The 453,529-nt window shown below is 72.7% G+C and carries 414 protein-coding genes, 10 tRNA genes, 3 rRNA genes and 3 pseudogenes (2 of these 430 only partly in view); 156 read left to right on the forward strand and 274 right to left on the reverse strand.

Annotation, left to right across the window (positions count from 1 at the left end):
• From BRM3_RS12010 to BRM3_RS12030, 5 genes are all read right to left on the reverse strand, one after another.
• A protein-coding gene (locus BRM3_RS12010; RefSeq protein WP_263593538.1) for a glycerophosphodiester phosphodiesterase family protein crosses the window boundary here: on the reverse strand, positions 1-239 show its start. The gene continues 556 nt to the left of window position 1, outside the view; 239 of the gene's 795 nt are visible here — the first part of the coding sequence; it begins with the start codon at positions 237-239; the stop codon falls past the left edge of the window.
• Positions 211-1,155, reverse strand: a complete 945-nt coding sequence (locus BRM3_RS12015; RefSeq protein WP_263593539.1) for an SURF1 family cytochrome oxidase biogenesis protein — start codon at positions 1,153-1,155, stop codon at positions 211-213. The genes BRM3_RS12010 and BRM3_RS12015 overlap by 29 nt, the downstream gene beginning before the upstream one ends.
• Positions 1,152-1,484, reverse strand: coding sequence for a DUF3099 domain-containing protein (locus BRM3_RS12020; RefSeq protein ID WP_263593540.1), 333 nt, complete (start codon positions 1,482-1,484; stop codon positions 1,152-1,154). The genes BRM3_RS12015 and BRM3_RS12020 overlap by 4 nt, the downstream gene beginning before the upstream one ends.
• A 110-nt stretch (positions 1,485-1,594) precedes the next feature.
• Positions 1,595-2,110, reverse strand: coding sequence for a hypothetical protein (locus tag BRM3_RS12025; RefSeq protein WP_263593541.1), 516 nt, complete (start codon positions 2,108-2,110; stop codon positions 1,595-1,597).
• The gene (locus BRM3_RS12030; RefSeq protein WP_263593542.1) at positions 2,107-3,534 is read right to left on the reverse strand and encodes a hypothetical protein; all 1,428 of its coding nucleotides are present in this window, start codon (positions 3,532-3,534) and stop codon (positions 2,107-2,109) included. Before BRM3_RS12030 ends, BRM3_RS12025 begins: the two co-directional genes overlap by 4 nt.
• Positions 3,535-3,771: 237 nt before the next feature.
• Here BRM3_RS12030 and BRM3_RS12035 point away from each other — a divergent pair, with 237 nt between their 5' ends.
• Together BRM3_RS12035 and BRM3_RS12040 are read left to right on the forward strand one after the other, a co-directional pair.
• Positions 3,772-4,497 carry a beta-ketoacyl-ACP reductase gene (locus BRM3_RS12035; protein WP_263593543.1) on the forward strand — a complete coding sequence of 242 codons (726 nt, stop codon included), beginning with the start codon at positions 3,772-3,774 and terminating at the stop codon, positions 4,495-4,497.
• Positions 4,498-4,501: 4 nt separating this feature from the next.
• Entirely contained in the window at positions 4,502-5,023 is a 522-nt protein-coding gene (locus tag BRM3_RS12040; protein WP_263593544.1) for a SixA phosphatase family protein, read from the forward strand.
• 82 nt (positions 5,024-5,105) lie between these two features.
• Here the strand turns inward: BRM3_RS12040 and serB are convergent, their stop codons facing one another.
• Together serB and glgC are read right to left on the reverse strand one after the other, a co-directional pair.
• A complete protein-coding gene (gene serB, locus BRM3_RS12045) occupies positions 5,106-5,768 on the reverse strand; it encodes a phosphoserine phosphatase SerB (RefSeq protein ID WP_263593545.1) in 663 nt (220 codons plus the stop codon).
• A complete protein-coding gene (gene glgC / locus BRM3_RS12050; protein ID WP_263593546.1) occupies positions 5,765-7,009 on the reverse strand; it encodes a glucose-1-phosphate adenylyltransferase in 1,245 nt (414 codons plus the stop codon). The genes serB and glgC overlap by 4 nt, the downstream gene beginning before the upstream one ends.
• A gap of 80 nt (positions 7,010-7,089) precedes the next feature.
• Here glgC and glgA point away from each other — a divergent pair, with 80 nt between their 5' ends.
• Entirely contained in the window at positions 7,090-8,298 is a 1,209-nt protein-coding gene (gene glgA, locus BRM3_RS12055; protein WP_263593547.1) for a glycogen synthase, read from the forward strand.
• A gap of 87 nt (positions 8,299-8,385) precedes the next feature.
• On the opposite strand, the gene BRM3_RS12060 is transcribed toward glgA, so the two are convergent.
• Both BRM3_RS12060 and BRM3_RS12065 read right to left on the reverse strand, forming a co-directional pair.
• A complete protein-coding gene (locus BRM3_RS12060; protein WP_263593548.1) occupies positions 8,386-9,177 on the reverse strand; it encodes a hypothetical protein in 792 nt (263 codons plus the stop codon).
• Positions 9,174-10,703 (reverse strand): ribonuclease catalytic domain-containing protein, encoded by a 1,530-nt coding sequence (locus tag BRM3_RS12065; protein WP_263593549.1) that lies wholly within the window; start codon positions 10,701-10,703, stop codon positions 9,174-9,176. The genes BRM3_RS12060 and BRM3_RS12065 overlap by 4 nt, the downstream gene beginning before the upstream one ends.
• A 135-nt stretch (positions 10,704-10,838) precedes the next feature.
• Between BRM3_RS12065 and BRM3_RS12070 the strand changes: the two genes are divergently transcribed.
• Together BRM3_RS12070 and BRM3_RS12075 are read left to right on the forward strand one after the other, a co-directional pair.
• Positions 10,839-11,630 carry an ABC transporter ATP-binding protein gene (locus tag BRM3_RS12070; protein WP_263593550.1) on the forward strand — a complete coding sequence of 264 codons (792 nt, stop codon included), beginning with the start codon at positions 10,839-10,841 and terminating at the stop codon, positions 11,628-11,630.
• A gap of 13 nt (positions 11,631-11,643) precedes the next feature.
• On the forward strand, positions 11,644-12,474 hold the full coding sequence (locus tag BRM3_RS12075; protein WP_263593551.1) for a TrmH family RNA methyltransferase: 831 nt from the start codon (positions 11,644-11,646) through the stop codon (positions 12,472-12,474).
• A gap of 53 nt (positions 12,475-12,527) precedes the next feature.
• On the opposite strand, the gene BRM3_RS12080 is transcribed toward BRM3_RS12075, so the two are convergent.
• On the reverse strand, positions 12,528-13,802 hold the full coding sequence (locus BRM3_RS12080; protein WP_263593552.1) for an FAD-dependent monooxygenase: 1,275 nt from the start codon (positions 13,800-13,802) through the stop codon (positions 12,528-12,530).
• 37 nt (positions 13,803-13,839) lie between these two features.
• Here BRM3_RS12080 and BRM3_RS12085 point away from each other — a divergent pair, with 37 nt between their 5' ends.
• Positions 13,840-14,400 (forward strand): TetR/AcrR family transcriptional regulator, encoded by a 561-nt coding sequence (locus tag BRM3_RS12085; protein ID WP_263593553.1) that lies wholly within the window; start codon positions 13,840-13,842, stop codon positions 14,398-14,400.
• Between the two features lie 38 nt (positions 14,401-14,438).
• Here BRM3_RS12085 and BRM3_RS12090 read toward each other — a convergent pair whose 3' ends face one another.
• Complete coding sequence (locus BRM3_RS12090) at positions 14,439-14,741, reverse strand: hypothetical protein (protein WP_263593554.1); 303 nt, start codon at positions 14,739-14,741, stop codon at positions 14,439-14,441.
• 39 nt (positions 14,742-14,780) lie between these two features.
• Positions 14,781-15,416: a phosphotransferase family protein gene (locus tag BRM3_RS12095; RefSeq protein WP_263593555.1), complete on the reverse strand. Its 636-nt coding sequence runs from the start codon at positions 15,414-15,416 to the stop codon at positions 14,781-14,783.
• Between the two features lie 120 nt (positions 15,417-15,536).
• Between BRM3_RS12095 and BRM3_RS12100 the strand changes: the two genes are divergently transcribed.
• Positions 15,537-16,373 carry an aminoglycoside phosphotransferase family protein gene (locus BRM3_RS12100; protein ID WP_263593556.1) on the forward strand — a complete coding sequence of 279 codons (837 nt, stop codon included), beginning with the start codon at positions 15,537-15,539 and terminating at the stop codon, positions 16,371-16,373.
• Between the two features lie 26 nt (positions 16,374-16,399).
• On the opposite strand, the gene BRM3_RS12105 is transcribed toward BRM3_RS12100, so the two are convergent.
• Both BRM3_RS12105 and BRM3_RS12110 read right to left on the reverse strand, forming a co-directional pair.
• Positions 16,400-17,362, reverse strand: a complete 963-nt coding sequence (locus BRM3_RS12105; protein ID WP_263593557.1) for a redoxin family protein — start codon at positions 17,360-17,362, stop codon at positions 16,400-16,402.
• A gap of 45 nt (positions 17,363-17,407) precedes the next feature.
• Positions 17,408-17,992, reverse strand: a complete 585-nt coding sequence (locus BRM3_RS12110) for an NUDIX domain-containing protein (RefSeq protein WP_263595458.1) — start codon at positions 17,990-17,992, stop codon at positions 17,408-17,410.
• Positions 17,993-18,052: 60 nt separating this feature from the next.
• On the opposite strand from BRM3_RS12110, the gene BRM3_RS12115 reads away from it, so the two are divergent.
• Genes BRM3_RS12115 through BRM3_RS12125 form a run of 3 tightly spaced genes read left to right on the forward strand, consistent with a single transcriptional unit; the run spans position 18,053 to position 24,339 of the window.
• Positions 18,053-18,970, forward strand: coding sequence for a hypothetical protein (locus BRM3_RS12115; RefSeq protein WP_263593558.1), 918 nt, complete (start codon positions 18,053-18,055; stop codon positions 18,968-18,970).
• The gene (locus BRM3_RS12120; protein ID WP_263593559.1) at positions 18,970-20,796 is read left to right on the forward strand and encodes a DNA polymerase Y family protein; all 1,827 of its coding nucleotides are present in this window, start codon (positions 18,970-18,972) and stop codon (positions 20,794-20,796) included. Before BRM3_RS12115 ends, BRM3_RS12120 begins: the two co-directional genes overlap by 1 nt.
• Positions 20,797-20,817: 21 nt before the next feature.
• On the forward strand, positions 20,818-24,339 hold the full coding sequence (locus tag BRM3_RS12125; RefSeq protein WP_263593560.1) for an error-prone DNA polymerase: 3,522 nt from the start codon (positions 20,818-20,820) through the stop codon (positions 24,337-24,339).
• Between the two features lie 109 nt (positions 24,340-24,448).
• Here the strand turns inward: BRM3_RS12125 and BRM3_RS12130 are convergent, their stop codons facing one another.
• Positions 24,449-26,974, reverse strand: a complete 2,526-nt coding sequence (locus BRM3_RS12130) for a YhgE/Pip domain-containing protein (RefSeq protein ID WP_263593561.1) — start codon at positions 26,972-26,974, stop codon at positions 24,449-24,451.
• Positions 26,971-29,724 (reverse strand): MMPL family transporter, encoded by a 2,754-nt coding sequence (locus tag BRM3_RS12135; RefSeq protein ID WP_263593562.1) that lies wholly within the window; start codon positions 29,722-29,724, stop codon positions 26,971-26,973. Before BRM3_RS12135 ends, BRM3_RS12130 begins: the two co-directional genes overlap by 4 nt.
• Positions 29,725-29,968: 244 nt before the next feature.
• On the opposite strand from BRM3_RS12135, the gene BRM3_RS12140 reads away from it, so the two are divergent.
• Both BRM3_RS12140 and BRM3_RS12145 read left to right on the forward strand, forming a co-directional pair.
• Positions 29,969-30,628: a TetR/AcrR family transcriptional regulator gene (locus BRM3_RS12140; RefSeq protein ID WP_263593563.1), complete on the forward strand. Its 660-nt coding sequence runs from the start codon at positions 29,969-29,971 to the stop codon at positions 30,626-30,628.
• Between the two features lie 49 nt (positions 30,629-30,677).
• Positions 30,678-31,451: a queuosine precursor transporter gene (locus BRM3_RS12145; RefSeq protein WP_263593564.1), complete on the forward strand. Its 774-nt coding sequence runs from the start codon at positions 30,678-30,680 to the stop codon at positions 31,449-31,451.
• A gap of 33 nt (positions 31,452-31,484) precedes the next feature.
• Here the strand turns inward: BRM3_RS12145 and BRM3_RS12150 are convergent, their stop codons facing one another.
• Positions 31,485-32,786 carry an arsenic transporter gene (locus tag BRM3_RS12150; protein WP_318152409.1) on the reverse strand — a complete coding sequence of 434 codons (1,302 nt, stop codon included), beginning with the start codon at positions 32,784-32,786 and terminating at the stop codon, positions 31,485-31,487.
• Positions 32,787-32,931: 145 nt separating this feature from the next.
• Here BRM3_RS12150 and BRM3_RS12155 point away from each other — a divergent pair, with 145 nt between their 5' ends.
• Both BRM3_RS12155 and BRM3_RS12160 read left to right on the forward strand, forming a co-directional pair.
• On the forward strand, positions 32,932-34,308 hold the full coding sequence (locus BRM3_RS12155; protein ID WP_263593565.1) for a multidrug effflux MFS transporter: 1,377 nt from the start codon (positions 32,932-32,934) through the stop codon (positions 34,306-34,308).
• Positions 34,309-34,414: 106 nt separating this feature from the next.
• Complete coding sequence (locus BRM3_RS12160) at positions 34,415-34,834, forward strand: VOC family protein (protein ID WP_263593566.1); 420 nt, start codon at positions 34,415-34,417, stop codon at positions 34,832-34,834.
• A 42-nt stretch (positions 34,835-34,876) separates the two neighbouring features.
• On the opposite strand, the gene BRM3_RS12165 is transcribed toward BRM3_RS12160, so the two are convergent.
• Positions 34,877-36,376, reverse strand: a complete 1,500-nt coding sequence (locus BRM3_RS12165; protein ID WP_263593567.1) for an MDR family MFS transporter — start codon at positions 36,374-36,376, stop codon at positions 34,877-34,879.
• A gap of 395 nt (positions 36,377-36,771) precedes the next feature.
• Here BRM3_RS12165 and BRM3_RS12170 point away from each other — a divergent pair, with 395 nt between their 5' ends.
• Positions 36,772-37,503 (forward strand): protein-L-isoaspartate O-methyltransferase family protein, encoded by a 732-nt coding sequence (locus BRM3_RS12170; protein WP_263593568.1) that lies wholly within the window; start codon positions 36,772-36,774, stop codon positions 37,501-37,503.
• Between the two features lie 74 nt (positions 37,504-37,577).
• Here the strand turns inward: BRM3_RS12170 and BRM3_RS12175 are convergent, their stop codons facing one another.
• The 5 genes from BRM3_RS12175 to BRM3_RS12195 all read right to left on the reverse strand — a co-directional run bounded on the left by BRM3_RS12175 (position 37,578) and on the right by BRM3_RS12195 (position 42,995).
• Entirely contained in the window at positions 37,578-39,197 is a 1,620-nt protein-coding gene (locus tag BRM3_RS12175) for a M23 family metallopeptidase (RefSeq protein WP_263593569.1), read from the reverse strand.
• A 214-nt stretch (positions 39,198-39,411) separates the two neighbouring features.
• Complete coding sequence (locus BRM3_RS12180) at positions 39,412-40,848, reverse strand: DUF2252 domain-containing protein (protein ID WP_263593570.1); 1,437 nt, start codon at positions 40,846-40,848, stop codon at positions 39,412-39,414.
• Complete coding sequence (locus BRM3_RS12185) at positions 40,845-41,102, reverse strand: SHOCT domain-containing protein (protein WP_263593571.1); 258 nt, start codon at positions 41,100-41,102, stop codon at positions 40,845-40,847. Before BRM3_RS12185 ends, BRM3_RS12180 begins: the two co-directional genes overlap by 4 nt.
• Positions 41,103-41,176: 74 nt before the next feature.
• Entirely contained in the window at positions 41,177-42,295 is a 1,119-nt protein-coding gene (locus tag BRM3_RS12190; RefSeq protein WP_263593572.1) for a winged helix DNA-binding domain-containing protein, read from the reverse strand.
• Between the two features lie 25 nt (positions 42,296-42,320).
• The gene (locus tag BRM3_RS12195) at positions 42,321-42,995 is read right to left on the reverse strand and encodes a VOC family protein (RefSeq protein ID WP_263593573.1); all 675 of its coding nucleotides are present in this window, start codon (positions 42,993-42,995) and stop codon (positions 42,321-42,323) included.
• Positions 42,996-43,143: 148 nt separating this feature from the next.
• Between BRM3_RS12195 and BRM3_RS12200 the strand changes: the two genes are divergently transcribed.
• Positions 43,144-44,097 (forward strand): PAC2 family protein, encoded by a 954-nt coding sequence (locus BRM3_RS12200; RefSeq protein WP_263593574.1) that lies wholly within the window; start codon positions 43,144-43,146, stop codon positions 44,095-44,097.
• 8 nt (positions 44,098-44,105) lie between these two features.
• Here BRM3_RS12200 and BRM3_RS12205 read toward each other — a convergent pair whose 3' ends face one another.
• Positions 44,106-44,762, reverse strand: a complete 657-nt coding sequence (locus BRM3_RS12205; protein ID WP_263593575.1) for a pentapeptide repeat-containing protein — start codon at positions 44,760-44,762, stop codon at positions 44,106-44,108.
• Between the two features lie 86 nt (positions 44,763-44,848).
• On the opposite strand from BRM3_RS12205, the gene BRM3_RS12210 reads away from it, so the two are divergent.
• Complete coding sequence (locus tag BRM3_RS12210) at positions 44,849-45,493, forward strand: TIGR03085 family metal-binding protein (protein WP_263593576.1); 645 nt, start codon at positions 44,849-44,851, stop codon at positions 45,491-45,493.
• Positions 45,494-45,511: 18 nt separating this feature from the next.
• Here BRM3_RS12210 and BRM3_RS12215 read toward each other — a convergent pair whose 3' ends face one another.
• The gene (locus BRM3_RS12215) at positions 45,512-46,555 is read right to left on the reverse strand and encodes a methyltransferase (protein WP_263593577.1); all 1,044 of its coding nucleotides are present in this window, start codon (positions 46,553-46,555) and stop codon (positions 45,512-45,514) included.
• 96 nt (positions 46,556-46,651) lie between these two features.
• Here BRM3_RS12215 and BRM3_RS12220 point away from each other — a divergent pair, with 96 nt between their 5' ends.
• Complete coding sequence (locus BRM3_RS12220) at positions 46,652-47,443, forward strand: ParA family protein (protein WP_263593578.1); 792 nt, start codon at positions 46,652-46,654, stop codon at positions 47,441-47,443.
• 75 nt (positions 47,444-47,518) lie between these two features.
• On the opposite strand, the gene BRM3_RS12225 is transcribed toward BRM3_RS12220, so the two are convergent.
• The 4 genes from BRM3_RS12225 to BRM3_RS12240 form a co-directional block, all read right to left on the reverse strand.
• Positions 47,519-48,103 (reverse strand): MerR family transcriptional regulator, encoded by a 585-nt coding sequence (locus BRM3_RS12225; protein ID WP_318152410.1) that lies wholly within the window; start codon positions 48,101-48,103, stop codon positions 47,519-47,521.
• A gap of 131 nt (positions 48,104-48,234) precedes the next feature.
• A complete protein-coding gene (gene ftsR / locus BRM3_RS12230) occupies positions 48,235-48,930 on the reverse strand; it encodes a transcriptional regulator FtsR (protein WP_263593579.1) in 696 nt (231 codons plus the stop codon).
• Between the two features lie 4 nt (positions 48,931-48,934).
• On the reverse strand, positions 48,935-49,384 hold the full coding sequence (locus BRM3_RS12235) for an FHA domain-containing protein (RefSeq protein ID WP_318152411.1): 450 nt from the start codon (positions 49,382-49,384) through the stop codon (positions 48,935-48,937).
• 164 nt (positions 49,385-49,548) lie between these two features.
• Positions 49,549-50,379 (reverse strand): class I SAM-dependent methyltransferase, encoded by an 831-nt coding sequence (locus tag BRM3_RS12240; protein WP_263593580.1) that lies wholly within the window; start codon positions 50,377-50,379, stop codon positions 49,549-49,551.
• A 162-nt stretch (positions 50,380-50,541) separates the two neighbouring features.
• Here BRM3_RS12240 and BRM3_RS12245 point away from each other — a divergent pair.
• Positions 50,542-50,615 (forward strand) — tRNA-Pro (locus BRM3_RS12245).
• On the opposite strand, the gene BRM3_RS12250 is transcribed toward BRM3_RS12245, so the two are convergent.
• On the reverse strand, positions 50,607-50,855 hold the full coding sequence (locus BRM3_RS12250) for a hypothetical protein (protein ID WP_263593581.1): 249 nt from the start codon (positions 50,853-50,855) through the stop codon (positions 50,607-50,609). The genes BRM3_RS12245 and BRM3_RS12250 overlap by 9 nt on opposite strands.
• A gap of 153 nt (positions 50,856-51,008) precedes the next feature.
• Here BRM3_RS12250 and BRM3_RS12255 point away from each other — a divergent pair, with 153 nt between their 5' ends.
• Entirely contained in the window at positions 51,009-51,677 is a 669-nt protein-coding gene (locus BRM3_RS12255) for an HIRAN domain-containing protein (RefSeq protein WP_263593582.1), read from the forward strand.
• Positions 51,678-51,728: 51 nt separating this feature from the next.
• On the opposite strand, the gene BRM3_RS12260 is transcribed toward BRM3_RS12255, so the two are convergent.
• Together BRM3_RS12260 and BRM3_RS12265 are read right to left on the reverse strand one after the other, a co-directional pair.
• Positions 51,729-51,908 carry a hypothetical protein gene (locus BRM3_RS12260; protein ID WP_263593583.1) on the reverse strand — a complete coding sequence of 60 codons (180 nt, stop codon included), beginning with the start codon at positions 51,906-51,908 and terminating at the stop codon, positions 51,729-51,731.
• A gap of 76 nt (positions 51,909-51,984) precedes the next feature.
• Positions 51,985-52,602 carry a DUF1345 domain-containing protein gene (locus BRM3_RS12265; protein ID WP_263593584.1) on the reverse strand — a complete coding sequence of 206 codons (618 nt, stop codon included), beginning with the start codon at positions 52,600-52,602 and terminating at the stop codon, positions 51,985-51,987.
• An 18-nt stretch (positions 52,603-52,620) separates the two neighbouring features.
• On the opposite strand from BRM3_RS12265, the gene BRM3_RS12270 reads away from it, so the two are divergent.
• On the forward strand, positions 52,621-53,115 hold the full coding sequence (locus BRM3_RS12270; protein ID WP_263593585.1) for an alpha-amylase family protein: 495 nt from the start codon (positions 52,621-52,623) through the stop codon (positions 53,113-53,115).
• Here BRM3_RS12270 and BRM3_RS12275 read toward each other — a convergent pair.
• Positions 53,112-53,696, reverse strand: a complete 585-nt coding sequence (locus BRM3_RS12275) for a dihydrofolate reductase family protein (RefSeq protein ID WP_263593586.1) — start codon at positions 53,694-53,696, stop codon at positions 53,112-53,114. The genes BRM3_RS12270 and BRM3_RS12275 overlap by 4 nt on opposite strands.
• A 161-nt stretch (positions 53,697-53,857) precedes the next feature.
• Here BRM3_RS12275 and BRM3_RS12280 point away from each other — a divergent pair, with 161 nt between their 5' ends.
• The 5 genes from BRM3_RS12280 to BRM3_RS12300 all read left to right on the forward strand — a co-directional run bounded on the left by BRM3_RS12280 (position 53,858) and on the right by BRM3_RS12300 (position 58,353).
• Positions 53,858-54,379 (forward strand): GNAT family N-acetyltransferase, encoded by a 522-nt coding sequence (locus BRM3_RS12280; RefSeq protein ID WP_263593587.1) that lies wholly within the window; start codon positions 53,858-53,860, stop codon positions 54,377-54,379.
• A gap of 113 nt (positions 54,380-54,492) precedes the next feature.
• Positions 54,493-55,494: a siderophore ABC transporter substrate-binding protein gene (locus BRM3_RS12285; protein WP_263593588.1), complete on the forward strand. Its 1,002-nt coding sequence runs from the start codon at positions 54,493-54,495 to the stop codon at positions 55,492-55,494.
• A 108-nt stretch (positions 55,495-55,602) separates the two neighbouring features.
• On the forward strand, positions 55,603-56,598 hold the full coding sequence (locus BRM3_RS12290) for an ABC transporter permease (RefSeq protein WP_263593589.1): 996 nt from the start codon (positions 55,603-55,605) through the stop codon (positions 56,596-56,598).
• Positions 56,591-57,601 (forward strand): iron chelate uptake ABC transporter family permease subunit, encoded by a 1,011-nt coding sequence (locus BRM3_RS12295; protein ID WP_263593590.1) that lies wholly within the window; start codon positions 56,591-56,593, stop codon positions 57,599-57,601. The genes BRM3_RS12290 and BRM3_RS12295 overlap by 8 nt, the downstream gene beginning before the upstream one ends.
• On the forward strand, positions 57,598-58,353 hold the full coding sequence (locus tag BRM3_RS12300; RefSeq protein WP_263593591.1) for an iron ABC transporter ATP-binding protein: 756 nt from the start codon (positions 57,598-57,600) through the stop codon (positions 58,351-58,353). Before BRM3_RS12295 ends, BRM3_RS12300 begins: the two co-directional genes overlap by 4 nt.
• A gap of 61 nt (positions 58,354-58,414) precedes the next feature.
• On the opposite strand, the gene BRM3_RS12305 is transcribed toward BRM3_RS12300, so the two are convergent.
• Positions 58,415-59,530 (reverse strand): helix-turn-helix transcriptional regulator, encoded by a 1,116-nt coding sequence (locus BRM3_RS12305; protein ID WP_263593592.1) that lies wholly within the window; start codon positions 59,528-59,530, stop codon positions 58,415-58,417.
• 143 nt (positions 59,531-59,673) lie between these two features.
• Here BRM3_RS12305 and BRM3_RS12310 point away from each other — a divergent pair, with 143 nt between their 5' ends.
• Positions 59,674-61,044, forward strand: a complete 1,371-nt coding sequence (locus BRM3_RS12310) for an FAD-binding oxidoreductase (protein ID WP_263593593.1) — start codon at positions 59,674-59,676, stop codon at positions 61,042-61,044.
• Between the two features lie 133 nt (positions 61,045-61,177).
• Here BRM3_RS12310 and BRM3_RS12315 read toward each other — a convergent pair whose 3' ends face one another.
• The 4 genes from BRM3_RS12315 to BRM3_RS12330 all read right to left on the reverse strand — a co-directional run bounded on the left by BRM3_RS12315 (position 61,178) and on the right by BRM3_RS12330 (position 63,756).
• Positions 61,178-61,960, reverse strand: coding sequence for a pyrroline-5-carboxylate reductase family protein (locus tag BRM3_RS12315; RefSeq protein WP_263593594.1), 783 nt, complete (start codon positions 61,958-61,960; stop codon positions 61,178-61,180).
• Between the two features lie 32 nt (positions 61,961-61,992).
• Positions 61,993-62,271: a hypothetical protein gene (locus tag BRM3_RS12320; protein WP_263593595.1), complete on the reverse strand. Its 279-nt coding sequence runs from the start codon at positions 62,269-62,271 to the stop codon at positions 61,993-61,995.
• Positions 62,272-62,277: 6 nt separating this feature from the next.
• A complete protein-coding gene (locus BRM3_RS12325) occupies positions 62,278-63,165 on the reverse strand; it encodes an excinuclease ABC subunit UvrA (protein ID WP_263593596.1) in 888 nt (295 codons plus the stop codon).
• A gap of 180 nt (positions 63,166-63,345) precedes the next feature.
• Entirely contained in the window at positions 63,346-63,756 is a 411-nt protein-coding gene (locus BRM3_RS12330; RefSeq protein WP_263593597.1) for a hypothetical protein, read from the reverse strand.
• 187 nt (positions 63,757-63,943) lie between these two features.
• On the opposite strand from BRM3_RS12330, the gene purU reads away from it, so the two are divergent.
• A complete protein-coding gene (gene purU, locus BRM3_RS12335; RefSeq protein ID WP_263593598.1) occupies positions 63,944-64,789 on the forward strand; it encodes a formyltetrahydrofolate deformylase in 846 nt (281 codons plus the stop codon).
• Between the two features lie 13 nt (positions 64,790-64,802).
• Here purU and BRM3_RS12340 read toward each other — a convergent pair whose 3' ends face one another.
• Positions 64,803-65,726: an SDR family oxidoreductase gene (locus BRM3_RS12340; protein WP_263593599.1), complete on the reverse strand. Its 924-nt coding sequence runs from the start codon at positions 65,724-65,726 to the stop codon at positions 64,803-64,805.
• Between the two features lie 221 nt (positions 65,727-65,947).
• On the opposite strand from BRM3_RS12340, the gene BRM3_RS12345 reads away from it, so the two are divergent.
• Positions 65,948-66,451, forward strand: coding sequence for a DUF2975 domain-containing protein (locus tag BRM3_RS12345; protein WP_263593600.1), 504 nt, complete (start codon positions 65,948-65,950; stop codon positions 66,449-66,451).
• On the forward strand, positions 66,451-66,708 hold the full coding sequence (locus tag BRM3_RS12350) for a helix-turn-helix domain-containing protein (RefSeq protein ID WP_263593601.1): 258 nt from the start codon (positions 66,451-66,453) through the stop codon (positions 66,706-66,708). Before BRM3_RS12345 ends, BRM3_RS12350 begins: the two co-directional genes overlap by 1 nt.
• On the opposite strand, the gene BRM3_RS12355 is transcribed toward BRM3_RS12350, so the two are convergent.
• The 8 genes from BRM3_RS12355 to BRM3_RS12390 all read right to left on the reverse strand — a co-directional run bounded on the left by BRM3_RS12355 (position 66,669) and on the right by BRM3_RS12390 (position 75,004).
• Entirely contained in the window at positions 66,669-67,292 is a 624-nt protein-coding gene (locus BRM3_RS12355; protein WP_263593602.1) for a hypothetical protein, read from the reverse strand. The two genes, BRM3_RS12350 and BRM3_RS12355, sit on opposite strands and share 40 nt — an antisense overlap.
• A complete protein-coding gene (locus BRM3_RS12360; protein WP_263593603.1) occupies positions 67,289-67,762 on the reverse strand; it encodes an NUDIX hydrolase in 474 nt (157 codons plus the stop codon). Before BRM3_RS12360 ends, BRM3_RS12355 begins: the two co-directional genes overlap by 4 nt.
• Positions 67,763-67,764: 2 nt before the next feature.
• Positions 67,765-69,936 carry a bifunctional cytidylate kinase/GTPase Der gene (gene der / locus BRM3_RS12365; RefSeq protein ID WP_263593604.1) on the reverse strand — a complete coding sequence of 724 codons (2,172 nt, stop codon included), beginning with the start codon at positions 69,934-69,936 and terminating at the stop codon, positions 67,765-67,767.
• Positions 69,937-69,955: 19 nt separating this feature from the next.
• Positions 69,956-71,098, reverse strand: coding sequence for a prephenate dehydrogenase (locus BRM3_RS12370; protein WP_263593605.1), 1,143 nt, complete (start codon positions 71,096-71,098; stop codon positions 69,956-69,958).
• Entirely contained in the window at positions 71,095-71,964 is an 870-nt protein-coding gene (locus tag BRM3_RS12375) for a pseudouridine synthase (RefSeq protein WP_263593606.1), read from the reverse strand. The genes BRM3_RS12370 and BRM3_RS12375 overlap by 4 nt, the downstream gene beginning before the upstream one ends.
• A gap of 4 nt (positions 71,965-71,968) precedes the next feature.
• On the reverse strand, positions 71,969-72,838 hold the full coding sequence (locus BRM3_RS12380) for a ParA family protein (protein ID WP_263593607.1): 870 nt from the start codon (positions 72,836-72,838) through the stop codon (positions 71,969-71,971).
• 179 nt (positions 72,839-73,017) lie between these two features.
• Positions 73,018-73,980, reverse strand: a complete 963-nt coding sequence (locus tag BRM3_RS12385; protein WP_263593608.1) for a site-specific tyrosine recombinase XerD — start codon at positions 73,978-73,980, stop codon at positions 73,018-73,020.
• 22 nt (positions 73,981-74,002) lie between these two features.
• Positions 74,003-75,004 carry a heme o synthase gene (locus BRM3_RS12390; RefSeq protein ID WP_396126937.1) on the reverse strand — a complete coding sequence of 334 codons (1,002 nt, stop codon included), beginning with the start codon at positions 75,002-75,004 and terminating at the stop codon, positions 74,003-74,005.
• 276 nt (positions 75,005-75,280) lie between these two features.
• Here BRM3_RS12390 and tkt point away from each other — a divergent pair, with 276 nt between their 5' ends.
• From tkt to pgl, 4 genes are all read left to right on the forward strand, one after another.
• Positions 75,281-77,377, forward strand: a complete 2,097-nt coding sequence (gene tkt, locus BRM3_RS12395; RefSeq protein ID WP_263593609.1) for a transketolase — start codon at positions 75,281-75,283, stop codon at positions 77,375-77,377.
• 99 nt (positions 77,378-77,476) lie between these two features.
• On the forward strand, positions 77,477-78,592 hold the full coding sequence (gene tal, locus BRM3_RS12400; protein WP_263593610.1) for a transaldolase: 1,116 nt from the start codon (positions 77,477-77,479) through the stop codon (positions 78,590-78,592).
• Between the two features lie 66 nt (positions 78,593-78,658).
• The gene (gene zwf, locus BRM3_RS12405; protein WP_263593611.1) at positions 78,659-80,269 is read left to right on the forward strand and encodes a glucose-6-phosphate dehydrogenase; all 1,611 of its coding nucleotides are present in this window, start codon (positions 78,659-78,661) and stop codon (positions 80,267-80,269) included.
• Positions 80,266-81,960, forward strand: a complete 1,695-nt coding sequence (pgl, locus tag BRM3_RS12410) for a 6-phosphogluconolactonase (protein ID WP_263593612.1) — start codon at positions 80,266-80,268, stop codon at positions 81,958-81,960. The genes zwf and pgl overlap by 4 nt, the downstream gene beginning before the upstream one ends.
• Positions 81,961-82,037: 77 nt before the next feature.
• Here the strand turns inward: pgl and secG are convergent, their stop codons facing one another.
• From secG to uvrA, 9 genes are all read right to left on the reverse strand, one after another.
• Positions 82,038-82,298 (reverse strand): preprotein translocase subunit SecG, encoded by a 261-nt coding sequence (gene secG / locus BRM3_RS12415; protein WP_263593613.1) that lies wholly within the window; start codon positions 82,296-82,298, stop codon positions 82,038-82,040.
• 112 nt (positions 82,299-82,410) lie between these two features.
• Positions 82,411-83,187: a triose-phosphate isomerase gene (gene tpiA, locus BRM3_RS12420; RefSeq protein WP_263593614.1), complete on the reverse strand. Its 777-nt coding sequence runs from the start codon at positions 83,185-83,187 to the stop codon at positions 82,411-82,413.
• Positions 83,184-84,383 carry a phosphoglycerate kinase gene (locus BRM3_RS12425; RefSeq protein ID WP_318152462.1) on the reverse strand — a complete coding sequence of 400 codons (1,200 nt, stop codon included), beginning with the start codon at positions 84,381-84,383 and terminating at the stop codon, positions 83,184-83,186. The genes tpiA and BRM3_RS12425 overlap by 4 nt, the downstream gene beginning before the upstream one ends.
• A gap of 128 nt (positions 84,384-84,511) precedes the next feature.
• Positions 84,512-85,516: a type I glyceraldehyde-3-phosphate dehydrogenase gene (gene gap / locus BRM3_RS12430; protein ID WP_263593615.1), complete on the reverse strand. Its 1,005-nt coding sequence runs from the start codon at positions 85,514-85,516 to the stop codon at positions 84,512-84,514.
• Between the two features lie 268 nt (positions 85,517-85,784).
• Positions 85,785-86,774: a DNA-binding protein WhiA gene (whiA, locus tag BRM3_RS12435; protein WP_263593616.1), complete on the reverse strand. Its 990-nt coding sequence runs from the start codon at positions 86,772-86,774 to the stop codon at positions 85,785-85,787.
• Positions 86,758-87,861, reverse strand: coding sequence for a gluconeogenesis factor YvcK family protein (locus tag BRM3_RS12440; RefSeq protein WP_263593617.1), 1,104 nt, complete (start codon positions 87,859-87,861; stop codon positions 86,758-86,760). The genes whiA and BRM3_RS12440 overlap by 17 nt, the downstream gene beginning before the upstream one ends.
• A complete protein-coding gene (rapZ, locus tag BRM3_RS12445; protein ID WP_263593618.1) occupies positions 87,858-88,763 on the reverse strand; it encodes an RNase adapter RapZ in 906 nt (301 codons plus the stop codon). The genes BRM3_RS12440 and rapZ overlap by 4 nt, the downstream gene beginning before the upstream one ends.
• A 30-nt stretch (positions 88,764-88,793) precedes the next feature.
• Positions 88,794-90,698, reverse strand: coding sequence for an excinuclease ABC subunit UvrC (gene uvrC, locus BRM3_RS12450; protein ID WP_263593619.1), 1,905 nt, complete (start codon positions 90,696-90,698; stop codon positions 88,794-88,796).
• A gap of 3 nt (positions 90,699-90,701) precedes the next feature.
• Positions 90,702-93,590, reverse strand: a complete 2,889-nt coding sequence (uvrA, locus tag BRM3_RS12455) for an excinuclease ABC subunit UvrA (RefSeq protein WP_263593620.1) — start codon at positions 93,588-93,590, stop codon at positions 90,702-90,704.
• Between the two features lie 121 nt (positions 93,591-93,711).
• Here uvrA and BRM3_RS12460 point away from each other — a divergent pair, with 121 nt between their 5' ends.
• On the forward strand, positions 93,712-94,485 hold the full coding sequence (locus tag BRM3_RS12460) for an MBL fold metallo-hydrolase (protein ID WP_263593621.1): 774 nt from the start codon (positions 93,712-93,714) through the stop codon (positions 94,483-94,485).
• A gap of 177 nt (positions 94,486-94,662) precedes the next feature.
• Positions 94,663-95,094, forward strand: coding sequence for a VOC family protein (locus BRM3_RS12465; RefSeq protein WP_263593622.1), 432 nt, complete (start codon positions 94,663-94,665; stop codon positions 95,092-95,094).
• A 30-nt stretch (positions 95,095-95,124) separates the two neighbouring features.
• Here BRM3_RS12465 and BRM3_RS12470 read toward each other — a convergent pair whose 3' ends face one another.
• A complete protein-coding gene (locus BRM3_RS12470) occupies positions 95,125-95,382 on the reverse strand; it encodes a Txe/YoeB family addiction module toxin (RefSeq protein ID WP_263595464.1) in 258 nt (85 codons plus the stop codon).
• Position 95,383: 1 nt separating this feature from the next.
• Entirely contained in the window at positions 95,384-95,650 is a 267-nt protein-coding gene (locus BRM3_RS12475; protein WP_263593623.1) for a type II toxin-antitoxin system Phd/YefM family antitoxin, read from the reverse strand.
• Positions 95,651-95,768: 118 nt separating this feature from the next.
• Between BRM3_RS12475 and BRM3_RS12480 the strand changes: the two genes are divergently transcribed.
• Both BRM3_RS12480 and BRM3_RS12485 read left to right on the forward strand, forming a co-directional pair.
• Entirely contained in the window at positions 95,769-97,508 is a 1,740-nt protein-coding gene (locus BRM3_RS12480; protein WP_263593624.1) for a bifunctional 3'-5' exonuclease/DNA polymerase, read from the forward strand.
• Positions 97,509-97,564: 56 nt separating this feature from the next.
• Positions 97,565-98,140 carry a dienelactone hydrolase family protein gene (locus tag BRM3_RS12485; RefSeq protein WP_263593625.1) on the forward strand — a complete coding sequence of 192 codons (576 nt, stop codon included), beginning with the start codon at positions 97,565-97,567 and terminating at the stop codon, positions 98,138-98,140.
• 49 nt (positions 98,141-98,189) lie between these two features.
• On the opposite strand, the gene uvrB is transcribed toward BRM3_RS12485, so the two are convergent.
• Positions 98,190-100,298, reverse strand: a complete 2,109-nt coding sequence (uvrB, locus tag BRM3_RS12490) for an excinuclease ABC subunit UvrB (RefSeq protein WP_263593626.1) — start codon at positions 100,296-100,298, stop codon at positions 98,190-98,192.
• A 47-nt stretch (positions 100,299-100,345) separates the two neighbouring features.
• Positions 100,346-100,957, reverse strand: a complete 612-nt coding sequence (coaE, locus tag BRM3_RS12495; protein ID WP_263593627.1) for a dephospho-CoA kinase — start codon at positions 100,955-100,957, stop codon at positions 100,346-100,348.
• Positions 100,958-101,014: 57 nt separating this feature from the next.
• On the opposite strand from coaE, the gene BRM3_RS12500 reads away from it, so the two are divergent.
• Positions 101,015-101,899: a trimeric intracellular cation channel family protein gene (locus BRM3_RS12500; protein WP_263593628.1), complete on the forward strand. Its 885-nt coding sequence runs from the start codon at positions 101,015-101,017 to the stop codon at positions 101,897-101,899.
• A 22-nt stretch (positions 101,900-101,921) separates the two neighbouring features.
• Here the strand turns inward: BRM3_RS12500 and aroD are convergent, their stop codons facing one another.
• The 10 genes from aroD to polA form a co-directional block, all read right to left on the reverse strand.
• Positions 101,922-102,719 (reverse strand): type I 3-dehydroquinate dehydratase, encoded by a 798-nt coding sequence (gene aroD, locus BRM3_RS12505; RefSeq protein ID WP_263593629.1) that lies wholly within the window; start codon positions 102,717-102,719, stop codon positions 101,922-101,924.
• Positions 102,716-103,606: a shikimate dehydrogenase gene (gene aroE / locus BRM3_RS12510; RefSeq protein WP_263593630.1), complete on the reverse strand. Its 891-nt coding sequence runs from the start codon at positions 103,604-103,606 to the stop codon at positions 102,716-102,718. Before aroE ends, aroD begins: the two co-directional genes overlap by 4 nt.
• A 22-nt stretch (positions 103,607-103,628) precedes the next feature.
• On the reverse strand, positions 103,629-104,735 hold the full coding sequence (gene aroB / locus BRM3_RS12515; RefSeq protein ID WP_263593631.1) for a 3-dehydroquinate synthase: 1,107 nt from the start codon (positions 104,733-104,735) through the stop codon (positions 103,629-103,631).
• A complete protein-coding gene (locus BRM3_RS12520; protein ID WP_263593632.1) occupies positions 104,732-105,292 on the reverse strand; it encodes a shikimate kinase in 561 nt (186 codons plus the stop codon). The genes aroB and BRM3_RS12520 overlap by 4 nt, the downstream gene beginning before the upstream one ends.
• Positions 105,289-106,530, reverse strand: a complete 1,242-nt coding sequence (gene aroC, locus BRM3_RS12525; RefSeq protein WP_263593633.1) for a chorismate synthase — start codon at positions 106,528-106,530, stop codon at positions 105,289-105,291. Before aroC ends, BRM3_RS12520 begins: the two co-directional genes overlap by 4 nt.
• Positions 106,531-106,586: 56 nt before the next feature.
• Positions 106,587-107,417, reverse strand: coding sequence for an HAD-IIA family hydrolase (locus BRM3_RS12530; RefSeq protein ID WP_263593634.1), 831 nt, complete (start codon positions 107,415-107,417; stop codon positions 106,587-106,589).
• Positions 107,418-107,513: 96 nt separating this feature from the next.
• Positions 107,514-108,998, reverse strand: a complete 1,485-nt coding sequence (gene rpsA, locus BRM3_RS12535; RefSeq protein ID WP_263593635.1) for a 30S ribosomal protein S1 — start codon at positions 108,996-108,998, stop codon at positions 107,514-107,516.
• A 183-nt stretch (positions 108,999-109,181) separates the two neighbouring features.
• The gene (locus BRM3_RS12540) at positions 109,182-110,102 is read right to left on the reverse strand and encodes a GlxA family transcriptional regulator (protein WP_263595465.1); all 921 of its coding nucleotides are present in this window, start codon (positions 110,100-110,102) and stop codon (positions 109,182-109,184) included.
• A gap of 71 nt (positions 110,103-110,173) precedes the next feature.
• Positions 110,174-111,010 (reverse strand): class I SAM-dependent methyltransferase, encoded by an 837-nt coding sequence (locus BRM3_RS12545; protein ID WP_263593636.1) that lies wholly within the window; start codon positions 111,008-111,010, stop codon positions 110,174-110,176.
• Positions 111,011-111,065: 55 nt separating this feature from the next.
• Entirely contained in the window at positions 111,066-113,825 is a 2,760-nt protein-coding gene (gene polA / locus BRM3_RS12550; protein WP_263593637.1) for a DNA polymerase I, read from the reverse strand.
• Positions 113,826-113,864: 39 nt separating this feature from the next.
• Here polA and BRM3_RS12555 point away from each other — a divergent pair, with 39 nt between their 5' ends.
• Entirely contained in the window at positions 113,865-114,290 is a 426-nt protein-coding gene (locus BRM3_RS12555) for a PaaI family thioesterase (protein WP_263593638.1), read from the forward strand.
• Between the two features lie 34 nt (positions 114,291-114,324).
• Here the strand turns inward: BRM3_RS12555 and BRM3_RS12560 are convergent, their stop codons facing one another.
• Together BRM3_RS12560 and BRM3_RS12565 are read right to left on the reverse strand one after the other, a co-directional pair.
• Positions 114,325-115,623, reverse strand: a complete 1,299-nt coding sequence (locus BRM3_RS12560; RefSeq protein ID WP_263593639.1) for an ABC transporter substrate-binding protein — start codon at positions 115,621-115,623, stop codon at positions 114,325-114,327.
• A 43-nt stretch (positions 115,624-115,666) separates the two neighbouring features.
• On the reverse strand, positions 115,667-116,341 hold the full coding sequence (locus BRM3_RS12565; protein ID WP_263593640.1) for an ANTAR domain-containing response regulator: 675 nt from the start codon (positions 116,339-116,341) through the stop codon (positions 115,667-115,669).
• Positions 116,342-116,445: 104 nt separating this feature from the next.
• Here BRM3_RS12565 and BRM3_RS12570 point away from each other — a divergent pair.
• Positions 116,446-116,528 (forward strand) — tRNA-Leu (locus tag BRM3_RS12570).
• A 62-nt stretch (positions 116,529-116,590) separates the two neighbouring features.
• Here BRM3_RS12570 and pyk read toward each other — a convergent pair.
• The 27 genes from pyk to BRM3_RS12705 form a co-directional block, all read right to left on the reverse strand.
• Positions 116,591-118,060 (reverse strand): pyruvate kinase, encoded by a 1,470-nt coding sequence (gene pyk / locus BRM3_RS12575; protein ID WP_263593641.1) that lies wholly within the window; start codon positions 118,058-118,060, stop codon positions 116,591-116,593.
• 105 nt (positions 118,061-118,165) lie between these two features.
• Entirely contained in the window at positions 118,166-119,650 is a 1,485-nt protein-coding gene (locus BRM3_RS12580; RefSeq protein WP_263593642.1) for a glutamate synthase subunit beta, read from the reverse strand.
• Complete coding sequence (gene gltB / locus BRM3_RS12585; RefSeq protein WP_263593643.1) at positions 119,643-124,202, reverse strand: glutamate synthase large subunit; 4,560 nt, start codon at positions 124,200-124,202, stop codon at positions 119,643-119,645. Before gltB ends, BRM3_RS12580 begins: the two co-directional genes overlap by 8 nt.
• A 147-nt stretch (positions 124,203-124,349) precedes the next feature.
• Complete coding sequence (lgt, locus tag BRM3_RS12590) at positions 124,350-125,240, reverse strand: prolipoprotein diacylglyceryl transferase (protein ID WP_263593644.1); 891 nt, start codon at positions 125,238-125,240, stop codon at positions 124,350-124,352.
• Positions 125,237-126,058 (reverse strand): tryptophan synthase subunit alpha, encoded by an 822-nt coding sequence (trpA, locus tag BRM3_RS12595; RefSeq protein ID WP_263593645.1) that lies wholly within the window; start codon positions 126,056-126,058, stop codon positions 125,237-125,239. Before trpA ends, lgt begins: the two co-directional genes overlap by 4 nt.
• The gene (trpB, locus tag BRM3_RS12600; protein ID WP_263593646.1) at positions 126,055-127,440 is read right to left on the reverse strand and encodes a tryptophan synthase subunit beta; all 1,386 of its coding nucleotides are present in this window, start codon (positions 127,438-127,440) and stop codon (positions 126,055-126,057) included. Before trpB ends, trpA begins: the two co-directional genes overlap by 4 nt.
• Complete coding sequence (gene trpC, locus BRM3_RS12605; protein WP_263593647.1) at positions 127,437-128,273, reverse strand: indole-3-glycerol phosphate synthase TrpC; 837 nt, start codon at positions 128,271-128,273, stop codon at positions 127,437-127,439. The genes trpB and trpC overlap by 4 nt, the downstream gene beginning before the upstream one ends.
• 35 nt (positions 128,274-128,308) lie before the next feature.
• Entirely contained in the window at positions 128,309-128,785 is a 477-nt protein-coding gene (locus BRM3_RS12610; protein WP_263593648.1) for a DUF2752 domain-containing protein, read from the reverse strand.
• Entirely contained in the window at positions 128,782-129,027 is a 246-nt protein-coding gene (locus tag BRM3_RS12615; RefSeq protein ID WP_263593649.1) for an HGxxPAAW family protein, read from the reverse strand. Before BRM3_RS12615 ends, BRM3_RS12610 begins: the two co-directional genes overlap by 4 nt.
• Before the next feature lie 73 nt (positions 129,028-129,100).
• Positions 129,101-129,691: a Trp biosynthesis-associated membrane protein gene (locus tag BRM3_RS12620; RefSeq protein WP_263593650.1), complete on the reverse strand. Its 591-nt coding sequence runs from the start codon at positions 129,689-129,691 to the stop codon at positions 129,101-129,103.
• Positions 129,688-130,059 carry a phosphoribosyl-AMP cyclohydrolase gene (gene hisI / locus BRM3_RS12625; protein WP_263593651.1) on the reverse strand — a complete coding sequence of 124 codons (372 nt, stop codon included), beginning with the start codon at positions 130,057-130,059 and terminating at the stop codon, positions 129,688-129,690. Before hisI ends, BRM3_RS12620 begins: the two co-directional genes overlap by 4 nt.
• The gene (metK, locus tag BRM3_RS12630; protein ID WP_263593652.1) at positions 130,056-131,276 is read right to left on the reverse strand and encodes a methionine adenosyltransferase; all 1,221 of its coding nucleotides are present in this window, start codon (positions 131,274-131,276) and stop codon (positions 130,056-130,058) included. Before metK ends, hisI begins: the two co-directional genes overlap by 4 nt.
• A 5-nt stretch (positions 131,277-131,281) precedes the next feature.
• Positions 131,282-132,550, reverse strand: a complete 1,269-nt coding sequence (gene coaBC / locus BRM3_RS12635) for a bifunctional phosphopantothenoylcysteine decarboxylase/phosphopantothenate--cysteine ligase CoaBC (RefSeq protein ID WP_263593653.1) — start codon at positions 132,548-132,550, stop codon at positions 131,282-131,284.
• 7 nt (positions 132,551-132,557) lie between these two features.
• Positions 132,558-132,905 carry a DNA-directed RNA polymerase subunit omega gene (rpoZ, locus tag BRM3_RS12640; protein WP_263593654.1) on the reverse strand — a complete coding sequence of 116 codons (348 nt, stop codon included), beginning with the start codon at positions 132,903-132,905 and terminating at the stop codon, positions 132,558-132,560.
• 112 nt (positions 132,906-133,017) lie between these two features.
• A complete protein-coding gene (gmk, locus tag BRM3_RS12645) occupies positions 133,018-133,611 on the reverse strand; it encodes a guanylate kinase (protein WP_263593655.1) in 594 nt (197 codons plus the stop codon).
• Complete coding sequence (gene mihF / locus BRM3_RS12650; protein ID WP_263593656.1) at positions 133,608-133,934, reverse strand: integration host factor, actinobacterial type; 327 nt, start codon at positions 133,932-133,934, stop codon at positions 133,608-133,610. Before mihF ends, gmk begins: the two co-directional genes overlap by 4 nt.
• A 138-nt stretch (positions 133,935-134,072) precedes the next feature.
• On the reverse strand, positions 134,073-134,906 hold the full coding sequence (pyrF, locus tag BRM3_RS12655) for an orotidine-5'-phosphate decarboxylase (RefSeq protein WP_263593657.1): 834 nt from the start codon (positions 134,904-134,906) through the stop codon (positions 134,073-134,075).
• Complete coding sequence (gene carB, locus BRM3_RS12660; RefSeq protein WP_263593658.1) at positions 134,903-138,268, reverse strand: carbamoyl-phosphate synthase large subunit; 3,366 nt, start codon at positions 138,266-138,268, stop codon at positions 134,903-134,905. The genes pyrF and carB overlap by 4 nt, the downstream gene beginning before the upstream one ends.
• Positions 138,268-139,449 (reverse strand): glutamine-hydrolyzing carbamoyl-phosphate synthase small subunit, encoded by a 1,182-nt coding sequence (carA, locus tag BRM3_RS12665; RefSeq protein WP_263593659.1) that lies wholly within the window; start codon positions 139,447-139,449, stop codon positions 138,268-138,270. The genes carB and carA overlap by 1 nt, the downstream gene beginning before the upstream one ends.
• Positions 139,446-140,015: a PH-like domain-containing protein gene (locus tag BRM3_RS12670; RefSeq protein WP_263593660.1), complete on the reverse strand. Its 570-nt coding sequence runs from the start codon at positions 140,013-140,015 to the stop codon at positions 139,446-139,448. Before BRM3_RS12670 ends, carA begins: the two co-directional genes overlap by 4 nt.
• A complete protein-coding gene (locus BRM3_RS12675; protein WP_263593661.1) occupies positions 140,012-141,307 on the reverse strand; it encodes a dihydroorotase in 1,296 nt (431 codons plus the stop codon). The genes BRM3_RS12670 and BRM3_RS12675 overlap by 4 nt, the downstream gene beginning before the upstream one ends.
• A gap of 3 nt (positions 141,308-141,310) precedes the next feature.
• Complete coding sequence (locus BRM3_RS12680; RefSeq protein ID WP_263593662.1) at positions 141,311-142,264, reverse strand: aspartate carbamoyltransferase catalytic subunit; 954 nt, start codon at positions 142,262-142,264, stop codon at positions 141,311-141,313.
• Complete coding sequence (gene pyrR, locus BRM3_RS12685) at positions 142,261-142,839, reverse strand: bifunctional pyr operon transcriptional regulator/uracil phosphoribosyltransferase PyrR (protein ID WP_263593663.1); 579 nt, start codon at positions 142,837-142,839, stop codon at positions 142,261-142,263. The genes BRM3_RS12680 and pyrR overlap by 4 nt, the downstream gene beginning before the upstream one ends.
• 100 nt (positions 142,840-142,939) lie before the next feature.
• Positions 142,940-143,458, reverse strand: a complete 519-nt coding sequence (gene nusB / locus BRM3_RS12690) for a transcription antitermination factor NusB (protein ID WP_263593664.1) — start codon at positions 143,456-143,458, stop codon at positions 142,940-142,942.
• A 2-nt stretch (positions 143,459-143,460) separates the two neighbouring features.
• Positions 143,461-144,018 carry an elongation factor P gene (gene efp / locus BRM3_RS12695; protein WP_263593665.1) on the reverse strand — a complete coding sequence of 186 codons (558 nt, stop codon included), beginning with the start codon at positions 144,016-144,018 and terminating at the stop codon, positions 143,461-143,463.
• Positions 144,019-144,128: 110 nt separating this feature from the next.
• Positions 144,129-144,743: a MarR family transcriptional regulator gene (locus BRM3_RS12700; RefSeq protein ID WP_263593666.1), complete on the reverse strand. Its 615-nt coding sequence runs from the start codon at positions 144,741-144,743 to the stop codon at positions 144,129-144,131.
• A 16-nt stretch (positions 144,744-144,759) separates the two neighbouring features.
• Positions 144,760-146,364 carry an ABC-F family ATP-binding cassette domain-containing protein gene (locus BRM3_RS12705; RefSeq protein ID WP_263593667.1) on the reverse strand — a complete coding sequence of 535 codons (1,605 nt, stop codon included), beginning with the start codon at positions 146,362-146,364 and terminating at the stop codon, positions 144,760-144,762.
• 165 nt (positions 146,365-146,529) lie between these two features.
• Between BRM3_RS12705 and ald the strand changes: the two genes are divergently transcribed.
• Positions 146,530-147,648 carry an alanine dehydrogenase gene (gene ald, locus BRM3_RS12710; RefSeq protein ID WP_263593668.1) on the forward strand — a complete coding sequence of 373 codons (1,119 nt, stop codon included), beginning with the start codon at positions 146,530-146,532 and terminating at the stop codon, positions 147,646-147,648.
• 37 nt (positions 147,649-147,685) lie between these two features.
• Here ald and BRM3_RS12715 read toward each other — a convergent pair whose 3' ends face one another.
• From BRM3_RS12715 to BRM3_RS12740, 6 genes are read right to left on the reverse strand one after another with little or no spacing between them, the layout of a single operon-like run.
• The gene (locus BRM3_RS12715) at positions 147,686-148,039 is read right to left on the reverse strand and encodes a metal-sulfur cluster assembly factor (RefSeq protein ID WP_263593669.1); all 354 of its coding nucleotides are present in this window, start codon (positions 148,037-148,039) and stop codon (positions 147,686-147,688) included.
• A gap of 20 nt (positions 148,040-148,059) precedes the next feature.
• Positions 148,060-148,818 (reverse strand): Fe-S cluster assembly ATPase SufC, encoded by a 759-nt coding sequence (sufC, locus tag BRM3_RS12720; RefSeq protein WP_263593670.1) that lies wholly within the window; start codon positions 148,816-148,818, stop codon positions 148,060-148,062.
• Positions 148,819-148,845: 27 nt separating this feature from the next.
• Entirely contained in the window at positions 148,846-149,181 is a 336-nt protein-coding gene (locus BRM3_RS12725; protein ID WP_263593671.1) for a Rieske 2Fe-2S domain-containing protein, read from the reverse strand.
• Between the two features lie 2 nt (positions 149,182-149,183).
• Positions 149,184-150,494, reverse strand: a complete 1,311-nt coding sequence (sufD, locus tag BRM3_RS12730; RefSeq protein ID WP_263593672.1) for a Fe-S cluster assembly protein SufD — start codon at positions 150,492-150,494, stop codon at positions 149,184-149,186.
• On the reverse strand, positions 150,494-151,921 hold the full coding sequence (sufB, locus tag BRM3_RS12735; RefSeq protein WP_263593673.1) for a Fe-S cluster assembly protein SufB: 1,428 nt from the start codon (positions 151,919-151,921) through the stop codon (positions 150,494-150,496). The genes sufD and sufB overlap by 1 nt, the downstream gene beginning before the upstream one ends.
• Complete coding sequence (locus BRM3_RS12740) at positions 151,918-152,655, reverse strand: helix-turn-helix transcriptional regulator (RefSeq protein ID WP_263593674.1); 738 nt, start codon at positions 152,653-152,655, stop codon at positions 151,918-151,920. Before BRM3_RS12740 ends, sufB begins: the two co-directional genes overlap by 4 nt.
• 226 nt (positions 152,656-152,881) lie before the next feature.
• Between BRM3_RS12740 and BRM3_RS12745 the strand changes: the two genes are divergently transcribed.
• The 5 genes from BRM3_RS12745 (at position 152,882) to map (ending at position 157,583) form a co-directional block, all read left to right on the forward strand.
• Complete coding sequence (locus BRM3_RS12745) at positions 152,882-153,919, forward strand: glutathione S-transferase family protein (protein ID WP_263593675.1); 1,038 nt, start codon at positions 152,882-152,884, stop codon at positions 153,917-153,919.
• Between the two features lie 51 nt (positions 153,920-153,970).
• Positions 153,971-154,903, forward strand: a complete 933-nt coding sequence (locus tag BRM3_RS12750) for an ABC transporter ATP-binding protein (protein ID WP_263593676.1) — start codon at positions 153,971-153,973, stop codon at positions 154,901-154,903.
• On the forward strand, positions 154,900-155,685 hold the full coding sequence (locus tag BRM3_RS12755) for an ABC transporter permease (protein ID WP_263593677.1): 786 nt from the start codon (positions 154,900-154,902) through the stop codon (positions 155,683-155,685). Before BRM3_RS12750 ends, BRM3_RS12755 begins: the two co-directional genes overlap by 4 nt.
• A gap of 63 nt (positions 155,686-155,748) precedes the next feature.
• A complete protein-coding gene (locus tag BRM3_RS12760) occupies positions 155,749-156,765 on the forward strand; it encodes a COX15/CtaA family protein (protein ID WP_263593678.1) in 1,017 nt (338 codons plus the stop codon).
• Complete coding sequence (map, locus tag BRM3_RS12765; protein WP_263593679.1) at positions 156,762-157,583, forward strand: type I methionyl aminopeptidase; 822 nt, start codon at positions 156,762-156,764, stop codon at positions 157,581-157,583. The genes BRM3_RS12760 and map overlap by 4 nt, the downstream gene beginning before the upstream one ends.
• A 135-nt stretch (positions 157,584-157,718) precedes the next feature.
• Here map and BRM3_RS12770 read toward each other — a convergent pair whose 3' ends face one another.
• The 6 genes from BRM3_RS12770 to BRM3_RS12795 all read right to left on the reverse strand — a co-directional run bounded on the left by BRM3_RS12770 (position 157,719) and on the right by BRM3_RS12795 (position 169,381).
• Positions 157,719-159,470, reverse strand: a complete 1,752-nt coding sequence (locus BRM3_RS12770) for an HNH endonuclease signature motif containing protein (protein WP_263593680.1) — start codon at positions 159,468-159,470, stop codon at positions 157,719-157,721.
• A gap of 154 nt (positions 159,471-159,624) precedes the next feature.
• A complete protein-coding gene (locus BRM3_RS12775) occupies positions 159,625-160,812 on the reverse strand; it encodes an MFS transporter (protein WP_263593681.1) in 1,188 nt (395 codons plus the stop codon).
• Positions 160,813-160,946: 134 nt separating this feature from the next.
• Positions 160,947-162,842 carry a 1-deoxy-D-xylulose-5-phosphate synthase gene (locus tag BRM3_RS12780; RefSeq protein WP_263593682.1) on the reverse strand — a complete coding sequence of 632 codons (1,896 nt, stop codon included), beginning with the start codon at positions 162,840-162,842 and terminating at the stop codon, positions 160,947-160,949.
• Positions 162,843-163,087: 245 nt separating this feature from the next.
• Positions 163,088-165,892, reverse strand: a complete 2,805-nt coding sequence (locus tag BRM3_RS12785; RefSeq protein WP_318152412.1) for an aconitate hydratase — start codon at positions 165,890-165,892, stop codon at positions 163,088-163,090.
• Positions 165,893-166,028: 136 nt separating this feature from the next.
• Entirely contained in the window at positions 166,029-167,351 is a 1,323-nt protein-coding gene (locus tag BRM3_RS12790) for a class I SAM-dependent RNA methyltransferase (protein ID WP_263593683.1), read from the reverse strand.
• Between the two features lie 5 nt (positions 167,352-167,356).
• Positions 167,357-169,381: an APC family permease gene (locus BRM3_RS12795; RefSeq protein ID WP_263593684.1), complete on the reverse strand. Its 2,025-nt coding sequence runs from the start codon at positions 169,379-169,381 to the stop codon at positions 167,357-167,359.
• Positions 169,382-169,485: 104 nt separating this feature from the next.
• Between BRM3_RS12795 and BRM3_RS12800 the strand changes: the two genes are divergently transcribed.
• Together BRM3_RS12800 and BRM3_RS12805 are read left to right on the forward strand one after the other, a co-directional pair.
• Positions 169,486-170,214 (forward strand): potassium channel family protein, encoded by a 729-nt coding sequence (locus BRM3_RS12800; RefSeq protein WP_263593685.1) that lies wholly within the window; start codon positions 169,486-169,488, stop codon positions 170,212-170,214.
• On the forward strand, positions 170,211-170,879 hold the full coding sequence (locus BRM3_RS12805) for a potassium channel family protein (protein ID WP_263593686.1): 669 nt from the start codon (positions 170,211-170,213) through the stop codon (positions 170,877-170,879). The genes BRM3_RS12800 and BRM3_RS12805 overlap by 4 nt, the downstream gene beginning before the upstream one ends.
• Here the strand turns inward: BRM3_RS12805 and BRM3_RS12810 are convergent.
• The 4 genes from BRM3_RS12810 to dut are packed head-to-tail and all read right to left on the reverse strand — an operon-like array spanning position 170,863 to position 173,198.
• Entirely contained in the window at positions 170,863-171,552 is a 690-nt protein-coding gene (locus tag BRM3_RS12810; protein WP_263593687.1) for a DUF3159 domain-containing protein, read from the reverse strand. The genes BRM3_RS12805 and BRM3_RS12810 overlap by 17 nt on opposite strands.
• The gene (locus tag BRM3_RS12815; RefSeq protein ID WP_263593688.1) at positions 171,549-171,947 is read right to left on the reverse strand and encodes an OB-fold nucleic acid binding domain-containing protein; all 399 of its coding nucleotides are present in this window, start codon (positions 171,945-171,947) and stop codon (positions 171,549-171,551) included. Before BRM3_RS12815 ends, BRM3_RS12810 begins: the two co-directional genes overlap by 4 nt.
• A gap of 10 nt (positions 171,948-171,957) precedes the next feature.
• On the reverse strand, positions 171,958-172,710 hold the full coding sequence (locus BRM3_RS12820; protein WP_396126952.1) for a DUF3710 domain-containing protein: 753 nt from the start codon (positions 172,708-172,710) through the stop codon (positions 171,958-171,960).
• Positions 172,707-173,198: a dUTP diphosphatase gene (dut, locus tag BRM3_RS12825; RefSeq protein WP_263593690.1), complete on the reverse strand. Its 492-nt coding sequence runs from the start codon at positions 173,196-173,198 to the stop codon at positions 172,707-172,709. Before dut ends, BRM3_RS12820 begins: the two co-directional genes overlap by 4 nt.
• 44 nt (positions 173,199-173,242) lie before the next feature.
• Between dut and BRM3_RS12830 the strand changes: the two genes are divergently transcribed.
• Positions 173,243-173,731, forward strand: coding sequence for a DUF3093 domain-containing protein (locus tag BRM3_RS12830; protein WP_263593691.1), 489 nt, complete (start codon positions 173,243-173,245; stop codon positions 173,729-173,731).
• Between the two features lie 89 nt (positions 173,732-173,820).
• Here BRM3_RS12830 and BRM3_RS12835 read toward each other — a convergent pair whose 3' ends face one another.
• Positions 173,821-174,123, reverse strand: a complete 303-nt coding sequence (locus tag BRM3_RS12835; RefSeq protein WP_263593692.1) for a DUF4193 domain-containing protein — start codon at positions 174,121-174,123, stop codon at positions 173,821-173,823.
• 228 nt (positions 174,124-174,351) lie between these two features.
• Between BRM3_RS12835 and sepH the strand changes: the two genes are divergently transcribed.
• Positions 174,352-175,524, forward strand: coding sequence for a septation protein SepH (sepH, locus tag BRM3_RS12840; RefSeq protein WP_263593693.1), 1,173 nt, complete (start codon positions 174,352-174,354; stop codon positions 175,522-175,524).
• 12 nt (positions 175,525-175,536) lie between these two features.
• Here the strand turns inward: sepH and BRM3_RS12845 are convergent, their stop codons facing one another.
• Genes BRM3_RS12845 through BRM3_RS12855 form a run of 3 tightly spaced genes read right to left on the reverse strand, consistent with a single transcriptional unit; the run spans position 175,537 to position 180,005 of the window.
• Entirely contained in the window at positions 175,537-176,682 is a 1,146-nt protein-coding gene (locus BRM3_RS12845) for an alkaline phosphatase family protein (protein ID WP_263593694.1), read from the reverse strand.
• Between the two features lie 3 nt (positions 176,683-176,685).
• Entirely contained in the window at positions 176,686-177,264 is a 579-nt protein-coding gene (locus BRM3_RS12850) for a DUF5998 family protein (RefSeq protein ID WP_263593695.1), read from the reverse strand.
• Positions 177,261-180,005, reverse strand: a complete 2,745-nt coding sequence (locus BRM3_RS12855) for a bifunctional acetate--CoA ligase family protein/GNAT family N-acetyltransferase (protein WP_263593696.1) — start codon at positions 180,003-180,005, stop codon at positions 177,261-177,263. The genes BRM3_RS12850 and BRM3_RS12855 overlap by 4 nt, the downstream gene beginning before the upstream one ends.
• Positions 180,006-180,121: 116 nt before the next feature.
• Here BRM3_RS12855 and BRM3_RS12860 point away from each other — a divergent pair, with 116 nt between their 5' ends.
• The 3 genes from BRM3_RS12860 (at position 180,122) to BRM3_RS12870 (ending at position 184,520) form a co-directional block, all read left to right on the forward strand.
• On the forward strand, positions 180,122-182,584 hold the full coding sequence (locus BRM3_RS12860) for a DNA gyrase/topoisomerase IV subunit A (protein WP_263593697.1): 2,463 nt from the start codon (positions 180,122-180,124) through the stop codon (positions 182,582-182,584).
• A gap of 135 nt (positions 182,585-182,719) precedes the next feature.
• A complete protein-coding gene (locus BRM3_RS12865; protein WP_263593698.1) occupies positions 182,720-183,610 on the forward strand; it encodes a hypothetical protein in 891 nt (296 codons plus the stop codon).
• Positions 183,611-183,650: 40 nt separating this feature from the next.
• Entirely contained in the window at positions 183,651-184,520 is an 870-nt protein-coding gene (locus BRM3_RS12870; RefSeq protein ID WP_263593699.1) for a D-hexose-6-phosphate mutarotase, read from the forward strand.
• Between the two features lie 11 nt (positions 184,521-184,531).
• Here the strand turns inward: BRM3_RS12870 and hisF are convergent, their stop codons facing one another.
• Entirely contained in the window at positions 184,532-185,317 is a 786-nt protein-coding gene (hisF, locus tag BRM3_RS12875) for an imidazole glycerol phosphate synthase subunit HisF (RefSeq protein WP_263593700.1), read from the reverse strand.
• Positions 185,318-185,359: 42 nt separating this feature from the next.
• A complete protein-coding gene (locus tag BRM3_RS12880; protein WP_263593701.1) occupies positions 185,360-187,477 on the reverse strand; it encodes a DNA gyrase/topoisomerase IV subunit B in 2,118 nt (705 codons plus the stop codon).
• A gap of 94 nt (positions 187,478-187,571) precedes the next feature.
• On the opposite strand from BRM3_RS12880, the gene BRM3_RS12885 reads away from it, so the two are divergent.
• The gene (locus BRM3_RS12885) at positions 187,572-187,790 is read left to right on the forward strand and encodes a DUF7455 domain-containing protein (RefSeq protein WP_263593702.1); all 219 of its coding nucleotides are present in this window, start codon (positions 187,572-187,574) and stop codon (positions 187,788-187,790) included.
• Positions 187,791-187,878: 88 nt separating this feature from the next.
• On the opposite strand, the gene BRM3_RS12890 is transcribed toward BRM3_RS12885, so the two are convergent.
• The 5 genes from BRM3_RS12890 to BRM3_RS12910 all read right to left on the reverse strand — a co-directional run bounded on the left by BRM3_RS12890 (position 187,879) and on the right by BRM3_RS12910 (position 192,890).
• Positions 187,879-188,406, reverse strand: a complete 528-nt coding sequence (locus BRM3_RS12890) for a GNAT family N-acetyltransferase (protein WP_263593703.1) — start codon at positions 188,404-188,406, stop codon at positions 187,879-187,881.
• A gap of 86 nt (positions 188,407-188,492) precedes the next feature.
• On the reverse strand, positions 188,493-189,848 hold the full coding sequence (locus BRM3_RS12895; protein WP_263593704.1) for an RNA polymerase sigma factor: 1,356 nt from the start codon (positions 189,846-189,848) through the stop codon (positions 188,493-188,495).
• Positions 189,849-189,993: 145 nt separating this feature from the next.
• Positions 189,994-190,398, reverse strand: a complete 405-nt coding sequence (locus tag BRM3_RS12900; protein WP_263593705.1) for a universal stress protein — start codon at positions 190,396-190,398, stop codon at positions 189,994-189,996.
• Between the two features lie 76 nt (positions 190,399-190,474).
• Entirely contained in the window at positions 190,475-191,626 is a 1,152-nt protein-coding gene (gene metX, locus BRM3_RS12905; RefSeq protein WP_263593706.1) for a homoserine O-acetyltransferase MetX, read from the reverse strand.
• Between the two features lie 22 nt (positions 191,627-191,648).
• On the reverse strand, positions 191,649-192,890 hold the full coding sequence (locus BRM3_RS12910) for a DUF4192 family protein (protein WP_263593707.1): 1,242 nt from the start codon (positions 192,888-192,890) through the stop codon (positions 191,649-191,651).
• 146 nt (positions 192,891-193,036) lie between these two features.
• Here BRM3_RS12910 and BRM3_RS12915 point away from each other — a divergent pair, with 146 nt between their 5' ends.
• Positions 193,037-194,155: a polyprenyl synthetase family protein gene (locus tag BRM3_RS12915; protein ID WP_263593708.1), complete on the forward strand. Its 1,119-nt coding sequence runs from the start codon at positions 193,037-193,039 to the stop codon at positions 194,153-194,155.
• Between the two features lie 24 nt (positions 194,156-194,179).
• Here the strand turns inward: BRM3_RS12915 and BRM3_RS12920 are convergent, their stop codons facing one another.
• Positions 194,180-194,533 (reverse strand): Rv2175c family DNA-binding protein, encoded by a 354-nt coding sequence (locus tag BRM3_RS12920; protein WP_263593709.1) that lies wholly within the window; start codon positions 194,531-194,533, stop codon positions 194,180-194,182.
• A gap of 128 nt (positions 194,534-194,661) precedes the next feature.
• Here BRM3_RS12920 and pknB point away from each other — a divergent pair, with 128 nt between their 5' ends.
• Positions 194,662-196,641 carry a Stk1 family PASTA domain-containing Ser/Thr kinase gene (gene pknB / locus BRM3_RS12925; protein WP_263593710.1) on the forward strand — a complete coding sequence of 660 codons (1,980 nt, stop codon included), beginning with the start codon at positions 194,662-194,664 and terminating at the stop codon, positions 196,639-196,641.
• A gap of 69 nt (positions 196,642-196,710) precedes the next feature.
• Here the strand turns inward: pknB and BRM3_RS12930 are convergent, their stop codons facing one another.
• From BRM3_RS12930 to BRM3_RS12940, 3 genes are all read right to left on the reverse strand, one after another.
• Positions 196,711-198,096 carry a class II 3-deoxy-7-phosphoheptulonate synthase gene (locus BRM3_RS12930; RefSeq protein WP_396127044.1) on the reverse strand — a complete coding sequence of 462 codons (1,386 nt, stop codon included), beginning with the start codon at positions 198,094-198,096 and terminating at the stop codon, positions 196,711-196,713.
• An 88-nt stretch (positions 198,097-198,184) separates the two neighbouring features.
• Entirely contained in the window at positions 198,185-198,379 is a 195-nt protein-coding gene (locus BRM3_RS12935; RefSeq protein WP_263593712.1) for a hypothetical protein, read from the reverse strand.
• Positions 198,380-198,497: 118 nt separating this feature from the next.
• Positions 198,498-199,202, reverse strand: a complete 705-nt coding sequence (locus tag BRM3_RS12940) for a lysophospholipid acyltransferase family protein (protein WP_263593713.1) — start codon at positions 199,200-199,202, stop codon at positions 198,498-198,500.
• A 53-nt stretch (positions 199,203-199,255) separates the two neighbouring features.
• Here BRM3_RS12940 and BRM3_RS12945 point away from each other — a divergent pair, with 53 nt between their 5' ends.
• Positions 199,256-200,035, forward strand: a complete 780-nt coding sequence (locus BRM3_RS12945) for an alpha/beta hydrolase (protein WP_263593714.1) — start codon at positions 199,256-199,258, stop codon at positions 200,033-200,035.
• Positions 200,036-200,074: 39 nt separating this feature from the next.
• Here the strand turns inward: BRM3_RS12945 and BRM3_RS12950 are convergent, their stop codons facing one another.
• On the reverse strand, positions 200,075-201,016 hold the full coding sequence (locus BRM3_RS12950) for an ROK family glucokinase (protein WP_263593715.1): 942 nt from the start codon (positions 201,014-201,016) through the stop codon (positions 200,075-200,077).
• Positions 201,017-201,179: 163 nt separating this feature from the next.
• Here BRM3_RS12950 and BRM3_RS12955 point away from each other — a divergent pair, with 163 nt between their 5' ends.
• The 3 genes from BRM3_RS12955 to BRM3_RS12965 are packed head-to-tail and all read left to right on the forward strand — an operon-like array spanning position 201,180 to position 205,069.
• Entirely contained in the window at positions 201,180-203,012 is a 1,833-nt protein-coding gene (locus BRM3_RS12955) for an AMP-dependent synthetase/ligase (protein WP_263593716.1), read from the forward strand.
• Between the two features lie 47 nt (positions 203,013-203,059).
• Positions 203,060-204,751: a DEDD exonuclease domain-containing protein gene (locus tag BRM3_RS12960; RefSeq protein ID WP_263593717.1), complete on the forward strand. Its 1,692-nt coding sequence runs from the start codon at positions 203,060-203,062 to the stop codon at positions 204,749-204,751.
• 42 nt (positions 204,752-204,793) lie between these two features.
• Positions 204,794-205,069 (forward strand): Lrp/AsnC family transcriptional regulator, encoded by a 276-nt coding sequence (locus tag BRM3_RS12965; RefSeq protein ID WP_263593718.1) that lies wholly within the window; start codon positions 204,794-204,796, stop codon positions 205,067-205,069.
• 67 nt (positions 205,070-205,136) lie between these two features.
• On the opposite strand, the gene trpD is transcribed toward BRM3_RS12965, so the two are convergent.
• Positions 205,137-206,207, reverse strand: coding sequence for an anthranilate phosphoribosyltransferase (gene trpD / locus BRM3_RS12970; protein ID WP_263593719.1), 1,071 nt, complete (start codon positions 206,205-206,207; stop codon positions 205,137-205,139).
• A gap of 308 nt (positions 206,208-206,515) precedes the next feature.
• Here trpD and ctaE point away from each other — a divergent pair, with 308 nt between their 5' ends.
• From ctaE to BRM3_RS12995, 5 genes are all read left to right on the forward strand, one after another.
• Entirely contained in the window at positions 206,516-207,202 is a 687-nt protein-coding gene (gene ctaE, locus BRM3_RS12975; protein WP_263593720.1) for an aa3-type cytochrome oxidase subunit III, read from the forward strand.
• 88 nt (positions 207,203-207,290) lie between these two features.
• Positions 207,291-208,091, forward strand: a complete 801-nt coding sequence (gene qcrC, locus BRM3_RS12980) for a cytochrome bc1 complex diheme cytochrome c subunit (RefSeq protein ID WP_263593721.1) — start codon at positions 207,291-207,293, stop codon at positions 208,089-208,091.
• Positions 208,092-208,105: 14 nt separating this feature from the next.
• The gene (qcrA, locus tag BRM3_RS12985) at positions 208,106-209,158 is read left to right on the forward strand and encodes a cytochrome bc1 complex Rieske iron-sulfur subunit (RefSeq protein WP_263593722.1); all 1,053 of its coding nucleotides are present in this window, start codon (positions 208,106-208,108) and stop codon (positions 209,156-209,158) included.
• A 6-nt stretch (positions 209,159-209,164) separates the two neighbouring features.
• Positions 209,165-210,829 carry a cytochrome bc1 complex cytochrome b subunit gene (qcrB, locus tag BRM3_RS12990; RefSeq protein WP_263593723.1) on the forward strand — a complete coding sequence of 555 codons (1,665 nt, stop codon included), beginning with the start codon at positions 209,165-209,167 and terminating at the stop codon, positions 210,827-210,829.
• A gap of 183 nt (positions 210,830-211,012) precedes the next feature.
• A complete protein-coding gene (locus BRM3_RS12995; protein WP_263593724.1) occupies positions 211,013-211,570 on the forward strand; it encodes a hypothetical protein in 558 nt (185 codons plus the stop codon).
• Between the two features lie 187 nt (positions 211,571-211,757).
• On the opposite strand, the gene BRM3_RS13000 is transcribed toward BRM3_RS12995, so the two are convergent.
• The 7 genes from BRM3_RS13000 to BRM3_RS13030 form a co-directional block, all read right to left on the reverse strand.
• Positions 211,758-212,003: a hypothetical protein gene (locus tag BRM3_RS13000; protein WP_263593725.1), complete on the reverse strand. Its 246-nt coding sequence runs from the start codon at positions 212,001-212,003 to the stop codon at positions 211,758-211,760.
• 397 nt (positions 212,004-212,400) lie between these two features.
• On the reverse strand, positions 212,401-212,817 hold the full coding sequence (locus BRM3_RS13005) for a cytochrome c oxidase subunit 4 (RefSeq protein ID WP_263593726.1): 417 nt from the start codon (positions 212,815-212,817) through the stop codon (positions 212,401-212,403).
• Position 212,818: 1 nt separating this feature from the next.
• Positions 212,819-214,483: an aa3-type cytochrome oxidase subunit I gene (gene ctaD / locus BRM3_RS13010; RefSeq protein WP_263595467.1), complete on the reverse strand. Its 1,665-nt coding sequence runs from the start codon at positions 214,481-214,483 to the stop codon at positions 212,819-212,821.
• 44 nt (positions 214,484-214,527) lie between these two features.
• The gene (gene ctaC, locus BRM3_RS13015) at positions 214,528-215,433 is read right to left on the reverse strand and encodes an aa3-type cytochrome oxidase subunit II (protein ID WP_263593727.1); all 906 of its coding nucleotides are present in this window, start codon (positions 215,431-215,433) and stop codon (positions 214,528-214,530) included.
• 274 nt (positions 215,434-215,707) lie between these two features.
• The gene (erpA, locus tag BRM3_RS13020) at positions 215,708-216,073 is read right to left on the reverse strand and encodes an iron-sulfur cluster insertion protein ErpA (protein ID WP_263593728.1); all 366 of its coding nucleotides are present in this window, start codon (positions 216,071-216,073) and stop codon (positions 215,708-215,710) included.
• 130 nt (positions 216,074-216,203) lie between these two features.
• Positions 216,204-216,467, reverse strand: a complete 264-nt coding sequence (locus tag BRM3_RS13025) for a hypothetical protein (RefSeq protein WP_263593729.1) — start codon at positions 216,465-216,467, stop codon at positions 216,204-216,206.
• On the reverse strand, positions 216,464-217,888 hold the full coding sequence (locus tag BRM3_RS13030) for a dipeptidase (RefSeq protein WP_263593730.1): 1,425 nt from the start codon (positions 217,886-217,888) through the stop codon (positions 216,464-216,466). The genes BRM3_RS13025 and BRM3_RS13030 overlap by 4 nt, the downstream gene beginning before the upstream one ends.
• Before the next feature lie 72 nt (positions 217,889-217,960).
• Between BRM3_RS13030 and BRM3_RS13035 the strand changes: the two genes are divergently transcribed.
• The gene (locus tag BRM3_RS13035; protein WP_263593731.1) at positions 217,961-218,590 is read left to right on the forward strand and encodes a DUF3043 domain-containing protein; all 630 of its coding nucleotides are present in this window, start codon (positions 217,961-217,963) and stop codon (positions 218,588-218,590) included.
• A gap of 71 nt (positions 218,591-218,661) precedes the next feature.
• On the opposite strand, the gene aspS is transcribed toward BRM3_RS13035, so the two are convergent.
• Complete coding sequence (aspS, locus tag BRM3_RS13040) at positions 218,662-220,524, reverse strand: aspartate--tRNA ligase (RefSeq protein ID WP_263595468.1); 1,863 nt, start codon at positions 220,522-220,524, stop codon at positions 218,662-218,664.
• 184 nt (positions 220,525-220,708) lie between these two features.
• Between aspS and BRM3_RS13045 the strand changes: the two genes are divergently transcribed.
• Positions 220,709-222,553 carry a DEAD/DEAH box helicase gene (locus tag BRM3_RS13045; RefSeq protein WP_263593732.1) on the forward strand — a complete coding sequence of 615 codons (1,845 nt, stop codon included), beginning with the start codon at positions 220,709-220,711 and terminating at the stop codon, positions 222,551-222,553.
• Between the two features lie 89 nt (positions 222,554-222,642).
• Here the strand turns inward: BRM3_RS13045 and trxA are convergent, their stop codons facing one another.
• Both trxA and hisS read right to left on the reverse strand, forming a co-directional pair.
• On the reverse strand, positions 222,643-223,014 hold the full coding sequence (gene trxA / locus BRM3_RS13050; protein WP_263593733.1) for a thioredoxin: 372 nt from the start codon (positions 223,012-223,014) through the stop codon (positions 222,643-222,645).
• Positions 223,015-223,123: 109 nt separating this feature from the next.
• Positions 223,124-224,479, reverse strand: a complete 1,356-nt coding sequence (hisS, locus tag BRM3_RS13055) for a histidine--tRNA ligase (protein ID WP_263593734.1) — start codon at positions 224,477-224,479, stop codon at positions 223,124-223,126.
• Between the two features lie 221 nt (positions 224,480-224,700).
• On the opposite strand from hisS, the gene BRM3_RS13060 reads away from it, so the two are divergent.
• Positions 224,701-226,296: a DUF349 domain-containing protein gene (locus BRM3_RS13060; RefSeq protein WP_263593735.1), complete on the forward strand. Its 1,596-nt coding sequence runs from the start codon at positions 224,701-224,703 to the stop codon at positions 226,294-226,296.
• A gap of 115 nt (positions 226,297-226,411) precedes the next feature.
• Positions 226,412-227,041: a hypothetical protein gene (locus tag BRM3_RS13065; protein ID WP_263593736.1), complete on the forward strand. Its 630-nt coding sequence runs from the start codon at positions 226,412-226,414 to the stop codon at positions 227,039-227,041.
• Here BRM3_RS13065 and BRM3_RS13070 read toward each other — a convergent pair.
• The 13 genes from BRM3_RS13070 to thrS all read right to left on the reverse strand — a co-directional run bounded on the left by BRM3_RS13070 (position 227,010) and on the right by thrS (position 241,511).
• Complete coding sequence (locus BRM3_RS13070) at positions 227,010-229,355, reverse strand: RelA/SpoT family protein (protein WP_318152413.1); 2,346 nt, start codon at positions 229,353-229,355, stop codon at positions 227,010-227,012. The two genes, BRM3_RS13065 and BRM3_RS13070, sit on opposite strands and share 32 nt — an antisense overlap.
• Positions 229,356-229,437: 82 nt before the next feature.
• Complete coding sequence (locus BRM3_RS13075; protein ID WP_263593737.1) at positions 229,438-230,010, reverse strand: adenine phosphoribosyltransferase; 573 nt, start codon at positions 230,008-230,010, stop codon at positions 229,438-229,440.
• Between the two features lie 19 nt (positions 230,011-230,029).
• Positions 230,030-231,181: a protein translocase subunit SecF gene (secF, locus tag BRM3_RS13080; protein ID WP_263593738.1), complete on the reverse strand. Its 1,152-nt coding sequence runs from the start codon at positions 231,179-231,181 to the stop codon at positions 230,030-230,032.
• Complete coding sequence (gene secD, locus BRM3_RS13085) at positions 231,178-233,025, reverse strand: protein translocase subunit SecD (protein WP_263593739.1); 1,848 nt, start codon at positions 233,023-233,025, stop codon at positions 231,178-231,180. Before secD ends, secF begins: the two co-directional genes overlap by 4 nt.
• A 61-nt stretch (positions 233,026-233,086) precedes the next feature.
• Positions 233,087-233,485, reverse strand: coding sequence for a preprotein translocase subunit YajC (gene yajC, locus BRM3_RS13090; RefSeq protein ID WP_263593740.1), 399 nt, complete (start codon positions 233,483-233,485; stop codon positions 233,087-233,089).
• 120 nt (positions 233,486-233,605) lie between these two features.
• Entirely contained in the window at positions 233,606-234,709 is a 1,104-nt protein-coding gene (ruvB, locus tag BRM3_RS13095) for a Holliday junction branch migration DNA helicase RuvB (RefSeq protein WP_263593741.1), read from the reverse strand.
• Positions 234,706-235,323, reverse strand: coding sequence for a Holliday junction branch migration protein RuvA (gene ruvA / locus BRM3_RS13100; protein WP_263593742.1), 618 nt, complete (start codon positions 235,321-235,323; stop codon positions 234,706-234,708). The genes ruvB and ruvA overlap by 4 nt, the downstream gene beginning before the upstream one ends.
• 27 nt (positions 235,324-235,350) lie before the next feature.
• Entirely contained in the window at positions 235,351-235,941 is a 591-nt protein-coding gene (gene ruvC, locus BRM3_RS13105) for a crossover junction endodeoxyribonuclease RuvC (RefSeq protein WP_263593743.1), read from the reverse strand.
• Between the two features lie 12 nt (positions 235,942-235,953).
• A complete protein-coding gene (locus BRM3_RS13110) occupies positions 235,954-236,712 on the reverse strand; it encodes a YebC/PmpR family DNA-binding transcriptional regulator (RefSeq protein ID WP_263593744.1) in 759 nt (252 codons plus the stop codon).
• Positions 236,713-236,921: 209 nt separating this feature from the next.
• A complete protein-coding gene (locus BRM3_RS13115; protein ID WP_263593745.1) occupies positions 236,922-238,286 on the reverse strand; it encodes a PrsW family intramembrane metalloprotease in 1,365 nt (454 codons plus the stop codon).
• Entirely contained in the window at positions 238,283-238,921 is a 639-nt protein-coding gene (gene pgsA, locus BRM3_RS13120; RefSeq protein WP_263593746.1) for a phosphatidylinositol phosphate synthase, read from the reverse strand. The genes BRM3_RS13115 and pgsA overlap by 4 nt, the downstream gene beginning before the upstream one ends.
• Complete coding sequence (locus BRM3_RS13125; protein WP_263593747.1) at positions 238,921-239,514, reverse strand: HIT family protein; 594 nt, start codon at positions 239,512-239,514, stop codon at positions 238,921-238,923. The genes pgsA and BRM3_RS13125 overlap by 1 nt, the downstream gene beginning before the upstream one ends.
• Positions 239,511-241,511 (reverse strand): threonine--tRNA ligase, encoded by a 2,001-nt coding sequence (thrS, locus tag BRM3_RS13130; RefSeq protein WP_263593748.1) that lies wholly within the window; start codon positions 241,509-241,511, stop codon positions 239,511-239,513. The genes BRM3_RS13125 and thrS overlap by 4 nt, the downstream gene beginning before the upstream one ends.
• A 283-nt stretch (positions 241,512-241,794) precedes the next feature.
• Between thrS and BRM3_RS13135 the strand changes: the two genes are divergently transcribed.
• Positions 241,795-242,364 carry a class I SAM-dependent methyltransferase gene (locus BRM3_RS13135; protein ID WP_263593749.1) on the forward strand — a complete coding sequence of 190 codons (570 nt, stop codon included), beginning with the start codon at positions 241,795-241,797 and terminating at the stop codon, positions 242,362-242,364.
• A gap of 53 nt (positions 242,365-242,417) precedes the next feature.
• On the opposite strand, the gene BRM3_RS13140 is transcribed toward BRM3_RS13135, so the two are convergent.
• A complete protein-coding gene (locus BRM3_RS13140) occupies positions 242,418-243,701 on the reverse strand; it encodes a condensation domain-containing protein (protein ID WP_263593750.1) in 1,284 nt (427 codons plus the stop codon).
• A gap of 50 nt (positions 243,702-243,751) precedes the next feature.
• Here BRM3_RS13140 and BRM3_RS13145 point away from each other — a divergent pair, with 50 nt between their 5' ends.
• Positions 243,752-244,537 (forward strand): alpha/beta fold hydrolase, encoded by a 786-nt coding sequence (locus tag BRM3_RS13145; protein ID WP_263593751.1) that lies wholly within the window; start codon positions 243,752-243,754, stop codon positions 244,535-244,537.
• A 642-nt stretch (positions 244,538-245,179) separates the two neighbouring features.
• Here the strand turns inward: BRM3_RS13145 and BRM3_RS13150 are convergent.
• The 4 genes from BRM3_RS13150 to BRM3_RS13165 form a co-directional block, all read right to left on the reverse strand.
• Positions 245,180-245,614 (reverse strand): DUF3806 domain-containing protein, encoded by a 435-nt coding sequence (locus BRM3_RS13150; RefSeq protein ID WP_263593752.1) that lies wholly within the window; start codon positions 245,612-245,614, stop codon positions 245,180-245,182.
• A gap of 130 nt (positions 245,615-245,744) precedes the next feature.
• Positions 245,745-245,816: transfer RNA gene (locus BRM3_RS13155), tRNA-Val, on the reverse strand.
• Positions 245,817-245,870: 54 nt separating this feature from the next.
• A tRNA-Gly gene (locus tag BRM3_RS13160) sits at positions 245,871-245,946 on the reverse strand.
• 33 nt (positions 245,947-245,979) lie between these two features.
• Positions 245,980-246,051, reverse strand: a tRNA-Val gene (locus BRM3_RS13165).
• 234 nt (positions 246,052-246,285) lie between these two features.
• On the opposite strand from BRM3_RS13165, the gene BRM3_RS13170 reads away from it, so the two are divergent.
• From BRM3_RS13170 to treZ, 6 genes are all read left to right on the forward strand, one after another.
• A tRNA-Gly gene (locus BRM3_RS13170) sits at positions 246,286-246,358 on the forward strand.
• Between the two features lie 21 nt (positions 246,359-246,379).
• A tRNA-Cys gene (locus tag BRM3_RS13175) sits at positions 246,380-246,450 on the forward strand.
• A 27-nt stretch (positions 246,451-246,477) separates the two neighbouring features.
• Positions 246,478-246,552, forward strand: a tRNA-Val gene (locus tag BRM3_RS13180).
• Between the two features lie 166 nt (positions 246,553-246,718).
• Positions 246,719-249,118 (forward strand): glycogen debranching protein GlgX, encoded by a 2,400-nt coding sequence (glgX, locus tag BRM3_RS13185; protein ID WP_263593753.1) that lies wholly within the window; start codon positions 246,719-246,721, stop codon positions 249,116-249,118.
• Positions 249,115-251,613 carry a malto-oligosyltrehalose synthase gene (gene treY, locus BRM3_RS13190; protein ID WP_263593754.1) on the forward strand — a complete coding sequence of 833 codons (2,499 nt, stop codon included), beginning with the start codon at positions 249,115-249,117 and terminating at the stop codon, positions 251,611-251,613. Before glgX ends, treY begins: the two co-directional genes overlap by 4 nt.
• A complete protein-coding gene (gene treZ / locus BRM3_RS13195) occupies positions 251,610-253,433 on the forward strand; it encodes a malto-oligosyltrehalose trehalohydrolase (protein WP_263593755.1) in 1,824 nt (607 codons plus the stop codon). Before treY ends, treZ begins: the two co-directional genes overlap by 4 nt.
• 13 nt (positions 253,434-253,446) lie before the next feature.
• Here treZ and zapE read toward each other — a convergent pair whose 3' ends face one another.
• On the reverse strand, positions 253,447-254,478 hold the full coding sequence (gene zapE / locus BRM3_RS13200) for a cell division protein ZapE (RefSeq protein ID WP_263593756.1): 1,032 nt from the start codon (positions 254,476-254,478) through the stop codon (positions 253,447-253,449).
• Positions 254,479-254,547: 69 nt separating this feature from the next.
• Between zapE and BRM3_RS13205 the strand changes: the two genes are divergently transcribed.
• Complete coding sequence (locus BRM3_RS13205; protein ID WP_263593757.1) at positions 254,548-255,297, forward strand: dihydrofolate reductase family protein; 750 nt, start codon at positions 254,548-254,550, stop codon at positions 255,295-255,297.
• Here the strand turns inward: BRM3_RS13205 and BRM3_RS13210 are convergent.
• Positions 255,267-256,619 (reverse strand): alpha/beta hydrolase family protein, encoded by a 1,353-nt coding sequence (locus BRM3_RS13210; protein ID WP_263593758.1) that lies wholly within the window; start codon positions 256,617-256,619, stop codon positions 255,267-255,269. The two genes, BRM3_RS13205 and BRM3_RS13210, sit on opposite strands and share 31 nt — an antisense overlap.
• A gap of 77 nt (positions 256,620-256,696) precedes the next feature.
• Here BRM3_RS13210 and BRM3_RS13215 point away from each other — a divergent pair, with 77 nt between their 5' ends.
• The 8 genes and pseudogenes from BRM3_RS13215 (at position 256,697) to BRM3_RS13240 (ending at position 262,610) form a co-directional block, all read left to right on the forward strand.
• Positions 256,697-257,239 (forward strand): hypothetical protein, encoded by a 543-nt coding sequence (locus BRM3_RS13215; RefSeq protein ID WP_263593759.1) that lies wholly within the window; start codon positions 256,697-256,699, stop codon positions 257,237-257,239.
• Between the two features lies 1 nt (position 257,240).
• Positions 257,241-257,663, forward strand: a complete 423-nt coding sequence (gene msrB, locus BRM3_RS13220; RefSeq protein WP_263593760.1) for a peptide-methionine (R)-S-oxide reductase MsrB — start codon at positions 257,241-257,243, stop codon at positions 257,661-257,663.
• Positions 257,664-257,763: 100 nt separating this feature from the next.
• On the forward strand, positions 257,764-258,402 hold the full coding sequence (locus tag BRM3_RS13225; RefSeq protein ID WP_263593761.1) for a DUF3000 domain-containing protein: 639 nt from the start codon (positions 257,764-257,766) through the stop codon (positions 258,400-258,402).
• Positions 258,399-259,664 (forward strand): ribonuclease D, encoded by a 1,266-nt coding sequence (locus BRM3_RS13230; RefSeq protein WP_263593762.1) that lies wholly within the window; start codon positions 258,399-258,401, stop codon positions 259,662-259,664. Before BRM3_RS13225 ends, BRM3_RS13230 begins: the two co-directional genes overlap by 4 nt.
• A 238-nt stretch (positions 259,665-259,902) precedes the next feature.
• A pseudogene (locus BRM3_RS15175) lies at positions 259,903-260,424 on the forward strand (siderophore-interacting protein); the annotation flags it as partial.
• A 238-nt stretch (positions 260,425-260,662) separates the two neighbouring features.
• The gene (locus tag BRM3_RS15095) at positions 260,663-261,361 is read left to right on the forward strand and encodes a hypothetical protein (protein ID WP_318152414.1); all 699 of its coding nucleotides are present in this window, start codon (positions 260,663-260,665) and stop codon (positions 261,359-261,361) included.
• Positions 261,358-261,549, forward strand: a complete 192-nt coding sequence (locus BRM3_RS15100; protein ID WP_318152415.1) for a hypothetical protein — start codon at positions 261,358-261,360, stop codon at positions 261,547-261,549. Before BRM3_RS15095 ends, BRM3_RS15100 begins: the two co-directional genes overlap by 4 nt.
• The gene (locus BRM3_RS13240; protein ID WP_263593763.1) at positions 261,546-262,610 is read left to right on the forward strand and encodes an ABC transporter substrate-binding protein; all 1,065 of its coding nucleotides are present in this window, start codon (positions 261,546-261,548) and stop codon (positions 262,608-262,610) included. Before BRM3_RS15100 ends, BRM3_RS13240 begins: the two co-directional genes overlap by 4 nt.
• 1 nt (position 262,611) lies before the next feature.
• Here BRM3_RS13240 and BRM3_RS13245 read toward each other — a convergent pair whose 3' ends face one another.
• From BRM3_RS13245 to BRM3_RS13300, 12 genes are read right to left on the reverse strand one after another with little or no spacing between them, the layout of a single operon-like run.
• A complete protein-coding gene (locus BRM3_RS13245) occupies positions 262,612-263,259 on the reverse strand; it encodes an NUDIX domain-containing protein (protein WP_263593764.1) in 648 nt (215 codons plus the stop codon).
• A 2-nt stretch (positions 263,260-263,261) separates the two neighbouring features.
• Positions 263,262-265,013, reverse strand: coding sequence for a CTP synthase (locus BRM3_RS13250; protein ID WP_263593765.1), 1,752 nt, complete (start codon positions 265,011-265,013; stop codon positions 263,262-263,264).
• An 11-nt stretch (positions 265,014-265,024) separates the two neighbouring features.
• On the reverse strand, positions 265,025-266,125 hold the full coding sequence (locus BRM3_RS13255; protein WP_263593766.1) for a glycosyltransferase: 1,101 nt from the start codon (positions 266,123-266,125) through the stop codon (positions 265,025-265,027).
• Between the two features lie 7 nt (positions 266,126-266,132).
• Positions 266,133-267,815, reverse strand: a complete 1,683-nt coding sequence (gene murJ / locus BRM3_RS13260; protein ID WP_263593767.1) for a murein biosynthesis integral membrane protein MurJ — start codon at positions 267,813-267,815, stop codon at positions 266,133-266,135.
• Complete coding sequence (locus tag BRM3_RS13265; RefSeq protein ID WP_263593768.1) at positions 267,812-268,627, reverse strand: hypothetical protein; 816 nt, start codon at positions 268,625-268,627, stop codon at positions 267,812-267,814. Before BRM3_RS13265 ends, murJ begins: the two co-directional genes overlap by 4 nt.
• Positions 268,624-269,640: a copper transporter gene (locus BRM3_RS13270; RefSeq protein ID WP_263593769.1), complete on the reverse strand. Its 1,017-nt coding sequence runs from the start codon at positions 269,638-269,640 to the stop codon at positions 268,624-268,626. The genes BRM3_RS13265 and BRM3_RS13270 overlap by 4 nt, the downstream gene beginning before the upstream one ends.
• Positions 269,637-270,827 (reverse strand): putative cytokinetic ring protein SteA, encoded by a 1,191-nt coding sequence (gene steA / locus BRM3_RS13275; protein ID WP_263593770.1) that lies wholly within the window; start codon positions 270,825-270,827, stop codon positions 269,637-269,639. The genes BRM3_RS13270 and steA overlap by 4 nt, the downstream gene beginning before the upstream one ends.
• Positions 270,824-272,530 (reverse strand): DNA repair protein RecN, encoded by a 1,707-nt coding sequence (gene recN / locus BRM3_RS13280; RefSeq protein ID WP_263593771.1) that lies wholly within the window; start codon positions 272,528-272,530, stop codon positions 270,824-270,826. The genes steA and recN overlap by 4 nt, the downstream gene beginning before the upstream one ends.
• On the reverse strand, positions 272,530-273,474 hold the full coding sequence (locus tag BRM3_RS13285) for an NAD kinase (protein WP_263593772.1): 945 nt from the start codon (positions 273,472-273,474) through the stop codon (positions 272,530-272,532). Before BRM3_RS13285 ends, recN begins: the two co-directional genes overlap by 1 nt.
• Positions 273,471-274,319: a TlyA family RNA methyltransferase gene (locus BRM3_RS13290; RefSeq protein ID WP_263593773.1), complete on the reverse strand. Its 849-nt coding sequence runs from the start codon at positions 274,317-274,319 to the stop codon at positions 273,471-273,473. The genes BRM3_RS13285 and BRM3_RS13290 overlap by 4 nt, the downstream gene beginning before the upstream one ends.
• Complete coding sequence (locus BRM3_RS13295) at positions 274,316-275,332, reverse strand: HAD-IIA family hydrolase (RefSeq protein WP_263593774.1); 1,017 nt, start codon at positions 275,330-275,332, stop codon at positions 274,316-274,318. The genes BRM3_RS13290 and BRM3_RS13295 overlap by 4 nt, the downstream gene beginning before the upstream one ends.
• Positions 275,329-276,417: an MSCRAMM family adhesin SdrC gene (locus BRM3_RS13300; protein WP_263593775.1), complete on the reverse strand. Its 1,089-nt coding sequence runs from the start codon at positions 276,415-276,417 to the stop codon at positions 275,329-275,331. Before BRM3_RS13300 ends, BRM3_RS13295 begins: the two co-directional genes overlap by 4 nt.
• Between BRM3_RS13300 and BRM3_RS13305 the strand changes: the two genes are divergently transcribed.
• On the forward strand, positions 276,352-277,581 hold the full coding sequence (locus tag BRM3_RS13305) for a hypothetical protein (protein ID WP_263593776.1): 1,230 nt from the start codon (positions 276,352-276,354) through the stop codon (positions 277,579-277,581). The two genes, BRM3_RS13300 and BRM3_RS13305, sit on opposite strands and share 66 nt — an antisense overlap.
• 293 nt (positions 277,582-277,874) lie before the next feature.
• Here BRM3_RS13305 and rrf read toward each other — a convergent pair.
• From rrf to BRM3_RS13325, 4 genes are all read right to left on the reverse strand, one after another.
• Positions 277,875-277,991, reverse strand: a 5S ribosomal RNA gene (gene rrf / locus BRM3_RS13310).
• Between the two features lie 120 nt (positions 277,992-278,111).
• Positions 278,112-281,173, reverse strand: a 23S ribosomal RNA gene (locus tag BRM3_RS13315).
• 365 nt (positions 281,174-281,538) lie between these two features.
• Positions 281,539-283,059, reverse strand: a 16S ribosomal RNA gene (locus BRM3_RS13320).
• Together the 16S, 23S and 5S rRNA genes form the textbook arrangement of a ribosomal RNA operon.
• A gap of 479 nt (positions 283,060-283,538) precedes the next feature.
• Positions 283,539-284,234, reverse strand: coding sequence for a demethylmenaquinone methyltransferase (locus BRM3_RS13325; RefSeq protein ID WP_263593777.1), 696 nt, complete (start codon positions 284,232-284,234; stop codon positions 283,539-283,541).
• Positions 284,235-284,315: 81 nt separating this feature from the next.
• Between BRM3_RS13325 and serC the strand changes: the two genes are divergently transcribed.
• On the forward strand, positions 284,316-285,446 hold the full coding sequence (serC, locus tag BRM3_RS13330; RefSeq protein WP_263593778.1) for a phosphoserine transaminase: 1,131 nt from the start codon (positions 284,316-284,318) through the stop codon (positions 285,444-285,446).
• A 107-nt stretch (positions 285,447-285,553) separates the two neighbouring features.
• Here the strand turns inward: serC and BRM3_RS13335 are convergent, their stop codons facing one another.
• From BRM3_RS13335 to BRM3_RS13390, 12 genes are all read right to left on the reverse strand, one after another.
• Positions 285,554-287,041, reverse strand: a complete 1,488-nt coding sequence (locus tag BRM3_RS13335) for an NCS2 family permease (RefSeq protein ID WP_263593779.1) — start codon at positions 287,039-287,041, stop codon at positions 285,554-285,556.
• A gap of 43 nt (positions 287,042-287,084) precedes the next feature.
• Complete coding sequence (gene nagB / locus BRM3_RS13340; protein WP_263593780.1) at positions 287,085-287,900, reverse strand: glucosamine-6-phosphate deaminase; 816 nt, start codon at positions 287,898-287,900, stop codon at positions 287,085-287,087.
• Between the two features lie 237 nt (positions 287,901-288,137).
• Entirely contained in the window at positions 288,138-289,493 is a 1,356-nt protein-coding gene (locus tag BRM3_RS13345) for an NAD(P)/FAD-dependent oxidoreductase (protein WP_263593781.1), read from the reverse strand.
• A gap of 99 nt (positions 289,494-289,592) precedes the next feature.
• On the reverse strand, positions 289,593-290,525 hold the full coding sequence (locus BRM3_RS13350; RefSeq protein ID WP_263593782.1) for a Ppx/GppA phosphatase family protein: 933 nt from the start codon (positions 290,523-290,525) through the stop codon (positions 289,593-289,595).
• Positions 290,522-291,052, reverse strand: coding sequence for a DUF501 domain-containing protein (locus tag BRM3_RS13355; RefSeq protein WP_263593783.1), 531 nt, complete (start codon positions 291,050-291,052; stop codon positions 290,522-290,524). Before BRM3_RS13355 ends, BRM3_RS13350 begins: the two co-directional genes overlap by 4 nt.
• A complete protein-coding gene (locus BRM3_RS13360; RefSeq protein WP_263593784.1) occupies positions 291,049-291,699 on the reverse strand; it encodes an FtsB family cell division protein in 651 nt (216 codons plus the stop codon). The genes BRM3_RS13355 and BRM3_RS13360 overlap by 4 nt, the downstream gene beginning before the upstream one ends.
• 19 nt (positions 291,700-291,718) lie before the next feature.
• A complete protein-coding gene (eno, locus tag BRM3_RS13365) occupies positions 291,719-292,999 on the reverse strand; it encodes a phosphopyruvate hydratase (RefSeq protein WP_263593785.1) in 1,281 nt (426 codons plus the stop codon).
• Positions 293,000-293,083: 84 nt separating this feature from the next.
• Positions 293,084-293,599, reverse strand: a complete 516-nt coding sequence (locus BRM3_RS13370; RefSeq protein ID WP_263593786.1) for a hypothetical protein — start codon at positions 293,597-293,599, stop codon at positions 293,084-293,086.
• Positions 293,600-293,610: 11 nt separating this feature from the next.
• A complete protein-coding gene (locus BRM3_RS13375; protein WP_263593787.1) occupies positions 293,611-294,327 on the reverse strand; it encodes a MazG nucleotide pyrophosphohydrolase domain-containing protein in 717 nt (238 codons plus the stop codon).
• A complete protein-coding gene (mfd, locus tag BRM3_RS13380) occupies positions 294,324-297,899 on the reverse strand; it encodes a transcription-repair coupling factor (RefSeq protein WP_263593788.1) in 3,576 nt (1,191 codons plus the stop codon). The genes BRM3_RS13375 and mfd overlap by 4 nt, the downstream gene beginning before the upstream one ends.
• On the reverse strand, positions 297,896-298,492 hold the full coding sequence (gene pth, locus BRM3_RS13385) for an aminoacyl-tRNA hydrolase (RefSeq protein ID WP_263593789.1): 597 nt from the start codon (positions 298,490-298,492) through the stop codon (positions 297,896-297,898). The genes mfd and pth overlap by 4 nt, the downstream gene beginning before the upstream one ends.
• A 120-nt stretch (positions 298,493-298,612) precedes the next feature.
• Positions 298,613-299,233, reverse strand: coding sequence for a 50S ribosomal protein L25/general stress protein Ctc (locus tag BRM3_RS13390; RefSeq protein WP_263593790.1), 621 nt, complete (start codon positions 299,231-299,233; stop codon positions 298,613-298,615).
• A gap of 444 nt (positions 299,234-299,677) precedes the next feature.
• Between BRM3_RS13390 and BRM3_RS13395 the strand changes: the two genes are divergently transcribed.
• The gene (locus tag BRM3_RS13395; protein WP_263593791.1) at positions 299,678-300,244 is read left to right on the forward strand and encodes a hypothetical protein; all 567 of its coding nucleotides are present in this window, start codon (positions 299,678-299,680) and stop codon (positions 300,242-300,244) included.
• A gap of 81 nt (positions 300,245-300,325) precedes the next feature.
• Here BRM3_RS13395 and BRM3_RS13400 read toward each other — a convergent pair whose 3' ends face one another.
• From BRM3_RS13400 to BRM3_RS13410, 3 genes are all read right to left on the reverse strand, one after another.
• Positions 300,326-301,306: a ribose-phosphate diphosphokinase gene (locus BRM3_RS13400; protein ID WP_263593792.1), complete on the reverse strand. Its 981-nt coding sequence runs from the start codon at positions 301,304-301,306 to the stop codon at positions 300,326-300,328.
• Positions 301,303-302,739 (reverse strand): bifunctional UDP-N-acetylglucosamine diphosphorylase/glucosamine-1-phosphate N-acetyltransferase GlmU, encoded by a 1,437-nt coding sequence (glmU, locus tag BRM3_RS13405; protein WP_396127045.1) that lies wholly within the window; start codon positions 302,737-302,739, stop codon positions 301,303-301,305. Before glmU ends, BRM3_RS13400 begins: the two co-directional genes overlap by 4 nt.
• 103 nt (positions 302,740-302,842) lie before the next feature.
• Positions 302,843-302,914: transfer RNA gene (locus BRM3_RS13410), tRNA-Gln, on the reverse strand.
• Positions 302,915-302,971: 57 nt separating this feature from the next.
• Here BRM3_RS13410 and BRM3_RS13415 point away from each other — a divergent pair.
• From BRM3_RS13415 to BRM3_RS13425, 3 genes are all read left to right on the forward strand, one after another.
• Positions 302,972-303,607 carry a TetR/AcrR family transcriptional regulator gene (locus BRM3_RS13415; protein WP_263593794.1) on the forward strand — a complete coding sequence of 212 codons (636 nt, stop codon included), beginning with the start codon at positions 302,972-302,974 and terminating at the stop codon, positions 303,605-303,607.
• A gap of 77 nt (positions 303,608-303,684) precedes the next feature.
• Positions 303,685-304,197 (forward strand): MarR family winged helix-turn-helix transcriptional regulator, encoded by a 513-nt coding sequence (locus BRM3_RS13420; protein ID WP_263593795.1) that lies wholly within the window; start codon positions 303,685-303,687, stop codon positions 304,195-304,197.
• Between the two features lie 28 nt (positions 304,198-304,225).
• Positions 304,226-306,073, forward strand: a complete 1,848-nt coding sequence (locus BRM3_RS13425) for an ABC-F family ATP-binding cassette domain-containing protein (protein ID WP_263593796.1) — start codon at positions 304,226-304,228, stop codon at positions 306,071-306,073.
• A 214-nt stretch (positions 306,074-306,287) separates the two neighbouring features.
• Here the strand turns inward: BRM3_RS13425 and BRM3_RS13430 are convergent, their stop codons facing one another.
• Positions 306,288-307,217, reverse strand: coding sequence for an NAD(P)/FAD-dependent oxidoreductase (locus BRM3_RS13430; RefSeq protein ID WP_263593797.1), 930 nt, complete (start codon positions 307,215-307,217; stop codon positions 306,288-306,290).
• A gap of 73 nt (positions 307,218-307,290) precedes the next feature.
• Here BRM3_RS13430 and BRM3_RS13435 point away from each other — a divergent pair, with 73 nt between their 5' ends.
• Positions 307,291-307,845 carry a helix-turn-helix domain-containing protein gene (locus tag BRM3_RS13435; RefSeq protein ID WP_263593798.1) on the forward strand — a complete coding sequence of 185 codons (555 nt, stop codon included), beginning with the start codon at positions 307,291-307,293 and terminating at the stop codon, positions 307,843-307,845.
• Between the two features lie 22 nt (positions 307,846-307,867).
• On the opposite strand, the gene BRM3_RS13440 is transcribed toward BRM3_RS13435, so the two are convergent.
• On the reverse strand, positions 307,868-308,572 hold the full coding sequence (locus BRM3_RS13440; RefSeq protein WP_263593799.1) for a TetR/AcrR family transcriptional regulator: 705 nt from the start codon (positions 308,570-308,572) through the stop codon (positions 307,868-307,870).
• 152 nt (positions 308,573-308,724) lie between these two features.
• Here BRM3_RS13440 and BRM3_RS13445 point away from each other — a divergent pair, with 152 nt between their 5' ends.
• The 6 genes from BRM3_RS13445 to BRM3_RS13470 all read left to right on the forward strand — a co-directional run bounded on the left by BRM3_RS13445 (position 308,725) and on the right by BRM3_RS13470 (position 312,901).
• Positions 308,725-309,303, forward strand: coding sequence for an SAM-dependent methyltransferase (locus BRM3_RS13445; RefSeq protein ID WP_263593800.1), 579 nt, complete (start codon positions 308,725-308,727; stop codon positions 309,301-309,303).
• A 33-nt stretch (positions 309,304-309,336) separates the two neighbouring features.
• Positions 309,337-309,945 (forward strand): helix-turn-helix domain-containing protein, encoded by a 609-nt coding sequence (locus BRM3_RS13450; RefSeq protein ID WP_263593801.1) that lies wholly within the window; start codon positions 309,337-309,339, stop codon positions 309,943-309,945.
• Between the two features lie 115 nt (positions 309,946-310,060).
• Positions 310,061-310,660, forward strand: a complete 600-nt coding sequence (locus BRM3_RS13455) for a PadR family transcriptional regulator (protein ID WP_263593802.1) — start codon at positions 310,061-310,063, stop codon at positions 310,658-310,660.
• Positions 310,657-312,201 carry a DHA2 family efflux MFS transporter permease subunit gene (locus tag BRM3_RS13460; protein ID WP_396126959.1) on the forward strand — a complete coding sequence of 515 codons (1,545 nt, stop codon included), beginning with the start codon at positions 310,657-310,659 and terminating at the stop codon, positions 312,199-312,201. The genes BRM3_RS13455 and BRM3_RS13460 overlap by 4 nt, the downstream gene beginning before the upstream one ends.
• A 62-nt stretch (positions 312,202-312,263) precedes the next feature.
• The gene (locus tag BRM3_RS13465) at positions 312,264-312,608 is read left to right on the forward strand and encodes an ArsR/SmtB family transcription factor (RefSeq protein WP_263593804.1); all 345 of its coding nucleotides are present in this window, start codon (positions 312,264-312,266) and stop codon (positions 312,606-312,608) included.
• On the forward strand, positions 312,605-312,901 hold the full coding sequence (locus BRM3_RS13470) for a hypothetical protein (protein WP_263593805.1): 297 nt from the start codon (positions 312,605-312,607) through the stop codon (positions 312,899-312,901). The genes BRM3_RS13465 and BRM3_RS13470 overlap by 4 nt, the downstream gene beginning before the upstream one ends.
• 71 nt (positions 312,902-312,972) lie before the next feature.
• Here the strand turns inward: BRM3_RS13470 and BRM3_RS13475 are convergent, their stop codons facing one another.
• The 6 genes from BRM3_RS13475 to BRM3_RS13500 form a co-directional block, all read right to left on the reverse strand.
• Positions 312,973-313,698 carry a class I SAM-dependent methyltransferase gene (locus tag BRM3_RS13475; RefSeq protein WP_263593806.1) on the reverse strand — a complete coding sequence of 242 codons (726 nt, stop codon included), beginning with the start codon at positions 313,696-313,698 and terminating at the stop codon, positions 312,973-312,975.
• Positions 313,699-314,013: 315 nt separating this feature from the next.
• The gene (locus tag BRM3_RS13480) at positions 314,014-314,862 is read right to left on the reverse strand and encodes a PRD domain-containing protein (RefSeq protein ID WP_263593807.1); all 849 of its coding nucleotides are present in this window, start codon (positions 314,860-314,862) and stop codon (positions 314,014-314,016) included.
• A gap of 112 nt (positions 314,863-314,974) precedes the next feature.
• Positions 314,975-317,089, reverse strand: a complete 2,115-nt coding sequence (locus BRM3_RS13485; RefSeq protein WP_263593808.1) for a glucose PTS transporter subunit IIA — start codon at positions 317,087-317,089, stop codon at positions 314,975-314,977.
• A 215-nt stretch (positions 317,090-317,304) separates the two neighbouring features.
• A complete protein-coding gene (locus BRM3_RS13490) occupies positions 317,305-318,273 on the reverse strand; it encodes a 4-(cytidine 5'-diphospho)-2-C-methyl-D-erythritol kinase (protein ID WP_263593809.1) in 969 nt (322 codons plus the stop codon).
• Positions 318,270-319,130 carry a 16S rRNA (adenine(1518)-N(6)/adenine(1519)-N(6))-dimethyltransferase RsmA gene (gene rsmA, locus BRM3_RS13495; RefSeq protein ID WP_263593810.1) on the reverse strand — a complete coding sequence of 287 codons (861 nt, stop codon included), beginning with the start codon at positions 319,128-319,130 and terminating at the stop codon, positions 318,270-318,272. Before rsmA ends, BRM3_RS13490 begins: the two co-directional genes overlap by 4 nt.
• Positions 319,131-319,165: 35 nt before the next feature.
• Entirely contained in the window at positions 319,166-320,152 is a 987-nt protein-coding gene (locus BRM3_RS13500) for a TatD family hydrolase (protein WP_263593811.1), read from the reverse strand.
• 248 nt (positions 320,153-320,400) lie between these two features.
• Here BRM3_RS13500 and rpmF point away from each other — a divergent pair, with 248 nt between their 5' ends.
• Positions 320,401-320,571, forward strand: coding sequence for a 50S ribosomal protein L32 (gene rpmF / locus BRM3_RS13505; RefSeq protein WP_263593812.1), 171 nt, complete (start codon positions 320,401-320,403; stop codon positions 320,569-320,571).
• Between the two features lie 85 nt (positions 320,572-320,656).
• On the opposite strand, the gene rsmI is transcribed toward rpmF, so the two are convergent.
• The gene (rsmI, locus tag BRM3_RS13510) at positions 320,657-321,526 is read right to left on the reverse strand and encodes a 16S rRNA (cytidine(1402)-2'-O)-methyltransferase (RefSeq protein ID WP_263593813.1); all 870 of its coding nucleotides are present in this window, start codon (positions 321,524-321,526) and stop codon (positions 320,657-320,659) included.
• A 50-nt stretch (positions 321,527-321,576) separates the two neighbouring features.
• Here rsmI and BRM3_RS13515 point away from each other — a divergent pair, with 50 nt between their 5' ends.
• Both BRM3_RS13515 and malQ read left to right on the forward strand, forming a co-directional pair.
• The gene (locus BRM3_RS13515) at positions 321,577-323,217 is read left to right on the forward strand and encodes a dolichyl-phosphate-mannose--protein mannosyltransferase (protein ID WP_396126961.1); all 1,641 of its coding nucleotides are present in this window, start codon (positions 321,577-321,579) and stop codon (positions 323,215-323,217) included.
• 59 nt (positions 323,218-323,276) lie between these two features.
• On the forward strand, positions 323,277-325,406 hold the full coding sequence (gene malQ, locus BRM3_RS13520; protein ID WP_263593815.1) for a 4-alpha-glucanotransferase: 2,130 nt from the start codon (positions 323,277-323,279) through the stop codon (positions 325,404-325,406).
• Between the two features lie 33 nt (positions 325,407-325,439).
• On the opposite strand, the gene BRM3_RS13525 is transcribed toward malQ, so the two are convergent.
• The 7 genes from BRM3_RS13525 to BRM3_RS13555 form a co-directional block, all read right to left on the reverse strand.
• Positions 325,440-325,904 (reverse strand): S-ribosylhomocysteine lyase, encoded by a 465-nt coding sequence (locus tag BRM3_RS13525; protein WP_263593816.1) that lies wholly within the window; start codon positions 325,902-325,904, stop codon positions 325,440-325,442.
• Positions 325,905-325,929: 25 nt separating this feature from the next.
• Positions 325,930-326,487 carry a type 2 periplasmic-binding domain-containing protein gene (locus tag BRM3_RS13530; RefSeq protein ID WP_263593817.1) on the reverse strand — a complete coding sequence of 186 codons (558 nt, stop codon included), beginning with the start codon at positions 326,485-326,487 and terminating at the stop codon, positions 325,930-325,932.
• Positions 326,488-326,520: 33 nt separating this feature from the next.
• Positions 326,521-327,345, reverse strand: coding sequence for a uroporphyrinogen-III synthase (locus tag BRM3_RS13535; RefSeq protein ID WP_263593818.1), 825 nt, complete (start codon positions 327,343-327,345; stop codon positions 326,521-326,523).
• Entirely contained in the window at positions 327,342-327,719 is a 378-nt protein-coding gene (locus BRM3_RS13540) for a DUF4870 domain-containing protein (RefSeq protein ID WP_263593819.1), read from the reverse strand. The genes BRM3_RS13535 and BRM3_RS13540 overlap by 4 nt, the downstream gene beginning before the upstream one ends.
• 70 nt (positions 327,720-327,789) lie before the next feature.
• Complete coding sequence (locus BRM3_RS13545) at positions 327,790-328,908, reverse strand: alpha-amylase family glycosyl hydrolase (RefSeq protein WP_263593820.1); 1,119 nt, start codon at positions 328,906-328,908, stop codon at positions 327,790-327,792.
• Between the two features lie 118 nt (positions 328,909-329,026).
• A complete protein-coding gene (locus BRM3_RS13550; protein WP_263595470.1) occupies positions 329,027-330,718 on the reverse strand; it encodes a glycoside hydrolase family 13 protein in 1,692 nt (563 codons plus the stop codon).
• 271 nt (positions 330,719-330,989) lie between these two features.
• Positions 330,990-332,222 (reverse strand): ROK family transcriptional regulator, encoded by a 1,233-nt coding sequence (locus BRM3_RS13555; RefSeq protein WP_263593821.1) that lies wholly within the window; start codon positions 332,220-332,222, stop codon positions 330,990-330,992.
• A 203-nt stretch (positions 332,223-332,425) separates the two neighbouring features.
• Between BRM3_RS13555 and BRM3_RS13560 the strand changes: the two genes are divergently transcribed.
• From BRM3_RS13560 to BRM3_RS13580, 5 genes are all read left to right on the forward strand, one after another.
• Complete coding sequence (locus tag BRM3_RS13560) at positions 332,426-333,664, forward strand: ABC transporter substrate-binding protein (protein WP_263595471.1); 1,239 nt, start codon at positions 332,426-332,428, stop codon at positions 333,662-333,664.
• A 19-nt stretch (positions 333,665-333,683) separates the two neighbouring features.
• Complete coding sequence (locus tag BRM3_RS13565; protein ID WP_263593822.1) at positions 333,684-334,595, forward strand: carbohydrate ABC transporter permease; 912 nt, start codon at positions 333,684-333,686, stop codon at positions 334,593-334,595.
• Positions 334,592-335,491: a carbohydrate ABC transporter permease gene (locus tag BRM3_RS13570; protein WP_263593823.1), complete on the forward strand. Its 900-nt coding sequence runs from the start codon at positions 334,592-334,594 to the stop codon at positions 335,489-335,491. The genes BRM3_RS13565 and BRM3_RS13570 overlap by 4 nt, the downstream gene beginning before the upstream one ends.
• Before the next feature lie 107 nt (positions 335,492-335,598).
• Positions 335,599-337,323 carry a glycoside hydrolase family 13 protein gene (locus BRM3_RS13575; RefSeq protein WP_263593824.1) on the forward strand — a complete coding sequence of 575 codons (1,725 nt, stop codon included), beginning with the start codon at positions 335,599-335,601 and terminating at the stop codon, positions 337,321-337,323.
• A 48-nt stretch (positions 337,324-337,371) separates the two neighbouring features.
• The gene (locus tag BRM3_RS13580) at positions 337,372-339,084 is read left to right on the forward strand and encodes a glycoside hydrolase family 13 protein (RefSeq protein ID WP_263593825.1); all 1,713 of its coding nucleotides are present in this window, start codon (positions 337,372-337,374) and stop codon (positions 339,082-339,084) included.
• Positions 339,085-339,161: 77 nt separating this feature from the next.
• On the opposite strand, the gene BRM3_RS13585 is transcribed toward BRM3_RS13580, so the two are convergent.
• The gene (locus BRM3_RS13585; RefSeq protein WP_263593826.1) at positions 339,162-339,734 is read right to left on the reverse strand and encodes a TetR/AcrR family transcriptional regulator; all 573 of its coding nucleotides are present in this window, start codon (positions 339,732-339,734) and stop codon (positions 339,162-339,164) included.
• A gap of 3 nt (positions 339,735-339,737) precedes the next feature.
• Here BRM3_RS13585 and BRM3_RS13590 point away from each other — a divergent pair, with 3 nt between their 5' ends.
• Positions 339,738-341,099: an MFS transporter gene (locus BRM3_RS13590; protein ID WP_263593827.1), complete on the forward strand. Its 1,362-nt coding sequence runs from the start codon at positions 339,738-339,740 to the stop codon at positions 341,097-341,099.
• Here the strand turns inward: BRM3_RS13590 and BRM3_RS13595 are convergent.
• The 4 genes from BRM3_RS13595 to BRM3_RS13610 form a co-directional block, all read right to left on the reverse strand.
• On the reverse strand, positions 341,090-341,443 hold the full coding sequence (locus BRM3_RS13595; RefSeq protein WP_263593828.1) for an SHOCT domain-containing protein: 354 nt from the start codon (positions 341,441-341,443) through the stop codon (positions 341,090-341,092). The two genes, BRM3_RS13590 and BRM3_RS13595, sit on opposite strands and share 10 nt — an antisense overlap.
• A gap of 131 nt (positions 341,444-341,574) precedes the next feature.
• Complete coding sequence (locus BRM3_RS13600; protein WP_263593829.1) at positions 341,575-342,237, reverse strand: response regulator; 663 nt, start codon at positions 342,235-342,237, stop codon at positions 341,575-341,577.
• Complete coding sequence (locus BRM3_RS13605) at positions 342,234-343,391, reverse strand: sensor histidine kinase (protein WP_263593830.1); 1,158 nt, start codon at positions 343,389-343,391, stop codon at positions 342,234-342,236. The genes BRM3_RS13600 and BRM3_RS13605 overlap by 4 nt, the downstream gene beginning before the upstream one ends.
• Positions 343,392-343,472: 81 nt before the next feature.
• On the reverse strand, positions 343,473-344,603 hold the full coding sequence (locus BRM3_RS13610; RefSeq protein ID WP_263593831.1) for a magnesium and cobalt transport protein CorA: 1,131 nt from the start codon (positions 344,601-344,603) through the stop codon (positions 343,473-343,475).
• A 177-nt stretch (positions 344,604-344,780) separates the two neighbouring features.
• On the opposite strand from BRM3_RS13610, the gene BRM3_RS13615 reads away from it, so the two are divergent.
• From BRM3_RS13615 to BRM3_RS13625, 3 genes are all read left to right on the forward strand, one after another.
• Positions 344,781-345,305 carry a DUF1697 domain-containing protein gene (locus tag BRM3_RS13615; RefSeq protein ID WP_263593832.1) on the forward strand — a complete coding sequence of 175 codons (525 nt, stop codon included), beginning with the start codon at positions 344,781-344,783 and terminating at the stop codon, positions 345,303-345,305.
• Positions 345,306-345,394: 89 nt separating this feature from the next.
• The gene (locus BRM3_RS13620; protein WP_263593833.1) at positions 345,395-345,865 is read left to right on the forward strand and encodes a MarR family winged helix-turn-helix transcriptional regulator; all 471 of its coding nucleotides are present in this window, start codon (positions 345,395-345,397) and stop codon (positions 345,863-345,865) included.
• Between the two features lie 65 nt (positions 345,866-345,930).
• Complete coding sequence (locus BRM3_RS13625) at positions 345,931-347,415, forward strand: MATE family efflux transporter (protein WP_263593834.1); 1,485 nt, start codon at positions 345,931-345,933, stop codon at positions 347,413-347,415.
• Positions 347,416-347,486: 71 nt separating this feature from the next.
• On the opposite strand, the gene BRM3_RS13630 is transcribed toward BRM3_RS13625, so the two are convergent.
• The 4 genes from BRM3_RS13630 to BRM3_RS13645 form a co-directional block, all read right to left on the reverse strand.
• Positions 347,487-348,200 carry a copper homeostasis protein CutC gene (locus tag BRM3_RS13630; RefSeq protein ID WP_263593835.1) on the reverse strand — a complete coding sequence of 238 codons (714 nt, stop codon included), beginning with the start codon at positions 348,198-348,200 and terminating at the stop codon, positions 347,487-347,489.
• Positions 348,197-348,325 (reverse strand): hypothetical protein, encoded by a 129-nt coding sequence (locus tag BRM3_RS13635; RefSeq protein ID WP_263593836.1) that lies wholly within the window; start codon positions 348,323-348,325, stop codon positions 348,197-348,199. The genes BRM3_RS13630 and BRM3_RS13635 overlap by 4 nt, the downstream gene beginning before the upstream one ends.
• Entirely contained in the window at positions 348,326-349,723 is a 1,398-nt protein-coding gene (locus tag BRM3_RS13640) for a M81 family metallopeptidase (protein WP_263593837.1), read from the reverse strand.
• Positions 349,724-349,871: 148 nt separating this feature from the next.
• Complete coding sequence (locus tag BRM3_RS13645) at positions 349,872-351,722, reverse strand: glycoside hydrolase family 15 protein (protein WP_263593838.1); 1,851 nt, start codon at positions 351,720-351,722, stop codon at positions 349,872-349,874.
• Positions 351,723-352,038: 316 nt separating this feature from the next.
• Here BRM3_RS13645 and BRM3_RS13650 point away from each other — a divergent pair, with 316 nt between their 5' ends.
• Positions 352,039-353,715: a CotH kinase family protein gene (locus tag BRM3_RS13650; RefSeq protein WP_263593839.1), complete on the forward strand. Its 1,677-nt coding sequence runs from the start codon at positions 352,039-352,041 to the stop codon at positions 353,713-353,715.
• A 98-nt stretch (positions 353,716-353,813) separates the two neighbouring features.
• On the forward strand, positions 353,814-354,746 hold the full coding sequence (locus tag BRM3_RS13655; RefSeq protein WP_263593840.1) for an aldo/keto reductase: 933 nt from the start codon (positions 353,814-353,816) through the stop codon (positions 354,744-354,746).
• A 36-nt stretch (positions 354,747-354,782) separates the two neighbouring features.
• Here BRM3_RS13655 and BRM3_RS13660 read toward each other — a convergent pair whose 3' ends face one another.
• Positions 354,783-355,364 (reverse strand): TetR/AcrR family transcriptional regulator, encoded by a 582-nt coding sequence (locus tag BRM3_RS13660; RefSeq protein ID WP_263593841.1) that lies wholly within the window; start codon positions 355,362-355,364, stop codon positions 354,783-354,785.
• A 108-nt stretch (positions 355,365-355,472) separates the two neighbouring features.
• Here BRM3_RS13660 and BRM3_RS13665 point away from each other — a divergent pair.
• From BRM3_RS13665 to BRM3_RS13675, 3 genes and pseudogenes are all read left to right on the forward strand, one after another.
• A pseudogene (locus tag BRM3_RS13665) lies at positions 355,473-356,072 on the forward strand (alpha/beta fold hydrolase); the annotation flags it as partial.
• Positions 356,073-356,189: 117 nt separating this feature from the next.
• Positions 356,190-357,407 carry an NAD(P)-binding domain-containing protein gene (locus tag BRM3_RS13670; RefSeq protein ID WP_263593842.1) on the forward strand — a complete coding sequence of 406 codons (1,218 nt, stop codon included), beginning with the start codon at positions 356,190-356,192 and terminating at the stop codon, positions 357,405-357,407.
• Between the two features lie 72 nt (positions 357,408-357,479).
• Positions 357,480-358,262 carry an inositol monophosphatase family protein gene (locus BRM3_RS13675; protein ID WP_263593843.1) on the forward strand — a complete coding sequence of 261 codons (783 nt, stop codon included), beginning with the start codon at positions 357,480-357,482 and terminating at the stop codon, positions 358,260-358,262.
• Positions 358,263-358,369: 107 nt separating this feature from the next.
• Here the strand turns inward: BRM3_RS13675 and BRM3_RS13680 are convergent.
• From BRM3_RS13680 to BRM3_RS13710, 7 genes are all read right to left on the reverse strand, one after another.
• Positions 358,370-358,442, reverse strand: a tRNA-Ala gene (locus tag BRM3_RS13680).
• Positions 358,443-358,527: 85 nt separating this feature from the next.
• Positions 358,528-359,409, reverse strand: coding sequence for an inositol monophosphatase family protein (locus BRM3_RS13685; RefSeq protein WP_263593844.1), 882 nt, complete (start codon positions 359,407-359,409; stop codon positions 358,528-358,530).
• Complete coding sequence (locus BRM3_RS13690) at positions 359,384-360,451, reverse strand: ABC transporter ATP-binding protein (RefSeq protein ID WP_263593845.1); 1,068 nt, start codon at positions 360,449-360,451, stop codon at positions 359,384-359,386. Before BRM3_RS13690 ends, BRM3_RS13685 begins: the two co-directional genes overlap by 26 nt.
• On the reverse strand, positions 360,448-361,266 hold the full coding sequence (locus BRM3_RS13695) for an ABC transporter permease (RefSeq protein WP_263593846.1): 819 nt from the start codon (positions 361,264-361,266) through the stop codon (positions 360,448-360,450). Before BRM3_RS13695 ends, BRM3_RS13690 begins: the two co-directional genes overlap by 4 nt.
• The gene (gene modA / locus BRM3_RS13700; RefSeq protein ID WP_263593847.1) at positions 361,263-362,075 is read right to left on the reverse strand and encodes a molybdate ABC transporter substrate-binding protein; all 813 of its coding nucleotides are present in this window, start codon (positions 362,073-362,075) and stop codon (positions 361,263-361,265) included. Before modA ends, BRM3_RS13695 begins: the two co-directional genes overlap by 4 nt.
• Before the next feature lie 32 nt (positions 362,076-362,107).
• Positions 362,108-362,962 carry a hypothetical protein gene (locus tag BRM3_RS13705; RefSeq protein ID WP_263593848.1) on the reverse strand — a complete coding sequence of 285 codons (855 nt, stop codon included), beginning with the start codon at positions 362,960-362,962 and terminating at the stop codon, positions 362,108-362,110.
• 70 nt (positions 362,963-363,032) lie between these two features.
• Positions 363,033-363,668, reverse strand: coding sequence for a GNAT family N-acetyltransferase (locus BRM3_RS13710; RefSeq protein ID WP_263593849.1), 636 nt, complete (start codon positions 363,666-363,668; stop codon positions 363,033-363,035).
• A 91-nt stretch (positions 363,669-363,759) separates the two neighbouring features.
• Between BRM3_RS13710 and BRM3_RS13715 the strand changes: the two genes are divergently transcribed.
• From BRM3_RS13715 to BRM3_RS13740, 6 genes are all read left to right on the forward strand, one after another.
• Entirely contained in the window at positions 363,760-364,224 is a 465-nt protein-coding gene (locus BRM3_RS13715; RefSeq protein ID WP_263593850.1) for an AAA family ATPase, read from the forward strand.
• A gap of 35 nt (positions 364,225-364,259) precedes the next feature.
• Positions 364,260-364,967 carry a 5-formyltetrahydrofolate cyclo-ligase gene (locus BRM3_RS13720; protein ID WP_263593851.1) on the forward strand — a complete coding sequence of 236 codons (708 nt, stop codon included), beginning with the start codon at positions 364,260-364,262 and terminating at the stop codon, positions 364,965-364,967.
• A gap of 48 nt (positions 364,968-365,015) precedes the next feature.
• Complete coding sequence (locus BRM3_RS13725; RefSeq protein WP_263593852.1) at positions 365,016-365,348, forward strand: FmdB family zinc ribbon protein; 333 nt, start codon at positions 365,016-365,018, stop codon at positions 365,346-365,348.
• Positions 365,349-365,443: 95 nt separating this feature from the next.
• Positions 365,444-366,076 (forward strand): SAF domain-containing protein, encoded by a 633-nt coding sequence (locus BRM3_RS13730; protein WP_263593853.1) that lies wholly within the window; start codon positions 365,444-365,446, stop codon positions 366,074-366,076.
• 58 nt (positions 366,077-366,134) lie between these two features.
• Positions 366,135-366,560, forward strand: coding sequence for a large conductance mechanosensitive channel protein MscL (gene mscL, locus BRM3_RS13735; RefSeq protein ID WP_263593854.1), 426 nt, complete (start codon positions 366,135-366,137; stop codon positions 366,558-366,560).
• 121 nt (positions 366,561-366,681) lie between these two features.
• On the forward strand, positions 366,682-367,599 hold the full coding sequence (locus BRM3_RS13740) for an A/G-specific adenine glycosylase (RefSeq protein WP_396126967.1): 918 nt from the start codon (positions 366,682-366,684) through the stop codon (positions 367,597-367,599).
• A 31-nt stretch (positions 367,600-367,630) separates the two neighbouring features.
• On the opposite strand, the gene BRM3_RS13745 is transcribed toward BRM3_RS13740, so the two are convergent.
• From BRM3_RS13745 to BRM3_RS13755, 3 genes are read right to left on the reverse strand one after another with little or no spacing between them, the layout of a single operon-like run.
• The gene (locus BRM3_RS13745; RefSeq protein ID WP_263593855.1) at positions 367,631-368,134 is read right to left on the reverse strand and encodes an amino-acid N-acetyltransferase; all 504 of its coding nucleotides are present in this window, start codon (positions 368,132-368,134) and stop codon (positions 367,631-367,633) included.
• Positions 368,131-368,850, reverse strand: a complete 720-nt coding sequence (locus tag BRM3_RS13750; protein ID WP_263593856.1) for a DedA family protein — start codon at positions 368,848-368,850, stop codon at positions 368,131-368,133. Before BRM3_RS13750 ends, BRM3_RS13745 begins: the two co-directional genes overlap by 4 nt.
• Before the next feature lie 26 nt (positions 368,851-368,876).
• Entirely contained in the window at positions 368,877-371,528 is a 2,652-nt protein-coding gene (locus BRM3_RS13755) for an ATP-dependent Clp protease ATP-binding subunit (protein ID WP_263593857.1), read from the reverse strand.
• Positions 371,529-371,692: 164 nt separating this feature from the next.
• On the opposite strand from BRM3_RS13755, the gene BRM3_RS13760 reads away from it, so the two are divergent.
• The 3 genes from BRM3_RS13760 to BRM3_RS13770 all read left to right on the forward strand — a co-directional run bounded on the left by BRM3_RS13760 (position 371,693) and on the right by BRM3_RS13770 (position 374,215).
• Entirely contained in the window at positions 371,693-372,550 is an 858-nt protein-coding gene (locus BRM3_RS13760; RefSeq protein ID WP_263593858.1) for a fumarylacetoacetate hydrolase family protein, read from the forward strand.
• Positions 372,551-372,627: 77 nt separating this feature from the next.
• Entirely contained in the window at positions 372,628-373,377 is a 750-nt protein-coding gene (locus BRM3_RS13765; RefSeq protein ID WP_263593859.1) for an SDR family NAD(P)-dependent oxidoreductase, read from the forward strand.
• Between the two features lie 127 nt (positions 373,378-373,504).
• Entirely contained in the window at positions 373,505-374,215 is a 711-nt protein-coding gene (locus tag BRM3_RS13770; RefSeq protein WP_263593860.1) for a FadR/GntR family transcriptional regulator, read from the forward strand.
• A gap of 165 nt (positions 374,216-374,380) precedes the next feature.
• On the opposite strand, the gene BRM3_RS13775 is transcribed toward BRM3_RS13770, so the two are convergent.
• From BRM3_RS13775 to BRM3_RS13800, 6 genes and pseudogenes are all read right to left on the reverse strand, one after another.
• Positions 374,381-375,820 carry an HNH endonuclease signature motif containing protein gene (locus BRM3_RS13775; protein WP_263593861.1) on the reverse strand — a complete coding sequence of 480 codons (1,440 nt, stop codon included), beginning with the start codon at positions 375,818-375,820 and terminating at the stop codon, positions 374,381-374,383.
• 578 nt (positions 375,821-376,398) lie between these two features.
• Complete coding sequence (locus BRM3_RS13780) at positions 376,399-377,298, reverse strand: amidohydrolase family protein (protein ID WP_263593862.1); 900 nt, start codon at positions 377,296-377,298, stop codon at positions 376,399-376,401.
• Positions 377,279-378,217 carry an aldo/keto reductase gene (locus tag BRM3_RS13785; protein ID WP_263593863.1) on the reverse strand — a complete coding sequence of 313 codons (939 nt, stop codon included), beginning with the start codon at positions 378,215-378,217 and terminating at the stop codon, positions 377,279-377,281. The genes BRM3_RS13780 and BRM3_RS13785 overlap by 20 nt, the downstream gene beginning before the upstream one ends.
• Positions 378,214-378,570 carry an L-rhamnose mutarotase gene (locus tag BRM3_RS13790; protein ID WP_263593864.1) on the reverse strand — a complete coding sequence of 119 codons (357 nt, stop codon included), beginning with the start codon at positions 378,568-378,570 and terminating at the stop codon, positions 378,214-378,216. The genes BRM3_RS13785 and BRM3_RS13790 overlap by 4 nt, the downstream gene beginning before the upstream one ends.
• A gap of 35 nt (positions 378,571-378,605) precedes the next feature.
• On the reverse strand, positions 378,606-379,946 hold the full coding sequence (locus BRM3_RS13795) for an alpha-L-fucosidase (RefSeq protein ID WP_263593865.1): 1,341 nt from the start codon (positions 379,944-379,946) through the stop codon (positions 378,606-378,608).
• A pseudogene (locus BRM3_RS13800) lies at positions 379,943-380,275 on the reverse strand (enolase C-terminal domain-like protein); the annotation flags it as partial. The pseudogene BRM3_RS13800 and the gene BRM3_RS13795, both read right to left, overlap by 4 nt.
• Positions 380,276-380,550: 275 nt before the next feature.
• On the opposite strand from BRM3_RS13800, the gene BRM3_RS13805 reads away from it, so the two are divergent.
• The 5 genes from BRM3_RS13805 to BRM3_RS13825 are packed head-to-tail and all read left to right on the forward strand — an operon-like array spanning position 380,551 to position 386,114.
• A complete protein-coding gene (locus BRM3_RS13805; protein ID WP_263593866.1) occupies positions 380,551-382,035 on the forward strand; it encodes a malate:quinone oxidoreductase in 1,485 nt (494 codons plus the stop codon).
• 53 nt (positions 382,036-382,088) lie between these two features.
• Positions 382,089-382,874 (forward strand): (Fe-S)-binding protein, encoded by a 786-nt coding sequence (locus BRM3_RS13810; protein WP_263593867.1) that lies wholly within the window; start codon positions 382,089-382,091, stop codon positions 382,872-382,874.
• The gene (locus BRM3_RS13815) at positions 382,871-384,439 is read left to right on the forward strand and encodes a lactate utilization protein B (protein ID WP_263593868.1); all 1,569 of its coding nucleotides are present in this window, start codon (positions 382,871-382,873) and stop codon (positions 384,437-384,439) included. Before BRM3_RS13810 ends, BRM3_RS13815 begins: the two co-directional genes overlap by 4 nt.
• On the forward strand, positions 384,436-385,176 hold the full coding sequence (locus BRM3_RS13820) for a LutC/YkgG family protein (protein ID WP_263593869.1): 741 nt from the start codon (positions 384,436-384,438) through the stop codon (positions 385,174-385,176). The genes BRM3_RS13815 and BRM3_RS13820 overlap by 4 nt, the downstream gene beginning before the upstream one ends.
• Complete coding sequence (locus BRM3_RS13825) at positions 385,173-386,114, forward strand: aldose 1-epimerase family protein (protein ID WP_263593870.1); 942 nt, start codon at positions 385,173-385,175, stop codon at positions 386,112-386,114. Before BRM3_RS13820 ends, BRM3_RS13825 begins: the two co-directional genes overlap by 4 nt.
• A gap of 72 nt (positions 386,115-386,186) precedes the next feature.
• Here the strand turns inward: BRM3_RS13825 and BRM3_RS13830 are convergent, their stop codons facing one another.
• From BRM3_RS13830 to BRM3_RS13900, 15 genes are all read right to left on the reverse strand, one after another.
• Positions 386,187-386,513, reverse strand: a complete 327-nt coding sequence (locus BRM3_RS13830) for a histone-like nucleoid-structuring protein Lsr2 (RefSeq protein ID WP_263593871.1) — start codon at positions 386,511-386,513, stop codon at positions 386,187-386,189.
• A 134-nt stretch (positions 386,514-386,647) separates the two neighbouring features.
• Complete coding sequence (locus BRM3_RS13835; RefSeq protein WP_263593872.1) at positions 386,648-386,842, reverse strand: hypothetical protein; 195 nt, start codon at positions 386,840-386,842, stop codon at positions 386,648-386,650.
• Complete coding sequence (gene lysS, locus BRM3_RS13840) at positions 386,842-388,359, reverse strand: lysine--tRNA ligase (protein ID WP_263593873.1); 1,518 nt, start codon at positions 388,357-388,359, stop codon at positions 386,842-386,844. Before lysS ends, BRM3_RS13835 begins: the two co-directional genes overlap by 1 nt.
• 48 nt (positions 388,360-388,407) lie before the next feature.
• Positions 388,408-389,253 carry a pantoate--beta-alanine ligase gene (gene panC, locus BRM3_RS13845; protein WP_263593874.1) on the reverse strand — a complete coding sequence of 282 codons (846 nt, stop codon included), beginning with the start codon at positions 389,251-389,253 and terminating at the stop codon, positions 388,408-388,410.
• Positions 389,250-390,176, reverse strand: coding sequence for a Rossmann-like and DUF2520 domain-containing protein (locus BRM3_RS13850; RefSeq protein ID WP_263593875.1), 927 nt, complete (start codon positions 390,174-390,176; stop codon positions 389,250-389,252). Before BRM3_RS13850 ends, panC begins: the two co-directional genes overlap by 4 nt.
• Positions 390,173-391,744, reverse strand: coding sequence for a PH domain-containing protein (locus BRM3_RS13855; protein WP_263593876.1), 1,572 nt, complete (start codon positions 391,742-391,744; stop codon positions 390,173-390,175). The genes BRM3_RS13850 and BRM3_RS13855 overlap by 4 nt, the downstream gene beginning before the upstream one ends.
• Positions 391,741-392,238: a PH domain-containing protein gene (locus BRM3_RS13860; protein WP_263593877.1), complete on the reverse strand. Its 498-nt coding sequence runs from the start codon at positions 392,236-392,238 to the stop codon at positions 391,741-391,743. Before BRM3_RS13860 ends, BRM3_RS13855 begins: the two co-directional genes overlap by 4 nt.
• 20 nt (positions 392,239-392,258) lie before the next feature.
• Positions 392,259-392,768: a DUF3180 domain-containing protein gene (locus tag BRM3_RS13865; protein ID WP_263593878.1), complete on the reverse strand. Its 510-nt coding sequence runs from the start codon at positions 392,766-392,768 to the stop codon at positions 392,259-392,261.
• Positions 392,765-393,637: a 2-amino-4-hydroxy-6-hydroxymethyldihydropteridine diphosphokinase gene (gene folK / locus BRM3_RS13870; protein ID WP_263593879.1), complete on the reverse strand. Its 873-nt coding sequence runs from the start codon at positions 393,635-393,637 to the stop codon at positions 392,765-392,767. Before folK ends, BRM3_RS13865 begins: the two co-directional genes overlap by 4 nt.
• Positions 393,634-394,512, reverse strand: coding sequence for a dihydropteroate synthase (folP, locus tag BRM3_RS13875; protein WP_263593880.1), 879 nt, complete (start codon positions 394,510-394,512; stop codon positions 393,634-393,636). Before folP ends, folK begins: the two co-directional genes overlap by 4 nt.
• 6 nt (positions 394,513-394,518) lie before the next feature.
• A complete protein-coding gene (gene folE / locus BRM3_RS13880) occupies positions 394,519-395,079 on the reverse strand; it encodes a GTP cyclohydrolase I FolE (protein ID WP_263593881.1) in 561 nt (186 codons plus the stop codon).
• Between the two features lie 11 nt (positions 395,080-395,090).
• Positions 395,091-397,139, reverse strand: coding sequence for an ATP-dependent zinc metalloprotease FtsH (gene ftsH, locus BRM3_RS13885; RefSeq protein ID WP_263593882.1), 2,049 nt, complete (start codon positions 397,137-397,139; stop codon positions 395,091-395,093).
• Positions 397,140-397,142: 3 nt separating this feature from the next.
• The gene (hpt, locus tag BRM3_RS13890) at positions 397,143-397,682 is read right to left on the reverse strand and encodes a hypoxanthine phosphoribosyltransferase (RefSeq protein ID WP_263595473.1); all 540 of its coding nucleotides are present in this window, start codon (positions 397,680-397,682) and stop codon (positions 397,143-397,145) included.
• A 65-nt stretch (positions 397,683-397,747) separates the two neighbouring features.
• The gene (gene tilS, locus BRM3_RS13895) at positions 397,748-398,842 is read right to left on the reverse strand and encodes a tRNA lysidine(34) synthetase TilS (RefSeq protein WP_263593883.1); all 1,095 of its coding nucleotides are present in this window, start codon (positions 398,840-398,842) and stop codon (positions 397,748-397,750) included.
• A gap of 10 nt (positions 398,843-398,852) precedes the next feature.
• Entirely contained in the window at positions 398,853-400,250 is a 1,398-nt protein-coding gene (locus BRM3_RS13900; RefSeq protein WP_263593884.1) for a D-alanyl-D-alanine carboxypeptidase/D-alanyl-D-alanine-endopeptidase, read from the reverse strand.
• A gap of 253 nt (positions 400,251-400,503) precedes the next feature.
• Here BRM3_RS13900 and BRM3_RS13905 point away from each other — a divergent pair, with 253 nt between their 5' ends.
• Together BRM3_RS13905 and BRM3_RS13910 are read left to right on the forward strand one after the other, a co-directional pair.
• The gene (locus tag BRM3_RS13905; protein ID WP_263593885.1) at positions 400,504-401,016 is read left to right on the forward strand and encodes an inorganic diphosphatase; all 513 of its coding nucleotides are present in this window, start codon (positions 400,504-400,506) and stop codon (positions 401,014-401,016) included.
• Positions 401,017-401,338: 322 nt separating this feature from the next.
• The gene (locus tag BRM3_RS13910; RefSeq protein WP_263593886.1) at positions 401,339-402,274 is read left to right on the forward strand and encodes a hypothetical protein; all 936 of its coding nucleotides are present in this window, start codon (positions 401,339-401,341) and stop codon (positions 402,272-402,274) included.
• A 438-nt stretch (positions 402,275-402,712) separates the two neighbouring features.
• On the opposite strand, the gene BRM3_RS13915 is transcribed toward BRM3_RS13910, so the two are convergent.
• Together BRM3_RS13915 and BRM3_RS13920 are read right to left on the reverse strand one after the other, a co-directional pair.
• Positions 402,713-403,429 carry a hypothetical protein gene (locus BRM3_RS13915; protein ID WP_263593887.1) on the reverse strand — a complete coding sequence of 239 codons (717 nt, stop codon included), beginning with the start codon at positions 403,427-403,429 and terminating at the stop codon, positions 402,713-402,715.
• 142 nt (positions 403,430-403,571) lie between these two features.
• Positions 403,572-404,252, reverse strand: coding sequence for a peptide deformylase (locus BRM3_RS13920; protein WP_263593888.1), 681 nt, complete (start codon positions 404,250-404,252; stop codon positions 403,572-403,574).
• Positions 404,253-404,597: 345 nt separating this feature from the next.
• Here BRM3_RS13920 and BRM3_RS13925 point away from each other — a divergent pair, with 345 nt between their 5' ends.
• Both BRM3_RS13925 and BRM3_RS13930 read left to right on the forward strand, forming a co-directional pair.
• Entirely contained in the window at positions 404,598-405,683 is a 1,086-nt protein-coding gene (locus tag BRM3_RS13925; RefSeq protein ID WP_263593889.1) for an ABC transporter ATP-binding protein, read from the forward strand.
• A 148-nt stretch (positions 405,684-405,831) separates the two neighbouring features.
• Positions 405,832-407,073 (forward strand): DUF4032 domain-containing protein, encoded by a 1,242-nt coding sequence (locus BRM3_RS13930; protein ID WP_263593890.1) that lies wholly within the window; start codon positions 405,832-405,834, stop codon positions 407,071-407,073.
• A 49-nt stretch (positions 407,074-407,122) separates the two neighbouring features.
• On the opposite strand, the gene rlmB is transcribed toward BRM3_RS13930, so the two are convergent.
• From rlmB to BRM3_RS13950, 4 genes are all read right to left on the reverse strand, one after another.
• Positions 407,123-408,103, reverse strand: coding sequence for a 23S rRNA (guanosine(2251)-2'-O)-methyltransferase RlmB (gene rlmB / locus BRM3_RS13935; protein ID WP_263593891.1), 981 nt, complete (start codon positions 408,101-408,103; stop codon positions 407,123-407,125).
• A 1-nt stretch (position 408,104) separates the two neighbouring features.
• On the reverse strand, positions 408,105-409,556 hold the full coding sequence (gene cysS, locus BRM3_RS13940; RefSeq protein ID WP_263593892.1) for a cysteine--tRNA ligase: 1,452 nt from the start codon (positions 409,554-409,556) through the stop codon (positions 408,105-408,107).
• A gap of 90 nt (positions 409,557-409,646) precedes the next feature.
• The gene (locus BRM3_RS13945) at positions 409,647-410,129 is read right to left on the reverse strand and encodes a phage holin family protein (RefSeq protein ID WP_263593893.1); all 483 of its coding nucleotides are present in this window, start codon (positions 410,127-410,129) and stop codon (positions 409,647-409,649) included.
• A gap of 30 nt (positions 410,130-410,159) precedes the next feature.
• Entirely contained in the window at positions 410,160-411,350 is a 1,191-nt protein-coding gene (locus BRM3_RS13950) for a LacI family DNA-binding transcriptional regulator (RefSeq protein WP_263593894.1), read from the reverse strand.
• Positions 411,351-411,468: 118 nt separating this feature from the next.
• Here BRM3_RS13950 and BRM3_RS13955 point away from each other — a divergent pair, with 118 nt between their 5' ends.
• Genes BRM3_RS13955 through BRM3_RS13965 form a run of 3 tightly spaced genes read left to right on the forward strand, consistent with a single transcriptional unit; the run spans position 411,469 to position 414,330 of the window.
• Entirely contained in the window at positions 411,469-412,782 is a 1,314-nt protein-coding gene (locus BRM3_RS13955) for a sensor histidine kinase (protein ID WP_263593895.1), read from the forward strand.
• Between the two features lie 35 nt (positions 412,783-412,817).
• Positions 412,818-413,471 carry a LuxR C-terminal-related transcriptional regulator gene (locus BRM3_RS13960; RefSeq protein WP_263595474.1) on the forward strand — a complete coding sequence of 218 codons (654 nt, stop codon included), beginning with the start codon at positions 412,818-412,820 and terminating at the stop codon, positions 413,469-413,471.
• Between the two features lie 49 nt (positions 413,472-413,520).
• On the forward strand, positions 413,521-414,330 hold the full coding sequence (locus tag BRM3_RS13965; protein WP_263593896.1) for a DUF4097 domain-containing protein: 810 nt from the start codon (positions 413,521-413,523) through the stop codon (positions 414,328-414,330).
• Positions 414,331-414,349: 19 nt separating this feature from the next.
• On the opposite strand, the gene acs is transcribed toward BRM3_RS13965, so the two are convergent.
• The 3 genes from acs to BRM3_RS13980 form a co-directional block, all read right to left on the reverse strand.
• Positions 414,350-416,329 (reverse strand): acetate--CoA ligase, encoded by a 1,980-nt coding sequence (gene acs, locus BRM3_RS13970; RefSeq protein ID WP_263593897.1) that lies wholly within the window; start codon positions 416,327-416,329, stop codon positions 414,350-414,352.
• A 98-nt stretch (positions 416,330-416,427) separates the two neighbouring features.
• Positions 416,428-417,216 (reverse strand): VOC family protein, encoded by a 789-nt coding sequence (locus tag BRM3_RS13975; RefSeq protein ID WP_263593898.1) that lies wholly within the window; start codon positions 417,214-417,216, stop codon positions 416,428-416,430.
• Positions 417,213-417,377, reverse strand: coding sequence for a ribbon-helix-helix domain-containing protein (locus BRM3_RS13980; RefSeq protein WP_263593899.1), 165 nt, complete (start codon positions 417,375-417,377; stop codon positions 417,213-417,215). Before BRM3_RS13980 ends, BRM3_RS13975 begins: the two co-directional genes overlap by 4 nt.
• 104 nt (positions 417,378-417,481) lie before the next feature.
• Between BRM3_RS13980 and BRM3_RS13985 the strand changes: the two genes are divergently transcribed.
• Positions 417,482-418,609, forward strand: a complete 1,128-nt coding sequence (locus BRM3_RS13985; protein ID WP_263593900.1) for an oxidoreductase — start codon at positions 417,482-417,484, stop codon at positions 418,607-418,609.
• Positions 418,610-418,657: 48 nt separating this feature from the next.
• On the opposite strand, the gene BRM3_RS13990 is transcribed toward BRM3_RS13985, so the two are convergent.
• Together BRM3_RS13990 and BRM3_RS13995 are read right to left on the reverse strand one after the other, a co-directional pair.
• Positions 418,658-420,052, reverse strand: coding sequence for an L-serine ammonia-lyase (locus BRM3_RS13990; RefSeq protein ID WP_263593901.1), 1,395 nt, complete (start codon positions 420,050-420,052; stop codon positions 418,658-418,660).
• Positions 420,052-421,482 carry a DEAD/DEAH box helicase gene (locus BRM3_RS13995; RefSeq protein WP_263593902.1) on the reverse strand — a complete coding sequence of 477 codons (1,431 nt, stop codon included), beginning with the start codon at positions 421,480-421,482 and terminating at the stop codon, positions 420,052-420,054. Before BRM3_RS13995 ends, BRM3_RS13990 begins: the two co-directional genes overlap by 1 nt.
• A gap of 146 nt (positions 421,483-421,628) precedes the next feature.
• Here BRM3_RS13995 and panD point away from each other — a divergent pair, with 146 nt between their 5' ends.
• From panD to leuS, 5 genes are all read left to right on the forward strand, one after another.
• Positions 421,629-422,036, forward strand: coding sequence for an aspartate 1-decarboxylase (gene panD / locus BRM3_RS14000; RefSeq protein ID WP_263593903.1), 408 nt, complete (start codon positions 421,629-421,631; stop codon positions 422,034-422,036).
• Between the two features lie 16 nt (positions 422,037-422,052).
• The gene (locus BRM3_RS14005) at positions 422,053-422,982 is read left to right on the forward strand and encodes an AEC family transporter (RefSeq protein WP_263593904.1); all 930 of its coding nucleotides are present in this window, start codon (positions 422,053-422,055) and stop codon (positions 422,980-422,982) included.
• Between the two features lie 235 nt (positions 422,983-423,217).
• Entirely contained in the window at positions 423,218-423,538 is a 321-nt protein-coding gene (locus BRM3_RS14010) for a nucleotidyltransferase family protein (RefSeq protein WP_263593905.1), read from the forward strand.
• Positions 423,535-423,876: a HepT-like ribonuclease domain-containing protein gene (locus tag BRM3_RS14015; RefSeq protein ID WP_263593906.1), complete on the forward strand. Its 342-nt coding sequence runs from the start codon at positions 423,535-423,537 to the stop codon at positions 423,874-423,876. Before BRM3_RS14010 ends, BRM3_RS14015 begins: the two co-directional genes overlap by 4 nt.
• A 434-nt stretch (positions 423,877-424,310) precedes the next feature.
• Entirely contained in the window at positions 424,311-427,277 is a 2,967-nt protein-coding gene (leuS, locus tag BRM3_RS14020) for a leucine--tRNA ligase (RefSeq protein WP_263593907.1), read from the forward strand.
• A 99-nt stretch (positions 427,278-427,376) separates the two neighbouring features.
• Here leuS and clpB read toward each other — a convergent pair whose 3' ends face one another.
• Positions 427,377-430,004, reverse strand: coding sequence for an ATP-dependent chaperone ClpB (clpB, locus tag BRM3_RS14025; RefSeq protein WP_263593908.1), 2,628 nt, complete (start codon positions 430,002-430,004; stop codon positions 427,377-427,379).
• 291 nt (positions 430,005-430,295) lie between these two features.
• Between clpB and BRM3_RS14030 the strand changes: the two genes are divergently transcribed.
• Positions 430,296-430,832 (forward strand): DUF4282 domain-containing protein, encoded by a 537-nt coding sequence (locus tag BRM3_RS14030; RefSeq protein ID WP_263593909.1) that lies wholly within the window; start codon positions 430,296-430,298, stop codon positions 430,830-430,832.
• Positions 430,829-432,244: a PrsW family intramembrane metalloprotease gene (locus tag BRM3_RS14035; protein WP_263593910.1), complete on the forward strand. Its 1,416-nt coding sequence runs from the start codon at positions 430,829-430,831 to the stop codon at positions 432,242-432,244. Before BRM3_RS14030 ends, BRM3_RS14035 begins: the two co-directional genes overlap by 4 nt.
• A gap of 11 nt (positions 432,245-432,255) precedes the next feature.
• On the opposite strand, the gene BRM3_RS14040 is transcribed toward BRM3_RS14035, so the two are convergent.
• Genes BRM3_RS14040 through BRM3_RS14050 form a run of 3 tightly spaced genes read right to left on the reverse strand, consistent with a single transcriptional unit; the run spans position 432,256 to position 434,632 of the window.
• Positions 432,256-432,675 carry an RNA-binding S4 domain-containing protein gene (locus BRM3_RS14040; protein ID WP_263593911.1) on the reverse strand — a complete coding sequence of 140 codons (420 nt, stop codon included), beginning with the start codon at positions 432,673-432,675 and terminating at the stop codon, positions 432,256-432,258.
• On the reverse strand, positions 432,672-434,150 hold the full coding sequence (locus tag BRM3_RS14045; protein WP_263593912.1) for an amidase: 1,479 nt from the start codon (positions 434,148-434,150) through the stop codon (positions 432,672-432,674). The genes BRM3_RS14040 and BRM3_RS14045 overlap by 4 nt, the downstream gene beginning before the upstream one ends.
• Positions 434,147-434,632 (reverse strand): low molecular weight protein-tyrosine-phosphatase, encoded by a 486-nt coding sequence (locus tag BRM3_RS14050; RefSeq protein ID WP_263593913.1) that lies wholly within the window; start codon positions 434,630-434,632, stop codon positions 434,147-434,149. Before BRM3_RS14050 ends, BRM3_RS14045 begins: the two co-directional genes overlap by 4 nt.
• A 103-nt stretch (positions 434,633-434,735) precedes the next feature.
• Here BRM3_RS14050 and BRM3_RS14055 point away from each other — a divergent pair, with 103 nt between their 5' ends.
• From BRM3_RS14055 to BRM3_RS14065, 3 genes are all read left to right on the forward strand, one after another.
• On the forward strand, positions 434,736-435,107 hold the full coding sequence (locus BRM3_RS14055; protein WP_263593914.1) for a DUF952 domain-containing protein: 372 nt from the start codon (positions 434,736-434,738) through the stop codon (positions 435,105-435,107).
• A gap of 83 nt (positions 435,108-435,190) precedes the next feature.
• Positions 435,191-436,738, forward strand: coding sequence for an AMP-binding protein (locus BRM3_RS14060; RefSeq protein ID WP_263593915.1), 1,548 nt, complete (start codon positions 435,191-435,193; stop codon positions 436,736-436,738).
• Positions 436,739-436,746: 8 nt separating this feature from the next.
• A complete protein-coding gene (locus tag BRM3_RS14065; RefSeq protein WP_263593916.1) occupies positions 436,747-437,364 on the forward strand; it encodes an L-threonylcarbamoyladenylate synthase in 618 nt (205 codons plus the stop codon).
• Here BRM3_RS14065 and BRM3_RS14070 read toward each other — a convergent pair.
• Positions 437,351-438,622, reverse strand: a complete 1,272-nt coding sequence (locus tag BRM3_RS14070; RefSeq protein ID WP_263593917.1) for an MFS transporter — start codon at positions 438,620-438,622, stop codon at positions 437,351-437,353. The genes BRM3_RS14065 and BRM3_RS14070 overlap by 14 nt on opposite strands.
• Before the next feature lie 59 nt (positions 438,623-438,681).
• Here BRM3_RS14070 and deoD point away from each other — a divergent pair, with 59 nt between their 5' ends.
• Positions 438,682-439,410, forward strand: coding sequence for a purine-nucleoside phosphorylase (deoD, locus tag BRM3_RS14075; RefSeq protein ID WP_263593918.1), 729 nt, complete (start codon positions 438,682-438,684; stop codon positions 439,408-439,410).
• Between the two features lie 96 nt (positions 439,411-439,506).
• On the opposite strand, the gene BRM3_RS14080 is transcribed toward deoD, so the two are convergent.
• The 5 genes from BRM3_RS14080 to gcvT form a co-directional block, all read right to left on the reverse strand.
• Positions 439,507-439,764 carry a hypothetical protein gene (locus BRM3_RS14080; RefSeq protein WP_263593919.1) on the reverse strand — a complete coding sequence of 86 codons (258 nt, stop codon included), beginning with the start codon at positions 439,762-439,764 and terminating at the stop codon, positions 439,507-439,509.
• A gap of 37 nt (positions 439,765-439,801) precedes the next feature.
• Positions 439,802-440,554, reverse strand: a complete 753-nt coding sequence (locus tag BRM3_RS14085) for a gamma-glutamyl-gamma-aminobutyrate hydrolase family protein (RefSeq protein ID WP_263593920.1) — start codon at positions 440,552-440,554, stop codon at positions 439,802-439,804.
• Positions 440,555-440,730: 176 nt separating this feature from the next.
• Complete coding sequence (gcvP, locus tag BRM3_RS14090; protein WP_263593921.1) at positions 440,731-443,706, reverse strand: aminomethyl-transferring glycine dehydrogenase; 2,976 nt, start codon at positions 443,704-443,706, stop codon at positions 440,731-440,733.
• A gap of 17 nt (positions 443,707-443,723) precedes the next feature.
• On the reverse strand, positions 443,724-444,101 hold the full coding sequence (gene gcvH / locus BRM3_RS14095) for a glycine cleavage system protein GcvH (protein WP_263593922.1): 378 nt from the start codon (positions 444,099-444,101) through the stop codon (positions 443,724-443,726).
• A gap of 61 nt (positions 444,102-444,162) precedes the next feature.
• Positions 444,163-445,290, reverse strand: coding sequence for a glycine cleavage system aminomethyltransferase GcvT (gcvT, locus tag BRM3_RS14100; RefSeq protein WP_263593923.1), 1,128 nt, complete (start codon positions 445,288-445,290; stop codon positions 444,163-444,165).
• 187 nt (positions 445,291-445,477) lie between these two features.
• Between gcvT and BRM3_RS14105 the strand changes: the two genes are divergently transcribed.
• Entirely contained in the window at positions 445,478-446,047 is a 570-nt protein-coding gene (locus BRM3_RS14105; RefSeq protein ID WP_396126977.1) for a GNAT family N-acetyltransferase, read from the forward strand.
• A gap of 43 nt (positions 446,048-446,090) precedes the next feature.
• Here the strand turns inward: BRM3_RS14105 and BRM3_RS14110 are convergent, their stop codons facing one another.
• Positions 446,091-447,329 (reverse strand): arginine deiminase, encoded by a 1,239-nt coding sequence (locus tag BRM3_RS14110; protein WP_263593925.1) that lies wholly within the window; start codon positions 447,327-447,329, stop codon positions 446,091-446,093.
• Positions 447,330-447,419: 90 nt separating this feature from the next.
• Between BRM3_RS14110 and BRM3_RS14115 the strand changes: the two genes are divergently transcribed.
• From BRM3_RS14115 to BRM3_RS14135, 5 genes are all read left to right on the forward strand, one after another.
• Positions 447,420-448,268 carry an aldo/keto reductase gene (locus BRM3_RS14115; protein WP_263593926.1) on the forward strand — a complete coding sequence of 283 codons (849 nt, stop codon included), beginning with the start codon at positions 447,420-447,422 and terminating at the stop codon, positions 448,266-448,268.
• A 9-nt stretch (positions 448,269-448,277) separates the two neighbouring features.
• Complete coding sequence (locus BRM3_RS14120) at positions 448,278-449,054, forward strand: SIR2 family NAD-dependent protein deacylase (protein ID WP_263593927.1); 777 nt, start codon at positions 448,278-448,280, stop codon at positions 449,052-449,054.
• A 77-nt stretch (positions 449,055-449,131) separates the two neighbouring features.
• Entirely contained in the window at positions 449,132-450,061 is a 930-nt protein-coding gene (gene cysK / locus BRM3_RS14125) for a cysteine synthase A (protein ID WP_263593928.1), read from the forward strand.
• Positions 450,062-450,069: 8 nt separating this feature from the next.
• On the forward strand, positions 450,070-450,663 hold the full coding sequence (gene epsC, locus BRM3_RS14130; RefSeq protein WP_263593929.1) for a serine O-acetyltransferase EpsC: 594 nt from the start codon (positions 450,070-450,072) through the stop codon (positions 450,661-450,663).
• A 57-nt stretch (positions 450,664-450,720) separates the two neighbouring features.
• Positions 450,721-452,250 (forward strand): DUF5129 domain-containing protein, encoded by a 1,530-nt coding sequence (locus BRM3_RS14135; protein ID WP_263593930.1) that lies wholly within the window; start codon positions 450,721-450,723, stop codon positions 452,248-452,250.
• A gap of 13 nt (positions 452,251-452,263) precedes the next feature.
• On the opposite strand, the gene trpS is transcribed toward BRM3_RS14135, so the two are convergent.
• Both trpS and BRM3_RS14145 read right to left on the reverse strand, forming a co-directional pair.
• A complete protein-coding gene (gene trpS / locus BRM3_RS14140) occupies positions 452,264-453,346 on the reverse strand; it encodes a tryptophan--tRNA ligase (protein WP_263593931.1) in 1,083 nt (360 codons plus the stop codon).
• Between the two features lie 72 nt (positions 453,347-453,418).
• Positions 453,419-453,529, reverse strand: the 3' portion of a protein-coding gene (locus tag BRM3_RS14145; RefSeq protein WP_263593932.1) for a LacI family DNA-binding transcriptional regulator. The gene runs 894 nt beyond the window's last position; 111 of the gene's 1,005 nt are visible here — the last part of the coding sequence; the start codon falls outside the window, past its right edge; its stop codon occupies positions 453,419-453,421.

Consider the following 453,529-nt stretch of genomic DNA (forward strand, 5'->3'; position numbering starts at 1 on the left):
CGCGCATCGCCCGTCAGGCGCCGCAGGTCGGGATCGTGGACCGCGAGCGCGACGGCGTCGGCGGTCGCGTGGGTGTCGGTCTCGAGCATGTCGGCGCCCGCGTCGAGCGCCGCCTGGAAGGCGCGCATCGTGTTCTCGGCGCCGTCGAGCGCGAGGCCCCGGTGCGCGATGATCCGCGGGCGGGGGCCAGGCAGGAAACGGCCCGGGCGGTCAGCGGGTGCGGTCGTCGAGGAGGGCATCCTCGTCCTCCTCGTCCTGGGAGCGTCGGCGCGGCGCCGTGCGCACCGCGGTGGGAACGGGGCGCGCAGCGCGCGACGAGCGCGCGGCGCGGGGCAGGGCCGTGACGACGTCCGCGGACGGTCCGTCCTCGCGGCTGCCGGTCTCGGTCCCGGACTCGTCCTCGCGCGCCTCGAGCACGGCGCGGCGGGCGCGGATCACGAGCGCGACCGGGAAGAACAGCGCGAACAGCCACCACTGCACGGCATAGGACAGGTGCGGGCCGAGCGAGGTGTCGGGCTTCTCGGGGTGGGTGGGCACCGGGGCCGAGGGGTGCTCGCTCACGAGCTCGCCGTAGGCGCCCGTGTAGAGCCCGGTCAGGCCGGGCACCTGCTCCGCGGCCAGCTCGGGCGAGACCGACTGGATCTGCCCGGCGGGGTTCGTGCGGTCGGCGAGCACGGGCTCGGCGGGCCGCATCCTGACCACGATCCGCTCGTCGCCGGTCGGCGCGGGCGGCGGATCGAGGGGCAGGCTCTGCGTCTCCTCGGTCGGCACCCAGCCGCGGACCACGAGCAGGGTCCCCTCGTCGGTCCGGAAGGGCACGAGCTGGAAGAAGCCGGTCTGCCCGTTGTAGGGGCGGTTGCGCACGTACAGCACGCATGCCGGGTCGGTGCAGTACCGGCCCGTGAGCTCCGCGGTGCGCCACTGCTCATCGGCCGGGAGCGCGGAGGAGGGGGAGGCGAGCAGCTGATCCAGGGCGGCGGGCTCGGCGTCGTAGTTCGCGGCGATCAGGTCGGCGCGCGCCGACTTCGTCTCGTAGCGGCCGAACTGCCACAGGCCCAGCAGCACGCACGCGATGATCGCGACGACCACGCCGAGCGCCGCGAGCAGCCACTGCCGGTCCAGGAGGACCCGCCACGGGGCGCGGCTCGCGCTCATCGTCCGTCCTCGTCGGGCCCGGGGTGCTCATCGTCCACGTCGCCCGTCCTACCATCTGCGTCCTCGTCCTGCTCGTCCAGGAAGTGCACGGTGCCGTCCTCGTCGACCACGATCGCCCGTCCCGGGCGGGGCGCCTCGTCGTCGCCGGCGGTCAGCAGCCGGTCGTGGGAGGCCGGCGTGACGGGCTCCTCGGTGCTCGTGGCGATCGTCGCGTCGTTGGCCATGAGCACCGCGATGTAGGGCAGCAGGACGGCTCCGACCAGGGCGACCATCTTCCACCAGCCGGGCAGGAAGGGGATGGACAGGAAGCACACCATGCGGATGGACATCTGGATGGTGTAGACCCGGCGCCGATGCGCCACGTCCTCGCTGCGGGCGAAGGGGACGGGGTCCGAGGACGGCCGCGGGGGGCCGGCGGAGCCGGGACCGAGCTCGGGAATCACGCGGGCGCTGCCGACACCGCCGCGCCCTCCGTGGTGGTGCCGGGCGGACCGGACACGGCCGAGGCGGGCGCGAGCGACTGCGCGGGGAGGTCCTCGTGGGCCAGGTGCACGAGCCGCACGAACAGCAGGGCGGTGGCCACGGCCACCAGCAGACCGAGCACGGTCACCACGATCGTGACGGCCACGCGCAGACGCGGCCGCGCCGGGCGGTCCACGGCGGGCGGGAAGCCGTAGTCCTCGTCCTCGAGCTGGTTGTCCGACCACATGCCGGGGTTCACGACGGTCACGGGGTACTGCTCGATGCGGGGGCGCACGCGCGCCCCGCTTGCGGGGATGTCCTCCGACTCCGCGAGCGGGGCGGCGTCCGCACGGGTCCGGGCCTCGTCGGCCCACAGACGCCACCCCGCCGGAACCGCCCCCCAGGAGCGGTCCGGCGTCCACCCCGCCGGCGGGGCCCATCCCTCACGGGGAGGCTCCGGCCAGTGGGGAGGCGGGTTGAACGTCTTGGTCACGCGGGGACGTCCCAGGTGGCGGGATCGCCGCTGTACGGGGCGTACTGGAACTTCAGACCGCCGTTGCGCTGGATGTCGTAGACCACGCGGATCGAGTACTCCTGGCCCGCCGAGATCGAGTCGGGCGCATCGAAGTCGAGCCCGGCGTCCTTGAGCGAGAACGACGCGGTGGCCGGGTCGATCGAGCCGCCGTACGGCGTCACGACGGTGAACTGGAACGGGTTGAGGTCGATCGTGCCCTCGTCCGCGCGGGCCCAGATCGTCGCGACCAGGTACTGGCCGTTCTGCGGGGCGTCGATCGGGCCGTACTCGCCCTCGAGCTGGTCGGCGCCCTGCCACGCCAGGGACACCTTCATCGCGCCCTTGCCGTCGTCCGAGGTGATCGCCATCTCGGGGGCGGACGGGTCGACGCTCGGTAGCACGGACGGGGTCACGACGGCGTCGGCCGAGTCCGTGGTGGCGTCGTCGGTCGTCGTCTCGGTGGCCGTCTCCGTCGGCGTGTCGCTCGTCGGGGCCTCGGTCGTGGCCGTCGCGCTCGTGGTGGTCGGGTCGTCGCCGCCGCTGTTGATCGCGTGGATCGCGAGGAAGCCGATCAGGCCGATGATGAGGGCCAGCACGAGCAGGATGATGCAGCCGATCCACCAGAAGCGGGCGAGGAAGCTCTTGCCGGGCTTCTCGGGGCCGCCGGGGCCGCTCGGGGAGCCCTGCCACTGCGGCGCGGAGTCCGAGGCCGAGGCGGCCGTGTCGGGGCCGGACGCGGCGTAGCCGGGGGCCGGCGAGGACGGGCCGTAGCCGCCCGGCTCGGGCGAGGACTGACCGTACGGGGCGCCCTGTCCATAGGCGGGCGCGGGGGACGGCTGGCCGTAGGCGGGGGCCGGGGACGGCTGCCCGTACGCGGGTGCGGGAGCGGGGGACCCGTAGGCCAGGGCCGGGGAGCCGTAGGCGGGGGCCTGCGAGCCGTCGCCGCCCGCACCGGGCGCGGACGCCGCGTCGCCGCTCGCCGGTGGCTCGGGGGCGGCCGCCGCGGGGAAGGGGTCGGTCGCGGCGGACTGCCGCGTGGCGTCGGGATCGAAGGCGTCGGCGTGAGCGGGCTGCTCGGCGGCGGGAGCGGCCGGCTCGGCGTCGAGGTCGGCGGCCGGCTCCTGCGGGGCGGGCGCAAGGGCCTCCTCCTCGGTCACGGGTCGCTCGACCTGGTCGGTCGAGTCCTCGGCGAGGGGCGCCGGGGCGCTCTGCTCGGTGCCGGCCGGCTGCTCGGGCGCGGGGGCGCCCTCGGGAGCCGTCGCCGGGGCGTCGGCCTCGGAGACCCAGAAGTTCCAGCCGTCCGGGGCCGGGCCCCAGGAGGGGTCCGGCTGCCAGCCGGGCGGGGGCGTCCAGCCGGGTTCGTTGACGGGCCAGTTGGGGGGCGGGTTGAAGCGGTAGGCCATGTGTTCGATCTTCCCTGGTGTCGTGTCGATCTTCGTCCCGACCCGTGCTCGGGCACCTGCACCCGTGGTCGTGAGCCGTCGGCGCCGACCGGCGCAGCGCGACGGAGGGACGCCTGGGCGGCGAAGAGTGTCCCGGGCCGTATCGTAGAACACACCGCGCGCGCGTGACCGATCGCTTCCACGGCGGCAACGCGCCCGACCTGCACACACGTCGCACACACGTCTAGGAGCACCCGCATGAACGTCCCCTCCTCCGAGCCGCGCAGCGTGCTCATCACCGGCGGCAACCGCGGCATCGGCCGCGCCATCGCCGAGGAGTTCGTCGCGCGCGGCGACAAGGTCGCCGTCACCAGCCGCTCGGGCTCGGGCGGTCCCGAGGGCGCCCTCACGGTCGCGGCCGACATCACGGACCCCGCCTCCCTCGACGCCGCCTTCGCCGAGGTCGAGAAGGAGCACGGGCCTGTCGAGGTGCTCGTGGCCAACGCGGGGGTCACCGACGACCAGCTGCTGCTGCGCATGAGCGACGAGTCCTTCGAGACCGTCGTGGACACCAACCTCACCGGCTCGTTCCGCACCATCCGGCGCGCCATCAAGGGCATGATGCGCAAGAAGAAGGGCCGCATCGTGCTCATCAGCTCGGTCGTGGGCCTGTACGGCTCGCCCGGGCAGGTCAACTACGCCGCCTCGAAGTCGGGCCTCGTCGGCATCGCCCGCTCGGTCACGCGCGAGCTCGGCAGCCGCGGGATCACGGCCAACGTGGTCGCTCCCGGCTACATCGACACGGACATGACGGCGGCCCTGCCCGAGGATCTGCAGAAGCAGTACCGCAGCGCGATCCCGGCGGGCCGGTTCGCCGACCCGTCGGAGGTGGCGCGCGTCGTGGCGTTCCTCGCGAGCGACGATGCGGCGTACATCTCGGGGGCCGTGATCCCCGTGGACGGCGGCCTGGGCATGGGACACTGACCCCATGACTTCATCCGACCCCGACAGTCGCATCCTGCTCCTCATGCGCCACGGCAAGGCCGAGAGCGCGGGCGAGCAGGACTTCGACAGGGATCTGACCGCACGCGGCCACCAGCAGGCACGACTCATTGGCGACTACCTCGAGTCCCAGGGGGTGCGCCCGTCCCGCGTGTTCGTCTCCTCGGCTGCCCGCACCCGGGAGACGTGGCAGAGCGTCGCCGCCGCGATGCCGGGCTTCGACGGCGAGGTGACGTTCGCCGACGAGCTCTACCATGGCGGGCCGCCCGAGGTGGTCGACCTGCTGCGCGGCGTCGACGACGACCGGGTGGTGATGGTCGTCGGCCACGAGCCGACCATGTCCGTGCTCGGGCATCTGCTCGCCGACGGCGACTCCGACCCGGGCGCCGCCGCACAGGCGCGCATCGGCCTGCCCACGGGCTCGATGTGCGTCCTGTCCGGGCCGCTCGACTCGTGGAGCGCGTTGGGCGAGGACGCCCTCGCGCTGCTGACGGTCGTCCGCGGCTGAGCACACCAACGCGCCCGGGCGGCGGAGCCGTCCGCTCCGCCGCCCGGGCGCGCAGGTGCATGCCCCGCGTCATCGGCACCGCTCAGGCGGCGGCCGCACGCTCCATCCAGGGCCACGCCTCGAGCAGGCTCGGCCCCTCGAGCTGCACGTCGGCCACCGCGCGCAACGCCGGCTTGGCCCTGAACGCGATGCCCGTCCCGGCGAGGGTGAGCAGGTCGATGTCGTTGGCGCCGTCCCCGAGCGCGACGGTGCGCTCGAACGGGACCTCGTAGCGCTCGGCGAGCTCCCGCAGGGTGCGGGCCTTGGCGGCGCGGTCCACGATGGGGCCGGCGACGCGTCCGGTGAGCGCCCCGTCGCGCACCTCGAAACGGTTGGCGAGCACGTGGTGCACGCCCGTCTCGGCGGCGAGCGGATCGATGATCTCGTGGAAGCCGCCCGAGACGAGCGCCGTGACCCAGCCCTCGGCACGGGCGCGCGCGAACAGGTCGAGCGCGCCCGGCGTGGGCACGAGGGCCTCGCGGACCGCGGCCAGGACGCCCTCGGGCAGCCCCGCGAGCGTCGCGACCCGCTCGCGGAGCGAGGCCGCGAAGTCGAGCTCGCCGCGCATGGCACGCGCGGTGACCTGCTCGACCTGCTCACGGGTGCCCGCGTGCTCCGCGACGAGCTCGATCACCTCTTGGGTCAAGAAGGTCGAGTCGACGTCGGAGACGAGGATCCCGGCGGGACGACGATCGGCCGCGCTCACGCGGGGTCGATGACGGTGCCCTTGCCGACCACCGTGATGCCGGACTCGGTGACCGTGAAGCCCCGGGCGCGATCCTGCTCGGCGTCGAGGCCGATCTGGGTGCGCGGCGGGACCACGACGCCCTTGTCGATGATGGCCCGGTGGATCTGGCAGTGGCGTCCGACCTCGACGCCGTCCATGAGCACGGAGTCGGACACCGAGGCCCACGAGTGCAGGTTCACGCCCGGCGACAGCACCGAGTTGGAGACCTGCGCCCCCGAGACCACGACCCCCGGCGAGACGATCGAGTCGACGGCCGTGCCGACGCGCCCCGGCCCCGCATGCACGAACTTGGCCGGCGGCACGTTGCGCGTGCCCGCGAACACCGGCCACTGGTCGTTGTACAGGTTGAAGACGGGATGGATCGAGATGAGGTCCATGTGCGCGTCGTAGAACGAGTCGAGCGTGCCGACGTCCCGCCAGTAGTCGCGGTCGCGGTCGGTCGAGCCCGGCACGTCGTTGCGGATGAAGTCGTACACGCCCGCGCTGCCCTGGCCGACGAAGTAGGGCACGATGTCCCCGCCCATGTCGTGGGCCGAGTCGGGGTTGTCGGCGTCGGCGGTGACGGCGTCGACGAGGGCGTCGGCGGTGAAGACGTAGTTGCCCATCGAGGCGAGGATCTGGTCGGGGGCGTCCGGCAGTCCGGGCGTGTCGGTGGGCTTCTCGACGAAGGCCTTGAGGCGGGTGGGGTCCTCGGGGGTGGTCTCGATGACGCCGAACTGGTCGGACTGGTCGATCGGCTGGCGGATCGCGGCGACGGTGCACGCGTTCCCCGAGGCGATGTGGTCGTCGAGCATCTGGGAGAAGTCCATGCGGTAGACGTGATCGGCACCGACCACGACGACGTAGTCGGGCTTCTCCTCGCCGACCAGGTTGAGGGACTGGTAGATCGCGTCGGCGCTCCCGAGGTACCAGTGCTTGCCCATGCGCTGCTGGGCCGGCACGGGCGCGACGTAGTTGCCGAGCAGGGAGCTCATGCGCCAGGTCTGGGCGATGTGCTTGTCCAGCGAGTGGGACTTGTACTGGGTGAGGACGACGATGCGGAGATATCCCGAGTTCACGATGTTGGACAGCGCGAAGTCGATGAGACGGTAGATGCCGCCGAACGGGACCGCGGGCTTGGCGCGATCATGCGTGAGCGGCATCAGCCGCTTTCCTTCACCGCCGGCGAGGACGATGGCGAGAACCTTCTTGGTGGGCATACCCAGGAGGATAATGGTTCCGTAAGGCAGATCACATCACTGTCCGTCCGTGGGGACGGAACCCGACCGGAAGGACACCCATGCGCGTCGACCTGCTCACCAAGGAGTACCCGCCCGCGGTCTACGGAGGCGCCGGCGTGCACGTCGCCGAGCTGACCCGCGTGCTGCGCGAGCACATCGAGGTGCAGGTGCGCTGCTTCGGCGACCCGCGCGACGAGGCCGACGTCACCGCGTACGCGACGCCCGCCGAGCTCGGCGAGGCCAACGCCGCGCTGCAGAACCTGGGCACCGACCTCGAGATCGCCGCGGACTGCGGGGGAGCGGACCTGCTGCACTCCCACACCTGGTACGCGAACTTCGCGGGGCACACGGCCTCGCTCCTGCACGGCGTCCCGCACGTGCTCTCGGCGCATTCGCTCGAGCCGCTGCGGCCGTGGAAGGCCGAGCAGCTCGGCGGCGGCTACCGCCTCAGCTCCTTCGCCGAGAAGACGGCGTACGAGGGCGCCGCCGGCATCATCGCGGTGTCCGCCGGCATGCGCGACGACATTCTGCGCGCCTACCCGGCCGTGGACCCGGAGAAGGTCCACGTGGTCCACAACGGCATCGACGTGAGCGCGTGGCAGCCCAACGAGGCGACCGACACCCTCGAGCGCTTCGGCATCGACCCGGACGCCCCGACCATCGTCTTCGTCGGCCGCATCACCCGGCAGAAGGGCCTGCCGTACTTCCTGCGCGCCGTGCGCCGCCTGCCCGAGGACGTCCAGGTGGTGCTGTGCGCGGGCGCCCCCGACACACCCGAGATCGCAGCCGAGGTCGACGGCCTCGTCGCCGAGCTCCAGCAGACCCGCGAGGGCGTGCACCTGATCTCCGAGATGCTGCCGCGCGACCAGCTCACCCAGATCCTCACCCATGCGACGACCTTCGTGTGCCCGAGCATCTACGAGCCCCTGGGCATCGTGAACCTCGAGGCGATGGCGTGCGGGATCCCCGTCGTCGCCTCCGCGACGGGCGGCATCCCCGAGGTCGTGGTCGACGGCGAGACCGGCTACCTGATCCGCTTCGACCAGCTGACCGACGGCACGGGCACGCCCACGGACCCCGAGCGCTTCATCGCGGACATGGCCGACGCGCTGACCCGCATGGTGTCCGACCGCGAGCGCGCCGCCGAGATCGGGCGCGCCTCGCGCGAGCGGGCCGCCGAGCACTTCTCGTGGGAGTCGATCGCCGAGCGCACCCTCGAGGTGTACGCGACCGTGATCCGCCAGTGGGAGCAGCGCGAGGGCGCCTGACGCCTCCTGGCCCGGGAGCGCGGGGCCGGCACGCCGTGGGAGCGACGTGCCGGCCCCGCGCCGTGTCCAGGGGGCCGGGACGTGCGGTCAGATCGCGCTCGCGGCCTCGGCGACCTCGACCACGGCCTCGCGGGAGGCATCGCAGAGCTGGCGCAGCAGGGCGATGCGGGCCGTCTCCTCCTGGAGCCCGACGGCGCCCGTCCGCGTCCCGGCGAGAGGGCCGGTGAGCGCGCCGAGCTCGGCACGCGTGAGCAGCAGCGTGCGTGCCGCGAGACGCAGCAGGTGCGCCTGGGCGTCCTCGAGGTGCGGCGGCGCGGTCGTGACCGTCCAGTCGTCGGGCAGGTAGGCCGTCGCGATCGGCTCGTCGGGCACGAGGTCCAGATGCACGGTCGAGTCGGCGGCCCGGCGCAGCGCCGCGAGGAAGGCGGGCCGGGCGCCGGCGGCGCCGCCGGCCGGGGGCACACCCCGGTGCGGCGCCTCGAACTCGGTCCAGCGCACGACGATGCCCTCGGCGCCGGCGGAGCCGATGACCTCCGTGACCGGCACGAGCGTGTGCTCGGAGAACCCGGCGGCGGTCACGACGAGCGCCTGCCCGGCCTCGAGGGCCGCGGTGTTGGCGGCAGGAGGGCCGACGAGCCCGGCGATCCGCCCCGGCGCCGGCAGCAGCGGGCGCAAGGACACGATGGGCAGGGAGCGGATGCGCGTCATCCAGTCGAACAGGTCCACGCCCAGCTGCTCGACGTGGCGATGGCCGAGACCGCGGGCATGGTCCCGGGCGTCGTCGGGCGCCGCGTCCCCGCGGGCGTAGGCGGCGCTCCACAGGGCCAGGGCGACGGTGCGCGGGAGGGGCAGCAGGTCGCGGGCGGGGCTGCCCGTCACGACGCGTCCGCCGTCTCGTCCGCGGTACGACCCGCTGCGGGGGCGCCCGTCGCCGAGAACCGGGTGGTGCGGGCGTCGATGTCGACGCCGTCGAGCCGGACGTGCACGACGGCGCCCACCTCGCCGGAGATCTCCGCGAGCCGCGACACGGGGGGCTCGTCGAACTGCAGCAGCGAGGTGGCGGGGCGGTCCTCGGTGGCCTCGCGCGTCTCGAGCACCGTGCCCGTGAGCTCGCGGCCCACGAGGGGCGCCAGGGCGAGCACCTCGACCAGGTCGAGGGCCTCGCGCTCGAGCGTGCCGGCGCGGCCGGACGTCTCCTTCATGGCCTCGGGGATCAGGGGCAGCGCCGCGCGCAGGCCGGCGGGAAGCGCGGTGCCGGCCAGCAGGTGATGGCAGGTGAGCAGCACGAAGCGGTCGACGAGGCGGCGCAGGGGCGCGGTCGTGTGCGCGTAGGGGGCGCCGATCGCGGCCTGGGCGCGGTCGGTCTCGTCGGCCGGCAGCTCCTCCGGGCCGGTGAACGCGAGGTAGCCGGCGCCGCGGAAGAGCGAGGCGGCCTGGTTGAGCAGGGCCAGGTGGCGGGGCACGGACGGGTCGAGGGTGCGCAGGAAGGTCCCGTAGGGGACGTCGTCGCCCCACGGCTGGCCGAGGGCGCGGGCGGCGGCGCGCAGCCGGCGCACCGAGGCGTCGTCGGCGGGCGGCATGGTGCGCAGGATGCCGGCGCCGCCGTCGATCATGACCTGGGCCGCCGCCATGCCCGTCATGAGGGACAGCTGGGCGTTGGCGTCCTCGATCGGCAGCGGAGCACGCCACTGCAGTCGGATCGAGCCGCCGTCGGCGATCACCTCCTGCTCGGGCAGGTTCAGGCTCGCCCCGCCCCGCTCGGCCTCGAGGGCGCGGCGTCGGTCCCCGATCTCCATCAGGAGCGTCATCATCGGGTGAGCGCGCCCGGCGTCGAGGTCGCTCTGGACGGCGTCGTAGGCGAGCTGGGCGCGGGACCGCACGACGGCGCGCTCGAGAGCGGTCGAGGTGACGACGCCCTGCGCATCGAGCGTGAAGCGCCAGACGAAGGCGGGGGCCTCCTGGTCGGGCAGGAGCGAGGCCGCGCCCTCCGAGAGCGCCTCGGGGTGCAGAGAGATGCGCCGGTCGGGCAGGTAGACCGTCTGTCCGCGGCGTCGGGCCTCGGCGTCGATCGGACCGTCGAGGGCGACGAACGCCGGGACGTCCGCGATCGCGTACAGCACCGTGTACCCGCCGCGCCCGTCGCCGCCGCGCTCGAGGTGCATCGCCTGGTCGAGGTCGGTCGAGGAGGCGGGATCGAGGGTCACGAACTCCACGTCGGTGCGATCGACGCGCTCGATGCCGTCCTCGCGCCAGGAGGCGGCGGCCCGGTCGGCGGCCTCGAGCACCTCCGGGCCGAAGGCGACGGGCACGTCCGCCCGCTCGACGAGGGCGTCGAGGTGCCCCCGCAGGAGCTCGAGCGACACGGCGCCGTCGACCGGATGCAGGGACACGGGAGGCAGGGCCACGGTTTCCTCCGGAGGGCGGACGGCGACGGACGGGGCCAGTGTAGGAGCCGCGCCCGACAGCCGAGGCGGCTGTGACATCCAGGACGCGGTGGCCGGGTGGGCGAGGCGAGGCCGGCGGGCGATAGGGTCGGGTCCATGCCCGACGCAGCCGCTCTTCATGATGTCGTCGTCCGCCGCAGCGGACGCAACCTGCTGGACCACGTGGACTTCTCCGTCGCGGAGGGGGACCGGTGGGTGGTCCTCGGCCCCAACGGCGCCGGCAAGTCCACGATGCTGCGGCTGCTGTCGGCCCGGCTGCACCCCACCTCGGGCACCGTCGACATCCTCGGGGAGCGGCTGGGCCGCACCGACATCTTCGAGCTGCGGCCGCTGATCGGCCTCGCCAGCCAGGAGCTCGCCGACTCGATCCCGGTCGAGGAGACCGCGCTCGACGTCGTGGTCACGGCGGGGTACGGCATCACCGGGCGCTGGCGCGAGCACTACGACGAGCTGGACCTCGACCGCGCGCGCACCCTGCTCGCGGCCTTCGGCGTCGAGAAGCTGTCCGACCGCATGTTCGGCACCCTGTCGACGGGGGAGCGCAAGCGCGTGCTGTCGGCGCGCGCCCTCATGACCGACCCCGAGCTGCTGCTGCTCGACGAGCCCGCCTCCGGGCTCGACCTGGGCGGCCGCGAGGAGCTCGTGCGATCCCTGTCGCAGCTCGCCAAGGACCCCGCGACGCCCGTGACCGTGCTGGTCACCCACCACGTCGAGGAGATCCCGCCGGGCTACACGCACGCCCTACTGCTGCGCAGCGGCACGGTGGTCGCGGCGGGCCCGATCGAGGAGACCCTCACCTCGCGCAACCTCACGCGCACCTTCGGGCTTCCGCTCGTGGTCGAGCAGCGCGGAGAGCGCTTCACCGCGCGCGCCGTCTCCCTGGCCTGAGCAGGCGCTCCGCGTGATCGAACGCCTCACGTCCGTCGCCGATCCGCGTCTGGACGACTACCTCCGCATGACCGACGTGCGTCTGCGGTCCGTGCTGGAGCCCGAGCGCGGCCTGTTCATGGCCGAGAGCTACAACGTCATCGAGCGGGCCGTCGAGGCGGGCTGCGCACCGCGGTCCTTCCTCATGTCCGACAAGTGGCTCGAGAAGTTCGCGCCGCTGTTCGAGCGCTTCGAGGACGTGCCCGTGTTCGTGGGCCCCGAGGAGCTGCTCGAGGAGCTCACCGGCTTTCACCTGCACCGCGGGGCGCTCGCGGCGATGCAGCGTCCGGCGCTGCTGTCCGTCGCCGACGTGCTCGCGGCCGCGCAGGCTCCGAGCGCCGACGGCACCACGGGGCGTGCGCGCGTCGCGGTGCTCGAGGACCTGGTCGACCACACGAACGTGGGCGCCGCGTTCCGCAGCGCGGCGGCGCTCGGGGTGGACGCGGTGCTCGTGACGCCGCGCTGCGCCGACCCGCTGTACCGCCGGTCGATCCGAGTGTCGATGGGCACCGTGTTCCAGGTGCCGTGGACCCGCGTCGAGGCGTGGCCCGCGGGCGTCGAGCAGCTCCAGGAGGCCGGCTTCGTGGTCGCGGGCATGACGCTCGGGGAGGGGGCGATCACCCTGGACGAGCTGGTCGCCGAGGACCATCCGCGCCTCGCGCTGGTCTTCGGCACGGAGGGGCACGGCATGACGCCGGGCGCCGACCGCCTCCTCGACCGGCGCGTGACCATCCCGATGATGCACGGCGTGGACTCCCTCAACGTCGCGGCGTCGTCGGCGGTGGCGTTCTACGCGACGCGGTAGACGAGGGTGCCGCGTCGGCCGTCCAGGCGGTATGACGCCACCTGATCCTGCTGTCACCCCGACGTGGGCGCCGAGCCCGACGCCTGGGCGCCGGAGGCCGCGAACTCGAGGCGTTCGGGCCGGAGCCCGAGCCCGATGAAGCGGCCGACCAGCCGGGTGGCCGGCGGGAACCGGTCGAGGATGCGCACCGGCAGCGGCAGGGGCCGGCCCGGATCGGTGTCGAGCAGCATCCCCTGGAGCGCCTGCTGGACACGCTGGGTGAGGGCGGTCGGCCGCGCGCGACGGCGCTGGACACGACGCAGGTCGCTGAGCGTCGGCGCACCGTCGAGCAGGACCGGTCCCAGGATGTTCGCCGTCGCGACCGCGTCCTGGATCGCGAGGTTGATGCCGATGCTGCCGGCCGGCGACATGGCGTGCGCGGCGTCGCCGATGCACAGGAGCCCCGGGGCGGCCCAGTCGCGGAGGCGCTCGAGGCGCACCCGGAGCAGCTTGACGTCCTCGTAGGCCAGCACGTCGACACGATCGGAGAACGCGGGCTCGATCGCGACCACCCGCTCCGTCATCGCCCGGAGGCTCTCCTGTGCGCCGGGGCCGCGTTCGGGATCCCAGCTCCCCGCAGGGATGACATGGGCGACCTGGTAGTAGTCGCCCCGGTCGATCGCCACGAGCATGCCGGCGCCGGCCTCCAGGAGGGGACGACGTTCGTCCGGTGCCTTGGGGATCCGGAACCAGAGCACATCCATGGCGGTGGCCAGACGCCGGGGGAGCAGCCCTGCCGCCGCTCGCACGTCCGAGTCGCGGCCGTCGGCCGCCACGACCGTCGCCGCGCGCAGCTCGACCGGCCCCGACGGACCGACCGCGTGCGCGCCCACGACGCGCCCGCCGTCGCGGATCAGCCCGTCGACGGCGGTCTCGCGCAGGAGCTCGAAGGTGGGCAGCGCCTCCGCGGCGCGGGCGAGGAGGTCGAGGAAGTCCCCTTGGGGCATGAAGGTGACGGCTCGGCGTGCGGTGGGCAGGTGGGAGAGGTCGGCGAGCGTGACCTCCCGGACGCCGCGCCAGCCGAAGGAGACGCGGTCCAGATCGGTGTGGGGGAGCTCGAGGAACTCCTCGAGCAGGCCGAGCTGGAGGAGGAGCTCCTGCGTGGAGGGATGGATCGTGTCGCCGCGGAAGTCCCGGAGGAAGTCGGCGTGCTTCTCGGCGACGACGACGCGCACGCCGCCTCGTGCCAGCAGGTAGCCGAGCAGGAGGCCGGCCGGGCCGCCGCCGACGACGAGGCAGTCCGCCGTCGCGTGGGAGGTCGTCCGCTCGTCCGTTCCGGTGCTTCGCATGCTGCGATCCTGGTGCGCGCCGTGACAGGATGCCAGCGTGGTCAAGAAAAGGGCCGGTCGCCCTGCGGGCGGCTCGGAGGCGCGCGAGCGCCTTCTCGAGGCCGCGGAGCTGCAGCTTCTGTCGGATGATCCGAGCGCCCTGACCAGTCGCGCGATCGCGCTGCGGGCCGGCGTGAGCCACTCCTTGGTCAATTATCACTTCGGGTCGGTCGACGCTCTGGTGGCCGAGGCGCTCGCGCTCACCGTCACGCCGAAGCGGGTGATGCAGTGGGCGACGGGTGAGGGCGGCTCGATCGACGTCGATCGACTCGCGCAGGGGCTGGTCCGGATGTGGGAGGACCCCGTCGTCGGCCGGCGCCTCGTGGCGCTCGCCCGCACGCTCGTCGCCGGAACGGGCCCGGCCCCTCTGCTCGGGACCTATCTCGAACGAGCGGTCTTCGAGCCGCTCGTCCAGCACCTCGGGCCCGAACGCGCCCGTCGCGCCGCCGTCGCGATCGTCGGCACGATCTTCAGCCGTTACGTGCTCACTCTCGGGCCGACGGCCACTGCCGACCCCGGCCAGGTGGCCGCCGAGCTCGCGCGCATGATGCGGGGCTGAGCGCTCGCGGCGCCGAGTCGGCAGCGGCTTCGGGCGGACTAGCCGAGCAGGGGCGCCAGATAGCCGCCGTCGGCGTCGAGCAGGTCGAGGAGCAGGCGCGAGGGCCGCCAGTTTTCGACACGTTCCTCGGCGCTGTCATGGGAGAGCCAGATGCCGAGGTCGCGCAGCTGGTCGAGCACCGCCGCCCCGTGGATCAGCGCAGGACCGTGCAGACGATCCATCTCGCGAGCAGCGATCTGGACGGCCGCGGCGCCGGCCTCGGAGTCGACGCGCCGACCATCCTCCGTGACGCGGGCCTCGCAGACCAGGCGGCACAGGTCGATCTCGACCGGGCCGAGCACGGCGTACTCGACGTCCAGCAGGGCGACGACCTCGCCGTCTCACAGGGCGTTCATGAGCGCGAGATCGCCGTGGTCGACGGTCTGCTCGACCAGGGGAGCGGCCTGGAAATAGCCCGCGATGACGCTTCGGAGCCGCGACCGCTGGTCGGCGGGCAGTCCGAGCGCGGCCTCGGCGCGCCCGGCCGCCGCCATGGCATCGTCGGTGGTAGCCGGGATGAAACCGCCGTGCGACGGGACGTGCGTGCGAAGAGACGGGGTCGCGTCGTGCATGACCTGTGCCCGGGCCCACAGCTCGCAGACCGCCTGTCGTCGCTGCGCCGCGGTGAGCGTCGGCCATGCCTCGCCCAGGTTCCGGCCGTGGACCTCTCTGGTCACGATCCATCCGTGGCCCTCGGTCGTGCCCTCCCCGAGGATCTCCGGATGCCCGACCTCTCGCGGCAGGGCACGCACGAGCGCGGCCTCGCGGGCCATGCCGACGAGCGTCTGCGCGATCCGCACGGCGAGGCCGTCACCGACCCACGTGGCGTTCGAGTACCCGTTCGCTCGACGCATCCGGGTGAGGTCGCCGCCGTGGCGGGCCGCCACCTCAGCGGCCACGGCTCGGACGAAGGCCGCCTCGGACGGGTCACGGTGCTGGTCGAGCGGATGGACCTCGGCCCCGGTTCCCTGCGTCATGCACGCATCGTCGCACAGCCGTGTCGGGGCCGATCCGACGATGTGGGCACGACGTGTGGGGCGCCCTCACTGAGGACAACCGGTTCGCACGAGGCCGCGGAGAGAGCGATGATCTCCTCCATGCCTGCCTCTCTCAGCGATCCGCTGGCCCGTGCGCTCGAGCACTGGGGATGCGAGCCCGACGGCGAGCTGCTGCACGGCGGCATGTCAGAGGTCCTTCCCGTCCGCCGCGGGGACCAGGAGCTCATGCTCAAGGTGCTTCCCCGATCCGCGGGGGCTCTCGAGGCCCTCGCGCTGCGGGCCTTCCCGGCGTCGGCATCGGTGCGCTGTCTCGATCATGACGACGGCCTCGGCGCCCTGCTGCTGGAACGGCTGACGCCCGTCTCCCTGGCCGGTGCCCCGCCGGATCGATCCATCACGGTCCAAGCGGAGCTGGCGCGGTCTCTCGCGGTGCCCGATCCCTCGCGGATGAGCGACGGAGTGTCGATCGAACGCCTCGGGTCCGACGGCTGGCTCGCGCATCTCGACGTCCTGCTGCACCGCGGTCCATCCCTGCTCTCGGGCCGCTCGATCGAGAGGGCGCGAGAGGCGATCGCCGACCTCGCCGAGGACCCGACCGGCACCATGACCCACGGCGACCTGCACTCGCGCAATGTCCACCGGGACCGCGACGGACGATGGCGCGTCCTCGACCCGGCGCCGCGCGTCGGCACCATCGCCTACGAGAGCCACACCGTGGTCGTGGAGCGGGATCGGCTGGGCGAGCTGATCGCCGCCGGACCGCGTGAGCTCCTGCGTCGGCTCGAGCTCTTCGCCGACGTCGCCGACGTCTCCCCGGCGCTCACGGCAGGGCTCTGCCAGGCCCGCGCGGTCACCTCCGCGGTGCACGAGGCGATCGAGGGCCATGCCCTCCTCTCGACCCAGCTGGCCTGGATGGCCGAGTCGCTGTCGCGATAGAGGGTGCCGGCTCGACGGCCGCTCGGTCATCGCCGCTCCGCCGTCCCGTCCGAGGCGGGATTCTCCGTGAGCCATCGCAGCACCTGCTGAGCATGGGTGTTCGGCGGGAAGATCGGGTAGAAGACATGCTCGATCCGCCCGTCCCGGACGATCAGCGTCAGACGGGCGTACAGCCGGTCATGGCCGGGGGCGGCGATCATCGGCAGGTGCAGCGCGTCGCCCAGCTCGAACCCCTCGTCGGAGATCATGGGGAACGGCAGACGGAGCCGGTCGACGACCTCCGCTTGATACGTCGTGCTCTGGCTCGAGAGTCCGAAGACACGCGAAGCGCCGGCTCGGCGCAGATCCTCGACATGATCCCGGAAGTCGCAGGCTTCGGTCGAGCAGCCGCGCGCACCCGGGATCGCGTCCCACCCCTCGGGCAGATCGGCCCCGGGGCGACCCGTCAGCGGGTACAGGTAGAGCACCGTCCGTGCCGTTCCCAGGCTCCCCAGATCGATGTGGCCGCCGTCGGTTCCGGGCAGCATCAGAGCAGGAAGCTCCGAGCCCGGGAGATGGTCGGCCGCCCCGTCGTCCTCGGGAACGGGGAGGCCGTCGGGCAAGATCGCGGTGTCGGTCATCGCTGTCTCCGTGAAGGTTCGTGAGGCGCTGTCCAGCAGACGTGCGGAGAGAGAGGCGCGCCGAGCGGTGAGGGAGTCGATGGTGCGGTCCAGCGCGGCGATCGCGTCGCGGTATGCGGCCAGCGAGCTGACGCAGTCGTCGCCGTGCTCGTGCCCCGCGCCGAGGCACTCCACGAACGGGCGGGCGTACTGAGGTGAGATGCCCATCCCGGCCAGGTCGCGGATCTCGGACACCGCGCGCAGATCGTGCTCGCCGTAGACGCGATATCCGTTGCTCCCCCGTGAGGGCGCGAGCAGACCGAGCTGCTCGCAGTACCGAACGGCCTTCACCGTGACGCCCGCGCGACCCGCCAGTTCTCCGATCCGCATCGTCGACCTCCGGCCACACGCTAGACCTTGACCTAGGGGGCAAGGTCAAGGCGCGATCCGCCCGACTCGATCAAGGACGACGTGCCCGACGGCCTCAGGCGGCCGAACGCAGGACGTCGCCAGGGCGGAGGCCACCGAGGGATGGGCCATCACGAGCGCGGGCAGGTCGTCGGCCGCGAACCATCGCAGCTCGTCGTGCTCGTCCGGGGCGGCGTTGACCGGCTCTCCCGACCAGGCGGTGACCAGGAACGAGGTCATCACGAGGCTCGGGTCCGGGCACGGCATCGCGAGGGGCGCGAGTGCTCGCACGCGGATGCCGAGCTCCTCGACGCATTCGCGGACGAGAGCCTCTCGCGCCGTCTCGTCCGGTTCGGGACGACCATGCCCTGACGGTGTCCCGGGTCGTCGTGCCCCGCTGCGGACCCTGATGGCGAGGCGACGGTCCGCAGGCGGGCGCACGACCGGGAGGGGACGGCCGCTCCGGCGTCGCCCCCTCCTCCGCACGGTGCCCACACCCCCGTCTGTCACACCCCTCTTCCACACTGTCGGACAGGTGTTCGAGAGCGTGACCTGCACGGCTTGACGATCCCTCCCGCTCCCGGCGTATTGTTCGAACACGCGTTCGAACACGCGTTCGAACAAGCGATCGGTCGGGAGGCCGTCGCCAGCGGTCGGGACGGAGGTGGATCCATGAGCGTCGTGCAGGCGCAGGCGCCCACGGGCGAGAGGGAGGAGCGTCTGGCGCGGGCGCGCGCGGCTCTCGGTGCGGCCGAGCGCAGCGCGTCCCGCTGGGGCGGCCGGATCGATCGCACCGCCCTGCGCGCCGGCACGGGGCGGGGCGGCCCCGTGGGCCTCGTCCCTCCTCCCGCCGCGCCGGCACCGACGCCCCCTGACCCCGATGCGCCGACCATCGCCCCCGCCGCTCCCGCTGAGCCGCCCGTCGCCCCCGACGAGGCCCACACGCGTCTGCCCGTCCCCGACGCCCTGGCACCGCTCATCCCCTACGGCTCCCTGCGTGCCGGCAGCTCGCTCGCGGTGACCGGGGCGGCGAGCACCTCGCTGCTGCTGGCCCTCGCGGCCACGGCCGCAGGGGAGGACGCCTGGTGCGCGATCGCGGGACTGCCCGACCTCGGCCTGCGGGCCGCGCTCGACGCCGGGCTCGACCCCCGGCGCCTCGCGATCATGCCCGCGGCCGCCGAGCAGACCGCCTCCGTGCTCTCCGCCCTCGTCGACGGCGTGGGGGTGGTGGTCCTGGGCCCTCATCTCCCGCTCACGCCCGCCCTGTGGCGCGCGCTGACCGGCCGTGCCCGCACCCGGGACACCCTCGTGCTCGCCGCCCGTCCACCGGGCCGCGCCGACGTGCAGCTCGAGGCGACCGCCCTCGGCTGGGACGGCCTCGGATCGGGCTCGGGCCGCCTGCGCCGCCGACGACTCCTGGTGGCCTCCGCCGGTCGCGGCATCGCCGGCGACCGCGAGACGACGGTCCTCCTGCCGGAGGTGCGCGGCATGATCGCGGCGCTTCCCGCAGTCGGCCAGCAGCCGGCAGCGACGACGGCCGACTCGCCCTCGGCTCCCGTCGCCCTGCATGCGGTGAGGAGGGCCGGCTGATGTCCGTCCTGCTCCCCGACCTCCTCTCTCCGCAGACGCCGCAGACCGAGGGCGTCTCCACGCGGACCGCTGCCGTGATCGTGCCGGACTGGCCGCTCGTGGCAGCTCGCGACCGTCATGAACGCGCCCGCGAGGAGGCCGAACGGGCCGCCGTGGAGAGGGCACGAGCCGCAGAGGGCTCCCGTGGTCCGGACCCGCTGCCCGTCGACGCCCCCGCACCGGCGCCTGCGGCGGCCCCGGGGCCGCTGATCCTGCTGGACCGCCATCGCGTGGTGCACGCCGACCCCGCGGCCCGCGAGCGCGGCGTCGCGATCGGCATGCGCCGCCGCGCCGCGCAGTCCGCCTGCCCCGACGCGACCGTGCTCGAGGCCGACCGGGAGAACGAGGCCTCCCTGTTCGAGCTGGTGGCGGCCGCCGTCGACACCGTCGCCGCCGGGGTGGACGTGCTGCGGCCGGGGATCCTGCTGATGAGCGCCCGGGGCCCGGCCCGCCACGCCGGGGGAGAGGAGCGCCTCGCCGAGCGGATCGTCGACGCCGTCGCCGACCTCACCGGCTGGGACTGCTCCGTGGGCATCGCCGACGGCCCCTTCGCGGCCCTCCTGGCCGCTCGCGCCGGACGCGTCGTGCGCACCGGGCGCAGCGCCGACTACCTCGCCCCGCACCCGATCGCCGCCCTGCGCCATGCCCCCGTCGGCCCCGGCTGGGGCCACCGCGACCAGGCCGCCCCCGCCGTCGGCGAGAAGCGCCTCGATCTCGCCGAGGTCGTCGACCTGCTGCAGCGTCTCGGCATCGCGACCCTGGGGGACCTCGCGGCCCTTCCTGCCTCCTCGGTGGCCGACCGTTTCGGCCCCGACGTCGCCCTCCTGCACCTGCTCAGCCGCGGCCTCGAGCCGTCGCCCCCGGCGGCGCACCGGCCCGAGCAGCCGATCGAGGCGATCACGGTCCTCGAGACCCCGCTCGTGCGCACCGACCAGGCGGCGTTCGTCGCCCGGCCCCTGGCCGAGCACCTGCACGCGCTGCTCGTCGAGCGCGGCCTGATCTGCACCCGTCTGCGGATCGTCGCCCGCACCGAGAACGGCGAGGAGATGGAGCGCACGTGGCGCCACGACGGGGCGCTCACGGTGGCCGATGTGGTCGACCGCATCCGCTGGCAGTGCGACGGATGGGTCACGAGCGCCCGGCTCGGCAGGGCCCGCACCGGCGCGATCATCCGTCTCGGCCTGCACCCCGTGCAGCTCATGCCCGCCGGGGAGGGCGCCCCGGCCCTGTGGGGCAGCGCGGGGGAGGCCTCCCAGCGCGCGGCGCGCGCCTTCGCCCGTGCCCAGGGACTCGCGGGCGAGCGGGCGGTGCTCGTCCCCGCGGCCGCGGGCGGGCGCCTGCTGGCCGAGGAGGTCGCCCTCATCCCGTGGCGCAGCGAACGGCCCGCCCCGCGACGGGGGCCGTGGCCCGGCTCCCTGCCGCGCCCCGTCCCCGCCACGGTGTTCCGGGAGCGGCCCACCGTGACGCTGCTCGACGCGGGCGGCTCGCCCGTCCTCGTCACCGCCCGCGGTCTGCTGAGCGCCCCGCCGTCCCGCCTGTCGGTCCCCGCCGGGAGCAGGGCTCTGGCCGGGACCGCGCTGGCCCCGGGCGGCTCGCTCGACGTCCTCTCCCACGGCGCGCCCACCGTCATAGACGAACGCTGGTGGGGTCCGAGCGGACGCCGCTCCGCCCGCCTGCAGCTCGTCGTCGGGGCCGAGCGCGGCGACGGCACGAGCGGGGGCGAGCAGACCGCCCTGCTCGTCCTCTCCTGCGACGGCGCCTGGAGCGTGGAGGGCATCTATGACTGACCCGAGCCAGGAGGTGCCCCGATGAGCCGCTGGTTCCTCGGCCCGCCCTCGTGGAAGGACCTCGAGGCCGTCCTGTCGGACCGCCCCGCGCACGTGACCGCCCCGCCGCCCATCGAGGTGATCCACACCGGCGTGCGGCAGCGCGACGCCTACACCCCGGCCGCGGACGTCCCCTACGCCGAGCTGCACGCCCACTCCCACTTCAGCTTCCTCGACGGCTCCTCGAGCCCTGAGAACATGGTGGCCGAGGCCGCCCGGCTCGGGCTGCGCGCGATCGCCCTCACCGACCACGACGGCTTCCCCGGCGTGGTCCGCTTCGCCCAGGCCGCCCGGGAGCACGACATGGCCACCATCTTCGGCTCCGAGCTCACGCTCGGCACAGAGCCGGGGGCCGACGTCGCCTCCTCCACGCCCGTGCGCTCTGCCCCGCGCACGGGCGTGCCCGATCCGCTCGGCGAGCACCTGCTCGTGCTCGCCCGCGACGCGAGGGGCTATCGGCAGCTGTCGGCGCTCATCGCCCGCGCCCATCTCGACGGCGGGGAGAAGGGCGCCCCCCGCTATCGGCTCGACCGTCTGACCGAGGCCGCGCGCGAGGGGCACTGGCTGATCCTCACCGGCTGCCGCAAGGGGGCCGTCGCCGCGGCCGTGCGCCCCCCTCTGCTCGAGGGCGACCTCGAGGGCGCGGCGTGCGCCGCCGCCGCGGCGATCGACCGTCTCGTCGAGCTGTTCGGCGCCGGCAACGTGGTCGTCGAGCTCACCCGCACGGGCGACGTGCTCGACGACGAGCTGCACGACGCGCTCGCCCAGGGCGCCCGCCTGGTGCGTGAGGAGCGAGGACTGGACGCCGCGACGCTCCCGCTCGTGGCCACCACCAACGCCCATTACGCCCACACGGGCCACAAGCGTCTCGCGGACGCCCATGCCGCCCTGCGTGCCGGCGGCAGCCTCGAGAGCGCCGACCCGTACCTGTCGAGCCGCCTGGCCCACCTGCGCAGCGGCGAGGAGATGCTGGCCCTCACCTCCCGCTATCCGCAGGCCGTGGCGAACGCCGCCCGGATCGGCGAGGACTGCTCCTTGGATCTCAAGCTGCTGGCTCCCGACCTGCCACCGTTCCCCGTCCCGGCGGGCCATGACGAGGCGAGCTGGCTCGTCGAGCTGGTCGAGAAGCAGGGCAAGGAACGCTACGGGCCGCGTCCGACCCCCGATCGCCCCGAACGGGTGCCGGGGGCCTGGAAGCAGATCGACCGCGAGCTGAAGATCATCACCGAGCTGAAGTTCCCGGGCTACTTCCTCATCGTCCACGAGATCGTCGACTTCTGCCGGGAGAACGCGATCCTGTGTCAGGGACGCGGCTCGGCCGCCAACTCCGCCGTCTGCTACGCCCTCGGCATCACCGGCGTCGAGCCCGTCGGCCATCAGCTGCTGTTCGAGCGCTTCCTCGCGCCCGAGCGCGACGGGCCGCCCGACATCGACCTCGACATCGACTCGGCCCGCCGGGAGGACGTGATCCAGCACGTCTACGACCTCTACGGCCGGGAGAACGCCGCCCAGGTCGCCAACGTGATCACCTACCGGGCCAAGCTCGCCGTGCGCGACGCCGCCCGCGCCCTAGGCTACGACGTCGGACGCCAGGACGCCTGGGCCCGCCAGATCGAGCGCTCCTTCTCCTCACTGCAGGAGACCGACATCCCCGCCGATGTGATCGACCTGGCCCATCAGCTGCGCGACGCCCCTCGTCACCTGGGCATTCATTCCGGTGGCATGGTCCTGGCCGACCGGCCCGTGATCGAGGTGTGCCCCGTCGAGCACGCCCGGATGAAGGACCGGACCGTGCTGCAGTGGGACAAGGACGACTGCGCCGACGCGGGGCTCGTGAAGTTCGACCTGCTGGGGCTGGGGATGCTCACCGCCCTGGACCACGCGCTGCGCCTCGTCGGCGAGTACCACGGGCAGGACTTCGACCTCGCGTCCCTGCCCCAGGAGGACCCGGCGCTCTACGACATGCTGTGCGCGGGCGACAGCGTCGGCGTGTTCCAGGTGGAGTCCCGCGCCCAGATCGCAACGCTGCCGCGGCTCAAGCCGAAGGAGTTCTACGACCTCGTCATCGAGGTCGCGCTGATCCGGCCCGGTCCCATCCAGGGCGGTTCGGTGCACCCGTTCATCCGCCGCAAGAACGGCGAGGAGGAGGTCACCTTCCTCCACCCGCTCCTGAAGAAGTCCCTCGGCCGCACCAAGGGGGTCCCGTTGTTCCAGGAGCAGCTCATGCAGATGGTCGTGGACGTCGCCGACTTCTCACCCGCGATGGCCGATCAGCTGCGACGCGCCATGGGCTCCAAGCGCTCGACCGAGAGGATGCTGGCGCTGTCGGATCAGCTGTTCGCCGGCATGGCCCGCCACGGCATCGTGGGGGAGGACGCCGAGGCGATCCACCGCAAGCTGCTCGCGTTCGCCAACTACGGCTTCCCGGAGTCCCATGCCTACTCGTTCGCCTATCTCGTCTATGCGAGCGCCTATCTCAAGGCCCACTACCCGGCGGCGTTCACGGCGGCCCTGCTGCGCTCCCAGCCGATGGGCTTCTACTCGCCGCAGTCCCTCGTGGCCGACGCCCGACGCCACGGCGTCCGCACCCGCGGCGTGGACGTGGCCGTCTCCGACGTCCAGACCACCCTCGAGCTGGACGAGGAGCACACCGCCTACCGGGTGCCGAGCGACGACGAGGTCTTCGAGGCCGCCGGCCGCAGCCCCGAGGGGCAGTGGCATGGCTCCGACGGCTGGTCCGAGGACGACAAGGACGTGCTGCGCGCCGCGCGCCCCCAGGTCCAGGGGGCCGCCGCGACGGCGGGGCCCGCGATCCGGCTGGGCCTCGAGCAGGTGCGCGGGATCAGCGACAAGACCGCCGAGCGCATCGTCTCCCGCCGCGAGGAGGGCCCCTTCGCCTCCATCCCCGACCTCGCCCGGCGCGTGGGCCTGAGCGCCCGGCAGCTCGAGGCGCTCGCGACCGCGGGGGCGCTGGACTCGCTCGCCTCCTCCCGGCGCCAGGCGCTGTGGGCGGCCGGGGCCGCCGCCCAGGAGTCCCCCGACACCCTGCCGCACCTGGCCGTCGGCGCCGACGCCCCCATGCTGCCGGGCATGAGCGACGCCGAGCTCGCGGCCGCGGACGCGTGGGCCACCGGCATCACGCCCGGTGAGCACCCGATGGCGCTCGTCCGCGAGAGTCTGACCGCGCGCGACGTCCTGCCGATCACCTCCCTGCGCGACGTGCCCGACGGCACCCGCCGGCACACGGCGGGGGTGATCACGCACCGGCAGCGCCCGGCCACGGCCAGCGGCGTCACCTTCCTGAGCCTCGAGGACGAGACGGGGATCCTCAACGTCGTGTGCTCGGTCGGGCTCTGGCGCCGCCATCGGGCGGTCCTGCGCACCTCCCGCGGGGTGGTGCTGCGCGGGGTCGTCGAGAACGCGAGCGGCGTCGTGAACCTCGTGGCCGACGCCGTGAGCGCTCTCCACGTGCCCGCCGCGGGACGATCACGGGACTTCCAATGAGACCGCGCCTCCCTGGCGCCGGCAGGGCTCACCTCCCTGCCGTCGGCAGGGCCCACCCGGTGCGGATCCCGGCCGCTCGCACCGTGCCCGGTCGCCCCTGGGGACCAGCTCAGGCGGGGAGGGCGTCGTTCTCCGAGACGAGCCGGGCGACGGCGAGCGAACGCGCCGAGCGCGAAGCCACGAGGGTCACGATGATCGAGGCGGCCGTCCAGCCCGCGAGGGCCAGCAGGGTCGACGACGTCGAGACCAGGGTGCCGCCGAGCGCGGCATGGATCAGCCCCGTGGACACGATCGAGATCGGCATGAACGCGCTGATCGACTGCAGCAGCTCCGGAGCGGTCTGCAGGGGCAGGATCCCTGCGAGCACCACCACCTGGAGCACCATCACGACGATCGACGCGATGCGCCCCACCCGGTTGCCCAGCAGCGCCAGGAGCGCCTGGTGGAGCGCAGCGAAGGCGACCGCCCCGGCGAGCGAGATCACCCCCACGCCGAGCGCCGACACCGGCTTGACGCCGATCGCGGTGATCACGCCGAGCACGGCGACGGTCTGCACGACCCCCAGGGCGAGGGCGGGCAGGAGCGAGCGCAGCGCGACCATCCACATCGGCATCGCGGCGTCGAGGAAGCGCCGCGACAGGGCCGGCAGCAGCAGGAAGGAACCGAAGGCGCCGAGCCACAGGGCGAGCGCGACCACGAAGGGGAAGGTCGCGGTGGACGCGCCGTGGGCCTGGTTCTCGCGGGAGGACAGGCTCGTGACGGGCTGGGCCCCCATGTCGCTCATGGCCGTGCGCTCGGACTCGGTGTAGCTGGGCATCTGGTCGGCGCCGTCGCGCAGCCCCTCGGCGAACTGGCCGGAGCCGTCGGCGAGCTGGGTCGAGCCGTCGTGCAGCTGGCTCGTGCCGTCCGCGAGGCCCTGGGTGCCCGTCGCCAGCTCGTCCGCGCCGTCGGCGAGCTCGGACGTGCCCGAGGCGAGCTGGGAGGAGCCCGTCGCGAGCTGGTCCGTGCCGTCGGCCAGCTGGCTCGCACCGGTCGCGGCGCCTTCGGCGCCGGTCGAGAGCTGCTCGGCGCCGTCGGCGAGCTGGTCAGCGCCGTCGGCGCTCTGGCGGGTGCCGCTCGCGAGCTGGTCGGCGCCGGTGGCGAGACCCGAGGCGCCGTCACCGAGCTGGTGGACGCCGTCGGACAGCTGCTGCACGCCGTCCACGAGAGTCGGCGCCTGGGCGGCGAACTGCTGGGCGCCGGTCGCGAGCTGCTCAGAGCCGCCCACGAGGCCGGGGTTCGCGGAGGTCCCGTCGCCGTGGGCGGCGGTGTCGACGCCCTCGGCGAGGGTCCGGGCGCCGTCGGATGAGTCGTCCAAGCCTTGCGAGGCTTGAGCCAATCCATCCGCATAGCCCTGGAGTTGAGCGCAGAACGTGGTGTCGGTGGACTTCTCGGCACATTCCGCGGCGAGAGCGCTCAGGCCGGGTTTGGTCGGATCCGACGCGTCACCGGCGGAGATCGCGCTCACACCCGTCGAGGCCTTTTCGAGACCGTTCGCGAGGTGCTTCGATCCGTCGACGAGCCCCGGGTTCTTCTCCGTCCCGTCGCCGTCGAAGGCGAGCTCAAGGCCGTCGGCGCTCGCCTGCGCACCGTCCGCGAGCTGCTGGGCGCCTGCCGCGAGACCGGGGTTCTGCGCGGTCCCGTCGCCCGTCACCCCGGCATCGAGCTGGTCCACGCCGGCGATGAGGCCGGGCTGCTGGTCGGTGCCGTTGATGCCGTCGGAGAGCTGCTGGGCGCCGTCGGAGAGCTGGTCGGCGCCGTCGGCGAGATCGCCGAGGCCGTCGGCGAGGTCGCGGCTGCCCTGGGCCACCCCGTCGACGCCGGTCGAGAGGTCGCCGAGGCCGTCGGCGAGGCTCCGGGTGCCCGTCGCGGTCTGCTGGATGCCGCTGTCGAGACCGTTCATGCCGTCGGACAGGTCCTGCGCGCCGCCGGCGAGCCCCGAGGAGCCGTCGGCGAGCTGGCGCGCGCCCTCGGAGGTCTGGCCGAGCCCGTCGTCCAGACCGGTCACGCCGTCGTCGATGCCCTCGGCGCCGTCGGCGGCCTGGGTGAAGGAGTCCTTCATCGTGTTGAAGCCGACGTAGAGCTGCGAGAGGTACTGCCGGGTCATCTCGGTGCCCGTCGAGGCGGCGGCCGCCTGGGAGATCGCGATGCCGATCGCGCTGTCGAGGGCGCCCGAGGCGTCGTTCGTCGTGACCTGGATGTCGGCCTGCTCGGCGTCGGTCGTGCCGAGGGTCGCGAGCTTGGTGCTGAAGTCCTTCGGGATCACGATGACGGCGGCGTACTCGCCGTTCTTCAGCCCCTCCTGGGCGTCCTTCTCGTCGGTGAGCCGCCAGTCGAAGCCGACCGTCGTGCTCGCGTCGCCCTGCTGGGTGGTCCCGGGCTGGGTGAGGGCGCCGGCGAGCTGGCGCCCGAAGGGCACGAGCTGCTCCTTGCCGTCGACGGTCATGGTCGCCCCCTCGTCGAGGTTCACGACCGCGGCGGGCACGTCGTCGAGACGGTCCACGCGGTCCTTGAGGGCCCACATGCCCACACCGGCGATCAGCAGGGGCAGCAGCACCACGACGATCAGGGCCTTGGGGTAGCGGAAGAGCCTCACGATCGATCTCCTTGGTCGGCGGCTGCGGGGGTCGGAGCGGCGAGCTCGAGGGTGACGAGGCGTTCGGGGGCCTCGAGCAGGCGGTCGATGCGGTCGCCCGCACGGTCGTCGTCGGCGCCGATGTCGCCGACCACGGCGGTCGCGCCGCGGCGCAGCATCGACTCGAGCAGGGACACGGTCTCGGCCCCTGCGGCCTCGAGGTCCACGGCCCGCTCGATCACGATCGTGCGGTCGGCGACGGCGCGCTCGGGGATGCCGCGCAGCCGGGCGGCGACGTCGCACCCGGACAGGAGCAGGTGGGTGCGCGACTGCACGGAGCCGATCTCGTCGGGGATCAGACGGTCGTGCACGGCGATCATGCCGTCGCCCGGGCGCAGCCGCCCCGAGACGAGCGCCAGGACGGTGTCGACGCGAGCCCGGTCCCCGCGGACGACGAGCAGGGTGCCCGGCACGGCGGATCCGGTGAGCGGGCCGAGCTCGCCGTCGGCCCCCACGAGGCGGGCCGTGACGTCGCGGAAGCGGATCGCCGCGCGGCCGTGCTCCTCGGTCCAGCGCCGGTGCTCGAGGACCTGCACGAGCCCCTCGCCCTCGACGTCCATGTGGGGCAGGAGGCGGTCGAGCCAGCGCGGCAGGTACCAGGCGTGGCGTCCGAGCAGGGCGAGGATCGCGGGCACGAGGGTCATGCGCACGACGAAGGCGTCGACCAGGATGCCGACGGCGAGCGCCACGGCGATCGGCTGGATCATGTAGGTGCCCTCGGGGATGAACGAGGCGAACACCGAGAACATGATGAGGGCCGCCGCGACCACGACGGGCGCGCTCGCGGAGAACCCGCGCTCGATCGACCCCTGGGCGTCGCCGCTGTGCACGAACTCCTCGCGCATCCGGGAGACCAGGAACACCTCGTAGTCCATCGCGAGGCCGAACAGGATGCCCATCACCATGATCGGCATGAACGAGATCACCGGGCCGGTCACGTGGATGTTCAGGGCGTCGTTGAGCCAGCCGTACTGGAACACCATGCCGACCGCGCCGAACGCGGCGCCGATCGACAGCAGGTAGCCGACCGAGGCCTTGATCGGCACCCAGATCGAGCGGAACACGATCGCGAGCAGGATGAGCGAGAGGCCCACGACGAAGACGCCGAAGGGGATGAGGGCGTCGGAGAGGCGATCGGTGATGTCGATCGCGACGGCGGTCTGACCGGTCACGGTCACGTCGGAGATGCCGAGGTCATTCTCCCAGCCGGCGGCGTCGCCGCGCAGGGTGCGCACGAGCTCGGAGGTCGACTCGTCGGTCTGGCCGCCGGCGGGGATGACGACCACGACGCCCATGTCGGCGCCCTCGTTGGGCGTGGACAGCTGCACGGTCTCGACGTCGGGCAGCTTCTCGATGTTCGTCTTGAGGTCGTCCATGACCCCGAGCGGGTCGGTCGTGTTGATGATGTCGGCGGTCACGAGCAGGGGCCCGTTGTAGCCGGCGCCGAACTTCTCCGACACCAGGTCGTAGGTCTGACGGGCCTGGGTGTCGGGCCGCTCAGTGCCCAGGTCCGGGAGCCCGAGGTGCATGTCCTTGGCAGGGATCGCGAGGGCGCCGACGCCGACCACGACGATCAGGATCGTCAGCAGCGGCACCCGGGTCACGAGCCGCACCCAGGAGGTGCCGAGGCCGCGACGGGGGCGCGCGTCGTCGGGCCGGGGCGGGAGCACGCCGCCGGCGGCGGCCATGGCGCGCCGCACGGAGCGCGGGCGCAGGCGCTCGCCGAGCAGGCCGAGGATCGCCGGCAGCAGCGTGAGCGCGATGATCACGGCGATCGCGACGGTCGCGGCCGAGGCCACGCCCATCAGGGTCAGGAACGGGATCCGGGTGACGAACAGGCCGACGAGGGCGATGATCACGGTCAGGCCGGCGAAGATGACGGCGCTGCCCGAGGTCGCGATCGCCTCGCCGATCGACTCCTCGACCTCCATCCCGGCCGTGAGCTGGTTGCGGTGCCGCGAGACGATGAACAGGGCGTAGTCGATGCCGACGGCGAGGCCGAGCATGATCGCGAGCGTCGGGGTGACCGAGGGGATGTCGACGCCGGAGGCGAGGGCGAGCAGGGCGGTCATGGAGACGGCGATGCCGACGAGCGCCGTCGTGATAGGGATCGCGGCGGGCAGGATCGCGCGGAAGGTGACGGCCAGGACCACGAGGGCCGCGATCACGCCGATGATCTCGCTGATGCCGACGGGCAGGCCCGTCTCCTGGAGGATCTGGCCGCCCAGGTGCGCCTCGAGCCCGCCGGCGTCGGCGTCGCGGGTGATGCCCTGCAGGCTCTCGAGGGCCCCGGCCGGGAAGCTGCCGGGCTGACCGGTCATCTGGACGGTGCCGATGATCGCGGTGTCGTCGTCCGAGCGGGTGCCGGGAGAGACGTCGGAGAAGGGGTCGGGGGCGGCCTCGACGCCGTCGACCGCGGCGGCCTTGTCCATCGTCGCGGCGATCTCGTCGCGATGGTCGTCGACCGTCGAGCCGTCGGTCGTCACGAAGACGATCTGGCCGGAGGTGCCGCTCAGCTGCGGGAAGCGGGTGGCCAGCTCGTCGAGGCCCTGCTGGGCCTGCGTGCCCGGGATCTCGAACTGGGAGGAGAGCTGGCCGCCGAGGCCCACCGCGAGGGCGCCGAACAGGACGACGAGCACGGCCCACGCGCCGACGACGCGCCACCGGGCGCGTGCCATGGTCCGGCCGAGGCGGTACAGAGCTGAGGACACGCGCGGATCTCCTGGGGTCGGGCTCGTGGACAGCGCGGGCACGGCCCCTCCGGCCCGGTGCGCCCCGGGGGCGGGACGGGAGCGGCGGAGTGCGGTGCGGCTTCGCGTCGGAGGTTCGTCACCGTGGCGCCCGTACTCGATACACAGATGTATCCAGAGCGATACTATAGGCGCCGTCCCCGTACGGACCAGGGCCCCGCGTCGTCGACGATGAGAGGCCCGGCACACTCCCGGAAGACCTGCCATGACCGATCTGTTCGACCCGCTGCCCGAGGCGCCCGCCACGCGCCGCCGGGAGAACACCCGTATGCGCCTGGTCCGCGCCTCTCTCGACGTGTTCGTCGACAAGGGCATCGACGGCGCGACGATCGACGACCTCGGGGCCGCGGCGGGCTTCACCCGCGGTGCCTTCTACTCGAGCTTCTCCAAGAAGGAGGAGGTCTTCTACGCCCTCTTCGAGTCGGTGACCGACGAGGTGATCGCCATGGTCAAGACCTCGGTCGCGGGGGCCCTCGAGCATGCGACGAGCGCCGTCGACCCCACCGAGGACGCGACCGTGATGGTCGCCGTCTTCGACGCCATCCGCCCCTACGGGCGCCAGTGGTACCTGCTGTACTCCGAGGCGGTCGCCCATGCGCTGCGCTCCGAGGAGGCGCTCGTCCAGCTCAACGCCCAGCGTCATCGGCTGCGCGACGAGATCGCCCACGCCCTCGACCACGGCATCCGGCTCAAGCAGGAGACGTGCGCGATCGGCGTGGACCACCTCGCCCAGCTCCTGATCGGCGTGTTCGTGGACCTCATGGTCCAGGAGAACCTCGACGGCGACGACATCACCGCGCTCGCGGGCGAGACGATCCTGCGGGTCATGCGCGCCTTCGTCGGCCCCTGCCGTCCGCAGGCCTGAGCGCCGGGGCGGTCCCGCCGGTCCGGCGAGGGCCCGCTAGAGTGCCCGGGTGAACACCGCACCCCTCACCTCAGACACCACGTCCACCCCACCGTCTGGAAGCCCGGCCGGCGCCGTCTACGCCGACCGGGGATCCTCGCACTTCGACATCCTGCTCGCCCTCATGTGCGTGGTCGTGATCCTCTCGGGGATCGGCGCCTCCAAGGGCGTGCTCTTCGGCACGGTCCCCGGGACCGGCTTCAGCATCATCACCGACGGCGGGTTCTTCCTGTTCCCCCTCGCCTACATCCTCGGCGACGTCATCACCGAGCTGTACGGCGTGCGCGCCGCCCGCCGCGCGATCCTCCTCTCCTTCCTCGCCAACATCCTCGCCGTGGTCTGCTACGAGATCATCATCGTGCTGCCCGGCTTCACCGACGACTACGGCACCGCCAAGCAGTCCGCCCTCGAGCTCGCGCTCGGGCCCGTGTGGATCGTGGTCCTCGCCGGCATCTGCGGCTTCGTCGCCGGTCAGAGCCTCAACTCCTTCGTCATGAGCCGCATGAAGGCGCGCCGCGGCGAGCGGGGTCTGATCGGCCGGCTGTTCTCCTCGAGCGGGCTGGGCGAGCTCGTGGACACCATCATCTTCTGCACGATCGCCTCGGCCGCGATCGGCATCACCACCGTCGGACAGTGGGCCGAGTACACCGTGCTCGGCTTCGTCTACAAGGTCGCGGTCCAGTACCTCGCGATCCCCGTGACGGCCGCGGTGATCCGGTATCTCAAGCGCACCGACCCGACCTATCAGGCGCGGCTGCGCGCCCAGGCGCCCGCCGAGAGCTGACAGCGCGGAGCCCTCGGCCCGTGCCGGACGCGCTCAGGCCCCGATCAGGGCGACCCAGCCGGCGAGCGCGGCGAGCGTGACCACGAGCACGGGCGCCGTCAGCACGAGGCCCGTGCGCAGATACTGCGCCCACGTGATCCGGATGCCCTTGCCGGCCAGGACGTGCAGCCACAGCAGGGTCGCGAGCGAGCCGATCGGCGTGAACTTCGGGCCGAGGTCCGCGCCGATCACGCCCGCATGCATCATCACGTCGCGCACGGCCCCCGACGTCCCCGCCGCGTCGATCGCGAGCACGGCCAGGAGGGTGGCGGGCAGGTTGTTGATGACCGAGGCGAGCAGCGCCACGATCAGGCCGACCCCGAGGGCGGTCACGAGCAGGCCGTAGCCGCCGAGCGCCGCGAAGACGCCGCCCAGGGCGTCGGCCGCGCCCTGGTTCCGCAGGGCGTAGACGATCACGTACATGCCCACCGAGAAGGCGATGATGTGCCACGGCGCCGAGCGCACGGTGGACCAAACGGGCGTGCGACGCCCGATGCCCGCGATCACGAGCAGCGCGAGCGCGCCGAGGCTCGCGATCGCGCCGAGCGGGATGCCGAGGGGGTCGGCCGCGACGTAGCCGACGAGCAGGAGCGCGAGCACGCCGAAACCGGCCTTGAAGGTCAGCGGGTCGGCGATCGCCTCGGCGGGGGAGCGCAGGTCGGCGACGTCGTAGGAGGCGGGGATGGAGCGGCGGTAGAAGAGCGCGAGCACGCCGAGGGAGGCCGCGATCGCGACCAGCCCGACCGGCCCCATCACGGCGGCATAGCGCGTGAAGGACACGTCGAAGAAGTCCGCCGTGATGATGTTGACGAGGTTGGAGATCACGAGCGGCAGGCTCGCGGTGTCGGCGATGAACCCGCATGCCATGACGTAGGCGAGGGTCGCGGCGGGGGAGAGCTCGAGCTCGGCGACGATCCCCACCACGATCGGGGTCAGGATGAGCGCCGCGCCGTCGTTGGCGAACAGCACCGAGGTCGCCGCGCCCAGCAGGATCACGAGCACGAAGAGCCGCCACGGGCTGCCACGGCCCCAGCGTGCGACATGCAGCGCGGCCCACGAGAACAGGCCCGCGCGGTCGAGCACGAGGGAGATCAGCACGATCGCGATGAACGCGATCGTCGCGTCGCCGACGACCGAGAGCGCCTCGCGCACGTCCGCCAGGTGCACGAGCCCCACGATCAGGCACAGGAGGGCACCGCCGACGGCCGGCCAGCCGACGCCGATCCCTCGAGGGCGCCACACCACGACGACGAGGGTGGCCGCGAGGATCGCGACGGCCGAGAGGGTCTGCAGCACCTGCGGATTGTGTCACGTCGAGGCGCACCTCACGCCCGGGGACGCGGGCGCATCGTCCAGGACGTGGAAGACTTGTGGGCTGCCGCGGCGCCGCCGGCTCCTCGCGGGCCGGAGCTCCCTCCCCAGCCTCCTCGAAAGGACTCCCGTGCCCTCGCGCCCCTCGCCGGACCCCACTGACCACGAGACGCGGGAGGACGTCCTCGATCTGAGGGACAACGTCTCGACCATCACCGGGTCGCTGCGCACGATCACGGGCGCGATCCCGGTGCTCGAGGACGAGGCGGACCGCGCGGAGGCGCGTCTTCCCACGCGCGAGGAGCTGCGCGAGACCCGCGGGCGCGTCACGGCCCTCGTGATCGCGGTGCTGACCACGCTGAGCGCGATCGGACCGCTCGCGACCGACATGTACATCCCGGCGTTCCCCGAGGTCAAGGCCGATCTCGGCACGTCCGACCCGCACCTCCAGCTCACGCTCACCGCGTTCTTCCTGGGCACGGCGAGCGGTCAGGTGGTCGCCGGGCCGCTCTCGGACCGGGTGGGACGCCGCTGGCCGCTGCTCGCGGGCATCATCCTGTGCCTGCTGGGCTCGATCGGCTGCGCGCTCGCCCCGAACGTCGGCGTCCTGCTCGCCTTCCGCGTGCTGCAGGGCATCGGCGGCGGCTTCGGCATGGTGCTCGGCCGCGCCGTGCTGATCGACCTGACCGACGGCCCCGAGCTGTTCCGCACGATGAACCTCATGCAGGGCATCGGCGGCATCTCCCCGATCGTCGCGCCGCTGCTGGGCGGGCTCATCCTGCTCGTGGGCCAGTGGCACGAGGTGTTCTGGCTGATCGCCCTCATGTCCCTCATCTCGCTGGTCGGCGCGCTGTTCCTGATCCCCGAGTCGCTGCCGCCGTCGCGGCGCCACGCGGGAGGCTTCCGCACCTTCGCGCGCAACTGCCGCACGCTGCTGTCCCGGCCGATCTTCGTCGCCTACCTGCTGGTCAACGCCTTCTCGGCGTTCGCCCTCATGGCATACGTGTCCGCGTCGTCGTTCGTGGTCCAGGAGCTGCTGGACTACTCCTCGACCACCTACTCGATCCTGTTCGCGATCAACTCGCTCGGCATGATGGGCGCCTCGCTGACCTCGGCGCGGCTCACGGGCACGGTGCATCCGCGCACGCTGATCCGGATCGGGCTGTCCTTCGTCTCGGCCGCGGCGCTCGTGCTCCTGATCGGCGCCCTGTTCCTGGGCACGCCCGCCTGGCTCGTGATCCCGGCGTTCTTCTTCATCGTCGCGCCCCAGGGCCTCGTCTTCGGCAACGGCGCAGGCCTCGCCTCGGCCCAGGCGAGCGAGTTCGCGGGCACCGGCTCGGCGATGCTCGGCCTCGGCTTCTCGTTCGCCGCCTCGCTCGCGGCACCCCTGGTCGGTCTGGGCGGCTCGCACTCGGCGGTGCCGATGGCCATCGTCATGGTCGGCGGCGTGCTCGTCTCCTGGCTCGCCTTCCTGCTGGCGCGGCGGGGGAGCGCCGAGTTCGCCTGACCTCGCCCGGCACGTGCCGGACCGGCCGGTCCGACACGCCGCCGCGAGGTGCGGGCGGTCGCCGTTCGTGGTGGACTGACCTCCGATCATCCCTCGGAGGTGCGCCATGACCCGTCACCCGGCGATCCTGCACACGGTCCTCGACACGACCGACGTGCGCGAGCTCGCGGAGTTCTACCGCCAGCTGCTGGACCTGCGCTATCGCGCCGGCGACGAGCCTCCCGCCTCCGGCCCCGACACCCTCGAGTGGCTTGTGCTGGTGGACGCGGACGACCGCCGCTGTCTCGCGTTCCAGCAGGTCGAGGCGCTCGCGCCGTCGACCTGGCCGTCCCACGACGTGCCCCAGCAGCTCCACCTCGACACGACGGTCGAGGACCGCGAGGCGCTCGAGCAGGCCAAGGCCCTCGCCCTCTCCCTCGGCGGACGGCTCGTGCTCGACCGCACCGACGACGAGGAGGAGCCGCTGTACGTGATCGCGGACCCCTCGGGGCATCCGCTGTGCATCTTCGTCGGCGGCGAGGAGTAGGCGCCCCGGCTCCCGGCGAGGCGCCGTAGCGGGCCCGCGGGCTCAGTGTCCGGCGGGGGCTCCCGGCGCCGTCCCGTCGACCTCCTCGGGCTTGCGGATCAGGAACGAGAGCGCGAACGCGACGATCGCGATGCAGGCCGCGATGAGGAACGCGGCGCGAGCGCCCGGCGCCCCTGCGGCCGGCGTCGACAGGCCCGAGGCCTCGCCCGCGTGCAGGATGTTGGAGTAGGTGACGGTCAGGACGGCCACTCCGGCCGCGCCCGCCACCTGCTGCAGCATGTTCAGCACCGCGGAGCCGTGGGAGTAGAGGCGCCGCACGAGGGAGCCGAGCGAGGCCGAGAACAACGGCGTGAAGGACATCGCGAGACCCACGGACATGGCCGTCTGGACCACCATGAGCAGCTCCCACGGCGTGGACTGCGAGACCGTCGAGTAGAAGAACAGCGACGCCACGACGAGCGCCGTGCCCGGCACGAGCAGGGTCCTGGGGCCGCGCGCGTCGTAGATGCGGCCCATGACCGGGCCGAGCACGCCCATCAGCACCGAGCCGGGCAGGAGGATGAGGCCCGACATCAGCGCGTCGAGCTGCACCACGTTCTGGAGGTACTGGGGGAGCAGGGTCAGGGTGCCGAACATCGCGAGCGCCACGACCGACATGATGAGGATCGACAGCGTGAAGTTCGCAGAGCGGAACACGCGCAGGTCCAGCAGCGCACGGTCCGTGCGCTGGAGCGAGAGCTGACGCACGACGAACAGCGCCAGGAACACGAGGCCGAGCGCGATCACGATGCCGCCGAGCGCGGCGGAAGAGAGGCCGCCCGGACCGGCATGGCCGGCGCCGAACTGGCTCAGCCCGAAGACGATGCCGCCGAAGGCGAGGGCGGACAGCACGACCGAGAGCACGTCGAGGGGCACAGGCCGGGTCTCGCCGATGTTGGTCATCCATCGCGAGCCGATCGCGAGGGCGATGATCGCGATGGGCAGGACGATGCCGAACAGCCAGCGCCACGAGAGGGCGTCGAGCACGGCGCCCGCCAGCGTCGGGCCGATGGCGGGCGCGAGCGAGATCACGAGGCCGACGCGACCCATCATGCGGCCGCGCGAGTGGGCGGGGACGACGTCCATGATGGTCGTCATCAGCAGCGGCATCATGATGCCCGTCCCGGAGGCCTGGACGACGCGGCCCAGGAGCAGGAACGAGAAGCCGGGAGCCACGAGGCACAGCAGGGTGCCGAGGCTGAACGCGCTCATCGCGATGATGAAGATGCGTCGTGTGGTCAGGCGCTGCAGGAGGAAGCCCGTGGTCGGGATGACGACCGCCATGGTCAGCATGAAGGCGCTGGTCAGCCACTGGCCGAGCTCGGGCGGGAGCCCGAGGTCCCGATTCAGGTGGGGGATCGCGATGCCCATCGTGGTCTCGTTGAGGATCGCGACGAAGGCGGCGATGAGCAGCAGCCAGATCACCCGCATGTCGGACGGGGCGACGAGGGGTTCGCGGGGCGCGGCGGGCGCCGGCTCGGACAGGGTGCGGGGCGTGGCCATGGGGCTCCTCGGGGAACGGGGAAGGGGACCGCGCGCTCACCGGGTCGGAGAGCGGTCGCGCGAAGCGGGGCGGGTGGGTCGTGCTGCGGAGGATCCGAGCCGCACGACGCCTGAGCCTCTCACTCCAACCTCGGAGGGCGCCAAGGCATTCCCGTGCGGCGCGTCTTCTCACATCTGGCGTGGAACATGCGTGCACCACAGGGCGCTGCGGCCGGGCTTGCGGCCATGCGGTCGCACAAATGTGACGCTGAGAGCCGCAGCCCTCCGATTCTCGAGGGGTGCGGCTCTCAGCGTCACATCTGTGCACGACCCCGCCGGTCGGGCGGCCTCAATTTCCTGCACGGGATGCCATCCGGGCGACCTTTTGTACAGGCGACAAACAGTAGGGTGGGGGCATGGACACGGGGGAGCGGCCAGGGAGGCAGCAGACTCCTGCCCGGTCGGCGCTCGTGAGGGAGCTGTCCCATCGGGTGCCGGGCCTCGACCCGACCGTTCTCGACGCCTTCTCGCGCGTGGATCGGGCCGACTTCGTGCCGCCGGGATTCGACCCCTACGACGTGAGCGCTCCGGTGCCGCTCGCGGAGGTCGACGGCCGCGCGGTCAGCACGATCTCGGCGCCCGACATGGTCGCCCTCATGCTGCAGCAGGCCGAGATCCTCCCGGGCGATCGCGTGCTCGAGGTCGGCGCCGGCTCCGGCTACAGCGCAGCCCTGATGGCCGCCCACGGCGCCCGGGTCACGAGCATCGAGATCATTGCCGAGCTGGTCGAATCGGCCCGAGCCACGCTGCGTGCGTGCGGCAGCCCAGCGCGCGTGATGGTCGGCGACGGCATGGCTGGACGCCCCGAGGACGCGCCGTACGACCGCGTCGTGTTCACGTGTGCGGCGCACCGCCTCCCGCCGTGGGTCTGGACGCAGACCACCGATCGAGCCCGCGTCGTGATCCCGCTGCGACGAGACTCGACGTACTGCCTGGCGCTCGTGCGCGATGCCGACGTCTTCACGTGCGTCGACGCGATCCCATGCGGGTTCGTGCCGCTCATCGGCGACGTGGAGGACGCGAGCGGGCCGGACGCGGCATGGTCTCCGTGGCCACCTCGCACCCTCTCTCGCCACCCCTCCACGTGACGCCGATAATGCACGTTATGTAAAGTGGAAGACGGAGGGTGCCCACCCAGTGAGAGGGCGCCCACCGCAGATGGTCAGCGACGCTCCGACGGCTCCCCTTCCGCCACGGGATCTGCCGTGGGTGCCGGGCTCGCGCAGTCCGGCGTCGCCGACGGCTCACCGCTCGGCTCCGCCGTGGGCGTCGCGGTCGGCACTGCCGTGGGATCGGGACACGCGGGTGCCGAGGTCGTCGGCGCCGGTGTGCTCGGTGAGGTGGTCGGCGGTGCCGTGCCGGGCGTCGCCGTCGGAGGCTCCGTCGGTGGTGCCGTGGTCGCCGGCACGGTGCTCGGCGTCCCGACGGGTGGTGCGGTCGTTCTCGGCGGCTCCACCGGCGTCGTGGTGCTCGGCGATGCCGCTGGGCTCGTCGTGCTCGGGGGCGCCGCGGGCATCGTGGCCGCCGACGTCGAACCGGACGCGGCCGGGCCGGTGGGTCGCTGCGTGTGCGCCGGCTCGGTCGGCGTCTCCGGTGCGGGCGCGGCCGGCGCAGGTGCGGACGGCGTCTCGACCGGTGCCGCCGGGCTCGCGCCCTCGGGGTCCCCGTCGCGTTCGGCGTCCTTCTTGTACTGCTCGTCCTCGGCAGGCAGCGGCTCGGACCACGTCTGCTGCGGCTCCCCCGCGGGCGCCTGGGTCCCGTACACGGGTTCGCCGTTGCCGATCACCGACATGGGGTCCACGTACCGGCCGTCGATCATCACCTCCCAGTGGAGGTGGCAGCCGGTCGAGCGCCCGGTGGTGCCCGAGGTTCCGATGAATTGGCCCTGCACGACGTGATCGCCGGCGCGCACCCCGAAGGCGCTCAGGTGGAAGTAGTGGGTCGCGACGCTGCTGCCCGCTCCCCCGCCGTCGAGGTCGCCGTGGTCGATCTCGACCGCGTTGCCCGAGGCGCCGTGGTACTGCGCGAGCGTGACGACCCCGGCGGCGGACGCATAGACGGGCGTGCCGCAGGCGACCGGGAAGTCGGTGCCGTTGTGCATCTTCCACACGTGCAGCACCGGGTGGTACCGCATGCCGAAGCCCGATCCCTCGACGGCGCCCCGGACGGGCTTGATGAGACTCAGCGCGCCGTCGACCGCGAGATCCTGCCCGCCCACGAGCGGAGCGCCGTCCACGGCGGGCGCCGTGCCCGTCGCGCTCTGCGTGCCGGACGCGCCGGACCCTGAGGGCGCGGCGGGTGCTCCCAGCGCACCGAGCAGCTGGGACGCCGGACCGGCCAGCAGCGTCCTGTCACGGGCGTCCATCGCCAGCAGCGCCTTCTCGTCCTGTGCTCCGACGCTCGCCCCCTGCTCGGCGACGGGATCCGCGAACGGCGACGTGCCGGTGGTGCTCGCGCCCACGAGCACGAGGCAGAGCGCGCCGACAGCGGCCGTGCGCACGATCGCGGGACGCGGCACGCCGGGCTTCGGCATGGCCATGACCACGGCCCGGCAGCGGGCGTGCACGAGGGCGCTGAGAGCGCTGCGACGTGCGGTGAGGCGCGACGGTCGCCGGTCGGCACGCCGTCGGCCGTGTCGGCCAGGGACGACGGGCGGCTCGAGGTCCGGCTCCGCGGCCACGGGCACGAGGACGTCGGACGGCTCGGCGTCGGCGTACAGCTCGTCGGGCTCGTCGATGAGGCCGTTCCACGGCGCTGCCAGCGGAAGCGTCGAGGGATCCACCAGGTCCGACGGTCTCGACGATGCGCTCTCGTCCACGGCGCCCCCACGCTCCCCCGGCTCGTTCTCCGGTGAGCCGCACCGTTGCCTCGGGCACGCGTCGCGCCCCCGCGACCGGCCCTGCGCCCAGGGTAGGGCATGACGCCTATATCGGACAGGGGCGGGCATCGGCCGCGCGGCGTGGCGTGACGTGGGGACGGCGACTCCCGGGCCGGCCTCAGCCCTCGGAGCGCGGGAAGCGACCGGCGGCGACGGCCTCGGAGAAGGCCTGCCAGTCCTGCTCGACGATGCGCGCGTAGTCAGCGCACCAGCGGCCGATCGCGGCGGGGAACGTGGGCGAGGAGCCGAGGTAGCCGACGACGGCGAAGGCGTCGGGGCTCTGCGCGTGGGCGCGCGCGAGCTGCCGTGCGCACAGGGCGGCGTAGGCACGGATCTCCCCCGGCGCGGCGCGCGACAGGTCGATGCTGCCCTTCATGTCGCGGAACTGGCGCCAGAAGTAGTTGCGGCCGTCGGGGTCGACGGTGCGCCCGAGGAACGGATCCGAGGTGGACTGCAGGATGCGCTGGGAGCCGGTCACCCGCCGGGCGTGCCGGTCGGCCGCCTCGCCGGCGCGGGGTTCGACGTCGGTGAGCGCGCCGTAGGTCTCGAGCACGGACGGCAGCGCCTCCTTGACCTGCAGCAGCAGGTTCTCGCCGCTCGGGCCCTGGAGCAGCACGATCGAGCAGTGGGTGCCGACGCTGCTCACGCCGACCACCCGCCGCGCGACGTCGACGAGCCGGTACTGGCTCAGCAGCAGCGCCCGGTCGGTGTGGAGCGTGCCGAGGTACTCGTGCAGACGGTGGGTCATGCGTTCGAGCCGTTCGGCCGGGTAGGGCACGAGCAGCGGGGGCTGGACGTCGAGGAACGCGCGCCCGTGGTCGTCGATCCGGGCGACCTTGCCCAGCGCCTGCTCGCTCGTGCGGGTGCGGGCCTTGGCGACGCCACGGTCGAAGGACGGGTAGCCGGTGCCGAGCAGCTCGGCGGCCGCGTCGACCGAGGCGAAGAAGCGGTCGGTCGCGGCGAGGTCGGTGAGCCGTCGCAGCTCGGTCCGGTAGGCGTCGATCATGCCCGTGACCTCGTGGCGGGCCGTGTCCTCGGCGGCGCCCTGCGAGGCGAGCTCGAGCGCGAGGGAGACGCCCAGGCGTCGCAGGTCCCACTCCCACGGGCCGACGCCCGCCTCGTCGAAGTCGTTGAGGTCGAAGACGAGGCGTCGTTCGGGACTCGCATAGAGCCCGAAGTTGCCCAGGTGCGCGTCCGCGTCGATCACCAGGTGGATGCCCGTGACCGGTCCGGCGGCGAGGTCACGGGTCATGACGTCGACCGTGCCGCGGTAGTAGGCGTGCGCCGACTGCAGCATGCGGTTGACGCGCACGCCGATCAGCTCGGGGATGCGCCCGCCGTGCGTGCGCTCGATGACGCCGAGCGCGTCGCGACCCTCGGGCAGGACCACCTCGGCGTGCTCGGCACGCGGCGTCGAGGCCCGCAGGGCGCGCCCTGCCTCGCGGGCGGACGCGGCATCGCCGCCGGGCGGCAGGTAGCGGCGGAATCCGCGGCGTCCCGCGTCGTCGAGCGGGAGCCGGGGCGATGCCGCCCTCGCGGCGTGCGGAGCGCTCACGGCTTCTCGAGCCGGGACCGCAGGCGCTCGTACTCGTCGGTGTCGATCTCGCCGGCGGCGAGACGCCGATCCAGGATCTCGCGCGGCGTCGGCTCGCGGGGCGGCACGGGCCCGGCAGGCTGCGGGGTCGTGGCGAGCGGCTGGGCTCGACGGGCGGCGGCCGTCGCGATCACGACGATCACGACGACGACCGCGATGATGACGAGCAGGAGCAGCAGCAGGACCAGCATGTGCCAGGGCTTGACGGCACCCATGGGACCTCCTTGTCCGGCCCCGGTACGGGGCGTGTCGATGCGGGCATGCTACCGCCGGCGGCGGCGAGGGCGGCTCACTCCCCCCGGTGCGGGAACGTGCGGTGGGCGCGCTCGGCCTCGCGCCGGGCCACCTGGGGCAGCGGGGCGAAGCCGGTCAGCTCGAGGGTGCGGCGGCCTGGCCGTCCCCCGCGCCTCCAGGTCCCGACGATGCGTCCGCGACGCAGGATCGCGCGCTGGAAGACGCCGTTGCTGCCCGGCATCAGGGCGTCGTGGTGCTCGGCGGCCACGAGCGCGAGCCGGTCGGGGTAGCCGAGCACGATCTCGTCGAAGCCGGGCAGCAGGTGGAGCGCATCGACGGCCGCACCGGCCGCCGCGACCTCCTCGTCCAGGCCGGGGCGCCACCACAGCTCCTCGCCCGTCGAGCCGGGGGCGTGCTCGAGGTGCCCGGCGATCAGCGGGAGCGCGCGCCGGAGGGCGCCGAGCGGCAGCTTGGTCCACCAGGCCGCATCCCGCAGGGTCGCCGGGCCGTGGCCGCGCACGTAGCGCAGCAGCAGCTCGGCGGTCGCCGCGTCCTGGTCGCCGGCGAAGCGCTCGGCGATGGACGTGCCCTCGGGCAGCCAGGTCGCCGCGAGCACGACGTCGTTCTCGGTGCCGTTCCAGGGCCCGTAGGCGGCGACGCCGGTCGCGATGAGGTGGGACAGCACGTGGTAGCCGCGCCCGCCGGCGGGGGCGAGCCCCGCTCGCTCCCACACGCCGAACAGGGCGCTGCGGGAGATGCCGCGAGCCGCCCCGCCGGCCGCCTCCTCGAGCAGTGCGCGGCAGCGGGCGATCTGCTCCTCGTCGAGGCCGAGCTGGCCGCGACGCCGGATCTGGGCGCGGGCCGGTCCGCCCGCGCACAGCTCGGTCATCCACCGCAGGTCCTCGGCCGCGACCGCGAACACGGTCCCGCGCATCGGGTAGCCGCGCACCACGGTGCCGTCGTCGAAGCCGGCGACGACCCGGTCGATGCCCTCCCGGGCTGCGGCGGCGGGGTCCGCTGCGCCAAGACGCAGGGCGATCGACGCCATGACGCCGGCGAGATCCTGGCCCTGCATCGCGCCGAGGGCGGCGACGGCGTCGTGCGGCGTGGCGAAGGGGCGGGTGACGAGCCCCTGGGCCACGAGGCGGCGGCGCACGAGCGCGGGATCGACCATGCGGCCACCGTAGCCGCAGGGTCCGTCACTCGGCGGGGGATCCCCGATCGGCGATCGTGCAGATGCACACGCGGTTGCCCTGGGCGTCGGCGAGCACCGTGAACGAGGGCGCCTCGCCGTCGTCGTCCACCACTCCCCCGGCGGCTAGGGCCGCCTCGATGCGCGCCGCGGCCTGGTCGGCTCCCACCCACACGTCGAGGTGGAAGCGCTGGCGCGGCGGGTCGTGGGGGTCGGTGTCCTGGAACCAGAGCAGCGGGACCCGGCCGGTCGGGTCGATCACGTCGTGGCCCTCGACGTTGTCCTCCTCGCACGTCAGGACGGCCGACCAGAAGGGCGCGATCTCGTCGGGGTCGGCGGTGTCGAGGGCGAGCTCGAGCGTCACCGGGGCGGCGAGGTCGGCCCTCACGTCGAGGCTGCGCGCGATCACGGAGATGCGCCGGGCGAGCTCCATGTCGCGGTCGGTCACGCCGCCGGCGTCGTGGCTCACGAGGTGCACGTCGACGTACGCGAAGGCCAGCGTGACCTCCGGATGGTGGTTGCGCTCCTCGGCCGCGGCGCCGATGGCCTCGACCAGGTGCAGGCCCGTGGTGAAGGTGCCGCTCAGGAACCGGGCGCGGATCCCGTCGGGGAAGCCCTGCCAGTCCCCCAGGCCCGCCTCGCCGAGCGCCGTGAGCAGTGCCTGTCCTCGCAATGTCGCCATGATGGTGCTCCTCTCGCGTCCTGTGAACCGTCCCGCACCGTGCGGGGCTCCGGCCACCCCTCGGGGCGGAATAGCCGCCGCTCGCGCGCGGTTGTAGCGGGTATCAGACGTGTGCGGCACCGACCGCCCTGCATGCCCCGGAGGTCTCATGCTCGATCCGACCACCCTCTTCAGCTACGACAAGTCCGTGGACTCGCGGACGCTGAACGGGACCACTCTTCTCGTGACGCTCGAGGCGTTCACCGACGCCGGGCATGCGCAGGAGCTCATCGACGACCATCTGCTCGAGACGCTCCCCCACCGCGTGATCGGTCGTCTCGACCTCGACGAGGTCTTCGACTACGGCTCGCAGCGTCCGGAGATCACGCTCGAACGCGACCGCTTCCTCGACTACGAGCGACCCGAGATCGTGCTGTACGAGGTCACGGCACCCGGCGGCGAGCCGTTCTACCTGCTCACCGGGCCCGAGCCCACCCTCGAGTGGGAGCGCGTGGCCTCCGCGCTGCGCATCGTCATCGAGCAGCTCGGCATCCGGCGCACCGTGCTGGCCCAGAGCTTCCCCGCCCCGGTCCCGCACACGCGGCCGATGGCGATCACGACGTTCGCCGACGACCCCGCGCACATCCGCGAGAAGCGGCCGCTCCCGGCGACCTTCCGCATGCGCTCGACCTTCACCTACCTGCTAACGATGCGGCTCGGGCAGGCGGGCCATGAGATCGTCGGCCTGGTCGCGCACGTCCCCCAGTACCTCCACGAGATGCCGTACCCGGACGCGGCGATCGCGCTGCTGCGCGCCGTCGAGCAGGAGAGCGGCCTGACCCTCCCGGTCGGCGCCCTCGGCCCGGCCGCGCAGAGCACGCGGGAGGCCGTGACCGAGCAGATCGTGGGAGCCGAGCAGCTCCAGGAGCTGATCCGCAACCTCGAGCAGGGTTATGACCGCACGCTCCTGACCGCTCAGCCGAGCGGCTCGGGCGCGGAGCCGTCCGACGCGGCGATGCCGTCGGACGAGGAGATCTCCGCGGAGATCGAGAAGTTCCTGCGCGATCTCGACGGCGGCGACGACACCGGGGACGAGCCCGGCGAGGGCCCCGCCGCCGGCTGATCCCGGCCTCAGCCCGGGTCGACCACGCGCAGGCCGAGGTGGGCGGCCAGGGCCGGCGCCCACTGCTCCACGAGCAGCCGGTCCGCGACCGCTCCGCGGGCGCCGCCGAGGCCCTCGACGCGGTCGATCGTGCTCGTCCGCAGGTCGAGGTCCCGGCAGGTGGCCTCATGCAGGTGCAGCGTGCCGATGCGGCAGCCTCGCACGACCACCCGGTCGGTCCGGGCCGCCCCGAGGTCGAGGTCCTCGATCTCGGCGTCCTCGAGCACGCAGTCCTCCAGGACGGCGCCCCGCAGATTGAGGTAGCCCCAGCGCCCGCCGCGCAGGCGCACCGACCGCCAGGACGCGTCGGGCATCTCGGCGGCACCGACGCGGAGGGCCTGCAGCTCACACTCCTCCGCGCGCAGACCGGCGGCCGACCATCCGGCCGCGAAGGCGCTCTCGATGCGCACGTCGGCGAGCTCGGCCCCGTCCAGCGCGGGCAGCTCGGTGCCACCGACGACGCGCACCCGAGCGATCCGGCCGAACGCGTCGGGCGGGACGTCGGCGAGGCGTTCGGCGGGAATCGTCGGCTCCTCGTCGCTCAGGTCCGGGGGCTGCACGCGCGGCGCGCGGACCGCGCCCGGGGAGGGCCGGGGCCCGGTTCGTCGGGATGGGGTCGCGGGCATCAAGTCCTCCAGGGCTCGTCTCGGCTCGGGGCGTGCCGGGACGGATCGTCCCGCACCTCGGCGTTCATCTCCCTAGGATGTGGCACATGGCCGACATCCGAGCACAGTCCCTGGTCACGTCCGAGCGCGCCGCCCTCGCGGACGACTTCATCTCCTTCGGACCCGACGCCCCCACGATCCTGGACTGGGACGCCCAGGGCCTCCTGGAGCACCTGATCCTGCGCGAGCGCAAGCCTCATCTGCTCCTGGGCTCCAACGTCCCGGTCTCCGCGATCTCGGACTGGTCCGACCAGGAGCGCGCGAAGCTGCGCGACGAGGACTGGGCGGACCAGGTCGAGCGCTTCCGGGCGGGGCCGAGCCGCTTCTCCCCCGTGCGCGGTCTCGACACGCTCATGAACACCGGCGAGTACTTCGTGCACCACGAGGACCTGCGGCGCGCCCGCCCCGGCTGGGAGCCGCGCGATCTCGGCGAGCCCGCGGAGCGGGAGCTGTGGAGCGTGCTCAAGCGGATGGCGCGCCTGCTCGTGCGCGCCAAGGTCGACGTCACCCTGGTGTCGCCGCAGGGCGGTCTGCGGGTCCCTGCCAAGGGCTCCGAGGGCAGCGTGCGCGTGCACGGTCGCGCCTCCGAGCTGCTGCTGTGGGCGTTCGGCCGCGACCGCGTCGCACGCGTGGACGTCGAGGGGGATCCCGCGGCGATCACCGTGCTGAACCGCGGGGAGCGCGGCGCCTGAGCTGCCCCCTGCGGTCGCTCAGCGCAGGTCGAAGCGGAACAGGCGCGGGTGGTGCCCCTTCTGGAAGAAGCGGTGCTCGTCGCGCAGCTCCCATCGGCTCTGCGGGTCCCGGGCCACGGCGTGCATGCGCGTGATCTCGTGCGTCAGGATGCCCAGGCGCGCGCCGGGCGCCGCGAGCTGCGCGGCCCGCTCGAGCAGGGCGGCCAGCAGCTCCTGATTGGTGGCGTGCTCCCCGTGCAGCTCGCCCCATGGGGGGTTGGCGAGCAGCCGCGTGAAGCCGCCCTCGAGCTCGGTCGTGAGCACGTCCCCGGTGACCCAGTCGATCCGTCCCTTGCGGCGCGCGGCGCGCTGATGGGCCTGGGCGGCCGCGATCGCCGCCTCGGAGAGGTCCACCCCGACCGCCCGGTCGGGCGCCGTCAGGAACGACTGCTCGACGAGGAAGGTCCCGGATCCGCAGGTCATGTCGAGCACGGCGTCTTGGGTGCCGATCTCCATGAGGTCCAGGACGCTCGCGGCGATCGTCGCGTTGACGGCGCCGGGGTAGTCGACCGCCCGCCAGGCGCGCGTGGACAGCGGCCGGGGCGTCATCCGGATCAGCACCTCCCAGCGGCCCGACTCCTGTGCCGTGGCCGCGCGCCGAACCCGCACGAGCAGGTCGCCCTCGTCCTCGTCGACGGGCAGTCCGGCCCGCTCGGCGATCTCCTCGGCCAGCCGCCGCATGTCGGGGGTGTCGGCCCCGGCGGCCGCGAGGCGCACCGCGGTGAACGGGCCGGTGCGCGGCTTCAGATGCCGGAGCTGGTCGATGCGATCGCCCAGGCGCCGCATGAACGACGTCTCGAGCAGCTCGCGGGGCCGGCGCGCCGGCACGCTCTCGCTCACGTAGGCGGAGACCACGCGGCGCAGCTGACGCACCTCGGACAGGCGGCTCGTGCGCAGGCGCAGCTCCGTGGGGCCGACCAGGTCGACGTCGCCGAGGCGTGAGGCCTCCGCCTGCGCGAAGGGGGCGCAGCCGTCGAGCACCTCGAGGACCACCTCGTCGATGGCGCTCTCGCGTGCGGTCATGTGCCCTCCGTCGGTCTCGGCGTGCCCGGTGCGGGCCGACTCACCCTAACGCCGTGCAGGCGGGAATCGCCCGGTCGAGCCGGTAGGATCGCAGGCGTGTTCACGGTGAGTATCTGTTCCCTCAAGGGTGGCGTCGGCAAGACGTCCGTCACGCTCGGACTGGCCTCGGCGGCCCTGCATCAGGGCGTGAACGTGCTCGTGATCGACCTGGACCCGCAGGGCGACGCGACCCTGGGCCTGCTGGGCGAGCCGGGCGCCACGCCGGATGTCGCCGAGGTGATCTCGTCGGTGCGCACCGAGACGATCGATCGCGCGGTCCGTCCGACCCCGTGGTCCGAGGGGGCCTCGTCCCACCTCGACATCATCCCGGGCTCCCATCGCTCGTCGGTGGTCGACTCCCCCGCCCCGGCTCCCCGCGACGTGCGCCGTCTGCGGGAGGCCCTGGACAAGCGCACCCATCGGTACGACCTCGTGCTGATCGACTGCCCGCCCTCGCTCAACGGCCTGACCCAGATGGCGCTCGCCGCCTCGGACCGGGCCCTCGTCGTGTGCGAGCCCGGCTTCTTCGCGGTGACCGCCGCCGATCGCGCCCTCAAGCTCACCGCTGAGATGCGGGAGGACGGGCTGGCGCCGCGGCTGCGGCCGCTCGGGCTCGCCGTCAACCGCTACCGGCCGCGTTCGGTCGAGCACCAGTACCGTCTGGCCGAGCTGCGTGACCTGTTCGGCGATCTCGTGCTCGAGCCCGTGATCGAGGAGCGCGTGGGCCTCCAGCAGGCCCAGGGCGGCGCCGTGCCGCTGCACCGCTACGAGGGTGCGAGCGGCAAGCGTCTCACCGAGGACTTCGACGCCCTCCTGAAGACCGTCCTGGACTCGCGCGAGCGCAGCTGACGCGACCCCGGCACGACGAAGGGGGCGAGCACCGTATCGGTGCTCGCCCCCTTCGTCGTGGAGGAGGTCGGCGGGTCAGCCGGCGTGGCGGGCCTTGCGGCGCGCGGCGAGCTCGTCGTGGAGGGCGAGCTCGGCGTCGTCGGCGGGGTTGACGCTCGGCAGGACCAGGAGGTCGTTCTCGACCTCGCGCCAGACGCGGCCGACGGCAATGCCGAACACGCCCTGGCCGCCCTGGACGAGGTCGATGACGTCGGCGGCGGAGGTGCACTCGTAGACGGAGGCGCCGTCGCTCATGAGGGTGATCTGGGCGAGGTCGTCGACGCCGCGCTCGCGGAGGGCGGCGACGGCCACGCGGATCTGCTGGAGGGAGACACCGGTGTCGAGGAGACGCTTGACGACCTTGAGCACGAGGATGTCGCGGAAGCCGTAGAGGCGCTGGCTGCCGGAGCCCGACGCGGCGCGCACGCTCGGCTCGACGAGACCGGTGCGGGCCCAGTAGTCGAGCTGGCGGTACGTGATGCCGGCGGCCTTGCAGGCCGCGGGACCGCGGTAGCCGAGCTCACCGGGCGTGTCGACGACCTCGTCGAACAGAACGCCCTGAGCCGGCTCGGCGGGGACCGTGGTCTGGAATGACCGGTCCGAGGGGGTGTCGGTGTTCACTAGAACCTCCAGGTGGACAGCTCCACGCCGGGGAAGAGCGCGAGCACCGGTCCAGACTATCCGGTGGATGCACGTGAGGGACAGCGACGCGCCGTGACGCTGTCACGGCGCGCGGTGGTCGGGCACGGAAGTCAGGGGCGCAGGGAGGTCCTCAGCAGGGCGTTGTGCAGCGCGTTCATCGATTCGCCGAGGTCGCGGGCCAGATCCTCGGCGCCGCCGCGGGCCGCCGAGTCGGTCGGACGGCTGTGGGGCCGGGCGACCGAGCGGATCATGTGGGCCTCGCGCTGGGCGGAGGTGCGGAGCATCACGAGGTGGCGCGGACGCAGCCCTTCGTCGGCCAGCGCGCGCGCCGAGCGCACGATCTCGAGCTCCGCGGAGCCGTAGAACAGGATGCCCTCGGGGAGCATCTGGAACTCCTCGAGCTCGACGAGGAAGTCGTCGTCCACGTGGGCCTCGCGGCACAGGCCGCTGCGGTCGAGCCGGACCGGCTGCAGCTGGGCGCTCGGACCGGGACGCGAGGCGATCGAGGTGACGCCCGCGCCGTCGTCGACGCCGTGCTCCTGCAGGTGCTCCTTGATGACCTTGAGCGGCCAGAAGCGGTCGCGCTGGGCGCGCAGGACGAACACGAGCCGATCGACGTCGTCGCGCGTGTACTTGCGGTAGCCGCTCGGGGTGCGCTCCGGGGAGATCAGCTCCTCGGCCTCGAGGTAGTGGAGCTTGGAGTGCGAGAGGTCCGGGAACTCCTCCTGGAGCATCTCGAGCACCTGGCCGATGCTGAGACGTGCGCCGGATGCCGGGGCCCCCTTGCGGGATGCGGATGCCGGCACGCCGTCAGCTCCTCCCGGGCTTGAGGTGGTAGGTCAGACGGTACTTGCCGATCTGGACCTCCTGGCCCGACTGCAGGTGCGCCTCGTCGACGCGCTCCTTGCCCACGTAGGTGCCGTTGAGCGAGCCCAGGTCCCGCACGAGGAAGCCGTCGCCGTCGCGCACGAAGGCGGCGTGCTTGCGGGAGACGGTGACGTCGTCGAGGAAGATCTCGCTGTTGGGGTGACGGCCCGCGATGGTCTTCTCGGCGTCCAGCAGGAAGCGGGCGCCGAGGTTCGGGCCCTTGCGCACGATCAGCAGGGCGGATCCGTCCGGAAGCGCCTCGATGGCCGAGCGGTCGAGGGACGTGAGCCCGTGCTCGGGCTCCTCCATCGAGTCGGGGATCGAGATCGCGCTCAGCGTCGAGGTCTGGTCGAGCCCCTCGTTCGTCTGCTTCGGATCGGTGTCGTCGCTCACCGTGGATCCCCTTCCTCCCGCTGCCCTTGTCGCTGTGCGCCGCCTGTGCGGCTGACCGGGCCTGTGCTTGACGATTCTCGCACGAGCCGACGGCCCTCCGGCACCGGGAAAGCCCCCATGGGCAGGGATTTGGTGAGGATTTGACCAGGCAGGACGCGTGGACGTCAGACCTGGGGCACGTCCGGGGTCTCGCCGAGCAGCTTCGAGAAGTCCGTGACGGGAGGTGTGCGGGCCTCGGGGGTGCGTGCGAGGAGCCAGAAGCGGGACATGCCGACCTCGAAGGGGCCGTCGTCGATGCGCTGCGCGATCGCCTCGAGGACATCTCGGTGGCGGTCGACGTCGAGGTCGGCGGGAGCGATCCAGGGGACGCGTCGGAGGAAGCGGAGGAAGGAGATCATGTCGGTGAAGACCGCGCGGCCGCGGAAGGCGTCGCTACGCTCCACCCGGAAGCCGGCGCTCGTGATCTCCCGCTCGATGTTCTGCAGCGTGACGTCCGGGTAGGGAGGCTCGAGACCGAAGGCCTCGAGCACCTCGACCAGGTCGTCGGCGCCGACCTGCTGGGTCGCGAAGGTGCCGCCGGGCGAGAGCACGCGGAAGACGTCGGCGGCGTCGAACGCCTCGTGGCGCGCGAGCACGAGGTCGAAGCGGCCGGGCGCGAACGGGAGGGACGCGCCCGGCGCCTCCGGGTTGTACTCGACGACCTCGATGCCGAGCGGCTCGAGGCGCTGCGTCGCGACGGGCACGTTGGGTGCCCAGCCCTCGGTCGCCACGGTGTCGTCGGGCGTGACGTCGGCCAGGGCGGAGAGGAACTCCCCTCCCCCGGTGCCGAGGTCGAGCAGGTGGTGGGACACCTGCGCGAGGTTGCGGGCCACCGTGTCGAAGCGCCACGGGGTGTCCTCCTCGGCGTACCCGCGCAGCTCGGAGAAGTCCCAGCCTAGCGGATCCTCCGCGAGCGCCGTGCGCCAGGAGTGGAGAGTGGCGTCGTCGACGGTCATGGAGCACTCCTTCGGGTCGGGTCCCCGTCCAGCATGGGGCTGCGGACAGGGTACCGAGGACCAGCTGAACAGTCGTGCCGCAGGTCACGTCCGCGTCGATTCGCTCCCCGGGGCCGCCCCGGGGTAGAGTTCTGGACGGTCCGAGGCACACGCCGAGGGCAGCGGGCTGTGGCGCAGCTTGGTAGCGCACTTGACTGGGGGTCAAGGGGTCGCAGGTTCAAATCCTGTCAGCCCGACCGCGAGAGGCCGCTGACCAGTGACAACACTGGTCGGCGGCCTTCGTCATGTCCGCTCACAGGGGCACCGGTGGCCATGTGGTGGGCATGGCTCTCCTGGTGGTCGCTGGGGGTGGTCTTGGTGGCCCCGCGCGCGAGCTCGCGGGCGATGTCCATGGCGTCGGCGACTTCGTCGATACTGTCGGGCACGAGGTCGCTGTACACCGCGAGGGTCACCGACGCGTCGCGGTGCCCGAGCATGGCGCGGACCACCTGGACGTCGGCCTCCCGGCGGCGATCACCGATGAAGCGGCGGTGTGGCGGAGCTTGTGCAGCGTGAGGCCGCGGCGGTCGTGATCATACGGTGCTGGTCGGGCGCTCCACTCGTAGCACACGGCAGGGCATACTCCGGGCATGGATCTGCTCCTTGCCCTGTTCGTGGTCGCGTGCATCGTTGTGCTGATCCTGGCGGGATTGGTGTGGCTCAGGCTCGGCTCGGAGAGGTCGGACGCTGGCGCGGACTCGTCACGGTCAGATCCTGCGCCGGGTGTGGATCGCGCCGTTACCCGGCGTGCCGGCCCACCGCCGCCGTCCAAGTCGCGGAAGTACCTCAGCGAGGAGGAGGCGGCGTACTACCTCGTTAGGGACAGCGACGGGCGGCTGCCGGTGCGGGTCTCGAGCGGGTTCTTCGTGCATGACGGGACACGGAAGCAGGTGCCGCCGGGGAACCGCGCGCTGACCCGGGCGGGGGTCCGTAGCTTCACGGTTCGCGGCTCGTCGTACTACCCAGACGACAGCCTGGCCGCGGACACCTCGCCCAGGAAGCGTGCGAGGTTCAAGCGGGAGCCGGAGAACGAGCACGACCCGGGCGCCGTCGCGGTTCTCTCACTCGACGCGGACGGCAAGGCGCGGCGGGTCGGCTACGTGAACAAGGGCTACGCGCGGGCGCTCACGAAGCGGCTCGAGGCGGGCGAGTCCGTCAACGCGCGGTTCATGCGCGGCGCGCCCGCGGGTGTCGACGACCAGGGGATCGCTGTTGTCGAGGCGACGGCGGAGGACATGCGGCGGCTGTTCCGTCGGTAGGCGTGGCGACGCCCCGGGGACCATGGTCCGCGGGCGTCCGGCGGTGGGTGCTCACTCGTCGCCGGGGAGGCTGAGCACCTGGGACTCGCGGCCGTCGATCTTGTCGGCGGCCTCGAGGAGGGCGGCGGCGGTCTCGCGGGCCTGGCGGGCGGTCATGGGCTCGTCGTCGACGACCACGATGATGTGGCGCTCGTAGTTGTGGCCGTCGTGCATCGTCTGGATGTGGAGCACGGCACGCCCAGTGCGGGCGTGGTCAGTGTGGGTGACGACGGTGTGGCCGTCAGTGCTGATTCCTCCCCCATCGACCTCAGAAGTCTATGGTCACGAGGAGCGACACCAGGAGCGCGATGACGACCGTGTTGAAGGCGAAGGACACCACCGCGTGGATGGTGACCTCGCGCCGCATGCGGGTCGTACGGACCTCGACATCGGCGGAGTTGAAGCCGGTCGCCACCTGAACGGCGACGTACAGGAAGTCGTGGAGCCGGGGCGGGTCCTCCCCCGCGCTGCCGGGGAAGGACAGGCCACCGTCGCGGGCGGTCTCACGGGCATAGTGCACGGCGTAGACCGTGACGAGCAGCATCCAGGTCGCGGCGACCACGCCGATCGCCAGCGTGAGCGTGAGGGCGCTCCCTCGCAGGCTGGGCAGAACAGCGACGAGGACCACGGCTGCCAGAGCGATGATGCACATCGTGATCGCACCGGACGGGCCGCCTGTCGCATAGAGCGACTCCGACCGCTGACGGGACCGGCGTTGGCCTTCGCTCTCGTGGAGCCACTCGGCCAGGGTGCGCCCGCCGGCCGGGGACAGCACCTGCCAGGTGAGGATCGTGTAGGTGACGCAGAAGAGGATCCACACGACGAAGTACCCACGGGCCTGGGCTCGCTCATCCCCGAGGGCATCGCCCAGAGCCTCACGGGTCATGCCTTCACCTGCCCCGACATGGTGGGCGGCGGCGACATCGCGGCGATCGGCCCCGACTCGCCGATCGACGCCGAGCAGTTCGTGCGCTACGCCCAGTGCGCGGCGCTGTTCCCGATGATGCAGTTCTCCCTCAACCCGGCCCGCGTGCTCGGCGCCGAGGCGCTCGCCGCCGTGCAGGCGGCGGTCGCCCTGCGCCAGTCCCTCGTCCCCGAGATCGGCGCGCTCGTCGAGGCCGCCGCGCGGAGCGGGGAGCCCGTGCTGCGACCGCTCGCCTCCCACCATGCCGGGACCGAGGACGTGACCGACCAGTTCCTGCTGGGAGAGGACGTGCTCGTCGCGCCCGTGCTGACACCGGGAGCGACCACCCGCCGCGTCTTCCTCCCCCGCGGCCGGTGGACGCCGATCGGCACCGCGCTGGGCGGCACCGCGGAGGTCATCGTCGGCGACGATCCCGCTGTCCTCGACCTCCCCGTGCAGCTCGGGACCCTGCGCATGTGGCGGCGCGCCGCCTAGGGATGGGCGGTGGGGCGGTATCGCGTCTCCTGGATGCGGCCGTCGAGGACCCGGCTCTCGAGGAGCTCGAGGTCGTAGTCCCCCGCCCCGCCGAACACCGGGTCGCAGCCGGTGCGGCCGGTGATGACGGGGAACACCGTCAGCTGGATCTCGTCCACGAGTCCCGCCGCCAGGAGCGCCCAGTTCATCGAGAGGCTGCCGTGCGACCGCAAGGGCACGTCGGACTCCTCCTTGAGCCGGGCGACGACGTCGACCGCGTCTCCCGACGCGATCTCGGCATGCGGCCAGTGGAGGGGCTCGGTGAGCGTCGAGGAGACCACCGTCGTCGGAAGGCGTCGCATGGCGGCGACCCATGCGTCGGGCAGATCGGCCTCCGCGACGTCGGGCCCCAGCAGGGCGATGAACTCCCGGTAGGTGTTCGCGCCGAACACCATGCGCTGAGGCGCGCCGAACGGCGCGGTCCGATGGGCCAGGAACTCCGGGCCGGCCGTGCCCCAGTGGCCGCCCCAGTCGCCCTCGGCGGTGTAGGAGCCGTAGCCGTCCAGGCTGGCGAAGACGTCGAACGTATAGGTGGCGGTCATGGCAGACCTTTCCCCCGTGGGTGCACGCCGCCGAGCACGCCTGCCCGGCCGATCCGTGTCATCGACGACGGTAGTCCGCGGCTCGCGCCCACCGACAGGGCCACCGGTCAGGGGCCGAAAACCCGAGGACAGCGACGGCGGCGCCCGCTACGGTCGTGCGCATGACTGCGGCCATCACGCTTCGACCCCTGACCGACGCCGACATCGAGGCGCACAACGCGGGTGAGGACGACGAGGTGATCCGGTGGCTCTCCGGCCGTGCGTCGACGGTCGAGTCCACCCGCCGTCACATCGCGACGCTCGCGGCCAACGCCGAGGCGATCCACCGCAAGCGGGGCTGGGGCATCTGGTGGGACGAGCGCCTCGCCGGCTACATCGACGCCGACCCCGAGTCCACGGAGGTGCCCGCCCCCGGGGACGTCAACATCGCCTACTCCGTGCACCCCTGGGCGCGGAGACAAGGCGTCGCGAGCGCGGCCGTGCAGGCCGTGTGCCGGCGCCTCGAGGACGAGCACGTCGGCCGTCGGACGATCATCCGCGCCGACCGTCGCAACGCCGCCTCGATCGCCGTCGCGCTCCACTGCTCCTTCGCCCCGGTCGGGGAGGCGCCCTCGCCCGAGGAGCGCGACGAGAACGGCCGGCCTGTCGTCTACCGGGTCTTCGCCCGCGATCTCAACGGGTAGACGGAGTCGAGTCCTCCGTCAGGATAGGTTAACCTTACTTTCGAGCCCGCTCGGTGCTCCAGCGCCGCCGGCCTCCTCACCTATCGCAGACACGCTGAAGGACACTCCCTCTCATGACGACGCTCTCCCGCCGCCATTTCGGATTCGCCGCGACCGCAGGAGCTCTGGGCCTCATGGCCGCGGCCTGCTCGAGCGACAACTCGACGGGAGGGGATGCCGGCGCCTCGGATGCGGGCGGCACCGCGAGCACGGTGACCGTCGAGGACAACAACGGCCAGCACACCGTGGCCACCCCGCCGACGTCGGTCGTCGCGACGGACAACAACAGCTTCCAGACCCTCTCGGACTGGGGCGTCTCCCTGACGGCCGCCTCCCGCGCCCTGATGCCCACCACGATCCCCTACAAGGACGACGAGTCGATCGTGGACCTCGGCAACCATCGTGAGCCGAACCTCGAGGCCGTGGTCGCGGTCGAGCCCGACCTCATCATCACCGGCTCCCGCTTCTCCCAGTACCAGGACGACTTCACCTCGCTCGCGCCGGACGCCGTCGTGCTCGACCTCGACGCCCGCGACGACCAGCCCTTCGAGGCCGAGCTCAAGCGCCGCGTCGACGTGCTCGGCACCATCTTCGGCAAGGAGAAGGAGGCGACCGCCCTTGGCGAGGACCTCGACGCCTCCATCGCCCGCGTCAAGGCCGCGTACGACCCGGCCCAGAAGGTCATGTCGGTGATCGTCTCGGGCGGCGAGATCGGCTACTCCGCGCCGCACGTCGGGCGCACCTTCGGCCCCATGTACGACGTCCTGGGCCTCACCCCGGCGCTCGAGGTGCAGGGCGCCGACGACGACCACCAGGGCGACGACATCTCCGTCGAGGCGATCGCCGACTCCAACCCCGACTGGATCCTGGTGATGGACCGCGACGCGGCGGTCGCGAGCGAGGACTCCCAGCCGGCGGCCGAGGTGATCGAGGGATCCGAGGCGCTCAAGAACGTCACGGCGGTGACTGCCGGGCACGTGGTCTACATGCCCGACGACACCTACACCAACGAGGGCATCGAGACCTACACCGAGTTCTTCGGCAGCTTCGCGGACGCCCTCGAGGCGACGAGCTGATCCTCCGCTGACGGTCGGGCCCGGGCGCACGCCCGGGCCCTCCGCCATGCCCTCGCCCGGCCGCGCCGCGAGGCCGCCGCGCCGGGCCCCTCCGACCTCTGGTGACCCATGACCCGCTCCCCCACCGACGCCCTGGCCCCACCCCGGCGGGGCCGGGGCCGCCTGCTCGACCCCCGGCTCCTGATCGGCGTGCTCGTCGTCGCCGCCCTGCTCGTGCTGTCCCTGCTCACGGGCCAGTACGACGTGTTCGGCGCCGAGGACGGCGCCGACATGTTCGCCATCACCCGCATCCCGCGCACCATCGCGCTCGTCCTCGCGGGCGCCGCCATGTCCATGTGCGGCCTCGTGATGCAGCTGCTCACCCAGAACCGCTTCGTCGAGCCCACCACGACGGGCACGACCGAATGGGCCGGGCTGGGGCTGATCGCCGCGATGATCCTCATCCCGGGAGCCAGCATCGGCACCCGCATGGTGTTCGCGATCGTTGCGGCATTCGTGGGCACCATGGTGTTCTTCCTCTTCCTGCGCCGCGTGACCCTGCGCTCCTCGCTCATCGTGCCGATCATCGGCATCATGCTCGGCGCCGTCGTCGGCTCGGTCTCCACGTTCATCGCCCTGCAGTTCGACATGCTGCAGAACCTGGGAGTGTGGTTCGCGGGCTCCTTCACCTCGGTCCTGCGCGGGCAGTACGAGTACCTGTGGATCGTGGTGCTCGTGGTCGCCGCGGTGTTCGTCGCCGCGGACCGCTTCACGGTCGCGGGGCTGGGCGAGGACGTCGCCACCAACGTCGGCGTCAACTACAACCTCGTGGTGCTCGTGGGCACGACCCTCGTCGCGATCGCCACCGGCGTCGTCACGGTCGTCGTCGGCAACCTCCCCTTCCTCGGGCTCATCGTGCCCAACATCGTCTCGATGGTGCGCGGGGACGACCTGCGCAGCAACCTGCCCTGGGTGTGCCTGCTGGGCATCGCGATCGTGACCGTGTGCGACCTCGTGGGCCGGACCGTCATCGCGCCGTTCGAGGTGCCCGTCTCGCTCATCCTCGGCGTCGTCGGCGCCGCCGTGTTCATCCTGCTCCTGCTCAGGCAGCGCCGGCATGGCTGAGCGCGCCGCCTCGGGCCCCTTCCCCACCCGCCGCGCGCGCACCCGGTACGCGGTGATCGTGGCGGTGCTGGCCCTCGCCGCCCTCGGCTTCGGCTTCGCGCTGCTCGCGCTCGACAACCCCATGGCGCCCGGCACGCGCGGCTTCTGGCTGATCGCCAAGCTCCGCGCGACCTCGCTCGTGGTGATGGTGATCGTCGCGGTGTGCCAGGCGATCGCGACCGTCTCGTTCCAGACCGTGACCGGCAACCGGATCATCACCCCGTCGATCATGGGCTTCGAGTCGCTGTACATCGCGATCCAGACCTCGGCGATCTATCTGTTCGGCGTGGCCGGCCTGCTGCGCCTGCAGGGCACCCCGCAGTTCGTCCTGCAGCTCGTCGCGATGGTCGCGCTCTCGGCCGTTCTCTACGGGTGGCTGCTCTCGGGCCGCTATGCGAACCTGCAGGTCACGCTGCTGATCGGGATCGTGCTCGGCGGAGGGCTGGGAGCGATCGCGACCTTCATGCAGCGTCTGCTCACCCCGAGCGAGTTCGACGTGCTGAGCGCGCGCCTGTTCGGCTCGGTCACCAACGCCGACGCCGACTACCTGCCCATCGCGATCCCGCTCGTCGTGCTCGCCGCCGCGGCCCTGTGGCTCAACGCGCGACGGCTCAACGTGCTCGCGCTCGGCCATGACACCGCGACCAACATCGGCGTCGACCACCGTCGCCACACGATCCTCACCCTTGTGCTGGTGTCGATCCTGATGGCGGTCTCGACCGCCCTCATCGGACCGATGACCTTCTTCGGCTTCCTCGTCGCAACGCTGTCCTACCAGGTCGTCGGCACCTACGATCACCGCCGGATCTTCCCGGTGGCGGCGCTGCTGGGCTTCGTCGTCCTGTGCGGCGCCTACGTCATCATGAACCACGTCTTCTACGCCCAGGGGGTGGTCTCGATCATCATCGAGCTCGTGGGCGGCACGGTCTTCCTGACCGTCATCATGCGGAAGGGACGCCTGTGATCGAGATCCACAACGTCGTCAAGGAGTACGCGAGCGACGTGCGCATCGGCCCCATCGACCTCGAGATCCCCGCCGGCGGGATCACGGCCCTGGTGGGGCCCAACGGGGCGGGCAAGTCGACGCTGCTGACCATGGTGGGACGTCTGCTGCGGATGGACTCCGGCACGATCCGCGTCTCGGGCCTCGACGTCGCGACCGCGAAGTCCCGCGACCTCGCGCGCGTGCTGTCGGTGCTGCGCCAGGAGAACCACTTCGTCACCCGGCTCACGGTGCGCCAGCTCGTCGGCTTCGGCCGCTTCCCCTACTCCCAGGGGCGCCTGACCCGCGCCGACGAGGACAAGATCAGCGAGGCGATCGACTTCCTCGACCTCTCCGGGCTCGAGAGCCGCTACCTCGACCAGCTCTCGGGCGGCCAGCGCCAGCGCGCCTACGTCGCGATGGTGCTGGCCCAGGACACCGACTACGTGCTGCTCGACGAGCCGCTCAACAACCTCGACATGCAGCACGGGGTGCAGATGATGAAGCAGCTGCGCAGCGCGGCCCGGGAGCTCGAGCGGACCATCGTCGTCGTGCTGCACGACATCAACTTCGCGGCCCACTACGCCGACCGCATCTGCGCCATGAAGGACGGGCGCGTCGTCGAGTACGGGCCCACCGCCGAGATCATGACGTCGCGCACCCTGACCGAGGTCTTCAACACCGAGGTCGACGTGATCGCGGGTCCCCACGGGCCGCTCGCGGTGTACTACTGAGCCTCCTGCGCGAGGCACACGCCTGTGGAGGTTCACCATCGTCCGACGGTGACCCCGCTCCTCATGGGACGGGCGACTCGAGCGTCGCGGACTGGTCGACGTACTGGTCGAAGTAGACCCGCGCGACGAGCTCGCGCCGGCTCGCGACCCCGGCCTTGTCGAAGATCGACTTGAGGTGGTCCTGCACGGTGTAGGGAGACAGGTGCAGGACGGCCGCGATCCCGCGGGTGTCCACACCGCGCAGGACCATCGAGACCACCTGCTGCTCCCGGGCGGTGAGCCCGAAGGCGGCGGCCACCAGATCGGTGACGTCCTGCGGGCGGGCCTCCTCGATGGTCACGACGACGTCCCCGGCGCGCTCCCCCAGACCCGACAGCGGCGCCGCGTGCAGCAGCATCCACGCCCCGTCGGCCGTACGGGCCCGCACCCGCGGGACCGTCGCCACGTCGCCCGCCGCGAGTCGGCGGGCAGCACTGATGAGCACCTGCACCGACGTCATCGGATCGGCGGCGCCCGGCACGGCCGCGAGGCGCCGCAGGAGGGTCTCGCTCGCGGGGCTGGCCTGCACGATCCGGTCGTGGGCGTCCACGATCACGACCGCGGGCCCCTCCGTGGCGGCCCGGGCCAGAGCCGCGGTCCGCGCCAGCAGACCGGTGCGGATGCCGCGGGTCAGGGCCGGGGCGAGCGAGGCGAGGATCGCGACCTCCTCCCGGGCGAACGGTGCGTCGTCGACGCCGCGGAACACCGAGAGCGCTCCCCAGGCGCCGGCGCGGTCGCAGCACACCACCCGGGCCTCGTCGTGGAAGTCGAACTCGGGCAGCAGCAGCTGGGCCATGCGCGGCGACCGCTCGATCTCGCCGCGCGTCTCGAGGTCCATGCCCACCGAGACACGGCCGGTCGAGACCAGGCGCCGCATCGCGGTGGGGTCGTCGCCTCCGTACTCGATCCGGGCCCAGGCGACGTCGGCGTCGTTGCGGCCGGCCAGAGCGTCGAGCTTGACGGTCCCGGCGACCATCGCGGTCGCGGGGTCCAGTGTCGAGAAGCAGCCCGCCACGAAGGGCACGACCGTGCTGAGCGCGGCCGCCGCCTCCTCCATGAACAGGTGCAGGGGCAGCCCGGCGCGGGAGCTGACGTCCACGTCGCTGCGTGCACGCCCCAGTGCCCTCGCCGAGTCCATCACCCCAGTGTGCGCCGCGGACGGCAGGCGCACCATCCCACCTTTCTGGGGGCCGCGGATTCCCCGCCCCGCTGGGATGGTGCGCCGCCCTTCCCGCTCCGCAGACTCGTGCCACCGACGACCGCCTCGACGATGGAGCCGACATGACCGTGCTGGACCCGCCCCTCGACTCACGCACCGCGCAGCTGCGCGCCGATCTCGGCGAGCGCGTCATGCTCCCCGGCGAACCCGGCTACGACCGCGCCTGCATGCCCTGGAACCTCGCCGCACAGCTGCGCCCGGCCGCTGTGGCCTGCCCGAAAAGCGCCGAGGAGGTGGTCGAGCTGGTGCGGGCCGCGACGGCGGCCGGGCTGCGCGTGGCGGCCCTGTCGACGGGACATGCGGCCGATGCGCTCTCGCGCGGCGACCTGTGCGACGTGCTGCTCGTGAACCTGTGCTCCCTGCGCGGGGTCAGCGTCGATCCGCTCGCCCGCACCGCCCGCGTGCTCGGGGGCGCCACCTGGAACGACGTGCTCGCCGCGACCGCTCCCCACGGCCTGACGGCCCTGCACGGCAGCGCCGGCACCGTGTCGGTCGCGGGCTACATCCTGGCGGGCGGCGTGTCCATGTACTCCCGGGCTCACGGACTGGCCGTCGGCTCGGTGCGCGAGGTGCAGGTCGTGGTCTCCGACGGCTCCCTGCTGCGCGCGAGCGCCGAGGAGAACGCCGAGCTGTTCTGGGCGCTGCGCGGCGGCTCGGGGAACTTCGGGATCGTGGTGTCCCTCGAGATCGAGCTGCTGGAGCTCACGGACGTGGTCGCCGGCTTCCTGCTGTGGGACGCGGCGCGGGCGGCCGAGGTGACCCATGCCTGGGCACGATGGTGCGAGGGCTCGCCGGAGAGCGTGACGAGCACCCTGCGGGTGCTGCATCTGCCGCCTCTGCCGTCACTGCCGCCGTTCCTGCAGGGGCGGTCGGTCGTGGTGGTCGACGGGGCGATCCTCGAGGACGACGCGCGGGCCGCGACGCTGCTCGAGCCGCTGCGGGCGCTCGCACCCGAGGTCGACACGTTCGCGCGGATACCTGTGGCCGCCGTGCTGGCCGTGCACATGGACCCGCCCGAGCCGTCCCCCGCGCTCAGCGCGCATGCCGTGCTCGAGGGGCTGCCGACGGACGCGGTCGACGCGTACCTCGCCATGGCGGCCGACCCGGCCCTGTTCGTGAGCGAGCTGCGTCAGCTCGGCGGTGCGATGGGCCGGGCCCCGGAGGGGTCCGGGGCGGTCGGCTCGCTCGACGGGCCGTTCCTCGTGCACACGATCGCGATGGCGCCCGTGCCCGAGGCGGTCGAGGCGGCGCGGTGCGCGGCGACCGCGGGGGTCGCGGCGCTCGCACCGTGGCATGCACCGGTGGGGGCTCTTACCTTCGTCGACGGCGCGGAGGATCCAGCGCCCTCGTACGGCGCCGCGCTGGGGCGTCTGCGCGAGCTGCGTCGTCGGCTCGATCCGGCCGGGGTGTTCGTCGCGGCCCGGCCTCTGTGACGTGCGGATCCTCGCGGCGCCCCTGCTCCGGGGGGGGGGTGAGCAGGGCGCCGTGGGGCCGTACCGGGGGATGTGGTGGTGCCGGGCCAGGGGGCGACCGGCACCACCACGCATCTGTGTCGACGGCATGAGGTCAGTCGGTCAGCGCCGCGACGAGGGCCGCGCGCACGGCCCGCTCGTCGAGCGTGGCGATGCGCCGGATCCCGGCCCCGCCCGGTGCGCACACGTCCGCGCGCAGCACCGCGGCGTCCTCGTCGCTCTGCTCGAGCCAGGCGGCGGTGCCCGCCATCACCTGCTGGACGATCCGGCGGCCGAGGTCGCGCGGGATGCCGCGCACGGCTGCGGCCTCGATCATCGCGTCGGCGACGTAGAGGAGATGGGCGGGGCCGCCGCTGCTGAGCGGTCCGAGCACCGCGTGCTGCTCCTCCTCGACGCGCAGCACCTCGCCGGAGCGAGCGAACAGGGAGGTGACCGCGTCGATCTGCGCGGTCGTGCACGAGGCGCCCGGAGTGAGCAGGGTGAGGCCGTGGCCGGCCTGGGCGGTGATGCTCGGCAGGGCCCGCGCGGCGCCGACGTGCGCGGGCAGGCGGCCCTCGAGGTCGGCGAGCGCGATCCCGTCGGCGATCGAGACGACCACCGCTCCCTCCCGCAGATGCCCGGAGATCTCGGCGACGATGTCGAGGACCTGCGCGGGGCCCGCGGCGAGGACCACCAGGTCGGCCTGCTCGGCGGCGCGCGCGTTGTCCGTCGTGCCGTGCACGCCGTGGACGTCGACGATCCGTTCGACGTGCTCGGGTCGTCGTGCGCTGACCCAGACGTCCTCGGGGGCGAGGCCGCCGGCGAGCGAGCCGGCGAGCAGGGCCTGGCCCATCGTGCCGGCCCCGAGCAGGGCGATCGTGGTGCGGGTCGTCGTCATCGGGCGGCTCCTGGTCGAGGCGGGCGGGAGGGTCAGAGGCTCTGGCGGCCCTGCGCGGCGAGGGCGAGGGCGCGCCCGGTGAGCGAGGCCTCGTCGCGGACGAGGGCGGCGGGGGTCCCCGTGAAGACGACGCAGCCGCCGTCGACCCCGGCACCCGGGCCGATGTCGATGACGTGGTCGGCGCGGGCCACGACCCGCAGATTGTGCTCGATCACGACGAGCGTGGCGCCCGCGTCGAGCAGGTCGGCGAACAGGGTCGTGATGCGGTCGACGTCGCTCGGGTGCAGGCCGGTCGTGGGCTCGTCGAGCACGATGCGCTACCCCGCGAGGTCCTCGACGCCGCGCAGGTGCCGGGCCAGCAGCAGGCGCTGCTTCTCGCCGCCGGAGAGGGTGTCGAGGGACTGCCCCACCGCCGTGTAGCCGAGACCCACCCGTTCGAGCCACGACATCGCCTCGGCGATCTCGGGGCTGTGCTCGAACAGGTGCGCGACCTCCCGGGCCTCCATCGCCAGCACGTCCGCGATCGTGCTGCCGCGGATCGTGGCGGACAGGGCGGTCTCGTTGAAACGACGGCCGTGGCACTCGTCGCACGGCGTGGACACGTCGTCGAGGAAGGCCAGCTCGGTGGTGATGTGCCCCTTGCCGCGGCACACGGGGCACGCGCCCTTGGAGTTGAAGCTGAACCAGGCGGGGGCGAGGCCCGAGACCTCCGAGAAGGCCCGGCGCACGGTGTCGGCGATGCCGAGCACGCTGAGCGAGGTCGAGCGGACCCCGCCGCGCAGCGGGTCCTGCCCGACGACCGCGAAGGCGGGATGCTGGGCGGGCAGGTCCTGGGTGGCGAGCGAGCTCTTGCCCGATCCGGCGACGCCGGTCACGGCGGTGAGCCCCCCCCCCAGCGGGATGTCGACGTCGACACCGGTGAGGTTGTGGGCGCGTGCGTCGCGCACGGGCACCGTGCCCTGCCAGGGGCGCGCGCTCGACGACACCTCGAGCGGACGGTCGAGCAGGCGCCCCGTCACGGTGCCGCTGCGGCGCAGGTCCGCGGGGGTGCCGACGAACTGGATGAGACCGCCGCGTGCACCCGCTCCGGGCCCGACGTCGATCACGTGGTCGGCGACGGCGATCACCTGCGGGTGGTGCTCGACCACGAGCACCGTGTTGCCGGCGTCGCGCAGGCGCGCCAGCAGCTGGGTGAGCTGGTGCACGTCGGCGGGGTGCAGCCCGATCCCGAGACGCCCGTGACGACGGTGAGGGCCTTCTTGGGCACGTCCACCGAGACGTCGCGCAGGTTGTTCGTCGCCGCGCCGACGACGCGGATCACCCCGGCGGGCGCCGGGGTGATCCGCTGCGAGCCGCTCACGCCGTGAGTCGGTTCCGGGCCGGGCTCAGTCCGCGGAGCCGCGCAGGACGAGCGCCGCGGCGATGGCCGCGAGCCACAGGTCCTTGGCGACCGCGGTGCCCTCGTGGCTCGGGCGGATGCCGTCGGCCTGCGTCATCGAGGGGATCCGGAAGTAGGAGGACACGAAGCCCGCGGCGAGCGTGCCGAGGGCGGCACCGGCCACGCGGGTGGGCACGAACGGCAGCAGCAGCGCGGAGCCGACCGCGATCTCGCCGTAGCTCATGAGCTTGCCGAACTGGTCGGGCGTCAGCTTCGCGACCGCGGGCACTCCCTGGGCCGCCATCTGCTGCAGGCCCGCGGCGGCCTCGCCCTTCAGATCGAGCTTGCCGATCCCGGAGTTCAGGATGAACGCGCCGGGGACGGCGCGCAGGACGGCGTTGGACACCTTGGCAAGCATGAATGCTTCCTTTCCTCGAACGGGGTTGTCGGCATCAGTGTGCCAGCCCCGACGGCCCGGGCGCGCCATCATGCGAACCGGCGGGCATCGCTCGGCGCCCGCTTCTACACTGCCCCTCATGTCTGCCGCGGATCGTGCCCCCATCTCGTCGTCCCTCACCTCGGCTACAACAGCCGGATCAGACGATATGCACCGATACACCGTGACGGTGGCGTGCGCCGACGGTCCGGGCATCGTGCACGCGATCACCGGCGCCGTGCTGGAGATCGACGGCAACATCACCGAGAGTCAGCAGTTCGAGAGCCCCACCTCGGGGCGTTTCCTGATGCGCCTCCAGGTGCGCTCGTCGGCGTCGATCGACGCCCTGCGCGGGGCCCTCGCGCCCGTCGCCGAGCGTTTCGCGATGGAGACCTCGGTGGACGTGTCCGACCGGCCGTGCCGCACCCTCGTGCTCGCCTCGACCGCGACCCACTGCGTCTCGGACCTGCTCACCCGGATGCGCGGCGGTCAGCTGAACATCGACGTCCCGCTCGTGCTCGCCAACCACCCCACGGCCGCGCCGCTCGCGGAGTTCCACCACGTCCCCTTCGAGCACCGGCCCATCGCAGGGCCCGACGACAAGGCCGCCTTCGAGCAGCGGGTGCTCGCCGCCGTCGACGAGCTCGACATCGAGCTCGTGGTGCTGGCCCGGTACATGCAGATCCTCTCCCCCGAGCTGTGCGAGGCCCTCGCGGGCCGCTGCATCAACATCCACCACTCGTTCCTGCCCGGCTTCAAGGGCGCCAACCCCTACCGGCAGGCGTACCAGCGCGGCGTCAAGCTCATCGGCGCGACCGCCCACTTCGTTACGAGCGACCTCGACGAGGGGCCCATCATCGAGCAGAACGTCACCCGGGTCGACCACACGCGGTCCGTGGCCGAGCTGACCGCGATCGGCCAGGACACCGAGATGCGCACCCTGCGCCAGGCGGTCTCCTGGTTCGCGCAGTCGCGCGTCCTGCTCGACGGGGTCCGCACCGTCGTCTTCCCCTGACCGGGCGCCGGGATCAGAAGACCGGGCGGCCTCCCGTGACCCCGAGCACCGTGCCCGAGACGTAGGAGGCCTCGCCGGGGCTCGCGAGGAACACGTAGGCTCCCGCGCACTCCGACGGCTGGCCCGCCCGGCCGAGCGGCGTGTTGCCGCCGAAGGAGGTGTAGTCGTCGGGCACACGGGTCGCGACGTTGAGCGGTGTCCAGATCGGGCCCGGCGCGACGGCGTTGACGCGGATGCCCCGGGGCCCCAGGTCGGCGGCGAGGTTCACGGTCAGGTTGTTGATCGCCGACTTCGTCGCGGCGTAGTCCATGAGCGGCACCGACGGGTCGAAGGACTGGATGGAGGTCGTGTTGATGACCGCGGAGCCCGGGCGCAGGTGCGCGACGGCCTCCTGGGTGATCCAGAACATGGACTCGAGATTGGTGGTCAGCGTGCGGTGCAGGCGCGCGGAGTCGATGCCCTCGATGCCCGCGGGCTCGGCGCGGCCCCATTGGAAGGCGGCGTTGTTGACGAGCACGTCGAGGTGGCCCAGCTCCTCGACCGTCGAGGTCACGAGCGACCGCGCGTGCCGCTCGTCGCGGATGTCACCGGGCAGCAGCAGCGCGCGCCGGCCCGCCTTCTCGACCCACGTGCGCGTCTGCTCGGCGTCGTCCTGCTCCGCCTCGAGGTAGGAGATCGCCACATCGGCGCCCTCGCGCGCGTAGGCGATCGCGACGGCGCGTCCGATGCCGGAGTCTCCGCCCGTGATGAGGGCGACGAGTCCCTCGAGCCGCCCGTGCCCCACGTACGTCTGCTCCCCGTGGTCGGGGACTGGCTCCATCGGCGCGGTCAGCCCGGGCGGCTCCTGGTCCTGGGGCGGGAACGACGGCTGATCCTGGTCCGTGCCGAGCTCGTGGGCGCGATCGGCCGCCTCGCTGCGTCGTGCGTCGTCGGTCATCGACGTGCTCCTTCCGGGGGCGTGAGAGGTGCTTCCACGCTAGGTCGTGCCGCGCACACGGGCCAGGGGCCCGGACCGTGCGGTCGGCGTGTCCGCCCGCGCGGTCCGGGCCCCACCGTGTGGAGCCTTCGTGAAGCACGGCGCCGCACCCTCGTCACACCTATCGACAAACGATAGGCTCGTGTCATCCGACGACCACTCCCCCGTCCTCAGGAGCTTCGATGAACCCCCTCGGCGTCCGCGCTCTGCAGACCGTCATCTGGATCGCGCTGGCAGGATCCCTCGTGGTCCAGGTCGTGCTCGTGATCCTGCTCGCGCACGACCTGGGCGGGCCGGGCGCGGTGCCCCACCTCGCGGTGGGGATCGTGTTCCTGGGCGTGGTGTGCCTCCAGGTGGTGGGGGTCAGCATCCTGCGGCTGCTCACGCTCGTCCGTCACGGGCAGGTGTTCTCGGCGCGCGCGTTCGGATTCGTCGACGCGATCATCGGCGCGGTCGCCGCCGGTGCCGTGCTCGTGGCGGCCCTCGCGGGCATCGCCGTCTACCTCAACCGCACCCAGCCGGGAGACGCGCTCGCCCCGGGCGCGGTCGCGCTCGTGTGCGGGGCGGCGCTCGTGACGGCCGGGGTCGCGCTCGTCATCTACGTCCAGCGCCAGCTGCTCGTCCAGGCCACGAGCACCGACGCCCGGGCGGCCCGCCTGCAGGCCGAGCTCGACGGGGTGATCTGATGCCGATCGTGGTCGACATCGACGTGATGCTCTCCCGGCGCGGGATGGCGGTGGGCGTGCTCGCCGAGCGGGTCGGCATCACCCCGGCCAACCTGGCCGTGCTCAAGAACGGCCGGGCGCGCGCGGTCCGCTTCACGACCCTCGCGGCGCTGTGCGAGGCGCTCGACTGCCAGGTCGGCGACCTCCTGCGCTGGGAGCCCGAGGGGGTCCCCGCCGATCAGGCGCCGGCCGACAGCCGCTCGAGCTCCACGCCCTGAGCCCGCGCGGCCTCGGCGTAGCGCATGCCCGTGGGCACCTGGGCCATCTCGAACCACCAGCGGGCGCGAGGCACGAGCCGCACGTCCTGCCACGGCACCTCGAGGGCGGAATCCTGCCACAGGGTCAGCCCGATGTCGGCCCGGCGGTCGAGGGCGACCAGCACGAGACGGCGCAGCTCGGACAGGCTGTGCACCCCGGGACGGCAGGCCGCCGGGATCGCGACCGAGTCGTCGAAGGGCAGCGGCCACACGGTCTCGCCCCACGCGAGCACGCTGCCCGAGCCCTCGCCGAGCACGTAGGCGGGCATGCGCAGGTCGGTGGGGCGCACGCGCTCACGTCCCATGCCGGTCGCACGGTCGAGGCCGTGCCGGGTCACCCATGCCCCGGGCAGCACGGCACGGCCGCCCACGGACACGTCCACGAGCACGCCGTCGCGCACGGGCTCGAGCGGCCACGGCCGGTCGGCGGCGGCGTGGGGCGCGAGATCGCGCTCGGCGTCGGCGAGCACCCGCAGGGTCGCGGCGTCCCCCGTGCGGTCCGTCAGGCGGAGCGCGAACAGCGTGCCGGGCAGGGGCGCGCTCATGAGCGGAAGGTCGCCGCGGGCTCGCCCGAGAGCGCGTGGGCGAGCTGTTCGCGGAACCGCGCGTTGAGCGGCGGGAGGTCGTCGAGGGGTGCCCACCGGGCCTCGGTGTTCTCCCCGTCGGCGGGGTACGGCTCCCCCGCCACGTGCTCGTAGAGGAAGCACAGGTCGAGGTACTGGGCGGTGTCGCCGTTGGCGTACGTCATCGGGCCGAGGGCGCGCACGTCCACGAGGCGCACGGGGCGCACCTGCAGCGCCGCCTCCTCGAGGACCTCCCGGGTGCCCGCCACGGCGGGCTCCTCCCCGGGGTCGATGATGCCGGTCACGGGGGTCCAGGCGCCGTTGTCGCGGCGACGCACCACGAGCAGGTGCCGACGCTCGGCGTCGAGCACGATCGCCGTGACGCCCGAGAGCCACAGCGGGTCGTTCCCGATCTTCTCGCGCAGGGCGAGCACGAACGCCGGGGTGGCCATGCTCAGCGGCCCCGCCGGCGCTTCTCGCGGATGCGCACGCCGATCTCGATCGGCGATCCCGTGAAGGCGAAGTCCTCGCGCAGGCGGCGCTCGATGAAGCGGCGGTAGCCGTGCTCGAGGAAGCCGGTCGCGAAGATCACGAAGCGCGGCGGCCGGGTGCGGGCCTGGGTCGCGAAGAGGATGCGGGACTGCTTGCCGCCGCGCAGCGGATGGGGGTGGGCGGCCACGAGGGTGCCCAGGAAGGCGTTCAGGCGGGCGGTCGGGATGCGCGCGTCCCACGACTCGAGGGCGGTCTCGAGGGCGGGGACGAGCTTGTCGGTGTGGCGTCCGGTCTGGGCGGAGATGTTGACCCGCGGCGCCCACGCCACGTGCGCGAGGTCCTTCTCGATCTCCCACTCGAGCTGCTTGCGCCGCTCCTCGTCGATCAGGTCCCACTTGTTGAAGGCGAGCACGAGCGCCCTCCCGGACTCGAGCACCATGTCGATGATCTTGAGGTCCTGGGTCGAGACGGTCTCGGAGGCCTCGAGCAGGACGACGGCGACCTCGGCGCGCTCGAGCGCGCTGCGGGTGCGCAGCGAGGCGTAGAAGTCGGCACCCTGGGACTGGAGCACGCGGCGTCGGATGCCGGCGGTGTCGACGAAGGTCCACTCCTTGCCGCCCAGCTCGATGCGCTCGTCGACGGGGTCGCGCGTGGTGCCGGCGACGTCGTCGACGACCACGCGGTTCTCCCCGGCGAGCTTGTTGAGCAGCGAGGACTTACCCACGTTGGGGCGGCCGACGAGGGCCACGCGGCGCGGGCCGCCGTCCGGGGCCAGGCCGCGCCCCTCGGCGGGGAGCACGGCGAGGGCCGCGTCGAGCAGGTCGCCCGAGCCCCGCCCGTGGAGGGCGGAGACGACGTGCGGCTCGCCGAGCCCGAGGTTCCACAGCGCGGCCGCCTCGAGCTCGGCGCGCGCGTCGTCGACCTTGTTGGCCACGAGCACGAGAGGCCGCTTCGAGCGCCGCAGCACCTTGAGCAGCTGCTCGTCGGTCGCGGTGATGCCCACGGTCGCGTCGACGACGAACATGACGGCGTCGGCGAGCTCGACGGCGACCTCGGCCTGCTCGGCCACACGGTAGGCGATGCCCTGCACACGGTCCTCCCAGCCGCCCGTGTCGACCAGCAGGAAGTCGCGGCCCGCCCATTCGGCCTGGTAGAAGACGCGGTCGCGGGTCACGCCGGGGGTGTCCTCGACGACGGCCTCGCGGCGGCCGAGGATGCGGTTGACGAGCGTGGACTTGCCGACGTTGGGGCGGCCCACGACGGCGAGCACGGGCAGGCGGCGCACGGGGCCGGCCCCGAGCTGCTCCTCGTCCTCCCCGGAGAGGATGCGCAGGTCCTCGTCGTCGAGGTCGTAGTCGTCGAGCCCGGCCCGCCACGCGGAGGCGACGTCCTCGTCGGAGACGGCGGGCAGCTCGCCCGTGACGGCCGGGGCGAGCTCGTCGGCGTCGTCCTCCTCGCGCGCGCTGCGGACGAGGGCGATCACGGCCTCGACGACCTCGTCGACGGTCAGGTCGGTCGTGTCGATGCGCTCGACGCCCTCGGTCGCGGTGAGGAACTCCGAGACCGTCGAGTCGTCGCGGTCGCGGCGCAGCACCTGGTCCCGCATCGCGGCGCGGTTGGCCTCGTTCTCCTCGAGCCCGAGCTCGAGGGCGCGCCGGTGCATGCGCGACTCCTCGCTCGCGGCGAGCAGCACGCGGACGTCGGCGTCGGGCGCCACGACCGTCGTGATGTCGCGGCCCTCGGCGACGCACGAGCCGCGTTCCTGGGCGGTCGCCGTCAGGATCTCGCGCTGGCGGGCCTGCAGGACGGGACGCACGAGGGTGTTGGTCGCGACCGTGCTCACGAGCGCGCTGATGCGCTGGGTGCGGATGTCCTCGGTGATGTCCCGGTCGCGCACGTGCACGGTCGCGCCGGCGGGGTCGGTGCCGAGCTCGAGGTCGAGCGTCGCGGCGACGTCGGCGACGGCCTCGCGGTCGGCGAGGTCCACCCCGTCCTCGAGGCAGGCCCAGGCCACGGCCCGGTACATCGCACCGGTGTCGAGGAAGCCCCCGTCGAGCGCGGCGGCCACGCGGCGGGAGACGGTGGACTTGCCGGAGCCTGCGGGTCCGTCGATGGCGATGGTCACGGGGTGCATCCCCCCAGGATAGGGGCGATCAGCCCTGGGCGACGCTCCACCCGCGCTCGGTCAGCGCGTCCGTGAGCAGTCCCTCGCTGCCGCTCGTGACGGACACGTGCGCCATGCCGACCTTCTTGCCGAAGGTGTGCTCGAGCGTGAGGTCCTCGAGGTTGATCCCGGCCTCGCCCATCTCGGTGAACAGGCGTCCGAGCTCGCCGGGACGGTCGGGCACGAGCACCGTGACGGTCGCGAAGTGGTCGGTCGCACCGCCGTGCTTGCCCGGGATGCGTTGGACGCCCTGGTTGCCGTCGGCGATGAGCGCGGCGATCGCGCGCCGGGACCCGCGGCGCGGGTCGGGGTCGCCCGTCATCGAGTCGAGCGCTCCCAGCACGCCGTCCAGGCGGTCCCGCAGCTCGCTCAGGATGGGGCCGACCGCCCGCGCGTTCGCGGAGAGGATCTCGACCCACAGCCGCGGGTCGGAGGCCGCGATGCGGCTCGTGTCCCGCAGGCCGGGCCCGGCCAGCTCGAGCGAGCGCTCGGGGGCGTCGACGAGGCTCGCGCCCAGGAGGCTCGCGACCACCTGCGGCACGTGGGAGACGTGCGCGACGGAGCGGTCGTGGTCGGCGGCGTCGAGCACGAGGGGCACGGAGCCGATCTCGAGGGCGAGGGCGCGGACCACCGCGACCGACGCCGCGCGGCTCGTCGGATGCGGCACGACGACGAAGGGCCGCGCCTGGAAGATGTCGCCGCGGGCGGCGATCACGCCGGAGACCTCGCGCCCCGCCATGGGGTGCGCGCCGACGTAGCGGGCCAGGTCGTCCTCGGCGAGCGCCCCGTCGTCGACGACGGCCCGGACCCCGGCCAGCACGATCGACTTGACGCTCGCGACATCGGCGACGGTCGCCGTCGGCCACCGGGACAGCGCGCGCACCACGAGGGCCGCGGCGACGTCGGGCGGCGCCGCGACCAGGACGAGGGCGGGATCGGGGTCCTCGGGGCCCGGACGGTGCCCGGCGCCCATCTCGATCGCGAGGGACTCGGTGCCGGGCGAGACGTCCTCGAGCTGCACGTCGACGCCCGCGCCGCTCAGGGCGAGGCCGAGCGAGCCGCCGATGAGGCCGGTGCCGATGATGCGCACGGGCGAGGGCACGAGGGAGGCCGAGGCCCCTGCCGCGGTCACAGCCCCACCTCCGCCATCAGGGTGCCGAGCTCGCGACCGCTCACCTCGCGCGTGGTCCCGGGGGCGAGGTCGCCCAGCAGCACGGGGCCGATGCGGGTGCGCACGAGTGCGGTCAGCTCGTGGCCCTGGGAGGCGAACATGCGGCGCACGATCCGGTTGCGGCCCTCGTGGAGCGTGACCTCGACGACGGCCTCCCGGCCGTCGTGCGCGACGAGCCGGGCCTGGTCGGCGCGCGCCGGGCCGTCCTCGAGCTCGACCCCCTCCCGCAGCGCCTTGAGCAGGCCGCGGGGGAAGGCGCCGGGGCAGTCGAAGCGGCACACGTAGGTCTTGGAGATCTCGAAGCTCGGGTGGGTCAGGCGGTGGCCGAGCTCGCCGTCGTTGGTCAGCAGCAGGAGGCCCTCGGTCTCGTAGTCGAGGCGGCCCACGTGGTAGAGCCGCTGCTCGCGATCGGCGACGAACTCGGTGAGGTCGCGGCGTCCCTCGGGGTCGGACATCGCCGAGACCACCTTGCGGGGCTTGTTGAGGGCGAGGGTGAGCTTGGAGGTGTCGAGCTGGAGCCGTCGGCCGTCGACGTGCACGGCCTGGCGCTCGGGGTCGACGCGCACGCCCTGTTCGGTCACGAGGGTGCCGTCGACGCTCACGCGGCCCTGGGCGATGAGGGCCTCGCACGCGCGGCGCGAGCCGAAGCCGGCCCGGGCGAGCACCTTCTGCAGCCGCTCGCCCGCCGCGGCGTGCACGTCGCCGCCCGCGGCCGCGTCGACGTCGCGGCGCTCACGGCCCTCGTCGTCGCGCAGGCGCACCGTGCGCGGCGGGGTGAAGTCGCTGCGCCGGCGCTGCCGCCCGGCCGGCCGGCCGCGTCCCGTCATCGCCTCACGCGGCCGCGCCGCGGGCGATGAGCTCGCGCGCGAGCTGCCGGTAGGCCTCGGCGCCCTTGGTGGACGAGGCGAACGTCGTGATCGGCTCGGCGGCGACCGAGGCGTCGGGGAACTTCACGGTGCGGTTGATCGTGGTGTGCAGGACCGTCTCGGGGAACGCCTCGACCACGCGCGCGACGACCTCGCGGGCGTGCAGGGTGCGCGCGTCGAACATGGTCATGAGGATCCCGTCGATCTCGAGGCGCGGGTTGATGCGGTCCTGGACCTTCTCGATCGTCTCGACGAGCAGGGCAACGCCGCGCAGCGCGAAGTACTCGGGCTCGAGCGGGATGATGACGCCGTGGCTCGCGGCGAGCGCGTTGACGGTCAGCAGGCCCAGCGAGGGCTGGCAGTCGATGATGACGACGTCGTACTCGTCCATGACCGGGCGCAGGACCCGGGCGAGCGACATCTCGCGGGCCACCTCGTTGACGAGCTGGACCTCGGCGGCCGACAGGTCGATGTTGGCCGGCAGCACGTCGAGGTTCTCGGTCGAGGTCTCCTGGATCACGTCGTGCACGTCGTGCCGGCGGTCCATGAGCAGGTTGTAGACGGTCACGTCGAGCTCGTAGGAGTTCACGCCCGTGCCGGCGGACAGGGCCCCCTGCGGGTCGAGGTCCACGAGCAGCACCTTGCGGCCGAGCTCGGCGAGCGCCGCGCCGAGCGAGATGACGCTCGTGGTCTTGCCGACCCCGCCCTTCTGGTTGACCATCGAGATGACGCGGGCGGGCCCGTGGCCGTCGAGCTCGGCGGGCTGCGGGAACTCCGGCAGCGGGCGCCCGGTGGGGCCCAGGTTGATGTCCAGCGTCTGCTTCGCGTCGCTCACGTGGTCTTCCTGTCGTCTGCGTCGTCGGGTCGGGCGGGCACGTCCGCGGTCGGCCCGCGGTGCCTCGGGCGCACGCGGGGCAGGGATGTCCAGGCCGGGAAGGGGCAGCTGCCCGGCCCTCTCGGGGCCCGGGCGCGCGCCGCCGGGGATCGTCCCCCTGCGCACCTCGCCGACCAAGTCTAAGCCCCGTCCACGGCCCGGGGATGTGCCGCGGCGTGGGCCTCGCGCAGCGAGTCGACCGTGACCTGGGTGTACAGCTGGGTCGTTGTCACCGAGGCGTGCCCCAGCAGCTCCTGGACGCTGCGCACGTCGGCGCCACCGTGCAGGAGGTGCGTGGCGTAGGAATGGCGCAGCGTGTGGGGGCTGATGTGCTCGGCGAGGCCCGCCGCCTCGGCGGCGTCCTGCACGATGCCCCATGCGGCCTGCCGGGTCAGCCGGGACCCTCGTGAGCCGAGGAAGAGCGCCGGGGTGCCCCTCCCCCGTGCCGCGAGCGCGGGCCGGCCCCGCGTGAGGTACGCCTCGACCGCCCGGATGGCGTACGAGCCGACGGGCACGACCCGATGCTTGTCCCCCTTGCCGCGCAGCACGGCCTGGCGCTCGGCGGCCGAGAGGTCGTCGAGGTCGAGGCCCACGGCCTCGGAGATCCGGGCGCCGAGCCCGTAGAGCACCTCGAGCAGAGCCCGGTCGCGCAGCGCGCGCTCGACGGGGAGCAGCCCCGTGCGGGGGCGGGCGGCGGCCTCGAGCAGGGCCTCGACGTCGCCGAGCGAGATCGGGTGGGGCAGGCGCTGGGAGCGGGCGGGGGCCGGGAGGCCGGCGGCGGGGTCGCCGTGGGGCGTCTCGCCCTCCTCCTCGCAGAAGGCGTGCAGGCCGCGCACCGCGGCCAGAGCCCGGCCCGCCGAGGACGCGGCGAGGGCGGAGCGCCCGTCCTCGCCCGAGCGGATCGCCTGCATCCAGGCGGACACGTCGGCGGGCGTCGCCGCCGCCAGGTCGATCCCGCGGGACGCGAGGTGGTCGAGGTAGCGGGTGAGGTCCCGGCGGTAGGCGGCGATCGTGTTGGCCGCGAGGCCGCGCTCGACGCGCAGGTGCGCGAGGTACTGCTCGAGGGTGCGGGCGTCGCTGCGCCGGGTGGGCGAGACGGTCACCGCTGCTCCCGGACCGGGCGGCTCAGAACCGCACGAACGGGTCGATCGCGAGCGCGACGAACAGGAGCGTGAGGTACGTGATCGACGCGTGGAACACGGTCATCGGGCCGAGCGCCTTGCCGGTCAGCCCCCGGTGCACGCGCACCGCGTAGCGGATCACGAGGTAGGCGAACCAGGCGCCGCACGCGACCGCGGCGATCGTGTAGACGGGGCCGGTGTGGCCCAGCGGCACGATCGCGAGCGAGCACGCGATCATCGCCAGGGTGTGGCCGATCATCTGGTGGGCGACGCTGCGGCGCGACGCGACGACGGGCAGCATCGGCACGCCCGCGGTCTCGTAGTCCTTCGTGAACTTCTCGGCGAGCGGCCAGTAGTGCGGCGGGGTCCAGAAGAAGATGACGAGGAACAGCAGCACCGCGGTCCACGACACGGTGCCCGTGACCGCCGACCAGCCGATCAGCACGGGCATGCAGCCGGCCACGCCGCCCCACACGATGTTCTGGCTCGTGCGGCGCTTGAGGATCATCGTGTAGAAGACGACGTACAGCAGGATCGCGGCGACCGCGAGCACCGAGGACATGGGGTTGACGAGCAGCCACAGCCAGACGGCCGAGAGCGCCGACAGGGCGATGCCGAACACGAGGCCTGCGCGCGGGGAGACCTCCCCCGTGACGAGCGGCCGGTTGCGGGTCCGCTTCATCTGGGCGTCGATGTCCCGGTCGAGGTACATGTTCAGCGCGTTGGCGCCGCCCGCCGCGAGATAGCCGCCGACGAGGGTCCACAGGATCAGGGCGGGACGCGGGAAGCCGCCCGCCGCGAGGAACATCGTCGGGATGGTCGTGATGAGCAGCAGCTCGATGATGCGGGGCTTGGTGAGCGCCACGTAGGGGCGCAGCACGCGGCCGACCCCTGGACGCGGGGCCGGGGAGCCCGGGGACGCCGGGGAGGACTGGGGGGCCGACGTCGGCGTCGTGCCCGAGGTGCCCGGGGTCGTGTGCGTGCCCGAACCGTGAGTGGCGGTCACCGGCCACCGTCCTTCCGCGCGAGGAGACGCCGCCGTGGGGCTCGGCAGCCTGGCCAGTCTAGGGGACGCACGACGCCGTCGGCGGGTGGGACGCGTCGCATCCGGCGTGTGATGCCGCGTCGCGCGACGCGTCTTTCGCCGGTCGCGGATCACACGGAGGCCCGCGGACGGGGGCGACTACAGTGGGAAGGGTCGGGCGCACGCAGCGACGTGCGCCCCGGTTTTCGTGAGCATCACCCCCAGGGGTGTGCCGCTTCCAACGGAAGGAACATATCTGTGACCGAGAACTTCAAGGCCCCGGAGGGCTGGACCGAGCTGGACAAGCGCGCCGTGGACACCGTCCGCGTGCTCGCCGCCGACGCCGTCCAGAAGGTCGGCAACGGCCATCCCGGCACCGCCATCTCGCTGGCGCCCGCCGCCTACCTTCTCTACCAGGACATCCTGCGTCACGACCCCGCCGACACCTCGTGGATCGGGCGCGACCGCTTCGTGCTGTCGGCCGGCCACTCGAGCCTGACCCAGTACATCCAGCTCTACCTCGGCGGCTTCGGCCTCGAGCTCGAGGACCTCGAGGCGCTGCGCACGTTCGGCTCGAAGACCCCGGGCCACCCCGAGTGGGGGCACACCAAGGGCGTCGAGACCACGACCGGCCCCCTCGGCCAGGGCCTCGCGACCGCGGTCGGCATGGCGATGGCCCAGCGTCGCGAGCGCGGCCTGCTGGACCCCGAGGCCCCCGCCGGCGAGAGCCCCTTCGACCACTTCACCTACGTGATCGCCTCCGACGGCGACATGCAGGAGGGCGTCACCAACGAGGCCTCCTCGATCGCGGGCACCCAGAAGCTCGGCAACCTGATCGTGCTGTGGGACGACAACGACATCTCGATCGAGGGCCACACCGACATCGCCTTCACCGAGGACACCGCCGCCCGCTACGAGGCCCTCGGCTGGCACGTCCAGACCGTCGACTGGCGCGGCGGCTCCGAGTACGTCGAGGACGTCGCAGCCCTCAAGGACGCGATCCTGGCGGCGCAGAAGGTGACCGACCGTCCGTCGTTCATCGCGCTCAAGACGATCATCGCGTGGCCCGCCCCCGACGCCCAGGACACGGGCGCGGCGCACGGCGCGGCGCTCGGCGCCGACGAGGTCGCGGCCCTCAAGAAGGTGCTCGGCTTCGACCCCGAGAAGACCTTCGAGGTGTCCGACGAGGTCCTCGAGCACACCCGCCGTCTGCGCGACCGCGGGGCCGAGGCCCACGCCGCGTGGGACGAGAGCCTCGCCGCGTGGCGCTCGGGCAACCCGGAGGGCTCGGCCCTGCTGGACCGGCTCGCCGCGCACGAGCTGCCCGAGGGCTTCGCCGACGCCTTCCCGGCCTTCGAGGCCGACGCCAAGGGCGTCGCCACGCGCGCCGCGTCGGGCCAGATCCTCGCCGCGCTCGCGCCGGTCCTCCCGGAGCTGTGGGGCGGCAGCGCCGACCTCGCGGGCTCGAACAACACGACCATGAAGGGCGAGCCGTCCTTCATCCCCGAGGAGAACGCGACCCAGGAGTTCCCGGGCAACCGCTACGGCCGCACCCTCCACTTCGGGATCCGCGAGCACGCGATGGGCGCGATCCTCACCGGCATCAACGTGGACGGCCTGACCCGCGCCTACGGCGGCACCTTCCTGCAGTTCGCCGACTACATGCGCGGCGCCGTCCGCCTCGCCTCGCTCATGGGCGTCGACGACATCTTCGTGTGGACCCACGACTCGGTGGGCCTGGGCGAGGACGGCCCCACCCACCAGCCCGTCGAGCACCTCGCCGCGCTGCGCGCGATCCCCGGTCTGACGGTGATCCGTCCCGCCGACGCGAACGAGACCTCGGCCGCGTGGAAGGCCGCCCTCGAGCGCCGTGAGGGCCCGATCGGGCTCGCGCTGACCCGCCAGGCCGTGCCGACCTTCGATCGCGACGAGTACGCCGCGGCCGAGGGCCTCGCCCGCGGCGGCTACGTCATGAAGGACGCCTCGGACGGCGCCCCGCAGGTCATCCTCATCGCGACCGGCTCCGAGGTGCAGTACGCCGCCGAGGCCCAGAAGACCCTCGAGGAGCAGGGCACCCCGACCCGCCTGGTCTCGATGCCGTCGAGCGAGTGGTTCGACGCGCAGGACGAGTCCTACCGCGAGTCGGTGCTGCCGCGCTCCGTGAAGGCCCGCGTGTCCGTCGAGGCGGGCATCGCGATGCCGTGGTTCAAGTACCTCGGCGACGCCGGCCGCGCCGTCTCGCTCGAGCACTACGGCGCCTCCGCGGACGCGGGCACGCTGTTCGCCGAATACGGCTTCACGGCCGACCACGTCGTCGCCGCGGCCCAGGAGTCGCTCCAGGCCGCCCGCGGCTGAGACATCCGAGGAGGCGGGGCCCGCGGCCTCGCCTCCTCCTCCCTTCGTCCGAATCCCGCGCCGTGCCCCCGCGGCGCATCCCGAGACAGGAGCTGCGCAATGACACAGAACACCCGTACCCAGGCGCTGAGCGATGCCGGCGTCTCCATCTGGCTGGACGACCTCTCCCGCCAGCGGCTGAACTCCGGCAACCTGCAGGAGCTCATCGACACCCGCGCCGTCGTCGGCGTGACCACCAACCCCTCGATCTTCCAGTCCGCGATCGCCGGCAAGTCCGACTACGACGAGGACATCGCGCGCCTCGCCGGTGACGGCAAGGGCGTCGAGGACGTCGTCGAGGTCCTCACGACCGACGACGTGCGTCGCGCGTGCGACCTCTTCGAGGGCCTCTACGACAGCACCGACGGCTACGACGGCCGCGTCTCGATCGAGGTCGACCCGCGCCTCGCGCACGACACCGCCAGGACCGTCGAGCAGGCCAAGCGGCTGCGCGGCATCGTCGGCCGCGACAACCTCCACATCAAGATCCCGGCGACCCGCGAGGGCCTGCCGGCGATCACCGAGACGATCGCGCACGGCATCAGCGTCAACGTCACGCTGATCTTCTCGGTCGACCGCTACCGCGAGGTCATCGACGCCTACCTGAGCGGCCTCGAGCGGGCCCGCGAGGCCGGCATCGACCTCTCGACCATCCACTCGGTCGCCTCGTTCTTCGTCTCCCGCGTGGACACCGAGATCGACAAGCGCCTCGACGACCTCGGGGCCGACGCGCAGGCGCTCAAGGGCAAGGCGGGCGTCGCGAACGCCCGCGTCGCCTTCGGGCAGTACCTCGAGGCCTTCGCCTCCGAGCGCTTCGCCTCCCTCGAGGCCGACGGCGCGCACGTGCAGCGTGCGCTGTGGGCGTCGACGGGCGTGAAGAACCCCGACTACTCCGACACGATGTACGTCGACGAGCTGGTCGCCAACCCCACGGTCAACACGATGCCCGAGAAGACGCTCGAGGCGGTCGCCGACCACTCCGAGCCGTTCGCCCCGCTGGACGCCGACGCCGCCCGCGAGGCCGCGGCCGTCCTCGAGAGCGTCGCCGCGGCCGGCGTCGACCTCGACGACGTGTGGGAGGTCCTCGAGTCCGAGGGCGTCGACAAGTTCGAGAAGGCCTGGGGCGAGCTGCTCGAGACCGTCTCGGCCTCCATCGCCGAGTCCACCCCGGCCTGACATCCGCCGGGTTCGGAGGGGCCGCCCCGTGCGGGACGGCCCCTCCCCCGCGTCGAAAGGACATCCATGAAAGACCGACCGAACGCGGCGGAGACCGCGCACGGCGTGAGCGAACCCGCCCCCGGCGGCACGCGCGCCGCCCGCAGCGGCGACGCGCCGCGCGAGAACCTCCTGCGCGACCCGCGCGACCGGCGCCTCCCCCTGATCGCGGGCCCGTGCTCGATGGTCATGTTCGGCGTGACCGGCGACCTCGCCAAGAAGAAGCTGCTCCCCGCCATCTACGACCTCACCAACCGCGGGCTGCTGCCGCCGAGCTTCGGGCTCGTGGGCTTCGGCCGCCGCGACTGGGACGACGACCGCTTCGCCGAGTACGTGCGCGAGTGCGTGCAGGCGAGCGCCCGCACCCCCTTCAACGAGGACGTCTTCGAGCAGCTGCGCGGCGGGCTCCGCTTCGTGACCGGCAACTTCGACGACAAGCAGGCCTTCGAGCACCTCACGGAGGTCGTCGGCGAGCTCGACCGCACACGCGGCACGGGCGGCAACCACGCCTTCTACCTGTCGATCCCGCCGAGCGCCTTCCCCGACGTGTGCGAGCAGATCGCCAACTCGGGGCTGAACACGCCGCGCGACGGCTCGTGGCGCCGCGTCGTCATCGAGAAGCCCTTCGGGCACGACCTGCAGTCGGCCCGTGAGCTCAACGACGTCGTCGAGAAGGTGTTCCGTCCCGAGGACGTCTTCCGCATCGACCACTACCTCGGCAAGGAGACGGTCCAGAACATCCTGGCCTTCCGCTTCGCCAACCAGCTGTTCGAGCCGGTGTGGAACGCCAACTACGTCGACCACGTGCAGATCACGATGGCCGAGGACATCGGCATCGGCTCGCGCGCCGGCTACTACGACGGCATCGGGACCGCGCGCGACGTGATCCAGAACCACCTGCTGCAGCTGCTCGCGCTGACCGCGATGGAGGAGCCCGTCTCCTTCGACGCCGCGGACCTGCGCACCGAGAAGGAGAAGGTCTTCAAGGCGGTCGAGCTGCCCGCGGACCTCTCGCTGCACACCGCGCGCGGACAGTACGTGGGCGGCTGGCAGGGCGGGGAGCTCGTCAAGGGCTACCTCGAGGAGGACGGCATCCCCGCGGACTCGACCACCGAGACCTTCGCGGCGATCCGCCTCGACATCGCGACCCGCCGCTGGGCGGGTGTGCCCTTCTACCTGCGGGCCGGCAAGCGCCTGGGACGCCGCGTCACCGAGATCGCGGTCGTGTTCAAGCGCGCGCCGTTCCTGCCGTTCCGCGACACCGACACCGCCGACCTCGGGCAGAACGCCATCGTGATCCGGGTGCAGCCCGACGAGGGCGTCACCATCCGCTTCGGCTCCAAGGTGCCGGGCACCCAGATGGAGGTCCGGGACGTGACGATGGACTTCGCGTACGGCTCCTCCTTCACCGAGGAGTCGCCCGAGGCCTACGAGCGGCTGATCCTCGACATGCTGCTCGGGGACCCGCCGCTGTTCCCCCGTCAGCAGGAGGTGGAGCTGTCCTGGAAGATCCTGGACCCCATCACCACCTTCTGGGCCGAGTCCATGACGCCGTCGCCCTACCGGGCGGGCACGTGGGGCCCCGAGACCGCATACGAGATGCTCGCCCGCGACGGGCGGACCTGGAGGCGACCGTGATCACCACCCTCACCGACACCACATCGTCGGCCGTGGACAAGAAGCTCGTCGAGATGCGGGAGACCGGCGGCGTCACCGCGATGGGCCGCGTGCTCACGCTGCTGATCGTCGCGAGCGCCGGCGAGCTCGACGCGCCGCTCGCCGCGGCCGTCCAGGCCAGCCACGAGCACCCCTGCCGCGTGCTCGTGCTGCGCGCTGACCCGGAGTCCGAGACCGACGGGCTCGACGCGGAGATCCGCGTGGGCCGCGACGCCGGCGCGGGCGAGATCGTGCTGCTGACCGCGCGCGGCCAGGTCGCGACGGCGCTCGACACCCTCGTCACCCCGCTCCTGCTGCCGGACGCGCCGATCGTCGCCTGGTGGCCCACGAACGCCCCGTCGAGCCCGGCCCAGGACATCCTGGGGTCGATGGCCCAGCGGCGCATCACCGACGCCCGCCAGACCGAGAACCCCGAGGGCGTGCTCAAGCGCCTGCGGCGGGGCTACCGCAGCGGCGACACCGACCTGTCGTGGTCGCGCATCACCAACTGGCGCGGCCTCGTGGCGAGCGCGTACGAGGTGACGCCCGTGTCGGCGCCGACCGCGGTGCGCATCGAGGGCGCCGAGCACGACCCGTCGGTCCTGCTCATGGCGGCGTGGCTCGAGACCGAGCTGGGCACGTCCGTGGCGATCGACCCGCCGGCCTCCGACGAGGTCGGGCTGTCGGCCGTCATCCTCGAGCGCAGCGACGGCCAGATCGTGCTGCGCCGCGAGTCGGACGACTCGATCGTCATGAACCTGCCCGGCGACACGACCGACCAGCACGTCACCATGCCGCGACGGTCGCTGTTCGAGTGCCTGTCCGAGGAGCTGCGCCGACTGGACCCCGACGAGGTCTACGGCGACGCCCTGTGCCACGCCTTCTCCGGCATCGAGGACCCCTCGACGTTCGCGACCGGCAAGCCCGAGCCCACCACCTCGGTGAGCGACGGCCCGGCCGAGCTCGCGGCGACCGCCGCCCAGGCGTTCACGGAGCAGATCGCCGCGGCGATCGCCGAGCGCGACGTCGCCCACCTGGTCCTGACCGGCGGCGGCATCGGCACCCGCACCGCGACCGAGCTCGCACGGGCGCTCACCGCGGCCGACGTCGACGTGAGCAAGGTCGACGTGTGGTGGGGCGACGAGCGCTTCGTCGCCGCGGACTCGGCGGACCGCAGCATCAACGCGGTGCGCTCCACCTTCCTCGAGGCGCTCGACCTGCCCGAGCAGCGGGTGCATGCGATGCCCTCGACCTCGAGCGGCATGGGCCTCGACGACGCCGCCGCGTGGTACGGCCAGCAGCTCGACCTCGCCGGGGGCGACGTGCCCTTCCACACCCGCGGGGAGGCGTTCTTCGACGTGCTCCTGCTCGGGGTGGGGCCCGACGGCCACATCGCCTCGCTGTTCCCCGAGCACGAGGACCAGCGGGAGACGACGCTCGCCGCCGTGAGCGTGCGCAACTCCCCCAAGCCCCCGCCGGAGCGCATCTCGCTCACGTGGCCCGCCCTGAACTCGGCGCGCCACGTGGCGCTGCTCGTGTCCGGGGAGGAGAAGGCGGAGGCCGTCGAGCGGGCCCAGCACGGCATCGACCCGTGGGGCTGCCCGGCGTCCGCGGTGCGCGGCCTGGAGTCCACCACGTGGTACCTCGACACGGAGGCCGCCTCGAAGCTCTGAGGCCACCGCGCCCTCGTGCACGATCAGGGCCCCGACCGCAACGGTCGGGGCCCTGATGTCGTTCTGGGGGTGGCTGCTCAGCCGGTGACGAGCATGATGCGCGCGAGCACGCCGAGCCCGATCGCGCACAGCGCCCAGATCACGGCGACCGTCACGGTCAGCCGGTTCAGGTTGCGCTCGGCCACGCCCGAGGAGCCGGCACCGGCGGACACGCCGCCGCCGAACATGTCGGACAGGCCGCCGCCCTTGCCCCGGTGGAGGAGCACGAGCAGGACCAGCAGCAGGCCGGTGACGGCCAGCAGCACCTGCAGGATGGTCTTCAGGAGCGAGAGATCCACGAGGGGGTATCGCCTTCCGGTCGGAACGAGAGCCCGATCAGGATACGGCACGGGCCGGGCCCCGTGAGGGTGCCCGGCCCGCTTCCGTGATGGATCGGACGATGCCGCCGGATCAGCCCTGGTAGAGGGCGATCTTGGCGAACTCGTCGGCCTTGAGCGAGGCGCCGCCCACGAGGGCGCCGTCCACATCGTCCTTGGCCATGATCTCGCCGACGTTGGAGGACTTCACGGAGCCGCCGTACAGCACGCGCACGGTCTCCTTGACCTCGTCGTCGAACAGGCCGCCGAGGGCGTCGCGGATCGCGCCGCAGACCTCCTGGGCGTCCTCGGGGGTCGCGACCTCGCCGGTGCCGATGGCCCACACGGGCTCGTAGGCGATGACGACGCGGCCCGCGTCCTCGTTCGACAGCCCCTCGAGGCCGCCCTCGAGCTGGGCGAGGGTGTACTCGACCTGCTTGCCGGCCTTGCGCTCGTCGAGGCCCTCGCCGACGCACAGGATCGGGGTGAGCCCCACCGCGATCGCGGCCTTGACCTTGGCGTTGGTGATGTTCTCGTCCTCGCCGTGGTACTGGCGGCGCTCGGAGTGGCCCACGAGCACGTAGGTGCAGCCGAGCGCGGTCAGCATCTCGCCGGACACCTCGCCGGTGTAGGCGCCCGTGCCGATGTGCTCGGACAGGTCCTGGGCGCCGTAGGCGATCGGGTACTTGTTGGCGTCGATCGCGGTCTGGACCGTGCGGATGTCGACGAACGGCGGGATCACGGCGACCTCGACGGCGTCGGTGTCGCCGCCCTTGAGGGCATCGCCCAGGTCCTCGACGAGGGACAGGCCCTGCTTGTAGTCGAGATTCATCTTCCAGTTGCCCGCCATGAGCGGGGTGCGGGTGGTCACTTGTCGTCCTCCTCGAGAATGGCGATGCCCGGCAGCTCCTTGCCCTCGATCAGCTCGAGGCTCGCGCCGCCGCCGGTGGAGATGTGGTCGTAACGGCTCTCGTCGAAGCCGAGGTTGCGCACGGCCGCGGCCGAGTCGCCGCCGCCGATCACGGTGAAGCCGGCGCACGAGGCCACGGCCTCGGCGACGGCGCGGGTGCCCTCGGCGAACTTCTCGAACTCGAACACGCCCATGGGGCCGTTCCAGAAGAGGGTCTTCGCGTCGGCGATCTTGGCCGCGAACAGCTCGGCCGTCTTCGGGCCGATGTCCAGGCCCTCCTTGTCGGCGGGGATCTGGTCCGAGGCGACGACCTCGGAGTCGACGTCGGGCCCGAACTCGGGGGCGACGACGGTGTCGACCGGCAGGACGATCTCCACGCCGTTCTTCTCGGCGGTCTCGAGGTAGCCGCGCACGGTGTCGACCTGCTCGGCGTCCAGCAGCGAGTTGCCGATCTCGAGGCCCTGGGCCTTGAGGAAGGTGTAGGCCATGCCGCCGCCGATGATGAGGCGGTCCGCCTTGGTCAGCAGGTTCTCGATCACGCCGAGCTTGTCGGAGACCTTGGCGCCGCCGAGGATCACGACGAAGGGGCGCTCGGGGTCGTCGGTCACCTTGCGCAGCGACTCGACCTCCTTGAGCACGAGCAGGCCCGCGGCCGACGGCAGCAGCTGCGCGACCTCGTACACGGAGGCCTGCTTGCGGTGGACGACGCCGAAGCCGTCGGAGACGTAGGCGTCGGCGAGGGCGGCGAGCTGCTGGGCGAACTCGCGGCGCTCGGCCTCGTCCTTGCTGGTCTCCCCCGGGTTGAAGCGCAGGTTCTCGAGGATCGCGATCTCGCCGTCGCCGAGCGCGGCGACGGTCTCCTGGGCGGAGGGGCCGACGGTGTCGGTCGCGAACGCGACGTCGGTGCCGAGCAGCTCGCCGAGGCGGCCCACGACGGGACGCAGCGAGTACTTCTCCTCGGGGGCGCCCTTGGGGCGGCCCAGGTGGGCCACGACGGCCACGCGGGCGCCGGCGTCGAGCAGGGCGCGCAGGGTGGGGACGGAGGCCCGGATGCGGCCGTCGTCCGTGATGCGGGTGCCGTCGAGCGGCACATTGAGGTCACTGCGGACGAGCACGCGCTTGCCGCGCAGGTCGCCGAGGGACTCGATGGTCTTCAGCACGATGATTCCTCTCGTGAGGGTGGGATGGCGGACGACGGGAGCCCGCCCGGCGCCGGTTCCCCGGAGGGCCGGTGCCGGACGGGCTCCCGTGCGGTCCTGATGTCAGCGACGAGCGCCGAGCAGGATCAGAGGCTCTTGCCGACGAGCGACGTGAGGTCGACGAGGCGGTTGGAGTAGCCCCACTCGTTGTCGTACCAGGAGACGACCTTGACCTGGTTGCCGATCACCTTGGTGCAGCCGGCGTCGAAGATCGAGCTGTGCGGGTCCGAGACGATGTCGGAGGAGACGATCGGGTCCTCGGTGTAGGACAGGATGCCCTTGAGGTCGCCCTCGGCGGCCTTCTTGACGGCGGCGTTGACCTCCTCGACGGTGACCTCGCGGCTCGCCTCGAAGGTGAGGTCGGTCGCGGAGCCCGTGGGGACCGGCACGCGCAGCGCGTAGCCGTCGAACTTGCCCTTGAGCTCGGGCAGGACCAGGGCCACGGCCTGGGCCGCACCGGTCTTGGTGGGGATGATGTTCAGGGCGGCGGCGCGGGCGCGGCGCAGGTCCGAGTGCGGGCCGTCCTGGAGGTTCTGGTCCGCGGTGTACGCGTGCACCGTGGTCATGAGGCCCTTGACGATGCCGAACTCGTCGTTGAGGACCTTGGCCAGCGGCGCGAGGCAGTTGGTGGTGCACGACGCGTTGGACACGATGTTGTGCGCGGCGGGGTCGTAGTCGCCGTCGTTGACGCCGATCACGAAGGTCGCGTCCTCGTTCTTGGCGGGGGCGGAGATGATGACCTTCTTGGCGCCGGCCTCGATGTGGGCCTTGGCTTTGGTGGCGTCGGTGAAGATGCCGGTGGACTCGATGACGACGTCCGCGCCCAGCTCGCCCCAGGGAAGGTTCTTCGGGTCGCGCTCGGCGAGCGCCTTGAACGTCTGGTTGCCGACGGTGATGGAGTCCTCGTCGTAGGAGACGTCCTCCTTCAGGCGACCGGTGATCGAGTCGTACTTCAGCAGGTGCGCGAGGGTCTTGTTGTCCGTGAGGTCGTTGACGCCGACGACCTCGATGTCGGCTCCCTGCTCCAGCATGGCGCGGAAGAAGTTGCGCCCGATACGACCGAATCCGTTGATGCCGACCTTGACTGTCACGGTTCCTCCTTGTGTCGCGGCCCCGATGGCCGCGGAACGGTGTGGCGCGCACGGGACGAACCGGACTGTGCGTCCGTCACGTGTGCGCCCGAACGCCTAGAGCCTACCAAGGCGCGACGGGACGATTCGACCCATCCGGAGGGTGGACGCCGGGATCGGCCGCGCCTCGCGCGCGGCTAGCACACACGCGTCGGCGACGCCGCGGCGGAGGTCCCCGACCGCGCCGAGGAGGCCGTGTCGCCGGTCACATCGGGCCGGTCGGCGGGCGTCAGGCAGTGCCGGCGTCGCCGTCCTCGGGCGGGATGCCGGCGTCCGTGCCGGGCAGGCCCAGCTCCTCGGCGTGCTTGTCGGCCATCGCGAGCAGCCGGCGGATGCGCCCGGCCACGGCGTCCTTGGTCATGGGCGGGTCGGCGAGCCGGCCCAGCTCCTCGAGGCTCGCCTGGCGGTGGGCCAGGCGCAGCTCGCCCGCGACGCGCAGGTGGTCGGGCACCTCGGGCCCCAGGATCTCGAGCGCGCGCTCGACGCGGGCGCCCGCCGCGACCGCCGCGCGGGCGCTGCGGCGCAGGTTGGCGTCGTCGAAGTTGGCGAGCCGGTGGGCGGTCGCGCGCACCTCGCGCCGGGTGCGGCGGTCCTCCCAGGCGAGGACGGTCTGGTGGGCTCCCATGTGGGCCAGGAGGGCGGAGATCGCGTCCCCGTCGCGCAGCACGACGCGGTCGGCGCCGCGCGCCTCCCGGGCCTTGGAGGGCACGCCCAGCCGGCGGGCCGCGCCGACCATCGCGAGGGCCACCTCGGGCCCGGGGCACGTGAGCTCGAGGGCGGCGCTGCGGCCGGGCTCGGTCAGCGAGCCGCGGGCCAGGAAGGCGCCGCGCCACGCGGCGGCGGCGTCGGGCATGGCTCCCCCGACGACGGCGGGCGGCATGCCGCGCACGGGGCGGCCGTGGGCGTCGAGCAGTCCGGTCTGGCGGGCGAGCGCTCCCCCGTCGGCGACCACGCGCACGACGTACCGGGTGGTGCGGCGGATGCCGGAGGGGGCGACGACCATGACCTCGCTGCGGTGGCCGTAGACGCCCTGGATCGCCGTCTTGAGGCGGCGGGCCGCGGCCGCGGAGTCGAGGTCGGCCTCGACCACGATCCTGCCGGCCACGAGGTGCAGGCCGCCCGCGAAGCGCAGCATGGCCGCGACCTCGGCCTTGCGGCACGAGGGGCGGGTGATCTCGAGGTGGGCGAGCTCCTCCTTGACGTCACCGGTCAGTGCCATCGTGAGCTCCTTCCTCGGGTCCGGCGGTGGGGGGTGCGTCGGCCCGCGGCTCGTCGGCGGCGCGGTCGTCGACGTCGCCGAACGTGCCGTCGAAGACGTCACGATACGCGGCGGCGAGGCGCACGGGATCGTGGACGGGCATGCCGGCCCCCACCGAGACCTGCCGCAGCAGGGCGCGGATGCCGTGGCTCCGGGCGTGCTCGGCGAGCTCGTAGCTGTCGTCCTGGAGCGTGGGGTCCGCGATCAGGGCGTCGAAGCGCGTGTCCCCGGCGCGTTCGAGGAGCGCGTCGAGCAGGTCGCTGCTGGCCATGCCCGCGGTCTCGCTCGTGCCGGCCGAGAGGTTCATCGTGATGCAACGGCGGGCGGGGCTCGTGCGGATCGCCTCGGCGAGCTCGGGCACCATCAGGTGGGGCAGCACCGAGGTGTACCACGAGCCGGGACCGATGATGATCCAGTCGGCCCCGGCGAGGGCCTCGAGCACCTCGGTCGGCACGGGCGGCTCGGCCGGCAGCAGGTGCAGGTCCTCGACGCGGCCGGTCGCGACGGCCACCTCGGCCTGGCCGCGCACCAGGCGGCCGACGCCGTCGGCGCCGACCACGCGGGCCTCGATGTCGAGCGGCTCGAGCGCCATCGGCAGCACGCGGCCGCGGGCGCCGAGCAGCTCGCCGACCTTGTCGAGCCCCGCGACCGGGTCGCCGAGGATCTGCCACAGGGTGACGATCAGGAGGTTGCCGAGGGCGTGGCCGTCGAGCTCGCCGTCGGTCCGGAAGCGGTGCTGGACGACGTCGCGCCACACGGCGCCCCAGTCGGAGTCCTCGCACAGGGCGGCGAGGGCCATGCGCAGGTCCCCGGGCGGCAGCACGGGCATCTCGGCGCGGATCCGGCCGGAGGAGCCGCCGTTGTCGGCGACGGTGACGACGGCGGTGAGCTCGTCGGCGAGATGGCGCAGCGCGCGCAGGTTCGCGGCGAGGCCGTGGCCGCCGCCGAGGGCGACGACCGACAGTCCCCCCTCGGCGCCGACGGCGGCGTAGGGGGACGAGGGGCGCGGGCGCGGGTGGCCGATGCGGGCGGGGATCCGTGACGTCATTCGCGTCCCAGATCCCGGTGGCGCACCCGGACGGGGTGGCCCATGCGGCGCAGCTCGTCGGCGATGCGCTCGGCGACGGCGACGCTGCGGTGCTTGCCGCCCGTGCAGCCGATCGCGAGCGTCGTGAAGTTCTTGTTCTCGTGCGTGTAGCCGCGCAGCACGGGCGTGATCATCTCGATGTACTTCTCGACGAACTCCTGCGCGTTGGCGTCGCCGAGCACGAACGACGCGACGGGCTCGTCGGTGCCGCGCAGGGGCCGCAGCTCGGGCACCCAGTACGGGTTGGGGATGAAGCGCACGTCCGAGACGTGGTCGGCCTCGATCGGGATGCCGTACTTGAAGCCGAAGGACAGCACGTTGACGGTGAGCGCCTGCTCCTCGGAGGTCCCGAACAGCGAGCGCATCTTCATCGTGAGCTGGTGCACGTTGAGCGGGGAGGTGTCGATCACGACGTCGGCGAGGCGGCGGTACGGGGCCAGCTGCTCGCGCTCGCGGCGGATGCCCTCGAGCACGCCCTCCTCGCCCTGCAGCGGGTGGGGGCGTCGCACCGAGTCGAAGCGGCGCACGAGGGTGTCCTCGTCGGCGGTCAGCATGACCAGCCGGGGACGCAGCTCGGCGGCGCGCAGCTGGCGGACCACGTCGTACAGCTCGGAGAACAGGGGGCCGGAGCGGGGGTCGACGACGACGGCGAAGCGCGGGGGGTGGCCCTCGGTCTGCGCCTGGAGGTCGTACAGGGTGCGGATCAGCTGCGGCGCGATGTTGTAGACGACGTACCAGCCGAGGTCCTCGAGCGCATGCGCGGCGGTCTCGCGCCCGGCGCCGGCCAGGCCCGTGATGATGATGATCTCGCCGGGGCTCGTGGCCTCGGGAGCCGCGGGGCCGGAGGCGGGGTCGGTGCCCATCGTGGGTGCTCCTTCCTTCGGACGCGGAGGTCAGTCGAGGATCTCGCCGGTCGCCATGTCGACGGCCGGGTCGGGCGTATCGGATTGTAGTGCCGAGTGGATCTGCGCCGCGAGCGCGGGGCCGATCCCCGGGACCTCGACGAGCTCGTCCTCGCCGGCCTCGCGGATCGCGCGCACGGTCACGAAGCGGTCGAGCAGGGCACGGCGCCGGGCGGGGCCGAGGCCGGGCACCGCGTCGAGGGCGCTCTCGTGCATCGCGCGCCCGCGCTTGGAGCGGTGGTAGGTGATCGCGAAGCGGTGCGCCTCGTCGCGCAGGCGCTGCACGAGGAACAGGGCCTCGCTCGTGCGGGGCAGGATCACGGGGTGCTCCTCGCCGGGCAGCCAGATCTCCTCGAGGCGCTTGGCGATGCCCGCGAGCGCGATGTCGGTCACGCCCTTGTCGTCCATGGCGCGCTGGGCCGCGGCGACCTGGGGCGGGCCGCCGTCGACGAGGATCAGGGCGGGCGGGTACGCGAAGCGGCGGGCGTCCTCGTCGGTCGCCTCGGGCGGGTGCAGGTGCTTCTCGAGACGGCGCGCGATGACGTCGTACATGGAGGCGGTGTCGTCGCGCGCGGCCTCGCCGTGCACGGCGTAGCGGCGGTACTCGCTCTTGCGGGGCAGGCCGTCCTCGAACACCACCTGGGAGCCGACCACGTTGGTGCCCTGGGAGTGGGAGATGTCGAAGCACTCGATGCGCAGGGGCGGCTCGTCGAGCTCGAGGGCCTCGCCGAGGTCCTCGAGCGCCTTCGAGCGCGCCGTGAGGTCCCCGGCGCGGCGCAGCCGGTGCAGCCGCAGGGCCTCCTGCGCGTTGGTGGTGACGGTGTCCAGCAGCTCCTTCTTCTCGCCGCGCTGGGGCACCCGGAGGTCCACGGCGCGGCCCAGCAGGGCGCGCACGTCCTCGACGTCGGTGGGCATGGTGGGCACGAGCACCTCGTGCGGGACGCCGGTCGCGCCCTCGGCGGCGTCGGCGTACAGGGTGGTCAGGGCCCGCTCGACGAGGTCGGCGGTGGTGGACTCGTCGAGGATCTCGGCGGTCCAGCCGCGCTGGCCGCGGATCCGGCCGCCGCGCACGTGGAAGACCTGGACCGCGGCCTCGAGGTCGTCCTGGGCCAGGCCGATCAGGTCGGCGTCCGTCGAGTCCGAGAGGACCACGGAGTTGCGCTCCATGACCTTGGTGAGAGCGCCGAGGTCGTCGCGCAGGCGCGCGGCGGTCTCGTAGTCCATCGCGGCCGAGGCCTCCCGCATCCGCCGCTCGATCTCGCGCGTGTACTTCGCCGTGTTGCCGGCCATGAAGTCGCAGAACTGCTCGGCGAGGGCGCGGTGGTCCTCCTCGGAGATCTCGCCCGTGCAGGGCGCCGAGCACTTCCCGATGAAGCCGAGCAGGCAGGGCCGGCCCGAGCGTTCGGCGCGGCGGAACACGCCCGCGCTGCACGTGCGCACGGGGAACACGCGCAGCAGCAGGTCCACGGTCTCGCGGATCGCCCACACGTGCGTGTACGGCCCGAAGTAGCGGTCGCCCTTGAGCTTGGCCCGCCGGGTCACGTGGATCCGCGGATAGCGCTCGGCCATCGTGACGGCGAGGTACGGGTAGGACTTGTCGTCGCGGAACTTGACGTTGAACCGCGGGTCGAACTCCTTGATCCACGTGTACTCGAGCGTGAGGGCCTCGACCTCGCTCGTGACGACCGTCCACTCGACCGAGGAGGCGGTCGTGACCATGCGGCGCGTGCGCGGGTGCAGGTTCGCGACGTCCTGGAAGTAGTTGGACAGCCGGGCCCGGAGGTTCTTGGCCTTGCCCACGTAGATGACCCGCGAGTCCGCGTCGCGGAAGCGGTACACGCCCGGCCGGGTGGGGATGGTCCCCGGGGCCGGGCGGTAGGTGGCGGGATCGGCCATGGCTCAGGCCCCCGTGCCCACGGGTGCCTTCCGCGTGGGCGTGGACGAGGCGGCAACCGCGAGCACGGGCGCGAGGAAGCGCCCGGTGTGCGAGGCGGCGCACGCGGCGATCTGCTCCGGGGTGCCGGTCGCGACCACCCGGCCGCCGCCGCTGCCGCCCTCGGGCCCGAGGTCGATCACGTGGTCGGCGCTCTTGATGACGTCGAGGTTGTGCTCGATGACGATGACGGTGTTGCCCTTGTCCACGAGCCCCTGCAGCACGTCGAGCAGCTTGCGCACGTCCTCGAAGTGGAGGCCCGTGGTGGGCTCGTCGAGCACGTACACGGTACGGCCCGCGGAGCGCTTGTGCAGCTCCGAGGCGAGCTTGACGCGCTGGGCCTCGCCGCCCGAGAGGGTCGGGGCGCTCTGGCCCAGGCGCACGTAGCCGAGGCCCACGTCGCACAGGGTCTGGAGCTGACGGTGGATCGCGGGGACCGCCTCGAAGAACTCGACGGCCTCGTCGATCGGCATGTCGAGCACCTCGGCCACGTTCTTGCCCTTGAAGTGGACCTCGAGGGTCTCCCGGTTGTAGCGGGCGCCGTGGCAGACCTCGCACTGGACGTAGACGTCCGGCAGGAAGTTCATCTCGATCTTGATGGTGCCGTCGCCCGAGCACGCCTCGCAGCGGCCGCCCTTGACGTTGAAGGAGAAGCGACCCGCCTTGTACCCGCGCACCTTGGCCTCGGTGGTCTGGGCGAACAGGGTGCGGACGCGGTCCCACACGCCCGTGTACGTCGCGGGGTTCGAGCGCGGGGTGCGGCCGATCGGCGACTGATCGACGTGGACCACCTTGTCGAGATGCTCGAGGCCGGTCACACGCTTGTGGCGGCCCGGGACGACGCGGGCGCGGTTGAGGTCGCGCGCGAGCACCTGGTACAGGATGTCGTTGACGAGCGTGGACTTGCCCGAGCCCGAGACGCCGGTGACCGCCGTGAAGGTGCCGAGCGGGAAGTCGACGTCCATGCCCGTGAGGTTGTTCTCCCGCGGGCCGACGACCGTGAGGGTGCGCTCGTCATCCAGCGGGCGGCGCACCGGCGGGACGGGGATCGCCAGCTCGCCGGCGAGGTAGCGCCCGGTGAGCGAGCGCGGATTGGTCTTGAGCCCCTCGACGGAGCCCGAGTGGATGACCTCTCCCCCGTGCTCGCCGGCGAGGGGGCCGATGTCCACGACCCAGTCGGCGGCGTTCAGGGTGTCCTCGTCGTGCTCGACGACGATGAGCGTGTTGCCGAGGTCGCGCAGGCGCGTGAGGGTGGAGATGAGGCGCTCGTTGTCCCGCTGGTGAAGGCCGATCGACGGCTCGTCGAGCACGTAGAGCACGCCCACGAGGCCCGAGCCGATCTGCGTGGCCAGGCGGATGCGCTGCGCCTCGCCGCCCGAGAGGGTGCCTGCGGCGCGGCCGAGGTTCAGGTAGTCCAGGCCGACGTCGAGCAGGAAGCCCAGGCGCGCCTGGATCTCGCGCAGCACCTCCGCGGCGATCTGGCGCTCGCGCTCGCCGAGCTCGAGCGCGCCGAGGAACTCGGCGGCGTGGGAGATCGACATGTCGCACACCTCGGCGATGCTGCGCCCGCCCACGGTGACCGCGAGGATCTCGGGGCGCAGGCGCGCCCCGCGGCACGCGGGGCACGGGACCTCGCGCATGAACTGCTCGTAGCGCTCCTTGGCCCAGTCGGACTCCGTGTCCTCGTGGCGGCGCTGGAGGTAGTGCAGCACGCCCTCGAAGCCCGTGGAGTACGTGCGCTCCCGCCCGAAGCGGTTGCGGTAGCGCACGTGGACCTTGTGGTCCTTGCCGTTGAGCAGGGCGTCCTTGGCGCGCTGGGGCAGAGCCCGCCACGGGGTGTCCATCGAGAACGCGAGGTCCTCCGCGAGGCCCGTCATCACCTGCTGGTGGTAGTCGGCGTGGCCCATGGTCCACGGGGCGATCGCGCCCTCGGCGAGCGTGAGGTCCTCGTCGGGGACCACGAGCTCGGGGTCGACCTCGAGGCGCATGCCGATGCCGGTGCACTCGGGGCACGCGCCGTAGGGGGCGTTGAAGGAGAACGAGCGGGGCTCGATGTCGTCCAGCGCGAGCGGGTGGTCGTTGGGGCACGCGCGCTTCTCGGAGTAGCGGCGCTCGCGGTCCTCGGCGCCCTCCTCGCGGTCCACGAAGTCCGCGATCATGAGGCCCTCGGCCAGGCGCAGGGCGGTCTCGACGGAGTCGGTCAGGCGGCGCCGCGCATCGGACTTGGCCGCGAGGCGGTCGATGACCACCTCGATCGTGTGCTTGAACTTCTTGTCGAGATCGATCTCCTCGTCGAGGCGGCGCACCTGCCCGTCGATGCGGGCGCGGGCGTAGCCCTGGGAGCGCAGCGAGCTCAGGAGGTCGGCGTGCTCGCCCTTGCGGCCGCGCACCACGGGCGCCAGGATCTGGAAGCGCGTGCCCTCCTCGAGCCCGAGCAGGTTGTCGACGATCTGCTGGGGGCTCTGGCTCGCGACCACCTCGCCGCACACGGGGCAGTGCTGGGTGCCGGTGCGGGAGAACAGCAGGCGCAGGTAGTCGTACACCTCGGTGATGGTGCCGACGGTGGAGCGCGGGTTGCGGTTCGTGGACTTCTGGTCGATCGAGACCGCGGGCGAGAGGCCCTCGATGAAGTCGACCGACGGCTTGTCCATCTGGCCCAGGAACTGGCGGGCGTAGGCCGAGAGCGACTCGACGTAGCGCCGCTGGCCCTCCGCGAAGATCGTGTCGAACGCGAGGGACGACTTGCCCGAGCCGGAGAGGCCCGAGAACACCACCAGCTTGTCGCGGGGGATCTCGATGTCGACGTTCTTCAGATTGTGCTCGCGCGCACCGCGGACGACCAGGGTTTCACTCACCGCGCCATCGTACGGGGGCGTCCCGACAGTCCGCCGTGACGATCCGCGCACTCCGCGGGGAGCGAACGCCGCGCGCCCCGGTGCAGCGCCGTGTGCGCACCGGACCTGCCAGACTGGCCCGATGGACGAGGACCGGACTGCACGCGGCGCCGCATCGGACGACGCCTCCACCGACGCACGCACCGACGCGCCGACCGCTGGGTCGGTCGGCCCCGAGGGCTACACCGGCGACGTCGCCGAGGGCGGCGCGAGCGACGCGCGGGTGCTTCCCTCGCTCGTGATCCGCAAGGCGTCGGTCGGCTCGATGGACAACAACGCCTACCTCCTCACGTGCCGCTGCTCGGGCGCGCAGATGCTCATCGACGCGGCGGCCGACGCCCCGCGCCTCATGCGCCTGGTGCGCGAGGGCTCCCCCGCCTCGCGGCTGGACACCGTCGTGACCACGCACTCCCACCACGACCACGTCGGCGCGCTCGCCGCGGTGGTGCGCCAGACCGGCGCGCGCACGGCCGCGGGGGCCGACGACGTCGCCGTGATCGAGGAGCAGACCCAGGTGGAGACCGGCACGCCGCTGTCCGACGGCGACGTGATCCGTGTGGGCGTGCACGACCTCGAGGTGATCGGCCTGCGCGGCCACACGCCCGGCTCGATCGCCCTGCTGTGGCGCGGCGGGGACGACGGCGACCACCTGTTCACGGGCGACTCCCTGTTCCCGGGCGGCGTCGGCGCGACCAAGGGCGACGCGGACCGCTTCGCCCAGCTGATCGACGACGTCGAGCACCGGATCTTCGATCGCCTGCCCGACGAGACCTGGGTCTACCCCGGCCATGGCGCCGACACCACGCTCGGCGCCGAGCGCCCCCACGTGCCCGCCTGGCGCGAGCGGGGCTGGTGAGCCGAGGGCTCCCCCTTCCTTCTGACCCGGGTGGTCCTACGCTGGGCGCATGACCGAGAACACGGTCGAGAACACGACCGAGCACACCGCCCTGCCCCGCGGCATCCAGCACATCGGCGTCACCGTCCCCGACCTCGAGGAAGCGACCCGCTTCCTGAGGAGGGCCTGGGCGCCCAGGTGGCGTACGACGGGCTCACGCCCGACGACGAGCCCCGTTCCGGGCCGGAGGTGGAGCGCCAGCTCGGCCTCCCGCGCGGGGCTGCCATCCACCGCCAGCGCATGTTCGTGATCGGCGAGGGCCCGGGGCTCGAGGTCTTCGAGATCTCCGGAGAGCAGCGCCCCGCCTCCGGTCTCGCCGACCTCGGCCTCAACCACATCTCGCTGTACTGCGACGACATCGAGGGCTCGCTCGCGCGCCTGGTCGCCGCCGGCGGCAGGGCACTCTCGGAGGTGCACGGCAACAGCCGGCACGAGGACACCGAGGGCAACGGCTCGGTCTACGTCGAGGCGCCCTGGGGGATGCTCATCGAGCTGCAGACCATCCCCGGCGGGCACTACTACCCCGCCGACTCCGAGTCCGAGGTGTGGATGCCGTCGCCCCGCTCGTGAGCGGGCGCGGCGGGACGGCGCGTCGACCGGTCAGCGGTAGTGGTACCGGCACGCCGCGATGCGCACCTCGTCGCCTTCGATCTTGTAGACGAGGCGGTGCTCGTCGGTGATGCGGCGGGACCAATAGCCCGCGAAGTCATGCTTCAGGGCCTCGGGCTTGCCGATGCCGTCGTGGCCGTTGCGGGAGATGTCCTGGATGAGCGTGTTGATCCGCCGCAGGGTCTTGCGATCCTGCGACTGCCACCAGAGGTAGTCGTCCCAGGCGCTCGAGCTCCAGACGAGGAGCACCTCACGCGTCGCCATCGACGTCGACGAGCTCGTGACGCGCCCCGCGGCCGCCCTCGAGCTGCTCCATGGCATCCAGCAGGCGGCGGGCGTTGGCGGGCGACCGCATCAGATACGCCGTCTCGCGCAGGGACTCGTAGTCGTCGAGGGACACGATGACGACGGGCTCGTGCCCGGCGCGCGTGATGACCACTTCCTCACGGTCCGCGACGACGCCGTCCAGGACCTCGGCGTACCGTGCGCGAGATTCCGTGTAGCTGAGCGTCTTCATGGTGCGCCTCCGGTGGAACTCGGCCGCCAGAAGCGGCTTGGTGTACAGAAAACTGTACAGCGGCAGAGCTGACGGAGCAATGCTCGCCACCTCCCGCACCTTCCCTAGGATTCTCCCCATGCCGCGCTCCGTCCTCCTCGCCCGCGAGGCCGACGGGCACCCGGTGATCGTGCCGCTCGATGAGGCCGGCGCCCCGCTCGGGGACGGCCCGCCCGAATCCGTCGAGCCCGCCGATCTCCCCGACCGCGTCGCCGAGCTCGAGGCGGACCACGCGCCCCGTTGGGTGCTGCCCGACACCCCCGCCCGGTACGACGCCCTGCTCGGCGCCGGCGTGCGGATCGGGCGCTGCCACGATCTGCGGCTCGCCCATGCGATCCTCGCGAACTCCGAGCTCGTGGCCGACACGACGCCGCTGCGCGCGGCCGACGGCTGGTCGGTCCCGCTCGACCCGGCCGCCGGAACGGCTCCGGCCGGCGAGTCGGGGGCGACGTTGTTCGACCTCGACAGCGCGCCCGCGGGCGGGGTGCCGGACGATGCCGGCGAGGCTCTCGCCGAGCTCGCCCGCCAGAGCGCCGCGATCGACGGCTCCGCCGACCCGTCGCGCCTGCGACTGCTGGTCGCCGCCGAGTCGGCCGGCGCGCTCGTGGCCGCGGAGATGCGCGCCGCCGGGATCCCGTGGGACGTCGCCGAGCACGACAGGATCCTCACCGATTTGCTCGGCCCGCGGCCCTCGCCAGGCCAGGCGCCCGCGCGCATGGCGGAGGTCGGCGCCGAGGTCCGCGCCGCGCTCGGCGACCCCCTGGTGCCGCTCGACTCCCCGCCGCGGCTCCTGCGCGCCCTGCACCGTGCGGGCATCGACGTCGCCTCCACCTCGAAGTGGGAGCTGACCGGCATCGAGCATCCTGCGATCGATCCCCTCCTGCGCTACAAGGCGATGTCGCGCCTGCTCACCGCCAACGGGTGGGCGTGGATCGACGAGTGGGTGCACGAGGGGCGCTACCGCCCCGTGTACGTGCCGGGCGGCGTCGTGACGGGCCGCTGGGCCTCGAGCGGCGGCGGCGCGCTGCAGATCCCCCGGCGCCTGCGCCCGGCCGTGTGTGCCGACCCCGGCTGGGTGCTCGTCGCCGCCGACGTCTCCCAGCTCGAGCCGCGGGTCCTCGCCGCGATGTCGGGGGATGCCGCGATGGCGCAGGCCGGCGCCGGGCGCGACCTGTACGCCGTGATCGTCGAGGAAGGGGTCGTGGCCACGCGCCAGGAGGCCAAGGTGGGCGTGCTCGGCGCGCTGTACGGCGGCACCAGCGGCGATGCCGGCCGGGTGGTCGCGCGCCTGCGCTCCACCTTCCCCGCGGCGATGGGCCTGGTCGACAGAGCGGCCGCAGCGGGAGAGCGCGGCGGAACGGTCACCACGCTGCTCGGGCGCTCCTCTCCCCCGCCCCCGCCGGAGTGGTCCGCATTCCAGGCGAGCGCGCACGGCGCCGACGCCGCCCCGGGCGAGGGCGAGCGCGCGCGGCGCATCGCGCGGGACCGTGGCCGCTTCACCCGCAACTTCGTGGTCCAGGGCACCGCCGCCGAGTGGGCCCTGTCCTGGATGGCGCTGCTCCGTGCCCGGCTCGCGGCGCTTCCCGAGGCGGCCGCCGAGCATGCGGCGACCGCATCGGGGCCCGTGTTCTCACGCCGCGCGCACCTCGTGCACTTCCTGCACGACGAGGTGCTGGTCCACGCGCCCGCCGAGCAGGCCGACTCCGCCGCCGATGCCATCCGCGCGGCGGCCGAGGCCGCGGGCCGGCTCCTGTTCCCGGGCTCGGAGGTCGACTTCCCGCTCGAGCTCACGGTCTCCGAGCGGGGTACGGCGAAGTAGGTATTGCTGAGCGGGGCGCCCGCCGCTCGTCGTCATCTCGGGGTAGCGTGCCGCCCATGAGCTCCCTCACCCTGTTCCATCACGTCCGCGGCCTCACCCCGGGCGTGCGCGAGCTCGCCGAGCGCCTGCGGGCGGCGGGCCACGAGGTCCGCACCCCGGACCTGTTCGACGGGCGCACCTTCGCCTCGATCGAGGAGGGCTTCACCCACGTGCAGTCCCTCGGGTTCGACGCGGTCACCGCGCGGGGCGTCGCCGCCTTCGCCGAGCACCCGACCGACGCCGTCGGCGGGCTCTCCCTCGGCGCCATGCCCGCCCAGACGGTCCTGCAGACCGTGCCGGGGGTGCGCGCCGGGATCCTCCTGCACGCGTTCATCGACCCGGAGCAGCTGGACGGCACGCTGCCGGCGGGGGTTCCGGTGCACGTCCACGGCGCGGCGGAGGATCCGTTCTTCGTCGAGGAGGGCGATCTCGACGCGGCCCGTGCGTGGAGCGCCGCCCACCCCGAGGTGGTCGTGGCCGTGCACCCGGGATCGGGCCACCTGTTCACCGACTCCTCGACGGAGGACTTCGACCCGGTCGAGACCGACGCCGTGGTCGCCGACATGACAACGCTGCTGGACCGGATCGGCTGACCCGTCCGGCCATCCCGGCCGGCTCACCCCGCCGGCGGAAGGGTTCGGGTCAGGCGCCGCCGCCCTGGACCTGCCGCAGCTCCTTCTTCAGCTCCCCCACCTCGTCGCGCAGCCGCGCCGCGACCTCGAACTGCAGGTTCTCGGCGGCCGCGTGCATCTGGGCCGTCATCTCGTCGATCATCGCGGTGAGCGCACCCACCGGGTCGTCCCCGAGGTCCACGGTGCGGGAGCCGACGTTGTCGAGCACCTGCGCCCGTGCCCGATCCCGCGCCACGCGGTCCTTCCCGGAGCGGTAGTCCGTGGCCATGAGGGTCTCGGTGTCGATGTCCTCGCGGGCGAGCATGTCCGTGACGTCGGCGATCTTCTTGCGCAGCGGCGTCGGGTCGATCCCGTGCTCGGTGTTGTAGGCGATCTGCTTCTCGCGGCGGCGGTTGGTCTCGTCGATCGCGTCCCGCATCGAGTCGGTGACGGTGTCGGCGTACATGTGCACCTGGCCGGAGACGTTGCGGGCCGCGCGGCCGATCGTCTGGATGAGCGACGTGCGCGAGCGCAGGAAGCCCTCCTTGTCGGCGTCGAGGATCGCCACGAGGGACACCTCGGGCAGGTCGAGGCCCTCGCGCAGCAGGTTGATGCCGACGAGCACGTCGAACTCGCCCAGGCGCAGGGAGCGCAGCAGCTCGACGCGACGCAGGGTGTCGACGTCGGAGTGGAGGTACTGCACGCGCACCCCGTTGTCGAGCAGGTAGTCGGTGAGGTCCTCGGCCATGCGCTTGGTCAGGGTGGTCACGAGCACGCGCTCGTCGCGCTCGACCCGGGTGGCGATCTCGGCGCGCAGGTCGTCGATCTGACCCTTGACCGGCTTGACGATGACCTCGGGGTCGATCAGGCCGGTGGGGCGGATGATCTGCTCGACCACCCCGTCGGAGCGCTCGAGCTCGTACGCGGCGGGCGTCGCCGAGAGGTAGACCGTCTGTCCCACGCGCTCGGTGAACTCCGAGAACGTGAGAGGACGGTTGTCGAGCGCCGACGGGAGGCGGAAGCCGAAGTCGACGAGCGTGCGCTTGCGCGAGCGGTCCCCCTCGTACATCGCGCCGATCTGCGGGACCGTCACGTGGGACTCGTCGAGCACGAGCAGGAAGTCCTCGGGGAAGTAGTCCAGGAGCGTGTTGGGCGGCGTGCCCGGCCCGCGCCCGTCGAGGTGGCGCGAGTAGTTCTCGACGCCGTTGGTGGTGCCCATCTGGCGCAGCATCTCGAGGTCGTGGGTGGTGCGCATGCGCAGGCGCTGCGCCTCGAGCAGCTTGTTCTGGCTCTCGAGCTCGGTCAGGCGCTCCCCCAGCTCCGACTCGATCGAGTCGATCGCGCGGGCCAGCCGCTCGGGGCCGGCCACGTAGTGCGAGGCGGGGAAGATGTGGATCTGCTCCTCGGCCCGGATCACCTCGCCGGTCACCGGGTGCAGCGTGTAGAGCGCGTCGATCTCGTCGCCGAAGAACTCGATGCGGATCGCGAGCTCCTCGTACATGGGGATGATCTCGACGGTGTCCCCGCGCACCCGGAAGGTGCCGCGCACGAAGGACGTGTCGTTGCGGTCGTACTGCATGTCCACGAAGCGGCGCAGCAGGTCGTCGCGGTCGACCTGGTCGCCGACCGTGAGCAGCTCCATGCGGTCGACGTACTCCTGCGGCGTGCCCAGGCCGAAGATGCAGCTGACCGAGGAGACGACGATCGTGTCGCGCCGGGTGAGCAGCGAGTTCGTCGCGCTGTGGCGCAGCCTCTCGACCTCGGCGTTGATGGCCGAGTCCTTCTCGATGTAGGTGTCCGACTGCGGCACGTACGCCTCGGGCTGGTAGTAGTCGTAGTACGAGACGAAGTACTCGACCGCGTTGTGCGGCAGGAGCTCCCGGAACTCGCTCGCGAGCTGTGCGGCGAGGGTCTTGTTGTGCGCCATCACGAGGGTCGGCCGCTGCAGCTTCTCGATCAGCCACGCGGTGGTCGCGCTCTTGCCGGTGCCGGTCGCGCCGAGCAGCACCACGTCGCGCTCGCCGTCCTGGATCCGCTGGGCGAGCTCCGCGATGGCCTGGGGCTGGTCCCCCGAGGGCTGGTACTCCGAGACCACCTCGAAGGGGATCGAGGAGCGAGGGATGTCGGTGACGGGGCGCATGGTGCCGAGCCTACGTCCCACCCCCGACGGTCGAGCCGCTGCTCCGCTCAGGGCGCAAGCTCGGCGAGCGCGGCCGCGAGGGCGCGGCGAGCCCGCTCCCCCAGCACCGTGCGCCCCGCGTTGTTGAGGATCAGGCGGTCGCAGCGCCGGATGCGCTCGAGGTCGCTCGCCTGCGCCGCGAGCACCCCGGCCACGTACTCGACGGTGCGGCCGCGGTCGCGCACCACGCGCGCGATGCGCTCGCGGCGCGGCGCGAGCACCCCGACCACGGCGTCGTAGTCGCCGTCGCGCTCCTTCTCGAGCAGCAGCGGGCTGTCGTGCACCACGACCGCGTGGCCGGCGGCGCGGGCGGCGCGCTCCTCGGCGGCGACGGCGTCGTCGACACGGGACAGCACGATGGCCTCGAGATCGGCGCGGGCCGCGGCGTCGGCGAACACGAGCGCGGCCAGGGCGCCGCGGTCGATCGTGCCGGTGGGCAGGCGGAACTCCTCGCCGAAACGCGCGACGGCCTCCTCGACGCCGGGACCGGGCACGTCGAGCACCGCCCGCGAGTGCGCGTCGAGGTCGATCACGGGCACGCCGTCGGCGCGCCAGATGTCCGCGACCGTCGACTTGCCGGCTCCGATGCCGCCCGTCAGGCCGATCCGCGTGAGGTCCATCCCCGCAGTCTAGGAAGGCGGGCCGCCGCCGTGGCGCGGCCACTAGGCTCGGGAGCCGTGACGCCCGATCAGCTGCTGGCCGACAACGACCTCCTGCGCGCCCTCGACCTGATCGGCGTCGTGGTCATGGGGATCACGGGCGGCGCGCTCGCGAGCCGGCTGCGCTTCGACGCGGTCGGCTTCGCCGTGATCGGCATCGTGTCCGGTCTGGGCGGCGGGATCCTGCGCGATCTCATCCTCGACCAGGCCGTGCCCGCGGCGTTCTCGGGCCCGTGGTACCTCGTGTGCGCCCTGAGCGGGGCAGCGTTCTCGTACGTCGTGGCGGCCGAGGGCCGCAGCCTGCGGCGCGCGATGACGGTGCTCGACGCCCTCGCCCTGGGGCTGTGGGCCGCCTCCGGCACGGCGAAGTCGCTCACCGCGGGGCTCGACGTGCTCCCGGCCGTGCTGCTGGGCGTCGTCTCGGCGGTCGGCGGCGGCGCGATCCGCGACGTCATGGTCGGGCGCATCCCCGCCATCTTCGGCGGCAGCCCCCTGTACGCGACGACGGCGCTCGTCACGGCGATCGCGACCTGGGCGACCCTGGCCCTGCGGCTGCCGGCGTGGACGATCCTGGTGGCGGTCGCCCTCGGCTCGGGCCTCGCGCTCGTCTCGGCGTGGCGGCAGTGGGGCCTGCCCCGCCACCAGGAGTGGCAGGTGACGCTCTCGGCGACCCAGATGAAGGCGCTCGTGCGGCGCGTGCGGCGCAGCGAGCGCCGCCGGGTCGCGACCGAGACCTCGGGGCTTCCGGCCGTCGCCGATGCCGGTGAGCGCGACGATCTCGCGCGGGACACGGGCGCGCTCGACGACACCGCCGACGACTGGGCCGGCGCCGACGGCTCGGGCGAGGGCCTGCTCGATCCGGGCCTCGGCACGCCGTCGCCCGAGCGCCCCGACCGCTCCTGAGGCGGGCTGGTCCGGCGGTCCGTCAGGGCTGCAGGGCGTCGAGTGCCGCCGCGAGCGCGTCGACGTCGATCTGCCCGGGGGCGGAGGCGGCTCCGACGGTGCCGAAGGTCGCGGCGGAGCCGAAGGTCGCGCCGCTCACGCGGGAGACGGCGCCGAGGGGCCCCATGCTCATCGTGATGACGGGTCCGGTCGCGTGGCGGCTGTGCATGGTCCACGTCGCGCGCAGCAGGGTCAGCACGTCCGCGGGGTCGCGCGGCATGGCCGCGAGCTTGGCGATGTCGGCGCCGAGCTCCTGCATGCGCCGCAGCCGGGCCACGATCTCCTCCTCCTCGGGGGTCGCCTCGAAGTCGTGGTTCGAGGCGACGACGAGGACGCCCGCGGCGTGCGCGGCGGAGACGATCGTGCGCACCGCGTGCTCGTCGCGGAAGGCCTCGACGTCGATCAGGTCGGCGACGCGGGCCGCGCAGAGCGCGGCCAGCAGGTCCCTGTAGTCGTCGTCGGCGAGGGCCCGGGCCCCGCCCTCGGCAGCGGTGCGCAGCGTGAGCAGGAGCGGCATGCCCGGGCCCTCCGGCGCGGCCGCGTCGAGGACGGAGCGGACGCGCCGCGCCCCGTCGAGGACCGCGGCCCGGTAGGCGCCGAGATCGGTCACGTCCGTCGCGAAGCGGTCGATGCGCCATTCGACGAGGTCGACGGGCCGGCCGGCGAGCGCGGCCGCGTCGTCGAGCAGCTCGTCGGGGCCCGCGGAGGTGAGGGGCACGATGATCGCGGGCCGGCCGGCGCCGATCTCGACGCCGCGCACGGTCAGGCTCCCGGCGGTCATCGGCTCTCCTCCTCGTCCATGTGCGCGCGCACCACGTCGAGCGGCATCTCCTGTCCGGTCCACAGCCGGAAGGAGGCGGCGCCCTGATGGAACATCATGCCCAGTCCGTTCATGACGCGACAGCCGGCGGCCTCGGCGTGCCGCAGGAGGAGCGAGCGCTCCGGGGCGTAGACGACGTCGGAGACGAACAGGTCCGGCCGCAGCACGGCGGGGTCCGGGAGCGGGGACAGGTGCGCGAGGGCGCCCATGCCGACCTCGGTCGCGTTGGCCAGGACGTGGGACTCGGCGACGGCGGCGCGCAGCGCGGGGAGGTCCTCGAGGTCGTGGAGCGTGATGTCGGTGCCGGTGCCCTCCCGCACGGTCGCCACGATCTGCTCGCCGTGCGCGAAGAAGCGGTCCCGGCGGTTGAACAGCCGGATCGCCCGGGCGCCGTCGAGAGCGCACTGGACGGCGATCGCGGTCGCCGCCCCTCCCGCGCCGAGCAGGGTGAGCGTCGCGCCCGCGACCTCCACGCCCCGTTCGCGCAGCGCGGCGACGTAGCCGACGCCGTCGGTGTTCTCGCCGCGCAGCCGTCCGCCGACGCGGACGACCGTGTTGCACGCGCCGATCAGCCGCGCGGCGTCGGAGATCTCGTCGAGCAGCGGCACGATCGACATCTCGTGGGGCATCGACACGTTGAAGCCGCGCGCGCCGAGTGCGGCGAGTCCGGCGACGGCGGCCGCGAGCCCGTCCTCGTCGACCTCGAAGGCGAGGTAGGCCGCGTCGATCCCAAGGTGCGCGAGGGCCAGGTTGTGCATGCGCGGGCTGCGGCTGTGGCGGATGGGATCGGCGATCAGGGCGATCAGCTCGGTGCGCCCCGTGATGCGCTCGTGGATCTCGTCGGGCACGGCAGGCTCCCCCGGTCCGCCGTCAGGCGCCGGGTTCCCCGTCGTGCGCGGTGATCGAGTCGTAGGCCGCGAGCAGGAGGGCGGGGTCGGGGCCCTCGAGGCGGGTCGGGCGCCCGATCGCGTCGAGCACGATGAAGCGCAGCATGCCGGCGCGCGTCTTCTTGTCGCGGCGCATCGCGTCCTCGAGCTTGGGCCACTGGCGGTCGCGGTAGGTGGTGGGCAGGCCGAGGGCGGTGAGGATGCGCCGGTGCCGGTCGACGTCCGTCTCGCGCAGCTTGCCGGCCAGGTGCGACAGCTCGGCGGCGAACATCATGCCCACGGACACGGCCGCGCCGTGGCGCCACTGGTAGCGCTCGTTGCGCTCGATGGCGTGGCCGAGGGTGTGCCCGTAGTTGAGGAACTCGCGCCGCCCGGTGTCGGACTCCGTGAGGTCCTCGGAGACGACGTCGGCCTTGACGGCGATCGCGCGCTCGACGACCTCCCGGAACGCGTCGCTGCCGACGTCGAGCAGGGCGGCGGGGTCGGCCTCGGCGATCTCGAGGATGCGCTCGTCGGCGATGAAGCCGGCCTTGACGGCCTCGGCGAGGCCCGCGGCGACGTCGTGGGCGCCGAGGCCGCCGAGCACGTCGAGGTCCGCGATCACGGCGATCGGGGGATGGAACGCGCCGACCAGGTTCTTGCCCTCGGCGGTGTTGATGCCCGTCTTGCCGCCCACCGCGGCGTCGACCATCGCGGCGACCGTGGTGGGGACCTGCAGCACGTCCACGCCCCGCAGCCAGGTGGCCGCGACGAAGCCGGCGAGGTCGGTCGCGGCGCCCCCGCCGAAGCCGATCACGAGGTCCTTGCGTCCGATCTCGGCCTGTCCGCACACCTGCCACAGGAAGCCCGCGACCTGCGCGGTCTTGGCCTCCTCGCCGTCGGGGATCTCGGCGACGAAGGCCTCGCAACCGCTCGCCGCGATCGTCTCGCGCAACCGGCCCGCGAGGTCCCGCAGCGGCGCCTGATGCACGATCACGACCCGCCGTGCCCGCTCCGGGACGTGGGCGGACACGTCGGCGAGAAGACCGCGTCCGACGAGCACGGGGTAGGAGCCGGTGGGCGTGGAGACGGTGATGGTGGTGGCGGTCATGCATCCTCCTGCGGGATCTGCCGGGGGTCGTCGAGGGCTGCGGCGATGGAGCGGGCGAGGGCGTCGGGCGTGCTCGAGGCGCCGTCGACCGTGTGCACGGCGAGGGCGCGATAGGCGGGCATCCGGGCCGCGGTGATCGTGCGCCATCGCAGCACGGGGTCCTCCCCGGCGAGCAGAGGGCGCCCGGCGCCGCCGCGCAGGCGGGACGCGGCGGCGTGCTCGTCGATCTCGATGAGCACGACGTGGTGGCCGGCGAGCGAGGCCGCGCTGCGCGGCGTGAGCGGTGCGCCGCCGCCGAGCGAGAGCACGCCGCCGTGGCGCCCGAGCAGCTGGGCCAGGGCGTCGGCCTCCCGCTCGCGGAAGCCGCTCTCGCCGTGCGCGGCGAAGATCTCGGGGATGGGTCCATGGCGCGCCTCGATCTCGTGGTCGAGGTCGACGAACGGGACGTGCCACAGCCGCGCGAGGGCCCGGCCCACGCTCGTCTTGCCGGCCGCCATCGGCCCGATCAGGATCGCGCGCGGCCGCAGGCCCGCCGGGGAGGGCTCGGTGGCGCTCACCGCGCGCTGTCGCCGCGGGCGGCGTCCTGCAGCGCGCCCGTCGCCTCCAGGTGACGCCGGATCTCGGCGACGGAGTCCCCGCCGGCCTTCTCGAGCAGGGCGTCGGCGAGCGTGAGCGCCACGACCGCCTCGGCGATCACGGCGGCGGGCGCGACGGCGCACACGTCGGAGCGCTGATGGTTGGCGGTCGCGGCCTCACCGGTGGCGACGTCCACGGTGCGCAGCGCGCGCGGGACCGTCGAGATGGGCTTGAGGGCGCCGCGCACCCGGATCACCTGGCCGTTGCTCATGCCGCCCTCGAGGCCGCCCGCCCGGTTGGACACGCGCGTGGTGCCCGCCGCGGAGCCCGCGCCGGCGGTGGGCACGATCTCGTCGTGGGCGTGCGAGCCGCGACGCGCGGCGGTCGCGAAACCGTCGCCGATCTCGACGCCCTTCATCGCCTGGATGGACATGACGGCCTGGGCCAGCCGGCCGTCGAGGCGGCGGTCCCACTGAGTGTGCGAGCCGAGCCCCACGGGCGTGCCGTAGGCGAGCACCTCGACCACGCCGCCGAGGGTGTCGCCGTCCTTCTGGCAGGCGTCGACCTCGGCGACCATCGCCTGGGAGGTCCCGGCGTCGAAGCAGCGCAGGGGATCCTCGTCGAGCCGGGCCGCGTCCTCGGGGGTGGGCAGGGCGGCGTCCTCGGGCACCCGCACGGGGCCGACGGCGAGGGTGTGCGAGACGAGCCGGACCCCGGCCGCCTGCTCGAGCAGCGCGGCGGCGATGCCGCCGGCGACCACCCGGGCCGCGGTCTCGCGCGCGCTCGCGCGCTCGAGCACGGGCCGGGCCTCGGCGAGGCCGTACTTGAGCATGCCCGCGAGGTCGGCGTGACCGGGGCGCGGCCGCGTCAGGGGGCGGTTGCGGGCGATCTCGCGTTCGTCGCCCGTGCCGGCGTCGACCAGCAGGTCCCCGCGCGCGACGGGGTCGGCGGCCATCACCTTCTCCCACTTGGGCCATTCGCTGTTGCCGATCTCGACGGCGAGCGGCGAGCCCATGGTCACGCCGTGGCGCACGCCCGAGACGATGCGCACGACGTCCTGCTCGAACTTCTGGCGGGCGCCGCGCCCGTAGCCCAGGCGGCGGCGCGCGAGCACGGCGCGCAGGTCGTCGGTGGTCAGCTCGATCCCGGCGGGCACGCCGTCGAGGAGCGCGATCAGGGAGGGGCCGTGGGATTCCCCGGCGGTGAGCCATCGGAGCATGGTCGCGATTCTCTCACGCCCCCTTCCGGCTCCGCGCGGGCGTCCGGGGCGCCGGCTCAATCCTCCCCGAGCTCCTCGGCCTCGTTCGGGGTGAGCTGCTCGACGAGCTCGACGACGTCCTGGATCCCGTCGAGCACGAGGCTGGGGCGGTAGGGGAAGCGCATGATCTCGCCGCTCTGGGTGGAGCCGGTGAGCACGAGCACGGTGCGCATGCCGGCCTCGAGGCCCGAGCGCACGTCGGTGTCCATGCGGTCACCGATCATCACGGTCGACTCCGAGTGCGCCTCGATGCGGTTGAGCGCCGTGCGCATCATGAGGGGGTTGGGCTTGCCCACGTAGTAGGGGTCGATCCCGGTCGCGGCCGTGATGAGCGCCGCCACGGAGCCCGTCGCGGGCAGCGGCCCCTCGGCCGAGGGGCCCGTCACGTCGGGGTTGGTCGCGATGAACTTGGCGCCCTGGCCTATCAGCCGGATGGCCCGGGCGATCGCCTCGAAGGAGTAGTTGCGGGTCTCCCCCAGCACGACGAACTCGACGTCCTCGTCGGACAGCACGAAACCAGCGTCGTGCATCGCGCTCGTGAGGCCCGCCTCGCCGATCACGTAGGCGGTGCCGCCCGGCGACTGCTCGGACAGGAACTTCGCGGTGGCCAGCGCGCTGGTCCAGATCGCCTCCTCGGGCAGCGAGATGCCCGAGCGGGCGAGGCGGGCCCGCAGGTCGCGCGGGGTGAAGATCGAGTTGTTCGTGAGCACGAGGTAGCGGCGGCCGCAGCGCTCGAGGGCCGCGATGAACTCCGCGGCGCCGGGGAGCGCTGCCTGCTCGTGGACGAGCACGCCGTCCATGTCGGTGAGCCAGGTGTGGACGGGTCGGTCGTCGAACGTTTCGCTCATGGTCCACAGTGTGCACCACGGTCGGCCTCGGGGTCCCGCAGACGGCGACGGGGCGCCGTCCTCGGAAGGACGACGCCCCGTCGGGGCTGAGCCGGATCAGGCGTTGCCGGTGAGCTTCTCGCGCAGAGCCGCGAGCGCCTCGTCGGAGGCCAGCGTGCCCTCGTCCGAGGAGGTCGACTGGTACGAGGCCTGCGACGGCGCCGAGTTCGAGGTCGACGAGCTGCTGCCCGACGTCGCGGACTCCTCGTCGGCCCGGATCGCCTCGGCGACCTGCGCCTTGTGCTGGGTCCAGCGCTCGTACGCCTTGGCGTACTCCGCCTCCCACTGCTCGCGCTGGGTCTCGTAGCCCTCGAGCCACTCGTTGGTCTCCGGGTCGAAGCCCTCGGGGTACTTGTACTCGCCGTTCTCGTCGTACTCGGCGGCCATGCCGTACAGGGCCGGGTCGAACGTGGTGTCGTCGCCCTCGGGGTCGACACCCTCGTTGGCCTGCTTGAGCGACAGCGAGATGCGGCGACGCTCGAGATCGATGTCGATGACCTTGACGAAGACGTCCTGGTCGACCGTGACGACCTGCTCGGGCAGATCCACGTGACGCTGGGCGAGCTCGGAGATGTGCACGAGGCCCTCGATGCCGTCCTCGACGCGCACGAACGCGCCGAACGGGACGAGCTTGGTGACCTTGCCGGGCACGACCTGGCCGATCGCGTGGGTCCGCGCGAACAGCTGCCACGGGTCCTCCTGGGTCGCCTTCAGCGACAGGGAGACGCGCTCGCGGTCCATGTCGACGTCCAGGACCTCGACCTTGACCGGCTGACCGACCTCGACGACCTCGCTCGGGTGGTCGATGTGCTTCCAGGACAGCTCGGAGACGTGCACGAGGCCGTCCACGCCGCCGAGGTCCACGAACGCACCGAAGTTGACGATCGAGGAGACGACGCCCTCGCGGACCTGGCCCTTCTGCAGGGTCTGCAGGAAGTCGGAGCGCACGGCGGACTGGGTCTGCTCGAGGTAGGCGCGGCGGGAGAGGACCACGTTGTTGCGGTTCTTGTCCAGCTCGATGATCTTGGCCTCGATCTCCTGGCCCACGTAGGGCTGGAGGTCGCGGACGCGGCGCATCTCCACGAGGGAGGCCGGGAGGAAGCCGCGTAGGCCGATGTCGACGATGAGACCGCCCTTGACGACCTCGATGACGGTGCCGGTGACGACGCCGTCGTCCTCCTTGATCTGCTCGATCGTGCCCCAGGCGCGCTCGTACTGGGCGCGCTTCTTGGACAGGATCAGACGGCCTTCCTTGTCCTCCTTCTGGAGGACGAGGGCCTCGACCTCGTCGCCGACCTCGACGATCTCACCGGGGTCCACGTCGTGCTTGATGGACAGCTCGCGGGAGGGGATGACGCCCTCGGTCTTGTAGCCGATGTCGAGGAGCACCTCGTCACGGTCCACCTTCACCACGGTGCCCTCGACGATGTCGCCATCGTTGAAGTACTTGATGGTCGAGTCGATCGCGGCCATGAGGTCATCGGCGTCGCCGATGTCGTTGATGGCGATCTGGGGCGTGGAAGAGTCGGTCACGCTGGTCATGTAGGTCGGAACTCCGTCGGGACAGTTATGAGTAGGAACAGTTCTTGCTGGTCATGCGGCACTCCGCAGCTGCGGGAGGCTCCGGGCGCCCACGTGGTGCGAGAGGACGGCGGGGAGCCGACGTCGGACAGGCGGGGCACAGATACGCACCAGCATAACAGGTCCACCTCGCAGAGGGGCGGCTCACTCCCGGAAGGCGGCGCGATAGGCGCTCGGCGAGGTGCCGAGGAGCGCTCCGAAGTGCCGGCGCAGGCTGGTGTCGGAGCGCAGGCCCGTGAGCTCGGCTATCCGGGTGACGGCCAGGTCGGTGCGTTCGAGGAGCTCGCGGGCGCGGTCGACGCGGGCCCGCAGCACCCACTGCATCGGGGTGATGCCGGTGTCCGCGGCGAAGCGGCGCGAGAAGGTGCGGGCAGACACGTTCGCCTGGCGGGCGAGCGCGGTGAGCGTGAGGTCGTCGTCGAGGTGCTCGAGCGCCCAGGCGCGGGTCGCCGCGAAGACGTCGCCCAGGGGCTCGGGGATGCTGCGGGGCACGTACTGGGCCTGCCCGCCGCTGCGGTAGGGGGCGCTCACGAGCCGTCGTGCGACCTGGTTGGCGAGCGCGACGCCGTGGTCCCGCCGGAGGAGGTGTCGGCAGAGGTCGATGCCGCTCGCCGCACCCGCGCTCGTGAGGACCTGACCGGCGTCGACGAAGAGCACGTTCTCGTCGACGTCGACCCGCGGGTGCTGCTCGCGGAGCACCCTCGTGTAGTGCCAGTGCGTCGTGGCTCGACGGCCGTCGAGCAGTCCGGCGGCGGCGAGGGTGAAGGCGCCGGTGGAGATGGCGGCGATCCGTGTGCCGCGCTCGTGCGCCGCTCGCTGGGCGGTGATCACGCCGGGCGGCGTGGTGGTGTCGGCCGGGTTCCGGTGCCCCGGCACGAGCACGGTGTCCGCCCAGGCGAGGGTCTCGAGGCCGTGGTCGACGGCGTAGGCGAGCCCGTTCCAGCCGTCGATCGTGCCGGCCCGCTCGCCGCAGACCCGCACGTCGTACGGCATGCTCGGCCGTTTCGCGAAGACGTGCGCCGCGATGCCGACGTCGAGAGCCTTCGCGCCGGGGAGGACGAGCACGGCCACGCGGTGATCGCGCTCGGTGCGCGCTCCGCCGAGCCCGGGCCCTCGGTCCGGTCCGCACGCGCCGCTCACGGGCGCCCCACGACGAACCGGAGGGAGCCGTCGAACGTCGGCAGGGTCCGCAGGTGCCCGTACCGGTCGTCCCACGCCCCGGAGGCGAGATTCGCGCGCAGCGCGCGTGCGAAGCGGACCTCGACCTCGCGGCCCACGAAGCTCCATGCGGAGTTCGCGCGACGTGCACCGGGGTCGAGGAGGGCTTCCGGGCGACCGTAGTAGGCCTCCGAGAAGCCGTCCACGCAGCCCAGCGGGATCGGCAGCCGTCGGACCGTCACGGTGCCGCCCAGGCCCGACCGCACCGCCGCGATCGCGGGGTAGCGGCCGGCTTCCGTGGCGATCACCTCGGGTGCGTAGTCGCCCAGCCAGGAGCGCTCGAGCGCGGCGGGGTCGCACGTGAGGATCACGATCGGCCCACGGGTCACCCGGCGCACCTCGCGCAGGCCGCGATGCAGGTCCCGCCATTGGTGCAGGGTGAACGACGCGAGCGCGGCGTCGAAGGCCCGGTCGGCGAACGGGAGGTCCTCCGCGACGGCGTCGACCACCGGTGCCGCCCCGGGAGGGCGTTGGGCCCGCATCGCGGCGCTCGGCTCGACCGCCGTGACCGCGAGGTGGTCGGGCTCGTACGAGCCGGCGCCGGCCCCGATGTTGACGAGGGTCCGTGCGTCGCTGAGGGCGGCGCGGATGGCGTCGACGAATGCCGGCTCCGGCTGTCGGTACCGCGCGTAGCCGGGGCCGATCGAGCCGTAGTCCGCATCGCCGGAGCTTCCGTCCGCGCCGGGGCGGTCGGCGAGGGGTCGTTGATCTGTCCTGCCTCCACCCCACCGGGATCTCTCCTCGGGCGCCAGCACCGGCCCGGACCGCGGTCGTGCAGATCGCGCCACGGTGTCGGGCGGCGGCCCCGGCTCAGTGGGCCGCGTCGAGCCAGGTGCGGCCCACGCCCATGCCCACCGAGAGCGGCACCGAGAGCTCGTAGGCTGAGCCCATGCCCTCGGCGACGATGGTGCGCACCGCGTCGAGCTCCCCGGGGGCGATGTCGACCACGAGCTCGTCGTGGACCTGCAGCAGCACGCGCGACGTGCAGCCGGCCTCGCGCAGCGCCGCGTCCACGCGCAGCATCGCGAGCTTGATGATGTCGGCGGCGCTGCCCTGGATCGGCGAGTTCAGGGCCACCCGCTCGGCGTTCTCTCGGCGCTGGCGGTTGTCGCTCGTGAGGTCCGGCAGGTAGCGCCGACGTCCCAGGATGGTCTCGGTGTAGCCGGTCTCGCGGGCCTTCTCGACGCTCGAGCGCAGGTAGTCCCGCACCCCGCCGAAACGCTCGAAGTAGCCGTCGCGCAGGGCCGTGGCCTCCGCCTGGGAGATGCGCAGCTGCCGGGAGAGGCCGAAGGCGGACAGCCCGTAGGCCAGCCCGTAGCTGACCGCCTTGGTCTTCGAGCGCATCGCGGGGTCGACCGCGTCGGGCTCGACGTCGAAGACGCGCGAGGCCACGAAGTTGTGGAGGTCCTCGCCCGAGCGGAACGCCTCGATCAGGCCGGCGTCCTCGGACAGGTGCGCCATGATGCGCATCTCGATCTGCGAGTAGTCGGCCGTGAGCAGCGCCTCGTAGCCCTCCGAGGTGCGGAAGGCCGAGCGGATGCGCCGCCCCTCCTCGGTGCGCGCGGGGATGTTCTGCAGGTTCGGGTTGTTCGAGGAGAGCCGGCCGGTGGCCGCGATGTTCTGGTGGAAGGTGGTGTGGATCCGCCCCGCCGGGGAGATCGAGCGGCGCAGCGTCTCGATGATCTGGCGCATCTTGGTGACGTCGCGGTGGGCCAGGAGGTCGGCGAGGAAGGGATGGCTGGTCTGGGCGAAGAGGTCCTCGAGGGCCTCCGCGTTGGTCGTGTACCCGGTCTTGGTGCGGCGCGTGCGGGGCATGCCGAGGCGCTCGAAGAGGACCTCCTGCAGCTGCTTGGGCGAGCCCAGGTTGATGCGGTCCCCGCCGATGTGCGAGAACGCGGACTCGGCCACGTCGGTCTGCTGCTGGGCGTGCTGGGCGTCGAGCTCGGCCAGCACGTCGTCGTCGACGGCGATGCCGGTGCGCTCCATCTGTCCCAGGACCCCGGCGAGCGGGAGCTCGAGCTCGTCGTGGAGGGCCTCGACGGTGTGGGAGGCGAGATCGGCGCGCAGGAGCGGCTCGAGACGTCGCACGGCGTCGGCGCGGCGGGCCCAGCGCTCCGCCTCGGCGCCCTCGTCGGCGCCCTCGAGGTCGAGCTCCTGCTGGGCGGCGGCGGACGAGGCCGCGAGGTCCTCCTGGAGGTGGCGCAGGGCGAGGCCGGGCAGGTCCGTGGGCCGCTGGTCGGGGCGGCACAGGAACTCCGCGATCGCGAGGTCGGTGCGCCAGCCCGCGACCTCGAGGGCGCGGCCGGCCAGCATGTGCGCCGCGAGCTTGGTGTCGTAGGCGACCTTGGGGATCGACGCGTCGGCGAGCCATCCGGCCACGGCCCGTTCGGCCACGTCGTCGAGCCCGACGAGGTCGATGACGGCGAGGTCGTCGGCACTCGCGAGGGCGAGCAGGTCGCAGTCGCCCTCCCCCAGCTCCCACGAGCCGCGCAGGTCGAGCGCGGCGCCGTCGGCGAAGGTCTCGCGCAGGAGGGCCGGGACCTGCTCGGGCGTGGGGCGCTGCACGTCGGCGGGGTCGGGCCCCTCGGGGCCGGTGCCCTGCTCGGCGGCGGAGGCGCCGCCCGGGGCGAGGAACACGGCGGGGATGTCACGGCGGATGGTCGGACCGAAGGCGAGGTCGTCGAAGATGCCGCCCAGCGCGATCGTGTCGCCGCGGCCGAGCCCGTACCGGGCGAGGTCGGCGGGCAGGTCGAGGTCGCGCACGGCCTCGTTCATGCGGCGGTTGCGCTCGACGTCCTCGCGGTGGTCCCGCAGCGCCTGGCCGGCCTTGCCGGTGATCTCGTCGGCGTGGGCGAGCACGCCCTCGAGGCCGCCGAAGCGGGTGATCCACTTCGCGGCGGTCTTGGGGCCCACGCCGGGCACGCCGGGCAGGTTGTCGGCGGTCTCGCCCACGAGAGCCGCCAGATCGGGGTAGCGCTCGGGCGGGACCTGGTACTTCTCCTCGATGGCCGCGGGAGTCATGCGGCGCAGCTCGGTCATGCCCTTGACGGGCTGGAGCAGGGTCACGGCGTCGTTCACGAGCTGGATCGCGTCGCGGTCGCTCGAGACGATGAGCGCGCTCCCGCCGTCGGCCGCGGTGCGGGTCGCGAGGGTCGCGATGATGTCGTCGGCCTCGTAGTCCTCGACGGTCAGCCAGGTCACGCCGAGCGCGTCGAGCACCTGCTCGATGAGCGCGATCTGCCCGATGAACTGGGCGGGGGTCTCCTCACGGCCGCCCTTGTACTGGTCGTAGATGCGGTCGCGGAAGGTGCCGCCGGCCAGGTCGAAGGCGACGGCGACGTGCGTGGGCTGCTCGGACTGCACGACGTTGACGAGCATGCGGACGAAGCCGTACACCGCGTTGGTGGCCTGCCCGCGGCCGTCGGTGAAGCTGTCCGCGGGTAGGGCGAAGAAGGCGCGGAAGGCCATCGCGTGGCCGTCGATCAGGAGGAAGCGGACGTCGGCAGGCTCCGCGGCCGGATCGGTGCTCGTCAGGGGGGCCGGGTCGCTCACGGGGTCCTGTGCGCTCATGGGGGCCAGTCTCCCACGGACCTGTGACACGCTGGCCCCATGGACGCACTCCCCCTCTCCCCCGACGAGCTGCGCGCGCTCATGGCGGGCACCCTGTGCGAGCGCATGGGCATGGAGCTGATCGCGCTCGACGCGGACGGCGGCCGGATGACGATGCCCGTCGCCGGCAACACCCAGCCGGCCGGGCTGCTGCACGGCGGGGCGACGATCGCGCTCGCGGAGACGGTCGCGTCCTTCGCCGCGATCGTGCTGGCCCGCGAGGTGCACGGGGAGGGCGCGCAGGCCGTCGGGACCCACGTCTCGGCCGTGCACCACCGCTCGGCTCGCTCGGGCACGGTGACCGCGACCGGCCGCGCCGTGCACCGCGGCCGGCGCCTGGCGACCTACCAGGTGGAGGTCGCCGACGCGGAGGGCACGCTGCTGTCGACCGTGATGGTCTCGACCATGCTGCTGCCGCCGCGCTGACCCGTCAGGGAGCGCCGGGCGGCGTCGGGCGGCCTCACACGGTGACCGTCACGTCGTTGGTGCTCGCCACGGTGTTGGCCTCGTCGTAGGAGACCGTCGTGATCTCCGCGCTCGCGGGGTCGCCGTCCTCCCCCAGCTCGAGCGGCCCGGAGAAGCCGACGTAGCGCGCCGTGGCGCCGTCTCGCTGGAGCGTGCGCGCCTCGGCGTACGAGCCCGCCTCGTCGCCCTCGGCGAGCAGGTCGGGGATCGCGGCCGCGAGCCGGGTGCCCTCCGCGCTGTGGGCCGTCTGGGCCGCGAGGGCGAGCAGGGTGACCGCGTCGTAGGCCTGCCCGGCGAAGTCGAACGTGTCGGGGGCGAGCGACGGGTCCACCCGCAGCATGATGTTCTTCAGGGCGTCCGGGGCCGGGATCCCCGCCCGGGTGCCCGTCACCGACCTCATGGTGTCGGGCGGCAGGGCGTCCCCGGGCGCGGCGGAGCCGTAGAAGAGGGTGCGGATCGCGAGCTCGCGCAGGGGGCTGCCGTCCGGGCCGGTGTTGGCGGCCACGAGCGCACCGACGAGGGCGCTCGTCTCTTCTCCCGCGCTGACGACGACGAGGGGAGCCCCGCTCGCGAGCGCGGCGTCGATCGGCTCGCCGAGGTCGGGCTGGTCGCCCGCGTGATAGCGCTCCTCGTAGGTGCCGCCCGCCGGCTCGACCACGCGTCGCAGCTGGGCACCGAGGCTGTGGCCCGAGGTGGTGTCGCGGGCGAGGTAGAAGACCGAGCCGACGGCGCCGCCCGTGCCGGCGGACTCGGCGAAGCCGGCCGCGAGCGCCCGGTCCGACGCGGTGAGCCGCACGAGCATGCCGCTCGTGGCCGCGTCGTCCGCGCGCAGCGACATCGAGGTCGAGGTCACCGAGACGACCGCCATGCCGGCGTCGACGAAGGCGGGCATGGCCGCGAGCAGCACGTCGTCGTCGCAGCTCACGACGACGCCCGTGGCGCCCGCCTCGGCGAGGGCGGCGATCGCGTCCGCGAGGTCGTCGCCAGGGTCGGCGATCGTGTGCCGCTCGAGCAGCACGAGATCCTGGCCGAACACGCCGCCGGCGATGTTGACGTCCGTCGCGGCCTCGCCGACGGCGATCGCGATCTGCTTGTCGAACATCGCCTCGAGCCCGAGGCTCGTGCCGATCGTGCCGAGCACGAGCGGGGAGGACGGGTCCTCGGGCGCGGACGTCGGAGGAGGCGCGGTCGAGCGGTCGGGCCGGGTCGATCCGCGGGTGCACGAGGCGAGGGCGCCGGTGCCCGCGGCCGCGACGGCCGCGGACCGGATCAGCGCGCGACGGCTCAGCGGCATCGCTGGTCTCCCCGTGTCGCCGGTGGGGTCGGGGGCGCCGGCGTCAGTCCTTGCCCTGCCCGCCGAGCTGGTCGACGACGGCGTCGGCGACCTCGCGCATCGTGAGCCGGCGGTCCATCGAGGTCTTCTGGATCCAGCGGAAGGCCTCGGGCTCCGTGAGCCCCATGTTGGACTGCAGCAGGCCCTTGGCACGGTCGACGCGCTTGCGGGTCTCGAAGCGCTCGCCGAGGTCCTGGATCTCGTGCTCGAGCTGCGCGATCTGGGCGAAGCGGGACATGGCGATCTCGACGGCGGGCAGCAGGTCCGCGGGCGTGAAGGGCTTGACCACGTAGGCCATCGCACCCGCGTCGCGCGCCCGCTCGACGAGCTCGGACTGGGAGAAGGCCGTGAGCATGACGACCGGGGCGAGGTTCTCGGCGCCGATCGTCTCGGCCGCGGTCACGCCGTCGGTCTGCGGCATCTTGACGTCGAGGATGACGATGTCGGGGCGCAGCTCGCGGGTCTTCTCGATGGCGCTCGCACCGTCGCCGACCGCGGCGAGGACCTCGAAGCCGGTCTCCGTGAGCGTCTCGACGATGTCCATCCGGATCAGGCTCTCGTCCTCGGCCACGACGGCCGTGCGACGGCGGCCCTCGGGGGCGGGGACGGCGTGCTCCGCGGCGGTGGTGCGCGCGGCGGTCTCGGTGGGCTCGGGGGTGTCGGTCGGATCGGCGTTCATGGAACCTCGTGGCAACGGGCACGGCCGGCCCCGGCGGGGGCACGGCGGTGCGGTGGTCGGATCTTCGTTATCCTAGTCCAGCACTCCGGTCGACGACCGGATCTGCCGGGTTGGCGGAATGGTAGACGCGGCGCACTCAAAATGCGCTGTCCTTCGTGACGTGCGGGTTCGAGTCCCGCACCCGGTACCGACGACGGCGCCGCCGGGACCCTGAGGTCCCGGCGGCGCCGTGCGCGGTCCGGGCGGTCGTCAGGACTGCGCGGGCTTCGCGATCGAGTCGGCCTCGATGCGCGCGGACTCGGTGCCGTCGAGGTCGCCGATGCGGTGCACGCGCAGGGTGTTGGTCGAGCCGTGCACGCCGGGGGGCGAGCCGGCCGCGATGACCACGAGGTCGCCGGGCTGGAGGCCCTTGTTCTCGCGCAGCAGCTCGTCGACCACGCGCACCATCTCGTCGGTGTCGCGCTGGAGCGGGACCAGCAGCGCCTCGATGCCCCACGAGAGGGAGAGCTGGTGGCGCACCTGCTCGTACGGCGTGATGGCGAGCAGGGGGATGGACGGGCGCAGACGCGACAGGCGGCGCGCGGTGTCCCCCGACTCGGTGAAGGTCACGAGGTACTGGGCCGACAGCTGGTCGCCGATCTCCCACGCCGCGCGGGTGATCGCGCCGCCGCGGGTGTGCGGGATGGTGCCCAGGCCCGCGATGCGGTCGGCGCCGTTCTCCTCGGTGTTGGTGATGATGCGGGCCATGGTGCGCACGGCCTCGAAGGGGTACGCGCCCACGCTCGTCTCGCCCGAGAGCATGACCGCGTCGGCGCCGTCGAGGATCGCGTTGGCGCAGTCCGACGCCTCGGCGCGGGTCGGACGCGGGCTCGTGATCATCGACTCGAGCACCTGGGTCGCGACGATGACGGGCTTGGCGTTGCGGCGCGCGAGCTCGATCGCGCGCTTCTGGACGATCGGGACCTGCTCGAGGGGCAGCTCGACGCCGAGGTCGCCGCGCGCGACCATGATGCCGTCGAAGGCGCCGACGATCTGGCGCAGCGCGCGCACGGCCTGCGGCTTCTCGATCTTGGCGATGACGGGGAGGCGCTTGCCCTCCTCCTGCATGATGCGCAGGACGTCGTCCATGTCGTGCGCGTCGCGGACGAAGGAGAGCGCGATCAGGTCGGCGCCCAGGTTGATGCCCCAGCGCAGGTCGGCGATGTCCTTCTCGCTCATGGCGGGCACGGACACGGCGACGCCGGGGAGGTTGATGCCCTTGTGGTCGGAGACGGGGCCGGGGACCTCGACGACCGTCGTGACGTCGGTGCCGGAGACCTCGGTGACGCGCACCGCGACCTTGCCGTCGTCGATCAGGAGCACGTCGCCGGGGCGGCAGTCGCCCGGGAGGCCCTTGAAGGTCGTGGAGACGCGGTCCTTGGTGCCCTGGATGTCGTCGGTCGTGATGACGAAGGTGTCGCCGACGGCGAGGTCATGGGGGCCGTCGGCGAAGTTGCCGAGGCGGATCTTGGGGCCCTGGAGATCGACCAGGACGGCGACGTTCCTGCCGAGGTCCTCGGCGGCCCGCCGGATGTTCGCATAGACCTTCTCGTGGTCGTCGTACGTGCCGTGGCTCAGGTTCATCCGGGCGACGTTCATGCCGGACTCGATGAGGGTACGGATCTGCTCGTACGTGTTCGTGGCGGGACCGAGTGTGCAGACGATCTTCGCTTTGCGCATGACAACCCATCTATCGGTGTTGGGGACGGCGCCAACTCTACCGCGAGCACGGGGCGCACCGGCCGTGCGCACGCCCCGTGACGCGGTCCGCTCGCGCCCGATGCATCACACGGCGAGCGCGGACATCCCCGGGGCGACGGGGGCCGGGAGGGCCGTGGATCCCATCAGGTAGGCGTCGACGGCGGCCGCGGCGGAGCGCCCCTCCGCGATCGCCCACACGATGAGGGACTGGCCGCGCGCGCAGTCGCCCGCGGTGAAGACGCCCTCGGCGCCCGTGGACCAGTCCGCGCCGTGCTCGATCGTGCCGCGGGAGGTGTACGCGACGGAGTCCTCCGCGCCGGCCGCGACGTCCTCGGCTCCCGCGAAGCCCATCGCGATGAGCACGAGCTGGGCGGGCAGCACCTGCTCGGTCCCGGGGGTGGGCACGCGGCGTCCGTCGACGAACGCGGTGCGCGCCACCCGGATCCCGGCCACGGAGCCGTCGGCGTCGACCTCGAAGCCCGTGGTCGAGGCGAGGTAGGAGCGGTCGCCGCCCTCCTCGTGCGAGCCCGAGATCTCGAACAGCACGGGGTGGGTGGGCCACGGATGGGCGTCGTCGCGCTCGGACGGCGGCTGGACGCCGATCGCGAGCGTCGTGACCGAGCGGGCGCCCTGGCGCAGCGCGGTGCCCAGGCAGTCGGCGCCCGTGTCGCCGCCGCCGATGATGATGACGTCCTTGCCGGCGGCGCTGATCGCCGCGTCTTCGGGCAGCACGTCGCCCTCGACGACGCGGTTGGCCTGCGTCAGGTAGGTCATCGCGGCGTGGATGCCGTGCGCCTCGCGGCCGGGGACGGGCAGGTCGCGCGGCACGGTCGCGCCCGTCGAGAGCACGACGGCGTCGAAGCGGCTGCGCAGCTCGGCGAGGCTCGGGTCGCCCTCGGCGTCGCCGCCCACGGCGACGCCGGTGCGGAAGCGGGTGCCCTCGGCGGCCATCTGCTCGAGGCGGCGCTCGAGGTGGCGCTTCTCGAGCTTGAACTCGGGGATGCCGTAGCGCAGCAGGCCGCCCACGCGGTCGTCGCGCTCGAGCACGACCACGGTGTGGCCGGCGCGCGTGAGCTGCTGGGCCGCGGCGAGGCCCGCCGGGCCCGAGCCGACGACGGCGACGCTGCGCCCGCTCTGCCGCTCGGGGGGCTGCGGGGTCACCCAGCCCTCCTCGAAGGCGCGGTCGATGATCGACACCTCGATGTTCTTGATCGTCACGGGCGGCTGGTTGATGCCGAGCACGCAGCTGGACTCGCACGGGGCGGGGCACGCGCGACCGGTGAACTCCGGGAAGTTGTTGGTCGCATGCAGCCGCTCGGAGGCCTCGTGCCAGTCGTCGCGGTAGACCAGCTCGTTCCACTCGGGGATCAGGTTGCCGAGCGGGCAGCCCTGATGGCAGAACGGGATGCCGCAGTCCATGCAGCGCCCGGCCTGGCGGGAGACGACGCCGAGCTGGCCCTTCTCCCGGACCTCGTAGACCTCGCGCCAGTCCATCAGGCGCACGGGGACGGGACGGCGCGCGGGCAGCTCGCGGTCGCGCGTCGTCAGGAAGCCGCGGGGATCAGCCATGGGAGCCCTCCAGGATCGTGTTCCACACCTCGTGGGAGTCGGGGTCGATGCCGCCCTCGAGCGCTCCGTCGCGGATCTCGGTGACCCGGAGGAACTCGCGCGGGGCGATCTCGGTGAGGCGCTCGAGGAGCTCGTCCTCGTCGGCCAGCAGGGCCGCGGCCCGGTCGGAGCCGGTGCGGCGGGAGTGCTCGCGGATCGCCTCGAGCACGAAGCCGCGGTGCTCCTCGCGCACCGGGGTGATCTCGAAGGTCTCGGCGTCGGCGGGGTTGAGCCGGGCCTCGTCGAGGTCGAGCACGAACAGCGTGCCGCCGCTCATGCCGGCCCCGAGGTTGCGGCCGGTGGGCCCGAGCACGAGGATCGCGCCGCCCGTCATGTACTCCGCGCCGTGGTCGCCGATGCCCTCGACGACGAGGGTCGCCCCGGAGTTGCGCACGCCGAACCGCTCCCCCGCGCTGCCGGCGAGGAAGAGCTTGCCGCTCGTGGCGCCGTACGCGCACGTGTTGCCGGCCACGGTCGCCGAGGTGAGCGAGGAGGCGGTGCCGCGGCCGTGGCCGATCGCGACGACGCCGCCGGACAGCCCCTTGGCGACGTAGTCGTTGGCGTCGCCCTCGAGCTCGAGGGTCACGCCGTGCGGCAGGAAGGCGCCGAAGGACTGCCCGCCCACGCCCTCGAGCTCGACGCGGATCGTGTCCTCGGGGAGCCCCTCGGCGCGGTGACGGCGCGTGACCTCGTGGCCCAGCAGGGTGCCGACCGTGCGCTGCACGTTGCGGACGCGGTCGCGGATCACGACCGGCTCGCCGCGCTCGAGGGCGGGCTCCGCGGCGCGGATCCACGGCTGGTCGGCCGCCTTCTCGAGCGCGTGGTCCTGGTCGCGCGCCCGGCGCGGATGGTCGCCCTCCATCACCTCGGGCTGGGCCAGGATCGGCTCGAGGTCGAGCCCCTCCTGCTTGTAGTGGCGCTTGGCGTCGTCGGTGTCGAGCAGGTCGACCCGGCCCACGGCCTCGTCGATCGAGCGCAGCCCGAGCGCGGCGAGGTGCTCGCGCACCTGCTCGGCGATGTACTCGAAGAACGTGATGACGAACTCGGGGGTGCCGGTGTAGCGCTCGCGCAGCTCGGGGTTCTGGGTCGCGACGCCCACGGGGCACGTGTCCAGATGGCACACGCGCATCATGATGCAGCCGGAGACGACGAGCGGGGCCGTCGCGAAGCCGAACTCCTCGGCGCCCAGGAGGGCGGCGATGACGACGTCACGGCCGGTCTTCATCTGCCCGTCGACCTGCACCGTGATGCGGTCGCGCAGGCCGTTGAGCAGGAGGGTCTGCTGGGTCTCGGCGAGGCCCAGCTCCCACGGGATGCCGGCGTGCTTGAGCGAGTTGAGCGGGCTCGCGCCGGTGCCGCCGTCGTGCCCGGAGATGAGCACGACGTCCGCGTGTGCCTTGGAGACGCCCGTCGCGACCGTGCCCACCCCGAAGCGGGACACGAGCTTGACGTGGATCCTGGCGGCCGGGTTGGCGGACTTCGCGTCGTGGATGAGCTGGGCGAGGTCCTCGATCGAGTAGATGTCGTGGTGGGGCGGCGGCGAGATGAGCCCGATCCCGGGCGTCGAGTGCCGCGTGCGCGCGATCCACGGGTACACCTTCTGCGGGGGCAGCTGGCCGCCCTCGCCGGGCTTGGCGCCCTGGGCGATCTTGATCTGGATGTCGCGCGCGAAGGCGAGGTACTCGGCGGTCACGCCGAAGCGGCCCGATGCGATCTGCTTGATCGCGCTGTTGCGCTCGGCGTCGTGCAGACGGTCGGGCTCCTCGCCGCCCTCGCCCGAGTTCGACATGCCTCCCAGGCGGTTCATGGCGATCGCGAGGGTCTCGTGCGCCTCGCGCGAGATCGAGCCGTAGCTCATCGCCCCGGTCATGAAGCGCCGCACGATCGTCGAGACCGGCTCGACCTCCGACAGCGGCACGGGCTCGAGCACGCCCGTGCGCAGGCGCATGAGGCCGCGCAGGGTCGACAGCCGCCGCGACTGGTCGTCGACCATCTCGGTGTACCGCCGGAACTCCTCGTACTGGCGGGTGCGGGTCGAGTGCTGGAGGCGGAAGACCGTCTCGGGGTTGAACAGGTGGGGCTCGCCCTCGCGGCGCCACTGGTACTCGCCACCCACGGCGAGGCGCCGGTGGGCGTTGGTGTAGCCCTGGCTCGGGTACGCGTCGGCGTGGCGGGTGGCGACCTCGTCGGCGATCACGTCGAGCCCGATGCCGCCGAGCTGGCTCGTGGTGCCGGGGAAGAAGTCCTCGATCACGTCGTGGGCCAGGCCGACGGCCTCGAACAGCTGGGCGCCGCGGTAGGAGGACACCGTGGACACGCCCATCTTGGACATGATCTTCAGGACGCCCTTGCCGAGCCCGACCAGGAGATTGCGGACCGCCTGGGAGGCGTCGACGTCGCCCACGACGCCGCGCTCGACGAGGTCCTCGGCCGTCTCCATCGCGAGGTAGGGGTTGACGGCGCTCGCGCCGAAGCCGATCAGGAGGGCCACGTGATGGACCTCGCGCACGTCGCCCGCCTCGACCAGGAGGGCGGCGCGCGTGCGGCGCCCGGTGCGGATCAGATGGTGCTGGACCGCGCTCGTGAGCAGGAGCGAGGGGATGGGCGCGAGCACGGGGTTGGAGTCGCGGTCGGACAGCACGATGAAGGTCGCGCCGTCGTCGATCGCCGCGACCGCCTCGGCGCAGATCTCGTCGAGCCGGGCGCGCAGGCCCGCGGCGCCCTCGGCCACGGGGTACAGGCCCCGCAGGCTCACCGTCCGGAAGTCCGCGGTGCGGGGGCTCGCCTCGACGTTGACGATCTTGGACAACTCGTCGTTGTCGATCACCGGGAACGGGATGCGCAGCTGCCGCGCGTGCTCGGGCGTCGCGTCCAGGAGGTTGCGCGACTGCCCGATGGACAGCGACAGGCTCGTGACCATCGCCTCGCGGATCGAGTCGAGCGGCGGGTTGGTGACCTGCGCGAACATCTGGGTGAAGTAGTCGAACAGGAGCCGCGGGCGGTCCGAGAGCACGGCCACGGGGGTGTCGGTGCCCATCGCCCCGATCGGCTCGGCGCCCTTGGCGGCGAGGGGGCCGATGAGGATGCGCAGCTCCTCCTCGGTGTAGCCGAAGGTCTGCTGGCGGCGCACCACGGAGGCGCGCGAGTGGCCGATGTGCTCGCGCTCCGGGAGCGTGCCGAGGTCGACGGCCTGCTCGGCGATCCACTGCGCGTAGGGGTGCTCGGCCACGAGCTCGGCCTTGATCTCCGCGTCCTCGACGAGGCGTCCGGCCGCGGTGTCCACGCAGAAGATCTCGCCCGGTGCGACGCGGCCCTTGCGGGTCACGTGGGCGGGGTCGATCGGCAGCACGCCGGACTCCGAGCCGAGCACGACGAGGCCGTCGTCGGCGACCCAGTAGCGCAGGGGGCGCAGGCCGTTGCGGTCGAGCTTGGCGCCCACCAGGCTCCCGTCGGAGAAGACGAGCGCGGCCGGGCCGTCCCACGGCTCCTGGAGCATCGCGTGGTACTCGTAGAACGCGCGCAGCGCGGGGTCCATCGCCGGGTCGTTCTCCCAGGGCTCGGGGACCATCATCATGATCGCGTGCGGGAGCGAGCGGCCCGACAGGTGCAGCAGCTCGAGCACCTCGTCGAAGCTCGCGGAGTCGGACGCGCCGGGGGTGTTGACGGGCAGCAGACGGCCCAGGTCGTCCCCGAACGCGTCGGTCGCCAGGCGCGCCTCCGCGGCCCGCATCCGGTTGACGTTGCCGATCACGGTGTTGATCTCGCCGTTGTGGGCGAGCGCGCGGAAGGGGTGCGCGAGCGGCCACGCCGGGAAGGTGTTGGTCGAGAAGCGCGAGTGCACGATGCCGAGCCGGGACTCGTACGTCTCGTCGTGCAGGTCGGGGAAGAACTCGGCGAGCTGGGTCGTCGTCAGCATGCCCTTGTAGACCATGGTGCGGGTCGACAGGGACGGGAAGTAGGCGCCCGTCTCGTGCTCGGCGCGACGGCGCACGGCGAACGCGGCGCGCTCGAGGGCGAGGCCGGTGCGCTCCTTCGCGGCGTCGGTCAGGAAGAGGTGGGCGAAGTGGGGCTGGGTCGCGCGCGCCGAGGGGCCCACGAGACCGTCGACGACGGGCACGTCGCGCCAGCCGAGGGTGCGCAGCCCCTCCTCCGTCGCGATGCGCTCGATGACCGAGACGGTCGCCGCGCGCTCGGCGGCGTCGCGCGGCAGGAACGCCATGCCGGCGGCGTAGGCGCCGACGGCGGGCAGCGCGCGGGGCGCGACCGTGCGCAGGAAGCGGTCGGGGAGCTGGGTGAGGATCCCCGCGCCGTCGCCCGTGTTCTCCTCGGCGCCGACGGCGCCGCGGTGGTCGAGGTTCTCGAGCGCAAGCAGGGCGTGCTCGACGATGTCGTGCCCGGCATGGCCGCGCATCGTGGCGACCATGGCCACGCCGCACGCGTCCTTCTCGAGCTCGGGGCGGTACAGGCCCTGGGCCTCGGGGAGCGCACTGAAGCGGGAGGACAGCGGGAGCATGAGGGCACCCCTTCCGTTCGCCGGGACGATGATCCGGGCGCACGCCGAGGCCTCCCCGGCATCGACGCATCACGGGAGCGGTGCGGGGGCGTGCGCACCGGGACGAGTCTATCCCCCGGGTCCGAAAGCCGAGAGTCGGGTATCCACTTAGTGAGACGAGGGTGCGTCCTCATGGTGAGACAGCGTCTCGTGACGCTCCCAGGCACCGTCGACGCGCACCGCCTCGCCGCCGCGCGCCCGGCGCCGGCGGCCGAGCACGACCAGCATAACGAGGGCGAGCAGCAGGATCACGATCGACACCCAGACGTTGACGCGCATGCCCAGCACGATCTCCGCGGCGTCGGTGCGCATGAGCTCGATCCACAGCCGACCGGCCGTGTAGATCGCGACGTAGGACCAGAACACCCGACCGCCGCCGAGGCGGGCACGGCGCTCGATCAGGAGCAGCACCGCGCAGCCGGCGAGGTTCCACAGCGCCTCGTACAGGAACGTGGGGTGGTAGGTGCCCGGGGTGCACCCGACGATCAGGTCGCCGTTGGTCACGCACGTGATCGACAGCCCCCACGGCAGGTCGGTCGGGCCGCCGTAGAGCTCCTGGTTGAACCAGTTGCCGAGACGGCCGATCGCCTGGGCCACCATCAGGGTGGGCGCGATGGTGTCGGCCAGCACGGGGAAGGAGACCCGCTTGCGCCGGGCCATGACGTAGGCGCCGAGCGCGCCGCCGGCCACGGCGCCCCAGATCCCCAGGCCGCCGTTCCAGATGTAGAGCGCCGCGACCGGGTTGCCGCCCGGGCCGAAGTACGCGTCCGGGGAGGAGACGACGTGGTAGAGCCGGGCGCCGACGATGCCGCACACGATCGCCACGAAGCCGATGTCGAACAGGTCGTCGCCGTCGCCGCCGCGGGCGACCCAGCGGCGGGTCGACCACCACAGCGCCACGCCGATGCCGACCAGGATGCAGATCGCGTAGGCATGGATCGTGATCGGGCCGAGGCTCAGGGAGGAGACCGGCGGGCTCGGGATGTCGGCGAGGATCACGCCGCGCTCCCCCGTCCCCGCTCGACCCCGTCGCGCAGGTCCTGGGCGACGGCCGTGAGGGCGCGCCGCGCCGCCGCGGCGCCGTCGGCCTCGGCGAGGGCGCGCACGAAGGCCGAGCCCACGATGACGCCGTCGGCGTAGGCGGCGACCTGCGCGGCCTGCTCCCCGTCGGAGACGCCGAGACCGACGCACACGTTCCGGGCGCCCGCGGCGCGGGTGCGCTCGACGAGGCCCTCCGCGGCGTCGCTCACGGACGTGCGGGTGCCGGTGACACCCATCGTCGAGGCCGCGTAGACGAAGCCGCGCGAGCTCGCGGCGGCGTAGGCGAGGCGGTCGCGCGGGGAGCTCGGGGCGACGAGGAAGACCCGGTCGAGGTCGTGGGCCTCGGAGGCGGCGATCCACTCCCCCGCCTCGTCCGGGATCAGGTCCGGGGTGATGAGCCCCGCGCCGCCCGCCGCCGCGAGGTCCCGCGCGAACGCGTCGGGCCCGTAGGCCAGGACCGGGTTGTAGTAGGTCATCACGAGGATGGCGGCCCCGCGCCCGGAGAGCTGCTCGACGGCCGTGATGACGTCGCGGTTGCGCACGCCGCCCGCGAGCGCCGCGGTCGCGGCCTGTTGGATCACCGGGCCGTCCATGACCGGGTCGGAGTACGGCAGCCCCAGCTCGATCATGTCGACGCCCCCGTCGATCAGGGCGCGGGCCGCGTCGATCGACCCGGCCAGGTCGGGGAAGCCCACGGGCAGGTAGCCCATCAGGGCGGCGCGTCCCTCGGCGCGCGTGCGCTCGAGGACGTCACCGGCGCGGAGGCGCTCGCTCATGCCTGGGGCTCCTTGCTCTGGTCGGACCCGGCGGTCGCGTCGGGCAGCGTGGTGCGGGCGAGGTCGCGCAGGGCCGTCAGGTCCGCGCGGCCGTGGCGGGGCAGGCCGTCGGTGCCGGTCCCCTCGGCGGTCTCGGGGGCGGTCGCGTCGGAGCGTTCGTCGGCGGGGTTCCCGTCGAGCAGCCCGAACCACTCCGAGGCGGTGTGGACGTCCTTGTCGCCGCGGCCCGAGAGGCTCACGACGATCAGGGCGTCCTCGCCGAGCTCGCGGCCCAGGGCCAGGGCGCCCGCGAGCGCGTGCGAGGACTCGATCGCGGGCATGATGCCCTCGGTCATCGACAGCAGGGCGAAGGCGTCCATCGCGTCGGCGTCGGAGATCCCGCGGTACTCGGCGCGGCCGATGCTCGCGAGCCACGAGTGCTCGGGTCCCACACCGGGGTAGTCGAGGCCGGCCGAGATCGAGTGGGACTCGATCGTCTGGCCGTCCTCGTCCTGGAGGAGGTAGCTGCGGGCGCCGTGGAGCACGCCCGGGCGTCCGCGCGAGATGGTCGCGGCGTGGAACGCGGTGTCGACGCCGTCCCCGGCCGCCTCGCAGCCGATCAGGCGCACCTGGGCGTCGTCGAGGAAGGCATGGAACATGCCGATCGCGTTGGAGCCGCCGCCGACGCACGCGACGACCGCGTCGGGCAGGCGCCCGGCCTGCGCGAGGGTCTGCTCGCGGGCCTCCTCGCCGATGACCTTCTGGAAGTCCCGCACGAGGGTGGGGAACGGGTGCGGGCCGGCCGCGGTGCCGAAGATGTAGTTGGAGGTCTCGACGTTGGTGACCCAGTCGCGGAACGCCTCGTTGATGGCGTCCTTGAGGGTCTGCGAGCCGTGGGTGACGGGCACCACCTCGGCGCCCAGCAGACGCATCCGGGCGACGTTGAGGGCCTGGCGCCGGGTGTCCTCGGCGCCCATGTAGATCGTGCAGTCGAGGCCGAACAGGGCGGCCGCGGTCGCGGTCGCGACGCCGTGCTGGCCCGCCCCGGTCTCGGCGATCACGCGCTTCTTGCCCATCCGGACCGTGAGCAGCGCCTGGCCGAGCACGTTGTTGATCTTGTGGCTGCCGGTGTGGTTGAGGTCCTCGCGCTTGAGCAGGATGCGGGCGCCCCCTGCGAGCCGCGAGAAGCGGGGGGCCTCGCTCAGCAGGGAGGGGCGGCCGGAGTACTCGCGGGCCAGGCGGGACAGCTCCTCGGTGAAGGCGGGGTCCACGAGCGCCTTCTCGTAGACCTCGGTGACCTCCTCGAGGGCAGGCACGAGGGCCTCGGGCAGGAAGCGGCCGCCGAAGTCGCCGAAGTAGGGCCCGGCGGCCTCGCGCAGGTGGGAGGGGATCTGGGTGCTCACCGGGGGTCTCCGTTCGTGGGGGCCACGCGCCCGCGGCGGGCGACGGCGCGGAAGGCGGCGACGGCCGCGGCGGGGTCCTCGCCCGTCACGAGGGCCTCGCCGACCAGGACGGCGTCGGCGCCCGCGGCGGCGTAGGCGCGGACGTCGTCGACCGAGGCGACCGCGGACTCGGCGATCGCGACGCGGTCGGCGGGGATGCGTGCGAGCAGGCCGGCCGCGCGGTGCAGGTCGACGTCGAGGGTGCGCAGGTCGCGCGCGTTGACGCCGATGAGGGGGGCCGGGAGGGCGAGCGCGCGGTCGATCTCCTCGGCGGTGTGGGTCTCGACGAGGGCCTGCATGCCGAGGGAGACCACGAGGTCGTGCAGGTGCGCGAGGCACTCGTCGTCGAGGGCGGCGACGATGAGCAGCACGAGGTCGGCGCCGTGGGCGCGCGCCTCGAGCACCTGGTACTCCTCGACGATGAAGTCCTTGCGCAGCACGGGCACGTCCACCCGGGCGCGCACCGCGTCGAGGTCGGCGAGGGTGCCGGAGAAGCGGCGCTGCTCGGTCAGGACGCTGATCGCGCTCGCCCCCGAGGCCGCGTAGGTCGCGGCGAGGGCGGCGGGGTCGGGGATGCCGGACAGGTGGCCCTTGGAGGGGCTCGACCGCTTGACCTCGGCGATCAGCCCCAGGGTCGTGCCGTCGCCGACGAGGGCGGCGCGCGCGTCGAGCGCGGGGGGCGCGGCGGCGGCGAGGCGGGCGATGGCCGCGTCGTCGACGCGGGCGCGGCGCGGGGCGAGGTCCTCGCGGACCCCGGCGATGATGTCGTCGAGCACGGTGCCCTGTGCGGTCACGGGCTGCTTCCTTCCGTTCGGGGGCCGGGCGCCGGTCAGGCGCCGATGAGCGAGGTGGGCGCGAGGACGGCGAAGGCGGGGAGATTCCTCGCGACGGTGAAGAGGACGAGCGCGACCACGAGGGCCGCGACGAGGGCGCGGCGCCCGCGGGTCCAGGGAGGGGGCGGCGGGGGCGGCTCGCCGCGCCATCGCCGTCGCAGCCACCGCCACCACACCACGACGACGGCGGGGACGAGCACGACCACGAACGCGTTGTTGTGCAGGGCGAGCGGGAGGTCCCCGGCCAGGAGCGCGTGCACGGCGCGGGTCATGCCGCAGCCCGGGCAGTAGCCGCCCGTCAGGGCGTGCCACAGGCACAGCGGGACGTCCTGCCGGTAGGGGTCGAACAGGAGCTGGGAGACGACGGCGCCGCCGATCGCGCCGCCGCCGACGAGCAGGGGAACGGCGAGGCGCCGGGCGCGCGCGGAGCGGGACTCCTCCCCTGCGTGCGCGCGCAGCGCCGCGGAGGTCACCGCCCCGCGGCCTCCGCGCGACGCGCCTTCTGGCCGAACCCCATGACGCGCAGCACGGCGCTCAGGATCACGGTCAGGACGATCACGACGATGCCGACGATCAGGAGAGCGAGGATCGAGAACGTGAAGCCGACGGCCGCCACGATCGCTCCGGCGACGACGCCGACCGTCATCACCCAGGCGGCGGGCGTCTTGCCGTGGTTGAGCGGCGAGGCGGGCGGGACGGCGTAGGTCTTGGACATCGACTTCTCTCCACGTGGGCAGGGCGTTTCGCTGGTCATTGTGCCACGTCCCGGTCGCGATCCCGGGCGGTGCTCAGGGGCGGCCGGTGGGGTCCTCGCCGCGGGTGAGGGCGTCCCAGGCCTTGGCGGGGTCGGTGCGCGGGTCGATCCCGGCGTCCTCGGCGACGGCGGCCGCGTCGGGCGGCGCGCCCGCCCGGTCGAAGCGGGCCGTGCGCGTCCAGCGCCGGCCGGCGACGAGGACCACGACGCCGAGGACCACGAGCAGCGCCGCGGGGACGAGCGCCACGGCGGGCCACGGGGTCATGGTGACGGTCTCGCCGCTCCCGGACACGCCGGTCGCCTCGGCGATCGCCGAGGTCGCGTGGGCGGCCGGGTCCAGGAGGACGCGGGTCGCGCCGATGCCCGCGCCGATCCCGGCCAGCGCGAGCAGGGGGCCCGTGACGAGCCGCACGTGGCGCGAGGAGATCGCGGTCACGAGGGACGCGGCGATCGCGACCACGGCGAGGGCGACGACGGCGGGCGCGGCGTCGCCGCCCGTCACGTCGACCTCGCTCGCGCCCCCGGCGAGGTCGGGCACGCTCGCGTGCAGCCAGGCGGCGCGGGCGACGAGGAACAGGGCCCCGGAGACCACGATGCCGGCGAGCACGGCGAGGCGGCGGCTCACGGGGTCGGGCCCTCGCCGGTCACGGCCGGCAGCTCGCCGCCGTCGAAGCACGTGGTCGTGCCGCGGTGGCATGCGGCGCCGATCTGCTGGACGCGCACGAGCAGGGCGTCGCCGTCGCAGTCGAGGCTCACGCCGCGCACGTACTGCGCGTGCCCGCTCGTGTCGCCCTTGCGCCAGTACTCCTGGCGCGAGCGGGACCACAAGGTCACGCGGCCGGTCGTGAGGGTGCGGCGGAGCGCCTCGTCGTCCATCCAGCCGAGCATGAGCACCTGCTCACTCGTGTCGTCCTGGACGATCGCCGCGACGAGCCCCTGCTCGTCGCGCTTGAGGCGCTCGGCGATCCCGGCGGGCAGCCCGGCCGCGGTCACAGGGCCCTCGTCAGGTCGTCGGCGCGGTCGGTGCGCTCCCACGTGAACTCGGGGAGCTCGCGGCCGAAGTGCCCGTGCACGGCGGTGCGCGCGTAGATGGGCCGCAGCAGGTCCAGCTGGTCGATGATCGCGGCGGGGCGCAGGTCGAAGACCTTTCGGATGGCCTCGGCGAGCTGGTGGTCGGGCCGGGTGCCGGTGCCGAAGGTCTCGACGTACAAACCCACCGGCTCGGCGCGGCCGATCGCGTAGGCGACCTGGACCTCGCAGCGCTCGGCGAGGCCCGCGGCGACGACGTTCTTGGCGACCCAGCGCATCGCGTAGGCGCCCGAGCGGTCGACCTTCGAGGGGTCCTTGCCGCTGAAGGCGCCGCCGCCGTGACGGGCCATGCCGCCGTAGGTGTCGACGATGATCTTGCGCCCGGTGAGGCCCGCGTCGCCCTTGGGGCCGCCGATCACGAAACGGCCCGTGGGGTTCACGTGCACCGTCACGTCGGAGACGTCGAGGCCGATGCGGCCGAGGTCCTCGAGCACGGGGGCGACGACGACCTGCTCGATGCCCGGCGTGAGCTGGGCGGCGATGTCGACGTCCTCGGCGTGCTGGCTCGAGACGACGATCGTGTCGACGCTGCGCGCGACCCCGTCGTCGTCGTAGCCGATCGTCACCTGGGTCTTGCCGTCGGGGCGCAGGTAGGGCAGCACGCCGTCGCGACGGGCGCGCGAGAGGTTGTCCGAGAGGCGGTGCGCGGCGTGGATGGGCAGCGGCATGAGCTCGGGCGTGTCGGTGCTCGCGAAGCCGAACATGAGGCCCTGGTCGCCCGCGCCGAGGCGCGCGTAGGCCTCTTCGCCGCCGCCCCGGTGCTCGAGCGAGGTGTCCACGCCCGCCGCGATGTCGGCGCTCTGGGAGCCGATCGACACCTCGATGCCGCAGCTGTCGGCGTCGAAGCCCTTCTCGGAGGAGTCGTAGCCGATCTCGCGGATCGTGTCGCGCACGATCCGTGCGACGTCGCTGTAGCCGCTCGTGCGGACCTCGCCCGCGACGTGGACGAGCCCCGTCGTCACCATCGTCTCGACGGCCACGCGTGCGTCGCGGTCCTGGCGCAGCATGTCGTCGAGGAGGGCGTCGGAGATCTGGTCGCAGATCTTGTCGGGGTGGCCCTCGGTCACGGACTCGGACGTGAACAGGCGCAGGGAACCCCGGGAGGTGCTCGTGGAGGTCATGCTCGTCAGCGTACGTGCCCCCGCCGACGCACGACCTCGTCGAGGACGGCGTGTGAGACGACGGACTTGTCACCCGCGGCGCTGCGCACGACCTCCCCGCTCGCGTCGAGCACGGTGACGTCGTTGGCGGCGGCGCCGAACACGCCCGCGCTCACGTCGTTGAAGACGAGCAGGTCGGCGCCCTTGGCGCGGGCCTTGGCGCGTGCGTGCTCGATCGGCGCCGTGGCCTCGTCGCCGGTCTCGGCGGCGAAGCCGACGATCACACCGGGCGCCGTCGCGGGGTCGTCTCGGCGCGCCCCGACGCTCGTCCTCAGGATGTCCTCGGTGCGGACGAGCTCGAGAACGGGCACGTCGTCCTCCCCCGTCTTCTTGATCTTGGCGGCGGCGCGGGAGGCGGGCGCGAAGTCGGCGACGGCGGCGGCCATGACGAGCACGTCGGCGCGGGTGCGCTCGGCGGCGACGGCCTCGGCGAGCTCGGCGGCCGAGCCCACGTCGAGCCGGCGGGCGCCGGGCGGGGAGGGCAGGTCGACGTTCGCGGCGACGAGCGTCACGTCGGCGCCGCGCACGAGGGCCGCCTGGGCGAGGGCGAGGCCCTGGCGCCCCGAGGAGTGGTTGGCGATGAAGCGCACGGGGTCGATCTGCTCGTGCGTGCCGCCCGCGGTCACGAGCACGCGGACGCCCTCGAGGTCCCGCACGGGGGCGCCGGCCGGGGTGCGGGGCGCGGTGACGGCGGCGAGGGCCGCGCCGAGGATCGCGTCGGGCTCGGGCAGGCGGCCGGGGCCGGAGTCGGGGCCGGTCAGGCGCCCGCTGTCGGGCTCGAGCACGGTCACGCCGCGGGAGCGCAGCACGGCGACGTTCTCGACCGTGGCGGGGTGCTGCCACATCTCGGTGTGCATGGCGGGCACGACGACGACCGGACAGCGCGCCATGAGCGCGGTCGCGGTGAGCATGTCGTCGGCGCGGCCCAGGCGCAGGCGCGCGAGCAGGTCGGCGGTCGCGGGAGCGATGACCACGAGCTCGGCGTCCTGGCCGACGCGCACGTGGGCGACCTCGTCGACGTGCTCGAAGACGCTCGTGAGCACCTCGTGGTGGCTGAGCGCCTCCCACGTGGCGGCCCCGACGAAGGCGAGGGAGGCGGGGGTGGGGATCACGCGCACCTCGGCCCCGGACGCGACGAGGCCGCGCACGACGTGCGCGGCCTTGTACGCGGCGATCCCGCCGCCGACGCCGAGGACCGTGCGCACCCCGGCGAGCGGGGAGTCGGCAGCGGTCATCGGTCGGTCAGAAGGTGAAGTCGGTGGCCGGGGCCTCGGGAGCGTCGTCGCCGAGCTCGAGGGGGGCGGGAGCGGGAGCGGCCGGCTCGTCCTCGGAGATCTCGTGGGACTCGAGCAGCCCCGCGTCGATCTCGCGCAGCGCGATCGAGAGCGCCTTCTCCTGGTTCTCGACGTCGACGAGGGGTCCGACGTGCTCGAGCAGGCCGTCGCCCTGGAGCTGGGCGTAGTAGGCGTTGATCTGGCGGGCGCGCTTGGCCGCGTACAGGACGAGGGCGTACTTCGAGTCGACGGTCTCGAGCAGATCGTCGATCGGCGGGTTCGTGATGCCCTCGGGCTGGGCGACGGTTCCGGACACGGGGGTCCCTTCCGGTAGACGGTGGCGTGCAACGAACCAGCCTACGCCCTGCCCCGTGTTCCGGCGAGGGCAGCCGCGGCGGCCCGGCGTGAGATCGGGCACCCGGCAGGGGTCAGGCGGCTCCGCGGTCCACGCCGATGACGTGCGCGAGCTCGTCGGTCGCGCGGTCCACCTCGTCGTTGACGATCGTGAGGTCGAACTCGGATTCGGCGGCGAGCTCGAGCCGTGCGGTCGCGAGGCGCCGCTCGCGCTCCTCGGCGTCCTCCGTGCCACGGCCCACGAGCCGCTGGACGAGCGTGTCCCAGTCGGGCGGGGCGAGGAACACGAAGCACGCCTCGGGAAGGGTGCGGCGCACCTGGCGGGCGCCGGCGAGGTCGATCTCGAGCAGCACGGGACGTCCTTCGCGGCGGGCCCGCTCGACCTCGGCGCGCGGGGTCCCGTAGCGGTGGCGGCCGTGCACGACCGCCCATTCGAGCATCATGTCCGTCTCGACCATGCGCGTGAACTCCTCGTCGGAGACGAAGTGGTAGTGCACGCCGTCGATCTCCCCGGGACGGGGGGCGCGGGTGGTCGCGGAGACGGACAGCCAGATCTGGGGATACCGGCGGCGGATGGCCGCGGAGACGGTGCCCTTGCCCACCGCGGTGGGCCCGGCGAGCACGGTCACCGGGGACGGCGCGCGCCGCTGCGTCGGGGCGGGGGTCACTCCGAGAAGTGGGCGATGAGCTTCTCGGCCTGGTGGGAGCCGAGGCCGCGGACCTTGCGCGACGGGGAGATGCCGATCTCCTCCATGATCTGCTGGGCCTTGACCTTGCCCACGCCGGGGAGGGACTCGAGCAGCGCGGTCACGCGCAGGCGGCCGATGACCTCGTTGGTCTCGGCCTCCTCGATGACCGAGCGGATCTCCTCGCCGCGGCGACCGGTGGAGTCCTTCAGACGGGCCTTGACAGCCGCGCGCTCACGGCGGGCCTCGGCGGCCTTCTGCAGCGCCTCGGCGCGCTTCTCGGGAGAAAGAGGAGGGAGGGCCACGGTGATACCTCGCTGTTCGTCGAGCGGTGCGTCGGGCGGTCGGGTCCGCGGGTGCGGAGCCGGGTGTGGGATGACTCTAGCGCGTTGAGCGGCGCAGACACGCGTGGGGAGCCGAATTCGGGGCCCCGGCGGGTGTGCTCAGCGGTAGCGCTCGGCGAGCTCGTCGGCGGCCCGGCGCAGCGCGCCGACGTCGGGGCCCGCGCCGAGCAGGGCACGGGAGACCGAGACGAGCACGCGCCCGGAGGCTCCGGCGAAGACGGCGTCCCGCTCGGCGACGCCCGCCCCCTGGGCGCCGAAGCCCGGGGCGAGCAAGGGCGCCCGGCCCGCCACGAGGTCGATCCCGAGGTCCGCCGGCGCGCTGCCGACGGTCGCACCGACCACGAGGCCCACGCTCCCCCAGGCCGCCGCGTCGGCGTTCTCGGCCTCGACGAGCTCGACGATCCGGCGGGCCACGGCGGTGCCGTCGGCCTCGCGGGCGTGCTGGACCTGGGCGCCGTCGGGGTTGGAGGTCAGGGCGAGCACGAAAACGCCCTTGCCGTGCTCGGCGGCGAGGTCGAGCGCGGGGCGCAGCGAGCCGAAGCCGAGATAGGGGCTCGTGGTGATCGCGTCGGCCTCGAGCGGGGCGCCCGGGCGCAGGTGCGCGTCGGCGTAGGCGCCCATGGTCGAGCCGATGTCACCACGCTTGACGTCGAGGATGGTCAGGACGCCGCGGTCCCGGGCCTCGGCGAGCAGGTCCTCGAGAGCGGCGACGCCGCGCGACCCGTGCCGCTCGAAGAACGCCGACTGGGGCTTGATCGCGGCGACGTGCCCGTCGACGGCCTCGAGCACGGCGGCGCCGAGGCGGCGCACCCCGTCGGCGTCGTCGGGCAGGCCCCAGGCGGCCAGGAGCGGGGCGTGCGGGTCGATCCCGGCGACCACGGGGCCGTGGGCGGCGACGGCCTCGCGCAGGCGGTCGCCGAAGGGGGCGCTCACGCGACCTCCCCCGCGGCGGCCGCGGCGCGCTGGGCGACGAGCCGCGCGACGTGGTCCTGCAGGCTGGTCACGGCGAAGGGGCCCTCCGGGAGCGCCTCGATGGCCTGCACGGCCGCCTGGAACTCCTGGAGCGTCGTGATCATGGGCACGTCGACGCTCGTCGCGGCGGCGCGGATCTCGTAGCCGTCGTGGCGGGACGAGCCGCCCGCGGGGGTGTTGAGGATCAGCTGGATGTCGCCGCGCTCGATCGCGTCGATGATGGTCTCGCCCTCGGTCACCTCCGAGGCCTTGCGGATCACGGTGCACGGGATGCCCGAGCGGCCGAGCACCTGGGCGGTGCCGGAGGTCGCGAGGATCTCGAAGCCGAGCTCGGCGAGGCGCGCGACGGGGAGGACCACGCCGCGCTTGTCGCCGTCGGCGACGGAGACGAACACCCGGCCCGCGGTGGGCAGCCCCTGCCCCGCGATCGCGAGCTGGGACTTCGCGAAGGCTCGGGGGAAGGTCGCGTCGAGGCCCATCACCTCGCCCGTCGAGCGCATCTCGGGGCCCAGCAGGGAGTCGACGCTGCGCCCCCCGGCGGTGCGGAAGCGCTTGAAGGGCAGCACGGCCTCCTTGACGGCGATCGGCGCGTCGGGGGCCAGGTCCATGCCATCGCCCGTGGCGGGCAGGACCCCCTCGGCGCGCAGCTCGGCGATGCTGCGTCCGGCCATCACGAGGGCCGCGGCGCGCGCGAGCGGCACGCCGGTGGCCTTGGAGACGAAGGGCACGGTGCGCGAGGCGCGCGGGTTGGCCTCGAGCACGTAGAGGATGCCCTGGGCGAGCGCGAACTGGATGTTGATGAGGCCGTGCACGCCCACGCCCCGGGCGATCGCCTCGGTGGACCGGCGGATGCGGTCGCACACGGCGTCGGACAGCGAGACGGGCGGCAGGGTGCATGCCGAGTCGCCGGAGTGGATGCCGGCCTCCTCGATGTGCTCCATGATGCCGCCCACGAACAGCTGCTCGCCGTCGAAGAGGGCGTCGACGTCGATCTCGGTCGCGGTGTCGAGGAAGCGGTCGATGAGGATGGGCGCCTCGGCGCGGCCGCCGTCGGGCAGGTTGCGCCCGACGTAGTCGACGAGGCCCTCCTCGTCGTACACGATCTCCATGCCGCGGCCGCCGAGCACGTAGCTGGGGCGCACGAGCACCGGGTAGCCGACGTGGGCGGCGACCTCGCGCGCGTCCTCGAGGGCCCAGGCGGTCCCGTACGGCGGGGCCGGGAGGTCGGCGCCCGCGAGCACGGAGCCGAAGGCGCCGCGGTCCTCGGCGGCGTCGATCGCGCGCGGGGAGGTGCCGATGATCGGCAGGCCGGCCTGCTCGAGGCGCGCCGCGAGCGAGAGCGGGGTCTGGCCGCCGAGCTGCACGATGACGCCCACGACGGGGCCGGCCGCCTTCTCGGCCTCGTACACCTCGACGACGTCCTCGAAGGTGAGCGGCTCGAAGTAGAGCCGCGAGGCGATGTCGTAGTCGGTCGAGACCGTCTCGGGGTTGCAGTTGATCATGACGGTCTCGTACCCGAGCCCGCCGCGGTCCTCGGGCAGGGAGAGGGCGACGGCGGCGTGCACGCACGAGTAGTCGAACTCGATGCCCTGGCCGATGCGGTTGGGGCCCGAGCCGAGGATCAGCACGGCGGGCCGCTCGCGCGGCTCGACCTCGCTCTCGGCGTCGTACGCCGAGTAGTGGTACGGGGTCTTCGAGGCGAACTCGGCCGCGCACGTGTCGACGGTCTTGTAGACGGGGTTGACGCCGAGCGCCTCGCGCACGCCCTTGACGACGTCGCCGTGGACGCCGCGGAGCTGGCCCAGCTGGTCGTCGGAGAGCCCGTGCCGCTTGGCCCGCCGCAGCAGGGCGGCGTCGAGCACGTCGGCCTCGCGCACGTCCTCGGCGATCTCCGCGACGAGCAGCAGCTGGTCGAGGAACCAGCGGTCGATCGCGGTGGCCTCGTAGAGCCGCTCGACGAGGGCGTCGGGGTCCACGGCGCCGGCCGCGGCGGCGCGCAGCACGCGCGAGATCGAGACCAGGCGCCCGTCGGTGGGGGTGCGGGCGGCGTCGATGAGCGCGTCGATCTCGTCGGCGTCGGGCACCTCGCCCGTGTAGTCCACGACCGCCGAGCGCACGTCGAGGGAGCGCTGGGCCTTGCCGAGGGCCTCGGTGAAGGAGCGGCCGATGGCCATCGCCTCGCCCACGCTCTTCATGGTCGTGGTCAGGGTCGGATCCGCCGCCGGGAACTTCTCGAAGGCGAAGCGCGGGATCTTGACGACGACGTAGTCGAGGGTCGGCTCGAAGCTCGCGGGCGTGGTGCCCGTGATGTCGTTGCGGATCTCGTCGAGCGTGTAGCCGATGGCCAGGCGCGCCGCGATCTTGGCGATCGGGAAGCCGGTGGCCTTCGAGGCGAGCGCCGAGGAGCGCGAGACGCGCGGGTTCATCTCGATCACGACGGTGCGCCCGGTCTCGGGATGCACGGCGAACTGGACGTTGCAGCCGCCCGTGTCGACGCCGACCTCGCGGATGATGCCGATGCCGAGGTCGCGCAGGCGCTGCAGCTCGACGTCGGTCAGGGTGAGGGAGGGCGCGACCGTCACGGAGTCGCCCGTGTGCACGCCGACGGGGTCGACGTTCTCGATCGAGCAGACGACGACGCAGTTGTCGTTGCGGTCGCGCATGAGCTCGAGCTCGTACTCCTTCCAGCCGAGGATCGACTCCTCGAGGAGCACCTCGGTGGTCGGCGAGTAGTGGAGGCCGTCGCCCGCGATGCGGCGCAGGTCCCGCTCGTCGTAGGCCATGCCCGAGCCCAGGCCGCCCATCGTGAAGGAGGGGCGCACGACCATCGGGTAGCCGAGGTCCTCGGCGGCCGCGAGGCAGTCGTCCATCGTGTGGCAGATGCGCGAGCGGGCGGACTCGCCGCCCACGGTGGCCACGACCTCCTTGAACAGCTGGCGGTCCTCGGCCTTCTGGATCGCCGAGATGGTCGCGCCGATCATCTCGACGCCGAACTTCTCGAGGATGCCGCGCTCGTCGAGGGCGATCGCGGCGTTGAGCGCCGTCTGGCCGCCCAGGGTGGGCAGGATCGCGTCGGGGCGCTCGGCGGCGATGATCGAGCGGATCACGTCGGGGTCAATCGGCTCGACGTAGGTGGCGTCCGCGATCTCCGGGTCGGTCATGATCGTGGCCGGGTTGGAGTTGACGAGGATGACCCGCAGGCCCTCCTCGCGCAGCACGCGGCAGGCCTGGGTGCCGGAATAGTCGAACTCGCAGGCCTGGCCGATGACGATCGGGCCGGAGCCGATGACGAGGACGGAGGAGATGTCGTCGCGACGGGGCATCAGGATTCCTTGGAGACGAGGTCGACGAGGCGGTCGAAGAGGTAGGAGGCGTCGTGGGGGCCCGACGCCGCCTCGGGATGGTACTGGACGGAGTAGGCGGGGATGTCGAGGCATGCGATGCCCTCGACCACGTCGTCGTTGAGCCCGATGTGGGAGACCATGACGCGCCCGTAGCGGCCGCCGTCGTAGGGCGCCGTGTGCTCGCCCCGGATCGGGATGTCGACGGCGAAGCCGTGGTTCTGCGCCGTGATCTCGACCTTGCCGGTGGTCACGTCGAGCACGGGCTGGTTGATGCCGCGGTGGCCGTAGCGCAGCTTGTAGGTGCCGAAGCCGAGGGCGCGTCCGAGCAGCTGGTTGCCGAAGCAGATCCCGAAGTACGGGATGCCCGCGTCGAGCACGCCGCGCAGCAGCTCGACCTGGGCGTCGGCGGTCGCGGGGTCGCCGGGGCCGTTGGAGAAGAAGACGGCGTCGGGCTCGGTCGCGAGCAGCTCGGGCAGGGTCGTGGTCGCGGGCAGCAGGTGCACGCGCAGGCCGCGCGCGACCATGTGCCGCGGGGTCGCGCCCTTGATGCCGAGGTCGACGGCGGCGACGGTCCCGATCGCCTCGCCCTCGGGCTCGAGCACGATCGGCTGGGCGATCGTGACCTCGTCGACGAAGCTCGCGCCCGTCATCTGGGGCTCGGAGCGCACCCGCTCGAGCAGGCCGGCGGTGTCGGCGCCCTCGAGCTCGGCGCCGGAGAAGACGCCTCCGCGCACCGAGCCGAGCTCGCGCAGGCGGCGCGTGAGCTGACGGGTGTCGATGCCGCTGATGCCGACCACGCCGGAGTCGGCGAGCAGGTCGTCGAGGGTCTGCTCGCTGCGCCAGTTCGAGGCGCGGCGCGCGGCCTCGCGCACGACGTAGCCGCGCACCCACACCCGCCCGGACTCCATGTCCTCGGCGTTGGCGCCCGTGTTGCCGATGTGCGGCGCGGTCTGCACGACGATCTGGCCCGCGTAGGAGGGGTCGGTGATCGTCTCCTGGTAGCCGGTCATGCCGGTCGCGAAGACGACCTCCCCGAGGCGGGCGCCGCGCGCGCCGTACGCCTCGCCGGTGAAGGTGGTGCCGTCCTCGAGGACGAGCACGGCCGGCTCGGGGCGGGGGCGCCGCGCGGGGCCGACGGGGGCGGGGGCGGTGGTGGTCATGAGAGCTCCTCGGGAGGCTGCGGGTCGGCGACGTCGGATGGGCCAGGAGGGCCCGCCGCGGGGGCGGTGGCGGGCAGGTGCTGGTCGGCGAGGGCGAGGACGCGGTCCTGGTCCGCGCGCTCGTCGAGGCGGAAGCCGGTGTCCAGGAGGGTCTCCCCCAGCTGCCAGCGGATGACGAGCAGACCGTCGCCGCCGATCCACTTGCCGACCATGCCGGGCGCGGTGTGGACCGAGCGGACGTCCGCCCAGGGGATGAGGAACCCCGCGGCGCCCTGCCGGTCGACCTGCAGGGCCGGCCCGCCGTCGTGCTCGGTCTCGCCGAGGACGGCGCGGCTGCGGGCGCCGAGCCCGCGCGCGGTGACCCGTTCGAGAGGCTGCTCGGCGAGGGTGGTGGCGACGTAGACGCCCTCGGCGCGGCGGCCCGCTCCCCCGGGCGGTGCCGGCGGAGGCGTGAGCGCGGGCAGGTCGCCCTGGCGCGCGGCGCGGCGGCGCCAGCCGAGGTACATGAGGCCGACGAGCACGCAGAAGACCACGGCCAGGACGACCACGGGTGCGGCCTGGCTCATCGGGTCGCCAGCTGCCCGTCGCGCACGGTGACGCGGCCGCGCAGGATCGTCGCGACGGTGCGCCCGGGCAGCTCGCGCCCGCGGAACGGCGAGTTCGCGGAGCGGGTGGCCTGCTGCTCGGGCACGACCGGCGCGCTCGGGCGCGGGTCCCACACGAGCACGTTGGCGGCCTCGCCCGGCTCGAGCGGACGACCCTGGGTCTCGTTGCGCGCGATCCGCGAGGGCGTCTCGGAGAGCACGCGGGCGACGTCGCGCCAGGTGAGGCGGCCCGTGTCGACCATCGTGGCCTGCACGACCGGCAGCGCGGTCTCGAGCCCGGTCATGCCGAAGGCGGCGACGTCCCACTCGCGGTCCTTGGCGTCGCGCGGATGGGGCGCGTGGTCGGTCGCGACGATGTCGATCGTGCCGTCGGCGAGGCCGTCGCGCACGGCCTGCACGTCGGCGGCGGTGCGCAGCGGCGGGTTCACCTTGTAGGTCGCGTCGAAACCGCGCGCGAGGTCGTCGGTCAGGAGCAGGTGGTGGGGCGTGACCTCGGCGGTCACGTCGACGCCCCGCTGCTTGGCCCAGCGCACGATCTCGACGCTGCCGGCGGTCGAGAGGTGGCACACGTGCAGGCGCGAGCCCACGTGCTCGGCGAGCAGCACGTCGCGCGCGATGATCGACTCCTCGGCGACGGCGGGCCAGCCCGCGAGCCCGATCTCGGCCGAGACGATGCCCTCGTGCATCTGGGCGCCCTCGGTCAGGCGTGGGTCCTGGGCGTGCTGGGCGATCACCCCGTCGAAGGTCTTGACGTACTCGAGGGCGCGGCGCATGAGCACGGGGTCGTGCACGCACTTGCCGTCGTCGCTGAACACGCGCACGCGGGCCTTCGAGGTGGCCATCGCGTCGAGCTCGGCGAGGCGCTCGCCCGCGAGGCCCACGGTCACGGCGCCGATCGGGCGCACGTCGCACCAGCCGGCCTCCTCGCCGCGCGCGAGCACCTGCTCGACCACGCCCGCGGTGTCCGCGGTGGGCGTCGTGTTGGCCATCGCGTGCACGGCCGTGAAGCCGCCGCGGGCAGCGGCCCGGGTGCCGGTCTCGACGGTCTCGGCCTCCTCGCCGCCGGGCTCGCGCAGGTGGGTGTGGAGGTCCACGAGGCCGGGCAGCACGATGCAGCCGGTCGCGTCGATCACCTCGGCGTCGGCGGGGGCGTCGAGGTCGGGACCGACGGCCGCGATGAGGCCGTCGGCGATGAGCACGTCGGCCGTGCCCTGGCCGTAGGGGCTTCCGCCGCGGAGGAGAAGTGCGGTCATGGCTCAGGACTCCTGGGTGGTCGAGGCGAGCAGCTGGTAGAGCACGGCCATGCGGACGCTCACGCCCGCGGCGACCTGCTCGACGATGACGCTGCGCGGGGAGTCGGCGACGTCGCCCGCGATCTCGAAGCCGCGGTTCATGGGGCCGGGGTGCAGGACGATCGCGTGGTCATCGAGGCGGGCGGCGCGCGACGTGGTCAGGCAGAAGCGGCGCGTGTACTCCGCGGGCGTGGGGAAGAAGCCGCCGCCGATCATGCGCTCGCGCTGGACGCGCAGCATCATGACCGCGTCGGTCCCCGCGGCGAGGGCCTCGTCGAGGTCGTAGACGACCTCGCAGGGCCACGCGGAGGCGCCCACCGGCACGAGCGAGGGCGGGGCCACGAGGGTCACGCGTGCGCCCAGAAGGGTCAGCAGGAGCACGTTGGAGCGGGCCACGCGGGAGTGCAGGATGTCCCCGACGATCACGACGTGGCGTCCGTCCAGGCCCTGCCCGGAGGCGTCGTCGCCCGCGAGGTGGCGGCGCAGGGTGAAGGCGTCGAGCATCGCCTGGGTGGGATGCTCGTGGGTGCCGTCGCCCGCGTTGACGATCGGCTGGGTGACCCAGCCGGCGTGTGCCAGCAGGTGCGCGGCGCCCGACGAGGGCGAGCGCACCACGATCGCGTCGGCGCCCATCGCCTGGAGCGTGAGGGCCGTGTCCTTGAGCGACTCGCCCTTGGACAGGCTCGAGCCCTTGGCCGAGAAGTTGATGACGTCGGCCGAGAGCCGCTTGGCGGCGGCCTCGAAGCTGATCCGGGTGCGCGTCGAGTCCTCCATGAAGAGGTTGACGACGGTCGTGCCGACGAGGGTCGGCAGCTTACGGATCGAGCGGGACTGGGTCGCGGCCATCTGCTCGGCGGTGTCGAGCACCGCGATCGCGTCGGCGCGCGAGAGGTCCGCGATGGAGATGAAGTGCCTCATGCCTGGGCCGCCCGTCCGCGCTCGATGGTCACGGCGTCCTCGCCGTCGGTCTCCGTCAGGTGCACGTCCACGCGCTCGGCGCGCGAGGTCGGCAGGTTCTTGCCGACGTGATCGGCGCGGATCGGCAGCTCGCGGTGACCGCGGTCGACGAGCACGGCCAGGCGCACGGCGGCGGGCCGGCCGATCGCGCCCAGGGCGTCGAGGGCGGCCCGCACGGTGCGGCCGGAGTAGAGCACGTCGTCGACGAGCACGACGATGCGGCCGTCGATGCCGCGGGCCGGGATGACGGTGCGGTGGGGTGCGCGCATGGGGTGGTCCCGCAGGTCGTCGCGGTACATCGTGATGTCGAGCGCGCCGCTCATCTGCTCGGGGTCGCGCCCGGCGCCCTCGGCCTCGCAGACGGCGCGGGCCAGGCGTGCCGCGAGCGGCACGCCGCGGTGCGGGATGCCCAGCAGGACGATGTCGTCGGCCCCGTGCCCGGACTCGACGATCTCGTGGGCGATGCGGGTCAGGGCGCGACGGATCTCGTCGGGCCCGAGCACGGTCACGTCGTCCGTGCCCTCGGTGGTGGTCATGATCGTGTGCTCCCTTCCACGCCTCACGGGACGTGCGGTTAAAGGGTCGTGATCGGTCGGGTCGAGTGTAGGCGCCGCGCCCCGCTCGGGTCTGCGCGTCTCAGCCGAGCAGGCCCCGCAGGTCGGCGAGGCGCTGCAGGAGCGCGTTGACGAACCGCGGGGAGTCCTCCGTGGAGAGCTCGCGCGCGATCGAGGCGTACTCCCCGATGATGGGGCCGACGTCCTCGGCGGGGGCGTCGAACAGGATCTCGCCGGCCCCGAGGCGCAGGAGCGCCCGGTCGACGGCCGGCATGCGCGTCAGCGGCCAGTCGCGGCTGTGGGTCTCGAGCTGCTCGTCGATCTGGTCGGCGTGCTCGGCGGCGACGCGCACGAGGGCGGCGGAGCGCTCGGGCAGCGGGGTCTGGGTCGCCGTGCGCAGCCGTCGCTGCGCGAGCACCTCGAGCACGGGCAGGGAGCGCGCGTCGGCCTCGTAGAGGACGTCGACGGCGCGGATCCGCTCACGCGTGCGCGAGGACAGGCGCTTGGTGTTGGCCGGATAGGTGCGCAGGAGCTCGACCTCTTCGCCCTCGCGGCCGGGGATCGGCAGGTTGAGGGGGTCCGGCGTGCGGGAGTCGGGCACGGTCAGGCGCGGCCGAGGTAGTCGCCGGAGCGGGTGTCGACCTTGACCTTGGTGCCTTGCTCGAGGAACAGCGGGACCTGGATCTCCTTGCCGGTCTCGAGGGTCGCCGGCTTGGTGCCGCCCGAGGAGCGGTCGCCCTGCAGGCCGGGCTCGGTGAAGGTGATCTCGAGCACGACGCTCGCGGGCAACTCGACGTAGAGCACGGCGCCCTCGTGGAAGGCGACGACGACGTCCTGGCCCTCGAGCAGGTAGTCGGCGGCGGAGCCGACGGTCTCGGCGGGCACGTTGGTCTGCTCCCACGTGCTCGTGTCCATGAACACGTACAGGTCGCCGTCCATGTAGGAGTACTGCATGTCGCGCTTGTCGACGGTCGCGGTCTCGATCTTGAGGCCCGCGTTGAAGGTCTTGTCGACCGTCTTGCCGGACAGCACGTTCTTGAGCTTGGTGCGCACGAACGCCGGACCCTTGCCGGGCTTGACGTGCTGGAACTCGGTCACGGACCACAGCTGGCCCTCGAGGTTCAGCACCATTCCGTTCTTGAGATCGTTCGTGGTCGCCATGGTTCTCCTTGGAGGGGATGTCTGCGCGGTATGCGGCTGCCTGCAGGCGCGGACGCTCGGCCCGGGCACGGTCACCGAGTTTACAGCCCTGAGCGCCGGGGGCCGGGCGCTCAGCTCGTGAGGTCGATCATCGCGAGCAGGCGGGTCACGAGCGCGTACGCGGCGCGCTCCTCGCGCCATCCGCTCGTCTTGAGCGCGCGCGAGACCGTCTGCTGGGTGACGCCGAGGGCGCTCGCGAGCTCCGCCTGGGTGCGGGAGGGGTCCTCGCGCAGGGCGCGCACGGTGCGCCACTGCCCCGCGTTGCGGGTCGCGATCATCCAGCCGATCAGGCGCAGCACGGCCTGGGCGTCGGCGGCGGTCTCGGCGTGGCGGGAGTCGGCGGCGAGCACGGCCACGGGCACCTCGCTCGTGCGCCGGGCGCGCTCGAGCGCGGCGCGCGAGGCGGTCATGGCGCCGCCGCGGACCTCGCGCACGCCGGACGGGAGCGGGAGGCCGACGGGGCCGACGCCCAGGCCGACGCGCCACGACCCCAGCTCGAGGGCGGTGCGCACGATGTCGAGCGCGCCCTCGGCACGCTCGGCGAGGGCGACGGCCTCGTCGCCGAGGGTGCGCTCGGCGGCGAGCCGGCCGCCGAGCGGCGCGAGCGCGGCGAGCAGCTCGGGGACGCGGTCGACGCCGTCGTCGCGCCCCGCGGGGGCGGGACGGGCGCACGAGATCACGAACATGGCGCGGTCCTCTCTGTCACGCGAGCTGGATGAGCTCCTCGTAGGAGGAGTTCCAGAGGTCCTCTACGGCGTCGGGCATGACGAGCACGCGCTCGGGGCTGAGGGCGGTGACGGCGCCGGGATCGTGCGAGACGAGCACGACGGCGCCCTCGAAGTTCGCGAGCGCCCCGAGGATCTCGGCGCGCGAGGCGGGGTCGAGGTTGTTCGTGGGCTCGTCGAGCAGGAGCACGTTGGCGCTCGAGACCACGAGCGTCGCGAGCGCGAGGCGGGTCTTCTCGCCGCCCGACAGGACGCTCGCGCTCTTGTGCACGTCATCGCCGCTGAAAAGGAAGGAGCCGAGGATCTTGCGGGCCTCGACCTCGGGCAGCTCGACGGCCGCGCTCATCATGTTCTCGAGCACGGTGCGGGACTCGTCGAGGGTCTCGTGCTCCTGGGCGTAGTAGCCGATGCGGAGGCCGTGGCCCGGGATGATCTCTCCCGTGTCGGGGGCGTCGACCCCGGCCAGGATGCGCAGCAGGGTGGTCTTGCCGGCGCCGTTGAGGCCGAGGATCACGACCCGGCTGCCGCGGTCGATCGCGAGGTCGACGTCGGTGAAGATCTCGAGGCTGCCGTAGGACTTCGAGAGGCCCTCGGCCATGAGCGGGGTCTTGCCGCACGGCGCGGGCCGCGGGAAGCGCAGCGAGGCGACGCGGTCGCTGCGCCGCTCGTCCTCGACGGAGTCCATGAGCCGCTCGGCGCGTCGCAGCATGTTCTGGGCGGCCACCGCCTTGGTGGCCTTGGCGCGCATCTTCTCGGCCTGCGCGGTGAGCGCGGTCGCCTTCTTCTCGGCGTTGGCGCGCTCGCGCTTGCGGCGCTTCTCGTCGTCCTCGCGGGACTTCAGGTACTGCTTCCAGCCCATGTTGTAGATGTCGATCACCTGACGGTTGGCGTCGAGGTAGAAGACCGTGTTGACGACGTCCTGGACGAGCTGGACGTCGTGGGAGATGACGATGATGCCGCCGCGGAAGGTCTGGAGGTAGTCGCGCAGCCACACGATGGAGTCCGCGTCGAGGTGGTTGGTGGGCTCGTCGAGGATGAGCGTGTCGGCCTGGGAGAACAGGATGCGGGCGAGCTCGACGCGCCGCCGCTGTCCGCCGGAGAGGGTGCGCAGCTCCTGCTCGTGGAGGCGCTGGGGCAGGCCGAGGTTGGCCGCCATGCGCTTGGCCTCGGACTCGGCCGCGTAGCCGCCCTTGGCGTTGAGCTCGTCGTCGAGGCGGGCGTAGCGGTTCATGGCCTTCTCGCGGCGGGCGTCGGAGAGGGTCATGTCGGCCATCTCGAGCTCGGCGCGGCGCAGCTTGGCCATGAGCTCGTCGAGGCCGCGGGCGCCGAGGATCCGGGCGATCACGGTCTGCTCAGGATCGCCGGTGTGGGTGTCCTGGGGCAGGTAGCCGAGCTCGCCGCGCAGATCGACGGTCCCAGCGGCCGGCTGCAGGGTGCCCGAGAGCACCTTGGTGAGCGTGGTCTTGCCGGCCCCGTTGCGGCCGACGAGACCCACCCGGTCGCCGTCGGTGACCTGGAAGCTCACCTCGCTCATGAGCAGGCGGGCGCCGACGCGGATCTCGAGGTCGTGGACGGTGATCACGGGCGTGGGCTCCTGCGGGACGGCGTGGTGACGGGTGGCGTGAGGACCGGGGAAGTCTACGGCCCCGGGGCCGCCGAACGCCCGGCACGGGCCGGGCGGGTGTGATGGGATGAACGTGGGCGACTGCCCCGCCCGTCAACTCAGAGTCGAGGAGAAGAGCGAGAGATGCTCGTCGGTGTGCCGCGGGAGATCAAGAACAACGAGTACCGGGTGGGCCTGACGGCCGCCGGGGTCCACGAGCTGGTGTCCGCCGGCCACGAGGTGCTCGTCGAGCGCGAGGCGGGGGTGGGCGCCGGCGTCGCCGACGCCGACTACGAACGCGCCGGAGCGCACCTCGTGCCGGACGCCAAGGAGGTGTGGGAGCGCGCCGAGATGGTGGTCAAGGTCAAGGAGCCCGTCGAGAGCGAGTACGCCCGCCTGCGCCGGGGTCAGATCCTGTTCACCTATCTGCACCTCGCGGCCGACCGGGCGCTCACCGACGCGCTGCTCGCCTCGGGCACGACGGCGATCGCGTACGAGACCGTGCAGCTGCCCGATCGGTCGCTGCCGCTGCTCGCACCCATGAGCGGGATCGCGGGGCGGCTCGCGACCCAGGTCGCGGCCTATCACCTGATGAAGCCGATCGGCGGCTCGGGGGTGCTCATGGGCGGCGTGCCGGGCACGCGCGAGGCCACCGTGCTCGTCGTGGGCGGTGGCGTCGTCGGCGAGCAGGCGGCGATCATGGCGCGGGGCCTGCACGCGGACGTGACCGTCATGGACGTGAACCTGGCACGGCTGAACCAGATCGCGACCGTGCACAACGGCGGCATCCTCACCCGCTACTCGACCGCGCTCGACATGGCCGAGCAGGTCGCGCGCGCCGACGTCGTGATCGGCTCGGTGCTGATCCCGGGCGCGAGGGCCCCCAAGCTCGTGACCTCCGAGATGGTGGCCTCGATGCGGCCGGGCTCGGTGCTCGTGGACGTCGCGATCGACCAGGGCGGCTGCTTCGAGGGCTCGCGCCCCACGACGCACGCCGAGCCGACCTTCCAGGTGCACGACGCGATCTACTACTGCGTCGCGAACATGCCCGGCTCGGTGCCCGTGACCGCGACGGCGGCGCTCACCCACGCGACCCTGCCCTACGTGCTGCGTCTGGCCCGGCTGGGCTGGCGCGAGGCGCTCTCGGCGGACACGTCCCTCGCGAGCGGGCTCTCGACCCACGACGGGATGCTCACCCATGCCGGGGTGGCCGAGGCCCACGGCCTGGCGGCGACCCCGGTCGCCGACGTGCTCGGGTTCTGACCGCCCCCCGTGCACAGGGGGCGGCCAGGACCGCTCGTCAGAGGTTGAAGCCGATCGCGCGCAGCTGGTCGCGGCCGTCCTCGGTGATCATCTCCATGCCCCACGGCGGCATCCACACCCAGTTGATGCGGTGGGACTCGCAGATCGGGTCGAGCGCCGCGAAGGTCTGCTCCTCGAGCACGTCGGTGAGCGGGCACGCGGCGGACGTCAGGGTCATGTCGATGACCGCCTCGCCCCGCTCCACGGTCACGCCGTACACGAGGCCCAGGTCCACGACGTTGATCCCGAGCTCGGGGTCGATGACGTCCTTGAGCGCCTCGATGACGTCGTCCTTGGAGGCGTACTCCGCGGTCGCGTCCGCCGGGGTCTCCGGCAGGGTCTGGTCGGTCATGGCGAACTCCTCCGGCTCGGTCAGTTGGCGCCCGTGAGGAAGCGCTCGTAGCCCTCGGCCTCGAGACGCTCGGCGAGCTCCGGGCCGCCCTCCTCAGCCACGCGGCCGTTGACGAAGACGTGCACGAAGTCGGGCTTGATGTAGTTGAGGATACGGGTGTAGTGGGTGATCAGCATGACGCCCACGTCGGTGTTGGCCTTGGCGCGGTTGACGCCCTCGGAGACGACGCGCAGGGCGTCGACGTCGAGACCGGAGTCGGTCTCGTCGAGGATCGCGATGGCGGGCTTGAGCAGCTCCATCTGCAGGATCTCGTGGCGCTTCTTCTCGCCGCCCGAAAAGCCCTCGTTGACGTTGCGCTCGGCGAAGGCCTCGTCCATCTTGAGGTTGGCCATCGCGCCCTTGACGTCCTTGACCCACGTGCGCAGGGACGGCGCCTCGCCGTCGACGGCGGTCTTGGCGGTGCGCAGGAAGTTCGAGACGGTCACGCCCGGCACCTCGACGGGGTACTGCATGGCGAGGAACAGCCCCGCGCGCGCCCGCTCGTCGACGGACATCTCGAGCACGTCCTCGCCGTCGAGCAGCACGGTGCCGCTCGTGATGTCGTACTTGGGGTGGCCCGCGATCGAGTACGCGAGGGTGGACTTGCCCGAGCCGTTGGGGCCCATGATCGCGTGCGTCTCGCCGCCCTTGATGGTCAGGTCCACGCCCTTGAGGATCTCCTTGGTGCCCTCCGGGGTGTCCACGGTGGCGTGGAGGTCCTTGATCTCCAGGATCGACATGCGATGTTCTCCTTATGAAGCGTTGCGTCAGTTGATGGTCGGCGCGGTCGGGTCGACGCCGATGGTGCCGGTGGCGGGGTCCACGTGCACGGGGTACACGGGGACGGGCACGACCGCGGGCAGCTGCCGCGGCCGGCCGGTGGTGAGGTCGAACTGGCTCCCGTGCTTCCAGCACTCGATCGCACCGGAGTCGACGTCGCCGTCGGACAGCGCCACGTCGCCGTGGGAGCAGCGGTCGGCCAGGGCGTGCACGTCCCCGTCGCCGTCGCGCGCGAGCGCGAGCTCGACGCCGTCGATCTCGACCCCGATGACCTCACCGGGGGCGAGCTGCGCGAGCGTCGCGACGGGGACGAAGCCGCCCATGGTCAGTTCATGCTCCGGGCGAGCTCGGTCTCGATGGACTCGGTGAGGTGGGCGCGGATCTCGGGCACGTCGATCTGCTGGATCAGCTCCGCGAAGAAGCCGCGCACGACGAGCCGCCGGGCCTCGAGCTCGGGGATGCCGCGAGCGCGCAGGTAGAACAGCTGCTCGTCGTCGAAGCGACCGGTCGCGGCGGCGTGGCCCGCGCCCTCGATCTCGCCCGTCTCGATCTCGAGGTTGGGCACCGAGTCGGCGCGCGCCCCGTCGGTCAGAACCAGGTTGCGGTTGAGCTCGTAGGTGTTGGTGCCCTCGGCCTCCTTGCGGATCAGCACGTCGCCGACCCACACGCTGCGGGCGCCGTGGCCTTGCAGCGCGCCCTTGTACGTCGTGTTCGACGTGCACTTGGGCGCGGCGTGGTCGACGAACAGCCGGTGCTCGAGGTACTGGTCCTCGTCCGCGAAGTACAGGCCCAGGTTCTCGATCTCGGAGCCCGGGGCGGAGAACTCGCCGATGTTGTCGATGCGCACCGCGCGCCCGCCGAGCGAGACCACGATGTGCTTGAGGCGCGCGTCGCGGCCCAGCCGGGCATGGTGGGTCGAGATGTGCAGCGCGTCGTCGTCCCAGTCCTGCAGGGAGATGACGGTCATCTGCGAGTTGTCGCCGAGCACCATCTCCACGTTCTCGGCCAGGCGGGCCGAGCCGGTGTGGTTCAGCACGAAGGTCGCGGCCGAGGAGGCGGCGGTCTCGAGCACGATGTGCGCGTTGCCGCGCTTGTCGCCGCCCTGTCCGGCGATCTGGACGCGCGCCGGCTCGGCCACCTCGCGCCCCGGCTCGGAGCGCAGGTGCAGCGCGTCGGCGCAGCGGGCCGACGCGACGGCCGAGACGAGGTCCTCGGGGATCAGGGCGCTGCCGCGCGGGGCCTCGCCGGGCGCGAGGGTGCCGACGGCGACGCCCTCGGGGGTGTCCACCTCGTAGTCCACGCCGCCCTCGTCGGAGGCGACGTCCTCGAACAGCGGGGACAGCACGCGCAGGGGCGCGAAGCGCCATTCCTCCTGCTTGGAGACGGGCCGCGAGAACGCGGACACGTCGAACGAGCGGTGCCGCGAGGCGCGCGTGGACGTCTCGGTGTTCGAGCCGGGCGAGGGCAGGGCGATCGCCTCGTCCTCGAGCTGCGCCCGGGAGTGGTCGGTCGACGGCCCCGCCTGGGCGAGGTCCTCCTGGGCGCCGACGGGCGCGACGCCCGCCGCTCCCCCGGCGGCCTCGTTGGCGGCGGGATCGCCGGCGCTCTCGGGGCCCTTCACATCAATCGACGTCATCAGCCGACTGCTCCTTCCATCTGCAGCTCGATCAGGCGGTTCAGCTCGAGGGCGTACTCCATGGGCAGCTCGCGCGCGATGGGCTCGATGAACCCGCGCACGATCATCGCCATTGCCTCGGTCTCCTCCATGCCGCGGCTCATCAGGTAGAAGAGCTGCTCCTCGGAGACCTTCGAGACGGTCGCCTCGTGCCCCATCTGGACGTCGTCGACGCGCACGTCGACGTACGGATAGGTGTCGGTGCGCGACTGCGTGTCCACGAGCAGGGCGTCGCACAGCACGGTCGACGCGGAATGGCTCGCGCCGGGCATGACCTGGACCAGGCCGCGGTAGGACGAGCGGCCGCCGCCGCGCGAGACGGACTTCGAGACGATCGACGACGACGTGTGCGGCGCCATGTGGACCATCTTCGAGCCGGTGTCCTGGTGCTGGCCCTCGCCCGCGAACGCGATCGAGAGGGTCTCGCCGCGCGCGTGCTCGCCCATCAGCCACACGGCCGGGTACTTCATCGTCACCTTGGAGCCGATGTTGCCGTCGACCCACTCCATCGTGCCGCCCTCTTCGACGGTCGTGCGCTTGGTGACGAGGTTGTACACGTTGTTCGACCAGTTCTGGATGGTCGTGTACCGCACGCGGGCGTTCTTCTTGACGACGATCTCGACGACCGCGCTGTGCAGCGAGTCGGACTTGTAGATCGGCGCGGTGCAGCCCTCGACGTAGTGCACGTAGCTGCCCTCGTCGGCGATGATGAGCGTCCGCTCGAACTGGCCCATGTTCTCGGTGTTGATGCGGAAGTAGGCCTGCAGCGGGATCTCGACGTGCACGCCCTTGGGCACGTACACGAACGAGCCCCCGGACCACACGGCGGTGTTGAGCGCGGAGAACTTGTTGTCGCCCGCGGGGATCACGGAGCCGAAGTACTCCTCGAAGATCTCCGGGTGCTCCTTGAGGCCGGTGTCGGTGTCCAGGAAGATCACGCCCTGGGCCTCGAGGTCCTCGCGGATCTGGTGGTAGACGACCTCGGACTCGTACTGGGCGGCGACGCCGGCCACGAGACGCTGCTTCTCGGCCTCGGGGATGCCCAGGCGGTCGTAGGTCTCGCGGATGTCCGCGGGGAGGTCCTCCCACGACGCGGCCTGCTTCTCGGTGGACCGCACGAAGTACTTGATGTTGTCGAAGTCGATGCCCGACAGGTCCGCGCCCCACGTGGGAGTGGGCTTCTTCTCGAAGAGCTTGAGGGCCTTGAGGCGGCGCTCGAGCATCCATTCCGGCTCGTTCTTCTTGGCGGAGATGTCGCGGACGACGTCCTCGCTCAGGCCGCGGCGGGCCGAGGCTCCGGCCGCGTCCTCGTCGTGCCATCCGTAGGCATAGCTGCCGATGGACGAGATGATCTCGTCCTGGCTGAGCTGCTCGGGTGCGCTCGTCATGAGTTCCTTCCCTCCGTAAGCGGGATGTGGGTGGTGCAGGCGTGGGCGCCGCCTGCGAGCGTGGCAAGGCGCTGGACGGGAACGCCCAGCATGCGGGAGATCGCGCGGGTCTCGATGTCGCAGAGCTCCGGGTGATCGGCGGCGACGTCCTGGACGGGGCAGTGCCCCTGGCACAGCTGGGCCGTGACCACGGTACGCGGGCGCGTGGTGCCGCGGCCCGGGGCGCCGGGCACGTTCACCGTGAGCGGACGCACCGTGGTGGCGTAGCCGTGCTCCGTGAGGAGCGACGCCAGCAGCTCGATGCGCTCGGTGGGCCCCGTCGGGGTGCCCGCCGCGCGACGTGCCGCGATCCGCTCGGAGAACTCCCGTTCCCAGGGGGCGACGCGCTCGGAGGCGAGACGCTCGAGGGCGTCGCGGCCGCCGAGCCGGGAGAGCGCGTCCAGGGCCAGGCGGGCGAGGTCGTCGGCCTCGTCCTCGCCCCCGGTGCGCGCCTGCGCGGAGATCACGAACGACTTGCTGGGGCGTCCGCGGCCGCGCTGGGCGACCGGCACATGGTGCTCCTCGATCGTCCCGTCGGCCTCGAGCGCCGTGAGATGACGGCGCACGGCCGCGCTCGTGAGGCCGAAGCGCTCGGCGAGATCACGTGCCGTGACCGGTCCGTAGGAGGTGATCGCCTCGATGAGGCGCTCACGGGTGTCGCGTCCCCCCTCGCTCGGGGGTGCGTGGTGCTCCATGCCTCCTCCTTCCCGCGCTCCGGATCCGGGACCGAGGTCCCGCGATCCATTTTACAAACATCGGGTTGCGAAAAGGCGAGCCCGGGGCCGGCGGGATGGGGTGCGTCCCGACACACAGGCGTGCCTTACCTGACCTCGGCGTTCCGCCCGTCACGAGTTCTTGTCGGGGCCGGGCCCGTCCGCGAGGATGGCTCCATCAGCGGCGACCACGGAGGAGGCCGGGGCCATGAGCTCTGAGGAGTCGGGTTCGTACGTGCACGAGGGCGAGGCCTTCGACCGCGACATGCGCTACATCGACACGCGGATCACGCGCGACGCCCGCGACGGATACGGGGTCGAGCCGGGGCGCTACCGCCTGATCGTCGCGCGCGCGTGCCCGTGGGCGCACCGCGCCGTGATCTCGCGCCGGCTGCTCGGGCTCGAGGACGTGATCTCGATGGGGATCGCGGGACCCGTGCACGACTGGCGCTCGTGGAGCTTCGACCTCGACCCGGGCGGCCGGGACCCGGTGCTCGGCATCGAGCGCCTGCGCGAGGCGTACTTCCGTCGCGTGCCCGACTACCCCCGCGGCATCACCGTGCCGGCGATGGTGGACACGCGCGACGGCGCGGTCGTCACCAACGACTTCCAGCAGATGACCCTCGACTTCGCGACCGAGTGGACCGCCTTCCAGCGCGAGGGGGCGCCCGACCTGTACCCCGCCGGGCGGCGCGAGGAGATCGACGAGCTGAACCGGTGGATGCTGCACCACGTCAACAACGGCGTCTACCGCACCGGCTTCGCGGGCTCGCAGGCCGAGTACGAGAAGGCCTACCGCGACCTGTGGGAGAGCCTCGACGTGCTCGAGGAGCGGCTCGGGCGATCGCGCTACCTGATGGGGCCCTCGATCACCGAGGCCGATGTGCGCCTGTTCCCCACCCTGATCCGCTTCGACGTCGTGTACTTCGCGCACTTCAAGGCCAATCGCCAGCCGCTGTTCACGCTCCCGAACCTCTGGAACTACACCAAGGACCTGTTCGCCACGCCGGGCTTCGGGGACACGGTCGACTTCCAGCAGATCAAGGAGCACTACTACGTGGTCCAAACCGACGTGAACCCCACCCGGATCGTGCCGCTCGGGCCGGACCTCTCCGGGCTGCTCGAGCCCCACGACCGGGATCGCTTCGAGAGCGCGACGTGGGGTGCGGGCACCGCGCCCGGCCCCGTCGCGGCGGCCGAGCGGGTGGACCCCGCCCACACGCCGTGGGGCGCGGCGTCGCTCTGAGCGGGCTCTGACAGGCCGCGGCACGCCGCGCGGGCCTAGCATGGGCCCGCTATGGAACAGACCTCTCCCCCGGCGCTCGAGATCAACTCCCTCGTGCGCTCGTACGGCCCTGTGCGTGCCGCGAGCGGCATCTCGCTCACCGCGCAGCGCGGGGCCGTCACCGCGCTCCTGGGCCCCAACGGCGCCGGCAAGACGACCACCATCCACTGCGCGACGGGGCTGCTGAAGCCCGACGCGGGCACCGTGCGGGTGCTGGGGCGCGACCCCTGGCGGGCCTCCGCCGAGCTGCGCTCTCGCGTCGGCGTGATGATCCAGGACGGGGGTCTCGCCTCGGGCGCCCCCGCTCTCGCGCTGCTGCGCTACGGCGCCTCGCTGTACGCCGACCCGCTCGACGTCGACGAGCTCGCCGAGCACCTCGGCATCGACCGCTTCGCCGGGACGCTCGTGCGGCGCCTGTCGGGAGGCCAGCGCCAGCGCCTCGCCCTCGCGCTCGCGCTCGTCGGCCGCCCGGAGCTCGTGTTCCTCGACGAGCCGACGGCCGGCATGGACGCATCCATCTCGCGCACCGTGCGCCGTCTCATGCGGTCGCTCGCGCGGACCGGCACGGCGGTCGTGCTCACCACGCACCTCATGGACGACGTGGAGGGCCTCGCCGACCACGTCGTCGTCATCAACCACGGCGAGGTGGTCGCCTCGGGCAGCCCCGAGCACGTGGTCGCCTCGCATCGCGCCGCCGACGGCACGGTCCACCTGACCGCGACCGCCTCCGGCATCGCGCCCGAGAAGGTCGGCGCGCTCGAGGTGGACCTGCGACGGGCCGCGGCCCGCCTCGGCGTGTCCCTCGACGTCACCACCGGCGCCGCGGATCTCGAGACGGTCCTGCTCGACCTCACCGAGCCCGCCGAGGGCCCGTCCGCCGAGGTCCCGTCCGCCGAGGTCCCGCTCGCCGACGTCCCGTCCGCCGCTCGCGAGGAGGTCCGATGAGCGCCCCGACCACGGCGGCCGGCACGCGCCGGCGCGGCGGTCCGGCACCCGCGCTGACCCGCATCGCCCAGCATGCCCTGTTCGAGGCACGGATCCTGCTGACCAACGGCGAGCAGCTCATGGTCGCCGTCATCCTGCCGGCGCTCGTGCTGATCGGCCTGCGCACCCTGCCGGTCGGCGAGGTCGCGGGCATCCCCCGCATCGACACCGCGGTCGCGGCGACCGCCGCGACCGCCCTCATCTCGACGGCCTTCACGTCCCAGGCCATCCAGACCGGCTTCGACCGCCGCGGCGGGGTGCTGCGCTGGATCGCGACCACGCCGCTGGGCCGCGACGGCTACCTCGCCGGCAAGATCCTCGCGACGCTCGGCGTGCAGGTGCTGCAGGTGATCGTGCTCGGCGCGCTCGCGCTCGCGCTGGGGTGGCGGCCGTCCGTGCTCGGGCTCGTCGCGGCCGTGCCGGTGTGGCTGATCGGGACCGTCGCCTTCGGCTCCCTGGGGCTGCTCGTGGCGGGGACGCTGCGCACCGAGGCCGTGCTGGCCCTGTCCAACGTCCTGTTCCTGCTGTTCGTGACCGTGGGCGGCGTCGCGATCCCCTCGGCACGCTTCCCCCGCTTCCTGAGCGGGCTCGTCGACCTGCTCCCCTCGGGCGCGCTCGGCGAGCTGCTGCGGGCGTGCCTCGCGGGGGCGCCGTTCTCGTGGGGCTCGCTCGTCGTGCTCGTGGTGTGGGCTCTGGGCGGCTCGCTGCTCGTCACGCGGTACTTCCGCTGGACCTCGGTGTGAGGTCGGCGTCGCCGGCGCCTGTTCCCAGGCTCCGACGGGCAGGCGCTTCCTAGACTGGATCCCATGAGCTCGTCCCTCTCCCCGGCCTCGCGCGCCGCCTCCGCGGACGCCGCGCCCACCAGCCCCTCGCTCGCGGCCCTCACGCCCACCCGGCGCCTGCTGGTCGCGATCGCCTTCTGGGGCAACCTGGTGTGCCAGATGGGGATCATCGTCACGGGCGGCGTCGTGCGCCTGACGGGATCGGGCCTGGGCTGCTCGACGTGGCCCAACTGCGAGCCGGGCCAGTTCTCGCCCACCACGTCCAATCCGACCGGGTTCCGCGCCTTCATCGAGTTCGGGAACCGCAGCCTCACGGGCGTGCTCAGCATCTTCGCGATCCTGCTGCTCGTCGCCGCGGTCGCCTGGCTGCGGTTCAAGGGCCGCTCGTTCGTCGTGCTCGCGATCATGCCGCTCGTCGGCACGCTCGTCCAGGCCATCGTCGGCATGGCGATCGTCAAGCTCGACCTGCACCCCGGCGTCGTCGCCCCGCACTTCCTCATCTCCATCGCGCTCGTCGTGGTCTCGACGATGCTCGTGGCCCGTCTGTACGAGGGCGACGGGCCGCGGCGCCCGGCGGTGCCGCGCCCGGTGCTGGCCGTCGCCCTCGCGCTCGCCGTGGTCGGGGCGGCCGTGCTCGTGCTCGGGACCGTCGTGACGAGCTCCGGGCCCCATTCGGGCGACGCCGAGGCGACGCTGCGCACGGGCCTGGACCCGCGGACGGTCTCGTGGCTGCACGCGGACTCGGTGATGCTGTTCTGCGGGCTGCTGGTCGGCATGCTGCTCGTGCTCCATCTGATCCGCGCCCGCACCCACGCCCGCCGTGCCGCGTGGACGCTCGTCGTCATCACCGTGCTGCAGGCCGTCATCGGGTACACGCAGTACTTCACGGCGCTGCCCGCGGTGCTCGTCGGGTTCCACATGGCGGGGGCCGCCCTGTTCACCGCCTCGATCACGTGGCTCGTGACGACCATGTGGACCTGGCAGGGAGCGCCGATGAGCAACGCCGAGACCACCGCACGCACGATCGAGGTCACCCCGTGATCCTGCCCCGTCGCCGCCGTGCCGCCCCTCGCGTGCAGCCCACGGTCGAGCAGATGCGACCCTCCGGCGAGTTCGTCGCCGGCGTGCTCTCCCATCTGCGCGACGTCGTGGACGTCGGCTGGAACCTGCTCGAGATCGACGCCGAGGTGCACCGGATGATCCGCGAGGCGGGCGCCACGAGCTGCTACCTCGACTACCATCCGCGGTTCGGCGCCTACCCCTTCGGCAAGGTCATCTGCACGAGCGTCAACGATGCGGTGCTGCACGGCCGCCCCTACGACCGCGTGCTCGAGGACGGCGATCTCATCTCCCTCGATCTCGCGGTCGAGCTCGAGGGCTGGGTCGCCGACTCGTCGCTCTCGATCGTCGTCGGCACGGCAGCGCCGTCGGACCTCCAGCTGATCCGCGACACCGAGACGGTCATGTGGGCGGGGATCGACCAGGTGCGCGCGGGGAACCGGGTGGGCGACATCGGGCATGCCGTCGAGGCGTCCGCGCACGGGCTCGGGTACACGATCAACCATCAGTTCGGCGGCCACGGCGTGGGCCGCACGATGCACGAGGACCCGTTCATCCCCAACCATGGCACGCCCGGATCGGGCCGCGAGCTGGAGGCGGGCATGGTGCTGACGGTCGAGCCGTTCCTGTCGCCGACGACGAGCGAGCTCGAGATCACCGACCGCGACGGCTGGACCGTCGAGACGGTCGACCACTCGCGCGGCGCGCACGCCGAGCACACCCTGTACGTCACCGAGGGCGACCCGATCGTCCTCACGGCGCGCGCCACGGATCCCTCGCCGCGGTCGTCGGTCGCATAGGCGGGGAGGGCGGCGTCGCGGAGGCGGGGCATCGCGGCGGCCCGGCCGCCCGCGAAGACGGCGGTGGTGCACCCGGCGCGTCCCGTCGAGACGGACCCGGCTCGAGCACGGACACGGGCACGAGCGCGCGCGGGCTCAGAACGGTGGTGCCTCATGCGGGTCTGTCGGCGGGGGTTGCCCTCGCCGAGGCTCGGACCACGGCGGTCCTTCGCGCGGGGGCCGGGTCGGCGGCTCGTCGGGCGGGTGGTCCGACGTCGTGTCCTGCTCCTGCTCGGCTCGTCGGGCCCTGCGGGCCTCGACCCGTGCGAGGTACGCGTTCCATGAAGCCATGAGCTGGGCGACGGCGCGCGGCGTCGCGAGGTCGACGTCGTCCTCGACCTCCACGCGGGCGCACGGGTGCTCAGCGGACCCGACCCGCCAGGCCGTGGCTCCCGGCCCGGTGCCGGTCGACGGCAGACGCTCGGGGTCGAGACGACCGGCCGTCTTCTCGGCGTGATGCTGCCAGCACGGGAGGTGGAGGTTCTCGATCTCGGTGCGCCCTCCCCGTGCCGGGTCCCGGTGGTCGAACTCCTCGATGTGGTCGCATTCCGAGGCGGAGGACGCCGGCCGGTCACAGCCCGGCACGGCGCACGTGGCCTGGCGCAGACGCAGATGCTCGAGCATGGCCGGGCTCGGCGTGTACCGCTCCGCGGGCATCGGGAGGAACGCCCCGGTGCACGGATCGGTCGGCACCCGGTGCCAGGTGCGCTCCCCCGCGGCGAGGTGCCGCGCCATGTCCGGCGGGATCGGGATGCGCCCTTCGAGCATGCCGGGCTGATCGGAGGCTCCGAGCACGGTGAGCACGGGCACGGTGACGTTCAGCCGGAAGCGATCGGCGGGCACGTGCACGCCGTCGGTGTCCAGCTCGGCTGCCGTCAGGAGCCAGAAGCGCAGCTGGGACAGAGACAGGGGCCGGCCGGTCGACGCCGCCCGCCCCTCGGGGTCGCCGGGGATCTCCGTCCCCTGCGCGAGGGCATGGCGCTGGGCGTTCTGGAGGCCGCGCGCCGCCGCATCGAGCCGCCGAGCGAGCGAGAGGATCTCCGGCGCCGGCCCCCGCACCTCGAGCAGCCCGATCCCGGGCTGGGGATCCGTCAGCATCGTCACGCTGCGGCACGCACGAGGGTCCTCGCGCTCGGGCTCGGCGGCGCGCACGGACAGCCAGTCGACCAGGTGGCGCAGTTCGCGGCGGAAGCGCTCAGGCGGGATGTGCATGTCCCAGGTCGCGATCACCGTGTCGGCGCGACGCCGATCCGCCACGGCGAGGGGGCGCACGAGCCGGATCACGTCGTCGAACCAGGCGGCGGGCATCTCTCCGCTCTCGAGCACCGCGAACGTGCGCGGCAGGTGCTCGACGGCGAGGAAGGCGTCCGCGACCCGCCGGGCCGCCTGGTCGACCGTGCAGTGCAGCGCGAGCCCGACACCGATCGCATCGATCGCGTCCGTCGCTCCCGGGCCGACCGTGGTGTCCCCGTCGTAGAAGGCTGCGAGGCACTGCAGGGTGCGGGCGTGGAGCGCCGACCGCTCCGCCGAGAGGTCCCACAGGACGCGCAGCCCCTCGGCGAGCACGGGGGCGGCCTCCAGGCCTGCCTTCTCGGCGACGGTCTCACGGCTCGCGGGACGCCGCGCGACGACGGCCTTCCATGGCGGCGGCTCCCCGGACGTGCCGGGACGCGGCGCGTCGACGCCGGGCCCGCCAGGAGAGGTCCCCGACGCCCTGAGCGCGTCGTCGGGGACCGTGGCGCCGGGGTCCCGAGGAGTCCTCTGGACCACCCAGTCGCCGGTGGCGGGCACGGCGTCGTGGGACGCACGACGCCCCGCATCGCCGCCGCGTCCTCTCGCCTCGTCCATGTCCGCTCCCTCCGAGCCGCCGTCATCTTCGAACACGTGTTCGATGAACTCAGGCTAGTGGAGCGGTACGACAGTCGGAAGGGCCGAGCCGTCCTGGTGGACAACCGCCTGCCCGTCACCGGAAGAGCGCCGGGATCGCGCCACGATCGGGCGCCTACGCCCCCGCTCCCCCGATGGATCGCCAGGCGCGAGGGGACGCCAGCAGGAGGCCGCCCAGGAGAAGCGGGCCGCACGTCAGGACGAGGAGCGCCCACCGCACCTCCAGATGGGCTGCGAGGAGACCCGCCGCGAGCGGGGTGAGCAGGTAGGCGGGGAGCTCGCCGAGCTCGAGCATCGACCGCGCCTCCCCCGCGCTGACGGCGCGCTGCTCGCCCGCGAGGGTGTTGACCATCGGACCGAGGAACGCGGTGCCGACCCCGAGGACGACGAGCCCGAGCAGGCCGGGCACGAGACGTCCTGAGCCCACCCCGACGACGAGCGCCGGCACGGTCACGGCGACGGAGAGCAGAGCGAGCCTCCTCCAGCCGAGGCGCTCGGCGACCGCGCCGACGACCAGCAGGCAGACGCTCTTGGATGCCATGACGACGGTGTACCCGAGGGCTCCGAGGGCGACGCTCCCATGGACGCTCCGCGCGAGATGGATGCCGGCCCACTGGGAGGCGGCGGCGTCGACGATGCTCGCGAGCAGCGAGAGCACGCCGAGGAGGACCACGGGAGCGCTCAGGCGCCGACGCAGACGCAGGACGAGCCTCTCGGCTGAGCCGGTGCGACGCGGCTCGTCCGGGAGCCGCCCCCGCAGCACGGACAGGGCGAGCGCGATCACCGCGTCGACCGCGGCGAGCTGCCACGCCACCGGGATCCCACCGCGGATCGCCGACCATGACAGCGCCCCGCCGCTCAGCATGCCGAGGCTGTCCAGCGCGTCGAAGTGCCCGACGACGCTCCGCCCGAGCTGCCGCTGATGCACGAGCACGAGGGCGCCGGCGGTGGCGCCGAGGACCTTGGCGGCGAGCATCCACACCAGGAGCGATACGACGAGAGCGGGGAGCGCCGGTGAGAGCGCGACGAGCGGGCTCGCGGCGAGGGCCACGCCTGCGGCCACGAGCGCCATCGTGCGCGTGCGGACCCGTCCGATGAGCACGATGACGAGCTCGAGCCCGAGGACCTCGCCGCACGTCGCCACCGACGTCGCGAGGCCCCAGTCGGCGTCCGAGGCCCCGAGGGACTCCTTGACCTGGGGCACCCGCCCGAGCCACACGCCGAGCGGAAGGCTGAGAGCGAGGTGCGCGACGGCGAGGGCGGTGCCGCGTGCGCCGGCGGGGACGGACAGGACGACGGGCATGAGGCCTCCTGGAGAACCACGAGGCCGCCCACTGCAGGCGCTCTACTGCGTCGCCGTCACCGTACCCGGGCCGCTCCCCGAGGCGTCAAGCGCCTCGTCCGTCGCGACGGCCCCGTCCGGGCTCTCCGTCGTGCTCAGCCCAGGACGTCCCGGATGCTCCGGGCGATCCCCTCGGCGTCGAGGCCGTGCTCGGCGAGGATGTGGGCGCGCGTCGCATGTGCGTGGAACCCCTGCGCCACGCCGAGGTTCCGCACCGGCGGGGTGGGATGCGAGGCGGTCGCGCGCTGGCCGAGGGCGAGGGCGAGGGCCGCGCCGACGCCGCGCACGGCCACGCCGTCCTCGACGGTCACGACGGCGCGGGCGCTCGCTGCGAGCGCGATCAGCTCCTCGGAGATCGGCAGCGCCTGCACCGGGTCGACCACGAGCACGTTCGCACCCGTCTCGTCCGCCGCGCGACGGGCCGCCTCCACGGTCGGACGGGCGAGCGCGCCGATGCTCACGACGAGCGCGTCGACGGCGCGGGCAGGGTCGCCCGCGAGCACGTCGCCCGAGGGCACCTGCGCGAGGGCGGCGACGTCCGCGCCGCAGCCCCCCTTGGGATAGCGCACGAGAGCGGGGCCCTCGAGCGCGAGCGCCGTGCGGATCGCCGCGTCGAGCCGCTCGCCGTCGCGCGGGGCGAACGCGGCCAGGCCCGGGACCTGCGCGGCGAGGGAGAGATCCCAGATGCCGTGATGGCTCGGCCCGTCGTCGCCCGTGACCCCCGCCCGGTCGAGCGTGATGGTGACGTCCTCGTGGTGCAGGGCGACGTCCAGCAGGAGCTGGTCGATCGCGCGGTTCAGGAAGGTCGAGTACAGCGCCACGAGCGGCTTCGCCCCGCCGTGCGACAGGCCCGCGGCGGTGTCGAGCGCGAGCTGCTCGGCGATGCCGACGTCGATGACCCGCTCGGGCATCGCCTGTTGGAGCGGGGTGAGGCCGACGGGGTCGATCATGGCGGCGCTCACCGCGACCACGCGGTCGTCGGCCCGGGCGGCGTCGAGCACGACCTCGCCGGCGCGGGCCGTCCAGGTGGCGGGACGGGCGGGCGCGTCGGGCGCCGGGACCGTCTCCGCGGCGGCCTCCTCGGGGCTGGGCAGGTCGATCTGGAAGGGGCCGGTCGCGTGCCAGTGGTCGGTCACGTCCCGCTCCGCGCGCTCGAAGCCCATGCCCTTGCGGGTCAGCACGTGCACGACGGGGGCGCCGCGATGCGGGTCGGCGGCGATGCGGTGCGCCTCGGCGAGCACGGCGGCGAGGGCGTCGAGGTCATGGCCGTCGACGGGCCCCAGGTAGGTCAGGCCGAGAGCGGTGAAGACGTCGGCGCCCGCCGGGACGTCCCCGGCGCGCAGGGCCGCGAGATGGGCGGCGAGGCCGCCGATGGTCGGCGCGTAGGAGCGCGTGTTGTCGTTGAGCACGACGACCACGGCGCTCGCGGGATCGGCGGCGAGGTCGTTGAGGGCCTCGAGCCCGACGCCGCCCGTGAGGGCTCCGTCCCCGATGATCGCGACGACCGACCCCTCGGCCGGGCCGTGCCCGTCGTCCGTGCCGCGTGCACCGGGTCCGACCAGTCGCCGACCCCGGTCGATGCCGTGGGCCCAGGCGATCGAGCCCGACGCGTGGGAGTTCTCGACGACGTCGTGCTCGGACTCCCCCCGGTCGGGATAGCCCGAGACGCCGCCGCGCTGGCGCAGCCCGGCCAGATCTGGGCGTCCGGTGAGCATCTTGTGTACGTAGGCCTGATGGCCGGTGTCGAAGACGAGGGGCTCGCGGGGCGAGTCGAACTCGCGGTGCAGCGCGAGCGTCAGCTCGACGACGCCGAGGTTGGGGCCGAGGTGGCCGCCCGTGGTGGCGGTGATCTCGACGAGGCGCTGCCGGATCAGGTGGGCGACCTCGGGCAGGCGGTCGGCGTCGAGGGCGCGGAGCGCCTCGGGGGATGCGGGGATCGTGAGCGCACGCGGCTGCGCGAGCGCCGTCGATCGCACGGACTGCGACGACATGGAGCCTCCTGGGGTACCGGGAGGGGAAGGGAGCACCGCCCGGACGCCGTCAGACTACGACGCGATGACCAGCACCGACGGTCGACATGGTCACATCTGTGCAGATTTTCACCGGAGTTCCACGCCTCTCCCCCGCCATCCGCAACGGGGTGCAGATCGCATGGACACCGGTGCGCGAACGGTCCACGCACGACGGCCCGCCCCCGGGCTGGGGACGGGCCGTCGTGCGGAGCCGGGCGGGCCGGTCAGGCCGCCACGAGGGAGCGCAGCACGTACTGCAGGATGCCGCCGTTGCGGAAGTAGTCCGCCTCTCCGGGGGTGTCGATGCGCACGACCGCGTCGAACTCGACGGGGTCGGCACCCTCGCGGGTCGCGGTCACCGTCACGGTCGTGGGCGTCGTGCCGTCGTTGAGGGCGGTGATGCCGGAGATCGAGAAGGTCTCCTCGCCGGTCAGGCCGAGCGACTCGGCGCTCTCGCCCTGCGGGAACTGCAGCGGGAGCACGCCCATGCCGATCAGGTTCGAGCGGTGGATGCGCTCGTAGCTCTCGGCGATGACGGCCTTGACGCCCAGCAGCATCGTGCCCTTGGCGGCCCAGTCGCGCGACGAGCCCGTGCCGTACTCCTTGCCGGCGAGCACGACGAGCGGGATGTCCCGCTCGGCGTACGCCTGGGCCGCGTCGTAGATGAACTCCTGCTCGCCCGTCAGGAAGTTCTTCGTGTACCCGCCCTCGACGCCGTCGAGCAGCTGGTTCTTGATGCGGATGTTGGCGAACGTGCCGCGGATCATCACCTCGTGGTTTCCGCGGCGCGAGCCGTAGGAGTTGAAGTCCTTGCGCTCGACGCCGTGGTCGCGCAGGTACTGGCCCGCGGGCGAGTCGGCCTTGATCGAGCCGGCCGGCGAGATGTGGTCGGTCGTCGTGGAGTCGCCGAGCTTGACCAGCACGCGCGCTCCGTCGATGTCCTCGACCGGGGCGGGCTCGGCCTCCATGCCCTCGAAGTACGGGGGCTTGCGCACGTAGGTGGACTCCGCGTCCCACCCGAAGGTCGCGCCCTCGGGCGTGTCCAGGGAGCGCCAGCGCTCGTCGCCCTTGAAGACGTCGGCGTAGTCCTCCTTGAACATCTCCTGGCTGATGGACTCGGAGATGACCTGCTCGACCTCGGTCGGGTTGGGCCAGATGTCGGCGAGGAAGACGTCCTTGCCGTCGGCGTCCTGGCCCAGCGGGTCGTGCTCGAAGTCGAAGTCCATGGTGCCGGCAAGCGCGTACGCGATGACGAGCGGCGGCGAGGCCAGGTAGTTCATCTTGACGTCGGGGTTGATGCGCCCCTCGAAGTTGCGGTTGCCCGAGAGCACCGAGGTCACGGCGAGGTCGGCGTCGTTGATCGCCTCGGAGATCTCCGGGGACAGCGGGCCGGAGTTGCCGATGCACGTGGTGCAGCCGTAGCCGACGAGCTGGAAGCCGAGGTCGTTGAGGTAGGGCGTGAGGCCGGCCTTCTCGTAGTAGCCGGTGACGACCTGCGAGCCGGGGGCGAGCGAGGTCTTGACCCACGGCTTGGAGGCGAGGCCCTTCTCGACGGCGTTCTTGGCGAGCAGGCCCGCCGCCATCATCACCGAGGGGTTCGAGGTGTTGGTGCACGACGTGATCGACGCGATCGAGACGATCCCGTGGTCGATGTCGAAGTTCTGGCCCTTGACGGCAGTGGGCCTGGAGGCCCGCTCGGTCGTGCCGGCGTGCATGGGCGCGTGGCGCGGCTCGCCGTCGGACTCGCCGTGGGGGTCGTACGACGGGGCGTCGGAGGCCGGGAAGGACTCGCGCAGCGATTCGTCGACCGAGCTGCCGTCCTCCTCGGTCTCGCCGTCCGCGTAGTTCTCGAGGTCGGCGCGGAACTGGTCCTTGGCCTCGGTCAGCACGATGCGGTCCTGCGGGCGCTTGGGGCCGGCGATCGAGGGGACGACGGTCGACAGGTCCAGCTCGAGGTACTCGGAGTAGCTCGGCTCGGTCGCGGCGTCGTGCCACAGGCCCTGGCGCTTGGCGTAGGCCTCGACGAGCGCGAGCTGCTCGTCGGTGCGCCCGGTCAGGCGGAGGTAGTCGACGGTGACGTCGTCGATCGGGAAGATCGCGCAGGTCGAGCCGAACTCGGGGCTCATGTTGCCGATGGTCGCGCGGTTCGCGAGCGGCACCTGGGCGACGCCCTCGCCGTAGAACTCGACGAACTTGCCGACCACGCCGTGCTGGCGCAGCATCTCGGTGATCGTGAGCACGACGTCGGTCGCGGTCGCGGCCGCCGGGATCTCGCCGGTCAGCTTGAAGCCGACGACGCGCGGGATGAGCATCGACACGGGCTGGCCGAGCATCGCGGCCTCGGCCTCGATGCCGCCGACGCCCCAGCCGAGCACGCCCAGGCCGTTGACCATCGTGGTGTGGGAGTCGGTGCCCACGCACGAATCCGGGTAGGCGCGCAGCACGCCGTCCACCTCGCGCGTCATGACGGTGCGGGCGAGGTACTCGATGTTGACCTGGTGGACGATGCCGGTGCCCGGGGGCACGACCTTGAAGTCGTCGAACGCGGTCTGCCCCCAGCGCAGGAACTGGTAGCGCTCGCGGTTGCGCTCGTACTCGAGCTCCATGTTCTGCTCGAGGGCGTCGAGGCGGCCGGCCACGTCGATCATGACGGAGTGGTCGATGACGAGCTCGGCGGGGGCGAGCGGGTTGATCTTCTCGGGGTCGCCCCCGAGCTCCTCGACGGCCTCGCGCATGGTCGCGAGGTCGACCACGCAGGGCACGCCGGTGAAGTCCTGCATGATCACGCGGGCGGGCGTGAACTGGATCTCGACGCTCGGCTCGGCCTCGGGATCCCACGAGCCGAGGGCGCGCACGTGATCGGCGGTGATGTTGGCGCCGTCCTCGGTCCGCAGGAGGTTCTCCAGCAGGATCTTCAGGCTGTAGGGAAGCTTCTCGTGGCCCTCGACGGCGTCGAGGGCGTAGATCTCGTAGTCCGTGCCGTCGACGCCGAGCGTCTCCTTGGCACCGAATGAGTTGACCGTGCTCACGGTGATACTCCTTGCATTGGTGGGGCGAATTCCCATCGTAGGACGACGGGGGCGGCGTCGTCGGCGACCGGCGGGGCGGCCGGCGTCCGGGGCTCGTGGTCAGGAGGGCGAACTCTCTTGACCTCAAGACAATCTATCACGCGGCGCGTTCGAGCACCGCGACCGACTCGATGTGATGCGTGTGGGGGAACAGGTCGAAGGCCCGCAGGTCCGCGACGCGCCACCCCTCCTGCTCGGCGATCGCGAGGTCGCGCGCGAGCGTCGAGGGCTCGCACGAGACGTAGACGATGCGCATGGTCACGCACGAGGTCAGCAGCCGCATGAGCTCGGCTCCCGCCCCCGCGCGCGGCGGGTCCAGGACCACCCGGTCGGGCCGGGCGCCCGCGGCGACGGCCGAGCGCACCCACGCCGTGCAGTCGCCGTGCGCGGCCCGGGCGCCGGGCAGGTCGGCGAGGTTCTCGGCGGCCAGGGCGCTCGCGCGCGCCGAGCCCTCGACCGAGACGACCTCGGAGCCGGGGCCGGCCGCGAGCGAGGCGCGCGCGGCGAACAGCCCCACCCCGCCGTACAGGTCCCACACGATGTCACCGTCGCGGACCCCGAGGTCGGCCTCGACCACGTCGCTCAGCACGGAGGCCGCGAGGCGGTGGCTCTGCCAGAACCCGGTCTGGGCGACCGTGAACGTGCGATCGCCGACCTGCTCGCGCACGAGGCCGTCGCCCCGCACGGGATGCAGGCCCGACGCGTTCTGCACGCTCACGTCGACGCCGTCCCAGCGCGCGGGCAGCTCGAGGGCCTCGGGGTCGACCTCGCGGCCCACGACGACGAGGGCGAGGGGGCCCTGGGAGGGCGCGATCGCGTCGATCGCCTCGGTGCCCGCGGGCGCCGTCCACGACGGCACGTCGAGCTCGACGATCTCGGGGACCGCGAGCGGGTCGAGGCCGACCGGGCGCACCTCGTGCGAGCGCCATCCCCGCATGCCGATGCGGCCCTCGGGGTCGACCGCGAAGCGCACGCGCGTGCGCCAGCCGAGGCCGTCGCCGTCGCCCGGCGCGGGCTCGACCTGCGCCTCCTCGACGGGGAAGGTCGTGACCTTGGCGCGCGACAGGAGATCCTGGAGCACCTCGGTCGCGATGCGCCGCTGGGCGGGCAGGGCGATATGCGCCCAGTCGGCGCCGCCGACGCCGTCGGCGCCCGCCTCGGGCCACACCGTCGGCACCCGGTCCGGGCTCGGCTCGAGCACCTCGACGGCCTCGGCGCGCCAGAAGCGGGCGTCGGCGGCCTCCTGCGGGTCGTCGACGAGCCTCGCGATGACGGTCTCGGCGGGGGCCGACCCCCGCACGAACACGACGCGGCCCTCGTGGCGGGCGATGAAGGTGCCGCCCTGGGCCGGGTGGGTGCAGGTGAGGGTGACCATGCGTCCCGTGGGAGCAGGAGCGTCGTCGGGATGGGGAGCAGCCACTGCAGTCACCTTCGTGCGAGCGCCGAGGAGGAGGCCTGGGCGCGGATCTGACCGGCAGCCTCGCGGGCGGAGCCCAGCTGCCACGGGACGGTCGAGACGACCACCCGGGGAAGGTGGGACAGGCGTGCACGGAGGCGACGTGCCGAGTGGTTGTGGAGGAACCACTCCCACCAGTGTCCCACCAGGAACTCCGGGATGTAGACGACCACGACATCGCGCGGGTTGCGCCTGGCCAGCACGTGCACGTAGGCGAGCACGGGGGCGGCGAACGCGCGGTACGGGGAGTACATGACGCGCAGCGGCACCTGCATGTCGAGATCGCGCCAGCGGGCGATGAGCGCGGACACGTCGGCGTCCTGGTCGTCGATCGTGAGCGCCTCGAGCGTCGTGTGCCGGGCGGCGGCCGCGACCGAGAGGGCCTGGATGGTGGGACGGTCCAGGGTCGAGACGAGCACGACGGCGTGCGAGCGCGAGGGCAGCGCCGCGAGGTCGACGGCCGACTCCGCGCCGTCGGCCGCGGCGGGCTCGAGGGCCAGCTCGTGCTGCACCTGCCGATAGTGGGAGCGCACGGCCGTCATGCCGGCCCACAGCACCGCCATCATGGTCACCGCGACCCAGGCGCCGTGGGTGAGCTTGGTGACCAGCACGATCACGAGCACGAGGGTCACGAGCACGAACCCGACGGCGCTGATGGCGCGGCCGACGGCCATCGCGCGCCGGTCCGCCCGGCGGGTCGCGACCCGCAGGCGCCGTGTGAAGTGGCGGATCATGCCCAGGCGGCTGAGCGAGAACGAGACGAACACGCCGACGATGTACATCTGCACGAGCAGGGTGACGTCGGCGTCGGTGAGCCAGACGAGGGCCCCCGCGAGCAGGGTCAGGGCCAGGATGCCGTTGGAGTAGGCCAGGCGGTCGCCGCGCACGCGCAGCTGATGGGGCACGTAGTCGGCGCGCGCGAGGGCGCTCGCGAGGTTGGGGAAGCCGTGGAAGGCGGTGTTGGCGGCGAGGAACAGCACGAGCGCCGTGACCACCGAGACGACGTAGAACATGAACGAGTCCGGGGAGAAGACCGCCTGCGCGATCTGCCCGATCACCGGGAGCTGCTGGTAGCCGGTCACGGGTGCGCCGTCGCGCAGCAGCTGCGCCGACGGGGTCTCGACGTACGTCACCCCCGTGAGGCGGGCCAGCAGCAGGATCCCCATGATCATGGCCGACGAGATGACGCCCAGCAGCACGAGGGTGATGCCCGCGTTGCGGGACTTGGGCGCCTGGAAGGACGGCACGCCGTTGCCGATCGCCTGGACCCCGGTCAGGGCCGCGCAGCCGCTCGAGAACGCGCGCAGGAGCAGCAGCGAGGCGCCGAGCGCGGTGAGGCCGTGCTCGAAGGCGGCGGAGGGCTCGAGCTCGAAGCCCGCGCTCGGGGCCGAGCCCAGGGTGCCCGAGAGCGCCTCGATCGCGCCCACCAGGACGGTCGCGCCGATCGTGCCCATGAACAGGTACACCGGGATCGCGAGCGTCACGCCCGAGGCGCGCACGCCGCGCAGGTTGACGAGGGCGAGCAGGCCGATCAGGCCCAGGGCGAAGGGCGTCTCGTGGCCGTGCAGCGACGGGATCACGCCCGAGGAGTAGCGGGCGGCCTGCGAGATCGAGACCGCGACGGTGAGCATGTAGTCCACGAGCAGCGCGGAGCCCACGACGCGTCCCGCCGCGGTGCCGAGGTTCTTCTCGACGACCTCGAAGTCACCGCCGCCCGAGGGGTACTCGCGCACGATGACCCGGTTGGTCAGGACCACGATCGCCATCACCGCCACGACCGCCAGGCCCACCCACGGGCTGATCGCGTAGGCGCTGTACCCCGCGACCGCGAGGGTCAGCAGGATCTCGTCGGGCGCGTACGCGACCGAGCTGAGGGCGTCGGCGGCGAAGGTCGGCAGGGCCAGCCGGATGGGCAGGCGCTCGTGCGCCAGGCGCTCGCTCGCATACGCGCGACCGACGACGACCCGCTTGAGGGAGGAGTAGAGCCCTGGCACGCCCACAGGGTAATCCCGCCCGCGCGCCCGCGAGACGCACGAGCGTCTACAGTGGGGGCGCGCTCGCCGCCCGGCGGGCCGGACGTCCGCCCGGAGGAGGACCCGTGCACTTCGTGATCATGGGCTGCGGGCGCGTCGGCTCGATGCTCGCCGTCAAGGCGACCGCGATGGGGCACTCGGTGACCGTCGTCGACCACGATCCCGCCTCCTTCCGCCGCCTCGGCGCCGACTTCTCGGGGCGCTGCGTCGCGGGGGTCGGCTTCGACCGGGCGACGCTCGACGAGGCCGGGACCGCGTCGGCGGCGGCCTTCGCCGCCGTCTCGAGCGGTGACAACTCCAACATCATCGCGGCGCGCATCGCGCGCGAGCGCTACGGCGTGCGCAACGTCGTGGCCCGCATCTACGACCCGCGGCGCGCCGAGGTCTACGAGCGCCTCGGCATCGCGACCGTCGCGACCGTGCGCTGGACCGCGGACCAGGTGATGAGCCGGATGATCCCCGGCAGCCCCAACCACGAGTACCGCGACGTCTCCGGCTCCCTGACCATGATCACGGTCGACGCCGAGCCGAGCTGGATCGGCTCGCCGCTCGCCGAGGTCGAGAACCTCGCGCACGCCCGGGCCGCCTACCTCACACGGCTGGGCGAGGGCGTACTGCCCACGGCCGAGACCCGCCTGCAGGAGGGCGACCGGCTCCACCTGATGGTCCGCACCGACCAGCTCGCGCGGGTCGAGACCATGCTGGCCCATCGCAAGGCCGAGGCGTGCGCCGAGTCGGCGAGGACGGCGCCGACCGGTGCGGACCCGAGCCCGGCGGGGACGGAGGAGCGGTGAAGGTCGTCATCGTGGGCGCGGGCGGCGTGGGCCGCTCGATCGCCGCCGAGCTCATCGACAAGGGCCACGAGATCGTGCTCGTGGACCGCAGCGCCTCCTCCGAGCGGGTCGCCTCGGTGCCGGACGCCCACTGGGTCCAGGGCGACGCGTGCGAGATCTCGGTGCTCGCCGACTGCGGGCTCGAGGACGCCGAGGTGACGGTCGCAGCGACGGGCGACGACAAGGTCAACCTCGTGGTCTCGCTGCTCGCCAAGACCGAGTTCGGGGTGCCGCGCACCGTGGCGCGCGTGTCCCACCCCTCCAACGAGTGGATGTTCGACTCGACGTGGGGCGTCGACGTGGCCGTCTCGACGCCACGCACGATGACGGCGCTCGTCGAGGAGGCGGTCTCGGTCGGGCGCGTCGTCAAGCTGTTCGAGTTCGCGGGCTCGGCGACCCAGATGGTCTCGATCACGGTGCCCGAGGGCAGCCCGAAGGTGGGTCGCACCGTCGGGTCCCTGCGCTGGCCCGCGGGATCGGTGCTGGTGGGGATCATCCGCGACGGGCGCCCCCTCGCGCCCACCCCCCACGACGGGATCGAGGCGGCCGACGAGCTGCTGTTCCTCGCCGAGACCGGCCACCTCCAGCAGATCCAGTCGATCTTGGTGCCTACCGACGATCGGTGACGTCGCCGCGCCGGTGCAGGAGCGCGCGGTGCATGAGCCAGATCACCCACACCACGAGGGCGAACAGCGGCAGCCCCATCACGAGCTTGACGATGCCGAGGGCGGCGACGGCGCCGCTCTGCCACAGGATCAGCTGGACCGCGCCCTTGACGCCGTAGAGCGCGGCGAGCAGCCAGGTCCCGCGTCGGTAGGTGCGCACGGCGTCGCGGTCCTGGGCCCAGTCGGCGACGCGCGGGTCGAAGACCCCGGCGATGAGCGCGACGAGCGGCCGGCGCACGAGGATCGACAGCACGAGGACCACGAAGGTCGCGGCGTTGATGAGGATGCCGGGCAGATAGAAGTCCGAGCCGCTGCCCGAGCGCATGGCCCACACCGCCCCGATCGCGACGCCGATGAGGCCACCCAGGGCGCTCCCGACGTTCTGGCGCTGGACGAGGCGTGCGAGCACGGCGACCGCGCACACGGCGATCGCGGCGATCGCGGGGATGCGCAGGTCGCCCGTCGTGACGAACAGGACGACGAACACGAGGGTGGGCAGCACCGACTCGAGCACGCCGCGCCAGCCGCCCACGGCGTCGGCCGCGGAGAACTCGGACTCGCGCAGCACGGCCCCCATGCCCGTGGCAGGGGCCTCGGGCTCCGCCCGGGTGACGGGGTCGGGTCGTTCGCTCACTCCTGCTCCTCTCCCGCGCGGGCGATGATCTCGTAGCGCGGGTTGTACATGACACGGTGGTTGCCGCGTTTGGCGGCGAAGCCCGTCACCGTGAGCCGGGTGCCGGGCACGATCCCGGGGATCCGCTCGCGGCCCAGCCAGATCAGGGTGATCGTGCCGGTGCCGTCGAACAGGTCCGCCTCGACCGAGGCGGCGGCGCCGCGGGGGTGGATCACCATCGAGGAGATGAACCCCGTGAGCGCGACCTTCTGCCGGCCGCCGATGTCGCGGACGTTGTCGTAGCCGGCGCGCTCGGCCTCACGGCGGGCGCGCTCGGCGTCGATCTCGTCGGTCGGCGCGAACAGGCGCGCCAGACGCTGCAGGAGCGTCGGCCGCGGGGCGGGGCGCAGGTCCATACGGGGTGGATCAGCCGCCGACCTGGGTGATCTCGGGCCCGCGGGCGAGCGGGTCGAGACCTGCTCCCTCGGCGGGCACGAGGCCGGGCCGCTGCCCGGGCAGGTGCATCGCGATCAGCTCCTGCGGCGCCATCGCCTCCGAGCCGCGCACGACCACGACCCGGGAGAGGATCCGCTCGAAACGCCGCGAGGCCTCGGCGTCCCCGACCGCGGGGCCCGAGAGGATCGCGCGCAGGAACCAGCGGGGGCCGTCGACCCCGAGGAAGCGCGCAGGGCGGTAGCCGGTGCGGCCGTCGGCCCGCTTGAGCGGGAGACGGCACACGAGCTCGGGCCCGAAGGCGCCCTCGCGGCTCTCGGCCGTGCCGCCCTGGGAGGAGACGGACTCGCGCAGGGAGGCGCGCACCTCGTCCCACAGCCCGCGCGACTTGGGGGCCGCGAACGCCTGGATCTGCAGGGAGGAGCCGTCGAGCACGAGGTTGGCCCCGGTCACGGCGCGCGTGCGCTGGTCCATCTCGAGCCGCAGCTCCATGCCGTCCACCATCGGCACCCGCAGGCCGCCGAGGTCGATGCGGTCCTCCTCGGGTGCGTCGGCCTCGTCGAAGGGGCCGCCCGCGAGGGTGTCGTCGTCCGTCCCGGCGTCCTCGGGCGCGTCGGCGTCCGTCGCCTCCTCGGCGGTCGGGTCGCCCGTCGGGGCCGGCGTGCCGGCCTTCGGGGTCTCGTCGTCCTTGCTCCTGCTGCGGGAGAACAGTCCCACGCGTCTCATTCCTCTCGTGTGCCGGGCGTGCCGCCGCCGAAGCCGCCGCTGGATCCGAAGCCGCCGGCGGCGCGGGCGGTCGCGTCGAGGTCGTCGACCTCGCGCAGCGTCGGAGCGACGAAGGGGACGACGACCAGCTGGGCGATCCGGTCTCCGCGGCGGACCGCGAAGGTCTTCTCGGGGTCCGTGTTGTGCAACGGCACCCGGATCTCGCCGCGGTAGCCTGCGTCCACGATACCGGGACCGTTGAGGACTGTGACCCCGTGGCGCACGGCCATCCCGGATCGCGGGCTGACCATCCCGAACGTGCTGGCGGGCAGGGCCACCCGGATGCCGGTGCCGACGAGGGCCCGGCCGAGCGGCGGGATCCGGACGTCCTCGGCCGCGCACAGGTCCAGGCCCGCGTCGTCGGGGTGGGCGCGCGAGGGGGCGGTCGCGCCCTCGTCGAGGGCGAGCGGCATGACGGGCGCGTCGAGAGGGGGCTCGGGGGTCGGCATGCGCGCCAGCGTACCGACTCCGCGGTGCGTGAGACGATGGGGCCATGTCCGTCGCCGCGCCGCAGACCTCCGCCCCGAGCCCCGCCGTCCCGCTGTACCGGGAACGGCTGACGCCCAGCGTCCCCGTGTGGATCGTCGCCGCGGTCACCGGCGCGATCTTCGGGGTCATCCTCGTCCCCATCTCCGTGGTCGCCGCGGTCGTGGTCGCGATCGCGATGGCGATCGCGGTGTGCGTCGCCCTCGCGGTGACCTCTCCCCTCGTCGAGGTGACCGGGGAGCACGTCGCGGTGGGCCGGGCCCGCATCGAGCCGGAGCTGCTGGGCGCCCCCGAGACGCTCGACGCCGACGGCTGGGCCGAGACCATGAGCACGGGCTTCGAACCGCTCGCCTATCACTGCACGCGCGGCTGGCTGCGCGAGGGCGTGCGGGTGCCGGTGCTCGACGACGAGGACCCCACGACCGCGTGGGTCATCTCCTCGCGCCGCCCCGAGCAGCTCGCGCTCGCCGTGCTGGCCGCCCGCGAGCGGGCCTGATCCGCCGTCCGCTGCACGCTCGCCCACGACGATGAGGGGCGCACCGGGTGATCCCGGTGCGCCCCTCGCGCGTGCGGAGCTGGTGCCGCTCAGGCGGCGGCGCACTCCTTGCAGATGATGAGGGTGCCCTCGACGTGGTCGATCTGGCTGCGGTGCTTGACCAGGAAGCACGAGCCGCACGTGAACTCGTCGGCCTGGCGGGGCAGCACCCGCACCGAGAGCTCCTCGCCCGACAGGTCCGCCCCGGGCAGCTCGTAGCTGTCGGCGGACTCGGCCTCGTCCTCGTCGACGGCCGGTGAGGAGGCCTCGTTGCGGCGGCCCTTCAGCTCCTCGAGGGAGTCCTCGCCGTTCTCCTCGTCGTTCTTGCGGGGAGCGTCGTAATCAGTGGCCATCTACGGTCCGTTCGTGGTGGTGGGATGAGCGGTCGTCCGACCCGCTCAGGTGGCGCCCGATGCGTGTGCCCGGGTGGTCCCCGACCGGTGTCGACACTCCCGGCAACGCCGGACGCGCCGAGATTATTGCACTCGGGCGCCGGACCTGCAACAGAATCTGCAAGAGCTCCCCTACGTGCGGTTATGATCGTCGGACGTGCCCAGCCGATGGCGAGGAGAGGACCCAGGATGCGCGAACTCCAGCTCGACGGGATCCACGACGACGGAGACCATCTCGTCATGACCGATTCCGACGGCGAGCGGTACACGCTCCGGATCGACGAGGCCCTGCGGGCCGCGGTGCGCCGCGACCGCCCCGCCCTCGGCATGATCCAGGCCGCCCAGCATGCGCCGCTGCGGCCGCGCGAGATCCAGGCCATGCTGCGCGCCGGCCGCGACGCCGAGGAGATCGCGCGGATCGCGGACGTCGACGTCGAGCACGTGCGCCGCTTCGAGGGGCCCGTGCTCGCCGAGCGCGAGTACATCGCCGAGCGCGCCCGCGCCTTCCACGTGGGCCGCGGCGGCGGCCCGACCCTCGGCGATCTGGCGGCGCAGCGACTGCGCGCCCGTCAGGCCGATCCCGAGGCGCGCTGGGACGCATGGCGCAACGACGACGGCACCTGGACCATCGAGCTGGCCTTCGAGGCCGGGGGTCGGGCGCGCGAGGCGCACTGGAACGTCGACATGCCGCGCCAGGCCGTGACGGCCGACGACGACGAGGCGCGCTGGCTCACCGACGACGAGGCGCCGGTCGCGGGCGAGGGCCGGGGACGGCCCCGCCTGACCGCGGTCAAGGGACGCGTCTACGACGTCGAGGCCGACGGCGGCGTCGACCACGAGGAGGCGCCGTCGACGCCGTGGGGCTCGGTGCGCCGCACCCCTCGCGACGAGCATCCGGCCGCGATCGCCGAGGACGACCTCGACGCGCTCAACGCACGTCGCGGCCTGCGCTCGCTGACCTCGCGCACCGCGCCCTCCGACGCATCTCAGGAGGGCCAGGAGGGCCAGGAGGGCTCCGTGTGGTCGCGGCTCGACGAGGCCGCCGACCCCGACGCCGACGCCGAGGCGCTGCGCGAGCACGCCGACGAGGTCGACCCGCCCGAGGGCGGGGACACCGAGGCCGACGAGGTCGAGGGCGAGGGCGCCGAGACGCCCGACGCCGAGGACGGGACGGGGACGGACGCGGAGGACCGGACGCCGTCGGCGCCCGAGTCGCACCACGGCGACACCGTCGAGCTGACCCCGCTGCCGGGCTTCGACGGCGAGGGCTCCCCCGCCCCGGCCAAGAAGAAGCCGCGCACCAAGCGCTCGAGCATCCCCAGCTGGGACGAGATCGTCTTCGGGTCCAAGAGCGACGACTGAGCCCGGGCGGCGTCAGTCGCCCACGCTCGTGCGCACGAGCGGGACGAGCGCCTCGCGTGCGGTGAGCGAGCCGTGCACGCCCACCTCCGGGTGCTTCTGCGGGGGCCGCAGGATCGTGTCCGTCACGATGTGACGGCCGCGCGCGAGCAGCATCACATCGGGCAGGCGCTCGGCGACCCGCGCCGACGGCACGAGCCCGGTGGGCCCGAAGAGCCCCGCGGCGAGCACCTCGTCCCTCTCGAGCACGAGCGCCCGCTCCCCCACCGTCTCCCGCAGACGGCGCGCCGCGTCCGCGGCGGACCCCCGCGTGCGCAGCAGCAGGCACCGCGACTCGCCGGCGCAGATCTCGATGTCCCGGTGGATGTCCGCGTGGGCGGCCAGGTCCACCGTGAGCGCCGCCGAGGTGTCGACCATGCCGTGATCGGCCGTCACGTGCACCCGGGTGCCCCGCGGGAGCCGTCGCAGGAGCGTGCCGAGCAGCGCGTCGGCCTCGGCGAGCGCGTCGCGCCACGCCTCGGAGTCCGTGCCGTGCCGGTGTCCCGCGTGATCGACGTCGTCGACGTGGAGGAACACGAGGCCGTCCTCCCCTGCGCGGCGGGCCGCGAGGCGCACCGCGTCGACCCGCTCGTCGCCCCGGCGGTGCCCGGTGAAGGTCCAGCCCCGATAGGCCACGCGGCTCAGGAACGAGCCCGCGTGCTGGGCGGGGCCCACGTGCACGGCGCGCCGCGCGGACGACTGCGCGGGCGCGGGCTCGGGCATCCAGGCCTCGGGGTCGGCGTCCTCGGACCCCGTGAGCTGCTGCAGCGGGCCGCCCCGCGCGGGATCGATCACGGTGTAGCCGAGCACGCCGTGCACGAGGGGCGCCAGTCCCGTCGTGAGCGAGGTGATCGCGGTCGCGGTCGTGGAGGGGGCCACGGTGCGCAGCGTCGTCGTGCGCTCGCGCAGCGAGCGCAGCACCGGCGTGAGGGCCAGGTGCTCGGCGAGCAGCTCGGAGCCGACGCCGTCGAGCAGCACCACGACGTCGCGACCCGCGCCCGCGGCCTCGGGGGCCAGCAGCGGGGCGAGCACGTCGGTCAGGCCGGGGTGGGCGCCGTCGGCGTACGGCGGCGCGAGCAGGTCGGCGGGCCACGGGGCGACCGCGCTCGGGGGACGGGCCACGGGCTAGCGCGCGTCGAGCGCGTCGACGGCGTCGACCAGGAGGGCGTGGAAGTCGAGGGCCTGCTCGATCGCGCCCTCGCCGTCCGCGAGGGCGCTCACCCGCAGGGCGATGTCGGAGGGGGCGACGGTGCCCGTCCAGCCGTGGTCGGCCTGGCACTCGGGATCGTCGCACCAGCCGCGCTCGAGCTCGAGGCGGCGGCTCCCGCCCCACGTGATGCCGAGGGTCACCTCGGCCTCGCGGGCCCGCGCCGAGGTCCCCTCGGTGTCGAACACCTGGGACATGCCGGTCGTGGTGATGCGCGACAGGAGCACGCGCTCGGTGGTGACGACGACCTGGCTGGGGTTGAGCTCGTCGGCCTGGTCGTCGTCGAGGTGGGAGACGATGAGGTGACGGTCCGTGAGGGCCAGCACGGTGAGGTGGCGGCGCACCTCGGCGCCGTCGAAGGTGGTCTCGGGCCGCACCAGGTGCCCGGCGACACGGGCGCCGCGCAGGCTCCGCTCGAGGCAGGCCGCGGCGGTCTGGGGGAAGTAGCCGGCGCGCAGCAGCTCGCGCTCGAGGTCGGCGGGGAGGGACGAGGTCACGTGGCCATCCTCGCACGCCCGCCGGCGCCGCCCCCGAGCTCGTCGGGGTCGAGCAGGGCCCGCCGGGCGCCGTCGGTGCGGTTGGGAGCGGTCGCGAGGTGGATGCGGGCGCCGACGAGCGCGGCGCCGTGCACCGAGACCACGACGGGGTACAGCTCGAGGGTCTCCAGCTCGGGCAGGTCCTCGGCCATGAGGCCCACGCGGATCACGGTCTCGGCGAGGGCGGCCCGGTCGACGGCGGGCAGACCCCGGTTCCCGTCGAGCTTGACGGCGGTCGCGGGGCGGGCGACGAGCCGCGCCGCGCCGGCCTCGGTGAAGGGCGGGATGTCGTAGGCGACGTCCCCGAGCAGGTCGGCGGCGTCGCCCGCGAGCGAGAAGCTCACGACGGGGCCGAGCGACGGGTCCTCCTGGGAGCGCACGACGACCGCCACGCCCGTGGGCGCCATGGGCTGGACCAGGAGGGGCGCGCTCGAGAAGCCGAGCTCGCGCCGCATGGCCGCGTGGGCGTGGCGCAGCTGCACGGCGTCGGGGATGTCCAGGCGCACGCCGCCGAGGTCCGCGCGGTGGGCGAGCAGCGGATCGGTCGACTTGAGGGCCACGGGATAGCCGAGCTCGGAGGCCGCGGCGAGCGCCTGCTCCTCGTCCTCGACCACGCGCGAGTCGAGCAGGTCCAGGCCGTAGGCGGCGAGCAGGGCGCGCGCCTGGGCGGTGTCCAGCTCGAGGCCGCGCGCCGGGTCGTCGCACGCCTCGAGCAGCGCGCGGACCCGGGCGCGCGCGCCCTCCCGGTCGACGTCGGCCCGCTCGGCGGGCTCCGCGTCGTCGGCGAGGGGACGGCGCACGTGGGCGATGGCCCCCGCCGCCGCGCGCATCGCGAGGGCGGGCGTCGTGTGCAGGGGCGGCAGCACGTGGTCCTCGCGCACCTGGGCGCGCAGGGCCTCGTAGCGCTCGGGGTCGGAGACGACGCATACCACGAGCGCGACGGCGCTGCCGTCGGCGACCGTCGCGAGCTGGCGGAGGAGGTCGGCGAGATCGGCCGTCAGGGGGTCGAGGATGCCGAGCACGACGACGTCGACGCCGCCGGGCGCGGCCATCCGGGTGAAGGCCCGCAGGATCAGCCGAGGGTCCTCGCGCAGCGGCACCGCGCGGTTCTCGGCGGCGACCTCGAGGCCGAAGTCGTCGGCCGCGCCCCGCAGGGAGGCGCCGAGCGCGGGGTTGTTCGCGATCAGCCCCACCCGGGTACCCGGGGGCACGCCCTCGCGATCGAGCATCTCGAGGACGTCGGCGAGATGGTCGACGCTGCGCGTGGGCACGACGCCCGCGCTCGCGAGCACCTGGTCGAGCGCGCGACGCGGCAGGGCCGAGGTGCGCACCTCGTGGCCGGGAGGAGCCGTCCCCGTGAGGCCGGGCGGCCGCAGCACGACGACCGGCTTAGTGCGCGTGACGCGGCGGGCCAGGCGCGTGAACTTGCGCGGGTTGCCCATCGACTCCAGGGCCAGGCCGATCACCGAGACCGCGGGGTCCTCGTCCCAGCGCTGGAGGCAGTCGTTGATCGAGACGTCCGCGCGGTTGCCCGAGCCGACGAACTCGGCGACCCCCACGCCGCGCGCGTCCGCGCCGGCGAGGATCATCGCGGCCAGGGCGCTCGACTGGCCGGCGAGCGCCGTCGATCCCGGCCGCGGCAGGCGCGGGGACAGCGACACGTTGATGGGGCGCTCCCCCGTGCGCAGGAAGCCGAAGGCGGCGGGCCCGAGCAGGCGCATGCCGTGGCGGCGGGCGCGCGCGACGAGCTCACGCTGCAGGCGTGCGCCGTCCTCGCCGATGTCGGCGAAGCCCTCGGAGGGGATCACGAGGGAGCCCACCCCGATCGCGGCGCACTGGGAGATCGCGTCGACCGCGTCGACCGCACGCAGCGCGAGCACCGCCATGTCGACGGGGCCGGGCACCTCGGAGATGCGCGAGTAGGCGCGGCGCCCGCCCACCTCGAAGGCGTCCCGCGTGACCACGTGCACGAGCCCGTCGTAGCCGGAGGACTCGAGGGCCCGCAGGATCCGCCCGCCCACGCTGTCCCGGCTCGCGGAGACGCCCACGACGAGCACGGACGCCGGGGTGAGCATGCGCTCCATGGCGCGCGCCTCGGCGCGGTGCTCGCGCTCGGCGCGCACCGCCTCGGAGCGTGCGGTGGGGTCGATCGCGAACTCGACGGCGACCACGCCGTCGTCGAAGCTGCGCCGGATGTCGAAGCCGGCGTCGGTGAACACGGAGATCATCCGGTGGTTCTGCGGGAGCACCTCGGCGATGAAGGTGTGGATGCCCACCTCGCGGGCGGCGGCGGCGAGGTGCTCGAGCAGGACGGAGCCCAGGCCCTTGCCCTGGTAGTGGTCCGAGACGTTGAAGGCGACCTCGGCCTCCGTGGGCTCGACCCGGTCGTAGCGGCCGACGGCGATGATCTCGTCGCCGTGGAGCACGATGAGCGCCTCCCGGTCTCGGTGGTCGACGACCGTGAAGCGCTCGAGATCGCGCGGCGAGAGCTCGGGCATGGGCGCGAAGAAGCGGAAGTAGCGCGACTGCTCGGACTGGGCCATGTGGAAGCGCTGCAGAGCCTGCGCGTCGCTCGGCAGGATCGGGCGCAGGTGGGCCGCGGTGCCGTCGCGCAGCGCGATGTCCGCCTCCCAATGGGCGGGGTAGGGCACCGGTGCTCGCCGCGGGGGGCGAGCGGGGGCCTCGTCGCGCCGTGCTGCCATGACCCGACCCTACCCACCCGGACCGACGGACGGCAGGCGGACGGTCCCGCGGCATCTGCCCGTCGCACGTCCCCGCGTGCACGGAACGGCGGGCCCCATGCGGCAGGATGGAGACCATGCCAGCACGCAGGACCACCAGCAGCAGCACGCCCGAGGGCGAGGAGAACGTCGACGGCACGATCCTCGACGTCGACGTCACGAGCGAGATGGAGACGTCGTTCCTCGAGTACGCGTACTCGGTGATCTACTCGCGCGCCCTGCCGGACGCGCGCGACGGCCTCAAGCCCGTGCAGCGCCGCATCCTCTACACGATGGACACGATGGGGCTGCGCCCCGATCGCGGGCACGTGAAGTCCCAGCGCGTGGTGGGCGACGTGATGGGCAAGCTGCACCCGCACGGCGACTCCGCCATCTACGACGCGCTCGTGCGCATGGCCCAGCCGTTCGCGATGCGCCTGCCGCTCGTGGACGGGCACGGCAACTTCGGCTCGCTCGACAACGGGCCGGCCGCCGCGCGCTACACGGAGGCGCGGCCCTCGCGGGCCGCGACGCTCATGACGGACTCGCTCGACGAGGACGTCGTGGACATGGTGCCCAACTACGACAACCAGCTGCTCCAGCCCTCGGTGCTGCCCGCCCAGTTCCCCAACCTCCTGGTCAACGGGGCCTCCGGGATCGCGGTGGGCATGGCCACGAACATGGCGCCCCACAACCTGGTCGAGGTGATCGCCGCGGCCCGTCATCTGCTCGCCCACCCCGACGCGTCGCTCGAGGACCTCATGCGCCTCGTGCCCGGCCCCGACCTGCCCACGGGCGGCCGCATCGTCGGGCTCGACGGGATCCGCGACGCCTACCGGACCGGCCGCGGCTCGTTCCGGATCCGGGCGACCGCGCGCATCGAGAACGTGACGAGCCGCAAGAAGGGCATCGTCGTCACCGAGCTGCCCTACCTGGTGGGCCCCGAGAAGGTGGCCGAGAAGCTGCGCGACGCCGTCCAGGCCAAGAAGGTCCAGGGCATCAGCGACTACCAGGACCTCACGGACCGCCACCACGGCCTGCGCCTCGTGATGACGGTGAAGTCCGGCTTCAACCCGGAGGCCGTGCTCGAGCAGCTCTACAAGCACACGCCGATGGAGGACTCCTTCGGCATCAACAACGTCGCCCTCGTGGACGGCCAGCCGCGCACGCTCGGCCTCGTGGCGCTGCTCGAGGTGTTCATCGCCCATCGCCTCGAGGTGGTGCGGCGCCGCACCGAGCACCGCCTGGGGCGCCGCCGGCACCGGCTGCACCTCGTCGAGGGCCTGCTGATCGCGATCCTCGACATCGACGAGGTCATCCAGATCATCCGCTCGAGCGACGACGCCGAGACCGCGCGCACCCGCCTCATGCAGGTGTTCGACCTGTCCGAGGTCCAGGCCGAGTACATCCTCGAGCTGCGCCTGCGGCGCCTGACGAGGTTCTCCCGCATCGAGCTCGAGGGCGAGCGGGACGAGCTGCGCGCCGAGATCGAGCGCCTCGAGGAGATCCTCGGCTCCGACGAGGTGCTGCGCGCCCTCGTGTCCGCCGAGCTCGCCCAGGTCGCCGCCGAGCACGGCACCCCGCGGCGCACGGTGCTGCTCGAGGCCTCGGCCCAGCCCGTCGCGGCCCTCGGCGCCGACCTCGAGGTCGCGGACGAACCGTGCCGGGTGCTGCTGACCGGCACGGGCCTCGTGGCCCGGCTCGCGGGCGACGAGCCGCTCGTGCGCGACGGCGGCCGCAGCGCCCACGACGTCGTCGTCGCGGAGGTCCTGACCTCGGCGCGCGCGACCGTCGGCGTGGTCACGAGCGCGGGCCGTCTGCTGCACCTCTCGGTCGTCGACCTGCCCGCGATCGCGCCCACCGCGGGCCCGCCCTCCCTCGCGGGCGGCGCCCGCCTCGCCGATCTCGTGGCCCTCGAGCGCGGCGAGCGGATCGTCGCGCTCGTGCGCGCGGCCGCCGGGGACCTCGAGCGGGGCGGCGGCTTCGCGCTCGGCACCCGCGACGGCGTGGTCAAGCGCGTGACGCCGGACCTCCCGCGCGGCGACGGCTTCGAGATCATCGCGCTCAAGGGCGACGACGAGGTGGTCGGCGCCGTGGACCTCGAGTCCGATCAGGACCTCGATCTCGTGTTCGTGACGACCGACGCCCAGCTCCTGCACTTCCCGGCCTCCGGGGTGCGCCCGCAGGGCCGCGGCGCGGGCGGCGTAGCGGGCGTCAAGCTCGCCGCCGGCGCGCGGGTCCTCGCCTTCACGGCCGTCGACGTGACCCGCGAGGCGGAGGTGGTGACGATCGCGGGCAGCGCTGGCGCGCTCCCGACCACCCAGACCGGCTCGCTCAAGGTCACCGCGCTCACGGAGTACCCCGCCAAGGGGCGTGCCACGGGCGGCGTGCGCTGCCACCGCTTCCTGCGGGGCGAGGACGCGCTCATCGGCGCGTGGGTGGTCCCCTCGCCCGCCCGCGCCTGCTCGGAGGCCGGCCAGCCGATCGACCTCCCGGCCCCGTTGGGACGGCGCGACGGCTCGGGCTCGCCGGTCGCGGTGCCCGTCGCCGCCGTGGGCTGAGCGACACGACCTGCCCGCCGTGAGGCGATTCACGATCGACGACGGTGCAGGTCAGAGGCGATCCGGCCTCCGTTGCCAGGGTTCGCCCAGGACCTTTGCGCGCGGCCTGCGGGGAGCGGGCCCGACAATGGCGTCATGTCCGATCCCGGTGCGCGCCCCTCGACCCCGTCCTCGCCCCCTCCCCCGGATCACGGCGACCGGAGAGCACCCGAGCCCGAGCCCGAGTCCAAGGTCAAGACGCTCAGTCCCGCCGGGCTGGGAGTGGGCGGCGCGGCCGCCGCGACGGCCTCCGTCATCGGCGGACAGCTGGGGGTGGCCGGGACCGTCATCGGCGCGTTCCTCACCTCGGTGGTCTCGGCGGTCGCGCTCGCGCTCTACTCCGACTCGGTGCGCCGCACCAAGCAGGCCGCCTCGACCGTCACGCGCAGGATGCGCCGCACCGCCGCCCAGCACCGCTCGCGCACGGCCGCCGGATCCGACGCCCTGCAGGCCGCGGCGCCCGAGGAGACGGCCGAGCAGGAGGAGCGGCCGGGCACCGGGCGGCGCATCGGCCGCATCGTGCTGCTGACCGTCGTGATCGGCGCGATCGCCACGCTCGTCGTGTTCGGCGTGCAGAAGGCCATCGGCACCGAGCTCTCGCCGGGGACCGGCACCGTGCAGCGCTCGGTCACGGGAGACGACTCGGTCTCCTCGCGCACCTCCGACCCCGACCAGGGCACGACGCCCACCGAGGCGCCGTCGACCGCGCCGGGCGACGACGCCTCGAGCAGCGCGCCGAGCAGCACCTCGACCACGAGCGGCACCGACGACGACGACGGCTCGAGCCCCTCGCCGAGCCAGGGCGACAGCGGCGACACGGGCGACAACGGCTCGGGCAGCGGGTCCGGGTCGGGCAGCGGCTCCGGGTCCGGCGGCTCCGGCAGCGGCCAGCAGGACCAGGGAGGCTCCCAGAACCAGGGCAGCTCCCAGACCCAGGGCAGCGGGGCCACGGCGGGCTCGTCCACCGGCCAGGGCGACGCGGGCTGAGCCGAGACGCGCCGTGCGCGGCCCTGGCAGGATGGCCCCCATGGACGACTCCGTGATCTCCCTGCCCGCCGGCGTGCGCCGTGCCACCGTGCACGACGCTCCCGCCCTCCTCGTCGAGACCGCCGCCTCCCGTGCGACGATCCATCTCGACGGCGCCCACGTCACCTCATGGGTCCCCGCGGACGGCGACGACGTGCTGTGGGTGAGCCCGCAGGCTCGATACGGCCGTGGCGCCTCGATCCGCGGCGGCATCCCCCTGATCGGCCCGTGGTTCGGGCCCGGGCGCGACGGCCGCACGAGCCCCGCGCACGGCTGGCTGCGCAGCGCCCGGTGGGAGCTCGAGGCGGCCGAGCGGATCGGCGAGGCCGTCACCCTCGTGCTCGCGCTTCAGGACGCCGACCCGTCCGGTGCGGGCATCACGGCGCGCGCCTTCGTGAGCGTGGGCGAGCACCTCACGGTCGAGCTCACGATCACGGCCGGGAGCGAGCCCCTCGAGCTCGAGAGCGCGCTGCACACCTACCTCGCCGTCTCCGACGTGCGCGAGGTGCAGCTGGACGGCCTGGCCGGCGCCGCCTACCTCGACAACACCGAGGCCCTCGCCCCGCGGGTCGAGGGCCATGACCCCGTCGTGCTCACGGGGCCCACCGATCGCATCTACGCCGTCGACGACGAGGTCGAGGTCCGCGACCCGGTCGCGGGCCGCATCCTGCGCGAGGAGCCCGCCGGCTCGACCCGCACCGTCGTGTGGAACCCGTGGGCCGAGGGCGCGCAGCAGCTGGCGGACATGCCCGACGACGCGTGGACCGGCTTCGTGTGCGTGGAGACCGCCGCCGCCAAGGAGGGCTTCGTGCCGCTCGAGCCCGGCGCCTCCCACGCGGTGCGCGTGCGCCTGTCGGTGCGGGAGGGCTGAGCTCGCCGAGGTCAGCGGACCGGCAGCCCGTCGGCGGCCAGCGCCTCCTTGACGTCGGCGACCGTGAGGGTCCCGAAGTGGAAGACGCTCGCGGCGAGCACCGCGTCGGCGCCCGCCCGGATCGCGGGCGGGAAGTCCTCGGCGCGGCCCGCGCCGCCCGAGCCGATGAGCGGGACGGTCGTGGCAGCCCGGGCGCCGCGGATCAGCTCGAGGTCGAAGCCCCGCTCGGTGCCGTCGGCGTCCATCGAGTTGAGCAGGATCTCGCCGGCGCCGCGCTCGGTGACCTCGGTGATCCAGGCGAGCGCGTCGATGCCGGTGCCGCGGCGCCCCCCGTGGGTCGTGACCTCGAAGCCGCTCCCGCCGCGGGCCGTGCCCTCGGGCGTGTCGTCGGTGACGCGACGGGCGTCGATCGAGATCACGAGCACCTGGTTGCCGAAGCGCTCGGCGATCTCCCCGACGAGGGCCGGTCGCGCGATCGCCGCGGTGTTGACCCCGACCTTGTCGGCGCCCGCCCGCAGCAGCTGGTCGACGTCGCCGGCCGAGCGCACGCCGCCGCCGACGGTGAGAGGGATGAAGATCTGCTCGGCGGCGGAGCGCACGACGTCGATCATGGTGTCGCGTCCGCCGCTCGAGGCCGTGACGTCGAGGAAGGTCAGCTCGTCGGCGCCCATCGCGTCGTACCGGGCCGCGAGCTCGACCGGGTCGCCCGCGTCGCGCAGGTCGCGGAAGTTGACGCCCTTGACCACGCGGCCGGCGTCGACGTCGAGGCAGGGGATCACACGCACGGCGAGGCTCATGGCCTCATCCTCCCAGATCCGCCCGCGCCCGAGAGGGGCGGCTCACGCGTCGATCCGCTCCTGGTCGAGCTCGTGGGCGCCCTCGATGAGGAACTGCTTGCGGGGGGCGACGTCCGAGCCCATGAGCAGCTCGAACATGGTGGCCGCGGCCTCGGCGTCCTCGATCCTCACCCGACGCAGGGTGCGGTGGCGCGGGTCCATCGTGGTGTCCGCAAGCTGGTCGGCGTCCATCTCGCCGAGGCCCTTGTAGCGCTGGATCGGCTCCTTGTAGCGCTTGCGGCGCTTCTCGAGGCTCTTGAGCAGCCGGGTGAGCTCCGCCTCGGAGTAGGTGTAGACGAACTCGTTCTTCTTGCCGCCGCCGTGGATGATCTCGACGCGGTGCAGGGGCGGCACGGCCACGTAGATCCGGCCCGCCTCGAGCATGGGGCGCATGTAGCGGTGGAAGAGGGTCAGCAGCAGGGTGCGGATGTGGGCGCCGTCGACGTCGGCATCGCTCATCATGATGATCTTGCCGTAGCGCGCGGCGTCGAGGTCGAAGGTGCGGCCGCTCCCGGCGCCGAGCACCTGGATGATCGCGCCGCACTCGGCGTTCTTGAGCATGTCCGTGATGGACGCCTTCTGCACGTTGAGAATCTTGCCGCGGATCGGCAGGAGCGCCTGGAACTCGGAGCTGCGAGCGTGCTTGGCGGTGCCGAGCGCGCTGTCGCCCTCGACGATGAACAGCTCCGAGCGCTCGACGTCGGTCGAGCGGCAGTCGGCGAGCTTGGTCGGCATGGTCGAGGACTCGAGGGCGTTCTTGCGGCGCGAGACCTCCTTGTGCATGCGCGCGGCGATGCGGGCGCGCATCTCCGAGACGACCTTGTCGACGACGAGGGCGGCCTGCTCCTTCTCGCCCTTCTTCGTCGAGGTGAGGAACGCCGTGAGCCGCTCCTCGACGACGCGGGCGACGATCTGGCGCACGGCGGGCGTGCCGAGCACCTCCTTGGTCTGGCCCTCGAACTGGGGCTCCTCGAGCCGCACCGTGACGACCGCGGTGAGGCCGGCGAGGGTGTCGTCCTTCTCGATCTTCTCGTTCTTGGCGTTGAACTTCACGCGTCGCGCCTGGTTGTCGACCTGCTTGCGCAGGGTCTTGAGCAGAGCCTGCTCGAAGCCGGAGACGTGGGTGCCGCCCTTGGGCGTCGCGACGATGTTGACGAAGGAGCGCAGCGTGGTCTCGTAGTCGCCGCCCCAGCGCAGCGCGATATCGACCTCGCACGTGCGGTCGACGTCACGCGAGACCATGTGCCCCTTGTCGTCGAGCACGGGGATGGTCTCGGTGTAGTCGCCCGAGCCGGTCAGGCGGATCACGTCGGTGATGCGCTCGTCGGTCGCGAGGTACTCGACGAACTCGGCGATGCCGCCGTCGTAGCGGTAGGAGACGTCCTCGGGCGCCTCCGGGGCGCGCTCGGGGCGATGGTCGGAGACGGTGATCTCGAGGCCGGGCACGAGGAAGGCGGTCTGGCGGGCGCGCCGCGTGAGCTCCTCGATGGAGAAATGGGAGCCCTTGACGAAGATCTGGGGGTCGGCCCAGTAGCGCACCCGGGTGCCGGTCACGCCGCGCCGGGCCCGGCCGACCACGCGCAGCTCCGCGGCGCCCTCGGTGACCGGGGTGAAGGGGGCATCCGCCGCAGGGCCGTCGGGGCCGTCCGTGAAGACGCCGGGCACGCCGCGCTGGAAGGACATCGCGTAGGTCTTCGCGCCGCGGTCCACCTCGACGTCGAGGCGGGCCGAGAGGGCGTTGACGACGGAGGCGCCCACGCCGTGCAGGCCGCCCGAGGCGGCGTAGGAGCCGCCGCCGAACTTCCCGCCGGCGTGCAGCTTGGTGTAGACGACCTCGACGCCGGTCAGCCCGGTGCGCGGCTCGACGTCGACGGGCACGCCGCGCCCGTTGTCCCGCACCTCGACGGAGCCGTCGGCGTGCAGCTCGACGCGGATCGCGGAGCCGAAGCCGCCGAGGGCCTCGTCGACGGAGTTGTCGAGGATCTCCCACAGGCAGTGCATGAGCCCGCGCGAGTCCGTCGAGCCGATGTACATGCCGGGGCGTTTGCGCACCGCCTCGAGTCCTTCGAGGACCTGGAGGTGGCGGGCGTCGTAGGCGGCGGTGGAGGAAGCTGCTGGCACGGGGCGATTCTACGGGGGCGAGGGTGGTTGCGCGGTGAGCGAACCGGGGCGGATCACGCGTGCCACGCGCGCCGCGCTCTGTTTGAATGGCCTCATGAACATGACGCTCGAAGCCCCCCGACTGACGAGTCACGACCGGTGCGACCGCTGCGGCGCCCAGGCGTACGTCAAGGTGGTCCTCAACGCCGGCGGCGAGCTCCTCTTCTGCGCTCATCACGCGCGTGCCCACGAGGACGCCCTGCGTCCCATGGCCGCCGAGATCATCGACGAGACCGATCGCCTGCACCGCAAGCCGGAGCCGATCGACGACTGACGCCGCTCCCCCGGGCCCTGCCGGGAGCTGACGAGACCCCGCACCGTGCCGGTGCGGGGTCTCGTCGTGTCCGGGGCGGGCGGCCGGATCAGCCCAGGGCGAGGTGGTCGGCGTGCGCCATGTACTCGACCCACCGGCTGTCGTGCCCGTCGCGCGGCTCGCGCCGTCCGGTGTCGCGGAAGCCGACGCGCTCGTACATCCGGCGCGCGGCCGTGTTGCGCTCGTCGACCTCGAGCTGCAGACGGGGGCGTCCGAGGGACACGGCCAGGTCGCGGGCGCCGCGCAGGAGCGCGGTCGAGATGCCGGTGCCGCGGGCCGCGGGTCGCACCCACAGCGACACCAGGATCGCCTCGTCCGGCGCGATTGTGTGCTCGGCCGTGTAGCCCTCGGGCAGCACCGCGATCCCGCCCTGCACCTCGTCGCCGACACGTGCCTGCAGGTGCAGTCGCGGCCCGCGGATGTCCTCGCGCCACCGCTCGTCGGACCAGCGGGCGACGTCCTCGCGCCGCGCCCAGAACGCGTCGGGATCGGCGGCGAGCATCTCCAGGCGCAGCCGACGGTGCGCGGCGAGGTCCTCGAGACCGACCCGGCGGATCCGCAGGGTCCTCTGGGCCATGACGGTCCTCCCTGTCTCTCGGGTCTCTCGCGGGACGACGGCGGCCCCGGACTCCGAGGAGTCCGGGCCCGCCGTCCGGGCTCGTGTCAGTCCAGGTAGTCGCGCAGCACCTGCGAGCGCGAGGGGTGGCGCAGCTTGGACATCGTCTTGGACTCGATCTGGCGGATCCGCTCGCGGGTCACGCCGTAGACCTTGCCGATCTCGTCGAGGGTCTTGGGCTGGCCGTCCTCGAGGCCGAAGCGCATGGCGACGACACCGGCCTCGCGCTCGGAGAGCGTGTCGAGCACCGAGTGCAGCTGCTCCTGGAGGAGCGTGAAGCTCACGGCGTCGGCCGGGACCACGGCCTCGGAGTCCTCGATGAGGTCGCCGAACTCGCTGTCGCCGTCCTCGCCCAGCGGGGTGTGCAGGGAGATCGGCTCGCGGCCGTACTTCTGGACCTCGACGACCTTCTCGGGGGTCATGTCGAGCTCCTTGGCGAGCTCCTCGGGCGTGGGCTCGCGACCCAGGTCCTGCAGCATCTGCCGCTGGACGCGGGCGAGCTTGTTGATGACCTCGACCATGTGCACGGGGATGCGGATGGTGCGGGCCTGGTCGGCCATGGCGCGCGTGATGGCCTGGCGGATCCACCACGTCGCGTAGGTCGAGAACTTGTAGCCCTTGGTGTAGTCGAACTTCTCGACGGCGCGGATGAGGCCGAGGTTGCCCTCCTGGATCAGGTCCAGGAAGAGCATGCCGCGACCGGTGTAGCGCTTGGCGAGCGAGACGACGAGGCGGAGGTTCGCCTCGAGCAGGTGGTCCTTGGCGGCCCGGCCGTCCTCGGCGATGATCGCGAGCTCGCGCCCCGCCTTGGTCTTCTTGAGCGACTCGTCCTGCTTGAGCTTCTGCTCGGCGTACAGGCCGGCCTCGATGCGCTCGGCGAGCTCGACCTCCTGAGCGGCGTTGAGCAGAGCGACCTTGCCGATCTGCTTGAGGTAGTCCTTAACCGGGTCCGCGGTGGCACCGGCGGTGACGACCTGCTGGGCCGGCGAGTCGTCCTCGGCGGCGGTGACGACGAAGCCCGAGGTCTCGCCCTCGGTCTCCTCGGTCGTGGTCGACCCCTCCGAGGTGGTGGACTCGGTCTCCTCCTCCGCGTTCTCGTCGCGCTCGTCGTCGACGGACGCGGCCTTGGTCGCCTTCTTCTTGGCGGCCGTGGAGCGCGCGGAGGTGGTCTTCTTGGCCGCGGCGGCAGGGGCCTTCTTGGCGGCCGGCTTCCTGGTCGCGGTGCGCGGGGTCGAGGCGGTCTTCTTCTCGACGTCCACGGCGGGCTCGGCCGTGGCAGAGGTCTTCGAGGAGGCAGTCACGCAGTTCCTTCTTCCGGCAGACCGCGGTGCGCGGCGGTCCGTCTTGCTCGGGCGATCGGTGGTCGGAGCTCGGCTCGACCGCTCCGGGGTCGGCACGGGCATGGCGCAGGGTCGCGGGCTGGTCCCGCGAGGGGCGTGGGCGCTCATGCGGTCGGGTCGGCCCGGCGGCAAGCTCGACAATTATAACGTCCGCGCGCCCGGAGTATTCCCTCCCCGACGCGCGGCGGGATCGCCGGGCCCGAGGGGCTCACGCCCCGGCGGAGCCCTTGACGGCCAGGACGGGGCACGGCGCGCCGAGCACGACGCGCCGGGCGGCCGTGCCGAGGTTGAGCTTGCCGGTCCGCGACTTGGCCCGCAGCCCGATGACCAGCAGATCGGCGGCCTCGGCCTCGGCGACGCCGAGCAGGAACTCGTCGACGCCCTCGTCGGCCGAGCAGCGGATCCGCAGCGTGGAGGGGGCGTCGGCGCCCTCGAGGCCGCCGAGCTCACGGCGCACGGCGTCCTCCCCCGCCCCGGTGCGCGTGCCCTCGGAGTCGATGTAGGAGTGGGAGGCGACGACGAGCGGCAGATCGCGGGCGCGGGACTCGCGCACCGCGGCGCGCAGCGCGTGGCGTCCCTGCTCGGACGGCGAATAGGCGACGACGACGCTCATGGTCTCTCTTCCTGCCCTCGGAGCGGGCACGGCTCGGCGGCGGGCCCGCCCGTCACGGGGCCGTCCGGGTGTGAGGCTAGTCGCACAGGAGCCCTCGTATCCACCCGGCGAGCGGCGGCGAGGGCACGAGGAAGCCGTCGTGGCCGACGGGCGAGTGGATGACGTGGAAGTCGGCCCCGTCGATCCCCTCGGCGATCGTCTCGCTCATCGCGAGGGGGAACAGGCGGTCGGTGTCGACGCCGACCACGAGCGTGCGGGCGCCGACGCGGGCCAGGGCGGCGGCCACGCCGCCGCGCCCGCGCCCGAGGTCATGGGTGTCCATCGAGCCGACGAGCACGAGATACGAGTTGGCGTCGAAGCGTCGGGCGAGCTTGTCGGCGTGGTTGTCGAGGTAGCTCGAGACCTGGAAGATCGTGCCCGGCGCGAGGGGGTCGGCATCCTCCTGGGTGCGGTTGGCGAAGCGGTCCTCGAGCTCGGCGGCCGTCCGATAGGTCGTGTGGGCGATGCGCCGGGCCACGCCGAGGCCCTGCTGCGGGCCGCATCCGTCGGGCGCGTCGTAGTAGTCGCCGCCGCGGAAGCCGTCGCAGATGCGGATCGCGGCGGCCTGGGCGCTGTTCCAGGCGATCTGGTCGGCGCTCGCGGCGGCGCAGCTCGCGATCACGGCGAGCCGGTCGACCTGCGAGGGGTGGGTGACGGCCCATTCGAGGGCGCGCATGCCGCCCATCGAGGCGCCCACCACGAGGGCCCAGCGCTCGATGCCCAGATGCTCCATGAGCGCGTGCTCGGCGGCCACCTGGTCGCGTGCGGTCAGGCGGGGGAAGCGGCTGCCCCAGGGACGGCCGTCGAGCGCGCTCGAGCTCGGGCCCGTGGTCCCCTGACAGCCGCCCAGGACGTTGGGGACGACGACGAACCAGCGGTCGGTGTCGATCGGCAGGCCGGGCCCGACGAGGTCCTCCCACCAGCCCGCCGAGGGGTGCCCGTCGCCCGCGGGGCCCCGCACGTGGGAGTCGCCCGTGAGGGCGTGGAGGATCAGGACGGCGTTGGACCCGTCGGCCGCGGGCTCGCCCCAGGTCTCGTAGGCGACGGTCACGGGGTCGAGCACGGCGCCGGACTCGAGCGCGAGGGCGCCGATGCCGGCGAAGCGTCGATGTCCGACCGGGTCCCCCTCGCGCCAGGCGCCGCTGACCGGGAGGGGCGGTCGACCGGAGGTGGATCGGACAGCCGTCACCGCGCAGCACCTCCTGGGATCCTCAGGTCGATGGCCGCGGGTCCCAGCCCGGTTGCACGGGTCCTGCCGCCATGACAGCGACCAATCGTGCCAGAGAGTGGTCGGGGACCGCGTGCAGCACCTCGTCCGTGAGAGCCCCGGCCGTCGCGAAGCGATGGTTCCACCACGCGGCGAGGGCGAGCACGGTGGCCAGGTTCGCCCAGCCGGCGCGCAGCTCCGCGTCACCTTCGTCGGCGCTGCCGGCCACCGCCGGGCGCGTGACCGCCTCCATCTCGCGCAGGGCCTCGTACCAGGCCCCACCTGCACGGATGCTCTCGTGGGGGCGGCATCGAGGGTCCTCGACGAGGCGCGTGAGATCGCCGTCGGCGAGCGCGGCCGCGTCCTGGCCGCGACCGAGCAGGCGCACGAGGAAGTCGTCGCGTCGAGGCGGGCTCGCGAGGTCGACGACGAAGGACCGCACGTGTTCACACGCCGTCATCCATCGTTCCGGGTCCCCCGTCCCGACCGGGCCGTCGAGGGCTCGCAGGCTCGCGCGGGCGATGTTCCACGTCTCGGTGATCGCGGGGCGCGGGAGAGGCCGCGGCTGGGCGCGTCCCGCTCCCGCGAGCAGGAGCGAGCGCAGGGGCGCGACGGCGGTGCGGCCGTCCACCCGGTGCTGCTCCCCGGCGAGGACGGACTCGGCGGCCACGAGGGTGGACCCCACGTCGCCCAGCGCGACGGGATCGGAGATCCCGATGTCGATCGGGGTGCCCGGCTCGAGCGGGCCCGCGGGGACGGAGACGACCACCTCGCGCGCCCGGCCGTGCGCGAGCACCCACAGCTCCGGGATGTCGAAGCCCTCCGTGCGCGCGGCGACGAGCACGCGCACGGCCAGACGGATGCCGGCCGCCTCGTCCGCCGGCTCCTCGACGGGACCGCCGAGCGGGGCGGGGCCGGCTGGAGAGGCGTCGCCCGCCGGTCCGCGGCCGTCACCGAGCACGACGAGGCCGAAGGCGCCCGTGCAGCCCTCGCGGCGCAGGAGGCCGATCAGATGGTCGAGGGTCGCCGCGGCGTCCTCGCCGGCGAGCGGCCACAGCTCCGAGCGGGTCGTGACGACCACCTCGCAGCGATCGCGGTGCCCGACCAGCGCGAGGCTGTCCCGCGGTGCGTCCTGGAGCCCGAGGGTGATCTGGGCCAGCAGCTCGGTCGGGTCGAGGGCGCGGAGCGTGCGCGCCCTCGGCGGGGTGTCGTGGGGGCGGGAGGGACGGGCGTCGCGTGCGGTCATGACGGGATGCTCCCGGCGGGGCGGCGGCGACCGCCACCTCACGGCCCCGTTTGGGGATAACGTCGAGGTCGACCCCGTCGTGCGCGCCCTGTGGAGGGAACGCGGCGCGAGGGTGCACCGGAACCCGATCCACCCTCAGGAGCCCCATGTCCGCCGACGATCCCCGATCCCGCCCGGCCGCCCTCGACGTCGATCTCGCCGACGAGGTCGAGGCCGTGCTCGCGCGCGCCCTCGGCGAGCGCCGCGCGGAGCTCGCGCACATCGCCCCCGAGGCGGCGGGGCTCGTCGACGTGCTCGAGCGCTACCTGAGCGGCGGCAAGCTGCTGCGCCCCCGCTTCTGCTTCTGGGGCGGCGTCGCCGTGCGCGTGCCCGATCCCGAGGACCGGCGCCGTCTGTGGACGCTCGGTGCGGCGATCGAGCTGGTCCAGGCCGCCGCCCTGCTCCACGACGACGTGATCGATCATTCCCCGACCCGCCGGGGACGGCCCGCGGTGCACGTCGCCGCCGCCCTCGAGCACCGCCGGCGCTCCCTGCGGGGCGACAGCGACGACCACGGGATCGGGGTCGCGATCGTGCTCGGCGACATGGCGCTCGCCTGGGCGGGGCAGCTCGCCGACGAGGCGTTCGACGTCGACGGCGGCAGCGCCGCGCGGCGCCAGTTCGACCTGCTGCGCACCGAGGTGATGACGGGGCAGTACCTCGACATCCTCCATCAGGCGGGCGGCTACGACTCCCGTCCCGACGCCGAGGACGCCGCCCTGGCCGTGATCCGCTGGAAGACGGTCCCCTACACCGTGCTGCGCCCGCTGCTCATGGGCGCGGCGCTCCAGGGCGCCGGCGAGCGCCTGCTCGCCGATCTCGCGGACTACGCCGAGGCGGCCGGCCGCGGGTTCCAGCTGCGCGACGATCTGCTGGGCGTCGTCGGCGACGAGCGGACGACCGGCAAGTCCGCGAGCGGCGACATCCTCGAGGGCAAGCGCACGGTGCTGCTGGCCCGTGCCGAGGCGGCCGCCGACCCCGCCCAGCGGGCCATCCTGGACGCCGCGATCGGCCGTGCCGACGCGAGCGAGGTCGAGGTCGCCGCCGTGCGCGGCATCCTCCGCGACACCGGCGCGGTGCGCGCGGTCGCGGGCATGGTCGAGGCCGACGGACGTCGTGCCCTCGAGGTGCTCGCGCGGTCGCAGGACATCAGCCCCGCGGCGCGTGACGGCCTCGCCGCGCTCGCCCGCTCGGCCACGACGCTCGAGGGCATCGCCGTCGAGTGAGGCGGGGGGGAGATCCGGCGAGGGTCAGAAGGCGAGCGCCTGGGCGCGACGACGCACCTCGCCGCGCTGCCCCTGGCGCAGCTGGTCGATCGGGCGGCCCGGGAGCGTCTCGTCGGCCGTGAAGAGCCACTCGAGCAGCTCCTCGTCGCCGAATCCCGCGTCGCGCAGCACGGTGATCGTGCCCGCCAGGTGCGGCGCGATCTCGCCGTCCATGATCATGGCCGCCGGCACCGAGCGCACCACGGGATCGCCGCGGCGCACCGCGACGAGCTGTCCCTCGTCGATCAGGCGGCGCACCCGCGAGGTCTCGACCCCGAGCTGCTCGGCCGCATCGGGGAGCGTCAGCCAGGTACCCACCAGTTCATCCACGTCAGTCACGGCACCAGGGTGCCATGCCCGCCCGCACGGCGCCGCACGGTTCACGGGGCGGAGGCGACGCGTCTCACGCCCGCCCGGGAGTGTGTCGGTCATCGGCGGCGCGCGCGGGCGACCCTAGACTCGGGCTCGTGAGCTTCGCGCCGACGGCTTCCCCGGACATCGGCCTGCTCCTCGACGGTCGGTATCGCGTCGAGGAGCTCGTCGCGCGCGGCGGCATGGCCACGGTCTATCGCGGACACGACGAGCGGCTGGACCGCACCGTCGCGCTCAAGATCATGCACCCCCATCTCGCGGCGGACCCGGAGTTCCTGGCCCGCTTCACCCGGGAGGCCCGCTCGGCCGCCCGCCTGTCGCATCCGTGCGTCGTGTCCGTGTTCGACCAGGGCGAGGACGCCGACCGCGTCTACCTGGCCATGGAGCTGATCGAGGGCGAGACGCTGCGGGCCGAGCTGTCCCGGACCGGAGCCCTCACCGTGCGCGAGGCGCTGCGCATCTCGATCGCCGTGGCCCAGGCCCTCCAGGCCGCGCACCGCGCAGGCATCATCCACCGCGACATCAAGCCGGAGAACATCCTGCTGGCCGAGGACGGCCGCGTGAAGGTCGCCGACTTCGGCCTGGCCCGCGCGATCGGCAGCTCCACGTCGTCGACGTCGGCGACGCTGCTGGGCACCGTGGCCTACATCAGCCCCGAGGTCGTCACGCGCGGGCAGAGCGACGAGCGCAGCGACCTCTACTCCTTCGGCGTCGTCCTGTACGAGATGCTCACCGGCGTCCAGCCGCACACGGGCGAGCTGCCCGTGCACGTCGCCTTCCAGCACGTGCACGAGGACATGCCGGCGCCGTCGCTGCGCACGCCCTCGGTCCCCCGCCAGCTGGACTCCCTCGTGACCTGGTGCTGCGCTCGCACGCCGGCCTCGCGGCCGCGCGACGCCTACGAGCTGCTCGAGGCGCTCGAGGACCTCGCCGCGACGCTCCCCGCCGCCGTGCTCGACGCGCCGCCCCTGGTCGCCGAGCGCAACGGCACCCAGGACGTGCCGCATCTGACCTCGGCGCTCGACGACGCCGTCCTGCTCGAGGACGCACCCGCCCGCTCCTTCCCCGCCGAGGCGGCCCCCGAGCCCGTCGCGGAGGACCCGGACGCCTCGACGCGCGTGGTCGCCCTGCGGCCGCCCTCCCCGCGCCGCGGCCGCCACCTGCCGCGCGGGGCGACCCGGAGCCCGCTCGCCGTGCGCGCCGTCGCGGCGCTGTCCGTGCTCGCGCTGCTCGCGGGCGGGGTGTGGGCCTCCGTGCGCTGGTACGCGACCGAGGGGCCCGGCGGCGACCGGGCCGTGCCCTCGGTGGTGGGGGCCCCCCTGTCCGAGGCTGAGTCGGCGCTCGAGGCACGGGACCTCACGGTCCGCACCGCCGAGACCTACTCCGACGACGTGCCCGCCGGGCACGTCGTGACGGTCACCCCCAACGCGGGGAGCGAGCTCAAGCGGGGCGACGCCGTCACCCTGCTGGTCTCGCGCGGCGAGCAGACCTTCACGGTGCCCGACGTGCGCGGCGCGACCCTGGACGACGCCCGCGCGAGCGTGGAGGCGGCGGGTCTCACCCTCGTCGAGGACGATCCCGCGTACGACGCGACCGTGCCCAAGGGCAGCATCGTCTCCCAGAGCGCGGAGGCCGCCACCCTGCCCGAGGGCGGCGAGGTGCACGTCGTCGTCTCCCGCGGCCCCGAGCCCGTCGCGGTGCCCGACCAGACGGGCAAGACCTCGGCCGACGCCCAGTCCGCGCTCGCCGCGCAGGGTTTCCGGGTACGGGTCACCGAGTCGTTCTCCCCCACCGTCGCCCAGGGCGCCGTGATCTCCCAGGACCCCCCGGGCGGGACCGCCCGGCCCGGCGCCACGATCGGGATCGTGGTCTCCAAGGGCCCGGAGATGGTGACCGTGCCGGACGTGTTCCAGCGCCCCGAGGCCGAGGCCACCTCGACCCTCGAGGGGGCCGGCTTCACGGTCAAGGTCGTGCACGACAAGGGCGACCCGGTGTTCGGGCTCGTCTACGAGCAGTCGAGCGCGGGCGGCAGCCAGGCCGCCAAGGGCTCGACCATCACCATCAAGGTGTTCTGAGGGCCGCAGGGGCACGGCCCCCACGGCCCTCGGGATCGGTCCCACCCTCCTCGGGCGGTGTCGGCGCCGTCAGCGCTGGGACAGCATCTCCGCGACCAGGAACGCGAGCTCGAGCGACTGCTGGTGGTTCAGGCGCGGGTCCACGAGCGTCTCGTAGCGCCGCTCGAGCCCGACCTCGTCGATCGAGCCGGTCCCGCCGAGCACCTCGGTCACGTCGTCGCCCGTGAGCTCCATGTGCAGACCGGCCGGGATGGTGCCCAGCTCCTGATGGATCTCGAAGAAGGCCGTGACCTCGTCGAGGATGTCCTCGAAGCGCCGCGTCTTGTAGCCGTTGGACGACGTGATCGTGTTGCCGTGCATGGGGTCGGTCACCCACGCGACCTTCGCCCCGGCGTCGCGCACGCCCTCGACGAGGGCGGGCAGGCGGTCCCGGATCTTGTCGGCGCCCATCCGGGTGATGAACGTCAGGCGCCCGGGGCGGCGCTCCGGGTCGAGGCGGTCGATGAGCCGCAGGGCGTCGTCGACGGACGTGCCGGGGCCCAGCTTGACGCCGATCGGGTTGTTGACCCGCGCCATGAAGTTCACGTGCGCGCCGTCGAGCTGACGGGTGCGCTCGCCGATCCACAGGAAGTGGCCCGAGCAGTCGTAGATCTGCCCCGTGCGGGAGTCGATCCGGGACAGCGCCTCCTCGTAGTCCAGCAGCAAAGCCTCGTGCGCGGCGTAGAACTCCACCGAGCGCAGGGCGTCGAAGTCGTAGCCGCACGCGGCCATGAAGCGCACCGCCCGGTCGATGTCGCGCGCGAGCGACTCGAAGCGGTCGAAGCCGGGCCCCGAGATGAAGCCCTGGTTCCAGGCGTGCACCTCGCGCAGGTCCGCGAAGCCGCCGGTCGTGAACGCGCGCAGCAGGTTGAGGGTCGATGCGCTCGTCGTGTACATCCTCCACAGACGGTGGGGGTCGGGCGTGCGCGAGGCCTCGGTGAACTCGTAGCCGTTGACGGCGTCGCCGCGGTACGAGGGCAGCGTCACGCCGTCCCGAGTCTCCGTGTCGCCCGATCGGGGCTTGGCGAACTGTCCCGCCATGCGCCCCATCTTCACGACGGGCATCGACGCGCCGTAGGTGAGCACGGCCGACATCTGCAGGATGGTGCGGATCTTGTTGCGGATCCGGTCGGCCGTGGACTCCGCGAAGGTCTCGGCGCAGTCCCCGCCCATGAGCACGAACGCCTCGCCGCGTGCCGCCGCGGCCACGCGCGCGCTCAGCTGGTCGGCCTCGCCCGCGAACACGAGCGGCGGTGCGGTGCGGAGCTGGGCGGCGACGGCCGCGCGCTCGGACTCGTCGGGCCAGGAGGGCTGCTGCACGCGCGGGGAGTCACGCCACGTGGCGAGGGCATCGAGCTCCGCGCTCGAGGCGGAGAGGGAGAAGTCGTGCTCGTGGGCGACGTGGTCGTGGTGCAGGGGATTCACGTCCCACAGGGTACGCAATGAGGAGGGCCCGCCGGCGCACGGCCCGCGCCCCGGGACATGGCCCGGACAACAGCACCTCTCACCGATCCGCTTCGAGCGCAGCGAGGCGCAGCTCGAACGAGCTGAGGAGCCCGACCAGGTCGACGACGAGCGTCTCGGTCGTCACGCCCATCCCTCCCTCAGCGAGCAGACGGTCACGTTCCCTCAGGGTCTCCACGAACGCCCGCACCTCGGGCGTCCGCTCCCCCATGACGTCGCCGATCGACTCGAGCACAACAGAGAGCGTTCCCCGAGACGATGATTGAGCCACGAGATAACCCCCTCTGCGAATACCAAGGACCAAACGCCAGTCAAGCGATGATCACCAGCCAGGTCAAGGGCACCGTCTCCGCTCAGCGCGGACGCGTCTGCGCGGCGAGGCGCCGCTTGGCCTCGGACGCGTACTCGTCGACGTACTCCTGGCCGGACAGCTCCCGGATCGCCGCCATCACGGCGTCGGTGACCACGCGCAGGCGGGGCCCCTCGAGCTCGGCGCCCGAGGCGTCCGCGAGAGCGCGCGCGTCCAGCGGCGTGCCGACGACGGTGCGGATGCGCGGGTGGCGGTGCGGCAGGAAGCGGCGTCCCTGCTGCGCCTCGAACGCGCCGATCATGGCGATCGGCACGATGGGGCACCCGGACTCGAGCGCCATGCGCGCCGCGCCCGTCTTGCCGCGGTAGAGCCGGCCGTCGGGGCTGCGGGTGCCCTCGGGGTAGATGCCGAGCACGCGCCCCTCGGCGAGCAGCGCCAGGCCGGTCGTGAGCGCGGCCCGGGAGGCGGAGCCGCCGTTGCGGTTGATGGGCATCACGCCGATGCTGCGCAGGAACAGGCCGAGCACGCGGTTGGCGAGGCTGCCGCCCGCGTAGTAGTCGGCCTTAGCCAGGAAATGCACCGTGCGACGCACCTGGGCGGGCATGAAGTAGGTGTCGGCCACCGAGAGATGGTTGCTCGCGAGGATCACGCCGCCGCGGTCGGGGATGTTCTCGGCGCCCTCGATGCGCGGGCGCCAGATCAGGCGCAGCAGCAGGACGACGACCGGCTTGAAGACGTTGTAGAGCATGCGGCAGGGCCCCTCTCGCGGCCCCGAGGGCCCGTGGATGCGACGATGTGGCGATGGTGAAGGACAACGGATTCAGCGAGCGCGCCCGCGCCTGGCACGGGTCGGCACACTCTACCGTGGCGCCGCGCGGCGGCCTTCTGCTGTGCCACGGCTTCACGAGCACGCCGCAGTCGCTGCGGGACTGGGGCGAGGACCACGCGGCACGCGGCTGGGAGGTGAGCCTCCCGCTGCTCCCGGGGCACGGCGCCTCGTGGCGCGAGCTCGCCCGCACGCCATGGCAGGAGTGGGCAGGGGCCGTGCGCGAGGCCGCGCACGGGCTCGCGGCGCGCCACGGCTCGATCGCGGTCGGGGGCCTGTCGATGGGCGGCGCGCTCGCGCTCGCCCTCGCCGAGGACCCCCGGACCGCTCCCCTCGTCGACTCCCTCGTGCTCGTCAATCCCGCCGTCGCGCTCCCCCGCGCCCAGGCGATCGCGCTGCCGGTGCTGCAGCACCTCGTCCCCTCGATCGCGCCGATCGCCTCGGACACCGCCAACGGCGCCGCCGAGGAGGCCTATGACCGCACGCCGGTGCGGGCGGTCGAGCAGATGCGGCGTCTCCAGCGCCGGGTGCGGCGCGGCCTCGCGGAGGTCCGCTGTCCCGTCCTGCTCGCGACCTCCGTCGAGGACCACGTGGTCGATCCCCGCTGCAGCGACCTCGTCGCACGCACCGTCTCGGGCGCCGTCGAGCGTCTCGCCCTCACCCGCAGCCATCACGTCGCGACCCTCGACCACGACGCCCCGCTGCTGTTCGCGCGCTCGGCGGCCTTCCTCGACGCCGTCGCCGCGCACGCCTGAGCGAGACGCCCGGGGTCGCATCGGCCCCGGGCCCGGTGCTCAGCGGTGGCGCGCGAGGTCGGCGGCGCCGATCATGCCGGCCTCGTTGCCCATGCTGGCCTGCGCGAAGGGCGCCACCGTGCGGTGGGTACGGGCCGTGAGGGTGCGGGCGTAGCCGGCGCGCGCCGGATCGAGCAGCAGGTCGCCGGCCGCGGAGACGCCACCGCCGATCACGATGATCTCCGGGTCCAGGAGGGCGGAGATGCTCGCAGCGCCGCGGCCCAGCCAGTCGCCGATCTCCGTCAGATGCCGCTGGGCGCCCGGGTCGCCCTCGCGCGCCATGCGTGTGATGAGGGGGCCGTCGATGCCGTTCGCGTCCCCGCCCGCGGCGGCCAGCAGCGGCTCGAGCAGGGGGTCGCCCGTCGCGGCGGCCGCCCTCGCGCTGCGGACCATCGCCGTGCCGGACGTGTACTGCTCGAGGCAGCCGCGGTTGCCGCAGCCGCACCACTGCCCGTCGGGCACCGCCGTCATGTGCGCGATCTCCCCGGCGAAGCCGCCGGCGCCGCGCACCAGCTGCCCGTCGAGCACGATCGCCCCGCCGAGCCCCGTGCCGACCGTCATCATGAGCATCGTGTCGGCCTCGGCGGCGGGACCGAAGCGGAACTCCGCCCAGCCCGCGGCGTTGGCGTCGTTCTCGACCACGACGGGCAGGCCCACGAGCGCCTCGACATGGTCGGCGAGCGCGCGGTCGCGCCACGCGAGGTTCGCGGCGAACACGACCGTGCGGCGGTCCGCGTCGACGAAGCCCGCGGCGCCGATCCCGATCGCCACGACCGGGTGCTGCTCGCGCAGCTCGCGCACGGCGTCGGCCACGGCCTGCTCGAGCAGCTCCGGATCCTGGGCGGGGGTGCGGCGCTTCGCACCCGCGATGATCCTGCCGTTCTCGTCCACCACCCCGGCCGCGATCTTGGTGCCGCCGATGTCCACTCCGATGGAGAGCATGGATGTCGTCCCGTCCTGTTCCGTCGAGCCTCACGCGCGCCGGTGCGCGCCCGGAGACCATGCTAGGGCTCGCGCCCCCGTAGACTGACCTGCATCGCCGCGGGATCCCCTGGCCGCCTCACGGCCCGTCCGCGCGCCCTCCGACCAGATCGAAGGAGATCTCGTGAAGCAGTTCAGCACCGCGGCCATCGCCTCCGCCCAGGACGACGAGAACGCGACCAGCCTTCTGGTGACCGACCGACTCGGCCGGTTCCCCGACATCCCGCTGTTCGAGCGCGCGACCGCGCCCGACACGTGGCAGCCCGTGGGCGTCGCGGAGTTCCTCGACGAGGTCCGCGAGGTCGCCAAGGGCCTCATCGCCTCGGGCGTGCGCAGCGGCGACGTCGTCGCGATCATGTCGCGCACCCGCTACGAGTGGACCCTCATGGACTGGGCGATCTGGTTCGCCGGCGGCGTCTCCGTCCCGATCTACGAGACCTCGTCCCCGTCCCAGATCCAGTGGATCGCCGGCAACTCCGAGGCGCGCTTCGCGCTCGTCGAGAGCGTGCGCCATGCCGAGGACGTCTCCTCCGTGCGCGACCAGCTCCCCGCCCTCGAGCGGATCTGGTGCCTCGAGCAGGGCGACCTCGACGCGCTCAAGGCAGCGGGGCGCGAGATCGACGACGAGCAGCTCGAGGCGGCCCGCACGTCACGCCGGGCCCAGGACGTCGCGACCATCATCTACACCTCCGGGACCACCGGCCGCCCCAAGGGCGCCGAGCTGACCCACGCCAACTTCGTCGAGACCTCGCGCAACGCGCTCGACCTGCTCGGCCAGATGGTGGTGCCGCCCGGGACCCGCATGCTCATGTTCCTGCCGATGGCGCACGTGTTCGCGCGCCTGCTCGTCGTGCTCGCCGCGAGCTGGGGCGTGACCACGGCCTTCACCCCGGACACGAAGAACCTGGTGGGCGATCTGCAGTCCTTCCACCCGTCGTTCCTGCTGGCCGTGCCGCGCGTGTTCGAGAAGGTCTACAACGCCGCCGAGCAGAAGGCCACGGCCGACGGCAAGGGCAGGATCTTCGCGGCCGCGGCGGACACCGCGATCACCTACTCCGAGGCCCTCGACGAGCCCCGCATCCCTCTCGCGCTGCGGGCCAGGCACGCGCTGTTCGACCGGCTCGTCTACTCCAAGCTGCGCGAGACCATGGGCGGCCGGGTCTCGTGGGCGGTCTCCGGGGGCGCCCCCCTCGGCGCTCGTCTCGCCCACTTCTTCCGCGGCATCGGCGTGACGATCCTCGAGGGCTACGGCCTCACCGAGACGACGGCCCCGGTGTGCGTGAACCTGCCCTGGAACGTCAAGGTCGGCACGGTCGGGCCGCCGCTGCCGGGCGGCACCGTCGCGATCGACGACAACGGCGAGATCCTCGTCAAGGGCGTCATGGTGTTCCGCGGCTACCACGGCAACCCCGAGGCGACCGCCGAGGCCCTGCGCGACGGCTGGTTCCGCACGGGCGACGTGGGCAGCATCGACGAGGACGGCAACCTCTCGATCACCGGCCGCTCCAAGGAGCTGATCGTCACCGCGGGCGGCAAGAACGTCTCGCCCGCGCAGCTCGAGGACCAGATCCGGGCGCATCCGCTCGTGGGCCAGTGCGTCGTGGTGGGCGACCAGAAGCCGTTCGTCGCCGCGATCGTCACGCTCGACGCGGAGATGCTGCCGGCATGGCTGAAGAACAACGGGCGCCCCGCGATGAGCGTCGCGGAGGCCGCGCAGGACGAGACGGTGCGCGCGGCGATCCAGACGGCGATCGACGCGGCGAACTCGTCGGTCTCGCGCGCCGAGTCGATCCGCACGTTCGAGATCATCGACACGGACTTCACCGAGGAGAACGGCTACCTCACGCCGTCGCTCAAGCTCAAGCGCAACGTGGTGGTCAAGGACTTCTCCGACGTGATCGACCGCATCTACTCCGGCTCGAAGCCGCCCGAGGCCTCGGGCGGATCGGGCTCCTGAGGTCTCCGGCGCGCCCGTTCGTCAGGGGCGCGTCGTAGCCTGCGCCCATGTCCGCCGTCGTCCCCCGCGCCCGTCACCGTCAGCTGAGCCTGGACGATCTGGGCACCCCGCTCATCGAGGCGGAGATGGTCGTCGTCGACCTCGAGACGACGGGCACGGACCCCGCGGCGGACGCGATCACCGAGATCGGCGCGGTCAAGGTCCGCGGCGGCGAGATCCTGGGCGAGTTCCGCACCTTCGTGGACCCGCGCCGCCCGATCCCCGCCTACATCGCGTCGCTCACGGGCATCACCGACGCGACGGTCGCGGGAGCACCGGACATCGCGGCCGTGCTGCCGATGTTCCTCGAGTTCTCGCGCGGGGCGGCGCTCGTGGCCCACAACGCCCGGTTCGACATCGCCTTCCTGCGCTCCTCGGCCGCGCGCATCGACGTCGAATGGCCCTCCCCGACCGTGCTCGACACCCTGCGCCTGGCCCGCCTCGCCTTCGGGCGCGACGAGGTGCGCGACCACAAGCTCGGCACGCTCGCCCAGCACGTGGGGGCCGAGACCACGCCCGATCACCGGGCGCTGTCGGACGCACGCGCGACCGTCGACGTCCTCCACGCGATCATCGCGCGCCTGGGCCCTCGCGGCATGACGACCCTCGAGGACCTCGCCGGGGCCCACCGCCGGGCGAGCCCGGCCCAGCAGCGCCAGCGCCACCTCGCCGAGACCGTGCCGGCGGCACCGGGCGTCTACCAGTTCGTCGACGAGCACGGCGCCGTGCTGTACGTCGGGACCAGCCGGAATCTGCGCACCCGCGTGCGCACCTACTTCACCGCCGCCGAGACCCGGCGCCGCGTGCTCGACATGCTCCCTAGGGCCCGGGAGATCCGGACCATCGTGTGCACCACGGCCACGGAGGCCGCCGTCCGGGAGCTGCGCATCATCGCCGAGAAGCAGCCGCCGTCCAACCGGCACTCCCTGCGCCCCGAGAAGGCGACGTGGCTGCGGCTCGGCCCGGGCCACGAGGGACTGCGCGGCGCCCGCCTCGCCCGCACGGAGGACGACGGATCGGCCCAGATCGGTCCGCTGCGCTCACGGCACGACGTCGACGCCCTGCGCGGCCTCCTGACCGACGCGATCCTGGGGCGCTCGGCCGCCCTCGAGGCGCGCGGCCCCGTCCGCACCGACGCCGCCCATCACGCCCGACTGCGCCGTGCGATGCTCGAGGACCCGTGCGAGGTCCTCGACCACGGCGTCGAGAGGATGCGGCGCCTGGCCGCCGCGGGCCGCTACGAGGACGCCGCGCAGCTCCGCTCCCTCGTCGAGACGTTCCTGGCCGCCGCCCGGCGGGCCTCACGGCTGCGCGCGCTCTCCCGCTGCCCCCTGCTCGTGGCCGCCCGCCCGGTCCCGGCGCCCGCGCCGCGACGGCCCGGCTGGGAGCTGCTCGCCGTGCGCGGCGGCCGCTTCGCAGGCTCCGCCCTGGTCCCGGCCGACGGGGACCCGGTGGCGTCGGCGCGCGTGCTCGCCGCGACGAGCATCGGGGAGGCGGCGCTCATGGCCCCGCTGTGCCAGGGCTATCACCAGGAGGCCGAGATCCTGCTGGGCTGGCTCGCCGGGGAGGGTGTGCGGATCGTGCTGAGCGAGGGCGTCTGGTCCCAGGGCGTGCGCGCGCGGTTCGACGAGGCGGCGCTCCAGGAGCACTGGGCCCGCGCGGCCCAAGACGGCGAGGACGGGGCCCGCGCGGAGCGCTAGGGTGGCCGCATCCCAGCGCCCGCCGTTCCCAGGAGATGCCCCGTGATCACCGCCATCGTCTCGATCCTCGTCGACAGCAGCCGGATCCCCGAGGTCGCCCAGCAGATCGCCGACGTCGACGGGGTCCAGCGGGTCTACTCCGTGACCGGCGACGTGGACCTGATCGCGGTCGTCGCGGTGCGCCGCCACGAGGATCTCGCCGCGATCATCGCCGATCACATCGGCAAGGTGGACGGCGTGCTCGACACCACCACGAACATCGCCTTCGCCGAGTACTCCTCGCAGGACCTCGCCGAGGGGTTCTCCCTCGGCGAGTGAGCCTCGGCGAGGAAGGACGCCGGGCGCTGTGCGCGCCCCCGTCGCCCCCCCCCGCGCAGGGCCGTGCTCAGGCCTGGGCCGAGGCCTCGGCCCAGGCGGCCAGCACCCGGCGGGGCTCGCCCGCCTCGAGCGCCTCGCTCGCCCGCGCGAACGCCCCGGTGAAGCGCTCGTCGAACGAGCCGGAGACCGTCTCCCCCGCACGGGCGGCCTCCGCGGTCCGCGCGGCGAGGATGCCCGCGGCCGCGTTGAGGGCGACCGCATCCCGCACGGGCCCGGTCGCTCCCGCGAAGAGATCGCGTGCCACCTGGGCGTTCTCCTCGGCGGTGCCCCCGCGGAGCGCATCCAGCGGGCTGCGCGGCAGACCCAGCAGCGCGGCGGGGTCGAGCACATGGCGTCGCACCTGCCCGTCGCGCACCTCCCACACGTCCGTGGGCGCCGCCACCGTGATCTCGTCGAGCCCGTCCTGGCCCCGGAACACGAGCGCCGAGGTGCCGCGCCGGGCGAAGACGTCGGCGACGGTCGGCGCCATCGTCGCATCGGCCACCCCGACCGCCGAGGCAGCCGGATGGCCCGGATTGGTGATGGGCCCGAGCACGTTGAACACCGACGGGATGCCGATCCCCTTGCGCGCCTCGACGGCGTAGCGCATCGAGGGATGGAAGACCTGGGCGAAGCAGAACGTGATCCCGACCCGATGGGCCATCGCCTCGACCGCCTGCGGCGGCAGGTCCAGGCGGATCCCGAGGGACTCCAGCACGTCCGCCGAGCCCGACTTCGACGTCGCCGCCCGGTTGCCGTGCTTGACCACGGTGTGGCCGGCGCCCGCGATCACGAGGGCCGCCATCGTGGAGATGTTGACCGTCTGCGCGAGGTCGCCGCCGGTGCCCACGATGTCGACGGAGCCCTCCGGGGCCTCGAGCGGGACCGCGTGGGCCACCATCGCGTCGGCCAGCGCCGCGAGCTCGTGCCCGCGCACGCCCTTGCCGGCAAGGGCGACCAGGAACGAGGCGAGCTGGAGGGGTGAGGACTGTCCGTCCATCACCTCGTTCATCGCCCACGCGGCCTGCTCGGCGCTGAGATCCTCGTGCCGCACGAGCTGGGCGACGAGCAGGGGCCAGGTGACGGTCGCATCGGTCATGTCGGCATCATCTCAACAATGGGGCGCGAACGGGCCGTGCGTCCGCGGCGCGCCCGCCCTCGGCCCGTCCCGCTCACCGCCGTGTCCTCGCCGCCGGGGCGTCCGTGCCGCGGGATCGCAGGGCCCCGCCCTCTCGAGGCGGCCCCGCAGGGCGAAGGTGTCAGAAAAATCCGTGCTCCTCGCGGACGCGTGTCCGGGTTCAAGCCCCCTGGCCCGAACCGATATGCTGGCCAGGCCCCGGGGTTCGTCCCCCTCCGGTGCTCCCGAGTGTCGTGTCCCGCGAGCGCCGAATCTGACGACACGACATAATGAGTGACGTGACTACAGCGACCCTCCCTCCGCGTGCGGCCCACGCCCCCACCATCGGCCGCCCCAACGCGACGCAGATCGGCACGATCGTGTGGCTCGCGAGCGAGCTGATGTTCTTCGCCGGCCTGTTCGCGATGTACTTCACCCTGCACTCGATGGTCCCCGAGGTCTTCTACGAGGGTCACGAGCACTTCAAGCTCGGGTACGCGATGACCAACACCGCGATCCTGGTCGCGAGCTCCTTCACGTGCCAGTTCGGCGTCTTCGCCGCCGAGGAGGGCCGCCGCTCGCGCACCGGCTCGCTCCTCAACCTCCGACGCTGGGGGCTCGTGGAGTGGTACACGCTCACCTTCGTGATGGGCGCGATCTTCGTCTCCGGGCAGGCGCTCGAGTACACCGAGCTCGTCGAGAACGGCGTGACGCTCTCCTCCACGCCCTTCGGCTCGATCTTCTACCTGGCCACCGGCTTCCACGGCCTGCACGTGATCGGCGGCCTCATCGCCTTCCTGTTCGTCCTGGCCCGGTCGTTCACCGCCACCAACTTCGGCCACCACGAGGCGGTCAGCGCGATCTGCGTCTCGTACTACTGGCACTTCGTCGACGTCGTCTGGGTCGGCCTGTTCTTCGTCGTCTACCTCATGGATCCCGTCTTCAACGGCATCGGTTTCAACTGGTCGTTCTTCTGACGGGGCCGCGCGGTCCTCGCCGACCGCGCCCCGCCGGCTTCGACATCCCCATCGCCCCGCCCCTCCTCCACGAATCGAGGTCCGACCCGTGAAGGCTCTCAGCCAGCACCGTCACCACCCGATGGCGTATCTCGTGATCCTGCTGCTCGCGCTCGTCGCGACCGGCGGGCTCTTCGTCGCCTTCCAGCCCCGCGCCGCCCAGGCCGAGGGCGCGTCGCAGGAGGACATCGACGCCGGGCGCGACCTCTTCGTCGCCAACTGCGCCACGTGCCACGGCATGGGCGGCGAGGGCCGCACCGATGCCGACGGCAACGCCCTGGGCCCGTCGCTCATCGGCGTCGGCGCCGCCTCCGTCGACTTCCAGGTCGGCACCGGGCGCATGCCGATGGAGAACGCGGGCCCCCAGGCCCGTCGCAAGCCCGCCCAGTTCGACGACGAGCAGATCTCGCAGCTCGCCGCGTACGTCGCCTCCCTCGGCCCCGGCCCGTCCGTCCCCACCTCCGAGGACGTCGACCCCGCGCTCGGCGACCAGGCCGAAGGCGGCGAGATCTTCCGCGTCAACTGCGCGATGTGCCACAACGCGGCGGGCGCCGGCGGCGCCCTGACGCGCGGCAAGTTCGCGCCGCCGCTCACGGGCGTCGAGCCCAAGCACATCTACGAGGCGATGGAGACCGGCCCCCAGAACATGCCGGTGTTCAACGACGACAACATCTCCGCCGAGGAGAAGCGCGACGTCATCGCCTACCTCACCGCTCTCGACGAGAACGGTTCGCCCGGCGGTCTGTCCCTGGGCTCGCTCGGTCCGGTGACCGAGGGCCTGTACGCGTGGACGATCGGTCTCGCGCTCCTGCTGGGCTGCGCCGTGTGGCTGGGGGCGAAGGCCAAGTGAGCTCGAGGAATCAGATGACCAAGCAGGACACCGAGCGGGACCCCGCGGTCACCGCCCTCATGCCGCCCGCGGGCGGGGGCTTCCCCAACCCGGGCCTGCCCCCGCACGAGCTGCGCCAGGCCGACGTGGACCCCCGGTCCGAGCGCCGCGCCGAGCGCATCGTGGCCGCCCTGTTCGTCGTGTCCATCCTGGGCACGGTGCTGTTCGTGGCCTCGTACTTCCTCTTCACCCCGATGGGGACGAACCTCCTGGCCGAGCCCGGCACGTTGCACGCCGTGAAGTGGAACAACTTCTTCACCGGCCTCGGCCTCGCGATCGCCGTGTTCTTCATCGGCGCCGCGGCCGTGCACTGGGCCAAGACCCTCATGCCCGATCACGAGATGGTCGAGGAGCGCCACCACCTGGGCGGCGACCCCGCGTCGCAGAAGCAGGCAGCCGCCATCATCACCGGCGGCCTGGACGAGTCCGGGATCGGCCGTCGGCCCCTGATCGTCACCGCCATGGTGGGCGCCCTGGCCGTGCTCCCGATCGCGGTGCTCGCCCCGCTGAGCACGCTGGGCCCGCTGCCCGGCAACAAGCTGCACCACACCTTCTGGAAGGCCGGTCTGCGCCTCACGCGCGACCACGACGGCACGCCCATCAAGGCCTCCGAGGTCGCGATGAACTCGATCTTCCACATCATGCCGGAGGGCCTGACGGAGGAGACCGAGGACTTCCTCGAGGAGCGCGCCAAGGCCGCGGCCGTGATCGTGCGCATCGACCCGGAGATCGGCCAGAACGAGGAGAGCCTCGCCAACGGCTACCAGGGCATCCTCGCGTTCTCGAAGATCTGCACCCACGTCGGCTGCCCGGTGGCCCTGTACGAGCAGCAGACGCACCACATGCTGTGCCCGTGCCACCAGTCGACCTTCGACGTGACCGACGGCGCCAAGGTCATCTTCGGCCCCGCCCACCGCCCGCTCCCTCAGCTGCCGATCGAGGTCGACGCCGAGGGCTACCTGGTCGCCAAGGGCGATTTCCCCGAGCCGATCGGTCCCAGCTTCTGGGACATCCACAAGGAGAAGTGATCCTTCGTGACGAGCACTGACACCGCATCTCCCCAGACCGGCCAGAAGCAGGGCCGCCTCGTGAAGCTCGGCGCCGTCGGCGGCGGGTGGATCGACGAGCGCGTCGGCGGCGCGGGCCTCGTGAAGTTCTTCGCCCGCAAGATCTTCCCCGACCACTGGTCGTTCATGTTCGGAGAGGTCGCCCTCTACAGCTTCATCATCCTGCTGATCTCGGGCACCTTCCTGACGATGTTCTTCGTCCCCTCGATGGACGAGGTCGTCTACGACGGCGTGTACCAGCCCATGCAGGGCCTGCACATGTCCAAGGCCTTCGAGTCGACCCTGCATATCTCCTTCGAGCTCAAGGGCGGACTGTTCTTCCGCCAGCTGCACCACTGGGCCGCGCTGTTCTTCATGGTCGCGATCTTCGTGCACATGTTCCGCGTGTTCTTCACGGGCGCCTTCCGCAAGCCCCGCGAGCTCAACTGGGTCGTGGGCTTCACGCTCATGATCCTGGGCATGGTCGCCGGCTTCTCGGGCTACTCCCTCCCCGACGACGTGCTCTCCGGCAACGGCCTGCGCATCGCCGAGGGCCTCATGCTCGCGATGCCGCTCGTCGGCCCCTACCTCTCGTTCTTCCTCTTCGGCGGCGAGTTCCCGGGCCACGACATCATCCCGCGCCTGTTCACGATCCACATCCTGCTGATCCCGGCGGCCATCCTCGGCCTCATCGCGATCCACATGGTGATGCTCGTGGCGCACAAGCACACGCACTACCCCGGGCCCGGCCGCACCGACAACAACGTGGTCGGCTACCCGCTGTTCCCGGTGTACACGGCCAAGGCCGGCGGCTTCTTCTTCCTGGTGTTCGGCATCATCGCGCTCGTGTCGGCGACGACGGCCATCAACCCGGTGTGGGTCTACGGCCCCTACGACCCCTCCCCCGTGTCGGCCGGCTCGCAGCCGGACTGGTACATGCTGTTCACCGACGGCGGCCTGCGCCTCATGCCGGGCTGGGAGTTCACGATCTTCGGGTACACGATCTCCTTGAACATGCTGGTCCCGCTCGGGTTCTACGGCCTGTTCCTCGCGTTCCTGGCCCTGTACCCCTGGATCGAGGCCTGGGTCACCGGGGACAAGCGCGAGCACCACGTGCTGGACTTCCCGTACCAGGCGCCCGTGCGCACCGGTCTCGGCGTCGCCTGGATCTCGATCTACCTGATCCTGTGCCTGGGCGCGACCAACGACCTCCTGGCCGTCGCGCTGCAGCTGTCGATCAACGACCTCACCTGGGCCTACCGCATCGGCTTCTTCGTGGTGCCGGTGATCGCGTTCTACGTGACCAAGCGGCTGTGCCTGTCGCTCCAGCGCCACAAGCGCGAGCTCGCGCTGCACGGCAAGGAGACCTCGAAGGTGGTCCGCATGGAGAACGGGCAGATCCTCGAGATCCACGAGCCCCTCTCGGACTACGAGCGCTGGGTCATGGTCTCGCCGGACCAGTACCGCCCGCTCAAGGCCGGCAAGGGCGTCTCGGGGCTGCGTGCCCGCGCCACGTCGTTCTTCTTCAAGGACTACATCGAGCCGGTCTCCCCCGCGGAGCTGCGCGCCGCCCTCGACCACGGGTCGCACGAGCAGCACCGCATCGACCACCTCATCTCGGCCACGAGCGGCAGCGACCACGAAGTGAACTGACCGCATGCGTCGCGCGGCCGAGCCGCACACGAGCAGAGAGGGCCCCGGGAGCGATCCCGGGGCCCTCTCTCGTCGTCGGGGCGTCTGTCCGGCGTGTGAGAGGCCTCGGAGGCCGTACGCGAGGTGACGCGGCGCGTCCCCGGCCGTCTCACCGCTCGGCCCTGCAGGCGCGAGGATGGTGCGATGGACCCTCGACGCTACGTCTTCCACCTCCGCACCCCGGCGACCGCCGGAGTGCCCGAGCTGCTTCCACTCGCCGCGCTCCGGCACAGAGATCCGGAGGCGTACGAGCGAGGCATGGCCGGGTACGAGGGCACGCCCGCACGCCGGCGCCTGCGCGACACCTGGATCCCCGGGCTCGAAGCCCGCTGGACGGAGGTCGTGTTGCTGTCCCCCATCCGGCCCCAGGCCCTCTGGAGGACCTGGCGGGAGGTCACGGGCACGGAGCTGCCCTCCCAGGAGTTCTGGGCGATCCCCGTCGAGGACATCGGCCCGGCGGTCGTGCTCGACCGTCGGGAGAGCCGCACGGGCGAGGCGCTCCTGCCGCAGGAGGTCGAGGCCCTCGACGTCGAGCGCTATCGATCCGCGCCGGAGACCACGGCGCGCAACCGCGACTGGCTGGCTCAGCTGGCGCGTGAGGGCCGCCGTGGGGCGTGGTTCCAGGGAACTCCCCACGTGCTGACGCGCGGGCCCGTGCCGCTCGCGCGAGCCGAGGTCACCGACTGGCGCGGCGATGCATGAGATCGATCGGGCAGACTGCATTAATACACTCTTTCCCCGCTGTATATGAGTCTACGACCGCGAGGTGCTGTCACTCGGCAAGTGCCGCCCCGTGAACGCCTCGAGGCGCGCCGAGCCCGAGGAGGTTCCTCGGACCGCGCCCCCCTGGTGTCATCCCGTCAGCGGGCGGCGGGCGGCCGTGTGGCCGTCAGCGCTTGCCTGCGGCGAGATCCACGAGGTAGCGACCGGCGATCAGGCTGATGCGTCGATCGGCCGAGCGCAGCGCCTTGATGGCCCGCACGGGCTGGTCGTGCGGGTCGATGTCGGCGTCCTGGAGGATCGAGATCGCCCAGGCCGCACCTCGCTCGAGGGACGCGTCGTCGGCGAAGATGCCGCGCACCTGCATGTCGGCCTCGTCGGTCGCGCTGCGTCGGTTGAAGTACCCCAGGGGCATGCCATCCTCCTCGATGTCACGGCTCGTGCGTCGGGGTTCGCGAGCTCCTGCTCGCGTCCGTCTGCTGAGGTCGACGCTACCAGGAGCGCGGGGCGCCGCGACGGGACGTCACGGGGCATCACCACGCCGCGGACGGCGGCAGGGACCAGGCCTGGGTGCCTCCTTCGGGGGCGGTGGTCGGCGAGGGGACGCTGGTGAGGTGCACGGGCGATATCGCCCGTGCACCTCACCAGCGTCCCGTCCAGGACATCACGCGCCCGCACGCCCGGCGCCGGGCGGCCCGGGGCGTGCTGACGGCCCTGCGCCTCCACGCCTCCACACCCCCTCTCGCACGACGCACAGCGGCCCGGCATCGCACGGGGCGATGCCGGGCCGCTGTGGAGGCCGTGGGCCGGGCTCAGTGGGCGTAAGTGCCGCGGTTGAACTCCATGACCCAGCCGGTGATGCCGTAGATCGCGACGACGGCGCCCAGGCCCGAGATCCACCAGCCGGCGGCGACGCCGAGGAACACCATCGCCGCGGCGATCGCGGTCCACAGGGGCCACCAGCTGTACGGGGCGAACGAGCCCTGGATGCCGGCGTCCGCCGAGACCGGGGCGGACTCGTCGTCCTCCGGGCGGTCCGGATGGCGACGGGCGTTGATGCCCGTCACCGCGGAGATCATGCCGCTCATGCCGCCGGCCATGAGGATCGCGGCGAAGCCCATGGGCTCGAGGCCCAGCAGCTCGTACCTCGAGGTGACGATGCCGTACGCGCACGCCACGACGAGGAAGAACACCATCAGGATCAGGAAGATCCGGGAGGTCGTACGCATATCAGTTGCTGCTCCTGTTCTTCACGGGCTCCTCGTGCAGCACGTGGTCGACGGCCGCCACCTCGGGGTGGTGCAGGTCGAACGCGGGACGCTCGGACCGCACGCGGGGCAGCTCGTGGAAGTTGTGACGCGGCGGCGGGCACGTGGTCGCCCACTCGAGGGAGGCGCCGTAGCCCCACGGGTCGTCCACCGTCACACGCGGCGCCCGCATGTGGGAGATGACGACGTTGAAGATGAACGGCAGGGTGGACACGCCGATGATGAACGCGCCGATCGTGGAGATCTGGTTCATCCAGTCGAACCCGTCCTCCGCGAGGTAGTTGACGTAGCGGCGGGGAGCGCCGAGCACGCCGAGCCAGTGCTGGATCAGGAACGTCATGTGGAACCCGATCATGAGCAGCCAGAAGTGCCACACGCCGATCTTCTCGCTCAGGCGGTACCCGAACATCTTGGGCCACCAGAAGTAGAAGCCCGCGAACATCTCGAAGGCGACCGTGCCGAAGATGACGTAGTGGAAGTGGGCCACCACGAAGTAAGTGTCCGAGAGGTGGAAGTCCAGGATCGGGCTCGACAGGATCACGCCGGTCAGGCCGCCGAAGAGGAACGTCGTCATGAACCCGAGCGTGAACAGCATCGGGGTCTCGAACGTCACCGAGCCGCGCCACATGGTGCCGACCCAGTTGCAGAACTTCACGCCCGTGGGCACCGCGATGAGCATCGTCATGAAGGAGAAGAAGTTCAGCATGACCGCGCCGGTCGTGAACATGTGGTGGGCCCACACCGTCACCGACAGCGCCGCGATCGAGATCGTGGCGTACACGAGAGTCTTGTAGCCGAAGATCGGCTTGCGCGAGAACGCGGGGATGACCTCGGAGGCGATGCCGAAGAACGGCAGCGCGAGCACGTACACCTCGGGGTGCCCGAAGAACCAGAACAGGTGCTGCCACAGCACCGGTCCGCCGTTGGCCGGGTCGAAGATGAGCGCGTCGAAGCGGCGGTCGGCGCCGAGGGCCATGAGGGCCGACGCCAGGGGCGGGAAGGCCATCAGCACGAGCACAGCCGTGATGAGGGTGTTCCAGGTGAAGATCGGCATCCGGAACATGGTCATGCCGGGCATGCGCATGCAGATGATGGTGGTGATGAAGTTGACCGAGCCCAGGATCGTGCCGAAGCCCTGCAACCCCAGTCCGAAGACCCAGAGATCACCGCCTAGGCCTGGTGTGAACGTCGTGTCCGACAAGGGCGCGTAGGCGAACCAGCCGAACGAGGCCGCGCCCTGGGGGGTGAGGAAGCCCGCCACCACGATGAGCGAGCCGAACAGGGTCAGCCAGAACGCGAACATGTTCAGCCGCGGGAACGCCATGTCGACGGCGCCGATCTGCAGCGGCACCAGGTAATTGGCGAAGCCGTTGAACAGCGGGGTGCCGAACATCAGCAGCATGATCGTGCCGTGCATCGTGAACAGCTGGTTGTACTGGTCCTTGGAGACCACGACCTGCAGGCCGGGCTCCCACAGCTCCGCACGGATCATGAGCGCGAGCACACCGCCGAAGCAGAAGAACGCGAAGGCCATGCCCATGTACATCATGCCGATCAGCTTGTGATCGGTCGTGGTCAGGAGGTTGAAGAACTTCTTGCCCAGCGTGGTCGGCTGCGTCTCCGGCACGAAGTGCTCGGTGCCGACGGTCGGGGCGACGGGGGTTCCCGTGGTCACTTCGCGTCCTCCTTCTCGTCCTGCAGAGCCTTGTCGGTGCGATCGCGCATGTTCCAGTCACGCTGCTCGCGGTTGAGGTCCACGCTCAGCTGACCCGAGTTGCCCTCGTCGCGCAGATCCTGCAGGTGCTGCTCGAACTCCTCGGGCGAGACCACCTTGACGTTGAAGAGCATGTCGGAGTGGTACTCGCCGCACAGCTCGGCGCACTTGCCGCGGTAGGTGCCCTCCTTGGTGGGGGTCACCTGGAAGGTGTTGGTGTGCCCCGGGAACATGTCCTTCTTGTAAAGGAAGTCGGTGATCCAGAAGGAGTGCACGACGTCGCGGGAGTCGAGGGTGAACTCGACGGTCTCGTTGACCGGGAGGTAGAGCACGGGCAGGGAGTCCTCGGCGCCCTCGGTGCCGGTCTCGAAGGACTGCACGCCCGCGGGCTCGTGGACGTCGGCGTCCACGTAGTTGAAGTCCCAGCTCCACTGCTTGGCCACGACGTTGACGGTCAGGTCGGGCTGGGCGCTGACGTCCTCGGTCGAGGCGACGTCGCGCTGGGTGAAGTAGAACAGCGACATGATCATCACGACCGGGATGAGCGTGAAGATCATCTCGAGCGGCACGTGGTAGCGCAGCTGGATCGGGAAGCCGGTGTCGCCCTTGCGGCGACGGTAGGCGATCGCGCACCAGATGATGAGGGCCCAGACGATGAGGCCGACGATCACGAGGGCGGCCCACGAGCCGACCCACATGTGCATGATCCGGCCGGTCTGGTTGGTGACCTCGTGCTCGGAGTCGCCGGGCAGATAGCCGCGCTTCTGCTCGGCCGTGCATCCGGCGAGCGCGAGCGATGCCAGCACGAGGCCCGCGGCCAGACGGGCCGTGCGCCTCGGGCGATGAGGAGTCTGGGGGATCACAGGATGACCTTCCGCTCTTCTTCCCCTGCCGTCCCGAGGAGAGGGGACGCTGTGCAGGAGGTCGTTGACGATCAGGGTTGGGGCTGACCCCTCCGCCGCGGCCCGAACCCGTCGGATGCGCACGGCGCATGGGATCGGAGCGCCGGGACGTGACGGCACGTCGTCATCATACCCGGTCACGACCCGGCCGCGAGCACGGACACTCCCGCGGACGGGAGCGGCCCGGGCATCCTCCGCAGGAGGACACCCGGGCCGCATCACGGCGCCGAGGCGATCAGCTGAACGAGTCGCCGCACGCGCACGAGCTCTGGGCATTGGGGTTGTCGATCGTGAAGCCCTGCTTCTCGATCGTGTCGGCGAAGTCGATGACGGCGCCCGTGAGGTACGGGGTGCTCATCTTGTCGACGACGACCTCGACGCCGTCGAAGTCGACCGCCGCGTCGCCGTCGAGCAGACGCTCGTCGAAGTAGAGCTGGTAGATCAGGCCCGAGCAGCCGCCGGGCTGGACGGCGATCCGCAGACGCAGGTCGTCGCGGCCCTCCTGCTCGAGCAGGGAGGTGACCTTCGCGGCCGCCTCCGGCGTCAGGGTCACGCCGTGAGCGGGCGCGGTCTCGGTGCGCTCGATGGACGTGGTCGTCATGGATGTACCTCCTGGGGACGGTTCGCCCCCAGCCTACGCCCCCGCTCCCCCGCAGAGGAGACCCCGGACGTGCGTCCGCGCACGGCGCAACGGGAGGCTCTCGCGACGTGCCGCGAGCCGGCCGGGTCGATCAGCCGAAGCCGTGCAGCACGGCCAGCAGCATGACCCCGCCGAAGCCGAGCGCCCCGCCGAGCACGGCCGCGACCGATGCCTCCCGCTGGGTGGGCCGTGCCAGGGCGAGCGCGAACGCGGCGAGGACCACGGCGAGGAGCCAGATCCCGGCCCACGGCCCGACGGCGAAGGTGAGCACCGCCGTGGTCACGAGGGCCAGGAAGAGGAAGGGGACGGCGAGCGGCGAGACCCGGACCGGCTGCCGGGGCGGCTGGTCGGTCATGCCGCGGAGCCGCGCTCGGGGCCGCCGCGCAGGGTCTCGGCGTCGCGCAGCAGCAGCGCCTCGGCGACGCACACCCGCGCGAACTCGCCCAGGTGCAGGGACTCGTCGATGCCGTGCGCGCGGGAATCGGGGTCCTCGACCCCGGTCACGAGCACCTCGGCGCCCGGGAACACCTCGAGCAGGTCGGCGATGAACGGGATCGAGCCGCCGAGACCGGTGTCGACGGGCTCGGTGCCCCATGCGCGGCTGAACGCGCTGCGGGCCAGCGCCATCGCGGCGGTGTCCTCGCCGGCCTGGAAGGGGCGGCCCTCCTCGCCGCGGGCCACCTCGACCTGGGCGCCGAAGGGCGCGTGCTCGAGCAGGTGGCGCTCGAGGGCCTCCATGGCGGCGCGCGGGTCCTGACCGGGCGGGATGCGCAGCGAGAGCTTGGCGCGTGCGGCGGGCACGAGCGTGTTGGAGGCGCGGGCGACCTCGGGCGCGTCGATCCCGAGCACCGCCAGGGCGGGGCGGGTCCACAGCCGCGCCGCGACCGGGCCGCTGCCGGCGAGCCGGACGCCGTCGAGGACACCGGCGTCACGCCGGTAGTCGACCTCGGGCATCTCGACGGACGGGTCCTCGGCCCGCACGAGCCCCTCGACCGCGACCTCCCCGTCCTCGTCGTGCAACGTGGCCACGAGACGTGACAGCAGGGTCAGGGAGTCCAGCACGGGGCCGCCGAACATGCCCGAGTGGACCGCGTGGCGCAGGACGCGGACGGTCACGGTCAGGTCGACGACGCCGCGCAGGCTCGTGGTCAGCGCGGGCGTGCCGACCGCCCAGTTGGCGGAGTCCGCGACGATGATGAGGTCGGCCGAGAGGTCCTCGGCGTAGGTCTCGATGAAGGGGCGGAAGGTCGGCGAGCCGGCCTCCTCCTCCCCCTCGACGAACACCGTGACGCCGATGCCCCGCTCGGCGAGCTCGTCGCCGACCAGGCGCAGCGCCGTCACGTGGGCCATCACCCCCGCCTTGTCGTCGGCCGCCCCGCGCCCGTAGAGACGGTCGCCCCGGCGCTCGGGCTCGAACGGCGACGAGGTCCACGTGCTCTCGTCGCCCGTGGGCTGCACGTCGTGGTGGGCGTACAGCAGGACGGTGGGCCGCCCCTCGCGCGCGGGACGGCGGGCGATGACGGCGGGCGAGCCTCCCTCGACCCGTTCGATGCGCACGTCCGGCAGCCCCGTGGAGGCGAGCAGCTCGGCGACCGCCTTCGCGCTGCGCTCGACGGGCTCGCGGTCATAGCCCGCGAAGGCGATCGACGGGATGCGCACGAGGGACTCGAGGTCGGCGACGGAGCGGTCGAGGATCCCCTCGAGACGCTCGCGCAGCGCGGCGACGTAGGCGGGAGCTGAATCGGCGGGACCGGCGGGATGAGAGGTGGAGGCCATGGCGCTCACGCTATCGCGCGCGGCGCCGCGTCGGAGGCCGGGGGCCCGGCGTCCTCCGCCTAGAATGCACGGGTGAGATTCCGCAGAGCATCCCGAGACGACGTCCCGGGCGTCACCACGCCCGTGGACACGACGTCCCCCGATCCGGCCGCGGAGCCCGGCCGTACGCCCAAGAAGGGGCGGCCCACCCGCAACCGGCGCGAGGCGCAGGAGGCTCGCCAGCGCCCGCTCGTCCCGGCCGACCGCAAGGAGGCCCGGCGGCAGTCCCGCGCCCGCTCGACCGAGGCGCGCGCACAGGCGCAGCAGGCGATGATGACGGGCGACGAGGCCCACATGCCGGCCCAGCACCGCGGCAGCGACCGGCGCCTCGTGCGCGACATGATCGACGCGCGGCACAACCTGGCCGAGTACTTCTTCCCCGTCGCGCTCCTGCTCATGCTGATCGCGCTCGTCACCCCGCTCGTGGTGCCGGACCTGTACGCCACGATGAGCACGCTCATGCTGGTGGTGCTGTGGGGCGGCATCCTCGCGTGCGTGATCGACGCCTTCGTGATCCGGCGCCGCCTGCGCGCCGCCCTGACCGAGCGCTTCGGCTTCGTCTCCCCCGGCCTCGTCTCCTACGGCAACATGCGTGCGATCCAGATCCGCCGCTGGCGCATCCCCAAGCCGCAGGTCGAGCACAGCGACACGCCGCGCCGCTGATCTCCCCCGATCACGAACGGGCCCGCACCCCCTGAGCAGGGGATGCGGGCCCGTTCGCCGTGCGTGGCCGCTCAGGCGGGATCGGCGCCCTCGGGAGCCGCGCCGCCGGCCGCGCCGAGCGGGGTCTGCGCCTCGTCGGCGTCGGCGGCCGTGGCCTCCTGGGCCGTGCGGGCGCGGGGGCTCTCGGGCTTCGCGTCGACGCCGGCCTCCTTGCGCTGCGCGGCCGTGATCGGCGCGGGGGCCTGGGTGAGCGGGTCGAAGCCGCCGCCGGACTTGGGGAACGCGATCACGTCGCGAATCGAGTCGGTCCCGGCCAGCAGCGCGACGATGCGGTCCCAGCCGAATGCGATGCCGCCGTGGGGCGGGGCGCCGAAGGCGAACGCGTCGAGCAGGAAGCCGAACTTCTCGCGCGCCTGCTCCTCGTCGATCCCCATCACGGAGAACACGCGCTCCTGCACGTCGCGCTGGTGGATGCGGATCGAGCCGCCGCCGATCTCGTTGCCGTTGCAGACGATGTCGTACGCATAGGCGAGGGCCGCGCCGGGATCCTCATCGAAGGTGTCGAGGAACTCGGGCTTGGGGGCCGTGAAGGCGTGGTGCACGGCGGTCCAGGCGCCCGAGCCGACCGCGACGTCCCCCGCGGCGACGGCGTCGCCCGCGGGCTCGAACATCGGGGCGTCGACGACCCACACGAAGGCCCATGCGTCCTCGTCGATGAGACCGAGGCGCTCGGCGATCTCGTTGCGCGCCGCGCCCAGCAGGGCACGGGACGTCTTGGCCTCGCCCGCGGCGAAGAACACGCAGTCGCCCGGCTCGGCGCCGACCTTCGCGGCCAGTCCCTGCTTCTCGGCGTCGGAGATGTTCTTGGACACGGGGCCCGTGAGCGTGCCGTCCTCCTGGACGAGCACGTAGGCCAGTCCGCGGGCGCCGCGCTGCTTGGCCCACTCCTGCCAGCCGTCGAGCGTGCGGCGCGGCTGGGAGGCGCCGCCCTTCATGACCACCGCGCCGACGTAGGGCGCCTGGAACACCCGGAAGGGGGTGTCGGCGAAGTACTCCGTCATCTCGGTGATCTCGAGGTCGAAGCGCAGGTCGGGCTTGTCCGAGCCGTAGCGGCGCATCGCCTCGGCATACGTCATGCGCGGGATCGGGACCGGGATCTCGTAACCGATCGTGCGCCACACCGCGGTGAGGATCTGCTCGGCGAGGGCGATCACGTCCTCCTGGTCCACGAAGCTCATCTCGATGTCGAGCTGGGTGAACTCGGGCTGCCGGTCCGCGCGGAAGTCCTCGTCGCGGTAGCAGCGGGCGAGCTGGAAGTACTTCTCCATGCCGGCCACCATGAGCAGCTGCTTGAACAGCTGCGGGGACTGCGGGAGCGCGTACCACGAGCCCGGGGACAGGCGCGCCGGGACCAGGAAGTCGCGCGCGCCCTCGGGGGTCGAGCGGGTCAGCGTCGGGGTCTCGATCTCGACGAAGCCGTCGTCGAGCAGCACGTCGCGCGCCGCCCGGTTGACGGTCGAGCGCAGGCGCAGGGCCTTCGCGGGGCCCTCACGGCGCAGGTCGAGGTAGCGGTAGCGCAGCCGCGCCTCCTCGCCGACCTCGCTGTGCGCGTCGAGCTGGAAGGGAAGGGGCGCCGAGGGGTTGAGCACCGTGACCTCGGTCGCGGTGACCTCGATGCCGCCCGTGGCCAGCTGCGGGTTCTCGTTGCCCTCCGGGCGCCGGTCGACGGTGCCGGTGACCTGCAGCACGTACTCGTTGCGCAGGTGCATGGCCTCGTCCTCGCGCACGACGACCTGGGCGACGCCGCTCGCGTCGCGCAGATCCAGGAACGTCACCCCGCCGTGATCTCGGCGCCGGCCGATCCAGCCGGTGAGGGTGACGGTCTGACCGGCGTGCTCCTCGCGGAGCTCTCCGGCATGATGGGTGCGCAGCACGGCAATGTCCTTCGTGACGTGGATGGGGCAGCCGCCGAGCGCTCCCGACGGCACGGCGATCCTACCGCGGGCGTGAGCGATCTCGCCTGTCGGGACCCTGGGGCAGACGCCCCGACGCGCCTAGACTCAAGAGGTCCTGACCTGCGTTGGAGTGGGTCCGCCCCACCCCCAGATCGAGGACACGATGATCGACCACGCCCCCAGCCCGTCCACCGCCGAGAGCAGCGAGGCCCCCTCGCAGCCCGAAGGCCCGACCTTCGCCGACCTCGACCTGCCGGCACCCCTGCAGCGAGCGGTCGCCACCCTCGGCTTCACGACCCCCTCCCCCATCCAGGCGCAGGCGATCCCCGCCCTCCTGGACGGACGCGACGTGATCGGCGTCGCGCAGACCGGCACCGGCAAGACGGCCGCCTTCGGCCTGCCCCTGCTGACCGCGGTCGACCCCGCGGACCGCTCGACGCAGGCGATCGTGATGGCCCCCACGCGCGAGCTCGCGATGCAGGTGGCCGACGCGATCGGCTCCTTCGCCCACGACGTCGACGGCCTGTCGGTCACCGCCGTCTACGGCGGCTCCCCCTACGGCCCCCAGGAGCGGGCGCTGTCCAAGGGCGCGCAGGTCGTGGTGGGCACGCCCGGTCGCGTGATCGATCACCTCAAGAAGGGCAACCTGCGCCTGGACACCGTGAAGTACGTCGTGCTCGACGAGGCCGACGAGATGCTGCGCATGGGCTTCGCCGAGGACGTCGAGGAGATCCTCTCCTACACCCCGGCCACGAAGCAGGTCGCGCTGTTCTCCGCGACCATGCCCCCGGCCATCCAGAAGGTCGCGGCCGACCACATGACCGACCCCGTGAGCGTGTCCGTCGCCCGCCAGTCCTCGACCGTCACGTCGGTGCGCCAGCGCTACGCCGTCGTCCCGTTCCGGCACAAGACCGGTGCGCTCGCGCGCGTGCTCGCGACCTCCGACGCCGATGCCGCGATCGTCTTCGTGCGCACCCGCTCGGCGGCCGAGGAGGTCGGCGTCGAGCTCGTGGCGCGCGGCGTCGTGGCCGCGACCATCAGCGGCGACGTCGCGCAGAACGAGCGCGAGCGGATCGTCGAGCGCCTGCGCAACGGCACCCTCGACGTGCTCGTCGCGACCGACGTGGCCGCCCGCGGCCTCGACGTCGAGCGCATCGGGCTCGTCGTGAACTTCGACGTGCCGGGCGAGCCGGAGGCGTACGTCCACCGCATCGGCCGCACCGGCCGCGCCGGCCGCACGGGCGAGGCCCTCACCTTCGTCGCGCCCCATGAGCGCCGCAAGCTGCGCGCGATCGAGAAGACGACCCGGCAGACCCTCGAGGAGATCCAGGTCCCCTCCCCCGCCGACGTCTCCCGGCATCGCATGAAGAAGCTGCTCGAGCGCGTGCCCGAGCGCGCCGAGAAGGGGCGCCTGGGCATCTACACCGAGCTCGTGGGCGAGTTCCTCGCGACCTCCGGCACCGACCCGGCCCAGCTCGCGGCCGTGCTGGGTGCGATCGCGGTGGGCGACGAGGGCCCCGGCACCCGCACCGAGGAGGAGGAGTTCACGGGCGCCTCGCTCAAGGGCCAGGACCGGCCCGAGCGCGGCGGCCGCGACGACGACCGCCGCAGCGGCGGCCCCCGGCCCTCGTCCAAGGGCTACACCGCCTACCGCATCGGGGTGGGCCACAGCCACGGCGCCAAGCCGCCGGCCATCGTCGGCACCATCACCGGTGAGGGCGGCCTGACCGGGAAGGACATCGGCAAGATCGACATCCTGGGCTCGTTCTCCCTGGTGGAGGTGCGCGGCGAGCTGTCCGAGGAGCAGCTGGCCCGGATCGGCCGGGCCCGGATCGCGGGCCGCGCCCTGCGGATCGCCAAGGACACGGGCCCGAAGTCCGGCGGCGCCAAGAAGTTCAACCCCCGCCACGACGACCGCGGCGATCGCCGCTTCGACAAGCGCGGCCAGTACGACAAGCGGGATCGCACGGGCGACCGCTACGACCGCCACGGCGCCCGCCGCCCCTGACACGGCTCCGGGGCCCGGCGACGCCGGGCCCCGGATGCACGAACGCCCCGCACCGATCGGTGCGGGGCGTTCGTCGTCGGCGGCGGGGCTCAGCCCTGCTGCTGGGCCTTGGCCTGCTCGTAGGCCTTGGAGACCTCGGCCATGTCGAGCTTCTCGATCTGGCCGATGAGATCCTCGAGGTCCGCCTCGCGCAGCGCGCCGGGCTGCGAGAAGACCGGGATGCCGTCGCGGTAGGCGACGAGGGTCGGGATTGAGGTGACGCCGTACTGCATCGCCAGCTGCTGCTGGTCCTCGGTGTCGACCTTGGCGAAGGTGATGTCCTCGTGCGCCTCGGAGGCCTTGTCGAAGATCGGCGCGAACCGCTGGCAGGGGACGCACCAGCCGGCCCAGAAGTCGATCAGGACGATGCCGTCCTTGACGGTGTCGTCGTGGTTGGCGGTGGTCAGTGTCGTGGTAGGCATATCGGCTCCAACGTCGGGCGAGGGCGGAAGATTCCCGGGTGTCCGGGGGATGTGATGTGGGCCATCGCCCACGGGCGGGCGCCGGGCGGGGAGGGCGGGACCGGACCGCTCAGCCGTCGGCCCGCACGACGCGAGGACGCAGGTCCTCGGCCGGCGGCTCCCACGTCGACGGCTCGGCGGGCACCTGCTCGCCCGAGCGGATGTCGCGCACCGCGTGCTCCTCGTCGCCGGCCCCCGGGAACCAGACGAACGGGATCTGCCGGCGGTCGGCGTAGCGGATCTGCTTGCCGAACTTGGCGGCGGTCGGCGCGATCTCGGCGGGGATGCCGCGTCGGCGCAGGGCGGTCGCCACGGCCTCGCTGTGCCCGCGCGCCTCCTCGTCGGCCACGGCCACCAGCACGCACGTGGGCACGGGCCGGGTGGCGCTCGCGATGCCCGCCGAGAGCACGCGCGAGACGAGCCGGGACAGGCCGATCGAGAGCCCGACGCCGGGGTAGCCGTGACGGTTGTCGGCGGCCAGACGGTCGTAGCGCCCGCCCGAGCAGACCGAGCCGAGCGAGGCGTGCCCCTCGACGAAGGTCTCGAACACGGTGCCGGTGTAGTAGTCGAGGCCGCGGGCGATCGAGAGGTCGGCGACGCACACGCCCGGCACGGCGGTGTTGACCCGGCGCACCACGTCGGCCAGCTCCGCGATCCCCTCCTCCATCAGCTCGCCGTGACCGCCGAGCGCCCGGACCTGGTCGGCGAAGCCCTCGTCGCCGGTGCGGATGCCGGCGAAGGCGAGGCACGCCTGCGCCTGCTCGGCGCTCGCTGCGGCCTCCTCGCGCAGCAGGGCCGCGACGGCGTCGGGGCCGATCTTGGCGAGCTTGTCGAGGCAGCGCAGCGCCGCCTGGGTGTCCTCGACCCCGATCGAGCGGAAGAACCCCTCGGACAGCTTGCGGTTGTTGGCGTGGATGGTGAAGCCGGGCAGCGGGAGCGCCGCGAGGATCTCCGCCATCACGATCGCCACCTCGGCCTCGACGTGCACGGGCAGCGTGTCCTGGCCGATCACGTCGAGGTCGGCCTGGTAGAACTCGCGGAAGCGGCCGTCCTGGGGCCGCTCGCCGCGCCACACCTTCTGGACCTGGTAGCGACGGAAGGGGAACGCGAGGTCGTTCTGGTGCTCGAGCACGTAGCGGGCCAGCGGCACGGTGAGGTCGAAGTGGAGCCCGAGCTGGCGGTCGGGGTCGGCCTGCTCGGCGTCGGGCCCCTCGTCGTCGGCGTGCAGGCGCCGCAGCACGTACACCTCCTTGTCGATCTCGCCCTTGCGCAGCAGCTGGCTCATCGGCTCGACGGCGCGCGTCTCGAGCCCGGAGAACCCGTGCAGCTCGGCGACCCGGCGGAACGTGTCGATGACATGCTGCTCGACGATCCGCTCGGCGGGGAGCCATTCGGGGAATCCGGACAGGGCGCTGATCTTCGCCATCGGGCGATCTCCTTGCCTCGCTGAGGCGGTCGGGTGCGGTGCCCCGCCATTATCGCCGGATGTCGGTCCCGGCGGCGCCGCCGCCGGGGTCCGGACGCCGCGCCCGACGGTGCGGACGGCCTGTAGAGTTCCGGGGTGATGCCCCCGGGCGTCCCACCGAACCTGCCGCGACCCGCGGCTGTGCCCCGCCCTTGCAGCGGAAACGACCGAAGGAGCTCCCCGTGAGCGAGTCCGAGACCCCCGTCCCGCGCCCGACCCCGCGCCCCCAGCCGCCGAGCCCGGCGGCCCTCGCCGGCAGACCGGCGCACGCCCCCCTGGTCCCGGCGGCGCCCCCGAAGCAGGAGTACGACGAGTCCGCGGTCGGCGAGGCCCTGGCCTACGGCGACGTGCGCGAGGACGGCACCGTCACCGTGCAGGACGGCACCCAGGTGCGCGAGATCGGCGCCGTGCCGGGCACGCCCGCCGCGCGTGTCCCCGCCGCCGGGACCGACGGCGCCGACGAGGCCCCGGCCACGCAGGACGGCACCGCGCAGGTCGACACCGACGAGGCTCCCGCTGCCGAGGCCCCGGCCGAGAGCGCACCGACCGAGGGCACGCCGGCCGACGACGAGGCGACCGGCGAGGCTCCCGCAACGGACGACGGCGCCGCCGGCGTCGAGATCGACCGCGAGGCGGTGCTGCGCCCCTTCGCGACGGCCTATCTGGACCTGGTCGCCTTCCTCGACCTGACCGAGCAGAAGCTCTCCGCCCCCTCGCACACCCAGGCCGAGCTCAACCGGCTGCTCGAGCAGCTCCGCAAGAACCTCAAGGAGCCCAAGGTCGTCGGGGACATCCCGGCGCTGCGGGCCCGCGCGAACGAGCTGCGCGAGAAGGCCAAGGAGCTCATCCAGGCGATGGAGGCCGAGCGCGCGGCCGCACGCGAGGCGGCCGCGGCCCGTCGCACCGAGTTCGTCGAGTCCATCGAGGCGCTCGCGTCCGAGGACCCCTCTCGCATCTCGTGGAAGAGCGCCGGGGAGACCATGCGCCAGATGGTCCCGACCTGGAAGGCGATGCAGAAGGAGGACCGCGGGCTGGACCGCGCGACCGAGGATGCGCTGTGGAAGCGGCTGTCCGCCGCCCGTGGCGCCTTCGACCGGCAGCGCAAGCAGTTCTTCTCCCAGCTCGACGAGCAGCACGGCGAGGCCGAACGCGTCAAGGACGAGCTCATCGCACAGGCCGAGGCCCTGCGCGACTCGACCGACTGGGGCCCGACGGTCCGCGCCTACCGCGACCTCATGGACCAGTGGCGCGCGGCGCCGCGCGGGAACCGCAAGAAGGACGACGCCCAGTGGGCACGGTTCAAGGCCGCCCAGGACACCTTCTTCGCGGCGCGCAACGCCGACCTCCACGCGACCGATGCCGAGCAGCGGGAGAACCTCGCCGTCAAGGAGCAGCTGCTCGCCGAGGCCGAGGCCCTCCTGCCCGTGGGCGACCACAAGCAGGCGGCCGAGTCGCTGCGCCGGATCCAGGATCGCTGGGAGGACGCCGGCAAGGTGCCGCGCGGCGACATCCGGCGCATCGAGGACCGTCTGCGTGCCGTCGAGCGCGCGGTCAAGAAGGCCGAGGACGACGAGTGGCGTCGCACCGATCCGCGCACCAGGGCACGCGTCGAGGGCGCCTCCTCGCAGCTGCAGGCGGCGATCGCGAGCTACGAGGAGGATCTCGAGGCGGCTCGTGCGAGCGGCGATCCGCGGCGCATCGAGGAGGCCGAGAAGGCCCTCGCGGCGCGCCGCGAGTGGCTCGCCGTGATCGAGCGCTCCGCGCGCGACCTCGGCTGACCCCGCGCCGCCCGGCCGGTGCCGTCCGCGGCGCCCTGCCCTCCCCACACCGCCTTCTCCACAGCGGCGGGCGGCTCGCTTGGCGGACCGGACGGGGCACGGCATGCTCGCGGACATGTCCTCCCCCGCCGCTCTGCCCGTGCCCGCGCGCGTCCCCGCCTGCCGGGCCTGGTCGGCGCACGCCGAGGACCTCGCCCGCGAGCTGACGGCGCACACGCGCATCTGGCGGGACGACGCGACCGCCCGCTCGAACCGCCATCACGGCGATGTGCACGAGCTGCGGCCGGGCGTCTTCGTGCCCGTCGCCTACCTGACGTCGATGGCGGACCGGGCGGTGGCCGTCGGCTGCGCGCTCGGCGACCAGCTCCGGGCGTCGTTCGTGATCGCCGGACGCAGCGCGGCGTGGGTCTGCCTCGGCGGTCCCCCGCCCGCCGAGATCGACCTGGTGACGCTCGCCCGTCCGCACGCGCTCGCGGGCGTGCGCATGCGCGAGGCCCCGCTCGGACGCGAGGACGTCGAGGCGATCGGCGGCTGCCCCGTCACCGTCCCGGGGCGCACCGTGGTGGATCTGCTGCGCTACGCGCCCGATGCCGCGGCCGCCGCCGCGATGCTCGAGCACGGCCTGGTCGACGAGGACGACGTGCGGCGCCGTCTCGACGCGCTCGACGGGCGCCCGCACGCGCGCCAGGCCCGGGCCCGGTGGGCGGAGCTGCTCAGCGGGCCGCGAGCGTCCCGGGCTGCGTGACGTCGACCCGCTGGCCGTCCGCGGTGACCCGGTAGACGTCGTAGACGCCCTCGACCCGGCGCACGGCCGAGACGACCGACTGCAGATGCGAGGGGTCGGCGAGCTCGAAGGAGAAGTACGCGGTGGCCAGGCGGTCCGGCTGGGACTGGCACATGACCGACTGCAGGTTCACGTGCTGGTCGTTGATGACGAGCGAGAGGTCCGTCAGCAGCCGGCTGCGGTCCAGGGCCTCGACCTTGATGTGCACGAGGTACGCACTGCCGGACCGTCCGGACCAGCCCACCGGCACGATGCGGTCACTCTGGGTCTCGCGCAGCTGCCGCGCGTTCGTGCACTGCTCATGGTGCACGGAGATGCCCGAGCCGCGGGTCACGAAGCCGATGATCGGGTCTCCCGGCACCGGCGCGCAGCACTTGGCGAGCTTGACCCACAGATCGTCGTGGCCGTCGACGACGACGCCCTGGTCGGCGTCGTCCGTGCGCGGCACGTGCCGCGAGCGCGCCTTGGAGGGCAGCGTCATCTCGGCGACGTCCTCCGCCGCGCCCTCGCTCCCGCCGAACGACACCACGAGCCGATGGGTCACGGCGGCGGCGCTGACGTGGCCCTCGCCGATCGCGGCGTACAGCCCGTCGACGTCGGGGAAGTTGAGATCGGTCGCGACCGCCTGGAGCGTCGAATGGGTCAGCAGGCGGCGCATCGGCAGGTTCTGCTTGCGCAGGGACTTGGCGAGCTCGTCCTTGCCGCGCTCGAGCGCCTCCTCGCGCCGCTCCTTGGAGAACCACTGGCGGATCTTGGTGCGCGCCCGAGGGGACTTGACGAAGGTGAGCCAGTCGCGGCTGGGTCCGGCGCCCGCCGCCTTGGAGGTGAAGACCTCGACCACGTCGCCCGTCTCGAGGGTCGACTCGAGCGAGACGAGGCGCCCGTTGACCCGGGCCCCCATGGTGCGGTGGCCGACCTCGGTGTGCACCGAGTAGGCGAAGTCGACGGGGGTGGCGCCCTGCGGGAGCACGATCACGTCGCCCTTGGGCGTGAAGACGTACACCTCCTGGGTGTTGATCTCGAAGCGCAGCGACTCGAGGAACTCCCCCGAGTCCGCCGTGTCCTTCTGCCATTCCATGAGCTGGCGCAGCCACGCCATCTCCTGGTTGCCGGCGCGCGCCATTTCGCCGGGCCCGGACATGGCCTTGTACTTCCAGTGCGCGGCGACGCCGTACTCGGCGCGGCGGTGCATCTCGCGGGTGCGGATCTGGATCTCGACGGGCTTGCCCGTCGGCCCGATCACCGTCGTGTGCAGCGACTGGTACAGGTTGAACTTGGGCAGCGCGATGTAGTCCTTGAACCGCCCGGGCACGGGCGACCAGCGGGCGTGCAGGATGCCGAGCACGCCGTAGCAGTCGCGCACCGAGTCCACGAGCACCCGGATCCCCACCAGGTCGTAGATGTCGGCGAAGTCGCGGCCGCGCACGATCATCTTCTGGTAGATCGAGTAGTAGTGCTTGGGCCGCCCGCTCACCTCGGCCTTGATCCGGGCGTGGCGCAGGTCGTCGTTGATCTGGCTCGTGACGGCGGCGAGGTACTGGTCGCGGGCGGGGGCGTGCTGGGCCACGAGCGCGACGATCTCGTCGTAGACCTTGGGGTAGAGCGCCCGGAACGAGAGGTCCTCGAGCTCCCACTTCATGGTGTTCAGGCCGAGGCGATGGGCCAGCGGCGCGTAAATCTCGAGGGTCTCGCGGGCCTTCTTCTCCGCGGAGGCGGCCGAGACGTACTTCCAGGTGCGGGCGTTGTGGAGGCGGTCCGCGAGCTTGATGAGCAGCACCCGGATGTCGCGGCTCATCGCCACGATCATCTTGCGCACCGTCTCGGCCTGCGCGGCCTCGCCGTAGGTCAGCTTGTCGAGCTTGGTCACGCCGTCGACGAGGAGCGCGATCTCCTCGCCGAACTCCGCGCGCAGCCGGTCCAGGGAGTAGTCGGTGTCCTCGACCGTGTCGTGCAGGAGCGCGGCGGCCAGGACCTCCTTGGGCGACCCCAGCTCGGCCAGGATCGTGGCGACCGACACCGGATGCGTGATGTAGGGGTCGCCGCTCTTGCGGAACTGCCCGCGGTGCGCCTGCTCGGCGACGTGGTAGGCGCGCTCGATGAGCGCCGTGTCCTCCTTGCCGTTCGCGCGGGTGACGACCTGCAGGAGCGGCTCGAGGATGCGGTCGACGCCGGCGGGCCGGGCGCCGAAGAAGCCGCGCCGGGAGCGACGGGGTCGCGGTGCCGGGGCGGTGTCGGTCTCGCGCGCCGGGGTGCTCGTGCTGTCACCGTCGTCCACGTCGGGCCTCCCTTCGCTGGCGGCCCAGTCTACTCAGCGCGCGGGGTGCTCCGACCATGTGACGTTGCGCGCAGAGCGGACGTCAGTTGGGCACGCTCCACACGGCGTCGACGGGCAGGTCGCCGAGCTTCTCGCGGCCTCCGAGGCCCTCGAGCTCGATGAGGAAGGACGCGCCGAGCAGCTCGGCGTCGAAGTCGCGCACGAGCTCGATGGTGGCCGCCGCGGTGCCGCCCGTGGCCAGCAGATCGTCGACGATCACGGTGCGGGCCCCCGCGGGCAGACCGCCCTGGGCGATCTCGACGGTCGCGGTGCCGTACTCGAGCGCGTAGGAGACGCTGCGCGGGGAGCCGGGGAGCTTGCCGGCCTTGCGCACGGGCACGAAGCCGACGCCGAGCTCGTAGGCGAGCGGCGCCCCGAGCACGAAGCCGCGCGCCTCGGTGCCCACGATGTATTCGACGTCCGGCGGCAGGATCGAGCACCAGTACGCGATCACGCGGCGCATGGCGGCGCCGTCGGCGAGCAGCGGGGTGATGTCGCGGAACAGCACGCCGGGCTCGGGGAAGTCGGGGAACTCGGCGATGTGGGACCGCATGAGCGCGGCGATCTCGTCCCGATCGGGCGCGCCGGCGCTCTCGGAGAAGCGGCTCGTGGTCATGTGTCCCTCCCGGGGATCATCAGTGGCGCCGACGGCGCGTGGTGCGCCGGGGCTGGACGCGGGCGGGGGCGCCGCTGCGGCCGGTGGACGTCGAGGGCGCGTCCGGAGCGGTGCCGCGGTCCGCGGCGCTCTCGTCCGCGGCCTCGGGCGCGCCGGGGGCCGGGGCCGCGACGGGCTCCGGCTCGGGCGCCGCGGCGGAGGCCGCGCGGGCCCGTGCGATCTCGGCGTCGTGGGCGACGATCGCGCCCTCACGGCGACGCAGGTCCGTCAGGATGCCCGGCGCGAGGAAGATCGACGAGTAGGTGCCGGCGAGGATGCCCACGAACAGGGCCAGCGCGATGTCCTTGAGGGTTCCCGCCCCCAGCACGAACGCGCCGATCACGAGGATCGAGCCGACCGGCAGGAGCGCCACGACCGAGGTGTTGATCGAGCGCACCAGGGTCTGGTTGGCGGCGAGCTCGACGGACTCCTCGTAGGTGAGCGTGCCCGCGGACAGGTCCGCGGTGTTCTCGCGCACCTTGTCGAACACGACCACGGTGTCGTAGATCGAGTACCCCAGGATGGTGAGGAACCCGATCACGGTCGCGGGCGTGATCTCGAAGCCGACCGCGACGTACACGACGGCGGTCAGCAGCATGTCGTGCACGAGGGCGATGAGGGCCGCGAGCGAGGCCTTGAGGTTGCGGAAGTACAGGGCCATCACGGTGCCCACGAGCACGAGGAAGACCACGACGGCGCGCAGGGCGGTGAAGGTGACGTCGCTGCCCCACGTCGGCCCGATGAACGAGCTCGAGACGTCGGAGGCGGGCACGCCGTAGGCGGTCGCGAGGTCCTCGGCCAGGGCCGTGGTCTCGTCGGAGGAGAGCTGCTCGGTCTGGACGCGCAGCGCCGAGCTGCCGATCACGCTGATCTTGGGCTCGTTGTCCGGGACGTGCTCGCGCACGACGTCGCGGGCGTGGTCCTGGTCGGTGGTCTGCACGCCCGAGATCTGGAACTCCGAGCCGCCCACGAACTCGATGCCGGGGTTGGGGCCGCGCAGCACGGCGATCGTGCCGAGCACGATCAGCACGATCGCGCTGATCAGGTAGAACGTGCGGCGACGACGGATCAGCGGATAGGACCGCGCCCCCGTGTGGAGGTCGTTGCCGAAGGAGGAGAAGCTCGAGCTCATCGGGTGCCCTCCTCGTCGGTGCGGTCCTGCGGGGTCGGGTCCTCGGGCGGCGGCGCCGCGCCCTCGGCCGCCTCGGCCTCCTCGCGGGCCCGACGGGCCTTGCGGGCCGCGAGCGACTCCGTCGGCGCGGCCTCGGCGTCGCGGCGACGGCGGGACGCCGTGTCGCGCACCCGGCCGCGGCCCGCGTAGGCGGGCAGGTCACGGCCGAGGGCGGCCGGGTCGAGACCGCTGAGCGGGTGCCCCTTGCCGAAGAACCGGGTACGCGCGAGCATCTGCAGCAGCGGGTGGGTGAACAGGAAGACCACCACGAGGTCGAGCAGCGTGGTCAGGCCGAGGGTGAAGGCGAAGCCGCGCACACTGCCCGTCGACAGCACGTACAGCACGACGGCGGCGATGATGTTGACGGTGTCGGAGGCCACGATCGTGCGCCGGGCCCGCTGCCAGCCGTTGTCGACGGCGCTCACGATGCCGCGGCCGTCGCGGATCTCGTCGCGGACCCTCTCGAAGTACACGATGAACGAGTCGGCGGTGAAGCCGATCGCGACGATCAGGCCGGCGACGCCCGCGAGCGAGAGCCGGTAGCCGATCTCGGGCATGTTCGACATGACCGTGATGACGCCGTAGGCCATGGCGCCCATCACCGCGAGGCTCGCGGTCGTGACGATCGCGAGCACCCGGTACTGCGCGATCGCGTAGAGCACGACGAGGACCAGGCCGATGAGGCCCGCGATGAGGCCCTTCTCGAGCTGGTCGGAGCCGAGCGTCGAGGAGATCTGCTGCTCGGACTGCACCGTGAACTTGAGCGGCAGGGCGCCGAACTTGAGCTGGTCGGCGAGCTGCTGGGCGCTGTCCTGGGTGAAGTTGCCCGTGATCGACGCCGACGACGAGGTCGGGGCGGTGACCTGCGGCGCGGAGATGACGGTGCCGTCGAGCACCATCGCGAACTGCCCGGTCGCGCCCTCACCCTTGTAGAGCGCGGTGGTGAGGGCCCCGAACTGCTCCGAGGCGCCCTCCTGGAAGGTCATGTTGACCTCGTAGCCGCCCGTCGACTGGCCCGAGGAGTTGACGGCGGGGCCGACGGTCGCGTTCTTGACGCCGCTGCCGGGCACGGCCTCCGGCCCCAGCAGGTACTTGGCCTGCCCGGCCTCGTCGCACAGCACGACGATGTCGCCCGTGCCGGCCTTCTCGGCGTTGTCCGCCAGCGCCCGTGGGTCCGCGCAGCTCGCGTCGGCGAAGATCTGCTGGGCCTCGGGGGTGAGCTGATCGGCCGACCAGGGGGCCACGCCCCCGCTGCCCGCTCCGCCGGCGTCGGACGCGCCCCCGGCATCGGAGGCGCCTCCCGCGTCCGAGGCGCCGCTCGTGCCCTCGGCGGGGCCGACCACGGCGGGGGTGGTGCTCGCCGGGATGCTGCCGGCGTCCGAGGCCCCCGACGCGTCGGAGGCGCCGCCACCGTCGGAGGCGCCGCCGCCGTCGGCGATCGCGAGCACGGGCCGGAACGACATGGCCGCCGTGCGCCGCAGCGCGTCGGACGTGTGCTGGTCGAGCGTGCCGGGCACGTCGACCACGATGTTGGTGCCGCCCTGCACGCTGATCTCGGTCTCGGCGACGCCCATCGCGTTGATGCGCGCGGCCATGATCTGCCGGGCCTGGTCCATCGAGTCGCCCGTGACGGGCGAGCCGTCGAGCGAGGACGCGGTCAGGATGACCTGCGTGCCGCCCTCGAGATCGAGGGCGAGCTTGGGCAGCGGCTCCCATCCGCCTCGGGCCACTCCCAGGCCGATGCCGCCTCCGAGGACGACAAGGATGACGGCCAGGGCGGCCAGGGCGATACGGCGTACGGGCATGGGCGGAGGGTCCTCGGACGGATGAGGGGCCTGCCTCGCGGCTCGGGGCCGCGCGGCGAGGTCAGCGGCGGTCGGTGTCCCGCGAGGTCACACCGGGGATGTCACGCTCGTCGCGCACGGTCTCGACGGGATCGACGACGTCGTCCGCACCGTCGTGCGCGGCGACCTCGCCCTCGCCCTCGACGACGGGAGCCTCGTCGGTCGGCTCGACCTTCATCGAGATCGCGGCGCGGGCCCACTTCAGCTGGGCACCGGACTCGGACTCGAGGATCACGGTGTCGCCGAACTCCTCGACGATGATGCCGTAGAAGCCCGAGTGCGTGCGCACCTCGTCGCCGACGCCGAGCTGGGAGAGACGTTCCTGCTGCTGACGCTGCGCCTTCTTCTGGCGGTTCGACATGAGCAGCATCGGGATCATCATCACGGCGAAGACGACCAGGAGCAGAAGAATCGGGTCCACGAGGATCCTTTCGTCGGCGCGCCCAGGGGCGCTCGGGTGGCGCGGTCACTCTACCCGACCGGCCCTGAGAGGAGGGTGGACGAGAGGGGTGGGGTGTGACTCACCCCGCCCGCGGACGGCTCAGAAACGGCCGAGCGTCGGGGAGGCGCCGGCCGAGGGATCCGGACTCTCCTCCCCGAGGTGGGCCCAGGTGGCGGGCGTCGCGACGCGGCCCCGAGGGGTGCGGGAGATGAGGCCCTCGCGCACGAGGAACGGCTCGACCATCGTCTCGACCGTCTCGGTCTCCTCGCCGACGGCGACGGCGAGCGTCGACAGCCCCACCGGTCCCCCGGCGAAGCGCTCGCACAGGGCTCGCAGGACGGCGCGGTCGAGGCGGTCGAGCCCGCGCTCGTCGACCTCGTAGACCACGAGCGCGGCGCGGGCGGCCTCAAGGTCGATGCGCCCGCTGCCGCGCACCTCCGACCAGTCCCGCACGCGCCGCAGGAGCCGGTTGGCGATGCGGGGCGTGCCGCGCGAGCGCGAGGCGATCTCGGCGGCGGCCTCGTGGTCCACCTCGACGCCCAGACGCTGTCCCGAGCGCAGCACGACCGTGAGCAGCTCGTCGGGGCGGTAGTAGTCCAGGTGGCCCGTGAAGCCGAAGCGGTCGCGCAGGGGCGAGGGCAGCAGCCCCGCCCGCGTCGTCGCGCCGACCGCGGTGAAGGGGGGCAGCTCGAGCGGGATCGAGGTCGCGCCCACGCCCTTGCCGACCACGACGTCGACCCGGAAGTCCTCCATCGCCATGTAGAGCATCTCCTCGGCGGGACGCGCGAGGCGATGGATCTCGTCGATGAACAGCACCTCGCCCTCCTCGAGGGAGGACAGGATCGCGGCGAGGTCGCCCGCGTGCTGCACGGCCGGCCCCGAGGTGATGCGCAGCGGCGCGTTGAGCTCGGCGGCGATGATCATCGCCAGCGTCGTCTTGCCGAGCCCGGGCGGGCCCGAGAGCAGGACGTGCTCGGGTGCGCGTCCCCGCGCGGAGGCCGCGTCGAGCACGAGGGACAGCTGCTCGCGCACGACCCCCTGGCCGACGAACTCCTCGAGCCGGCGGGGACGCAGGGCCGCTTCGGCGGCGCGCTCGATCGCCGAGGACTCGGCGCTCGTGAGCGAGCGGTCGGCGGGCGAGGCGGCGCTGCGGGCGGTCGCGTCGAGGCCGGACTCGAAGGCGCCCGATCCGGGGTCCGTCATCGGGTGCCGCCGAGCGTGCGCAGGGCCGTGCGCAGGAGCGCGCCCGGCTCGACGGTCTCGTCCTCGGCATCGGCGAGGGCCCGGTCGACGGCGTCGGCGGCGGCCTTCTCGGGCCAGCCGAGACCGATCAGGGCCTGGGCGACGTCGGCGCCGACGCCCGGCGCGGGGGTCGCGGGCACGGCCGGGGCCGTCGCCTCGGCGGTCGGGGCGGAGGGCGCTCCCAGCCGGTCCTTGAGCTCGAGCACCATGCGCTGGGCGACCTTGGGGCCGATCCCGGGGGTGCGGGTGATCGCGGCGGTGTCGCCCGTGGCGACCGCGCGCCGCAGATCGTCCGGGGTGAGCACGGCCAGCACCGCGAGCGCGATGCGCGGGCCGATCCCCGAGACCGACTGCACGATCCGGAAGACCTCGGTCTCCTCCGGGCGGGGGAAGCCGAACAGGGTCAGGGAGTCCTCGCGCACGACGAGCTCGGTGTGCATGGTCAGCTCCTGGCCGTGCCGCGCGTCGGCGAGGGCCTGGGGGGTGGTGCGGACCGCGAAGCCGACGCCCGAGACGTCGAGGACGAGGGCGTCGAGGGAGATGGCGGCCACGCGCCCGGTGAGAGTGGAGATCACGGGGACAACCCTAGAACGTGTGTTCGATCAGAAGCGGGAGGTGGAGGATTCCCGGGCGTGCCGGGCCGAGCGCTCGGCCTGCGCCCACACCGCCTGGGCGCTCGTGCGGGCCGCGCCCGCGGCGTCGAGGCGCACCGGACCGGGGCCGCGCCACAGCTGGGTGAGCGCGATCGCGAGGGCGTCGGCCGCATCGGCCGGCCGCGGCGGACCGGACAGCCCCAGCAGCTTGACCAGCATGGTCTGGATCTGCTTCTTGTCGGCCCGGCCGTTGCCGGTCACGGCCGCCTTGACCTCGCTCGGCGTGTGCATCGCGATCGGGATGCCGCGCTCGGCGGCGAGCAGGATCGCGATCCCGGAGACCTGGGCGGTGCCCATCACGGTCGGCGTGTTGTTCTGGCTGAACACGCGCTCGACGGCGACGACGTCGGGCACGTGCAGCTCGATCACCTCGCGCAGCCCGCGCGAGATCGCGAGCAGCCGACGGTCGATCGGGTCGTCCGGGCTCGACCGCACCACGCCGACGTCGACGAGGTGGGCGCCGCGCCCGGCACCGGCGTCGAGCACGCCGACGCCGCAGCGGGTGAGACCGGGGTCGACCCCGAGGACCCTCAGCGGCATGGGACCGCCTGCTCAGGCCTCGTCGTCGAGCTGGGCCGCGACGTCGTCGGGGATCTCGATGTTGGTGTAGACGTTCTGCACGTCGTCGCTGTCCTCGAGCGCGTCGATCAGGCGGAACACCTTCTGGGCGCCGTCGAGATCGACCTCGGTGCGCATGTTCGGCACGAACTGCGCCTCGGCGCTGTCGTAGTCGATGCCCGCCTGCTGCAGGGCCGTGCGCACGGCGACCACGTCAGTGGCCTCGCAGACGATCTCGAAGGTGTCGCCCTCGTCGTTGATCTCCTCGGCGCCGGCGTCGAGCACGGTCTCGAGCAGCTCGTCCTCGGTGTGCTCCGCCTTGGGCAGGGTGACCACGCCCTTGCGCTGGAACATGTAGGACACCGAGCCGGAGTCGGCCATGTTGCCGCCGTTGCGGCTGAAGGCCACGCGGACCTCGGAGACGGCGCGGTTCTTGTTGTCGGTCAGGCACTCGACGAGCACGGCGACGCCGCCGGGCGCGTAGCCCTCGTACATGAGGGTCTGGTAGTCGGCGCCGCCGGCCTCCTGGCCGCCGCCGCGCTTGACGGCGCGGTCGATGTTGTCATTGGGGACCGAGGTCTTCTTGGCCTTCTGGATGGCGTCGAACAGCGTCGGGTTGCCCGCGGGGTCGGCGCCGCCCGTGCGGGCCGCGACCTCGATGTTCTTGATGAGCTTGGCGAACAGCTTGCCGCGCTTGGCATCGATCGCGGCCTTCTTGTGCTTGGTCGTCGCCCACTTGGAATGACCCGACATGACTCTCCTTCACAGCTGGGGTGTCCGCTCTCGCGCCCGCGGAGCCGGGACGGGGACCGAGAGGGCCGGGCCCACGAGGCCCTGACCCGCGAGGTCCGGGCCCGGAGGACACAGGACGGCACGAGGCGCGCCTCACCATTGTACGAGGGCGCTGTGCTCCCCCTGTCCACGTCCACCGAGGGTGGACGCGGCGCGGCCTGCCGCGGCCCTCACGAGGCGACGCGCTCCGGCGTGTCCGTGGGCGCCCCGGCCGGGGCCGGGCGGGCGACGGGGCGGGTCAGCGCATCGATCAGGCGGCGGTCGGAGGTGATCCGCTCGAGCAGGTCGCGCTCGTCGCGGCGGATCCGCTCGGTGCGGCGACGGGCGTGCCGGGCGCTGTTGCGATCCATCGCGAGTTGGACCGCGGCGCGGATCAGGTCGCGCATGGCGGTGCGGGCGTTGGCGCCGTGGCGCGCGGCCCACGCCTCGGCGCGGCGGCGCGAGCGCATCGAGAGCATCATCGTGACCTCGTCGGGCGTGAACCAGCCCGCGCGCCCGTAGGCGCTCAGCTGGCGACGCACGATCGTCCGCTCGCGCCATCGCAGCCACGCCATGATCGCCGCGAGGATCAGGAAGATCGGGATCTGCACGATCGCGTAGTAGGTCAGGAAGCCCCGCAGCGGCTCCTCGGGGTCCACGTCGATGAAGAACGTCGCGCCGTTCCACAGGGCGTGCAGGCACATGCCGAGCGAGAGGCCGCCGATGCCGAGGCCGATGTACAGCGGCAGCGAGCGGCGCTCGGCGGCGATGCCGATCCCGAGGCCCGCGAGCGATGTGAAGCCGGCGTGCGCGAACGGCGACATGAGGCCGCGCATCAGGAAGGTCTGCCAGAACGCGGAGGTCTCCCCCGCCGCCTGCGACTGCGCGAAGGCCTGCCCGAAGTACAGGATGTTCTCGGTGAAGGCGAAGCCGCCCGCGATGAGCACGGCGTACACCACCCCGTCGAGGGGACCGGAGATGTAGCGCCGGCCAAACAGGAGGAGCACGAGCAGCCCGGCGGACTTCATCGACTCCTCGACGATCGGGGCCTGCACGACCGCGCCCAGGAACTGCGCGACATCGGCCTCGGTGTCCTCGCCGATCAGGGTGAGCTCGACGACCGTGCCGATGACGAGCGCGAGAGCGACGGACATGGCCGCTCCCCAGCCGAAGGCGAACAGGAGCGTGCTGCGGGGCTGGGGCGTGTAGCGGTCGAGCCACCACACGGCCGCCAGCACGATCGCGACGGGCACGAGCGCCGTCGTGAAGGCGACGAGCGCGGTGCCCGGCCCGATCTTCACGGCGACGTAGACGGACACGCCCGCCGCGATGAGCGCGAGCAGGGCGAAGCCGCCGATCCAGGCGGCCCGGCGGACCCAGGGCCTCCGTGCCCGCGCGGGCGCGGCCGGCCCCTCCCCCAGGCTGCCCGGGCCCCGCGGGTCGCTGCGGGCGACGTCGTACGCGTAGCGCCCCTCGTCACCCGGCACGGGAGGCGGCGGCCCGCCCGCGGCGCGGTCGCGCCCGGGGGCCGGGGGGATCGGGGGCGCGCCGCTCACGGCGAGACCTGCACGTCCGGGGCGGGCCGGCCCTGGCGATGGACCTCGACCATGCGCTGACCCACGGTCCACGCGCTCCCGGCGACCAGGATCGCCATCGCGACGAGCATCGTCCACGGCCCTACGAGCCCGGCCAGGAACGTGCCGATGAGGATCACGACGAACCGGTCGGCGCGTTCCATGAGACCGACGTCGGCGGTCATGCCGAGGGACTGCGCGCGCGCCTTGGCGTAGGACACGGCCGCGCCGAGCACGACCGCGGCGAGCGCGAGCACGCCGCACGCGATGGTGAGCGGGCCGCGATCGGCGACGGCGAGGTAGTGGACGGCCAGGGCGCCCAGCACGACCCCGTCGGCGATGCGGTCGAGGGTCGAGTCGAGGAAGGCGCCCCATGGGCTCGAGGTGCCCGTCATGCGTGCGACCAGGCCGTCGAGGCTGTCGGCGAGCACCACGAGCGTCAGCACGATCGGGCCGATCACGAGGTGGCCGGGGATCAGCAGCACGAGCGCGAGCACGCACGTGAGGATCGTGCCGGTCCAGGTGATGAGGTCGGGTGTGATGTGCCAGCGCACGAGCATGCGTGCGACGGGCGAGAACGCCGTGCCGACCGCGGGGCGGGCCTCGCGTCCGAGCATCAGGCCCCCCTCCCCTCGCCGCCGGGCTCCGGCCATGCTTCGGCGTACTGGCGGCGCGTGTCGGCCAGGAGGATCGGGAGGGCCTTGGTCCGCCCGACGATCGGCAGGAAGTTCGCGTCGCCCTCCCAGCGGGGCACGACGTGCTGGTGCAGGTGGGCGGCGATCCCGGCGCCGGCCACCGCGCCCTGGTTCATGCCCAGGTTGAAGCCGGCGGGCCCGCTCACCTCGCGGATCACGCGCATCGCGGTGCGGGTCAGCTCGGCCACCTCGAGCACCTCGTCCTGCGTCAGCTCCGTGTAGTCGGCGACGTGGCGGTACGGGCACACGAGCAGGTGCCCGCTGTTGTAGGGGAACAGGTTGAGGATCACGAAGGCGGTGCTCCCGCGGTGGACGATGAGGGCGTCCTCGTCCGAGCGCTGCGGCCCGGCGCAGAAGGGGCACTGCTCGGCGTCCAAGGGATCGGCCGGCTTGCCCTCGCCCTGGATGTAGACCATCCGGTGCGGCGTCCACAGCCGCTCGAGGCCGTCGGGCTCTCCGGGGAAGTCGCCCGCCGCGTCGATCCGCACGTGCTCGTCGCTCCCGGGGGCGCTCACACCTGCGCCTTGTCCCGGATGGCCGCGACGATGCGCTCGACCGCCTCGTCGACGGGGATCCCGTTGTCCTGGCTGCCGTCGCGCATGCGGAAGGACACGGCGCCGACCGCCTGGTCCTCGCCGCCCGCGATGAGCAGGTAGGGCACCTTCTCCTTGGTGCGGGTACGGATCTTCTTCTGCATGCGGTCGTCCGAGGCGTCGATCTCGACGCGCACGCCGCGGGCGCGCAGCTTCCCGGCGACCTCCTCGAGATACGGCACGTACTCGGCGGCGACGGGGATGCCGACCACCTGGACCGGGGCGAGCCAGACGGGGAACGCGCCGGCGTAGTGCTCGAGGAGCACGCCGAAGAAGCGCTCGATCGAGCCGAACAGGGCCCGATGGATCATGACCGGGCGCTGGCGCGAGCCGTCGGGGGCGGTGTACTCGAGCTCGAAGAGCTCGGGCTCGAAGAAGTCGAGCTGGATCGTGGAGAGTTGCCAGGTGCGCCCGATCGCGTCCTTGGCCTGCACCGAGATCTTGGGGCCGTAGAACGCGGCGCCGCCCGGGTCGGGGACGAGGGCGAGCCCGGAGGCGGTCGCGACCTCCTCGAGGGTGGCCGTCGCCTCCTCCCAGGTGGCGTCGTCGCCGACGGACTTCTCGGGATCGCGCGTGGACAGCTCGAGGTAGAAGTCGTCGAGGCCGTAGTCGCGCAGGAGGTCGAGCACGAAGCCGAGCAGGCTCGCTAGCTCCTCCTTCATCTGCTCGCGGGTGGTGTAGATGTGCGCGTCGTCCTGGGTGAACCCGCGGGCCCGGGTGAGGCCGTGCACGACACCGGACTTCTCGTACCGGTAGACGCTGCCGAACTCGAACAGGCGCAGCGGCAGCTCGCGGTAGGAGCGGCCCCGGGAGCGGTAGACGAGGTTGTGCATCGGGCAGTTCATGGGCTTGAGGTAGTAGTCCTGGCCCTGCTTGGTGACGTTGCCCTCCGCGTCCGTCTCCTCGTCGATATGCATGGGCGGGTACATGCCGTCGGCGTACCACTCGAGGTGCTTCGAGGTCTCGAAGAGGTTCTTCTTGGTGATGTGCGGGGTGTTGACGAAGGAGTAGCCGGCCTCGACGTGGCGGCGACGCGAGTAGTCCTCCATCTCCATGCGGATCATCGCGCCCTTGGGATGGAACACCGGCAGACCGGAGCCGATCTCGTCGGGGAACGAGAACAGGTCGAGCTCGGCGCCGAGGCGGCGGTGGTCGCGGCGCTCGGCCTCGGCGATGCGCTCCTGGTAGGCACGCAGCTCGTCCTTGCTGGGCCAGGCGGTGCCGTAGATGCGCTGGAGCATCGGATTCTTCTCGCTGCCCCGCCAGTAGGCGGCGGCCGAGCGCGTGAGCGCGAAGCCGTTGCCGATGAGCTTCGTGGTGGGCAGGTGGGGGCCCCGGCACAGGTCGGTCCAGACCACCTCGCCGCGGCGGTTGACGTTGTCGTACATGGTCAGGCCGCCCTCGCCGACCTCGACGTTCGCGCCCTCGGCGGCGTCCGAGGCGGTCGACTTGAGCCCGATCAGCTCGAGCTTGTAGGGCTCGTCGCGCTCCTCGGCGCGGGCGTCGTCGTCGCTGATCTCGCGGCGGACGAAGCGCTGCCCCTCCTTGATGATCCGGTTCATCTCCTTCTCGAGCGCCTTGAGCGAGTCGGGGGTGAACGGCTCGGCGACGTCGAAGTCGTAGTAGAAGCCGTCGGTGATGGGCGGGCCGATGCCGAGCTTCGCGTCGGGGTTGACCTTCTGCACGGCCTGCGCGAGCACGTGGGCGGCGCTGTGGCGCAGGATCGACAGGCCGTCGTCGCTGCCCAGCTCCACGCCCTCGACGATCTGTCCGGCCGCGAGCGGCGTCCCGAGGTCGCGCAGCTCTCCGTCGATGCGCAGGGCCACGACGTCGGTGCGACCGGCGAAGACGTCCGTCCCGGTGCTGCCCTCCTCGATCTGCTGCTCGATGCCGTCGAGGGTGATGGCGTACTGGGCCACGGGGTCTCCTTGGGTTCGGTGCGATCCGGCCTACCGTGCCGGCTCCGCGGACCATGGTAGTGCGGGCCCCGGGGCGTCACGACGCGACCGCCCGCGGCACGTCGACCGGGGAGGGCCGGGGCGCCCGATCAGGAGGCGACCGCGCCGCAGCCCGTCGTCGCACCGGGATCGAGCCACGACCGTGCCCGCAGCGAGGCCCAGAGCCCGCGGAGACGCTCGGCCATGTCGATCGAGGGGGCGAGCAGCCATTGGACCTGGCCTTCGTCTGAGCGTGGGGCCCGGCGTGTTCGTGCCGCGCCAGCGCACCCTGCTGCTGGCGGACACGGCGATCGAGGCGCTCGCAGGCCGTGCAGATCCGGTCTTCGTCGAGGCCTTCGCGGGCGTCGCCCCCGTCGCGGCCGCCGTCTGCGCGGCCCTGCCGCACACCACGATCCACGTGACCGAGCGGGAGGAGGCCGCCCTCGCCCACGCGCGACGCAACCTCCCCGCCGAGGCCGGCGTCCATCGCGGCGACGTGCTCGACCCGCTGCCGAAGGCGCTCCGCGGGCGCGTCGACGTGATCGCGGCGGTCCCCCCGTACGTGCCGAGCGACGCGGCCGACCTCCTCCCCCGCGAGGCCCGTGACTTCGAGCCCGCACAGGCCCTGTTCGGCGGGGACGACGGCCTCGACCCGGCGCGAGCCCTCATCGCACGAGCGGGCCGCTGGCTCGCCCCCACCGGACGGCTCCTGCTCGAGCTGAACGAGGCGCAGCTCGACGCCGCGACGGCCGCGGCGCGCCTGGCCGGCTTCGACGCCCGCCTCCACGCCTCACCGGACGGCCAGACCGCCGTGCTCGAGCTCGCGCCTCGATGAACGAGGGGCGCCGAGCCCGTCACGGTGCGGCCGGCCCGAGTGTCATGCGCGGATCAGGCGTCGGCGGCCTCACGGAACGTCCGCTGGATCTCGTCCAGCCAGGCGCCCACCGAGCTGCGGGCCACGGCGGTGTCCGGGTAGCGGCAGCGCAGGTGGAGACCGGCGTCCTCGAGCACGAACCAGATCATGAGTCCGTTCGTGGGCACCGAGGCGGTGATGGCGCGCACGTCGGCCGTGGCGGGGAGGGACACGCTCATGCGGCGCATGTCCATCCAGGAGAGCGCGAACATGCCGGCGGGCACGGGCATGCCGCCCCGGGGCGCGAAGATCGGCGCGAGCGGCACCGAGCCCAGCGTGAGGGCTCGTCGCACCGCGGCGGCCGCCTCGGCGGGGTCGGCGGCGGGCACGTCGAGCACGGCGTTGGTGATGAACCAGCCGCACGAGGAGAGCCATCTCTGCTCATGTCGGCTGTGAACAGGGAAGACAGCGCGCAGACGCTGTCCGCTGAGCTGCTCGGTGACCTGGGCGAGCAGCGCGAGGGCGAGCGCGGTGGTCCGCACCCCCTGCGCCGCCGCTGCCGCCGCGAGGCCCTCGGTACCGGCCGCGTCGAGCACGTCGCGCACCTCGACCGCATCCGGCACGGGCACGGACAGCTCCCCGAGAGGCAGCGGGAAGACCGGCATGGTCCCTCCGCCCTCGGCGAGCGCCCGCTCCCAGGCCTCGCGCACCTCGAGGGGCGCGGGCGGCGCCGAGGCCAGGAGGGCGCTGTGCTCGCCGAAGCTCGCCGCGCGCGGCAGGTCCTCCCCGGTCTCGAGAGCCTCGAGCAGGTCGTGGGCGAGGACCATCATCGACCACATGTCCACGTGGGCGTGGTCGGAGGCGATGACGACGACAGGGCGGCCGTCCTCGGCGGCGGCATCGGGCGTGATCCGGCACAGGCGGTGCGAGGGCGCGCCGAAGGGACGACAGGTCGCATCCAGCAGCTCCTGGACCGCCGCGTCCATGCTCGATCCCACGGGGTGCTCGTCCCAGTCGCGGCAGTCGACCTCGGCCTCATGACAGGTCAGAGCCCCGTCGTCGCCGCGGGAGAACACCGTGCGCAGGTCCCCGTGCCGCGCGACGACGCGCCTCCACGCCCTCTCGAGGCTCTCGGGGGCGTGCTCGGGCACGCGCAGCGACAGGGCCAGCCAGGAGCCGGGCCGGTCCCCGGCTCCCACATGCCGGCCCTGGTCGAAGGAGACCGGCACGGGGGCGTCCGGGAGCGGGCGCAGGCGGAGGTCGAGGGAGTGCAGCGCGCCCGCGGGCAGCCCTGCGCTGACGATGCTGGCGAGGCGCATGGCGACGTAGTCTAGGGTCTCGCGATCCGATCGGCGGCCCGGGAGGTCACATGCCCACTCTGCCTGTGCGAGGTGTCGACCTCGCCCTCGACCTCTCGGCGGACTCCGGCCCGCTCGTGGTGCAGCTGCACGGCCTGCTCTCGAGCCGTGTGCGGGACGAGCAGATGGGGCTGGACCTGGGCAAGGTCCTGCACGGGCACCGGGTGCTGCGCTACGACGCCCGGGGGCACGGGGAGTCGTCGGGCTCCTGGAACGAGCGCGACTACACCTGGAGCGCGCTCGCCGAGGACCTGCTCACCCTGCTGGACATCGTGGCGCCCGGGGAGAAGGTGCACGGCGTGGGGCCGTCGATGGGGACGGGCACGCTGCTGCATGCCGCGGCGCGGGACCCTGAGCGCTTCACGACGCTGACGCTCATCACCCCGCCGACCGCGTGGGGGACACGTCCCGCCCAGGCGGCCGTGTACCGGGCGAACGCGGCGCTCGTCGAGAAGGCGGGCCTCGAGGCGTATCTCGAGCTCGGGGCCGACGGGCCGGTCCCGCCTGCGCTCATGGCCGCCCCCGCCACCTATCCCACGGTCGCCGCGGACCTGATGCCCACCGTGCTGCGCGGGGCCGCGATCTCGGATCTGCCGCCGAAGGACGTCGTGCGGGGCCTGGATGTGCCCGTGCTCATCCTCGCGTGGACCAAGGACTACGGGCACCCCCTCAAGACCGCGCGCACGCTGCACACCCTGATCGAGGACAGCCGCCTGGTGACCGCCCGCAACCCGTACGGCGTCGTCGCATGGCCCGGTCTCTTCGCCGAGCACATCACGATGGACCGCGACGGCTGAGCGTGTGCTGCCGGCGGTCAGGAGGCTTGCAGCCGCGGCCGATCGACCACGTGCGACCCGAGCCGCACGTGCGCACCCAAGCCCCGGCATCGTGGTTCACGTTCCCGTCGGAATCCGGCATCGAGATGCACGTTCCCGTCGCACACGTCCCGCAGAGCGACGGAAACGTGCCACTCGGCCGCGTGCCCTGCACGTCGCCCCGGCGCGGGGCGGAGGCTGCGGGCCACAGACGCGGACGGGCACCCCGGGTGCCCCGTCGATCGGGGCCTCGGCGGAACCACGGGGACGACCTCGAACACGTCGTAGGGACGAGGACGTGGACGCCCTGCGAACAGCCCGCACGTAGGGCATGCGCATGAACGCGCCGGCGCGCCGGTCCGGTGCTCACCGGGACAGGATGTGGGCGGAGACACGGTGACGCGTGGTACGTCACCGTCCGGCAGGTGAACGTGCGACGTAGCGTCCGAACCGCTCATCCTCGACCGTGCTCTCCGGCACGGTGTCACGGATGCGGCGCTCACCGGCACGGCGTCACGGATGCGGCGGGGCTTCCTGATCGGCGCCCCTCCCATCAGCAGGATCGAGAACAACCTCTGTGGACATCACACTGGGGCGCTCAGAGAAACGCTTCTGTGATGCGGATCAGGATTCGCTGGCGAGTAGGTTCTCGACCTGTCGACCGTGGTCGATGGCGTGCTGAAAGAGATCGGCTATCACGTCGGTATCGGGGCATTCGCCGCCTTCGGCCCGTTTGCTGAGCATGGTGAGGGGAAACAGAGCTGCCTCAGCAGCGGCATTGATCACGAGACACGGCGCCGTGCCGTACTCGTCGGTCAGTTCAGCCCACGGATAGCCGGTGACCATGCTCAGTGCGTCACCGAATACGACACCGAGGGCCTGCCAGCCGGATGTATCGTCCAGGTCGAGCTGTGAACCGACCGCGCAGACGACGTGGATCTTCGTGTTCCAGTCGGTCTCGAACTGCTCTCTCTGCTTCGGGTTCGCTATCCAGCCTCGCACCCAGTCCCGGTGCGCAGCGATGGTCCCCGTCCATGCGTGGAGGGGTTGCAAAGTCATACGATCACGCTAGCAAAGCCCGACAACGATCCGGCTGAGGGAATCCCGAGTACCGCGCAGGTACCGCGGTCGTCGTCCTTGACGCCTCAGAGACGCAAAAAAACCCTGAATGATCAGGGTTTTTCGTGAGTGGGCGATACTGGGATCGAACCAGTGACCTCTTCCGTGTCAGGGAAGCGCGCTACCGCTGCGCCAATCGCCCTCAGAACGACGGCGCCCGCGACAGGCCGAAGAGGCCCACCGGGGCGCCGTGCGCTGGAGCGGACGACGGGACTCGAACCCGCGACCCTCACCTTGGCAAGGTGATGCTCTACCAACTGAGCCACGTCCGCATGAGATCTCCCGAGCCGGAGCCGGGATCCTCGTGGGCGATACTGGGATCGAACCAGTGACCTCTTCCGTGTGAAGGAAGCGCGCTACCACTACGCCAATCGCCCGAAGGTGTGTGCCCCGCACTCGGCAGGACCTGAACGACAGTACATGACGACCAGCGCTGTCGTCGCATCGGGGCCGTGTGACCTGGACCATGGGCGTGGGAACGGCGCACCGCCCGCTCCCCTCCTGCGACCCCGCCGCGTCGGGTGCGGTGACCTGCGACACCCGCGCCCGGATCGGTTTGCGCCGCCGCACCGGCCCCGCGTACTGTGTTCCCTCGTCGGCAGTGCCGACATGCGGACGTGGCTCAGTTGGTAGAGCATCACCTTGCCAAGGTGAGGGTCGCGGGTTCGAGTCCCGTCGTCCGCTCGCATGACAGCACCGCACCCCGGTGGGTTGGCCGAGAGGCGAGGCAACGGCCTGCAAAGCCGTGTACACGGGTTCGAATCCCGTACCCACCTCGCACTCCGGTTCCGCCGGACAGCAACGGGCGATTGGCGCAGCGGTAGCGCGCTTCCCTGACACGGAAGAGGTCACTGGTTCGATCCCAGTATCGCCCACCAGCTCCCCGAGAGCCCCGGATCCTCGTCGATCCGGGGCTCTCGTGCTGTGCGCGGACCTCCGCGCCACCGCCCGGCGGCGCGGACCCGACCGATCGGCTCGTCCCACCACGTGACCCACTCCCCTCCGCGTAGGGGAGTCCAGGGTTGCGCCGGTAGGCTTGCGACCATGCAGATCTGGCCCGGACAGTCCTACCCGCTCGGCGCGACCTTCGATGGCGTCGGCACGAACTTCGCCCTCTTCTCGGAGGCCGCCGAGGCGGTCGAGCTGTGCCTCATCGCCGCCGACGGAGCGGAGACGAAGGTCCCCATCACCGAGGTTGACGCGCACGTGTGGCACGTCTACCTCCCCTCCGTGCAGCCCGGGCAGCGCTACGGCTTCCGCGTGCACGGCCCCTACGACCCCGCGAAGGGCCAGCGCTGCGACCCGTCCAAGCTCCTGCTGGACCCGTACGCCAAGGCGATCGAGGGCATGGTCGCCAACCACCCGTCGCTGTACTCCTACGACTTCTCCGACCCGAGCGCGCGCAACGAGGACGACTCGGCCGCGCACACGATGCACTCGGTCGTCGTCTCGCCCTTCTTCGACTGGGGCAACGACCATCCGCCGGCCCACGAGTACCACGACACCGTCATCTACGAGGCGCACGTCAAGGGCCTGACGATGACGCACCCGGGCATCGAGGACAGCATCCGGGGCACGTACGTCGCGATGGGCCATCCCGTGACGATCGACCACCTCAAGTCGCTCGGGATCACGGCGGTCGAGCTGATGCCCGTCCACCAGTTCGTCCAGGACGGGCACCTGCAGGAGAAGGGCCTGCGCAACTACTGGGGCTACAACACCATCGGCTTCTTCGCTCCGCACAACGAGTACGCCTACGCGGGGCAGGAGGGCCAGCAGGTCCAGGAGTTCAAGCAGATGGTCAAGAACCTCCACGAGGCGAACATCGAGGTCATCCTCGACGTCGTCTACAACCACACGGCCGAGGGCAACGAGAAGGGCCCGACCCTGTGCTTCCGCGGCATCGACAACGCGTCGTACTACCGTCTCGTGGACGGCGACCAGGCCCACTACTACGACACCACGGGCACCGGGAACTCGCTGCTCATGCGCACGCCCCATGTGCTGCAGCTGATCATGGACTCGCTGCGCTACTGGGTCACCGAGATGCACGTCGACGGCTTCCGCTTCGACCTCGCCTCGACGCTCGCGCGCGAGCTGCACGAGGTCGACCGCCTGTCGGCCTTCTTCGGCATCATCCAGCAGGACCCGATCATCTCCCAGGTCAAGCTCATCGCCGAGCCGTGGGACCTCGGCGAGGGCGGCTACCAGGTGGGCGGCTTCCCGCCCCTGTGGTCGGAGTGGAACGGCCGCTACCGCGACACCGTGCGCGACTTCGAGCGCGGCGAGCCGGGCACCCTCGGGGAGTTCTCCTCGCGCCTGGCCGGCTCCTCGGACCTCTACCAGCACTCGGGCCGCACGCCCATCGCGTCGATCAACTTCGTGACCGCCCACGACGGCTTCACCCTGCGCGACCTCGTGTCCTACAACGACCGCCACAACGAGGCCAACGGCGAGGGCGGCAACGACGGCGAGAGCCACAACCGGTCCTGGAACTCGGGGGTCGAGGGTCCCACCGACGACGCGGACATCACCGCGCTGCGCCTGCGGCGGGCCAAGAACTTCATGGCGACGCTGCTGATCTCCCAGGGCGTGCCGATGATCCTGCACGGCGACGAGATCGGTCGCACCCAGGACGGCAACAACAACTCCTACTGCCAGGACAACGAGCTGTCGTGGGTGGACTGGGACATCGACGAGGACCGGCAGGAGATGCTCGACTTCACGCGGGAGATGATCGCGCTGCGCCGGGCCCACCCGATCTTCCGCCGCCGCCGCTTCCTGCAGGGTGTCGTGCGGGAGGGCGCGCCCTCGCAGCTGCCGGACGTGGTCTGGATGGGCACCGACGGCACCCCCATGGAGCGTGAGGACTGGGACGAGCCGCTCAACAAGTGCATGACCGTGTTCCTCAACGGCTCCGGGATCCCCGAGCCCAATGAGCGCGGCGAGCGCATCGTCGACGACTCGGCCCTGATCATGTTCAACGGCTCGGGCAACGGCGTCGAGTTCACGATCCCGGTCGCCGACTACGGCGAGAGCTGGACCGTCATCAACGGCACCGCGAGCGCGATCGAGAAGGGGCAGGTGTTCGAGCCGGACACCCTGCTGACCCTCGACCCGTACGCGATGCTCATCCTGGGACACCCGCACAGCGAGCCCGCCGCCGCGCGCCCCGGCTCCCACGCCCCGGTCGACTCGATCGGCGCGGCCGTCGAGAAGACGGGGACCGACGCCGCCTCGGCGACGCCCGGGACCACCGGTGCCGCGGTGACCGAGGTGCCGCCCGCCGCGCCCGCCGCGGAGGAGCCCGCGACTGACGAGCCCGAGGAGGCGGCCTCGGAGGACGAGCCGACCGACGAGGCGCCCACGAGCGACCCGGAGCCCGAGGACGAGGACGACGCGCCCGAGGAGCCGGCGGAGGACGAGCCGAAGGACGCCTCATGACCGGCGGCCCCGTGCCCACGAGCACCTACCGTCTGCAGCTGCACGCCGACTTCACCTTCGACGACGCGGCGCGTCTCGTGCCGTACCTCGCGCGCCTCGGCGTGGGGCACGTGTTCTGCTCCCCCGTGCTGCAGGCGGCGCCCGGCTCGACGCACGGCTACGACGTCGTCGACCATGCGCGGATCAGCGACGAGTGCGGCGGCGAGGACGGCCTGCGCCGCCTGTCCGAGGCGGCCCACGCGCACGGCATGGGCCTGATCGTCGACGTGGTGCCCAACCACATGGCGATCCCGACCCCGATCTGGCACAACCACGCCCTGTGGGACGTGCTGCGCAACGGTCCCGCCTCGCCGTACGTGTCCTGGTTCGACCTCGACGCGACCACCGAGCGCGGCATCCTGGTGCCCGTGCTGGGTCGCCCGATCGGCCAGGTGCTGGCCGATGGCGAGATCGGACTCGACGAGATCGAGATCCCCGGGCCCGACGGCACCTCGCACACCGAGCGCGTGGTGCGCTACTTCGACCACGTCCTGCCTGTCGCCGAGGGCACCGAGTCCCACGGCATCGCCGACCTGCTCGAGCGCCAGTGGTACCGCCTGGCCTACTGGAAGGTCGCCGACGACGAGCTGAACTATCGGCGGTTCTTCGACGTCGACACGCTCGCCGCGGTTCGCGTCGAGGACCCCGCCGTGTTCGAGGCCACCCACCGCCTGCTGCTGTCGCTGCACGAGCAGGGCGTGATCGACGGCTTCCGGATCGACCATCCGGACGGGCTCGCCGACCCCCGCGGCTACCTCGCCGAGCTCGCCGCCGCCTCCGGCGGCGCGTGGACCGTGGTCGAGAAGATCCTCGAGGGCGACGAGCAGCTGCCGAGCGACTTCGCGTGCGCCGGCACCACCGGCTACGACGCCCTGCGCCGCGTGGGCGGCCTGTTCCACGACGCCCGCGGCACCCTCGAGCTCACCCACCTGTGGCAGCACAGCACCGGCGACCTGCGCCCCTTCAAGGAGATCGCGGCCGACTCGACCCGGCTCGTCGTGACCACGAGCCTGTGGGCCGAGATCGAGCGGCTGACCGCGCTCGTGCATCGCATCTGCGCGGAGGACATCCGCCTGCGCGACACCACCCGACGCCACATCCAGCGCGCGATCGTCGCGCTCCTGGAGTCGATGGACCGCTACCGCGCCTACATCGTGCCCGGCGAGCACGCCCCGCGCGCCCAGCGCGAGGTGATCGTGCACGCGGCCGACCGTGCGCGCCTCGCGCTCGGCGACGACGCCGACGCCGGAGCGGCGCTCGACATCGTCGTGGCTCTCGCGTGCGGCGACGAGGTGGGCAGCGCCGGCCGCACCGACACGCCCGACCGCGGCGAGTTCATCGTGCGCTTCGCGCAGACGTGCGGCCCCATCCACGCCAAGGGGCTCGAGGACACCGCGTTCTACCGCTACAACCGCTTCATCGCGGTCAACGAGGTGGGCTCGGACCCCGACCGCATCGGCGTCGAGCCCGACGACCTGCACGACCACTGCCAGCGCATGCTGCGCACCTTCCCCGACTCGATGACCACGCTGTCGACGCACGACACCAAGCGCAGCGAGGACGTCCGGGCCCGCCTGGCCGTGCTCACCGAGCTGCCGGCCGAGTGGTCCCAGACCGTGACCGCCCTGCGCGAGGCGACGCTCGCCGGACGCAGCGACCGGGTGGACGGCGCGACCGCCCTGCTGCTGTGGCAGACGCTCGCCGGGACGTGGGAGCTGCCGGGCTCCCCGACCGCGCGCATCACCTACGAGCGGCTCGAGGGCTACCTCACCAAGGCGATGCGCGAGGCCAAGGTCCACACCACCTGGACCGAGCCCGACGCGGAGTACGAGGCCGGCGTCCTGCAGCTCGCGGCCGACGCCCTCGCCTCCGAGAAGGTCGCCGAGATCCTCGAGGACTGGACCCGCCGCACCGCCCCCGCCCAGCGGGCGGCGATCCTCGGCCAGAAGCTCGTCCAGCTCCTCATGCCGGGCGTGCCCGACGTGTACCAGGGCAACGAGACCACCGACTTCTCCCTCGTCGACCCGGACAACCGCCGTGCGGTGGACCACGCCGCCCACGCCGAGCGCCTGGCCCGCATGACCGACGGCGCCCGCCCCGACGGCGTCGCCGACGAGAAGCTGTGGCTGACCCACCGCGCTCTCACGCTGCGCTCCGAGCGCCCCGACCTGTTCCGCGGACGCGGCACGACCTACCAGGCCGTCGCCACCACCTCCGGGCACGCCGTCGCCTTCGCCCGCGGCCACGAGGACGCCCCGGCCGAGGTCGTCGCCGTCGCGACCCGCCTCGCCTCGGGGCTCGCCCAGCGCGGCGGGTGGGGCGAGGCGAGCATCGTGCTGCCCGAAGGGACCTGGACCGACCGCCTCACCGGACGCGAGGTGCCGGGCGGGCCCGTCCAGCTCGCGGAGCTGCTGACCGATCTGCCGGTGGCCCTGCTCACGAAGGAGACCCGATGAGCGCCCCCGTCCCCGCGGCCCCCGGCACGCACGACCCGGGCCCGCGCGCCCCGTCCCGGTACGCCGTGTGGGCACCGGACGCGGACCGGGTCGAGATCGGCGTGCGCGCCCACGGCGCGGAGACGACGGACGTGCTCGCCCTGTCCCGCGGCGCGGGCGGCTGGTGGGGCCTCGCGGACCGACCGGCCCGACCGGGCGACCGGTACGCGTTCCGTCTCGACGGCGAAGGCCCGTGGCTGCCCGACCCGCGCTCGCTCCTGCAGCCCGAGGGCGTGCACGGCGCGAGCGAGGTCGTCGACGTCGCCGCGCTCGCCCGCCACGAGCCGTGGAGGGGCATCGACCTGCGCGGGCGCACGCTGTACGAGCTCCACGTCGGCACGTTCACGCCGGGGCCCGACGGCTCCGGCGGCACCTTCGACTCCGCGATCGAGCGGCTCGACGATCTCGTCGCGCTCGGCGTCGACGCGATCGAGGTGATGCCCGTGGCCGCCTTCCCGGGCGACCGCGGCTGGGGCTACGACGGCGTGGACCTGTACGCGACCCATCTCGCCTACGGGGGCCCGCAGGCCTTCGCCCGCTTCATCGCGGCCGCGCACGAGCGCGGACTCGGCGTGGTCCTCGACGTCGTCTACAACCACCTCGGGCCCGACGGCAACTACCTCGGCGCCTTCGGCCCCTACTTCACCGACGCCCACCACACCCCGTGGGGCTCGGCCGTGAACCTCGACACCGACGGCAGCGACGAGGTGCGCGCCTTCCTCCTGGGCAACGCCCGCCAGTGGCTGCTCGACTTCGACCTCGACGGCCTGCGCCTCGACGCCGTCCACGAGCTGCGCGACGACTCCCCGCGGCACCTGCTGGCCGAGCTGTCCGACGCCGTGGCCACCTGGTCGGACGCGGTCGGCCGGCCGCTGACCCTCATCGCCGAGTCCGATCTCAACGACCCGCGCATGGTGACCCCGACCGCCCGGGGCGGGCTGGGCATGGACATGCAGTGGGCCGACGACGTGCACCACGCCGTGCACGCCTGGGTCACGGGCGAGCGCGAGGGGTACTACGGCGACTTCGGCTCCGCGGCGACCCTCGCCAAGACCCTCACCCGCGTCTTCGAGCACGACGGCGGCTACTCGTCCTTCCGCGACCGCACCTGGGGCGCGCCCGTGGACCCGGACTCGAGCGCCTACGACGCGCACTCCTTCGTCGCCTTCCTCCAGGACCACGACCAGGTGGGCAACCGTGCCGCCGGGGACCGGATCGACGCGAGCGTGAGCCCCGGCCAGCACGCCGCGGCGACCGCGCTGATCCTGTGCGGCGCCACCACCGCGATGCTCTTCCAGGGCGAGGAGTGGGGCGCGAGCACCCCGTTCGCCTACTTCACCGACCACGACGAGGAGCTCGGCGCGCTCGTCACCGCGGGTCGCACCGAGGAGTTCGCGAAGATGGACTGGGCCGACCCGGTGCCCGACCCCCAGGCCGTCTCGACCTTCCGCGGCTCGATGCTCGACTGGGACGAGCGGACCCGCGGCGACCACGCCCGCCTGCTCGACTGGTACACGCAGCTCCTGCATCTCGTGCGCCGCGAGGAGGCCCTGCGCGACCGGTCGCTCGCCGCGGTCGAGGTCGACGTGCTGAGCGAGCGGACCGTCGTGCTGCGTCGCGGGGACCTCGCGGTGCTCGCCCATCGCGGCACCGAGCGCCTGGACCTCGAGACCGCCGTGGGCCCTGTCGCCGAGGTCCTCGCCGCCTTCGACCTGGACACCGCGGGCGACCGCCCCGCCCTCGCGGGGCCCGGCGCGGTCGTCGTCCGACGCGCGGCCTGAGCGCGCGGCGAGGTCAGGCGGCGGTGCCCATGAGCGCCGCGCCGTCGCCCGCGAGCGAGGCCAGGCGCGACAGCGAGCGGTAGTACTTCTTGCGGTAGCCGCTGGACAGGAGTTCGTCCGCATAGAGGGCTGACACGTCCGCGCCCGCCGCGAGCACGGGCACCTCGCGGTCGTACAGCCGGTCGACGAGCACGACGAAGCGCAGCCCGTCGTTGTGGTTGGCGATCGTGTGCACCCCCGTCAGGTGGACCGAGGAGACGTCGTCGATGAGCGCGCCGTACCGGGACGGATGGACCTCCTTGAGGTGCGCGAGCAGGTCGTCGAAGTCGTCGAGGGTGGCGCCGGCGGTCGTCTCGGCGTGCTCGCGCACCTGCTGCGCGGACAGGGCGCGGGCCTCGATCCTGCCGCCGCGGTGGCGGTAGTCGGGCCCGTCGATGCGCAGCACCTCGAAGCGCTCGGACATCGACTGGATCTCGCGCAGGAAGTCCTGGGCGGCGAAGCGCCCCTCCCCGAGCGCCTCCGGGAGGGTGTTGGAGGTCGCGACGACCGCGACGCCCGCATCGGACAGCTCGCGGATCAGACGGGTCATGAGCAGGGTGTCGCCCACGTCGTCGAGCTCGAACTCGTCGATGCACAGCACCGAGGCGTCCGAGAAGAGCGAGACCGCGCGGCGGTAGCCCATCGCCCCGACCAGGTTCGTGTACTCCACGAACGTCCCGTACACGGGCTTGCCGGGAGCGACGTGGAACAGCGAGGTCAGCAGGTGGGTCTTGCCCACCCCGTAGCCGCCGTCGAGGTAGAGCCCGCGCGCCGGCGTCGCCTTGGGGCGGCCGCGCAGCCGCGAGAGCAGGCCCCCGGGGGCGGGGGCGCCGAGGGTCGTGGCGAACTGCCCGATCCGCTCCTTGGCGCGGCCCTGGGAGGGGTGCTCAGGGTCGGGGATGTAGGTCTCGAGCCGGGCCTGCGCGAATCGCGGCGGCGGCACGAGATCGGCCACGAGACGGTCCAGCGACGGGGCGGGGCGGCGGTCGGCGAGCGCTTCGGTCACGGCGGCAAGTCTAGGTCCGCGCCGGCCGCCACCGCGCGCGGGCCCTCCGCGTGCGGCATGATCGGGAGCATGCATCTGCTGCAGCGCGACGGCCGGCCCTGCGCCCCGCTCACGGTCGGGACCGACCAGGACGGCGCCGCGACGCTCGCGGACCTCTACGCGTTCGGGCCCGGGGTCACGGTGCGCGCGATGATGAACACGAGCATCGACGGGGCGGTCGCGGGGGCCGACGGGACCAGCGGATCACTCCGCAACCCCGACGACTCCTTCGTGTTCGGCGTGCTCCGCGCCCTGGCCGACGTCGTGCTCGTGGGGGCGGCGACCGTCCGGACCGAGGACTATCGGCGGCCGCTCGGTCGCTCGGACCTGCGCGCCCCCTCCCGAAGGCCGGCGGGCGGGGCGCATCCGGTGCTCGCGATCATGTCGAGGTCCGGCGAGCTGCCCACCACGGTCGAGGCGGACTGGCCCACCCTGCTGGTCACGCCGTCGGCGGGGGCGGCCGGCGCCGCACGGCGCAGCGGCCTGCCCGCGTCCCACGTGATCGTGGCGGACTCCCCCGCCGACATCGTCGCGGCCCTGTCCTCCCGGGGACTGCGGGGCATCCAGCTCGAGGGCGGCCCCTCGGCGCTCGGACGCTTCGCGGCCGCCGGGGCGCTCGACGAGCTGTGCCTGTCGACGTCGCACGTGACGGTCGGGGGCCCGTCGCCGCGGCTCGTCGACGGGCCTCCGCACGCCCGGTCCTGGTCCCTGCGGTCGCTGCTCGTCGGCGAGCACGCGACGTGCTCGCGCTACAGCCGCAGGCCCGACGAGCGCTCCTGAGGCGGAGACGCCGGATCGCGCACGGGCAGGGCCATGGCGTCGGGATCGACGGCCAGGCCGAGCACGTCCGTCAGGAAGCGGGTCAGCACCCGCTCGTACCGCTCGGAGTCCGTGTTCCACTCGCGCGTGTGGGAGGCCTCGGGGAAGGGCACGTACTGCACGAGGTCGGGCCTCAGCCCCGCGAGCTCGGCGCTCGGCCCGGGCGGCACCGTCCGGTCCTCCATCGCGTGCAGGAGCAGGGTGCGATGGCGCAGGTGCTCGCCGTAGAAGGCGGGGCGCATCTGCGCGAGCGCGATCGGCTCGCGCAGCCGCACCGCCCGTGCGCCCCAGCGCGAGCGCATCATCCACAGCGCCAGGCGGCGCATCGGCCGCGGCGCCCGCAGCGCCTTCGCGTGGTAGTCGAGGATGTCCTGCCAGTCCACGGCGGGCGAGTCGAGGACGACGGCGGCGATCGCGTCGCGGTGCGCCGAGAGCACGGACGTGCGCAGCGCGATCCCGCCCCCCATCGACCAGCCGACGAGCACGACCCGGCGGGCGCCGTGGGCGAGGGCGTGCACGATCGCGGCCTCCGCGTCCTCCCACTCGTCGGCGCCGAGATGATGCATCCGGTCGGCGGACTCGGCCGCTCCCGCGTCGTTGCGGTAGGTGATGGCGAGCGCGGTGAGGCCGAGCTCGGAGAGCAGCGGCATGACGCGCAGCGTCTCCCCGCGCGTGGCCCCGTGGCCGTGGACGAGCACCGCCCACGTGCCGGATCCGTCGCCCTCGCCCCGCGGCGTGACCTGCCAGGCGGGCATCGCCCCGACCGGCGAGTCGACCACGACGTCCTCGAAGTCGAGGCCGTGGGCGGTGGCGGGGTCGCCGGCCCAGTAGTACCCGTTGGTGCCGGCGGGCCCGAGCTCGAGCCGGTCCTGGGGGCGCGGCGTGTCCTGGGCCAGCAGGACACGTGCGACGCTCGTCGGGGTGGGAGAGCCCAGCACGGCGCCCAGGCGCACGTGGACCGCCCCTCCCGCCTGCCGGATCGCGAGATAGCCCGGGCGTCGGGTCTCGGCGGTCGCGTCGAGGTGGACGCGGTCGCGGTACACGGCCCGCACGGTCGCGTCCGAGCGCTGGCGGCCGACCGGGACGAGCGGCAGGCGCGCCATGACGCGGGCGCCCACCGTGAGCGCGCCCGCGCTGAGCGCGAACGCCCCGGCGGCGCCCGTCAGGCCGAGCGTCGCGGCGTGCGCCCAGCGGGCACGGCGCTCGCGCTCATGCCGCCGCCGTCGCGATCCCACCGCCCGGGCGACCGGCAGGACGAACGACGGGAGGGGGCGAGACGTCATGGCTCGCAGTCTACGAGCACCGCACGGCCGGGCCGCCGGTGCCCCGAGGTGGGCCGGGGCGCGTACGATCATGGACCATGAGCAGCTCGTTCATCGTCCTGTCCGAGGTCCCCATCGACGCCTCCGACGCCATGACCGCCCTCGGCTACCTCGGGCTGGGCCCCGAGGACGACGACGCCTCTGGTGAGGACGCGCCCGCCGCGCCCCACCGTGTGCGCGTCGTCGTGCCGCGCGACACCGATCGCTCGCTCGTCGCCGAGGTGATCGACGCCCTCGGCATGGCCGACCTGCGCGGCGCGTGGGAGGCCATCGTCGAACGGGCGCGCCGCGAGCGCACCGAGGACAGCGCGCGCGCCGACGCCGACGCCGTCCTGGCGACCGTGATCGACGCCTTCGAGCGCGTGGGCTGCCGCGCCGAGGGATCGCTCAGCGAGGACGACCCGCTGCCAGCCGTCCGCCGCCTGCTCGATGACTGCGAGTCCCAGGCCGTCGTCGTGTTCTCCGACCCGCAGCTGCTCGAGGAGACCTTCGCCCAGGACTGGGCGCACAAGGTCGAGGACGAGCTGCACGCCACGGTCCTCCACCTCTACCCCGGCTCTCCCACGATCGGAACGTCCTGACATGTCGTCCAAGCCCATCGGAAGCGGTTCCTACCCCATCGCGCTCACGCCCGAGCAGTGGCGCGAGCGCCTGGGTCGCGACGAGTACCAGGTGCTGCGCGAGGGCGGCACCGAGCGTCCCTTCACGGGCGAGTACGAGGAGGTGCGCCCCGCGGGCACCTACGTGTGCCGCGCGTGCGGCGCGGAGCTGTTCACCGCGGCAGAGCAGTTCGACGCGCACTGCGGATGGCCTGCGTTCTGGGCTCCCGCCGACAGCGACGCCGTCGAGCTGCTCGAGGACACCTCGCTGGGCATGCGCCGGATCGAGGTGCGCTGCGCGAACTGCGGCTCGCACCTGGGCCACGTGTTCGAGGGCGAGGGCTTCGCGACCCCGACCGACCAGCGCTACTGCATCAACTCCGTCTCCCTGCGCCACGAGGCCTGAGCACGCGGCGACCGCGCTCCCCGCCGCCGGACCGGCCCTGCAGGGCGCCCCTACGGCGCGCCTGCCCCGCGCTCGGCGCGCCGGTCTCTACTGTGGCGCTGTGTCCGTTCACCGCCTCACGCCTTCCGACCACGGCTTCGGCCGGGCGATCGCCGCGATGACCGCGACGCCGCTGCGACCGGAGGTCGAGCTCACGGAGATCCCCGCTCCCTCCCGGATGGCGCCCCACACCTGGGCGGCCTCGGGAGAGGTGCTCATGCACGACGAGGAGCTCGCGAGCGGACGCCTGGTCGTGCTCTTCGACCCCGACGGCAACGAGGGATGGCAGGGGCGATGGCGCATGGTCGCCCTCGTCCAGGCGCAGCTCGAGCCCGAGTTCGCGATCGAGTCGATGCTCGGCGACGTCGCGTGGTCCTGGGTGACGGAGTCCCTCGAGCTCGCCGACGCGTCGGCCCACGAGCTCGGCTGCACCGCCACCCGGGTCGTCTCCCAGAGCTACGGCGCCCTCGCCTCGCGGCCCTCGACGGTCGACGTCGAGATGCGGGTGTCCTGGACGCCCGACGAGGACGAGGCCGAGGCGGCCGACGATCCGCACGGCACCGTGCTGCTCGCGCCCCATCTGGTCGCGTGGTCGAGCATGCTCGCCGCGGCGGGCGGTCTGCCGCCCTCCCCCGCCCCCGTCGCACCCATCACCCCGAGCCACCGAGCTCGCTCCCCCCGCCCCGGGGACGAGGCATGAACGAGACGAAGACCATGGACGCACCGCATCCCGCACGATCCACCGCCACCGGCCCCGACGCGACCGCTCCCGGCTCGGGCGCGCCCGAGCCGCCCCGGCTGACCGGGCCGCGCGACGGCCTGCCCGAGGTGATCGACCGGATCCAGCCGCTCCTGGCCTGGTGCGAGGCGGCCGCCGAGGTGGCCGACGAGCCCGTCGCCGTCGACGTCGAGCGCGCCTCGAGCTACCGCTACAGCCAGAAGGCCTATCTCGTCCAGCTGCGCACCGAGGCGGCCGGGACCGCCCTCATCGACCCGACCGCCTTCACCCTTCCGGCCACCCTGCGCGAGACCCTCGCCGATCGCGAGTGGGTCCTGCACGCCGCGACCCAGGACCTGCCGAGCCTCACCGAGCTCGACCTCACGCCGCATCGCCTGTTCGACACCGAGCTCGCCGCGCGCCTGCTCGGCATGCCCCGCGTCGGGCTGGGCACGGTCGTCGAGGACACCGTCGGGCTGCGGCTGGCCAAGGAGCACTCCGCGGCCGACTGGTCCAAGCGCCCCCTGCCCCAGCCGTGGCTCGTCTACGCGGCCCTCGACGTCGAGGTGCTCGTCGAGGTCCGCGACGTGCTGGCCGAGCGGCTCCGCACCGACGGCAAGGCCGAGTGGGCGCGCCAGGAGTTCGCCCACCTCGTCGAGCGCGGCGTGCCCGAGCGGCCCGCCGAGCCCTGGCGCTCCCTGCACGGGATCGGCGTGCTGCGCCATCCCCGCCAGCTCGCGGCGGCCCGCGCGATGTGGGAGCGGCGCGACGAGGTCGCGCGGCGCGAGGACCTCTCCCCTCACCGCGTGCTGCGCGACCGCGACCTGGTGGCCGCGGCCAAGGCCTCGATCCAGTCGAAGGCCGCGTTCGACGCGGCCCTGCCCGCTCCGCTGCGGCGCAAGGACACGTGGTGGCAAGTGGCCCGCTCGGGGCTCGAGCTGCCGTCGGCGCATCAGCCCTCCCGCCCCGAGCCCGGCTACCCGCCCGCTCACAAGATGTGGTCGAAGAAGCATCCCGAGGTGTGGGAGCGCTACGGCCGGGTGCGGGACGCCGTCAGCCACCGGGCCGAGGATCTCCACGTTCCCACCGAGAACCTGCTCACCCCGTCCCTCCTGCGCCGGTACGTGTGGGAGCACGAGCACCCGCACGGCGGCGCCGCGGGCGTGCGCGAGGACCTCGAGGCGCTCGGCGCCCGGCCCTGGCAGGCCGACCTCACGGCGCCCGTCATCGAGAAGAGCCTCTGAGGCCTCCTGCGCCGACTGTCCGCTCGGCGCGCTTTGCCATGCCCGCGGATCATGGTGAGGGTGACCTGAGTCTTTTTCGTGCTGCCCACGTTTCCTTATCGACGCCGTGCGTCGCGTGGGGGCCGGAGCCCGCCGACGACCAGGAGCCCCCGTGCCGCGCACGTCCCGACCGCTGTCGATCTTCCCCATCAGCCTGCGCGACGTGGTGGTGACCGGCATCGAGGACGTCAGCCCCCACATGCGGCGCCTGACGGTGTCGGGCGAGCAGCTCGCCGGGGGCGAGCGCGACGGCCACCCGATCGGTCCCTTCCGCTCGGACGGCTTCGACGACCACGTCAAGCTCGTCGTGCCCGAGCCCGGCGGCCCCGTGCCTGCTGCGGGCACCCAGGAGGGCGACCGCTTCGGCTGGGCGCCCGGCGTGCTCCCGCTCACCCGCGACTACACCGTGCGCCGCTACGATCCCGCCGCCCGGTCTCTCGAGATCGACGTCGTCCGCCACGACGCCGGCCGCGCCTCCGACTGGGCGTTCTCGTGCACGATCGGCTCGCGGCTCGCGTTCGCGGGCCCCAAGTCGAGCGCCGGGGTGAACCACGACGTCGACTGGCACCTGCTGATGGGGGACGAGACGGCGCTGCCCGCGATCGGGCGCTGGCTCGAGGAGGCGCCCGCCGGCACCACCGTGATCGCCCTCATCGAGGTGCCCTCCGCGGCGGACCGCCAGCAGATCGACCCCGTCGCCGACGCCGACATCCGCTGGCTCGTGCGCGACGCTGACACCGAGCCGGGCCGCTCGACGCTCCTGCTCGACGCGCTCCGGGCCCTCGACTTCCCACCCGGGCGGCCCTTCGCCTGGTGCGCCGGGGAGACCCCGAGCAGCAGCCCGGCCAGCAGTCGGCGAGCCCCCCTTCGCCTGGTGCGCCGGGGAGACCCTCACCATCTCGCCGATCCGGCGGCACCTGCGCCGCGAGCGGGGTCTGCCGAAGGAGGACGTCGAGGTCGTGGGCTACTGGCGACGATCCGCGGACCCCGTCGAGGCGCCCGCGCCCACCTCGTCGAGCGACGCGGGGCCCGCCCCAGCAGCGACCGCGGCGGCCCCGAGCCCGCGCGAGCTCCTGCTCGCGGTCCACGAGATGTCCGAGCTGCTGCCTCCCGTGGCCCTGCGCCTGGCCGTCACCCTCGGCCTGCCCGAGCTGATCGCCGCCGGCACCACCGGCGAGCGCGAGCTCGCCGACGCGTGCGGCGTGCCCCTGGCGCGCCTGCGCCCGCTGCTCGACGCCCTGCTCGCGCTCGGCCTACTGCGCACGACGCCCGGCGAGCTCGCCGCGATGTCGCTCGGCGAGGTCCTCCTCGAGGAGAGCGCGCAGGACCACCTGCACCTCGACAACCCCGCCAACACCCTCGAGCTGACCCTCCTCGGCGCCCTCGGGTCCCTGCGCACCGGCACACCGGTCGACCTGCCCGGGCACGGCGCCCCGCTCGCCGCGGCCCGCGCGCACGACCCGGCCGTCGAGGCAGCCCTGGACGCCCGCACCGAGGACACCCTGCAGTGGAGCCTCCAGCCGCTCGCCGCGACATCGCCCACCAGATATCCCTGCTCGACCTGTTCGCCCAGTTGCACGCCGACGGCCGCACCGTCGTCGCCGTCCTGCACGACATCAACCACGCCGCCCGCTACGCGAGCCGCCTGGTCGTCATGAAGGACGGCCGCATCGTGGCCGGCGGACCCCCGGCGGAGGTCATCACCCCCGCCCTGCTCGACGACGTGTCCGGTCTGGACGCCGTCGTCGTCGAGGACCCGCTCAACGGCGGTCCTCTCGTGGTGCCCCGACACGGCACCCGGCCGTCCGCACGGCCGACGACCCCTCAGGAAAGGAACATCCCATGACCCCCACCACCCCTGCCTCCGACCGGCGGACGACCACGGCGCCGCTCGGCCGCCGCTCCCTGCTGACGGGTCTCGGCCTGCTCCCCCTCGGCGCCCTCGCGGCGTGCTCGGACGGCGGCACGGACGAGGCGTCCGACGCGGGCGGCTCGGACGCGGGCGGCGCGAGCGGCACCCGCACCGTGACCGACGCCTTCGGGACCGAGGTCGAGATCCCCGCCCGCGCCGAGAAGGTCGTGGTCCTCCACTACGCCGCGACACAGGCGGCCATGGACCTCGGTCTCACCCCGATCGGCACCGGCCCCGCGGGCCAGGGCGGCGGGGGCGACGAGGAGGAGTGGGTCCCCGCCGAGCTGTGGGCCGAGCTCAAGGACGTGCCCGTCGTGGTCTCCCAGCAGGAGCCCCAGATCGAGAAGATCGCCGAGCTCGAGCCGGACCTGATCCTCGCGCCCAACACGACCGAGGACGACGTGCGCCAGCAGCTCGAGCAGATCGCCCCCGTGTACGCCTTCCTGCTGCGCGGCGGTCAGCGCAAGGACTGGGAGGGCCGCGTCAAGGGCGTGAGCGAGGCCCTCGGCCGTGAGGACGAGTACACGGCGCTCGCGGCGGACTGGAAGCAGGAGCTCGACGACGCCGCGACCGCGTACGCGGACGTCGCGCAGGGGCTCGTGGTCGGCGTGGTCGCCTCCTACGAGGAGGGCAACATGTACGCGTGGGGCGAGGGGAACATGCAGGGCACGCTCCTGCTGCCGCTCGGCGTCACCTGGTCCGCCCAGGAGAACGCCGCGGTCGAGGGCGAGAAGGAGCCCGAGAAGACGGTCTCGAACGAGCGCGTGCTCGACGTCGTCGGCGACGCCCAGCTGGTGTTCTACGACTCGACCCTGTCGGGCTCGACGACCGCCTTCACGACGGCGCTGCGCGAGTCGCCGCTGTACCGGCAGCTGCCGGCCGTCGCCGCGGGCCACGAGTACCCCTTCGGCAAGAACACGATCGCGGGCTACTCCGACGCCCGTGCCTCCCTCGCGAAGATCACGGCGGCCTTCGACGCCTACCGCGGCGCCTGAGTCAGCCGTCCGTCCCGTGGCCGGGACGCTCCGGCCACGGGGTGTCCCGGCCGCGCAGCGGCGCGCCCAGGGCGCGATGCCCCACGAGCGCGAGCACCCCGGCCACGAGCGAGCCGCTCGTCAGGTCGCCCGCGAGCACCGCCCGGGCGACCTCGTCGATCCCGGCCCAGCGGACCTCGAGCTCGGCCTCCTCGTCGGTGCGCACGAAGCCGTCCTCGACGGCCGCGCGCACCCCGGTGACGAGATAGATGCGGATGACCTCGTCGGAGCCGCCCGGGCTGGGACGGAAGTCGAGCAGGGTCTGCACGGTCTGGGCGTCGTGCCCGGTCTCCTCGCGCAGCTCTCGCAGCGCGGCCGCGGACGCCGCCTCGCCTCCCACGTCGAGCAGACCCGCGGGGATCTCCCACAGGGTCTCGCCGGCCGGATGACGGTACTGACGGATCAGCAGCATCCGGTCGCGCTCGTCCACCGCGAGGACCGCCACGGCGCCCGTGTGATGCACGTACTCGCGGTCGAACCGCACGCCGGGGGCGAAGTCGATCGTGTCGCGCACGATGTCCCACACCATGCCGTGGTGCACGGTGCGGCGGGCGGCGACGTCCCGTCGTCCCGGCTCGTCCCGCAGCGGACGGTCCTCGGGCGCGTCCACGCTCAGTCCTCGGCCGGCTCGTCCACCGGCGCGCCGACCGCGGTCGCCGGGTCGGGGTGCACCTCGAGCAGGCGCGTCGACTTCTGCACCTCGAGGGCGGCGCCGATGAGCCCCGCGAACAGCGGATGGCTGCGCGTGGGACGGGACTTCAGCTCCGGGTGGGCCTGGGTCCCGATGTAGTAGGGGTGCACCTCGCGGGGCAGCTCGACGAACTCCACGAGCTCGCGGTCCTCGGAGATCTCCGAGACGCCCGAGACCACGAGGCCGGCCTCCTCGAGGCGGTCGCGGAAGGCGTTGTTGACCTCGTAGCGGTGGCGGTGGCGCTCCGAGACGGTGGTGGCGCCGTACGTGTCGGCCGCGAGCGAGCCGGGCACGAGCTCGTGGCGGTAGGCGCCCAGCCGCATCGTGCCGCCCAGGTCGCCCTCCCCCGTCACGATCTGCTCCTGCTCGGCCATGGTCGCGATGACGGGGTTGGCGGTGTCGGGCTCGAACTCGGTCGAGCTCGCGTCGGCCAGCTCGAGCACGTCGCGCGCGTACTCGATGACCATGCACTGCATGCCCAGGCACAGCCCGAGGGTGGGGACGCCCTTGGTGCGGGTGTGGCGCAGCGCACCGATCTTGCCGTCGAGCCCGCGGATGCCGAAGCCGCCGGGCACGACGATCGCGTCGACGTCGCGCAGCTGCGCCGCGGCGCCCTCGGGCGTCTCGCACAGGTCCGAGGGCACCCACCTGAGGTTCACGCGGGCGCGGTGGGCGAAGCCGCCCGCGCGCAGGGCCTCGGAGACCGACAGGTAGGCGTCGGGCAGGTCGATGTACTTGCCGACGATCGCGACCGTGACCTCGTACTCGGGCTGGTGGACGCGCTCGAGCAGGTCGTCCCACGTCGACCAGTCGACGTCGTGGGAGAGCAGGTCGAGCCGGCGGATCGCGTAGGCGTCGAGGCCCTCGTCGTGCAGGACGTGCGGGATGTCGTAGATCGAGCGGGCGTCGGGGCAGGTCACGACGGCGTCGAGGTCGACGTCGCACATCGAGGAGATCTTCTGCTTGATCGAGGCGGGCAGCTGCCGGTCGGCGCGCAGCACGATCGCGTCCGGCTGGATGCCGATGCTGCGCAGGGCCGCGACCGAGTGCTGGGTCGGCTTGGTCTTGAGCTCCTGGGAGGGCCCGATGAAGGGGATCAGCGAGACGTGCACGAAGAACACGTTGTCGCGGCCGACGTCCTGGCGCACCTGGCGCGCCGCCTCGAGGAAGGGCTGGGACTCGATGTCGCCGACGGTGCCGCCGATCTCGGTGATGATGACGTCGACGTCCTCGGACGCCTGGGAGCGCATCGACTCCTTGATGGCGTTGGTGATGTGCGGGATCACCTGGACCGTGTCGCCGAGGTACTCGCCGCGGCGCTCCTTGGCGATCACGCCGGAGTAGACCTGGCCGGTCGTCACGTTCGCGTCGCGCGTGAGGTTCTCGTCCAGGAAGCGCTCGTAGTGGCCAATGTCGAGGTCGGTCTCCGCGCCGTCCTCGGTGACGAACACCTCCCCGTGCTGGAACGGGTTCATGGTGCCCGGGTCGACGTTGAGGTAGGGGTCCAGCTTCTGCATCGTCACGTGCAGTCCTCGCGCTCTGAGCAGCATGCCCAGCGAGGAGGCGGTGAGCCCCTTGCCGAGGGAGGACACCACGCCGCCGGTCACGAAGATGTGCTTGGTGACGCCGGGGTTGCGGAAGGGCTTGGTCGAGTTCACGGTGCGATCTGCCACGGACCCCCACCCTACCGGCGAGCGGGACGAGGGGCCAGGACGACGCGCAGCTGTGTGGTCATGTCCTCGATCCCGGGCAGCTCGGCGGCGCGGGAGCTGGAGGCCGCCTCGGCACGCGCCCGGGCGGCGGGATCGGCCAGCTCGAGGATCGCGGCGGCGAGCGCAGGGGCATCGCCGACGGGGACGAGACGGACGGCATCGCCCACGACGGACGCGGTGCCGCCCGCATCGGTCGCGACGATCGCGCGGCCTGCGTGCAGGGCCTCCTGGAGCGCGACGGGCTGGCCCTCCCAGACGGCGGCGGAGACCACGAGGTCGCAGCGGGCCAGGAGCTCCGGCACGTCGTCGCGATGCCCGAGCAGCTCCACCTCGAGCTGCTCGGCGGCGATGCGGGCGGAGAGCTCGGTGCGCTGCGGGCCCTCGCCCACCACGCGGACGCGGACCGCCCCCGGATGCTCGCGTCCCAGCAGGGCCGCGGCGTCGAGCAGGTCGTGCAGGCCCTTCTGCGGCGCCAGGCGGGCGATCACGAGCACGTCGAGGCCACGATGCGTCTCGCGTGCCTCGCGCTCCTCGCGCGCACTCGCCGCGGCGCCGTGGGCCGGTGGCGCGTCGGCGGCCGCCGGCGGCGCGGAGCGGGCCGGGACCACGGCGAGGGCGACCTCGCGGGCCCCGGCCGCGCGCGCGTCCTCGACGAGGTCCGGGGAGACGGCCAGGACGGCGTCGGCGCGGCGCGCGAGGACACGCAGCAGGGCGGCGCCGACGGCACGGGAGGGCGCCGAGCCGACGGTGCGGTTGTGCAGGGTCACGACGAGGCGCGGGGCGCGTCCGCGTCGCCCTCGGGCGAGCGCGGTCAGGGCGCCGGCGCGCAGGCCGTGGGCGTGCACCGCGCGCACCCCGTCGGCGCGCAGCGCGGCGCGCAGGGCCCGCACGGCCCGGAGGTCGGCGAGCGGGCGCGGGCGCGGGCCGATGCTCACCGCGGCGGGGCGCACGTCGAGCCCCGCGGCGCGCAGGGCGGCGATCTCGTCGTGCACGTGGGCGTGCAGGCCGCCGGTCGCGAGCGGCTCGACGATCAGCACGGTGGCCGCCTCGGGCGTCGGGCCGGCGGTCGTCACGGTGCGCTCACTGCTCGGGGCCGGCGGGCACGGGCGCGGCGGTGTCGGCGCGGGTCGGGGTGCGTCCCCGCCGCAGCTGGCGGAGGGTCTCGCGGTCGCCGAGGCCGAGCACGACGGCGACCACGACGAGGGCGGCGAGACCGCCGACCACCCCGGCGAGGATCGTCAGCGGCATGTGGGCTCCGGCGCGCATGAGCGCTCGGCACGCCGCGTATCCCGCGACCGCGGCGAGCACGTAGGCCAGCACGGACAGGGCCGAGCCGCGGAACAGGCCGCGGCGCAAGGGACCCTGCCCGAGCACGTCGCCGAGCCGGCTGAGGCCCACGAGGGCGGCCACGGACATGCCGAGCGCGATGCACAGGCCGAAGGCGGTGGACGCCTCGGCGGTGCGGCGGGTGGCCGAGGGCAGCACTATCAGGAGGATGAGCACGGCCGCGCACACCCAGCCGACCGAGCCCACGACGAGCGCGTCGCGGGCGCGCATCGCGGCCGACAGGATGCGCGTGGACTGGGTCGCGACCGCGTAGGGGGCCAGGCCCAGCGAGAGCGCGGCGACGGTCGAGCCGACACCCGTGGCCCCCGCGCGGTCGAGCAGGCGGAAGAACTGCTCGATGGCCGGGGCCGCGGCGAAGAGCACCGCTCCCCCGGCGGCAGCGACCGCGACGACCGAGCGCAGCGACATGGCCCCGGCGCGCGCGAAGCCGTCGGCGTCGCCGACCAGGCGCAGCTCCGACAGGTGGGGGAACACGCTCGTGACGAGCGGGACCACGAGCACCGCGTAGGGCAGCAGGTAGACGGCCTGGGCGTACTGGAACACGGGAAGGGTGCCGGTGCCGCCCGCGCGCATGGCGAGCAGCAGGATCAGGGCGGAGGCGGCCTGCTGGGCGCCGACGGCGCCGAGGCCCGCGCCGGCCAGGCCCAGGGCCTGCCGGGCCGTGCCCTCGGGGAAGCGGAGGGTGGGGATCAGGCGCAGGCCCGCGCGGCGGGCGGGGATCACGAGCGGGAGGGCCATCATGAGCACGCCGGCGGTCGTGCCCCATGCGAGCACCGCCTCGGTCGCCGGCGAGATGGTGGTGACGGTCGCGACGGCGGGCGACAGCGCCGCGTACACGGCGTAGGAGGCCATCACGACGAGCGAGGAGACGAGCGGCACCAGGGCGGGCCACAGGAACCGGCGCCGCGCCTGCAGGAACGCGCCGAGCAGGACCGTGACCCCGTACAGCGGGATCTGCACCGCGAAGATGCGCAGCATGCGGGCGCCGAGCAGGATGGCGCCGGGCCCGCTCGCGTCGCCGCCCAGGATGAGGGACGCGATCGGATGCGCGAGCAGCGCCACGAGGATCGCGAGCGGCACCGTGACGAGCAGCATCCAGCCCATCAGGGCGGAGATGACGCGCGAGGCCCGGCGGGCGCCGCTGCCGTCCTCGTCGTGCTCGATCAGCCCTGCGACCAGCGGGATGACGGCTCCCGCGAGGGCCCCGCCCGCGACGACCTCGAACAGGACGTTGGGCAGCAGGTTGGCGCTCGCGTACGCGGTCCCGACGTCGCCGGCGCCGACGGTCGCGCCGAACACGAGGTAGCGGACGAAGCCCGCGATGCGGGCCACGATGGTGACGACGAGGATGAGCCCGGCGGCCCGGGCGATGCCCCGCACGGTCGCGGAGCTGCGGGGTGCGGCGGGAGCGCTCATGCCGGCCCCGCCTCGTCGGGCCCGTCGGCGCGGCGGCCGATCCGGTCGAGACGCTCGAGCCAGGGAGTGCGGGCGATCACGGCGCTGAAGGAGACGCGCTCGCTCGCGACCGTGAGCGCGACGACGCCCGCGAGCAGGGCGAGGCGCACGCCGGGCGGGGTGCGGCGGGCCAGGGCGGTGCCGACGGCGGCGCCGAGCACGTTGGCGCCCGCGTCGCCGAGCATGCCGCGCTCGTCGAGGTCGACCGGCAGGGCCGCGAGGGCGGGGAGCAGGGCGGCGATCGCGAGGGTCCGGCCCCCGGCGGCCCTCTCGGCGGTCCCGCCGTCCTGGACGGGCAGGGTCGCGAGCAGGGCGGCGGGCATGAGGGAGGCCTTGAGGGCGCGCCCCGGGCGCAGGTCGAGCAGGTTGGCGAGGTTCGCGCAGCCCGCCGTGAGCGCCGCGTCGACGAGCACGAGGCGGGGGTGCTCGGCCCGGGCGGCGCCGGCCAGGCACAGCACGGGGATGCCCACGAGCTTGAGGCCGCCGGTGGTCGGGCGGCCCGCGGCCAGCGCCCGCACGTGGCCGCGCAGCCCCTTGGCGACGGGGCGCCCGGCGCGCCGCTGGCGGTGCTCGACGAGGTCGTCGGCCAGGCCCAGCACGCCGATGCCTACGAGCACGGCGGCGTCGGCGGGCCGGCGCGCGAGGGCGGCCAGGGCCGCGGCCGCGCCCGAGACGGCGACCCCCTCGGCGAGGGTCACGGTGCGTCCGTGGAAGTTGGTGCGCTCGAGCTCGTGGCGGAGCGTGGCGACGAGCCGTCCGCGGCGTGCGCTCATCCCTGGCCGCCGTCCGAGGCCGCCGGGGCCCCGCCGCTGCCGTCGCTGCCGGCGACGTTCTCGGGCAGGCGCGCCTGCGCGCCCGCGCCGGTGCCGTAGTCGCCCGCGCCGCCGTCGAACTGCTCGGCGAGGGCGAGCACGGCGACGGGCGGCCCGTCGGCGCGCTGCAGGCCGTCGGCGGTCGAGATGCTCGAGAAGCGGGAGCCCCCGCGCGCCGTGCGGATGATGCCCGTGGTGTCGTCGGAGCCGGGCGTCGAACCGGCCACGACGCTCGGGATCCGGTCGTCGACGATCGTGGTGAGGATCGCCGTCTGCGCGGTGTTGAGCAGCTGGGCGCGGGTGGCGGCCGCGGCGTCGTCGTCTCCCGAGTCGACGAGCTGGTCCGGGGCGGCGCTCGCGTAGACGAGGCCCTCGACCGGGCCGTCGAGCTGCCCGTCGACGGTGATGATCTGCGAGGACACGAGCGACTCGAGGGCGGTGGCGCGCTCGCTGTGCCCGAGCTGATCCGAGGAGGCCGTGAGCACGGTGACGACGGCCGACGACAGGCGCTGGGCGTCGTCGTCCCCGCTCAGCTCGAGGCCGGGGGCGGCGGTGCGCAGGGCGGCGAGCGCGGCGGCGCGGTCGGCGTCGCCCGCGGGATCCCACAGGGTGGTCCCGAGGGTCACGCGCACGGGCACGGTGCCGCCCGCGTCGGTCGCGAGCACGGAGAGCTGTTCGACGCTCGTGCGGGTCGAGGAGTCGTCGGTGATGACCGCGACCGAGCGTCCGGTCAGCGTGCCCGCGACCAGGGTCGGGGCGGTCTGGGTGATGTACGTGCCGAGCTGGTCGTTGGCCGCGGTGAGATTGTCGTTGTCGGTGCGCAGCGCGTCCTTCTCGGTGCGCAACTGCTCGACCTGGCCCGCGAGCTGGGTGCCGAGGGACTCGCGCAGCGGGCCGGCGCCGAGCACGATCCCCACCGCGAGGGCGAGGAACACCGAGATCAGCGAGACGAGGTGGTAGCGGAAGTCGATCACGAGAGGGCACTCTCCCCGGAGGATTCGGGATAGGCGGCGAACAGGGCGGTGAACCAGGACAGCAGGTCGTCCAGGCGGGCGCCGACGATCTGGAACAGGGCCTGCCCGCCCGGGGTGGCCCACAGCGCGACGCCGAGCGCGAGGATCCCCGCGACCGCGAGCAGCACCAGCTGGGCGGTCGAGATCCGTTGACGATACAGGCGGGAGACGCCCTTGGCGTCGACGAGCTTCGACCCGACCCGCAGGCGGGTGAGGAAGGTCGAGGACATGCCGGCGCGGCCCTTGTCGAGGAACTCCTCGAGGGTGCCGTGGGTGCCGACGGCCACGATCACGCTCGCGCCCTTCTCGTCGGCCAGCAGCATCGCGATGTCCTCGCTCGTGCCGGAGGCGGGGAAGGCCACGGCGCTCTCGTCGAGCCCGAGCTCCTGCAGCCGCTCGAGGCCCGGCGCGCGCCCGTCCCGGTAGGCGTGCACGACGAGCTCGGCCCCGCCGCGCAGCGTGCGATCGGTCACCGAGTCCATGTCCCCGATGATCATGTCGAGGTGGTAGCCGGCCTCGAGCACGGCGTCGGCTCCCCCGTCGACGCCGATGATGACGGGACGGTTCTCGCGGATGAAGGGCCGCAGGGTCTGCAGGTCCTCCTTGTAGTGGTAGCCGCGCACGACGATCAGCACCGACCGGGCGTGCATGTCGGTGCGCACGTCCGGGGTGCCGATGCCGTCGAGCAGGAGGTCCCGCTCGCGCAGCATGTACTGCATGGTGTTCTCGGCGAACAGCTCGAGCTGGGCGGACAGGCCCTCGCGGGCGGCCTCGAGGGCGACAGCGACGCGCGCGGCGTCCATCACCGTGCCGTGTGCGACCTGCCGGTCGTCGACCGCGACGGCGCCGTCCTCGTGGACGACGAGGCGCTCGCCCTCGACCAGGTCGGTCATGACGTCCGCGCCGAGGTCGTCGACGAGCAGGATGCCCGCCTCGGTGAGGATGCGGGGCCCGGCGTTGGGGTAGCGGCCCGAGATCGAGCGGGCGGCGTTGAGCACGGCGGCGGGGTGCTTCTCGACGAGCGCCTCGGCGGCCACGCGGTCGATGTCCTCGTGGTCGATGACGGCCACGTCCCCCGGCACGAGGCGCTTGGTGAGGTCCTTGGTGCGGCGCCCGATCCGTGCGGGCCCCCGGACGGGCCCGCTCATCGCGCCGCCCCCGCGGTCGCGTCGGCGAGCAGCTCCTCGGCGTGGGCGCGCGCGACCTCCGACGCGTCGTCGCCCGCGAGCATGCGGGCCAGCTCCCTCACCCGGCCGGCGCGGTCGAGCGCCTCGACGGTCGAGGTCGTGGTGCCGTCGTCGGCCTCCTTGACGATCCGCAGGTGGGTCGAGGCGTGGGCGGCGACCTGCGGCAGGTGGGTCACGACGATGACCTGGGCGTGGCGCGCCAGGCGCGCGAGCCGCTGGCCGACGGCGAGGGCCGCCCGGCCGCCGATGCCGGCGTCGATCTCGTCGAACACGAAGACGGGGGCGGCGAGCTCGTCGTCGCGCGAGGAGGCGAGCGCGACCTCGAGGGCGAGCATGACCCGGGACAGCTCGCCGCCGGAGGCGGCCGTCGCGACGGGCATGTGCTCGGCGCCCGGATGGGGGGCGAGCAGGATCCGGACGCCGTCGCGCCCGTGGGCCCGCGGCGTGGCGGGCACGACCTCGACGCGCAGCGAGGCGCCGGGCATCTCGAGGTGCGCGAGCTCGCGCTGGACGGCGTCAGCGAGCCGGTCGGCGGCGGCGGTGCGGGCTGCCGTGAGCTCCGTGGCGATGTGCTCGAGCCGCGGCTCGAGCTCGGCGAGCTCGTGCTCGACGGTCGCGAGGCGCTCGTGCGCCCCCTCGAAGCGGTCGAGGTCCGCAGCGGCGGTGCGGGAGGCCTCGAGCAGGCCCGCGACGTCCGTCGCGGGCCCGAGCACGGGCGCGAGGTCGCGCACGGCCACGGTGAGCTCGTGGAGGCGCTCGTTGGCGGCGTCGAGGCGACCCGGGGAGGCGTCGATCCCGTCGGCGTAGCGCCCCAGGTCGGCGGCGATGTCCGAGAGGTCGAGGCGGGCGGCGTCGAGCCGCTCGGCGAGGCCCTCGAGCTCGGGGTCGGTGCGGGAGGCGGCGCGCACGGCCTCGGCGGCGATGTCGACGAGGGAGACGGCCGAGGGGGCGTCGTCGCCGACCAGCGCGAGGGAGCCGCGCTCGGCGTCGGCCCGCAGGTCGACGGCGTGGGCGAGACGGTCGAGCTCGGCCCGCAGCTCGTCGTCCTCGCCGGGGCGGGAGTCGAGGGCCTCGAGCCGCTCGAGGGCGCTCGTGAGTGCCTCCCCCCGGCGATCGCGCTCGTCGAGCAGAGCGGCGAGCCGCCGCTGCTCCGCGTGCAGGGTCTCGCGCACGCTCCAGAGCTCGCGGTGCGCGGCGACGAGGTCGGCCACGGGGGCGCCGGCGTAGGAGTCGAGGGCCTCGCGCTGGGGGTCGGGGTCGCGCAGGCGCTGCTGGTCGGACTGCCCGTGCACGGTCACGGCGGAGCCGACGAGCCGGGCGAGGGTGCCGATCGGGACGGGCACGCCGCCGATCTGGGCGCGCGAGCGGCCGTCGCGCGTGGTGCGACGCACGATGAGGACCTCGCCGTCGTCCTCCTCGGCCCCGAGCTCGTCGAGCTCGGCGGCCAGCGTCTCGTGGCCCTCGAGCACGAGGGTGCCGTCGACGGTGCTCGCCGCGCCGGCGCGGCGCGAGTCGAGGCGGCCTCCGAGCAGGAGGGAGAGGCCGGTGACGACCATGGTCTTGCCGGCGCCCGTCTCGCCCGTCAGGGCGGTGAAGCCGGGGCCGAACTCCAGCAGGGCGTCGTCGATCACGCCGATGTGCCGGATCCTGAGCGTGGAGAGCATCAGGACTCCTGGGCGTCCCGCCCCCGCCAGCCGACGACGGGCAGCTGGAACTTCTCCACGAGACGGTCCGCGAACGGCGTGGGGGCGAGCCGGGCGAGCCGGACGGACTGCGGTGACAGGCGCGCCTCGAGGCGCATGCCGGGCAGCACGTCCATCGTGCGGCGGCCGTCGAGGGTCAGCACGGCGGGGTCGTGGTTGTCGGTCACGAGCTCGACGGCGGCCAGGGACGAGCGGCCGAGCACGAGGGGGCGCGCGAACAGGGCGTGCGCGGCGAGGGGTACGACCAGGAAGGCGTCGACCTCGGGCCAGACGACGGGGCCACCGGCGCTGAAGGCGTAGGCGGTCGAGCCGGTCGAGGTCGACAGCAGCACGCCGTCGCAGCCGAAGGAGGACACGGGACGCTCGTCGATCTCGAGGACGACGTTGACCATCTTCTGGCGGTCGGCCTTCTCGAGGGAGGCCTCGTTGAGCGCCCAGTCGGTGCGCAGCAGGGTCTGCTCGCGGTCGAAGACGGCCACGTCGAGGGTCGAGCGCTCCTCGATCTCGTAGTCCCCGTCGAGCAGTCGGCGCACCGTGTCGGACAGCTCCGCGACCTCGCTCTCGGCGAGGAACCCGACATGGCCGAGGTTCACGCCGTGCAGGGGCACGCCCGCGGCGCGCACGACCTCGAGCGCCCGCAGGATGGTGCCGTCGCCGCCCAGGACGATGCCGAGCTCGACCATGTCGGCCGCCGAGACCGCGTCGACCACGTCCACGCGGTCCGAGTCGACCCGCTCGAGCAGCCCGGCCGGCACGAGCCGCTGGTCGGCGCCGCGGATCTCCTCGAGCTGGTCGTCCACGACGACGCCGCGCACGCCGCGCCGCTCCATCTCGTCGAGGACGGTGAGCATGGCGCTCAGCGCGGTGTCCCGTCCCGTGTGCACGTAGAGCAGGAACCGTCTCATGGTCGCAGGTCCTCCTCGAGGGCGCGGGGTGTCGGATCGGGGTCGGGGCGCGGGCCCGTCGCGCGCTCGATCATGTCACAGGCGCTCGCGTCGGGCGTGCAGGTCTCCCCCGTGTGGCGCAGCCGGAGGAAGTACTCGGCGTTGCCGTCCTGACCGGGCAGCTCGCTGCGCTCGGCGCCCTCGACCCGCAGTCCGCACTCCCCTCCGACCCGGGCCACGCCGAGCACCGCCTCGCGCCGGTGGCGGGGGTCGCGGACCACGCCGCCATGGGGCAGGCGCCCGCGCCCCACCTCGAACTGGGGCTTGACCATCACGAGCAGGTGACCGCCGAGGGCGGTCGCGCGCGCGAGGTCGGCGATCACGGCCGTCAGGGAGATGAAGGAGAGGTCGGCGACGGTGAGGTCCACCGGTCCGCCGATGCGGGCGGGGTCGAGACCGCGGATGCTCGTGGCGTCGTGGACCTCGACCCGGGGATCGGCCACGAGGTGGGGTGCGAGCTGGCCCGTGCCGATGTCGACGGCGGCGACGCGGAGCGCACCGCGCCGCACGAGCACGTCGGTGAAGCCGCCCGTCGAGGCGCCCGCGTCGAGGCAGCGCAGCCCGGCGGGGTCGGGTCCGAGCGCGTCGAGGGCGCCGGCGAGCTTGTGGGCCGCGCGGGAGGCGTACTCGATGCCGTCGGGCACGTCGACGACCTCGACCACGGCGCCGTCGGCGACCGGGGCAGCCGGCTTGGCGGCACGGGCGCCGTCGATGCGGGCCCGGCCCTCCTCGACGATGCGCCGGGCGTGGGTGCGCGAGCGGGCGAGACCGGCGTCGACCAGGGCGAGGTCGAGACGGCGCGTCACGAGGCCGCGAGCGCCGCGTCCTGCCCGTCCGCGTCGAGCAGACGGCCCTTCCACGGGGCATCGGGGCAGTGCGCGACGACGAGCGCGAGAGCCGCCCGGATGGTGCGCAGGTCGGCCGCGTCGCCGAGCAGGGCGATGTCCCCGTCCTGCCAGCGCGCGCTGACGGCCCCGCAGCGGGCGCGGTCGCCGTCGACGACCGCCGCCGGGCAGGGGGCGTCCAGACCGGTCAGGTCGGCGTGGATCCAGGTGGGGCGCTGCCGCGGGACGGCGTGGAGCGCCTCGAGGACGGTCGACACGCCCGTCAGGACGAGCAGGGTGTCGATGCCGGCACGGTTGCCGCCCTCGATGTCGGTGTCCAGGCGGTCGCCCACGACGAGCGGGGAGGCCGAGCCGACCTGGCGGGCCGCGAGCTCGAACATGCCCGGCTCGGGCTTGCCGGCGACCTCGGGCTCGAGACCGGTCGCATGGCGCACGGCCGCGACGAGTGCGCCGTTGCCCGGGGCGAGGCCCTTCTCGGTGGGGAGGGTCGCGTCGGTGTTGGTCGCCATCCAGCGGGCGCCGCGGCGCAGCGCGTAGGCGCCTTCGGCGAGCTGCTGCCAGCCCACGGAGGGGGCCCAGCCCTGCACGACGGCCACGACGTCCTCGCCGTCCTCGGCCACCGGGGTCAGCCCCACGGTGCTGATCTCGGCCGAGAGGCTGGGACCGCCGATGACGAGCACGGACGCACCCTCGTCGAGGTCCTCGGCGAGCAGCCGGGCGGCGATCTGCGGGGAGGTGACGATCTCGTCCTCGGCGGCGGTGACGCCGACGCCTGCCAGATGGGAGACCACCTGCTCGGGCGTGCGGGACGCGTTGTTGGTCGCGAAGACGATGCTGCGGCCCTTCGCGCGGGCTCCGTCGACGCCGTCCGCGGCGCCGGGGATCGGTCGCGCCCCGTTCATGAGGGTGCCGTCGAGATCCAGCAGGAGGGCGTCGTAGCGGTCGAGCAGGGACAGGTCGGGACGGCGGATCATGCGCGCTCCTCCTCGGCGGGCTCGTCGGTCGCGGTCTCCTCGGCGGGCTCGTCGACCTCGTGGGAGGGGTCGTCGGCGGCCGGCTCGTCCGTCGGCTCGTCAGCCACGGTGTCGTCGGCACGTGCCGCGGAGGGCTCCGGCTCGGTGGTGGTGTCGGGCTCGGCAGCGGCGTCGGGCTCGTCGCCGTCAGAGGTCCCGTCCTGCGGGCCCTCAGCTTCCGGGGCGGCGTCCTCGGCTTCCGGGGCGGCGTGCTCGGGCTCGTCGGACGACTCCGGGTCGCTGACGTCCGCGGGCTCGGACTCGGACTCGGGATTCTCATGCTCGACCTCGGGGGCCCGCTCGTGCGGCTCCTCGTCCACCGGCTGCTCGTCCTCGCCGTCGGCATCCTGGCCGTCGACGTCCTCGCCGTCGAGGTCCTCATCGGCGTCGGGCTCGGAGTGCTCGTCGGCGTCCTCGAGATCCACGAAGGCGTCGATGACGGTCACCTGCTCGTCGTCCTCCCAGGAGGGGTCCTCCTGGACGGGGGCGGGACGCCCGAGGCGCTCCGCCGCATCGGTGAGCAGCTCGGTGTCGGTGTCGGCCGCGAGGGTGAGCCATCGGTGGGCCTCCTCCGACCGACCGGCCTGCTCGAGCAGGTCGGCGTAGGCGACCCAGAGGTGCACCTGCCATGCGCCGTTGACCTTCTGGCGCAGGGCGGGCATCTCGAGGGAGGCGAGCGCCGTGGAGATGTCGCCCGTGTCCGCGTAGGCACCGGCGACGACGATCATCATCTCGATGGTGGGGACGGCGTCGAGCTTCTCCGCCTCGGGCGAGGCGGCGAGGTCGAGCGCCTTCTCAGGGCGCCCCAGGCCGCGCTCGCAGTCGGCGATCATGGGAAGCAGGTCGTAGCGCCCCGTGATGCGCACGGCGGTGCGCAGCTCCTTGAGCGCCGTGGCGTAGTCGCCGGCCCGGTAGGCGGTGATGCCGTAGGTCTCCCGGACCACGCCGACGCGGCCGCCACGACGCGCGGCGAAGCGCGCATGGGCGACGGCCGTCTCGGGGTCGTCCTCGACGAGGGCGCCGGCCGCGACGAGGTGACGGGCCACCCGCTGCGCGGTCTCCTTGGAGAGGCTGCGCAGCTCCTCGTGGGCGTCGCGGTCGAGCTCACGGCCGGTGATCGCCTCGGGGATCTCGGGTTCCTCGATCCACGCGCTGCGGCGCTCCTGGCCGGGGCGCGAAGGGCGGTCGCCCCGGCGATCGGTGTCCTTCCACGGCGAGTCCGACGGACGCCCGCCGTCGCGACGGGGACGGTCGCCATAGGACCGCTCACCATCACGACGGGGACGGCCGCCATAGGACCGCTCACCATCACGACGCGGACGATCACCGTAGGAGCGATCGCCGTCACGACGCGGACGATCACCGTCACGACGAGGCCGGTCGCCGTAAGGGCGGTCACCGTCACGACGGGGACGGTCGCCATAGGAGCGGTCACCATCCCGATGGGGCCGGTCGCCATAGGGGCGCTCACCATCACGACGCGGACGGTCACCGTAGGGACGGTCACCATCACGGCGAGGGCGGTCACCGTAAGGACGGTCACCATCCCGACGGGGCCGGTCGCCATACGAACGCCCACCGTCCCGTGCGGATCGGTCGGAGAAACGACGCTCCCCGTCACGGCGCCCGCGGTCGTCGGAGCGCCGGCCCCCCTCGCGCGGAGGGCGGGAGCCGTAGGAACGGTCGCCGTCGCGCCGGGGACGATCACCGGGCCGGCCCTGCTCGTCCCGGCGGGGACGATCGGAGAATCGACGCTCGCCGTCACGACGGGTCTGACCGTCGAAAGAGCGGCCTCCGTCTCGACGCGGACGATCGTCGCCGCGGCGGTCCCCCTCGCGGCGCGGGCGCCGATCCCCGAAGCGGTCGCCCTGACGGTCCGCGCGCGAGCCGCTGTCGCGGCGCGGGCGCGAGCCGCTGAAGCGTTCGCCGTCGCGGCGCGGCCGGTCGTCGTCGCGACGCGCATCCGAACGGTAGGGGCGGGAGCCGCCGGTCGATCGCGCGCCGTCGCGCTGCCGTCCGCCTGGTCCTGTCTGACGATGGGCACCTCGGGAGTCGTCTCCGCGTGCATCGCGGGAGTCGTGGCGATCCCGGTCTTCCATCTCTGCGCCCCTGTTCATGGTGTATGTAGACGGCCTGCGGCCGCGTGTCCAGCTGATCTCCACGGTAGGGCACCGGACCGTCCGCGGCGTCTCTGGCGCGCGCGACCGTGACTGCATTCACCTCGCCCGCAGACCCCGCGACGCAGCGCACCGGGGAGGCCGGCACAGGCCGTCGGAACCCTCAGGGAGACCGGCCCGCTCCGTGTGTGCGGGGCCCGGGTGTCAGGGCATGAAAAAAGAGGGGGGAGAGACCATGGTGCGTTTGCGAATGGCTTCACGTGTCGGCACCACCACCCCCACACCCAGACCCCCCACAAAGGGACCCAGTGCGGGACCGGTGTGCCACGACACCACCACTCACACACAGCAACCACGACCTCTTCCCCCCTCTCTCGAAGGAAGATGTCCGGCGGCGACCTACTCTCCCACACCCTACCGAGTGCAGTACCATCGGCGCTGTCGAGCTTAGCTACCGGGTTCGGAATGGAACCGGGCGTTTCCCCGACGCTATGACCGCCGTAACACGACGAGACAACCAGACCCCCCACACCCACACCCCACAAACGGGCCGAGCATGATGGTGGTTGTTCTTCGAGAACCACACAGTAGACGCGAACATCACACAGCAACAGACATAAATGTTGAATAAGTCATCGGCCATTAGTACCAGTCAGCTCCACACATTACTGTGCTTCCACATCTGGCCTATCAACCCAGTGATCTGCTGGGGGCCTCTCACCCCAAACGGGGCACGGATATCTCATCTTGAAGCAGGCTTCCCGCTTAGATGCTTTCAGCGGTTATCCCTTCCCGACGTAGCCAACCAGCCATGCTCTTGGCAGAACAACTGGCACACCAGAGGTCAGTCCATCCCGGTCCTCTCGTACTAGGGACAGGTCTTCTCAAATATCCAACGCGCGCAGCGGATAGGGACCGAACTGTCTCACGACGTTCTAAACCCAGCTCGCGTACCGCTTTAATAGGCGAACAGCCTAACCCTTGGGACCAACTCCAGCCCCAGGATGCGACGAGCCGACATCGAGGTGCCAAACCATGCCGTCGATATGAGCTCTTGGGCAAGATCAGCCTGTTATCCCCGGGGTACCTTTTATCCGTTGAGCGACACCCATTCCACAATGAGGTGCCGGATCACTAGTTCCTGCTTTCGCACCTGCCCGACATGTCTGTCTCGCAGTCAAGCTCCCTTGTGCACTTACACTCAACACCTGATTGCCAACCAGGCTGAGGGAACCTTTGAGCGCCTCCGTTACTCTTTAGGAGGCAACCGCCCCAGTTAAACTACCCATCAGGCACTGTCCCTGATCCGGATCACGGACCGAGGTTAGGAATCCAGAACGACCAGAGTGGTATTTCAACGATGACTCCACACGAACTGGCGTCCATGCTTCACAGTCTCCCACCTATCCTACACAAGCCGTCCCGAACACCAATACCAAACTATAGTAAAGGTCCCGGGGTCTTTCCGTCCTGCTGCGCGTAACGAGCATCTTTACTCGTAATGCAATTTCGCCGAGTTCGCGGTTGAGACAGTGGAGAAGTCGTTACGCCATTCGTGCAGGTCGGAACTTACCCGACAAGGAATTTCGCTACCTTAGGATGGTTATAGTTACCACCGCCGTTTACTGGGGCTTAAATTCTCAGCTTCGACCCCGAAGGGTCTAACCGGTCCTCTTAACCTTCCAGCACCGGGCAGGCGTCAGTCCGTATACAGCGTCTTACGACTTCGCACGGACCTGTGTTTTTAGTAAACAGTCGCTTCTCCCTGGTCTCTGCGGCCATCGGTGCTCTCACACCTCAGGCCCCCCTTCTCCCGAAGTTACGGGGGTATTTTGCCGAGTTCCTTAACCACGATTCTCTCGAACGCCTTGGTATTCTCTACCTGATCACCTGAGTCGGTTTAGGGTACGGGCGACCGTAGTTGTCACGCCGGAACTTTTCTTGGCAGTACAGGATCACTCACCTACGCCCCTACGGGATCCCCATCACGTCTCACCCCATACGGCACCGCATTACCGGTGCGCGGGCTGCTCGCTTAGACGGACTATTCCATTAAGTCCGCGGAAGCTACCTCACTGCGTCATCCCTTGCGCTGACCTACTACATACTTGGTTCCCATGCTCCCCCACACACGCCTCCCGAAGGAGACGAGGCAGGTTCGGATGGTTAGCATCGCATGCCTCGGTATGGGTCCTTCTACGATCGGTTCGGGAATATCAACCCGATGTCCATCGACTACGCCTGTCGGCCTCGCCTTAGGTCCCGACTAACCCAGGGCGGATTAACCTGGCCCTGGAACCCTTGATCAATCGGCGGACGGGTTTCTCACCCGTCTTTCGCTACTCATGCCTGCATTCTCACTCGTGCAGTCTCCACCACTGGGTTACCCCGCAGCTTCACTGTCTGCACGACGCTCCCCTACCCACCCCACATACATGGAGTGACACAGCTTCGGCGGTGTACTTGAGCCCCGCTACATTGTCGGCGCAGAATCACTTGACCAGTGAGCTATTACGCACTCTTTCAAGGGTGGCTGCTTCTAAGCCAACCTCCTGGTTGTCTCAGCAACTCCACATCCTTTTCCACTTAGCACACGCTTAGGGGCCTTAGCTGATGTTCTGGGCTGTTTCCCTCTCGACTATGAAGCTTATCCCCCACAGTCTCACTGCTGCGCTCTCACGTACCGGCATTCGGAGTTTGGCTAAGGTCAGTAACCCGGTGGGGCCCATCGCCTATCCAGTGCTCTACCTCCGGCACGAAACACGCAACGCTGCACCTAAATGCATTTCGGGGAGAACCAGCTATCACGAAGTTTGATTGGCCTTTCACCCCTATCCACAGGTCATCCCCTCCATTTTCAACTGAAGTGGGTTCGGGCCTCCACGCGGTCTTACCCGCGCTTCACCCTGCCCATGGATAGATCACTTCGCTTCGGGTCTAGAGCCGGCGACTGAACGCCCCGTTCAGACTCGCTTTCGCTACGGCTACCCCACACGGGTTAACCTCGCCACCGACCACTAACTCGCAGGCTCATTCTTCAAAAGGCACGCCGTCACCCCTCAAGGCTCCGACGGATTGTAAGCGCACGGTTTCAGGTACTATTTCACTCCCCTCCCGGGGTACTTTTCACCTTTCCCTCACGGTACTTGTCCGCTATCGGTCACGAGGTAGTATTCAGGCTTACCAGGTGGTCCTGGCAGATTCACACCGGATTTCACGGGCCCGGTGCTACTTGGGAACAGCATCACGCGCGGCAGAAGTTTCGTCTACGGGGGTCACACCCTCTACGCCGTCGCACTCACCACGACTTCGACTACTACTGCACGCTCACGTCGACGATCCGGCAGAACCGTCCGACACGTCCCACAACCCCTATCCTGCAACCCCTGCCGGGTATCACACAGAACAGGTTTGGCCTCTTCCGCTTTCGCTCGCCACTACTCACGGAATCACTGTTGTTTTCTCTTCCTGCGGGTACTGAGATGTTTCACTTCCCCGCGTTCCCTCCACACTGCCTATACATTCAACAGTGGGTACCAGGACATGACTCCTGGTGGGTTTCCCCATTCGGACATCCTCGGATCACAGGTCGGTTGTCACCTCCCCGAGGCTTATCGCAGACTCCTACGTCCTTCATCGGCTCCTCGTGCCCAGGCATTCACCGTGCGCCCTTAGAAACTTAGGCAACACTTACAAAGACACTATTGCTTACAAAGATGCTCGCGTCCACTATGCAGTTCTCAAAGAACAACCCCACACCCCCACCAGCATCACCACACAGGCGATGCCGATGACGGGGAGGACCAGCCACACACACCCACCCTCCTAACAGGAGAAGCAGGATGCGCGTGCAGCCTCAAAACCCAATAGCGTGCCTCCACCTCAAACCCCCATACCAGCCAGCCACCTTCCAGATCCCCGAAGGAACCGTACTCGTGACCTGCCACCATGACAGTGAAGCGCCTATTCGTTGATGTTCCACCCTTGAGCAACCACCCACGACACGAACGGTCGTGCAAGCGGCCACCAATACTTGGTGTAGCTCCTTAGAAAGGAGGTGATCCAGCCGCACCTTCCGGTACGGCTACCTTGTTACGACTTAGTCCCAATCACCGATCCCACCTTCGACAGCTCCCCCCACAAGGGATGGGCCACTGGCTTCGGGTGTTACCGACTTTCGTGACTTGACGGGCGGTGTGTACAAGGCCCGGGAACGTATTCACCGCAGCGTTGCTGATCTGCGATTACTAGCGACTCCGACTTCATGGGGTCGAGTTGCAGACCCCAATCCGAACTGAGACCGGCTTTTTGGGATTCGCTCCACCTCACAGTATCGCAACCCTTTGTACCGGCCATTGTAGCATGCGTGAAGCCCAAGACATAAGGGGCATGATGATTTGACGTCGTCCCCACCTTCCTCCGAGTTGACCCCGGCAGTCTCCCATGAGTCCCCGCCATTACGCGCTGGCAACATGGAACGAGGGTTGCGCTCGTTGCGGGACTTAACCCAACATCTCACGACACGAGCTGACGACAACCATGCACCACCTGTGCACCAGTCCAAAGAAGGCCACATCTCTGCAGCTGTCCGGTGCATGTCAAGCCTTGGTAAGGTTCTTCGCGTTGCATCGAATTAATCCGCATGCTCCGCCGCTTGTGCGGGCCCCCGTCAATTCCTTTGAGTTTTAGCCTTGCGGCCGTACTCCCCAGGCGGGGCACTTAATGCGTTAGCTACGGCGCGGAAAACGTGGAATGTTCCCCACACCTAGTGCCCAACGTTTACGGCATGGACTACCAGGGTATCTAATCCTGTTCGCTCCCCATGCTTTCGCTTCTCAGTGTCAGTAATGGCCCAGAGACCTGCCTTCGCCATCGGTGTTCTTCCTGATATCTGCGCATTTCACCGCTACACCAGGAGTTCCAGTCTCCCCTACCACACTCTAGCCTGCCCGTACCCACCGCACGTCCAGGGTTGAGCCCTGGATTTTCACGGCAGACGCGACAAGCCACCTACAAGCTCTTTACGCCCAATAATTCCGGACAACGCTTGCGCCCTACGTATTACCGCGGCTGCTGGCACGTAGTTAGCCGGCGCTTCTTCTGCAGGTACCGTCACTTTCGCTTCTTCCCTGCTGAAAGAGGTTTACAACCCGAAGGCCGTCATCCCCCACGCGGCGTCGCTGCATCAGGCTTTCGCCCATTGTGCAATATTCCCCACTGCTGCCTCCCGTAGGAGTCTGGGCCGTGTCTCAGTCCCAGTGTGGCCGGTCGCCCTCTCAGGCCGGCTACCCGTCATCGCCTTGGTGAGCCATTACCTCACCAACAAACTGATAGGCCGCGAGTCCATCCCTCACCGAAAAACTTTCCAACCCCCACCATGCAGTAGGAGCTCATATCCGGTATTAGCCACGATTTCCCGAGGTTATCCCAGAGTGAGGGGCAGGTTACTCACGTGTTACTCACCCGTTCGCCACTAATCAGACCAGGCAAGCCCGGTCATCATCGTTCGACTTGCATGTGTTAAGCACGCCGCCAGCGTTCGTCCTGAGCCAGGATCAAACTCTCCATCAAAAAATGAAAACAATCCCGGCAGTAAAAACGAACAGCCAGCAAAAACTGCTGCTGTCCAATAAACTGCCAAACAAACATTTGGCATCAACAAACAGACACGCTATTGAGATCTCAAACAACACGCGTACTCGGTGTCCGAATCCTTTCGGGATTCTTCCCTCCGAGGCAACCCTTATAACTTAGGGCCTCCGCTCCTCCGTGTCAACTCGGGCCGGTGTGATCCGCGCCGCTCGCTGAGTCCTTCGGAGCTGTTTGTGCTTGTCAGCTGAACTTTCCGGCTTCGGAGCCTTGGCTCTTGGTCCGTCCCGTTCAACCGGGCACGAGGAAGTACATTACGCACCCCGTCGAGAGTCCGTCAACTTCAGAGGGCCTTTTCGGGGCGTGTGCTGGGCCACAGTGCGTCCGGAGGGCTCGCCGGCGGGGCGAAAACCCGCTCTGACCTGTACCTCTCCTGACCGCATGCGCAGGGCCCCGCGCTCTCAGGACCCGACCACTCCGCGATGCAGGGCGACGATGCCCCCATTGAGGTTCCGATACTGCGTGGTCCCCAGCCCTAGACCCTCGAACCACGCGCGCAACTCGTGCTGGTCGGGCCAGCTGAGGATCGACTCCGCGAGGTAGTCGTACGCGTCGGGCGAGGCGGCGACACGGCGCGCGACCGCGGGGATCGCCCGCACCAGGTAGTTGGAGTAGACGCTCCGGAAGGCGCGGTTGGTCGGTGTGGAGAACTCGCACACCACCACCACTCCCCCGGGCCGCACCACTCGTGCCATCTCGGCGATGCCCCGCCGCGGGTCCTGGACGTTGCGCAGCCCGAACGAGATCACGGCACCGTCGAAGGAGTCGTCGGCGAAGGGCAGGTTCTGGGCGTCGCCGCCGACGAAGGGCACGGTGGCCTGGCGCCGCCGGCCCTCGGTCATCATCCCGAGGGAGAAGTCGCAGGCGATCGCGCGCAGGCCGGCGTCGATGAGCGCCGCGGTCGAGGTCCCCGTCCCCGCCGCGAGGTCGAGCACCCGTGAGCCGGCCGGCAGGTCGAGCGCGTCGACCGTCGCGCGCCGCCATCGCGTCACCTGCCCGGGTGCCATGAGCGCGTTCATCAGGTCGTAGCGCCCGGCGATGCTGTCGAACATCCCCGCGACGTCGTAGGGCTTCTTGTCGAGATCAGCACGGCTCATGGCGACGATCCTGCCAGATCCCGACGCGCCGCAGTGCGGACCCGATGCCGGTGCGACGGCGTGATCTCCGACAATGGGGGCATGGCTGAGACTCCCATCATCGACATCCCCGCGGACCTGCTCCCCGCCGACGGCCGCTTCGGCTCGGGGCCCTCGCGCATCCGCGATCCCCAGCTCGCGGCCCTCGCCGCGAGCGGAAGGACCGTGCTGGGCACCTCGCACCGCCAGGCTCCCGTCAAGCAGCTCGTCGCCCGTGTGCGCGAGGGGCTGCACGAGCTGTTCTCGCTGCCCGACGGCTACGAGGTCGTGCTCGGCAACGGCGGCGCGACCGCCTTCTGGGACGCCGCGGTGTTCGGGCTGGTCGAGCACCGCTCCCAGCACCTCGTGCTCGGCGAGTTCTCCTCGAAGTTCGCGGCCGAGGCGGCGGCCGCTCCCCATCTGGACTCCCCCGAGGTGGTCCGGGCCGAGCCCGGCACGCTCCCCGTGCCGCACGCCTCCGAGGACGTCGACGTGTACGCGTGGCCCCACAACGAGACCTCGACGGGGGTCATGGCCCCCGTCCGCCGCGTCGAGGGCGCGCGGGAGGATCAGCTCGTGCTGATCGACGCCACCTCGGCGGCCGGCGGGATCGCCGTGGACGTGACCCAGGCCGACGCGTACTACTTCTCGCCCCAGAAGTCCTTCGGCTCCGAGGGCGGCCTGTGGCTCTCCGTCCTGTCGCCCGCCGCGATCGAGCGCGCCCAGCGCCTCGCCGCCTCCCCGCGGTGGATCCCCGAGTTCCTCTCCCTCACCGCGGCGATCGACAACTCCCGCAAGGACCAGACTCTCAACACCCCGGCGATCTCCACGCTCGTGCTGCTGGCCGAGCAGATCGAGTGGATGCTCGCCCAGGGCGGTCTCGCGTGGGCCGATGCCCGCACCCGGGCGACGAGCGGGATGCTGCAGGACTGGGCGGCTCGGCGCGAGGAGATCACGCCGTTCGTGACGGATCCGGCGGCGCGCTCCCAGGTGGTCACGACGCTCGACGTCGACCCGTCGATCGACGCCACGACCGTCACGGGCATCCTGCGCGCCCGCGGCGTCGTCGACATCGAGCCGTACCGCAAGCTCGGTCGCAACCAGCTGCGGGTGGCGACCTTCCCCTCGGTGCCCGAGGAGGACGTGGCCGCGCTCATCGCGTGCCTCGACCTCGTGATCGACGCCCTGCGCTGACCGGGCCCGGCGGCCCGCCCCGGTCGCCCGCCCGGCCCCGATGACGACGGCCGGTCACCCGCTCTCGAGGGCGGGTGACCGGCCGTCGCACGCCGGGGAGGATCGGCTCAGCCGAGCAGGTTCGTGAGCGCGCCGCGCAGGAAGTAGAGCACGAACAGCGCGGCCACGACGTACATGAGCCAGTGCACGTCGCGACCCCGCCCGCGGACCACCCGGATCAGCACGTAGGTCAGGAACCCGGCGCCCATGCCCACCGTGATCGAGTAGGCGAAGGGCATCAGGATGATGGTGAGGAAGGCGGGGATCGCCTTCTCCACGTCGTGGAAGTCGATGTCGCTGATCTGCGTCATCATCAGGAACCCGACCATGACGAGGGCGGGCGTGGCCGCCTCGTAGGGCACCATCGCGACGAGCGGCGCGAGGAACATCGAGGCCGCGAAGGCGAGGCCCGTGACGATCGAGGCGAGGCCCGTGCGGGCGCCCTCGCCCACGCCCGTGGCCGACTCGGCGTAGGCGGTCGCCGAGCTCACCCCGCCCACGCCGCCGGCGACCGCGGCGAGCGAGTCGACGAGCAGGATGCGCTGGGAATGGGGGATGTCGCCCTCGGCGTCGACCAGGCCGCCCTCGTTCGCGACCGCGACCATCGTGCCCATCGTGTCGAAGAAGTCGGCGAGCACGAGCGAGAACACGATGACGATCGCGCCGATCACGCCGACCGCCGTGAAGCCGCCGATCGGGTCCACGGTGAACAGGGTCGAGAGGTCCGGCAGGGCGATCGGCGATCCGTGCAGGGCCGGCGGGTTGAGGCTCCAGCCCGAGGGGTTGCCCGGGTCGCTCCCGTCGGGGGCGACGAAGGCGCCCAGGTGCAGCACCGCCTCGAGCACGATCGCCAGCAGCGTGGCGGAGACGATCGAGATGAGCATCGCGCCGGGGACGCGGCGCACCCACAGCACGATGGTCAGCAGCAGGCCGACGACGAACACGAGGGTCGGCCATCCGACGAGGGAGCCGTCGTTGCCGAGCTGCACGGGCGTGGCGGACGCATGGGTCACGAAGCGGGCGTTGAACAGGCCGACGAACGCGATGAACAGGCCCAGGCCCACACCGATGGCGGTCTTGAGGAACGCGGGGACGGCGCGGAAGATCGCCTTGCGCAGACCGGTCAGCACGAGCACGAAGATGACGAGGCCCTCGAGCACGACGAGGCCCATCGCGCCCGCCCACGTCATGCCCGGCAGCGACACGACCGAGTAGGCGACATAGGCGTTCAGGCCCAGCCCGGTGGCCAGGGCGAGCGGGAACTTGGCCCAGGCCCCCATCGCGACCGACATGACCGCCGCGACGAGCGCCGTGCCGGCGGCGACCGCCGGGAGATTGGGCTCGGTGCCGCCGCCGAGGAAGTGCCCGGTCGAGTCGGGGACCGTGCCGATGATGAGCGGGTTCAGCACGATGATGTAGCACATCGCGAAGAACGTGACGAGTCCGCCGCGGACCTCCCGGCCCACGGACGAGCCGCGGGCCGTGATGCCGAAGTATCGGTCGAGGGCGGACGGGGTGGGGGTGGGCGGGGAGGCCACGGAGGAGGGTGCCGTCATGGGCGGCATGCTACCGGCGGCCCCGAGCCCGTCCACCGCCGGATCACGCGCGGTGACCGAGCTGTGACCGAGGTGACTCCTGCGGCAGCGCGGCCTTGTTCTCCTGCACGAAGCGGTAGTAGTCCGCGAGCTCGAGGTCGGCCGCGGCCTCCTCGTCGACGACGACGGTCGCATGCGGGTGGGCCTGCAGCGCGGTGGCGGGCCACCGGGCGCTGAGGGGGCCCTCGACGAGCTGGGCCACGGCGGCGGCCTTCTGGCGACCCGAGGCCGTGAGCACCACGGCGCGGGCCTCCATGATGGTGCCGATGCCCTGGGTCAGGACGTGCACGGGCACGTCCTCGGGAGCGTCGAAGAAGCGCGCGTTGTCCTCGACCGTCTGCCGGGTCAGCGTCTTGACCCGCGTGCGGGAGGCGAGCGAGCTGGTGGGCTCGTTGAAGCCGATGTGCCCGTCCGTCCCGATCCCGAGGATCTGGAGGTCGATGCCGCCGCTCTCGCGGATCGAGGCGTCGTAGCGACGGGCCTCGGCGACCGGGTCCTCGGCCTCGCCGCGCGGGGAGAGGACGAGGGCGTCGTCGATGTCGATGTGGTCGGTCAGGTGCTCGCGGATGAAGCGGTGGTAGCTCTGCGGGGCGTCGGCGTCGAGACCGACGTACTCGTCGAGCAGGAAGGCGCGCGTCCCGGCGAAGGAGAGCCCCTCGTCGCCGTGGCGGCGGATGAGCTCGGTGTAGGCGTGCACCGGCGAGGAGCCGGTCGCGAGGCCGAGCGTCGCACGGCCGGAGCCCTCGCGGATGACGCGCTCGAACTCGTCGGCGACGCGCCGCGCCCCCTCCTCGGCGCTGCTGACGATGATGACCTCCATGCCCAACCTCCCTGTATGCGCAACCGTGCGCGTTTGATGTCCGTATCGGTCACGTTCCATCATACCGGTTCGCGCGGGCGAGGACCATGAGACGAGGAGGGAGAACGACGGCTCACTCTGCACGCACGACGACGGCGCGTCGCGAGCACCGAGGAGGTGCTCGCGACGCGCCGTCGTGGGAACGTCCGGTGGTGCCGGACGCGAGCCGGGCGGAGCCGGCTCAGGACGTGCGAGGCGTCAGTTCTTCTTGGGCGTGGAGGCCGCCGCGAGCTCGAAGGCCCGGCGGGGCTCCTCGGACTCGGGGATGCCGAGGATGTCGCGGTGGCCGACGGCCTGCGCGACCCAGCCGCCGATCACGGCGGCCTTCTTGGCGAAGGTGGGCATCGCGTACACGTGGTAGGCACGGGCGCCGAGCCAGCTGGGCAGACCCTTCAGCTCGATCTTGCGATCACCGAGGAAGAGCGTGCCCACGCCCTTGTACATGCCCAGGGTGGCCATGGTGCCGAGGTTCTTGTGGTAGTAGTCCACGAGCGGGCGGCCCTGGATGGAGCGGGCGATGTTGTCGGCCAGGCGCTTGCCCTGGCGCACGGCATGCTGCGCGTTGGGCGGGCAGACCTTGCCCTCGCCCGAGGCGAGGTCCGGCACGGTCGTGCAGTCGCCGCCGGCGAAGACGCCCTCGACGGGGCCGTCCTCGCCCTTGACGCGCAGATCGGCGAGGCAGTCGAGGCGGCCGGTCTGGTTGAGCGGGAGGTCGGACTGCGAGAGCACCGGGTTGGGCTTGATGCCGGCGGTCCACACGATCAGGTCGGACTCGAACTCGTCGCCGTCCGAGGTCTTGACGTGGCCGCCCTCGCACGAGTTGAGGAAGGTCTCGAGCTTGATCTCGATGCCGCGTTCGCGCAGCTGGTTGAGGGCGAACTTGCCCAGGTCCTCGCCGACCTCGGGGAGGATGCGACCCATCGCCTCGATGAGCACGAAGCGCACGTCGGAGGCGTGGAGGTCGGGGTAGTAGCGGAGGGTGTCGTGCACCATGTCCTGCGCCTCGGCGAGGGCCTCGGCGCCGGCGAAGCCGCCGCCGACGAACGTGAAGGTGAGCAGACGCTTGCGGGTCGCGGCGTCCTTGGTGGACGCGGCCTCGGCGAGCGAGGAGAGGATGCGGTCGCGCACGGCCACGGCCTCCTCGACCCACTTGAAGCCGATGGCGTTCTCCGCGAGACCCGGGATCGGGAGGGTCCGGGGCACCGAGCCGAGGCCGACCACGAGGTAGTCGTAGGAGATCTCGAGCGGGGCGTCGCCCTCGGTCTGGACCACGACGGTCTTGTCGGCGTTGCGGATCTCCGACACGGTGCCGGTGATGACCTTCGAGCCGGTCAGGACCTTGCGCAGCGGCGCGAGCACGTTGCGCGGGTCGATCGAGCCGGCCCCCACCTCGGGCAGGAACGGCTGGTAGGTCAGGTACGGCCGGGAGTCGACGACCGTGATCGCGACGTCCGACCCGAGGGCCTTGCGCAGATGCTCGGCCGTGGTGAGGCCGAGCGAGCCGCCGCCGAGGATGAGAACGTGCGGAAGTCCGCCATGGGTGGTGTTGTTCATCCTCTCAGAGTAGGACCGCCGGACCCCTCGCTCAAAGCGCCGAGGTCCCGTCTCGTACTTTGAGAGCCAAGTCTCGTGATCCGGCTCACGGACACGGTCTCAGAACAGGCTGAGGGCGATCCCGTCGAGGATGTCGTGCTCGCTCGTGCGGCTCTCGGCGACCCCTGCCGCCTGCTCGACGCGACGCAGCACGCGCTCCCAGATGAGGGCGCCCGCTCCGATCACGTCGATCCGCCCGGGGTGGATGACGCGGTGGGCGGCCCTCTGCTCGCGCGAGGCGCGCAGGATCTGCTCGCACACGGCGACCGAGCGGGCGATCGGCAGGGTCGCGCCGTGGGTGACGTCCGGCGCGTACTGCGTGAGGCCCTCGGCGACCGCCGTGATCGTGGTGACCGTGCCGGCCACGCCGACCAGGGTGGTCGTGCCCGCGAGCGGCACGATGCGCTCGGCCTCGTCGAGGTGCGCGTCGATGTCCGCGGCCGCGGCGGCGATCTCGTCCTCGGTCGGCGGGTCGGACCGCAGGTGGCGCTCGGTCATGCGGACCGAGCCGACGTCCATGCTGATGCGGGCCTCGGGACGCTCCGTGCCCAGCACGAGCTCGGTCGAGCCGCCGCCGATGTCGACCACGAGGCGCGGCCCCAGGGCGAGGTCGGGCAGGGTGCTCACGGCTCCCGTGAAGGACAGCTCGGCCTCCTCGGCCCCGCTCACGACCTCCGGGGCGATCCCGAGGATGTCGCGCACGCCGTCGATGAACACGTCGCGGTTGGAGGCGTCGCGGGTCGCGCTCGTGGCGACGAAGCGGATGCGGTCGGCCCCGTGGTGGTCGATGAGGCGCGCGTAACGGCGGGTCGCGTCGAGGGTGCGCTCGACCGCGGCGGGGTCGAAGGCGCCGGTGCGGTCCACGCCGTAGCCCAGGCGCACGATCTCCATGTGCCGCTCGAGGTCGACGAGGGCGCCGTCCTCGGCACGCCGTGCGATGAGCAGGCGGATGGAGTTGGTGCCGCAGTCGATCGCGGCGACGGGCGTGCTCATGCGTCCTCCTCGGTGCAGCGGCACACGTCGATCGCGGCCACGGGCTCGAGCTCCGCCAGGACGCGGTCGCCGATGGGGTTGACGCCCTCGCCCTCGGCGAGCGACTGGCCGACGATCGCGTGCAGGCACTTGACGCGGTGGGGCATGCCGCCCGCGCTCACGGACGCGACCTCCTCGGCGTGCCCGATCTCCTCACGGCGCGCGATGTAGCGCTCATGGGCGCGCGCGTAGGCGGCGGCCAGGGGGTCGTCGCGCTCGAGCTCGGCGGTCAGCTCGGCCATCTCGCCGCGCGCCTCGAGGCGGGAGACCGCGGCGACCATCGAGGGGAGCGTGAGGTAGAGCGAGGTCGGGAACGGGGTGCCGTCCTCGAGACGGGGCGCGGTGCGCACGACGGCGGGCCGTCCGCACGCGCAGCGCCGGGCGATCGACACGACGCCGCGCATGTCCCGCCCCAGCTGCTCGTGCATGACCGCGAGGTCCGTCTCGGTCGCCGGCGTCTCGTGGGGAAGCGGCGGCAGTGCGGTCACGGGGTGGACTCCTCGGTCGGGGGCGCCTGCGGGCTCTGGGTGCTCTCAGGGGTGACGGTCTGGTCGGGGATGTCCTCGGGCCGCAGGCGGCTCGAGCCCTCGACGCTCGTCCACAGGGCGTCGAACCAGTCCCGCTTCTTCGCCGCCTCCTGGGTCTGCTGGTCCTCGGTGAGGGGCACGTCCTTGCCCGAGGTGTCGGTCAGCCGGTACTGGGTCTCCCCCGGCATCGCGAAGAGCAGGCGCTCCCGGGCCTGCGCGGCGACGAAGGTGGGGTCGTCCCAGCGGTCGACCTGGGCCTGCAGGTCCTTCACGTCGGACTGCTGCTGGGCCACCTGGTCCTGCGCGGTGGCGAGCTGCTGGCGCTGGACCACGTAGCGGTTGACCGTCGGCACGAGCGTCGCGAGGGCGACCACGATCAGGGCGATCAGGACGAGGGCACGGCGCGTGATGCCCCACACGGGGCCGTCCGTCTCGTGCGGCGCGGTGCTCGCGCTGCGGCGGGGACGGGCGGCGTCGGCGGGACGCGAGGAGGCGGTGCGGGCGCGGGAGGAGCCCCCGCGTGCGGACGGGGCGCCCGAGGGGCGCCCCGTGGACGACGAGACCGGGCGCCCCGCGCGTCGCGGAGCGCCCGGTCGTCGTGCTGTCATACGGACCAGGCTACAGGGGTCACGCTGAGAAACGCGGGAACGCGCTCGTGCCCGCGTAGACAGCGGCGTCGCCCAGCTCCTCCTCGATGCGGATCAGCTGGTTGTACTTGTTGACGCGCTCGCCGCGGGCGGGCGCACCGGACTTGATCTGGCCGCAGCCGGTGGCGACGGCGAGGTCGGCGATCGTGGTGTCCTCGGTCTCGCCGGAGCGGTGGGACATCATGCAGCGGTAGCCGTTGCGGTGGGCGAGGTCGACCGCGTCGAGGGTCTCGGTGAGCGAGCCGATCTGGTTGACCTTGACGAGCAGGGCGTTGGCGGCGTTCAGCTCGATGCCCTTGCCCAGACGCTCCGGGTTGGTCACGAACAGGTCGTCGCCGACCACCTGGACCTTGCCGCCCAGGCGCTCGGTGAAGGCCTGCCAGCCGTCCCAGTCCTCCTCGTCCAGCGGGTCCTCGATGGACACGAGCGGGTAGTCCTGGACGAGACCGGCGTAGTAGTCGATCATCTCGGCCGCGGTCTTGCCCGCGCCCTCGAACTGGTAGGCGCCGTCGGTGAAGAACTCCGAGGCGGCCACGTCGAGCGCGAGCGCGACGTCCGTGCCGGGCGTGTAGCCGGCCTTGGTGATGGCCTCGAGGATCAGATCGAGCGCCTCGCGGTTGGAGTCGAGGTTGGGGGCGAAGCCGCCCTCGTCGCCCAGGCCGGTGGCCAGGCCGCGGTCGTGCAGCACACCCTTGAGCGCGTGGTAGACCTCGGCGCCCATGCGCACGGCCTCGACGAACGACTCGGCGCCGATCGGGGCGACCATGAACTCCTGGATGTCGACGTTGGAGTCCGCGTGGGAGCCGCCGTTGAGGATGTTCATCATCGGCACGGGCAGGACGTGCGCGTTGGGGCCGCCGACGTACCGGTAGAGCGGCAGGTCGGAGGACTCGGCGGCGGCCTTGGCCACGGCCAGGGAGACGCCGAGGATGGCGTTGGCGCCGAGCGAGCCCTTGTTGTCGGTGCCGTCGAGCTCGATCATCACGAGGTCGATCTCGCGCTGGTCGGTCGCGTCCATGCCGAGGACCTTGGGCTCGATGTCCTCGATGACGGCGGCCACGGCCTGCTGCACGCCCTTGCCGAGGTAGCGGCCCTTGTCGCCGTCACGGCGCTCGACGGCCTCGAACTGACCGGTGGAGGCGCCGGAGGGGACCTCGGCGCGGGCGAAGGTGTTGTCGTCGAGCAGGACCTCAACCTCGACGGTGGGGTTGCCTCGGGAATCCAGGATCTCGCGGGCGATGAGGGCGTCGATGACTGCCATGGACATGTGCTCCTTCTCTGGAGAGGATCAGTGCGCCGGTCGTCAGGACCGCCGCCGTCAGTCTACGGGGCGCGGGCGGGACCTTCAGCGTGTGCCCACGACGAGTTCAGGGATGGACGCGATGACGAGGAAGAGCAGGGTGCGCCCCGCCATCGCGGGCACGAAGAACCGCCACCACGAGCGGTCGATCGCGCCGACGACGACCGGCCACACGATGAACGGCGGGATCGCGATCGCGCCCGACAGGAAGGTCACGAGCATCATCCGCCACGGGCCCCGGCGCCCCCAGTCCGCCACGGCGTCCCCCATGCGGCCGATCCAGGCGCCCAGACGCACGAGGAACCGCGGCAGGCGGAGTCTCGACGGGCGCTTCTCGCGCGGGGCGCGCAGGCGGGACCAGCGCTCGGCGCCCCGGCCCGCGAGCCAGTAGGGCAGCTTGCCGAGGGTCTGGCCGAGCCCGAGCGCGAGAGCGACGAGGAGGGGCGCCACATGGCTCTCGACGGGCACCGTCGCGGCGACGATCTCGGTGTTGAACAGGGGGATCAGGGCGCCGAGCGCCGCGTACCCGACGGCGCCGAGCAGGACCAGGAGCAGCTTCACGCGGCGCCGGCTCAGTGCGCCGCGGAGGCGCCGGGGCCCCCGTGCCCGCCGTCCGCGGCGAGACGCCCCAGCAGGGTGCGCAGGGCCGACTCGGGATCCTCGTCGCGGGACTCGGCCTCGACGACGAGGTCGAGCAGGGCGCGCGCCACGTCGCCGCCCACGACCTCGGGGGCGGCCTCGTCGGCGCCGGCCAGCAGGGCCTCGAGCTCGCCGCGGGTGCGGGCGCGGTGCACAGCCTTGGCGGCGCTCTGCAGGGCGGGCAGGCGCTCCGGGAGGCCCTCGAGGATGCCCTGGGGCGCCCCCTCGGCGGCCTTGACGGCATGCCATTGCGCGACGATCTCGTCGACGTCGTCGCGATGGGCGAGCGCCGAGGCGGCGTCGTCGCCGAACACGTGCGGGTTGCGGCGCTCCATCTTCTCGTTGAAGGCGCGCGCGACGTCGTCGACCGACCAGGGGGCGCTCTCCTCCTCCCCCAGACGGGCGTGGAAGAGGATCTGGAACCACAGGTCGCCGAGCTCGTCGACGAGCGCCCGCGGGTCGCCGTCGCCCTGCTCGATCGCCTCGAGCACCTCGTAGGTCTCCTCGAGCAGGTAGCGGGCGAGGGACTCGTGGGTCTGCTGGGCGCTCCAGGCGTCCCCGCCCTCGCCGCGCAGCGCGTCCACGATCTCGACCGAGCGCAGCAGCTCGCTCCCGCGCGGGGCCGGCGTGCCCGCCGGCTCGGTGCTCATGCGGCCACGGCCGGGGAGAGGTCGACGAGGACCGCGCGGGCCCAGTCGAGCAGCTCGTGATCGCGCAGCTCGGTGCCGCCCACGCGCGACGTGGTCGGGCGCGGCACGAGCACCTGCCGCACGGCCGGCTTGAACATCGTGCCGGGGTACAGGCGCTTCATGCGCAGGGCCGCGGAGTCCGGCGGCTCGATGTGGGCGAAGCGGATCATCTTGCCCTGCGCCTGGACCTCGTCGACCCCGGCGGCGCGGGCGTCGAGGCGGAAGCGGGCCACGTCGAGCAGCACCTCGACCGGGGCGGGCGGGGCACCGTAGCGGTCGCTGAGCTCCGCCCGGACCTCCGCGATCTTCTCGAGGGTGTCGGCGGCCGAGAGCTTCGCGTAGGCCTCGAGGCGCAGGCGCTCGGAGGCGATGTAGTCGTGCGGGATGTGCGCGTCGAGCGGCAGCTCGACCTTGACGTCGCTCGTGACGACCTGCGGCTCGCCGCGGAACGCGCTCACCGCCTCGCCCACCATGCGCACGTACAGGTCGAAGCCCACGCCCGCGATGTGCCCGGACTGCTCGCCGCCCAGCAGGTTGCCGGCGCCGCGGATCTCGAGGTCCTTCATGGCGACCTGCATGCCGGCGCCGAGGTCGGTGTGGGTCGCGAGCGTCGTCAGGCGGTCGCTCGCGGTCTCCGTGAGCGGCTTGTCGGCGCGGTACAGGAAATAGGCGTACGCGCGCTCGCTCGACCGGCCCACGCGCCCGCGCAGCTGGTGGAGCTGGGAGAGGCCGAACTTGTCGGCGTTCTCCACGATCAGGGTGTTGGCGTTGGAGATGTCCAGACCGGTCTCGACGATCGTGGTGCACACGAGCACGTCGAAGCGCTTCTCCCAGAAGTCCACGATGACCCGCTCGAGCTGGTTCTCGTTCATCTTGCCGTGGGCCACCTCGACGCGCGCGTCGGGCACGAGCTCGCGGATCCGCTGGGCGGTGCGGTCGATGTCCTCGACCCGGTTGTGGATGAAGAACACCTGCCCCTCGCGCAGCAGCTCACGTCGGATCGCCGCGGTGATCTGCTTGTCGTCCTCGGCGCCCACGTAGGTGAGCACCGGGTGGCGCTCCTCGGGCGGGGTCTGCAGGGTGGACATCTCCCGGATCCCGGTCACGGCCATCTCGAGGGTGCGCGGGATCGGGGTCGCGGACATCGAGAGCACGTCCACGTCGGTGCGCAGCGCCTTGAGCGTCTCCTTGTGCTCGACGCCGAAGCGCTGCTCCTCGTCGACGATGATGAGGCCGAGGTCCTTGAACCGGACCTGCCCGGTGAGCAGGCGGTGGGTGCCGATGACGACGTCGACCGAGCCCTCGCGCAGGCCCGCGACGGTCTGCTCGGACTCCGCGGCGCTCTGGAAGCGCGAGAGCGCCCGCACGGTCACGGGGAAGCCCGTGAAGCGCTCGGCGAAGGTCTCGAGGTGCTGCTGGGACAGCAGCGTGGTGGGGGCGAGCACCGCCACCTGCTTGCCGTCCTGGACGGCCTTGAAGGCGGCGCGGACCGCGATCTCGGTCTTCCCGTAGCCGACGTCGCCGCAGATCAGACGGTCCATCGGGACCGGCTTCTCCATGTCGGCCTTGACCTCGTCGATCGTGGTGAGCTGGTCGGGCGTCTCGACGAACTCGAAGGAGTCCTCGAGCTCGCGCTGCCACGGCGTGTCGGGGCCGAAGGCGTGGCCCGGGGCGTTCTGGCGCGCCGAGTACAGGCGCACGAGCTCCCCCGCGATCTCGCGGATCGCCTTGCGGGCCCGGGACTTGGTCTTGGACCAGTCCGAGCCGCCCATCCGGTTGACGCTCGGGTCGTCGCCGCCGACGTACTTGGTGACCTGGTCGAGCTGATCGCTCGGCACGTACAGGCGGTCCCCCGGCTGCCCCTTCTTCGAGGGCGCGTACTCGATGACGAGGTACTCGCGGGTCGCGCGCTTGGCACCCGTGCCGACCGCGCGGCTGGTCATCTCGACGAAGCGGCCGACGCCGTGGTGCTCGTGGACCACGTAGTCGCCCGTGCGCAGCTGCAGGGGGTCGACGACGTTGCGGCGCCGCGACGGGATCCGCCGCTCGCCGCTGCGCCGGGCGCCGGACTTGCCGGTCAGGTCGCGCTCGGCGACGAGCACGAGGCGTGACGCCTCGTCGACGAGGCCCTCGACGAACGGGCCCACGGTCACGACGGCCTCGCCGTCCTCGAGCGGGGCGTCGAGCTCGGGCGTGAAGCGGGCGGGCAACCCGGCGTCGCGCAGGTTCTCGGTGACGTGGCGTCCGCCGCCGGGGCCCGTCATGGTCACCACGACGCGCCAGCCGTCGGCACGGCGCCTGGCGAGGTCGCGGGCCGCCTCGGACGGCCGGCCGCCGTAGCCGGGGTGCGCGACGGCGCTCGCGGTGACGTCGGTGTCCTCGGGCAGACCGAAGGGCGACAGGGAGATCCAGGCGTCGCCGCGGCCGAGGGCGTGCTGGCGCACGTCCTCGAGCGGCACGAAGCTGGCCGCGCCCACGTCGATGGGGAGCCCTCCCCCGGCGGCGGCGCTCGACCATGCGGCGGCGAGGAACTCGTCGGTCGTCGAGACGAGGTCCTCGGCGCGCGCACGGACGCGCTCGGGGTCGAGCACGAGCAGGCGGGCGGCGGGCGGCAGCGCGTCGGAGACCTGCTCCATGTGCTCGACGAGCACGGGGCTGAGGGACTCCATGCCGTCCACCGCGATGCCGTCCGCGATGCGCAGCAGCATGTCGCGCACGCCGGGCAGCTCGTCGGCCATCGTGCGGGCCCGGGCCCGCACGTCGGGCGTCAGCAGGATCTCCCGGCACGGCGGGGCGTCGAGGCCGTGCGCGACGGGTTCGAGGGAGCGCTGGTCGGCGACGGAGAAGTAGCGGATCTCGTCGATCTCGTCGCCGAACAGCTCGATGCGCACCGGATGCGGCTCGGTGGGCGGGAACACGTCGAGGATGCCGCCGCGCACCGCGAACTCGCCTCGGCGCTCGACCATGTCCACGCGCGTGTACGCGGCGCCGACGAGCTGCTCGACGAGGGTCTCGAGCCCTCGCTCCTCGCCGACGACGGCGCGCACCGGCACGAGGTCGCCGAGGCGGGCCGCGACGGGCTGCATGAGGCTGCGGACGGGCAGCACGAGCACGTGCACGGGGGTCTCGGTCTCCGGGTGCGCCAGGCGCCGCAGGGTCGCCAGGCGACGGGCCACGGTGTCCGAGCGCGGCGAGAGCCGCTCGTGCGGGAGGGTCTCCCACGCGGGGAGCTCGGCGACGTGCTCGGTGCCGATCAGGACCCGCAGGGCGGCAACGACGTCCTCGGCGGCGCGCGTGGTCGCGGTGACCACGACGAGCGGGCTGCGGGCGTCGGACCGACGGGCGAGGTCCGCGGCGACGAAGGGGAACAGGCCGCTCGGGGCGACGACCGCGGCGGTCGTGGTCGACGCGTCGAGCACCCGCTCGCGGACGGCCGTGAGGTCGCCGCCCGCCGCGAGGGCGTCGAGCAGCGGGGCGAGGGTGGGCGCCTCGTGGGCGGGGGCGGCGGAGCGAGGGGAGGTCGTCGCGGTCATCGGGTCTCTCGGGAGTGGTAGTGCTGCTGGGCTGCCTCGAGGCCGTCCAGGATGAGCGCGGACGCAGCGTCGGCGGCGTCGTCGAGGAGCATCGGCAGGGTCCGGCGCTCGGTGGCCGTGAACGCGGCGAGCACGTGGTCGGCGGTGTCGCGGCGCCCGGTGGGGCGTCCCACGCCGACGCGCACGCGCAGGTAGTCCTTGGTGCCGAGGGCCTTGGTCACGTCCCGCAGTCCGTTGTGGCCGCCCTCGCCGCCCCCGCGCTTGAGGCGGATCGTGTCGAAGGGGAGGTCGACGTCGTCATGCACGACGACGACGTCGGACGGGGCCACCCCGTAGAAGCTCGCGAGGGCGGCGACGGGGCCGCCCGAGAGGTTCATGAAGCACGTGGTCCGGGCGAGGATCGTGCGCGTCCCCGTGCCGGGGGCGCCGAGGTAGCCCTCGATCACCTGCGCCTGGGCACGGCGGGCCGCCTTGAAGGTGCCGCCGGTCTGCTCGGCGATGTGGTCGAGCACCATGTGTCCCACGTTGTGACGGGTGCGGGCGTACTCGGGCCCGGGATTCCCGAGTCCGACGAGAAGGTGCGTGGTGCTCATGCGGTGGCCTCCATGACGACGGCGACAACGCTACCGGGGCGCCGCGCATTGCACGACGCCCCGGTGAGCGCAGGGAGTGAGGCAGGGATCACGCTGCGGCGCGGCCCGCCTCGGGCGAGGTCACTCCTCGGTCGAGCCCTCGGACTCGGCGGCCGCGGCGGCCTCCTCGTCGGCGGCGTCGAGCTCGGCTTCGAGCTCCTGGTCGACGCGCGGCAGCTGCACGGCCACCACGAGGAGCTCGGCGTCGGTCACGAGCTCGGCGCCCGTGGGGAGGGTGACGTCACCGGCGAAGACCTGGTAGCCGTCCTCCTTCTCCTCGACGTCGATCTCGAGGTGCTCGGGCACGTTGAGCGCGTCGACCGAGAGGGTCAGGGTCTGCGCGTCGACGACCGCGATGGCCGGGTGGACGGGCTCGCCGTTGAGCACGACGGGGATGTCGACCTCGACCTTCTCGCCGCGGCGGACCTCGATGAAGTCGATGTGCGTGAGCGTGCGGCGGATCGGGTGACGCTGGATCTCCTTGATCAGGGCCAGACGGCTGCGGCCGTCGGCGAGCGTCAGCTCGAGCAGGGCGTTGGGGTTGCGGGCGGCGAGCGCGGTCTGGTGGCCCGGCAGGGTCACGTGGATCGGCTCCTGGCCGTGGCCGTACAGGACGGCGGGGATCTTGTCCTCGGCGCGGATGCGGCGGGCGGCGCCCTTGCCGAAGTCCTCGCGCAGCTCGACGGAAAGCTTCTCGGGCATGTCGTTCTCCTGGGTGTCGTGTCGTTCGCGGGGCGAGGTCTCGCGCACCGCGGACACCCCGCACGGTCTCGACCCGTCCGACATGCTCGCACCGCGTCGATCACGGAGTCGGGGTGAGCCCGCTCCCTCGCCGAAGTGACCGGACGAGATTAGCACGCAGCGCCCGCGCGCCCACGGGCGCAGGCACGTGACGTGCCCCTCGCTGCGACGCTCGGCGCTCTCCCGCGCCGAGCGCGGGAGGCGGCCGCCGCGCCCTCGGCGGCCGCCCGTCGCACAGCGCCCGCACGCACCCACGCCATCGTGCGCCCGGAGCCCTTCGCGACGAGGGACGCAGGTCCCGAAGATGCCCTCTGACCAGGCCTACCGTTGAAGACATCCGAGGAGAGGTCCTCGCTATGCCGGGCGATCATCCCTCGCCCCCTTCATCCGGAAAGGCCACCCGCCATGTCCTCCACCACCGCCGCGACCCCGCGGTCCGCACACCCCGCGACCACCGACTCGAGCCTGGACGTGCAGTCCCGTCTGGGCCGCACCCTCTTCGGCATCGTCCGCATCCTCGTCGGCTTCGAGTTCCTGTGGGCCTTCTTCGACAAGCTGATCGGCCTCGGGTTCTCGACGCCGACCGAGAGGTCGTGGCTGAACGGCGGCTCCCCGACGGGCGGCTACCTCGGCGGCGTGGTCGCCCCCGAGACCGGCAACCCGCTCGCCGGCTTCTTCAAGTTCTGGCTGGGCCTGGGCACCTTCACCGACGTCGTCTTCATGCTGGGCCTGCTCGGCGTGGGGCTGACCGTGACCCTCGGCTTCTGGTTCCGCTTCGGCGCCGTCGCGGGCGCGGCCATGATGCTGCTCATGTGGCTGGCCTCGTTCCCGATCGCGCCCAACCCGTTCGTCGACTACCACCTCGTGGACCTGTTCCTGCTGCTGGCCCTCGCCGTCGTCGGCGCGGACCGCTGGCTGGGGCTGGGCACCATGTGGCGGCGGCTCGTCGGCAATCGGGCGGTCATGATCTGACCCCGCCGCCCTCCCTCGCACCGCACGCGAACGGCCCTCCCGGAACACCGGGAGGGCCGTTCGCGTGCGGTGCGAGGAGTCTCAGACCTGACCGTCGAAGAGGCTCGTGACCGAGCCGTCGTCGAAGACCGCGCGCACCGCGCGGGCGATGAGAGGGGCGATCGAGAGCTGGGTGAGGTTCTCGAACTGCTTCTCGGGCGGCACCGGCAAGGTGTTGGTGCAGATGACCTCGGAGACGCCGCTCGAGCGCAGACGCTCGGTCGCGGGGTCGGAGAGGATCGGGTGGGTGGTCGCGACGACGACCTTCTTGGCGCCGTTGGCCTGGAGCGCCTCGACCGCCTGCATGATCGTGCCGGCGGTGTCGATCATGTCGTCGACGAGCACGCACGTGCGGCCGGAGACCTCGCCGATCACGCGCTTGGCCACCGCCTGGTTGGGCTTCTTGGGATCGCGCGACTTGTGGATGAACGCGAGCCCGATGCCGCCCAGGCGCTTGGCCCACTGCTCGGCGACGCGGATGCGGCCCGCGTCCGGCGAGACGACGACGAGGTCCTCCTCGCCGTACTTGCGCTCGACGTAGTCGGCGAGGATCGGCAGGGCCATCAGATGGTCGACGGGGCGGTCGAAGTAGCCCTGGACCTGCGGGGCGTGCAGGTCCACCGAGATCAGGCGGTCGATGCCCGCCGTCTGGTAGAGGTCGGCGACCAGGCGGGCCGAGATGGGCTCGCGGCCCAGGTGCTTCTTGTCCTGACGGGCGTAGGGGAAGCTCGGGGCGATCGCCGTGATGCGCTTGGCCGACGCCCGCTTGAGGGCGTCGATCATGATCAGGTGCTCCATCAGCCAGGTGTTGATCGGAGCGGGGTGGGACTGCAGGACGAACGCATCGGCGCCGCGCACCGACTCGCCGTAGCGCACGTAGATCTCACCGTTGGCGAAGTCCCAGGCGTCGACGGGGAGCACCTCGACGCCGAGCTCCTCGGAGACCTCCTGCGCGAGCACGGGGTGGGCGCGTCCCGAGGCCAGGACCAGCCGCTTCTCCCCCGCCTTGACGATTCCGCTCATCGGTTCTCCTGCTCCTCGCTGCGATCCCTGCTCTGCGGTTCCTGCGTCTCGCCGGCGGCGCTGCGGGCCTGCGCGGCCTTCGCGGCCTCAGCTGCCTTCGTGCCCCCGCGACGACGCTCGGTCCATCCTTCCATGTTCCGCTGGCTCGCGGCGCTCACAGCCAGGGCGCCCGGCGGGACGTCCTTGCGGACCACCGTGCCGGCGCCGGTCGAGGCGCCGTCGCCGATCTCGACGGGCGCCACGAGCACGCTGTCGGACCCGACGCGCACGTGCTTGCCCACGCGCGAGCGGTGCTTGGTCACGCCGTCGTAGTTGGCGAAGATCGTGGCGGCGCCGATGTTGGTGCCCTCGCCGATCTCGGCGTCGCCCACATAGCTGAGATGGGGGACCTTGGCGCCGGGGCCGATGTCGGCGTTCTTCGTCTCGCAGAAGCCGCCGATCTTGCCACCGGCGCCGAGCACGGTGCCCGGGCGCAGGTAGGTGAAGGGGCCCACGGTCGCCTCGTCCCCGATCTCGGCGAGCAGCGCCTGGGTCCGCACCACCGAGGCGCCGCGGCCCACGACCGTGTCGCGCAGCGTCGAGTCGGGACCGATCTCGGCCTCGGCCGCGATGTCGGTCGCGCCCTGGAGCTGCACGCCGGGCTGGATCACGGTGTCCTGGCCGATCGTGACGTCGGCGTCGATGTAGGTCGCGGCGGGGTCGACGATCGTGACGCCGGCCCGCATGTGGCGCTCGTTGATGCGCCGGCGCATCTCGGCGCCGAGCTGGGCGAGCTGGACGCGGTCGTTGGCGCCCTCGACGAGGATCGGGTCGTCGGTGACGACGGCACGCACGGCCCCGCCGTCGCCGCGCGCGATCGCGAGCACGTCGGTCAGGTACATCTCGCCCTGCGCGTTGTCGGTGCCGATGCGCTCGAGCGCCGAGCGCAGCACGGCGAGGTCGAAGGCGTAGATGCCGGAGTTGACCTCGTCGATCGTCCGCTGCTCGGAGGTCGCGTCCTTGTGCTCGACGATCCCGAGCACCTCGCGGCCCTCCTCGTCCCGCACGATGCGGCCGTAGCCGGTGGGGTCGGGCACGCGCGCCGTGAGCACGGTGACGGCGTTGCCGCTCTCCTCGTGCTCGGTCACGAGGGCGCCGAGGGCCTCGGCGTCCAGCAGCGGCACGTCACCGTAGGTGACCACGACGGTTCCGCCGTCCGCGTCGACCTGCTCGAGCCCGCACTGCACGGCACGTCCCGTGCCGGGCACGTCGTCCTGGTCGGCGATGAGCGCGTACGGGGCGTGCTCGCCGAGATGCTCGACCACGAGGTCGCGCTGGTGGCGCACGACCACGACGAGACGCTGGGGGTCGAGCCCGGCGGCGGCGGTCACCGCGTGCATCAGCAGGGAGCGCCCGCAGATGGGGTGCAGGACCTTGGGGATCGCGGACTTCATGCGTGTGCCGGCGCCGGCGGCGAGCACGACGACGGCCTGGGGTGCGTGGGCGTTCAAGCGGGTGCTCCTCGTCTCGGGGGGTGCCGCGCGACGGGCGGCCGGGTTCCGCCATCAGGACTCGAACCTGAAACTTCAGAACCAAAATCTGAGGTGTTGCCGATTACACCATGGCGGATCAGCCCTCGCGGGCGCAGAGGAATCCTACCGGTGGACGTGTGCCAGACTCGGAGCCATGGCAGAACGGGCGGGCAGGACGCGCGCGGCGCGCATGACCGGCCGTGAGCGCCGCGAGCAACTGGTCTCCGTGGGCCGCTCCTTGTTCGCCGAGAAGGGGTTCGACGCCACGAGCGTCGAGGAGGTCGCGGCGCGCGCGAAGGTCTCCAAACCCGTCGTGTACGAGCACTTCGGCGGCAAGGAGGGGCTGTACGCCGTCGTCGTCGACCGCGAGACGGCCTGCCTGCTGGGGGCCCTCGAGACCGCGCTCGACGACCCGCGTCAGCATCCGCGGGTGCTCATGGAGCGCGCCGCGCTCGCGTTCCTCACCTACATCGACACCCATGAGGACGGCTTCCGGATCCTCGTGCGCGACTCCCCCGCCACCCACGCCTCCGGCACCTACTCGTCACTCCTGGGGGACGTCGCCGCCACGGTCGAGGGGATCCTCGCCGGCCAGCTGCGGATCCGCGGCTACAAGCCCTCGGACGCGGCGCTGTACGCGCAGATGCTCGTGGGCATGGTCGCCTACACGGGCCAGTGGTGGCTCGAGACGCGCACCCCCTCCAAGGAGCAGGTCGCGGCGCGCATGGTCAACCTCTCCTGGTTCGGCCTGGGCGCGCTCGAGCGGACACCCGAGCTGCGCGGACGCTGAGCTCCGGTTCCGGGGCGGGGCGGCGTGGGGATCGTCACGCCCGCGGCGCGCGCCCCGTCACCTCCTAGACTTGGCCCATGCCCGATGCCGCTCCCGGAACCGACGAGGTCGATCGCATCGTCGCCGGCTGGGCGGCGGCGCGGCCCGACCTCGACACCGCTCCCCTGTCGGTGCTCTCACGCGTCTCCCGCCTCGCACGCCACCTCGAGACGGCCCGCCGGGAGGCGTTCGCCTCCTCGGGCGTCGAGGGATGGGAGTTCGACGTGCTGTCGGCCCTGCGCCGCGCGGGCGACGAGCCCGTCTCGGCCGGAGCCCTCATGCACCAGACCCTCGTGACCTCGGGGACCATGACGACACGGATCGACAAGCTCGTCGCGCGGGGCCTCGTGACCCGCAGCCGCGATCCGCAGGACCGACGCGCGGTGCGGATCGCGCTCGAGCCCGCGGGCGTCACCGCGGTCGACGCCGCGATGGAGCATCTGCTGGCCTCCGAGGCGCAGCTGCTCGCGGCCCTGCCGCCCGAGACCCGCGAGGCCCTCGCCTCGACCCTGCGCGACCTCCTCGTCTCCTTCGAGCCCGCCCGGGACTGACCCGGGCTGAAAGGCACACCCCACCTCCATGGCACATCTGCTCGGCGCCCAGTCCCTCCATGTCGCCCTGCCCGACCGGGTCCTGCTGGACGCGGTGACGCTCGGCATCGACGACGGCGACCGCATCGGCGTGGTCGGACGCAACGGCGACGGCAAGTCGACGCTCCTGCGCCTGCTCGCCCAGCAGCGCGAACCGGACGCCGGGCGCGTCACCGTGCGCTCGGGCGTGCGCGTCGGCGTGCTCGACCAGCAGGACGACGCGACGCCCGGGGTGACCGTGCGCGAGCGCGTCGTGGGCGATCGGCCCGAACACGAATGGGCGTCGGACCCACGGATCCGGGACGTGCTCGCGGGGCTGCTCGACCAGATCCCCCTCGACGCCGACCTCTCCGAGCTGTCGGGCGGCCAGGTGCGGCGCGTGCATCTGGCCGAGCTGCTCGTGGGCGACTGGGACATCCTGCTGCTCGACGAGCCCACCAACCACCTCGACGTCGAGGGCATCGCCTGGCTCGCCCAGCACCTGACGTCGCGATGGAACGCGCGCACGGGCGGGCTCGTGGTCATCACCCACGACCGCTGGTTCCTCGACGCGGTGTGCACCCGCATGTGGGAGGTCCACGACGGCGTGGTCGACCCCTTCCAGGGCGGCTATGCCGCCTACGTGCTCCAGCGCGTCGAGCGCGACCGGCAGGCGGCGGCGACCGAGGCGCGCCGCCAGAACCTCATGCGCAAGGAGCTCGCGTGGCTGCGGCGCGGCGCCCCCGCGCGCACCTCGAAGCCCAAGTTCCGGATCGACGCCGCCAACGCCCTCATCGCCGGGGAGCCGCCCGTGCGCGACACGGTCGAGCTCACCCAGCTCGCGACCTCGCGCCTGGGCCGTGACGTGATCGATCTCGAGGACGTCGCGGCCGGCTACGGCGGCGCCGACGTGCTCACGGACGTGACCGTGCACATCGGGCCCGCGGACCGCATCGGGGTGCTCGGCCCCAACGGTGCCGGGAAGTCCACCATGCTCGCCCTCGTCACCGGCGACCTGCGGCCGACCGCGGGCCGCGTGCGGCGGGGCAAGACCGTGACGGTGCGCCAGGTGTCCCAGCGTCTGAGCGGGATCGCGGAGCATCTCGACGAGCGCGTGAGCGAGGTCGTCGGGCGATATCGCACGCAGTACCGCGCCGGCAAGGACGAGGTGTCCCCGGGGCAGCTGCTCGAGCGCCTCGGCTTCACGGCCGCGCACCAGAAGGTGCAGGTGGGCCGGCTGTCGGGCGGTCAGCAGCGTCGTCTCGACCTGCTGCTCACCCTGCTCGAGGAGCCCAACGTGCTCGTGCTCGACGAGCCGACCAACGACATGGACACCGACATGCTCGCGGCCATGGAGGACCTGCTGGACACGTGGCCCGGCCCGCTCGTGGTGGTCTCCCACGACCGGTACCTGCTCGAGCGCGTGACCGACGTCCAGTACGCCGTGCTCGACCACCACGTGCGGCATCTGCCGGGCGGGATCGACGAGTACCTCGCGCTGCGCACGGCGCAGGAGCGTCGCGAGGCCACCGCGATCGGCGCGGCGGCTGCGGGTTCGGGAGGCGCGGCAACCGGGGACGCCGACGGTGCGGGCGGCGGCGCAGGGAGCGGGGCGAGCGGCGGCGCTCCGGCCCTGTCCGGGCGCGCGCTGCGCGACGCCCAGAAGGAGGCCTCGGCGCTCGAGCGGCGCATGGCCCGTCTGGAGTCCGAGATCGCCGGGGCCAAGAACGCCCTGGCCGACGTCGACCCGTCCGACTACACCGCCCTGGCCGACGCCATGCGCGCGATCAGCGCCCAGCAGGACGAGCTCGCCGAGGTCGAGGAGCGCTGGCTCGAGGTCGGCGAGCAGCTGGGCTGAGGTCCGCGCGGCCGAGATCGCCAGGTCGGCGCACTCGACGCGCGGTGCCTGTCGGTCTGGCTCTGACCCATCGAGATCGCCTTTTCGGGTGGAATTCGGCGAGAATTCCGCCCGAAAAGGTGATCTCGATGCAACGCCCGCCAGCGCCGCGCGAGGCGGCTTCGCGCGTGGCCCTCAGCCCCCCCCCCCCCCCCCCCCCCCCCCCCCCCCGGCGTCATCCGGCGTCCGCGACCGCGAGGTCTAAGTCCTCGGCGACGAGGGCGGCGTTCACGGCGCCGCCCGTGAACGCGCCGGCGCCGATCGAGATGGGCACGTTCGCGCCCGGGTTCACGACGTTGCCGATGGCCCACACGCGCGGGTGGCTCGTCGCGCCCATCGGGCTCACCTCGAGGAACGAGCCGAACGGGGTCTCGTTCCGTGCCAGGTCGAGAGGAGCCAGGAATTCGTCGTGCGGGCGCGGCGTGGCCGCCGTGAAGATGGCGTCGAGCGGGACCTCCTGGCCGCTGCCCAGCCGCACCCCGGTGATCTGCGGGGCATCGCCGAGGATCTCGGCGACCGGCTCGGTGACGAACTCGACGCCGCGCGAGCGCAGGCGGCGCGTGACGTCGGGGCCGAGCAGATCGGGGTCGGCGAGCACCGTGACCCGATCGCTCCACTGACGGATGAGCTCGGCCTGGTGCAGGCCGAGCGGCGAGTGCACGAGCACGCCGAGGCACTGGTCGCGCACCTCCCAGCCGTGGCAGTACGGGCAGTGCAGGACGGTGCTGCCCCATCGTTCGGCGAGCCCGGGGATGTCGGGGAGCTCGTCGGTCAGACCGGTCGCGACGACGAGCGCGCGGGCCGAGCGGACCGTGCCGTCGACGGCGACGACCTCGAGGACGCCCTCGTGCTCCTGGACGCGGTCGATCCTGCCCTCGACGAGCTCCACGCCGTACTCCGCGGCCTCGGCGCGCCCTCGCGCCAGCAGGTCGCGCGGAGCGACGCCCTCCTGCCCCAGCACGCCGTGCATGTGCTCGGCGAAGCGGTTGCGCGGGCTCCCCGCGTCGATCACGAGCACTCGACGCCGCGAGCGGCCCAGCATGAGGGCGGCGGACAGGCCGGCGGCGCCGCCGCCGGCCACGATGACATCCCAGTTCTTCTCCATGGCCCCAGCGTGGGGTGCACAATGAGAGAAGAGCAAACATGTTTGCGGAATCGGCAAGGAGTGCGGAGGGGCCATGCGGGACGAGCTGGAGCAGGTGGGGCCGCGGCTGCGCGCGGCACGACAGGAGCGCGGGCTGACCCTCGAGGAGCTCGCGACCGCCGCCCAGATGTCGGCGAGCACGCTGTCGCGCCTCGAGTCGGGTAAACGGCAGGCGACGCTCGAGCTGCTGCTCCCGCTCACCCGCCGCCTCGGTCTGCGCCTGGACGACCTCGTGCGCCCGGAGAGCCCGGACCCTCGCGTGCGACGCCGCGTGATCCGCCGGGAGGGGCTGGTCATCACGCCGCTCGCCCCTGAGGACGCCCCCGTCCTCACCTACCGGATCACGTATCCGCCCTCGTCCATCCTGCCCGCCCTGCGCGTGCACGACGGCTACGAGTGGCTGTACATCCTGACGGGCAGGCTGCGCCTGCGGCTCGGCGCCCAGGATCTGATCCTCACGCGCGGCGAGGCGGCCGAGTTCGACACGCGCGAGCCCCACGCGATGTCCGCCGCGGGCGGCCGTCCGGCCCAGGTGATCAGCATCTTCAACCGCGAGGGCGCCCGCATGCACACGCACACCTCGGAGTGAGCGGCCGTGCCGGGCCGGCGATCTAGGGTCCCGTTCGGCCCTCACGCTTCAGCGACACCTCGAGCCCGTCGAGCACCGTCTCGACGGCGCTGCGGTAGTACGCGTGGCGCGCACGCAGGGCCTCGCGACCGCCTTCGGCGAGCGGCCGGATGAACTCGCTGCCCAGGGACCGCACGTCCGCGGACGCCGTCGGCATCCGCGAGAACTCCTCCATCATCGTCGCGTGATCCCGCGGTCCGTCGCCCTCGTGCTGCAGACGGTCGTCGCCGATCGAGACGGTGAGCATCGCCGTGTTGAGGAGGATCGCGTACGCGAGCTCCGACCGCGCCTCGAAGCCGGCGCGACGCAGGACCGCGAGGCCGGCCTCGAGCGTCGGCAGCACCGCGGGCACCGTCGGGCCGTGCATGAGCATCCACTTCGCGACTCCCGGGTACTGCTCCATGAGGGGGCCGACGGCCAGGAGCAGCTCCCCGAACCACTCGCGCCAGTCGAGCCGGGACGACGGCAGCACGATTATGCCGAGCACGTGCTCGGCGACCCGTCGGCACAGCAGGTCCTTGCCTCCGACGTGGTGGTAGATCACCGACGGCGCGACGCCGAGCCGGCCCGCGAGGTCGCGGATCGACCAGCTGAACAGGTGCGACTCGCGCGTCAGCTCGATCGCCGCGTCGATCACCCGGTCGGGCGTGAGCCCGACGTGGAACGGTGCCGCACCTGCCTTCTCCATCCATTCCTCCTTCTCCGCCTGCGGCCTGCAGCCCCGCGGCGCACGCGGGGGGCCGTCCTGCTCCGCACCGCGATTAGAACACCGTTCATCCGAGCGCCGAGCGGTTCTGGGACGGCTTCCATGCGACGCACGCGCACCCCGAGCCGGGTCCCGTGAACCGCCATCTCGTCTCCGAGGTCGACGGGCTCGAGCCCGGCACCGCCCTGGACCTGGGGTGCGCGGACGGGGCGGACGCGATCTGGCTCGCCGCACACGGCTGGGAGGTCACCGCCGTGGACGTCGCCGCACCGGCGCTCGATCGGGCGCGCGACCATGCGGTGCGCCGCGGCCTCGCCGATCGGATCCGCTGGACACGGTGCGACCTCGCCGCCGACTTCCCCTCCGGAGCCTTCGACCTGGTCTCGGCGCAGTTCCTGCACTCTCCCGTCGCCCTGCCCGGCGAGCGCGAGCGGATCCTGCGCCGGTCCGCCCGGGCGGTCGCGCCGGGAGGCCACCTGCTCGTGGTCTCCCACTGGAGGGTGCCGCCCTGGCACCCGCCCATGCCCGACCCGGGCCATCCCGTGAACCTCACGCTCCAGAGCCCGGCCGAGAACCGCGCCGCACTCCGTCTGGCCGACGGCGACTGGGAGGTCGTGCGCGACGCGCTCGTCGGGGTCTACCTGGTCGGGCCCGACGGCCGACGCGGACGCCGCGAGGACCACGTCCTGCACGTGCGCCGGCTCGAGGGATGAGCACGCCCCGGCGTCGCGCGGGCGCTCCTGACGGTGCCGTCGCATGAGCACGCCGTCCGATCGGCCCGATCTCACGCAGGCGGTCCTGCGCGAGGTCGGGCCGCGCCTGCGGGCCGCCCGTGTGCCCGCGATCTCACGCTCGGTGCGCTCGCGCAGCGCACGGGCATCTCCGCCTCGACGCTGTCCCGGCTCGAGGGCGGCAAGCGCACCCCGAACCTCGAGCTCCTGCTGCCCGTCAGCCGAGCTCTCGGCATCGGCCTCGACGACCTGCTCATGTGGCACACGACCGATGCCCGGCCGACCGCTCGCGTGCGTCGGCTCCACGGCCTCACGGTCGAGCACCTCTCGAGCGCCTCGGCGTCGGTCCAGGTCCTGCGCATGACGCTGGCCCCGACCGAGCAGCCGATCCGGACCCGTCAGCACGAGGGCCATCAGTGGGTCCATGTGCTGCACGGGAGCGCACGCGTCGTGATCGGCGAGCGCGACCTGCATCTGGAGGCCGGGCAGTCCGCCGAGTTCGACACGCGCCTGCCGCACGGCGTGGCCGCGCGGGGCGCCGAGCCCGTCGAGATCCTGTCGATCTTCCACCGCGGCGCCGAGCGCGGCCGCCTTCCCGGCCCGGGACTGCCCGGCGGCTCCTGAGCCGGGAGCCGTCCGGGCGATCCCCGCACAGCGCCGAGCGTCACATCGCACGGGGGCTGGCAGGACGGGGACCCGTTGCTATAGTCCACATGGACTAGTAGAAACGGACCACCTCATGACCGCCCGCCTGAAGCTCACGCCGCTCGGCGTGACCGTGCTCGCCCTCCTGCGGGAGAGCGACATGCATCCCTACGAGATGCTGCGCCTCCTGCTCGAGCGCCGCCGCGACCGCGTCGTCCCCGTCACCAAGGGCACCCTGTACCACACGGTCGCGCGACTCGAGCGCCAGGAGCTCATCGCCGAGGTCGGCGTCGACCGGGAGGGCAACCGCCCCGAGCGCACCACCTACACCCTGCTCGACCGCGGGCAGGCGGCCATCGTCGAGTGGGTCCGCAGCGAGCTCCCGCGGGTCGATCCCCACGGCAGCTTCCGCCTCGCCCTCGTGGAGGCGCACAACCTCCCCCGCGCCGAGGCCCTCGCGCTGCTCGCCGCCCGCCGCGAGATGCTCGCGACCTCGCACGAGGACTACCGCTCCACCCTCGAGGACGCGCGCTCCCGCGCCGTGCCCGAGCAGTACCTCGTCGACGCCGACCGCCAGGTCGAGCTGCTCGAGGCCGAGCTGCGCTGGCTCGACCGCACTCTGGCCCGCTTCTCCGTCCCCGACCTCCCCTGGGTGGGAGACGACTCCCCCGCCCCCGACCTTCGCGCCCGATGAAAGGCAGCACCACCATGTCCCGACACTCCGCACCACGCAGCCCGTGGCCCGCCCTCTGGGCGATGGTCATCGGCTTCTTCATGATCCTGGTCGACACGACGATCGTCTCGGTCGCCAACCCCGCCATCAAGGCCGCCCTCGATCCCCACACCGACAACCTCGACAACGTCGTGTGGGTCACGAGCGCCTACCTGCTCACCTACGCCGTCCCGCTGCTCGTCACCGGTCGCCTGGGCGACCGCTTCGGCCCGCGCACCATCTACCTGACGGGCCTCGCCCTGTTCACCCTCGCCTCGCTCGGCTGCGGGCTCTCCGGCTCGCTCGGAGCGCTCATCGCGATGCGGGCCGTCCAGGGCCTCGGCGCCGCGCTCGTGACCCCGCAGACCATGGCCGTCATCACGCGCACCTTCCCTGCCGGCCAGCGCGGCGCGGCGATGGGCCTGTGGGGCGCGACCGCCGGTGTCGCGACGCTCGTGGGCCCGCTCGCCGGCGGCCTGCTCGTCGACGGGCTCGGCTGGGAGTGGATCTTCTTCATCAACGTCCCGGTCGGCGTGATCGGGTTCGTGCTCGCCTGGATCCTCGTGCCCCGCCTCGAGACCCACGAGCACCGCTTCGACCTGCTCGGCGTCGTGCTGAGCGCCGTCGCCCTGTTCCTGATCGTCTTCGGGCTGCAGGAGGGCGAGACGTACGACTGGGGGCAGATCCGGGGCCCGATCTCGGTGTGGTCACTGATCATCACCGGCGTCGTGGTGCTCGCGGTGTTCATCCTCCAGCAGACCCGCACCCGCAGCGAGCCGCTCGTGCCGCTCGCACTGTTCCGCGACCGCAACTTCTCCGTGGCCAACCTCGCCATCACGACCGTGGGCTTCACGGTGACCAGCATGACCCTGCCGCTCATGTTCTTCATCCAGCTCGCGCGCGGTCTGACCCCCACCCAGTCGGCGCTGCTGATGGTGCCGATGGCGGTCATCTCGGGTGTGCTCGCGCCGTTCGCCGGACGTCTGCTGGACCGCATCGACCCGAGGGCCCTGCTCGTGCCGGGGCTGCTGCTCGTGGCCGTCTCCCTGCTCTGGTACTCCTCGCTCATGGACACCAGCACGCCGATCTGGATGTTCCTGCTGCCCTCGGCGGTGATGGGAGTCGGCAACGCCGGCATGTGGGGTCCGCTCGCGACCACGGCGACCCGGGGGCTCTCGCCGCGCCAGGCCGGCGCCGGCTCGGGCATCTACAACACGACGCGCACGATCGGCTCGGTGCTCGGCTCCGCCGCCATCGCCGCGTTCATGCAGAACCGGCTCGAGGCGCAGCTGCCCGGCGCCGGCGGGGCGTCCGGCGACTTCTCGGTCGGCCAGCTCCCTGCCGCCGTCGTCGACCAGTTCTCGACCGCCATGGCCCAGACGCTGCTCCTGCCCACGGGCGTCATGGTGCTCGGCGTCGTCACGGTGCTGTTCCTGCGCCGCCCCGCTCTCGCCCAGCATGGACGCCCGGACGAGACGGCCGCCCCGGCGGTGCCGCAGCAGACGGCGAGCACCGGGGACTAGACCCGGGACACAAATCCTCTAGTCGTATTGCAATCCGTTTATATGTGTGGTGAGGTGAGGACATGGACCTGGAGCCGGGGCTCGCCGAGGCGGCACAGCTGTTCAAGGTGCTCGGCAGCGAGTCGAGGCTGAGACTGCTGCGCCTCGTCGGCAGCGCACCCCGCACCGTCGGGGCGCTCGCCGAGGCGGCGGAGATGTCACAGCCGCTCGTCTCCCAGCACCTGCGCACCCTGCGGCAGGCGGGCCTCGTGTCCGCGAACCGCACGGGCAAGGAGGTGACGTACCACGTGGCGGACCTCCACGTGGCCCACGTCGTCGCCGACGCCCTGGCCCATGTCCAGGAGCCGCCCGCGGATCAGCCCGCGGACGGGCAGAACACCTCACAGCACCCTCAGGAGTCATCATGACCAGCAACGACGTCCACGCCGAGCACACTGCCGCCGAGCACACCCACGGCGAGGGCTGCGGCCATGAGGCCGTGCAGCACGGCGACCATGTCGACTACGTGCACGGCACCCACCACCACGCCCTGCACGGCGACCACTACGACGAGCATGAGTCCGTCGCCGAGCACACGCCCGCCGAGCATGCCCACGGCGACGGCTGCGGGCACGAGACGGTCGAGCACGACGGCCACGTGGATTACGTGCACGACGGCCACCGGCACGCCGCGCACGGGGACCACTACGACGAGCACTGAGCGGACGAGCATCGTCCGACGGGCACGGGCGGGGAGAGGCGAGGTCTCGCCTCTCCCCGCCCGACCGCATTTCAGGGGCGGCGCAGGATCCAGTGCAGCTCGTCGCCGAGCGGTTCGAGCGTGAGGCCGACCTGTGCGGCCTCGCGCTCGACCGTGCTCGGCGCCGGATGGCGGAACAGCATCTCGTAGGTGTGCTCGGTGAGCACCCTCTCGCCCTCGAGGCTGAGAGAGGTCATGCGCCAGCGCATGAGCTCCCCGTCGAGCGGCCACGCCTCGGCGATCCCGCGATAGGTGATCTCGCCGATCTGCGCGACCGTGAACTCGTACGCCTCGACCCGACGCGGCCGCTCAGGGGCCTGCAGGTCGAGCAGGGCCGCGCCGCCGTCGGGCAGGCGCGCCGCGAGCTCGGCGAGCACGGCCGCACGCTCCCCCGGATCGAAGTGGCCGAGCACGCCCAGCAGGAGCGCTCCGCCGATGCGGGCGGGCAGCGCCGCCGAGAAGAAGTCCTCGGGCCGCACCGTGACCCGCTCGCACCAGGCGGGATGCGCGGCGAGACGGGAGAGCGCGAGGGCGCGCATCGCGAAGCTGGGCTCGATCGCGAGGACGCGGGCCGACGGCAGGCGCTCGAACAGCGCTGCGGTGAGGGTGCCGGAGCCGGCGCCGATGTCGAGGATCGGCCCTGCCTCAGGCCGCAGGAGCCCCTCCACCGCGTCGAGCGCGGCCAGCTGGGCCGGTCGCGCCGAGGCCGCGAACAGGTCGTAGGCGCCGGACGTCACGGCGTAGGCGTCGTCGGGCACGATGCGTCCTCCTCGCGAAGGCGACGGACCGCCCGTCACGCGGAGCTCATCGTATCGTAGTGATAATCGCTCTCATGACGCGGGCGGGCGGTACGGGGCGCGCGGCGGGCGGCACGGGGCGAGTGCCACCTGACGAGTCATACGAGGACGCATAGGTGCCGCACGGTGGCATCGGTGGTGCACGTCGACATCGGTGACGCAGCCACGCCGACGAGCATGGTGCCGCTGCGGCGATCGACCGTCACCGGCTCCACCTCCAGCGGGCGCGAGGAGGGCATGGACGCCAGGACGGCGCCCCGCGAGCGTGCCGCCGCCTCACCGTCCGGCGTCGGCCTCCATGGTCATGCGGGCGACGTGGAGGGCGAGGTAGGAGACCTCGTCGGCCGTGAGGGTCGCGCCCAGGCGCAGCTCGGCGATGGTCGCGAGCTGGCGGGCCGTGCGGGTCGCCTCGGGATAGTGCTCGCGGATGCTCTGGCCGATCACGGAGTCCTGCTCGTCGAGCTGGCGATGCTGGTGGACCCGCACGAACAGATAGCGCACGTGCGTGATGAACCGGCCGGCGCTCATCGAGGCCCGATCGAGATCGAGGCCGAAGCGCTCGGCGACCACGGCGAGCATCTGCTGGATGATGCCGGTCATGGTGTAGGTGAAGGCCAGGTCGCCGGTCGCGAAGCCGGCGTTGACCAGGTGCAGGGCGAGCGCGGTGGCCTCGGAGGCGTCGAGAGCGGGGTCGACGTGCTCGTTGATCGCGTCGAGCAGCCGCATCGCCTGGGCGTACTCGGTCGCGTAGAGGGTCTGCACCTCGGCCCGCAGCGGGTACTCGATGCTCAGGCCGCGCCGCGACCGCTCGAGCGCCCCCGCGACGTGGTCGGCGACCGCGATCGCGAGGGTGGGACGGTGGGACTCCCGCCCCTCAATCCCCACCTCGGCGAGCGCGATGACCACGGCACGCAGGACGTCCTGGTCGATCGCCGCGAGCAGCTCGGCCAGGTGGTCCGGGTCGCGGCCCCCGGCGGGGACGAAGACGCGCACGATCGCGTCCGGGTCGACCTCCTGGCCCGGGTGGGCGCGGAAGCCGATGCCGCGGCCGGTGAGGATGACCTCCTGACCGGCGTCGTCGCACGAGAGCACGACGTTGTTGTTGAGCACTCGCAGCACCTTCATCGCCGTGACCCCCTCTCGTCCTCTCGTGCTGCCATTGTCCCCGCGCGGCACGACGGTGCGTGTGCGACCCGGGGACCGGGCCGGCGCACGCACCGTCGGGTGATCGTCGCCGTCAGCGCCGCACGTCGATCACGGGCGCGCCCGCGGTGACGTCCTGGCCCACGCGGGGCTCGACGGCGGTGAACGCCGCGGTGTTGGTGACGGTCATGAGCGTCACGGTCGCGTAGCCGGCCGCCGCGATCGCGGAGAGGTCGACCTGGGCGAGCAGCGCGCCGCGCGTGACGTGCTGCCCCGCCGCGACGTGCACGTCGAAGCCCGCTCCCTTCATCTGCACCGTGTCGATGCCGATGTGGATGAGCACCTCGATCCCGTCGGCGGTGCGGATGCCGAAGGCGTGCCCGGTCTCGGCGACCGAGATCAGCTCGCCATCGATCGGGGCGACCACACGGCCGTCGGTGGGCTCGATCCCCACGCCCTCGCCCAGGGCGCGGGACGTGAAGACCGGGTCGTCGACCTCGTCGAGGGAGACGACGTGCCCGGTGACGGGCGCGAAGATCTCCTCTCCCGGGCCCGCCGGGGCGGGGCGCTCGGGCAGGTCCGCGGCGCGAGCCCCACGGGCCTCGCCCGCGGTGCCCGAGGACGTGGCCGCCGCGGCGCCCACGAGCACGGGCTCCTCGGCGCGCTCGGCGACGGGGGCCGCGGCCGCGTGCTCGGCGGCCTCCTCGATGTCGCGCTGGGCGTTGGCCTCGGCGCGCTCGGCCGGCGACAGGTAGTCCGAGAAGTACACGAGCACCATCGAGACCACGAAGGCGGCCGCGATCGCGATCACGTACGTCGGGATCGGGGAGAACACGGGGATCGTCAGCAGCGAGGTGAAGGCGAACGCGCGGGCGTTCACGCCGCCCAGCAGGCCGACGATCAGGCCGCCCACGAGGCAGCCGACGAGCATGCGCGGGTAGATGCGGCGGAAGCGCAGATGGATGCCGTAGAGGGACGGCTCGGAGATGCCGCCGAGCAGGCCCGCGGCGAGCGCGCCGGTGGCCGTCTGGCGCATGATCTTCTCGCGGTGACGGATCGACAGCAGCAGCACGCCCGCGGTCGCGCCGAAGCACGCGAAGTTCCACGCGCCCATGGGGCCCTGGATGAAGTCGTAGCCGAGGGTGTTGATGTTGGCGAGCATGAGCGCGTTGAGCGGCCAGTGCAGGCCCAGCGGCACGAGGAAGGGGTAGATGAGCGGGATGATGATCGCGAACACGATCGGCGCATGCGAGTTCATCCACGCCAGGCCGACGCCGAGGCCGTTGCCGAGCCAGATCCCGAGGGGGCCGATGAGGAACGCGGTCACGGGGATCATGACGAGCATCGAGAAGAACGGCACGAACACGAGCTGCACGTTCTCGGGGAAGATGCGCTGGAGGACCTTGTAGACGAGGGCCAGCACCGCGACCATGATGAGCGGCACGAACACCTGGCCGCCGTAGTCGTTGAGCTGCATGGGCAGCCCGAAGACGGTCGCGATGCACTGCTGGGTGCCCAGCGTCGCGTTGGTCGTGCACTCGACGCCGGGGATCCCGGAGTCGGGGCTGAGCATGCCGATGTAGTTGGGCGTCATCACGGCCGCCATCACGGCAGCGCCGAGCCACGGGTCGATCGCGAGCTTCTTGGCGGCGTTGTACGCGACCATGATCGGCAGGAAGTACAGCACCGAGCGCCACATGGCGTCGACGAACACCCAGGTCGCGGACTTGTCGGCGGCACGGAAGTCGACCACGCCGAACGCGTCGAGGACCGAGGCGATGGCGATGATGAGCGAGGCGCCGAGCAGCACGCCCAGGAGCGGGCGGAAGGAGTCGGACAGGTACTCGAAGAAGCTGTCGACCCAGGCGAACCTCCCGCGCCCCTTGGCGCGGATCTCGGCCTTGACGTCGGCGTCCGACTTGGCCTGGGGGGCGCCCGCCCCCGCCATCGACGGCAGGTTCATGATCGTGGAGTAGACGCCCGCGACGGCGCCGCCGATGACGACCTGGAAGCGGTCCCCGGCCTGGGGGACGGTGCCCATGACGCCCGGGAGGGCGTCGAGGGCGGCCTTGTCGACCTGGTCGCCGTCGTGCAGCTGGAAGCGCAGACGGGTCGCGCAGTGGGTGAGACTCTCGATGTTTCCGGGGCCGCCGACGCCGCGGACGATGTCCTCGGCGAGGGACTCGGGACCCGATGAGGGTGTGGTCATGATGCGTCCTCGCATCCTTCCTGGGAACGGAATTCCTGCCACGACCAGGTTCCAGGCATGAAAAAGACCTGGGTCGAGCGCGGGGCGCGGCCCAGGTCTTGCCTCCCCTCCGCGTCCTCGGGGACGTGCTCGACGGGGAGTGACAAACCTGTGAACGAGATCGTTCGCGGCGAGCGTAGCATCCCGGCCGGGAGCGACGACCGGGACCTCGGTCCCTAGGCCTCCTCGAGCACGCGCGCGCCGGGCACGGAGCCCTCGGCGACGTGGCACTCCACGATCATGCCGGAGCCCATGAGCACATCGCGCAGCTCATGGGCGTGCGCGAGGTCCTCGACGAGGACCGCGACGGTGGGGCCGGAGCCGGAGACGATCGCTCCGCTCGCGCCCGAGGTCTCGGCGAGCGCGATCACCGGCTCGAGCCCGGCGTGCAGGGCGAAGGCCGCCGCCTGCAGGTCGTTGTGCAGGGTCTGCCCGAGCAGGGTGATGTCGCCGCTGCGCAGGGCCTGCAGCTGCACCGGGTCGGGCTCGGGCACCGTCGGGATCTCGCGGCCGTGCTCGAGCACGAGCTCGTCGAAGCGCCCGTAGACGGCGGGGGTCGAGAGGTGGCCGCCGGGCGCGGCGAGCACCCAGGTCCAGCTGCCGCTGATGAGCACGCTCGACAGGTCGCCGCCGTTGCCGCGGCCCAGCGCGGTGTGTCCGAGCACCGCGAAGGGAACGTCCGCGCCGAGCCGGCCGCCCAGGCGTCGCAGCTCGTCGGGGGCGATCGGGAGATCCCACAGCCGGCTGAGCGCGAGGAGGGTCGCGGCCGCGTCGGCGCTGCCTCCGCCCATGCCGCCCGCGACGGGCACCTCCTTGTCGACGTGGATCGCGGCGCCGCGGTCCACCCCGTACGTCTCCTGGAGCAGGCGGGCCGCACGCAGCGCGAGGTTGGAGGCGTCGAGCGGCACCTCGCCCGTGACATGGCTCGTGAGGCTCAGGGACAGGTCGTCGGCCGGGGTCACCGTGACGGTCTCGTAGAGGCCGACGGCGTGGAAGACGGTGGCGAGCTGGTGGTAGCCACGGCCGTCGACGGCCCCCACGGCGAGCGACAGGTTGATCTTGCCGGGGGCGCGGACCACGACACGGGAGCGGGGGGCGGACCGCACGTCCTCGGCGGCGACGCCCAGGGGCTGCGCATCGGTCATCGGGCCACCTCCTCGCCGGCCCGCGCGATCGCGAGGAAGTCGGAGACGCCGAGGGTCTCGCCGCGCCGGGTGGGGTCGATGCCCGCGGCCTCGAGGACCGCGACGGCGCGCCGGCCGTCGCCCGCCCAGGCGCCGAGGGCCGCGCGGAGCATCTTGCGGCGCTGGGCGAACGCGGCGTCGACGACGGCGAAGGTCGCGGCGCGCTCCGCCTCGGTGCCCAGAGGCTCCGCGCGGCGGCGCACCTCCACGAGCGCGGAGTCGACGTTGGGCACGGGCCAGAACACCTGGCGCGAGATCGTGCCGGCCCGTTCGGCGGTGCCGTACCACGCGGTCTTCGCGCTCGGGGCGCCGTAGGTGCGGCTGCCCGGGCCGGCCACGAGGCGGTCCACGACCTCGGACTGGACCATGACGAACGCGCTCCGCAGCTCGTCGAAGCGGCCGAGCAGCGTCAGCAGGATCGGGGTCGCCACGTTGTAGGGCAGGTTCGCCACGAGCCGGGTGGGGGTGCGGCCGCCCGGCAGGGGCGGCAGGGCCGTCACGGCGAGCGCGTCGGCGTGCACGAGAGCGAGGCGCTCCTCGTCGACGCCGCGGGCGCGCACCGTGAGCGGGAGCAGCTCGGCCAGGGCGCGGTCGAGCTCGATCGCGGCCACGTCGGCCCCGGCCTCGAGCAGTCCGAGGGTCAGGGAGCCGAGGCCCGGACCGACCTCGAGCACGGCGTCGCCCGGGCCGATCCCGGCGCGCTCGACAATCGCGCGCACGGTGTTGGGGTCCATGAGGAAGTTCTGGCCGCGCTGCTTGGAGGGGCGGATGCCGCCCGCCTCGGCGAGCTCGCGGATGTCGCGCGGGGTCAGGAGCATGCCTCCCCCGCTCCCCGCCCTGGGGCCCGGCGCGCTCACGCGGCGGGCCATCCGTAGACCTCGAGCGTGGTGGCGCGCACGGCCGCGCACGCCTCCTCGAGCCCGGACGCGGTCGACTCGGCGATCTGCGCCATCGTGAGCGGGATCAGGTAGGAGGAGTTGGGGCGCCCGCGGTACGGGCTCGGGGTGAGGAAGGGGGCGTCGGTCTCGACCATCACGCGGCCTAGCCCGACCTCCCCCAGCGCGTCGCGCAGCCCCAGCGCGTTCTTGAACGTCACGGTGCCCGCGAAGGAGAGGTAGAAGCCGCGGTCGACGCAGGCGCGCGCGAACTCGGCGTCGCCGGAGAAGCAGTGGAACACGGTGCGCTCGGGGGCGCCGTCCGCGTCGAGCACCTCGAGCACCTCGCGGTGGGCGTCGCGGTCGTGGATCTGCAGGGGCAGCCCGAGCTCCTTGGCGAGCGCGATGTGCGCGCGGAACGACGAGACCTGCGCGGCGTGAGCGGCCTCGTCCCGGCGCGAGGTGCGGAAGACGTCCAGGCCGGTCTCGCCGACGACGACCATGCCCGGCCCACGCACGAGACGGTCGATCTCCGCGATGGCCTCGTCGAGCGGGATCAGGGGGCGGCCCTCGTGGTCGTGCCCGCGGGCGTGCAGCGCGGCCTCGTTGGGATGCACGGCGACGCCGCCGCGCAGACGGTCGTCGCGTGCCACGAGCTCGGCGGTCCAGAAGGCGGCCTCGCGATTCGAGCCGATCGTGATCATCGCGTCGATCCCGGCGGCCCGCGCCCGCTGCACATGGTCGTCGACGCTCAGCTCGACGTCGCCGTCGGCGAAGTCGAGATGGCAGTGGTTGTCGACGACGGGCAGCGGGAGCGCGTCGGGCACGGGGGGCCAGGAGCGGTCCCGCCGCGAGCCGGCGCGATCGACGTCGGCGCGGGCGTGCACGGGGCGGGAGGGGTCGGAGCTCGCCGGCGCATCCGGGGTCGCGGACGACGGGTCGCGGGGGGTCTCGGCGCCAGGCATGGGACCATCGTAGGAGGCGCACGACGGTGCCCCGGACACCTTCCGCGGGTCGGGACCCCGCGGCGGTGGTGGAGGTCACCCCGCCTCGGCGGGGACGTCACGGGGCCCATATGGTTCAATGGTCACTCGTTGCGCGTCGTTCCGCGCGCTGTCGTGCGCCCTCGGGTGACCGGCGGCCGCCGTCGGATCGGGCGCCGCACCCCACGTTTTCGCCGTCCGTCCCGGACAGTCATCCAAGGAGCGTCCTCATGGCAGTGCCCAAGTTCAAGATGTCCCGGGCCCGCACCCGCTCGCGTCGCGCCAACTGGAAGGCGTCGAACGCCGATCTCGTGCAGGTCACCGTCCGCGGTCGCACCGCCGCGGTGCCGCGCCGTCTCGCCAAGGCGTACCAGCGCGGTCTGCTGCAGATCGAGGACTGACCTCCTCCCCCGCATCACAGGAGCCCCCGGCCGATCGGTCGGGGGCTCCTGCGCGTCTGCACGACCGGGCGCACGCCCGGCCGCCTCAGGCCCTCCCGGTCTCCTTCGCCTCGAGGGCCAGGCGGTACAGGTCCCGCGCGGTCACGCCCTCGCGCGCCGCGGCGACGGCCTTGGCGGCGTCCTTTATGCGCTCCCCCGCCGCCACGCGCGCGAGCACCTCGCCGACCACGTCCTCGGGTCGCGCGGTGACCGTGCGCGATCCGCCGAGGACGAGCACGATCTCCCCGAGCACCTCGTGGGAGGCCGCCCACGCGGCGAGCTCGCCGAGCGGGCCCCGCAGGACCTCCTGGTGGGTCTTGGTGAGCTCGCGGGCCACGGCCGCGGGCCGGTCGGCGCCGAAGCCGTCGGCCATCGCGGCGAGCGTCGCCGCGGTGCGCCGGGGGGACTCGAAGAAGACGAGCGTGCGCTCCTCGTGGGCGAGGGCCGCGAAGAGCGCGGCGCGCCGCCCCTCGCCGCGCGGCGCGAACCCCTCGAAGGCGAAGCGGTCGGGCGGCAGTCCCGAGGCGGCGAGCGCCGTGAGCACGGCCGAGGGCCCGGGCACGACCGTCACGGGCAGGCCCGCGTCGATCGCGGCGCGCACCGCCCGGTAGCCGGGGTCGGAGACCACGGGCATGCCGGCGTCGGTCACGAGCACGACGGAGCGCCCCTCGCGCAGCGCGTCGAGCAGCCAGGTCGTGCGCTCGGCCTCGTTGTGCTCGTGGTAGGCGATCACCCGGCCGCCGATCGTGATCTCGAGGTCGTGGGCCAGGCGCGCGAGACGACGGGTGTCCTCCGCGGCGATCAGGTCCGCGCGCTCGAGCGCGCGGACGAGGCGCACCGAGGCGTCGAGCGGGTTGCCGATGGGGGTGGCCGCGAGGGTCAGCTCGCCCGGGCTCGGGAATGCGGGATCACTCACGAGGCCATCGTAGGCGGGCCGCCCGGAGCGCCCCGAGGCGATGACCTAGCATGACGCGGGTGAGCACCCGGTCCGATCTCGTCGAGGGCGCCGACGAGCGTCCCGCGCCGCCGGCCCCGGAGGTCGAGGACGCCGACGAGGCGACCCTGCTCGCGACCGCACGTCGCCGCCTGCGCATCGTGCCGCTGACCGACCGGGTGAGCAGCTGGTGGTGGGCGCTCGCCGTCTTCGCGATCGCCCTCGTCCTGCGACTGTGGGGCCTCGGCTCGATCCGCACCCTGATCTTCGACGAGACGTACTACGTCAAGGACGGGTACACGCTGTGGAAGAACGGCACCGAGATGGCGTGGCCGGACGACCCGAACCCCGCCTGGGAGGCCGGGCGGGTCGACACCTATCTCCCGCAGGGCGAGTACGTCGTGCACCCGCCCGTGGGCAAGTGGGTGATCGGCGCCGGCGAGGCCCTGCTCGGCGCCGACAACCCGTGGGGCTGGCGCATCTCGGTGGCCCTGCTCGGCGCGCTGAGCGTGCTCCTGCTCGCGCGCATCGGCCGCCGCCTGTTCCGCTCCACGACCGTCGGCACGATCGCGGCCCTGCTGCTCGCGGTCGACGGCCTGCACCTCGTCATGTCCCGCACCGGGCTGCTCGACATGGTGCTCTCGTTCTTCGTGCTCGCGGCCTTCGGCTGCCTCCTGCTGGACCGGGACCGCTTCCGCGAGCGTCTCGCCGCCGTCTCCGCGCGTGCCGCCGCGACCGGCGAGGCGGTCTCCGTGCTCGGCATCCGCAGCGGACTGCGCCCCTGGCGGATCGGCGCCGGGGTGCTCCTGGGGCTCGCATGCGGCGTCAAGTGGTCGGGCATCTACGTGCTGGCCGTGTTCGGCGTCATGACCGTGCTGTGGGACTGGTGGGCGCGGCGGCGCGTCCGCGAGCGACGGTGGTTCGAGAACGGCCTGTTCCGTGACGCGATCCCCGCCTTCTTCGTCATGGTCGGCGGAGCGCTCGTCACCTACATCGCCTCGTGGTCGGGCTGGTTCGCCTCGTCGAAGGGCTACTTCCGCGACTGGGCGGAGGTCAACGGCCACGCGGGCGGCAACCCGGTGCTCAACGCCCTGCGCTCGCTGTGGCACTACCACACCGAGGCCTACTCCTTCCACGTCGGGCTCGACACCCCCCACCCGTACCAGGCCAATCCGCTGGGCTGGCTCCTGCAGCTGCGGCCCACGAACTTCTACTACCGCGAGCTCGACTACGGCGAGTCGGGCTGCCAGGCCCTGCGGTGCGTCGCACAGGTCAACTCGGTGGGCAACCCGCTCATCTGGTGGCTCGGCACCGCGGCCGTGCTCGTGTGCCTCGTGATGGGGCTGCTGTGGCGCGACGGCCGGGCGCTCGCCGCGCTCGCGGGCCTCGCCGCCGGCTACCTGCCGTGGCTCCTCTACATCCACCGCACGATCTTCACGTTCTACTCGGTGGTCTACGAGCCGTTCCTGGTGCTGTGCCTCGCGTACGTGTTCGGCCTGCTGCTCGGCCCGCGCGAGGCCGAGCGGGACCGCCGTCTGGCGGGCGGCCTGTTCGTCGCCTCCCTGCTCGTGCTGATCGTCATGGTCAGCGCGTTCTTCTGGCCCATCTGGACCGGGCAGGTCATCCCCCAGTCGCAGTGGCACTGGCGGATGTGGCTGCCCAGCTGGCCCTGATCGCACCGCCCGCGAGAAGGGGTGCTGACCTGGGCGCCCGCCACCGTACGATGGTCCGCATGGCTCTGGACTCCTCCTCCCTGCGGGATCTCGCCCGCGAACTCGGCGTCGGCACCGACTACTGGGGGTGGGACGGGATCCGGCGCGACGTCTCCGATGGGACCCTCGTGGCGGTGCTGCGGGCGCTCGGGCACGAGATCGGCGAGGACGCCGACCTCGAGCGGGTCCGCCGCGAGCGCGAGCGCTCCCGGTGGCTGCGCACCCTGCCGCCGGTCGTGGTCGTGCGCGAGGACGCCGAGGTCACGGTCCCCGTCCAGGTCGAGGACGGGACCGCCGTGAGCGTCGAGGCGGTGCTCGAGGACGGCTCGCGGCGCCCGCTCGCCCAGACCGAGGACAACACGCCCCCCGTCGAGATCGACGGCCGCCGCCGTGGCCGCGCCCGCTTCGCCGTGCCCGCCGGGCTCCCGCTGGGCTGGCACCGCCTCGTGGCACGCACGACCCAGGGCGAGGAGGCGTGCGACCTCGTGGTCACGCCGCGTCGGGTGACGGTGCACGAGCAGCTCGGCGCCCGTCGCGCCCTGGGCGTCCAGGCGCAGCTCTACTCGGTGCGCTCGGCGCGCTCGTGGGGCATCGGCGACCTCGGCGACGCCCGCGACCTCGCGGCGATTCTGGGTCATCGCCACGGCGCCGACTTCCTGCTCGTCAACCCGCTGCACGCCTCCGATCCGGCGCCCCCCGTCGAGCCGTCGCCCTACCTGCCGGTGACCCGCCGCTTCACGAGCGCCCTGTACGTGCGCGTCGAGGACATCCCCGAGTATCTCGACCTGCCCGCCGCGGCCCGCGAGCGCGTCGCGCGGGCCCGGGCCGAGGTCGCCCCGCTCAACGAGCGGGCCGACACGATCGAGCGCGATCGCATCCTCGCGTGCAAGAACCGAGCGCTCGCCGAGGTGTTCGCGGTGCCGCTCACGGCGGGCCGTCGGGCCCTGTTCGACGCGTACCGCGCGCGCGAGGGCCAGGGCCTCGAGGACTTCGCGCTGTGGTCGGCGATCCTCGAACGGCGCGCGACCTACACCGACGAGCAGCTCGCGGCGCTCTCCGACCCCCGCTCCCCCGCCGTCGCCGCGGCCCGTGAGGAGCTCGCCGACCGGGTCTCGTTCCACGCCTGGGTGCAGTGGCAGCTCGACCAGCAGATGGCGACCGCCCAGGCCGCCGCGACCGAGTCGGGCATGCGGATCGGCCTCATGCACGACCTCGCGGTGGGCGTCACCCAGCAGGGTGCCGACAAGTGGCGTCTCGGGGACATCCTCGCCCAGGGCGTCGGCGTCGGCGCCCCCGCCGACCAGTACAACCAGCAGGGCCAGAACTGGGACCAGCCGCCGTGGCGGCCCGACCGGCTCGCCGAGGCCGGCTACCGGCCCTGGCGCGACATGCTGCGCTCGCTCATGCGCCATGCGGGCGCCCTGCGGATCGACCACGTGCTCGGGCTGTTCCGGCTGTGGTGGATCCCCGAGGGCAACTCGGCGGCCGACGGCGCGTACGTCTTCTACGACCACGACGCGATGATCGGGATCCTCGCCCTCGAGGCGCAGCGCTCGGGCACCCTCGTGATCGGCGAGGACCTCGGCACCTTCGAGCCGTGGGTCCGCGACTACCTCTCCGATCGCGGGATCCTGGGCACCTCGATCCTGTGGTTCGAGTACGACGCCGAGGGCGGCCCGCTCGATCCCGCGGCCTACCGGCGCCTGTGCCTGGCGAGCGTCAACACCCACGACCTGCCGCCGACGGCCGGCTACCTCGCGGGCGACCACGTGGCGCTGCGCCACGAGCTCGGCCTGCTCGAGCGTCCGCTCGAGCAGGAGCTCGCCGCGGACGAGGCCGCCCGGGAGCGGGTGCTCGACGTGCTGCGGGCCGAGGGGCTGCTCGCCCCCGGCGCCGGCGTCGAGGACACCGTGATCGCTCTGCACCGCCACCTCGCGCGCACCCCGTCGCTCCTGCTGGGCGTCTCGCTCGTGGACTGCGTGGGCGAGCGGCGCATCCAGAACCAGCCGGGGACCGACGAGGAGTACCCCAACTGGCGCATCCCGCTCGCCGACCCCGAGGGCCGGGCCGTGAGCGTCGACGACATCGCGACCGACGCCCGCACGGCGCGCCTGCTCAGCACCGTGCGCGAGAGCCTCGCCGAGGGCTGAGGCCGCGCACGCGCGAGGCGTGAGCGGCGAGGCTCACGCCTCGACGCGCAGCCAGGTGAGGCGCTCGTCGAGCATCGCGCGGGCGGCCGCCTGCGCGCCCTGGAGGTCGTGGTGGGCTCCCCAGCCGCACTGGACCTCGTTGGCCGCGGGGACCTCGGTCGCGTCGAGCACGTCCTGGAGGGTGGACTCGAGCACCGGGTCGAGCTCGTCGGGCGTGTGGTCGCCCGAGAGCAGCACGTAGAAGCCCGTGCGGCAGCCCATCGGGGAGACGTCGATGACGGCGTCGGTGTGGTCGCGCATCTTCTCGGCCATCAGGTGCTCGAGGGAGTGCACGGTCTCGGACTCCAGGTGGGCCGCGTTGGGCTGGGTGAAGCGCACGTCGAACTTGGTCAGGACGTCGCCCGCGGGCAGCACCTTGCGGTCGGCGATCCGGATGTACGGCGCGCTCACGGTGCGGTGATCGAGGTTGAAGCTCTCGACGTTCATCTTCTCGGCCATGGCACGTCCTCCTTCGAAGGTCTGGTCAGCGGGACGAGCGTATCGTCCTTCCGCGCACGACCCCCACGAACTCCTGGCGCAGCTCGTCGTCGAGGGCGCGGGGCCAGGCGAGGCCGATGCGCGTCGCCTCGCCGTCCGAGTGCGGACGGTGGACGACGTCCTTGCGATGGTGCAGGCGCGCGAGCGACAGCGGCATGCGCGCGTACCCGAGGCCGGTCGCGACCTGGGCCACCCGCTCGGCCGCGTCGTCGGCGTGCCGGGGCGCGACCTCCGCCTCGTCGGCCAGGTCGTCGTCGCCGATCTCCTCGAGCAGGCTCAGCAGGTTCTCGTCGCCGATCACGATCGCGGGCCGCTCCTCCCACAGCGGGACCAGGTGCAGGAGCTCGGCGTGGCCGGGTCCTGCGAGCGGGAGCCGCACGAAGCACATGTCGATCTCGCCCGTCGCGAGCGCCTCCTCCTGCCGCGACAGCGGGACGGGGACGACCTCGAGCGCCGCGGGACGCGGGCCGGTGCGCCAGCGTCGGACGAAGCGATCGGGCTCGACGCCGGGGATGAAGCCGACGCGCAGGGATGACGCGCTCATGGGGCCAGCCTACGGGCCGCCCCGACCGCGCGGTCAGGCCAGGGCGTCCGTGAGCAGGCGGATCATCGCGCCCATCCGCTCGCGCTCGGGGAAGATCACCGGCACCTGGGCGTCCCTGAGGGGCTGGGCGGTGACGTGCCCGACCGCGACCGCACGGCAGCGGCCGTCGCGCAGGGCCTCGCGCAGCGCCTCGAGGCGGTCCGCGGCACGGGCGCTCGCCCACAGCGCCTCGACGGCGGGGCCGGCGGTGAAGGTCACGGCGTCGACGTCGCCGGCGATGATCTGCTCGATCATCGCGGCGACGGCCGTCTGGTCCTCCCCCGCCTGCCACCGGTACGGGGACACCACGTGCACCGTGCAGCCGGCGCCGCGCAGCCGGTCGAGCTGGCGCTCGTCGACGTAGCCGTGGCGCTGCAGGCCCACGGGGACGTCGCGGATCCCGGCGTCGAGCACGAGGTCGACGAGGGACGCGGTGGTCTCGTCGGGGGCGGCCGGCGGGTCGGCGAAGCCCCGCCCGCGCACGGCGCCTCGCGCCTTGGGGCCGCGGCAGAAGACGCGCAGGCCCGCGATCTGCGTCTCGGCACGGTCGCGCAGGTCCGGCGGCAGGGCGTCGAGCCAGGTCGTGAAGCCCTGGCCCGTGGTCACGAGCAGCGCCGCGGGCCGGGCGTCGAGCAGGGCGCGCGTCTCGGCGAGCAGGTCCTCGTCCTCGTCGACGGGCACGATGCGCATGGTCGCGGCGTGGACCACCTCGGCGCCCTGGCGCGTCAGGGCGGCGATCTGGTCGTCGGCGCGGCGATGGGCGGTCACGGCGATCCGTCGGCCCTCGAGCGGCCGCGCCGACGGGTCGGGGGCGCTCACGAGAGCAGCGGGAGCGTCAGCGGGTACTTGTACAGCTCGAAGCGCGAGGCGGCGAGCGCGGCGAGGATCGGGAAGAGGATGCCGAGCACGTAGACGGCGGCCCAGATGATCCAGCCGACGGGCGCGAGGATGATCGTGAACTGCAGGATGGTGGCGACCGCGCTCGCGATGACCAGGGTCACCGCGAAGTTGAACGACCCGGCCGCGGCGTTGCGCACGAGGGCGTCCTTGTCCTTATAGAGGAACCAGAAGATGAGCGGCCCCACGAAGGCGAGGATGCCGGCGCTCAGGATGGCGGAGATGATGAGGGACAGGTGGCACAGGATCGCCCACGTACGGGCGGCGTCGCGAGAGGGCGTCGGTACGTTCGTCATGCCTGCATCCTTCCAAGTCGGCGGCCGGGAGTGAAGGGGGTTATCCCCCGAGGTGGCGGGGACGGGGAGCTCACGTGTCGAGGATCCAGACGGCGGTGTCGGCGGGGATGCGGGCGGGATCGGGCAGCACGCGGCTCGCGAGCAGCACCCGGCCGTCGGGCATCGGATAGGGCGCCACGCCCGTGTGCAGGACCGCGTTCCAGGGGCCGCGGCGCACGTGCAGCACGTCGTCGCGCCCGGTGTCGACCCAGTCGAGGGGCTCCTCGCCCGCCAGGTAGGCGCGATAGGCCAGGGCCGCCCGGTACATCGTGAGCGTCGAGCCGGGGTCGAAGCTCTCGGCCTCGACCGAGAGCCCCCCGGACCACGGCGGCTGCGGCGACCGGGCCCCGCCGGCCTCCTGCAGCCCGAGCTCCTCGCCCTGGAGCAGACCGACGCCGCCGGGCAGGGCGAGCACGAACAGCGAGGCGGCACGGGCGCGGGCGAGCCCGAGGGCGACCGGCACCTCCTCGATGTCGCCGCCCTCTCGCAGCCACTGCTCGACGGCATCGGGACCGGCCCCCATGCCGGGGAGGAACGCGAAACGGGTGGCGTGGCGCACTGCGCCCGGTCTCGACAGCACCCACGTGGGCGCGCCGCCGGCGACGCGTGCGGCCTCGAGGGCCTGCTCGATCCGGCGTCGGAGGCCCGCGGCCTCGAACTCCTCGGCAGTCAGGTCGACGTCGATCGCCGCGGGCTCCGGCGCCGCCGGCTCGGCCGCGCCCTCGCCTCGGCGGAGCACCAGGAGCCGCCCGTCGCGGCAGAGGGCGTCGACATCGTGCGCGGACCAGTCCCGCGCCGTCTCGTCCTCCCCGGCGTCCGCCTCCTCGAGGATCAGGCCGAGCTGGACGGCGTGCAGCGCTGCGGCCAGCGCGCCGATCTCCTCGGGAGCGCCCGCGCCGGCGTCGAGCCGCACCGCGTCGACGCCGAGGTCGCGCAGGTAGGGGATGTGGGAGGTAAGGCCTGCGAGGTCGCCCACGCCGTCGCCGTCCGCGTCGGCGAACGATGCCGTGTGGACCCGGTAGACGGCGGCACGGCGCCACCGGTCACCGGTCGTGGCATGAGCGGGCCGGGACGCGACCTCGACGGGCACACCGGGGTCGACGAGGTCGGAGGGCTCAGCGGGGGCCGGGTGGCGGGCGTCAGGACTCACCTCTCCAGGCTAGGGGCGCTCCGACGCCGCTCCCGGGCCTTCGGTCCCCGCCGCGGGCCCGGGACGGCGGACGGCCCGGCCGGGAGATCCCGACCGGGCCGTCGGCGCACGCGTCGGATCAGCGGCGCAGCCACACCGTCGTCGCGCCCGGCAGCACGAGCGCGCCGTCCTGCGCGCGGTCGACCTCGCCGCTCGCGAGCAGGACCTCAGCCGCGGGGACCGAGGCCGGGGCGTCGCCGAAGTTGGTGACGGTGACCCAGCCGCCGGGACGCTCGAAGGCGAGCACGTCACCGGTCGACAGCGACTCGTCCCACGTCAGGGTCTCCGCGGTCTCGAGCTCGTGGCGCCGACGCAGGGCCTCCCGGTACAGGGTCAGGGTCGAGCCCTCGACCCCGTCCTGGGCCTCGACGGAGACGTCGCCGAACCAGGCGGGCTGGGGCAGGTGGGACCCGCCCTCGCCGAAGCCGAAGGACGAGCCCGTGCGGGTCCACGGCAGCGGCACGCGGCAGCCGTCGCGCCCGGGACCGTCCTTCTCGAGCTGCTCGCGCGAGGCCCGGAAGAAGGAGGGGTCCTGGCGCTGCTCGGCCGGGATGTCGGCGACCTCGTGGAGCCCGAGCTCCTCGCCCTGGTACAGGTAGGCGCTGCCGGGCAGGGCCAGCTCGAACAGGGTCGCCGCGCGGGCACGGCGCACGCCGAGCTCGGGGTCGATGCCGTCCGCCGGGCCGCCCGCGAGCAGCCATGCCGCGCCGCGCTTGGACGTGCCGTCGGAGGGCGCGAGCGCGTAGCGGGTCGCGTGGCGCACGACGTCGTGGTTGGAGAACACCCACGTGATCGACGAGCCGTGCGCCTCGGCCTCCGTCAGGTTGCCCGTCACGATGCGACGGAAGTCGGCGGCGTCGAAGTCGGCCTCGAGCAGGTCGAAGTTGAAGGCCTGGCCCAGGCTGCCGGGGTGGGCGTAGCGGGCCCGGCGCTCGGCGGTCTGCGCCCAGGCCTCGGCCACGGCCATGCGGGGAGGCGTGTACTCGTCGAACACCGTGCGCCACTCGGCGTAGATCTCGTGCACCTCGTCGCGGTCCCACAGCGGGTGCGTGCCGTCCAGCTGCGGCAGGGCCTTGAGCTCCGCCTTCGAGGGCAGCGGCTCGCTCAGGTCCTTGGCCAGGCCGTGGGCGACGTCGACGCGGAAGCCGTCGACCCCGCGGTCGGACCAGAAGCGCAGGGTGGTCAGGAAGTCCTCGCGCACCTCGGGGTGCTTCCAGTTGAAGTCGGGCTGCTCGCGCGCGAAGAGGTGGAGGTACCACTGCCCGTCCTCGACCCGGGTCCACGCCGGGCCGCCGAAGATCGACTCCCAGTCCGCGGGCGGCAGCTCGCCGTTCTCGCCGCGGCCGTCGCGGAAGATGTAGCGATCACGGGCGTTCGACCCGCGCGGCGAGGCGAGGGCCTCGCGGAACCAGGCGTGGCGGTCCGAGGAGTGGTTGGGCACGAGGTCGACGATCAGCCGGATGCCAGCGCCGTGCAGGGCCGCGGACATCTCGTCGAAGTCGGCGAGGGTGCCGATGGCCGGGTCGACGTCACGGTAGTCGTCGACGTCGTAGCCGCCGTCGGCGAGCGCCGAGGGGTAGAAGGGGGAGAGCCAGACGGCGTCGATCCCGAGCTCGCGGAGGTACGGGACGCGCGAGATGATCCCGCGCAGGTCACCGATACCGTCGCCGTTGGCGTCGGCGAAGGAGCGGGGGTAGATCTGGTAGACGGCCGCCTGCCGCCACCAGTTCGGATCGTCGACGAGCACGGTGGACGCCGGCGTGGAGGTCATGGTCACGAGATGTGTCCTGTTCTGCTTCGGGGTGGTCTGTCGGGGCGTGATCCGCGCCGCGGCACACGGGCATGACAGGGGCCCGACGTGCGGTCGGGTGCCGTGGGAGGGCGGCGCGGGGCGGCCTCGCGTGCTGTCACGAGCACCGCCCGGAGGTTAGATCACATGAATGGATCAACGCACCGCAACCAGTATGGGACTGCCGCCGGGACCCGTCAACGCGAGACGTCGGAGCCTGCCGTGTGTGCTTGCGCACCGACGGCGGCCTCTCTCAGTCGTCGCCGCGTCGCCGGGAGCTGAGAAGGGGGAGCGCGATCTCCTGCGCGGCCTCGCGCGCGGCCGAGACGGCGCCGAGGGAGACCGCGTCGCCCGCGAGCTCGGAGGCCACGATCTCGGGCGGGGGCAGCTCGAGCTCCTGGGCGACGAAGGCGCTCGCGAGCTCGATCACCTCGCCGAGCGCCCCGGCCACGGCGCCGCACACGACGATCACCTCGGGGTCGTAGAAGTGGGCGACCACGGCGCAGATCCGCCCCATCAGGTCCCCCAGCTCCTCGAGCAGCGGCCGGGAGACGGGGTCGGACAGCCGTGCGGTCGCGAGCACGGCCTCGGCGGTGACCCCCACCCCGGACAGCCGGGCCCACGGGTGCTCGGCCGGGATGCGGCCGGCCTCGAGCGCCTCGCGCACCCAGTTCTCGGCACGTTCGCCGATCCCGAGGGTCCCGGCCACCCCGGGCACGAAGGAGAGGCCCTCGAGCTCGCCCACGCCCCCGTGCGCGCCGCGCACGAGGCGCCCCTCGAGCACGACGCCCGAGCCGAGGCGACGACCCGAGAGCATGGCGACGAAGTGGTCGCAGCCGCGGGCGGCGCCGAGGGTGCCCTCGGCGAGCGCCGCGAGTGCCGCGTCGTTCTCGACCCGCACGGCCGGGAAGCTGTCGGCGAGGGCGTCGCGGAAGCCCGCGTTCATGAGCTGCCAGAACTGGTTGGAGTGCGAGGGGGACGCGCCCTCCCCGTCGACGGGCGCCGGCACCCCGACCGCGACGGCGAGCACGTCGTGCGGCGAGCCCCCGGCGGTCTCGAGGCCCGTCGCGATCGCGTCGAGAGCCGCCGCCCGCCGGGCCTCGGCGACGCGGTCGTCGGCGGCGCCGCCGGGCACGTAGCCGGAGTTGCGCACCTCGACCTGCTCGCGCGCGAGGATCCGACCGGCGAGATCCGCGACCACGGCGGTGAGATGGCGGTGGCCCGCGTCGATCCCGATCACGATGCCCGCGTCGCCCCGCAGCGCGAAGCGCCGGGCGGGCCGGCCGAGACGGCCGCCCTGCTCGGGCTCGGAGCTCGAGAGCTCGCGGATCAGCCCGAGCTCGATGAGGGTGTCGAGGGCTCGCAGGGCGGTCGTGCGGGTCAGCCCGAGCGCGGCCATGACATGGTCCGCGCGGAAGACTCCGGCGTCCCACGCGAAGGTGAGGACGTCGGCCGTACTCCCCCGATGCTCTGCAAGAACATCCATGTCGGGACTCCCTTGACCGTTGCTCGAACCTGGTGCACTATAACCGAGCCGAGGTTTCTCCGATGGCTACATTTAGTCACCCCATCGACTGGCGATGCCGGTGACGGACGAAGAAGGACAACGACGTGCCTCAACCATCACCCCATGCCCCGGGCGATCCCCGCGCCGCCGAGCGCTCCGCCTGGGCACCATCCCGCCGCACGCTGCTCAAGACCCTCGGAGGGGCCGGCCTCGTCGGCGCCGTGCCGTGGCTCGCCGGGTGCTCGTCGAGCAGCCGCGAGACGATCACCTTCTACCAGTCGAAGCCGGAGGCGATCTCCTACTTCAGCCAGCTCGCCGCCGACTTCACGGCCTCGCAGGATCAGTACCGGATCCTGCACGACGTCTCCACGAGCCTCTCGGCGAGCTTCGTGCGCAGCAACCCGCCGGATCTGGGCTGTCTCAACTACAACCTCGAGATGGCCCGCTTCATGGAGCGCGGCGCCCTGACGGACCTGTCCGACCTCCCGGAGGCGGCGACGATCCGCGAGGACATCGTCGAGCTCACCAAGGCGTATCCCCAGTACGAGAAGCGCACGAGCGTGCTCCCCTACTCGGCGATGGCGGCCTCGGTCATCTACAACAAGAAGATCTTCGAGGACAACGGGATCGAGGTCCCCGCCACGTGGGACGCCCTGATCGACGTGTGCGACCGGCTGCAGGCCGCGGGCGTCACGCCCTTCTACGCGACCTTCCTCGACGCGTGGACGATCGCCCAGGGCTGGTTCGACTACCCCGTGGGCGGCATGATCGACGTCGCCGAGTTCTACAAGAAGATGAACGCGATCGGCGCCGACGTCGGCCCGAACTCCGAGGTCTCCTTCCAGAAGACCCTGCTCGAGCCCGTGCAGAAGATGGTCCAGCTCGGCCAGTACATCAACTCCGACGCCCCGAGCCGCGGCTACGGGGACGGCAACACGGCCTTCGCCAACGGCGAGGCCGCCATGATCCTCCAGGGACCGTGGGCCTTCAGCGAGTTCGACAAGGCCGGCACCGACCTGCAGGCCGGCACCTTCCCCTTCCCGGCGACGAACGACGCCGAGGACCTCAAGGTGCGCGTCAACATCGACCTGTCCCTGTGGGTGCCGGACGCGGCCAACGGGCAGGACGGCGCCCGGGCGTTCCTCCAGTACCTGATGAAGCCCGAGATCCAGGATCCGTACAACGCGAAGTTCCTGGGCTTCGGCACCACCAAGGATGCGCCGCCCGTGACGGACGAGCGCATCGTCGGCATGCAGCCGTACTACGACGACGGGAAGTTCTACATGGGGGCCTCGCAGTTCATCCCCAACAACATCCCCTATCAGAACTACCTGCAGTCGATCATGCTCGGAGACGTGGAGCCCGAGCCCATGCTCGCGCAGCTCGACAGCGACTGGGCCTCGCTCGCCTACCGCGCATAAGAGACGAAGGAGTCTACGTATGTCCACCGCACCTCGGGGCGAGCAATCCTCCCCCGCCCTCAAGCACACGAAGAGACGCGTCGAGCCGATCTACTGGCTCTTCCTCTTCCCGGCCGTCGCCGTCTTCACCCTGCTCATCACCTACCCCGCCATCCAGGGCTTCACGATGAGCTTCACCAACTCGATCGGCTTCGGCGACTTCGACTGGATCGGGTTCCGCAACTACATCTCGCTGTTCCGCGACCCGAACATGCTGGGGTCCTACGGCTTCACGTTCCTGTTCGCGATCACCACGGTCATCCTGGTCAACATCATCGCGTTCTTCCTGGCCCTCGGGCTCACCGCGAAGATCCGGTTCACCAACGGCCTGCGGGCGATCTTCGTGATCCCCATGGTGATCTCGGCGATCATCTACTCCTACGTGTTCCGCTTCCTGTTCAACAACTCGCTGCCGGTGCTGGGCGAGGCCCTGGGCTCCCAGACCCTGTCCGAGAGCCTCCTGGCCAATCCGCACTGGGCATGGTTCGCGATCGTCATCGTCACGGTCTGGGGCTCGGTTCCCGGCACCATGCTCATCTACATCGCCGGCCTGATGACCGTGCCCGGCGAGGTCTACGAGGCCAGCTCGATCGACGGCGCGACCCCGTGGAAGAACCTGATCCACATCACCCTGCCGCTCGTGGCCGGCTACGTGGGCATCAACATCATCCTGGGCTTCAAGGGCTTCCTGGCGGTGTACGACCAGATCGTCGCCCTCACCGGCGGCGGTCCCGGCACGGCCACCCGCTCGGTCGCCTTCACGATCTTCGCCGGCTTCCAGGGGGGCGACTACGCCTATCAGATGGCCAACGCGGTCGTCTTCTTCATCATCACCGTCATCATCGCGCTCGTGCAGATGCGCGTCACCCAGGGAAGGGCGTACGTCGCATGAGCGCCACGACCACCTCCGCCACGTCCGCCAGCGTGCTCACGTCGAGCTCCAAGCGCCCACGACGACACAAGGTCGGCCGGGACCGCATCAACTGGCCCGCCACGATCCTGCTGATGGTCGCGTCGCTGACCGTGCTGGTGCCGCTGTACGTCACGGTGTCGATGGCGTTCAAGACCACCAAGCAGTCCACCGACGGCAACGCCTTCAGCCTCCCGAGCCCGTTCAGCACGAGCGGCTTCGTGGAGGCGTGGCAGCTGACCAACTTCCCGCGCGCCTTCGTGGTCTCGGTCATCGTGACCGTGATCGCGGTGGTCGGGGCGATCCTGGTCTCGGCGATGGCCTCCTACGCGATCGTGCGCAACTGGGACCGCAAGCCGTTCCGCTACTGCTTCTTCTACCTGCTGGCCGCGATGTTCATCCCGTTCCCGGTGGTCGCGCTCCCGCAGGTCAAGCTCACAGGCATCCTGGGGCTCGACAACTACGTCGGCGTCGCGATCCTCCACATCGTGTTCAGCCTCGCGTTCAACTCGCTGCTGTTCACGACGTTCCTGCGCTCGATCCCGCTCGAGCTCGAGGAGTCCATGCGGATGGACGGGGCGAGCACCTGGCAGACGTTCTGGCGGCTCATCTTCCCGCTGCTGTCCCCGATGGCCGCCACGGTCGGCATCTTCGCCTTCCTGGCATCATGGAACGACTTCATGATGCCGAGCCTGATCATCTCCCAGCCCGAATGGCAGACGATCCCCGTGGTCAACAGCATCTTCCAGACCCAGTTCAGCAACAACTACAACGTCAGCTTCGCGTCCTACCTGATGGCGATGGCCCCGGCCATCATCGTCTACCTGTTCGCGCAGCGCTGGGTCATGTCCGGCCTGACCCAGGGCGCCATCAAGTAGTCCGCCCACCCGGTCGACGACACGGGCGCAGCGCCTCGCGCGCCGCGCCCGTGTCGTCCTCTCCGGGGCCTGTCCGACTTTCCCCCGCCTCGAATCCAGGAGACTCCGTGACCACCGATCACCCCGCCCTCGCCCCGACCTCCCGCCCGGACGGCTGGTGGAGGTCGGCGGTCGTCTACCAGATCTACCCGCGCTCGTTCCAGGACACCGACGGCGACGGGATCGGCGACATCCCCGGCATCACCTCCCGCCTGGACTACCTCGCCGAGCTCGGCGTCGACGTGCTCTGGCTCTCCCCCGTCTACCGCTCCCCCCAGGTCGACAACGGCTACGACATCAGCGACTACCAGGACGTCGACCCCCTGTTCGGCACCCTGGCCGACCTCGACGAGCTGATCGCCGCCACCCACGCGCGCGGCATGAAGCTCGTCATGGACCTCGTGGTCAACCACACCTCCGACCAGCACGCCTGGTTCACCGAGTCCCGCGACCCCGCCTCGGCCAAGCGCGACTGGTACTACTGGCGCCCCGCACGCGAGGGCCACGAGCCCGGCACCCCCGGCGCCGAGCCCGACGACAGCCGCGCTGCCTTCGCGCCCTCGGCCTGGACCTACGACCCCGCCAGCGGCGAGTACTACCTCGGCATCTTCAGCCCCGGCCAGCCCGACCTCAACTGGGAGAACGAGGACGTGCGCCACGCCGTGCACCGGATGATGCGCTGGTGGGTCGACCGCGGCGTCGACGGCTTCCGCATGGACGTCATCAACCTCATCTCCAAGCCCGCCGCCCTGACCTCCGGCGGCCCCATCCCCGCCGGCGCCGGAGGCTTCGGCGCGATCGCCAACGGACCCCGCCTGGACGAGTTCCTCGCCGAGATGAACCGCGAGGTCGGACTCGACGCGGAGCACCTCATCACCGTCGGCGAGATGCCCGGCGCGACCGTCGAGGTCGCCCGCCGCGTCACCGACCCCGCCCGCCGCGAGCTGAACATGGTGTTCACCTTCGAGCACGTCAACCTCGACCAGGCCTCGCACAGCAAGTGGGACCTGGCCGACCTCCCCCTGCCCGTGCTCAAGGCCAACCTCGCCCACTGGCAGGAGGGCCTGGCCGACGCCGGGTGGAACTCCCTCTACCTCGACAACCACGACCAGCCCCGCGCGGTCTCGCGCTTCGGCGACGACTCCCCCGAGCACCGGGTGAGCTCCGCCAAGACCCTCGCGACCGTGCTGCACCTGCACAAGGGCACCCCGTACGTCTACCAGGGCGAGGAGTTCGGCATGACCAACGCCCCCCTCACCCGGATCGAGCACTACCAGGACGTCGAGTCCCTGAACTACCACACCCTCGCCACCGCGGGCGGGACACCCGAGGAGGAGGTCCTGGCCTCCCTGGCCGCCAAGAGCCGCGACCACGCCCGCACCCCCGTGCAGTGGGACGCGACCGACAACGCCGGCTTCACCACCGGCACCCCGTGGTTCGCCGTCAACCCCGACCATACCGAGATCAACGCCGAGGCCGCCCGCCGGGACCCCGACTCGGTGTTCGCGCACTTCCAGCGCCTGATCCGCCTGCGCCACGACAGCGAGACCGTCCGCGAGGGCCGCTTCGCCCTCCTGCTGCCCGACCACGAGCAGATCTGGGCCTTCACCCGTACCCTCGAGGACGAGCGTCTGCTCGTGGTGGCCAACTGCTCGTCCCGGCCCGCCGAGCTCCCCCTGCAGGAGCTGGGCGAGCTCGACGACGCCGAGCTCGTGCTCGGCACCCATGCCGACCGCGACCCCGGCCGCCTCGCGGCGTGGGAGTCACGCGTCCTCCGCGTCCGCACCCTCTGACGCCTGCACCACCGCCCCACCCATCCGATCCGGAGGACCTTCCGCTCCATGACCCAGCTCATCGACAGCCGCACCCCGCTCCTGGTGGACGACCCCGACTGGTGGCGCCAGGCCGTCGTCTACCAGATCTACCCGCGCTCCTTCGCCGACGCCACCGGCGACGGGATCGGCGACCTGCGCGGGATCATCTCGCGCATCGACTATCTCGCCGCGCTCGGCATCGACGCGGTGTGGCTGTCCCCCTTCTATCCCTCCGCTCTCGCCGACGGCGGCTACGACGTCGACGACTACCGCGACGTCGACCCGCGGATCGGCACGCTCGAGGAGTTCGACGCGATGGCGGCGGCGCTCCACGAGGCCGGGATCCGCCTGATCGTCGACATCGTGCCCAACCACTCCTCGAACCGACACCGCTGGTTCCGCGAGGCGCTCGCCTCCCCTCCGGGCTCCCCCGCCCGCGAGCGGTACATCTTCCGTGACGGCCGCGGGGAGCACGGGGAGATCCCGCCCTCGGACTGGACCTCCGTCTTCGGCGGCCCGGCCTGGACCCGGGTCGAGGACGGCCAGTGGTACCTGCACACCTTCGCGATCGAGCAGCCCGACTGGAACTGGTCGCACCCCGAGGTGCGCGAGGACTTCCTGACCACGCTGCGGTTCTGGGCGGATCGAGGTGTCGACGGCTTCCGCGTCGACGACGCGAACCTCCTGGCCAAGGACCTCTCGGCCGACCCGCTGCCGACGGCCGAGGAGCTCGCCGCGATGCCTCTGGACGGCACGCACCCGACGACGGACCGCGACGAGGTGCAGGACATCTACGCCGCGTGGCGGGCCGTGTTCGACGAGTACACCCCGCCCCGCACCGCGGTCGCGGAGGCATGGATCGAGTCGCCCGAGCGGCGAGCGCGCTACGCGAGCCCGGCGAGCCTCGGGCAGGCCTTCAACTTCGACCTCCTGCAGGCCGACTTCGACGCCGCGCAGTTCCGCCGCATCGTCACGGACAACCTCGAGCAGGTGACCCTCTCGGGGTCCTCGAACACGTGGGTGCTGTCCAACCACGACGTCGTGCGCCACGTGACCCGCTACGGGCTCGCGCCGCTGAAGGGCCGGCACGCCAAGCAGGGCATCGACTGGATGCTCGCCGGCGCCCCCGAGGACGAGATCGACCGCGGGCTCGGCGAGCGTCGTGCCCGCGCGGCGACCCTGTTCGAGCTCGCCCTGCCCGGCAGCGCCTACCTGTACCAGGGCGAGGAGCTCGGCCTGCACGAGGTCACGGACATCCCCGACGAGCAGCGGCAGGACCCGGCGTTCTGGCGCTCCACGCCGGAGGAGCGCACGCAGGACGGGCTGGGCCGCGACGGCACCCGCGTGCCGCTGCCCTGGTCCCGCACGGGCTCGTCCTTCGGCTTCGGCGACGGCGGGTCCCACCTGCCCCAGCCCGCCTGGTTCGGCGAGCTGTCGGTCGAGGCCGAGGAGGCCGACCCGGGCTCGTCGCTGCAGATGTACCGCTGCGCCCTCGCCCTGCGCCACGAGCTGCAGGGCGGCGAGGAGCTGGTCTGGGACGAGACGCTCTCGACGGCCGACGTGCTCGCCTTCGAGCGCCCCGGCGGCTGGCTGAGCGTGACCAACTTCGGCGCCGAGCCCGTCGACCTGCCCGCGGGCGAGCTGCTGCTCGCGAGCGGGCCGCTCGACGGCGACGCCGCTGTCGGGTCGCGGCGGCTCCCCGGCGCGACCACGGCCTGGCTGCGCCGCTCGGCGCTCTGAGCCCGCGCCGTCGCGCTCGCTGACCCGCGGCCCGCCCGCCCCCGACGTGGGGCGGGCGGGCCGCGGCGCGTGGCCGGTCACTCGGGGACGAGGGGTCCGTTGCGGTCGGTCAGGGCCAGGATCGCGGCGCGCGCCCGGTCGATGGTCTCGGGGCGCAGGCTCGTGTCCCACGGCGCGCCGGCCATGAACCCCTCGGCGGCGCTGCAAGCCAGCAGGATCCGGTCCGGGTGGAGGCCGTCCTCGCCGCAGCGCGTCCGCCAGTCGTCGGTGTCCTCCTGGACCCTGCGCGCGACCTCCGGGATCACGCACAGCGTGGTCCAGAGCGTCGGGTCATTGCAGTCGGCCTGATGCTCGGCCTCGTCGAAGACGGCGCGGACGTAGCCGCGCACGAGCTTGCCGGGATGGTTCTCGGACAGGTCGACGAGGGCCAGGGCCTTGGCGCGGAAGCGCTCGAGGGCGTCGCGGGCGACCTCCTGGAGCAGGATCTCGCGGCTCGGGAAGTGGTGGAGCAGTCCGCCCTTGGTCACGCCCGCCGCCTGGGCGATCGCGCCGATCGTCGCATGCGTGCCGTGCTCGCGGATGGCCGCACGGGCGGCGTCGAGGATCGCGCGGCGTGTGCGCTCGGTGTTGCGGGTGGCGGTCTCGCCCATCGATTGCTCAGCTCTCTGTACTCCTTCGCGCTCGCGGGGCTGCTCGTGACGATGGGCAACGTCGCCGACCGGATCGGGCGCAAGCGGCTGCTCCTGACGGGCTCCCTCGGCTTCGGCGTCGCCTCCGCGATCGCCGCCTTCTCCCCCTCCCCCGAGGTGCTGATCGCGGCCCGTGCCCTGCTCGGGGTCGCGGGGGCGACCCTCATGCCCTCGACCCTGTCGCTCATCCGCGGCATGTTCCGCGATGCCCGCCAGCGCACACGCGCGATCGCGATCTGGTCGGCGGGGGCCACGGGCGGCGCCGCGCTCGGTCCGCTCGTCGGCGGGTGGCTGCTCGAGCACTTCTGGTGGGGCTCGGTGTTCCTCATCAACGTCCCGGTCATGGTGCTGGTCATCGGGCTCGGCCTGCCCCTGCTGACCGAGTCGCGCAACCCGTCCCGCGCTCCGATCGACCTGCTCTCGGCGCTCCTGTCGTTCGCCGCGATCGTGCCGCTCGTCTATGCCGTCAAGACCGTCGTCAAAGAGGGGCCGAGCACGCCCGTCCTGCTCGGCGCCGTGATCGGGCTCGCCGCGGGCCTCGCCTTCGTCGTGCGCCAGCGCCGGCTGACGCACCCGCTCATCGATGTCTCCCTCTTCGCACGACCGGCGTTCAGCGGCTCGGTGGCCGCGAACGCGGTGTCGATCTTCGCGCTCAGCGGGCTGCTGTTCTTCTTCTCCCAGTACCTGCAGCTCGTGCGCGGCATGACGCCGCTCGTGGCCGGCCTCGCCGAGCTGCCCGGCACCCTGGCCGCGATCCTCGGCGTCACCCTCGTGGCATGGATGGTCACCCGCCTCGGGCGCGGGCGCGCGATCGGCGCCATGCTGCTCACGACCGCGCTCGGCATGGCGGGCGTCGCGCTCGCCGAGTCGATGCCCGGCTACGTGTGGCTCGCCCTCGCCCTCGTCGTGACGGGCGCGGGCATCAGCATCGCCTCGACGATCGCGATCGATACGGTGGTCACCGTGGTCCCGCCCGCGCGCGCCGGGGCGGCCTCCTCGATCTCGGAGACCGCCTACGAGCTGGGCACCGCGCTCGGCATCGCGGTGCTCGGCTCCGTGCTCGGGGCCGCCTACCGGGCACGGGTGGAGGTGCCGCCCGGCACGCCCTCGCACGTCGCCGAGGCGATGTCCGACTCCCTCGCGGCGGCCGTCACGACGATCGGCCCGGACCACCCCGGACTGCTCGCGAGCGCGCAGCACGCCTTCACCGGCGCGATGCAGACCACCGCCCTCACCGCGGCGGCCGTCCTCGCGGCCGTCGGGGTGATGGCGCTGGTCGTGATCCCCTCCTCCGTGGAGAGCGGGGAGCCCGCCGCTCACGGCTGATCGGTCAGCGCGGCGCTCGCGCGCACCACCTCCAGCCGCTTGCGGTACTCGGCCTCGTCGATGTCGCCGCGGGCGAAGCGCTCGGCGAGGGTCACCTCGGCGCGGCGCAGGGGCGCGGCGGCGTCCGCGGCGCGGCGAGCCGCCTCGTCGGAGCGGCGCTGGGAGGCGTCATGACGGCGCCACCGGGTCACGAGCACGATGACGACCACGATCACCGCGATCCAGAACAGCGGGATGATGAAGAAGAACGGGAAGCCCGGCCCGCCGTGGCCGCCCATGTGGGGGCCGGGGCCGCCCTCGGCGAGGATCGGCGAGGTCAGGGCGGTGGCGATCGCATTCGACATGACATGTCCTTTCGACGGCGGGCCGCCTCCGGTGCGACCCGATGCCTCCAGCCAACCGCCCGGGGCCGCGGCGCACATCCGGCGCCGGGAGGCATTCGGCGTGCTCCGCACGGAGTAGGCCGGCCCTGCCGTCAGCCCCAGCCGGGAGTCACGAGGCCCGTCTCGTAGGCGATCACGACGAGCCGCGCCCGGTCCCGCGCCTGCAGCTTCTGCATGATGCGGGAGACATGGGTCTTGGCGGTGAGCGGTGAGAGCACGAGGGTGCCCGCGATCTCCTCGTTGCTGAGCCCCTGGCCCACGAGGCGCAGCACCTCGCGCTCACGATCGGTGAGCTCGCCCAGACGTGCCCCCTCGGGCGCCTCGCGCAGGCCGCCGGCCGCCCGATCCAGCAGCACGCGGGCGATGCGCGGCGAGAGCAGGGCGTCGCCCGCGTGCACGGCGCGCACGGCCCGGATCAGGTCGGTGGGCTCGGTGTCCTTGACGAGGAATCCGGCGGCGCCGGCCCGGATCGCGCGGACCACGTACTCGTCGAGCTCGAACGTCGTCACGATCACCACGCGCACGCCGGCGAGCGCGGGGTCGGCCGCGATCTGCTCGGTCGCCCACAGGCCGTCGCCGTCGGGCATGCGGATGTCCACGAGCGCCACGTCGACGTGCTCGTCGCCGAGGGCATGCAGCAGCTGGCGGCCGCCCGAGGCCTCGACGACGACCTCGATGTCGTCCTCGGCGTCGAGCAGCGCGCGGAACCCCGCGCGCACCAGCTGGTGGTCGTCGGCGATCGCCACGCGGATCATGCGGGCACCTCCGTCCACGGCAGCCGTGCCACGACCCGGGTGCCCCTGCCCCGCGGGCCGGGGAGGATGTCCAGGGATCCGCCGGCGAGCTCCGCGCGTTCGCGCATGCCGCGCGTGCCCGCGCCGGTCGGCGCGCTCCCGGTGCCGAGCCCGTCGTCGTCGACCTCGATCAGGAGCGCGTCGTCGTGGCGGCGCAGGCGGATGTCGGCACGGTCCGCGGCCGAGTGCCGCACGATGTTCGTGAGCGCCTCCCGCACGATCCGGTAGGCGGCCGTCTGGACGGCGCCGGCCGGGAGCGCCCCGCCGAGCTCGTCGCCCAGGCGCACGTCCAGTCCGCCGGCCGCGTGCTGGGCGAGCAGGTCGGAGAGGTCGGCGAGCTGGGGCTCGGGCGTCAGCGGCGCCTCCTCGCCGCGCAGGGTCGCGAGCACGCCGCGCGCCTCGTCGAGGCCTGTGCCCGCGAGCCCGCGGATGTTCGCGAGCGCCTCGCGCGCCTGCTCGGGATCGCGGTCGAAGAGGTGCAGGCCCACCCCGGACTGGACGGAGATCTGGCTGAGGGAGTGGGCGAGCACGTCGTGCAGCTCGCGCGCGATCTGCGCCCGCTCCTGCTGCTCCGCCTCGCGTCGCCGCTCCTCGAGCTCGTGCTCGCGGCGGCGGGCGCGCTCGGTGCGGGTCCGGATCGCGAGCCCGATGCCCAGGCACACGGCGAGCGCGACGGTGCCGGCGATGATGCGCCGTGGCGCGTAGGCGGGCGCGACGAGCTCGGCGAGGCTCACCCCGAGCACCCACACGGAGCCCGCGGAGACGAGCGCCCACAGCGGTGCGGCCCGCACCAGGGCGATCACGAGGGCGAATCCGAGCGCGATCGGCGGGGGCCCGAGCTGCGGCGGGAGGAACAGCAGGACAAGGGCGAGCGGGGCGACGATCGTGACGGTGGGGCCGGGATGCCGCCAGGCGAGCACGAGCGCCCCGGCCGAGACCGCCGCGAGGAGCGTCTTGAGGATCACCCAGATCACCGGGGTGCCCGTGCCCAGGCCGATCGCGAGCGTCGGCGGGACCTGGACGAGCAGGGCGATGACGGCGGGCGCGAGCGCCGCGACGCGCCCGGGGCGCGGCCACGGGGTCTGCGGGCCGCCGGGGCCCTCACCTGCGCGCATGGCAGGAAGGCTACGCCGCGCCGAGGGCCGCGACGTCCTCCCGCGGGAGGCCAGCGGCCTGCTCCTGGGGCAGTACGTCGTCTACAGCCACTTCTTCCAGCGGAAGACGACGTAGAGGCCGACCCCGAAGGCGATCATCGCGCCGATCGCGAGCGGGTACCCGAAGGTCCAGTGCAGCTCGGGCATGACGTCGAAGTTCATCCCGTACACCGCGGCCACGAGGGTCGGGGCGAACAGGATCGCCGCCCAGGAGGAGATCTTCTTCATGTCCTCGTTCTGGCGCTGGGCCACGAGGGTCGCGTTGACGTTGAGGATCTGGGCGAGGGAGTCGCGCAGCTCGACGCTCTCGCCGATCACGCGCGCGAGGTGGTCCGAGACGTCCTGGAGGTGCACCCGCAGCTCGTGCGGGATCGACTCGTCGTCCGGGCCGGCGTCCAGGCCCTGGAGGATGCGGGCGAGCGCGGTCGTGGCGCGCAGCAGATCGATGACCTCCTGGCTCAGGCGGTAGATGCGCTCGGCGGCCGCGGTGTCGCCGCCGAACACCTGGTGCTCGATCTCCTCGAGGTCCACCTGCAGACCCTCGAGGGCCGGGAAGTAGCCGTCGACGATCGCGTCCAGGAGCTGGTAGACCATGCCGTCGGCACCGAGCTTGAGCAGCTGCTCCCGGCGCACGAGCGGCGTGCCCACGCCGAGCATCGCCTGGTCCGAGGGCGACATGTCCGGGGAGATCGCGGTGCCGTTGACGAGGCGCCGGTCCTGGCACACGACCGCGACCGCCCGCGAGCGCATGAGCACGTGGAACTCGCTGAACTCGACCTCCTCGGCCGCATCGTCGTAGCGGGCCGAGCGCACCACGAGGAACAGGACGTCCTGGTAACGCTCGAGCTTGGGGCGCTGGTGGGCGTGCAGGAGGTCCTCGACGAGCAGCGGGTGCAGCTGCCAGGCCGAGGCGAGCGCTGCGATGTGCTCGGGCGTGGGGACCGGCATCACGGTGAGGGCCATGTGGTTCGGGGCGCTCTGGGCGAAGGCGAGGGCGTCGGCGAAGGTGTCCTGGGTGGAGACGTCCTGGGACTTGCCGTCGACGATGCGTCGCGTGAGCACGGGCGGCTGGCTCTGCCCGAGGCCAGGGGGCGCCGCGGGGGCCGCCGTCTGGGGCCGCAGCTGCCGGCTGCTCCGCCGCACGGGCGGGCCGGAGTCATACGGGAACACCATGGTCACCTCCCTGTCGTGCCGCTCGAAGTGTAGTCCGGCGCGGTGGCGACCTCGGACGCCGCGTGGCGCGACTGTTCACCCCGCCCCCTCCGAGCGGCACAATGGCGAGGCGACGCGGGATCGACACGGGCGCCGCCGAGGGCTCGGCGCCGGCGTCGCGACGAGAGGATCACGATCATGACCTCCTATGTCGCCCTGCTGCGCGCCGTCAACGTCGGCGGCACCGGCAAGCTGCCGATGGACGAGCTGCGCGCGATGTGCGCGGACGCCGGCTTCGCCGACGCCCGCACGTACATCGCGAGCGGCAACGTGGTGTTCTCGGCCGACGGCGACGAGGACGCTGTCCGCTCGGTCCTCGAGGAGAGGCTCGCCGCCTACGCGGGCGCGCCCGTCGGCGTGCTCGTGCGCGATGCGCAGCAGATGCGCGCCGTGCTCGAGGCGAACCCCTTCCCCGACGAGCCCGGCAACCGCACCGCCGCCGTCTTCCTCGCCGAGCCGCCTGCCGTCGATGCGCTCGAGGAGGCACGCCATGTCGACGACGAGCGCTTCGAGCTCGGCACTCGCGAGATCTACGTCCACTACCCCTCGGGCATGGGCCGGTCACGGCTGCGGATCCCGGCCGCCGAGCGCGGCACGGCACGCAACCTGAACACCGTCGCCCAGCTCGTGGCGATGCTCGACGAGCTCGACCGGGGGGCCTGAACGCGTGCCGGGCCGAGCGCCCCGGAGTCGTCGGCATCACATCTCCGGGACGCTTGACCGTTAGAACTCTAATCATTAGAGTTCTAACCATGACCGATCGAGCCGAGCAGTTCGCCGACGCCGTCTTCGCCATCGCCTTCGCCCAACGGGCGGCCGCCGACGAGTGGGTGCGACGCAGCGGGCTCACGCGCCAGCAGGCGTTCACGATCGGCTACATCGAGGAGAACCAGGATCGCGGAGTGATCGCCCGCGAGATCTCCGAGGTGTCGGGCACCACCCCGGCATCGGTCGCAAGCCTCCTGCGGGGGCTCGAGGACCGGGGCCTCATCACGCGCACGCCGTCGCCCGACGACTCGCGCGTGAAGCTCCTCGCCGCCACCGACGAGGGGGTCCGTCTCACCGAGGGCTTCGACGACGCCGTGCGCGAAGCCCAGGCCCAGCTGCTCACCGCGCTCTCCTCCGAGGAGCAGGACCAGCTGATGACGCTGCTCAACCGGGTCGTCGCATCCGTCGACCCGGGAGACATGCCGCGCCGCCGGCGAAGCCGCCGCGACAGCTAGTCGCGCCCGCTTCCGCCACCCCATCACCGCTTCTCACCAGCCGTTCACGGAACGGAGGATCACTCATGACCGAAACCACTCTCACCCCCCTGACCCCGGGCGCACCCCAGGGCCCCGCACCGGCCCCCGAGGCCGCCCCCACGACGTCCTCGAACCGCCTCATGCTCGCCTCGGCGCCCATCTGGCGCGCCCTCGTCCACCTGTGCATCCCGATGATCGCCGCCTTCTCGGTGGGCTCGATCTACAACATCATCAACGCGGGATTCATCGGCTCGCTCCACTCGACGCCGATGCTCGCGGCGCTCACGTTCTCGCTGCCCGTCTTCTCGCTCATCATGGCGATCGGCGGCGTGTTCGGCGTCGGCGGCGGGACCTATATCTCGCGCCTGCTCGGCTCGCAGGAGGCCGAGGGCGCCGACGGCGAGGCCGCCGGCCTCCGCATCAAGCAGGTGTCGTCGTTCGTCCTGTGGGGAGCCCTCGCCGGGGGCGTCGTGATCGGCGTCGTCGGTCTCGTGCTCGCCTCCCCGATCTCCGCGCTCGTCGGCGCCTCGGGGTCGGCCCTCACGCCGACCGCGCAGTACATCGGGGCGATGTTCGCCTTCGCCCCCGTCTACGTCGCGGTGTTCGCCCTCGAGCAGATCGTGCGCGCCGAGGGCGCGGCGGTCGCCTCCATGAACGGGCTCATCCTCTCCACGATCGCGAACCTCGTCTTCGACGTGCTGTTCATCCTGGTGCTCCCGTGGGGCGTGCTCGGAGCGGGGCTTGCCCTCGGGCTGTCCAACGCCGTGGCCGTCGCGTACTACGCGTGGTGGCTGACGCGGCGCAGCACCGTCGTCTCCCTCTCCCCGCGCCATCTCCGGCTGGATCGCGAGATGCTGCGCACGGTGTTCGGGGTGGGCGTCTCGGAGCTCCTGCAGTCCTCGTTCCTCATCGTCACGAGCCTGCTCGTGAACTGGATCGCGATCGGCTACGGCGAGGCGCTGCTCGCCTCGATGGGCGTCGCGCTGCGTATCTCGCAGCTGCCCGAGATGATCTGCATGGGCGTGTTCATGGGTGCGATCCCGCTGTTCGCCTACAGCTACGGGGCGGGCAACCACGCCCGGCTGCGCAGCGCCATCACCGGCTCGGCGGTCTCGATCCTGGGTATCACCCTCGTGTTCTCCGGGCTCGTGTTTCTGTTCCGTGATCAGGTGTTCGCGCTCTTCAGCGCCGATCCGGCCGTGCTCTCGGACGGCACCCAGATGCTCACGGCCATGCTCGTCGCGACCATCTTCAACGGCATCACCGGGCTCGTGATCGCGGTCTTCCAGGCCACCGAGCAGATGCGCAACGCGACGATCATGTCGGTGGCGCAGGGCGTGCTGTTCATCCCGGTGGTCCTGATCGCCAACGCCGTCTTCGGCATGACCGGCGTGATCTGGTCGATGACGGTGACCGAGCTGCTCACCTTCGGCCTGGGCATGGTGCTGTTCGCGACCTCGCGCCGGGCTCTCGACGCCGAGCCCTCCGCCGAGGCGGTCGAGGCCGCGGAGGCCGCGCTCGCCGAGTGAGACCGGCCCTCATCGAAGAGGCCGTCGTGCCGACGACATGCCGGGCCCCCGCCCGCGCCACCCGCGAGGCGTCAGCGCCCGAGGGCCGCGAGCAGCGCCTGCACCGCGCCGTCGTCGGTCGTGGCGTAACCGTCGTCCGTAGCGGACCCGAGGCGCCCCTCCACGGGGTCGGTCACGTGGCGCGAGGCCGAGGCGTGCACGGCCGCGACCCCGGTCGCGGTGAGGACGTGGACGTTGCCGGCGGTGATCCCCGCGCCGGCCATGACCTCGATCCGCCCTGCCGCACGGTCCACCGTGCGCGCGATCGTCTCCGCACGGTCGACGGCACGATCGCCGCCGCCGGAGGTCAGCAGGCGGCGCATGCCCAGGGCTGCGAGGGTGTCGAGCGCGCGGTCGTGGTCGGCGAGCGCGTCGAAGGCACGATGGAAGGACGTCTCGGGGGACTCCGCCACGACGTGGCGCACGAACCGCTCGTCGATCAGGCCCTCGCGCGTCGCGCCGACGACGACCCCGGCCGCGCCGGCCGCGACCGCCGAGCGCACGTCCGCGAGCATCACCCGGCGCTCGTCGGGCCCGTACTCGAAGCCGCCGGCTCGCGGCCGGATCAGCACATGCACCGAGACGCCGGTGGCGACGGCGGTCTCGAGGAGCCCGACCGACGGCGTGATCCCGCCGAGCGCGAGGGCGCCGCACAGCTCCATCCGGTCGACCCCGCGGCGCCGGGCGATCATCGCGCCCGCGACGTCCTGCACGGCGAGCTCGAGGACGACCCCCGGTGCGCTCATCGCCGGAGGTCCGCGACGGCAGGGGCGGGGATCTCCGCGTCGAAGGGGATCATCGGCCGTTCGATGCGCCGGTGGCCGAGCCGGACCAGGTCCTGGTCGACGCCACCCGGCGTCAGGGCCATCATTCAGTCGGCCGCGGCGTCGTACTGGTCGGGCTCGAGGTAACCCATCTTCACCACGACGATGTCGGCGCCGGTCATGGACAGTCCCAGACGCTCGAACATGGCAGACGTGGCGAATTGGGACCGTCGCGCGGTGACGATCACCTCGAGCCCGGTGGACCGATCCGCGTCGAGCACGCGCAACCGCGCGGCGGGGCCCGTCGCCGGGGAGTCGTCCGTGGCCTCGACGCGCACCGTGAGCGGCACGGGACCGGGGGCGCGGGTGTCGATCGTGCCGCCCACGCGGACGTCGACGATCCCGCCCACCCCGGTCTCGTGCGCGATGCGCACGGTCTCGGGGTCCACGATCGAGGCGACGAGCACGCTCACCTCCGCTCGGAGGACCTCAGGCCGGCGGGCGAGCTCGCCGAGGCAGACGGTGACGTCGTCGGCCCCGCCGGCACCGGGGTTGTCACCCGAGTCCGAGATCCAGAACGGCCGTTCACCCGAGGCGATCGCGGTGTCCAGGCATGCGGTGAAGGTGCCGGTCGGTGCCACGAACTCGAACTCGTGGCGTGCCTGCCAGACGGCGGTCGCGAGCTCGAGCACGGCGTGCTCGACGGCGCGCGCGTCGTCGCCGTACGCACCGATCGCCGCGCTGCAGCGCGGCTGGTCGGCCCATGCGAAGCCGATCAGGTAGGCCATGTCGGTGACCCCCGCACGGTTCTCGAGATCCGCGATCCGCGCGTAGAGCGCTCGTGCCGGCTCGACGCGCGTGGAGGTCATCTCCCCCGGCAGCAGGATCGGCAGCCGGATGAGGGCCTTGCTGGGTTTCGGTGCGGGCGTCCCGGGGGTCACGAGCCGCAGGCGCTCGAGGAGATGGCGCACGGCCCGCTCGCGGGTCTCCCAGGTGTCGATGTGGGGAGCGTGCCGGTAGCAGGTCAGCAGGTCCACCCCGGCGAAGAGCGCGTCGGACATGTTGCCGTGGAGGTCCATGCCGGTGGTGACCAGCGGCTCCTCTCCGATCACCCCGCGGATCGCGGTGATGAGGTCCCCCTCGGCGTCGTCCATGCCCTCGACGCTCATCGCGCCGTGGATGTCGAAGTACAGGCCGTCGAGGGGCGCCTGCTCGACCAGCACGGCGAGACCGTCGAGGATCTCCGTCTTCCAGGCCGCATAGGCCTCGGCGGCGACGACGCCGCCGGGCAGCGCGCCGGCGTGGAGCACGCCGTGCCAGTCGGCCGCCTCCCGCAGGTCGCTGCCGGGGGCGAGGAAGGGATAACGACCGAGGACATCCTGACCGCGCCGCACCTCGAAGTCCTCGAAGGAGGAGCGGTACGGGGTGAAGGTCGAGGACTCGATGTGGATCCCGGCGATCGCGATGCGCGGGCGAGGGCCGGGAGGAGTCGGTGGTACGGGCACAGGAAGACCTTTCGTCAGAGCGGAGTGTTGCGCAATGCAGAGCAGAGCGGACAGGGCGTGATGAGCGGACGGACCGTGACGCGACGGGAGACGACTCGACCATCGTCCGAGATGTGTCCTCAGGACGCGTCCAGCCTCCCGAACGCGGTCAGTGCCGCTCGTTCAACGCGAGCGCCGCCTGCACGAGCGCGAGGTGGCTGAGGGCCTGGGGCACGTTTCCGAGGAAGGCTCCGGTCGCCGAGTCGATCATCTCCGGCCAGATCCCGACGTCGTTCGCGAGGGCGAGCATCGACGTCATCCATTGCTCGGCCTCCTCGAATCGGCCCACGAGGGCCATCGCGGCGATGCCCCAGAAGGAGCAGGCGACGAACGCCCCCTCCTCCTGGGCCATCCCGGAGTAGCGGTGAAGCAGGGGTCCGCTTCCGAGATCGGCGCGCAACGCGTCGATCGTCCGGCTCATCCGCTCGCCCGTGTCGAACCCGCTGCGGGCGTGCAGCAGGATCGAGGTGTCGAGCGCGTCGCTGTCGGGGTGCATCAGGTAGGCGCCGCGGCTCTCCGACCAGCAGTTGTCCTCGACCCAGGTACGGATGCGGTCGGCCTCCGCGCTCCACCGGTCGCTGCTGCCGGGGATCTGGCCGAGCTCTGCGAGGTGGGCTGCGCAGGTCAGGGCCTGCCAGCAGCCCAGCTTCGAGGTCGTGTAATGGTGCAGCTCGGGCAGCTCCCACATGCCGGAGTCCCGCCGGTGCCAGGCATCGGCGGCCTCGTCGGCGACTGCGGCCAGCAGACGTCCCGTCTCCGCGTCGAGCAGGTTCCCCGCGTCGACGTACCCTCGCGCCACCGCGAGGATGTCGCCGTAGACACCCAGCTGCAGCTGGTCGTGAGCCCGGTTGCCGGCCACGACCGGGCCATGTCCGCGCCACCCCGGGACGTCGAACACGTGCGGTTCAGCAGGGATCGAGCCGTCGAGCCCGAAGAACACGTGCATGCCGTGCTCGCGCAGCGTGCGCAACGTCCAGGAGAGGGCGGAGTGGACCTCTTCGCGCAGCCCGAACCCGATCCAGGCGTCCAGGGTGTACGCGGTGTCGCGGACCCACGAGTAGCGATAGTCCCAGTTCTTCGGGGTGGTCAGGCTCTCGGGGAGCGAGGTGGTCGCAGCCGCCGCGATCGCGCCCGTGGGCTCATGCAGGAGAAGCTTGAGCGCGAGCGCGCTGCGCTGGACCGCCTTGCCCCAGGAGCCATCGCAATGGAACTCGTGGGTCCACGCTTGCCAGCGGTCGATGGAGCGATCGATCCCGCGATCCACGTCCTCGGGGCCGGGCAGGAAGACGGGCTCCCCGGAGGTCCCGCTCAGGACCACCAAGTGTCGTGACCCCTCTTCGGCCGTGAACTCGCCTCGGCAGGCCTGCTCATGGGTCTCGAGCGTCATGTCGCCCAGCGTCTGGACCGCGATGGTGACGCCGTCGTCGTGGAGCACCGGGCCGACATGCGTGCGTTCCACCCACGGCGAGGCCGTGCCCAGTGCGGTGCCCGGCTCGACGGACCAGCCCATCGGTATCGACCCGTGCAGACCCTCGATGCGGCACGCCAGCTCGCTCCACGGAAGGCGTCCGGCCAGTCCGACGTTCATGGACTGCGTCACGCGCGCCCGGCCGGTGTCGGTCTCATAGGTCGTCACGAGGACGTTGGTGCCCCGGACGTAACGACGCCGCATGCGGTACGGCACGGTCGGCGCGAGCTCGATGAAGCCGCCGTCGTCGGCGTCCAGCAGGGAGGCGAAGACCGGGGTCGTGTCCAAGTCGGGCACGGGGAACCAGTCGATCCGGCCGTCGGCGGCCACCAGCGCGACCGTTCGTCCGTCCCCGAGCGCGGCGTAGGAGCGCAGGTCCGCATAGCCTTCGGTGCGCGGCACCGGGTCACGGAAGTCGTCGTCCGCCGCGTGACCCGAGCCATCGGTTCGCGTCGTCGCGTCCCCGTCGATGGTCTGAGAGCCATCCGCCATCGGTGTCGGATCGTTCGGCGCGGCGCGCTGGGGATCTGAGCCGTCGCTGTCGTCCATGGCCACCTCTGCTTCTTGCTCCGGGCGACGAGGACCCCGCACCTCGAGGAGGATTCGAACAGTCCGCGGCCGTCGCTCCGCGAAGCGTACCGAAGGCTCGGCTCGGGATGCGTATGGCCGCGACGGCGCGGCGGACCTCGGGGCGCACGGATTCCGCGGCTGACGTGGAAGCAGGCTCGACCTAGCAATACGGTCGGTCACAGCAGATGCACAGCCTCACCATGTCGGCCCCTTACTCGCGCTCCGTACGGTCAGGTCCATGTCGACCGATCACCTCTGCCATCAGTCTGCCCATCGCTCAGGTCCCTCCCGCCGAGGATTCCTCGCCCTGAGCGGCCTGGGCCTCGGCGTCGCGCTCACCGCCGCCGGATGCTCCGCCTCGTCCTCATCGAGCACCGCGACCCTGGACGGGAAGACGGTGACTGGGGCCGTCGACGGCGACTTCTGGGACCGTTCGACCCTCCACACCGTCAAGGTCGTGTTCGACACCGACGACTACGACGCGATGATCGAGACCTACGCCTCGAGCCAGGACAAGACCTGGATCGAGGCGGACGTCGAGATCGACGGGAACGTCTTCGAGAAGGTGGGAATGAAGCTCAAGGGCAACTCGAGCCTGCGCAGCCTCGCCGGTGACAACGGCGGCGGACCGGGCGGGAATGCGCCCGGCGGCGCCGCGACCGCGTCGGACGGCGGGGGTGATGACACGACCTCGACCACGCAGGGCACGACGGCTTCCAACGGCGGGGGCGCCGCGGGCGGCGGGGCCATTCAGGGCGACGACGAGGGCGACGGCAGCATCTCGGCCGACGACCCGACGGGGCTCCCGTGGCTCATCCGCCTCGACAAGTACACCGACGGTCAGAGCTACAGCGGCCGCAGCGATTTCGTGGTCCGCGGCAACAACACCGACACCTCCCTCAACGAGGCCGTCGCCCTCGACGTCCTGTCGCTCGCGAAGGTGCCGGCCGAGACCTACGCGTTCACCCGCTTCAGCGTGAACGGCGCCGACGCGAAGCTGCGCCTCGTGCTCGACCTGCCCGACGACTCGGCCTGGAATGCCGACACCTTCGACAGCAAGGGCGCGACCTTCAAGGCCGACGCCGACGGCGACTACTCCTATCGCGGGGACACGGCCGACGACTACGCCGACGCCTTCGACGCCGAGTTCCTGGCCGACGGCCTGTCCGAGGACACCGCCTTCACCGCCCTCGGTGCGTTCCTGCAGTTCCTCAACGAGTCCGAGGACGCCGACTTCGCCTCTGAGCTGCCCGACAAGCTCGACGTCGAGGGCTTCGCGACCTATCTGGCCGTGCAGGACTTGGTCAAGAACACCGACGACATCGACGGGCCCGGCAACAACTCCTATCTGCACTACGACCCGGACTCCGAGAAGTGGACCGTCGTCGCATGGGACCAGAACCTGTCGTTCGGCGGCATGGGGGGCATGGGCGGCGGAGGTGGCCAGGGCGGCCAGGGGTTCCCGGGCGGAGGCACCATGCCCAGCGACGGCGGCGGCGCCATGCCGTCGGGCGGCCCGATGCAGGGCGGCGGCGCGTCGGACGCCGGAGGCACGCCGCCGCAGGGCGCTCCCCAGCCTCCGACGGGGGCCGGCGACCAGGGCGCCCCGACCGGGCAGGACGACCAGACCGACCAGAGCACGCAGGGCGGCGCCGCCCAGGGAGGCCCCAGGGGCGGCATGGGCGGCGGCCGGGGCGGCAACATCCTGTCCGAGCGCTTCCGGGCCGACTCCACCTTCTCGGCGCTCTACGACTCGACCCTCGCGTCGGTCAAGGAGGCCGTCTACACCTCCGGCGACGCGACCGACCGTCTGAACGCCCTCGTCTCCCTGCTCACCAAGGACGCGAGCGACCTGGTCACGGACGACGAGATCCAGTCGGACGCGGAGACGATCTCCACGGTGATCACGGGCTGAGGCCGCGCCGGGCGCGCCCGTCCGGCAGATGCTGCGCGCCCGCGCTCCGTGCGCGTCGCGGATCTAGGATCGAGGGAACCGACCCTGACGGAGAACCCATGAAGACCTTCACCCTGCCCGGCACCGACCTGGTGGTGCCCAACGTCGTCCTCGGCCTCATGCGCATCCAGGACAAGACCGACGACGAGGTGCGGACGCTCATCAGCGCCGCACGCGATGCCGGCATCACGTTCCTGGACCACGCGGACATCTACGGCACGGGCGTGCACGGCTGCGAGCGCCGCTTCGCCGAGGCCCTGCGGCTCACGTCGTCCGAGCGCGAGCAGTTCGTCATCCAGTCCAAGGCCGGGATCGTCAAGGACGGCCCGTACTTCGACTTCTCGTACGAGCACATCGTCGAGACCGTGAACGGCTCGCTCGAGGCGCTCGGCACCGACTATCTCGACATCCTCCTGCTGCACCGCCCCGATGCGCTCGTCGAGCCCGAGGAGGTCGCCCGGGCGTTCGACGACCTGTCGAGCGCCGGCAAGGTGCGCGCGTTCGGCGTCTCGAACCACACGCCCGGTCAGATCGAGCTGCTGCGGCGCTCCGTGTCCCAGCCGCTCGTCGCCAACCAGCTGCAGCTGTCGATCACGCACTCGCCGCTCGTCGCCCAGGGCGTCACGGCGAACATGGAGGGGCTGGACCAGTCGATCGTCCGCGACGGCGGCGTGCTCGACTACTGCCGTCTGCACGACATCACCGTGCAGGCGTGGTCGCCGTTCCAGGCGGGGCTCTTCGACGGGCCGTTCCTGGGCTCCGACCGCTTCGGCGAACTCAACGCCGAGATCGATCGCCTCGCCGAGAAGTACGGCGTCCCGGCCGAGGCGATCGCGGTCGCGTGGATCACCCGTCATCCGGCGCAGATGCAGGTCGTGCTCGGCACGACCACGCCCGAGAGGGTCGCCGCCGCCGCGCTCGGCTCGGACATCCCCCTCACCCGCCCCGAGTGGTACGGGCTGTTCCGCGCCGCCGGCCACCGGGTGCCCTGACACCGCGGAGGGGCCCGTGCGCCGCGCCACGCGAGGCTATGCCGAGGTCAGGCTCGCGTCGATGAGCACCTCGGCCGCGCCCCGGGCGACGGACGCCGCGTCGGGAGAGCCGTCGATGGCGGCGGTGGTCTGCGCTCCCTCGGCGAGCAGCGCGAGCCGGGGCGCGAGATCCTCGGGGGCGCCGAGCTCCGCGACGAGGTCGGCCAGCTGCTCTCGGAAGGCGTGCTTCTGATCGCGCGCGGCGCTCGCGACCACGGGCGCGACCGCGCCGAGCTCCCCGAAGGCGTTGATGAAGACGCAGCCGCGGAATCCGTCGTCGTGGAACCAGTCGTCCAGGACGTCGTAGACGGCGAGCAGCTTCGCACGCGGTGTGGCCGCCGCTGCGATCGCGGCGTCCAGCCCCTCTCTCCAGCGCTCGCTGCGACGCCGCAGCACCTCGAGGACCAGGGCCTCCTTCGACGGGAAGCTCGCGTACAGCCGCTTGAGCGGCACCCCGGCCTCGGAGCGCACCGCGTCCATGCCGACCGCCTGGATGCCTCGGCTGTAGAAGAGATGGTCCGCCGCCTCGAGCACACGGTCGCGGTCGGACGGCGCCTCAGCCGTCATCAGGTCGTTCATCGTCGGTTCCCTCGCCTTTCCTCTCGAGCGCTTGCGTGGAGAACGATCGTTCTCAAGTCTAGCCGCCATGCCGAGAACGATCGTTCTCGCACGACGAAGGAGAGCCTCATGGGATACGTCACCGTCGGCCGGGAGAACTCGGCGCCGATCGAGCTATACTACGAGGACCACGGCAGCGGCCAGCCCGTGGTGCTGATCCACGGCTACCCGCTCGACGGCAGCTCGCGGGAACGGCAGACGCGCGAGCTGCTCGACCTCGGGTACCGCGTCATCACGTACGACCGTCGCGGCTTCGGCCGGTCGAGCAAGGTCACGGAGGGGTACGACTACGACACCTTCGCCGCCGACCTCGAGGCCGTGCTCGACACGCTCGATCTGCAGGACGTCATCCTCGTCGGCTTCTCGATGGGGACGGGCGAGCTCGGCCGCTACACGACGGCGTACGGCGCCGACCGCGTCGCCAAGTACGCGTTCCTCGGCTCCGTCGAGCCGGGCATGCTCGGCCAGGGAGTCCCCCAGGAGCAGTTCGACGGCATCGCCGCCGCTGCCAAGGCCGACCGGTTCGCGTGGTTCACGCAGTTCTACCAGGACTTCTACAACCTCGACGAGAGCCTGGGCTGGCGCATCAGCCAGGAGGCGGTCACCGCGAACTGGAACACGGCGACGGGCAGCGCGCCGATCGCGGCGTACGCCGTGGTGCCCTCCTGGCGCCTGCCCCTCCCGGGGGGGACGGCGGCACCACCACGTCGCGCGACGCCCCCGACTGATTGATACTTCAACCATTCACGTCCTAGGGTGGACCTGTCAGTCGCAGGAGGTGTCGTCATGGTGCAGCAGCGTTCGTCCCCCGCCCACGAGCAGCCACGCGTGCGGCGCGACCGGAGCGCGACGGTGGTCGTGATCGGCTCCGGTCAGGCCGGGCTGTCGGCAGGGCACCATCTGGCGCGCCGCGGCTTCACGAGCGCGCTGGACGACCCCGCCGGCGCCCGCACCTTTGTCATGCTCGACGCGAACACCGCACCGGGCGGGGCATGGCAGCACCGCTGGGAGTCGCTGCACATGGCGACCGTGAACGGCATCTTCGACCTGCCGGGCTTCCCGAAGCCGCCGATCGACGACGACGAGCCCAGCCGCACGGCCGTCCCGCGGTACTTCGCCGCCTTCGAGCAGCGGAGGCAGCTGCCGATCCTCCGCCCGGTCACCGTCACCGCGGTGCGTCGCGCCGATGAGAGGCCCGAGGGCGAGCTGATCGTCGACACCGACGCGGGCACCTGGCGCACCCGCGCGATCGTCAACGCCACCGGCACCTGGACAAGTCCTCTCCTACCTCGCCATCCCGGCCAGGAGACGTTCGCCGGACGGCAGCTGCACACCCACGACTACGTCTCCCCCGACGAGTTCACCGGCATGCGGGTCGCGATCGTCGGCGGCGGGATCTCCGCGATCCAGCTCCTCGAGGAGATCTCCCGCACCGCGACGACGTTCTGGTACACCCGCCGCGAACCGGTCTTCCGCAAGGGCGGTTTCGATCCCGAGGTCGAGGGGCGCGAGATCATCGCCCAGGTCACCGCCGCCGCCGAGGCGGGCGAGCCGACCGGCAGCATCGTCTCCCACACGGGGCTGGCCTGGGCGCCCTACGCCGTGGCGGCGCGGGACCGCGGGGTCCTCGTGCGCCGCCCGATGTTCACCGGCATCGAACCATCAGGCGTCCGTGAGGCGGACGAGTCGTTCACACCGGTGGACGTCATCCTCTGGGCCACCGGTTTCCGGCCCGCGCTGGCGCATCTGGACCCGCTGAACCTGCGCAACGAGCGCGGCGGCATCGCCGTCCGCGGCACCCAGGTGGCAGCCGAGCCGCGTGTGCATCTGATCGGCTTCGGCCCCTCCCAGTCCACCGTCGGCGCGAATCGTGCCGGACGGGACGCGGCCCGCACCCTCGCCTCCTCTCTCGACGCCGCCGCTCGGGCGGGCGCTCCCGCTGCGGTCAGGGATCGTGTGCCCGCGGCGCCCGCCCCCGAGAAACCTCAGGAGATGCAGTTCTGATTGCATGACGGTAAATCTTCGGCTGACAAGGTTTCATTGGTGTGCCCGTCAGGCGCATGACACTCTTCGTGCATGACGTCCGACACCGATCTCCTGCGCATCCTCTCCGATTCTCTCCGTCGAGCAGCGCCTCGTGTCAGCCGCCCCGACCACCGTTTCACCACCGAGGACGAGCTCTTCGCCTCCCTCGCTGCGAACGACGGTGCGGTGACGGACAGCCTGCGCCCGGCGCTGCTCAAGGCCCTGCCGGGCTCGCAGTGGACGAGCGAGGAGCACGACGAGGGCCCCATGCCGGCAGGCGACTGGTGGGTCGTGGATCCCGTGGGTGGGAACCTCAATGCCCTGCAGGGCATGCCCGACTGGAACATCGGCGTCAGCCTCGTCCGCGACGGGCGGGCCGTGCTCGCCGCCCTGTTCGCGCCGGCCGTCGAGGAGATGTTCACCGCCATCGCCGGAGCAGGCGCGTGGCTGAACGGCACCGCGCTGGCCGTGTCCGCGAAGACCGACCTGCGGCTCGCTCTGACCGGCACCGGGCAGGCCCGGCCCCTCAGCGACCCCGCCGACCTCGACCTGCGCAGCCGTGCGATCGGCGCGATGATGACGCAGGCGCTCGCGGTACGGCAGTCCATTCCCGTCGGACAGCATCTGACCCACGTCGCCGCGGGCCGATCGGACGTGCACAGGCAGTTCGAGAACCTCCGCTCCCACATCGCGCCGGTCCTCATCGCGCGGGAAGCCGGCGCCACCGTCACCGACCTCGACGGCGCGGACTGGACCATCGAGAGCGAGGGCTACATCGCCGCCGCCCCGGGCGTCCACGCCGCAGCCCTCGACGTCCTGCGATCCGTGCGATAGGCGGCGCCCCGTCGACGCCGCCCCGTCCGGGCCGCCTCATGCAGAAGGACCCGCCGGGTACACCCGGCGGGTCCTTCTCACGAGTCACTGTCTCACGGTTTCTCGAGTGGAGCTTAGGGGAATCGAACCCCTGACCTTTTCATTGCGAACGAAACGCTCTACCAACTGAGCTAAAGCCCCGTGCCGCGCGCTCGTCGCGGCGACCCCGCCAAGATAGCACCTGATCAGGCCCCGGATCGAACCGGCGGCGTCGCCCTGACGAAGATCACACCGTGGGCGTCGCCCCCGCCTCGCGACGGGCCTGGAGGCGCTCCTCGATCTCGTCGAGCACCGCGAGGCGCTCGGGTCCGCGGCACGCGACGTAGGCGGGGTGCTCGTGCGGCGGCAGGTCCGTGCCCGTGGCCCCGGGCCAGGTGCGGATCGAGCCGCCGACGGCGCGCACGAGCACGAAACCGGCGGCGACGTCCCACGGATTGATGGTCGTGAGCATCGTGGCGTCGGCCCAGCCCGCGGCGACCCAGGCAAGCTCGAGCGCGGCGGTGCCGAGGTTGCGCACGGCGCCGATGCGTCCGAGCATCTCCTGCTCGGCCTCGACCGCGGAGGCGGCGTCCTCGGCGAGGTCGCGCGTGGTCGGGAAGCCGCTCAGCACGAGCGCGTCCCGCTCGGCGCGCGTCGCGTGCGGGTGCAGACGCTCGCCGTTGAGGAAGGCGCCGTCGGGCCCCGCGGTGAAGACCTGGCCGAGCACCGGGGCGTCGATCACGCCGGCCACGAGCTCGTCTCCGATCGCGGCGCCGATGGACACGCAGAACAGCGGCATGCCGGCGGCGAAGTTCGAGGTGCCGTCGATCGGGTCGACGAAGAAGGTCACGTCCGAGGCGCCGGCGCGCTCCCCGCCCTCCTCGCCGACGATCCGGGCCCCGGGCACGAGCCGCTCGAGGTTCTCGACGATGATCTCCTCGCAGCGCTTGTCGTGGATCGTCACGATGTCGTGCGCGGAGGTCTTGTCCTCACGGTCGATCGCGCTGCGGTCGAGGCTGCGGATGTGGTCGGCGGCGGCTCCGGCGGCGATGCGCGCGGCCTCGAGGAGGACGGCGGGGTCGGCGGCGTCGGAGGAGCGGGGGTCAGTGGTCGTGCTCGTCGTGGCCATGATCGCCAGCGTAGATCGGTGTGCGGGAGCCGTCGAGCAGCACCGCCATCTCCTCCCCCACCGCGGGCAGCGCCCGGACGGCCGCGCGCTCCGCCTCGATCTGCACGCCCAGGCCGCCGCCGCGCAGCACCACCATCGAGCCGAGCCGTCCGATGGTCTCGAGCCGCACCCGGGCGACCTCCCCTCCGCCGCGGCGCACGTCAGCCGGATCGTCGAGCAGCCGCACCGTCGCGGGGTCCACGAGGGCCATGGCCCGGGCTCCGTCGGCGACGCCGTCGTCGGGCCGCCCGGGGATGCGCAGACCCGTCTCGGTGACCACTGCGCCGCCCTCGAGGGTGCCCGTCAGCAGCTCCCGGCCCGTCAGGCGCGCCGCGAACCCGGTCGGCGGCCGCGCCAGGATCCGTTCCCGGGGACCGATCGCGGCGAGCCGTCCGGCCTCGAGCACGGCCACGTCGTCGGCGAGGGCGAGCACGTCCAGCAGATCGTGGGTGACCAGCAGCGCGGTGCGCCCGGCGAGGGTCTGGGCGAGCAGGGCGCGCAGATGCGCGGTCACCTCGGCGTCGAGCGCCGCGAAAGGCTCGTCGAGCAGGAGCAGGGCGGGGTCCGTCGCGAGGGCCCGCGCGATCGCGACCCGCTGCGCCTGGCCGCCGGACAGGCTGCGCGGGCGACGATCGGCGAGGGACGCGGCACCGACCCGGCCGAGGATCTGGTCGGCGAGACGGCGCGAGGCGCCCCGACCGGCACCCTGGGCACGCGGGCCGAACGCGACGTTCTCGCGCACGCTGAGGTGCTCGAAGAGCGCGGCGCGCTGCTGGAGATACCCGATGCGCCGTCGGTGCGGGGCGAGGCGACCGATCTCGCGCCCGTCGATGCGGACGCTGCCGACCGCCCCGAGGGTCCCTCCGATCGCCTCCATGAGGGTCGACTTGCCGGCGCCGTTGGGCCCGATGACCGCGGTGATGCGGCCCGGCGCGGGCGCGAGGGCGAGGTGCACGTCCCGGGCGGGCACGGCGATGTCGAGCTCGAGGGCGGCGGCGCTCATCGGGTTCCTGCCCGGGCCGGCGCGGCGCCCGCGCGCGGGCTGCGGCGCGCATAGGCCAGCAGCACAACGCCGAGGGCCACGATGATCAGCAGCAGGGAGAGCACGGCGGCGGAGCCGGTGTCGCTCTCGCGGGCGAGGTAGATCTGCAGCGGAAGGGTGCGGGTGGTGCCCTCGAGGGAGCCGGCGACCGTGAGGGTCGCGCCGAACTCCCCGAGGGAGCGGGCGAACGCGAGGATGGTGCCGGTGAGGATCGCGGGCGCCAGGCGCGGCAGCGTGATCCGGCGCAGCACCGTGAGGGGCCCGGCGCCCAGGGTCGCGGCGAGCCGCTCCGGCTCGCTCCCGGCGGTCACGAGTGCGCTCTCGAGCGTGAGCACCGTGAAGGGCAGCGACACGAAGACCTGGGCGAGCACGACCGCGGTGGTCGTGAAGACGATCCGCACGTCGACGGCCTCGAGGAGCGGACCGAACAGGCCGCGGCGCCCGACGGTCATGAGCAGGGCGAGCCCGCTCACGACGGGCGGGAGCACGAGCGGCACGAGCACGACGGCCCGCAGCAGGGAGCGGCCGGGCAGGCGCGTGCGGGTGAGCACGAGCGCGAGGGGCAGCGCGAGCAGCAGGCAGACGAGGGCCGAGATCGTCGAGGTGACGAGGGACAGGCGCAGCGCCGTGAGCGACGAGGTGGCCGTCAGCAACTCGACGGCCTGGCCCCACGGGACGTTGACGAGGATCGCCGCGAGCGGCAGCACCACCGCGCACGTGGCGATCGCCGCCATCAGCACGACGAGCGCGGGCAGCGCCGTGCCGTCGCGTCTCACGGGGCGCCGAAGCCGGCGTCCTTCAGGGCCGCCTGGCCGGTCGCGGAGAGCACGAAGTCGACGTACTCCTTCGCGAGGTCGGCGTTGTCGGAGTCCTTCGCCACGGCGATCGGGTACTCGGTGGCGTGCGCCGCGGCCTCGGGGATCGAGATCGCCTCGGCCTTGCCGTCGGAGCGCTTGACGTCGGTCGTGTAGACGAGACCGGCGTCGGCCTCGCCCGCCGTCACCTTGCCGAGCACGTCGGTGACCGAGTTCTCCTCGCTCGCGGGCGTGAGGGTGACGCCGGTGTCGGCGAGGATCTGGTCCGTCACGGAGCCGCACGGCACCTCGGCGGCGCAGCGCACGACCGTGAGGTCGGGCTTGGCGAGGTCCTGCAGCGTGGCGATGCCCTTGGGGTTGCCGGGCTGGACGGCGATCGTGAGCTCGTTGGTCGCGAACGTCGTCGGGTCGCCCGCGATGAGCCCCTGCTGCACGGCCGTGTCCATGGTCTTGGTGTCGGCGGTCGCGAGCACGTCGGCGGGGGCGCCCTGGCTGATCTGGGTCACGAGGTCGTTGGAGCCGCCGTTGGTCATCTGGATCGTGACCCCGGGATGCTCCTTGACGAACTCCGTGTTGATCTCGCCGTACACGTCGGTCAGCGAGGCCGCGGCGAAGACCGTGAGGGTCCGCTCGGTGGCGCCGCCGCCGTCGCTGCCACGGTCGGAGGCGGACGACGGATCGGAGCTCCCGCCGCCGCTGCACGCGGCGAGGGAGGCGATGAGGACGAGGGACCCGGAGGCCGCGGCGAGTCGACGCGTCAGTGAACTCATGCGCACAGGCTAATCGGTGTCTCCGAGGAGCGTCACGCCCCGCGGCGGCGCGCGAGGATCTCGTCGAGACCGAGGTCGACGGCGGGGGCCAGGCCCTCGACCTCCTCGCGGACGGCTTCCTGGTCCTCGAGGTCCTCGCGCTCGTAGCCCGTCGACGTGCCGAGCACGCTCGCGCGGTGCTCGAGGTGTCGGCTCTGCAGGTCGTCGACGTCGCCCCGCAGGGAGTAGGCGGGACGTGGGACCGGGCGCGGCGTCCACTCGTGAGGGTCGCGCAGGGTGGCGGGAGCGGGCGCCGTGCCGGCGGCCTCGGCAGCTGTCTCCTCTTCGCGGCAGGGAGCGGCGAGGCGTTCGGCGGCAGCCGTGCGCGCCGCGGCGAGAGCACGACGGCGAGCGGAGGTCTCGCCGCGCACCCGGTCACGGCGAGCGAGCTCGGCGCGACGGAGCAGGATCACGAAACCAGCCAGGACCACGAGCGGGATCACCGGCACGTACCAGGCCAGGACGCCAGCCAGAGCGAGCACGAGGGCGACGGCCGTGAGGGCGACGAGCGCCACGAGCGCCGTGCGGCGCCCGTGACGGGATCGCGCGGCCGGGTCCTCCTGCTCGATGACGACGCGGGCGGGCTCCTCGAAGCGCGGCCGGGCGGTCGGATCGGACGGACGCGAGAGCAGGCGATTGTCGGACATGTCGGCGTGCACCTCGGAGGATCGACGGCGGAGGTGGGCGGCCTCGGTGAGGTCACGGGCCGTCCCGGAGTTGCGGGAGAGGTCGATCGGACGGGTCTGGCCCATCACGTCGCGGCGCTCGGCGATGCGCGGCACCGCATACGCGAGCCACACGAGGAGCAGAAGCGCGAAGAGCACGGCGCCGAGGTTGATCGTTCCCACCCCGCAAGCCTAATGACACGGCTGTGATTTCCCTGGTCACGACGCGCCCGAGTTCGCCCGGCGTTCCGTGTCACAGCCCGCGGGCATCCCCGCCGGGCGCCTCGGCCTCCCGGATCAGGCGGGCCAGCACGCCGCGTCCGGTCGCGTCGGTCGCGACCTCGTCGGCCGTGAGCGCGAAGCCGCGATGGTCGCGCCACGCGCCGTCGACGTGGATGAGGGCACGCCGCAGCCCCTCGTCGCGCAGATGGAGCTTCTCGGCCACGCGCAGGCTCGCGGTGTTCTCGGGGCGGATGCCGACCTCGATGCGATGCAGCCCGAGGTCGGCGAAGCAGTGGTCGATCAGGAGGGCGACTGCACGCGGCACGATGCCCCGCCCGGCGAGACGACGGTCGATCCAGTAGCCGAGGGTCGCGCTCGACTGGGCGCCGTGGAGGATGGGGCCGGCGGTGACCTGGCCGGCGAGGCGACCGTCGACGACGATCACGAGCGACAGACCCGTGCCGCGCCGGCCGGCCTCGGCGGCCCAGCGCACCATCTGCGCGAACGGCGGGCGCCGTGCGTCCGGGTCCGGGTCCGTCGCATCCCACGGTGCGAGCCACGCGCGGTTGTCGGCGCGCAGGCGTTCGAAGGCCCGGCGGTCGGTGCGGCGCAGCGGGCGCAGCTCGATCTCCCGGTCCCGCAGCTCGATGGGCCAGGTGCTCGGCATGCGGTGCATCGTAGAGGAGGCGGGTGCGGGCCGGTGACGGTGGCCCTCCGCGGCATCGACACGGGCCGCCGGCGGCTCTAGTGTCGAGGAGGTGAGCAAGGTCGTCTTCATGTGCGGGCCGGCCGGCTCGGGCAAGTCCACGGTCGCTCGCCGCCTGGAGGACGAGGACGGGCTTGTTCGGCTGTCCTTCGACCAGGAGGCGTGGCGGCGCGGCATCCGCTCGATGCCGCTGCCTCCCGACGTCCACCGGGAGATCGAGTGCGAGCTCCGCAGCCGGCTCGTGGCCCTCGTCGCTGCGGGAGCCGATGTCGTGCTCGACTTCTCGTTCTGGTCGCGCGACGCCCGGGAGAGCTACCGCGACCTCCTGCGCCCACTCGGTGTGGAACCGGAGACGATCTTCCTCGCCACACCACGTCACGTGGTGCTCGAACGGATGCGGGCCCGCCGAGCTGCCCACCAGGACGACTATGCGCTCAGCGACGACCTCATCGCGTTGTACGTCGACCACTTCGAACCACCCACCGACGACGAGGGGCCGCTGACCGTCATCCGATGAGCCTCTCGTCCCCTCCGTCGTGCCAGCATGGCTCCATGAGCTCCCCGGGCACGCCGTCCTCACATCGCGACCCGGGGCGTTCCGGACACCCGGGCGCCTCGGAGGCCAAGGCCGAACGTCGCGCGGAGCTGCGCCGAGCGCGCCGGGCAGCCGTCGACTCCGGCGCGCTCGCGACGCCCGGCGCGCTCGCGGATCGCGCGGCCCCGCTCGCCCTGTACCTCGAGGGCGTCGCCCGCGAGCGCCCGACCGTCACGGTCGCGGCTTTCTGGCCCCTCCCCACGGAACCGCCCGTGCTCGAGGTGGTGGCGGTGCTGCGACGCGGCGTGGAGGACGCCGGGGCGAGGCTGCGCGTGCTGTTCCCGGCCGCGTCCGGCGGCGCGGAGCTCGACTGGGTCGAGGCCGACGAGTCGGCGGCGGCGCTCGCCTCGCCGGGGCGGGGCTTCGGCGACGAGCCGCCGGGGGTGCGGCACGGGCCGGGAGCCCTCGCGCAGGCGGATCTGATCCTCGCCCCCGCCCTCGCGGTCGACCGCTCGGGCACCCGGCTCGGCCACGGCGGCGGCTACTACGACCGCGCCCTGCTGTACCGCCGGCCGGATGTCCCGGTGATCGCGGTCGTCCACCCCTCCGAGCTGCTCGAGGCGGGAGCGCTCGATCGCGAGGAGCACGACGTGCCCGTCGAGGCGGTGCTCACCTCCGAGGGTCTGGTGGGCATGCCCGGTTGTATGCTCCCCCTCGGTGCGTGAGGCCCCAGCGGTCCGCGCCCGGTCCATCAGCGCTTCCGGAGGAACCCCGTGCCCACCTATGTCTACGCCTGCAAGAACTGCGGACATCGCTTCGAGCTGCGCCAGAGCTTCAGCGACGACGCGCTCGTGACCTGCCCGAGCTGCGGCCAGGACGCCCTGCACAAGGTGTACAACTCCGTCGGCATCGTCTTCAAGGGCTCGGGCTTCTACTCGACCGACTCGGGGTCCAAGGGCACGGGGTCCCAGGGCGCGGGTGCCGCGAAGGGCGCGGAGACCGCCGCGGCGACGTCGAGCTCGAGCGAGACCTCGTCGAGCACGACGAGCACGCCGACGGACTCGAGCCCCTCCTCGTCGGCGCCTGCGCCGACCCCCGCCGCCTGACGCACGGCACGGGGCCTTCCCTCCCCACATCGCGGGGATCCACAGCTCCCTGACCCTGGCGGCACGGCATGACCGCCGCGGCCTAGCGTCGCGCCATGCCCCGACTCCTCTCCCCCGACCGCCTGCGGGACCTGCGTCGCGCGCTCCGTCGCCGACGCCGGATGCTCACGCTCCTGCTGCTCCTGGCCGTCGCGGCCCTCGTGCTCCCGGCGTTCGCCCCGGCGTCCTCGCACACGGTCCCGGTCGTCACCGCCGCTCGCGATCTGCCGGCCGGGCACGTGCTGGGGCCGGGCGATCTCGAGGTCGCCGACGTGGCCGCGGAGCTCGCTCCCGACGCCGCGCTCGCCGAGCCCGCGAGCGCGCAGGGGCGACGCCTCACGACGGCGGTTCCCGCAGGCGCCGCGGTCGCCGCCTCGTCCCTGCGCGACGCGGACGACCCGGGCACCGCGGCGGGGCTCGACGTGATCGCCGTCCCGGTCGACACCTCGCTCGTGCCCTACCTCACGGCGGGCTCGCGGGTGCGCGTGCTCGCCTCGACGGCGGACCCGGGCGTGACCCGCAGCCTCCCGGCGACCGTGGTCGAGGACGCCGAGGCCGAGGGCTCGATCGCCCCGGGCGGCGACCCCGGAGCCACCACGACGGCGCTGCTGGCCGTCGAGCCGGCGGACAGCGCCGAGGTGGCCCAGGCGACACGCGAGGGGTGGGTGGTCGTGGCCGTGGTCCGGTAGGTTTCATCTCGCCTCCTCCGAGGCACCGGACACGCACCTTTCCCCCAGGAGGAAACCCATGAAGGGCTTCAAGGATTTCGTCATGAAGGGCAACGTCATCGACCTCGCGGTCGGCGTTGTCATCGGCGGCGCGTTCACCGCCCTCATCACCTCGATCGTCGACCACCTGATCCAGCCGGTCATCAACGTCTTCGGCGGTCAGAACGTCAACGGTCTGGCATTCCAGATCACCAATCCCAAGACCGTCGTCGACTTCGGCGCGATCCTCTCCGCCGTGATCTCCTTCCTCATCACCGCGGCCGTCGTCTACTTCGTCTTCGTGATGCCGATGGCCAAGGCGCGGCAGCTCGACCGCAAGCGCCGCGGCATTCCCGAGGAGGAGGAGTCGGCCGCTCCCGAGGACGTCATGCTGCTCACGGAGATCCGCGACCTGCTCCGGGCCCAGAGCGGTTCGGCGCCGACCGATCGCGGCACGGGCTACTGAGCACCGGGCTGCTGAGCCTCTGAGCGCTCCGGCACGTCGAGCGCACGCTCGCAGGGGCGGGACCGCACGGTCCCGCCCCTGCATCGTGTCCGCACCGTGCTGCGCGCTACCCTCGAACGCCGTGCCCCCTTCCGCCCCCGCCCCCTCGCCCGCCTCCGGCCGGACGCCGCTCGCCGACGAGGCGATCGACGCGGTGCTCGCCTGGTACCACGAGGCCGCGCGGAACCTGCCCTGGCGGCAGGCCGACCGGACGCCGTGGGGCGTGCTGGTCTCCGAGATCATGCTCCAGCAGACGCCCGTCGTGAGGGTCCTGCCCCGCTGGCAGGACTGGATGCGGCGATGGCCCGAGCCGGCCGACCTCGCCGCCGCACCCGTCGCCGAGGTGCTGCGGGCGTGGGACCGGCTCGGCTACCCGCGGCGCGCGCTGCGCCTGCACGCGTGCGCCCAGGCGATCGTCGAGCGCTTCGAGGGTCAGGTCCCCTCGGCCCCCGAGGAGCTGCGCTCCCTGCCGGGCATCGGCGAGTACACGGCCGCCGCGGTCGGTGCCTTCGCCTTCGGGGAGCGCACCGTCGTGGCCGACACCAACATCCGGCGCCTGCTCGCCCGCGCCGTGAGCGGGCGCCAGCAGCCGGCCCCGTCCTTCACCGCCGCCGAGCGCGCGCTCGTCGCCTCGTGCGTGCCGCACGACAGGGCCCGCAGCGTGCGCTGGAACCAGGCGACGATGGAGCTCGGGGCCCTCGTGTGCACCTCGCGCACACCGCACTGCGACGCGTGCCCGCTCGCGGCCCACGGCTGCGCCTATCTCGCGGCGGGCCTGCCCGACCAGCCGGAGGCGAAGCGCCGGGTCCAGCCCTTCGAGGGCACCGACCGTCAGATGCGGGGCATGATCATGGCGCGACTGCGCGCCGACGGCGCCGCCGACCGGGCGCTCCTCGACGCGCTCGACACCGCCGACCCCGCCCGGGTCGAGCGCTGCCTCACGACCCTCGTGGCCGACGGTCTCGCGGTCGAGCGCGACGGCTTGATCTCCCTGCCCTGAGACCGCCCGGGGCAGGGCGCGGGAGGCGCGCTCAGAGGTGGCGGATCATCCGGGTGTTGCCCAGGGTGTTGGGCTTGACCCGTGCCAGGTCGAGGAACTCGGCCACGCCGGCGTCGACCGAGCGCAGCAGCTCCATGTAGATGCTCGGGTCCACGCCGTCGTCGGCCATCACCTCGAAGCCGTGGCGCTCGAAGAACCCGACCTCGAAGGTCAGGCAGAACACACGGGACAGCCCGAGGGCGCGAGCCCGCTCGAGGAGAGCCTCGAGCAGGGCGTGCCCGACACCCCGGCCGCGCTGGTCCGCGCGGGCCGCGAGCGTGCGGACCTCCCCGAGGTCCTCCCACATGACGTGCAGGGCGCCGCAGCCGACCAGCTCGCCGGTCTCCTCGTCAACTGCGACCAGGAACTCCTGGACGGCCTCGTAGTAGGCCACCATGTCCTTGCCGAGCAGGATCTGCTCGGTCGCCAGGGGCTGGACGAGGGCGTCGATCCCCCGCACGTCGGCGGGCAGGGCGGGACGGATGCGGTGGGTCATGGTGCTCTCCTCGCGGCGATCTCGGGGCTGGACTCGTCGTCGGGGCCGTCGTCGGACGCCGCGCCGTCCGACGTCTCCTCGCCCTGGGCCTCGGCGGCCTCGCGGGCGTCGGCGCGGCGATCGAGCACGCGGTGCACGATGTTGACGACCCGGTCGGCGATCAGGGCGATGACCACGGCCGCCACGAGGGCCACGCCGATGCCGAGGGTCTTGTTGTGCTCGAACCACTGGCCGGCCACGGCGCCGATCGTCACCGAGTAGACCGCCCACGTGAACGTGGACAGCAGATCGCGGTGCAGGAACTGGCGGTGCGGGTAGCGCAGCGCCCCGGCCACGAGGTTCACGGCCGTGCGGCCGAAGGGGATGTAGCGCGCCGTCATGAGGAACAGCAGCGCGCGGCGCCGGAGCCCTCGGTGGGCGGCCTCGACGGCCCCGCGGCCGCGGCCCTCGCGGAAGAACCGGAAGCGGTCCCAGCCCACGAAGCGGCCGATCGCATAGGCGACGTTGTCGCCCAGGCAGGCGCCGGCCCACGCGGCCAGGCCCAGCAGGATGATCGACGGCTTGCCCGAGGACGCCCACAGGGAGCCGAGCGAGACGACGACGGACTCGCTCGGGACCGTCGGGAAGAAGCCGTCGAGGAAGGAGAGGCCGAGCACGACGAGGTGGACCCACCACGCATCCGCGATGGTGGTGATCCAGGCCTCGAACGCTCGCACCTCTCCTTCCTGTCAGACGGCGCGGATCAGGACAGGCTGGTCCGGGTCGCGGAGTCGGAGCCGTCCTCGCGGCGCGCCTCCGTGGCGTCGGCGGGCCCCGCCTCGGGCGTGATCCGGTCGCTCCCCGTGCCCTCGGCCTCGGCGTCCGGATGCGTGAGCTCCTCGGCCCGGGCCTGGGTGATCGACTCGACGTCGACCTCCTCGGAGATCGGGCTCAGCGTCCCGTCCTCGCCCCGGCGGCTGAAGACGAACTCGCCGAGGATCCCCTCGCCGCGTGCGTCGACGACGAGGCTGTCGCCGGAATGCACCTGGCCGAACAGGATCTTCTCGCTCAGGGCGTCCTCGATGTCGCGCTGGATGGTGCGACGCAGCGGCCGCGCGCCGAGCACCGGGTCGTAGCCCTTCTCGGCGAGCAGGGCCTTGGCCGAGGGGGTCAGCTCGAGGGTCATGCCCTGCTCGGCCAGACGGACGTCGAGCTTGCCGACCATGAGGTCGACGATCTCGACGATCTCCTCCTGCGACAGCTGCGGGAACACCACGACGTCGTCGACACGGTTGAGGAACTCGGGGCGGAAGTGCTGCTTGAGCTCCTCGTGCACCTTGTTCTTCATGCGCTCGTAGTCGGTCGAGAGGTCGCCGCCGGCCTGGAAGCCCACCTGCACGCCCTTGGCGATGTCGCGGGTGCCCAGGTTGGTGGTCATGATGATGACGGTGTTCTTGAAGTCGACGACGCGGCCCTGGGAGTCGGTCAGGCGACCGTCCTCGAGGATCTGCAGGAGCGAGTTGAAGATGTCCACGTGGGCCTTCTCCACCTCGTCGAACAGCACCACCGAGAACGGCTTGCGCCGCACCTTCTCCGTGAGCTGGCCGCCCTCGTCGTAGCCGACGTACCCGGGAGGCGAGCCGAACAGGCGCGAGGCCGTGTGCTTCTCGCCGAACTCGGACATGTCGAGCTGGATGAGGGCGTCCTCGTCGCCGAACAGGAACTCCGCGAGCGCCTTCGCGAGCTCGGTCTTGCCGACGCCCGTGGGGCCGGCGAAGATGAACGACCCGCCCGGACGCTTGGGGTCCTTGAGGCCGGCGCGGGTGCGGCGGATCGCCTGGGACAGGGCGTGGATCGCCTCGTCCTGGCCGATGACGCGCTTGTGCAGCTCGTCTTCCATGTGCAGCAGGCGCGAGGACTCCTCCTCGTTGAGCCGCACCACGGGGATCCCGGTCGAGGCCGCGAGCACCTCGGAGATGGTCTCCTCGGAGACGACCGTGACGGCGTCGGAGTCGCCCTCGCGCCACGCCTTCTCCTTGGCGTCGCGCTCGGTGCGCAGCGACTGCTCCTGGTCGCGCAGGGACGCGGCCTTCTCGAAGTCCTGGCCGTCGATCGCGAACTCCTTGTCCTTGCGGACGGCCTCGATGCGGGCGTCGAACTCCTTGAGCTCGGGCGGCGCGGTCAGACGACGGATGCGCAGGCGCGCGCCCGCCTCGTCGATCAGGTCGATCGCCTTGTCGGGCAGGAAGCGGTCGTTGACGTAGCGGTCGGCGAGGTTCGCGGCGGCCACGAGCGCCCCGTCGGTGATGGTCACCTTGTGGTGCGCCTCGTAGCTGTCGCGCAGGCCCTTGAGGATCTCCACGGTCAGCGCGATCGACGGCTCGTCGACCTGGATCGGCTGGAAGCGGCGCTCGAGGGCCGCGTCCTTCTCGATGTGCTTGCGGTACTCCTCGAGCGTGGTCGCGCCGATCGTCTGCAGCTCGCCGCGCGCGAGCATCGGCTTGAGGATGCTCGCCGCGTCGATCGCGCCCTCGGCCGCGCCGGCGCCGACGAGGGTGTGGATCTCGTCGATGAACAGGATGATGTCGCCGCGCGTGCGGATCTCCTTGAGGACCTTCTTGAGGCGCTCCTCGAAGTCGCCGCGGTAGCGCGAGCCGGCCACGAGCGACCCCAGGTCGAGCGTGTACAGCTGCTTGTCCTTGAGGGTCTCGGGCACGTCGCCCGCGACGATGGACTGGGCGAGGCCCTCGACGACGGCGCTCTTGCCGACGCCGGGCTCGCCGATCAGGACCGGGTTGTTCTTGGTGCGGCGCGAGAGCACCTGCATGACCCGCTCGGCCTCCTTCTCGCGCCCGATGACCGGGTCGAGCTTGCCCTCGCGGGCGGCCTGGGTCAGGTTGCGGCCGAACTGGTCGAGCACGAGCGAGCCCGCGGGCTGCCCCTCGGCGGGGCCGCCGGCGGTCGCCGGCTCCTTGCCCTGGTAGCCCGAGAGACGCTCGATGACCTCCTGGCGCACGGCCGACGGCTCGGCCTTCAGGCGGGTCAGGACCTTGACGGCCGTGCCCTCGCCCTCGCGCAGCAGGCCGAGCAGGATGTGCTCGGTGCCGATGTAGTTGTGGCCGAGCTGGAGCGCCTCGCGCAGGGACAGCTCGAGCACCTTCTTGGCGCGCGGCGTGAAGGGGATGTGCCCCGTCGGGGCCTGGTTGCCCTCGCCGATGATGTCGCGGACCTGCTCGCGAGCCGCCTCCAGCGTCACGCCCAGGGCCTCGAGGGCCTTGGCGCCGACGCCCTCGGCCTCGTGGATCAGTCCGAGCAGGATGTGCTCGGTGCCGATGTAGTTGTGGTTCAGCAGTCGCGCTTCGTCCTGGGCGAGGACGACGACGCGCCGGGCGCGATCGGTGAAGCGTTCGAACATGTCACTCCCATGCTGGTGGTGGTGGTTGCACCGAGACTACGCGGACGGGCCGCGTTTCCTTCCCGGTGTTCGCCGCAGGCGTGACCACGGTCCGACGGCGATTCCGCCACAGACATCGGATGTATGTTTAGGATGGGACGATCACTCACGTCGGGAGGCAGTCCATGAGGTTCTTCGCACACGGGCCGCGCGGTCACGAGCGCGTGGCGGTGCAGCACGAGGGCACGGCGTACGACATCACGTCGCTGACCGGGGAGCGCACCGCGATCGACCGCTCCTTCCTCGAGCAGGACGGCCTGGCGCGCACGCGCGAGGCGATCGAGGCCGGCACGCTGCCGCAGATCGACGAGACCTCCGATGAGCGGGTGGGCACGCCGCTGACTCCCGGCAAGATCCTGTGCATCGGCCTGAACTATCTGGATCACGCGCGGGAGACGCACGCGGAGATCCCCGCCGAGCCGATCGTCTTCATGAAGGCCCCGGACACCGTCGTCGGTCCGGACGACGACGTGCTGATCCCCCGCGGATCGGTCAAGACGGACTGGGAGGTCGAGCTCGGCGTCGTGATCGGCCGCACCGTGCGCTGGACCGAGGATCCCCGCGAGGCCCTCGACGCCGTCGCCGGCTTCGTGGTCGCGCATGACGTGTCCGAGCGCGAGTTCCAGATCGAGCGCGGCGGCACGTGGGACAAGGGCAAGAACTGCGAGACCTTCAACCCCCTCGGGCCCTACCTCGTCACCGCCGACGAGATCGCGGATCCGCAGGACCTGCGTCTGCGCCTGAGCGTGAACGGCACGGTGCGCCAGGACGGCACCACGGCCGACCAGATCTTCGGCGTCGGCGAGGTGATCGCCTACCTCAGCCGCTTCATGACGCTCTACCCCGGGGACCTCATCAACACGGGCACCCCCGCCGGGGTCGCCATGGGCATGCCCGACCAGCCCTATCTGCGGGCCGGCGACGTGGTCGAGCTCGAGATCGAGGGCCTGGGCCGCCAGCGCCAGACCTTCCGCTCCGCCTGACCGCCTCGCCAGACCGCCTCGCCCGCGCGTGCCGTCCCCGCCCCTGCTGACCCGTCCGCTGTGAAAGGACCCCCACCATGCCTCTCGACGACTATCAGGGCCTGCGCGTGATCGTGACCGGCGGTGCCTCCGGCATCGGGCGCGCCACCGCACGCCGCTTCCTCGAGCTCGGCGCCCGGGTGTGCGTGCTCGACCTACGGCCCGAGGGCGCACCCGCGGGCGCCGAGCAGGTCGAGGTCGACCTCGGCGACCGCCCCGCGACCACCGCCGCGGTCGAACGGGCCGCCGAGCTGCTGGGCGGCATCGACGTCGTCGTCAACAACGCGGGGATCAGCGCGGTCGGCGACGTCACCGCCAACGACGACGAGGAGTGGGCGCGCGTGCTCTCCGTCAACGTCACCTCGATGGCGCGCGTGACGTCGGCGGCGCTCCCCCATCTCCGCCGGTCCACGGCGGCCGCCGTGGTCAACATGGCCTCGATCGCCTCCTACGCCGGCCTGCAGGAACGCGTGCTGTACTCCGCGACCAAGGGTGCCGTGCACGCCATGACCCTTGCGATGGCCACGGATCATCTTCCCGACCGGATCCGGGTCAACTGCGTCAATCCGGGCACGGTCGCCACCGAGTTCGTCGACCGCATGCTGCAGGGGTTCCCGGACCCCGTCGCGGAGCGCGCGGCGCTCGACGCCCGCCAGCCGACCGGCCGCATGGTCACGCCCGAGGAGGTCGCCGAGACGGTGGTCTTCCTCGCCTCTCCGCGCAACGCCTCGACCACGGGCACCTCGGTGGCGGTCGACGGCGGCATGTACGGCCTGCGGGCCCGCTGAGCCCAGGCGTCCATCGGCCACGTCGTGCCGCGGACCGCGCGCGTCGCGCGGCGGGGTCCACGTACAGTCATCAGAAGGCATCGTCGCCCCGCGGCGGGTCTCCCATCACGTCGAGGAGGAACTGCTCATGGCCGATGTCACCGTGACGGACCGGACGATCAACGCCATCAAGTCCATGATCGTCGAGGGCGAGCTGCGGCCGGGTGATCGCCTGCCCCCGGAGAAGGAGCTCTCGGAGCGGCTCGACGTGAGCCGCAACTCGCTGCGCGAGGCCGTCAAGGCGCTCTCGGTGATCCGGGTGCTCGCCGTGCGGCAGGGCGACGGCACGTACGTCACGAGCCTCGCCCCTGATCTGCTCATCGAGGCCGTGGGCTTCGTGCTCGAGCTGCATCAGGACTCCGAGATGGTGCACATGCTCGAGGTGCGGCGGCTGCTCGAGCCCTCGGCCGTCGAGAGCGCCTGCGCGCACCTCACGGCGGAGGACCTGCAGGCGCTCGAGGACCTGATGGCGCCGCTCGGCGCGGACTCCGACATCTCGACGCTGGTCGAGGCGGACATGAAGTTCCATCACCTCATCAACTCGCGCTGCGGGAACCCGTACCTCTCCTCGCTCCTGGACGGGCTCGCGAGTTCGACCGCGCGGGCGCGGCTGTGGCGCGGGCTCACGGAGGACTTCGCGGTCGAGCGCACTCTCAACGAGCACCGGCGCATCCTCGAGGCGCTCCGCCAGGGACGGGGCGATCTCGCGCGCATCCACGCCGCCGCGCACGTGGCGGGCGTGGAGGGATGGGTCGCGCAGGGCACGGCCACCGACGCCGCCGCCTCCGATCCCGCCTAGGGCCCGCGCCCCAACCCGCCCGCTGAGCGCCGGCGGCAGCGCAGCCAGTTTCGGCGGTGCCGAACGCCGGCGGCACCGAGCCGTGACAGGACCGGAGCCTGGTGCCGACCGCGTCGTCGTCTGGAGCCGACCGGGTCGGCGGCGGGATCCTTGACGGGCCCCGGGTCAGCAGGGTGGTGGTCCGGGGTCGTCGGGCAGGTCCCGTTGGCGTTCTCGGTCCAGGCCCCGTCGGCGTTGGCGCTGGAGTCGTTGATGCGCTGCCCAGTGGTCGGCGAGGTCGGTGGCGATGCGTGGGGTGAACAGGTCGGTGTCGTCGGGTACGTCGACGCTGGTGGTATCGGTGAACACCCACCGCGTTGACCCGGGTCCGTGCCCCCGTCCCTGGTCTGGGACCGGGAGGCGGGTGGGGTCGAGGCGACCGAGGGTCTTGGCGAGGTGGTGCTGCCAGCACAGCAGGTGGAGGTTCTCGATCGCGGTGAGGCCGCCCCGCCCGGGATCGGTGTGGTCGTACTCGATGATGTGGTCGCACTCCGCGGCCTGCGAGGTCGGCCGGGCACACCCCGGGACCGCGCACGTGCCATGACGGTGGCGGAGGTGTTCGAGCATCCCCCGGGTGGGCTGGTACCTCTCCTGACGGGCGGGCAGGAACGCCCCGGTGATGGGGTCGGTCAGGACCCGGTACCAGGTGTCCTCACCCCCGGCCAGGGACCGTGCCATGTCCGCGGGGATCGGGATCGTGCCGTCGAGCAGACCGGGCTCGTCTCCCGCACCCAGCAGGGTCGTGGCCGGGACCGTCACGCCGACCCGGAACCGGGGCGCGGGGACCTCGACCGAGCCGGTGTCCAGGATCGAGCGGGTCAGGATCGCGTACCGCAACGCCGCCAACGACATCGCCCTGCCCGCCCGGCCCACGGTCCCATCGTCGAACGGCACCACGCCGTCCCCGGCCCCGGCGGAGACGCCTGTCCCCGCATCTCCACCGTCCCCGGGCCTCGTGGCGATGGCGGTGAGGGTGCGGCGTTGGGCGGCCTGGACGGCTCGCGCGGCGGCGTCCAGGCGGGTGGCCAGGGCGTGGATCTCCGGGACCGGGCCCAGCACCGACAGGCACGCCACGCCCTCCTCCTCGATGCGACGGACCTCGACACACCGCCGAGCGGCGGGCTGCTGGTCCTCGGCGAGCAGCTGCCGGCTGTGGATCCGGGTGATCACCAGACCCAGCTGCCGGGCGAACTGCTCGGCGGTGACCGCGAGGTCCCACGAGGCGATCTCGGCGTCCACGAGCGCCCGCTGAACGGGGGTCAGGTCGGTGGTCTTGGCCAGGATCCTCGTCATCCACGGGGCGGGCAGCTCCCCGGCCGCGAGACGCCGCCACACCCCCGGCAGGTCGACCACGGCGATGTGGGCCTGACGGATCCTGCGGTGAGCGACATGCTCGGTGACCCGCAAGGCGAGGGCGACCCGCAGGTCCATCTCGTCGACCTCACACGGATCGGTGTCCGGGGAGGCGGGGTCGATCCAGAACGCGGCCAGGGCCCGCATCTGGACCGCCAGACGCCGTGACTCCGCGACCGCGTCATCCCACAGGCCCTGCAGACCCGCCGACAAGGCCGGCGCGTCCAGGGACCCCGCCCGCAGGGCGAGAGTGTCGCGCGTGAGCCCGGGAAGGCGTCGCCGGCGACCTCTCACCCAGTCCCGCCCCATGACCACCATCCCCTGACACTCCGGTTCCGAACACCTGTTCGAATCAGGATAGGGTGCGGCCCCGACATTCGGGATCCAGCATCGAGGGCGGTGGATAACCCTGACACGGAGGCACGCCGCGCCCGGCCCGCAGTCGACAGCTTGCCCCGGGGAGGGCCGTGAACTGCACATGCCCCGGCACCCGGGCCTGGTGCTGCGACGCCGTACCGGCACTGGACCGCTGGCCCGTGGAGAAAGGCCGACACCCCCCGAAGATCCCGCTCACGGACCGTGCCCGCGACCCCACGGTCCGCGACCGGACTCATCCAGCACGATCCGCATTGCCCTCCGCATCACCCAGCCCCATCAACGCCACGCCGCCACCGGCGCGGGCGCCCACCGCCCCCGATGCCGGACGCACGACCTCGCAGCGGGGCCTATCCGCCCCGACAGCACCTCGCCGCCGCGCCCGCCGCTCCCCCGTCGCGGCGGTCATCGCCCGGCTACCGGACAGGAAGGCGCCGGTCGACGCGGTCGGCGGTGCCGTTCAGGACCATCTCCCGCGCGGCGGGCTCCCAGCCTCGCAGCACCCCGAGCAGCCGCCCGGCACCGCAGGCGTGGTCGGCGGGAGCGGGTGCGATCGGCCAGTCGCTGCCGAACATGAGCCGTTCGGGGCCGAAGACCTCGAGGGCGATCGCGACCGCCTCCTCGAACCGGCCGTCCCCGCTCGTCGCGAGGCCCGAGACCTTGGCGACGGTCGAGGGCTGTGCGGCGATCCGGCGCAGCTGCTCCTCCCAGCGGGCCATGCCGGGGGCGTCCCCGAGCGGGGGCTTGCCGAGGTGGTCGAGCACGAGGGTCAGGTCGGGGTGGGCCTGCGCCACGCGCACCACCTGCTCCAGGTGGCGCGGATACGCGTCCGGCACGTCGAGCGGCAGCGCGACCCCGGCGAGGAGGTCGAGGGAGCGGGCGACGTCGGGGCGTTCGAGGAAGCCCGGGTCCGGGTCGTCGTGCACGAGGTGGCGGACCCCGACCACGTGCACCATGGCCGCGGGATCGGCGAGCAGGGCGCCGACCCGCTCGGGATCGGCGAGCGAGAGCCAGGCGACCACGTCGGCGCGGGACACCTGGCCGCCGGCCGCCTCGATGCGCGTCGCCGTCCGCTGCAGGTGCTGCGTGTCCGCGAGGGTGTCGTCGGCCTGGACCAGCACCACCCGGCGCACGCCGAGCGCCTCGTGTCCGCGGCGGGCGTCCTCCCAGCCGAAGCTGCGGTGCAGGGCCGGGTGCGCATCGAGCCAGGCGTACGGGCTGGCCCCGAGGTCCCACAGGTGCAGGTGCGCATCGGTCACGCCCTGCCCGGCCGGCTCGGGGGCGCCCTCGCGCGGCTCAGATGGCCGCGGCGGCATCCCAGGCCTCCTCGGGGATCGGCACCCGCATGCGTCCGGCGTTCTGGTGGACCTGAGCCGCGGTGCGCATGCCGAGCACGACCGTGTCGATGGCCGGGTGGCGCAGGGGGAACTGCATCGCGAGATCGGGCAGCTCGGCGCCGTGCTCACGCGCCACACGGGCCAGGGCCCGTGCGCGCTCGAGCATCTCGGCGGGCGCGGCCCCGTACTCGTAGGCGGCGTCCGCGGCCGGCTCCGGGCGCGCGAGGATGCCGGAGTTGAACACGCTGACCGCGACCACGCCCACCCCGTGCTCCTCGCACGCGGGCAGGAGCTCGGCGGCGGCCGGCTGCTCGAGCAGCGTGTACCGGCCCGAGACCATCACGAGGTCCACGAGTCCCGTGCGCACCGCTCGGGCGAGCACCTCGGTGTCCTTGGAGCCGACGCCGACGGCGCGCACGAGGCCCTCCTCGCGCATCGCGGCGAGCGCGGGCAACGCCTCGGCGAAGGCCTGCTCGGTGGGACCCTCCTCGGGATCGTGCAGGTAGAGGATGTCGACCCGGTCCAGCCCGAGCCGTTCGAGGGACTCCGCGTGCGAGGCGCGCACCCCGGCCTCGCTCATGTCCCACACCCGGACGCGGTCGTCAGGGACCGCGAAGGCGTTGTCCATGTCGTCGCCCCCGCCGGGCCCGGGCCGCAGCAGCCGCCCCACCTTGGTGGAGATCAGGTACTGCTCGCGGGGGCGGCCGCGGAGCTGGGCGCCCAGGCGCTCCTCGCTGAGGCCGATCCCGTAGTGCGGGGCCGTGTCGAAGTAGCGGATGCCCTCGTCCCACGCGGCCGCGACCGCGCCCGCCGCCTCCTCGTCGGAGGTCTCCCGGTAGAGATTGCCGAGCTGGGCGGCGCCGAACCCGAGGGCGGGCAGCGTGAGCGCGCCGGTCATGCCCGCTCCTCCGCGTCGGCCCCGGGCGTTGCAGGAGGCTCGGCGGGCAGCTCCCAGACCAGGGCGATGCCCTCGTCGCCGCCCTCGTAGCTGTCGGGGGCGGCGAGGTGACGGTTGATGTGCTCCTGCCAGCGGACGTTCGCGGGATGGTCCCGCAGGTAGGCGCGCATGGCCTCGTAGTCCTCGACCTCGACGACGTGGAAGAGGTCCGTGCCGTCGCGCCAGATCCGCCACGTGAGCACGCCGGCCTCGCGCAGCGCCGGGTCCAGCTCGTCGGGGATGCGCGCGTGGTCGCGCTCGTAGCCGGCCTCGTGGCCGGGGATCAGACGGGTGTGCAGGGCGATCCTCTGCATGGTGCGAGCTCCTGTCGTGGTCGTGGCGCCGCGGCTCATACCAGGCCCGCGGCGGCGGGCGCGATGGCGGATCCGAAGACCGGCGCGGCACCGGTCGGGGCGTCGTCGATCCGCAGCTCGACGACGGGCAGCAGCACGTCGGGCCGCCGGATCGGCAGCGTGAGGGTGACGACGTCCTCGCCCAGGCCGCCGACGGTCGTGGTCTCGGCCTGCTGGGCGGGATCGATCGTGGTGAAGCGGACCTCCGAGCCGTCGTGCAGCAGACGCGCGAAGCGCACGCGCCCCGCCAGACCCGGCAGATGCAGATGCTGCATGGGCCACGTCGTCAGATGCACGTACAGGCGGTCTCCGCGCCGGGTGAGGACCGTGCCCTGCGGCGCCTCGAGGCCGCGTGCCGCACCGGCGCCGTGCACCGCGTCGCCGTGCAGCTCCATCCAGGCGGAGAGCTCCTCGAGGATCTCGGCGTCCTCCGTGCGCAGGCCGCCGCGGCCGTCGGGTCCGACGTTCAGCAGCAGGTTGCCGTTCTTGGCCACCGAGTCGACGAGCATCCGCACGAGCAGATCCGCGCTCTTGAAGTCGTGGTTGTCGCGGTCGTAGCCCCACGAGCCGTTCGTGGTCTGGCATGCCTCCCAGCGGACCTCCGCCCCCGACGCGTCGGTCATGGGGCTCGCGGGCTGGTACTGCTCGGGCGTGACGAGGTCGCCCGGGATGCCGAGCCGGTCGTTGACGATCATCGCCGGCTGCAGGGTCCGGCACAGGGCGAGCAGGGCCTCGGCGTCCCAGTCCTCCGCGAACTTCCCGCCCTCCTGCCCGTAGGTGAAGTCGAAGAAGAGGTAGTCGATCGTGCCGTACCCGGTGAGCAGCTCGCGGACCTGCGCGAACAGGTAGTCGCGGTAGCGGGCCATGTCGCGGTCCGCGTTCAGCTCGTCCCAGTCCCCCGTGTCGCGCAGGGGGTGCTGCATGTCGATCGTGTAGTCCGGGTGATGCCAGTCGAGCAGCGAGTAGTAGAAGCCGACTTGCAGCCCCTCGGCGCGCAGGGCGTCGACCCACTCGCGCACGAGGTCCCGTCCGCACACGTCGGGCGCGGAATAGGTCGTCTCGGCGGTCTCGAACAGGCAGAAGCCCTCGTGGTGCTTGGTGGTCAGCACGGCGTAGCGCATCCCCGCCTCGCGGGCGCGGCGGGCGATGGCTCGCGCGTCGAAGCGGTCGGGGTCGAAGACGTCGGCGTACCGCGAGTAGTCCTCGACCGTGCGCCGCTCCCGCGTCATCGACCACTCGTGCCGGGCCGGCACGGCGTACAGCCCGAAGTGCACGAACAGCCCGAAGCGCGCCTGGTCGAACCAGGCCTGCGCGTCCGTGGAGGGGGAGGTGGTCATCGGTCTTCCTTCCAGACGATCCCGGTGGGATAGGTGTGGTCGCGCACGGAGGCCTCGAGCATGCGCGCTCCGCCGCCCGGCGTCTCCGGGGCCACGTACGCCCCGTTCGCGATGACGACCGGCGCCTCGAAGTGCTCGTGCAGGTGGTCGACGTACTCGATCCAGCGCTCCTCGGTCGTGCCCGCCACGGCGACCGCGTCGAACATCGCGAGGTGCTGGACCGTCTCGCACAGGCCCACCCCGCCGGCGTGAGGGCACACGGGGATGCCGAACTTCGCGGCGAGCAGGAGCATCGCGATGTTCTCGTTGACACCGCCCACGCGCGTGGCGCTCCTGCTGCCGGGAGCGCTGCCCGTGCGCAGCCTCCTCCAGCTGGCGCTCACGGGCGCCTGGGGCCTGCTGTGCATGGTGCTCCCCCCGCTCGCGGTCCTGCTCGGGGCCGGGGTCGCGCTCGACCTCTGCGGCTCGGTCCTCGCGCGCCCCATCGACGCCCTGCTCGCCCAGCTCGACGAGGCCGCCGCCGAGGCGGATCAGGACACGGGCGACGGCGCCGCCCGCAGGAGGGCTACGCTGGATCGCGATCAGGACGAGGAACGGGAGAGTCATGGCCAAGTCCACGGTGGACGTCACGCGCGCCGATGCGGTGCTCATCGGAGGGGGCGTGGCCAGCGCGACCCTCGCGGCCCTGCTGAGCGAGCTCGAGCCGGGCTGGGAGCTCGAGGTGCTCGAGAAGCTCGACGCGGTCGGTCAGGAGTCGAGCGACGGCTGGAACAACGCCGGCACCGGCCACAGCGCGCTGTGCGAGCTCAACTACACGCCCCAGGACGTCGACGGCTCGGTCAGCCCCGCCAAGGCGATCAGCATCAACGAGCAGTTCCAGGTCTCGCGCCAGTTCTGGGCGCATCTGGTCGAGTCCGGGCGCATCGGCGACACCTCCTTCATCCATCCGGTGCCGCACATGAGCTTCGTGCACGGCCTCGAGAGCACCGACTACCTGCGCCGACGGCACGACGCCCTCGTCGCCAACCCGCTGTTCGACCGGATGCGGTTCACGACCTCCCACGAGCAGCTCGCCGAGTGGGCCCCCCTCGTGAGCGAGGGCCGGCCCGTGACCGAGTCGATCGCGGCCACCTGGTCGCCCGACGGCACGGACGTCAACTTCGGCCAGCTCACGCGGAACCTGTTCGCCTTCGCCGAGACCGTGGGCACCACCGTGCGCACGGGGCGCGAGGTGATCTCGCTGCGCCGCATGGGCGGCGAGTGGGGCGTCATGAGCCGCTCGAGCGCGACCGGCGCCGTGCACGTGACCCGCACCCCCTTCGTCTTCGTCGGCGCCGGCGGCAACGCGCTGCCGCTCCTGCAGGACTCCGGGATCGACGAGATCCGCGGCTTCGGCGGCTTCCCCATCTCGGGCGAGTGGCTGCGGTGCACGAACGAGGAGATCATCGCCCGCCACGACGCCAAGGTCTACGGCCGGGCGAGCGTCGGCGCGCCTCCCATGAGCGTCCCGCACCTCGACACGCGCTTCGTCGACGGCCGCCGCTCCCTCATGTTCGGCCCGTACGCCGGGTGGAGCCCAAAGTTCCTCAAGACGGGCCGGTACACCGATCTGTTCGCGTCCATCAAGCCCGGCAACATCGCCCAGATGGTCGCGGTCGCTCCCCCGAACCTCGACCTCATGACCTACCTGGCCAAGGAGCTCGCCGCGACGAGCGGCAAGCGCTTCGCGGCGCTCACCGAGTACATGCCGGGCGCCCGCGAGGAGGACTGGGAGCCGGTGACGGCGGGCCAGCGCGTGCAGGTGATCGCCCCCGACCCCAAGAAGGTCGGCGTGCTCCAGTTCGGCACCCAGCTCATCACCGCCGCGGACGGCTCGATCGGCGGCATGCTCGGCGCCTCCCCCGGCGCCTCCACGGCGACCACGATCATGCTCGACATGATGGCCGCCGTCTTCTCCGACCGGATCGACGCCTGGCGCCCCCGGATCGCCCGGATGATCCCGTCCTACGGCACGTCCCTCTCGGACGACGCCGACGCCGCCCACTCGTCCCTCGAGAGGACGGCGAGCATCCTCGGCCTGTCCCACTGATCCTCCGTCCGGCCCGGCCGGGCCGGGCGGCTCGCAACCGCTGGAGCCCCACCATGCGCATCTCCCTGATGGCGACCTGTCTGGCCGACGTGATGGCCCCCGACGTCGCCCGATCCACCGTGCTCCTGCTCGAGCGCCTGGGGCATGAGGTCGTCTTCGACCCCCGCCAGACGTGCTGCGGGCAGATGCACACCAACACGGGCTACTACTCCGAGGCGGCGCCCGTGGTCCGCAGCTTCGTCGACACCTTCTCGGCGCAGCTCGAGAGCGTCGACGCGATCGTGATGCCCTCGGGCTCGTGCGCCGGCTGCGTGCGCGACCAGCACGCGCTCGTCGCCCGCCACGAGGGCGACGCCGTGCTCGAGGAGCGCGCCGCCGCCGTGGCCGCCAAGACCTACGAGCTCTCCGAGCTGCTCGTCGACGTGCTCAAGGTGACCGACGTGGGCGCCTACTTCCCCCACACCGTCACCTACCACCCCACGTGCCACTCGATGCGCGTGCTCAAGGTGGGCCCCCGCCCGCTGCGCCTGCTGCGGGCCGTCGAGGACATCGAGGTCGTCAACCTCCCCGCCTCCGACACGTGCTGCGGCTTCGGCGGCACCTTCTCCGTCAAGAACGCCGACACGTCCGACGCGATGGTCACCGACAAGGCGGCGAACGTCGTGAAGTCCGGCGCCGACTACGTGGTCGCGGGCGACGCCTCGTGCCTCATGAACATCGGCGGCAAGCTCTCGCGCACGGGCGCGCGCCCCCGTCCCATCCACCTGGCGCAGATCCTCGCCTCCACCCGGGAGCACCCGTTCGTGCCCTCGGACGTCATGCTCGGGAGGGCCTCATGAGCACCGTCGACCTCGGCATGCCGGCGATCCGTCCGCAGCACGCCTCGCCCCAGACGTCCCATCTGCGCGGCGAGGAGTCCTTCCCCGCGGCCGCCCGCCACGAGCTCGCCGACGCGACGTTGCGCGGCAACCTCGCCCACGCGACGAGCACGATCCGCGCCAAGCGCGCCGGCGTGGTGCGTGAGATGCGCGACTGGCAGAAGCTGCGCGACACCGGGAGCGCCCTGAAGTGGCAGGTCACCGACCACCTCCCGGAGATGCTCGAGCAGCTCGAGCAGGCCGTCACCGCCGCGGGCGGCCACGTGCACTGGGCGCGCGACGCCGAGGAGGCCGGCGACATCGTCACCTCCCTCGTGCTCGAGCGCGGCGGTGGCCCCGTGCTCAAGATCAAGTCGATGGCGACGCAGGAGATCGGGCTCAACGAGACCCTCGCCGCCGCGGGCGTCACGGCGATCGAGTCCGACCTGGCCGAGCTCATCGTGCAGCTCGCGGGCGACACGCCGAGCCACATCCTGGTCCCCGCGATCCATCGCAACCGCGACGAGATCCGGCAGATCTTCCTGAGCCACATGCCGGACATCGACCCCGACATCACCGACGACCCGGCCGAGCTCGCGGGCGCGGCGCGGCGCTTCCTGCGCGAGCGCTTCCTGGACCTGCCCGGGGGCGTCGCGATCTCGGGGGCCAACTTCGCCGTCGCCGAGACGGGCACGATCTCGATCGTCGAGTCCGAGGGCAACGGCCGCATGTGCCTGACGCTGCCGCGCACGCTGATCTCCGTGGTCGGGATCGAGAAGGTGATCCCGAGCTTCGCGGACCTCGAGGTGTTCCTGCAGCTGCTCCCGCGCTCCTCGACCGGCGAGCGCATGAACCCGTACACGTCGCTGTTCACCGGGGTGCGCGAGGGCGACGGGCCCGAGGAGTTCCATCTGGTCCTGCTCGACAACGGGCGCAGCGCGGTGCTCGAGGACCCCGAGGGCCGCAGCGCGCTGCACTGCATCCGCTGCTCGGCGTGCCTGAACGTGTGCCCCGTCTACGAGCGGGCGGGCGGCCACGCGTACGGCTCGACCTACCCGGGGCCGATCGGCGCGATCCTCTCGCCCCAGCTGACCGGCATGACGGGTCCGGACGACCCCAGCTCCTCGCTCCCGTACGCCTCGAGCCTGTGCGGGGCGTGCTACGACGTGTGCCCGGTCAAGATCGACATCCCCAAGATCCTCGTGCACCTGCGGGCCAAGGACGTCGACCAGCGCCGGGAGACGCGCGGCCAGTTCCACGGCACGTGGGACGTGGCGATGCAGGGCATGAGCCGGCTGATGTCCTCCCCGCGCGCCTACGACGCGACGGTCCGCGCGAGCCGCCTCGCGGGTCTGCTCAAGCGCCACGGCAACATCGGCCGCCTCCCCTCCGCGCTGCCGGTGATCCCCGGCTGGACCGACCATCGCGACCTGCCCACCCCCCACGAGTCCTTCCGCTCGTGGTGGAGCTCGCGCGAGAGCCCGGCCGCGGCGCCCGAGCAGACGCAGGACCCCGGCGACGGCACGGCCGACGAGGAGGCACGGTGAACGACTGGCACGACGACCGCCCCCGCCGCACCCCGGGGCTGAGCGCCAAGCAGGAGATCCTCGGGCGTCTGCGCACCGCGCTCGCGGTCGAGCGGCGCGATGCGGTGACCGAGGCCGCGGACGTCCCGCGGGCCTACCAGCGGGCCGACGACCGCCAGGAGACCGCGACCGACCCCGCCAAGGTGCGCCAGCTGCTCGTGACCCGGCTCGAGGACTACACCGCCGTCGTGCACCGCACGACCGCGGCCGGCGTGCCCGCCGCGGTCGCCGAGGCCCTCGGCGACGCGCAATCCGTCGTGGTGCCGCCGGCGCTGCCCGCCGCATGGACCGCCGGCCTCGCCGTGGAGCCCGTGCGCGACGACGGCACGCTCGGAGCACGCGAGCTCGACGCGATCGACGCCGTCGTCACCGGATGCCACACGGCGATCGCGCTGACCGGGACCATCGTGCTGCGCGGCGACGACCTCAGCGGCCGCCGCATCCTGAGCCTCGTCCCCGACCTGCACGTGGTCGTGGTCGACGCCGCCGACGTGGCCCTCGGCGTGCCGCGCGCGATCGAGCGCATGGCCGAGGACCCGACGGCGCCGTGGACCATGGTCTCGGGGCCGAGCGCGACGAGCGACATCGAGCTGTCGCGGGTCGAGGGCGTGCACGGCCCCCGGCATCTGCACGTCGTGCTCGTCGAGCCCGACCCGGACCCCGCACCCGAGACGACCGCCCAGGAGGCACAGGCATGACCGAGACCCAGCAGATCGGCCCCCGCGGGGGCGTCCACGAGATCGCGGCAGGTCCCTACCGGGCACGGATCTGCGAGGTCGGCGCGACCCTCGACGGTCTCGAGCTCGACGGCCGCCCGCTCATCCTCTCGAGCCCGCTCGACGGCCCGACGATCCTCTCGCGCGGCGCGCTCGTGGCGCCGTGGCCCAACCGGATCGGGGACGGCCGCTACACGTGGGACGGGCGCGAGCTGCAGACGGCGATCACCGAGCCCGATCGCGGCAACGCGCTGCACGGCCTGCTGTCCTTCCAGCTCTACTCCCCCGTCGACGCGGCGGATGAGGCACAGCGGGACGCGGTGACGCTCTCGACCGTCCTGTACCCCACGCCCGGCTACCCCTTCCTGCTGCGCGTCGAGGTCGAGTACCGCCTCAACGCCGAGGACGGCCTCACGACGACGGTCACGGCGACCAACCTCGGCCGCACGGACCTGCCCTACGGCGTGTGCCCGCACCCGTACCTCGTGGCCGGCCCGGGCCCGCTCGACACGTGGGAGCTGGATCTGCGCGCCGGCACCGTCCTGCAGGTCACGCCCGACCGTCTGCTGCCGACGGGCATGGCCGCGGTCGAGCACGGCGGCGACCTCGACTTCGCGGGGGGTCGCACGGTCGGGTCGACGTTCCTCGACCACGCGTTCACCGACCTCGCACGGACCGACGGGCAGGCGCGGGTGGCCGTGACCGATCCCTCCGGGACGGGCGTCGAGATCGTGTTCGACGAGCGCTGCCCGTGGGTCCAGGTCCACACCGGCGACCGGCCGGAGCCCGAGAACGATCGCCAGGGCATGGCCGTCGAGCCGATGACCTGCCCTCCGGACGCATTCCGCAGCGGCACGGATGTGGTGCGCATCACCCCCGGCTCCCGGCATCGGGCCGCCTGGACGATCCGAGGTTTCTGACGCGGTGACCGCAATCATGAGAAAAACCCCCGGGAGATGAACTCCCGGGGGTTTTTCAGGTCACGACATCAATCAGTGCGCGGCCTCGTATGCGGAGCGGACCTCGCTCGCGATGCGGCCGCGGTCGGAGACGGTGTAGCCGTTCTCGCGGGCCCACTCGCGGATGCGCGCCGTCTCCTCGGGGGACGTCGTCGAGGACGAGGCGCTGCGGGTCGTGCGGCGACCGCTCACGCGACGGGCCTTGCCCGTCCACGAGCCGATCTCGTTGCGCAGGCGCTGGGCGTTGTCCGCCGTCAGATCGATCTCGTAGCCCACGCCGTCGAGCGAGAAGGAGACGGTCTCGTCGGCCTTGGAGCCGTCGACGTCGTCGATCAGCTCGACGAAGGTCTTTCGTGCCATGTAGGAATCACTCCTCGAGAGGGCTGGCGACGCCAGCTATTGGGTGATGCTGTCGACATGACCGTACCCCCTGTGCGCATTCCTGGCGAATTGACGCGCCGCGGGCTGCGGCGCACCGAATGCGGATTGTTCTCTCAGGAAGGGGAGGAGGGAGAAGTCGAACCCGTCTCGGGATGAGCGGCGGCATATTCACGCTCCGCTTCGCGCTCTGCCTCGCGTTCATGGCGATCCGCCCGCAGGATCGCGCGCATCGCGAACCAGAACAGCAGACCCACACAGATCGGCGGGACCAGGGAACCCAGTTCGTACAGCCAGTCGATGTGACCCATCAATTGCTCCCGTGCTTGACGAGGGGAAACAGGATCGTCTCACGGATGCCTCGTCCCGTGAGGGCCATGAGCAGGCGGTCGATCCCCATGCCCATGCCGCCCGTCGGGGGCAGAGCGTACTCCATGGCCTCGAGGAAGTCCTCGTCCAGGCGCATCGCCTCGTCGTCCCCCTGGGCGGCCAGACGCGCCTGCTGCTCGAAGCGCTCGCGCTGGATGACGGGGTCCACGAGCTCGGAGTAGCCCGTCGCGAGCTCGAAGCCGCGCACGTACAGGTCCCACTTCTCGACCACGCCGGGCACGGAGCGGTGGGCGCGCACGAGCGGGCTCGTCTCGACCGGGAAGTCCATGACGAAGGTGGGGCGCCAGAGGTCGTCGCCCACCCGGTGCTCGAACAGCTCCTCGACGAGCTTGCCGTGGCCGTACTTGGGATGGTCGAGGTCGAGCCCGAGCTCGGTCGCGATGGCACGCAGCTCGGCGACCGACGTCTCGGGCGTGATCTCGCGCCCCAGCGACTCCGAGAGCGAGCCGTAGACCGTGATCCGGTCCCAGGTCCCGGAGAGGTCGTACTCGCTGCCGTCGGCGAGGGTCACGACCTCGGAGCCCGTCGCGCGGCGCGCGGCCTCCTGGACCAGCTCGCGCGTGAGGGCGCCGATCGTGGTGTAGTCGCCGTAGGCCTGGTAGGCCTCGAGCATCGCGAACTCCGGCGAGTGGGTCGAGTCGGCGCCCTCGTTGCGGAAGTTGCGGTTGACCTCGAAGACGCGCTCGAGGCCGCCCACGGCGGCGCGCTTGAGGAACAGCTCGGGGGCGATCCGCAGGAACAGGTCCATGTCGAAGGCGTTCATGTGGGTCACGAACGGGCGGGCCGCGGCGCCCGACGGGATCGCCTGGAGCATGGGGGTCTCGACCTCGATGAACTCGCGCTCCTCGAAGCTCGTGCGCAGCGAGCGCATGACCGTCGAGCGTAACCGCACCATCTTGCGGGCCTCGGGGCGCACGATGAGGTCGACGTAGCGCCGGCGCACCCGGGACTCCTCGGAGAGGTCGGCGTGCAGGACCGGGAGGGGCCGCACCGCCTTGGACGCCATCTGCCAGGCGTCCGCGAAGATCGACAGCTCGCCGCGCCGGGAGGCGCCGATGCGGCCGTGGAAGAAGACGTGGTCGCCGAGGTCCACCTCGGCCTTGAACTCCGCGAGGCGCTCCTCGCCCACGGCGGCGCGGCTCAGCATGATCTGCAGGCGCTCCCCCGCGCCGTCCTGGATCGTCGCGAAGCACAGCTTGCCGGTGTTGCGCACGAAGACGACGCGCCCGGCGACGCCCGCGACCTCGTCGGTCTCCTCGCCCGCGGCCAGGTGCCCGTACGTCGCGCGGACGTGCGCGATCGTGTCGGTCACGGGCACGGAGACCGGGTAGGCCTCCTCCCCGCGCTCGAGCAGGCGCTCCCGCTTGGCCCGGCGCACGGCGATCTGGTCGGAGGTGTCGACGGCGTCGTCATGGTCGGGGGTCTGGGCGTCGTTCATGCGTGCGATTGTCTCAAAGCGAGCGGCCCGGCCGCGGGTCGGGGCCGCTCAGGCCGCTGTCGCCTCCACCACAGTGGAGTCGAGCAGGCGGGTGCCCTCGACGCGCGCGGCGAGCACGACGAGCACCGGGCCGCGATGCTCGGGCCCGATCTCCGCGAAGGTCGCGGGGTCGACCGCGCTCGCGTAGTCCCAGTCCACGCCGGGGGCATCGCGCTCGGAGCGCAGCGCCGCGAGCATGCCGGCCATGCTCGGCGCGGCCGCCTCGACGGCGCGCACGGTGCGGGACAGGGCCAGGGCGTCGCGCCGGCCGTGCTCGCTCAGGTACACGTTGCGGCTCGAGCGGGCCAGCCCCGAGTCCTCGCGCTGGATGGGGACGGCCTCGAGGCGCACGGGCACGTCGAGATCGGCGACCATGCGCTCGAGGATCGCGAGCTGCTGGGCGTCCTTGCGTCCGAACACGGCCACGTCCGGCCGGGTCAGGTGCAGCAGCTTGAGCACGACCGTCGCGACGCCCGCGAAGTGCGTGGGCCGCGCTGCGCCCTCGAACACCGAGGCGATGGGCCCGAGCGCGACCGAGACGACGGGTGGCAGCACGGGGTACATCTCCTCGACGGAGGGTGCGAAGACGAGGTCCGCGAGGCCGTCGACGAGGGCCACGTCGGCCTCGAGGGTGCGCGGGTAGGCGTCGAGGTCCTCGCCCGGCGCGAACTGCAGGGGGTTCACGAAGTCGGTGAGGATCACCGAGCCGTCCTCCCCCGCGACCTCGCGCGCGCGGCGCACGAGCTGCAGATGGCCGTCGTGCAGGGCCCCCATCGTCATCACGACGACGACGGGGCCCGCCATGGCCTCGCGCGCCGTGCGCAGCTGGGCCGTGGTGGTGACGAGAGTGGTCACGCGTCGTCCTCCTGGGTGCGCGGATCGGGCGCAGACAGGATGTCACGGATCGCGGCGGTCTCGTGCGGCCCGAGGCCCGCCCGGGCGAGGGCGGCGAGCGCGAGCGCGCGGTATGTCGTCTCCGTGTCTCGCGGCGCGGTCCAGGTCGCCGCGGACTCGGCCTCGGCGATCGCGGCGAGGTGCGCCGCGACGGTCCCGGCGTCCCCGCGCATGACCGGTCCCGTGAGCGCCGCGGCGCCGCGCCGCAGGGACTCCTCGAGGGCGGCGCCGAGCAGGGGGCGCAGGTAGGCACCGGGGTCCTCGATGCCGATGTCGGCCAGCAGGTCGCGGGCCTGGGAGACGAGCACGGTGAGGTGGTTGGCGCCGTGGGACAGCGCCGCGTGGTACTGGGCGCGGTCCGCCTCGGCGACGGGCACCGGCTCCCCGCCCGTCTCGACCACGAGCGCGTGCGCGATCGCCTCGGCGGCGCCGCGCGCGGTGACCGCGACGGGGCAGCCGATCAGCCGGGGCAGGTCGGCGGCGGTGCCCGTGAACGTCATCGCCGGGTGCAGGGCGATCACGGCCGACCCGCACGCGGCGAGCGGCTCGAGGACGGCGGTGCCGTGGGCGCCCGAGACGTGCACGAAGACCTGGCCGCCGGGCACGAGGCCGGTCGCCGCGATGCCGGCGGCGAGGCCCGCGAGCTGGTCGTCGGGCACGGCCAGGAGCACGACCTCGGAGCGTTCGACGATCTCGGCCACGCCGAGCAGCGGCACGCCGGGGAGCAGGTCGGCCGCGCGGGCGCGGGAGGTCTCGGAGACGGCGTAGGCGCCCGTGACGGCATGGCCCTCGGCGCGCCAGGCGGCCCCGAGCACGGCGCCGACCCTCCCGGCCCCGATGACGCCGATGCCCAGACGCGGGGCGGTGCTCGCGTGCTCGCTCATGCGGCCATCTCCTCCCCCGGCAGCTCGAGGGGCGGGCGGGGCCACGTCTCGCGGTCGCGGTAGAGCCGGCCGCTCGCGGCGTCGCGCGCGAGGGTGTCGCGCAGGGCGACGGCGGCCTCGAGCGGCACGTCGGAGACCTCGGCGCTCGTGACCGCGACGGCGACGTCCACCGTCGCGACGCCCAGGCGCCGGGCGAGGGGGCCCTGGGCCAGCGTGACGCCCTGGATCCGCTCGCGGGGCACGAGGACGAGGCGCCGCGTGAGCACGCCGGTGCGCACGGCGAGCACCTCGGGCAGCAGCACGGCGACAGCGGTGCGGCGCGCGATCCAGAAGAGACGATGGGCCGCCCGCAGGCCGTCGAGCTCGCGGGCCGGGCGGGACAGCAGGTCGAGCGCGACGGCGAGGTCGTCGTCCGTGCCGAGCGGCGGCAGCAGGCTGCCGAGGGTGCGGTGCAGCTCCTCGACGGTGCCGACCGGCAGCACGTGGCTCGCGCCGTCGCCGCCGCCCTCGGCGCCGATGCCGGCGACGGTCGCGGTGGCCCCGATCCAGCGGGGCCCGCGCCACAGGAGCGGCTGGGACAGGCGGAGGTCCTGGACGCGGCCGGGCCCGATGTTGTCGGTGCGGGTCGACAGCAGCCCGCGGCGCATGCGCAGGCCGCGCTCGGTGAGGCGGGAGACGAAGCCCCAGCCGTTCTCGATGCGACGGAGCACCATCTGCGGCACGATGAGCAGGGCCGGGATCAGGGCGGCGAGCGCGCCGAGACCGATGCCGTCGGTCGTGATCGAGACGACGACGGTGACGATCACCCAGACCAGGCCGACGAGCAGGCCGAGCATGAAGCCGAGGTCGCGCAGCATCGAGCGCAGCAGGCGCTCGGTCGGGACCTGGGCGATCGCATGGCCCTCGGTGACCCCGTCGTAGACGAAGGAGCGCACGCTCTCGCGCGCCGAGGAGCGCGCGGGTGCGGCGTCGGGATCGGGCTCGGGCTCGCCGGGCACGGCGTCCGGGCGCGGGCGCCGCGCGGATCCGACGGGGCTCGCGGCGACCTCGAGGATCTCGCGGCGGATGGTCTCGGCCTCGCGGCCCGTGACGTAGTCGAGGTCGAGGTGGGAGTCCGCGCCGCCGGCGATCTCGATGCGCACCTTGGCGAGCCCGAGCACGCGGGCGAGCAGCGGCCGCTCGACCGAGACCGACTCGATCTTCGAGCGGGGGGCGGTGCGCCGCGTGCGGGTGAGGACCCCGGCGTGCATGACCACCCCGTCGGCCGTGATCGCGTATGTCGTGCGCCACCACCGCAGGGTGCTCACGGCCATCGTCACGAGCAGGGCGGCCACGAGCAGCCCGGCGAACAGGAGGGCGCGCCGCCAGGTGAACTCGGAGGCGAGCCGGCCGAGGTTCTGGGCGGTGACGACCGCGACCAGCCCGGCCAGGAGCTTCCAGCCGGAGATGAGGGGGGTCAGCGGATGGGTGCGATGGAACGTGGGGGCGTCCTCGGGCGCGCCCTCCGGGACGAGCGTGCCCTCGGGCGGGGTCTCGTCGCCCGGAGGCGGGACGTCGGCGGCGCTCACAGCGACTGCATCCTCTCGATGCCGCGCGTCGTGAGCAGCTCCCGCAGCCGCTCGGCCTCCTCGCGCGGCAGCCCGGGAATCGAGCCGTCCACATCGGTCGAGGCCGTCGAGTAGGAGATGCGCGCGATGCCGAAGCGGCGCTCGATGGGCCCCTCATGGATCTCGACGCTCTGCACGCGCCCGTACGGGGTACCGGTCACCGAGCGGAACATGATGCCGCTCGCGACGACGAGGTCCTCGTCGCGGTCGAGATAGCCCAGGGCGCGCACGCGCCGCGGGGTGAGGATCAGACCGGGCGCGACGACGAGCAGCGGCACGAGGGCCACGAGGCCGAGCCACCACCAGTCGAGCCGGACGGCGAGGACCACGCACGCGACGGCGAGGGCGAGCGCGATCAGGTCCGGGATCAGGCCGCCGAGGTAGCGGGCCGGGATCAGGCGGGGCGAGACGGGCCGCAGGCCGTCGGCGCCGAGAAGGGTGCGCGCGGGACTCATGGGTCCATGGTGTCAGGTGCTCAGGCCCGCGTGCCCGTGCTCTCGGTGGCGTTGCCGCCGTCCTCGGGCGGGAGGGTGCCCCAGCGCTCGACGATCACGCCCACGATGCCGAGCACGATGCCGCCGAGGGCCGCGAACGAGGTGGGCAGGACGGCCTGGACGAGGTCCCCTCCCCCGCGGCCGAGCAGGAACAGGGCCTCCCCCGCGAACAGGCCGCCGACGATCGCGCCGGTGAGGGCGGCGGCACGGGCGAGCAGCACGGTGCGATAGGCGGTCGGCATGTCGAGCTGGTGGCGGCGCGGTGCGAGCGTCGGGTTGCGGTGGCGCTCCTCGGACTCCTGGAGGTAGCGGCGCAGGGGCAGGCCGAGCAGGAGCAGCACGCCGGCGAGCACGAGCAGCACGATGCCCGTGAGCCAGCCCGCGACGGGGATCGCGGAGCCGTGGGAGGCCACGAGCTGGGAGGCGAGGGCGCCGACGGCCGCCGCCGCGAGCAGCGCGACGATCAGCCATGGGATGTTCAGCGGCTTCATGGCGTCCTCGGGCTCCGCACGCCGTCGCGGTCCGGCGCGTGCGCGGCGAGGTCCGCGACCCGGCCGCGGCCGGGCAGGACGTCGTCGGGACGGGCGGCCGCCCACGGTGCCAGCACGAAGGCGCGCTCGTGGGCGCGCGGGTGCGGGAGGGTGAGGTCGGGGTCGTCCTGGACCAGCTCGCCCCACGTGACGACGTCGACGTCGAGGGTGCGCGGGCCCCAGCGCACGGTCCGCTCGCGGTGCGCGTCGGCCTCGATCGTGTGGGCGAGGTCGAGCAGCTCCCACGGTCCGAGGTCGGTGCGGAGGCCGACCACGGTGTTGAGGTAGGGGCCCTGCTCGGCGCCGTCGACGAGCACGCCGCCGACCGGGTCGGTCTCGACGACCGGCGCCGTCCAGGCGATCTCGACGCCCTCCGCGCCCGCGAGCAGCTCGAGGGCACGGCGCACGTGGGCCTCGCGGTCGCCCAGGTTGGTGCCGAGCGCGAGCACGGCGGGCACGGGCGGGGCGTCGCGGCGGATGCGCACGGCGACGTCGGCGAAGGGGTGCGGGATCGGCGCCGAGGGCTTGTGCACCGTCACCTCGACGGCGCGCACGAGGGGCTGCTGGGCCAGGACGGCATCGGCGAGACGCCGGGCGAGGGTCTCGATGAGGTCGAGCGCGCCCGTGCCGACGACGTCGACGACGAGCCCCGCGACGGCGCCGTAGTCGACCGTGCGGGACAGGGCGTCGTCACGCGCCGCGGGGGCGGTGTCGAGATGGAGCGTCACGTCGACGACGAACTCCTGGCCGTCACGCTTCTCGGCGGCGAGCACGCCGTGGTGGCCGCGGGCGCGCACCCCGGTCAGCTCGATCGTGTCGTGGCGCCTCATGTCCGGGCCGTCCCGTCACGGTGGCGGGTGAGCTCGCGCACGGCGGCGGTCCCCGCGACCGAGGGCCCGACGTCGTGCACGCGCACGCACCAGGCGCCGCGCAGCGCGCTGTAGGTCGTGAGGGCGGCGGTGACCGCGTCGCGGTCGAGCGGGGCGCCGTCGGCGGTGGTGAGGCTGGCGATCGAGCGCTTGCGCGACACGCCGATCAGGAGCGGCAGGCCGAGGGCGTCGAGGGTCTCCCAGCGGGCGAGCAGGTCCCAGTCGTGGCCGCCGCGCTTGGCGAAGCCGAGGCCGGGGTCGGCGACGATCGCCCGGCGCTCGACCCCGGCGGCGGTGAGCGCCTCGACGCGCGCGGCGAGCTCGGAGGCGACGTCCACGGCGATGTCGTCGTAGTCGGCGAGAGAGCTCATGACGTCGGCGTGGCCTCGCCAGTGCATCGCGACCATCACGGGCGGCGTGCCGCCGGCGGTGCGGGCGCGCGCGACCAGGGCGGGCATCTCGGGGTCGGCGAGCCCGCCGGACACGTCGTTGACGATCATCGCGCCCGCCTCGAGGGCCGCGGCGGCGACCTCGGCGCGCATCGTGTCGACGCTCACGCACACGCCGTCGCGGGCGAGGGCGCCGACGACCGGGAGCACGCGGCGCAGCTCCTCGGCGGCGTCGACGCGCTCGGCGCCGGGACGGGTGGACTCCCCGCCGACGTCGATGATCGCGGCGCCCGCGGCGAGCAGGGCGCGCGCGTGCGCGAGGGCCTCGGCGGGCTCGTCGTGCTCCCCGCCGTCGGAGAAGGAGTCGGGGGTGACGTTGAGGATGCCCATGACGAGCGTGTCCTCGCGCTCAGCGAGGCGGGGCGGGAGGCCGTGGGGTCGCAGCATGAGCCGTCAGCCCCTGACGATCAGGCTCATCGCCTCGGCCCGGGTGGCGCTCTCGCGCAGCATCCCGCGGACGGCCGAGGTGACCGTGCGCGCCCCCTCCGCGCGGGCCCCGCGCATCGACATGCACAGGTGCTCGGCCTCGATCACGACGATCGCGCCGCCCGCGCCCAGGTCCGTCATGAGGGCGTCGGCGATCTGGCTCGTCAGGCGCTCCTGGACCTGTGGGCGCCGCGCGAAGACCTGCACCGCGCGGGCGAGCTTGGACAGGCCCGTCACGGTCTCCCCGTTGGGGATGTAGCCCACGTGCGCATGCCCGAAGAAGGGCAGCAGGTGGTGCTCGCACATCGAGTGGAAGCGGATGTCGCGCACGAGCACGAGCTCCTGGTGGTCGATCGCGAAGTGCGTGGACAGCGGCTCGTGCGCGTCCTGCTCGAGCCCGGAGAAGACCTCGGCGTACATGCGGGCCACGCGCGCAGGGGTCTCGCGCAGGCCGTCACGGTCGGGGTCCTCGCCGATCCCGGCGAGGATCTCGCGGACGGCGGCCTCGATGCGGGGTGCGTCGACCATCCGTCCTCCGTTCAGGCGTCGTCCCGGGACGGTCCGGGGGCGCCGGGGATCTGGGGTCCGTCCTCGCCGCCGGGATGCGGCAGCTCGGGGGCGCCCGGGGTCAGCGGCTCGCCCGCGTCGGCGGACTCGTCGCCCTCGCTCGAGGGGTCGCCGCCCACGAGCGGGGCGTGGAAGACGGGCCGGTCGGACGAGGATTGCCACACCTGGCGCACGGGGCGCTTGCGCACGCCCTGGAAGATCTCGGCGAGCTGGTTCTCGTTGAGCGTCTCCTTCTCGAGCAGCTCGAGCACGAGACGGTCCAGCACGTCGCGGTTCTCGGAGATGATCGCCCAGGCCTCGTCGAGGGCGTCGTCCAGCAGACGGCGCACCTCCTCGTCGATGAGGGTGCGGGTCTCGTCGGAGAACTGCTGGTCCTGGCCGGTCTGCATGCCGACGAAGACCTCGTCCTGGCCGCTGCCGTAGAAGACCTGGCCCACCCGGTCGCTCATGCCGAGCTGGGTGACCATGGTGCGGGCGATCTTGGTGGCGTTCTGCAGATCGCTGCCGGGTCCGGTGGTGACGTCGTGGAAGATGCCCTCCTCGACCGCGTAGCCGCCCATCGCGTAGGCGAGGCGGTCCAGCAGCTCGTTGCGGCTCTGGTAGTTGCGGTCCTGGGTGGGGACCACCATCGTGTAGCCGCCGGCCTGGCCGCGCGGCAGGATCGTCACCTTCTGCACGGGCGCGCTGTTGCGCAGGGCCGCGGCCACGATGGCGTGGCCGCCCTCGTGGTAGGCCGTCATCTGGCGCTCGCGGTCGGTCATCACCTTGGAGTAGCGCTGCGGGCCCATCGAGACGCGGTCGATGGCCTCGTCGAGCGCCCGGTTGTCGATGATCTGGTTGCCGCTGCGGGCGGTCAGCAGGGCCGCCTCGTTGAGCACGTTGGCCAGGTCGGCGCCGGACATGCCGACGCTGCGCCGGGCGATCGCCTCGAGGTCGACGTCGGGCGCGAGCGGCTTGCCCTGGGAGTGGACCCGGAGGATCTGCAGGCGGCCCTTCATGTCGGGGGCGCCCACGGCGATCTGGCGGTCGAAGCGCCCCGGCCGCAGCAGGGCCGGGTCGAGGATGTCGACGCGGTTGGTGGCCGCGATCAGGATGACGTTCTGGTTGGGGTCGAAGCCGTCCATCTCGACGAGCATCTGGTTGAGCGTCTGCTCGCGCTCGTCGTGGCCGCCGCCCATGCCGGCGCCGCGGTGGCGGCCGACGGCGTCGATCTCGTCGATGAAGATGATCGCGGGCGCGTTCTCCTTGGCGGTCGAGAACAAGTCGCGCACGCGCGAGGCGCCCACGCCGACGAACATCTCGACGAAGTCGGAGCCGGAGATCGAGTAGAAGGGCACGTTGGCCTCGCCCGCGACGGCGCGCGCGAGCAGGGTCTTGCCGGTGCCGGGCGGGCCGTACAGCAGCACGCCCTTGGGGATCTTGGCGCCGACGGCCTGGTAGCGCTGGGGGTTGACGAGGAACTGCTTGATCTCGTCGAGCTCCTCGACGGCCTCCTCGGCGCCCGCGACGTCGGCGAACGTGACTTTGGGCGACTCCTTGTTGAAGAGCTTGGCCTTGGACTTGCCGAACTGCATGGCCCGGCCGCCGCCCTGGGCGTTCATGATGAGGAACCAGAACAGGCCGAAGAACAGCAGCAGCGGCAGGAACGAGATCGCGAGCGTGGACCACCACGAGCTCGTCGCGATCGTGTCGGTGTACCCGCCCTTGGGCTTGGCCGTGTCGACGGCGTCGACGACGGCCTCGGCGCGCGCGGTCACGTAGGAGAACTGGACGTGATCGCCCTTGTCCTCGAAGTCCTCGTTGAGCACGAGGTCGACCCGCTGCTGGTTGCCGTCGATGATCTCGGCTTCCTTGACCTTGCCGTCGGCCAGCAGCGCGAGACCCTGCTCGGTGTCGATCTGGCGGTACCCGTCGCGGCCCAGCAGGCCGAACAGGAGCAGCCCGACGAGCAGGGCGGCGATGATCCAGACGAGCGGTCCGGCGAAGGGCGACCGCTTCTTGGCGTTCTCGGAACGTGGCATGTATCAGTCCTCGTAGACGGAGCGCTTGAGCACGCCGACGTAGGGAAGGTTGCGGTACCGCTCGGCGAAGTCGAGGCCGTACCCGATGACGAATTCGTTGGGGATGTCGAAGCCGACGTAGCGAACGTCGATCTCGACGCGCGCAGCCTCGGGCTTGCGCAGGAGGGTGCACACCTCGACACTGCGCGGCCCGCGCGAGCGCAGGTTCGACAGCAGCCACGAGAGGGTCAGGCCCGAGTCGATGATGTCCTCGACGATGAGCACCCGGCGGTCGGTGATGTCGGCGCCGAGGTCCTTGAGGATGCGCACCACGCCCGAGGACTTGGTGCCCGAGCCGTAGGACGAGACGGCCATCCAGTCCATCTCGCACGGCAGGTCGATGCGGCGCGCGAGATCGGCCATGACCATCACGGCGCCCTTGAGCACTCCCACCAGGATGGGCGGCTCGTCCGCATAGTCCGCGGCGATCGTGCGACCGAGCTCGGCCAGCCTGGACTCGATCTGCTCGGCGGACAGCAGGACGTTCTCGACGTCGTCGTGCATGCTCGACGTCGGGCGGGAATCGGACACGCGAGGCTCCTCGGGTGATCGGGTGAGGCCGCGCAGGCTCAGGATCGGCGACGGTCCTCGGGGGCGAGGCGCCACACGAGAAGACCCTCGCGGCGAGCGGCCTCGATCCTACCCGGAAGGGGGATCGGACCCTGACCGTGCCATGAGACGACGAGGGCGTCGCACGCGAGCACCTGGCGTCGCAGGAGGGACTTGTCCGAGGGCGTGCCCCCGTCGGTCTCGGCCTGCCGGGCGGCGTCGCGCAGGACCCGGGTGCGGATCGCCGTCGGCTGCGCCGCGAGCGCGTGCACGTCGAGTCCCAGCAGGTCACCGGCGTTTTCGTCGACGTCCCGGCGCACGTGCTCGAGCACCTCGGCGGCGCGTGCGTCGAGCAGGTCGGCGTCCGGGCGCACGAGCTCGGCGGTCCGGGCGAGGTTGGTGTCGATCTGTTCGCCCAGGGCGTCACGCAGCAGCGGCAGCACCTCGCGACGCACCCGCACACGCAGCAGCGACGTGTCCTCGTTCATGGGGTCGTCCCACCACTCGACGTCGTGGAGGCGGCAGACGGCCTCGGTGTCGGTGCGGCGCAGCGCGGTCGTCTCGTCGCGCCCGCTGCCGAGGAAGGGGCGCAGGAGCGGGCCGCTCGCGGTGGGCATGCCGGCGAGCGCTCGGGCGCCCGCCCCGCGGGCGAGCGCCATGAGCACCTGCTCGGCCTGGTCGTCGAGCGTGTGGCCGAGCAGCAGGGCGAGCGCCCCGCGGTCGGCCCGGAGCCCCTCGAGCGCCTCGTGGCGGGCGTCGCGGGCGGCGTTCTCGAGGCCGCCCGGGCGGCTCCGGTCCACGTGGACGCGGTGCACGTGCACGACGGACGCGCCGAGACGCTCGCACGCGAGAGCGGCGCGCTCGGCGACCGCGTCCGATCCCTCCTGGAGCCCGTGGTCGATGATCGCGGCCTCCGTCTCGAGCCCCATGCGGGAGCCCACCCACGCCGTGGTCGCCAGCAGCGCGAGGGAGTCGGCGCCGCCGCTCACCCCCACGAGCAGGCGCGGCGCGAGCCCGACCGGGTCGGTCCGGTCGGCGAGGGTCTCGAGGCGGGCGGCGAGCGCGACCCGCACGGACGTGCGGGCGCGGGCCACGACGGGGGGCGGCCCGCTCATGCCGGAGGCCTCATGTCGAGGAGGTGACGATCTCGGTCGCGATCGCGTCGACGGCCGCCTTCGCCTTCGCGCTGTCGGCCGACTCGAAGCCGTACACGACGATCGAGAAGCCGACCGAGCGCCCGTCCGGGAGCGCGACCACGCCGACGAGGGTCGAGGTGCCGCCGAGGTAGCCCGTCTTGCCGCGCACGAGACCGCGGCCGTCCGCGACGGCAGGGGCGCCGAAGCGGTCGGCGAGGGTGCCGGTCAGGCCCGCGATCGGCACCTCGGTGAGCATCGCGCGCAGGGACGGCGACGTGTCGGGGGCGTCGAGCTCGGCGACCACCCCGGCCAGCAGTTCGGGCGGGACGCGGTCGTCGACGGCGAGGCCGCACGTGTCCTTGAGGGCGAAGCCGTCGTGGGTCAGCCCCTGCTCGGTCGCGAGGTCCTCGATCTCGGCCTGGACGGCCGCGGCGGCGCCCTCCGGGGTGGCGGGCTCGCCGCGCGCGATCGCGACGAGTCGGCCGAGCACCTCGGCGGTCGTGTTGTCGGAGATCAGGAGGGTGTGGGCGACGAGGTCGGACAGGGGGGCGGACTGGATGGCGTCCCGCTCGCCGCCCTCGGGCGCTGCCTGGCGCACGATCGCGTCGTCGACCTGCACGCCCCGCTCGCGCAGGAGGCGCTGGAAGACCGTGGCGGCGTCCATCGCGGGGTCGGTGGACTTCGCGCCGTACTCGGCGCCGTCGAGCCAGCCCTCGTCGATCGCGAGCGCCGACGTCGGGGCGACCCAGCCGCCCGCGGGGCCGTTGGCGCCCCACGAGGGGTTGACGCCGCCCGAGAACAGGGTGTCGTCGAGCGCGAGGGTCACGTGGCCGGTCCCGGCCTTCTGGATGCGCGCGGTCGCGAGGTCGGCGAGCGTGCCCAGGCTCTCCTCGGTCAGGCGCATGTCGCCGCCGCCCACGAGCGTCAGGGTGCCGCCGTCGAGCACCGTGGTCGTGGGCAGGGTCTCGTCGGCGTCGAGGGTGCGCAGGGCGGCGGTCGCGGTCAGCAGCTTGAGGGTCGAGGCGGGAGTGCGCGCGGTCGCGGCGTCGCGCGAGGCCAGGACGTCGCCGCTCTCGGCGTCGATCACGCTGTAGGCGAGGTGACCGGCGACGACGGGGTCCGCGGCGTGGGCGTCCATCCGGGTCTGGAGGTCGGCGGCGAGCCCCGGCGCCTCCGAGGCGGCCTCGGTGGGGGCCAGGGCGCGGCGCGAGGGGCGCTCGTAGTCCTCGCCGACGGCCCGGGGACGGGCCGTGGACTGCCCGGAGTCGGACTCGACGGTGAGCACACCGGGGAAGGCGTCGGTGATGTCGCCGACCACGTAGAAGGCGACGGGCAGGGCGGCGCACAGGCCGATGGCCACTGCGCGCCAGATCCGATCGCCCTTCATCCGTCCTCCTGCTCCGCCGTTCCCGGCCGTGCCTGTCCGCCGCCCCGGGACGGCGGTCCTCCCGGCGCGGCCGCGAGCCGCGATCCTTCCACACCTGCCCGAGGGCCCTGCCCGTCCGGCCGCGATCTCCTCCGCGTGCCCGGGGTGCGTGATCGTCCCGCCGCGCCCGTCGGGTGCGACCGTCCCACGATAGAGTGTGCCCACTCGTCCCACCCAGCCCGCCCCCGGGCCCGACCGCAATGGAGCATCACACGTGGAATTCGACGTCACGATCGAGATCCCTCGCGGGAACCGCAACAAGTACGAGGTGGACCACCACAACGGCCGCATCCGGCTGGACCGCATGCTCTTTACGGCGACGCGCTATCCGGACGACTACGGGTTCATCGAGGGCACGCTGGGCGAGGACGGCGACCCGCTGGACTGCCTGGTCCTGCTCGAGGAGCCGACGTTCCCGGGCTGCCTGATCCGCTGCCGCGCCCTCGGCATGTTCCGCATGCGCGACGAGTCCGGCGGCGACGACAAGATCGTGGCCGTGCCGGTGGGCGACCAGCGCCAGGTGCGCCGCCAGGAGCTGACGGACGTCTCGGAGTTCCACCGTCTCGAGATCCAGCACTTCTTCGAGGTCTACAAGGATCTCGAGCCCGGCAAGAGCGTCGAGGGCGCCCACTGGGAGGGCCGCAGCGACGCCGAGGCCGAGATCCGCCGCTCCTATGAGCGCGCCAAGGGCACCGAGCACGAGAACGACTTCACCCAGGACATCTGAGGGCCCGCGGGGCTGGAGGGCTGAGGGGCGCCTCTCCTGAGCGCAGAGGGAGTCCCGGCGCCGCTGTCCCTGGGGATCGCCACATCCGGCGGAACCCTCCGTTCCTGAGCACATCGAGATCGTCTTGTCGGGCGGAATTCGCCGCGAATTCCACCCGACAAGGCGATCTCGTTCGTGATGCGCGAGAAGGGAGCGGGGCCGAGCACCGCGCCTCGGTGCGTCTCCGGCCCCGTCTTGTGTGGAGGACAGTCGGTCCGACGCCCTGACCAGCGTGATGGGGATGACCGCAGCGCGCCGTGCGCAGCCGACCCATGCTCGGCACATGGCCCGACATGCAGCAGCCCTCCCCTCGACCCTGCCCGCGCCCGTGTTCGGCCTGCGCGAGGCTCTCGCGCTCGGCGTCTGCCCTGACCGCCTGCGACGGCGCGACGTCATGAGGATCGGCGGGCAGCTGTTCGCCCGAGCCGGCCAGGAGATCACCGAGCTCGACGTCGTGGCGTGCCTGTGTCGCGTCCACGGGGATGCCGTGGCATGCGGTCCGACCGCGGCACGGCTGTGGCAGGCTCCCCTCCCCCGCGATCTGTCGGCGTGGACGGCCGGGGACGGGGTGCACCTGCTCCACCCGACCGGTTCGCGTCGGCCGACCACGCTGGTCACCTGGCATCGCGGCGCTCTCGGACCTGCGGACATGGTCGCGACGACCCGGGCGCGAGTGACGTCCGCGCCGCGCACCTGGGCCGATCTCGCGCCTCTGCTCGGCCTCGACGACCTCGTGGCCGTGGGCGACTGCTTCGTCCGTCGCCCACGCCCCGGACTCGAGGGGCGCGACGAGCCGTGGACGACGCTTTCCGCGCTCGCCGCCGCGGCCGAGTCCCACACCGGCCGCGGGGCCCGAGCCCTGCGCGAGGCGCTCGCCCTCGTACGGGTCGGCAGCGACTCCCCGGCGGAGACCCGGCTGCGCCTCGGGTGCCGTCGAGCGGGTCTGCTCGAGCCGCTGGCCAATGCCCGGATCCTCGAGGACGGCTCGGATCTGGGCGAGCCCGACCTCCAGTGGCGCCAGTGGAAGGTCTGCCTCGAGCACGAGGGCCCGCATCACCTCACGCCCGCCCAGCTCACGCGCGACATCCGCCGGGCGGAGCGGCGGCATCGCCACGGCTGGATCGAGGTGCGGACGACGGCTCCTGACCTCGTTCGCGGCGGGGAGGTGGGCGCGCTCCGTGCCCGCGACGCGCTCCTGCGGCACGGCTGGCGTCCCTGACGAGGCACAGCGCTCCTCCCGCGGAGCCTCGTGCCGCGTCCGCGCTGCTCGGCGTCCCCCACGGCTCTCGTGCCGCGGCGCCGGCTCGGCCTGGGAGGTGAAGGGCTACTTGCCGCCGTCCCCGGGGCCCCTCCCCGGTCATCGGGGCCGCTCGTGCCAGCGGGCGACGACAGGCCCTCGGCGCCCCGGGACGGACGTCTGCTCCGACACCGGCGCGCACCGAGATCGCCACATCCGGTGGAACCCGCGCCCCGACGCGCATCGAGATCGCCTTTTCGGGTGGAATCAGCCAAGAATTCCGCCCGAAAAGGCGATCTCGGTGATGGAGGGATCAGGTCGGCCCGGGCTGAGGGCCGGGTTGAGAGGGGCGATCTCGAGTCCCAGGCGGCCCGGAGGGTTCCGGGCGCCAACCCAGAGCACCGCCCCGCCCCTCAGGCGTCAGCCCTGGGCGTCGCCCGCCTCGAGGTGGCCGCCCGGGGCGTGGGAGAAGATCTCGCGCTCGGCGTCGATCACGCCCTTGGCGAGCAGGTGGTTGCCCACCCCGCCGATCACGGCGCCGATCCCGAAGGGGATCAGACGACCGGCCCACACCCCGCCGAGGCGGGCGGCGACCTTGCGCCGGATCCATCGGCGGAACTGCTTGCTCGCGGCGTTGACGACGAAGTCGGGCGCGACGCCCGAGAGCACCGAGGACCACTGGATGCCCTGGCGCCCCAGGGCCTTGCCCATGATCTCGGCGCCCTTCTCGCCTCCCAGCACGCCGAGCACGATCGCGCGGCGACGCTCGGCATCGCCCATGTCGACCCCGCGGATCTCGGCGACGGCGAGGGTCAGGAACGCGCACGCCTCGGCGAACGCCGCCCCTTCGCCGGCGGTGAGGACGACGGCGGCCGCAGTGCCCACGCCGGGCAGGGCGGCGGTGCCGCCGACCCCGGCGCCCGAGGCGGTCAGCATGCGCGAGAAGCGCTTCTCGATGTGGGCGACGAGGTCGTCCTCGCTCAGATCGAGGTGCTTCCTGCGCAGCGAGGACACGTACGTGGCGGCCAGGGGGCGCTGCACCTTGAGGGCGGTGTCGACGATGCGGAACGTGCGGTCGTCGGGCTGGGTCTTCGCGTCGGCGGAGTCGTCCGACGCGGGGGAATCCTTCGGGCTCATCTGCATCTCCTTGATCAGCTGCGAACGGGGCCACTGTAGCGAGCGCGACCGACCCCGCGATGGGAGCGGGCGCGCCGTCGTCCCGGCGGGATGCGTCCAGGGCGCCGCGGGCATCGCGCGACGGCGCCGCGCGCCGCCCGCCTCAGCCGATCTCCACCTCGCCGGAGCCGAGGGTCGCGACCTCGCCCTCGAGGCGCAGCCAGCGCACGGCCTCGGGAAGGTCGGCGTACCGCTCGGTGTAACGACTGCGCACGTACGAGCGCGGCACGCAGCGATCGTGGCAGAGCGTGCCGGCCAGATGGTCGGTCTCGTGCTGGAAGATCCGTGCCGACCATCCGGTCCAGCGCTCGGCCATGGGCGCGATCGTGCCGTCGTCGTGGCGTTCGAGGGCGCTCGCGTCGACCGTGAGGTGGCGCGGGACGATCGACTGCCAGTCGTCGACCGACAGGCACCCCTCCCAGTAGTACACGCGGCGCGGCTCCACGCCCGCGTAGGCGGGGTTGAGGAACGTGCGCTGGGGCAGGTGGTGGCGCCGCAGCACGTCGTCCTCGGCGTCGGCCTCGTCCTCGGCGACCGGGTCCTCGAGCACGACCAGCTGGAGCGGGATGCCGATCTGGGGCGCCGCGAGGCCCACCCCGGGCGCGTCGCGCATGGTCACGACCATGGCCTGCACGAGCTCGGCGAGCAGCTCGTCGTCGAGCTGGCCGGTCCACTCCCGGGCCTCGCCGCGTAGCGCCGGATGGCCGGCCTGCACGATGCGCAGCGGGTCGGAGGCGCGGCGCCTGCGCGCCAGGGTCTTGACGACGAGTTCACTGAGGTCCATGCCCCCAGTATGGGCATCGGGCATGCGCGTCTCCGTCCTGTCCGCGGCGATCCGAGCGCCCGGAGGAGCGCCCCGCCGCGCCCCGGCGCGGCGACCTGCGTCTCACGTGTCGGTCCTCACAGGAGCACCCCTCGGACCGGGTTACACTTTCTCGAGCCGGCGCGATGAGCGGAGGCGGACGATGAGGTCCCGGCCCCCGAGGAAGTGATCCTGGGAGGCCGCCAGACCCCCTCATCGCCCACATCCCTCGCCGCACCGGTCGTGTATGCGGGTTCCCCCGCGTGCGCAGCACTTCACAACGGAACGTCCGGCACGTACCTGCCGGTGAAGGGAATCGGTCACGTCATGGCAACAGTGACTTTCGACAATGCGAGCCGCATCTACTCGGGCCAGGAGCGCCCGGCGGTCGACAACCTCAACCTGGACATCGCCGACGGCGAGTTCCTGGTGCTGGTCGGCCCCTCCGGTTGCGGCAAGTCCACCTCGCTGCGCATGCTCGCCGGGCTCGAGGAGATCGATGCGGGCCGCATCCTGATCGGCGATCGCGACGTCACCGACGTCCCGCCGAAGGACCGCGACATCGCCATGGTCTTCCAGAACTACGCGCTGTACCCGCACATGACGGTGGCCGACAACATGGGCTTCGCCCTCAAGATCGCCGGCACCCCGAAGGCCGAGATCCGCAAGCGCGTCGAGGAGGCGGCCAAGATCCTCGACCTCGAGCAGTACCTCGACCGCAAGCCGAAGGCCCTCTCCGGCGGCCAGCGCCAGCGCGTCGCGATGGGCCGCGCGATCGTGCGCTCGCCCCAGGTGTTCCTCATGGACGAGCCGCTGTCGAACCTCGACGCGAAGCTCCGCGTCTCCACCCGCACCCAGATCGCGTCGCTGCAGCGCCGCCTGGGCGTCACCACCGTGTACGTGACGCACGACCAGACCGAGGCCATGACGATGGGCGACCGCGTGGCCGTCCTCAACGCCGGCGTGCTCCAGCAGGTCGACACCCCGCGTCGCATGTACGACCACCCGAACAACGTCTTCGTCGCGGGCTTCATCGGCTCGCCGGCGATGAACCTGGTCGAGCAGAAGCTCACCGATCAGGGCGTGCAGTTCGGCGGCGCCATCGTGCCCGTGGACCGCTCGACCCTGTCGGACACCAACGAGTCCGCCGTCACCGTCGGCGTGCGCCCCGAGGACCTCGACATCGCCGAGACCGGTGAGGGTCTCGCCGTCGAGGTCGACGTGGTCGAGGAGCTCGGCGCCGACGCCTACGTGTACGGCCGTCTGGCCGGCTCGGACCCGAACGCGAAGCCGGTCATCGCGCGCGTCGACGGCCGCCGCCCCCCGATGAAGGGCGAGACGGTGCACTTCCGTCCCAAGGAGGGCCACGTGCACCTGTTCGACGTCAAGACGGGTGCCCGCCTGGGCGACTGACCTCCCGCTCCACGACGGGCGCACGGCTTCGGCCGTGCGCCCGTCACGCATGTCCGGGCCCTCTGACGTGCGCGACCGCGCCAGGTTCGTCGCGCGTCACGCCGTGCAGGCGTCGCGCTTTCAGGCACCGGTGGGGGACAATGGACCCATGGCACCCCTGGAGATCACGGCATCGCGTCCTGACCCAGCGCTGCTGGATCTTCCCTGGAACACCCCTCTCGAGGAGTGGCCCACGAGCATCCTGGCCGCGCTCCCCCGCGGCATCTCCCGCCACGTGGTCCGTTTCGTCCGGCTCTCCGGCAAGGTGCTCGCCGTCAAGGAGATCGACAAACGCCTCGCGCGTCGCGAGTACGAGATGCTGCGCGTCCTGGGCAAGATGGGGATCCCCGCCGTCGAGCCCTACGGCGTCATCACCAACCGCCGCAGCGCCGACGACGCTCCCCTCGACGCCGCGCTCATCACCCGGCACCTCCAGTTCTCGCTGCCATATCGCGCCGTGTTCAGCCAGCTCTCGCGCGCCGACACCGCCCACCGGCTGATCGACGCGCTCGCCGTGCTCCTGGTCCGGCTGCACCTCGAGGGCTTCTACTGGGGCGACGTCTCGCTGTCGAACACCCTGTTCCGGCGGGACGCGGGCGAGTTCGCCGCCTACCTCGTGGACGTCGAGACCGGCACCTTCCACGACCGTCTCTCCGACGGCCAGCGCGACACCGACCTCGACATCGCGCGCACCAACATCATCGGCGAGATCATGGACCTCCAGGCCGGCGAGCTGATGGACGAGGACGCCGACGCGATCGAGATCGGCGACGTGCTGCTCGAGCGCTACGACGAGCTGTGGTCCGCGCTGACCGGCCGCGAGAGCTTCTCGGCCGAGGAGAAGTGGCGCATGTCCGAGCGCATCGAGCACCTCAACGAGCTCGGCTTCGACGTGGGCGAGCTCGACCTGACCACCGATCTCGACGGGACCACCGTCTCGATCCAGCCCAAGGTCGTCGACGCGGGCCATCACATGCGGCGCCTGCTGCGCCTGACCGGCATCGACGCGCAGGAGAACCAGGCGCGCCGCCTGCTCAACGACCTCGACCAGTACCGTGCGGTCACCGACCAGCAGGGCGAGGACGAGGAGTTCGTGGCGATGGAGTGGGTCCAGGACCAGTACGAGCCCGTGGTCCGCGCGATCCCGCGCTCGATGCGCTCCAAGCTCGAGGCGCCCGAGTTCTACCACGAGATCCTCGAGCACAAGTGGTACCTGTCGCAGAAGGCCGGACGGGACGTGACGATGGACGAGGCGGTGCGGGACTACATCCTCACCCAGCTGCCCCATCGGCGCGACGAGAAGTCGCTCATCGCGTCCGAGACCTCCGCGATCCCCGCCATCGAGCCGTGACGGGGCCCGTCGTGGCGCCGCCGGCGGCGGTGCCACGACGGCACGGGCGTCAGGCGATGCCCTCGGCGGCGCGGCGACCCGCGATCTCGTAGAGCGCGATCGAGGTCGCGACCGACGCGTTGAGCGACTCGGTCGACTCGGCCATCGGGATCGACACGATCTGGTCGCACGTCTCGCGGGTCAGGCGGGACAGCCCCTTGCCCTCGGCACCGACCACGAGCACCACGGGCTCCGAGCCGAGCGCGACGTCGCGCGAGCTGACGTCGCCGTCGGCGTCCAGACCGAGCGCGAACAGGCCCTCGGACTTGAGGTCGGCGAGGGTGCGGTTCAGGTTGGTCACCTGGGCGACGCGGACCCGGCCGGCGGCGCCCGCGGCGACCTTCCACACGCTCGCGGTCATCGACACGCTGCGGCGCTCGGGCAGGATCACGCCGTGGGCGCCGAAGGCGCCAGCGCTGCGCAGGATCGCGCCGAGGTTGCGGGGGTCGGTGATCGAGTCGAGCGCGATCAGCAGGGGCGGCTCGAACGCGTCGGCCGCGATGCCCAGCAGCTCGTCGACGTCGGCGTACTCGTACGGCGGGATCGTGAGCGCGACGCCCTGGTGCACGGCCCCGTCGGTCATCCGGTCGAGGTCGGCGCGCGTGGTCTCGGCGACCGGCAGCGAGCGGGTCGCGGCGAGCCGCAGGATCTCCCGGATCCGCTCGTCGGCGTCGATGCGATGCATGAGGGTCACGCCGGTCGCGGGCACGTCCTCGCGCAGGGCCTCGAGCACCGCGTTGCGGCCGGCCACCTGGTCGGGGCCGCCGGTGCGCCCGGGGCCGCGGCGGTCGTGGCCGCCGGGGCGGGAGCCGCCGCGGCCCGGCGCGCTCGCCGAGCCCTTCTTGGCGTACTTCTTGTGGGCGGGACGCTCCTCGGCGCGCGGGGTCGGCCCCTTGCCCTCGAGTCCTCGCCGGCGCACACCGCCGGATCCGACGGTCGCGCCCTTCTTGCCCTTGCGGACCGCTCCTCGGCGGCCTCCGTTGCCTGCCACGTCAGTTCCCTCCGGTGGTGGTCTCGATGGTCCAGTCGGCGCCCTCGCGCCCGTCCTCGACGCGGATGCCCGCGCTCGCGAGGCCGTCGCGGATCGCGTCGGCGCGCGTCCAGTCCTTGGCCGCGCGCGCCTCGGCGCGCTCGGCCAGGCGGGAGCGCACGAGCGCGTCGAGCGCCGCGTGCTCCGCGGTCGCGGCGCCGCCGCCCGCGCTCGTCGCCCCGTCGGCGTCCCAGTGCGGGTCGAGCGGGTCGAGCCCGAGCACGTCGAGCATGGCTCGCAGGGCGCGCAGCAGGGGCAGGGCCGCGGCCGCGTCGCCCGCCCCGATCGCGGTGTTGAGCCGGGACTGGGTGCCGTGCACGACGGCGAGCGCCTCGGGCACCGCGAGGTCGTCGTCCATCGCGGCGACGAAGGCCTCGGGCAGCTCGACCTCGGCGACGGGGCCGCGCCCCGCCTCGCCCACGAGGCGCAGGGCCCGGCGTACGGTCTGCACGAAGCGCTCCCACACGACCTCCGCCTCGGCCGTGGTCGCGGCGTTGTACTCGACGACCGCGCGGTAGTGCCCGCCCGCGAGCGCGAGCCGCACGGCGGGCGCGGAATGCGCGGCGAGCGCGTCGGCCGCCGTCACGAAGTTGTGCAGGCTCTTGCCCATCTTGAGCCCGTCGACGGTGAGCACGCCGGGATGCATCCAGCGCTGCGCGAAGCCGTAGCCGGCGGCATGGGACTGCGCCTGCTCGTTCTCGTGATGGGGGAAGCGCAGGTCGAGGCCGCCGGCATGGATGTCGAAGGTCTCGCCGAGGTACTTGCGGATCATGGCGGAGCACTCGAGGTGCCAGCCCGGCCGGCCGCGCCCGAACGGGGTGTCCCATGCGGCGGTGTCGGGCTCGGTGTCCTTGGCGCGCTTCCACAGCGCGAAGTCGCGTGCGTCGCGCTTGCCGGGCTCGGGGCTCTCCCCCGCGTCCTGCATGTCCTCGAGGCTCTGCCGCGTGAGCGAGCCGTACTCGGGCAGCGAGCGCACGTCGAAGTAGACGCTGCCCTGACCGTCCGCGTACGCGTGGCCGCGCTCGATGAGACGCTCCATGAAGGCGATCATCTCGGGCACGTGGCCGGTGGCCCGCGGCTCGTAGGTGGGACGCCGGGCGCCGAGCCGGTCGAGCACGTCCTGGAACTGCCGCTCGAAGCGCAGCGACCAGGCCCACCACTCTGCGTCGGCCTCGGCCGACAGGGCGAGGATCTTGTCGTCGATGTCCGTCACGTTGCGCACGTGCGTGACGGCGTGGCCCGAGCGCTCGAGCCACCGCACCAGGATGTCCACGGACAAGAAGGTGCGCAGATGGCCCAGGTGGGGCGCCCCCTGGGTGGTGGGTCCGCACACGTACAGCGAGACCTCGCCCTCGCGCACGGGGCGCAGCTCGGTGGTCTCGCGGGTCGCGGAATCGTACAGTCGCAGGCTCACGTCACCAGGGTACTTGCCCCCGGGACACGCCACGGCCCCGCCGTCCGCGGGAGCGGGCGACGGGGCCGGCGTGGACCTCGGGGCCGAGGGTCACTCGGAGCGGGCGCTGACCTGCTTGCCGTAGAGCTCCTCGAAGGTGTCGTCGTAGCTGACGGGCGTCGAGTGGCGCTTGCCCTGCACGGCGTCGACGGCGCCCTTGGCGGTCTCGATCGTCACCTCGGGGGCGCGCAGCTTCTTGACGTAGGCGAACGCGACGAGGCCCGCGACCGCGGCGAGCACGATGAACACGCCCGCGACGATGAGGAAGGACGCCCAGGCGGGGAGGCCGAGAGCGGTGAGCCCCTCGGCGAAGAAGAACAGCAGCATCACCCACGCCGAGAGCAGCAGGAACAGCACCACGGCCGCGCAGGCCGCGATGATGCCGACCTTGATGCCCAGCGCGGTGAGCTCCTTCTTGGCGATGTCGACCTCGTGATGGACGACACCGACGAGCTCGTCCTTGATGGACGCGACGAGCTCACCGATGGACCGCTGCGTGGGCGGCGTGCTCGGATCGTTCGTGGTGTTGATCATGCTCGGCACCCTATACCAGCGCGAGGGGGCTCAATCCACGTGGACACGGCGCCGTCGGGGCTCGTCGTGGCGGGGCGGCGACGAGGTCGAGCGGCGCGCCACGAGGCTCGGGGCGACGGCCACGTCGCGCGCGTCGACCTCGAGCCCGCCGATGCGCTCGACGAGGAACTGGGCGGCGAGCGCGCCCATGCGCTCGGCGTTGGGGTCCACGCTCGTGAGGTCCACGAAGCTCGTCGCCCCGAGGGACGTGTTGCCGTAGCCCGCGACCGCGAGACGCGTGGGCACGTCGTAGCCCGCGTCGTGCGCGGCCGACAGCACGCCCATCGCCGAGGGGTCGTTGACGCACGTGATCGCGGTGGGCACGGTCGAGCCGCGCAGCAGCATCGAGCCGGCGGTCTCGCCGACGGCCTCGGTGAAGTCGCCCGGCTCGACCCGCGCGTTGGCCTCGAGGCCGTGGCGCGCCATCGCGGCGCGGAACGCATCGGCGCGCTCGCGGGCGACGGCCGAGCCGACGCCGCCGACGTGGGCGATCTCGGTGTGCCCGAGGGAGACCAGATGGTCGACGAGCAGGCCCTGGCCCATCACGTCGTCGATGCGCACGGTGTCGAAGCGGCCCGCGAGGCTCTCCGAGCAGCCGATCCCGACGAGCGGCCGGTCGCCCGTGGCGTCGAGGGCGTTCTCGAGATCGGCGAGGTCGGAGATCATGAGGAAGCCGTCGACGCCGAGGTCGAGCAGCGACGTGATGACCTCGGTGTCCGCGGCCACGGGGTACTCGGGCAGGCGCCGGCGCGTGGGCACCACGACGGCTGTGCGGCTGGTCGCGGCCAGCTCGATGCGGATCGAGCGGACGAGGTCGGAGATCCACGTGTTGCGCATCGTGTTGACGAGCACGGCGACCACGCCGTTGGCGTGCCCGGTCTCCGCGGACACGTCGTCGAGGGGGTAGTCCAGACGCTCCGCGGCCTCGCGCACGTGCTGGGCCAGGCGCGGCTTGATGTCGTCGGCGCCGCGCAGGGCGCGCAGGGCGACCGCGCTCGAGATGCCGAGGGAGTTGGCGACGTCGCGCAGCGTGCCGCGGCCGCGACCGGGCTCGGCCGCGATCCCGGCGGCGACGTGGTCGACCTGCTCGACGACCTGATCGGTGGACGCGGTCGCGTCGTTCTCGTCGCGGCGGGGGTCGATGCGCCCGTCGCCGGACGTGCTGGATGCGTCGTTGCTCATGGGCACCATTGAACCGCATGCCGCGCGACGACGGCGCCGTCGTCCGGGGGTTATCCCCCGGTCAGGTGTACGGACGGCCGCCTGGGGCCGGGTCCGGCCGCGCCCGTACGCTCGCAGCATGACAGCCACCACCGCGGGTCCACCCGCCGCACCTCGCGTCGCCGGCGCGCCCGCCCGGCGCGCCCCGCGCACCTCGCGCCACGGGCTCGCGGGCGCCGCGAGCGTCCTCGTCTCCGGCCTCCTGGCCCTCACCTGGGGCGTCGTGAGCGTCACGCTGCTCGCGACCGGGATCTCGAGCCTGCTCGCCCTCGGCATCGGCGCCCTGCTGCTCGTCGTGTGGGTGCTCGCGATGCGGGCCGCCGCGTCGTTCGAGCGCCATCGTGCCCGCGCCGCCCACGGCATCGACGTCGTGGTGCCCGCCCGCCGGGTCTCCACCCGGGGCGGCTTCGCCGGCTGGCTGCACACGCTGTGGCTCGACGCGACGTCGTGGCCGTTCTGGCGCTCGGTCCTGCACCACCACGCCGTGATGCTCGTCGGCCTGGTCTTCAGCTCGCTGTTCTGGGCCGCTCTCATGACCGCCTACGTGCTGGGCGAGGCCGCTGCGCGCGGGATCGACGCCGTCTTCCTCGGCACCCACCCGGGACCGCTCGGCCTGGTCGGCGCGGCGGCGCTGCTGGCCCTGCTCGCCGTGGGCGTGCTCGCGGTCGGGACCGTCGCCGAGCGCGGCCTGGACCGCGTGATGCTCCCGAGCGGCGAGGACGCGCTGCGCGAGGAGGTCGCCGAGCTCACCGAGCAGCGCCAGGGCGCGGTGGACGCCGCCGAGGCCGAGCGCCTGCGCATCGAACGGGACCTCCACGACGGGGTGCAGCCGCGCCTGGTCGCCCTGGCGATGACCCTCGGCATGGCGCGCCCCAAGATCACGACCGACCCGGTGCGGGCCGAGCAGCTCGTGGCCGAGGCCCACGAGGAGTCCAAGGCGATCATGACCGAGCTGCGCCAGCTCGCCCGCGGCATCCACCCGGCGGTCCTGACCGACCGCGGGCTCGACGCGGCCCTGTCCGCGCTCGCCGCCCGCTCCGCCATCCCCGTCGACCTGCGCGTGCACCTGGCCGCACGGCCCGGGCGCGAGGCCGAGGCCGTCGCCTACTTCGTCGTCTCCGAGGCGCTCACCAACATCGCCAAGCACTCCGGCGCCGATCATGCCCGGGTCGACGTGCGCGGCGACGCGGGGAACCTTGCGCTCATGGTCGAGGACGACGGCGTCGGCGGCGCGGACGTGCGCCGCGACGGCGTCTCGACCGGGCTCGCAGGGCTGACCGACCGGGTCCGCGCGACCGGCGGCCGGCTCGACATCATGAGCTCCCCCGGCCACGGCACCCGCCTGTCCGCCGTGATCCCCCTGACCGACGCCCGGAAGGACCTGGCCCGATGACCACCGCCCACTCCCAGCCCGCGCCTCCCGAGCGCCTGCGGATCGTCCTCGCGGAGGACTCGGTGCTGCTGCGCGCCGGCCTCGAGCGTCTGCTCGTCGACGGCGGCCACGAGGTCGTCGCCGCCGTGGGCGACGCGACCGGCCTGCTCGACGCCGTCACCCGCCACGCCCCCGACCTCGCGATCGTCGACGTGCGCATGCCGCCCACGTTCACCGACGAGGGCATCCGCGCCGCGATGCTCATCCGCAGCCAGGACCCGGGCGTGGCCCTGCTCGTGCTCTCCCAGTACGTCGAGGAGCGGTACGCCTCCGAGCTGATCGCGGACTCGACCGGCTCGCTGGGCTACGTGCTCAAGGACCGCGTCGCGGACGTCGAGGCGTTCCTCGAGGTCGTCGCCACGGTCGGCGGGGGCGGCACCGCGCTGGACCCCGAGGTGGTCCAGCAGATCCTCGTGCGGTCCCGCCGCCGGGCGACCCTCGAACGCCTCACTCCCCGCGAGCGCGAGGTGCTCGAGCTGATGGCCCAGGGCCGCTCGAACACGGCGATCGCGCGCTCGCTGTTCGTCTCGCCCGGGAGCGTCGAGAAGCACATCTCCTCGCTCCTGGCCAAGCTCGACCTCGCTCCCGAGGACGGCGAGAACCGCCGTGTCATGGCCGTGCTGCGCTATCTCGAATCGGAGGAACGATGACCACCACCGCCCCCACCCCGCACCGCCCACGGCGCCGCAGCGCGCCACCGTGCCCTCGCACCCCCTGCCGCCGTCGAACGGCGGCGACCGCTCCTGGCGCGCGGTCCTCCTGCTGATCGCGGCCGCCATGGTGGTCCTCACCCTCGGCGGCCTGGTGACCGGCTCGATCCTCGCCGCCAGGAGCTGGGGCTCGTACACCGACATCCCGGCCACCCAGTCCTTCGGCCGCCCCGACCGCCTCGCCGTGACGAGCGACCTGGGCGACGTGACGGTCCGCACGAGCACCGACGTCGACGAGGTCACTCTGCGCCTGTACGACAGCTCGCCCGGCGCGAGCACCACCGCCGACGGGACCGCCCGCGCCCGCGTGACGACCGCCCACGGCGCCGACGGCACCACGATCGACGTCTCCCAGCCGGGGTCGATCGGCCTCGGCCCCTGGGACGACGCGACCGACAGCCTCGAGCTGACCGTGCCCGCGGACCTCGCGGCCACGATGGACCTCACCGTCGGCGCCGACGTCGGCGACCTCGCCGTCACCGGCTCCTACGGGGCGCTCGCCGTGCACGACTCGACGGGCGACGTCCAGCTGCCGGGCGTGGCGACCACGGGCTCCCTCCAGGTCAGCTCGGACATCGGGGACGTCCGCGTGCTGCTCGACGAGGGCGCGGCCCCGCAGCGCATCGAGGTCACGGCCGACACGGGCGACGTGCACGTGTCCGTGCCGGGCGACACGCCCTACCTGGTGGACGCGTCGGCCGATCTCGGCGAGGTGCGGGTCGACCCCGGGCTCTCCTTGCCCGGGGCCGCGCCGCTCACCGCCCGCTCCGACATCGGGGACGTGACGGTCACCCGCTGAGGCGGCCGGGGCCCTCCCGTCACCGCTTGCCGGACAGGCCCTGCTGGATGAGGTCCATGACCGAGGAGTCCGCGAGGGTCTGGGTGTCCCCCACCTGCCGGTTCTCGGCCACGTCGCGCAGCAGCCGGCGCATGATCTTGCCGGACCGCGTCTTGGGCAGCTCGGTCACGAGCAGCACCTTCTTGGGACGGGCGATCGGGCCGATCTCCTTGCCCACGTGCTGGCGCAGGATCTCGACGGCCTTCTCCTCGCCGCCTGCGGCCTCGACCTCCTCGGCGGCCGAGGACCGGAGGATGACGAAGGCGACGACCGCCTGGCCCGTGGTCTCGTCGGCGGCGCCCACCACGGCGGACTCCGCGACCCACGGATGGGACACGAGCGCCGACTCGATCTCGGTCGTCGACAGGCGGTGGCCCGAGACGTTCATGACGTCGTCGACACGGCCCAGCAGCCAGATGTCGCCGTCCTCGTCCTTGCGGGCGCCGTCACCGGCGAAGTACATGCCGGGGAAGCGGGACCAGTAGGTGTCGATGAAGCGCTGGTCGTCGCCCCAGATGCCGCGCAGCATCGCGGGCCACGGCTCGGTCAGCACGAGGTAGCCGCCCTGGCCGTCCTGGACGCTCTCGCCCGCGTCGTTCAGCACGTCCGCGCTGATGCCGGGCAGCGGCACCTGCGCGGAGCCGGGCTTGGTGGCGGTGATGCCGGGCAGCGGGGAGATCATGATCGCGCCCGTCTCCGTCTGCCACCAGGTGTCGACGATGGGGGCGGTGCCGCCGCCGATCACCCGGCGGTACCACTGCCACGCCTCGGGGTTGATGGACTCGCCGACGCTGCCGAGCAGACGGATGGAGGACAGGTCGAAGCGGGCGGGGATGTCCTCGCCCCACTTCATGGCGGTGCGGATCGCGGTGGGCGCCGCGTAGAAGATCGAGACCTTGTGCTTCTCGACGATCTCCCACCAGCGGCCCTGGTGGGGGGTGTCGGGGGTCGACTCGTAGATCACCTGGGTCGCCCGGTTCACGAGCGGCCCGTAGGTCACGTACGTGTGCCCCGTGACCCAGCCGACGTCGGCCGTGCACCAGTAGACGTCGGTGTCGGGCTTGAGGTCGAACACGTTGCGATGCGTGTAGGAGGCCTGGACCAGGTAGCCGCCGGTCGTGTGCACGATGCCCTTGGGCTTCCCGGTGGTGCCCGAGGTGTAGAGGATGAACAGCGGGTGCTCGGCCTCGACCCACACCGGCTCGTGCTCGGCCGAGGCGCTCTCGCGGGCCTCGTGCCACCACACGTCGCGGTCCTCGGTCCACTCGATGTCGGCCCCGGTGCGACGCACGACGAGCACGTGGCGCACGGACTCGGCGCCCGTGGAGAGGGCCTCGTCGACGGCCGGCTTGAGCGGGAGGACGCGGCCCTTGCGGAACTGGCCGTCGGCGGTGATGACGGCGGTGGCCTCGGCGTCCTCGATGCGCGAGCGCAGCGCGTCGGCGGAGAAGCCGCCGAAGACGACCGAGTGGGTCGCGCCGATGCGGGCGCACGCGAGCATCGCGATCACGGCCTCCGGGATCATCGGCATGTAGATCGCGACCCGGTCGCCCGTGACCACGCCGAGGTCGAGCAGGACGTTGGCCATGCGCGACGTCTCGGCCTGGAGGTCGGCGTACGTGTAGGTGGCGTCGGAGCCGTCCTCGTACTCGACGAGCAGCGCGGCCTGGTCGCCGTGGCCGGCCTCGACGTGCCGGTCCACCGCGTTGTAGCACGCGTTGAGCGTGCCGTCGGCGAACCAGCGGGCGAACGGCGGGTTCGAGAAGTCGAGCACCTCGGTGGGCATCGTCTTCCACGACAGCAGCCCGGCCCTGTCCTTCCAGAACCCGAGGCGGTCGCGCTCGGCCTCGCCGTACAGCGAGGGGCGGGCGTTGGCGTTCTGCACGAAGTCCGAGGGCGGCGGGTAGCTCGCGGACTCGTGGGACAGGCTGTCGATACCGGTGCCGGCATCAGCGTTCATGGTGGCTCCTCAGCAGTCGGGGCTCCGGCACCGCCGGGGCCGCGGGGATCGGCCTCACCGTATCGCAAGGAGACCCAGACCACAGGGGACGCGAGCGGTCAGCGCCCCGGCGCGGGGTGGATCTCGACCACCACGCCGTCCGGATCGGTCACGTGCAGGGCGCCCCCTCTGCCGCCCTCGCGCAGCTCGACCGGATGGCCCGCATCGCGCAGGCGCGCGGCGAGGCGGCCGAGGTCCTCGGAGGTCTCGAAGCCGATCCGGGCGGCCGCGGCGCGCCCGAACTCGCTCCCGGTGTCGCGGGAGCACTGCTCCCCGGGCGCCGGCCGGTGCAGGCCGATGATCCCCGTCCCCGCGGCACCCTGCACGGGGCACCAGCCCGGGGCGGCGTCGCCGCGCGGCACGAAGCCGAGCGCCGCGAAGGAGGCGACGTCGGCCTCGATGTCGTCGGTCGGGCGGACGGCGACGACGGTGAGCCGCGGGTCGGCGTCCGCGCCGTCGTGGCCCTCGTAGCCGTAGAGGTCGCGCTGAGTCTCGTTGAGCGCGATCTCCTCACCCGCCGCTCCGAGCAGCGCGCCCTGGCGCCCGTAGCTCTCGTCCCAGACCCTCACCTGCCGGCCCGCGGCCCGCAGGACGGCGGCCGCACGGTCGGTGTCCTCGGTCGCGAGGCACAGGTCGGTGGTGCCCGCCGCGGGCCCGCTCTGCGCGCTGTCGACGCCGTGGATCATGACGCGCCCGCCGCCGCCCGCGACGAGCACGGCGAAGCCGCCGCCCGGGGCGGTGACGACGGGTGCCATGCCGAGCAGGCGCAGGAAGGCGTCCATCGCGTCGGGGCGCTCGCTGAAGCGCAGAGGGAGGACGGCGAAGGCGATGTCGGTCGCGACGGTCATGAGGGGGTCCTCTCGAGATAGGCGGACAGGGCGCGCTCGACGAGCGCGCTCAGGCTGGTCTGCTCGTCGACCGCGCGATGCTTGACGGCGACGACGAGCTCCGGGGGGAGATAGACGTTGAACTGGACCTTGCGGGCGGGGGCGCCCTGCTTCTCGTGCATGCGAGCATGCTAGCAATCTAGCGGACCACGGTCGAGCCCTCCCGCCCGTGCCACGTCGCGGGCCCGATCGCGCGGGCGCGCGCTCGCGGGCTACCGTCGGAGCCATGACCGTGACCGCCGCCGACGACCCCCGCTCCGGGACACCGGACCCGCCTCTCCTGCTGACCCCGACGACGCTGCGCGACGTGCACCTGCGCAATCGGATCTGGCTCGCGCCGATGTGCCAGTACTCGGTGACCGAGCGCGACGGCGTGCCGACGGACTGGCATCTCGTGCACCTCGGCGCGCGCGCCGCGGGAGGCTTCGGGCTCGTCATCACGGAGGCCACCGCGGTGAGCCCGGAGGGGCGCATCAGCCCGCAGGACACCGGCCTGTGGAACGACGCGCAGGTGGCCGCGTGGCAGCGCATCACCCGCTTCAACCGGGAGCAGGGCGCCGCGACCGCCGTGCAGCTCGCCCACGCGGGGCGCAAGGCCTCGACCTGGCCCACCCTGCCCCATTACCGCCGCCACCACGGCACCATCCCCGAGCTGTCGGGCGGGTGGCGCACGGTCGGCCCGGCCGAGGAGCCCTTCCCCGGGCTCGCCGCGCCCGAGGCGATGACGGTCGAGCAGATCCAGGGGGTCGTCGCCGACTTCGCCGCCGCGGCTCGCCGTGCTGTCGCGGCCGGCTTCGACGCCGTCGAGCTGCACTTCGCCCACGGCTACCTGGTCCACGAGTTCCTGAGCCCCCTCGTCAACACGCGCGAGGACGCCTACGGCGCCGGCGGCAGGGGCCGCCGGCGCCTCGCGCGCGAGATCGCCGTGGCGGTGCGCGAGGCGATCGACGAGGCGATGCCGCTCATCGTGCGGATCAGCGCGACCGACTGGATCGGCGGCGGCTGGGACGTGGACCAGTCGTGCGAGCTCGCGCTCGAGCTCAAGCAGCTCGGGGTCGACGCGCTGCACGTGTCGACGGGAGGGGCGGTCGTCGCCGACATCGCGAGCGGCCCCGACTATCAGGTGGGCTTCGCGCGCGAGATCCGGGAGCGCGCGGGCATGCCCGTCGCCGCGGTGGGGCTCATCACCGATCCCGCAGGGGCCGAGCGGGTCCTCACGGACGGCTCGGCCGACTTCGTCGCGATCGGCCGGGCCGCGCTGCGCGAGCCGTCGTGGCCCCAGCGCGCCGCGCACGAGCTCGGCGCCGACCCACGGCCGCTGTACCCGGGCCCGTACACGCGCGGGGCGTGGTGACGACCGCGGCCGCGTGAGGCGGCCCGGCGCCTCAGCGGCCGGGCGGCCTCAGCACTCGGGCAGCGACACCGGCACCGCGGTCACGGCGAGGCCGCCCATCGCGGTCTCCTTGTAGCGCTCGGACATGTCCTTGCCGGTCTGGCGCATCGTCTCGATGACCGTGTCGAGGGAGACGAAGTGCTCCCCGTTGCCGCGCAGCGCGAAGCGGGCCGCCGTGATCGCCTTGACCGAGGCCATCGCGTTGCGCTCGATGCAGGGCACCTGCACGAGGCCGCCCACCGGATCGCACGTGAGACCGAGGTTGTGCTCCATCGCGATCTCGGCCGCGTTCTCGACCTGGCGCGGCTTGCCGCCCATGACCTCCGCGAGGCCGGCGGCGGCCATCGAGCAGGCCGAGCCCACCTCGCCCTGGCAGCCCACCTCGGCACCCGAGATCGAGGCGTTCTCCTTGTACAGCGAGCCGACCGCGGCGGCCGTGAGCAGGAAGCGCACGGCGACCTCGTCGGGATCGGTGTCGCTCAGGTAGCTCGTCGCGTAGTAGAGGACCGCGGGGATGATGCCGGCGGCGCCGTTGGTGGGAGCGGTCACGACACGACCGCCCGCGGCGTTCTCCTCGTTGACGGCGAGCGCGGCCAGCGACACCCACTCGTGGGCGTTCATCGCGAGGCGGCGCGGGTCCTCGGCCTCGAGCGACTCGCGCCAGGAGCTCGCCCGGCGCTTGAGCTCGAGCCCGCCGGGAAGGGTGCCCGACGTGGTCATGCCGCGCTCGATGCAGTCGCGCATGGTGTGCCAGATCCGCAGCGCGCCGCGGCGGATCTCCTCGTCGCTGCGCCACTGGCGCTCGCGCAGGAGCATCGCCTCGGACATCGAGATCCCGCGCTCCTCGCACACGGCGAGCAGCTCGGCCCCGGTCGTGAAGATCTTCGTGCCCTGTTCCTCCGAGGCGACCTCCGCCATCGACCGGCCCATGTCCGCCTCGTCGACCACGAAGCCGCCGCCGATGGAGAACATGGGGCGGCGCACGAGCTCGGCCCCGGCGGCGTCGAGCGCCACGAAGGTCATGCCGTTGGAGTGCTGGGGCAGGAACGTCAGGGGGTGCAGCACGATCGTGTCGGGCCGCAGGCTCACGGACAGGCGCCCGTCGAGCAGCAGGCCGCCGTGCTCGGCGATCTCGGCGACGCGCTCGCGGCCCGCGACGGGGTCCACCGTCTCGGGATCGTGGCCCTCGAGGCCCATCACGATCGCGTCCATGGTGCCGTGCCCGCGACCGGTCGCGGCGAGCGAGCCGTAGAGGTGCACGGCCACGTCGGCCACGCGCGGCCCGATGCCGGGGTCCTCGAGGACCTCGCGGGCGAAGGTCGCCGCGGCCCGCATGGGGCCGACGGTGTGCGAACTCGAGGGGCCGATCCCGATCTTGAACAGATCGAACAGGCTGATGGACATCAGGACCCCTTCGGGCGACGACCGCTCGTGCGGCGGCGCCCGGTCGAGCCGGCGGAGGGCTGGGGCCGGCGACGGCCGGAGCGCCGCGGGGCGGGCGTCTCCTCCCACGAGGCGCGGCGCTCCTCGTTGGCACGGCGCTCGTCCGCCTTGCGCGCGTCGGCGCCCGTGGTGCGGCCGATGTCGAGCTTGCGCGGCGCGCCCTTGTACTTCGTCAGGGCGGGATCGGCGGCGGGCTCCCCGGCGGGGGTGCGGCCGCCGAGCGCGCGCAGGGCCTCGGCGTGCTCGTCGTGCACGTCCTCCCACTGCGGCTCGACCTCGGCCTCCTCCAGGATGCGGCGCGTGCGCTGCGTCTGATGGGGCAGGGCGAGGGTCACGACCGTGCCGGCCGCGCCCGCGCGGGCGGTGCGGCCCGAGCGGTGCACGTACTCCTTGACGTCCTCGGCGGGGTCCACGTGGATCACCATCGACACGTCGTCGATGTGGAGGCCGCGGGCCGCGACGTCGGTCGCCACGAGGGTGTCGAAGGCGCCCGCGCGGAAGCCCGCGAGCACGTTGGTGCGCAGGCCCTGCTGCTTGCTGCCGTGCAGGGCGGCGGCGGGGATGCCGACCTCGACGAGCTCGGCGGCCACACGCTCGGCGCCGAGCTGGGTGCGCGTGAAGATCAGGGTACGGCCGCGGCGGGCCGCGAGCTGCGCGGTGATCTGGCGCTTGCGCTGGGGGTTGATCGCGAGCACGTGGTGGCGCATGGTCTTGACGGCCGCGGCCACGGGCGTGGTCTCGTGCGTCACCGGGTCCACGAGGAAGCGGTCGATGATCTCGTCGACCTGTCCGTCGAGCGTCGCGGAGAAGAGCATCTTCTGGGTGCCCATCTCGATGTGCTGGAGGATCTCGACGATGTCGGCGCCGAAGCCGAGATCGGTCATGTGGTCGGCCTCGTCGATCACGGTGGTCTCGACCCGGTCGAGGAAGAGGTCCTCGCGCCGGGCGAGGTCGATCAGCCGGCCGGGCGTCGCGACGATGATCTCGACGCCGCGGGCCAGCGCGTCGGCCTGCTTGTCGATGTTCATGCCGCCCGCGACCAGCTGCGCGCGGATGCCGACGGCGCGCGCGAAGGGATGGATCGTGTCGACGACCTGCACCGCGAGCTCGCGGGTGGGGACGAGGACGACGCCGAGCGGGCGGCGCCGGTGCACCTTGCGGCCGCGGAAGCGCGCGCACATCGCGAGGGTGAAGGCGAGGGTCTTGCCGGAGCCGGTCTCGGCGCGGGCCAGCACGTCGCGGCCGCCGAGGGCGTCGGGCAGGATCGCGCTCTGGATCTCGAAGGCGCGCGTGAGCCCCTGTGCGTCGAGCACCCCGAGCAGCTCGTCGGGCAGCGCCATGTCCTCGAAGCGCTCGCCGGCATGGGCGGAGCGGCGTCGGGCCTTGGGCATGGGATCCTCCTGGGGCGGGGCGGACGAAGGGCGTCGTCCATCCTCTCGCACCGGCGCCGCGCCGGGGAGGTGCACGCGGGCCGGAGTCGGCGATCTCACCCCGCGGAACGGTCGGGGCGCGGCCTCGCGTGGGAGAATGGTCGGCGATGATGCGCACACTCATGACCGCGAAGATCCATCGCGCGACCGTCACCCAGGCCGATCTGCACTACGTCGGCTCGGTGACCGTCGACGCCGATCTGCTCGATGCCGCCGGCATCGTCGAGAACGAGCAGGTCGCGATCGTCGACGTCACCAACGGGGCCCGCCTGGAGACGTACGCGATCGCGGGTGAGCGCGGCAGCGGCGCGATCTGCGTCAACGGCGCGGCCGCCCATCTGGTCTCCCCCGGGGACCTCGTGATCCTCATCGCCTACGGCCTGTTCGAGGACGCCGAGGCGCGTGCGCACCGTCCCACGATCGTCCATGTCGACGCCGACAACTCGATCGTGCAGATCGGCAACGACCCGGCCCAGCCCGTCCCCGGCATGCCCGACCAGGTCTCCAGCCGCTGACCGCGGCCGCTGATCGATGACAGGGGTCCTCTCCGGGTTCTTCATCGTCTGGGCGCTCATCGCGACCGGCTGGGCGACCGGGAAGTCCGGGGTGCTGGGCGATCCCGGCCACGCCCGGTTCGTGCTCAACCGGGCGACCTTCTTCATCGCCTCTCCGTGCCTCGTGCTGCTGTCCCTGCTCGAGGCCGACGTCACCGCGCTGCTGGGCTCGCCGATCGTCGTGGCGTCGGTCGCGGGCCTCGCCACGGGGCTGCTCGTCTTCCTCGCGCTGCACCTGGCAAGCCGACGCAGCGCCGCGGACGTCGCGGTCACGGCGATCAGCTCATCGGTCGCCAACGGCGCGAACATGGGCTTCCCGATCGCGGCCTACGTGCTCGGCTCGCCCGCGCACGCCCTGCCCGTCATCCTGTTCCAGCAGGCGGTCTACACGCCGATCTACCAGTTCGTTCTGCACTCGGTCACGAGCAGCTCGCGCCCCAGCGTGCGCAGCATCGGCCGGGGCGTGGTCACGAACCCGACCATCATCGCGGCCGTGGTCGGGATCGGCCTCGTGGCCCTCGGCGTGCACGTGCCCGCGCTGCTGCTCGAGCCGCTGCACTCCCTGGCCGACCTCGCGATCCCGGGCATGCTGCTCGCCTTCGGCCTCTCGCTGATCGGCTCGCGCCCGCTCGCCAAGGACGACGGCAACCGGGCGCTCGTGGGGATCGCGACCGCCTGCAAGCTCGTGCTGATGCCGCTCATCGCACTCGGCCTGGGGCTCGCGCTCGGCCTGGCCGGGCACGAGCTGTTCGCCGTCGTCGTGATGGCGGCGCTGCCGACGGCGCAGAACGTGTTCGTCGCGGCCTCGCGCTTCGGCGCCTCGGAGGAGCTCGCGCGCGACACGGTGCTCGTCACCACGATCGGGACCGTCGTGACGCTCATGGCCCTCTCCGCGCTGCTGGGCTGACCGGCCACGACGCGGCGCGGGCCGGGCACCGGCCCGGCTCGCGTTGCCTGCGTGGTCCCGGCCACGGAAACGGTGCGCCATCGCCTCGACACCGATCCCGAGATCGGCGAGGAGTATCTGCGGGGGCCGTGCTCGGCGAGGCTGGTGACCATCGTGGCGTGATGCCGCGGCTGCGAGCCCCTCGGCATGTGGCTCGACCGAGGACACCGCTTCCGACGCCACGTATCCTGTTCCGATGGCGACGCTCAGCCCGACCCGACGCTCCGTGGAACTGCGCGAGCTCATCGCGCATCACCATGACGAGCTCATGGTCGTGCTGGAGCGGTACGGCGCGTCGAACGTCAGGATCTTCGGCTCGGTCCTGCGCGGTGACGCGGACGAGGACAGCGACATCGACCTGCTCTTCACCCGCCCCAGCGGAATGGGGCTGTTCGATCTGGCTGCCATGAGGATCGAGCTGTCTGACATCCTCGGGGTGGCGGTCGACGCCGTCCCCGACGCGAACCTCCACGAGCATCTGCGGTCCGACGTCCTGCACTCATCGAGACCGCTGTGAGACGGCGCTCCGACGCCGACCTCATCGCGGAGGCGCTCACGCACATCGACCGGCTGCTCACGTACATCGAACGCGATGGTCTGTCCGACGACGTCGTCGCCGATGCCGTGTGTCTACGGCTGGCGGCGGCGATCGATGCCCTGAACGACGATACGGTTCCTCCGCTGGGCGAGCGTCTGTTCGGAGCGACGTGGCGGAGCATGCGGGCGACTCGGAACTACATCGCTCACGCGTACGCGTTCGTCGACATGTCGCTCGTCTCCGACACCGTCGACAATGATCTGCCGGATGTCGAGCGCGTGCTGCGTGAGGAGTACGCCCGGCTCACGCGGGGCTGACACCTCGCCATCGGCTCGTCTCCGGTGACACCGCAGGGCATAAGTTCCTGACGCATGGCGTCGTTCGTGCCGATCCGTGCACGACGGGTCGACACGCTCAGACACGTCCTCCCGATCGATGTGGAGGCGCATCTCGAGTCAGGGGCGCACAGCACCGCCACGTGTCCGACGGCCCCGGACGTGGAGCTCGCTGACGGTCCCGCGCGGCGATCGAGGAGACTGCGCCGCGGCGCGGGCCGGGCACCGGCCCGGCTCCACGTAGAATCGCCCCATGGCACGTCGGCTCCTGCTTCCGTAGCCGCGTCGAGCAAGGCCTCCACCGAGGCATCGACGCGGCTCCCCCGTCGCGCGCCGCTGCGGTCCGCGCGGGGTCCCATCATCAGGAGCATTCCCGGAACCACAGCCCTGCGCGCGCAGGAACGAGGAGATCCCCCATGAGCGAGGCACCGTACCGCTACACGGCCGCGATGGCCGACGAGATCGAGAAGGACTGGCAGCAGCGGTGGGCCGAGGACGGCACCTTCGACGCCCCCAACCCGACGGGCCCCCTCGCCGACGGCACGCCGACCGCCGAGCTGGGCGAGAAGGCCTTCATCATGGATATGTTCCCCTACCCCTCGGGGTCCGGTCTGCACGTCGGCCACCCGCTCGGGTACATCGCGACCGACGTGATGGCGCGCCATCAGCGCATGCTGGGCAGGAACGTGCTGTACACGATGGGCTACGACGCCTTCGGCCTGCCCGCCGAGCAGTACGCCGTGCAGACGGGCACCCATCCGCGCACGACCACCGAGGCGAACATCGCCAACATGCGCCGCCAGCTGCACCGCCTGGGCCTGTCGCACGATCCGCGCCGCTCCTTCGCGACCACCGACCCCGAGTTCGTGCGCTGGACGCAGTGGATCTTCCTGCGGCTGTTCGACTCGTGGTACGACCCGGAGGCCCCCAACGTCGACGGGATCGTCGGACGCGGCCGACCGATCGCCGAACTGCGCGAAGAGCTGCGCGCCGGCACGGTGGACCCGTTCGCGCTCGCCGACCGCCAGGGCATCACGCTGCCCGAGCAGTGGCGCGGGCGCACCGTCGCCGACGTCGCCGCCTCCTCCGACGTGGAGATCGCCCGCCTGGCGGAGTCCTTCCGCCTGGCCTACATCTCCGAGACGCCCGTCAACTGGTCGCCCGGGCTGGGCACCGTGCTGGCCAACGAGGAGGTCACCAACGAGGGCCGCTCCGAGGTGGGCAACTTCCCCGTCTTCACGCGCACGCTGCGCCAGTGGAACATGCGCATCACCGCGTACGCCGACCGGCTGCTCGAGGACCTGGACCGCGTGGACTGGCCCGAGTCGGTGCGCTCGATGCAGCGCAACTGGATCGGCCGCTCCCACGGCGCGCAGGTGACGTTCCCGGTCGAGGGGCTGGGCGCCGAGGGCACGCCCGAGGTCCCGACCTTCGACGTGTTCACCACGCGCGCCGACACCCTGTTCGGCGCGACCTTCGCGGTGCTGGCTCCCGAGCACGAGCTGCTGGCCGACGTGCAGGCCCTGCCCGCCGTCTGGCCCGAGGGCACCGAGCAGGCCTGGAAGGGCGGCCTCGCCGTCGCCTCGCCGCGTGAGGCCGTCGCCGCCTACCAGGCGCGCGCGGCCGCCCAGGACGACGCCGACCGCACCGCCGAGGGCCGCGAGAAGACGGGCGTCTTCACGGGCCTGTACGCGCTCAACCCGATGGACGGCCGACGCATCCCCGTCTTCACCGCGGACTACGTGCTGACCGGCTACGGCACCGGCGCGATCATGGCGGTCCCCGCCGAGGACGAGCGCGACCACGCCTTCGCCGAGGCGTTCGACCTGCCGGTGATCCGCACCGTGCGCCCGCCCGAGGGCTTCGAGGGCGGCGCGTGGACCGGCGACGGCGAGAAGATCAACTCCGCGAGCGCGGGCCTGGACCTCAACGGCCTGGACAAGGAGGAGGCCAAGCGCCGCGCGACCGCGTACGCCGAGGAGCAGGGCTTCGGGCGCGCCCGCACCACCTACCGGCTGCGGGACTGGCTGTTCTCGCGCCAGCGCTACTGGGGCGAGCCGTTCCCGATCGTCTACGACCCCGCCGATCCGGAGACGCCGATCGCGCTGCCCGCCTCGATGCTGCCGGTGGACCTGCCCGAGATCACCGACTTCTCGCCCAAGACGTTCGATCCGATGGACGCCGAGACCGAGCCGCAGACCCCGCTGTCGCGCGCCGAGGACTGGGTCGAGGTCGAGCTGGACCTGGGCGATGGCCCGCGGACCTACCACCGCGAGACCAATGTGATGCCGCAGTGGGCGGGCTCGTCGTGGTACCCGCTGCGCTACGTCGACCCCACCAACGACGAGCGGCTGGTGGACCCGGAGAACGAGGCCTACTGGATGGGGCCGCGGCGCGAGGGCGACGTGGGCGGCGTGGACCTGTACGTCGGGGGCGTCGAGCACGCGGTGCTGCACCTGCTGTACTCGCGGTTCTGGCACAAGGTGCTGTTCGACCGCGGCGACGTGTCGAGCCAGGAGCCCTTCCACCGCCTGTTCAACCAGGGGTACATCCAGGCCTTCGCCTACACCGACTCCCGCGGCGTGTACGTGCCCGCGGCCGAGGTGGTCGAGGAGGCCGACGGCACCTTCACGTATCACGGCGAGAGCGTGCGCCAGGAGTACGGGAAGATGGGCAAGTCCCTCAAGAACTCCGTCTCGCCCGACGAGATGTACGAGGAGTACGGGGCCGACACGCTGCGCGTGTATGAGATGTCGATGGGGCCGCTGGACCTGTCACGACCGTGGGACACGCGCGCCGTGGTCGGCTCCCAGCGCTTCCTGCAGCGCCTGTGGCGCCTCGTCGTCGACGAGCAGACCGGCGAGGTCGTCGTGAGCGACGCCGAGGCCGATGTGCCCACCCGCCAGGCCGTGCACCGCACCATCGAGGGCGTCACGCGCGACATGGGGCAGATGGGCTTCAACACGGCGATCGCCAAGCTGATCGAGCTGGTCAACCACCTCACGAAGGCGGGAGCCCAGGGCACCGGCGGGGCCGTGGTCTCGGGGGCCCCGCGCGAGGCCGTCGAGCCGCTCGTGCTCATGGTCTCGCCGTTCGCCCCGCACCTCGCCGAGGAGCTGTGGACGCGCCTGGGCCATGAGGGCTCGATCTCCCGCGTCGCCTATCCCGTGGCCGATCCCCGCTACGTCGTCGCGGAGACCGTCACGTGCGTCGTGCAGGTCAAGGGCAAGGTCAAGCACCGTCTCGAGGTCGCGACCGACGTGACGGACGCGGACCTGGAGGCCCTCGTCCTGGGCGAGGAGAAGGTGCGCCAGCTGCTCGAGGGCCAGACGGTGCGCAAGGTGATCGTGCGCGCGCCCAAGCTCGTCAACATCGTCGTGTGATCGTGCGGCCGCGTCCGACGCGGACGCGGCCGCACACGAGGAGGCCCCGTCGCGGATCGAATCCGATCCGCGACGGGGCCTCCTGCGCGCCGTGCCCGCTCAGCGGCCGGCGTGCGCCGGCTCGGGGGTGGGGGCCACGGAGAGCACGAGCGCGTCGACGTCGGGGTCGACGTCCACGTGCACCGTCTCGTCGTCGTGCACCTCGCCGCGCAGGATGAGCCGGGCGAGGGAGTCGCCGATCTCCTTCTGCACGAGCCGCTTGAGCGGCCGGGCGCCGTAGAGCGGGTCGAAGCCCTTGTCCGCGAGCCACTGGGTGGCCGTACCGGACACGTCGAGCGTGATGCGGCGATCGGCGAGCCGGTCGTCGAGAGCCGCGATCTGCAGCGTCACGATGCGCGCGAGCTCCGTGGGGCTCAGCGGATCGAACAGGACGATGTCGTCGAGGCGGTTGAGGAACTCGGGCTTGAACGACGCCCGCACGACGCTCATCACCGCGTCCTGGCGCGCCGCCTGGTCGAGGCCGGGATCCTGGAGGAACTGCGCCCCCAGGTTCGAGGTCAGGATCAGGATCGTGTTGCGGAAGTCGACCGTGCGGCCCTGGCCGTCGGTGAGGCGGCCGTCGTCGAGCACCTGCAGGAGGATGTCGAAGACGTCCGGATGCGCCTTCTCGATCTCGTCGAGCAGCACGACCGTGTAGGGGCGCCGCCGGACCGCCTCGGTGAGCTGGCCGCCCTCCTCGTAGCCGACGTACCCCGGAGGGGCGCCGACCAGACGCGAGACGGTGTGCTTCTCGGCGTACTCGGACATGTCGATGCGCACCATGGCGCGCTCGTCGTCGAACAGGAACTCCGCGAGCGCCTTGGCGAGCTCGGTCTTGCCGACGCCGGTGGGGCCGAGGAACAGGAACGAGCCGGTCGGGCGGTTCGGGTCGGAGATCCCGGCCCGCGCCCGCCGGACCGCGTCCGACACCTCGCTCACCGCGCGCCGCTGGCCGATCAGGCGCCGACCGATGATGTCCTCCATCTCGAGCAGCTTCTGCGTCTCGGACTGCAGCAGGCGACCGGCCGGGATGCCGGTCCACGAGCCCACGACCTCGGCGATGTCGTCGGGGCCGACGCGCTCGGAGACCATGGGCTTCTCATCGTCGGGCAGATCGCCGCTCTGCTCCTTCTCCTCGGCGTCCACGAGCTCCTTCTTGAGCGTGGGGATGTCGCCGTAGAGGATCTTGGAGGCCGCGGACAGGTCGCCCTCGCGCTGGGCGCGGTCGGCCTGCATGCGCAGCTGCTCGAGGCGGGCACGCAGCTCGCCGACCTGGTTGAGGCCGGCCTTCTCGCGCTCCCACCGCGCCGACAGCTCGTCCATCTGCTCGGTGCGGTCGGCGAGCTGTCCGCGCACGGACTCGAGCTGGGCCACCGAGCCGGCGTCGTCGGAGCCCGCGAGCGCGAGCTCCTCCATCTTCAGGCGGTCGACCTGGCGGCGCAGGATGTCGAGCTCCACGGGCGAGGAGTCGAGCTCCATGCGCAGGCGCGAGGCGGCCTCGTCGACCAGGTCGATGGCCTTGTCGGGCAGCTGACGCCCGCTGATGTACCGGTCCGAGAGGGTCGCGGCGGCCACGAGTGCGGCGTCGGAGATGGAGACCTTGTGGTGGGCCTCGTACTTCTCCTTGAGCCCGCGCAGGATCGTGATGGTGTCCTCGACGCTCGGCTCGCCGACGAAGACCTGCTGGAAGCGGCGCTCGAGCGCCGGGTCCTTCTCGATGTTCTCGCGGTACTCGTCCAGCGTGGTCGCACCGACCATGCGCAGCTCGCCGCGCGCGAGCATGGGCTTGAGCATGTTGCCCGCGTCCATCGAGCCGTCGCCGCTGCCGCCCGCCCCGACGACCGTGTGCAGCTCGTCGATGAAGGTGATGATCTGGCCGCCCGAGGTGCGGATCTCGTCGAGCACGGACTTCATCCGCTCCTCGAACTCGCCGCGGTACTTCGAGCCCGCGACCATCGAGGACAGGTCGAGGGAGACGAGCGTCTTGCCGCGCAGCGACTCGGGCACGTCGCCCGCGACGATGCGCTGGGCCAGTCCCTCGACGACGGCCGTCTTGCCGACGCCGGGCTCGCCGATCAGGACCGGGTTGTTCTTGGTGCGGCGCGACAGCACCTGCACCACGCGCCGGATCTCGGCGTCCCGGCCGATCACCGGGTCCAGGCGCCCCTCACGGGCCTGCTCGGTGAGATCGACCCCGAACTTCTCCAGGCTCTTGAAGGAGCCCTCCGGGTTCTCCGTGTCCATGCTGCCGCCTCCTCTGAGATCGCTGATGGCATCGCGCAGCTGTGCGGGGGTCGCGCCGGCGTCGGCGAGCAGGCGCGCCGCCTCGTCCGAACCGAGGGCGATGCCGATCATCAGGTTCTCGGTGGACAGGTAGGTCTGGCCCTGGGAGTCCGCGTCCTTGCGCGCGGCCTCGAGGGCGTCGTAGCCGGGCCCGACGAACGTCGGGTGGCGATCGCCGCCGCCGCTCACGCGGGGCAGCGTCCCGATCGCGTCGGCGACGCGACGGGCGAGGGCGGGCAGGTCGGCGCCGAGCTGCTCGAGCGCGGCGCGGCCGATACCGTCCTTCTGGTCGATGAGGGCCGACAGGAGGTGCAGCGCGGCGATCTGCGGGTTCCCGAGCTCCTCCGCGAGCTCGGCCGCCGCCGTCACGGCCTCCTGCGACCGGGTGGTGAAGCGGAATTCCACTGCATCTCCTCGGGTGCTGGTCGGTGGTGGTCGGGGGCGCTCCGAGTCGGGCGCCGCCCGGGGTCCTGGGACCCACGCTCTCCACAACGTCGCCAGGGTTGAGCGTATTCCGCTCAACCCTGCTGATCGGTCCGTCCACAGTCCTCGGACCCATGGTGTGCGTCACAGGTAGTATCGGGCCAGGACCACGTCCGTGCACGCCTCCTCCGAGCACGTCGCGATCCCGTCTGTCCTGTCAGCTCCCTCTGTCCCGTCCTCATCATCCCCGAGCCTTCCCGAGCAGGAGACCTCGTGTCCCATCCCAACCCGTACGGCCCTCCGCCCTCGACCACGCCCGACCCCTCGCCCTGGAGTCCAATCCCGGCGAGCGGGACGGGGACCGAGCCCACCGCTCCCGCCTCCGCCGCGGCCCCGGCCCCGCGCCGCGAGAACGTCGTGGTGCGCCTCCTCAAGGGACTCGTCGACTTCTCCTTCCGGCGCTCCGTGCTCGTCGACGGCGCCGGCGTCGTCTACGCCGTGTGCATCGCGGCGATGGTGCTCACCTGGCTGTTCTGGCTGCTCGTCGCCTCCCTGGTCGGCTTCTCGTCGGCCGGGTACGGCTACTACGACGACGAGCTGCTCGCGCCGTGGCTGCCCGTCGTCGTGCTCCTGCTGGGGTGGATCCCGGCCCTGCTCGGCATCATCATCGCGCGCGTGTCGATCGAGTTCATGACCTCGACCGTGCGCACGGCCCACGAGACCCAGGCCTCCGCCGACCTGCTGCGGCACCTCGTCGCCCGTGCGGACGAGGCGGCGCAGCAGCCCGACGCCGACGGGACGCACGCATGAGCCAGCCGCCGCCCCAGCGCCCGGGCCAGATCATGCCCAACGGACGCCCTCGTCCCGGGGCCGCACCCGGCGCACCGGGCGCACCGGGAACCTCGCCGCTGCCCTCCCAGCCCCCGCAGGTCGACTACGGCCTGCCCCGCCTGTACGACACGTCCGTGCGCCCCGCGTCCGGCCTGACCCGGCCGCGCTACGCGCCCCACGGCGTGCAGCAGCCGCAGCAGGCCCAGCCGCAGAGCGCATGGGCCACCCAGACCCGTCGCATCGAGCAGGTCCAGGCGCAGGGGACCCCGGTGCCCGTCGGCACGATCGTCTCGTGGGTGCTCGCGGGCCTGCTCGGCCTGATCCTGCTGATCGTGCTCGCCGGCGGCTTCATCATGTTCGCCCTCAACGGCAGCTCGAGTCCCGCCCTGTGGGCGGTCTACGCGTTCATCGCCCTGCTGTCGCTCATCGTGATCGTCGGGCTGATCGTGCTGGCCGACCGCTGGGACCCCCAGCCCCTGCCCCTCCTGCTGATCGCCGTGTTCTGGGGCGCCGCGATCGCCGCGTCGATCGCGTACGTCGTCAACACCGCGATCTTCTACGTCCTGTACGCGGTCACGCGCAGCGAGGCCACGACGACCTTCGTCGGCTCGACGATCGGCGCGCCGATCGTCGAGGAGACCTCCAAGGGGCTCGGCCTGGTGCTGCTGCTCCTGGTGGCGCGCAAGTTCTTCAACGGTCCGCTCGACGGCCTCGTCTACGGCGCGCTCATCGGCGGCGGCTTCGCGTTCGTCGAGAACATCCAGTACTACCTGTCGGTCCCGGAGGCCGGCGGGACCTTCACCCAGAGCCTGTTCCTCGTGTTCGTGCGCGGGGTGATCGGGATCTTCGGGCACTCGGTGTACACGTCCCTGACCGGTGTCGTGATGGGCCTCGTGGTCCGCAAGTGGGGCACCCTGCCGGGCGCACTCGTGTTCCTCGTCGCGACCTGGCCCGGCATGTTCCTGCACGCGTGCTGGAACGGGGGCACGAGCATCGCCCAGGACAGCCTGGGGCTGGGCGGGCTGATCCTCATGCTCGTCGTCGAGGTCATCTTCTCGGGGCTGTGGCTCGCGCTCATCGGGGTGCTCGTGTTCGACGAGTCGCGCCTGACCCGCGTGCGTCTGGGCGACTACGCCAACCAGGGCTGGCTCACCCACCAGGAGGTCGACATGCTCGCGACGTGGAAGGGGAGGCGCGAGGGGCGGCGCTGGGCGCGCTCGATCGACGCCGGCCCCGTCATGAAGACCTTCATCCGCGAGTCGGCCGCCCTCGCCTCGACCCGCCAGCGCCTGCTGGCCGACGGGGCGAGCCCCAAGGGCCTCGCCGAGGAGCGCCGCCTGCTGGACCGGCTGACCACCAACCGGCAGGCCCTGCTCGCGCACGTGCGCTGACCGGCGCGGGGTCAGTCCCGTCCGCGGAGGTGGTCGATCTCGCGGCGCTCCTTCTTGGTGGGGCGCCCTGTGCCCTGATCGCGCCGGGGCGGCCGGGCGAGCATCTGCGGCGGCGCGGGCGGGGTGAGGTCCTCGTAGGCGCCGCGCGCGACGGGGGCGCCCGCCCGGCGCCCGAGCAGGCGGCGCACCCGGTAGACGTGCTCGACGCCGGGACGGCGCACCCGCACCTCGTCGCCCACGTGCACGGCCTGCGCCGCCTTGACGGGGTTGCCGTTCAGGCGCACGTGGCCGCCGCGGCAGTCGGTCGTCGCGGCCGACCGGGTGCGGGCCAGGCGCACCGACCACAGCCAGACGTCCAGGCGCACCTGGGCGGGGTCGCCGGGCTGGGGCTCCGTGGGGCCGATCGGCGGGGCCTGCTCGGGCACGCTCATCGGTCCTCGTCGGGCCCGGGCGGCAGGATGATGCGCGGCCACGGGTCGGCCGCCTCGAGCTGGGCCGCGAGGGCGAGCAGGAGCGCCTCGTCGCCCGCGCGCACTGCACCCAGGTGCACGCCGAGCGGGAGCTCGACGCCGTCGAACCGCTCGCGGTGCACGGGGACGCTGATCGCGGCGCGGCCCGTCATGTTCCAGGTGCTCGTCCACGGCGTGAAGGCGCACTGCGCGTCGAAGTCGGCGGCGGGGTCCGCGAGCTGGAGCTGCTCGGGGTAGGCGGGCGGGCCCGAGAGGGAGGGGGTGAGCACGACGTCGTACGGTGCGAAGGCCTCCCCCGCGCGACGGGCGACGGTCTGCATGCCGGCCTGCGCGCGGGCGAGGTCGCGGGCGTCGTAGCGCCGCCCCTGCTCGCGCAGCCAGCGGGTGAGCGGCATCAGGTGCTCCTCCGCCTCCGGCGGCAGCGGGATGGAGGCGGCGCCCACGGTCCAGATCGGCATGAAGGCGCGCCACTGCTCGGGCGTGAACGGCGCGCCGATGGTCTCGACGGCGTGCCCGTGGGCGACAAGGGTCTCGCGCGCCCGCTCGACCGCGCGCAGGGCCGCGGGGTGGATCTCGGTGTCGATGTTGAGCGGCTCGGTCAGCACCGCGATCCGCAGCGTGCGCGAGGCGCCGGCGTCGTCGCACGCGGTCACGTAGGAGCCGGGACGGGCGGCGAGGGGGAAGGCGTCGCCCGGGCGCACGTGCACGATCGCGTCGAGCCCTGCGGCGATGTCGCGCACGCTGCGCGCGAGGATCCCGTCGGCCACGAGGCCGGGGCCCTCGGTGCCCAGCGGGCCGGGCGAGACGAGCCCGCGCGACGTCTTGAGGCCGACGACGCCGCAGCAGGCGGCGGGGATGCGCACGCTGCCGCCGCCGTCGGTGCCGTGCGCGATCGGCACGATCCCGGAGGCGACGGCCGCGGCGGCCCCGCCGCTCGATCCGCCCGCCGTGCGCCGCAGGTCCCACGGCGTGCGGGCAGGCGCCGAGATCGCGGGCTCGGTGTAGCAGGGGAAGCCGAACTCCGGCACCGTGGTCTTGCCGATCGTCACCGTGCCGGCGGCGAGCAGGTCCTCGGCGACGCCGTCGGTCTGCTCGGCGACGGTGCCTCGCATCACGGCGCTCCCGGCCTCGAACGGCAGGCCGGCCACCGAGGCGAGGTCCTTGATGGGCAGGGGCACGCCGAGCAGGGGGCGCACGTCGCCCTCGGCGAGCGCGGCGTCGGCCTCGCGCGCCTGGCGCCGGGACAGCTCGCGGGCGAGATGGGCGAACGCGCCGACCCTCGGGCCGCGTGCGGCGGCGAGCGCGAGCACGGCCTCGGTGTGGTCGGCGACGCTCACGAGGCCCGCGCGGAGCGCCCGCGCGAGGTCGAGGGCGCCGAGCGAGGCGGGATCCTCGTCGCCGAGCGGGGCGGCGCCTGCGCGGGGAGCGGTGCTCATGCCGGCAGGGCTGTCTCGTCGCGCACGTGGTCGACGATGCCGGGCACGGCGGCGTCGATGAGCGCGGCGGCGCTCGCGAAGTCGTCCTCGTCGCCGTACCAGGGGTCGCGGATGCCGAGGTCGCCGTGCGCCGCGGGGTCGAACTCCCGGATCAGGTGGATCCGGTCGCGCGCGGCACCGGCCGTGCGGCGCAGCGGGCCCACATGGTCCTCGTCGAGGGCGAGGATGAGGTCGGCCGCGTGCAGGTCCGCGGGGGTCATGTGGCGGGCGCGATGGTCCGAGGCGTCGATCCCGCGGGCGGCGAGCAGGGAGCCGGCTCGCGGATCGATCCGCTCGCCCTCCTCCCACGAGGTGGTGCCCACCGAGTCGACGTCGACCCGGTCGTCGAGCCCCGCCTGGACGAAGGCCTCCCGCAGGAGGTACTCGGCCATCGGGGACCGGCAGATGTTCCCGGTGCAGACGGTCAGCACCCGGTAGGGCATCGCGCTCTCCCCTGATCGCTCGGAACGTGCCGGCGCGGGCACGCCGCCCGAGGGGGGCGGCCCCGGCGCGGGCGGGACGGTCCCCCACGCTACACTCCCCCTCATGCCCGCGCCCCTCATCTGGCACATCACCGAGCTCGGCCTGTGGGAGGACGGCGTTCTCGCCGGGCGCTACACGGCCTCGACGCGCGGACGCGACCTGGCCCAGGAGGGCTACATCCACGCCTCGTGGCCCGAGCAGATCTCGGCCGTCGCCCGCCGTGTCTACCCGGACCGTCCCGACGATCTCGTGATCCTCGAGATCGACGTCGACCGGGTCGAGGCCGCCGGGATGCGCGTCGAGTTCGAGCCGGGGACCGACGGCGACGACAGCGAGCAGACCTATCCGCACGTGCTCGGCCCGATCCCGATCGACGCGGTGCTGCGTCTGCGGCGCACCAAATGGGTCGGCCGCGAGTTCGTCGTCATCGCGTGAGCCCACGTGCGCGCCGCCGGGCTCCGGGCCGGGCGGACGCGGCACCGAGGAACCCCTCAGAAAGCGTCCTTACGATGACGGCCATGCCCGTGAGCGACGCGTCCCGTGCCCCGAGCGTCCCGGCGGCGCTCGCGGAGGCCGCGCACCGCTCCCCGCACGCCGTGGCCCTCGAGCATCGCGGGCGCCGCCGCACGTACGCGCGGCTCCTGGACGACGTCGCCCGGCTCGCCCGGGGACTCTACGAGCTCGGCGTGCGGCCGGGCCATCGGGTCGCCATCGTGTGCGAGATGCACCCTGAGGCGGTCATCGCCTTCCATGCCGCCCTGCGGATCGGCGCGGTCGCGGTGCTGCACGACCCCACCTCGACGGCGCGCGAGCTGCGTCGCGCCTTCGAGGACCATTCCGCGGTCGTCGCGATCGCCGACCGGCAGGCGATCCCGGCCCTGCGCCACCTCCCGCCGGACGTGCACCCCAAGGCCGTGATCGCGGTCGACCCGCCGTGCCGCACATCGGTGCGGGTGCGCCGCGCGATGCAGGCACGGCTCGCGGCCGTACAGCACCTGCGCCGGCTCCCGCTGCGGCACCGGCCCCGCCCCCTCGACCACGCGATCCCGTGGCGGCTGCTGCTCGCCTCCTCGCCGCTCTCCCCCGCCCACCCGCAGCCCGCCGCACGGGACCTCGCGCTCCTGCAGTACACGATCGGCGCCGACGGGGAGCTGCTCGGGGCGATGCTCACCCACGCCAACCTGGTGGCGAGCGCGCGGCAGCTCGGCTCGCTGTGGCGCGACGAGGTCTCGGCGTGCGTGTGCGCGACGGTGCCCCTGCACGAGCCGGCCGGCGCCTACGTGGGGCTCATCTCGGCCCTGCTCGACGGCGGATCGCTCGTGCTCGCCCCCTCGACCGACGACGCCCTCGCGGCACTGCGTCGCGGACGGGCGACCGTGCTCGCCGCGACCCCGCCGGTCCTGCACCGGCTCGCGCGCGCGGCCGCCGAGACGGGCGGGGACCTCTCGGCCGTGCATCGCGCCCTGACCCTGCAGCAGGACCTCGATGCCGAGCTCGCCCGGCGGTGGCGCGAGCTGACCCGCTGCCCCGTCGACATCGGCTACGTCCGGGCCGAGTGCGGCATCTCGGTCGCGGGCACCTTCGACGCCGAGCACCCGGACGCGCTGGGACGGGCGCTGCCGGAGGTGCGGGTGAGCGTGGGGGCCGACGCCGAGCTGTTCATCGCGGGGCCGCAGGTGTTCCACGGCTACTGGAACCGCCCCGACGAGACCGCCCACGTCCTCTCGGGCGACGGGTGGATGCGCACGGGCGACCGCGCGCATCTCGCCGCCGGCCGGGGCATCGACCACCTGCTCGCCTCACGGGCCCGGATCGTCACCCCCGACGGCCGCTCGGTCTCGCCCCTCGAGGTCGCCGCGACCCTCATGGGCCATCCCGACGTCGTCGAGGCGCGCGTGGGCGGCACGGCGCTCGACGGCGGCGGCGAGGAGGTCGAGGCCGCGGTGGTCCTGCGCGACGGGTCGGCGTGCACCGCCGAGGACCTGCGCCGCTTCGTGGGCCAGCGCCTGTCCCCCGTCAAGGTGCCCGCGCGCATCGCGATCCTCGCCGGGGGCGCTGCGCAGTAGCATCGGGCATGGCCCGTTACCTCGACATCCATCCCGTCGACCCGCAGCCGCGGCTCATCGCGCAGGCCGTCCGCATCCTCTCCGAGGGCGGTCTGCTCGCCTACCCCACGGACTCCTGCTACGCGCTGGGGTGCACCCTCGATGCGCCCGAGGGGCTCGAGCGGATCCGGCGGATCCGCCAGGTCGGCAAGAACCACGACTTCACGCTCGTGTGCGCGGACTTCGCGCAGCTCAGCCAGTTCGTGATCGTCTCCAACCCGGTGTTCCGGCTGGTCAAGAACGCGACGCCGGGGCCGTACACGTTCATCCTGCCGGCCACCAAGGAGGTGCCGCGGCGCATGGCCCACCCCAAGAAGCACACGGTGGGCGTGCGGATCCCCGATCATCGGGTCGCCCAGGCGCTCGTGCGCGAGCTGGGAGAGCCCATCGTGTCCTCGACCCTGCTGCTGCCCGGCCACGAGGACCCGCCGACGGAGGGCTGGGTGGTCCAGGACCTGCTGGACCACCAGCTCGACGGGATCATCGACGCGGGCGAGGTGGGCACCGAGCCCACGACCGTGATCGACCTGTCGCGCGGCGAGCTCGAGATCCGGCGCGAGGGCGCCGGCGACGTCAGCCGTTTCTGACGCGGCGGGTCTCGAGCACGCCCGAGAACAGCAGGATCATGACGGCGTAGATCGGCATCAGCCACAGCGCGTAGCGCAGCGTGAAGGCGTCGGCGAGGGCTCCCACGACGGGCGGGGCCAGGAAGAAGCCGATGCGGGCGAGCCAGCCCACGAGCGTGATGCCGACGCCGGGGGTGACGCCCGGGAGCTCGTCGGCCGCACGGAAGGCGGCGGGGAAGAGGGTCGCGATGCCCCAGCCGGCGCACGCGAAGCCGATCATCGCGGTGGCGGGGTGGGGCGCCAGCAGGGCCAGGCTCATGCCCGCGATCGACAGCAGCGCGCCGAGCCGGGCGGTCATCCGGTCGCCGAGACGGTCCACGACCGCGTCGCCCGTGAAGCGGCCGATGGTCTGGGCTCCCTGGAGGGCGACGAAGGCCATGCCCGCGACGAACGGGGAGACCCCGAAGGTCGAGTCCATGAACTGGGCGCCCCACGTGTTGCCCGCGTCCTCGGTCGCACCCGCGAACACGAGCACCATGCCCAGGGCCAGCAGCATGCCCACGGCCCGCCCGCTCAGCTTCCAGGCGCTCAGGCGGCCGCCCGCCGGGGGCGCGACGGCGGCGTCGTTCGCCGAGGCGGCCGAGGCTCCCGCGGCGAGCGCCTCCCGCTCGCTCTGGTCGTGGCCCGTGAGCATGGAGCGGGCCGAGCCGAGGGCGACCGCGCCGAAGACGACCAGGCCCGCGATCCCCTGGGCCCACAGGGGCACCGCGAACTGGGCGCAGGCCGCGCCGAGCAGGCCGCCCGCGACGGCGCCGAGCGACCACCAGCCGTGGTAGGAGTTCATGATGGAGCGGCCGTAGCGGCGCTCGACCCGCATGCCGTGCGCGTTCATCGAGATGTCGGTGATCGCGTCGGCCGCGGTCGCGAGCAGGAGGGCTCCGGCGAGCCAGGCCCACGACTGCGCCGTGTAGATGAGCAGGTGGCACGTGCTCGCGACCACCTGGAACAGCACGGCGGTGCGCCCGGAGCCGAAGCGCCGCATGAGGGCGGCGGCTCCGAGGCCGGCCACGAGCCCGCCGAGCGGCCCGAGCCCGATGGCCAGGCCGAACTGCCCGTAGCTCAGGTCGAGGTTCGCGCGCAGCTCGGGATAGCGCGGCAGGATCGCGCAGAACGAGATCCCGTTGAGGAAGAAGACGAGGGAGACGGCCCAGCGGGCCCGACGGTCGGTCGGGGTGGGGCGGTCGGCCGTGACCGGGGCGGGGGCGGAGAGGGAGGACATCGCCCCGATCCTTTCACCCTGTCGCGGACGGGCGCGCGGGCGACCCGTACGCTGTGACCATGTCGACTCACATCGGGGCCCAGATGGGCCAGATCGCCCCCTACGTCCTCATGCCCGGCGACCCGTACCGGGCACGCTGGATCGCCGAGACCTTCCTCGAGGACCCCGTGCAGTACAACGACGTGCGCGGCATGCTCGGCTACACGGGGACCTACCGCGGGGTGCGGGTCTCCGCACAGGGGTCGGGGATGGGCCAGCCCTCGATCGGCATCTACGCGCACGAGCTGTTCGCCGACTACGACGTGCAGGCGATCCTGCGCGTGGGCACGTGCGGCGCGCTCGCCGAGTCGGTGCACGTGCGCGACGTGATCCTGGGCATGGCCGCCTCGACCGATTCCGCCATGAACCGCCCTCGCTTCGGGGACGTCACCTTCGCACCCGCCGCGGACTTCGAGCTGCTGCGCCATGCCTGGGACGTCGCCCAGGACAAGCTGCTGCCCGCCGTGGTGGGCGGCCTGTTCTCCTCCGATCAGTTCTACAACCCGAACACGACGATCTCCTCGACCCTCGCCGGCTACGGCGTGCTGGGCGTGGAGATGGAGGCGGCGGCCCTGTACACGCTCGCCGCGCAGTTCGGCCGTCGCGCCCTGGCCGTGTGCACGGTGTCCGACCACCTGCTCACGGGCGAGGAGACGACCTCGGCGGAGCGTCAGGAGACCTTCGAGGACATGATCGTGATGGCGCTCGAGGCCGTCGTCCGGCTCGACGGCGAGCGGGGCGGGCGCTGAGCCCTCTCCCTCACGGCGGGCCCGGGCGGCCCCATGAGCACGAGGAAGGGCCCCGATGCCGCGGCATCGGGGCCCTTCCTCAGGGGCGGTGGTCTCTCAGGTGAGGAACTTCGGGACGACCGTGAAGGTGCCGAACAGGGCGACCAGCACGGCCCCGAGGCCGCCGAGGAAGTAGGTGCCGTTGACCCAGTGGGCCGAGTAGTGGCCGAAGCCGAGGCTCAGCAGGTACAGACCGGCGCAGAAGAGGCCGAACAGCACGACGAACAGGACGATGCTGAGCGGCGTGGAGTTGCCGCCCGAGACCGTCTCGGTCGACGTGGTCGCGTGGGCGCCGTCATCGGGCGTGTGGCTCATGCTGTCTCCTCCGTGATCCCGCGGGTCGCGCTCCATCCTAGACCAGCGGCCGCGGCCCCGGGACGCGCGGCGCCCGCGCTGCCGTCGCCACGAAGGCGGACACGATGCCCTCGCCGGCCGCCTCGGCCGCCGTGAGCTCGGGATGCCACTGCACGGCGACGACGGGCGACCCGTCCCGGGCCTCGAGGGCGAGGGCGAGACCGCTGGCGTGGCGGGCGACGACGCGCAGGCCCTCGCCGCAGTCCGCGACGCCCTGGTGGTGGTAGGCGGGCACGGTCGCGACGGTGCCGACCGCGAGCGCGACATCGCTCGCGGCGTCGATCGCGACCTCGACCTCGGTGACGCGGGCCGCCGAGGCCGGGTGCCGGGGCAGGTCCTCGGCGAGGTGCTGGTGGAGGGTGCCGCCCTCGGCGACGGCGATCAGCTGCAGGCCGCGGCAGATGCCGAGCACGGGGATCCCGGCGCGCCGCGCCGCGTGGTAGGCGGCCACCTCGAACGCGTCGCGGTCGCGGTCGGGGGCGAAGTCGCTCGGCAGGGCCGAGGCGCCGTAGAGGGCCGGGTCGAGATCGGTGCCGCCCGTGAGCACGAGGCCGTCGAGCTCGGCGATCTCCTCGTCGGTCCACGGGTCCTGGGGGGCGAGGATCACGGGCCGGGCGCCCGCCGCGCGCAGGGCGGCAACGTAGTGCTCGGTCAGCACGACCGCCTCGTGCCCCTCCCAGGCGCCGGACATCAGGCGGGTGGTCCCCGCGGTCACGCCGATGAGCGGGCGACGTGCGCTGTGCTCAGCCATGAGATGTCCTTCCGTGCGCGGGTGGGTGCCGGGGCTCCGACGGTCCCCATGACATCGCGTCCGCTCGGGCCGGGGCGACCTCTGTGGCGCACTGTGAACGGCGTCCCCCGGACGGTCGCACGTCCCGCTGCCGTCTGCGCGACGGCCTCATCTCCCGGCGTCGTGCGCCGAGCCGGTCAGCCCTGGTCGTAGGCCTCCAGCGGCGGGCACGAGCACACGAGATGACGGTCGCCGTAGGCCTGGTCGATGCGCCGCACCGGCGGCCAGTACTTGGCCTGGACCTGCATCTGCTCGGTCATGTGGTAGCTGCCGTCGCGGAAGGCGCGCGCGGCGGCCACGCCCGGGTAGACGGCGACCTCGCGCGAGTACGGGTGGGTCCACTGCTCGACGGCGATCGACGCGGCCGTGTGGGGTGCGTTGACGAGCGGGTTGTCGTCGGCGGGCCACACGCCCGCGACGACCTGCTCGGCCTCGGCGGCGATCGCGAGCATGGCCTCGACGAAGCGCTCGAGCTCGGGGAGGTCCTCGGACTCGGTGGGCTCGACCATGAGCGTGCCCGCGACGGGGAAGCTCATGGTCGGGGCGTGGAAGCCGTAGTCGACGAGGCGCTTGGCGACGTCGTCGACGGTGATCCCGGTGCGCGCCGTGAACGGCCGCAGGTCCAGGATGCACTCGTGGGCCACGAGCCCGTCGTCGCCCGTGTAGAGGATCTCGAAGGCCTCCGAGAGGCGGCGGGCGAGGTAGTTGGCCGCGAGCACCGCCGAGCCCGTGGCGTGGCGCAGACCCGCGGCCCCCATCAGCCGGATGTAGGCCCACGGGATCGGCAGGATCGACGGCGAGCCGTACGGGGCCTGCGAGACGGGCGCGCCGCCGTGCACGGCGGGGGCGCCGCCCGTGACGTGGTGCTCGGGGGCCTGCATCGCCGGGTGGCCGGGCAGGAACGGCGCGAGGTGCGCCTTGGCCGCGACCGGGCCGACGCCGGGGCCGCCGCCCCCGTGGGGGATGCAGAACGTCTTGTGCAGGTTCAGGTGGGAGACGTCGCCGCCGAACTCGCCGGGGCGGGCGACCTCGAGCAGGGCGTTGAGGTTGGCGCCGTCGACGTAGACCTGTCCCCCGGCGTCGTGCACGAGCTGGCAGACGGTGCGCACGTGCTCCTCGTAGACCCCGTGGGTCGAGGGGTAGGTGATCATGATCGCGGCGAGCTCGTCGCCGTGGTCCTTGATCTTCTGCTGGAGGTCCTCGACGTCGACGTTGCCGTGCTCGTCGGAGGCGACCACGACGACCCGCAGGCCCGCGAGCACCGCGGAGGCGGCGTTGGTGCCGTGCGCGCTCGCGGGCACGAGGCACACGGTGCGGGCGGACTCGCCGCGCGAGACGTGGTAGGCGCGGATCGCGAGCAGGCCCGCGAACTCGCCCTGGCTGCCGGCGTTGGGCTGCAGCGACACCGTGTCGTACCCGGTCACGGCGGCGAGCCACTGCTCGAGCTCGTCGATCAGGGTCAGGTATCCCTCGACGTCCTCGCGCGGCGCGAAGGGGTGCAGGGCCGAGAACTCGGGCCACGTGATCGCGCTCATCTCGACCGCCGCGTTGAGCTTCATGGTGCACGAGCCCAGCGGGATCATGCCGCGGTCCAGGGCGTAGTCCTTGTCGGCGAGCCGGCGGAGGAAGCGCATGAGCGCGGTCTCGGAGCGGAAGGAGCTGAACACGGGCTCGTCGAGGAAGGAGCTCGTGCGGTGCAGCTCGGCCGGCCAGGCGGCGCCGGGCTCGCTGAGCTCGTCGCCCTCGGAGGCGCCCTCGTGCGCCGAGTCGAGCGGGGCGAAGCCCTCGAAGACGAGGGCGATCGCGTCGAGCCGCTCGGCGTCGATGGTCTCGTCGAGGCTCACCCGCACGGTGTCCTCGTCGGTGACGTGCAGCAGGTAGCCCGCGTCGTGGGCGGCGCGGGCGAGCTCGCGGGCCCGGCCCGGGACGCGCACCGAGAGGGTGTCGAAGAACGCGGCGTGGACGAGCTCGAAGCCGTTGCGCTCGAGGTCGGCGGCGAGGTCCGCCGCACGGGCGGCGATCTGGCGGGCGATCCGGGTGAGCCCGTCGGGGCCGTGGTGCACGGCGTACATGGCGGCCATGACGGCCAGCAGCACCTGCGCGGTGCAGATGTTGGAGGTCGCCTTCTCGCGGCGTATGTGCTGCTCGCGGGTCTGCAGCGCCAGGCGGTAGGCGCGATGGCCGTCGGCGTCCTGGGAGACGCCGACGAGACGTCCGGGCAGCTGGCGCTCGAGCCCCCGGGTGACGGCCATGAAGGCGGCGTGCGGGCCGCCGAAGCCCATCGGCACGCCGAAGCGCTGGGAGGACCCGACCACGACGTCGGCCCCGAGCTCGCCGGGCGGGGTCAGCAGGGTCAGGGCGAGCAGGTCGGTCGCGACGACGCTGCGGCCCTTCAGCTCGCGGACGCGGGCCAGCAGCGGCGCCGGGTCCCAGACCAGGCCGGAGGCCGAGGGGTACTGCACGAGCACGCCGAAGGCGCCGTCGGCGAGCGCGGCCTCGGCGGAGGCCGGGTCCTTGAGGTCGGCGACCACGAGGTCGATGCCGACCGCCTCGGCGCGGCCGCGGACCACGGCGAGGGTCGCGGCGAACACGTCGCGGTCCACGACGAAGCGGGGGTTCTTCGCGCGGGTGGCGCGCCGCGCCAGGAGCATGCCCTCGGCGGCCGCGGTCGCCTCGTCGAGCATCGAGGAGTTGGCGATGTCCAGGCCCGTGAGCTCGGAGACCATCGTCTGGTAGGTCAGCAGCGCCTCGAGGCGGCCCTGGGAGATCTCGGGCTGGTAGGGCGTGTAGGCCGTGTACCAGGCGGGGTTCTCGAGGATGTTGCGCTGGATCACGGCGGGGGTGAGGGTGCCGTAGTAGCCCTCGCCGAGCAGGGAGGTGCGCACCGTGTTGTCGCGCGCGCGGGCCCGCAGCTCGTCGAGCACCTGCTGCTCGGTCGCGCCGTCGCCGAGCGCGTCGTCGGTGCGGGGGTCCAGGAGGATCGTGCCGGGGACCGCGGCGTGCAGGAGGGCGTCGAGGCTGTCGTACCCGAGGGCGGCGAGCATGGCCTCCTGGGCAGGGGCGTCGGTGCCGACGTGCCGGCGGACGAACGCGTCGTGATCGGTGAGGGCCATCGGGTGGTGCGTCTCCCTCACTCGCCGGTGAGCTCGGCGTAGGCCGCGGCGTCGAGCAGATCCTCGGGAAGAGCCGCGTAGCGCACCCGCACGAGCCATCCCTCCTCGTACGGCGAGGCGTTGACCTTCTCGGGCGCGTCGACCACGTCCTGGTTGACCTCGACGACCGTGCCGTCGATCGGGCTGAACAGCTCGGACACGGACTTGGTCGACTCGATCTCGCCCATCTCGGTGCCCGCGGAGACCTCCGCGCCCACCTCCGGCAGGTCGACGTAGACGACGTCGCCGAGCTGGCCCGCGGCGAAGGCGGTCACGCCGACGGTCGCGAGGTCGTCGGAGTCGACCCGGACCCATTCGTGGTCCGTCGAATACTGGAGGTCGTCGGTGGCTGCCATGGTGATGTCCTCTCGGAGGCGCGCCCGGGGCGCGCGGGGGTGATGGGGCGGGGCGGGGCGCTCAGGGGCGCGTGTAGAACGGGAGCTCGACGACCGTGACCGGCAGGTCCCTGCCGCGCACGTCGGCGACGAGCGCGGTCCCGACCGCGGAGGCGGCGGGGTCGACGAAGGCCATCGCGACGGGGTGGCCGAGCGTGGGCGACAGCGCGCCGGACGTGATGGCGCCGACCTGCGCGCCCTCGGGGGTGCGGACGGCGGAGCCGGCGCGCGCGGCGCGGCGGCCCTCGCCCGCGAGGCCCACGAGCACGGGGCGGCCGGAGGTGTCGGTGCGCTCGATCGCGCCGCGGCCCACGAAGTCGCCCTTGGAGGTGAGGGCGACGACCCGTCCCAGCCCGGACTGGGCGGGCAGCAGGTCGGGGCCGAGCTCGTGGCCGTACAGGGGCATGCCCGCCTCGAGGCGCAGGGTGTCGCGGCACGCGAGCCCGCACGGCACGAGGTCCTCGCCGCCGGCCCGTTCGAGGGTGTGCCACAGCTCCTCGGCGTGCGCGACCGGGGTGTACAGCTCGAAGCCGTCCTCGCCCGTGTAGCCGGTGCGCGCGACGAGCAGCTCGTCGCCGCCGAAGGTGCCGCGCAGCACCCGGTAGTAGCGCAGGGCGGCGATGTCCTGGACCGTCAGGCCCGTCCCCGTGCCGCCCATCACGGCCCGGGTCACGATGTCGGCGCTCGCGGGGCCCTGCACGGCGATCAGGGCGACCTCGCGGGAGTGGTCCTGCACGGCGGCGTCGAGCCCCTCGGCGCGGGCCGTGAGCTCACGGGCCACGAGGTCCGCGTTGGCGGCGTTGGCGACCACGAGGTAGCGCTCACCGGCCAGGCGGTAGGCGATCACGTCGTCGAGCACGCCGCCGTCCTCGTTCAGCAGGAGGGAGTACTTGGCGCGCCCCTCGGCGAGGGTCGACAACGAGCCGGCGAGCGCGCGGTCGAGGGCGTCGCCCGCCTGGGGTCCGACGACCTCGATCTCTCCCATGTGGGAGAGGTCGAAGATCCCCGCGCTCGTGCGCACCGCCGCGTGTTCGGCCAGGTCGGACGAGTATCGGACGGGCATCCTCCAGCCGGCGAAGTCCGTGAACGTCGCGCCGAGCTCCTGATGGATCGCATCGAGCGGGCTCGTCGCCAGGTCCTGGGAATCCATTCGGGCTCCTTCTCCCGCGGGACGCGCGGGGGGTCGGCGGGCCGCGGCGAGGGGTCGGTGCGCGGGCGCCGCTCATCGGGAAGTGGCGGTGCTCACTGTACCGCTCGCGGGGGTGCACACGGACCGGCCCCGGAACCGTCCCTGAAGTCCCGTCCACCGCGAGCGGTGCGCGGCTACAGTGATGCACGTGACACGGGAAGGCACGGCCGACTGGCCGATCAGGATCAGCGCCCGCCGTCTGGTGATCCGCGAGGGCACCGACCGCGATCGGGGTGCGGTGATCCGGCTGATGACCGATCCCGTCACCCGCGAGTACCTCGGCGGGACCGTCGACTACACCTCGCGCCAGGCGCTCGAGCTGTCCCCGCTCGGGCTGACGTGGGGCCGGTGGGTGGTCTGCCTCGCCGACGAGGACACCATGATCGGCTCCATCTCCCTCGACTACGACCGCGGGGAGCCCCAGCTCTCCTATGCGCTGCTGCCCGAGTACGTGGGCCACGGCTTCGCCGCGGAGGCGTGCATCGCCGTGCTCGACTGGGCGCAGAAGAACCTCGAGGACGATCACGTGATCGCGGTGACCCAGGCCCGCAACAAGCGGAGCGTCACCCTGCTCAAGCGGCTCGGCTTCACCGTGCGCCGCGGCCTCGAGGAGTTCGGCGCCCAGCAGCTGCTCATGGAGCGCCCGCTCGCCCTCGCGCTGCCCGAGGCCGAGGAGGTCGGCTCGACCGGCCCGCAGGCCACCGCCTCCTACCGCTGAGGGCCGGTCGCCGGGCAGAGCCGGGCAGCAGGGCGGGCCCCGCTCAGCCGCGCAGGACGGGACAGGTCATGCAGCGCGGTCCGCCGCGGCCGCGGCCGAGCTCGTTGCCGGCGATCTCGAGCACCTCGACGCCCTGGGCGCGCAGGTAGTCGTTGGTCGCGGTCGCCCGCTCGTACGCGATGACCCGCCCCGGGGCGACGGCGAAGACGTTGCATCCGTCGTCCCACTGCTCCCGGGCCGCCGCGTACCGGTCCAGCGGGGGTGTGAGCACGCGCAGCGCGTCGACCCGCATGCCCCGGGCGAGCACCGCGTCCATCTCGTCGGGGCCATGCGCGGCGGTGACGAAGCGGTCGCCCACGCGCTGCACCTCGTAGCTGGACAGTGCGCCGAGCCCCGCGTAGCGCGTGACCGACTCCGGGTCGACGACGGTCATCACCGTGTCCAGATGCATCATCGAGCGCCGGTGGGGCATCGCGAGGGCGATCACCGTGTGCGCGCCGCCGCCGCGCAGCAGCTCGCCCGCGAGACGCTCGGCTCCCGCGGTCGTCGTGCGCTCGGACAGGCCGATCGCGACCACGCCGTCCGAGAGCACGAGCACGTCGCCGCCCTCGACCGTGGCGGGGCCGTTGACGAGCCCGTCGCCCCAGGGCGTGGGGGCGCCGTCCGCTCCTCCTGCGAACAGCGGGTGGTGGCGGTAGATCATCGTCAGGTGCACGCTCTCGCGACGCCGTGCGGGGCGCTGCATCGAGTTGACGGCGACGCCGCGGCCAATCCACGCCGAGGTGTCGCGCGTGAAGAGATGGTTGGGCAGCGGGTCGAGCACGAAGTCCTCGGGCGCGAGGCGGCTCAGCGCGATCGAGCGCACCTGCACCCCGAGGGCCTCGACCTCCTCGCGCGTGATGCCCGCGATGAGCACCTCGGCGAGGTCGGCGGGCGAGAGCTCCTCGAGGCACGCGTGCAGGTCCTGCGCGGCGAGGTCCCCGAAGACGAGCGGGTCGAGGGTCGCGGCGAGCAGGTCGGTGCGGGCCTGCTCGATCTCGAGGGTCTGCTCGAGCAGCTCCGTGAGCAGCAGCACGCGCGCGCCCTCGGACCGCAGGAGCTCGCGGAAGGCGTCGTGCTCGGCCTGTGCCCGCTCGACCCACAGGATCTCGTCGAACAGGAAGCGATCGCGCGTCTCCGGGGTCAGGCGACGCATCTCGGCGCCCGGACGGTGTACGATCACCGTCCTCAGGGGGCTGATCTCGTCACGGATCCCGAAGTCGGTCGGGTCGATCGCGTCCATGGTGCCTCCGCTCACAGGTGGCCCGCACCCTACCAAGTGCGACGTGGTAGGACTGGGGGCGTCCCATCCGCCCTGTCGCAGGAGGCCACGATGTCCGCCACGTCCGCGCTGTCCATCCCCACGACCGCCTTCCGAGACGGCGCCCCCGTCCCCCTCATCGGCTTCGGCACGAGCGGCATGAAGGGCACGGGCGCGGTCGAGGCCGTCGCCGCCGCCCTCACCGCGGGCTACCGCCTGATCGACACCGCGGCGCAGTACGGCAACGAGGCCGCCGTCGGCGAGGGCGTCCGGACCAGCGGCATCGACCGCGACGAGGTGCTCGTGACGACCAAGGTGGCCGGCGGCGACCAGGGCCGCGAGGCCGCCCGCCGCGGCGTCGAGGAGTCCGCCCGGCGCCTGGGCCTCGAGCGCATCGACATCGTCCTGATCCACTGGCCCAACCCCTCGCGGGGACTCGCGCTCGACACCTGGCGCACGCTGCTGGACCTGCGGTCGGAGGGGCTCGTGACCCACGTGGGCACCTCGAACTTCCGTCCCGAGCAGCTCACCGAGCTGCACGACGCGACGGGCGAGTGGCCCGAGATCAACCAGATCCAGCTCTCCCCCGCCCTGCAGCGTACCGCCGCCGTCGAGTTCCACCGCGAGCACGGGATCCTCACCGAGGCGTGGGGCCCGCTCGGCGGCCGTGAGGGCCTCGCCGAGCAGTTCGCGCTGCGCAGGGTGGCCGAGCGCCACGGCGTCGATCCCTCGCAGGTGTCGTTGCGCTGGGCCGTCGACCAGGGCGTCATCGTCATCCCCAAGTCCACGCAGCCCGAGCGCCAGCGCCGCAACGCGAGCCTCGAGCAGGTGCGCCTCGACGACGAGGACCGCGCCCTGCTGGCGACCCTCGACCTCGGCGAGGACGCCGCGTGGGACTCCCACGTGCACGAGGAGTGGTGATCGCCTCCCGTGGCTGACACCTTCCGGCCCGGCCCCGAGCACCGTCGCGTCGTCTTCCTGACCGGGGCCGGGCTCTCGGCCCGGGCGGGACTGCCGACCTTCCGGGGCCCGGACGGACTGTGGGCGATGCACCCGAGCCTCGAGCGGGCCATGCATGCCGGCGCGCTGCCGGCGAGCATCCCGGATCTCTGGCGGGTGTGGCCGTCCCTCTACGCGCAGGCCGCGAGGAGCGGGCCCACCCCCGGCCACCGGGCCATCGCCCGGATGCGCGGCGCCGTGGTCACCCAGAACATCGACGGCCTCCACCAGCTCGCGGGCAGCACGGACGTCGCCGAGCTCCACGGCGACGCGGGCCGCGCCGCCTGCCTCGAGGATCGCTGCCACTGGAGCGCGCCGCTGCTCCCCGGCGAGGGCGAGCGGGCCGAGGACCACGGCGTGCCCGCCGCCTGCCCCGCGTGCGGCGCACCGACGCGCCCGGACGTCGTGCTGTTCGACGAGATGCTCCCCGCCGATGCCCTCGAGCGCGCCCAGCGCCTGGCCCGGGAGGCGGACCTGTTCGTCTCGGTCGGCACCTCCGGCGTCGTGTTCCCCGCCGCGCAGCTCGCGCCCCTGGCCCGCGCGAGCGGCGCGACGACGGTGCTCATCGACATCGCCCCCGAGGATCCGGTGGGCGCGCGCGCCCGGTTCGACCACGTGATCGTGGGCGACGCCCACGAGGTGCTGCCCGCGTGGGAGCGGGTCGTCAACGGGGTCCGGTCGGCGACCTTCCTGGATCCCTTCGGCTGAGCCGGCCGCCCAGGGTCCCTCTCGGCTCTTATACTTCCCCTAAGCACCGCTGAGAACCCCAGGAGGTCCGAGAAGCCATGCCCATCTACGAGAACGTCTCCGAGCTCGTCGGCCGTACCCCGCTCGTGAAGCTCAATCGCCTGGGCGACGACGTCCGCGCGACGATCGTGGCCAAGCTCGAGTTCTACAACCCCGCCAACTCCGTCAAGGACCGCATCGGGGTGGCCATGATCGACGCCGCCGAGGCCTCGGGCGAGCTGCAGCCCGGCGGGACCATCGTCGAGGCCACGAGCGGCAACACCGGCATCGCCCTGGCCATGATCGGCACCTCCCGCGGCTACCGGGTGGTGCTCACGATGCCCGAGTCGATGTCCAAGGAGCGGCGCGCCCTGCTGCGCGCCTTCGGAGCCGAGCTCGTGCTCACGGAAGCGGCCAAGGGCATGAAGGGCGCGGTCGAGAAGGCCGCCGAGATCGCCGAGGAGCGGGGCGCCGTGCAGGTGCGCCAGTTCGACAACCCCGCCAACGTCGAGATCCATCGCCGCACGACCGCCGAGGAGATCTGGGACGACACCGAGGGCCGCGTCGACGCGCTCGTCGCGGGCATCGGCACGGGCGGCACCATCACCGGGGTCGGCGAGGTGCTCAAGGAGCGCAAGCCCGAGGTCAAGGTCTTCGCCGTCGAGCCCCAGGAGTCGCCGATCCTCAACGGCGGCAGCCCCGGCCCGCACAAGATCCAGGGCATCGGCGCGAACTTCGTGCCCTCGATCCTCGACCGGGACGTGTACGACGAGGTCTTCGACATCGACGCCGAGACGGCCATGGAGCGTGCTCGCGACGTCGCCCGTACCGAGGGCCTGCTCGTGGGCATCTCCTCGGGCGCCGCGATCGAGGCGGCCGTGCGGGTGGGGCGCCTCGACGACTTCGCCGGCAAGCTCATCGTCGTGATCGTGCCCTCGTTCGGCGAGCGCTACCTCTCGACGCCGCTGTACGCCGAGTACATGGACTGAACGCCCCGATGGCCCTGCTCCGTCGTGCCGCGCACGGCGTCCTCGACGCCGTCGCGAGCATCTCCGAGGACGTCGCGACGGCGCGCCGCCGGGACCCCGCCTCGCAGTCCGGCGTCCAGATGGCGCTCACCTCGTCCGGGCTGCACGCGATCTGGGCCCACCGCGCCGCGCATGTTCTGTGGGAGCGCGGGAACCGCCTCCCGGCCCTCGTGGTCGCCCAGGGGGCGCGCTTCGCGACGGGGGTGGAGATCCATCCGGGCGCCACGATCGGGCGCCGCTTCTTCATCGATCACGGCATGGGCGTCGTGATCGGCGAGACGGCCGAGGTGGGAGACGACGTCATGCTCTACCACGGGGTGACGCTCGGGGGCCGGTCGATGGAGCGGGTCAAGCGGCATCCCACGGTGCGTGACGGCGTCGTGATCGGCGCGGGCGCACGCGTGCTCGGGCCGGTCGAGATCGGGCGCAACGCGCAGATCGGCGCGAACGCCGTGGTGGTCGGGGACGTGCCCGCCGACGGCATCGCCGTGGGCGTGCCGGCCCGGATCCGTCGGCACGCCGCCCACCACGAGGCGTTCGAGGACCCCGCCATCTGGATCTGAGGGCGTGCCGGCGAGCACCGCGTGCCCCGTGTCACAGCGATGCCGTAGGTTCGTGCCATGCAGCTCGACTCGCCCGCTCCCGTGCCCGTGCGCCGACTCCCCCGACCGCTCGCGGTCGTGCTCGTCCTCCTGCTGGCCCTCGTCGCGACGCTCGCGACGGCGCCCGCGGCGCTCGCCGACCCTCCGCGGTCGGTCACCATCGAGGACACCACCGGCGACCTCGACGCGAGCCCGCTGACCGAGCGGCTCGAGGACGTCTCCTTCCGCACCCCCGTCGACCTGGTCGCGCTCACGATCGACGTGACGGCCTACGGCGGGAGCGCCTCGAACGACCTGGCCCTCAACGACGCCGTGCTCGCCTACGCGCGCGCCGAGCACCCGGACTGGATCACGTCCGGCGGCGCCTACTGGCGCGACGGCCTCGTGATCGTCGCGATCGACCCCGACAACCGCTTCCTGGGCACGTACGCCGGCGAGGACGTCAAGCTCGACGACGGCCAGTACGAGAAGATCCAGGAGGAGATGCGCCCCGCTGCACGGAACGCGGACTGGAACGGCGCGATCGTCGACGGCGCGACCCGGTACGCCTCCTACCTGGACCGGCCGTTCTACCTCGACCCGGTGGCCATCGTCACGGCGCTCGTGGCCCTGCTGGTCGCCCTCGCGGGTGTCGGGGGCGCCCTCCTGCGCGGCTCGCGCTCGCGGGCGAAGGTGACACGCGCCCTCCCGCGCTACGACGACGTCATGCTCACGTACGCCGAGACCGAGCTCGCGGCCCGCACGATCCCGGCCGACTCGCAGTACGGCGAGCCGGTGCTGCGGGACTACGAGGAGTTCACGCGCGCTGCCGCCGAGGCCACCGCGCTGCACGACCAGCTCCCGGCCCGCCGCGGCGTGCTGTGGGGCATCGGCGCGCAGAGCGCGTCGCTCGCCTCGCGCTTCGCGGAGACGGCCGCCCGCATCGACGCGATGGACGACGAGATCGTGCGCACCAACGACCTGCTGAGCCGCTCGCACGCATGGCAGGACGCCTGGGAGGCTGAGGTCCAGCCCCTGCGCGACTCGCTCGCCGCGGTCGACGGGGCGATCCGCCAGGAGGCCTCGCTCGCCGACTCCCCCACCGCCCGCGACCTGCGGACGGTCGCGGCGAAGGTCCGCGACGGCATCGAGCGGGTCACGCTGCAGCTCCAGAACGGGGAGATGACCGGGGACGCGGCCCTGGGCGAGCTCGACCTCATGACGTCGGCGCTCGGCCGGGCGGCGACCGCCCATCGCGACGCGGTGATCGCCCACACCGCGCGCAGCGATCGCGAGGCCGAGATCATGCGCCACGTCCGGTACGACAGCCCCGACACGCGCTACACGACGATCCGCGGCCGGCGTCGCCACTACTACCCCGCCGGGTACGACTACAACTGGTCGCTCAGCCCGATCCTGTGGCTGAACCTGTGGCACTCGCAGGCGAGCACCGATCTCGACGCCCACCGGCATCCGCCGAGCTCGAGCAGCTCCTCGAGTGGCGGCTTCACCGGCTACTCGGGGGGCGGCGGCGGGTTCTCGGGATCGGGCAGCTCGGGGCGCTTCTGACTCTCGGCGGCCGTCAGTAGACCATGCCCATGACCTCGCGCACGTGCGCGAGGGTGTCGTCGGCGATCGCGTTGGCGCGCTCGTTGCCCGCGCGCAGCACCGAGAACAGGTGGCCGGGGTCCTTCTCGAGCTCGGCGCGCCGTGCACGGATCGGCGCGAGATGGGCGTTGAGGGCCTCGGCGCACATGACCTTGAGGGTCCCGGCGCCGCGGTCGCCGATCTCCGCCGCGACCTCCTCGGGCGTGCGGTCGGTCGCGAGCGCCGTGAGCGTGAGCAGGTTGGCGACCTCCGGGCGTCCCTCGGGGTCGAAGGTGATCGTGCGGTCGGAGTCGGTCTTGGCGCGCTTGACGAGCTTGGCGGTCTCCGCCTCGCTCATCCTGAGCATGATCGCGTTGCCGCGCGACTTGGACATCTTGTCGCCGTCGAGCCCCAGGATGGTGGGGGCCTCCGAGAGCAGCGCGTCGGGCTCGGCGAAGTAGTGCTCGCCGTGCCCGTAGCGCTCGTTGAAGCGCCGGGCGATCACGCGGGTCTGCTCGACGTGCGGCAGCTGGTCCTTGCCCACGGGCACCACGTTGCCGTGGCAGAACAGGATGTCCGCGGCCTGGTGCACGGGATAGGTCAGCAGCAGCCCGCCCATCGCGCTCTTGCCGGCGGCCGCGAGCTCGGACTTCACGGTGGGGTTGCGCTCGAGCTCGGGCTGGGTGACGAGGGAGAGGAACGGCAGCATGAGCTGGTTCAGGGCCGGGACCGCGGAGTGCGTGAAGATCGTGGTCCTCGACGGGTCGATGCCGACGGCGAGGTAGTCGGTGAGCAGCTCGCGGACGCTGCCCTTGATGTCGCCGATCACGTCGCGATCCGTGATCACCTGGTAGTCCGCCACGATGATCCAGGTCTCGACGCCGAGGTCCTGCAGCCGCACGCGGTTGCGCAGGGTCCCGAAGTAGTGGCCGATGTGCAGGGCGCCGGTGGGCCGGTCGCCCGTGAGCACGCGCAGGCCCGACGGATCGGTCGCGATCCGCTTCTCGAGGGCCTCGCTGCGCTCGAGCGCGGTGGCGTAGCTGGAACGGGGGATCTCGGGAGCAGGCGTGTCGGTCACCCGTCCATGGTATCCAGAGCGCGCGGGGCCCTCGGCATCACGGCGACGGCGTCGAGGGGTCGGCTCCCCCCCCTATCGCCGCACGTGCGGCGCGGCTCCCGTCGAGCCGCGCACGATCAGCTGCGGCATCATCGCGACCTCCGAGCGCACGGCGCGCCGCGACCCCTCGCCGCCCTCGAGCAC

This window comes from Brachybacterium huguangmaarense, assembly GCF_025725725.1.
Taxonomy (GTDB): Bacteria; Actinomycetota; Actinomycetes; order Actinomycetales; family Dermabacteraceae; genus Brachybacterium; species Brachybacterium huguangmaarense.

What these genes read in the sequence shown, in the direction of transcription:
- BRM3_RS12015 (WP_263593539.1), bottom strand. Translation starts at nt 1,155, where the DNA reads ATGAGCGCGAGCCGCGCCCCGTGGCGGGTCCTCCTGGACCGGCAGTGG.
- BRM3_RS12020 (WP_263593540.1), bottom strand. Translation starts at nt 1,484, where the DNA reads ATGTCCATCCGCATGGTGTGCTTCCTGTCCATCCCCTTCCTGCCCGGC.
- BRM3_RS12030 (WP_263593542.1), bottom strand. Translation starts at nt 3,534, where the DNA reads ATGGCCTACCGCTTCAACCCGCCCCCCAACTGGCCCGTCAACGAACCC.
- BRM3_RS12035 (WP_263593543.1), top strand. Translation starts at nt 3,772, where the DNA reads ATGAACGTCCCCTCCTCCGAGCCGCGCAGCGTGCTCATCACCGGCGGC.
- BRM3_RS12040 (WP_263593544.1), top strand. Translation starts at nt 4,502, where the DNA reads ATGACTTCATCCGACCCCGACAGTCGCATCCTGCTCCTCATGCGCCAC.
- glgC (WP_263593546.1), bottom strand. Translation starts at nt 7,009, where the DNA reads ATGCCCACCAAGAAGGTTCTCGCCATCGTCCTCGCCGGCGGTGAAGGA.
- glgA (WP_263593547.1), top strand. Translation starts at nt 7,090, where the DNA reads ATGCGCGTCGACCTGCTCACCAAGGAGTACCCGCCCGCGGTCTACGGA.
- BRM3_RS12070 (WP_263593550.1), top strand. Translation starts at nt 10,839, where the DNA reads ATGCCCGACGCAGCCGCTCTTCATGATGTCGTCGTCCGCCGCAGCGGA.
- BRM3_RS12080 (WP_263593552.1), bottom strand. Translation starts at nt 13,802, where the DNA reads ATGCGAAGCACCGGAACGGACGAGCGGACGACCTCCCACGCGACGGCG.
- BRM3_RS12095 (WP_263593555.1), bottom strand. Translation starts at nt 15,416, where the DNA reads ATGACGCAGGGAACCGGGGCCGAGGTCCATCCGCTCGACCAGCACCGT.
- BRM3_RS12100 (WP_263593556.1), top strand. Translation starts at nt 15,537, where the DNA reads ATGCCTGCCTCTCTCAGCGATCCGCTGGCCCGTGCGCTCGAGCACTGG.
- BRM3_RS12105 (WP_263593557.1), bottom strand. Translation starts at nt 17,362, where the DNA reads ATGCGGATCGGAGAACTGGCGGGTCGCGCGGGCGTCACGGTGAAGGCC.
- BRM3_RS12115 (WP_263593558.1), top strand. Translation starts at nt 18,053, where the DNA reads ATGAGCGTCGTGCAGGCGCAGGCGCCCACGGGCGAGAGGGAGGAGCGT.
- BRM3_RS12120 (WP_263593559.1), top strand. Translation starts at nt 18,970, where the DNA reads ATGTCCGTCCTGCTCCCCGACCTCCTCTCTCCGCAGACGCCGCAGACC.
- BRM3_RS12125 (WP_263593560.1), top strand. Translation starts at nt 20,818, where the DNA reads ATGAGCCGCTGGTTCCTCGGCCCGCCCTCGTGGAAGGACCTCGAGGCC.
- BRM3_RS12140 (WP_263593563.1), top strand. Translation starts at nt 29,969, where the DNA reads ATGACCGATCTGTTCGACCCGCTGCCCGAGGCGCCCGCCACGCGCCGC.
- BRM3_RS12160 (WP_263593566.1), top strand. Translation starts at nt 34,415, where the DNA reads ATGACCCGTCACCCGGCGATCCTGCACACGGTCCTCGACACGACCGAC.
- BRM3_RS12165 (WP_263593567.1), bottom strand. Translation starts at nt 36,376, where the DNA reads ATGGCCACGCCCCGCACCCTGTCCGAGCCGGCGCCCGCCGCGCCCCGC.
- BRM3_RS12170 (WP_263593568.1), top strand. Translation starts at nt 36,772, where the DNA reads ATGGACACGGGGGAGCGGCCAGGGAGGCAGCAGACTCCTGCCCGGTCG.
- BRM3_RS12185 (WP_263593571.1), bottom strand. Translation starts at nt 41,102, where the DNA reads ATGGGTGCCGTCAAGCCCTGGCACATGCTGGTCCTGCTGCTGCTCCTG.
- BRM3_RS12190 (WP_263593572.1), bottom strand. Translation starts at nt 42,295, where the DNA reads ATGGTCGATCCCGCGCTCGTGCGCCGCCGCCTCGTGGCCCAGGGGCTC.
- BRM3_RS12195 (WP_263593573.1), bottom strand. Translation starts at nt 42,995, where the DNA reads ATGGCGACATTGCGAGGACAGGCACTGCTCACGGCGCTCGGCGAGGCG.
- BRM3_RS12200 (WP_263593574.1), top strand. Translation starts at nt 43,144, where the DNA reads ATGCTCGATCCGACCACCCTCTTCAGCTACGACAAGTCCGTGGACTCG.
- BRM3_RS12205 (WP_263593575.1), bottom strand. Translation starts at nt 44,762, where the DNA reads ATGCCCGCGACCCCATCCCGACGAACCGGGCCCCGGCCCTCCCCGGGC.
- BRM3_RS12210 (WP_263593576.1), top strand. Translation starts at nt 44,849, where the DNA reads ATGGCCGACATCCGAGCACAGTCCCTGGTCACGTCCGAGCGCGCCGCC.
- BRM3_RS12215 (WP_263593577.1), bottom strand. Translation starts at nt 46,555, where the DNA reads ATGACCGCACGCGAGAGCGCCATCGACGAGGTGGTCCTCGAGGTGCTC.
- BRM3_RS12240 (WP_263593580.1), bottom strand. Translation starts at nt 50,379, where the DNA reads ATGACCGTCGACGACGCCACTCTCCACTCCTGGCGCACGGCGCTCGCG.
- BRM3_RS12250 (WP_263593581.1), bottom strand. Translation starts at nt 50,855, where the DNA reads ATGCTCGGGCACCGCGACGCGTCGGTGACCCTCGCGGTGTACAGCGAC.
- BRM3_RS12255 (WP_263593582.1), top strand. Translation starts at nt 51,009, where the DNA reads ATGGATCTGCTCCTTGCCCTGTTCGTGGTCGCGTGCATCGTTGTGCTG.
- BRM3_RS12265 (WP_263593584.1), bottom strand. Translation starts at nt 52,602, where the DNA reads ATGACCCGTGAGGCTCTGGGCGATGCCCTCGGGGATGAGCGAGCCCAG.
- BRM3_RS12270 (WP_263593585.1), top strand. Translation starts at nt 52,621, where the DNA reads ATGGTGGGCGGCGGCGACATCGCGGCGATCGGCCCCGACTCGCCGATC.
- BRM3_RS12275 (WP_263593586.1), bottom strand. Translation starts at nt 53,696, where the DNA reads ATGACCGCCACCTATACGTTCGACGTCTTCGCCAGCCTGGACGGCTAC.
- BRM3_RS12280 (WP_263593587.1), top strand. Translation starts at nt 53,858, where the DNA reads ATGACTGCGGCCATCACGCTTCGACCCCTGACCGACGCCGACATCGAG.
- BRM3_RS12285 (WP_263593588.1), top strand. Translation starts at nt 54,493, where the DNA reads ATGACGACGCTCTCCCGCCGCCATTTCGGATTCGCCGCGACCGCAGGA.
- BRM3_RS12290 (WP_263593589.1), top strand. Translation starts at nt 55,603, where the DNA reads ATGACCCGCTCCCCCACCGACGCCCTGGCCCCACCCCGGCGGGGCCGG.
- BRM3_RS12295 (WP_263593590.1), top strand. Translation starts at nt 56,591, where the DNA reads ATGGCTGAGCGCGCCGCCTCGGGCCCCTTCCCCACCCGCCGCGCGCGC.
- BRM3_RS12305 (WP_263593592.1), bottom strand. Translation starts at nt 59,530, where the DNA reads ATGGACTCGGCGAGGGCACTGGGGCGTGCACGCAGCGACGTGGACGTC.
- BRM3_RS12310 (WP_263593593.1), top strand. Translation starts at nt 59,674, where the DNA reads ATGACCGTGCTGGACCCGCCCCTCGACTCACGCACCGCGCAGCTGCGC.
- BRM3_RS12315 (WP_263593594.1), bottom strand. Translation starts at nt 61,960, where the DNA reads ATGACGACGACCCGCACCACGATCGCCCTGCTCGGGGCCGGCACGATG.
- BRM3_RS12330 (WP_263593597.1), bottom strand. Translation starts at nt 63,756, where the DNA reads ATGCTTGCCAAGGTGTCCAACGCCGTCCTGCGCGCCGTCCCCGGCGCG.
- purU (WP_263593598.1), top strand. Translation starts at nt 63,944, where the DNA reads ATGCACCGATACACCGTGACGGTGGCGTGCGCCGACGGTCCGGGCATC.
- BRM3_RS12340 (WP_263593599.1), bottom strand. Translation starts at nt 65,726, where the DNA reads ATGACCGACGACGCACGACGCAGCGAGGCGGCCGATCGCGCCCACGAG.
- BRM3_RS12345 (WP_263593600.1), top strand. Translation starts at nt 65,948, where the DNA reads ATGAACCCCCTCGGCGTCCGCGCTCTGCAGACCGTCATCTGGATCGCG.
- BRM3_RS12350 (WP_263593601.1), top strand. Translation starts at nt 66,451, where the DNA reads ATGCCGATCGTGGTCGACATCGACGTGATGCTCTCCCGGCGCGGGATG.
- BRM3_RS12355 (WP_263593602.1), bottom strand. Translation starts at nt 67,292, where the DNA reads ATGAGCGCGCCCCTGCCCGGCACGCTGTTCGCGCTCCGCCTGACGGAC.
- BRM3_RS12360 (WP_263593603.1), bottom strand. Translation starts at nt 67,762, where the DNA reads ATGGCCACCCCGGCGTTCGTGCTCGCCCTGCGCGAGAAGATCGGGAAC.
- der (WP_263593604.1), bottom strand. Translation starts at nt 69,936, where the DNA reads ATGCACCCCGTGACCATCGCCATCGACGGACCCGCAGGCTCCGGCAAG.
- BRM3_RS12375 (WP_263593606.1), bottom strand. Translation starts at nt 71,964, where the DNA reads ATGACGGGACGCGGCCGGCCGGCCGGGCGGCAGCGCCGGCGCAGCGAC.
- tal (WP_263593610.1), top strand. Translation starts at nt 77,477, where the DNA reads ATGACACAGAACACCCGTACCCAGGCGCTGAGCGATGCCGGCGTCTCC.
- zwf (WP_263593611.1), top strand. Translation starts at nt 78,659, where the DNA reads ATGAAAGACCGACCGAACGCGGCGGAGACCGCGCACGGCGTGAGCGAA.
- whiA (WP_263593616.1), bottom strand. Translation starts at nt 86,774, where the DNA reads ATGGCACTGACCGGTGACGTCAAGGAGGAGCTCGCCCACCTCGAGATC.
- BRM3_RS12440 (WP_263593617.1), bottom strand. Translation starts at nt 87,861, where the DNA reads ATGACGTCACGGATCCCCGCCCGCATCGGCCACCCGCGCCCGCGCCCC.
- rapZ (WP_263593618.1), bottom strand. Translation starts at nt 88,763, where the DNA reads ATGGGCACCGACCCCGCCTCCGGCCCCGCGGCTCCCGAGGCCACGAGC.
- uvrC (WP_263593619.1), bottom strand. Translation starts at nt 90,698, where the DNA reads ATGGCCGATCCCGCCACCTACCGCCCGGCCCCGGGGACCATCCCCACC.
- BRM3_RS12460 (WP_263593621.1), top strand. Translation starts at nt 93,712, where the DNA reads ATGGACGAGGACCGGACTGCACGCGGCGCCGCATCGGACGACGCCTCC.
- BRM3_RS12475 (WP_263593623.1), bottom strand. Translation starts at nt 95,650, where the DNA reads ATGAAGACGCTCAGCTACACGGAATCTCGCGCACGGTACGCCGAGGTC.
- BRM3_RS12480 (WP_263593624.1), top strand. Translation starts at nt 95,769, where the DNA reads ATGCCGCGCTCCGTCCTCCTCGCCCGCGAGGCCGACGGGCACCCGGTG.
- BRM3_RS12485 (WP_263593625.1), top strand. Translation starts at nt 97,565, where the DNA reads ATGAGCTCCCTCACCCTGTTCCATCACGTCCGCGGCCTCACCCCGGGC.
- uvrB (WP_263593626.1), bottom strand. Translation starts at nt 100,298, where the DNA reads ATGCGCCCCGTCACCGACATCCCTCGCTCCTCGATCCCCTTCGAGGTG.
- coaE (WP_263593627.1), bottom strand. Translation starts at nt 100,957, where the DNA reads ATGGACCTCACGCGGATCGGCCTGACGGGCGGCATCGGAGCCGGCAAG.
- aroD (WP_263593629.1), bottom strand. Translation starts at nt 102,719, where the DNA reads ATGACCGCCGGGAGCCTGACCGTGCGCGGCGTCGAGATCGGCGCCGGC.
- aroB (WP_263593631.1), bottom strand. Translation starts at nt 104,735, where the DNA reads ATGACCGCCACCACCATCACCGTCTCCACGCCCACCGGCTCCTACCCC.
- aroC (WP_263593633.1), bottom strand. Translation starts at nt 106,530, where the DNA reads ATGCTCCGATGGCTCACCGCCGGGGAATCCCACGGCCCCTCCCTGATC.
- BRM3_RS12530 (WP_263593634.1), bottom strand. Translation starts at nt 107,417, where the DNA reads ATGAGCGAAACGTTCGACGACCGACCCGTCCACACCTGGCTCACCGAC.
- rpsA (WP_263593635.1), bottom strand. Translation starts at nt 108,998, where the DNA reads ATGACCAGCGTGACCGACTCTTCCACGCCCCAGATCGCCATCAACGAC.
- polA (WP_263593637.1), bottom strand. Translation starts at nt 113,825, where the DNA reads ATGAGCGCACAGGACCCCGTGAGCGACCCGGCCCCCCTGACGAGCACC.
- BRM3_RS12555 (WP_263593638.1), top strand. Translation starts at nt 113,865, where the DNA reads ATGGACGCACTCCCCCTCTCCCCCGACGAGCTGCGCGCGCTCATGGCG.
- BRM3_RS12560 (WP_263593639.1), bottom strand. Translation starts at nt 115,623, where the DNA reads ATGCCGCTGAGCCGTCGCGCGCTGATCCGGTCCGCGGCCGTCGCGGCC.
- BRM3_RS12565 (WP_263593640.1), bottom strand. Translation starts at nt 116,341, where the DNA reads ATGAACGCCGATCCGACCGACACCCCCGAGCCCACCGAGACCGCCGCG.
- pyk (WP_263593641.1), bottom strand. Translation starts at nt 118,060, where the DNA reads ATGCGCAAAGCGAAGATCGTCTGCACACTCGGTCCCGCCACGAACACG.
- BRM3_RS12580 (WP_263593642.1), bottom strand. Translation starts at nt 119,650, where the DNA reads ATGGCTGATCCCCGCGGCTTCCTGACGACGCGCGACCGCGAGCTGCCC.
- gltB (WP_263593643.1), bottom strand. Translation starts at nt 124,202, where the DNA reads ATGCTCCCGCTGTCCTCCCGCTTCAGTGCGCTCCCCGAGGCCCAGGGC.
- trpA (WP_263593645.1), bottom strand. Translation starts at nt 126,058, where the DNA reads ATGAGCGAGCGCCTCCGCGCCGGTGACGTCCTCGAGCGCACGCGCGCC.
- BRM3_RS12615 (WP_263593649.1), bottom strand. Translation starts at nt 129,027, where the DNA reads ATGTCCAAGACCTACGCCGTCCCGCCCGCCTCGCCGCTCAACCACGGC.
- metK (WP_263593652.1), bottom strand. Translation starts at nt 131,276, where the DNA reads ATGACCTCCACGAGCACCTCCCGGGGTTCCCTGCGCCTGTTCACGTCC.
- coaBC (WP_263593653.1), bottom strand. Translation starts at nt 132,550, where the DNA reads ATGACCGCTGCCGACTCCCCGCTCGCCGGGGTGCGCACGGTCCTCGGC.
- carB (WP_263593658.1), bottom strand. Translation starts at nt 138,268, where the DNA reads ATGCCCCGTCGCGACGACATCTCCTCCGTCCTCGTCATCGGCTCCGGC.
- carA (WP_263593659.1), bottom strand. Translation starts at nt 139,449, where the DNA reads ATGACCACCACCGCCCCCGCCCCCGTCGGCCCCGCGCGGCGCCCCCGC.
- BRM3_RS12670 (WP_263593660.1), bottom strand. Translation starts at nt 140,015, where the DNA reads ATGAGCCAGGCCGCACCCGTGGTCGTCCTGGCCGTGGTCTTCTGCGTG.
- BRM3_RS12675 (WP_263593661.1), bottom strand. Translation starts at nt 141,307, where the DNA reads ATGACCGCACTTCTCCTCCGCGGCGGAAGCCCCTACGGCCAGGGCACG.
- BRM3_RS12680 (WP_263593662.1), bottom strand. Translation starts at nt 142,264, where the DNA reads ATGAGGCACTTCATCTCCATCGCGGACCTCTCGCGCGCCGACGCGATC.
- pyrR (WP_263593663.1), bottom strand. Translation starts at nt 142,839, where the DNA reads ATGACCACCACCGAGGGCACGGACGACGTGACCGTGCTCGGGCCCGAC.
- efp (WP_263593665.1), bottom strand. Translation starts at nt 144,018, where the DNA reads ATGGCGACCACGAACGATCTCAAGAACGGAATGGTGCTGAACCTCGAG.
- BRM3_RS12700 (WP_263593666.1), bottom strand. Translation starts at nt 144,743, where the DNA reads ATGTTCGTGATCTCGTGCGCCCGTCCCGCCCCCGCGGGGCGCGACGAC.
- ald (WP_263593668.1), top strand. Translation starts at nt 146,530, where the DNA reads ATGCTCGTCGGTGTGCCGCGGGAGATCAAGAACAACGAGTACCGGGTG.
- BRM3_RS12715 (WP_263593669.1), bottom strand. Translation starts at nt 148,039, where the DNA reads ATGACCGACCAGACCCTGCCGGAGACCCCGGCGGACGCGACCGCGGAG.
- sufC (WP_263593670.1), bottom strand. Translation starts at nt 148,818, where the DNA reads ATGTCGATCCTGGAGATCAAGGACCTCCACGCCACCGTGGACACCCCG.
- BRM3_RS12725 (WP_263593671.1), bottom strand. Translation starts at nt 149,181, where the DNA reads ATGGGCGGCTTCGTCCCCGTCGCGACGCTCGCGCAGCTCGCCCCCGGT.
- sufD (WP_263593672.1), bottom strand. Translation starts at nt 150,494, where the DNA reads ATGACGTCGATTGATGTGAAGGGCCCCGAGAGCGCCGGCGATCCCGCC.
- sufB (WP_263593673.1), bottom strand. Translation starts at nt 151,921, where the DNA reads ATGACGAGCGCACCCGAGCAGCTCAGCCAGGACGAGATCATCTCGTCC.
- BRM3_RS12740 (WP_263593674.1), bottom strand. Translation starts at nt 152,655, where the DNA reads ATGGAGCACCACGCACCCCCGAGCGAGGGGGGACGCGACACCCGTGAG.
- BRM3_RS12745 (WP_263593675.1), top strand. Translation starts at nt 152,882, where the DNA reads ATGAGCTCTGAGGAGTCGGGTTCGTACGTGCACGAGGGCGAGGCCTTC.
- BRM3_RS12750 (WP_263593676.1), top strand. Translation starts at nt 153,971, where the DNA reads ATGGAACAGACCTCTCCCCCGGCGCTCGAGATCAACTCCCTCGTGCGC.
- BRM3_RS12755 (WP_263593677.1), top strand. Translation starts at nt 154,900, where the DNA reads ATGAGCGCCCCGACCACGGCGGCCGGCACGCGCCGGCGCGGCGGTCCG.
- BRM3_RS12760 (WP_263593678.1), top strand. Translation starts at nt 155,749, where the DNA reads ATGAGCTCGTCCCTCTCCCCGGCCTCGCGCGCCGCCTCCGCGGACGCC.
- BRM3_RS12770 (WP_263593680.1), bottom strand. Translation starts at nt 159,470, where the DNA reads ATGGACGAGGCGAGAGGACGCGGCGGCGATGCGGGGCGTCGTGCGTCC.
- BRM3_RS12775 (WP_263593681.1), bottom strand. Translation starts at nt 160,812, where the DNA reads ATGCCCGTCGTCCTGTCCGTCCCCGCCGGCGCACGCGGCACCGCCCTC.
- BRM3_RS12780 (WP_263593682.1), bottom strand. Translation starts at nt 162,842, where the DNA reads ATGTCGTCGCAGTCCGTGCGATCGACGGCGCTCGCGCAGCCGCGTGCG.
- BRM3_RS12815 (WP_263593688.1), bottom strand. Translation starts at nt 171,947, where the DNA reads ATGGACCTGCGCCCCGCCCCGCGGCCGACGCTCCTGCAGCGTCTGGCG.
- BRM3_RS12820 (WP_396126952.1), bottom strand. Translation starts at nt 172,710, where the DNA reads ATGAGACGCGTGGGACTGTTCTCCCGCAGCAGGAGCAAGGACGACGAG.
- dut (WP_263593690.1), bottom strand. Translation starts at nt 173,198, where the DNA reads ATGCCGACCCCCGAGCCCCCTCTCGACGCGCCCGTCATGCCGCTCGCC.
- BRM3_RS12830 (WP_263593691.1), top strand. Translation starts at nt 173,243, where the DNA reads ATGTCCGTCGCCGCGCCGCAGACCTCCGCCCCGAGCCCCGCCGTCCCG.
- BRM3_RS12835 (WP_263593692.1), bottom strand. Translation starts at nt 174,123, where the DNA reads ATGGCCACTGATTACGACGCTCCCCGCAAGAACGACGAGGAGAACGGC.
- sepH (WP_263593693.1), top strand. Translation starts at nt 174,352, where the DNA reads ATGCGCGAACTCCAGCTCGACGGGATCCACGACGACGGAGACCATCTC.
- BRM3_RS12855 (WP_263593696.1), bottom strand. Translation starts at nt 180,005, where the DNA reads ATGGCAGCACGGCGCGACGAGGCCCCCGCTCGCCCCCCGCGGCGAGCA.
- BRM3_RS12860 (WP_263593697.1), top strand. Translation starts at nt 180,122, where the DNA reads ATGCCAGCACGCAGGACCACCAGCAGCAGCACGCCCGAGGGCGAGGAG.
- BRM3_RS12865 (WP_263593698.1), top strand. Translation starts at nt 182,720, where the DNA reads ATGTCCGATCCCGGTGCGCGCCCCTCGACCCCGTCCTCGCCCCCTCCC.
- BRM3_RS12870 (WP_263593699.1), top strand. Translation starts at nt 183,651, where the DNA reads ATGGACGACTCCGTGATCTCCCTGCCCGCCGGCGTGCGCCGTGCCACC.
- hisF (WP_263593700.1), bottom strand. Translation starts at nt 185,317, where the DNA reads ATGAGCCTCGCCGTGCGTGTGATCCCCTGCCTCGACGTCGACGCCGGC.
- BRM3_RS12885 (WP_263593702.1), top strand. Translation starts at nt 187,572, where the DNA reads ATGAACATGACGCTCGAAGCCCCCCGACTGACGAGTCACGACCGGTGC.
- BRM3_RS12890 (WP_263593703.1), bottom strand. Translation starts at nt 188,406, where the DNA reads ATGGCCCAGAGGACCCTGCGGATCCGCCGGGTCGGTCTCGAGGACCTC.
- BRM3_RS12895 (WP_263593704.1), bottom strand. Translation starts at nt 189,848, where the DNA reads ATGCCCGTGCCGACCCCGGAGCGGTCGAGCCGAGCTCCGACCACCGAT.
- BRM3_RS12900 (WP_263593705.1), bottom strand. Translation starts at nt 190,398, where the DNA reads ATGAGCGTCGTCGTCGCCTATTCGCCGTCCGAGCAGGGACGCCACGCG.
- BRM3_RS12910 (WP_263593707.1), bottom strand. Translation starts at nt 192,890, where the DNA reads ATGACCGCACGCGACGCCCGTCCCTCCCGCCCCCACGACACCCCGCCG.
- BRM3_RS12915 (WP_263593708.1), top strand. Translation starts at nt 193,037, where the DNA reads ATGTCCGCCGACGATCCCCGATCCCGCCCGGCCGCCCTCGACGTCGAT.
- BRM3_RS12940 (WP_263593713.1), bottom strand. Translation starts at nt 199,202, where the DNA reads ATGCTCTACAACGTCTTCAAGCCGGTCGTCGTCCTGCTGCTGCGCCTG.
- BRM3_RS12945 (WP_263593714.1), top strand. Translation starts at nt 199,256, where the DNA reads ATGGTGAAGGACAACGGATTCAGCGAGCGCGCCCGCGCCTGGCACGGG.
- BRM3_RS12950 (WP_263593715.1), bottom strand. Translation starts at nt 201,016, where the DNA reads ATGCTCTCCATCGGAGTGGACATCGGCGGCACCAAGATCGCGGCCGGG.
- BRM3_RS12960 (WP_263593717.1), top strand. Translation starts at nt 203,060, where the DNA reads ATGTCCGCCGTCGTCCCCCGCGCCCGTCACCGTCAGCTGAGCCTGGAC.
- trpD (WP_263593719.1), bottom strand. Translation starts at nt 206,207, where the DNA reads ATGACCGATGCGACCGTCACCTGGCCCCTGCTCGTCGCCCAGCTCGTG.
- ctaE (WP_263593720.1), top strand. Translation starts at nt 206,516, where the DNA reads ATGAGTGACGTGACTACAGCGACCCTCCCTCCGCGTGCGGCCCACGCC.
- qcrA (WP_263593722.1), top strand. Translation starts at nt 208,106, where the DNA reads ATGACCAAGCAGGACACCGAGCGGGACCCCGCGGTCACCGCCCTCATG.
- BRM3_RS12995 (WP_263593724.1), top strand. Translation starts at nt 211,013, where the DNA reads ATGGACCCTCGACGCTACGTCTTCCACCTCCGCACCCCGGCGACCGCC.
- BRM3_RS13000 (WP_263593725.1), bottom strand. Translation starts at nt 212,003, where the DNA reads ATGCCCCTGGGGTACTTCAACCGACGCAGCGCGACCGACGAGGCCGAC.
- BRM3_RS13005 (WP_263593726.1), bottom strand. Translation starts at nt 212,817, where the DNA reads ATGCGTACGACCTCCCGGATCTTCCTGATCCTGATGGTGTTCTTCCTC.
- erpA (WP_263593728.1), bottom strand. Translation starts at nt 216,073, where the DNA reads ATGACGACCACGTCCATCGAGCGCACCGAGACCGCGCCCGCTCACGGC.
- BRM3_RS13025 (WP_263593729.1), bottom strand. Translation starts at nt 216,467, where the DNA reads ATGACCGACCAGCCGCCCCGGCAGCCGGTCCGGGTCTCGCCGCTCGCC.
- BRM3_RS13030 (WP_263593730.1), bottom strand. Translation starts at nt 217,888, where the DNA reads ATGGCCTCCACCTCTCATCCCGCCGGTCCCGCCGATTCAGCTCCCGCC.
- BRM3_RS13045 (WP_263593732.1), top strand. Translation starts at nt 220,709, where the DNA reads ATGATCGACCACGCCCCCAGCCCGTCCACCGCCGAGAGCAGCGAGGCC.
- trxA (WP_263593733.1), bottom strand. Translation starts at nt 223,014, where the DNA reads ATGCCTACCACGACACTGACCACCGCCAACCACGACGACACCGTCAAG.
- hisS (WP_263593734.1), bottom strand. Translation starts at nt 224,479, where the DNA reads ATGGCGAAGATCAGCGCCCTGTCCGGATTCCCCGAATGGCTCCCCGCC.
- BRM3_RS13065 (WP_263593736.1), top strand. Translation starts at nt 226,412, where the DNA reads ATGTCCTCCCCCGCCGCTCTGCCCGTGCCCGCGCGCGTCCCCGCCTGC.
- BRM3_RS13075 (WP_263593737.1), bottom strand. Translation starts at nt 230,010, where the DNA reads ATGACCACGAGCCGCTTCTCCGAGAGCGCCGGCGCGCCCGATCGGGAC.
- secF (WP_263593738.1), bottom strand. Translation starts at nt 231,181, where the DNA reads ATGAGCTCGAGCTTCTCCTCCTTCGGCAACGACCTCCACACGGGGGCG.
- secD (WP_263593739.1), bottom strand. Translation starts at nt 233,025, where the DNA reads ATGCCCGTACGCCGTATCGCCCTGGCCGCCCTGGCCGTCATCCTTGTC.
- ruvB (WP_263593741.1), bottom strand. Translation starts at nt 234,709, where the DNA reads ATGACGGACCCCGGATCGGGCGCCTTCGAGTCCGGCCTCGACGCGACC.
- ruvC (WP_263593743.1), bottom strand. Translation starts at nt 235,941, where the DNA reads ATGCCGCTGAGGGTCCTCGGGGTCGACCCCGGTCTCACCCGCTGCGGC.
- BRM3_RS13110 (WP_263593744.1), bottom strand. Translation starts at nt 236,712, where the DNA reads ATGTCGGGTCATTCCAAGTGGGCGACGACCAAGCACAAGAAGGCCGCG.
- pgsA (WP_263593746.1), bottom strand. Translation starts at nt 238,921, where the DNA reads ATGCTCGGACGCGAGGCCCGCCCCGCGGTCGGCACGGCGTTCTCGCCC.
- BRM3_RS13140 (WP_263593750.1), bottom strand. Translation starts at nt 243,701, where the DNA reads ATGCGCCTCGCCAGCATCGTCAGCGCAGGGCTGCCCGCGGGCGCGCTG.
- BRM3_RS13145 (WP_263593751.1), top strand. Translation starts at nt 243,752, where the DNA reads ATGCCCACTCTGCCTGTGCGAGGTGTCGACCTCGCCCTCGACCTCTCG.
- BRM3_RS13150 (WP_263593752.1), bottom strand. Translation starts at nt 245,614, where the DNA reads ATGACTTTGCAACCCCTCCACGCATGGACGGGGACCATCGCTGCGCAC.
- glgX (WP_263593753.1), top strand. Translation starts at nt 246,719, where the DNA reads ATGCAGATCTGGCCCGGACAGTCCTACCCGCTCGGCGCGACCTTCGAT.
- treY (WP_263593754.1), top strand. Translation starts at nt 249,115, where the DNA reads ATGACCGGCGGCCCCGTGCCCACGAGCACCTACCGTCTGCAGCTGCAC.
- treZ (WP_263593755.1), top strand. Translation starts at nt 251,610, where the DNA reads ATGAGCGCCCCCGTCCCCGCGGCCCCCGGCACGCACGACCCGGGCCCG.
- BRM3_RS13205 (WP_263593757.1), top strand. Translation starts at nt 254,548, where the DNA reads ATGCATCTGCTGCAGCGCGACGGCCGGCCCTGCGCCCCGCTCACGGTC.
- BRM3_RS13210 (WP_263593758.1), bottom strand. Translation starts at nt 256,619, where the DNA reads ATGACGTCTCGCCCCCTCCCGTCGTTCGTCCTGCCGGTCGCCCGGGCG.
- BRM3_RS13215 (WP_263593759.1), top strand. Translation starts at nt 256,697, where the DNA reads ATGAGCAGCTCGTTCATCGTCCTGTCCGAGGTCCCCATCGACGCCTCC.
- msrB (WP_263593760.1), top strand. Translation starts at nt 257,241, where the DNA reads ATGTCGTCCAAGCCCATCGGAAGCGGTTCCTACCCCATCGCGCTCACG.
- BRM3_RS13230 (WP_263593762.1), top strand. Translation starts at nt 258,399, where the DNA reads ATGAACGAGACGAAGACCATGGACGCACCGCATCCCGCACGATCCACC.
- BRM3_RS15100 (WP_318152415.1), top strand. Translation starts at nt 261,358, where the DNA reads ATGAAGGACGGCCGCATCGTGGCCGGCGGACCCCCGGCGGAGGTCATC.
- BRM3_RS13240 (WP_263593763.1), top strand. Translation starts at nt 261,546, where the DNA reads ATGACCCCCACCACCCCTGCCTCCGACCGGCGGACGACCACGGCGCCG.
- murJ (WP_263593767.1), bottom strand. Translation starts at nt 267,815, where the DNA reads ATGAGCGCTCCCGCCGCACCCCGCAGCTCCGCGACCGTGCGGGGCATC.
- BRM3_RS13265 (WP_263593768.1), bottom strand. Translation starts at nt 268,627, where the DNA reads ATGAGCGCACGCCGCGGACGGCTCGTCGCCACGCTCCGCCACGAGCTC.
- steA (WP_263593770.1), bottom strand. Translation starts at nt 270,827, where the DNA reads ATGAGCGGGCCCGTCCGGGGGCCCGCACGGATCGGGCGCCGCACCAAG.
- recN (WP_263593771.1), bottom strand. Translation starts at nt 272,530, where the DNA reads ATGCTCTCCACGCTCAGGATCCGGCACATCGGCGTGATCGACGACGCC.
- BRM3_RS13285 (WP_263593772.1), bottom strand. Translation starts at nt 273,474, where the DNA reads ATGAGACGGTTCCTGCTCTACGTGCACACGGGACGGGACACCGCGCTG.
- BRM3_RS13295 (WP_263593774.1), bottom strand. Translation starts at nt 275,332, where the DNA reads ATGATCCGCCGTCCCGACCTGTCCCTGCTCGACCGCTACGACGCCCTC.
- BRM3_RS13305 (WP_263593776.1), top strand. Translation starts at nt 276,352, where the DNA reads ATGGGCGACGGCCGTCTCGGGGTCGTCCTCGACGAGGGCGCCGGCCGC.
- BRM3_RS13325 (WP_263593777.1), bottom strand. Translation starts at nt 284,234, where the DNA reads ATGAGCCGTGCTGATCTCGACAAGAAGCCCTACGACGTCGCGGGGATG.
- serC (WP_263593778.1), top strand. Translation starts at nt 284,316, where the DNA reads ATGGCTGAGACTCCCATCATCGACATCCCCGCGGACCTGCTCCCCGCC.
- BRM3_RS13335 (WP_263593779.1), bottom strand. Translation starts at nt 287,041, where the DNA reads ATGACGGCACCCTCCTCCGTGGCCTCCCCGCCCACCCCCACCCCGTCC.
- nagB (WP_263593780.1), bottom strand. Translation starts at nt 287,900, where the DNA reads ATGGAGGTCATCATCGTCAGCAGCGCCGAGGAGGGGGCGCGGCGCGTC.
- BRM3_RS13345 (WP_263593781.1), bottom strand. Translation starts at nt 289,493, where the DNA reads ATGAACAACACCACCCATGGCGGACTTCCGCACGTTCTCATCCTCGGC.
- BRM3_RS13350 (WP_263593782.1), bottom strand. Translation starts at nt 290,525, where the DNA reads ATGAGCACGCCCGTCGCCGCGATCGACTGCGGCACCAACTCCATCCGC.
- BRM3_RS13360 (WP_263593784.1), bottom strand. Translation starts at nt 291,699, where the DNA reads ATGACAGCACGACGACCGGGCGCTCCGCGACGCGCGGGGCGCCCGGTC.
- eno (WP_263593785.1), bottom strand. Translation starts at nt 292,999, where the DNA reads ATGGCAGTCATCGACGCCCTCATCGCCCGCGAGATCCTGGATTCCCGA.
- BRM3_RS13375 (WP_263593787.1), bottom strand. Translation starts at nt 294,327, where the DNA reads ATGAGCACCGAGCCGGCGGGCACGCCGGCCCCGCGCGGGAGCGAGCTG.
- mfd (WP_263593788.1), bottom strand. Translation starts at nt 297,899, where the DNA reads ATGACCGCGACGACCTCCCCTCGCTCCGCCGCCCCCGCCCACGAGGCG.
- pth (WP_263593789.1), bottom strand. Translation starts at nt 298,492, where the DNA reads ATGAGCACCACGCACCTTCTCGTCGGACTCGGGAATCCCGGGCCCGAG.
- BRM3_RS13390 (WP_263593790.1), bottom strand. Translation starts at nt 299,233, where the DNA reads ATGCCCGAGAAGCTTTCCGTCGAGCTGCGCGAGGACTTCGGCAAGGGC.
- BRM3_RS13395 (WP_263593791.1), top strand. Translation starts at nt 299,678, where the DNA reads ATGTCCTCCACCACCGCCGCGACCCCGCGGTCCGCACACCCCGCGACC.
- BRM3_RS13400 (WP_263593792.1), bottom strand. Translation starts at nt 301,306, where the DNA reads ATGAGCGGAATCGTCAAGGCGGGGGAGAAGCGGCTGGTCCTGGCCTCG.
- glmU (WP_396127045.1), bottom strand. Translation starts at nt 302,739, where the DNA reads ATGAAGTCCGCGATCCCCAAGGTCCTGCACCCCATCTGCGGGCGCTCC.
- BRM3_RS13415 (WP_263593794.1), top strand. Translation starts at nt 302,972, where the DNA reads ATGGCAGAACGGGCGGGCAGGACGCGCGCGGCGCGCATGACCGGCCGT.
- BRM3_RS13420 (WP_263593795.1), top strand. Translation starts at nt 303,685, where the DNA reads ATGCCCGATGCCGCTCCCGGAACCGACGAGGTCGATCGCATCGTCGCC.
- BRM3_RS13425 (WP_263593796.1), top strand. Translation starts at nt 304,226, where the DNA reads ATGGCACATCTGCTCGGCGCCCAGTCCCTCCATGTCGCCCTGCCCGAC.
- BRM3_RS13430 (WP_263593797.1), bottom strand. Translation starts at nt 307,217, where the DNA reads ATGGAGAAGAACTGGGATGTCATCGTGGCCGGCGGCGGCGCCGCCGGC.
- BRM3_RS13435 (WP_263593798.1), top strand. Translation starts at nt 307,291, where the DNA reads ATGCGGGACGAGCTGGAGCAGGTGGGGCCGCGGCTGCGCGCGGCACGA.
- BRM3_RS13440 (WP_263593799.1), bottom strand. Translation starts at nt 308,572, where the DNA reads ATGGAGAAGGCAGGTGCGGCACCGTTCCACGTCGGGCTCACGCCCGAC.
- BRM3_RS13455 (WP_263593802.1), top strand. Translation starts at nt 310,061, where the DNA reads ATGACCGCCCGCCTGAAGCTCACGCCGCTCGGCGTGACCGTGCTCGCC.
- BRM3_RS13460 (WP_396126959.1), top strand. Translation starts at nt 310,657, where the DNA reads ATGAAAGGCAGCACCACCATGTCCCGACACTCCGCACCACGCAGCCCG.
- BRM3_RS13465 (WP_263593804.1), top strand. Translation starts at nt 312,264, where the DNA reads ATGGACCTGGAGCCGGGGCTCGCCGAGGCGGCACAGCTGTTCAAGGTG.
- BRM3_RS13470 (WP_263593805.1), top strand. Translation starts at nt 312,605, where the DNA reads ATGACCAGCAACGACGTCCACGCCGAGCACACTGCCGCCGAGCACACC.
- BRM3_RS13480 (WP_263593807.1), bottom strand. Translation starts at nt 314,862, where the DNA reads ATGAAGGTGCTGCGAGTGCTCAACAACAACGTCGTGCTCTCGTGCGAC.
- BRM3_RS13485 (WP_263593808.1), bottom strand. Translation starts at nt 317,089, where the DNA reads ATGACCACACCCTCATCGGGTCCCGAGTCCCTCGCCGAGGACATCGTC.
- BRM3_RS13490 (WP_263593809.1), bottom strand. Translation starts at nt 318,273, where the DNA reads ATGACCGATGCGCAGCCCCTGGGCGTCGCCGCCGAGGACGTGCGGTCC.
- rsmA (WP_263593810.1), bottom strand. Translation starts at nt 319,130, where the DNA reads ATGCTCCTGACCCCGCGCGACATCCGCGAGCTCGCCGAGGCGGGCGGC.
- BRM3_RS13500 (WP_263593811.1), bottom strand. Translation starts at nt 320,152, where the DNA reads ATGCCTGGCGCCGAGACCCCCCGCGACCCGTCGTCCGCGACCCCGGAT.
- rpmF (WP_263593812.1), top strand. Translation starts at nt 320,401, where the DNA reads ATGGCAGTGCCCAAGTTCAAGATGTCCCGGGCCCGCACCCGCTCGCGT.
- BRM3_RS13515 (WP_396126961.1), top strand. Translation starts at nt 321,577, where the DNA reads ATGACGCGGGTGAGCACCCGGTCCGATCTCGTCGAGGGCGCCGACGAG.
- malQ (WP_263593815.1), top strand. Translation starts at nt 323,277, where the DNA reads ATGGCTCTGGACTCCTCCTCCCTGCGGGATCTCGCCCGCGAACTCGGC.
- BRM3_RS13525 (WP_263593816.1), bottom strand. Translation starts at nt 325,904, where the DNA reads ATGGCCGAGAAGATGAACGTCGAGAGCTTCAACCTCGATCACCGCACC.
- BRM3_RS13530 (WP_263593817.1), bottom strand. Translation starts at nt 326,487, where the DNA reads ATGAGCGCGTCATCCCTGCGCGTCGGCTTCATCCCCGGCGTCGAGCCC.
- BRM3_RS13540 (WP_263593819.1), bottom strand. Translation starts at nt 327,719, where the DNA reads ATGACGAACGTACCGACGCCCTCTCGCGACGCCGCCCGTACGTGGGCG.
- BRM3_RS13550 (WP_263595470.1), bottom strand. Translation starts at nt 330,718, where the DNA reads ATGACCTCCACGCCGGCGTCCACCGTGCTCGTCGACGATCCGAACTGG.
- BRM3_RS13555 (WP_263593821.1), bottom strand. Translation starts at nt 332,222, where the DNA reads ATGGATGTTCTTGCAGAGCATCGGGGGAGTACGGCCGACGTCCTCACC.
- BRM3_RS13565 (WP_263593822.1), top strand. Translation starts at nt 333,684, where the DNA reads ATGTCCACCGCACCTCGGGGCGAGCAATCCTCCCCCGCCCTCAAGCAC.
- BRM3_RS13570 (WP_263593823.1), top strand. Translation starts at nt 334,592, where the DNA reads ATGAGCGCCACGACCACCTCCGCCACGTCCGCCAGCGTGCTCACGTCG.
- BRM3_RS13580 (WP_263593825.1), top strand. Translation starts at nt 337,372, where the DNA reads ATGACCCAGCTCATCGACAGCCGCACCCCGCTCCTGGTGGACGACCCC.
- BRM3_RS13585 (WP_263593826.1), bottom strand. Translation starts at nt 339,734, where the DNA reads ATGGGCGAGACCGCCACCCGCAACACCGAGCGCACACGCCGCGCGATC.
- BRM3_RS13595 (WP_263593828.1), bottom strand. Translation starts at nt 341,443, where the DNA reads ATGTCGAATGCGATCGCCACCGCCCTGACCTCGCCGATCCTCGCCGAG.
- BRM3_RS13600 (WP_263593829.1), bottom strand. Translation starts at nt 342,237, where the DNA reads ATGATCCGCGTGGCGATCGCCGACGACCACCAGCTGGTGCGCGCGGGG.
- BRM3_RS13605 (WP_263593830.1), bottom strand. Translation starts at nt 343,391, where the DNA reads ATGCGCGCAGGTGAGGGCCCCGGCGGCCCGCAGACCCCGTGGCCGCGC.
- BRM3_RS13610 (WP_263593831.1), bottom strand. Translation starts at nt 344,603, where the DNA reads ATGGTGTTCCCGTATGACTCCGGCCCGCCCGTGCGGCGGAGCAGCCGG.
- BRM3_RS13615 (WP_263593832.1), top strand. Translation starts at nt 344,781, where the DNA reads ATGACCTCCTATGTCGCCCTGCTGCGCGCCGTCAACGTCGGCGGCACC.
- BRM3_RS13620 (WP_263593833.1), top strand. Translation starts at nt 345,395, where the DNA reads ATGACCGATCGAGCCGAGCAGTTCGCCGACGCCGTCTTCGCCATCGCC.
- BRM3_RS13625 (WP_263593834.1), top strand. Translation starts at nt 345,931, where the DNA reads ATGACCGAAACCACTCTCACCCCCCTGACCCCGGGCGCACCCCAGGGC.
- BRM3_RS13630 (WP_263593835.1), bottom strand. Translation starts at nt 348,200, where the DNA reads ATGAGCGCACCGGGGGTCGTCCTCGAGCTCGCCGTGCAGGACGTCGCG.
- BRM3_RS13635 (WP_263593836.1), bottom strand. Translation starts at nt 348,325, where the DNA reads ATGATGGCCCTGACGCCGGGTGGCGTCGACCAGGACCTGGTCCGGCTC.
- BRM3_RS13645 (WP_263593838.1), bottom strand. Translation starts at nt 351,722, where the DNA reads ATGGCGGATGGCTCTCAGACCATCGACGGGGACGCGACGACGCGAACC.
- BRM3_RS13650 (WP_263593839.1), top strand. Translation starts at nt 352,039, where the DNA reads ATGTCGACCGATCACCTCTGCCATCAGTCTGCCCATCGCTCAGGTCCC.
- BRM3_RS13655 (WP_263593840.1), top strand. Translation starts at nt 353,814, where the DNA reads ATGAAGACCTTCACCCTGCCCGGCACCGACCTGGTGGTGCCCAACGTC.
- BRM3_RS13660 (WP_263593841.1), bottom strand. Translation starts at nt 355,364, where the DNA reads ATGAACGACCTGATGACGGCTGAGGCGCCGTCCGACCGCGACCGTGTG.
- BRM3_RS13670 (WP_263593842.1), top strand. Translation starts at nt 356,190, where the DNA reads ATGGTGCAGCAGCGTTCGTCCCCCGCCCACGAGCAGCCACGCGTGCGG.
- BRM3_RS13675 (WP_263593843.1), top strand. Translation starts at nt 357,480, where the DNA reads ATGACGTCCGACACCGATCTCCTGCGCATCCTCTCCGATTCTCTCCGT.
- BRM3_RS13685 (WP_263593844.1), bottom strand. Translation starts at nt 359,409, where the DNA reads ATGGCCACGACGAGCACGACCACTGACCCCCGCTCCTCCGACGCCGCC.
- BRM3_RS13690 (WP_263593845.1), bottom strand. Translation starts at nt 360,451, where the DNA reads ATGAGCGCCGCCGCCCTCGAGCTCGACATCGCCGTGCCCGCCCGGGAC.
- modA (WP_263593847.1), bottom strand. Translation starts at nt 362,075, where the DNA reads ATGAGTTCACTGACGCGTCGACTCGCCGCGGCCTCCGGGTCCCTCGTC.
- BRM3_RS13710 (WP_263593849.1), bottom strand. Translation starts at nt 363,668, where the DNA reads ATGCCGAGCACCTGGCCCATCGAGCTGCGGGACCGGGAGATCGAGCTG.
- BRM3_RS13720 (WP_263593851.1), top strand. Translation starts at nt 364,260, where the DNA reads ATGAGCTCCCCGGGCACGCCGTCCTCACATCGCGACCCGGGGCGTTCC.
- BRM3_RS13730 (WP_263593853.1), top strand. Translation starts at nt 365,444, where the DNA reads ATGCCCCGACTCCTCTCCCCCGACCGCCTGCGGGACCTGCGTCGCGCG.
- mscL (WP_263593854.1), top strand. Translation starts at nt 366,135, where the DNA reads ATGAAGGGCTTCAAGGATTTCGTCATGAAGGGCAACGTCATCGACCTC.
- BRM3_RS13745 (WP_263593855.1), bottom strand. Translation starts at nt 368,134, where the DNA reads ATGACCCACCGCATCCGTCCCGCCCTGCCCGCCGACGTGCGGGGGATC.
- BRM3_RS13755 (WP_263593857.1), bottom strand. Translation starts at nt 371,528, where the DNA reads ATGTTCGAACGCTTCACCGATCGCGCCCGGCGCGTCGTCGTCCTCGCC.
- BRM3_RS13760 (WP_263593858.1), top strand. Translation starts at nt 371,693, where the DNA reads ATGAGGTTCTTCGCACACGGGCCGCGCGGTCACGAGCGCGTGGCGGTG.
- BRM3_RS13765 (WP_263593859.1), top strand. Translation starts at nt 372,628, where the DNA reads ATGCCTCTCGACGACTATCAGGGCCTGCGCGTGATCGTGACCGGCGGT.
- BRM3_RS13770 (WP_263593860.1), top strand. Translation starts at nt 373,505, where the DNA reads ATGGCCGATGTCACCGTGACGGACCGGACGATCAACGCCATCAAGTCC.
- BRM3_RS13780 (WP_263593862.1), bottom strand. Translation starts at nt 377,298, where the DNA reads ATGCCGCCGCGGCCATCTGAGCCGCGCGAGGGCGCCCCCGAGCCGGCC.
- BRM3_RS13785 (WP_263593863.1), bottom strand. Translation starts at nt 378,217, where the DNA reads ATGACCGGCGCGCTCACGCTGCCCGCCCTCGGGTTCGGCGCCGCCCAG.
- BRM3_RS13790 (WP_263593864.1), bottom strand. Translation starts at nt 378,570, where the DNA reads ATGCAGAGGATCGCCCTGCACACCCGTCTGATCCCCGGCCACGAGGCC.
- BRM3_RS13795 (WP_263593865.1), bottom strand. Translation starts at nt 379,946, where the DNA reads ATGACCACCTCCCCCTCCACGGACGCGCAGGCCTGGTTCGACCAGGCG.
- BRM3_RS13805 (WP_263593866.1), top strand. Translation starts at nt 380,551, where the DNA reads ATGGCCAAGTCCACGGTGGACGTCACGCGCGCCGATGCGGTGCTCATC.
- BRM3_RS13810 (WP_263593867.1), top strand. Translation starts at nt 382,089, where the DNA reads ATGCGCATCTCCCTGATGGCGACCTGTCTGGCCGACGTGATGGCCCCC.
- BRM3_RS13815 (WP_263593868.1), top strand. Translation starts at nt 382,871, where the DNA reads ATGAGCACCGTCGACCTCGGCATGCCGGCGATCCGTCCGCAGCACGCC.
- BRM3_RS13825 (WP_263593870.1), top strand. Translation starts at nt 385,173, where the DNA reads ATGACCGAGACCCAGCAGATCGGCCCCCGCGGGGGCGTCCACGAGATC.
- BRM3_RS13830 (WP_263593871.1), bottom strand. Translation starts at nt 386,513, where the DNA reads ATGGCACGAAAGACCTTCGTCGAGCTGATCGACGACGTCGACGGCTCC.
- BRM3_RS13835 (WP_263593872.1), bottom strand. Translation starts at nt 386,842, where the DNA reads ATGGGTCACATCGACTGGCTGTACGAACTGGGTTCCCTGGTCCCGCCG.
- lysS (WP_263593873.1), bottom strand. Translation starts at nt 388,359, where the DNA reads ATGAACGACGCCCAGACCCCCGACCATGACGACGCCGTCGACACCTCC.
- BRM3_RS13850 (WP_263593875.1), bottom strand. Translation starts at nt 390,176, where the DNA reads ATGAGCGAGCACGCGAGCACCGCCCCGCGTCTGGGCATCGGCGTCATC.
- BRM3_RS13860 (WP_263593877.1), bottom strand. Translation starts at nt 392,238, where the DNA reads ATGAGTCCCGCGCGCACCCTTCTCGGCGCCGACGGCCTGCGGCCCGTC.
- BRM3_RS13865 (WP_263593878.1), bottom strand. Translation starts at nt 392,768, where the DNA reads ATGAAGCCGCTGAACATCCCATGGCTGATCGTCGCGCTGCTCGCGGCG.
- folK (WP_263593879.1), bottom strand. Translation starts at nt 393,637, where the DNA reads ATGAGGCGCCACGACACGATCGAGCTGACCGGGGTGCGCGCCCGCGGC.
- folP (WP_263593880.1), bottom strand. Translation starts at nt 394,512, where the DNA reads ATGCTGCGACCCCACGGCCTCCCGCCCCGCCTCGCTGAGCGCGAGGAC.
- folE (WP_263593881.1), bottom strand. Translation starts at nt 395,079, where the DNA reads ATGGTCGACGCACCCCGCATCGAGGCCGCCGTCCGCGAGATCCTCGCC.
- ftsH (WP_263593882.1), bottom strand. Translation starts at nt 397,139, where the DNA reads ATGCCACGTTCCGAGAACGCCAAGAAGCGGTCGCCCTTCGCCGGACCG.
- hpt (WP_263595473.1), bottom strand. Translation starts at nt 397,682, where the DNA reads ATGCACGACGACGTCGAGAACGTCCTGCTGTCCGCCGAGCAGATCGAG.
- tilS (WP_263593883.1), bottom strand. Translation starts at nt 398,842, where the DNA reads ATGAGCGGGCCGCCCCCCGTCGTGGCCCGCGCCCGCACGTCCGTGCGG.
- BRM3_RS13900 (WP_263593884.1), bottom strand. Translation starts at nt 400,250, where the DNA reads ATGAAGGGCGATCGGATCTGGCGCGCAGTGGCCATCGGCCTGTGCGCC.
- BRM3_RS13910 (WP_263593886.1), top strand. Translation starts at nt 401,339, where the DNA reads ATGGCCCGACATGCAGCAGCCCTCCCCTCGACCCTGCCCGCGCCCGTG.
- BRM3_RS13915 (WP_263593887.1), bottom strand. Translation starts at nt 403,429, where the DNA reads ATGAGCCCGAAGGATTCCCCCGCGTCGGACGACTCCGCCGACGCGAAG.
- BRM3_RS13920 (WP_263593888.1), bottom strand. Translation starts at nt 404,252, where the DNA reads ATGGACCTCAGTGAACTCGTCGTCAAGACCCTGGCGCGCAGGCGCCGC.
- BRM3_RS13925 (WP_263593889.1), top strand. Translation starts at nt 404,598, where the DNA reads ATGGCAACAGTGACTTTCGACAATGCGAGCCGCATCTACTCGGGCCAG.
- BRM3_RS13930 (WP_263593890.1), top strand. Translation starts at nt 405,832, where the DNA reads ATGGCACCCCTGGAGATCACGGCATCGCGTCCTGACCCAGCGCTGCTG.
- BRM3_RS13945 (WP_263593893.1), bottom strand. Translation starts at nt 410,129, where the DNA reads ATGATCAACACCACGAACGATCCGAGCACGCCGCCCACGCAGCGGTCC.
- BRM3_RS13950 (WP_263593894.1), bottom strand. Translation starts at nt 411,350, where the DNA reads ATGAGCAACGACGCATCCAGCACGTCCGGCGACGGGCGCATCGACCCC.
- BRM3_RS13955 (WP_263593895.1), top strand. Translation starts at nt 411,469, where the DNA reads ATGACAGCCACCACCGCGGGTCCACCCGCCGCACCTCGCGTCGCCGGC.
- acs (WP_263593897.1), bottom strand. Translation starts at nt 416,329, where the DNA reads ATGAACGCTGATGCCGGCACCGGTATCGACAGCCTGTCCCACGAGTCC.
- BRM3_RS13975 (WP_263593898.1), bottom strand. Translation starts at nt 417,216, where the DNA reads ATGACCGTCGCGACCGACATCGCCTTCGCCGTCCTCCCTCTGCGCTTC.
- BRM3_RS13980 (WP_263593899.1), bottom strand. Translation starts at nt 417,377, where the DNA reads ATGCACGAGAAGCAGGGCGCCCCCGCCCGCAAGGTCCAGTTCAACGTC.
- BRM3_RS13985 (WP_263593900.1), top strand. Translation starts at nt 417,482, where the DNA reads ATGACCGTGACCGCCGCCGACGACCCCCGCTCCGGGACACCGGACCCG.
- BRM3_RS13990 (WP_263593901.1), bottom strand. Translation starts at nt 420,052, where the DNA reads ATGTCCATCAGCCTGTTCGATCTGTTCAAGATCGGGATCGGCCCCTCG.
- BRM3_RS13995 (WP_263593902.1), bottom strand. Translation starts at nt 421,482, where the DNA reads ATGCCCAAGGCCCGACGCCGCTCCGCCCATGCCGGCGAGCGCTTCGAG.
- panD (WP_263593903.1), top strand. Translation starts at nt 421,629, where the DNA reads ATGATGCGCACACTCATGACCGCGAAGATCCATCGCGCGACCGTCACC.
- BRM3_RS14005 (WP_263593904.1), top strand. Translation starts at nt 422,053, where the DNA reads ATGACAGGGGTCCTCTCCGGGTTCTTCATCGTCTGGGCGCTCATCGCG.
- BRM3_RS14010 (WP_263593905.1), top strand. Translation starts at nt 423,218, where the DNA reads ATGGCGACGCTCAGCCCGACCCGACGCTCCGTGGAACTGCGCGAGCTC.
- leuS (WP_263593907.1), top strand. Translation starts at nt 424,311, where the DNA reads ATGAGCGAGGCACCGTACCGCTACACGGCCGCGATGGCCGACGAGATC.
- BRM3_RS14035 (WP_263593910.1), top strand. Translation starts at nt 430,829, where the DNA reads ATGAGCCAGCCGCCGCCCCAGCGCCCGGGCCAGATCATGCCCAACGGA.
- BRM3_RS14040 (WP_263593911.1), bottom strand. Translation starts at nt 432,675, where the DNA reads ATGAGCGTGCCCGAGCAGGCCCCGCCGATCGGCCCCACGGAGCCCCAG.
- BRM3_RS14045 (WP_263593912.1), bottom strand. Translation starts at nt 434,150, where the DNA reads ATGAGCACCGCTCCCCGCGCAGGCGCCGCCCCGCTCGGCGACGAGGAT.
- BRM3_RS14050 (WP_263593913.1), bottom strand. Translation starts at nt 434,632, where the DNA reads ATGCCCTACCGGGTGCTGACCGTCTGCACCGGGAACATCTGCCGGTCC.
- BRM3_RS14055 (WP_263593914.1), top strand. Translation starts at nt 434,736, where the DNA reads ATGCCCGCGCCCCTCATCTGGCACATCACCGAGCTCGGCCTGTGGGAG.
- BRM3_RS14060 (WP_263593915.1), top strand. Translation starts at nt 435,191, where the DNA reads ATGCCCGTGAGCGACGCGTCCCGTGCCCCGAGCGTCCCGGCGGCGCTC.
- BRM3_RS14065 (WP_263593916.1), top strand. Translation starts at nt 436,747, where the DNA reads ATGGCCCGTTACCTCGACATCCATCCCGTCGACCCGCAGCCGCGGCTC.
- BRM3_RS14070 (WP_263593917.1), bottom strand. Translation starts at nt 438,622, where the DNA reads ATGTCCTCCCTCTCCGCCCCCGCCCCGGTCACGGCCGACCGCCCCACC.
- deoD (WP_263593918.1), top strand. Translation starts at nt 438,682, where the DNA reads ATGTCGACTCACATCGGGGCCCAGATGGGCCAGATCGCCCCCTACGTC.
- BRM3_RS14080 (WP_263593919.1), bottom strand. Translation starts at nt 439,764, where the DNA reads ATGAGCCACACGCCCGATGACGGCGCCCACGCGACCACGTCGACCGAG.
- BRM3_RS14085 (WP_263593920.1), bottom strand. Translation starts at nt 440,554, where the DNA reads ATGGCTGAGCACAGCGCACGTCGCCCGCTCATCGGCGTGACCGCGGGG.
- gcvP (WP_263593921.1), bottom strand. Translation starts at nt 443,706, where the DNA reads ATGGCCCTCACCGATCACGACGCGTTCGTCCGCCGGCACGTCGGCACC.
- gcvH (WP_263593922.1), bottom strand. Translation starts at nt 444,101, where the DNA reads ATGGCAGCCACCGACGACCTCCAGTATTCGACGGACCACGAATGGGTC.
- gcvT (WP_263593923.1), bottom strand. Translation starts at nt 445,290, where the DNA reads ATGGATTCCCAGGACCTGGCGACGAGCCCGCTCGATGCGATCCATCAG.
- BRM3_RS14110 (WP_263593925.1), bottom strand. Translation starts at nt 447,329, where the DNA reads ATGGACGCGATCGACCCGACCGACTTCGGGATCCGTGACGAGATCAGC.
- BRM3_RS14115 (WP_263593926.1), top strand. Translation starts at nt 447,420, where the DNA reads ATGTCCGCCACGTCCGCGCTGTCCATCCCCACGACCGCCTTCCGAGAC.
- cysK (WP_263593928.1), top strand. Translation starts at nt 449,132, where the DNA reads ATGCCCATCTACGAGAACGTCTCCGAGCTCGTCGGCCGTACCCCGCTC.
- epsC (WP_263593929.1), top strand. Translation starts at nt 450,070, where the DNA reads ATGGCCCTGCTCCGTCGTGCCGCGCACGGCGTCCTCGACGCCGTCGCG.
- BRM3_RS14135 (WP_263593930.1), top strand. Translation starts at nt 450,721, where the DNA reads ATGCAGCTCGACTCGCCCGCTCCCGTGCCCGTGCGCCGACTCCCCCGA.